We start from the raw sequence: 458,085 nt of genomic DNA, 5'->3' as shown, positions 1-458,085 counted from the left end.
GGGGCCGGGGAAGGGGACGGCTCTCGCCCCGCCGGGAGGAGCCTCACCCGGGAGGTCGGTCCAGATCACCCCGTGGGGCTTCGCCCGGTGGGTCGGTCGCGGTCCCTCGTGGGGCTTGGCCCGGTGGGTCGGTCCTGATCACCCCATGAGGCTTCGCCCGGTGGGTCGGTCCCGGACACGCCACGGGGCTTCACCCGGTCGGTCCGGGTCAGGCGGGGAGCGGCTTCACCCAGCGGGTCCACCGCTCGTCCGGGTCGTACTCCGCCGCCCGCCACGCCGCCTGCCCGAGCTCGTTCCGGTCGAGGACCATCGCGTCCACGCGGCGCCCGCCGAGCCGTACGAACCGCTCCTCGGCCGCGGCGAGGAGCGCGCCGCCGATGCCGCGCCGCCGGTGCTCCGGGTGGACGGCGAGCCGGTACAGGTGACAGCGCCAGCCGTCGAAGCCGGCGATCACCGTCCCGACCAGCTCACCGCCCCGCTCGGCGAGCAACAGCGCCTCCGGGTCCCGCTCCACGAGCCGGGCGACGCCCGCCGGGTCGTCGCTGATGCTGGTGCCCTCGGCCGCGGTCTTCCAGAAGGCGAGCACGGCGTCGATGTCGGCCGCGACCGCGGCCCGTATCCGAAGATCGTCCATGCCCGCATCCCACCACCGGCGGCGCCGGGCGTCGAGCGAGTTCCACCAGTCAGGACGCCGCGTGCCCGGGCCGCTCGCGGCCGCGCAGTTCGGCGATCACCGGACCGAAGGCCTCCAGGGCGTCGTCCAGGACCGTGAAGTAGGAGAAGCCCAGGCGCTCGCGGAGCCCCAGCAGCCGGTCGGCGATCTCCCCTACCGTGCCGATCGCGAGGATCGGCAGGTCGAGCACCTGCTCCTGGGTGAGATACGGGACGAGGGGAAGGAACTCCGCCACCGCCGCGGCCGGGTCGTCGGTCACCAGGACGCGCTGGAGCAGCAGGTTCCGCTCCGCCGGGCGCGCCCGTCCGGCCTCCGCCTCGAAGCCCTGGTACGTCTCCACCCGTCCGGCCAGCTCGTCCGCGGTCAGCACCGTCACCGAGTCGCCCGTGAACCGCCCGCCGCTGAACGCCGTCACGTCGGCGTGCCGGGCCGCGAGCCGCAGCACGCGGTCGCCGTTGCCGCCGACGAGCAGCGGGGTGCGGGAGCCCGTCCCGTCGCCCTTCAGCGCGCCGGCCAGCTCCTCGATCGTCCGGGCCAGATGGCCGACCCGTTCGCGCGGCGGCAGGAACGGGATGCCCGCCTCCTCGTGCTCGGCCCGCACGTAGCCGGTGCCCAGACCGAGTTCCAGGCGGCCTCCGGTCAGCGCGGCCGTCGTGGTCACCTCGCGGGCCAGCAGCGCCGGGTTCCAGAAACCCGTGTTGAGCACGAAGGTTCCCAGGCGCGGCCGGGTGGTCGCCTCCGCCGCCGCGACCAGGGAGGGGAACGGGGCGGGCATCCCGAGGTGGTCGGCGACCAGGATCAGGTCGTAGCCGAGCTCCTCGGCGCGGCGGCAGCGGGTCCGCCACTCCTCGCCCGAGCCGGTCCTGAGCATGTTGACGGCGAAGCGGAACGGTAAGGCCACGGCACTGCCTCCTCATCGACGGGCGTGAAGGACGTCAAGGACGTGACGTGCTTGACGGTCCCTCAGCCTGTCACGAAGCAGAACTCGTTGCCTTCCGGATCACGCATCACCTGGAACGATCCCTGGTCGTCCGTCACGATCCCGCCGGAACGGCTCGCGCCGAGCGGCAGTGCCTCCTCGGCCGCCGCGGCCGGATCACCGACCTCCAGGTCCAGGTGGACGCGGTTCTTCACCGCCTTGCCCTCCGGCACCCGCTGGAAGGCGAGGCGGACGAACTCGGGCGGGTCGACGTACGACCAGTCCGGGCTCCGGTCGACCGGAGTTCCGCCCAGGAGCGCCGCCCAGAACCGCGCGAGGGCGGCCGGGGCGGCGCAGTCGAAGACGATTTCCTGAACACGGGCGCGAGGCATGGCGCTCAGCGTAGGACGTGCGGCGGCGCGGCGTGCGGCCTGGCGGCGTGCTGCGCGGTCCGCACGGGGCTCAGGCGCCCGCCGCCGCGGTGAACTCGGCGGCGTCCCAGGAACCGCCCAGCGCCGGCGCCAGCCAGCCGGGCGCCGCCGCCCGGAACGCCTCGGGCGCCAGCGTGCCCGCACCCGCCGGCACCGCGCCGAGGAGCGGGGCGCCCGCGGCCTTCGGCAGATCCATCAGATTGCAGCGCGCCGCGAGGTCCGGAGCGTCCGGCCAGCTGCCGACCACCACGCCCAGCTGCTCGATGCCGCGCGCCCGCAGCGCTTCCGCCGTGAGGGTGGTGGAGTTGAGCGTGCCGAGGCCGGCGGGGACGACGACGAGGACCGGCGCGCCGAGCAGTCGTGCGGCGTCCGCGAGGGTTCCGCCCTCCTCGTCGAACCGTACGAGGAGCCCGCCGGCGCCCTCCACGAGCACCAGGTCGTGCTCCTCCGCCAGCTTCCGCGCGGCCTCCGCGACCTCCTCGGGCCGCACCGGCGCGAGCCCGGCGCGCCGCGCCGCGGTGTCGGGGGCCAAGGGCTCCGGGTACCGCGCCAGTTCGGCCCCGGTCACCGCCTCGCCCGCCAGCCGCACCACCTCGTCGGCGTCCCCCGTCTCTCCGGGGGCGACGCCGGTCTGCGCGGGCTTGAGCACGGCGACGGACCGCCCGCCGGCGGAGGCGAGGGCGGCGAGGGCGGCGGTGACGACGGTCTTGCCGATTTCGGTGCCGGTGCCGGTGATGACGATGACGTTGCTCAAGGGGATGTCCTTTCGTTCCGAGTAATGCTCACTGACAGAGCGCCGGGTCCGTGACCCGCCCGGTCGCCCGCCCGGTCGCTCTGGGCGTCCGTCCTGCCGCGCGGTGCCCGCCCGCGCCGCCTCCGCCCCGTCGCGGGGCCGTCCGCACCAGGCACCCCCTGGGGCGACGCCCTCGCCCTGGCGCCCCGGGCTGTGAACCTCCGCCCGGCAGGGCGGCGCCCACGCGGGCCGTGCGCGTTGCGAACCTCCGCGCGGCCGGGCGGCGCCCACCTGGGCGGGCCCTTCGCCGCGCCCCGTTGTGGGCAATCGTCCCGCAGGGCGGGACGGGTGGGCACAACGGACGGTGCTCCTTGCCGGGCCTGGGCTCCCGCGCCTGAACGGTCACCCCAAGGCGCGGCGGGCCTCGTGGTGCGGGCAGGTGCAGGGAGCGGAGGCGCCCGCTGAGGGCGCCGTCCCGTGTGCCCACCCGTCCCGCCCCAGCGGGACGAATGCCCACACGGAGGTGGGCGCCGCCCAGCGGGGCGAGAGCCAGGCACCCCTGCGCGGGGCCTCAGCGACGACGGGGCCCACGGGCGGCACCGGCCCAGCGGACGAAGCCCACATGGAGGCGGCGGGGCCCCGCCCGGGCGTGTCGGGTGGCGGGGACGGAGGCCCCGGCCCGAGCGGCGCCCGGCCGGGGCCGGTCCACGCCGCCGACGGGGCCGGTCCCATGCCGCGCCGCGGCCCGCGCCGCGACGTGTCGGCCCGTGCCACGACGGTGCTGCCCCGCGCCGCGCCGCGGCCCGCGCCGCGACGTGCCGGCCCGTGCCACGACGGTGCTGCCCCGCGCCGCGCCGCGCCGCGGCCCGTGCCGCGACGTGCCGGCCCGTGCCACGACGGTGCTGTCCCATGCCGCGCCGCGGCCCGTGCCGCGACGTGCCGGCCCGTGCCACGACGGTGCTGTCCCATGCCGCGCCGCGGCCCGCGCCGCGACGTGTCGGCCCGAGCCACGACATTGCTGCCCCCCGCGACGAGGCCCGCCCCGCCCCGCGCCGCCCCGCGACGGGGCCGGGCCTTACCGCGACGCGTCACACCGCGTCGCGACGGTGTCGGGTCAGCCCGCTGTTGCCGCTGCCCGTACCGCCTCGCAGATGCGCGACACATCCTCCTCGCCCGTCACGAACGGCGGCATCGTGTACACGAGGTCGCGGAAGGGGCGGAGCCAGACGCCCGACCGGACGGACGCGCGGGTGGCGGCGGCCATGTCGACCTCGTGGTCGAGCTGGACCACGCCGATCGCGCCGAGGACGCGGACGTCACGTACACCCGGCAGTCCGGCCACACCGTCGAGCCCCTCGCGGAGCCCCGCCTCGATGCGCTTGACCTCCACCCGCCAGTCCTGCGCGAGCAGCAGGTCGATGGAGGCGAGGGCGACCGCCGAGGCCAGCGGGTTGCCCATGAAGGTCGGGCCGTGGGCGAGGACGGGGACCTCGCCGCGCGAGATGCCCTCCGCGACCCGGCTCGTGCAGAGCGTCGCCGCCATCGAAAGGTAGCCACCGGTCAGCGCCTTGCCGAGGCACATCACGTCCGGGGAGACCCCGGCGTGGTCGGCGGCGAACAGCGCGCCCGTCCGCCCGAACCCCGTCGCGATCTCGTCGAAGATCAGCAGCACGTCGTGCGCGTCGCACGCCTCCCGCAGCACCCGCAGGTACTCCGGGCTGTGGAAGCGCATGCCGCCCGCACCCTGCACCACGGGCTCCACGATCACCGCGGCCAGCTCGTCGGCGTGCCGCCCGATCGTCTCGCGCAGCAGCTCGGCGTACGACTCCTCGTACGCGACGGGCGGGGCCTCCACGAAGACCTGTCGTTGCAGCACACCCGACCAGAGCTCGTGCATGCCGCCCTCGGGGTCGCACACCGACATCGGCTGCCAGGTGTCGCCGTGGTAGCCGCCGCGCCAGGTCAGCAGCCGCCGCTTGCCCGGCCGGCCGATCGAGCGCCAGTACTGCAGGCACATCTTCGCGGCGACCTCGACCGCGACCGAGCCGGAGTCGCTGAGGAACACGTGCTGCAGCGGCTCGGGCGTGATCTCCACGAGCCGCGCGGCGAGCCGCACGGCCGGCTCGTGGGTGAGCCCGCCGAACATGACGTGGCTCATGCGGTCGAGCTGGTCGCGGACGGCCTCGTTGAGCACCGGGTGGTTGTAGCCGTGGACGGCCGCCCACCACGACGACATGCCGTCGACCAACTCGGTCTGCCCCTCGACCGGTTCGGCGAGCCGAAGCCGCACCCCGGACGCGGACGCGACGACCAGCGGGTCCGAACGGCCGGGCATGGGGCCGTACGGGTGCCAGACGTGCGCCCGGTCCAGGGCGACGAGTTCGTCGTTACGCATTCGGGGCGAGGTCCGTACCGGCACCGCGGCGGCGCACCGCGACCAGGTCCGTCCTTGCCTCGGACGCGGCGGGCGCCTCCGAAGCGGCCGGCGCCTCGGCGGCCGCGCCGCCGCACGGGCCGCAGCCGCCACCGGCCTGCGCGTGCGAACCGCAGCCGCCGCCCGCACCGGCCTCCGCGTGGGGGCCGCAGCCGCCGCCCGCAGCGGCCGCCGCGACGTCCGCGCGGTGCGCGGGCAGCGTGGTGGTGCCCGCGCCCTCCACCTCGAAGCCGGCGTCGGCGATCATGTCGAGGTCGGCCTTGCCGGCCTGGCCCTCGCTCGTGAGGTAGTCGCCGAGGAAGATCGAGTTGGCGATGTTCAGCGCCAGCGGCTGCATCGTGCGCAGGTGGACCTCGCGTCCGCCCGCGATCCGCACCTCGACGTCCGGGCAGACGAACCGCACCATCGCGAGGATCCGCAGGCAGCGCTGCGGGGTGAGGTTCCACTCCTTGGCGAGCGGGGTGCCCTCGAACGGGATGAGGAAGTTGACCGGCACCGAGTCCGAGTCGAGCTCGCGCAGCGCGAACACCACGTCGACCAGGTCCTCGTCGGTCTCGCCCATGCCCGCGATCAGGCCGGAGCAGGCGGAGAGGCCGGCGCCGTGCGCCTTCTGCACCGTGTCCACGCGGTCCGCGTAGGTGTGGGTGGTGGTGATCTCCCCGTACGTCCCCTCGGACGTGTTGAGGTTGTGGTTGTACGCGTCGGCGCCGGCTTCCTTCAGCCGCTCCGCCTGGCCGTCGGAGAGCAGACCGAGGCAGGCGCAGACCTCCACGCCCTCGTTCTGCTCCTTGATCGCCTCGATGGTCCTGCCGACCCGCTCGACGTCCCGGTCCGTCGGGCCGCGGCCGCTCGCCACCAGGCAGACCCGCTTCGCGCCGCCCGCGACGCCGGCCGCCGCGGCGGCCGAGGCCTCGTCCGGCTTGAGCCAGGAGTACTTGAGGATTCCGGCCGTGGAGCCGAGTCGCTGCGAACAGTAGGAGCAGTCCTCGGGGCAGAGACCGGACTTCAGATTGACGAGATAGTTGAGCTTCACCCGCCGCCCGAACCAATGACGGCGCACCTTGCCGGCCGCGCTCACCACATCGAGCAGCTCGTCGTCGGAGGTCGCCAGCACGGCGAGCGCTTCTTCACGGGTCGGCGACTCGCGCCGCAGCCCCTTGTCCACCAGCGTGTTCAGCAGGTCCATAAGCGCTGATCCTGGCCTACGGCACGCCCTGCGGCCAAGGAGGATCCGAACAAACGCCGTCGTTTGAGGTGTGTGTATGGCCACACCCTGACCTCGGCCGGATCCGGTTAGGGTCTGTGCGCTGCCTACAAAAGGATCCGTCATGCCGCCGTACGCCGAGGACCCGCAGGACGTGTCGGCCCCCGAGGAGGGCGCGGACCCGGGGGAGGGCGCGGTCCTCGACGCGGACGGGGACCGGAACGGGGACCCGCGGGACGGCACGGACCCGCGCCGGGAAGCCTTCGGCTGGACCGAGGAGGCCGCGCGCCGGCGCGCCGAGGCGGGGCTGGTGCGGACACTGCGCCCGCGCGCCGCCGAGTCCGACCTCCTCGACCTCGCGGGCAACGACTACCTCGGCCTGACCCACCGCGCCGAGATCACCGAGGCCGCGGCCGAGGCGGCCCGCCGCTGGGGCGCGGGTTCCACCGGCTCGCGCCTCGTCACCGGCTCGACCCGGCTGCACGCCCGGCTCGAACGCGAACTCGCCGAGTTCTGCGGCTTCGAGGCCGCGCTCGTCTTCTCCTCCGGTTACACGGCGAACCTCGCCGCGCTGACCGCGCTGTCCGCCCGCGACGGGCTGATCGTGTCCGACGCCGGCAACCACGCCTCGATCGTCGACGGCTGCCGGCTGTCCCGGGCCGAGACGGCGGTCGTCCCGCACGCCGACCCGGCCGCCGTGGCGAAGACGCTGGCCGCGCACCCGGGCCGACGGGCGCTCGTCGTGAGCGACTCCGTCTTCTCGGTCGACGGCGACAGGGCGCCGCTCGCCGGACTCGCGGCGGCCTGCCGGGAACACGGAGCGGGCCTGGTCGTGGACGACGCCCACGGCTTCGGCGTGCTCGGCGACGGCGGGCGCGGCGCCGTCCAGGAGGCGGGCCTCGCGGGCGACCCGGACGTGGTCGCGACGCTCACGCTCTCCAAGTCCCTGGGCAGCCAGGGCGGCGCGGTACTCGGCCCGGCCCGGGTGATCGAGCACCTGGTCAACGCGGCCCGCACCTTCATCTTCGACACCGGGCTCGCGCCCGCCGCGGCGGGCGGCGCGCTCGCGAGCCTCCGTCTGATCGCTGCCGAACCGGCCCTCGCGGCCCGCGCCCGTACCGTGGCGGGCACCCTCCACCGGCTGCTCACGGACGCCGGTCTCACCGCCGTACGCCCGGACGCCGCCGTGGTGTCGGTGCGCGCGCCGGGACCGAACGAGGCGCTGCGGTGGGCGGCGGACTGCCGTGAACTGGGCCTCGGCGTGGGATGTTTCCGGCCTCCGTCGGTGCCGGACGGCGTCTCCCGGCTGCGTCTGACGGCACGCGCGGACCTCACGGACGCCCAGATCGAGCGGGCGGTGGCGACGATCGTCCGGACCGCGCCGGCCGGGGCGGTCTGACGGCCGGTCACGCGTTGTCAGTCCCGCTCGCTAGGTTGTCCGTATGAGTTCTTCCCTGAGCGTGTACCTGATCGACCCCAAGGCGACGCGGGCCCTCGTCGGCTCCGGCGACGAGCAGCTGCTCGAGATCATCCGCGAGCGCTTCGCCGACGACCTGGCGCGCGACGACGACTGGTTCTCGTCCGAGATAAGGGACGGTGCGCCCAGCGCGTACGAGGCGCTGCGCACGGTGGTGCACGGCGGCCCGTTCGAGGCGCAGAAGCACCATGTCTTCCAGTACGGCTACGCCTACAAGCGACTGTGCTCGCTCACCGGCTCCTTCCTCGACAACTCCTCCTTCTCGCCCTTCCGCGGGGACTGGCTGAAGATGGTCGACGAGGGCCTGAAGGCGCTGCGGATCACCGCGGTGTCGGTGGCGGAGTTCGGCTACGACGGCGGGATGCCCGACCCGCTGCCGACGTACGACCTGCCGCTGTGCGGCGAGTGGACGCACGAGCAGTGCCTGGCGGCGCTGGAGCAGTTCGAGCGGACGAAGGCGGACGGTCACGCGCCGCCGCTCGATCCGGAGGTCGTCGACGCGGTGATGGACGTCATCGGCTGGCTCCGGCACGTGGAGTCCCGTCCGGGCTTCGGTGTCATCGGCTTCGTCTCGTAGCGGGCTCCCGGGGACCCACGGGCTCTCCGGGGACCCACGGGCTCTCCGGGGAGCCAACGGGGGGCACGGGGGAGCCGCCGAGAGGCACCGGGGGGCCAACGGGGAGGTGCCGGCCTGTGCAGGGGCGCGTGCGACGGTTTCCGCAACCGTCCGCGCGCCTGTGCTCGTCCTACAGCGCACCATGATCAGCCTCAGCGGACCGTTCACCGAGATCCTGTCCTCGTCCTTCCGGCGGTTGCTCGCCTTCGCCTGGACGCAGACGCGTGCCTGCGCCTTCGCGATCGCGCTGCTGTCCGGCGTGGCGGCGTCCACCCTGCTCACCGGGCTCCCGGTGGCCAGGTACGACCTGCTCGTCGCGTACGGCGTGCTGCTCACCCTGGTCTTCTGGCTGCGCGGCTGGGAGAGCGGGCGGGACATCGCCGTCATCGGCGTCTGCCATGTCATCGGCCTGGCCTTCGAGCTGGTGAAGGTCTCCCTCGGCTCGTGGAGCTATCCGGAGCCGGCCGTGCTGAAGTTCGCCGGGGTGCCGTTGTACGGCGGGTTCCTCTACGCGGCCGTCGGCAGTTACGTCTGCCGGGCCTGGCACCTCTTCGACCTGGAGCTGGTCCGCTACCGGCCCAGGGCGGTCGCCGTGGTGGCCGCGGCGATCTACCTCAACTTCTTCACCCACCACTGGCTGCCCGACGCGCGCTGGCCGCTGGCCGTCCTGCTCCTGGCCGTGACCGCGGGCACCTCCGTGCGCTTCACGGTGCGCGGGGCGCGCCTGCGCATGCCGCTGGCGCTGTCGTTCGTCCTGATCGGCTTCTTCCTGTGGCTGGCGGAGAACCTCGCGACCTACGTGGGCGCCTGGCGCTACCCGTACCAGACGCACGGCTGGCAGCCGGTCGGCGTGGAGAAGTTCGGCGCCTGGTCCCTGCTGATCAGCATCACCTTCGTCCTGGCGGCCACCGCCCGCCGCGCGGGCAGACGCCTGCCGTCCTGACCTCGCCGGCCTCGGCCGCTTCGATATCCGCTCGCCCGTCGCACGGTTCACTGCTTCGGGCGACAGATATCCGTATATCTGGTGGATCGCCGCCCGCCGCGGCGGCATCGGTGGCAGTCTGACGCGAAGCGCAATCCGGGCGGGGCCCGGTGGGAAAGGGACAGCGTCGCCATGGCAGACCACCAGGAAGCAACCGTCACGCTGCCGAGCGATCCCGCTTCGGTCTCCACCGCTCGGAGGTACGTCGCCGAGGTGCTCTCCTCCTGGGGGCTCGACGAGGCGACCGAAACGGCGGACACGGTCCGGCTGATCGTCTCCGAGCTGGCGACCAACGCCGTGCAGCACACGTTCGGCCAGTCGCCGACCTTCACGGTCGACATCCGCCTTGAGCGGGAAGAGCAGCTGCGCATCGGGGTGACCGACAGTCATCCGCGGTGGCCGCAGCGGCTGCCCGCCGCCGTACAGCAGGACAACGGGCGGGGGATGGTCATCATCCGCTACCTGGCCGCCGAGGCAGGGGGCCGCCTCTCGGTGGCGGCCACACCGGAGGGCGGAAAGACGGTCTGGATCAACCTGCCGTGGCCGGTCGCGGTCTCACACTAGGACGGGTCGCTCCCCGCGGCATCCCGCCGGATCCCGCCCGGGCGGGATCCGGTGTGAACGGACCGGGAGGAGGGGACGGGGCGCCTCCGGCGCTCCTCCCGGACGTTCAGCGGGTCTTGCGGGTCTTGCGGCCACGCACGTCCTACGGCCACGCACGTCCGACGGCCACGCACGTCCGACGGTCGCTCACGTCGTGCGGCCACGGACGTCCTACGGGCCGCAGGACGTACCGGTCACGCAGGACGTACGGGTCGCGCAGGGCGTTCACGCAGCTCGGACGGGTCAGCGGACCCGGCCGTAGTAGACCTTCGACGACCAGATCCTGTCGAGCTTCACCCACGAGCCGGTCTTGGGTGAGTGCCAGATCTTGTTGTTACCCGCGTAGATTCCGACGTGGTAGACCCTTCCGCCGGAATGGAAGAAGACCAGGTCCCCCTTCTGCCGGCTGGACGCCGAGACGTGCCGGGTCTTGTTGTACTGCTGCTGCGCCGTGCGCGGCAGGGTCTTGCCCGCCTTCTTGTACGAGTAGAGCGTGAGGCCCGAGCAGTCGAACCTGCTGGGGCCTGCCGAGCCGTACTTGTAAGGCGATCCCTTCTTCGAGGCGGCGACGTCCAGCGCCTTGCCGGCGTAGGAGGTCGCGGCCTGGGCCTCCGGTGCCGCTCCTGGGGCGAGCAGCGTGCCGCCGACGGCGGCGAGGGTGAGAGCCGAGACGGCTCCGGCCCGGGACAGCAGGGACGGGACATGAATCTGCGCAGTCATGCGCAACCCTTCGTCAGCCGCCTGTGAAGGATGACCTGTCGGGTTCGGGCAGGCGAAGATGCCCGGCCGCTGTCGCGGCTTCACCCCGAGGAACGTCCCCACTGCTCGGACGTCCCGTGTTGCTCGGGTCCTCCACTCCTGCCGATCCACTCCTGTCGACCAGACGTCCGGAACGGCGGCAGGACTCGGCGTCCGCCCGGACCGCCCCGCCTCGGGTGGCGGGGGCTTGTCGTCGACAGGGATCTTGACCCACACCCAGGCCGAAATCCGAGCTGAAACGGCGATATGTGAGGCTCCTCACGACTGATCCATACGGGTGGACAGTCAGGTTTCGGGATCTTCGGAGGTTTGGCCGACGAGCCCGCCACCAGCGACGGAACGTTCAATTCCGCCAGATGCGTACACCTGTTGCGCAACTCACCTGAGCTCTATGTCGATTCGTCTACTACGCCGAACGGGGGAGCGATTCTGCGGTCCGCGTGCCCCGAGTGGACCTCGACACGACACGCGGAGGTGTCAACTCGCCTGCTCTTCGCGGACCGTGACCCGGACCGATCGACGCTCCCCGTCCAACACCCTTAGCGCATGGGCCAGTGTGTCCGCGTGGACCTCGCTCTCGCCCCGCATATGCATGAGCGTCAGCGCGTCCCGGAGCGCCGTCGCCCGCCCGACCAGGGCCTGCGCCGCGCGCAGCGCCCCATAGGTATGCGCAGTCCTGGATGGATTGATTCGCCCGAGCAGGTCGACGACTTCGAGGTAGGCGTCCACGAACTCGCCCTCGGCGCGCGTCAGTGCGGGCAGCGGCGGCAGCTCCGGCACCACGGCGGACTCACCGCTCCCCGTGGCCGGCGGACCCGCGGCGGTCGCTCACCACGTGGTCGACCAGGCCGTAGGCGAGCGCGGCCGGGGCGTCGAGCACCGTCGTCCGGTCGATGTCGGCGTCGATCCGGGCGCGCTCCTGGCCGGTGTGCTCGGCGAGCAGCCCGGCGACGAGCTCGCGCTGCCGGAGCAATTCCCGGGCCTGGATGTCGAGATCGCTGGGCTGCCCCTGCAACGGCTCGTCGAGCTCGGGCTGCTGGAGCACGATCCGGGCGCCGGGCAGCGCCATCCGGCGGCCGGGCGAGCCGGCGGCGAGGAGCACCGCGGCCGGGCCGACGGCCTGGCCGAGGCAGGTGGTCTCCACCTCGCACGAGACGGTGCTGATCGTGTCGTAGATCGAGGTCATGGCACTGATCGAGCCGCCGGGCGAGTTGATGTAGAGGCTGATCAGCTGCTCGGGAGACGCGTAGTCGAGGTGCAGGAACTGGGCGATGACGTCGTTGGCCGAGGTCTCGTCGATCGGCGTGCCCAGGAAGACGATCCGTTCCTGAAGCAGCTTCGAGTAGGGGTCGAGGGTGCGGGTGCCGAAGCTCGTGCGCTCGGTGAACTCCGGAAGGACGTACCGCATCGAGCTCCGCGTGCTCTTCTCCATGGCACTCCTCCTTCTGTAAAAAATGTACAGGACGTACAGCCCGTAAGATGAGGAGCATGGCCTACGAGATTCCGGTGACGCAAGCGCGCGCAGAGCTCGCGGATCTGATCAACCGCGTCGTGTACGGCGACGAGCGCGTGGTCGTCACCCGCCACGGCAAGCCGCTCGTCGCCCTGGTCTCCGCCGCTGACCTGGAGAAACTCGAGGCGATGCGGGAAGCGGCCGAGGAACCGGTGATCAGTTCGGTCTCCAGGACCGGCCGGCCGGCGTCCGCTGCGGGTGAACAGCGCAGGTTCGGCATCGCCGCCCACCACCAGGACCCCGGAGCCTCCAGCTCCTGACGCGCGCGAGTGCCCCCGCCGGGAGGGCGGGGGCACTCGCGCGCGTGACCCTGGGTGTTCGGCCTCGGGTCCGGCGGGCCGGCTCAGGCGACCGGCTCGGGCAGCGGTGCCGGGGCGGGAGCCGCGCCGGCCGCCCGCGCCCTCGCGCGCCGCCCGCCGACGAGTACCGCGGTCAGGCCGACTGCCGCCCACGCGACCAGCACCAGGAGCGCGGAGCCCGCGCCCGCGCCGCCGAAGGACGACACCGAGCGCAGCGCCGTGCCCGCCGCGCCCGGCGGAAGCCACTGGCCGAGCACGCCCATCGGGGCGGGCAGCAGCTCCGGCGCGGTGGCGATGCCGGAAGAGGGGCTGCCGAGCAGGACCATCAGGACGGCCCCGACGGCGAGCCCCGCCCTCCCGATGAGCGCGGCGAGCCCGGCCACGGTCGCCCCGACGGCGAGGACGGCGAGCGAGAGCACCCCGGCCTCCGTCCACCAGGCCCCGGTGAGACCGCCGAGCCAGCTGTCCGCGACGGCCGTGCCGACCAGGCCGGAGAGCGCCGCCGCGCCGGTGAGTGCGGCCGCCGCGCGACCGCCGCGCAGGCCGAGCAGTGAGGTGACGGCGCCGGACGCGGCGCCCGCCAGGCCGACCGGCAGCAGGCCTGCCGCGAGGACGGCGCCGCGCGGGTCGGCGGCCGGTGCCGGTACGACATCGGTGACCTGGAGCGCGTTGCCGGCCGGCAGCTGCGCGGCGACGGCCTCGCGCAGCATCCCGGCGACGACGGGGCTCGCCGCGGAGGCGGTCAGGAGCCGGGGGCCCCGGGGCGTGACCACGATGGCGCCGTATACGGTCCGGTCCTCGATCGCGGCGCGGGCGGCAGCCTCGTCCGCGTAACGCCGCACCTCGAACGCGCCCTCGCGGGCCGCGAGGTGCTGTTCCACGGCGGCCGTGGCCGAACCGGCGACACCGACGGGCAGGTCACGCGGGGCGGTACGGGCGGCCGGCCAGGCGAAGGCCCAGAGGGCGAAGGCGACGACGGCGGGGATCAGCAGCATCACCGCGACCGACTTGCGGGTGTCTGTGGCGGACATGGTCCACCTCGATTCAAAGAGAAGGATCGTTCGTTTTACGTGTCGCCCACACTGTCCTTCGAGGGGTCTCGCTTGTCAAGAATGAATATTCGTTTTACGTTTGGGGCCATGGCCCGTGTCTCCCAGGAACACCTCGACGCCCGCCGCCGCCAGATCCTCGACGGCGCGGCCCGCTGCTTCGCCCGCAACGGCTTCCACGCCACGTCCATGCAGGACGTACTGACCGAGGTGGGCCTCTCGGCCGGTGCCGTCTACCGCTACTTCCGCGGCAAGGACGAACTGATCACGGCCATCGCCGACGAGGCCTTCACCGGTGTCCGCAGCGCTTTCCTCGAGGCCTCGAAGACGGTCCCGCCGCCCACGCCCGACGTCCTGCTCGGCGCCGTGCTGCGGCTCTTCCTGGAGGAGCGGATCCCGGGCGCCGACCGGCAGGCCTTCGGCCGGCTGATCCTCCAGGTCTGGAGCGAGACCCTGCGCGACGAGCGGCTGGCCGCCGCCCTCGCGAGCGGCTACGGCGGCATGCGCGAGGCCTGGTCCGAGCTCGTCGCCGCCTACCGCGCCAACGGGCTCATGACCGCCGACGTCTCCGCCGACCACGTGGCCAGGACCCTGATCGCCGTCGCCCAGGGCTTCATCGCCCAGCAGGCGCTCTTCGGTGACGTCAGCGTCGAGATCCTGGAGGACGGGCTGCGTGGACTGATGTCCATGCAGACGCAAAGCGCGAGTTAACGAGCCGGAAAAACTTCCGCCCTAACCTGCAATCTCCGACCCGGCGGCCCCTTCCCGTGGCTCAACGGCATGTTGAAGATCGCTAAGGTCCGCTGCTGTCCGGGTGATGCCCGGTGGACGACAGTGAGGTGGAAGCGTGCAACTGAGCCCCCATGAGCAGGAACGTCTGCTCATTCATGTCGCGGCCGACGTGGCCGAGAAGCGCCGGGCCCGCGGAGTGCGGCTCAACCACCCCGAGGCCGTCGCCCTGATCACCTCCCACGTCCTGGAAGGCGCCCGCGACGGCCGCACCGTCGCCGAGCTGATGGCCTCCGGCCGCAAGGTGCTGACCCGCGACGAGGTCATGGACGGCATCCCCGAGATGATCCACGACGTCCAGGTCGAGGCCACCTTCCCGGACGGGACCAAACTCGTCACCGTCCATGACCCGATCGTGTGAAAGCGGGCCGTCACCGATGATTCCCGGAGAGATCCTTTACGGTGACGGGCCCGTCGCCCTCAACGAGGGCAGCCCCGTCACCCGCCTCACCGTCCTCAACGCCGCCGACCGGCCCGTCCAGGTCGGCTCGCACTACCACTTCGCCGAGGCCAACCCCGGCCTCGACTTCGACCGCGCCGCCGCCCGCGGACTGCGTCTGAACATCGCCGCCGGCACCGCCGTGCGCTTCGAGCCCGGCATCCCCGTCGAGGTCGAGCTGGTGCCGGTCGCCGGCCGCCGGATCGTGCCCGGTCTGCGCGGCGAGACCGCCGGCCCGCTCGACACGGACCAGAACGGAGGCGACCGTGCCTGAGCTGCACCGCGCCGTCTACGCCGACCTGTTCGGCCCCACCACCGGCGACCGCGTCCGGCTCGCCGACACCGATCTGCTCGTCGAGATCGAGGAGGACCGCTCCGGCGGCCCCGGGCGCGCCGGCGAGGAGGCCGTGTTCGGCGGCGGCAAGGTCATCCGGGAGTCGATGGGCCAGGCCCGCACCACCCGCGCCGAGGGCGCCCCCGACACCGTGATCACCGGCGCCGTGGTCATCGACCACTGGGGGATCGTCAAGGCGGACGTCGGCATCCGCGACGGCCGGATCACCGCGCTGGGCAAGGCCGGCAACCCCGACACCATGGACGGGGTCCATCCCGACCTGGTCATCGGCCCCGAGACCGAGGTCATCGTCGGAAACGGCCGGATCCTCACCGCCGGAGCCGTGGACGCCCATGTCCACTTCATCTCGCCGACCGTCGTCGAACAGGCCCTCGCCACCGGTGTGACCACCCTCGTCGGCGGCGGCACCGGACCCGCCGAGGGCACCAAGGCCACCACCATCACGCCCGGCCCCTGGCACATGGCCCGGATGTTCGAGGCCCTGGACACCTTCCCGGTCAACATCGGCCTGCTCGGCAAGGGCAACACCATGTCCCGGGAGGCCATGCACTCCCAGCTGCGCGGCGGGGCCCTCGGCTTCAAGATCCACGAGGACTGGGGGGCCACCCCGGCCGTCATCGACGCCTGTCTGAGCGTCTGCGAGGAGACCGGCGCCCAGCTCGCCATCCACACGGACACCCTCAACGAGGCGGGCTTCGTCGGCGACACCCTCGCCGCCGTCGCCGGCCGCACCATCCACGCGTACCACACCGAGGGAGCGGGCGGCGGGCACGCGCCGGACATCATCAGCGTGGTCTCCGAGCCGCACGTGCTGCCCAGCTCGACCAACCCGACCCGGCCGCACACTGTCAACACCATCGAGGAACACCTCGACATGCTGATGGTCTGCCACCACCTCAACCCGGCCGTCCCCGAGGACCTCGCCTTCGCCGAGTCCCGCATCCGGCCCTCGACCATCGCCGCCGAGGACGTGCTCCACGACCTCGGCGCCATCTCGATCATCTCCTCCGACTCCCAGGCGATGGGACGGATCGGCGAGGTGATCATGCGCACCTGGCAGACCGCCCACGTCATGAAGAAGCGGCGCGGCGCCCTGCCCGGCGACGGGACGGCCGACAACCACCGCGTCCGGCGCTACGTCGCCAAGTACACGATCAACCCGGCAATCGCCCAGGGCATGGGCCACCTCATCGGCTCCGTCGAACCCGGCAAGCTCGCCGACCTGGTGCTGTGGGAGCCCGCCTTCTTCGGCGTCAAGCCGCTCGTCGTCCTCAAGGGCGGCCAGATCGCCTACGCGCAGATGGGCGACGCCAACGCCTCCATCCCCACGCCCCAACCCGTGCTGCCCCGGCCGATGTTCGGCGCGCTCGGGCGGGCCGCCGCGGCCGGCTCCGTCAACTTCGTCGCCGAGGCGGCGATCGAGGACGACCTGCCGCACAGGCTCGGCCTGCACAAGGAGTTCACCGCCATCGGTTCCACCCGGCGGATCACCAAGGCCGACATGCGCGAGAACGACGCCCTGCCGCGGGTCGAGGTCGACGCCGACACCTTCTCGGTGACCATCGACGGCGAACCGGTCGAACCGGCCCCCGCCACCGAACTGCCCATGGCCCAGCGTTACTTCCTCTTCTGATGACGCGCGCTGCCCTTCTGGTGCTCGCCGACGGGCGGTTCCCCGCCGGCGGGCACGCCCACTCCGGCGGCGCCGAGGCCGCCGTCAAGGCCGGCCGCATCAAGGACGCCGCCGGCCTGGAGGCCTTCTGCCGGGGCCGGCTGCACACCACCGGCCTCAGCTCGGCCGCGCTCGCCGCCGGCGCCGCGTACGGACTCGACCCGTACGAGCTCGACGCGGCGGCCGACGCCCGCACCCCCTCGCCGGCCCTGCGCGCCGCCGCCCGCAGACTCGGCCGCCAGCTGATGCGGGCCGCCCGCGCCGCCTGGCCGAGCCCGGAACTCGACGCGCTGGCCGCCGCGTTCCCGCGCGGCGCCCACCAGGCGGTGGTCCTCGGCGCCGCCGCCCGGGCCGCCGGGCTCGGCGCCGAGGACGCCGCGCACTGTGTCGCGTACGAGACGGTCGGCGGCCCGGCGACCGCGGCCGTACGTCTCCTCGGCCTCGACCCCTACCAGGCCACCGCCGTCCTCGCCCGCCTCGCGCCCGAGATGGACCGGGTCGCCGAACGCGCCGCCACGGCCGCCCGGGAGGGCGTCGACGCCCTGCCCGCCGCCTCCGCGCCGATGCTCGACCTCACCGCCGAACAGCACGCGGCCTGGCCCGTCCGCCTCTTCGCTTCCTGAGAACCTGGAGCCCGCCCATGCACCTCGACCACGCCCACACCCACCACGGTGCCGTCTCCGCCGACGCCCACCGGCCCGACGGAAGCCGGCGCGCGCTGCGCATCGGACTCGGCGGCCCGGTCGGCTCCGGCAAGACCGCCACCGTCGCCGCCCTCTGCCGCGCGCTGCGCGACACGTTCTCCCTGGCCGTCGTCACCAACGACATCTACACCCGCGAGGACGCCGAGTTCCTGCTCCGCGAGGCCGTCCTGCCGCCCGAGCGGATCCAGGCCGTCGAGACCGGCGCCTGCCCGCACACGGCGATCCGCGACGACATCTCCGCCAACCTCGAAGCCGTCGAGGAGCTGGAGGACGCGGTCGGTCCGCTCGACCTCGTCCTCGTCGAGTCCGGCGGCGACAACCTCACCGCCACCTTCTCCCGGGGCCTCGTCGACGCCCAGATCTTCGTCATCGACGTCGCCGGCGGCGACGACATCCCGCGCAAGGGCGGCCCCGGCGTCACCACCGCCGACCTGCTCGTCGTCAACAAGACCGACCTCGCCCCGTACGTCGGCTCCGACCTGGAGCGGATGGCGCGCGACGCCAAGGAGCAGCGCGGCGAGCTGCCCGTCGCCTTCACCTCGCTGCGCTCGGAGCAGGGCGTCGGTCCCGTGGCCGACTGGGTCCGCGCCCGGCTCGTCGCATGGGCCGCATGAGCCTCCCGGCCCCGGCCCCGGCGGCGCCGGGCCGCCGCAGCCTCACCGCCACCGCCCGGATCGTCGCGGGCCCCGGCGGTTCGCTCCCGGTCCTGGAGAGCGCCGGGCCGTTCGCCCTGCGCCGCACCCGCGCCACCGGCCCGTACACCCGGGTCACCGTCGTCGGCGCCATGAGCGCCCCGCTCGGCGGTGACCGGCTCGCCCTGGAGGCCGAGGTACGGGACGGGACCAGGCTGCTCGTCGACTCGGCCGCCGCCACCGTCGCCCTGCCCGGCCCCGACGGCGCACCGGCCTCGTACGAGGTCCGTCTCGCCGTCGGCGCGGACGCCGAGCTGCGCTGGCTGCCCGAACAGCTGGTCTGCGCCGCCGGATCCACGCTGCGGACGCGCACCACCGTCGAACTCGCGCCCACCGCACGGCTCGTGCTCCGTGAGGAACAGGTCCTCGGCCGCCACGCCGAGGAGCCCGGAACCCTCACCGGCCGGCTCACCGTGCGCCGTGCCGGTCGCCCGCTGCTGGACCAGGAACTCGGCCACGGCCCCGGCGCCCCCGGAGGCTGGGACGGGCCGGCGGTCCTCGCCGGTCACCGTGCGACCGGGCAACTTTTGGTGGTCGACCCGCACTTCGCGGACAAACCGGTGGAAACCAGGCTGATCGGCGAGCACGCGGTGCTCGTCCCGCTCGCCGGACCCGCCGCCCTCGTGACCGCCGTCGCCCCCGACGCCCTCGCCCTGCGGCGGGCCCTCGACGAGGCGTTCGGCCTGCTCACCGGCGGCCCGTGAGGTTCCGCTCAGCGGCACACCGTTCACCGGTTATCGGTTCGGCAAAGAACACGTGTACGCCCTTTCTCCCCCGGCCCCATTGACGAAAGGATCCCCCGGACACCCACGACCACGGCGCTGCCACGGGGGTGGCGCTTTTCAGGGGGAGGAACCACTTGCGACGTACAGCCGCGTTCGGCTCGGCCGGCACGCTCGTCACGGCCACGCTCATAGCCGGCGCCCTGGCCACACCGACCGCCGCCGCCCATGGCCGCCACGGCGCCGACGACGAGGCGCGCGGCGCCTCCGTCGCCGCCGCCCGCGCCGCGAAGGCCGGCATCGACTGGCAGGACTGCCCCGCCGACTGGGGCCTGGAGAAGCCCATCCAGTGCGGCTGGGTCACCGTCCCGGTCGACTACGCCAAGCCCGACGGCAAGCAGATCAAGATCGCCGTCGACCGCATCGGCGCCACCGGCACCCCGGCCGAGCGCCAGGGCGCGCTGCTCTACAACCCGGGCGGCCCCGGCGGCTCCGGCATGCGCTTCCCGCGCCGGGTCACCACCAAGAACAAGATCTGGGCGAACACCGCCAAGGCCTACGACTTCGTCGGCTTCGACCCGCGCGGCGTCGGCCACTCGGCGCCCATCTCCTGCGTCGACCCGACCGAGTTCGTCAAGGGCCCCAAGCTCGACCCGGTCCCGGACAGCGAGGCGGACAAGCTCGCCCAGCGCAAGCTGGCGGCCGAGTACGCCAAGGGCTGCGCCGAGAAGAGCGGCGACATGCTGCCGTACATGACCACCCGCAACACCGCCCGTGACCTCGACGTCATCCGGGCCGCGCTCGGCGAGAAGAAGCTCAACTTCGTCGGCGTCTCCTACGGCACCTACCTCGGCGCCGTCTACGGCACGCTGTACCCGGACCACGTGCGCCGCATGGTCGTCGACAGCGTGGTCGACCCGTCCCGCAAGGAGATCTGGTACGGGGCCAACCTCAACCAGGACATCGCCTTCGAGGGCCGCCTCAAGGACTGGATGACCTGGGTCGCCCAGCACGACGACGCGTTCCACCTCGGCAAGACCTACGACGAGGTCCGGCAGCAGTGGACGACCCTGCGCGCCGCCGCCAAGAAGGAGCCGCTCGGCGGCAAGGTCGGCCCCGCCGAGCTCATCGCCTTCTTCCAGAACGCCCCGTACTACGACTCCATGTGGGTCCCGGTGGCGGAGGCCTGGAGCGCCTACGCCGCGGGTGACCCGCAGCCGCTGATCGACGCGGCCGCCGCGGACCTCACCGACACGGCCGGCAACATCGCCGCGGAGAACGGCAACGCCGTCTACACCGCCGTCGAGTGCGCCGACGCGCCGTGGCCGACCAGCTGGAAGAAGTGGGACCGGGACAACTCCCGGCTGCACGAGCAGTACCCGTTCATGACCTGGTCCAACGCCTGGATGAACCTGCCGTGCGCCACCTGGTCCGCGCCGCGCCAGCGGCCGACCGAGGTGAAGACCGGCAAGGGCCTGCCGCCCGTGCTCATCGTCCAGGCCGAGCGTGACGCGGCGACGCCGTACTCCGGCGCCGTCGAGCTGCACAAGCGCTTCAAGGGCTCGCGTCTGATCACCGAGAAGAACGCCGGCTCGCACGGCGTCACCGGCCTGGTGAACCCCTGCATCAACCCGAGGGTCGAGACCTACCTGCTCACCGGCGAGGTGGACGCCCAGGACGTGACGTGCGAGCCGCACGCCACGCCCAAGCCGTAACACCCGCACCACGGAGGAGGGGCGGTCGCCGGCCGGCGACCGCCCCTCCGCGCGTCGTCCGTCCCGGTCAGCCGCGCGCGGCCAGCCAGGCGTCCTCGGCCGCGTAGTCGAAGAAGTCCACGCCGTACTTCACCAGACCCGGGAACGCCTCCCGCCAGTCCCGCTCGGCCACCGCCGACGCCAGGAACTCGATCGTGCCGGGCAGCGACTCCGCGTAGCTCACCACGGCCCGGTAGCCCAGCTCCCGCTCCGCCGCCGACATGTCGACCACCATGGGATGCGGCGTCGTCCACGGCGTGTAGCCGACCATGTCCTTCCCGGGCGGCCCGTCGAACAGGATCGTCTCGCTGGTCACGCCCATCGCCGCGTCGATCGCCGCACCGATCTCGGCGACCGTCGGCGCCTCCGGGTCGGCGCCGTTCAGCACGCGACTGCCCGGCTTGGCGGCGGCCAGCCGGATCAGCTCCGCCAGGTTGTCGACGTGCACCGGGTGGAAGACGGACCGGCCGCCCTCCGCCAGGATCCGCACCGGACGCCCGTCCAGCGCCCGCTTCACGAACCACAGTTCGCGCGGACCCGGGCTGTACGGGCCGTGCACGGCCGCCGCCCGCAGCACGGTGGTCGGCAGCTTCTCGCCCGCCTTCAGGAGCTCCAGCTCCAGGGCCACCTTGCGGGTGCCGTACGAGAAGTCGCTCGGCGCGACCGTCCGCCAGGTCTCCGGGATCGGCAGCGGGTACACCGGGAAGCCGTCGGGCTCGTCCTGCGTGTCGAAGTTCCGCCCCTTGTCGTCCTCGTAGACCGCACCGCTGGAGATCACCACCGCCGAACCGATCCGGTCCGCCATTCCCGTCAGCTGGCGCCCGTGCCCGGCGTCGTACGCCACGACGTCCACCAGGACGTCCGTGCCCCCGCCGAGCGCCGCCGACAGCGCCCCTTCCTCGTCTCGGTCCACCGCGACGGACCGGACCTCCGCCGGCCACCGCTCGTCCCGGCCGCCCCTGCGCGAGGCGGCGGTCACCTCCCAGCCGTCCGCGACGAGCGCCTGCACGGCCGCCCGTCCGATCTGTCCCGTCGCTCCCAGCACGAACGCGTTTCCCTTGGTCATGGCCAGGACGCTACGGGCCCGGAGCCGGGCGGCCCAGGAGCTTTCGCCGTGCGCGGATTCGCCGTCAGCGTTCCGCCTCCGGGAACTTCTCCGGCCCTCGCGCGGTCCCAGCCGCCTTCACCTTCGCCGCGTACTCGTCCACGTACTCCTGCCCGGACAGCGACATGATCGCGTACATGATCTCGTCCGTGACCGCGCGGACCGCGGCCTTCTCGCCCGCCATCCCCGCGTACCGGGAGAAATCCAGCGGCTCGCCGAAGCGGATGGTGACCCGCCGGATCCGCGGCAGCACCCGGCCCGGCGGCTGGATCTCGAAGGTGCCGAGCATCGCGCACGGCACCACCTTCACCCCGGCCGTGAGCGCCATCACCGCCACGCCCACCTTGCCCTTGTACAGCCGCCCGTCGTGCGACCGCGTGCCCTCCGGGTAGATGCCCAGCAGCTCGTCCTTGGCGAGCACCCCGAGGCCCTCGCGGATCGCCGCCTGCCCCGCCTCCTTGCCCGAACGGTCCACCGGGATCTGGCCCGCGCTGCGGAAGAACGCCGCCGTCAGCCGGCCCTTCAGACCCGGACCGGTGAAGTACTCCTGCTTCGCCAGGAAGGTGATCCGCCGGCTCAGCACCACCGGCATCAGGAAGTGGTCGGAGAACGACAGGTGGTTGCCGGCGACGATCGCCGCACCCTCCTCCGGGACGTGCTCCAGACCCTCCACCCGCGGCCGGAACAGCAGCTTCAGCAGCGGACCGATCAGCACGTACTTCAGTACGTAGTAGAACACCGGCAACCCCCGTCCATCGCCCGACAAGCCCCGTGCAAGCCCTTTGTAACCAAGGCCGCGCCCGTGGTCCACTGGTGGGGAGGGAGCCGACCGATGACAGGCGCGCGCGGGCACGGGCGTCCCGGCGCAGCCGCCACCGCCGCACTGGTGTGCGCCGTGACGGCCGCCGGTCTGTACGGCTGCTCCGGCTCGGGCCCGTCGGAGCCCACGCAGACGCCGACCAAGCCCCCGCCCGCCACCTCGCCCTCCGGCGGCGTCTCCCCGTTCACCGGCCTGGCCGCACGCCCCGGTCCCGTGCTCGCCGTCAAGATCGACAACGTGCCGCCGGCCCGCCCGCACACCGGGCTCGCCGACGCCGACCTCGTCTACGTCGAGCAGGTCGAGTCCGGCCAGACCCGGCTCATGGCGGTCTACGCCTCGAAGGTCCCCGACCGGGTGGGGCCGGTGCGCAGCGCCCGCGAGTCCGATATCGACCTGCTGCGGCAGTTCGGCAGGCCCGTCCTCGCCTACTCCGGCGCCCAGAGCGCGCTCACCCCGCTGCTCGAGGCCGCCCCGCTGCACCTGGTCACCGAAGGCGGCAACCCCGTCGCCTTCGTACGTGATCCCGGCCGAGCCGCCCCGCACAACCTGTACCTGCGGCCCGGCCGCGCGCTCGCCACCGCGCCGGACGCCACCCACGCCAAGGACATCGGCTTCCGCTTCGGACCGGCCCCCGCCGACGGCACCCCCGTCAACAGCCGCACGGTCCGCTTCCCCGCCACCCGCTACACCTTCACCTGGGCGCCCGCCGAGCACGCCTGGCGGGTCGCCATGGACGGCCGCCCCGACGGGCCGCTGAAGCCGGCCACCGTCGTCGTGCAGCACGTCACCGTGAAGGCCTCGCGCTTCCACGACTTCCTGGGCGCCGTCTCCCCGTACACCGTCACCACCGGCTCGGGCAGCGCGCAGGTGCTGCGGGACGGAAAGGTCCACGAGGCCCGCTGGAACCGGCCCGACGCGAACTCCGGCACCACTTTCACCACCCCTGCGGGAGCGCCGCTGAACTTCGCGCCCGGCCAGGTGTGGGTGCTGCTCACGGGGACGTGAGGGCCCCCAGGGCGGTCCCTTCCGGAGCTTGGCCGGGTCCGCGGTGTGATCCGAAAGGCAAACGGTCTACGGCTGGGGTTTGGGGCGGTTGTGCCGGGGCCGGGGTGGCCGCAGGTGCGGTTCGCCCGCGTCGGCGGCGGCCATCCCGATGGTGGCCACACCGAGCACCACCCAGCCGAACCAGAGCCAGCCGCTGCTGCCGAGCGCCACCGTGTACGTGGTGATCAGCACCAGGGCCGCGAAGGTGATCGCACCCATCGTCTTCGTGGGACCGGACATCATCGCTCCGCCCTCCTCCCCGCCCCATCGTGACCCCGGAGGAGGGGCGCGCGCCAGACCTGCGACGCACCGGTCGTGCGCCGGTACGGAGGGTCAGCGGCTGCGCGACCCCGATCCGCCGGTCGGGCCCTACCGGCCGCGGGCCTGGAGCGAGGCCAGGTACGCGTTGTACGCCTCCAGCTCCTTGTCGCCGTCCCGGTCCGCGGCCCGGTCCTTGCGGACCGCCTGCCGCTGCTCGGAGTGGTACCACTGGTAGACCAGCGCGATCAGCACCAGCACGGACGGGATCTCGCTGAACGCCCAGGCGATGCCGCCCGCCGCGTTCTGGTCCGAGAGCGCGTCGATGCCGAGCGAGGCCGGCGGGTTCGCGTACACCTCCACCAGCGGCTCGGTCGCCATCATCATCGCGATGCCGAAGAAGGCGTGGAACGGCATGCCCGCGAACAGCTCCAGCATCCGCATCACGTAGCCCGGCCGGTGCGGGCCCGGGTCGACGCCCATGATCGGCCAGAAGAAGACCACGCCCACCATGAGGAAGTGCACCATCATCGCGACGTGACCCGTCTTCGACTCCATCAGGAAGTCGAAGAGCGGCGTGAAGTACAGCGCGTAGAGGCTCGCGATGAACATGGAGATCGTGAACGCCGGGTGCGTGACGATCCGCATGTACCGGCTGTGCAGCAGCTTGAGCAACAGCTCGCGCGGGCCGAGCGAACCGCGCCCGGCCACCGGGAGCGCCCGCAGCGCCAGCGTCACCGGCGCGCCGAGCAGCAGCAGGATCGGCGACAACATGGAGATCACCATGTGCTGCACCATGTGCACGCTGAACATGACCATGCCGTAGTCGTTGAGCCCGGTGCACATCACGAGCGCGATGCTCAGCACGCCCACGGTGAAGAACACCGTCCGGCTCACCGGCCAGGCGTCCCCGCGCCTCCGCAGCCGCGCCACGCCCCAGCCGTACAGGCCGAGCGCGGCGAGACAGCCGAAGAGGAAGAACAGGTCGGGGGAGAACTCCAGGGCCCGCCCCAGCGTGAACGGCGGCAGATCCATCGTCATGCCGTGCCCGCTGTGATCCATGCATTACTCCTGGAGCCCGATTCGTGCTTGTTGTCCGCACCAGACTAGAACCGCCCCCGGTCGCGATCGCGACCGGGGGCGGTTCGTGGCGCGGGACCACCGCGCGGGAGGCTGCTCAGAGCACGTTCTCCGCCTCGGCGTAGCGCTCCGCCGGGACCGTCTTCAGGGTCTCCACCGCCTTCGCCAGCGGGACCAGTTCGATGTCCGTGCCGCGCAGCGCCGTCAGCATGCCGAACTCGCCGCGGTGCACCGCCTCCACCGCGTGCCAGCCGAAGCGGGTCGCGAGGACGCGGTCGTACGCGGTCGGGGTGCCGCCGCGCTGGACGTGGCCGAGGATCACCGGGCGGGCCTCCTTGCCGAGGCGCCGCTCCAGTTCGACGGACAGCTGGTTGGCCACGCCGGTGAAGCGCTCGTGGCCGTAGATGTCGGTGCCGGCGGTCTTGAAGTCCATCGAGCCGTCCTCGCGGGGCTTCGCGCCCTCGGCGACCACGACGATCGCGAAGCGCTTGCCGTCCTCGAAGCGGGCGCCGACCCGGGCGGTCAGCTCGTCGATGTCGAAGGGCCGCTCGGGCACCACGATGGCGTGCGCGCCGGCCGCCATGCCGGAGTGCAGCGCGATCCAGCCGGTGTGCCGGCCCATGACCTCGACGATCAGCACGCGCTGGTGCGACTCGGCGGTGGTCTTCAGCCGGTCGAGGGCCTCGGTCGCCACCGTCACGGCCGTGTCGAAGCCGAAGGTGACGTCGGTGGAGGCGATGTCGTTGTCGATGGTCTTCGGGACGCCGACGATCGGCAGCCCGGCCTCGGAGAGCAGGTTCGCCGCCTTCAGCGTGCCCTCGCCGCCGATCGGGATGATCGCGTCGAGGCCGAGTTCGGCGACATGGCCCCTGGCGCGCTCGACACCGTCGACGAGGTGCGCCGGCTGGACCCGGGAGGAGCCGAGGATGGTGCCGCCGCGGGCGAGGATGCCGCCCACCGCGTCGAGGTCCAGCTTCCGGTAGTCCGCCTCCAGGAGGCCCTTCCAGCCGTCGAGGAAGCCGATGACCTCGTCACCGTGGTCGACGACGGCGCGGTGCACGACGGACCGGATGACGGCGTTCAGACCGGGACAGTCTCCGCCGGAGGTGAGCACACCAATGCGCATAGCCCAAAAACCTTTGCAACGTGGGCCGACTCCCGGACCACGTCGTCCGGCTGGATCCCCGCCACCCTATCGGTGCCGAGTGGCGGGGCCGAACCGAATGTCCGCAGATTGGACACCGTATTCACTGACGAATCCCATGTGCGTCGGCACGCTCAGACGTGCAGTCTGCCGGGCCGTCAGGCGGGCTGCGTGGCGGCCGCGATGCGCTCGGCGCGCAGCGCCTCGTACCAGCGGTCGTCCGTCGGCGGCAGCGCGTTGACGTCGAGCGCCAGCTTCAGGAGCAGGTCCGCGATCTGCGGGTTCCGCGCCATCACCGGGCCGTGCATGTACGTGCCGAAGACGGTGTCGTTGTACGCGCCCTCGGTGCCGTCGCCCGTGCCGTTGCCGTTGCCGAACACGGTCCGCGCGAACGCCCGGGCGGTCGGGCCGAGGTGGGTGACGCCCTGGTGGTTCTCGAAGCCCGTCAGCTGGGGGAGGCCCAGCTGCGGGTCGATGTCGGCGAGCACGTCGCCGACGCAGCGGGCGCCCTCGCCGCGGACCGTGGTCACGTCGAGCAGGCCGAGGCCGGGCTGGCGCTCGCCGACGTCGTTGACGAACTCGTGGCCCAGGATCTGGTAGCCGGCGCACACCGAGAAGATGATCGCGCCGTTGGCCGCCGCCCGGCTCAGACCGCCGTCGCGGAGCAGCCGCTCGGCCGCGAGCCGCTGCGGCCGGTCCTCGCCGCCGCCGATCAGGTAGATGTCGCCGGAGGTCGGGACCGGCTGGTCGCTGCGCACGTCGAGGCGCTCGACGCTGAGTCCGCGCTGCTGGGCGCGGCGCTCGACGACGAGGACGTTGCCCTGGTCGCCGTAGGTGCTGAGCAGGTCCGGGTAGACCCAGACCACACGCAGGCTGCTGTCACTCATGCTGCACGTCCTTCTGCGAGTCGTGTCGGGGTCAGTTGCCCACGCGGCGGCGGACGTCCTGGAACGCGGTGTAGTTGGCGATCAGCTCGATCTGCCCCGGCGGGGACACCGTGACGGCCTCGTCCAGCGTCTCGCACACCCGGAAGTCCACGCCCGCGACCTCGAGCCGGACCGCGAGGTCCAGCTTGCGGTCGCCGATCACCATGATCGGGTGGCCGGCGAGCCGGCCGTAGTCCACGTCCCACAGCCACGAGGTGTCGGTGCCGTCGGCGCCGCGCGCGTTGACGGAGAGGATCACCGGCGTCGGCGGCTGGTCGATGAGGGAAAACGTTTCGAGCCAGCCGGCCGGGTTCTTCGCGAGCAGCAGTCGCAGGTCGCGGCCCTGGAAGGAGACCACGTCGTAGCGGCCGGCGACGGCCTGCACCTGGTACATGCGCTCCAGGGCGACCTGCGGCGGCACCCCGAAGACCGCGGCGACCGCGGCGGAGGTGGCGGCGTTCGCCTTGTTGGCGCGGCCGGGCAGCTGCAGGTGGATCGGCCAGGCCGAGCCGTGCGGGTCGAGGACGTGGTCGCCGTTGAGCGCCCAGCTCGGCGCGGGGCGGCGGAAGCCGCACTCGCCGCAGAACCAGTCGTCGCCCGGGCGCTGCAGCACACCGCCGCAGGCGGGGCAGGACCAGGCGTCGTCCTTCCACTCCTGGCCGACGGCGACCCAGACGACGTTGGGGGAGGAGGAGGCGGCCCAGACGATCAGCGGGTCGTCCGCGTTGGCGATGATGACGGCCTTGCTGCCGTTGAGGCCCTCCCGCCACTTCTCGGCCAGCATCCGCGTCTCGGCGGCGCGGTCGAGCTGGTCGCGGGAGAGGTTGAGCAGGGCGATCGCCTTGGGGGTCGTGTCCCGCGCGACGCCGGCCAGGTACTTCTCGTCGACCTCGATCACACCGAACTTCGCGTCCGAGCCGCCGGCGAGGGCGGAGGTGATGCCGGCCGGCATGTTGGCGCCGAGCGCGTTCGACACGACCGGGCCGCTGGCCCGCAGGGCCTCGGCGATCAGCCGGGTCGTGGTGGTCTTGCCGTTGGTCGCCGACACGAGCACGACGTCCAGGTGCTGCGCGAGCGCGCCCAGCAGATCGGGGTCGAGCTTGAGCGCCACCCGGCCGCCGATCACCGATCCGCTGCCGCGCCCTGCCGCCCGCGACACGGCCGCGGCGGCCTTGCCCGCCGTCACGGCCAGCTTGGCGCGCGCGGACAGCGGCTCCGAGTTGCTGCCTGACATCGTCCTTGTTCCTCCTTGCGTCGGTCCGGGCTCAGCCTATCGAGATCCGGCCAGCAGCCCGAACCGCGGCACCGCCACCGGGGCATCCTGACCCCTGAACGTACCCTTGCGACCATGCGAAACCGCCCGATCCCCGGCAGTTCCGGCCACGTCCGAGCGATGACCCTGCTCGGCGACCCCGTGCTGCACACCCCCTGCGAGACCGTCACCGACTTCGGCCCCGGCCTCGCCCGGCTCGTCGAGGACATGTTCGCGACGATGTACGCGGCGAACGGCGTGGGCCTCGCAGCGAACCAGGTGGGCACGGGGCTGCGGGTCTTCGTCTACGACTGCCCGGACGACGAGGACGTCCGGCACCTGGGCCACGTGGTGAACCCGCGCCTGGTCGAGGCCGACGGCGACGTGATCCGCGGCCCGGAGGGCTGTCTGTCCCTTCCGGGCCTGGAAGCGCCGACCCCGCGCTTCGACCGGGCGGTCGTCGAGGGCGTCCGCCTCGACGGGACCCCGGTCCGCGTCGAGGGCACGGGCTTCTTCGCCCGCTGCCTCCAGCACGAGTGCGATCACCTGGAGGGCGGGGTGTACGCGGACCACGTCACGGGCTGGGGTCGGCGACGCCTGCTGCGGGCGATCCGCAAGGAGCCGTGGGGGAGCGGGGTGGGGGCGCTGCGGGGCTGACCGGCGGGCTTCGCCCTCCGGGGTGCCGGCTCCGGGGGGCCGGCTCCTAAGGGTCTGACTCCTGAGGGTCCGGCTCCTGGGGACCCGCTCCTGAGGACGCTGCAGGCCTGATCCGCGGGCTTCGCCCCCGGACCCCGGCTCCGGGGCCCGGATCCTGATGGTCCGGCTCCTGGGGACCCGGCTCGGGGGCCTCCGGCTCCGGGGCCTCCGGCTCCCCGTGGCCCGGCTCCTGAGGGCCCGGTCGAGCCGGAAGTCCGGCCGCGGGGTCCGGTCAGAAGCCCGGGCCGTCCGGGCGGTCCTGCGCCTGTGCCAGGCGGCCCCACAGGACGTCCGCGAGGGCGTGCACCAACTCCTGCCGGGAGCAGGGGCGTTCGCCCAGCCACCAGTCGCCCGCCGCGTGCATCATGCCGACGATGCCGTGGCCCCAGATGCGGGCCTGGGCCTCGCCGCCGGGGCCGAGGTCGATGCGTTCGGCGATGACCTGGCCCAGCTCCTCGCCCATGCGCCGCAGCAGCGGCGCGGAGTGCCGGCCGACGTCGAAGCCCTGCTCGGACTGGTGCGACTCCTCGGCCGGGTGCATGAGGAAGCGGTACACCTGCGGCATGGCCTCGATGGAGGCCAGATACGTGTCGAGGGTCGCCTCGACCCGCCGGCGCCGGTCCGCGGGCGCGTCGAGCGCGGCCCGCAGCGCCGAGAGCAGGGCGTCGGTGTGGCGGGTGGCGAGCGCCCGGTAGAGGCCGCCCTTGTCGCCGAAGTGGCGGTAGAGGATCGGCTTGGTGATCCCGGCCTCGGCGGCGATCGCGTTCATGGAGGCCTTGGGGCCGTCGCGGAGCACCACGCGGTCCGCCGCCTCCAGCAGTTCGCGGCGCCGTTGGTCTGCCGGCTTCTGCTGGTCGGAGGTGGTCCGGTGTGTGGTGTCCATAAGCGTGTCTCCCCGCCCGTACGAAATTCCTGAGGCTGTCGCAACGTAACACCCGGACGGCACCCGGTGCCGTCCGGCCGTCGTCCGGCGGGCTGTGCCAGGAAGCGTTCCGTTGCTGGTTGACAGCCTCTACCCGCCGGTAACAGACTGCTGTTACCGCAAGTAACATACCGCTGGGAGGGACCATGGCCGAGTTCACGCTCGAGCTCAACGACGACCAGAAGCAGGTGCGCGACTGGCTCCACGGCTTCGCCGCCGACGTGATGCGCCCCGCGGCCGCCGAGTGGGACGAGCGTGAGGAGACCCCCTGGCCGATCATCCAGGAAGCCGCCAAGCTCGGAATCTACTCCCTCGACTTCTACGCCCAGCAGTTCTTCGACCCGACCGGCCTCGGCATCCCGATGGCCATGGAGGAGCTCTTCTGGGGCGACGCGGGCATCGCGCTGTCCATCGTCGGCACCGGTCTCGCCGCCGTCGGCGTCCTCGCCAACGGTACCGAGGAACAGATCGGCACCTGGGTCCCGCAGATGTACGGCGACGCCGACGACGTCAAGGTCGCCGCCTTCTGCTCCTCCGAGCCCGACGCCGGCTCCGACGTTGCCTCCATGCGTACCCGCGCCGTCTACGACGAGGCCAAGGACGAGTGGGTGATCAACGGCACCAAGACCTGGGCGACCAACGGCGGCATCGCCAACGTCCACGTCGTCGTCGCCGTCGTCGACCCCGAGCTCGGCTCCAAGGGCCACGCCTCCTTCATCGTGCCGCCGAACACGCCCGGCCTCTCCCAGGGCCAGAAGTTCCAGAAGCACGGCATCCGCGCCTCGCACACCGCCGAGGTCGTCCTGGAGGACGTCCGCGTCCCCGGCCACTGCCTCCTCGGAGGCAAGGAGAAGCTCGACGAGCGCCTCGCCCGCGCCCGGGAGCGCGCCAGGAACGGCGGTGAGCGCGTGAAGAACGCCGCCATGGCCACCTTCGAGGCCTCCCGCCCCGCCGTCGGCGCCATGGCCGTCGGCACCGCCCGCGCCGCGTACGAGGTCGCCCTCGACTACGCGAAGACCCGCGAGCAGTTCGGCCGCCCGATCATCGACAACCAGGGCGTCGCCTTCCAGCTCGCCGACATGCGCACCCAGATCGACGCGGCCCGGCTGCTCGTCTGGCGCGCCTCCTGGATGGCGACCGCCGGCAAGCCCTTCACCTCCGCCGAGGGCTCGATGTCCAAGCTGTACGCGAGCGAGGTCGCCAAGAAGGTCACCGCCCAGGCCATCCAGATCCTCGGCGGCAACGGCTACACCCGGGAGTACCCGGTCGAGCGGATGCACCGCGATGCCGCGATCTACACGATCTTCGAGGGCACCAGCGAGATCCAGCGCCTGGTGATCGCCCGCACCCTCTCCGGCATGCCGATCCGATAGCGGGAAGTACCAGCAGGACGCCCATGGCGGGGAGGCGGCCGCCGTCGTACCGTCCGGCGGCAAGTGGTCCACGGACTAGCTGAGCGAAGCCGAGAACCTGCCTTCCTTGGCTTCGGCGGCCTTCAGGGAGATCTTTCCTCGGTGGGTCACCTCGACCTGGTAGATCGCGCTGCCCGTCGGCACATCGGTGACTGAGACGGGGAACTCGCAAGACCACGTGTAGCCGCTGTCGTCGAAGGTCGGGACGCCCAGGGCGCCGGTGGCCACTGCGGTCCCGGTGGCGTCGTAGACAGTGACGGAGGCGCCCATGCCGATGTCGTCGTAGCCGCCGAGGCCACGGCATGGCGTGCTTCCTGTGTGTCCGATCTCGTCCCTCCCGCCGACCAGGGTCATCGTTCCGGTGAGCTCGAAGGTCTCGACCTCGGGCTCGCCGGATCCGGATAAGACCCAGGCGCCGCCCACACCTCCGGCTCCGATGACGGCACCGACCAGACCGCCGAGCAGCCACGCACGGACCGGTCGGGGCGGCTTGGGGCCGGCTGTGGGGGAGTGCTCGGGGGCCGGCGGAATGATCGCCTCGTCAGAAGACATGCAGCGGATCTTCGCAGAGCCTTCACGGAGGGATCGCCGGAGTAACCGATCCGTGACAGGAAGTGGCCGATGCCCAGACGGGCCGGCCGGGGCGAGGCTCGACCCCTGGCCCCTGCGAAGAAGACCGCTGCGAAGAAGGCTCCGGCGAAGAAGCCGGTCCGGAAGCGGGCGCCCTAAGCCGCCTCGTACTCGTGGGCGTGGCCACCCCTCCACTCGACCCATCGCGGGTCGTCGAGGAGGTGCTCCGCGTCGTCGAGGCCGGCGCGGCGCAGGAATTCCACGACGTCCCTGTCGCTGTGGGCGAGGCCGAGGATCCGGTCGTCGAGAGCTGTGACGCGCCGGCCGCCGGAGGGGCTGGGTCGGTGGACGACTATCGGGGCGGACATGCCTCCAGGGTGCGTCGAAGCCAGCTGTCGAGCACGCCGAGTTCTGAGTTGCGGGCCGGCAGATCCCGCAGGCGCCCAGGCCGTCGCTGGTGACGGTTTGGAGGGGCTTCGTCGCGGTGAGGGTCCGGGTGTGGTGGCCGACCGGGCGGCAGTCGCCGAGGCGGACGCTGTCGGCCGTTGGCTGGCCGCCGGCGCGTAGGCGAACCGTGGCGCCCGTAGCCGCGTAGACGAGCCCCCGCTCAGCCGACGTGCATAAGCGGGGGCTCTGTCGTGTCTACCGTCGGCCGTACCGGATCGGATGCAGCGCCTACTCGCTTCCGTTGGCCGGCTCAGGTGCGGGATGTCGGCCGTGCTTCTCGAGGGGCCGCCTCGACGTCGAACCGGCTCGCGCCGTGCCCCCTCCGGCATGCCGATCCGGCAGCCCCGGCCGCTCCCCGTGCAGCCGTGTCACCTGCGGCTTCCCCCGGTCGTGGCCGCACCTCATGCGCGGCCTGGACCGCACCGCCTGCTGGATCGCGATGCTCCGCCGTCCGGCGGGCACGCCGTGACCGCCGGACGGACGGGCTCACACCACGCAGAACTCGTTGCCCTCCGGGTCCTGGAGCACCACCGCGTAGTAGTCCATCCCGTCGGGCTCGTCCATCGCGTACAGCACGGACGCGCCGAGCGCCGTCAGCCGGGCCACCTCGCCGTCCACCCGCGAGCGGCGCTCGGCGAGCGGCACCGTCCGGCCGCCGCCGACCTTCAGGTCCAGGTGGAGCCGGTTCTTGACCGTCTTCGGCTCCGGCACCTGCTGGAACCAGACCCGGGGCCCGGTGCCCTTCGGGTCCACGATCGACTCGGGGAGCAGGCCGGCGTCGTCGCCCAGCTCCTCCTCGGGCACGCCGATCGACCGCCAGTACGTCTGCCAGTCGGCATGGCCCTCCGGCGGCGGCTCCGGCACGTACCGCAAGGCCTCCGCCCAGAAGACGACGAGGCGCTGCGGCTCTGCGCAGTCGATCGTGAGCTGCAGGATCATCTCGGGCCCCTCCGCACGTCCGTCCATGCGCCACAGCCTCCCAGACACCACTGACAACGGCCCGGCGACGGCGCCCGACAACGGCCCGCGGCCGCCCGACACGCCGCCTACCGGCCGGTCACCGCGTGCGGCAGAATCGACCGCGCCACCGACGCTCACGAGGGGGAACAGCACGATGGCGACCACCACCGCTCCGGCGATACCCGAGCTCACCGGACTCCCGCTGCTCGGCTCGCTGCTCGACCTGAAGAACGACTCGCTCGGCACCTTCCTCAAGGCCCGGCGCGACCACGGGGACGTCGTCCGGATCACCGCCGGACCGCCCGGGTTCCGTGCCACCGTCCACTGCGTGTTCTCCGCCGAGGGGGCCCAGCAGGTGCTCGCCGGAGAGGCCGCCAACTTCCGCAAGGACAACGCCTTCTACCAGGAGATCCGCGAGTCCTTCGGCAACGGCCTGCTGACCAGCCAGGACGGCGACTACCTGCGCCAACGGCGGCTCGTCCAGCCGCTGTTCACCCGACGCAGCGTCGACACCTACGCCTCCGCCGTCGCCGACGAGGTCACCCGGCTCACCGACGGCTGGCGCGCCGCGGGCGGCGGTACCGTCGACGTCGTCCACGAGATGACCGGACTCGCGCTGCGCGCCGTCGCCCGCATCCTCTTCGGCACCGACGTCGACGCCGCCGTCGGCATCGTCGAGCGCTGCTTCCCGGTGCTCGGCGACTACGTCTCCCGGCGCGGCTACTCGCCGCGCAAGCCCCCGCGTTCCTGGCCGCTGCCCGGCAACCGGCGGGCGGCCGTCGCGCACGAGGAGCTGTACGCCGTGTGCGACCGGATCATCGCCGAGCGGCGCGCGGCCGGCGCGGACGCCGACCAGGGGCGGGACCTGCTGACCCTCCTGGTGGCCGCGGGCGACGAGGGCGACGGCTTCGACCCGGCCGAACTGCGCGAGCAGGTCCTGGTGTTCCTGCTCGCGGGCCACGAGACGACCGCCACCTCGCTCGGTTTCGCCCTCCATCTCCTCGCCCGTCACCCCGAGCAGCAGCGGCTGGCCCACGAGGAGCTGGACCGCGTCCTGGCCGGCCGCACGCCCGGCGCCGCCGACCTCGACGAGCTGCCGTACCTCACGCAGGTCCTCAAGGAGGCCATGCGACTGTTCCCGGCGGCACCGGCGATCGGGCGCCGGGCCGTCGACGCCGTCGAGATCGGCGGGCACCTGATCCCGGCCGGCGCGGACGTGATCGTCTCCCCGTGGGTGACCCACCGCCACCCCCGCTACTGGGACGACCCGGAGCGCTTCGACCCGGACCGCTTCCTGCCCGAACGCGAGGCCGAGCGCCCGCGCTACGCCTACTTCCCGTTCGGCGGCGGCCCGCGCGCCTGTATCGGGCAGCACTTCTCCATGCTGGAGTCGGTGATCGCGCTGGCGATGATCCTCCGGGACTACGAGCTGGAGGCGATCGACACCCACGTGCCGCTGGCCTCCGCGATCACCCTGCAGGCCCTCGGCCCGGCCCGCTGCCGGCTGAAGGCGCGCAACGCCTGAGGCCCCTCCCGGCCGGAGCCTCCTCCGCCCGGCGAGGGCTCCGGCTACGGGCGGGTCGCCACCAAAACCGTGGCGTACAGCTCCTCGTCCTCCAGGATCTCGGCCGTCAGGCCGTGCGCGGTGACCGCCGCCACGGCCAGGCCGGCCTGGCGTTCGCTGGTCTCCACCAGGAGGCGGCCCCCGGGGGCCAGCCACCGCGCCGCCTCGGCCGCGACCCGGCGCAGCACGTCGAGGCCGTCCGCGCCGCCGTCCAGGGCCACCAGCGGCTCGTGCTCGCGTGCCTCGGGCGGCAGCAGGGCTACGTCCTCGGTCGGCACGTACGGCACGTTCGCGACCAGCACCTCGATCCGGCCGCGCAGCGTGCCCGGCAGCGGCTCGAACAGGTCGCCCTCGTACACCCGGCCGCCGCGCGGCTCGATGTTGCGGCGGGCGCAGCGCACCGCGGCCGGCTCGATGTCGGAGGCGTGCACCTCGGCGTCCGGGACCGAGGCGAGCAGCACCGCGCCCGCCGCGCCCGAGCCGCAGCACAGGTCGACGCAGACGGCGCCCGGGCGGGCCAGCGCGACCGCCCGGCCGACCAGGAACTCGGTGCGCCGCCGCGGCACGAACACCCCGCCGTCGACCTCGATCCGCAGCCCGGCGAACTCCGCCCAGCCCACGACGTGTTCCAGCGGGAGCCCGGCCGCCCGCCGCCCGATCATCGCGTCGAGCTCGGCCGGACCGGTCGCGGCCGCCCGCAGCAGCTCGGCCTCCTCCTCGGCGAAGACGCAGCCCGCGGCCCGCAGCCGCGCCACCGGGTCCGGCTCCGTCAGCTCAGACAAGCTGTGCCTCGATCGCCGCGACGAGCTCCGGGGCCTGCGGCTCGGTGCGCGGGCGGAACCGGGTGACCGCACCGTCCCGGCCGATCAGGAACTTCTCGAAGTTCCACTGGACGTCGCCGGCCTCGCCCTCGGCGTCCGCCACCTTGGTCAGCTCCGCGTACAGCGGGTGCCGGCCGGCGCCGTTGACGTCGATCTTCTCCAGGAGCGGGAAGGACACGCCGTACGTCGTCGAGCAGAAGGTACGGATCTCCTCCGCGCTGCCCGGCTCCTGGCCCGCGAACTGGTTGCACGGCACGCCGAGCACCGTGAAGCCGCGCTCGCCGTACTCCTTCTGCAGCTGCTCCAGGCCCTCGTACTGCGGGGTGAGACCGCACTTCGAGGCCACGTTCACGACCAGAACGGCCCGGTCACGGAAGTCGTCGAGCGAAAGCGGCTCGCCGGTCAGGGTCGTCAGGGGGATCTCGTAAAGGCTCATGGGACGCTCCTTGCCACGCCTTGTCACACCGATGGGGTTTGATCTCAGCATGGGAGACGAACCACTGGCAATCGACATCGGTCCCGGGGGCGCCGACGAGGGCGGGGGCCCGCGCCGCGTGTGGTGCCGGCTGTGCGGGCGCCCGCTCACCGGCACCGAGTCCCGGCGCACCGGCCTCGGCCCGGCGTGCGACGCCAAGCTCCACCCCCCGGGCCCGGACATCCGCACCCGGCGCCACGAGGTCGACCAGGACCCGCTGCCCGGTACCTAGCGCTCGTCCCCGCGCCGGGCGGCTACAGCTTGCGGAACAGTCCCTCCTGGACCACCGACACGAGCAGCCGGCCCTCGCGGTCGTAGATCCGGCCGCGGGCCAGGCCGCGCCCGCCGGTCGCGATCGGCGACTCCTGGTCGTACAGGAACCACTCGTCCGCCCGGAAGGGCCGGTGGAACCACATCGCGTGGTCCAGGGACGCCATGTCGAAGCCGCGCGGGCCCCACAGCGGCTCGACGGGGATCCGGACGGCGTCGAGCAGCGTCATGTCCGAGGCGTAGGTGAGGGCGCAGGTGTGCACCAGCGGGTCGTCGCCCAGTGGTCCGACCGCCCGCATCCACACCGCGCTGCGCGGGTCGGCGTCCGTGACCTCCTCCTTCGTCCAGCGCAGCCGGTCCACGTAGCGGATGTCGAAGGGCTGGCGGCGGGCCATCCGCTCCAGCGCCTCCGGGAGCGCGCCGAGGTGGTCGCGGATCTCGTCCGCGAGGTTCGGCAGGCTGTCCGGGTCCGTGAGGTGCCGCGGCGGCAGCTGGTGCTCGAAGGCGCCCTCCTCGGGCAGGTGGAAGGAGGCCGTCAGATTGAAGATCGTCCTTCCCTCCTGGACCGCCGTGACCCGCCGGGTGGTGAAGGAACGCCCGTCGCGCACCCGCTCGACCTGGTAGACGATCGGCACGCCCGGGCGGCCCGGCCGCAGGAAGTAGGCGTGCAGCGAGTGGACCGGGCGCTCGTCGTCCACGGTCCGCCCGGCCGCCACCAGGGCCTGGCCCGCGACCTGCCCGCCGAAGACCCGCTGGAGCGACTCCTGCGGGCTGCGGCCGCGGAAGATGTTCACCTCGATCCGTTCCAGATCGAGCAGGTCCACGAGTCTCTCGGCGGGGTTGGTCACGTCCGTTCTCCGTTCGCGAGGTCTGCAGGGATCTGCGGAGGTCTACAGCTGTCCGACCGACGTCACGCGGACGACCGCCCGGCCCTCCTCGTCCGAGGCCGCCAGGTCCACCTCCGCGCTGATGCCCCAGTCATGGTCGCCGTTCGGGTCGGCGAAGGTCTGCCGGACGCGCCAGAGGCCGTGCTCGGGGTCCTCCTCGATGGACAGCAGCTTGGGTCCGCGCGCGTCCGGGCCGGTACCGAGGTCGTCGTACTCGTCCCAGTACGCGTCCATCGCCTCGCCCCACGCGTCCGCGTCCCAGCCGGACTCCGCGTCGAGCTCGCCCAGCTCGTCCACGTTGTCCAGGGCCGCCAGCTCCACCCGGCGGAACATCGCGTTGCGCACCAGGACCCGGAACGCGCGGGCGTTCGCGGTGACCGGCTTGACCTGGTCGGCCTGCTCCTGCGCCTCCTCGGCGGTCTGGATCTCCGGGTTCGCCAGCTGCTCCCACTCGTCGAGCAGCGAGGAGTCGACCTGCCGCACCATCTCGCCCAGCCAGGCGATCAGGTCCTCCAGGTCCTCCGTCTTCAGGTCGTCCGGGATGGTGTGGTCGAGCGCCTTGTACGCGCTCGCGAGGTAGCGCAGCACGATGCCCTCGGTCCGCGCCAGCTCGTAGAAGGAGGTGAACTCCGTGAAGGACAGCGCCCGTTCGTACATGTCACGGATGACCGATTTGGGCGACACCGGGTGGTCGCCGACCCACGGGTGGGACTTCCGGTAGAGGTTGTACGCGTGCCACAGCAGCTCTTCCAGCGGCTTCGGGTACGAGATTTCCTGGAGCCGCTCCATGCGCTCCTCGTACTCGACCCCGTCGGCCTTCATCGCGCCGACCGCCTCGCCGCGCGCCTTGTTCTGCTGGGCGGCCAGGATCTGCCTCGGGTCGTCGAGGGTGGACTCCACGACCGACACCATGTCCAGGGCGTACGACGGCGACTCCGGGTCGAGCAGGTCGAAGGCGGCGAGCGCGAAGGTCGACAGCGGCTGGTTGAGCGCGAAGTCCTGCTGGAGGTCGACGGTCAGCCGGATCGTGCGGCCCTCGGCGTCCGGGGTGTCCAGCTGTTCCACCACGCCGCCGTCGAGCAGCGAGCGGTAGATCGCGATGGCCCGGCGGATGTGGCGCAGCTGGTTCTTGCGCGGCTCGTGGTTGTCCTCCAGGAGCTTGCGCATCGCGTCGAAGGCGTTGCCGGGCCGGGCGATGACCGACAGGAGCATGGTGTGGGTGACCCGGAAGCGCGAGGTGAGCGGCTCCGGCTCGGAGGCGATCAGCTTCTCGAAGCTGTTCTCGGTCCAGCCGACGAAGCCCTCGGGAGCCTTCTTGCGGACCACCTTGCGGCGCTTCTTCGGGTCGTCGCCGGCCTTGGCGAGCGCCTTCTCGTTCTCGATGACGTGCTCGGGCGCCTGCGCCACCACGAAACCGGCGGTGTCGAAGCCGGCCCGGCCGGCCCGGCCCGCGATCTGGTGGAACTCCCGGGCCCGCAGCGTGCGCACCCGGTTGCCGTCGTACTTGGTCAGGGCCGTGAACAGCACCGTACGGATGGGCACGTTGACGCCGACGCCGAGGGTGTCGGTGCCGCAGATGACCTTCAGGAGACCCGCCTGCGCCAGCTTCTCCACCAGGCGCCGGTACTTCGGCAGCATGCCCGCGTGGTGCACGCCGATGCCGTGCCGGACGTAACGCGAGAGGTTCTTGCCGAACTTCGTGGTGAAGCGGAAGTTGCCGATCATCTCGGCGATGGCGTCCTTCTCCTCGCGCGAGCACATGTTGATGCTCATCAGCGACTGCGCCCGCTCCACGGCCTGCGCCTGCGTGAAGTGGACGATGTAGACGGGCGCCTGCTTCGTCTCCAGGAGCTCGGTGAGGGTGTCGGTGATCGGCGTGAGCCGGTACTCGTACGACAGCGGGACGGGGCGGGTCGCCGAGCGGACCACGGCGGTCGGCCGGCCGGTGCGCCGGGTCAGGTCCTGCTCGAACATCGACACGTCGCCGAGGGTCGCCGACATGAGGACGAACTGGGCCTGCGGAAGCTCCAGGATCGGGATCTGCCAGGCCCAGCCGCGGTCCTGCTCCGCGTAGAAGTGGAACTCGTCCATCACGACCTGGCCGATGTCGGCGTCCTTGCCGTCGCGCAGCGCGATCGAGGCCAGCACCTCCGCGGTGCAGCAGATGACCGGCGCGTCCGCGTTCACGGAGGCGTCGCCGGTGAGCATGCCGACGTTCTCGGTACCGAAGATCTTGCACAGGTCGAAGAACTTCTCCGACACCAGCGCCTTGATCGGCGCCGTGTAGAACGTGACCTGGTCATTGGCCAGAGCAGTGAAGTGCGCACCCGCCGCGACCAGCGACTTTCCCGAGCCGGTCGGCGTGGAAAGGATCACGTTGGCCCCGGAGACCACCTCGATCAGCGCCTCCTCCTGGGCCGGGTAGAGCGTGATGCCCCGGTCCTCCGCCCATGAGGAGAAGGCCTCGAAGAGGGCATCGGGGTCGGCGGTCGGCGGCAGCTGATCGATAAGGGTCACGCCCCCATCTTGCCTGGATTCCGTACGGATGAGGGAACCGGCCACCGGATCGAAGATCACGGACGATAGGCTGGCCCGTCGACCGGCCGTGCGGCCGGCGCGCGACCGGGCGTCAACTGGGCGCCGGCGCGCGAGGAATGGGGCGGGGAACGACCATGATGGGACCGGCGCACTCGCTGTCCGGAGCGGCGGCCTGGCTGGGCGTCGGAGCGGCGGCCGCGGCCTTCGACCACCCGATGCCGTGGCCGGTTCTGGTCGTCGGTGCGCTCATCTGCGCCGGTGCGGCCCTGGCGCCGGACCTCGACCACAAGGCGGCGACCATCTCGCGTGCCTTCGGTCCGGTCTCGCGGGGTCTGTGCGAGATCGTCGACAAACTGTCGTACGCCGTCTACAAGGCGACCCGCTCCTCCGCCGACCCGCGCAGGTCCGGCGGCCACCGCACGCTCACCCACACCTGGGTGTGGGCGGTCCTGATCGGCGGCGGCGCCTCGGTCGCCGCGGTGACCGGCGGGCGCTGGGCGGTCCTGGCGATCCTCTTCGTCCACCTGGTCCTCGCGGTCGAGGGCCTGCTGTGGCGGGCCGCGCGGGTGTCCAGCGACGTGCTGGTGTGGCTGCTCGGCGCGACCAGCGCCTGGATCCTCGCCGGGGTACTGGACCAGCCGGGCAACGGCGCGGGCTGGCTCTTCACCGGCCCCGGCCAGGAGTACCTGTGGCTCGGCCTGCCGATCGTGCTCGGCGCCCTGGTCCACGACATCGGCGACGCCCTGACCGTCTCGGGCTGCCCGATCCTCTGGCCCATCCCGGTGGGCCGCAAGCGCTGGTACCCGATCGGGCCGCCGAAGGGCATGCGCTTCCGGGCGGGCAGCTGGGTCGAGCTGAAGGTCCTGATGCCGGCGTTCATGCTGCTCGGCGGGGTGGGCGGCGCGTCGGCGCTGGGCTTCCTGTAGGGGTACGCGCAGGGGAGGGGCCGCGCCGGACGTCCGGCGCGGCCCCTCTTCGTCTGTCTGTGGCCGATCTGCCGGCGGTCGGCCGGTCCGTGGTCCGCTGTTGCTCCGACCGCGGTGGTCTGCCTGTGGCGGTGCATCGCAAGGCGCCGGAGCGTCGCGACAGCGGAGCTGCCGGGGCGCTCCGGCACCGCGCAGAGGTGCCGTGCCAGGCGCCGTGGACCCGCCAGGATCCGGAAGAGACGGCCTAGCCGTGCCAGGACCGCCACAGCGCCGCGTAGGCGCCGTCCGCCGCCACCAGTTCGTCGTGGCTGCCCAGTTCGCTGATCCGGCCGCCCTCCACCACGGCGATCAGGTCCGCGTCGTGCGCCGTGTGGAGGCGGTGCGCGATCGCGACGACCGTGCGGCCCTCCAGGACCCGGGCCAGCGAGCGTTCCAGGTGCCGGGCCGCGCGCGGGTCGAGGAGCGAGGTGGCCTCGTCCAGGACCAGCGTGTGCGGATCGGCGAGCACGAGCCGGGCGAGGGCCACCTGTTGGGCCTGGGCCGGGGTGAGCGCCAGGCCGCCCGAGCCGACCTCGGTGTCCAGGCCCTCCTCGAACGCCCGCGCCCAGCCGTCCGCGTCCACCGCGGCGAGCGCCTCCCACAGCTCGGCGTCCTCGGCGCCGGCCCGGGCGAGCAGCAGGTTGTCGCGGAGCGTGCCCACGAACACGTGGTGCTCCTGGTTGACCAGGGCGACGTGCTCGCGGACCCGCTCGGCCGGCATCCGCGCCAGCTCCGCCGCGCCGAGGGTGACCGTGCCCGAACGCGGGGCGTAGATGCCCGCGAGCAGCCGCCCGAGGGTCGACTTCCCGGCCCCGGACGGCCCGACGAGGGCGAGGCGGGTGCCCGGGGCGACGTCCATCGACACCCGGTGCAGCACGTCGACGCCCTCCCGGTAGCCGAAGCGGACCTCGTCGGCCCGCACCGCGCGGCCCTCGGGCCGCAGCTCGGGGTCACCCGCCCCCGGCTCGATGTCCCGGACCCCGACGAGCCGGGCCAGGGACACCTGGGCGACCTGGAGCTCGTCGTACCAGCGCAGGACGATCCCGATCGGGTCGACCAGCATCTGTGCGAGCAGCGCGCCCGTGGTCAGCTGGCCCACGTCCATCCAGCCCTGGAAGACGAACACACCGCCGACCAGCAGTACCGAGGTGATCACCAGGGTGTGGGTGAGCGTGACGACCGGGAAGAGCACCGACCGCAGGAACAACGTGTAGCGTTCCCAACGGGTCCACTCCCGGACACGCCGGTCCGACAGCTCGATCCGGCGCCGGCCCAGGCGGTGCGCCTCGACCGTGCGGCCCGCGTCCACGGTCTCCGCGAGCGCCGCGGCCACGGCCGCGTAACCGGCGGCCTCCGAGCGGTACGCGGACGGCGCGCGCCGGAAGTACCAGCGCGCCCCGACGATCAGCAGCGGCGCGGCGAAGAGCAGCGCGGCCGCCAGCGGCGGCGAGGTCACCGCGATCCCGCCGACGAGCAGTCCCGCCCACACCACGCCGATGACGAGCTGCGGCACGGCCTCGCGCATGGCCTCGGCCAGCCGGTCGATGTCCGTGGTGATCCGGGACAGCAGGTCGCCCGTCCCGGCCCGCTCCAGGACGCCCGGCGGCAGGGCCACCGAGCGCACCAGGAAGTCCTCGCGCAGATCGGCGAGCATCTCCTCGCCGAGCATCGCGCCGCGCAGCCGGACCAGGCGCGTGAAGACCGTCTGGACCAGCAGCGCGACCGCGAACAGGGCGGCCGTGCGCTCCAGATGGAGCTCCCGGGTGCCCGCCGTGAGGTCGTCGACCACCGAGCCGAGCAGATACGGCCCGGCCATCGACGCGGTCACGGCGATCCCGTTGACCGCGACGAGCGCCGCGAACGCGCCACGGTGACGGCGCAGCAGCCCCCTGACGTACGTCCGCACCGTCGTCGCGGTGCCGACCGGGAGCGTGGTCGCCGACCTCGGTGCCGCCGGGTCGTATTCCGGCGGGGCCACGCCGATCATGCCGATTCTCCTTCGAGTTCCTCGGATGCCTCGAGTTCCCGCAGTTCGTCGTCCAGGGCCGCGCCGGCGAGCTCCTCGTCCGTCTCGCGGGTGACGACGGCCCGGTAGCGGGGCTCGCGGGCCAGCAGCTCGCGATGGGTGCCGGTCGCGACGGCCGTGCCGCCGGCGACCAGGACCACGTGGTCGGCGAGGTCCAGGAGCAGCGGCGAGGAGGCGAGGACGACGGTCGTCCGGCCGGCTCGCAGCCGCTTGATCCCGGCCGCGACCCGGGACTCGGTGTGCGAGTCGACCGCCGAGGTCGGCTCGTCGAGGACGAGCACCTCCGGGTCGGCGACCAGCGAACGGGCCAGGGCGAGCCGCTGCCGCTGGCCGCCTGAGAGCGAGCGTCCGCGCTCCGTGATCCGGGTCCGCATCGGGTCGCCCCCGGTGTCCACGGAGGCCTGCGCCAGGGCGTCGAGCACGTCACCGCACTGGGCCGCGTCCAGCGCCTCGGCCGCCGCCACCTTGCCGGACGACGGCACGTCGAGCAGTTCCCGCAGGCTGCCCGAGAGCAGCACCGGGTCCTTGTCCTGGACGAGGACCGCGGTACGGGCCGTGTCGAGCGCCAGCCCGTCGAGCGGCACGCCGCCGAGCAGCACCGAGGCGTGCTCCTCGCCCGGCTCCGCCGGGTGGCCGCCGAGCCGGTCCGCGAGCCGGCCCGCCGCGTCCGGATCGCCGCAGACCACCGCCGTGAGGGCGCCGGCGGCAGCCCGTACGCCGGTCACCGGGTCGTACAGGTCGCCGCTCGGCACGTCCTCCGCGGCCCCGGCCGCGGTCGCCGGCGTGGTCGTACGGGACAGGGCGAGCACCCGTGCGGCGCGCCGTGCGGACGGCCGCGAGAAGGAGTACGCCATGGCGATCTCCTCGAACGTGCGCAACGGGTGCTGGGTGAGCGCCACCGCGCCGTAGACCGTGACGAGTTCGCCGATGCCGATCCGCCCGTCGAGCGCGAGCCGCGCGCCGTACACGACGACGCCGACGAGCAGCAGGCCGGGCAGCAGCACCTGGATCGCTGCGATCAGCGCCCACATCCGGGCGCTGCGCACGGCGGCCCGGCGCACCTCCTGGGAGGCCGACCGGTAGCGGCGGAGGAAGAGCTCCTCGCCGCCGATGCCGCGCAGCACCCGCAGACCGGCGACGGTGTCGGAGGCCAGCTCGGTGGCCCGGCCCGCCTTCTCGCGCTGCTCGTCGGCCCGGCGGGTGGCGCGGGGGAGCAGCGGCAGCGCGGCGAGCGCGAGCACCGGGACGCCGAGGGCGACGACCAGGCCCAGGTCCGGCTGGTACAGCACCAGGCCGACGCAGACCATCACCAGCGCGATCGCGGAGGACGCGAACCGGGAGGCCGCCTCGACGAACCAGCCGATCTTCTCCACGTCGGACGTCGACACGGCCACGACCTCGCCCGCCGCGACCCGGCGCGTCAGCACGGAGCCGAGCTCGGCGGTCTTGCGCGAGAGGAGCTGCTGGACGCGCGCGGCGGCGGTGATCCAGTTGGTGACGGTCACCCGGTGGACCATCATGTCGCCGGCCGCGATGGCCAGGCCGAAGGCGACGAGCAGCCCGATGCCGAGACCGAGCCGGCCGCCGTCGCGGTCCACGACCGCCTGCACGGCGACGCCGACGCCGAGTGGCAGACCGGCGATGCCGAGCTGCAGGAGCAGGCCCCACAGCAGACACCTCACCTGCCCGCCCAGCTGTTTCCGGCCGAGCCAGAGGAGGAACCGGGAGCCGGAGCGGACGTCCGGCACTCCCGGGTCGGCATACGGTAGGTCGCGAATCTGCATGATGTTCCAAGCGCTCTCGACCGATGCCGAGGACCGGTCACGTGAAGTCCCGAACCGCTCAAGGCTCGCTCCGCCCGGCCGTCGTCGGCAAACGGTTTTCCGGCAACCGGGAACACATCCGGCCAAGCCGGACCCCGGCCCTCTGGACCGCGTCCCGAGGCCCGCGCTTCACTCACGACCCATGAGACAACGGAAGATCATGAGCATGATCAGCGGCCTCACCCTCGCCGCCGGACTGCTGCTCGCCACCCCCGCGGCGCACGCGGACGAGGCCCCGACCCCGCCGGCCGAGTTCACCACCGACTGGCACGACCCGGTCACCGCCGCGCCGCCGGTCGGCACCCCCGGCACCCGCACCTGCCAAGTGACCGTCGCCGCCGCCCAGTTCCGCGACTTCACGCCGTACAAGGGGAGTTACGCACCGCCGAAGGAGTGCGGCACCCGCTGGAACAAGGTGGTCCTGCGCCTGGAAGGCACGGTGAAGGGCCGTCAGTACGACCGCCTCGGCTACCTCACCGTCGGCGGCGTCGAGATCCTCCGCACCTCCACGCCCGAACCCTCGCCCGACGGCATCGCCTGGTCGGTCGAGAAGGACGTCACCCGCTACCGCGACACCCTCAGCCGCCCGCAGCCCGTCGAGATGCTCATCGGCAACGTCGTCAACGAGACCTACACCGGCGTCCTCGACGTCCGCGTCACGCTGACCTTCCACACCGCCCAGGGCAAGGTGCCGCCGGCCGCGGGCACCCCCGACCGCGTCCTGCCGCTCACCGACGCCACCCTCACCACCCCGCGCAACACCGAGCGGATCCTCGCCGAGGTGTACGCCACCGGCTCCGGCGGCGGCTGTGAGGAGTTCTGGTACCTCACCGTCCCCGACGCCGCGCCCTACTCCTGCAAGGCCACCGACGGCCCGTACCGGGAGGTCCGGATCTCCGTCGACGGGAAGCTCGCGGGCATCGCGGCACCCTTCCCGCACGTCTGGACCGGCGGCTGGTCCAACCCGTTCCTCTGGTACGTGACGCCCGCCCCGCGCGCCTTCGACGTCCAGCCGATCGTCTACGACCTCACGCCCTTCGCGGCGCTCCTCAACGACGGCCGGGCCCACCGCGTCGAGGTCGCCGTGGCCGGTGTCCCCGCCGGACAGTCCGGCTGGAGCGTCCCCACCAACGTGCTGCTCTGGCAGGACGAGGGCCGGGCCGTCGTCACCGGCGCCCTCGACCGCCACGAGGTCGGCGCTCCCCGCAACTCGGCGGTGTACACGGCCGGTTCGCCGGACCGCCTGGAGACCACCGGTGGGCACACCCTGACCGTCGCCGGACACCTCGACACCTCGCACGGCCGCGTCGACACCACCGTCACCCGCACCGTCGACCACAGCTCCACCCACCGCTGGGGCGCCGACGAGAACCCGGACGCGCTCACCGCGCGCTGGACCGACGACGAGACGGTGACCGTCGGCCGGACCGCCACCCGCACCCACCGCGCGTACGTGATGGACGGCGAGATCACCGTCGGGGCCGACAACCGGCTCCGTACGGTGCTGACCGTCGGCGACCGTGCCTCCGTGGACGTGGTCCGCGGCGGCAAGCGGCTGTCGTGGTCCCGGCTCGACGACACGTACACCGGGGACGCCGCCTTCACCCTCGGCGTCCCGCGCGAGCAGCGGCACGCGGTCGGCACCAGCGCCGAGCGCTACCGCCGGTACGGCTCCGACGGCTGCTACGACCGCTCCCTGAAGACCGTCCAGGGCACCCTGGTCGAGGACCTGCGGCGCTGCTGAGCCGCGCGAGGAGGTGCCCGGACCCGGCCGTCGGCCACGCCACCGGGCCCGGACGCCTCCTGCGGCCGTCAGGCCGGCCTGACCGAGTCCACGCCGGAGCGTTCCCCGCGCCACTCGCCGCGCGTGAAGTCCGGGATCGGCTGCGGGGCGCCGCCGGCCTTGATCGAGGCGTGGCTCAACGGCACGGGGGACGTCCAGGTCGCCGCGTCGTACACGTCGAAGTCGGGCACGAGGCCGAGCCGCATGCACTGCATGAGGCGGAACACCATGATGTAGTCCATGCCGCCGTGCCCGCCGGGCGGGTCGGCGTGCTCCTTCCACAGCCAGTGGTCGAAGTCGGCGGCGTACGCCCCGAAGTCGCCCCACTGGTGGCCCTTGTGGTCCGGTTCCAGATAGATCCGCGCCGGATAGTCCTCGAACACGCCCCTGGTACCGCCGAGGCTGTTGATCCTGCTGTACGGGTGCGGGGTCGACACGTCGTGCTCCAGCCGGATGACCCGGCCCTTCGCCGTCCGGACCAGACTGATCGTCCGGTCGCTCTCGATGTACGACTCCTTCCAGCTCGGGTCGTTCTTCGGCATGTTCGCGGCCCGGTACTCGGCGAGTCCGAGCGCCGGTGTGCCGACGCTGCTGATGCTGACCACCCGGTCGCCCCGGTTGACGTCCATGTAGTTGGCGACCGGGCCGAAGCCGTGGTTCGGGTAGAGGTCGCCGCGCAGCCGGGTGTGCCAGAGCCGCCGCCAGGGGCCCTCGTAGTAGGTCGGCGAGAACATCAGCTCGCGCAGGTCGTGGTTGTACGCCCCGGCGCCGTGGAGGAGTTCGCCGAACTTCCCGGCGTGGGCCATGCGCAGCACCCGCATCTCGTTGCGCCCGTAGCAGCAGTTCTCCAGCTGCATGCAGTGGCGACGGGTCTGCTCCGAGAGGTCGACCAGCTCCCAGAGGTGGTCGAGGCGCAGCGCGACCGGACACTCGACGCCGACGTGCTTGCCGTGCAGCATGGCCTGCTTCGCCTGCTCGAAGTGCAGGTCCCAGGGAGTTGCCACGTGGACGAAGTCGACGTCCGTGCGCTGGTACAGCTGCAGGTAGTCCTCCTCGCCGTTGGCGTAGACGGCGGGGGCGGGCTGCCCGGCGGCGACCACCTTGGCCGCCGCCCGTTCCGCCTTCGCCCGCACCGGGTCGCACACCGCGACCACCCGGACGTCCGGCAGGGCCAGATAGAGGTCGATCATGCTGCCGCCGCGGTTGCCGAGGCCGACGAGGGCGACCCGGACCGTGGAGCGCGCATCGAAGGGGACACCGGCCATGGTGGCGCCCCGGCGGGGCGGGGTCGCGGGAGCGGTGCCCGTGGCCTCGGGGGTCGCAGTCTCGGGGATCGCGGCCTCGGCGGAGCCCGTACCGAGGGCGCCGAGGCCGAGTCCCGCGCCGGCGGCACCCGTGGTTCTGAGGACGGAGCGGCGGCTGGGGCGCGGGGGAGTGCTGTCGTTCATGGAACCTCCGATTGCCGTGAATGCAGGGTGGGTTCATGAATCCCGAACAGGACCTTGGCCGCTGATGCTCCTGATGTGCAAGGGCGCCGTTTGGACTTGTGCGTCAGGGTGGTTGGACTCTTCTCCTCCGGTTCGGGCTCGTCACGAGCCGCGGTGCTGCGGCGTGACGGGCCGGGGGCTGCCGGCCTTCGGGGTCACGGGCCGCGGGCTGCCGGCCTTCGGGGTCACGGGCTGCGGGCTGCGGCCGTCGCGGTGACGGGCCGCGGGCCAGGTGCCCGGAGCCGCGGGTCACGGACGGGTCGCGTGCTCCAGGGCGATCAGCGCCGAGTAGTACGTACGGCCGGTGGCCCGGTCCATGCCGACCTCGCACATCCGGTTGGCCGAAAGGTGCGCGTCGAAGGGCCGGGCGGTGACCTCCGCCGCCTCGCGCGCCGTGGCGGAGGCGGTCAGCTCGGGATGGAGCATGCCGCGGTCGCCCGCGAAGGCGCAGCAACCCGCGTCGACGGGAACGACGACCTCCTCGGCGCAGGCCCCGGCGAGCGCGGTCAGCCGGTCCTCGTCCCCCAGGTGCCGCATGGAGCAGGTGGGATGGACCACCGCCGAACCGACCCGGTGCCGCACGTCGAGCCGCGGCAGCAGCTCGTCCGCGGCCCACACCAGCGAGTCCACGACCGTGAGTTCCGCGTGCAACTCCCTGTTGTCGTCGGTGAGATACGGCACCACCTCGTGCGCGATGCCGAGCGTGCACGAGGACGCGTCGACCACCAGGGGCAGCCGGCCGCCGGCCGTCCAGCCCCAGGCCGACTCGACGATCCGGTTGGCCATCACCTCGTTGCCGCGCTCGTAGCCCTTGGAGTGCCAGATCGTCGCGCAGCAGGTGCCCGCCACGTCGTCCGGGATCCACACCGGCCGCCCGGCCCGCGCCGACAGCGCCACCACCGCCTCCGGCAGCGACGGGCCCGCGAGGCCGTCCGGATTGCCGAAGATCCGGTTCACGCAGGCCGGGTAGTAGACGGCCGTCGCGGCCGGCCGGTGGGTGCGCGGCAGCCTGCGGGCCGCGGCACCGGGGATCTCGGGCAGCCACTCCGGTACGAGATCGGGCCGCGCGGCCGTGCGCGCCAGACCGGTCGCCGACTCCAGGAACCGGTCGCCGAGCCGGGCGGCGACGGCCACCGCGAGCCGCGCGGAGGCCTCCACGGCGCGGAAGTTCCGCGCGGCGAGCGCGGCGACGCCCTCCTCGCCCGGGGAGTGCCGCTCGTGCCGGAACGCCTTCATCATCGCGCCGGTGTCGATGCCGACCGGGCACGCCAGCGCGCACGTGGAGTCACCGGCGCACGTGTCGACCGCGTCGTAGCCGTACGACTCGAGGAGGCCGGTCTCCACCGGCGAACCGTCGGCCTGGCGCATCATCTCCCGGCGCAGCACGATCCGTTGCCGCGGAGTGGTCGTCAGGTCGTGGCTGGGACAGGTGGGTTCGCAGAAGCCGCACTCGATGCACGGGTCGGCGACCGGCTCCACGGTCGGGATGGTCTTCAGGCCGCGCAGGTGCGCCTGTGGATCCCGGTCGAGCACGATCCGGGGTGCGAGCAGCCCGTCCGGGTCGATGACCTCCTTGGTCCGCCACATCAGTTCGGTCGCCTTGGTTCCCCACTCCAGCTCCAGGAAGGGCGCGATGTTGCGGCCGGTGGCGTGCTCGGCCTTGAGCGAGCCGTCGAAGCGTTCCACGGTCAGCTTGCAGAAGTCGTCCATGAACGCCGCGTAGCGCTCCACGTCGGACGGGTCGCCGGCGTCGAAGGCGAGCAGGAAGTGAAGGTTGCCGTGGGCGGCGTGCCCGGCGACGGCGGCGTCGAATCCGTGCCGGTCCTGAAGGTCGAGCAGCTCGGCGCAGGCCTCGGCGAGCCGGGCCGGCGGCACGGCGAAGTCCTCCGTGATCAGGGTCGTACCGGAGGGCCGGGAGCCGCCGACCGCCGTCACGAAGGCCTTGCGCGCCTTCCAGTACCCGGAGATGGTGCCCGGGTCGCGGGTGAAGGCGTTGTCGACGGAGGCGACCGGGGTGACGGGTTCGAGCTCCGTGAGGATTCGGGCCGCCGCCTCCTCGTACGCCCGCTGCCCGGCCTCGTCGGGCGCCCGGAACTCCACGAGCAGCGCGGCGGTCTCCTTCGGCAGCTCCGCCCAGTCGGCGGGCACGCCGGGCACGCTGACCGAGGCGCGCAGCGTGTTGCCGTCCATCAGCTCCACGGCGAGCGCGCCCGCCTCGGTGAAGCGGGGCACGGCGGCCGCGGCGGCCGGCAGGGAGGGGAAGAACAGCAGCGCGGTGGAGACCCTGCGGTCCAGGGGGAGGGTGTCGAAGACGACCTCGGAGATGAAGCCCAGGGTGCCCTCGGAGCCCACCATCAGCCCGCGCAGGATCTCCACCGGGGTGGCGCCGTCGAGGAAGGCGTCGAGCCGGTAGCCGTTCGTGTTCTTGATCGTGTGCTTGGCGCGGATCCGGGCCGTCAGTTCGGGGTCCGCCTCGATCTCCGCCTTCAGGGCCATGAGCCCGGCGCACAGCCGGGGATCCGCGCGCGCCAGCTCGTCGTCGGCCGTCGGGTCGGCGGTGTCGACGACGGTGCCGCTCGGCAGTACGAAGGTGAGCGAGGTGACCGTGCGGTACGAGTTGCGGGTGGTGCCCGCGGTCATGCCCGAGGCGTTGTTGGCGACGACGCCGCCGATCGTGCAGGCCACGGCGCTGGCCGGATCGGGGCCGAGCACGCGGCCGTACGGCGCGAGCGCCGCGTTCGCCCGGACCACGGTCGTGCCGGGCCGGATCCGGGCCCGCGCGCCCTCGTCGAGGACCTCGACGCCCACCCAGTGGCGGCGCACGTCGACGAGGATGTCCTCGCCCTGCGCCTGCCCGTTGAGGCTGGTCCCGGCGGCCCGGAACACCACCTCGCGGCCCTTGCCGTGGGCGTACGAGAGGACGGCGGACACGTCGTCGACGTCCTCGGCCACCACGACGACCTGCGGTACGAAGCGGTAGGGGCTCGCGTCGGAGGCGTAGCGCACCAGGTCGGAGACTCTGGACAGCACCTTCTCGGGGCCGAGGAGGGCGGCCAGCTCCTCGCGCAGGTGCTTCGGGGTGCCCCGGGCCTGGAGGTCGGGCACCCGGTCGGGCGCCGCCCGTCGTCTCGTACCGGCTCGCAGGGCCTGCGGGTTCGGCTCCCGTACGGGCATGGCCAGGGCTCCCCTCCGGCGCGACCGTGCCCCCGCTCCAGCTGCCCCGGTCTCAGCAGACGGGCTCCGGACCGCGGTCGACCAGAGCGGACAGCAGACCTCCGAGCACCTCGCGCTGATCGACGGTCAGTGGAGCCAGGATGTCCTCTGCGGCCGCCCGGCGCGCGCTGCGCAGCTCCCTCAGTGTGTCGCGGCCGGCGTCGGTCAGCTCGATCCGGACCACCCGGCGGTTGCTCGGGTCCGGCACCCGGCGCACCCGCCCGGCCGCCTCCAGGCCGTCGACGAGACTGGTCACCGCGCGCGGGACGACCTCCAGCCGGGCCGCGAGGTCGGCCATCCGGGGCGGGTCCGGGTAGTGCGCGACCGTCCGCAGCAGCCGGGACTGCGCGGGCGTGATCCCGACCGGCTCCAGGTGCCGCTTCTGGATGCGGTGCAGCCGGCGGGTCAGGCGGAGCAGCTGCTCGGCGAGGAGACCGTCGGGGTCGGGTGCGCCGACGGCGCCGGGGGCGACGGCAGCGGCGGAGGCGCCGGAAGTGGCCGGGGTGCTCATGAGGGAACAATATCAGGACCACGTTCATTGTGAATATAGGTAACAATGAGCTATGCTCCGACCGCACCTCACCGAACCCTCGTAGGAGCCCATGCGCCACCATGACGAGTCCACCTGGACGCCCCCCGCCCGAGACCCCCGAGACCCCCGGGGCCCCAAGGAGCCCGCCCAGCTGCGGCGCATCCTGCGGCTTTTCCGGCCCTACCGCGGCCGTCTCGGCGTGGTCGGTCTGCTCGTGGCCGCCTCGTCGCTGGTCTCGGTCGCCTCGCCCTTCCTCCTCCGGGAGATCCTCGACACCGCGATCCCGCAGGGCCGCACCGGGCTGCTCAGCCTGCTCGCCCTCGGCATGATCGCCACCGCCGTGGTCTCCGGCGTCTTCGGCGTCCTCCAGACGCTCATCTCCACCACCGTCGGTCAGCGCGTCATGCACGACCTGCGCACCGCGGTCTACGCCCAGCTCCAGCGGATGCCGCTGGCCTTCTTCACCCGCACCCGCACCGGCGAGGTCCAGTCCCGGATCGCCAACGACATCGGCGGCATGCAGGCGACGGTCACCTCGACCGCCACCTCCCTCGTCTCCAACCTCACCGCCGTCGTCGCCACGGTCGTCGCCATGCTCGCGCTCGACTGGCGGCTCACCGTCGTCTCCCTGCTCCTGCTCCCGGTCTTCGTCGCGATCAGCCGCCGCGTCGGCCGCGAGCGCAAGCAGATCACCACCCGGCGCCAGAAGCAGATGGCCGCCATGGCGGCCACCGTCACCGAGTCGCTGTCCGTCAGCGGCATCCTGCTCGGCCGCACCATGGGCCGCGCCGACTCCCTGACCAGGTCCTTCGCCGAGGAGTCCGAGCGCCTCGTCGACCTCGAAGTGCGCTCCTCCATGGCCGGACGGTGGCGGATGTCCACCATCGGCATCGTCATGGCCGCCATGCCCGCGCTGCTCTACTGGGCGGCCGGTCTCGCCCTCCAGGCCGGCGGTCCCGCGATATCGCTCGGCACCCTGGTCGCCTTCGTCTCGCTGCAGCAGGGCCTCTTCCGGCCCACGGTGAGCCTGCTGTCGACCGGCGTGCAGATCCAGACCTCGCTCGCCCTCTTCCAGCGGATCTTCGAATACCTCGACCTGCCCGTCGAGATCACCGAGCCCGCCGAGCCCGTCCGCCCGGCCCGGATCGCCGGCGAGGTCTCCTTCGAGAAGGTCACCTTCCGCTACGACCCCGAGGGAGAGGGCCGCCCCACCCTCGACGCGATCGACCTCACCGTGCCGGCCGGCGGCAGCCTCGCCGTCGTCGGACCCACCGGCTCCGGCAAGTCCACCCTCAGCTACCTGGTGCCCCGGCTCTACGACGTCACGGAAGGCCGCGTCACCCTCGACGGCGTCGACGTGCGCGACCTCGGCTTCGACACCCTGGCCCAGGCGGTCGGCGTGGTCTCCCAGGAGACCTACCTCTTCCACGCCTCCGTCGCGGACAACCTGCGCTTCGCCAAGCCCGACGCCACCGACGAGGAGATCGAGGCCGCCGCCCGTGCCGCCCAGATCCACGACCACATCACCTCGCTGCCCGACGGCTACGACACCCTCGTCGGCGAGCGCGGCTACCGCTTCTCGGGCGGCGAGAAGCAGCGCCTCGCGATCGCCCGGACCATCCTGCGCGACCCGCCCGTGCTCATCCTCGACGAGGCGACCAGCGCCCTCGACACCCGTACCGAACACGCCGTGCAGCAGGCCATCGACGCGCTCTCCGCGGGCCGCACCACCATCACCATCGCCCACCGGCTCTCCACCGTGCGCGACGCCGACCAGATCGTCGTCCTGGACGCGGGCCGCATCGCCGAGCGCGGCAGCCACGAGGAGCTGCTCGCCCAGGACGGGCGGTACGCGGCGCTGGTGCGCCGGGACGCCCACGCACCAGAACACACGAACGCGGGAGCGGTTGTTCCCCAGAACGTGTGATCGTCCCGGATTCCGTTGCCCGACTCCCGTACGGCGTCGGATGATTACGGTGCGCAAGCGACGGGCTGCAGACCGCGACTGCGCAGTCCCACAGCAAGCTCTGCACAAGGAGAAAGCAGCACCATGAACGTCATCACCAACCTGCTCGCCGGCGTCCTCCACTTCCTGGGCTGGCTCGTCTGACGCCTTCCCCTCGGCAAGACGCCCTAGGTGAGAGTGCTCAGGCGAGACGCCTTGGGCACCACGCCTTCCACGGGCAAGCAGTGCGCGGCGCCGCCGGTCCCCCGTCCCAGGGGCCGGCGGCGCCGCCGCGTGACGGGACCGTACGGCAGGCCGCCGCCGGGCTCCCCGGAATCGCGGGGGAACCGGGTTAGCGTGCAAACCATGACGTACCGGACCTGGCAGCCCGAGCGCCGTCGCCGCCGCCCCCGGCTCACCCGGCGGGGCAAGTTCGTTCTCCTCGGCGCCCTGCTCGCCGTCGCCGCCGCGATCACCGTGCCGCTGCTGCTGCTCGGCGGGGACCCCGAGCGCCCCGTGCCAGAGAAGCAGCGCACCCTGCTCATCCCGGAGGGCTGGCGCGGCGGCGAGGTGTACGCGGCCGTGGACCGCTCCCTCGGACTGCCCGCGGGAACCACCCGCAAGGCCGCCCAGGCACCGGCGACCGCACTCGCCCTGCCCGCCGCGGCCGGCGGGAACCCTGAGGGTTACCTCTTCCCCGCGACCTATCCCGTCGGCAAGGCCACCACTCCCGAGGGGCTCCTGCGCTACATGGTCGACACGGCCGCGAAGCGCTACGCCGCCCCGGGCATCGCGGAAGGCGCCCGCCGCCACGGCATGAGCGTCCACGAACTGGTCATCGTCGCCAGCATCGTCCAGGCCGAGGCCGACACCCCGGAGGACATGGGCAAGGTGGCGCGGGTCGTCTACAACCGGCTCGCCCAGGGCATGCCGCTCCAGATGGACTCGACCATCAACTACGCCCTCGGCCGCGACACCGTGGACACCACCCACCAGGACACCCGCATCGACAGCCCGTACAACACCTACGAGCGCCGCGGCCTGCCCCCCTCACCCATCGGCAACCCGGGCGACCAGGCCATGGGTGCGGCCGTCGACCCGGCCGACGGCGACTGGCTCTACTTCGTCACCGTCCGGCACGGCGACACCCGCTTCACCGCCAGCTACCCGGAACACCAGGCGAACGTCGCCGACTTCAACGAACAGCGACGGGCTGCGGGGACGTCCTGAAGAGCCGACGGATGTCGGCGACGGCGGCCCGGCCGGCCCGGTTGGCGCCGATGGTCGACGCCGAGGGGCCGTAGCCCACGAGGTGGACGCGAGGGTCCCGTACCGCCCTCGTCCCCTCGACCCGGATGCCGCCGCCGGGCTCGCGCAGCCGCAGCGGGGCGAGGTGGTCGATCGCTGCGCGGAAGCCGGTCGCCCAGAGGATCACGTCCGCGTCCACCGTCCGCCCGTCGTCCCAGGCCACTCCCGTCGGGGTGATCCGGTCGAACATCGGCAGCCGGTCCAGGACGCCGCGCTCACGGGCGCTGCGGACGGCGTCGTTGAGCGGCAGCCCGGTGACCGACACTACGCTCTGCGGCGGCAGTCCCCGCCGCACCCGCTCCTCGACGAGGGCGACGGCGGCCCGGCCCTCCACCTCGCCGAAGGGGCCCTCGCGGTAGACGGGTTCGCGCCGGGTGACCCAGGTCGTCGCGGCGGCGACGTCGGCGATCTCCATCAGGTGCTGGGTGCCGGAGGCGCCGCCGCCGACCACGACCACCCGTTGCCCGGCGAAGGCGTCGGGCCCCGGGTACTGGGCGGTGTGCAGCTGGCGGCCGCGGAAGGTCTCCTGCCCCGGGTAGCGCGGCCAGAAGGGCCGGTCCCAGGTGCCGGTCGCGTTGATCAGGGCGCGGGTGGCGTAGACGCCCTCCGACGTCTCGACGAGCAGCCGCCCCCTCTCACCTTCGTCACCGCCCTCGTCCCTGCCCCGGCTCTCGCTCTCCCGGACCGCCGAGACCTCGACGGGCCGGTGCACCCGCAGCCCGAAGGTCTCCTCGTAGTCGGCGAAGTACCCGCCGATCACCTCGGAGGACGGCCGGGCGGGGTCGGCCCCGGTCAGTTCCATGCCGGGCAGCGCGTGCATCCCGTGCACCTTGCCGTACGTGAGCGAGGGCCAGCGGAACTGCCAGGCGCCGCCCGGCCTGGGAGCATGGTCGAGGACCACGAAGTCCCGCTCGGGCTCGAAACCGGTGCGCCGGAGGTGGTACGCCGCGGACAGCCCGGCCTGACCGGCCCCGATGACGACGACGTCGACCTCGCGCACCGCCCGGCTCGTGGCCTCGCGGTCCGGCACTTCGTGTACCTCGAAATCGTTCACGATTCCACCAACCGTGGACCCTCCCGGGATCTTCCCAGCCACCGGGGCCACGGCCGTCCCGAAGCGGTGGACGAGCGACCCCTCCCCGCGAACGGCAGGATGGGCCCCATGGCCTTCAGCACCACGATCCTCACGCTCACCACCGGCTCCACGGAGACGGTCACCGACCTCACCCGCCACTGCGAGGAGTTCCTGTTCCGCACGGCCGACGGCCGCGACGGCCTCCTCAACCTCTTCGTCCCGCACGCGACCGCCGGCCTGGCGATCCTGGAGACGGGCGCGGGCAGCGACCACGACCTCCTCGCCGCCCTGCACCACCTCCTCCCCGCCGACGACCGCTGGCAGCACCGCCACGGCTCCCCGGGCCACGGCCGCGACCACGTCCTCCCGGCCCTCGTCCCCCCACACGCCACCCTCCCGATCGTGGGCGGCCGCCTGGAACTCGGCACGTGGCAGTCGATCTGCCTGGTGGACACGAACAAGGACAACCCGCAGCGACAGGTGCGGCTGTCGTTCCTCGGCTGATCGCCGACGTACCGGTCCACCACGACGAACTCAGCCGCGCGTTCCCCAACGGCCCTTTCGACCACGAGGTCACCTCCCAGCCGGCTCGGCGTCCACCGCTGCACCCGGCTGCGTACCGCCATGTCAGGGGTGGTCAAGGTCGCGGCTTACTGTCGAGGGCCCGCCGAGCTCGGTGGCCCGGGGGCCGAGATCCGAGGCTCTGGTTCCTCGAGAAAGGGAAATTGGGTTGAGCCCCGGCGGCGGCACCGGGAGGATCGGGCACCGATGAGTTCTTCCCGGCGCCGCGGTCCGTCAGTGCGACCCGCTTCGAGCGGAGGACACCGACATGACGGAAGGCACCATGCTCGCCCCCCAGGCAACGCCCACCATCCCAGCCGCCCGCGTCACCACCGTGCTGCGGATTCTCGTGCTGTCGACCTTCGTCGTCCTCCTCAACGAGACGATCATGGTCAACGCGATCCCGCGGCTCATGCGCCACTTCGAGGTCAGCGCGGCGGCCGCCGGGTGGTTGTCCACGGCCTTCATGCTCACCATGGCCGTCGTCATCCCGGTGACGGGATGGTTCCTGCAGCGCGTGACGACGCGTACCGCATTCGGTCTGGCCATGGCCCTGTTCCTCGCCGGCACGGCGCTGGCCGCGGCCGCGCCCAGCTTCCCCGTGCTGTTGGCCGCCCGTGTCATCCAGGCCGGCGGCACCGCCGTCATGATGCCGCTGCTCATGACGACGCTGATGACCCTCGTGCCCCCGGAGGACCGCGGCCGGGTCATGGGGAACATCACCCTCGTCATCTCCGTCGCACCCGCCCTCGGCCCCGCGGCCTCCGGTGTGCTCCTGCAACTGGGGACGTGGCGCCTGCTGTTCCTCGCCGTGCTGCCCATCGCCGGTGCCATGGCCTTCTTCGGCCGGCGTCACCTGGTCAACATCGGCGAGCCGCAGGCCGGTCCCATCGACTGGCTGTCCGTCCCCCTTGCGGCAGTGGGATTCGGCGCGCTCGTCTACGGCTTGAGCGGGCTCGGCGCCGAGAGCTCGGCACAGGCTCCCCTGCCCCCGGCGGCCACGACCCTGGCGGGCGGCGTGATGGTGGCCCTGTTCGCCTGGCGGCAGCTGGCGCTGCAGCGCTCGTCCACGCCGCTGCTGGACCTGCGTACCCTGACGTACCGGCACTTCTCCGTGGCGCTCGGTCTGATGTGCCTGTCCTTCATGGCGCTCATGGGCGCGTTCATCCTGCTGCCGATCTACCTGCAGGAGGTGGCCGGCCTGAGCTCACTGCAGACCGGGCTGCTCCTCATCCCCGGCGGGCTGACCATGGGCCTGCTCGGACCGCAGGTCGGCAAGCTCTACGACCGGCTCGGCGCGCCGCGCCTCGTCGTGCCCGGGGCCGTGCTCACCGCGGTCTGCCTCGCCCTGTTCGCCCTCACCGACGCCCGGACCTCGCCCTGGCTGGTGCTCGCCTTTCACATGGCCCTGAGTGCCGGTATGGCGTTCGTCTTCACCCCCATTTTCACCTCCGGCCTGGCCGTACTGCCGCCGCACCTCTACCCCCACGGCTCCGCCATCCTGGGCTCGCTCCAGCAGGTCGCGGCCGCCGCCGGTACCGCCCTGGTCATCAGCGTCATGTCGGGCCGGGCAGCCTCGGCCACAGCTGCCGGTGCCGACGCCACCGGCGCCCTGGAGACCGGCATCCGGTGGGGATTCGGCGTCGGTGCCGCGATCGGCGGACTGACCGTGCTGGTCGCGCTGCTGGTCCGTACCCCGCCCGCTCCGCATCAGCCCGCCGAGTCGGAGGTCCGGGACGACGAGGACGGCACCACCGCAGACCAGGTGGCCCAGATGCACGCCTGCTGACGTCTGCTCCGCGGTCCGGCCCTCAAGGGCGGTCCGCGGTGCCCCCGTCGGTCGGGTGAACAGGCAAGGGCCGGCTTCCCTGCCTCATCGTCCTCGGACGACTCGGGCGGCACGTGGAGCGCCTGGCGTGGCCGGCGCAGGCCCGGGGGCCTGCGCCGGTTCCGGGCTGGAGCGGTCTGCGCGGGTGTCAGACGGGCAGCGCCAAGAAGCCGTAATTGGTCTTGGTGGTCTTGTGCGTCCACACCTGTTTGCCGGTGGCGGTGTCGCGCACCGTCAGGTTCTTCTTGAAGTCGGTGTACACGAGGTGGCGGCCCTCGGCGTGGGCGTGGATGCCGTTCTGCTCGGTGCCGAAGTCGCGCTGTTCCTTCCACGCGACTCTTCCCGTGCCGCTGTTCAGCGCGGCGATCACGTTGGTCCTGGACGAGCCGTCGGCCTCCTGGATCTGGCGCCCGGGCGTCCGTCCGGGCCGACTAGACCGTCGCCCGGAGGGCATCTTCCGGGAGGGAGCGCCGTGTGCCCGGCGTACGGGCGTTCGGTTAACCTGGCTGCGCCGGGGGCCCGGCTCGGTGCCGGGCTCGGTCGGGGGCCGTCACCGTGGGAGCGCAGGGGACGGAACGGGCAGGGGTGGATCACAGGTGAGAGACGGAGACCGGGCGAGGCATCGTGGATAAGGTCCTGCTCACCGCCGCCGCCCTGTACGTGATCGTGCTGCTCCGGGCCGGAGGGACGTTCGCCGTCGGGTGGCTCGCCGGAGCCGGTGCCAGGCGCAGCAGGTTCGCCGGGCGGATCTCCTCGGCCAGGTTCCAGCGCGCGGAGCGGGCGATCCAGCGGTGGGGCGCGCCGGTGGTGGCCGTCTCCTTCCTGACCGTGGGCTTCCAGACCGCCGCCAACTTCCTCGCGGGCAGCATGCGCATGCCCCTGACCCGCTACCTCCCCGCGCTGTTCCTGGGCGGAGCGGCCTGGGCGCTGGTCTACGCGACCGCCGGCCTGGGCGCGCTCGAAGTGCTGGGCAGGCTGTTCGCCGAGCGGACGGCACTCGGTGTGGCCGCGGTCGCCGCGGTCCTCCTCGCGGTGTGCGGTGTGGTGGTCCACCGCAGAAGAAGGGCCGCCCGGCCCCCTCGCGACATCGCGGCCGAAGAGTCCTGAGCCCGCCCCGCCCCGGGCGGTGTGGCGCTGCGCCGTCGGGATGCCCCGGCGCCTGAACTATCTTGGGCAGCAGCGAGACGAGAGGGAGGCACTCCGTGTCATCTGGGCAGCAGGCGCGTGCGCAGGCAGCCGCGATCACGCCGGGCAAGCGGTCGGACGAGCCGGAGACGGCCTCTCCCGCTTCTCCCGCCGAGCGGGTGCGTTCGCTCCTCGGCGGGCACCGCCTGTCTCCCGCGCAGCGGCGCATCGCCCAGTTCCTGGTCGACCACCTCACCGAGGCGGCGTTCCTGTCGATCACCGAGCTCGCGGAGCGGGTCGGCGTCAGCCAGCCGTCCGTGACCCGGTTCGCCTCCTCCCTGGGCTTCAGCGGGTATCCCGCGCTCAGGGAGGCCCTGCAGCCCATCGCGCTCAGTGCCGTCGCCGGTGCCTCCGACGACCGGCAGGGACGGCTCCACAACGAGATCCAGGCCGCGGTCGACGCCGAGATCGAGAACCTCATGTCCCTGCGGCGGGTGTTCGCGGACCCCGACCGGATCCTCGACGTCGGCCGCGAACTGGCCCGGTCCGTGCCGCTGACCGTGCTCGGCATGCGGATCTCGGTCTCCCTGGCCGAGTACTTCGCGTACGCCGCGCGGCGCATCCACCCGGACGTCCGGGTGGTGACGCGCGGGGGCAGCGTCGCCTACGACACCCTGCTCCAGGCGCGCGAGGCCGGCGGGACCTGGGTGCTGGCCTTCGCCATGCCGCGGCACGCCAACGAGACCCTCGCCGCCCTGCGCGCCGCCCGCGGCGCGGGCCTGCGCGTCGCACTGATCACCGACCTGGCGCTCGGGCCGCTCGTGGACGAGGCCGACGTGGTGTTCACCGCCGGCACCGGAGCCCGGCTGGTCTTCGACTCGTACGCGGCGCCCGGGGTGCTCTCCTCGGCCATCCTCCAGGCCATGGCGGACGCGGACCCGGAGCGTACGCAGCTACGGCTGGAGAAGTACGAGCAGGCCGCGGAGCAGCACGCCTTCTTCCTGGACGACTGAGCCGGAGGAACGGGCCGGAGCCGGATCCGGGGAGGGACGACCCCGCAGGCCGAGTCCGGAGGCGTGGTCCGGGAAGGCCGAGCCCGAGGGAGCGGTCCGCAGGGGCGCGGCCGCAGAGATCGTTCCGGGGCCGGATCGCACCGGTTCAGGGGGTTTTCATGACCCCGATCTGCATGAAAATTTTCATTCTCTTGCTTTCTCTTCAGTAAGTATATTTACTGAAGGTGCCCCCACGGGCCCGAACAGAACACCGCAGGGCTGCCCCCTCCTCCTCATGACGGCCCTCGTGTTTCAACGGCCGCGGACCGCGCCTCGCGCGGTCGGCACTGTGGCGGCTCCGGTCAACCCCTGGACCGGAGCCGCCACACCTCTTCTCCGTCAGCCGGTCCCGTAGTCCTCGACCAGGTTGGCGATCAGCTCCCGCAGCGCCTCCGCCCGTCGCCGGTCCTCGCGCTGGGCGCGGAGCGCCTCGTCGGTGGCGCGCAGACGGGTCAGGGCGGCCGGTTCGGCGTCCAGGACGCGGTCGAGCAGCGGGTCGGTGATCAGGTCCAGGCACGCGGTGAACAGGAGCCGGGTCGCGGGTGCCGGCGGCTCCTCGTCCGGTGCGGTGAACCACGGCGTCACATGCCGGACGGGGTCCGTCAGGCTCCAGCCGACCACGGCGCCGTGCTGCACCAGGAGCGCCACGTCCGGCGCGATCCCGATCCGTGCGTCGAGCGGCTCGTCGAGGACGTCGAGGTCACGCAGCCCGGTCAGTACCGTGTCGCCAGGCGCCCGGCACAGCACCGAGCACGTCTCCAGGCGGAAGTCCCGGACCTCGTCGGCGACGAGGCCGCCCGGGCGCACCTCAGGCACGTCCGGGACGCGGGCCGCGTCCTCGGCGGAGGCGGACTCCGGCGGAAGCCGGAACTCCACGCCCGCCAGCCTGCGTCCGGTGGGCTCGAAGCGGACCTCGTCGGGCGTGTCCCACAGCCAGGCCCCACTGCCGAACGTCTCCGTGCCGAACCGCTCCCGCTCCGCCTTGCCCACGGCCGGGCCGACCCGGACCGCCCCTCCTTCGAAGCGGGGCGTGAGGGTGAGCGGGGTGTCCGTCACCGTCGCCGTCCAGCCGTCGTCACCCAGCGTCACCCTCATGTCCGTACCCGTCCCGTCCGTCCGCTGCCTCACCTGCACGTGCCGCCTCACCCGCTGCCCCGCTCGCCGCTCACTTGATCTGTACTGCCGGGGGCATGAAGCCGTTCTTGCCCGGGATCCTGCCCTCCACGATGTCCTCGTGGGTGATCGCCCGGCCGGCGTCCGTGGCCTTCGCCCCGTTGCCGACCGCCGTCGCCCCGGATTCGCCCAGGACGCCGGACGGGCCGTACGCGGTGATGGCCTGGCCCGCCTCCGAGCCGACGCCCTTGGTCACGACGACGTCGTCGCCCTGGCGGAAGATGAGGTTCCCCGCGCCGCCCGTCGACCGGTAGACGGCGTCCGGCTGCTTGAGGATCTCCAGGACGCGTTCGTCGGTGAAGCCGTGCATCGTGTCGCCGTGGTAGTCCGGGTGCTTCCGGAAGCGGCCGTCGCCCGCCCGGTCGATGACGTTGTCCGCCGCCTTGATCGCCCGCTGCTTGGCCTTCTCCTCCGGGCACTTGGGCGCGAGGCCCAGCGGATCGCATCCGGTGGTGGGGTTGTCGACGTAGGCGACGGGGTTCGGCGCGGGTGCCAGGCCCAGCGGGTCGGGGGAGGCGTAGCGGCCGGTCTCGGGGTCGTAGTGCCGGAAGTGGTTGTGGTGGAGACCGGTCTCGGGGTCGTAGTACTGGCCGGGGAAGCGCAGCGGGGTGTACGCGCTGCTGTCCCGGGCCCAGGCCGTGGTGCCCCACAGCGTGCTGCGGGTGTGCCAGGCGACCGCGCCCGACTCGTCGATCAGCTCGGTCGGCGTGCCGACGAGGTCGGTGGCGATGGCGAAGAAGCGCCGGTCGACCTCCTCCTGCCGGCTGTCGGCCGTGAGGATCCGCTCGGTCTGGGCCAGCGGCACCACGTCCCGGTGGTCCCAGGTCAGGGCGACCGCGTGCGGGTCCTCGGGACGGTGGCTGGTCTGTTCGCACAGGGTGAGGCCGTCCCAGGTGAACCGGACCTCCTCGACCACGCTCTCGCCGTCCGCCGCCAGGCGCTGCTTCGCGGTGCGGCGGCCCAGCGGGTCGTAGCGGTAGCGCCAGCGGGTGCCGTCGGGCGTGGTGACGGAGGTGAGACGGTTCTCGGTGTCCCACGCGTAGCGCCAGGTGTCGGGCTTGCGGGACAGCCGGGCCTTCTGCCGGAGCACCATCCGGCCGAGCGCGTCGTGCTCGAAGCGGACGCCGCCGGCGCGGGTGATCCGCGTGCCGGAGTAGGCGCGCTCGCCGACGGCCTCACCGCCCGGGTGCCGGTCCGGCCAGGACGCCGAGGTCTGGTTGCCGGCCTCGTCGTACGCGTACCGCTCCGTCCAGCCCTGGGCGTGGACGGCGGTGACCCGCCCCAGCGGGTCGAGGTCGTACGTGCGGGTGCCGGAGAGCCGGTCGGCGACCGAGACCAGCCGGCCGTCGGCGCGATAGCCGTACGTACGGCCGAGGACGGTCCGGGAACCGGCGGTGACGTGCTGGGCGGCGAGCCGGCCGGCCTCGTCCCAGGCCGAGGTCAGCGTGAGCGACTCCCCGAAGACGCGGGCCAGTTCGCGTCCTTCGGCATCGTGGGCGAAGCCGATCTCCCGGCCGCCCGTGGTCAGCCGCAGCGGCCGTCCGTCGCCGGCGTAGGCGTACGAGGTGACGTGGCCGGTCGGCGTGGTGCGGCGGACGCGACGGCCCAGCTCGTCGTAGTGGTAGACCGTCGGCAGGCCGTCCACCGACTCGGTCCTGACCATGCCGCGGCGGTCGTACTGGTAACGCAGCTCGCCGTCCGGGCCGACCGCTTCCAGGAGCCGGCCCGCGCGGTCGTACGCGTACGTCGTCACCCGGCCGTCGACGTCCTTGCGGACGACCTGCCCGAGCACGTCCCGCTCGAACGTGATCGTTCCGCCCAGCGCGTCGACCCGCTCGGCGACCCGGCCCTCGGCGTCCACGCGATAGCTCAGTTCACGCCCGTCGAAGTCGGTCTCGGACACGATGTTGCCGACCGCGTCGTAGGCGTAACTCCAGGTCAGGCCCTGCGGGTTGGTGATTCGGGTCAGCCGCAGGTCCCGGTCGTGCTCGAAGGTGTGACGGCTGCCGTCGGGGCGCGTGGTGGCGACCGGCAGGTCGAAGTGGGTGTACTCGTAGCGGGTGACGCCGCCCGAAGCATCCGTGCGGGTCAGGCAGTTGCCCTCGCCGTCGTACGTCCACGACTCCGTGGACCCGTCGGGACCGGTGCGGCGGGCGAGGTGCCCGTCGGCGCTCCACTCCAGTGCGGTGACCCGGCCCGACGGGTCGGTGACCCGCACCGGACGGCCCAGGGCGTCCCGTTCCGTGCGCGTGGTGGCGCCGGTCGGGTCGGTCACCGCGACGGTCAGTCCCGCCGCGTCGCAGCTCACCCGGGTCGTGTTGCCGAGGGCGTCGGTGACCGAGACGAGCCGGCCGGCGTCGTCGTAGGCGGAAAGCGTCGTGTTCCCGGCCGGGTCCGTGACCGCCGTACGGTTGCCGCGCTCGTCGTACGCGTACGACGTACGGGCACCGTCCGGTCCCACGATCGCGACCGGCAGCCCGAACGGGCCGCGCTCCACCCGGAGTTCGGCGCCGTCGGCGCGGACGGCCGACACCGTCCGGCCCTCCGCGTCGTACCCGAAGCGGGTGGTGGCGCCCAGCGGGCCGGTACGGGAGAGCAGGTTGCCGTCGGTGTCGTGGCGGTACCGCGTGGTGTGGCCGAGGGCGTCCGTCGTGGCCACGATCCGGCAGCCCGGGCCGACCAGATGCCGGGTGGCCCGTCCGTCGGCGGTGGTCAGGACCGTCGTCCGGTGACCGGTCGCGGCATCCGGCTCGCCGTACGCCAGGGTGATCTGGACGTGTCCGGCCTCGCCGCCCTCGGCGACCACCCGGTCCCGGTCGTCGTAGACGTAGTCGTAGCGGCGCCCGTTGGAGTCGGTCCAGGCGACGACCCGGTGCCGCTCGTCGTAGGCGAAGGTGGTGACGGCGCCCGACGGCCGTGTCACCGTGGTCAGTTCGCCGTCCTCGTAGCCGTACGACATCAGCGGAACGCCCGCGGCCTCCGTGCCGTCCCTGCCCGCGCCGGTCAGGGTCAGTCCGGTGACCCGGCCGTCCGCCGTGACCAGCCCCAAGGCGTGGCCGGCCGAGTGCACCAGGGCCAGCGGCAGTCCGTCCTCGGCGCGCTCCACGCTGACCGTGTGCCCGTTGCGTTCGGAGAGGCCGGAAAGCCAGGCCGTGCCGTCGCCGCCGGGCTCCGCACCGCGCGGGGCGGTGAAGTGGCGCACCACGCCCGAGTCGTCATCGGTCAGGGCGTAGTCGCCGTCCGCGTCCCGGGCGAGCAGCGTCCGGCTCCGGCCGGAGCGGGAGCGGGTGGGCGTGCCGGGAACCGGATGCGGATAGGCGATCAGGAGCCCGTCGGCGGTGACGTGGACGACGCCGACGGCGTCGACCTCCAGCCGCTCGTCGACGGTGGACGACCAGGCCCGCCCCAGGAAGCGGCCGACGGGCAGGCCGGACTCGGTGCGCCGGGTGAACAGCAGCGGCAGGATCCCGGGGATCCCGACGTCGGTCTGCGGCAGGTACATCCGGCCCGTGGCCAGGTCCACCGGGTCCGTGCCGGTGCTGGTGCGCTCGTGGTCACCGCGGTCGTGGGTGCCGTCAGGGCTGTCGTCGACCAGCTTGCGCACCCGCGCGGCGTCCGCCGCCTCCTCGGCGATCCGTACGCCCTTCGCCGCGGCTCCGCCGCCACCGGTGGCCACCGTCAGAGCGATGTCCGGGATCAGCCGGCCGAATCCCTCGGCCGGGTCCTTCATGAAGTCCTTGACCATCTGCGTGCCGGTGCCGACCGGGTCGTTGACGGCGACCACCAGACCCGCGGCCAGGCTGTTGAGCGAGGTCGCGTACTCGGCCGGATGCGTCAGGTTGTACGGATCCATCGGGTTGACCGAGCGGACGAAGTTCAGGATGCCCGCGGTGCCCTTGATGATGCCGCCGCCGACATGGTCGCCCATGATCTGCATCTCCTCGTAGCCGTCGCGCAACTGCTCGGCGTACGAGGGCTTCTGCGGCGCCATGTCCCGGGCCGCGCGGACCGCCGAACGCGCGCTCTCGGCGGCGGAGTTCCGCTGCCTGCGCGCCTCGGCGAGGATGTCCTGCGCCTCCTTCATCAGCTTCTTGCCCGGGTCGTCGAAGGTCGCGGCGGGCTTCGGGGGCAGCGAGGAGGGGTCGCGCTTGTCGGCGGGCTGGGCGTTGTAGCGGTCGACCGCGCCGTTGTAGTCGTCGACCTTCCTGCGGTGGGCCTCGGCGGCGCTCTCCGAGGCCTTGACGCCCTCCTTCCACTTGTCGATGGCCGTCTGCGCCTCCCCCTGCGCCCACGTGACGGTGTCGGCGAACCGGTCGAGCGCACCGATCGCCTTCGAGCAGGCGTCGGCGGCGGCCCACCACTTGGGCGGCTGGGTGCTCACGGCGGTCCGCAGCGCCTCGGCGGTCTCGCCCTTGAGCTGCGCGGAGTCGAGGCCCTTGAGGCCGTCGCCGGTGTCGTCGAAGGACAGCTGGAAGGCGCGGAGCCGGTCCGCGGTGGCGTTGATCTTGCCGGGGCTGCCGTAGATCAGCTTGGTCTTGTCCTCGGTCTGCCCGAGGTCCATCTCGTCGACCTCGGCGCCGAGCCGGTTGGCGACCGAGCGGGACTGCTCGCGCACCCAGTCGGCGCCGGACTCCCAGCCGACGTCCTCCAGCCGGTCGGCGGTCCAGTTGCCCGCGTCCTCGACGCGGTTGCCGACCCATTCGACGCCGTCCTCGACCGCGTCCTCGACCACGTCCGGCGTGATGTCACTGATGAAGTCGCCGATGCCCACCGTCATTCACCCCCGGAGCCGGCCTGCCGTTCCTGCTGCTTCGCGCGCTCCTCCGGCGACGGGCCGAAGGTGTCGTCCAGCGCCTGGTTCCACTGGTCGTCGGACACGCCGAGGAGCTCGTTGAGGATCCGCGACTGCCGGCCGCCCTGGCCCTCCGTCATCACCGTGCGTCCGGTGTCCTTCCAGGTCTGGCCCATCTCCTGGCCGGCCTTCTCGAACGACTCGGGACTCCAGTCCGGGTCCAGGTAGTCCGGGGTGAGGATCTCGCCCCAGTCCTGCTTGGCGATCTCCTCCTCGCTCGCGTGCGGATTGCCGCCCATGAGCGAGTTGGCCCCCACCTTGAGCGTCCCCGCCACGTACTGGTCGTGCTCCCACTGGGTGCCCGCCGCCAGACCGAGCCGGCCGGCCAACTGGCTCGCGTCCCGCACGAGGGCGCGCACTCCCCACTCCCAGCGCTCGCAGAAGTCCTCGAAGTCCACCGAAAGGCCGTGGTGCCCGGCCTCCATGCCCGTCAGGGCGAGCTCCGAGAAGCCCTTGCCCATGACCGATCCGGTGGCGCCGCCGAGTTCGCCGAGCTGGTCGATGGTCGCGCCGACGCCCTGGGTGAACTTGGCCACCGACGCCTTGTCGAGCTGGAGGTCCGCGCCGTCACCGCTCATGTCCGGGTCCCTCCGTCGTGGACCTGCCGTCCGCCGGCCGTGCGCCCGCCGTCCGGCCGTCCGCCGGCCGCGCGTCCACGGCGACCGCGTCCGGGACGATGCCGACGACCGGCGGGAAGAACATCGAACCGTCCTCGGTGGCGATGTCGACCGCGAGTCCGGCGGGTTCGCCGAGGGACGGCACGATCTCGTCGACGATGCGTGCCCCGAGGAGCGCCGCGTAGTCCATGGCCCGGTCGCCCGGTCCGTGCCGCAGGGCGAACCGGGCCAGCGCGGTCTCGTCGGTGAACCCGCAGATCCACCGCACGCCGCCGGCCCGCACCGACCAGAGCCCGCCGTCGGCCACCGGCACGAGCAGGACCGAGCGGCGCATCTCGCCGACCAGCGCGCGGGGGTCGTCGCCACCCCTTCTCCGTTCGGCGATGCGCTCCGCGAGCGCCGTCGCCCCTGGCTGATGCACGGCCCCTCCCCGTTACTCGGTGGCTTGAATGCACCGTAGAGCAGGACGTGGGAATCGGGCAGGTGGTTCTCGTGAAGGTTTGCGCGTGTGTCGTTTGCGCGGGAGAGGCTGCTCAGCCGGTCCGGGCCGGGGTGGGCGCGGGCGGCGCCTGGCCGTCCTCCAGGAGGACCTCGGGCGTGCCGGTGCCGTCGGCCGGGACGGTCCAGACGTCGTCGGAGCCGCCGCGCGTGTCGGCGGGCAGGGCGTAGGCGAGGGTGTCGTCGTCGAGCCAGACGGCCTGGTCGTCGACGCTGCGGCGCTCTGCGAGGGGTGTGGACTCCAGGGTGCGCAGGTCGAGGACGTGCTCGCGCCACAGGGCGGCCCGGCCCATCACCCGCTTCTTGTACGCGACGCGGGTGCCGTCGGGAGAGAGGGACGGGCACTCGACGTTACGGGTGAGGGTGGTGACCGTGCGCTTCGCGACGGATCCGCGGACGAGGTACGTCTCGTCGCCGGTGGCCAGGGTCGCGTAGAAGGTGTCGTCGTCGCCGGCGAACGTGACGCCCCAGAAGTTGACGTCCTGGTTGCGGTACGGGCGGCCCTCCAGGGTGATCCCGAACTCCTCGAGGTTCGCGGCGAGTTTCCAGCCGCGGGTGTCGAGGATCGCGGTGCGGGTGGAGAAGAAGGCCGTGCCGTACGACTCGCCCTTCACGAAGACCGTCCAGGCGGCGAGCCTGCCGCTGGGGGAGACCCGGGCCCGGCTCGGGATCCCGGCCAGCGGGTAGGTCCGCACCGTGCGCAGGGCGGGGTCGAGGATCCGGGCGTGGTACGCGGGGCGGCCGAGGACCGTGGTGGACTGGAGGCACACGCCGGTGCCCGCGGCGGAGTGGAAGCGCAGACAGCTGACGTCCGACGCGGTGCGCACGGCGCCGGCGGGACCGCCGTCCCGTCCGTCGGCCGGGACCGAGACGAGCCGGTCGCGGTGCGGCCCGGCCGCCGTGTTCCGGAAGACCAGCCGGCCGGGCTCGTCCAGACCCACCTTCCCGGCCGCGAACGCCGGTCCGCCCGGCCGTGGCTTGTTCTCCTGCTCCGCACGGTCGGCGGCGGACAGCACGGACCAGGCGCCGACACCTCCGAGCAGCAGGACTCCGACGGCGAGGATCAGCAGGCGGCGCAGTGGGCTGAGGGTCATCGCGGAACTCCCGTGGTGGGCGTGGGGCGCAGGGCGACGCCGCAGGCCACCGCGCAGCAGGCGAGGCCGGCGGCCGCCGCGGCGAGGGCGGCGCCGTCGCCCCACGCGGCCCACGCGGCGCCGAAGGCCAGGGAACAGCAGAAGCGGGCCAGCGCCTGGCCGGTGCCGACCAGCGCGATGCCGCTGGCGCGCAGCCGCTCGGGCACCACCGCTGCCACCGCCGCCGGAAGCACCCCGTCGGTCGCGGCGTAGAAGGCGCCGTGCAGCACCAGGACCAGGTACGGCAGGGCGGGCGTCGTGGGCGCCCACAGCAGCAGGCCGTACGCGAGCAGCAGCCCGGCGTGCCCGGCCAGGAACACCGCGCGCCTTCCCGCCCGGTCGGCGAGGCGTCCCATCGGCAGTGCGAGCAGCAGGAACACCGTGGCAGTGCCCAGCGGCAGCAGCGGGAAGAGCTGCTCGTCGACGCCCGTACGGCGCTGCACCAGGAGGTAGAGGAAGGCGTCGCTGACGGTGGTCAGACCGAGCAGCACCGCGCAGCCGAACAGGACCCGCAGCCGGCGGGTCCGCAGCAGCCCGAACGCCGCCCGCAGATCCGTCTTCTCCGGAGCCGCCCGGTCCTTCGTCGCCTCCGACGCAGCCCGGTCCTTCGTCGTCCCCGCCCCAGCCCGGCCCTTCGTCGCCTCCCACGCAGCCCGGTCCTTCGTCGTCCCCGCCCCCGGCCGGTCCGCGCCCGCCGGCCGCGCCGGAAGACCCGGCGCGCCGCCCGCCGGGTCCGGCGCACGCTTCCCGCCCGGTACGAAGAGCACCAGCACGAGCACCCCGAGCGCGGCCACGCACGCGCTGACCGCGAACACCGCGTCGTAACCGCCCGCCGCCACACCGAGGATGAGGAACGCGAGCACCGGGCCGAGCAGTGCCCCCGTGGTGTCCATCGCCCGGTGCACGCCGAAGGCCCTGCCCTGCCGGTCCGGCGGCGCGGAGAGCGAGATCAGGGCGTCGCGCGGCGCGGTGCGCAGACCCTTGCCCGTACGGTCGAGCGCGAGCGCCGCGCCCAGCGCGCCGAGGTGACCGACGAGCAGCAGCGGCTTCACCAGCGCCGACAGGCCGTAACCGATCCCGGCCACCAGCTTGTGGTTGCGCACCCGGTCGGCGAGATGGCCGCCGGTGAGCTGGACCAGGGCGCTCACCCCGTTCTGCACGCCGTCGAGCACGCCGAAGCCCAGCGGGCTGAGACCGAGCCCCATCACCAGGTACAGCGGAAGGACGGCGGTGACCATCTCGCTCGAGACATCGGTGATCAGGCTGACCGTGCCGAGCGCCAGGACGGTCGGGGAGACCGCCCGGACCGTGCCGCGGAGGCGGTCCGGCGCCTCGGTCGTCCCGTGCGGTGCGGAGCGGTCGGCCAGGTACACGGGCGAGACTCCAGCCTTGTCGAGCGGGTGGACGCGCGCCCACTGTAACCGCTGGGGCCCGGCGGAACGGCAGGATCGGTGCGGCTTCGCGACCGCTTGCCACCAATTCCGCGAAAGGCCTCATCGTCACCGTGTTGTGCGCCTATCTTCCCGTTGTACGCTGCGAGTTGAGCACACCGATCGAGCTGTCGACCGCTGTGCCCAGGGGGTGTTCGTGGGGGATTCCACCGACAGGAGGCCGAAGCGCCGTCGCTTCGACGCCGACTGTCTTCATCGGCATGCTCACCATGCCCGGGACCGTCGGTACCGGGTCCGATCGCGCGTCGACGCGCCCGGGGACCGGGAATCCACCGGGCAGTAGCGCCGACGCGCGGGCACGGCAACGCCAAGGGGTTCTGAGGAGTGCCCCTCGGCCTGTCGTGATGTCGTCCCCGCGCCGACCGGCGTCCCGTCGCCGGACACCCGTTTCGCCAGCACGCACCACAACGACCTGCCGACGGCGGGCCGTTCAGCAACCGATCCGGACCAGCCGCTCTGGTCCGGTACCGACCCGAGGGGGGTGGGTGTGTCAGTTCGTCCTGCCAACACACCCGACATTCCACGCAGTTCACGGATGAAGGAGCTCGCCCGAGCGGACCGACCGCTCCACGACCTCGCCACCCGGCTGCTCGCCGTGGCCGAGCGGGGACTGCCGCGCATGCTCACACCGGACGGCACCGGCTTCGTCTTCACGCGCGCGGGGAGCCCCGCGGGCGACGGCTCCTGGGCCCTGGAACAGCGCGGCACCAGCATCCGCTACGCGGCGATCACCGCGCTCGGCGCCCGCTTCCTGCCCGCCGACCGGCAGCGCGCGGTCCTCGGCGGCCGCACCGCCGAGGAGTTCACCGGCCTCCTCGTCGAGCGGCTGCCCGGCGTGCGCAACCTCGGCGACGCCGCGCTCGTCGCCTGGGCCGCCGCCGAGACCGCCCACCCCAAGCTCTCGGACGCCCTGGACCGCGTCGCCGTCCTCGACGTGCCCGGAAAGCCGCAGTACACCGTCGAGGCCGCCTGGGTGCTGTCCGCACTCGCGGCCGCACGCTCCACCCTCGACGTGGAGCAGCGGCTCGCCGTCGCACGCGACCGGCTCCTCCGCGCCCGGATCGGCGGCAGCCCGCTCTTCCCGCACGCGACAGGCCCGGGACTCAACCCCTGGTACCGCGCGCACATCGGCTGCTTCGCCGACCAGACGTACCCGCTGCAGGCCCTCGCCCGCACCCACGCGAGCGGCGACGACCCGCAGGCGCTGGCCGCGGCCGACGCCTGCGCCACCCGCATCTGCGCCCTCCAGGGCGACGGCGGCCAGTGGTGGTGGCACTACGACGCCCGGCGCGGCACCGTCGTCGAGGGATACCCGGTCTACAGCGTGCACCAGCACGCCATGGCCCCCACCGCGCTCTTCGACCTCGCCGAGGCGGGCGGCACCGACTTCGCCGAGCCGGTCCGCCGCGGCCTGCGCTGGATGACCGAGGTGCCCGAGCTCGCCCGTGCGGGCGCGGTCGAGCCGATGATCCTCGACGAGCTCGGCGTGACCTGGCGCAAGGTCCACCGCGGCGACCCGAAGAAGGCGGTCCGCGCCGCCCGCGGACTGAGCACCCGGTTCCTGCCGGGGCTGCGGCTCGGGCCGCTCGACGCGGTGTTCCGCCCCGCGGCGGTGGACCGCGAGTGCCGGCCGTACGAGTTCGGCTGGATGCTCTTCGCCTGGCTCGGCTCGATCGGTGCCACGGGCGACACCCGCGACACCGGTGAGGGCGGTGACCAGAGATGACCACGCGTCAGAACCTCTTCGGCGTCACGCTCGACGCCCTCACCATGGACCAGACCGTGGCTCGCTGCCTGGCCGCCGTACGGGCCGGCGAGCGCCTCGAGATAGGCGTCGTGAACGCCGCCAAGCTGGTCAACATGCGCCGCGACCCCGCCCTCGCCCGCGCGGTCTCCGGCTGCGACCTCGTCCTCGCCGACGGCCAGGCCGTCGTCTGGGCGGGCCGGCTGCTGCGCCGCCCGCTGCCCGAACGCGTCGCCGGCATAGACCTGTTCATGCGGCTCCTCGCCGAGGCCGAACGCGAAGGGCTCTCCGTCTACTTCCTGGGCGCCCGGCAGGACGTCCTGGAGCGGATGCTCCGCCGGGTCGCCGTCCGCTTCCCCGGTCTGCGCGTGGCCGGCAGCCGCAACGGCTACTTCGACGACAGCGAACAGCCCGCCATCGCCGACGCCATCGCCGAGAGCGGCGCCGACATGCTGTTCCTCGGCATGACCTCGCCCAAGAAGGAGATCTTCACGGCCGGTTACGGCGAGCGCAGCAAGGTCGCGCTCGTCCACGGCGTCGGCGGCTCCTTCGACATCCTCGCCGGCATCACCCGCCGCGCCCCCGAACGCTGGCAGCGGCTGGGCCTCGAATGGCTCTACCGCACCCTTCAGGAGCCGCGCCGGCTCGGCCGCCGCTACCTCACCACCAACGTCTCCTTCGCCCTCATGACGGGCCGGGAGCTGCTCCGCCGTACACCTTCCATCAGCACCGCGAGCAGGGAGTCGTGATGCGCGTCGTCGTCGTCGGACAGGGATACGTCGGACTGCCCCTCGCCATCCGGGCCGCCGAGACCGGCCACGAGGTCATCGGGTACGACGTGGACACCGAGCGGGTCAAGAGCCTCGCCGCGGGCGAGTCGTACGTCGAGGACGTCTCCTCGGAGCGCATCCGCGCCGCCACCGAGGCCGGGAGCTACCGCGCGAGCGACTCCGTGCGCGACTGCGGCGGCTTCGACGTCGCCGTCGTCACCGTGCCCACACCGCTGCACGAGGGCACGCCCGACCTGCGGTACATCGAGGAGTCCGCCCGCACCCTGGCCCGCTACCTGCGCCCCGGCGCGACCGTGATCCTGGAGTCGACCACGTACCCGGGCACCACCCAGGAGCTGTTCGGGCCGCTCCTGGAAGAGGGCTCCGGGCTCGTCGCCGGAGCCGACTTCCACCTCGGCTACAGTCCCGAGCGGATCGACCCCGGCAACCCGGTCTGGGGCTTCGAAGAGACCCCGAAGGTCGTGTCCGGCGTGGACGCCGCCTCCCTCAAGGCCGTCCAGGACTTCTACGACGGCCTGGTGGACACCACGGTGCCCGTCGGTTCGCCGAAGGAGGCCGAGCTCGCCAAACTGCTGGAGAACACCTTCCGGCACGTCAACATCGCCCTCGTCAACGAGATAGCGATGTTCGCCCGCCACCTCGACATCGACGTGTGGCAGGCCATCGACGCCGCCTCCAGCAAGCCCTTCGGCTTCATGCGCTTCACCCCGGGGCCCGGCGTCGGCGGACACTGCCTGCCGATCGACCCCTCGTACCTCTCCTGGCGCGTCCAGCGCGAACTCGGCCAGAGCTTCCGCTTCGTCGAGCTCGCCAACGACATCAACAACCACATGCCCGACTACGTCACCCGGCGTCTGGTCAACGCCTTCAACGCCCGCAAGCGCGCCGTCAACGGCTCCCGCATCCTGCTCCTCGGCCTCGCCTACAAGAAGAACACCGGCGACGCCCGCGAGTCACCCGCGCTGCGCATCTCCCAACTCCTCCTCGACATGGGCGCCGAGGTCCGCGCCGCCGACCCGCACGTGGTCGAGGGCCACCGGGTCGACAACCGGCTGGTCCGGGTCGAGCTCACCAAGGAGGAGCTGGCCGCCGCCGACGCGGTGGTGCTCATCACCGACCACGACGCCTTCGACTACGGGCTCGTCGAGGCCCACGCCGACTACGTACTCGACTGCCGGCGCCGGCTGAGCGGTCCCAGGATCGAGGTGCTCTGACCCCCATGCGGATCATCTGCGTCGCGGGCGCGCGACCCAACTACATGAAGATCAAGCCGGTGATGGACGCCCTGGAGGCCCGGGGCGCCGAGACCGTCCTCGTCCACACCGGCCAGCACTACGACCCGGCCATGAACGACGTCTTCTTCCGCGACCTCGGCCTGCGCCCGCCGGACCACTTCCTCGGCGTCGGCTCCGGCAGCCACGCCACCCAGACCGGGCGGGTGATGGCCGCCTTCGAACCGCTCGTCGACGAACTCGCCCCGGACCTCGTGGTGGTGGTCGGCGACGTCAACTCCACCCTCGCCTGCGCCCTCGTCACGGCCAAGGCGGGCCCGCTGCTCGCCCACGTCGAGGCGGGGCTGCGCAGCCGCGACTGGTCCATGCCCGAGGAGGTCAACCGGGTCGCGACCGACCGGATCAGCGACTACCTGCTCGCCCCGTCCGAGGACGCCGCGGAGAACCTGCGCGCCGAGGGCTACCACGACGACCAGGTGCACGTCGTCGGCAACGTCATGATCGACACCCTCTTCGCCAACCTGGAGCGGGCGAAGGAGTCCCGGTCCCTGGCCGAACTCGGCCTGGTACCGGGGGAGTACGGGCTCGTCACCCTGCACCGGCCCGCCAACGTCGACGACCCCGGGATCCTCGCCGGACTCCTCAAGGGGCTCGGCGAGGTCGCTGCGCACTGTCCCCTCGTCCTGCCCGTGCACCCCAGGGCGGCCGAGAAGATCGACGCGATCGGCGTCCCCGGCGGCATCCGGCTCGTCCCACCCGCCGGCTACCTCGACTTCATCGCCCTGCAGGCGGGCGCCCGGATCGTGCTCACGGACTCGGGCGGCGTCCAGGAGGAGACCACGGCCCTCGGCGTGCCGTGCGTGACGCTCCGGGACAACACCGAGCGCCCGATCACCGTCGAGCAGGGCACCAACGTCCTGGCCGGCCGCGACCCGGAGCGGATCGTCGCCACCGCCGTCAAGCTGCTCGCCGCCCCGCCGCCGCCCCGCCGCCCCGAGCTGTGGGACGGGCGGGCGGGCGAACGCATCGCCCGGGTCCTGCTCGAGGGCGGGACCGCGGCCGGCCGCCGCAGGCCCACCGACGACCGCTGAGCCGCAAACGTGGTGATCGCGAAGGGCTCACAACTTGTCGCGATCCCACCTATTCTCATCTGCGGTACGGCAGTTGAGCAGCCGCCGATCGGGGCGCGCAAGGGGGAATGCCATGGACCTCGCAGAGATCTTCCGGGTCATGTGCCGACGGTGGTACGTCCTGGTGCCCGGGCTGCTGCTCACCGCGGGTCTGACGGTGGGGGCCTGGCTGCTCGTTCCCGTCTCGTACGAGTCCCAGAGCACCGTCGCCATGCTCAACTCCCGCAAGGGCACGGAGGCGGACGGCAACCCCTTCCTCAGCATGGAGCCCTCGCTGACGGGCATGGCCGACAGCCTCGCCCGCAACGTGAACTCCGACGCGTCGAAGGCGGAACTGAAATCGCGCGGTCTCGACCTGAAGTACGAGGCCAAGATCGCGGACAACGCGCAGGGACCGCTGCTCTGGCTCACCGTGACCGGTGAGGAGTCCGGCGCGGTCCTGAAGGGGAACAAGACGCTGATGGCGTTCACCGCCGAACGGCTCAAGGAGCTCCAGGCCGACCAGTCGGTGGCCTCGGAGGCCATGATCAGGATGACCACGATCGTCCCGCCGCAGGACCCCCAGGCCAAGGTCAAGTCCAAGGTCCAGTACCTCGTCATGGCCGCGGGCCTGGGCATCGTGCTCAGCCTGGTGGCGACCTTCTTCGCGGAGGCCCGCAGGCGCGGCGCGAAGCAGGCCAGGCACCGCCAGCAGCCGGACGCCGAGCACGCGAGCGCGCAGGGCGGCCGTCCCGAAGCCGTGCCCGCCGAGGCCGTCGCGGAGGCCGCGCAGCCCGCCGCCGCGCAGCCTGGGCCGCCCCGCCAGGCCGCGCGCCTCGACCTGGGCGGCGACCTCCGGGACGGCGTGCTCTCCGGCACCGACGCGCACACCACCGCGCACACCGACCCCGCCGCGCACGCCGAGCCCGACGCGGCCACCGGGCAGTCCGCCGACGACGACCGCCGGCCGCAGCCCGACCAGCCCACCGTCCAGCTCCCCGTCCTGCCCGTCGCCGAGCGCCGCCCCGCCAAGCGGCCGCCGTCCTGGGTGAAGTGACGGGACGTCGGCCGATGGGCAACGACACCGCCGAGGCCGGCCAGGCCGCCCTCGGCACCAAGGTCCGCTCCGCGACCCGCTGGAGCCTCGTCAACACCATGGTGATGCGGCTCGGCAACTTCGCCACCGGCATCGTCCTGGTGCGTTACGTGCTCGACCCGGCGGCCTGGGGCATCTACGGCGTCGCGCAGACGGTCCTCATGGTGCTGCTGTCCGCCAACGAGCTCGGCGTCACCCTCGCCGTCGTGCGCTGGGAAGGCGACGTCCGCCGGTTCGCGCCGACCGTGCTGACCCTCAGTGCCCTGTCCAGCGGCCTGCTCTACCTGTCGCTGTTCGCCGCCGCACCCGCCGTCGCCGCGCTGCTCGGCGCCACCGAGGCGACCGCCGTGCTGCGCGTGATGTGCCTCTGCCTCATCCTGGACGGCCTCTCCCAGGTGCCCGCGGGCGTGCTCACCAGGGAGTTCCGCCAGGGCCGCCGGATGGTCATCGACGCCCTCAACTTCGTCGTCAGCACCTCCGTGACCCTGGCGCTCGCCCTCCAGGGCTGGGGCGCCATGAGCTTCGCCGCCGGCGCCGTCGCCGGAAACGTGGTCGCCCTGGCCGGCTGCGCGCTCGCCGCCCCCGGCATGCTGCGCTTCGGCTGGGACGGTGAACAGGCCAGGGCGCTGCTCCGGTTCGGCCTCCCGCTGGCCGGCGCCAGCATGCTGTCCCTCGCCGTGGTCAACGCCGACGCAATGATCGTCGGCGCGGTCCTCGGCCACGTCGCCCTCGGCTACTACATGCTCGCCTTCAACATGGCCGGCTGGCCCGTCCGGGTCATCTCCGAGACCGCCCGCCGGGTGTCCTTCGCGGGCTTCTCCCGGCTCGCCGACTCGCCGAAGGCCCTGTCCGACGGCTTCGCCCGGGCCCTCGGCGTCGTGATGACCGCGACGGTGCCCGCCTGCGTCCTGCTCGGCGCGCTCGCCGGGCCGCTGATCGAGCTCGTCTACGGCGCGAAGTGGCGGCCCGCCGCCGAGGCGCTGCCCTGGCTGATGGCCCTCGGCCTGGCCAGGATCGCCGCCGAGCTCACGTACGACTGCCTGGTCGCCGTCGGCAGGCGCCGCTCGCTGCTGCTCATCCAGGGACTCTGGCTGGTCGCCCTCGTGCCGGTCCTGGTCATCGCCGCCCGCGCCGGGGACATCGAGACCGTCGCCGCCGGCCATGTGGTCGTCGCGGGCGCCGTCGTCCTGCCCGCCTTCCTGGTGGCCCTGCGGCGCGGCGGCATCGCCACCCGGGCGCTCGCCCGGGTCAGCGTCCGTCCGGTGCTCGGCGGCCTGGTCATGGCCGTCGTGCTGGTGGTCCTGAGGCAGCGCCTCGGCGAGGGGATCCTCGCCCTGTGCGCCACGAGTGTCACCGGGCTCGTGTGTTACGCCGTGTGCGCGCTCCCCGGCCGCACACTGGTGCGCGGCGCACTGGCCCGGAGCCGCCGGGGCCGGGGCGCCGACGCGCCGACGGCACAGGCCGCGCCCTCCGCGGACGAGGCGGGCGCCGTCCCGTCCGTACCGGCACAGCAGCGGCCGGCCGCCCCGGCCCGTGAACGATGAGGTGAGTCCCCTGGCCCGACCCCGCCGCCGCAAGGCCCTCGGCGCGGCGCTGCTCGCCGCCGTCCTGCTGTTCGCCCTGTTCACCTTCACCGGCCTCGGCCAGAAGGCGCTCTGCCTGGGCGGCGCGGCACTGTGCGACTCCCGGGCGATCACCACGCCCGGCGCCGACTCCTCCAGAGCGCCCCGATCCGGCACCGCCGACGGCAAGCCGTCCGCGCCCAAGGGCTGCGCCCGGCCGCGTGACTGCGGCTATCCCGACGAGACCACCACCGGGCCGCGCGTCGCCACCCTGACGCCGCAGAGCACCGGCAACGCCGCCATCCGCACCGACGGCACCGTCATCCGCGGCTGGGACGTCACCGGCTCCCTCGACATCTACGCCAACAACGTCACCGTCATCGACAGCCGGATCACCTCCACCAACTGGTGGGGCATCAACCTGCGTCCCGGCTTCTCCGGTCTGCGCATCCTCCACACCACCATCACCGCCGTCCCCGGGAAGGGCCCGAACAACGGCGGTTCGGACTACGCCGTCTCCAACATGAGCACCAGCTCGATCGAGATCGGCCACTGCGACATCTCCGTCTTCGGCGACGCCCTCTCCATGGGGCAGGGAAACATCCACGACAACTACGTCCACGACATCCAGCCGTTCAAGAACCTGGACGGCGAGTGGCAGCACACCAACGCCGTGATCAGCAACGGCGGGGGCAAGGGCAAGCTGACCATCCGTCACAACACGCTGCTGAACCCGACGCCCGTCGAGAAGGGCGCCTCCGCCGCCGTCGGGCTCTTCGCCGACAGCGCGCCCGTCACCCACACCGTCGTCGACGACAACTGGATGGCCGGCGGCGCGTACACGCTCTACGCGGGCGGCAAGGACTCCGCGGGCATCGAGGTCACCGACAACGTCTTCTCGCCCCAGTACTACCCGGCGGGCGGCAAGTACGGTGCCGTCGCCTACTGGAACCCGGCCGGGAAGGGCAACGTCTGGCGGGGCAACCGGATGGCGGACGGCACCCCGGTCGAGCCGGCCCCCGAGTCCTGAGGGCGCGGGCTCCGCGGCCCCGAAGACGCGAGCCTCGCGACGCTGGGAGCGCGAGGCTCGCGGTCCGGGGTGCGCGAGGCTCGCGGTTCGGAAAGTGCGAGGCCGCGTTCCGGGCATCGGCCTGATAAATCCCCTCATCGCGCACTACGGTTGACCGCGTCCCCACCCCGCCTTTCCGAACCCCAGGTGGTTGATGCGATGTCCGGCATCCGTGCCCTCCGCAACCGTTTCGTCGACGCGCCCGACTCGCTAGGCGAACGATTCCGCGCGGCCCGCTGGGAGCGCTTCCGCTCCTGCTTCCCGGCCATCACGGAGATGCGGGTGGTGGACCTCGGCGGCACGGCGGACAACTGGCTGCGTTCCCCGCTCCGCCCCCGGCACGTGCACCTGGTGAACCTGGAGGCGCACCCCGCCGAGCTGCCGGACTGGATCAGCGCGGAGGTCGCCGACGTCACCGACCCGAACATCCCCGACTCGCTGGGCCAGTTCGACCTCGTGGTGTCCAACTCGACCATCGAGCACGTCGGCGGGCCGAGCCAGCGCCGCCGCTTCGTCACGGCCATCGAGAAGCTGGCCCCGCTGCACTGGGTGCAGACCCCGTACCGCTACTTCCCGGTCGAGCCGCACTTCCTGGCGCCGGGCTTCCAGTTCCTGCCGCTCGCCGCCCAGGCCAAGCTCGTCCGCCACTGGCCGCTCACCCACAGCCGCCCCGGCAACCCGGAGGAGGCCATGGACGCCGTCATCAACATCGAGCTGCTCACCCGCGCCGAGATGCGCTACCTCTTCCCCCGGTCGGTGATCCTCAGCGAGCGGGTGGCCGGACTCACCAAGTCGCTCACCGCCGTCCGCACCCGGGCCTGATGCGCCGGGTCCTCAGAGCCCCCTGGGAGCTCCTGAAGCGGCTCTTCGGCTGGCTCGTCCTCTACGAGCTGCGCAACAAGGTGCTGCTCGCGCCGACCGCCCGCCGGCTGCGGCGCGTCGAGGACGCCGAGACCGCCCGGCTCGCCCGGCGGCTCGGACGGCGGCCCACGGCCCGCGTCGCGACCGTCATCGCCACCCACCGGCGGCCCGAGGCGCTGCTGCGGGCCGTCGGCTCGGCGCTGGGGCAGACCGTGCGCGACCAGGTCGTCATCGTCGTCGACGACGGCGCCGGACTTCCCGAACTGCCCGACGACCCGCGGCTGTTCGCGGTCTCGCTCGCGCGCAACACCGGTGTCGCGGGCGTGGTCCGCAACGTCGGCATCCGGCTCACCGACTCCGCCTACGTCGCCTTCCTCGACGACGACAACCTGTGGGAGCCCGAGCACCTCCAGGAGGCCCTGGCCGCCCTGGAGGCCCCCGGCGGCCCCGACGCCGTCTACACGGCGCTGCGCCGGGTGCGGCCGGACGGCGCCGACATGGACGTCCTGTCGGTGCCCTTCGACCGGCGCAGGGCCGCGCACGAGGCCTTCCTCGACACCAACGCCTTCGTCGCCCGCCGCGTCCCGGGCCTTCGCTTCAGCCGGCTGCGGCGCACCCCCGAGGTGCTGCCCCGCGAGGACTGGGAACTGATCCGCCGCTACGCCCGTGCGCACCGGGTGGTCCACCTGCCCCGGCCCACGGTCCGCTACCTGGTGAACCCCGGCAGCTTCTACACCTCCTGGCGGGACTGAGCGGCGCCCAGGAGGGCCGCGACGGCCGCCCGCGCGGGCGGCCGGCCGAGCGCCGCACGGGACAGCTCCCGCAGCAGCACCGCGCCGCGGAACGCCGTCGCGGCCGTCAGGCCGTGGCGGCGCCGGTAGAGCCGCACCCGGTTGACCACGAGCAGCGACCACAGGCGCGGCGAGACCCGCGACTCACCGCCCAGGTGGGTGGCGCGGGCCGCGGGCTCGAGCCGGGTCCACAGTCCGAGGTCCCGGGCGCGCAGGCAGTACTCGGTCTCCTCGGAGTAGAGGAAGAACGACTCGTCCCACGGCCCGCAGGCCGTCACGCACTCCCGGGACAGCGCCATCAGCGCCCCCGTGGCCCAGTCCGCGCACGTCCGCGCGCCGTAGGCGGCCGGGGCGGTCACCAGCTCGCTCAGGGACGGGAACCGGCCGGCCCTGCGGTTGCCGATCACCGCCTCGCCCAGTGCCCGGGTCAGACTGGGCTCACGGCGCAGCGAGTGGATCAGGACGCCGTCCTCCTCGTACAGCAGCGGCACCGAGATCCCGACCCGCGAGCCGTCCGGCAGCGGTGCGCCCAGGGCGTCGACCAGGGTCGCGGCGCAGCCCTCGGCCATCCGGATGTCCGGGTTGCAGACGAGCACGGCGCCGTGGCCGTCCTGCCAGTCCGCGGCGGCTCGCAGGGCCGCGTTCACGCCGAAGGCGTACCCGCCGTTGCGGCCGGTCTCCACGACGGTGGCCTCGGGTGCCAGCTTGCGCACCAGGGCGACGGTGTCGTCCGAGGAGTCGTTGTCGGCGACGACGAGACGCCAGTCCAGGCCCTTCATCCCGGCCGGGAGGGAGTCGAGGAAGCCGGGCAGCACGGCCGCGCTGTTCCAGGTGACGACGACGACGGCGACGGGGCGACCTGCGCCGGAGTCCGGAAGTCGAAGGTGCATCAGATCTCCACGAGACGAGAGGAGCCGGGCGTACGGGCGGACGGCGGCGCCTGCCCGTCCGACGGGGGCGACTCGGGCGACGGCGACGGTTCGGTGCTCACGGGCGTCCCGTGGGCCCCGCGTCGTACGAAGCCGAGACAGCTCCCGCCCGCCCCCAGGAGCAGGAAGAACACGCCCGCGAACATGGGGAAGCTCAGGGTGTCGAAGGTGGCGCTGATCACCAGGGCGACCATCGCCGATGCGAAGAACGCCTGTCCCAGCTCCCGGTCCGACTCGCTCCGCGCGAGCCGTCGCAGCGAACCGCCGTTGTGCACCCCGGAGAGCCCCAGGAGCAGCAGACAGCCGACGCCCACGGCGCCCAGCTCGGCGAGCGTGAGCAGGTACTGGTTGTCGGTGAAGAAGTAGCGCTCCGGCGTGAACGTGCCGAAGCCCCGCCCGAAGACCGGGTCCTGCACGAAGTACTCGTAGATCTTCGGGTACTTGACGGTCCGGGCCTGCGTACTGCTGTCGGCGTTGTTGAGGCTGCCGGAGAACAGCCCGGTGATGGTCCCGATCAGACCCGGCACCAGGACCTTGAACACCGCCACCGCCGCGAACAGGATGCCGATCGCCGTCCAGCGCCGCTGCGGCTTCCAGCGCGGCACCATCACGAGCACCACGACCGCGATCCCGATGATCGACGTACGGGACACCGTCAGTGGCAGTCCGCCGCCGAGCAGCACCACCGGCGCCCAGCGCCGGAACCTGCTCAGCCGGGCCCGCGCCGGGTCGAAGGCGTACCAGATCGCGAACGGCAGCAGGATCGCCAGCATGCCGCTGAACTCCAGCGGGTGCGCGGTCAGCGAGCGCGGACGGGTGAACGAGCCCCGGTCCAGGACCGCCACGCTCGCGACGCTGGAGTTGAGACCCGGGATGCGCAGCGAGTCGGCGATGTTGGTCCCGGTGAAGAAGTCGTACAGGCCCAGGGCGGCCACCACCGAGCCCATCACCACCAGCCGGCGCAGCAGCACGTCGAGCCGCTTCCGGTCCTGGATCCCGGCCGTGGTCAGCACCACGAGCGACACCCACACCAGGAGCACGATCAGGCCCCGGTCGGCCGCCAGGATCTCCTTCTGCGTGCTGATCCGGTCCTGGTTCGCGATGTACGACAGCAGGACCGTGAGGGAGAGGACCAGCATCACCACGCGCATCGGACGGGTGCCCGGCGCCGGCGCGATCCGGCCCGCGCACCAGGTCGCCAGGTACCAGAAGAGGCCGAGCAGCGCGAACACGTTCGCCGGCGTGCCCGCGCCGCCCAGCGCCGGAAGCGCCAGGTTGGACGGCAGGAACAGGGCCAGCGCCAGATAGCCGGTGAGCACCGCGGTGGCGTCCAGCGGACGGGTCAGCAGGACGCGCAGCCGGCCCGCGCCGGGCCGGGGGACCGGGGGAGTGTCGAGCAGCCCCGGCAGTCCCCGGGCGCGGCGCCGGGCCGACGCCCAGGTCTCCAGGACGAACGAGAGCAGGAAGCCGCCGGTGACGCCGAGGACGACGACCGCGGCGACCTTCTGGTAGCGGGACTTGGGCTGCGAGACCGGCTGCTGCGGCGGCACGATCCGCGCCGACTCCACGTAGTACCCGTCCGGCACCCGGGCCTGCTTCTGCAGCGCCTCCAACTGCTCGGACGCGTAGTCCGTGAGCTTCCTGGTCTCTTCGAGCACCCGCTGCCGGTCGTCGCCCTTGACGGTCAGGGTGAGCAGCGGGCCCTCCGCCTGGGCGGCGAAGTCGACCCCGTACTCGTCGGTGACGCCGTGGCTGCGCAGCACCTCGACCGTCTCCGCGGACTGCAGCGCCCGGATCAGCACGTCGGCCGTGCCGATCAGCGAACCACTCGCGTAGGCAAGCGTGTTGCCGTAGCTCGGGGCGGGCCGGGCCACCCGGCTGGAGTTCAACAGCGCCAGCTGGCTCTGCGACTCGTACGTCACGGGCACGGTCGTGTACAGGTAGCCGCCCGCGAGCACGCTCAGCAGGGCCATCGGCACCATCACGTACCAACGCCTGGCCAGCACGCGGAAGATCTCGGCGATGCTCACGAACCCTCCCCCGGTTCCCCTCGGTGGTGCCAGTATCGGTTCCGATGGAACCGCTGCCCGAAAACACAGCCACGTCGGACCAGGACGCGCTGACGCCCGAGGGGCTCGCCCGCGTGCTGCTGCGCCGCTGGTACGTCCTGCTGCTCACCGCGCTCGTCACCGCCGCCGCCTGCTACCCGGCGCTGCGGCCCGCGCCGCGCTACCAGAGCTCGGCGGTGCTCGTGGTGAAGCCGCCGCGCACCGACAACCAGCCCAACCAGCTGACCAACCTCCAGCCCTCGCTGGCCATGGTCTCCTACGCGGTGGTCCAGCGGCTCCAGTCGCCCGACGGCCGCGCCGAGCTCAAGGCGGCCGGGGTGCACGGCAGTTACCGGCTGACGCCCCGCAACAGCGGCACCAGCGCCACGCCCTACTACTCGATCCCCACGCTGCAGATCGAGGCGGAGCAGTCCGCGCCCGAGGAGGCCGACCGCATGGTGCAGTCGATCATCGACGTCTACGGCCGGCACCTGAAGGCCCTGCAGACCGAGCAGAAGGTGCCGGCCGCGACCCTGCTCACCGTCGACCTGGTCAACCGCCCCGGCACCGTCGCACTGCCGCCCAACCGCACCCGCGCCATGGCCGGGACGGGCGCGCTCGGCACCCTCGCGGGGGTGGTGTGCGCGCTGTGGACCGAGCGGTACGCGGCGGCCCGGCGCCGCCGCCGGGCGGAGGCCCCGTAGGGCACACCGCCGCGGCGCGCGGGGATCAGCGCGGGTCACCGTGCTCCGTGAGCCGGCCGTCCCGCTCCTCGTACAGGGCGCCCGTCTCCGGGCACTCCCACACGCCCGGGCGCCCCGGGTGCGCGGTCAGCCGCACGCCCGCCCTGCCGACCCAGCCCGCCTGCCGGGCCGGGACGCCCATCACCAGGGCGAAGTCCGGCACGTCGGAGGTCACCACCGAACCGGCCGCGACGAGCGCCCAGCGGCCGATGGTGACCGGAGCGACGCACACCGAGCGGGCGCCGACGGCCGCGCCGTCGCCGATCCGCACCGCGACCGGCTCCCAGTCGCCGCCGCGCTTCAGCTTCCCGTCGGGATCGACGGCCCGCGGGTTGTGGTCGTTGGTGAGCACCACGGACGGGCCGACGAACACCCCGTCGCCGAGCACCGCGGGCTCGTACACCAGGGCGTAGTTCTGCAGCTTGCAGTTGTCGCCGATGGTCACGCCGGGACCGACGTACGCCCCCCGGCCCACCACGCAGTTCTCGCCGAGGCGGGCGTCCTCGCGGATCTGGGCGAGCTCCCACACGCTGCTGCCGGCGCCGACGACGGCCTTCTCGTCGACCTGGGCGGTGGGCTGGACCCGGTAGTTCACTGACGTGCCTTTCTTCGGAAGGGTCTTACGGAGACGAGGGCGGCGGTCAGATCCCGCGGCGCTTCCAAGACTGCCACCAGAACCACTCGCGGGCCCGCTCGGCCACCGCCGACAGGATCAGCGGCTGCAGGTACGGCATGGTGCGGGCGCCGATCCGGCGGCGCAGCCGCAGCGCCCGGTACTCCGGCAGCGACTCCGCGTCCGGCCGGCACTCGCGGGCGAAGGCCACCAGCTCGTCCACCGGGACGACGTCCGTCCGGCCCCGGTCGTAGGCCCGGTAGGCCCGCCGCAGCGCCTGGCGGGCGAGCCGGGTGTCGACCAGCCGGGCGAGGTGTCCGGCCTGCGGGAGCCGGTCGGCGCACTTGTCGAGGACCGCGGTGAAGGCCGCCCGGCGCTGCCGGATGTCGTCGAGCTGGCCGCCGAAGTCCGTGGTGGACATGTTGTCGCCGTGCACCCGGTAGAAGGCCTGGTCCGCACCGGCGACGTAGCCGACGTCCGCGTGCGAGGCCAGGCGCATCCACATCTCGATGTCCCCGGCGTGCGGCAGCTCCGGGTCGTAGCCGCCCACCTTCCGCTGGAGGCTGGTGCGCACCACCACCTCGGGCGAGGTGATGCACCCGGTGCCCTCGCGGAAGCGCCGCTCCAGCCACCAGTGGCCGGGATAGACCACGGAGCCGGTGGACCGGGTGCGGGCCGCGGGCAGCGGCCCGCCGTGCCGGAAGCGCAGCGGCCTGCCGTAGCAGAAGCCCGCCTCCGGGTGGGCGTCGAGCAGGGCCACGGCCCGCACGAGCGCCCCGGGGACCAGCCGGTCGTCGGCGGACAGGAGCACGACGTAGTCGCCGTCCGCCCACTCCAGCAGGCCCTCGTTGTACGTGGCGATGTGGCCCTTGTTCCGTTCGTGGACCCGCACCTCGATCCTCGGGTCGGAGGCGGCCAGCTTCCTGGCCACCTCCGCCGAGTCGTCGGGCGACGCGTCGTCGATGATCAGCACCCGCACGTCGAGGCCGGGCTGTTCGTCGAGCACGCTGCGTACGCAGTCGGCCAGGAAGTGGCCGTACTTGTAGCAGGGGATCACGACGCTGACAGAGCTCATGTGGTGCGTTCCCCGATTTCGGTCGGTTGGTCGGTCGGGTCAGCCGGTCGTGACGACCGGCGCGACCCAGTAGTTCGTCGAGTTGTAGGAGCTGTTCGGGAAGAGGGTCGAAGCACCGTACTTGTAGAGGCCGTTGCGACCGTCGGCGGAGTCCGCCGGTGCGGTCAACGGGTAGTTGAGATGAGAGCCGGCGAAGTAGGCCGAGTCGGCAGCGTAGTTGCCGTTCGGCGCGTGGTACGAGACCACGTACGTCGTCCCGGCCGTGATGTCCACCGGGCTCGAGAAGGTCATCTGCTGCCAGCCGGAGGCCGTCTCGTTGGTGAACGTGCCGGTCGCGAGCAGGGTGCCGGTGTCGGTCCACAGGCTTCCGGTGTGGGTGCCGGTGTTGGTGGCGCCCTTGTAGAACGTGACTCCGGTGACCTTGCCGTCGAGCGCGGACCGGAACCGGGTGCCCAGCTCCAGGGAGTTGCCGTCGCCCGTCTCCGCCGCCTTCGTGGGGACGGTCCCCGCGCTCCACAGCGTGCACGGGCAGTTCGCCGGCGGCGGGGTCGAGCCGGTGGTGAAGGTCCAGGTCACCGGTTCGGCCATCGCGTTGCCCCACAGGTCGGCGGCCTGCACGGACACCGTGTACGTGGTACCGAGCGCGAGCTGGCTGCTGAGCGTGAAGGCGGCCGTCTTGCCGTCGCCGTCGAGCACGGCCCGGCCCGGGACGGCGGTGCCGCCGGGGCCCTTCACCGTGAGGGCCAGGGTGCTCGCGTCGATGCTCTGGTTGAAGGTCACCGACACCGGGGCCGTGATGGACACGCCGGTCGCGCCGGGCGCCGGGGTGCGGGCGGTGATCGTCGGCGGGGTGGTGCTGGCCGAGCCGGTCTCCAGGATGGCGTCCACCCAGTAGTTGCTGCCCGAGGAGCCCTGGGACGGGAAGCCGCTCGTCGAGCCGTAGCGGTAGACGCCGTTGCCGCCGTCCGTGCCGGACTGCAGCGCGGTCAGCGGGGCGAGGCCCGCACCCTTGTCGGTGAAGTAGTGCGCGTCGTAGGCGTATCCGCCGTTCGGCGCGAAGTACGAGACGACGTACGTGGTGTTGGCCTTCACCGGCACCGGAGCGGCGAACTTCAGCTCCTGCCAGCCGGACGCGGTCTCGTTGGTGAAGGTGCCGGTGGCCAGCAGCTGGCCGGAGGACGACCACAGGCTGCCCTTGTGGGTGCCGGTGTTCGCGGTCGACTTGTAGAACCGGACGCCGGTGATGGTGCCGGGGACGGAGCTGCGCACCTTCACGCCCAGTTCCACGGAGCTGCCGTCGCCGCCGTTGGGCTTGGCCGGGGCGGCCGAGGCGGGCCACACCGTGCACGGGCACTGCTGGTCGGAGACGGTGAGCGGGACGGTGGTGACGGCGCCGATGTTGACGCTGTCGTCGACGGCGCGGACCTTGAGCTGGACCGGGCCCTGGGCCATCGGAGTCCACTTGTAGCTCCAGGAGCCGGTGCCCTCGGCCGCCTTCCACGTGGTGCCGCCGTCGGTGGAGACCTCGACCCGGGCCACGACGCCGCCGCCCGAGTCGGCCGCGGTGCCGGTGACGGTGATCTGCCGGAGCGCCGGCACGGAGCCGTTCGGGGCGGGGCTGGTGACGGTGACCGCCGGGCCCGCGGTGTCGGTGGAGGCGGTGGCCGGGACCAGGTCGGACTGCAGGGACTTCGGCTGGAGGCCCATGTCGGCCAGGATGTTCACGGTGGCCTGCTGCATCCGCTTGTCCGCGGTCACCACGCCGCCGCCCGGGTCGGCCGTCGGGACGTTGGTGAGGCCCCAGGACCACTGGACGGTGCCGGAGCCGAAGACCAGCGCCTTCGAGGTCGGGTCACGGAAGGCGACGAGGCTGTGGGTCGCGGTGCCGTTGCCGTAGTTGTTGCCCCAGTCGAGCAGGTAGTTGCCGTCGTTGATGTCGAGCGTGGTGGAGGACATCCGGATCTGGCCCGTGGGACGGCTGGCGTTCTCCACGTCGCTGTTCCACTCGTAGCCCAGCGTCCCGGCCGGGAAGGTGGCGACCTGGTTGCCTGTGAGGCCGGCGACCGAGGTGTTGCGCCAGAGCCGCATCTTCGCGAAGGCGGCGGGCACGGTGATGGCGTCGTTGCGCGGGCCGTTCACCTGGAACAGTGAGCCGGTGAGCATGTTCTGCGGCCGGTAGGGCTCGCCCTCCAGGGTGCTGTCCGGGTCCATCCAGGTACCGGTCCACACGTTGCTCGGGTCCGGAACGCCGTTGGGCGTCGGGAACTTGAGCTTGGTCTCCTTGTAGCAGACCAGCGTCCGGTTCGCCGTGCCGCTGCCGTCGATGCTCGGCTCCAGCCGGGTCTTCCAGAAGATCTCGTTGCCGGCGAAGTACGTCTGGTGCTGGCCCGCCTTGCGTGCGTTGAGCACGTTGGTGAACTGCTCCTGCGTCCAGTACTCGTCGTGGCCCTGGGACATGAACATCCTGTGGTTCGCGAGCAGCGAGGCGCCGCGGGTCGCGGTGTCCAGGCCGGAGACGTAGCTCAGGTCGTAGCCGTTGCGCTCCAGCCACGAGATCATCTCGTACTCGGAGCCGTAGATGCCGTTCTCGCCGCCGACGTCCATCGGGCGGTTGTAACTGACCTTGTACGCACGCCCGTCGGGCGCGGGGCCCTGGCCGTCGTACAGATTGGTGCCGCCCCAGTCGTTGTACGCCTGCCAGGTCTGGTCGGAGGTCTGCACCACGATCTCGGAGTGGCTGGAGTCGTTGCGCACCACGAACGGGTAGGGCATGAGGCCGTTGCCGTCGGCCTGGTCGAAGTTGGCGACGTAGAGGCCCGACACGGCGTCGCTCGGCACCGTCCAGCTCGCGGTGGTCGCCCAGTTGCCGCAGTCCATCAGACCGGTCGGCTGGTCCTTGAGACAGCTGGGACGCTGCGAGGCGTACGTGGCGGGGTAGGTCTGCGCGGCCTGGGCCGGCGTGGACACCAGCCGGGCGCCGTCGCCGCCGTACCAGCCGAGCCGGTAGATCTTCACGTGGTACGGCGAGGGGGACTGGACCTTGAACGGCAGGGTCTCACCGGGCTGGAGGCTCATCTTGGCCGGGAACCCCGCGATGTCGCCCCAGGAACTCCCCGCGAACCAGTCGGACATCGGCGTGCCCGGCTTGGAGTTCTCGCAGACGATCGGGTTGCTGCCCGTGCCGCAGGGGTCGGCGACGGCGCTCGCCTGCCCGCTCGCCGGCAGGAATATCGCTGTCAGCGCCGCTGCCAGGGCGAACACGGCGCCCCTGACCCGACGGTAGTGGTTCTGCATGGCTGTACCTTTCACGGGCGGTGCTGGTCCCGGCCTGCGGCCGGGGGGTGGGGGAGCGGTCCCCTCGGGCCGGTCCTCGGGGATCGAACGGCAGACCGGCCCTGCAGTGGCGGACCCTGGTCCGTCCGGCGGACCACGGCCGGGGCAGCGCCGCCCGGCACGGCTCCCCGCCGCGTCGCCGAAGCGCCCCGACAGCTGGGCTGTCGACGCTCCGGCGCCTTGCGAGGCACCGCACCGGACCCGCGGCGCACCCGACCCTGTTCAGCCGGACGGGCCCTCGCCCTGTCAGTCCAGGGCATTCACCAGCGCGTCCACGACCTGCCGCTGCTGGTCGTGGGTGATCTGCGGGAAGAGCGGCAGCGAGAGGATCTCGTCGGCCGCCCGTTCCGCGTGCGGGAAGTCCCCGCGCTCGTAACCGAGATGGCGGTACGCGGGCGTCAGGTGCACCGGCGTCGGGTAGTGCACGCCCGCCCCGATGCCGCTCGCGTTGAGCTTGCCCACCACCGCGTCACGGTCGGCGCCCGGCACCCGCACCACGTACAGGTGCCACACGTGCACGTTGCCGTCCGCCGTCACCGGGAGGACCAGCCGCCCGGCTTCGGCCAGCGGGGCGAGCAACTCGTCGTAGCGGGCGGCGGCCGCCCGCCGGGCCTCGTCGCCGGCGGCGAGCCGGCGCAGCTTGGCCCGCAGCACCACGGCCTGCAGGCCGTCGAGCCGGCTGTTGAAACCGGGCACGTCGTGCCGGTACTTCGCCACACCGCCGTGGTTGGCGATCGCCCGCACCAGGGCCGCCGCCTCCGGGTCGTCGGTGACGACCGCACCCGCGTCGCCGTACGCGCCCAGGTTCTTGCCCGGGTAGAAGCTCGTGGCGGCGATGCCGCCGCTGCCCGGCGTGCGGCCGTCCCGGCTCGCCCCCTGGCTCTGCGCCGCGTCCTCCACGATCCGCACCGTCCCGGGCAGCACCTCGGCGAGCGCGGCGACGTCCGCGCACTGCCCGTACAGGTGCACCGGCACCACGGCACGGGTGGCGCCGCCGACCGCGGCGAGCGCGGCCCGCGGATCGAGCAGCAGGGTGCCGGGGTCGCAGTCGGCGAGCACCGGGCGGGCCCCGGCCCTGGCCACGGCGCCCGCGGTGGCGATGAAGGTGTTCGCGGGCAGCACGACCTCGTCGCCCGCCCCGACACCGCTCGCCCGGAGCGCCAGCTCCAGGGCGTCCGTGCCGTTCGCGACGCCGACACAGTGCGCCACGCCGCCGAACGCGGCGTACTCCCGCTCGAACGCGGCGACCTCCTCGCCGCCGATGAACGCGGTGCCGGCGAGGATCCGGTCGAAGCCGGCCCGTATCTCCTCGTCGACCTCCGCGTGGGCCGCCTTCAGGTCGACCAGGGGAATGTGGTTCATCAGCCCTGCTCTCCCTGCGCCTCGGCCCCCTGAGAAGGCTCCTCGGCTCCCTGAGAAGGGTTGTCGCGCTCCGCCTGGAGCTGCTCCAGCCCCGGCGGGGGCGCCTCGCGCAGCCGCACGGCCGGGTTGCCGACCCACACCTCGCCCGGGGGCACGTTGCCGAGGACCACGGCGCCCATGCCGATCAGCGACCAGTCACCGATCTCCAGGTTCTCGCGGACCAGCGATCCCGCACCGAGGTAGACGCCCCGGCCGATCCGGGCGGCACCGCCGACCCGCACGCCGGAGGCGAGGGTGGCGAAGTCGGCGATCTGGTCGTCGTGGGTCAGGACCGTCTGCGGCATGACCGCGACATGGCGGCCGACCCGCACGGACGCCGTGAGGACGGTGTGGGCGAGCAGCACGGTGCCCGGGCCGATCGTCGAGGTCGGGGACACGACGGCCGTGGGGTGCACCACGGTGGTGTAGCGCTTCTCGGGCAGCCCGAGCTGCTGCACCAGCCGGGCCCGGGCGGCGGGGTCGCGCGGGTTGCCCACGCACACCACGAAGTCGGCGCGGGGCAGCTCCTGCACGAGCTTGGTGCCGCCGAGCACGGGCACGCCGTCGACCTTCTTGCCCCACAGGGCGGGGTCGTCGTCGAGGTGACCGGCCAGGTGCCGGCCGGCGGCGAGGGCGGCCTGCGCGGTCTCCCGCCCGAAGCCGCCGGCGCCGATGATCACGAGTCGATTGGTCATGGACGTGCCGTCGCTTCCCGCAGCACCGCGACCACGCGGTCCTGCTGCTCCTCGGTCATGGTGTGGAAAAGCGGCAGGATCAGCGAGTCGCGGCTGATCCGCTCGGTCACCGGCAGCGGCGCCGCCGGATGCCCCGCGTAGGCGGGTTCGAGGTGGCTCGCCATGATGCCCCGGCGGGCCGACACCCCGGCCTCCGCGAGGAGCGCGAGGAGCGCGTCGCGCCCCACCGGGAAGTCCTCGGCGAGCAGCACCCAGTACGACTGGAAGTTGCCCTGTCCGTGCGCCGGGTCGCGCACCGGCTGCAGGCCGGGCACGTCGGCCAGCAACTCCGTGTAGCGCGCGGCGAGTTCCCGGCGCCGGGCGACCAGCGCGTCCAGCTTCTCCAGCTGGGCGAGGCCGACCGCGGCCTGGATGTCGGTCATCCGGTAGTTGAACCCGGTCTCCAGATAGCTCTCCAGGACGGGCGTGCCGCTCGCGTGCCGCTCGGCCGCCGACACGTTCATCCCGTGCTCGCGCAGTCGCCGCAGCCGCGCCGCCCACTCGGCGTCGTCCGTCGTGACCATGCCGCCCTCGCCGGTGGTGAGCAGCTTGCGCGGATGGAAGGACCAGGCCGCGAGCAGCGCGCCGCGCCCGACGGACCCGCCGTCCGCGGTCGAGCCGATCGCGCAGGCCGCGTCCTCCACCAGCGGCAGCCCCCAGCCCTCGCACGCCGCCCGCAGCGCGGTGACGTCCGCGGGCACTCCGGCCTGGTGGACGACGAGCACCGCCTTGGTGCGCTCGGTGCGGACCGCGTCCACGGTGGCCGCGGTGAGGTTGCCGGTGGCGAGGTCCACGTCGGCGAAGACCGGCTCGGCGCCCACGTACCGTACGGCGTTGGCGGTCGCGATGAAGGACAGCGACGGCACCACGACCTCGTCGCCCCGGCCGAGCCCGAGCGCGACGAGCGCCAGGTGCAGGGCCGTCGTGCAGGAACTGACGGCCACGCCGTGGCGGGCGCCGACCCGCTCCGCGAAGGCCTGCTCGAAGGCGGCGACGCGCGGCCCCTGGGCGACCCAGCCCGAGCGCACGGCGTCGGCGGCGGCCGTCGCCTCCTCCTCGCCCAGCCACGGCACCATCACCGGGATCCTCACGGGCGCCTCGGCGGCCTCCCCGGCGGACCTTCCCGCCGCCTTCTCGGCGTCGGTCGCGGTCGCGCCCTTCTCGGCCCGCCACCAGTCGACCAGGTCCTTCAGACCGGTCCGCAGGTCGATCTCGGCCTTGAAGCCGAGCCGCTCCTCCGCCCGTGTCGTGTCGGCCAGCCGCCGGGTCACGCCGTTGACCGCGCGCGCCGGGCCGTGCACCGGCTCCAGGTCGGAGCCCATCACGTCGAGCAGCGCGTCGGCCAGCTCGCGCAGCGAGGTCTCGGTCGCCGAGGCGATGTTGAACACCTCGTCGGTCAGGTCCGCCCGGGCCGCGAGGATGTTGGCCCTGGCGATGTCGCGGACGTCCACGAAGTCCATCGTCTGCGTGCCGTCGCCGAGGATCAGCGGCGGCTCGCCCGCCGCGATCCGCTCCATCCAGCGGATCAGCACCTCCGTGTACAGGCCGTGGATGTCCATCCGCGGGCCGTACACGTTGAAGTAGCGCAGCGCCACGTAGTCCAGGCCGTACATGGCGTGGAAGCTGCGCAGCATGCCCTCGTTGAAGGCCTTGGCCGCGCCGTAGAACGTGTCGTTGTTGTACGGGTGGTGGCGCTCGTCCGTCGGGAAGGACTCGGCGAGGCCGTACACGGAGGCCGAGGACGAGGCGATCACCTTGCCGACCCCGGCCGCCGCCGCGGCCTCCAGGACGTTGAACGTGCCGTCGACCATGACCTCGTTGGCCAGCCGCGGCTCCTCCGCGCACTGGGTGATCCGGATCGCGGCCAGGTGGTAGACCAGATCGGCGCCCTCGGTCACCCCTCGGACCGTCGCCGCGTCACGGATGTCGCCCTCGACCAGCCGCACCCGCCCGCTCGCCATGGCCCGCGCGAGGTTGGACCGGCGGCCGCGAACGAAGTTGTCGAGCACGACGACCTCGCGCGCACCCCCCTCGACCAGGAGGTCCGTCACATGGGAGCCGATGGTCCCGGCACCGCCGGTGACCAGGATCCGCTTGTCCCGAATGTCGCTCAACGCCGTTCTCCCGCCGCTTCGTTCGCGTTCTTCAGGGACCGGTCGGCACCGGTCCGCAGGCCGACGACCGCACCACGGAACTCCAGGCTCCGCGAGGCCGCCTCCAGAATGTCCAGGACCCGCAGCCCCGCCCGCCCGTCGGTCAGCGGGGCCCGCCCCTCGGTGATCGCCGCCGCGAACTCGTCGACCATGCTGCGCAGTGCCTCCTTCTCGCCGAGCGCGGGCGCGACCATGTCGCCGCTGCGGTACGAGATCAGGGCCTCGCGGCGCTCGTCCGCACCCAGGTCCTGCGGCGTCGCCAGGTCCACCCCGCGGTCGAAGAGCGCGACGCGCTGCGCCGGGTTCAGGTCGTCCCAGATCAGGGTGCGCTTCGCGCCGCCGACCATGGTGGTGCGCACCTTGGTGGGCGAGAGCCAGTTGACGTGGACGTGCGCGATGGCCCCCGTGTTGAGCTGCAGGGTCAGGTACGTGATGCAGTCCCGGCCCGCGCCGATCGGGTCCGCGCCGTGCGCGGCGACCGCCACCGGCTCCACGTGCTCCGGCAGGATGAAGTCCAGGATGGACAGGTCGTGCGGGGCCAGGTCCCACAGCACGTCGATGTCCTTCTGCACCAGACCGAGGTTGATCCGCACCGAGTCCACGTAGTGGATGTCGCCGAGCGCTCCCTCGTGCACCAGCTCGCGGATCTTCGCGACGGCCGGCGTGTAGCAGTAGGTGTGGTCGCACATCAGGGTCAGGCCGCGCTCCTCCGCCTCGGCCACCAGCCGTGCCCCGTCGGCGTAGGTGGTGGCCAGCGGCTTCTCGACCAGGACGTGCTTCCCGGCCCGCAGCGCGGCGAGCGCCACGTCCAGGTGCGTGCCGGCCGGGGTGGCGACCGCGACGGCGGCCACCTCGGGGTCGGCGAGCACCGCCGCGTAGTCGTCGGTGGCCTGCACGGTGGAGTAGCCGCCGAGGACCCGCCGGGCGCGCGCGACGTCGAGGTCGCACAGCCAGCGCAGCCGGAACCGGTCGCTGGCCTGGAAGTTGCGCACCAGGTTGGGCCCCCAGTAGCCGGCGCCTATGACGGCGACTCCCAGGGCCTGCGGCCGCTCGTCGGGTCGGTCGGCGTCGTTCAACGTGTTCCCCTCCATGTGGGCGGGCGGTTCTGCGGGAAGGTGGGCGCGCATCTCAGTAGGCGCCCGTCGCGCGGACGACGGCGGGGCCGGTGCGCAGCAGGATCACGGCGTCGAGGCCGAGCGACCAGTTGTCGACGTAGGCGAGGTCGAGCCGGACGGCCTCCTCCCACGGCAGGTCGGAGCGTCCGCTCACCTGCCACAGGCCGGTGAGACCGGGCTTCACGAGCAGCCGGCGGCGGATCTCGTGGCTGTAGCCCGCGACCTCCTCGGGCAGCGGCGGCCGAGGCCCGACCAGCGCCATCCGTCCGCTCAGGACGTTGATCAGCTGCGGGAGTTCGTCCAGCGAGTAACGGCGCAGCGTGGCGCCGATCCGGGTGACCCGCGGGTCGTCGCGGACCTTGAACAGCAGACCGTCGCTGTTGTGGTTGGCGGACGCCAGCTCCGCCCGGCGGGCCTCCGCGTCGGTCCGCATCGTACGGAACTTCAGCATCGTGAACTGCTTGCCGTGCAGGCCCACCCGGACCTGCCGGAACAGCGCTGGTCCCTTGCTGCCGAGCCGCACGGCGAGCGCCACCGCGAACATCAGCGGCGAGAGCAGCAGGAGCAGCACCGCGGCGATCAGCCGCTCGGCCAGCTCCTTGGGGAGCCGGGCGAGCGGCGAGAGCCGGGGCGCGCGGACGTGGATGAGCGGCACCCCGCCGACCGGCCGCACCTCGAGGCGTGAGGAGGACACGTCACCGAAGGCCGGGGCGATCAGGAAGTCGCCGCCGGCGGCGGCCGTGCTCCACGCGAGACGGCGCAGCAGCGGCGCGTCGATCTCCGGCGACGGCAGCACCACCACGGCGCTGGCGTCCCCGAACGCCCTGATGGCGCCCGGGACTTCGTCGACGCCGCCGAGCACGGGGACCCCGAACCGGTCCACCGCGGACTCGTTGAGCGGATCGGTCAGGCACACCCCGGCGATGTCCATGCCCTGGAGCACCGAGCCCGCGGGGGCACCGGGCCGCCGGTCGCGCAGCAGCGCGGTCAGCAGCTCCGCCACCCCGGCGGAAGGGCCGACGAGCACCGCGGTGGTACGGCGCCGGCCCCGCGCCCAGTGCTCGCGCAGCCGGCGCCGCAGCGCGAACCGGGCGACGAGCGACAGCGCGGCGGCCGTCGGGGCGGCCAGGATCATCTCGTACATCAGGTCCGGGTCGCGGGCCAGCCCCCAGCCCAGCGCGGCGGCCACGGCCGGGAGCACGAGGGCGCCGCGCAGCACCCGCCGGTACACCTCGGAACCGGATCCGAGCTGGCCGCGCGCGTAGCCGCCGTGGACGTGGAGCAGCGCGGTCCAGGCCGGCGGCAGTCCCAGCACCACCGGCCAGTGGCCGCCGGTCCGCAGGACGAACAGCGCGGCCACCGCCGCAGCCGTCGTGTCCGCGGCCAGCAGGGCCAGTTGATGTCTCCTCCGCCACCACGGGCGAGGGATGTCGACATGTGTGGATTCGACACGGTGCCGCTCATGCGTGACCGGCAGGACGGTCATCCATTCCCCCCAAGGGCGCTTCGCGCGCACCCCGTTGAACCCTCGCGGTCCTTCCCCCGGTTCGCCCGCGAGAGCACGACTCGCAGGCAGGGGAAGGGCGGCGACGGTCGACGAGGGTGCGCGGCTCTTCCGCCTGACTGAACGGTGCGGACCGAGTCGCAAGTCTCCCCAGCCACGGCCGGGTCCGCACAGGACGCAGAAACCGCCCGGGACACGAGGTATTCGCGACCGAGCGGGTTCGGCAGCGCTCAATCTAGACCAACTAGGGCAGGCCATCCAGGAGTTGTGTGAAACTCCTACCGATACTTGAAGGAAGTGTAAGAGTCGGGCAATCGGTTCGGGCCTTGCCCGTACCTACGGCGCGCCGGGGAGCCGACCGGTCTGCCGGCGTGCGGCCACGCACGCGGGTCGCGCGGCGGCCTCGCGGCGGAGCCTCGCGTCGGCGGCACGGAAATCGTCCCGGAGCGCCGACGCGACCGGGCGAAGGATCCGTTCCCGATGAGGGATCGGGTACGACGAAGGTGAGGAAACATGGTGAGTGGCGAGCAAGTCCTGCGCGGGGTGGGAGGCCTGTTGCTCGAGGCGCGAGCCCGTGCTCGTGACAAGGTGTACGCGGAGGGCTTCGACGCGGCGGCCAACATCTGCGTGAGCATCCTGTCGGACGCCATCGACGGACTGATGGCCAAGGCGAAGTCCGGAGACCTGTCCAAGCAGGAACAGGTGGTCCTCTCGCGCCTGACCGAGCTGAGGGCCGAAACGGAGGAGGTCCTGCGGGGCTTCTGGGAGCCGGAGCCCACGGAGAGCAGCCTCTCGTGACCTCGTGATCTCGTGACCTCGCGCCGGCAGCCAGGCGGTGGTGCTGACGACGAGGCCCCGGCCCCATGCGGGGCCGGGGCGCCGGTGACGCTGCTGTGAAGCGTGCGCCCGATCGACGTGGAGTTCAGCCGCGCTGGAAGAACTCCACCTCCGCCAGGGCCAGATGCCGCTTCCCGGTCAGTCCGGCGGGCGAGGCGAGCGTCAGCCGGATGGTGGTGGCGTCGCTGATGCCGGTCGGGAAGGTCTGCGGGCCCGCCTTGTCGCTGAGGTTGAGCGTCCTGCGCACCACCGTGCCGTCCTTCGTCGTCACCTCCATCTCGATCCGCAGCGCCCGCCCCTGCGACGCGTACGCCTCCGGTGCCGACGAGGCGCCGTTGGTCACGATCACGTCGACCAGTCGGAACGGCTTGGCGAAGGTGTACGTGACGGAGGCGCCGGAACCCGGCGCGCCCCAGTAGCGGTTGCTGAGCCCGTCCGTACTGGCGGTCGCCGCGTGCCCCGGTACCTCGGCGCTCGCCTTCACCCCGGTCGCGGTCACCGGCTTGGCCTTGCCCAGCTTGTCGCGGGTGTCCTCGATCAGATGCCGCCCGGCCGGCAGCAGCAGGAACCCCGCCGCGCAGAGCGCCAGAACCACGAACAGCACCGTCAGGAAGCGGGCGAGCCGTCCCGAACCGCCCCGCGCGCGGCGCCGGAACGGCCAGACCGTCCGCCACCAGGGCAGCGGCGCCGCGGCCGTCGTCGGCGTGAGCGGCGCCGCACACCGCCGGCAGAAGTTGCGCTCCGGCGCGTTCGGCGTCCCGCACGCCGGGCATGGCGCCCCCGCCATGTCCTCCGCCACCGGCACCTGCCGCACGACCGGTCGGGAGGCGACGGCCTTCGCGGGCTGGACGGGCCCGGGGGAGCCCTCCGGAGCAGGCGACTCCGAGGGCCGCCGCGGCGGCGGCGCGGGGACGGCGGGCGCAGCCGCGGCGGGGCGGACGGGCGCGGGCGCGGGATCGGCAGCGGTGGGTCGCGCGGGACCTGGGGCCGGGGGGATATCCCGCTCCGGCCGGGCCTGTCGCTGCGTGGTGGTGGGAGCCTCGTCGGACCGCTGTGCGGCGCGCGACGGCGCGTCCGCCGGTGATGCCTCCGGCATCGGCGGAACCACCGGTGCGGCCGGGACCGCCGGGGCCGCCGGCAGGTCCGGAACCTCCGGCAGATCCGCGGTGACGCGCCCCATCGCGCGCCGCAACCAGCCGCGGGCCGTGTCGGCCGCCTCGGACACCAGGGGGTCCTCCGACGCCGCCGGGCGCGCGTCGGCGGAGGCCCGACCGGCGCGCGCCTCTTCGTGCGCCGGAGCCGCGCCTGGAGGCGCGGTGGGGACGGCGGCCGGAGCGGCGGCCGCTCGCGCGCCGCCCGGCGGGCGCGGATCCGGCGCGCCGGTCCCGCGCGCGGGCGCGGGCTCGTTCCGCACGGGCTCGGCCGCGCCGGTCGGCGCCGGGGGAACGGCACGCTCCGGCTCCGGCACGGCCGCCGGCTCCGGCTCCTGCGCGCGGGCGTGCCGCGACGGCGCGACCTCCGGTCCAGCGGCGGTCGTTCCTGCGGCTTCCGCTGTGCGGGCGGCTGCCCCGGCGGCCGGTACCTCCGGCGCAGCGTCGGCGCCTGCGCCGGACCGGGACCCCTGGTGTCCCGGCAGGCCGGTGGACGGTTCCGCCGCCACCGGCTCCGAGGTCCCGGCCGGAGCGGGCCGGTCGGCGGTCCGCGCGGCATCGGTCGGCGGCTGGGCCGGCGCCGAGGACCCCACGGGCCCGTGCGGCGCCGCGTCCCGCGCGGTCGGCGCCCCGTCGCCGGCCGGGGCAACAGCCGTCTCGGGCCCGTCAGACGTGGGTGCGCCGTTCGGCCGCCCGGCCGTCCCGGCCTCCGGCGTGCCAGCCGTCTGCCCGGCAGCCCCGGACTCCGCGGGCGAACGCCTGCCGGCCGCCGTCTGCCGTGCTGTCTCGGTGGGCCCGGCGCCCGGCGCCCCAGCCGTCTGCCCGGTAGCCCCGGACTCCACCGCCGAACGCCTGCCGGCCTCCGTCGACGCCGCCTCAGAGGTCCGACCTCCCGAAGTCCCCTGCGCGCCGTCCGTTCCCGCCGCGCCCGCGCCCGCAGCCCGGGGCGCGTCCCGGGGGGCCGGGGGCGTCGGCGTCGCGCGGGTCGGTGCCTCGGGCGCGGCGCCCGGTGGGGCCTCGGGGGCGTCCGCCCGCCCCTCGTCCCCGGCGTCCGCACGGCCGCGCCCGGCTGCGCGGCCCTCGTCCGACCAGGCCAGATACGCGCCGCAGTTGTGGCAGAAGTCGTCCGTGGGGGCGTTCGAGGCCCCGCACGCGGGACATTCACGCACGGCGATCACTCTCTTCGACGTCGGCGGGAGGACCCGGCAGGACCTCCACGCGGCAGACCGTGTGGACCGGGCACAGGGTGCGGACCAGGGCGTGGACGCGGTCGGGGTCGACCTCGGCGGTGCGGCCGGGCCAGACCCGTACGAGCACCGCCTCCGCGGCGGGCGGCGGTGTCGCGCCGCCGGGCGTGGCCGACCAGACCGCGCCGCCGTCGCCGCTGACGTCCGCCGAGACGCCGAGGACCAGGCGCAGCGCCTCGACCAGGCCGCGGCGGGTGCCGCGCAGGCGGTGGAGCTCGACCGCGCGGGCCACCGCCTCGCGGCGGAGCTCCAGCGGCCAGTGGGGGTCGTCGACGCTGCCCACCCAGGCGGCCAGCCACGACAGGAAGTCGGGCGGCGCGAGCCGGGGGTCGAAGTAGCCCGCCAGGTTGTCGAGCGTCGCGAACACCGGTGCCAGGACCGTGTCAAGACCCGCCGTGAACCGCTGGGCGAAGTCGTCCTCGGCGTACAGGGCGGGCAGTTGCTCGCCGATCGGGTACCTGCTGGGCAGCCCGGGAACGGCGGCCCGGCTCATGCGCGCACCTCCGGATCGGTGGCGGTGACGACCACCTGGTGCTGGTACGAGAAGACCAGCGCGCCCGGACCCAGGTCGATCCGGTCGACCGGTGCGCCGCGCCGCCCGGTGATCGGGTCGGCGGCGAACATCCGGATGTCCTCCACCAGCACGTCCCCGACGGCCCGTTGGAGCACGCCGAACAGCTCCCCGTACTGCACCGGACGCCCGAACGGCCACCCCTTGCCCTCCGGTCCGCCGTGCAGCGGGTCGAGGTGGCGGAACAGGGCGGCGAGCGCCGTGTCCCGGATCCGGTCGGCCTCCGCCGCCGGGGCCGACAGCCGGGCCACGACGGTGACGCCCTGGTAGACGGGCGGTTCCACCACCAGCCGGGTGCCGATGAGACGCCGTTCGTCGAGGGCGCGGGTGATCGCGGTGAGCACCTGGTCGGACGGGATCAGCTGCTCGAAGCGGAGCCGGTCGCCCTCGTCGGCGACGGCGTCCGGCACCACCAGGACCCGCACCGCGCCGTCCCCGCCGCCCTCGCCGGCCGACGGCAGACAGCGCACCCGGCGCACCGACGGCGCCGCCTGGCGGGCGATGATCTCGTGGTCCTCGGCGGTCACCGCGCGCTCCTGCATGCGCAGTGCCTCCGGCGCCCGCAGCTTCGCGTTGTCGAGCGTCTCGCCGGCGACACCGCCCCGCGCCGCCTCCCGGTTGTCCACCCGGGCGACGTACGGCACGGAGCTGCGCAGCACGGAGATGGCGCCGCGCGCCACGTTGCCCGCCGGGCCGCCGCCGGTGCGGTAGCGGGCGACCCGGATCCGGGCGCCCTTGGGCGGCACGGCGCCGCGCGAGCCGAGCGTGCCGTCCGGCTCGCGAAGCACCGGCGGGAAGGAGAACTCCCCGGTGGTGGCGTCCACCCGGACGTGCCGGTCCTCGGGGCCGGAGCGCCCGAAGTGCTCCACCACCTCCCAGCGCTGCCACCCGTCCGCCGAGGACACCTCCACGACCGGCGGTTCGCCGTCGAGCAGCACCGGCGGCCGGCCGAGCCGGAAGCGCTGCCCGGCCACGCCCTCGGAGGTGCCGAGCGGCACGTCCGTCACGGTCTCCGCGTGCTCGACGGTCATCGTGCCGCCGATGGTGAAGACCGAGGCCTCGCGCACCGTGGGGGACTCCGAGTAGAAGGGCTGGCCCGGCTCCGCCTCGGTCACCCGGCAGCGCAGCCAGCCCGCCCGGGTCCCGCCGATCAGCGACGCGCGGTGCCCGGACGGCACGTGGACGATCACCTCGCCCGGCCGGTTGAGGCCGCCGGTGGTGTCGTCGCCGGTCTCGCAGCGCTGCCAGCGCCCGCCGTCCCACGCCTCCCACACCAGCGGAGGCTGGCGCGGGTCGACGCCGACGCCCTGCACCTGGCTGTCCAGGCGCACCACGACCACACAGCGCGGCACCGCGGTCGGCAGTCCGAACAGCAGCGCGTCGCCGGGCTCCGGTGTCGCCTGGAAGCACGGGATGTCCCGCCGCTCGGCGAGCTCGGCCGTCCGGTCCGTCTGCTCGCCCGTCCTGGGAGCGGTCAGCAGCCGGGCCAACTCGCTGGGCACGATGTGGAGTTCCTCGGTCGTCGCGAAGACCACGGCCTCCTCGGTGTCACCGGCCGCCGTCGTCACCTCGGTGCCCGCGGGCAGCGCCACCGTGTCGGGCTGCGGCGCCGACAGCCAGAAGTCGACCTCGGCGACCGCCGCCGACGGCGGGAACAGCTGGATGCCCAACAGGTCGAGGAAGGCCAGGTAGTTCTTGTCCGGGACCCGGTTCAGCCGGTACAGCAGCTGGTCCACCAGATACGCGAAGGTCTCGATCAGCGTGACGCCCGGATCGGAGACGTTGTGGTCGGTCCACTCCGGTGCGCGTTGCTGCACATAGCGCTTCGCCTCGTCGACGAGCTGCTGGAACCGTCGGTCGTCCAGGTTGGGGGAGGGCAGGGCCATCAGTCCGCGACCATTTCCTCGGCCCCCTCCTCGGAGGGGATCGTGTAGAAGGGGAAGACCAGGTTGCGCCGGTCGTTGGTGATCCGCACGGTGTAGTGCACGTCGATGTAGAGGGTGCCGGCGTCCACGGAGTCGAAGGCCACGACGACCTCGTCGACCGCGATCCGCGGCTCCCACCGCTCCAGCGCCTCGCGCACCTGCTGCGCGACCCGCCCGGCGGTGTCGCCGTCGCCCGGCGCGAAGACGTACTCGTGGATGCCGCAGCCGAACTCGGGCCGCATCGGGCGCTCTCCGGGCGCGGTGCCGAGGACCAGCCGGATCGCCTCCTCCAGCTCCCGCTCCCGCTCGACCATGGCGATCCCGCCGGTCGGCCCGACGCGCAGCGGGAAGGCCCAGCCGCGGCCGATGAACCGCTCGCTCATCACGCGCCCCCGATCAGGACGTTCATGGCGCCGGTCAGGATCATCGCGCCGCAGGTCGTCCGGTCGCGGGCGCGCGCGGCGGGCAGCCCGCCGATGAGGACCGGCCCGGACACGGCCGCCGCCGGGTTGGGCATGATCACGTTTCCCGGCCCGAGCGCCGCGTGCGGCGGGACGACGCAGACGTGCAGGCTGCCGGTGACGGCGGCGGGCAGCCCGCCGATCAGCACCGTCGCCACGCTCCTGGCGGCGGCCGGCGGCGGGGTCCCGACCCGGCCGCCGTGGTCGGTGGGATCGCCGAGACGGGCTGCGGCTGGCATCACGGACTCCTGGAAGTGGATACGAGGGGGTGCGGAGGGTGCGAGGGGCGGGCGGCGTTCGAGGGGCGGGGGTGCGAGCGGTGAGGATGCGAAAGGCGAGGGCGCGAGGGATTCGCGGAGCTGAACGGGCATGGTCGCGGCCTCAGTTGATCCTGATGAGGCGGGCCTTGAGCACGGCGAGCAGACCGCCGTCGACGGTCACGTCCGCCGTACCGGACACCTTCACCGTCCGGCCGTCCACGTTCACGCCGGCCGTGGCGCCGATGTCCACCTGACGGCCCGTCACCTTCACCGTGCCCCGCCCGGCGTCGAGCGTGATGCCCTGCCGGTCGAGGACGACGGAGCTCAACGGGCGGTTCTTCCCGGCGAACACGGTGACCTCGATCCGGTCGCGCCGGTCGTCCATGCGCACTTCGAGCCGCTCGTCCCCGGTCACGAGCCGCAGCCCCGAAGGGCCCGGCGCGGGCGCGTCGAGCAGCTCCACCCGGTGACCCGAACGCGACACCACCGAACGGCGGTTGACCTTGCCGCTCGTCCTGTCGACCAGCGGCACGTCGTGCGGCGAGGGCTGGTCCACGCCGTTGTAGAGCCCGCCGAGCACGTACGGGCTGTCCAGCAGGCCCTGTTCGAAGCCGACGAGCACCTCGTCGTTCACCTCGGGGCTCACCACCCCGCCGCCGCCCTTGCCGCCCCACTGGACCGTCCGAACCCAGTCGGTGACGTACGTGTCGTCCAGCCACGGGAACTTCAGCCGCACCGCGCCGCGCTGCGAGCCGTTCGGCTCGCGCACGTCCGTCACGATCCCGATCGCCAGTCCGGGCATGCGCGAGCCGCGGCCCGGCGCGTCGGCGCCGGTGACCAGACCGGTCAGGGAGCGGTCGGGACTGGCGCTGACCCACACCGTGGTGCGGTAGCCGCCGTGCGGCTCCAGGACGTGCTGCACGGCCGTCGCCGTGTACCGGCCGGAGAACGCCTGCCCCACGTTGCCGAGCGCCACGGGCTTGCCCGCCCGCAGCATCGGATTGCCCTCGGCCAGCGCCTCCAGCTCACCGAAACCGGCGCTGATCTGCGCGGCGGTCGCGTCGGCCACCGCCGCCGTCTCCGCCTGCGTGCGGTACGGGGTGTCCGCGACGGTCACGACCGGCGCGCCGAACACGGCGGCGGCCTGCGGACGCATCCCCGGCACCACCGTGTCGCTCACCACGGCCGGCTTCTCGGCCAGCAGCGGGCGCTTGGTGGTCGTGTCCCAGCCGCGCACCCGCACCTTCGCCGCACCGTCGGCCGCCGACAGCGCCGCCCGCAGGGCCAGCAGGTTCCGCCCGTACTCCAGGACCATCGGGTCGCGGACGGCCGAGGTCGACGGCGCCGGTGCACCCGAGGCCTTCACCGGCTTCGTGAACTGCAGCACCCCCTTGTCGTCCACCCGCACCTGCGCGCCGCTCTCGCCCGCCAGGTACTGCAGGAACTCCCAGTCGGAGACGTTCGCCTGGGACAGCTGCCGGTACGTGACCGGCGCGGCCTCCACCTTCCCGACCGCGAGTCCGGCACCCGCCGCCACCTTGCGGACGATCGCGGACGCCGTCATGTTCCGGTACGCCACCACCTTCCGGCCGCGCTGCAGCCGGTGCGCCTTGGAGTACGCCCTCACCACCGTGAAGGAACCCGTTCGGTCCCGGTCGATCTCCAGGGCGGTGACCTCGCCGTTGAACAGCCGCTCCCGCGCCTGGCCCTTGACCGTCACCACCGAGACCTTCAGCGGTGTGCCGATGGTGATCCCGGTGGTCTTCAGGAACTCGTGGTCGGGGTCGCGGTAGGTCAGCACCGCCGTGTCCGGCAGCCCCACGTTCTCGTCGACCACACAGCTCACCAGCTGCGCGGCCCACACCGGCGGCAGTTCACCGGGCGCCTCCACGATCGGATCGGCCGCGAACGACCGCCCACCGGATCCGGACCCGCTCATCGCTCCTCCTCGGCATCCGCGTCCCGCAGCCCGGGCACCACGAGTTCGGTGCCCGGGACGAGGGCCATCGGATCGTCGATCCCGTTCGCCTCCGCGATGACCCGCCAGGCCGTCGCGTCCCCGTACTCGCGCCACGCGAGCATCGCCAGACTGTCGCCCGCCACCACCGTGTGCGTGCTGCGCGCGGTGCGCGAGCCCGACGTCGGGTTCTGGCCCGGTGGATCGACGCTCGCCTCCTCGATGGACAGCGAGCACGTCGCCCGCAGCGGCTTCCCGTCCACGTCGAAGAGCGTGTACGACACCGACAGGTTCGACAGCACCCCGTCGAACGACGTCGTCCGCGCGTTGCCCCACTCGAACCGCACCCACGGACTCGCCGGCTTCTTGCGGCCGAGACTCGCCGGGGTCGGGACGCACGCCTTCATCAGCTTCTCGACCGCCTGCTCCACCGAGCTGTCGTGGGTGGCGGTGGCGTCGAGGAAGACCTCCAGGCTGAGCGTCCGCGGCCCGCTGCCCACGAACTCGGGCAGCGCCGACTGCCCGGCCATCCGGGACGGCGACCGCCGCCACTCGGTGGTCTTGCCGAGCTGCAGCGTCGAGGGGTTGAACTGCAGGTCGAGCCGCGCGATCGTCCCGCCGGGCCGGGCCCCGACCGAGGCCGGCGGCTCCTTGAGGGTGAGCTGCGCCCGTGCGCGGCTGGCGCGGGCCGATGTGGCCATGCCGGGACTCCTTTCCGGAGGGACGGGGACGGGTATCGCTGCTGCGACGGATGCTGCGACGGATCAGGACGGGCGGTGTGGTGCGGGGCGGTGCCGTGCCGGGCGGGGCCGGTCAGGACGGGAGCAGGCCCTGGTGCGCGATCTCCAGGGTCTCCACCGCGGCCTCCGAGTTGGCCGGGTCGAACGACGGCCCCTGCCACCGCACCGGGACGATCCCGAACACCTGCCAGCTGATGATCCGGCTGAGGTCCGGCCGCAGCGCGACGATCTCGCCGTCCTTGGGCTCGACCTTCCGCAGGGTCTGGTCGAGCCAGCGCCCGATCTTCGCCGTGTCGGCGGTGACCGGCCGGGTGAGGGTGATGTTCGACCAGGTCACCCGCCCCGGCAGCTGCCAGGTGAAGCCGTTGTTCCCGCCCTCGGCGTAGCTCTCCATCTCGACCTCGGCGCCCATGCCGGAGCAGGTGTTGAAGGCGCCGAGGTCGTTGCCGCCGATCGCCAGCCGGAAGAACACGCTGGTCGCGAAGATGTTGTCGGTCATCGGTCCGTGGTCCGTTTCTCGTGCGTCGTCCGGGCGCTCAGCGGCGTCCGTCGAAGGGCCGGCCGGTGCGCTCCCGCCCGCGCCGCAGCTCGGCGCGCAGCAGCCGGGCGACGGGGTCGATCAGCTTGCGCGCCAGGTCGTCGAGGTCGGTGTCGGCCGCGGCCCGCGGAGCGCCGCCGCTCTGCGGCGCGGGCGCGGCGGACGCCGAAGCGGGCGGCTCGGCGGCCCGCTGGACCCGCGCGCCGGAAGAGGGCGCCTCGGCGGGCCGGGGCTGCGCCACGGGCGCGGCCGACGGGCCGGGTACGGCGGGGACGGCACGTACGGCGGGCACCGTCGGCACCGGCCGCGCCACGCCGGGCAGCGGCGGCACCGCCGGACCCGGCCCGGCCGGGGCCGGCTGGACGACGAACGGCGCGGTCCCCTGCGCAGGCGGCGCGGTCACGGGCAGCGGGCCGGCGGCCCGGCGCGCCTCGGGCGCCGGGCGCGCCGGACGCGCCGGGTCGGGGCCGGGAGCCGCCGGAGCGACCGCCACCCGCTGCACGGCGGGCGAACCGGTCCCGGTCGACGTGGAGGTGGGGGAGCCGGTGGCGGCGTCGGCGGACGCGGAGGCCCAGCGGACCGGAACCACCGGACGGGCGGCGACGGGCCGCGTCGGCCCGGGCGCCGTCGGAAGCCCGGGCGCGTCCGCACCCAGACCCGTCGTCAGCGTCCGGTCCGCGAGCAACCGGAGGCTGCGGGCCGGGGTACGGGACGAGCCCGGCACCTGGTGCCGCGGGGTCCCGTCGGGGCCGGCCACGCGTCGCGCGACGACCAACGGCACGGGCCGCCCCCCGCCGCCGCGGACGTCTGGGACCGGGGCACCCGCGAGCCGCGAGGCGTTGCCGGAGGCCCCGGCGTTCCCGGTCTTCCCGGCGCTCCCGGTGCTCGGCCGGGCCGTGGCCGGCGCCGTCACCCGCTGCACGTCCACGGACGGCGTCTTCGCCGCCGCGCTCGCGGGCAGTGCGGCCAGCGGAGCGCCCAGGCCGGTACGCGGCCGAGCCGGGCCAGGCCCGGGCGCGGCCGGGGTGGGCACGGTCGGGCCGCCTGTGGCCGGGCTGTCGGGGCGCCCGTCCGTACGGCGCTGCAGCGTGGGCATCGGAGGCACGGGCGCAGCGGCCGGGCCGGGCGTGGGAGGCGCCGTCCGTCCGGTGAGCGGGCGGGCGGTGGGCGGCAGTTGGGCCATGGGCGCGCCGAGTCCGACGGGCGGCCCGTCCGCCGTGCGCCGGAGCACGGGCCGGTCGGGCGTGGCCGGGCCGGCGGCCGGGTCCTCGGCCCTGCGCTGAAGAGTGGGCATGGCCGGTGTCGTGGGCGCGGGGGGCTCGGTCAGAGGTGCGGCCGGGGACGTGGCCGGAGTGCCGGCCGGTTCGTCCGCGCTGCGCTGGAGGGTGGGCATGGCCGGGGCCGAGGCGACCGAGGGCGCCGTCAAAGGTGTGGCGGGACCGTGGGTGAGTGCGTCCGTCGTGCGCCGGAGCACGGGCCTCTCGGGCGTGGCCGGGCCGCCGGCGGGCTCGTCGGCCTTGCGCCGGAGCACGGGCTGCGCCGGCGCAAGACCGGGCGTCATGCCGGTCGCGGGCTCGGCCGGGGGAGCGACCGGGCCGTCGACGGGCGCCTCGGCCTTGCGCTGAAGGACCGGCATGGACGGTGCCGTCGACGCCCGGGTCGTACCAGGGGCCGCGGGTTCGGTCGTCGGCCGGACGGCGGACGCCGGTTCGGGGGCCGCGGCCGTGCCCAGCGGCGCCCGGTCCGCGAGGGACCCCGCCCGCTGCACGGGCGGCACAGCCGAGGCGGTGGCCGAGTGAGGGATGACGGTGACACGGCGCCTGGGCACCACGGTGCCGCGGGCGACGGTCAGCGTGCGCCCGATGGTGCGCGGACGGACGGCGGCGCGCGCCTCGGGCGCGGCGGCCGGGCCGGTGGCCCGCTGGACGCGCGGAGCGGGGGCCGAGGCGGCCGGTGCGCCCGCCCGCGCCGGACCGTCGGCCGGTGTCCCGGGCATCCCGGGCACCACCGCGATCCGGCGGACCAGCGGGAAGGCGGGCAGCGCGGGTGCACGCACGGGTACGGGACGAGCCGCGTCCGCCGACGCGGCCGCTCGCCGTACGGCGCCGAGCACCACCGACGCCGGTGGGGACACGAGTCCCCGGGTCGGCTCGCCCGGAGCGGTCGTCCCGGCCGCACGGGCGCGCTGTACGACGGGACCAGAGCCCGGTGAACCGCCTGCCGCGGTGGCCGACCCGGTCGGGTCCTGACCTGCCGACATGGCGGAGGCCGCCGTCGGGCTCGATGCCTCGGAACGCCGGCCGGGGCCCTGGGGTCCGGAGACAAGGCCTTCGCGGTTCACCGGTGCCGATCCGGACGCACGTCCCTCGGTCCCGGAGTCGCCCGCTCCCGCCGTCCGGGCCGGTGGCGCCGAACTCGTCTTCTGCCGAGCCCGGTTCGTGGCCGAGCGCTTCGCCCGAGACCGCTGCACGGCCGCGCCGGCCGAGCCGTCCCGGACGTCGCCCGGGTTCCCGCCCTCCCGCGAGGCCGCGCGCGCCACGACCGGCCCGACCGGGCTCGCTGGAGCGGTGCCACCGCCCGGCCCCGAACGTGCCGCGCCGGGCGTGACCACGGGCGCCCCCGCCGTACCGGAGCCGGAACGCGCACCCGTAACCGCTCCCGCATCCGTACGCGTACTCCTGCCGGAACGCACGCCCGACACCCGCCCCGGCAAAGCCGGTTCGGTCGTCCCGGGCCCGTTCTCGTCCTCGGCCACCCCGTGCGGGCGGATCGCCCGCAGCAGCAGGGGGCCACCGGGGGCGGTGGCGCGGGGGGCGGGGGCCGCCGGGCGGGCCACGCCGCGCAGCAGGCCGGACGGCGCGGAGGGCAGCACCGCGTGGGCGAGGCCGGTGTCGAAGGACGGGTCCTGCCACGCGGCCAGGCCGCCGCGGAAGGCGAGTCCGTCGCTCACGCCCAGCGGGGCGCGCGAGACGGTGAGGGGCGGCGGCGACGTCATGCGCCAGCCGCCGTCCCAGTCTCCGGGCACGCCGGAGCGCGGGGCGGCGTCCGTCGCGGCGCCGGAACCCGCCGCCCGCGGGGCGGGGGCGGTCCCCGGCGCCGCGACGGGCCGCCGACGCAGCCAGTCCCGCCATGCCATGTGCTCAACCGCCTTCGTTCACGCGGGTGTTGATGCGAGCGATCTCGGTGACCCACTCCTGCCGCTCGCGGTGCGGCAGGTCGAGGATCTCGTCCCGCTGCCAGTGGAAGTGGTAGGCGATGTACGCGATCTCCTCCCGCAGCCGGGGGAGGGCGTACGTCACGATTCCCCCAGGCGCCCACCGGAGAGGTCGACCTCGAAGCCGCCCTCGCAGTGCGGACACGTCACCGCGGCGCGGGTGTGGCCCTCGCTGTTGACGCGCCGGTAGAAGTCCTGGAGGAAGGCCACGTCCGTCGCGTACATCCGCTCCACGACCCCGGCGTGCACGTCGGTGATCGTGCCGAGCCGGGTGATCACCTGGCTGAGCAGGACCACGCTCAGGTACGCGGGGTTCTCCTTGACCCGCAGGTCGATCTGCGGGCGCAGCTCGTCCCGGGCGGTGGCCAGCCGCATGGACCCGTGCCGGTGCACGGTGCCCGCCTCGTCCACGTAGCCGCGCGGCAGCTCGAACTCGAACTCGGTGCGCAGCCCGTGGTCCGCCGCGCGCGGTGCGGCCGCCGGAGCCGCCGCCGGGGCCGCGGCGGGCGCCGGCTGTTCGCCGGTCCCGGCCGCGGCCTGGGTGGGTGCGGTGGCCTGGAGGAACTCCTCCAGGTTGCCCGCCGTGACCGTACGGCGCCTCATTCGACGACGATCTCCTCGAACACGATCGTCACGGTCTCGGTGGCCGCGGACGACTCGCCGGCCTTCAGGGACGGGCCCTCCCACTTGGAGGCCCAGCCCTGCATCAGCTGGATGCGGCGGACCGTGTTGCCCTCGGTGTCCTTGATCTCGATCGTGAGGTTCTGCCGAGCGGCGTTCACGGCCCCGTTGTTCAGGGTCTCCTTGATCCACTTGGTGAACTCGCTGCTCTGGTCGAGCCCTCGGGTGATCGTGATCTCGCCCGCCTGCCGGGCACCCGGCTGCTTGCGGATGATCTGCTTGCCCTCGGAGGTCACCTGCTTGACCTCGACGACGTCCTCCTCGACGGTGAACCCGCTGATCTCCTGGATCGACTCGACCAGGTAGCCCCCGAGCTGCACGCCGAAGACGTGGGTGGAAAGAGCATCGCCCGTTGCCATGTGTGTCTGTCAACCTTTCCTTGCGGACCCGCGGGTCACTCGTCGATGAGGCTGGTGCTGTCCGAGAACTGGGCCAGCCGGAACACCACGAACTCGGCGGGCTTCACGGGCGAGACGCCGATCTCGCAGACCACGCGGCCCTGGTCGATCGACTCCTGCGGGTTGTTGTCGCGGTCGCACTTGACGTAGAACGCCTCCGCCGCCGTGCGCCCGAACAGCGCGCCGCGGCGCCACTCCTCGGTGAGGAAGGCGGTGACGTTGCGCCGGATGCTGGACCACAAACGGTCGTCGTTCGGCTCGAAGACCACCCACTGGGTGCCCAGGAGGATGGACTCCTCCAGGTAGTTGAAGAGGCGGCGCACGTTGAGGTAGCGCCAGGCCGGGTCGGAGGAGAGGGTGCGCGCGCCCCAGATCCGGATGCCGCGGCCGGGGAAGGCCCGCACGCAGTTCACGCCGATCGGGTTCAGCAGGTCCTGCTCGCCCTTGCTGAGCCGCAGCTCCAGGTCCACCGCGCCGCGGATCACCTCGTTGGCGGGGGCCTTGTGCACCCCGCGCTCGGCGTCGCTGCGCGCCCAGACGCCGGCGACGTGACCGCTCGGCGGGACCAGCGCGTTGCGCCCCGCGGCCGGGTCGAAGACCCGCACCCACGGGTAGTAGAGGGTGGCGAAGCGGGAGTCGTAGCCCGCCTCGTCCTGCCGCCAGCGGCGCACCGCCTGCGCGTTGAGGCCGGGCGGGGTGTCCAGGACGGCGACCCGGTCGCCCATCTGCTCGCAGTGCGAGATGACCGCGAGCTGGACGGTGCGCACGCCCTCGTCGTCGATCGCGCCGCGCTCGTAGGCGCTCATCAGGTCCGGCACCGCGACCATGGTGATCTCGTCGATCGTCTCCAGACCGGCGAAGCCGGTGCGGGCGCCCGCGTCGCCGACGTACTCCGCCGGGTCGAGGCGGGCCGGGGCCGGTCCGCCGACCGGTGCGGCGGGCGTGGCCGGTGCGGCGGCGTTCGGCAGGGCGACCGTCCCGCTTTCGGGCCGGGTCTGCGTGCCGTCGCGGCGCTCGGCGACCTCGATCAGCTTCGAGCCGCGGGCCTGGGTGACGAAGTAGCCCTTGACGCTCTTGCGGGTGGAGACCTCGTAGGTCTCGGCGACCTGGTCGCCCTGGCGCACCAGGACCTTGAAGCGGTCCTCGGGCGGGTTCTCGCCCTCCACGTCGGCGACCTCCACGGACACGCCGCTGACGCCGGGCCTGGCCGAGACCAGGAAGCCGCCGAGCTCGACCGGCCGGCCGGCCGGGAGCTCCTGGCGGCCGCCCGCCGCGGCCGCCGCACCGGCACCGCCGTCGGAGGCCTCGCCGATGCGCACGATGTACGCGGCGCCGCCGCCGTTGGCGAAGTAGCCGTAGACGGCGTGGGGCAGGTAGGTGCCGTCCGCGAAGCCGCCGAAGGTCTGGGTGTACTGGTCCCAGCTGGTGACCAGGGTCGGCTCGTGGAACGGCCCGCTGCGCGCGAAGCCCACGAACGCGGCGACCGCGGTGCCGACCCCTTCGATCGGACGAGCACCGGACTGCACCTCCTCCACGTACACGCCCGGGGTGAGGTACGTCGGCATGCTCGCTCCTTCGTTCTGTCACTTCTGTCACTTGTGGCGGTCCCAGCCTTTCCGACCCGCCGCCGCGGGGGATAGGTGCGCGCGGACCTGCGCGGGGGCAGCCGGGCTGCCCTCCCGGGACCCGCTCGCGGGACCGGGCGGCCGACCCGACGGCGGACCCGGCGGTGGATCCGGCTGCGGACCCGACGCGGCCTTGCGGCGGACCCGGCGGCGACCCCGCGGCGGAGCCGGCCGCGGACCGACGGCGGCCCGCGGCGGCCCGGCGGGGGATCCGGCGGCGGATCCCGGCTGCGGGACTCAGCGGCGCGTGACCTCGCCCAGGTACGGGCCGAACTCGCCCGCCAGGACCAGCCGGCCGAGCTTGCGGTACTCCTCGGCGATCGCCGTCACCAGCTGGGCCATGGTCAGCGGGCCGCCCGCCGCGGCCGCGGCGTAGGCCGCGGTGACCGCGCAGGCCCGGATGCTGCCGCCGGCCAGCTCGAACCGGTCCGCGCAGAAGTCCAGGTCGAGGTCGGCCGCGCGGGGCAGCCGCTCGCCCAGACAGCGTTCCCACAGGGCAAGCCGCTGGGTGGCGTCGGGCACCGGGAAGTCGGCGATGACGTCCAGCCGGCGGGTGAACGCCTCGTCCAGGTTGGCCCGCAGATTGGTGGTCAGGACGGCGATCCCGTCGAAGGACTCCATCCGCTGCAGCAGATAGGCCGACTCGACGTTGGCGTGCCGGTCGTGGGCGTCCTTCACCTCCGAACGCTTGCCGAAGATCGCGTCCGCCTCGTCGAACAGCAGCACCGCGTTGACGGACGAGGCCTCGGTGAAGATCCGTTCCAGGTTCTTCTCCGTCTCGCCGACGTACTTGTCGACGACCGTGGACAGGTCCACCACGTACAGGTCCATGCCCAGATCGGCCGCGACGACCTCGGCGGACATGGTCTTGCCGGTGCCGGAGGCACCCGCGAACAGGGCGATCACCCCGCGCCCGCGCCCGCCGCCCGGCCGCATCCCCCACTGCCCGAGCACCTGGTCGCGGTGGCGGGCGCGCACGGCCAGCTCCCGCAGCTGCCGGTGGGTGGGCGGCGGCAGCACGAGGTCGTCCCAGCCCACGGCCGGCTCCACGCGCCGGGCCAGACGGGCGAGACCGGCACCGCTCTGGCCGCGGACGGCCGCGCGCAGGTCGTCGGGGGAGACCGGCCGGCCGTCGAGCGCGGCCGCGCGGACGGCCGTCCCGGCCGCGCGCCGCAACTGGCCGGCGTCCAGACGGTGGGCGGCCACGGACAGCGCGAGCGCCTCGACGTCGGGGCTCCGGTCCGGACTCCCGGCCGGGCTCGCGGCAGGCTCTCCGTCCAGGGCAGCAGCCGCACCGACGCCGGGCCGTGCCGGTTCGGCCGAGCAGGCCGGCCCGGTCGGTTCGCTCGGCCCGCTCCGCCCGGTCGGGCCGCTCGGCCCGGTGAGCTCGGTCAGCGCTCGCTCCAGTGCGTGCCGCCAGCGCTCCGCGTGGCGGCCCGGCGCGGGCGTCGCCACGGCGAGGGTGACGGGGGTGTCGGCGGCCCAGGCGGGTTCCCAGCCGCTCGTGCCGTACGTCAGCAGGGGTACGCCCCGCAGGGTCGCGCACACCGTGCGCAGCAGCCGGTCCCGTACGCCCGGCTGGTCGGGCAGCGCCTCCAACGGACCGAGCACCACGCCCCCGCCCGTCAGCCGGGCCTCCCGGGCGACGGCCCGGGCGAGAGCGGGCACGGCCCGCTCGTCGTGACCCAGCGCCGCCGCGTCCAGGCACAGCGCGGGCAGTCCGGCGGCCCGCAGCGCGGCGGAGGCGAGGCCCGCGGCGTCCCCGCCACGGGCCCGCAGGTGCACATGGCCGGTGCCGGTGCGCAGCGCGGCGACCGCGCGGTCCCGCTCGGCCGGGTCGGCGCCCGGGTCCTCGGCGCGCTCGCCGAACAGCCCGGCGAGGCTCGGGTCGGGCGCGTCGTCGCCGAGCAGGTGCGCGGTGACCCGGTCGGGGACGGCGAGCACCCGCGACAGCGGCGGCCGTTCGGGCTCGGTGACCTCGACGAGACCGCCGGAGACCAGCGGTGCGCCCGGGGCCAAGCGGAACCGCGCCGAGGGGATCCCGGCGCGGCCGACGAGTTCCAGCGCGAGCCCGACGGTGGGCCGACGACGCGTCAGGTCGTCGTTGAGGTAGCCGTAGAGGCGCTCGAAGCGGGCGTCCAGGTCCGGCGCCAAGGCGACCAGGAGCAGGTCCAGGTCCAGCGGCGCGAGCCCGAACCGGCCGGCCAGGACCGCGAGCGGCGAGCCGGCCGGCGGGCCGCCCGGAGCGAGGGCGGGCAGCTCGGCGTCGTACGGCGGGTCGAGCACCCGGGCGACCGCCTCGGGCGTCAGGTACTGGCCCCGATAGGGGTCGTACGGGTCGGGGTCGACGGCCTGCCGCGCCGCGACCGCCCGCCGCACCCGCTCCTCGACGAGCTGCAGCCGGCTCCACAGGTAGCGGGCCGGCTCGTCCGCGGCCGGAACATAGGCCGAAGCCGAAGCCGAAGCCGAAGCCGAAGCCGAAGCCGGGGCCGAAGCCGAGACCGTGGCCGGTGGCTCATCGCGCACGGACACGGACAGCAGACCGCCTGCGGATACGGCATCGGCTGCGGATAAGGCATCGGCTGCGGTTACGGGATCGGATGCCGTCACCGGCTCGTATGCCGTCACCGGCTCGGGTGGCCGCGCGGCGGGCGCGGGCTGGGTGCTGCTGGTCACGGCTGTCGTCCTCCTCGGCGGCGGCGGGCCGGTACCGGGCGCCGTTCCCGGGGAGCGCCGAAGCCCTCGCCCGGTGCGGGCTCGGCCAGCTCCGTGTACCGCAGCCGGTGCTGTTCGTCGCTCGGGCCGCTGCCGCCGGTGTCGTCCCTGCCGCCGGTGCCGTCGCCCGCCTCGTCCGTCGGCTCCGGCCGCGCCCCCGGGCCCGGCCGCAGCCCCGGCCCGGAGCGCATGACGAGGCCCTCGGTGACAGGCGCGGCCGTGCTCCGGGCGACTCCGGCCAGCGGGGCGCGGACCCGCAGCCCGATCGAGGGCCGCAGTTCGCCGCCGAGCGCCGACCACACGTCGGAGGCCGCCGGGGCGTCCGCGCCGGTGCCGCCGACCTCGAGCGGGACCAGCAGGCCGAGTTCGGCGAGGGTCCCGCCGAGCAGCCCCGGCGGCACGGCGTCGTGGGCCACGAGGCAGGACAGCACCTCGGAGAGCAGCCGGTGCTCGTCCTGGGGGCGGCCCGCCCAGGCGGTCACCAGATAGGTGAGCTCGAACCAGCGGGGCGGGGTGCGGCGCGCGACGACGAGGCCCTCCGCGTCGTACACCTCGCCGCCCCCGCTGCCGCGCCGCGTGTGGTCCTCGCGGACGTCGTACAGGAACACGCAGACCGTGGGCGCGCTGCGGCGCGCCGCCCAGTCTCGCGTCGGCGCGTCGAAGACGACCTCGATGCCCGACGCCTCCAGACCGGACCCGGCCAGCAGCCGCCGCAGCCCCTCGTCGACCTCGTGGATCATCGGCGCGCCACCGTGTCCGGCGGCTGCACCGTGCCGCTCACCACGAGGAAGTCGGTCGTCACCGGCGAGAAGCCGGGACCGCTCGCGGTGATGGTCCGGGGGCCGGTCTGGTCCTTGGTGAGGATGAGCAGCTGCCCGGCGAAGGTGCCGTCCCGGCGCGGCACGGTCGGCGCCGCCGCGGCCGTGATGCCGGGCTTCCAGGTGAGCCGTACGGGCACGCCGGGCGGGAAGTCCTTGCCGCGCACCGAGGTGACGAAGCCGGGCTTGCCGATCGGCGGCACGGCGACGATCTTCGGCTGGAGGATCCGGACGCGCCGCTGGGCGGTGTTGTCGCTCGGGTCGGCGTCCGTGCCGCTCGTGGTGAGCCGGCCGGTGACGCGTCCGCTGAGCGCGCGGTCGGGCCGCAGGACGACCTGGACGACGGCGCGGGCGCCGGGCGCCAGGTCCGGCAGCGCGCACGACCAGGAGGCGTCGCAGCCGGGCGGCGGCCCGTCGTGCGGGACGCCCGGGGGCAGGCCGACGCCCAGCCGCAGTCCGGTGGCGAGGGCGTCCCGGCCGTTGTGGACGGTGTACGTGACGACGACACGGCCGCCGACGTAACCCGGGGCGGGCTGGGCGTCGACCCGCACACCGGGGCCCGCGAGCGGGGCGGGCGGCGGGGGCGGAGTGGTCGGCGGCGGAGGTGCCGGCGTGGGCGTCGGGGTGGTCGGGGTCGGCGTCGGTTCCGGCGCCTCGCGCACCGGCACCACGGTCCGGCCGGTGTTGTCGCTCGGGTTGGGGTCGAGGACGGTACCGGTGACGGTCCAGTCCACCGGCTGGTCGCCCGGGACGAGTCCGGTGAGGGTGACGGTGACCGGGACCGTGGTGCCCGGCGGCACGATGCCGAGGACACAGGTCAGGGCCGCCGGGTCGCAGGTGGCGCCGGGCGCGGTGAGGGAGGTGACGGTCAGGCCCGTGGGCGGTGCGACGGTCAGCCGGGTGCCCGGCGAGGCCGCCGGGCCGTGGTTGACGACGTTCACCTGCGTCGTCCCGGTCTCGCCGACGGTCACCGGCGGTGCGGTCGGTGGGGCCTCGACCGCGAGGTCGACGGACTGCTGGACGGCGGGTTCCTTCTGGCGGCCCGGCAGGTCGACGGTGAGGTGGACGAGTTCGCCGGTGGCGACGTCCACCTTCTTCAGCTTCTCCGGGCTGTTGGGCGCCCGCTTGGGCCGGACGCTGACGATCAGGCTCTTGGCGTCGGCCGTCCAGGCGGCGTCGCGGGGCTGGAACGGGCCGGGGTTCTCGGGCAGTTCACGCCCGCAGGCGCCGGGCACGTCACGGGCGGGCTTGGGCAGCAGCACCCGGCAGGTGTCGCCGGTGGGGGAGGTGAGGATGATGCCGCTGCGCTCGTCGACGCGGCCGCCGCCGCTCTTCCGGTTGAGGGCGATGGTGGTGCCGTCCGGCGAGAACGCGGGGCTGTCGTCGATGACGTCGCAGTCGCCCGGGCAGATCGCGGCGCTCAGGTCGCGCTGCCGGTCCAGCCGGTCCACGGGCACGGTCCAGACGTGCTTGTTGCCGCCGTTGCCGTTGATCACCAGGTTGCGGGTGAAGGCCAGGGTGGTGCCGTCGGACGACCAGGCGGGCTGGGCGTCACCGCCCCGCGGCTGACCGGCCGGCGGGACGACCTCCCCGCGGATCGCGCCCGTGGCGACGTCCGCGATGAGGATGCGGCTGGGCCCGGCGGCCTCGCCGACCCCGCCGGGCGAGGTGCGGGTGAAGGCCAGGAGCCGCCCGTCCGGCGAGAACGCCGGGTCGGTGTCCCAGTCCCTGGGTCCGCGCCCGGCGAGCGGCAGCGGAGCCTCGTGGGTGCCGTCGGCGTCCACCATCCAGATCCGCTGGACGCGCTGGTCGGTGGTGCCCTCGAACCGGGTCACGACGATCCGGCGTCCGTCGGGCGTGTAGCTCTGCCGCTCGCTCCACGGGTCGAACCCGGCGGCGGGCCGGAACAGCGGGTCCACGGCCGGGTCGGTGTTGGTGTCGGCGGCCGGGTCCTCCTTGAGGATCTCCACGTTGAGGTCCCGCGGATCGGCGCCGTCCGGCCGGGCGTCCTGCAGGGTGACCACGTGCGGTCCGGCCGCCGAGGTGCGCTCGACCACCGCGCTGCCGCCGTTCATCGGCCCCAGCCAGGTGACCTCGCTGACCTCCCGGTCCTCGCTCAGCTCCAGCTTCGGGGTGGCCTCCGAGTGCGCGTCCACCCGGAAGACGTGGTTCCAGTCGCCCTTGCACTCGCAGGTGCGGTCCGGGCTGAGGAACAGCAGGCCGTCCCCGTCGGGCAGCCACGCTGCCCCGTGGGTCCGCCACTTCGCCTGCGCTCCCGAGAGCAGCTGCCCCTTGTCGACGCCGTTGGTCCACTTCAGCCGGGGGCCGTCGGGCCCGGTCGCGGTGTACGCGATGACGTCCCGGTTCTCGGCGTCGTCCACCGGGTTCCAGACCGGCTCGGAGGCGGTGCCGTGGGCCGGGTCGCTGACCAGCCGGGCGGCGCCGCCGTCCAGCGGGCGCACGTACACCTGCCGGCCGAGTACCGGGTCGACGTCGCTCACGTACGCGAGGCGCCCGCCCTCCGGCGAGACCGTGGGGTGCACCTCGTTCGCCGGGGTCTCCGTCAGCCGGGCGAGCCCGGTGCCGTCCGTGCCGACCCGCCAGATGTCGCGCTGCCCGCCGCCGGCCGGGGCCGCGTCGAAGACGACCGCGCGGCCGTCCGGGGTCAGCCGCGGGTTCGCGGCGTCGAGACCGCTGGTCAGCCGGTGCACCGCGCCGTCGGCGGTCCGCAGGTAGATCTGCGGGTCCGGCTCGTCCCGGCGGCTCGCGAACACCAACCGGTCGCCGAGCGCCGCGGGTTGCACGTCCATGTGGACCGGGCCCGGCCCGGACAGGGGCGTGCTGGAGGCGTCCGAGACCACCCGGCCCAGGCTGCGGTGCCGGGTCCCGGCGAACGCGATCCGGCCCTCACCGGCCGCGGCCGCCCGGGGGCCCGCCTGGGCCTCGTCCGGGGCGGAGGCCGCGGTCACCGCGAGGAGAGGGACCAACAGCAGCAGTGGTGCCGCGGCCCTTCCCCAGCGGTACCGCCGGCCACCGGAGCCACCCGTGCTCATCAGGGTCCACCTCACAGTCCGGTGCGTTTCCGTCCACGTACGACGCGGGGTTCGGCGCGGCGTACGACCGACGTGTCGGCCGCACGTACGCCTCCACGCGCGACTCCATGTACAACCAGGCCACCCTGCCGGTCCGCGGGCCCGCCGGGCAGGGCCGGGGGGCCGCTCCCGGGGGAAACGCGCGGTGCGCTTTCGGGCAGTCGTGGCCCCGGCGGCCTGCCGGGGCGTCGCTCAGATCAGCCCGTTGCGCAGGGCGTAGCCGACCGCGTGCGTGCGGTTGCGCAGCTGCAGCCGGGTGATCACCTCGTGCAGCACGTTCTTGACGGTCCGTTCGGAGTACGAGGTCTTCCGCGCGATCTCGGCGGTGTCCAGGCCCTCCGACACCAGCCGCAGCATGTCCGCCTCGCGTGCCGTGAGCGTGGACAACGACGAGGCGTGCGGGTCGAGCGCCGCTCGCTGCATGCTGCCGACATGGTGCAGCAGGCGGGCGAGCAGGTCGCCCGGCAGTACCCCCTCGCCCTTCGCCATCGCGAGCACCAGCCGTAACAGCCGGTCCTGGTCCGCCTCGGAGCGCCGCAACACCGCCGTGACCCCGCACTCGATGGCCCGCTGCAGGGCGTCCCCCGACTCGAAGGTGCCGACGACCAGGCCGGTGGAGGTACGCGGATCCTGCCGCAGCCGCCGCAGCAGCGCCACGGTCTCGTCGTCCACGCTGTCCACGGCCACCAGCGACACCTGCGCACCCTCCGGGCTTCCCTCGTCGACGAGTTCCAGCTCGGGGCGCTGGCGCAGCTGATGGACCACGCCGACGTGCAGCACCGGATCGGCGGCGTACACCGCCACCGAGATCCGCCGCCCCGGACGGGGTGGTGCGGCCGTGCCGGACGGGGATAGGGGGTCGGTCTGAGCCTGAGTCATGTGCGTTCCCTGTTCTGATGAGACATGTGGGGGCTAGGGAGATGCGGAACGGGGCAGGAGAGTTCCGGAGCGCGGAGCCGGCGCGTGCGGCGGCCGGCCCGGCGGGGCACCACCGTTGCCCGGTGCGTTGCCCTCCGGTCCGTGGAGGCGCCCGGGGTGCCGTCGATAGCGTCGGGGGGTGACGTCCCCAGCAGCCTCTTCCAGCCCTGGCACGCCCGCGCTCGACATCCCGCGGGTGTCGGTGACGCCGGGCGGCACCGCGATCACCAGCCTGACCGTGCGCAACGACGGTGACATCGTCGAGGCGTACGACCTGGAGGTGGTCGGCGACTGCGCCGCCTGGACGACGGTGGAACCCGCACGGGTCTCCCTGTATCCGGGCACCTCCGAGACGGTGACGATCCGGCTGGCGCCGCCGCGCTCCTCGCAGGTGCGGGCCGGTGACATGCCCCTCGCCGTACGCGTGCTGCCCACCGAGCACCCCGAGGCGGTGCGGGTCCCCGAGACCGTCGTGCACGTCGAGGAGTTCCGGGAACTGCGCACCGCCGTCGCCCCGCGCCGCCGCCGCGGCTGGCTCCGCGGGCGGTACCGGCTCGCGGTGCGCAACGACGGCAACGCGCCCGTACGGCTGGGCTTCACGGCCGGACAGCCGGGCGAGGAGCTGAAGTTCGACTTCAGGCCCACCGCTCAGGCGCTCGAGCCGGGAGAGTCCGCCGAGGTGGGGCTTCGGGTACGGACGGGCCGGCCCGTGTGGTTCGGAACGCCGGTCACCTGGCCCTTCACCCTGGACGTGACCGAGGAGCGGGACGCCGAGGAGGCGCAGGACCCGTCGGTCGTCAGGCCGCCGCTGGACGCGGAGTTCGTCCAGATCCCGATCTTCCCGAGGTGGCTGCTCGCGGTCCTGGCGGCGCTGCTCGCGCTGCTGATCGCCTGGTTCGCGCTCGTGCGCCCGGCCGTGCGCAGCACCGCCAAGGAGGCCGCCGACGAACTCGTCCAGAAGCGGCCGGCCCCCAGCGCCGAGCCGAGCACGCCGCCTTCCACCGGGACCGGCGACGCCAAGCGGCCCGGCGGCACCGGGAAGGGTGCGGGAGCGAACGGCTCCGGCGACGGCACGGGTTCGGGCGACGGTTCCGGCGGCGGGCAGCAGGGCTCGACCACGATCGACCTGCAGACGTCCGGCGGCCGGACCGAGACCGGCACCTACACCGTGCCGAAGGACAAGGCGTTCGGGATAACGGACATCGTTGTCGCCAACTTCCAGGGCGACGAGGGCGTGATGACCATCGCCTTCGGCGACCGCAAGATCACGACGATCGCGCTGGAGACCTTCCGCAACCAGGACTACCACTGGGTCACCCCCATCAGGATCGTCGAGAACCAGACCGTGACCATCCAGGTGACCTGTGCGAAGCCGGGCACCCCGGCCACCGGTCGGCAGGCGCAGAAGTGCCACGAGGTCCTGAACGTGAGCGGGGTGCTCAGCGACCTCAGGTGAACCGGGCGGCACGGACCATCCTCGGCGAGATCCGTAAACATGCAAACCGCACGCAACCCCGCTGTCCAGAAGGTGACGTCCCGGGGAGGCGAGGAGCTGTCCGCTTTGCGGACATGTGTTCGGACGGAAAAGCCGTTAAAACGGCGGACTTCGGTCCGCCGTTCCCCGTGTGAGGGCCGGCGCAGGAAGACCGAATCGCGTACCTTCGCCGTTCCCGCCCCGACCGTCAGGCTCGTCAGGCTCGTCGGCCTTGTCATGCCTGTCAGGCTTGTCAGGCCTGTCATGCTTGTTCATCCCCGCCAGACACGGGGCCGGGGCGGTCCGGGTTCCTCGGGCAAACGAGCTCGCGGAGCCGTACGCCTTGGTCATACTGGCCGGGTGCCCAGCATCGTGATCCCCGCCCACAACGAGGAACGCACCCTCGGCCGGCTCCTGGACCGCCTCCTGGAAGGCGCCGCCGAGCGGGAGTTCGACATCCTCGTCGTGTGCAACGGCTGTACGGACGACACCGCCGCCGTCGCCGCCGCGCGCGGCCCGCGGGTGCGCGTCGTCGAGACCCCCGTCCCGTCCAAGCACGAGGCGCTGCGCCTCGGCGACCGGCACGCCGAGGGCTTTCCCCGGCTGTACGTGGACGCCGACGTCGAACTCGGCGCCGCCGACGTACGCGCCCTGACCGCGGCGCTCTCCGGCCCCGGCGCCGTGCTCGCCGCCGCACCCGCGCGCGAGCTCCCGATGACGGGCTGCTCCTGGCGCGTGCGCGCGTACTACCGCGTCTGGCAGCGGCTCCCGGCCGTACGCGACGGCCTGTTCGGGCGCGGAGTGATCGCCATGTCGGCCGAGGGCCACGCCCGGCTCGCCGCGCTCCCGCCGCTGATGGCCGACGACCTGGCGGCCTCCCTCGCCTTCACCACGACGGAACGCTCCGTGGTCCCCGCGGCCCGTGTCGTCGTCCGTCCGCCGCGCACCTGGCCGGACCTGATCCGCCGTCGGGTCAGGGCGGCGACGTCGACGGCCCAACTGGAGGCCCACCAGGGCACCTCCGCCGCCGCGGGAACCCCGCAGCCCTCCGCCCGCACCGGGATCTCCGACCTGCGCGCCCTGCTGCGCGCGGACCCGACCCTGCTGCCCGCCATGGTCGTCTTCCTCTCGGCGGCGCTCGCCGCGCGCAGGGGCGCGCGCAAGGCGGTCGCGGCGGGGGACTTCGACACCTGGCTGAGGGACGAGAGCAGTCGGCAGTGACCTGAGGGGCAGTGCCCCGAGAAAGCGGATTCCCGAGAACGCCGTTGCCCGAAACGGCAGTTACCCGAAAAGGCAGTGACCCGGGACGATCCGGCCGTTCCCGCCCCCGCGTGATCAACGCCGCTTAGGCTGCACATGATCACGCCAAGGGAGGGGCCACTCATGACGTACCGGATTCCGGGGCGGCGTGCCGCCAGACTGGCGGCGGTCGCGCTCGCCTTCTGTGCCGCCTGGACGGGGCCGGTCGCGCCGACCGCGCGGGCCGGGGAGCAGGCGGTGGTGACGGCGGGGGAGCAGGCGGCGGTGACGGCGGACGCCGGGCCGCTCACGCCCGCGACCCGTTTCTACGTGGACCCCGACAACGGGGCCGCGCGGCAGGCGGTCCTCGACGCCGCGGCCGGGGACACGGACGACGCCGCGAACATGACGCGGCTCGCCGGACTGCCGCAGGCCGCCTGGTTCACCGGGGGAACTCCCGAGGAGGTCCGCGCGGACGCCGCCGAGCTCGTCGCGCGGGCCGGCGCCGCCGGGCAGGTGCCGGTGCTCGTCGCGTACAACGTGCCCGGCCGCGACTGCGGCCTCTACTCCTCGGGCGGCGCCGCGTCCTCCGCCGCCTACCGGGAGTGGGTCACCGCGCTCGCCGAGGGTGTCGGGGACGCCCCGGCCGTCGTGGTCCTGGAGCCCGACGGCCTCGCGGCCCTGCCCGAGGACTGCGCGGGCCCGGTCGACCCGACCGGCGAGCTGACCACCGCCCGTCTCGCCGACCTCGGCTTCGCCGTGACCACGCTCAAGCAGCGGCCGGGCACCGCCGTCTACCTCGACGCGGGCAACAGCAGATGGCGTGCGGTCGGCGACATGGCCCGGCGGCTGATCGACGCGGGCGTGGCCCGTGCCGACGGCTTCTCGCTCAACGTGTCCAACTTCCAGCCCACCGACCACCAGACCCGCTACGGCACCTGGGTCTCCAAGTGCGTCTGGTTCGCCACCAAGGGTCCCGACTGGGGCCGCGGCCACACCGACTGGTGCGCGAGCCAGTACTACTCGGCCGCCGCCCCGAACGACGGACAGCCGGGCAACGCGGTCTCCGCCGACGACCCGACCACCTGGCACTGGACCGACGCCTGGTACGACCAGTCGGCCGGGCAGCCCGCCACCACCGAACTCGCCCACTTCGTCGTCGACACCAGCCGCAACGGCCGCGGCCCCTGGCAGCCCGCCGCCGGCACCTACGCCGACCCCGAGACCTGGTGCAACCCGCCGGGCCGCGGCATGGGCCCGCGCCCGACCGCCGACACCGGCACGCCCCTGGTGGACGCCTACCTGTACGTGAAGACGATCGGCGAGTCCGACGGCAGCTGCACCCGGGGCACCACCGGGCCCGTCGACCCGGTGTACGGCGTCGTCGACCCGCCCGCCGGCGCCTGGTGGCCGGACCTCGCGCACGCGCTGGCCCGCGACGCCGAACCGGCACTGCTCCCCTGAGACGCCGGGCCGTCCACGGCCCGGGTCCTTCACAGGCCTGCTCCTCCACGGCCCGGACCCTCCACCGGCCCCGGCACTCTGCCTGCCAGGCGCTACAAGGCCTAGGACCTCCACCGGCCCCGGCCCCGGCCCCCGCCCCGGCCCTGCCCGGCGCCCCGCCCCTGTGCCCTGCGTCACCCCGGCCGCCTTCTTCGAACGGGCTCTCGACGCGGGGCCCCGCCCTGCGCGATGATCACGCCCGCACCACACCACCCTCCACCACCTCGCATCCCACACCGGGAGGACGTTGATGGCTCGCCGCACATCCCGCGGCCTGATCGCCGCGGCCACCGCCACCGTGGCGCTGATCGCTCCGGCCGGGTCGGCCTCGGCTTCGGGCACCGCCCCCGCCGCCGTCGGACCCCAGGCCCGGGTCTTCATGGTCAACCCCGTGCAGTCCACGGGCGACCAGTCGCTCGCCGACGCCAAGGACGCCGCCGACGCGGTGCCCGGCTCCGCGTACACCACCGTGGAACTCCGCGGCCTCGACGGCAGCGGCGGGCTCTCCGGCCGCTGGGCGTACGTCCGTTCCGACACGGGCGCCTCGGCGAAGACCGCCGAGGCCGGCACGTACGACCGGAACGACGACCAGTTCGAGCAGGTCATGGCGTACTTCTGGGTCAACGAGGCCCAGGAGTACCTGCAGGGCCTCGGCTTCGGCAGCGAGCTGCCCGGCGCCAACGACCGCGCGCAGCCGGTGCGGATCAACCAGTGGGGCTCGGACAACTCCTTCTTCACCGACAAGAAGGACGAGATCCGCTTCGGCAAGGGCGGCGTCGACGACGCCGAGGACGCCGAGGTGATCGTGCACGAGTACGGGCACGCCGTGCACGAGGCCCAGGTCCCCGGCTTCGGCACCTCGGCCGAGGCCGGTGCGATCGGCGAGGCCTTCGGCGACTACCTGGCCGTCGAGGTCGGCAACGCCGCCGCGGCCCGCCACGGCTGGCCGGTGAAGGCGAACCCCGCCTGCGTGGCCGACTGGGACTCCGTCTCGTACAGCAAGGCCCCGCACTGCCTGCGCCGGATCGACGGCGACAAGGTGTACGCCGACCGGACGGGCGAGGTGCACGCCGACGGCGAGATCTGGTCCCGGGCGCTGTGGGACATCCGCGGCGCGCTCGGCGCCAGGACCGCCGACCGGATCATCGTGAACGCCCAGTTCGGCTTCGCGCCCGGCACCTCCTTCGCGGACGCCGCGGCGAAGACGATCGCCACGGCGCGCGCCATGTACGGGCAGGGCGCGGCGGACGCGGTCCGCGAGGCCTTCCGGGCCCGACAGATCCCGGGGGTCTGAGGACGGCCCCGGGGTCTGTCCCGGCCCTGATCCGACGGACGGGCCCCGGGCCGCCGGGGGCTTCGGCCGGCGGGCACCCCGGGGTCCGCCCCGGCGGGTGACCCGCCGTCCGTCCGGTGGGATCCCTGACGCCGCAGGGGGTATCGAAAACAGACACCCCCCTCGCGACGGAAAGGAGCCCCCTCATGGACACCGGCAGGAGCGTCGGCTTCGTCACGTCCTTCGACCGCGCGGCCGGCTACGGCTTCGTCCTACCTCTCAACTCCGAGGAACCCGTCTTCTTCCGCACCGACGACATCGAGGGCCGCCACGCGCTCTCCGAGGGCCAGCAGGTCTCCTTCGTCCTGGTCCTCGGCGACGGCCGCTTCGAGGCCAAGGAGATCCGTCCCTGAGCCGAGCCGGGCCAGCGGGACGCGGCGGAAGACGATCGACTCGTACGGGCCGCGCACCCCGGTCTCGTACAGCACGCCGACCGCGCCCGCGTCCACCCGCACCAGGTCCGAGTACGCGGCGGGGCGCGGCGAGAGCGTGAGGGCCCGGACGGCGGTGCGGCCGCCGTCGGTGCTGGTCCACAGGGCCGCGGCGGCGCGCCGGTCCGGGACCGAGGGCGCGGAGAAGAGCAGCAGGCCCGGCCGCCCCGGCACGTACAGCAGGCTGCCCTGTACGACCGGCACGTCGGCCAGGCCGGGCGTCGGCGCGTAGGGCCGGTCGAGCGTGGCGCCGCCGTCGGCCGACCGGCTGCCGACGCGGTTGCCGGGGCCGGTGCCGTGCTGGTCGCGGGCGCTGAAGCGGAGGCTGCCGTCGGGGAGTTCGGCGACCGTGGACTCGTTGGTGTTGACGGTGCCCTCGTACGACTCGTCGGCGTAGCCGATGTGCCAGTGGTGGCCGCCGTCGTCGCTGTAGAGGGCGTGGGCACCGTAGTAGCGCGGCTCGCGGCCGGTGTCGGACGAGCCGGGCGGGGGCGCGGCCGAGTGGTTGGCGGGGACGACGAGCCGGCCGGCGTGGCGGCCGTGGGCGAGCGCGATCGCGTGGCCGGGGCCGGTGGCGTACCAGCGCCAGCCGTCCCGCTTGACCGAGGACGTGACGTCCCGGGGCGCGGAGAAGCTGCGCCCGTCGTCCGTGCTGCGCTGCACGTAGACCCGTCGGCCCCGCTCCGGGCCCACCCGGCCCTGGAGCACGGCGCGTTCGGTCACGTCTCCGTCGTTTCCCGAGGAGAGCAGGACCACGTCGCCGCTGCGCGGATCGACCACCGGTGCCGGGTTGCCCCGGGTGTCGCCGTGACCGGGCGCGACGACGGTCGACGGGCCCCAGGTGCAGCCGCCGTCCGTCGAGCGCCGCAGCACGAGGTCCACGGCCCCCGAGTCGCCCGCGCCGTGCACCCTGCCCTCGGCGAAGGCGAGCAGCGTCCCGGCGGGGGTGCGGACGACGGCCGGTATGCGGTAGACCGCGTAGCCGCCGGTGCCGGAGACGTACGGCACGGAGGAGGCACACCCGGACGGGTCCGCCGGTGTGTCCGCCGCCACCGCGCCCAGGACCAGACCGGCCACCACCGGCACGCCACCCCACCGCCACCTTCGCATGCGGCCACCGCACACGGGCGGGACGTCGGGCGCCCCAACGTCCGCCCAAGGAAGGGGAGTCGGCGGGCGAAGGCGGGGTGAACGGGCCGGACCCGCGAAGTCCCGCCGGTCAGCTGTCGAAGCCCAGGCCCGCCCGGTCGAGGGCGCGCAGCCACAGGTTGCGGCGACCCTCCTGCGCGTCCGCGCGGGCCAGCGCCCACTGGGTGATGCCGATGCCGACGGAGCGCACCGGCTCGGGCGGGAACGGCAGCGGCTTGCGGCGCACCATCTCCAGGGAGGTGCGCTCGGTCCGCTCACCGGCGAGCAGGTCGAGCATGACCTCGGCGCCGAAGCGCGTGGCGCCCACGCCGAGGCCGGTGTAGCCGGCCGCGTACGCCACCCGGCCGCGGTGGCTGGTGTCGAAGAAGGCGCAGAAGCGCGTGCTGGCGTCGATCGCGCCGCCCCAGGCGTGGCTGAAGCGCACTCCCGCGAGCTGCGGGAACGCCGCGAAGAAGTGCCGGGCCAGGGTCGCGAAGGTCTCGTGCCGCTGGTCGCGCTCGGCGCGCACGCCGCCGCGGAAGCGGTACACGGCGTCGAAGCCGCCCCACAGGATGCGGTTGTCGGCGGAGAGCCGAACGTAGTGGAAGCGGTTGGCGCAGTCGGCGAAGCCCTGTCTGTTCCGCCAGCCCACGGCGGCGAGCTGATCGACCGTCAGGGGCTCGGTCATCAGCGCGTAGTCGTAGACTGGGACGGTGTACGGGCGGTGGCGGCGCAGCAGTGACGGATAGGCGTTGGTGGCGAGGGCGACCCGCCGGGCGCGCACCCGGCCGTAGGGCGTGGTCACGGCGATCCGGGCGCCGTCCTCCCGCAGGGCGGTGGCCGGGGTGTGCTCGTACACCCGGACGTCGAGCTCCTGGCAGGCGCGCTTGAGGCCCCAGGCGAGCCGGGCCGGATGGACCATGGCGACGCCGTCCTTGTTCCACAGGCCGCCGAGGAAGGCCGGGGAGTCGATCTCGGCGCGGACGGCGGCCTCGTCGAGGAGGGCGACCTCCGTGCCGTACCGCGCGGCGGCCTCGGCCTCCTCCTTCAGGCCCGCCAGCTGGTACGGCTCGGTGGCCACGGTCAGGGAGCCGGTGCGCTCCCAGTCGCAGGCGATGCCGTGCCGGCCGATGGTGTCCTCGATCGCCCGGAGGTTCTCCCGGCCGAGGCGTTCCAGGCGGCCGATCTCTCCCGGCCAGCGGGCAAGCCCGTTGCCGAGGCCGTGGGTCAGGCTGGATTCGCAGAAGCCGCCGTTGCGGCCGGACGCGGCGCCGCCCACCTCGCCCGCCTCGATGAGGACCACGTCGGCGGACGGGTCGCGCTCCTTGGCGATCAGCGCGGTCCACAGCCCGCTGTAGCCGCCGCCGACCACGAGCAGGTCGCAGTCGGTGGGGCCGACGAGGGCGGGGACGGCCGGAGGCTTGCGGGAGTCGTCCAGCCAGAAGGGGGTGGGCGAGGCGTCCCGGAGCGCGTGCACGGGGTCCATGGGCGGGGCTCCTTCGGATCGCGGAGGTACGGGTACGGGCCTCCGAAGTGCCGCCAAGGGAACCGGTCGGCGGGAAGTTGCGTCAATGGTGTTGTCGTAAGAACGCCTGGCGAGGTCCGGCCGCAGCCGCGTGCGGGGCCCGCCGCAGCCGCCTTCCGATGCCTCGCCGCAGCCGTATTCCGGGCCCTTGCCGCAGCCGCCTTCCGATGCCTCGCCGCAGCCGTTTTCCGGGCCCTCGCCATAGCCGCCAGCCGATGCCCCGCCGGGCCGCCCGCCGGCACCGGGTCGGGGCCGCGGCACCGTTGCGCCTGCTCTCCGCGCCGCCCTGCTTCGGGACCCTGCTCCGGGACCCAGCGCGTCGGGTGCCTCAGCCTGCGGTGTGCGCCGCCAGCCGCGCCCCCACCGCGTCGAGCAGCAGCTCGAGCGCGAACGGGTGGCCGCTGTCCCGCATGTCCGCCGCGAGCAGCGGGAACGTCGCCGCGACGTGCGGATGGGTGTCGGCCGAGAGCTTTCCGTACGCCGCGTGCCACACCTGCTCGTCCGCGGCGCGGGCCGGTTCCGGCAGCGCGAGCGCGGCGGCGTCCAGGGCGGCGAAGGCCAGCGCCTGGTCCACGAAAGCGTGGTAGATCCGCACCGCCTCCGCGTCCGGGAATCCCGCCCTGCGCAGCACGCCGAGGATCGACTCGACGGCCCGCGTCTCGTGCTCGCGGCCGGTCGTGCGGTGCGCGGCGAGCGCCGCCACCTGCGGGTTCGCCAGGTACGCGGCATGGATGCGCAGTGCGATCTCCCGCAGGTCCGCCCGCCAGTCGCCGGTGGCCCGCCAGCCCGTCTGCGCCCGCCCCACCATCTCGTCGGCGAGGGCGAGGAGCAGGTCGTCGGTGTTGCGGAAGTACCGGTAGACCGCGCTGGGGTCCGCGCCGAGGGCCGCGCCGAGGCGCCGTACGGACAGCGCGTCCGCCCCGTGCTGGGCGACCAGGCGCAGGGCGGTCTCGACGATCATCCGCTCGGAGAGCACGGTGCCGTTCTTGGTGGGGCGGCGGCGCTGCCGCCGGTGCTCCGGGACCACTCGTTCTGCCATGGCCGGACCCTACCGCCGCGAGCGTTACGACAACACCCTTGACGTTCACGTGACGGCGGCTGTTGCATGGCGCACCTCGTACCGGCCGCTCGCGCCGGGCCCCCTCACCCTCCAGGAGTACGCAGATGAGCACGGCCGACCTGGTCTTCACCGGTGGCCCCGTCTTCACCGGCGACCCGGCCCGCACCCGGGCCGGCTCCCTCGCCGTGACCGGCGAGCGGATCACCGCCGTCGGTCACGACGAGGTGCGCGACCTCATCGGTCCCGGAACCGAAGTCGTGGACCTGAAGGGTAAGTTGCTGATACCAGGCTTCCAGGACTCGCACATCCACGCGGTGTACGGCGGCGTGGAGCTCGCCGAGTGCGACCTCAGCGGCACGACGGGCGTCGACGAATACCGCTCGATCATCGCCGGGTTCGCCGCCGCCCACCCCGACCACGAGTGGATCACCGGCGGCGGCTGGTCCCTGGAGAGCTTCGAAGGCGGCCTGCCCACACGGCAGTTGCTCGACTCGATCGTCTCCGACCGGCCCGTCTGCCTGGTCAACCGCGACCACCACGGCTCCTGGGTCAACTCCCGTGCCCTGGAACTGGCCGGGATCACCGCCGACACCCCCGACCCGGCCGACGGCCGCATCGAGCGCGACGCGGACGGCGTCCCCACCGGCGTCCTCCAGGAGGGCGCCTCGGCCCTGGTCTCCCGGCTGATCCCGCCGAGCACCACGGCCGACCGGGTCGCCGGGCTGCTCCGCGCCCAGGCCCTGCTGCACTCGCTGGGCATCACCGGCTGGCAGGACGCCCTGCTCGGCGAGTTCAGCGGCAAGCCCGACCCGTCCGACGCGTACGTCGCCACCGCCCTGGACGGCACCCTGACCGCCCGCGTCACCGGCGCGCTGTGGTGGGATCGCCTCCGGGGTGCCGAGCAGCTGCCCGAGCTGGTCGCCCAGCGCGAGAAGTTGAGCCACGGCCGGTTCCGCGCCGGCTCGGTGAAGATCATGCAGGACGGCATCGCCGAGAACTTCACCGCCGCCATGACCAGCCCCTACCTCGACGGCTGCGGCTGCGCCACCGCGAACACCGGCATGAGCTTCGTCGACCCCGAGGCGCTGCGCGGCTACGTCACGGAGCTCGACGCCCTCGACTTCCAGGTCCACTTCCACGCACTCGGCGACCGTGCCGTACGGGAGGCCCTGGACGCGATCGAGGCGGCAGTCGCCGCCAACGGCCGCCGGGGCAACCGCCACCACCTGGCCCATCTCCAGGTCGTGCACCCCGACGACATCGCCCGCTTCGCCCGGCTCGGGGCGCTCGCCAACATCCAGCCGCTGTGGGCCGCGCACGAACCGCAGATGGACGAACTGACCATCCCCTTCCTCGGACCCGAACGCGCCGCCTGGCAGTACCCGTTCGGCGACCTGGTGCGGGCCGGGGCGACCCTGGTGGCCGGGAGCGACTGGCCGGTCAGCAGCCCCGACCCGCTCGCCGGTCTCCATGTCGCCGTCAACCGCACCGAGCCCGGGGCCACCGACGGCAGGGTCTTCCTGCCCGAGCAGCGCCTCGATCTCACCACCGCCCTCGCCGCCTACACGGCCGGATCGGCCCATGTGAACGGGCACGACGACGCCGGCAGCCTGCGGGCCGGCAACCTCGCGGACCTCGTCGTGCTCGACCGCGACATCCTCACCGGCCCGCCCGAGGAGATCGCCTCGGCCCGGGTGGAGCAGACGTTCGTCGGCGGCACCCGCGTGTACGGCGGCTGACCGTCCTCAGGCCCGCCGCCGGTGACGGGGCCCGGAACCTCCGTGGCGGTGGGGGTGTCCGGACTGCCACCTCCGCTCCGCTCCGCTCGTGGAGGGGCCGCCACGGCCGGGCATCTCACCGCTGCTCCGACCCCCGGACTCCCTCCCCGCCGTCGTCCGGCGGGCCGATCGACCATGACTCGTGACCTGGAGGTCAGCTCTGATGACCGGACGAGGCCCGTGCCCGGAGCCGGGCGGTGAGCAGCACGCCCGGGGGGGTGCTGCCACCGCCCTCCAGGGCGGAGACCAGCAGGGCCATGCCCTCCTCGGCGACGTCCGCCGGGCGCAGGCTCAGCGTGCTGACCGGCGGGTCGGCGTGGGCGGCCGAGTCGTCCTCGCTGACGCAGACCACCCGTACGTCGCCGGGGACCGCCAGGCCGAGGCGGCGCGCCGCGTCCATGACCAGGGGCGGGCTCGCCTCGGCGACGACGAGGAGGCCGTCCGGCCGCTGATCGGCGCTCAGGGCCTGCTCGACCGCGCGGACCACTGGCCCGTTCCCGGCTGCCGGGACCAGCGTGACCAGCTCCTGCGCGCCGTGCCGTGCGCACCAGGCGCGGTAGGCCGCGAGCATCTCGCGGTGGAAGCGGGTCGTGCTGTCCGGCAGGACGAGCGCGGTCCGCCGGGCCCCGCCCGCCCGCAGGTGGTCCAGTGACTCCCGTACGGCCGCGTCGGCGTCGATGTCGACCCAGTGCGCGCCTTCCCGGCCCGCGACCGACGCGTCGCTGAAGACCGGGATCCGGGCCGCCAGGAAGTCCTCCACCATCGGGTCGTCCTCGACCGGATCGGCGACGATGACGGCCTCCAGGGGCAGGTCCGCCCACTCCTGCTGCAGCGTTCCCGCGGGCAGCAACACCAGGGCGTACCCGTGCCGCAGCGCGGCGGCGGCCGTCGCGCCGGTGAGCTGCGCGAAATAGGGCGAGTCGAAGTACGTCCAGGGCTCGCCGGCGAACTCGCCGACCACGTAGCCGATCAGCCGGGCCCGCCCGGCGCGCAGCTGGCGCGCGGTGGCGTTGGGGCGGTAGCCCATGCGGCGCGCGGTCTCGACCGCCTTCTCGCGCACGGCGGGGGAGAGCCGCCCCGTGCCGTTGAGCGCCGCCGAAACGGTCGTCTTGGAGAGGCCCGCCTCGCGGGCGACGTCGACGAGCCGCACCCGGGGCGCGACCGCCCGGCCGCGGCTGTCCCCGGCATGCCCTTCGGGCCGTTCACGTGTGGTCACGGTCCGATGCTGCCATCTCTCCGACCTCTGCAAAACCGTTCCCGCAAACTCTCCGGAAGTCTTGTGCGGGAACGTTCCCGCATCAATACTCGCTCCAATCCTCCCCCCACCGTCCCAAGCCCCCGTCACTACACCCGCAAAGGGGTGGGTCTCCTTGCGCACGCCCAGACTCCTCGCCGCCGTCGCCTGTACCGCCGCCCTCGCCACCGCCTGCTCCGGCGCCACCCGGCCCACGGGCACCGGAACCGGCGGCTACGCCGTCACCCCGCTGAGCCCGGCGGCCAAGGGCCCGCTGTCCTCTCTCACGTGGTCGCTCTACGCCGAGCCGTACACGCTCGACTACGCCCAGGCCTTCGACTACCCGCCCAACACCGTCCTCGCGAACGTCTGCGAGCAGCTCCTCCGGGTCACCCCCGACCTGAAGATCGAGCCCGGACTCGCCGTGAAGTGGGAGAACCCCCAGCCCGACGTCTGGGTCTACACCCTGCGCTCCGGCGTCACCTTCCACGACGGCACGGTCATGACCGCCGACGACGTCGTCGCCTCCCTCGAGCGCCAGATGGACCCCGCCACCGGCTCGCCCTGGGGCTCCGCCTTCAAGAACGTCGAGGCGATCGAGAAGACCGGCCCCCTGGAGGTCACCCTCCGGCTCACCAAGCCCGACGTCCTCCTCAACGAACTCATGGCCGCCTCGCCCGGCACCATCGAGAGCGCCGCCTTCCTCGCCAAGGCCGGCAAGGAGTACGGCGTCCCCGGCGGCAAGGTCAACTGCACCGGCCCGTACGCCCTGGACAAGTGGCAGCAGGGCGAGTCCATCACCCTCAAGAAGCACCCCGGCTACTGGGACAAGAAGCTCACGCCCAAGACCGACAGCGTCCGCTTCACCTTCGTGGAGGACGCCGCCGCCCGCACCAACACCTTCCTCTCCGGCACCGCCGACGGTGGCTACATGGTCCCCTCGTCCTCCCTCGCCCAACTGCGCGCGAGCAGCAAGGGCAAGGTGTACTTCGGCCCCAACACCGCCGCCGCCAACCTCGCCGTCCTCGACTTCAAGGGCACCCTCGGCGACCTCCGGGTCCGCAAGGCGCTGTCCATGGCGCTGGACCGCGAGAACATCATCAAGGCCGCCGCCGGCGGCATCGGCGTCCCCGCCAAGGCGCCCGCCGCCCGCGGCGCCTGGGCCCTCGTCCCGGAGCGCACCGACGGCTACTTCAAGGAACTGCCCGACCCCGTCCACGACGTCGCCGCCGCCAAGGACCTGATCGACCAGGCCGGCGCCACCGGCAAGAAGGTCACCCTGGTGACCAGCACCCTCGCCCCCGAGATCAGCGTCGTCGCCAACGCCGTCCAGGCGGCCGGCCGGCAGATCGGGCTCGACGTCCGGCTCAAGGCCGTCGCCCCCGAGGCGTACAGCAGCATCTTCGTCGACCCGAACGCCCGCAAGGGACTCGACCTCGTCATCACCAACGGCTACGACAACACGCCCGACCCGCTGGAGTTCTACCAGTACCTGCGCACCGGCGACTTCGGGAACTACGGCAACTGGTCGGACCCCGTCTACGACGCCGCCTTCGACCGGGCCGCCGCCGCGGCCGACCCCGGAGCCCGCAGCGACCTCACCGCCGAACTGCAGAAGATCGCCGTGCGCGAACTGCCGGTCATCCCGGTCTACGAGGCGCCGTACTCCGTCTACCTCGGTGACAGGATCACCGGCGCGCCCACCGGCATCGCCCAGCTCTACTACCCCTGGGCCGCGACGATCGGCGCCGCGCACTGATGAACGGTCTCGCCCGCTACCTGATCGGACGACTCGCCGGCCTCCTCGGCGTCCTGCTCGTCACCTCCTTCGTCGTCTTCGCCACCGTGCACCTCGCCCCGGGCGACCCGGTCTCCTTCCTGCTGCACGGCCGGCCCGCGACACCCGAGACCGTGGCCGCGCTGCGGGCCGAGCACCACCTCGACGACCCGGTGGCCGTGCAGTACGCCACCTGGCTCGGCGACGCCCTGCGCGGCGACTTCGGCCGCTCCGCCCAGTACCACCAGGACGTGGCCACCCTGCTCGGCACCCGGCTCGGCGGCACCTTCCTGCTCGTCGGCTACGCGGCCCTGCTCGTCGCCGTCGGCGGCGTCGGCCTCGGCGTGCTCGCCGCGCTGCGGCCCGGCACCGTCGACCGGCTCGTCCTCATCGGCACCGGCATCGCCACCGCCACGCCCTCGTTCGTCAGCGCCATCGCCCTGGTGTCGCTGTTCTCCGTGAACCTCGGCTGGTTCCCCGGCCCCGGCGGCACCCCCGAGGGCCTCGCCGACCGCCTCCACCACCTGACCCTGCCCGCCTTCGCCCTCGCGACCACCTTCGCCGGACTCCTCGCCCGCGTGACCCGCTCGGCGATGCTCGACGAACTCGGCCGCGAACACGTCGACGTGGCCCGCGCCCGCGGCGTCGCCGGCCGCACCGTCGTCCGCCGGCACGTGCTGCGCAACAGCCTCGGCCCCGTCGTCACCGTCGGCGGCACCATGCTCGCCGGCCTCCTCGTCACCACCTCGATCGTCGAGACCGCCTTCGACGTCCCCGGACTCGGCTCCCTCCTCGTCCAGTCCGTCACCGCCAAGGACTTCGCCGTCGTCCAGGCCGTCACCCTGCTCAGCGTCGCGGCCTTCGTGCTCGTCAACCTCGCCGTCGACCTCCTCGCGCCCCTCATCGACCCCCGGCTCAGCCTGATCACCCACGGGGAAGGCACCTCATGACCCTCACCGCACAACCCGGTGCGGCCGACCCCGCGGCCGCGCTGCGCAGACGCCCCGGCCTGCGCCGGCTGCGGACCCTCGGCGGCCAGGGGCCGCTGTTCACCGCCGCCCTGCTGGTCCTCGCGGCGCTCGTGCTCGTCGCCGCGCTGGCCCCGCTGCTCGCCCCGTACGACCCCGAGGCCCTGGACCTGACGGCCAGCCTCGTCGGCACCGGCGGCGACCACCTCCTCGGCACCGACCAGTCCGGCCGCGACATCCTGTCCCGGCTGCTGTACGGCGCCCGCACCGGTCTCCTCGGCCCCTTGCTCGTCGTCGCCGTCTCCACCGCGCTCGGCACCGCGCTCGGCGTGCTCGCCGGCTGGCGCGGCGGATGGGCCGACGCGGTCCTGTCCCGCTCCATGGACCTCGTCTTCGCCGTCCCCGGACTGCTCCTCGCCATCATGCTGGTGGCGGTCGTCGGCTCCGGCATGACCGCGCCCGTCGTCGCCATGGCCGTCGCCTACACCCCGTACGTCGGACGGCTCGTACGCGGCATCGCCCGCCAGGAGAAGGCGCGCCCGTACATCGAGTCGTACCGCGTCCAGGGCTGGTCCGGCTGGACCATCTGCCTGCGCCACCTCCTGCCCAACATCGCGCCCACGGTGCTCGCGCAGTCGGCGATGAACTTCGGCTACGCGCTGATGGACCTGGCCGCCCTCTCCTTCCTCGGCTTCGGCGTCCAGCCGCCGACCGCCGACTGGGGCGCCATGATCAACGAAGGCCAGTCGGCGATCCAGCAGGGCGCGATGCTGCCCGCGCTCGCGCCGTCCTTCTGCATCGTCCTCGCCGTCGTGGCGTTCGGCATCGTCGGCGAGGGCCTCGCCGACCGGATCGCGAAGCGGGAGCGGTGAGCACACCATGACCGACCACAGCAACACCACCGCGGCCGATGCCACGGACGCCGGCCGCGCCGCCGCCGGCACGCCCGTCCTGGACGTCGACCGGCTCACCCTCCGGCTCCCCGAGGGCCGGGCCGCCCGCCCCCTCCTCGACGGGGTCTCGCTGACCGTCGCGCCCGGCGAGACCGTCGGTCTCGTCGGCGAGTCCGGCTCCGGCAAGTCCGTCGCCTGCCGCAGCGTCCTCGGACTGCTGCCCGCCCGCGCCCGGGCCACGGGCGAGGTACGGGTCGCCGGACGCGACGTGCTCACCATGGACCGCGCCGCCCTCGCCGCCACCCGCGCCCGCGAGGTCGCCATGGTCTTCCAGGACCCGCGCGCCTCCGTCAACCCGCTGCGCCGCGTGGGCGACTTCGTCACCGAGGGCCTGCGGGCCACCGGCGTCCCCGCCGCCAGGGCCACCGCGCGCGCCGCGGAACTCCTCGACGCCGTCGGCATCCGCGACCCGCGCGGCGCGCTCCGCCGCCGCCCGCACGAGTTCTCCGGCGGCATGCTCCAGCGCGTCGTCATCGCCGCCGCGCTCGCGGGCGACCCGGCCCTCGTCGTCGCCGACGAACCCACCACCGCGCTCGACGTCACCACCCAGGCCGAGATCATCGCGATCCTCACCCGCCTCCAGGCCGAACGCGGCACCGGCCTGCTCTTCGTCACCCACGACCTCGAACTCGCGGCCGCCATCTGCGACCGGGTGTACGTCATGTACGCCGGCCGCATCGTCGAGACCGGCGCGACCACCGAACTCTTCGACCGGCCGCGCCACCCCTACACCGCGGGCCTGCTCTCCTGCACCCCGCGCCTCGACGCCGGGTCGGCCGCACCCCGCCCCATCGCGGGACGCCCGGTCTCCGTCGCCGAAGCCCCGCCGGGCTGCGCCTTCGCCGCCCGATGTCCGTACGTCCAGCCGCGCTGCACCCAGGAGGTGCCCGCGCTCACCGCGCACGGCGCCGGGCTCGCCGCCTGCCACCGCGCCGACGAAGGGATCCTGTCGTGACCGAGACCTCCGGCCTGGTGGTGCGCGGCCTGCGCAAGATGTATGGGGCCCACGCCGCCGTCGACGACGTGTCCTTCACCCTGGCCCCCGGCTCGTCGCTCGGCATCGTCGGCGAGTCGGGCAGCGGCAAGACCACCACCGTCCGCATGCTCGTCGGCCTCGAACGCGCCGACGCCGGGACCGTCACCCTCGACGGCCGGGACCGTTCCGCCGGCACCCGCCGCTCGGGCCTCCGCCGCGCCGAACGGCTCGCGCGGGCCAGGGAGATCCAGATGGTCTTCCAGGACCCCTATCTCTCGCTCGACCCGCGGATCACGGTCGGCGGCTGCGTCGACGAGGTGCTGCGCCTGCACTTCCGGCTCGGACCCGCGGCCCGCGAGGCCCGGGTCGCCGAACTCCTCGACCAGGTCGGGCTCGGCCCGCGGGAGGCCGCCGCACTGCCCCGCGCCCTGTCCGGCGGCCAGCGCCAGCGCGTGGCGATCGCCCGGGCCCTGGCCGCCGAACCGCGGGTCCTGGTCCTCGACGAGGCCGTGGCCGCCCTGGACGTCTCCATCCAGGCGCAGATCCTGGAACTCCTGGCCGGGATCCGGCGCGACGCGGGCGTCGGCTACCTCTTCGTGACCCACGACCTGGGCGTCGTCCGGCACATCACCGAGGAGGTCGTGGTGCTCCGCCACGGCCGCATCGTCGAGTCGGGACCCACCGACCGCGTCCTCGACGCGCCCGAACACCCCTACACGCGCCTCCTGCTGGACTCCGTCCCGCGCCGGGGCTGGGACCCGGCACGCATCGCCGAGGCCCGGGCGGCGGTCGGCGGTTGACGCCGAGGGCGGGCGGGAGCCGGGTCAACGGTCGACCAGCCGCGGCCGCGGGGCCTCCTCCGCGGCTCCCGCGTCGGTGTCGTCGGTGCCGACCGGGCCGCGGGGAAGCATCCGGTCCAGCCACTTCGGCAGCCACCAGTTGGTCCGGCCGAGGAGTGTCATGGTCGCCGGTACCAGCACCATGCGGACGACCGTGGCGTCGATGAGGATCGCGGTGGCCAGGCCGAGCCCGAACATCTTGGTGGAGGGGTCGTCGGCGACGGCGAAGGACAGGAAGACCGCCACCATGATGAGGGCGGCCGAGGTGATGATCCGGGCGGTGCCCGAGACGCCCTCGACGATCGCCGTGCCGTTGTCGCCGGTGCGCAGGTACTCCTCGCGTACGCGCGAGAGGAGGAACACCTCGTAGTCCATCGACAGGCCGAACAGGATGGCGAAGAGGAACATCGGGATGAACGACACGATAGGAACCGTCGCTTCCAGCCCGATGAGTGCGCCTCCCCAGCCCCACTGGAAGACCGCGACCATGATGCCGTAGGCCGCGCCGATGCTCAGCAGGTTCAGCAGTACCGCCTTGAGCGGTACGAGTACCGAGCGGAAGACCAGCATCAGCAGCAGGAACGACATCGCCAGCACGGCGGCGACGAACGCCGGCAGGCGCTCGCTGGTGCGCCGGCCCACGTCGGACAGGCTCGCGGCGGCGCCGCCGACGTGGGCCCTGGCCGGGCCGTGCCCGATCGCCGTGGGCAGCACGCCGCTGCGCAGCCGGGCGATGGTGTCGGCCGTGGCCTTGTCCTGAGGGCTGGTGGTCGGGAACACGACGAGGGTCGCGATGCCGGTGGCCCGGTCGACGTGCGTCGGCAGGACGGATGCGATGCCCGGATCCGCCGCGACCGCCGCGACGAGCCGGTCCAGTACTCCCGCGTCACCGGCGGGGTCCGCGGCGATGACGAGGGGACCATTGGTGCCCGGGCCGAACCCCTCGGCCACGAGGTCGTAGGCCCGGCGCTCGGTACGGCTGGGGGGCAGTGAGCCGTCGTCGGGCAGGCCGACGCGCAGGCCGAGCACGGGCAGCGTGGCGGTCAGCAGCAGCCCCGCCGCGCCGACCGCGTACGGCACCGGGTGCCGGCCGACGTGCCCGATCCAGCGCCGCCAACCGGCGGCGGGAGCGGCACTCGCCACCGCGTCCCGCCGCCGGTCGGCCCGGCCCGGCTTCCTGGCCTGCAGCGCCCTGCCGATCCGGCCGGCCCGGGCCAGGCGCGGGCCCGCCGCGCCGAGGAAGGCCGGCAGCAGCGTCACCGAGGCGAGCACCATCGTCAGGACGACGATCGAGACGGCGACTCCGCCCACCGTCATGAACGGCACGTTCGCGACGGCCAGGCCGAGGATCGACACGACGACGGTGCCGCCGGCGAAGACCACCGGCCGCCCGGCCGTCGCCACCGCTCGTCCGGCCGCCGTCTGCGGATCGAGCCCGCGCGCGAGGTACTCCCGGTGCCTGGCGAGCACGAACAGCGCGTAGTCGATGCCGACTCCGAGCCCGACCATGCTGCCCAGGACCGGTGCGAAGGTGGGGACCTCCGTCACTCCCGCCAGGACCGTCATCGTGGCGACGCCGACGGTCAGTCCGAAGACCGCCATGCCGATCGGCAGCGCGGCGGCGACGAGCGAACCGAACGCCAGGAACAGGATCGCGGCCGCCGCGAGGAGGCCGATCAGCTCGCTCACGCCGCCGTCGGGGGCGGAGAAGGCGTAGAAGAGGTTCCCGCCCATCTCGATGCGCAGCGGCAGTTCGGCGCGCAGCCGGTCGCCGAGACCGACGAGGGCGTCGAGGTCATCGGCGGACAGCCGGCTCTGGTCGGGGTACTGCACCCGGACGACCGCGATCCGCCCGTCCGCCGAGACGAGGCCGCCGCGCACGGCGCTGTCCCCGCCCGCGTCGAGCGCCCCCGCCGGGTCGCTCGTGCCGAGCACGTGCGGCAGCCGCTTCACCTCGGTCTGCAGCCCCTTGAGAGCGGTGCGCGCGCCGTCGTCGTCGAAGAACGTCGCACCCTCGTCGAGGGGGGTGACGACCACTTGGGCGGTCATCCCCTCCTGCCCGGTCCCGGCCCGCTCGATCAGTTCCGCGGCCCGTTGCGAGTCCAGTCCCGGAGCGGTCATCGAGTCCGCGGTCCGCCCGCCGAACGCGACGGCGGCCAGGACGACGAGCGTGGCGGCGACCAGCCATGCCGCGATCACCCGCCACGGATGGCGGGCGGCGCCTGCGCCCAGGCGCAACAGGGCTTTCGAGAGCATCGGGTCCTCCAACCACCTCGTCGGCCGTCCTTGTGCGGCCGCCGATGCCGAGGTTCGTCGCCACGGCGCCCCGCGGCATCGGCCCGCGGGCCGCGGTTCCGTCGGCCCCAAGTCGGAGTGGGAGCCCGTCCTTTCGGCCGATGCGCGGCGCGTCGCGGTCCCTAGGCTGAGAACCGTGCTCCGAGACGACCTGCGAACCCTGTGGACCGAACCCCGGCCGCCCGACGCACCCGCCCGGGTGTGGCGGGACTGGGCGCTGCTCGCCGCGGGCCTTGCCGGTGTGGCGCTGGAGGCCACGCTGCGCGAGAACGTCGTGTGGCGGCCGGTGGCGGTGGTGTTCACCGCATGGCTGTGCCTGCTGCCCCTGTGGCGCCGGACCCGCCCGCTGGCGATGGTGACGCTGGCGTTCGGCTCGGTGATCCTGCTCCAGCTGGCCTCGCTCGTCGCCGCACCGCGCGAGCCCGTCGGCATGTACACCGGCGCGGTCGTGCTCGTGCTGGTGTACGCGCTGCCCCGGTGGGGATCGGGACGCGAGACCGTGCTGGGCGGCGCGGTGATCCTCGCGGCCGGCGCGCTGTGTTCCGTCACGGACGAGACCCCGGTCTTCGAGAACGTCGTGGGCCTCGTCTTCCTGATGCTGCCCGGGGTGGTCGGGGCCGCCGTGCGGTTCCGGGTGACCGCCCGCGAGCGGCAGGTGGAGCAGGTGCGCTCCCGCGAGCGTGAGCAGCTCGCCCGGGAACTGCACGACACGGTGGCCCACCACGTGTCGGCCATGGTGATCATCGCCCAGGCGGGCCGGGTGCTCGCGGGCACCGACCCGTCCGCCGCCGTCGAGGCGCTGGAGGGGGTCGAGGAGGAAGGGGCGCGCACGCTGGAGGAAATGCGCGCCATGGTCGCCGCGTTGCGCGACCGCGGGGTCGGCGCCGAGCTGGCGCCCCCTGCCGGAGTCGCGGATCTGGAGCGCCTGGTGCGCACCCCGGGTGGTCGCCTCAGGGTCGACCTGGGGCTCGACGGCGAACTGGACGCGCTGCCCCCGGCCGTGGACGCGGCCGTCTACCGGATCGTGCAGGAGTCGGTGACCAACGCGCTGCGCCATGCGGTCGACGCGACCGAGCTCGTCGTCCGGGTCGCCGCGGAACGGCACGCGGTACGGGTGAGCGTGCGCGACAACGGCCGGCGCACCGGCCGGGGGCGCGACGGATACGGACTTACCGGACTTCGCGAGCGCGCGACACTGCTCGGCGGCACACTACGAGCCGGCCCGGGTACCGACCGGGGCTGGCATGTCGACGCCGAACTGCCGAGAGCGAGGAACGAGAGCGGTGTCCATTCGCGTCCTCGTCGCTGACGACCAGACGATCATCCGCACCGGGTTGCGGATCATGCTGAACGCCCAGCCCGGCATCGAGGTGGTCGGCGAGGCCGCCGACGGGTGGCAAGCGGTGCGTCTGGCCCGCGAACTACGCCCCGACGTCTGCCTGTTCGACATCCGCATGCCCGTACTCGACGGGCTCGAGGCCACCCGGCTGGTCGCCGGCCCGGGCGTCGCCGACCCGCCGGCCGTGGTCGTCATCACCACGTTCGACCTCGACGAGTACGTCTACGGTTCACTGCGTGCCGGCGCCCGCGGATTCCTCCTCAAGGACACGGGACCGGACCTTCTGGCGCAGGCCGTACGGTCGGCGTCCGACGGTGAGGCGCTCATCGCGCCCAGCGTCACCGTCCGTCTGCTCCAGGCGTTCGCGGACCTGCCCGCCGGGCGGCCCGTGGCCCAGCCGGTCTCCCCGGTCACCGCCCGCGAGGAGCAGGTGCTCCTCGCCGTCGCCCGTGGGCTGACCAACACCGAGATCGCCGACGCCCTGCACATCAGCCTCAGCACGGTGAAGACGCATCTGGCCAGCCTGATGGCCAAACTCGGCGCCCGCAACCGGGTCGAGATCGCGATGTGGGCCTACGAAACGCGCCGTATCCTCCCCGGAACCTGAGCCGGGTGCCGGGTGCCGGGTGCCGGGGCCGTGTCCCGTGAAGTCCTCACCAGGACCACCCGATGATCACGACTCGATACGCGCCCCAGGGCGCCCGTCCGGGCCGCCGTCAGGCGGAGGTCGTGTCCGCCACCGGCGTCAGCAGCGGGCGCTTCGCCGTGCGGCCGTCCCCGGACGAGCGGCCGCGGAGTCGCCGGCCGAGCCAGGGGCCGAGGAAGGTCGCCGCCCAGGCCAGCTCCGCGCCGACCGTGCGCAGTCCGCCGGCCGGGCGCGTGCCGGACGGCGGGAGCGGGTGGGCCCAGGAGCCGTCGCTGCCCGGCAGGCCGAGGGTGTCGGCGAAGGCGGCGGCGATGCGGGCGTGGCCCAGCGGGGCGGCGTGGAGGCGGTCGCGGCTCCAGAGGCGCGGGTCGCCCACCACCGGGTGGTGGGCGGTCTCCAGGACGGTGACGCCGTGGCGGCCCGCGGCCTCCCGGATGCGGGCGTTGAGCGCGGTGATCCGGGGCGCGACGGGGCGGGCCGCGGGAATGAGCCGGGTGAGATCGGGGAAGGTCAGGGTCGCGACCCGGGCACCCTGTGCGGCGAGCGCCGCGAACATCGCCTCCAGGTGCCCCGCCACCTCGTCGGCGTCGAAGCGGGGCCGCAGCAGGTCGTTGACGCCGGCGACGACCGTCGCGAGGTCGGGCTCGAGGGCCAGGGCGGGCGCGAGCTGCTCGGCCCGTACCTGGCCGGCGAGCCGGCCCCGTACGGCCAGGTTGGCGTAGCGCAGCTCCGGGTTCGACCGTGCGGCCAGTTCGGCGAGCCGGTCCGCCCAGCCGCGCAGGCCCCGGATGTCGTCGCCGTCGCCGACGCCTTCGGTCTGGCTGTCGCCGAGCGCGACGTACCGCAGATACATGGGCCCCTCCCTCAATAGGTCGCGACGACTATTATTCACTTTGTTGAGTATAAGGCTGACGGTGCAGGCGGCTGAGTCGTTTCAGGGGGGGGCAATTACAGCGTGTGATGATATGCTACGCAACGTGACAAAGGAGCCCGAGGGCATCCCTCGACACCGCACGAACGCGCCCAACCGCGTCTACTACTTCGACATCGGGGCCGGCACCTGGCAGGGAAAGGCCACCTTCCGCGTCACCTCCTGGCGTCGTCTCCTGCGCAGCCGCATCGGGTTGACGAACAAGCTCCTCGTGACCGCCATGCACACAGTCCAGCTGCTCACCGGTGCGCCAAGGCAGCACTCGACGATCGTGGCGAAGCCGCACGAGGGCGAGTTCGGTCGGGCCGACAACGTGCTCAGGATCTCCAAGTTCGGCCTGACCCTGTACCTCCTGGACGAGCAGTACGTCCTGGAGGGCAACGGGACCGGAGTCACCGTGCGCGCGGTCGAGAGGCTCGGTCCTGTGCCGCGCCTGCTCACGCGGAGCTTCACCTACTCCGCGGAGATCCGCGACGAAGGGATGGCCGCGACCTACCGCATGCCGTTGCTCGGAGCCATGTGGACCGCGAACTACCAGGTCGCTGCCGACCGCCAGAGCCTCCTCGCGGAATTGGTGTGCGACTGGGGCACGGCGACCGAGGACACCCGTCGAGTCGGCGCGCCGGTCCAGCGGGCGGCAGGAACGCACTCCCGATGACCACCGACTTCATGCTCCCCGCCGAAAAGGTCACCCTGGTGGCCGGGTTGCTCGCCGACCGGGTCGCGCAGTACGACGCCGCACGCGACCGCCGGGCCGCGTTCGCCTACACGTACTACCGCCTCACGTCGACGCTCGCCGCGGGGCTGGAGGCGGGCACTCCCGTGTTCGGCGACCCGCCCTGGGTCGCCGAACTGTGCGAGACGCTCGCCTCGGCCTACTTCAGCGCGATGGACGAGATCGACGAGTGGCTGGCAGGACGACCGGGCGGCGCCGCGGACGAAGTCCGGCCCGGGGATCTGCCGGACTCCGTCCCCGGACCGTGGCGAGACGTCTTCGCCGCTTCGAGCTTCCGGCACTCCTACGTGCTGGAAGACGTGCTCTTCTCCATGATGGCCCACATCTCGTACGACTTGCCGGAGGCGTTGCGGCGCATGGCGGCGTCCACGGGCGACCGCAGCCACATCGCGGACTTCCACCGCATGAACGAGGTGCTGGCGTCCTGCATCGACGGGGTCCAGGACGACCTCTCGTCCCGGTACATCCGTGGACTCGGCTCCTTGGACAGGCTGTTCACCCGTAGCGACGAACTGTTGACCAACTACGGGATCCGTGTCGCACGGGGCCTGGCCTGGTTCAACTGCGACAGGCTCTTGGACCCGGACGCGACCGAGGAGGCGTCGCGGTCGATCGGCAGGAGCACCGCCGCGCTCATCTCCGAGATCCGCTCGCCCGGCGACCGGAAGCTGCGCGCCGGCCTGTGGATCCTGCGCAGGTTGATTCCCGACCGCCGGCACTGGCCCGCGGCCGGAACGCCCGTCGCGTAGCGGGCCGAGACCTGTGCGACACGGCCCGCTGCCAGGCCGGCCGGCGTCGTCCGCCTCACGGCAGCCCGGATCGCCGGCCTCCGACCGGCGATCCGGTGCTCCGAAAAGGGATCAGCCTTCAGCCGACGTGGACACGGGGGCGGCGGGTGCGGTCGGGCTCCGCCTCGCGCAGGATCTCTCGGGTCACCGGTGCGACCTCGCCCTGGCCGAAGAGGAAGAAGCGGACGAAGTTGGCGAAGGGGTTGCCCTCGGTCCACTCGAAGTAGACGTGCGGGCGGGTGTCGGTGTGGTCGCGGGCGTGCAGCAGGAAGGCTGCGAGGGCGTTGGGCACGGAGGAGCCCTCCACCGTGAGGACGCGGTAACGGTCGTGCAGGACCTCGCCGCGGACCGTCAGACCGGCCTCGAACTCGGACGGGTCGGTGACCGTGACCTCGACGAAGACGAAGTCCTCGGTGGCCGGCAGGTCGTTGTCGGTCCGGATCTGCTCGATCTTGTCGCGGTACTCGGCCTTGTCCCGCCGGTCCGGCTCGTTGGCGATGAAGCGCGGGGTGCGGTGGGAGATGTCGCGGATGAACCGCTCGGCCATGTCGTCGAGCTCGACGTGGGTGACGCGCAGCTCGAAGGCGCGGCCCAGCCGGGAGAGGAGGGAGATGAGGATGATGCCGGCGATGAAGCAGGCACCGATCTTCACGCCGTCCGGGCGCTCGATGATGTTGACGACCGTCGTGTAGAGGAAGACGACGGAGATGACGCCGAAGGCGATCGTCCAGCCGCGTTGACCGGCCTTGCGGGCCGCGATGGTCACGGCGATGGCGGCGGAGCAGATGAGGACCAGGACACCGGTGGCGTACGCGCCGCCCTGGGCGTCGACGTCGGCGTCGAAGATCCAGGTGACCAGGAAGGCGACGAGGGTGAAGACGATGACCATCGGGCGCACGGCACGGGCCCAGTGCGGGGCCATGCCGTACTTCGGCAGGTAGCGGGGCATCAGGTTGAGCAGACCGGCCATGGCCGAGGCGCCCGCGAACCACAGGATGAGGATGGTCGAGACGTCGTAGATCGTGCCGAACGTGTTGCCGAGCTGCTCGTGGGCGAGATAGGCGAGGGCGCGGCCGTTGGCCTCGCCGCCGGACTCGAACTCCTGCTCCGGGATGAGCACGGTGGTGATGAAACTGGTAGTGATCAGGAAGACGCTCATGATCAGCGCGGCGGTGGTGAGCAGCTTCTTGGTGCCGCGGATGCGCCCGGTCGGCGCGGCCTCGGTGTCCGACGCGTCGCCCTTGACGTGCGGCATGACGGCCACACCGGTCTCGAAGCCGGACAGGCCGAGCGCGAGCTTGGGGAAGACGATCAGGGCCACGCCGATCATGACGAAGACGTTGCCGTGCTCCTGGGTCAGGGCGGTGGTCCAGTCGGTGACCACATGGCCCTCGGTGACCACGTGCCACAGGCCGGACACCACGACGACCGCGTTGAGCGCGAGGTAGATGCCGACGAGGGCGACGGCGACGCCGATCGCCTCCAGGAAGCCCTTGAGGAACACCGCGCCGAGCAGCGCGATGAGGATCATGGTGATCAGCACCTGCTTGTCGTGCAGGGCCGATTCCAGGTGGGGGTTCTCCACGAGGTGGGTGGAGGCGTCGGCGGCCGACAGCGTGATGGTGATGAGGAAGTCGGTCGCCGCGAAGCCGAGGAGGGTCAGGACGAAGAGCTTGCCCTTCCAGAAGGACAGCAGCCGCGCCAGCATCGCGATCGAGCCCTCGCCGTGCGGGCTCTCCTCGGCGACCCGCCGGTAGACCGGCAGCGCGCCGGCGAGGGTGACGATGACGAGCACGATCGTCGCCACGGGGGAGAGCAGTCCGGCCGCGAGGGCGGCGATGCCCGGCTGGTAGCCGAGCGTGGAGAAGTAGTCCACACCGGTGAGGCACATCACGCGCCACCAGGGCTGGCCCTTGTGGGCCGCGTCGTGAGCCGTCTCCACGGGCCGCGACGGCTTGCCCTTGCCCATGTCGGACAGGCCTTCCAGCATCCACGCCCGCAGGCGGTCGGAACGGGTCGCGTGGGGCGTGACCATCGGGGGGACTCCTGCTGTCCGGTGCGGGGTGGTGGTCGGATTTCGGCCATCGGGCGGACGGCGGCCGAGTCAGCGTACGCAAAGGACGCGTCACGAGCAGGACGGGGCGCGTATGGAAAGCGTCAAGATCCCTCAGGAGGGCGTTGCCCTCGTCACAGCGGGCGCGGCGCCCCGGCGACCGACCCTACGCCGCCGCCCGGACCGTGACCGTCAGCCGCTCCGGGCCGTGGAACACCCAGTCCGGGGCGTACCGCACCTCCACGGCGGGCCGGGCGCCGGGCCGGAGCGCGGGCAGATGGGTCAGGAGCACCGCGAGACCGGTCTCGGCCTCGGCGCGGGCCAGGGCGGCCCCCGCGCAGTAGTGGATGCCGAGGCCGAAGGCACAGTGCCGGGCCGCGTCCCGGTGGATGTCGAGCCGTTCGGGAGCGGGGAAGCGGGCCGGGTCGCGGTTGGCGGCACCCAGGACGAGGACGAGCCGGTCGCCCCGGCGTATCGCGTGCCCGGCGAGCCCGGTGTCGTGCTGCGCCCAGCGGGTGACCATCTGGACCGGCGGGTCGTGCCGCAGGAACTCGTCCACCGCGCCCGGCAGCAGCGCCGGGTCCGCCCGCAGTTCGGCGCACAGCTCCGGGCGGGCGAGCAGCGCGAGCACCGCCTTGCCGAGGAGACCGGTGGTGGTCTCGTGGCCGGCCGTCAGCAGATGGATGCAGGTGGCCGACTGCTCCTCGGGCGTGAGCGAGGTCCGCTCGTCGGCCGCGCGCGCGAGGGCCGAGAGCAGGTCCCCGCGGTCGCCCCCCGGACCGCGCCGCGCGTCCAGCTCCCTCCGGAAGAAGGCGTCGAGTTCCGCCGCCGCGCGCTCCGCCCCGGCCATACCCGCGTGGCTCCGGTCGGCCCGGGTCCCGCCCGCGCGCTGAAGCGCGAGCGCGCGCTCGCGGAACCAGCCGTGCCGCCGCTCCGGTATGCCCAGCACTCCGGCGATGACGAGCAGCGGAAACGGCGCCGCGAACTCGGCGACGAGGTCGAAGGGCGCGGCGGCCGCCGGGTCGGCGAGCGGGTCGACCAGCCGGCGCGCGATCCGGCGGATCCGCGGACGCAGCGCGTCGACCGGTCCGTTGCCCAGGGCCGGGGCGACGAGGGCCCGCAGGCCCGTGTGACGGGGCGGGTCGAGGAAGACCAGCCAGTTCTCGACGACCCGGCGCAGCACCGCGTAGCCGGGCGGCAGCGGGGCCGCGCTGCCGCTCGCCGGGTCCACCCGTCCGAACTCCCGGCGGGCGAGCACCCGCGCCGCCTCCGCGTACCCGAACACGTACCAGGTCGTCGGACCGCGCTCCGGCGGCCGCACGGCGTGCACCGGTCCGGCCTCCCGGTAGCGCCGGTAGACGGGGTACGGGTCGGCGAGGTCGAGCCGGGCCGGGTCGAAGGCCGGCAGCGGGCGGTACGACGGCTCGACGCTCATCAGCCCGCTCCCCGCACCAGGTCGGCCAGGGCGCCCGGGTCCCGGGGCGGCGCAGTGCCGCGCCAGGCCACGTGGCCGTCGGGGCGGACCAGCACGTACGGCCGCTCGTACCGTTCCGCCGCCACCGGGTCGGCACACCGGACCACCCGCAGCGGCACCCGGCGCTCGGCGAAGGCCCGGACCGTGCCGTCCTGTTCGCCCGCCTCGAAGCACATCAGGACGAACTCCCGCCCGAAGAGGTCGAGCGTGGAGCGTCCCGGGGCCAGCCAGACGTGAGGTGCCCGCACGCCCGGCAGCGTCGAACGGTTCAACGGAGCGGTGCCCGCCTCGTCCGCTCCGGGCTCGGCGGCCAGGACCGGGGAGCCGTAGCGGTACGCGAAGTGCATCTCCGGCCGGTCGAACTCCCGCCGTACGTCGGAGGCCGACAGTTCCCGGGCCAGCACCGCCCGGGCCCGGTCGCCCACCGGGGTGTCGTCCAGGAGCGCGGGCGGGACACGGCGCTCCTGGGTGCGGCGCAGGTTGCGGTTGGCCTCCGCCACCGCGGCCAGGGCCACCGGACGACGCTCCGTCTCGTACGCGTCGAGCAGTCCGGGACCCGCCCAGCCGGCCAGTGCCGCGGCGAGCTTCCAGCCGAGGTCGGCGGCGTCGCAGACGCCCGTGCTCATGCCGAAGCCGCCGGACGGCGACAAGGTGTGCGCGGCGTCCCCGGCCAGGAACACCGGCCCGGCCCGGTAGTGCTCGGCGACCCGGTGCGTCAGGTGCCAGACGGTGTCCGACTCCACCTCCAGCGGGGTGTCCAGCGGGACCGCCCGGCGCACCACGTCCAGCGGCGCCGCCGGGCCGACCGGGGCGGTCAGCCGGTAGAGCCCGCGTCCGTCGACCGAGCGCAGCGGATAGCGGAGGCCGGTCGGTGAGGTGAGGAAGTGGACGAGCGGGGCACGCGGCCCGAGCAGCTTGGGCAGCTCGGGCGCCCGGAAGACGATGTTGCGCAGCACCTTGGTCGGGTGCAGCTCGGGCGTGGCGATCCCGCAGGCCTTCCGTACGGAGGACGCGGCGCCGTCGCAGCCGACCAGGAAACGGGCCCGCACGGTGGCGCGGCGACCGCCGCCGCCGTCGTGGGAGCCGACGGTCGCCGTGACGCCGCCGTCGGGCGCGGCCGTGAAACCGAGCAGCCGGTGGCGCAGCCGCACCGGCCCGCCGGGGTGGCGGCCGAGACGGTCGAGGAGCAGCGGCGCCATCCAGTGCTGCGGGCAGATCGCCTCCGGCTCCGGGGTGTGCTCGGGCCACGGCCGGGTCGCGGCCGTGCCGAACTCCAGCCGGTGGATCTCGTGCCCGCCGACCGCCGTCACCCAGGCGACGTCCAGGGCGTGGTCGTCGGGCCAGCCCGCGCCGCGCAGCGCGTCGGCCACGCCCCAGCGGCGGAACATCTCCATGGCGCGCGGCCCCACGGTGGTGATCCGCGGATCCCCGGTGGCCGTGTCGCCCGCCTCCACCAGGGCGAAGTCGACGCCCCGGAGGGTGAGGTCGAGCGCGAGGGCGAGTCCCACCGGCCCGCCGCCCACGACCAGGACGTCCGTCTCCCACGCGCCGGACGGCGGGGGAGCGTCGTGCGCGCTCGTCCCGTGCGTGTCCGGTCCGGGCGCACTCGTCCCGTCGGATCTCGTCCCGTCGGATCTCGTCTCGTCCGTGTTCGTCCCCTCCGTGTTCGTCCCGTCCCGGTTCGTCCGGTCCCGGTTCGTCTCATGCGTGCTCATCGGCTCAGCGCCCTCCTTCGCCACGGACATCGGCACGCGACAGCGCGGTGTGGGCCCCTTCGCCACCGAACTGTTCGGCGTAGAAGGCCATCAGCTCCGGCACGCGTCCGGGCACGCCCTCGCACTCGCGGGCCATCCGGGCCAGGTGCGCGAAACGCATCGCGAACGCCCGGCGCGCCACGTCGGGCCGCGCGAGGGCCACCGGCGGCTCCTCCAGCTCGAAGGACGGGCCCGCCGTCCGGCCCCGCCACCCCGAGTCGAGCGTCACCAGGAGCTCGGCCAGCGGGCGCATCGTCCCGGTCATCACGTCGATCGCCGCGTTCATCAGCCGGGACCGGCGCAGGCTCGCGTCCGGGCCCTCGGCGAAGTGCTGCACCATCAGCTGGAGCATCAGGAAGTAGCAGCGGTTGAACAGCCGCATCACCGCGCGGGCATGTGGGGCGCGGACCACCGCCCGTCCCGGGTGCGCCGGGTCGAGCGTCGGGTTGCGCAGCGCCGGATAGGCCGGGCTCCAGGGTGCTCCCTGCCCGCCCGGGCCGTCGGCCCGCTCGGTCATGAGGAGTTCGCCGAGCCGGACGAAGGTGTCGTGGTGGGACTCCGGCGGCGGTCCCGGAGCGTCGAGCACCCCACCCTCGCCCTGCTCGGTCACGAAGTCCACGGCGAACAGCGCGCTCGACAGGTCGTCGACCTCCAGCTGGTAGTCGGGATGGCGGGCGTCGACCGCCCGGCCGAGGAAGAGATGGTGCTCGCCGCCCCCGCGGCCCCGCTCCACCAGGAACAGGTCGGGCACCCGGGTCAGGCCGTCACGGATCGCCGCGTACAGCTCGCTCGGCGAGCCGAACGGCGCGGGCCCGCCGGCGTCCTCGCGCCCCCCGGCCGTGTCCCCGACGCCGCTCGCGGCCCCACGATTGCTCCCGCCTCTCCCGCCGCTCCGGTCGCCGGCCAGCCGCTCGGGCCGCTCGATCGCGATGAACCGCTGCACGCTGCCGAGATGGAGCGGTTCGAGCGCGAAGTCCAGCGGCAGCGGAAGCCGCCCTGGTGTCCCGAAGTCGATCGCCGGCACGTGGAACGGTTCGCCCATCGCCATCAGGATGTTGTTGACGACCAGGAAGTGGATCATCTCCTCGCGGGCGACCGCGAACAGCGTGTCCCGGATCCCCCGGCTCAGCGTCTCGCCGCCGTCGCCGCAGGCGAGCCGCAGCTGCCGGGGCGTCCACACCCCGCTGCCGACGTACGCGAAACCGGCGCCGTGGGTGGGCAGCGAATACCCCGCGTACAGATACTGCAGCGAGGTCGCCAGTTCCACCGTGACCGCCTGCCACAGCGCCTCCCGCAGCTGGGCGCGGGTGGTGATCCGGGGCCGCGCGGCGGCGGCGGCCGGCGCGGGCGCGGTCACCGGGAGCACGGCGTCCGCGGCGCCGCGGGCCCGCAGGTAGGTGAGGAGCAGCCGGGCCTTCGGGAGGGTGAGATCGCGGGTCGGCGGCATGTAGTAGGTGCGGTCCTTGTTCGCCGGGTCGCACATCTGCCAGATCAGCTTCGCGTACGTCTCGACCTTGCACCGGTCCGCCAGACTGAACACCTCGTCCCGCATGAACGGGAACAGCTGCTCGTAGAAGGCGAAGACCTCCCGGTGCAGCAGATCGAAACCGACGTCCTCCTTGGGGACCGCGTCCAGGTGCCAGTCGTCGGGCAGGACCCGCACGTGCGCCCCGCCGGCCCCCGCCCACCAGCCGAGCGCGTCCGCGTCGTCGTACGCGGCCGCCGCCGAACCGGCGGAGTCCGCCGGGCAGAGCGGCGGTTCGTCACCGTCGACGGCGAGCAGCAGCCGGGCCGTGCCGGCCCGGGCGCCCCGCACGGTGAACCAGCCGCGCCCGTGGACGTCGGTCACCAGACGGCACGAGTCGCCGAAGTCCGCCGGACCGTCCGCCGCATGCCCCTCCGGCAACCGGCCGTCCACCACATGCTTCTCCGGTACCGCGCCGTCCGCCGCATGCCCCTCCGGCACCGGGCCATCCGCCACGGGCCCGTCAGGCGCCCCGTCCGCCGTCTCCTCCTTGCCGTCGGTGAGCCGGCCGGGCCGCAGCTCGACGACGCGCAGGTCTCCGGTGCGCGCCTCCGGCGCGGCGGCGACGGGGTCGCGGGGCAGGGCCCGCGGGTTGGCGAACTGCCGGACGACGACCGGCTCCAGGGCCGCCGGCCGGCCGCGTACGGCGGCGCGCACCGCGACCTCCACGGCATGGTCCTCGCCCCGCTCCCTGTCCGGGTGCTCCACGAAGAGCGCGGCGTCGTCCGTGACCACCACCGACTCCCGCTCACGCAGCAGCACCGCACCGCGCCGGCCGGTCGCTTCGCAGCCGGCCGGCTCCTGGTCTCCCGGTCGCCCGTCTCCCGGCGGTCCTGCCGCTTCCACCAGGCACAGGCCCTCGTCCGCGGCCCAGGCGGCGCCCGGCGCGGTCACGGGCACCCGCGCCACGAGACCGCCGTCGCCGGGAGAGCCGTCGCTCCCGTGGGGGCCGTCGGCCTCCCGTAACACCGCGACCAGCTCGTCCGAGACGACCGTCCGCAGTTCGAGGTCGCCGGGGCCCGGCCGGCCGAAGGGCAGGTTGAAGACGGCCTCGTCGGAGGTCACCCGCACCGAGCAGACCCGCGCCCGCCGTCCGCCGTGACCGGTGCGGTCGGCGCCGTACGGGACGAGCAGCCGGCCCGCCGGATGCGTACGCGGCTCCTGCGGCCGCCAGGGTGCGATCACACCGTGCAGCCGCCACCGCTGCGGTGTGTCGCCCGGCCCCGCGTACCCGTGGCCCGGGGAGCCGGGCGGGCCGGCCGCCTCCAGGCCGAACTGGACGAGCAGCCCGCCGTGTTCCTCGGCCGCCGCGCGCAGCGCGCCCGCAAGCGGCGAGGGAGTGCCGGGCACGTCCGGCCAGTCGAGGGCGGGACCGGACGGGACCGCGAACTGGTGCAGCACCGAGGGCGCCGGGTCGAAGGACTGCCAGCGCGGCGGCTGGAAGCCGGTCACGTCTCCGAGGCACACGTGCCCGGAGTCGTGCGAGCGGCCTTCCCTGCCGAGGGCGAACCGGCCGATCATCAAGGTCGTCGTCCACGCCGACGCCGGGTCGACGTCGAACACCCGGGCGCGGTTGGCCGTCGTGCCCAGATACGGGTTGTAGTGGCCCCACAGGTCGACGGCCCGGCCGAGCAGCGGGTCGCCGGCGGGTGCCGGGGCGCCGTCAGGGCCGTCGGCGGAGGTGACCCGCGCGTCGACCGAGAAGTGGCCGTTGCCCGACAAGTGGCCGCCGGATGCGCCCCGTTCGCCGAGCATCGCGTGGCAGTCGGCGGCCGGCCGGTCCGTGGGGAACGGCTCGCCGGGCGACGCCTCGCCGCGGAGCGGCTCCGCGGCGGTCCCGCCGCCGAGGACGGTGTTGGTCGCCAGGTCCAGGAGTCCGGCCGCCGCGGCGGCGCGCGGCCCCGTCGGCAGTCCCGTCACGGCCGTGCCCGCGAAGTACACCCGGGGGGTGTCGAAGACGCTCACGCCGCCTCCAGGAGGGCCGGGTCCGGACGGCCGTGACGGGCCCCGGCGAGGCGGTCGATCCCGGCGACCGCGTCCAGCGCCGACTCCACGGCCCCCTCGATCCATGCGGGTTCGGTCGAGCAGTGCTCGCCGGCGAAGAACAGCCGCCCCTGCGGCCTGGCCGCCCTGCGCCGCTCTTCCTCGCAGGCCTCGGCGTCCTTGCCCCAGCGGATGGTGCAGCCGCCCGCCGTCCACGGGTGCCCGCCCCACGCCATACTCGCGACCCCGAGCACCATGCCGCGCCGCAGCAACTGCGGGTGCATCCGGCCCAATTCGCCGATGACGGTGTCATGCCTGAGGCGGACCGGCATCCGCCCGAGGAGGTCGGCGTCCTCGCCGATGGTGTAGCTGGCGAGCAGCGCCGCGCCGCGCCGCCCGTGCTCGCCGCGCCGCCCGTGCTCGCCGCGCCGCCCGTGCTCGCCGCGCCGCCCGTGCTCGCCGTGCCGCCCGTGCGGACCGCCCGGCGCGAGGTCCTCCGCCGGCGCCGGATAGTACGTCTGCCGGATCAGTCCGCCGCTGAAGGAGGCGCCGCCACGGATGCCCTCCCGCTCCCAGAACGGCTCCCGGACGTGCACGGCCACCTTGGTCGCCGGGCAGTAGTCCACCTCGCGTACGACGGCCAGCTTGTCCTCGTCCAGACCGGTCAGGGCCATGCCGCGCAGCACCGAGAACGGCACCGTGCACAGCACCAGGTCCGAGCGGCGCGCGGCGGCGAGCGGGCCGCGTCCGATCCGCAGCCGGACGTGGTCCGCGGCGACGTCGATCCCGGTCACCTCCTGGCCGAGCCAGATCGGGCCCCGGACGCGCGCGGCGAGCCGCTGCACCAGCTGGTCCATGCCGCACGCGAGCCGGACGAGCCGCGGGCTGGTCTCGGTCAGGATGTCGTCGAGGAAGCTGTTGAGGCGCGGACCGCAGCCGGCCCGGATGCCCGGGTGGGCGGCGAAGAGGCCGTGCACGTCGATGCGGTCCTTTCCGTCGCCGAGCAGATGGGGCGTGAGGTCGAGCCGTTCGACGAGGTCGAGGAGGTCGTGGGCGAGGTCGGCGCGTAACCCGGTGCGCAGCGTCGGCGGGGCGACCGCGTCGACGACGGCCGCGAGCCAGGCGCCGAAGACGACGGTCTCGTCGCGGTAGTCGTCGCGGGCGAGGGCGGACCGCACGTCCGCGATCAGCCGGCGGGGTGCGTCGCGCAGCCGGACGTGTCCGGTGCTGGTGGCGAGCAGGGCGTTCTCCTCGGAGAGCAGGGTGGTGAACGGCCTTACCTGGTCGCGGAGTCCGAGGTGATCGATGTAGTGCATGGTGCGGTGGTGCGCGGTGGGCACGCGCATCGCACCGAGTTCCACGAAGGGGGCGCCCTCGTGGGCGCCGAAGCGGTGGGTACGGACGCGGCCGCCGAGCCGTCGGCTGCCTTCCAGGATCTCCACGCGGTGGCCGAGGCGCTCGAGTTCGTAGGCGGCGACCAGGCCGGCCATCCCCGCGCCGATGACGGTGACCGTGCCTCGGGTGCGTGTCCGGTGCTGGGACAAGGGATCTGACTCCCGTCACTGTGCGCTAGCTGAGGAGGAGGGTGAGGGGGAGGCGGAGGAGGGTGCGAGGGCGTCGAGGTACGCGCCGAGCGTGGCGGGCCTGTCGACCGGGGCGACCAGGCCCACGTAGCCGTCGGGCCTGACGAGCCGCAGCTCGCCGGGGCGGCCGAGCAGCCGTGCCTCGGCCGCGTCGGCCGGGGTGACCGGCAGCACCCGGACCGGTACGGGCCCCCGCGCGCAGAGCTCCACGACCGCCTCCCGTACGGCCGCGTCGTCGCCGGGCCCGGCCGCGGGCAGGACCAGGGTCCAGGTGTCGTAGCGGAGCAGCGTGTGCAGCCGCACCGGGCCGGTGCCCGGGTGTCCGGTCGACACCAGCGCGTCCGGCATCCGGTCGCCGGCCCGCGGTGCGCGGCCCCGCCCGGGTCTCGTGGGGGCGCGCTGCCAGGACAGTGCGCTCGCCCGGTGGTTGCGGCCGAGGTCGCTCAGCTGCCGGTCGATCCGCCGCTGGAAGCCGGGCAGGGCGAGCGCGAGCGGCACGGTGGCGGTGAAGGCGTGGTAGCCGGGTGCGGGCAGCGGCAGCTCCATGAAGTTGACCCGCATCTCGCGGATGTACCGCAGGGCGAGGGCGCGTTGCTCGGTGTCGTACGTGTCGAGGAGCCGCTCGTCGGCCTCGCCGCGGTGCACGGCGGCGAGCTTCCAGGCGAGGTTGTGGGCGCCGAGCATGCCCACGTTCATGCCGTGGCCGCCGACCGGTGCCCAGGCGTGGGCGGCGTCGCCCGCGAGCAGTGCGCGTCCCGAGCGCAGCCGGGCCGCGACCCGGTCGCTGAACCGGGCCCGGTTGAGCCACGGCGGGTCCGTGGGAGCGAGCTGCAGCCGGGGGAGGCGGGCGGTGCCGGCGACGAGTCCGCGCAGTTCGTCGAGGGTGGGCGGGGCGGTGAGGCCGGGGTCGGGGTCGTCGCGGAAGCAGAAGAAGCGGAAGCCGCCGCCGGGCAGCGGGAAGACGAGCAGGGAGCGGCGCGGGGCGAGGAAGATGTGCCCGTGGCCCGGGCGGCGGCCGTAGGGCCAGTCGGCGTGGGCGTTGCCCTGGACGACCTGGAGGCCGGTGCGGCGGCGGCCCCGGAACGGGATGCCCAGCCGGTCGCGGACCACGCTGGCGGTGCCCTCGCAGCCCACGATCCAGGAGGCGGTGCCCGACTCGGCGGAGCCGTCGGCGAGGGCGAGGGTGAACTCGGCCCGGTCGTCGTGGACCTTGACGTCCGTGACCTCGCTGTCCCACTCGACCTCGGTGCCGAGCCTGGCCAGCTCCGCGCACAGCAGCCGCTCGATGTCGTGCTGCTCGATGTTGAGCGGGCGGCTGTGGGCCGAGCGGTGCCAGCCGGTGGTGAGCTCGCCGAGGCGGCGGCCGGAGGCGTGGATCGTCACCTCGCCCAGCTCCACCGCGTGGCGCCCCAGCGTGCCGACGACGCCGAGGGCGTCCAGGGCCTCCGCCGCCCGGGGCCACACGACCAGGGCCCGGGCCTCGCGCTTGGCGGCCGGCGCGCGGTCCACCACCCGCACGCCGATACCGAGCCTGCGCAGGGCGATCGCCAGCGTCAGCCCGACCGGCCCCGCACCGACCACGCACACGTCCACATCCGGCATACGGCCCGCTCCCCACCCGTTGACCCGCGTCGTGCCACTCCGCACCATGAGCCGGAACCAGCGACTCCGGCATGTTCTTCAGAGTGCGCGCCGATGATCACGTCTCGCCAGGGCGTGCGACCCGGCGCGAGAAGCATTCGACCTGCCGATATGACTCCCTGTGCATCACATCATCTGTTTGGGTGACGGCGTGTGCGGAAGGTCCGGAAGGGCGGGACGGCCCGTGACGGTCCGGAGGACTCCGCGGTGCGATGCGCCCGGGGGCGGCCGTGCCGGGAGGGTGCGTGTCGCCGCGCGGCGCCCCTCCGGGGCGGGAGGATGTCGCCGCGCGCGGCGAAGCCGAGGAGCGCCCGCCCCTTATGTCTCATATAGGGTGATTCGATAGGAATCGCGGATTGCGCCCCTCGGGGCCCGGCCGATGCGTAGGTCGATGCGTTGGACACTCACCAGTCGCCGAGCAGGGTTCCCCAGCCGCCCAGGGCGGCCGTCGGGTACGCGGGCGTGCTCAACGACCTGCTGCCCATCGCGCTGTGGCGCGAGGACGCGCAGGGCCGGATCGTCGAGTGGTCACTGGCCGCCCAGGACCTGCTCGGATACCGCCCGGAAGAGGCCGTCGGCCTGCTCGCCACCCCGCTCCTGGTGCCCGACGCCAACCACGAGCTCGCCGAGCGGCTGACCCGCAAGGTCCAGGCGGGCGAGACCGTCGTCGGCACGCTTCCCGTGCGCCACCGCGACGGTCACTCGGTCGCCATGGAGATGTGGATCGTCCCCGCCGCGGACCCGACGGGCAGGCCCGGCGCCATGCTCATCGCCTTCGAGACCTCCCAGGTCCTGCGGATGCGCGACAACCTGGCCGCCCTCGAGTCGCTCTTCACCCAGTCGCCCATCGGCCTCGCCACGCTCGGCCCCGACCTGCGCTTCCTGCGCGTCAACAACGCCCTCGCCCGGATGAACGGCGTCCCGCCCGCCGACCACGTCGGCCGCCGGCTCACCGAGGTCGTACCCGGCGTCAACGCCGGCGCCCTCGAGGCCCTGATGCGACAGGTACTCGACACCGGAACCGCCGTCGTGGACGCCCGCCGGGCCGGCCGCACGCCCGCCGACCCCGACCACGACCACATCTGGTCCAACTCCTACGCCCCGCTCCTCGACCACGGCGGCCGCCCCCTCGGCATCATCGCCTCCCTCATCGACATCACCGAGAGCCAGCAGGCCCACATCGAGGTCGAACGCGCCCGCCACCGCTTCGCCCTCCTCGCCGAGGCCGGAGCCCGCATCGGCACCACCCTCGACCTGCGGCAGACCGCGGAGGAGGTGGTCTCCTTCCTCGTCCCCCAGCTGGCCGACTCCGCCGACGTCCAGCTCCTCGAAGCCGTCCTGGAGCCCGACGAGTCCACCGCCGCCACCCGCGGCGTGCTGCGCCGCCTCGCCGCCCGCTTTCCCGACCCGACCGCGCCGACCGCCCTCCTTGCCCCCGGACAGACCTTCCAGATCCCGCTCGACTCCGTCTACGAGGAGGTCATCACCGACGCCCGGGCCATGGACCTGTTCATCGCCGACGTGCCCGCGCTCATCAAGGACCCGCGCCTCGAAGCCCTGCGGCGCTATCTCGCCACCCGCATCGGCTCCGCCCGGCTGATCCCGCTGGTGGCGCGCGGCAAGGTGCTCGGCACCGTCTCGGTCACCCGGCTGCGCAGCCGGGAGCCCTTCGACGAGGAGGACCGGGTCCTCATGGACGAGGTGGTCGCCCGGGCCGCCACCAACATCGACAACGCCCGGCTCTACACCACCCAGCGGCAGGCCGCCCTCACCCTCCAGCGCAGCCTCACCAACAACGCCCTCCCCGACGTCACCGGCCTGGAACTCACCGGCCGCTACCTCCCGGCCAGCGACCACGACGTCGGCGGCGACTGGTTCGACGTGGTCGCCCTGCCCGGCGGCCGCACCGGCCTGGTCATCGGCGACGTCATGGGCCACGGCATCCACGCGGCGGCGGTCATGGGACAGCTGCGCACCGCCGTCCGCACCCTGGCCCGCCACGACATCCAGCCGGCGCGGATGCTGCGCTCCCTGGACGCGGTCGTCGCCGACCTCGGCGAGGACGAGATGGCCACCTGCGTGTACGCGGTGTACGACCCGGCGGGAGCCGGCTGGACCATCGCCCGCGCCGGGCACCCGCCGCCGGCCGTGGTCACCCCCGACGGCGCCGTCACCTTCCTCGACGGACCGCCCGGCACCCCCCTGGGCACCGGCGCGCACGAGTTCGGCACCGAGGAGGTCGCGCTCCCCGCGGGCGGACTCCTCGTGCTGTACACGGACGGCCTCATCGAGGCCCGCGACCAGGACCTCGACCAGGGCATGGCACGGGTCGCCGCGGCACTGCGGGACATGGACCGCCCGCTGGACGAGCTGTGCGACGAACTGCTGGCCGGCCTTCCCGAGGGCCCGGCCCAGGACGACGTGGCGATGCTGCTCGCCCGTACGACGAGGACGTGACCCGGGCCGTGCGACGAGGACGTGTGGACGTGACCTGGGCCGTACGACGAGGACGTGAGCTCGGCTCGTACGGCGTGGGCGTGACCCCGGCTCGTACGGCGCGGAGGTGACCCGGGCTCGTACGGCGCGGAGGTGCCCCGAGCTCGTACGGCGTGGGCGTGACCCCGGCTCGTGCGGCGCGGAGGCGACCCGGCCCGGCCTTGAGGGCGAGGGCGTGACCCCGGTTCCGGCGGTGGATCAGGCCGGGGCGCCGCGTTCCAGGATCTCCTTGAGGTTCTGTTCGTCCTGCGGCATCTCCTTGCGGACGTGCGGCTTGACCACCAGGGGCACGAGTGCCCTGCCGATGCCGTGGCCCTCGAAGTCGAGCGAGAGCGTCACCCGAGAGCGGCTGCCGTCGTCGAGCGGCTCGACGGTGCCTTCGAGGTCGGGACGGACGGGTCCGTCCGTGCCGTGGACCTGCCAGCTGCGCGGCGGGTCCAGGGTGAGCTCCACATTCGTGTCGAAGTCACGGCGCCCCATGTGCCGGGTCACGGTGAACTTCTGGTTCGCGGCGCCGGGGGTGCCGCTGATCCGCTGCACCCTGACCGCGCTCTCCTGCCAGTCGGGCAGATGAGTGGGGTCCGTGATGTAGGCGAAGACCTCTTCGGGCGGGCGGGCGATGTCGACGGAGGCGTTGATCCTGGACATGTCGCCTCCTTGCTTGGGCGAGGTGGATCTCTCCCATCGTCCCACGCGGCGGAGCCACCGCGCAGGCTCAGCGGCCGCCGGCCCGCGCCCGGTACAGGTCCCTGAGCAGGGCGATCTCCGCGCCGTGGTGCAGCAGCTCCTGGTTCATCCACCAGACGACCTCGATGAACGGGTTCTCGGGATCGCTGCCGTGCGGATAGCTGCTGAAGCCCACGGTGTCCAGGTCCTCGTCGGTCAGCGAGAGCAGCATCTCGCGCCAGGCGGCCATGGCCTCGTCGAAGTCCTTGACCGCCGAGGCGGCGTCCCCGCGGCTGTGGAAGTCGTCCCTGGTCAGGGTGCGGGTGCCGGCCGTGTGGTCGGTGCGCAGGAGGAACATCTCGGCGAGGTGGCTGAGCCGCCATGCGAGGGTCGTGAACGGCGCCGGCTCCGGGTGCGGCGGCGGGGTCGTGTCCCGTCCCCACTCGCCGGCTCCGGTCAGGACCGTGGCGCGCGGCCCGGGGCCCGTCCCGCGCTGCCGGACCGACCAGCAGTCCGGCACCGGCTCCCACAGGTACTCCTCGTCCGTGACCGGCCCGACCGCGACGTCCGTCCCGTTGCCGCTGTTCATGACCGGGCCGTTGAGCCGGTCGACCAGCCGCTCCCGCGCGAAGTCGAACTGCTCGAGCAGGGGGACGAGGCGGGGCGGTGTCGCCATGGAACGCTCCAGGGGGATCGGACGGGAAGGGTACGGTGCGCCCGCACCCTGTCACACAACCCGCGCCCCGGCCACGGGATTTCGGCCCGGTCGAGCCCGGTGGGGTGCCGGGTCGAGCCCGGTCGTGCCGAGCCGTCCGCGGGGGATCGTCCGGGAGCCTTTCGGCCGGTCCCGCGCCGTCGGCTAGGAGGGCTGTGGGTCCGTCAGGCGCCGCAGCCACTCCAGTGCCCCCTGGGCGCTGAACTCCGCCTGGCCGCCCCGCAGCAGCAGATCCGCCGTGGCGAAGGCCGGGTCGTCCGCCGTGCCCGGCACGTACGGCAGCGCGAGGCACCGCATCCCCGCCGCGTGCGCGGCCGCCGCGCCCGGCGGCGCGTCCTCCAGGACCACGCACCGCTCCGGCGCGGCGCCCAGTCGGCGGGCCGCCTCCAGGAACACGTCCGGCTCCGGCTTGCCGCGGGCCACCTCCTCGGCCGAGACCGCCGTCGGCAGGAACGGGGCGAGACCGGTCCCGGCGAGCACGGCCTCGATCGCCGCCCGCGAGGAACCCGAGGCCACCACCATCGGCACCCCGTCCGCGTGCAGCAGCTCCACGAACTTCCGCATCTCGGGGAAGACCGGCGTCGAGGCCCGTGCGAGCTCCAGGTAGTGGCGGTTGGTCGCGTCGAGCAGTCCGTCGACCGGTGCGCCGACGCCGTACCGGCCGGCCAGCAGCTCCAGCGACTCGCGCGTGCCGATCCCGATGAAGCGCGTGTGGTGCTCCCAGTCGTAGTCCTGGGGCGTCACTCCGTACGGGCCGAGGGCCCGGAGGGTGGCCTCGTGGTAATTGGGCTCGCTGTCCACCAGCGTGCCGTCGAGATCGAAGACGACCGAGAAGCGCGGAATGTCCATGCGCCCAGCCTCGCAGAGGACGGTCAAGGCTCTAGGGTCCTTCGTCCCGGGTGCGGCCGGGAGCTCCCGCTCCGCCGTTCAGGAACCGCCCCGCCGCCCCACCGCCTCCACCAGCGGGAGCAGTCGGTGCGGTACCCGCTCGCGCAGGGCGATCTCGGTCCGGGTGCGGACCACGCCCGGCAGCTGGATCAGCCGCTGGATCACGTCCTCCAGGTGCCCCGCGTCCCGCGCCACCACCCGGGTCAGCAGGTCCCCGCCGCCGGTGATGGAGAAGGCCTCGACGATCTCCGGGACGGTCGCGAGCGCGTCGCCGACCTCGTCCAGGTGGCCCTGCGTCACCTCGATGTGCACGAACGCGAGCACCGGGTGCCCGAGCGCCGCGGGCGAGAGCACCGGCCCCGTGGCCGTGATCACCCCGTCCCGCTCCAGCCGGTCGATCCGGGCCTGCACGGTGCCCCGCGCCACGCCCAGGATCCGCGCGTACTCGCGCACGCTGGTGCGCGGCTGCTCGATGAGGAGTCGCAGGATGCGGGTGTCGAGCTCGTCCACCGCCATGGTCCGATGGCCTCCTTCTGGTCGAGAGTCCTTCGTCTCGACTGTACCAATGGCCCACCCGGCTGGCTGCCGGTTGAGCCAGTGGGCGGACGGATGCTTTCCTCTTGTGAGAGTTGGAAGACTGATGGCGCCGCGCACGCGCCGGACCGGCGAGGTGGCCGGGCCCCGGACCCGCGGCGCCTTCGTCATGTGTACCTGCGTGTGCGTGAAGAGGGTGTGTGTACGGAAGCGGGGGCGGAACGTCCGTCATGAAGAAGGGTCTGGGTCTCGTCGGCGGGCTGCTGCGGACGATGTGTGTGGCGCCGGACCCCGGCAAGGTCCGGCTGCGGGTCTCGAGCCGCGCCGTGCTCGCCGTCGGCCTCGCCGTCGCCGCCGCCGAACTGGCCGGGCTCTCGCTCACCGCGTCCATCACCGCCGGTCTGGCCGCGCTCCTCGCCCTCTTCACCGTCACCGACCCGACCGTGCGCCGCCAGGCCGTCACGACCGCGCTGCTGCCGCTCGCGGGCTTCCCGGTCCTCGCGCTGGCCACCGTGCTGCACGGCACGCCGCTGCTGCGCGACCTCGCCTGGCTCCTGGTGGTCTTCGCCGGCGTGTACGCGCGCCGCTGGGGCCCGCGCGGGCACGCCCTCGGCATCTTCGCCTTCATGCAGTTCTTCGTGACCCAGTTCCTGCACGCGGTGCCCGCGCAGCTGCCCGAGCTCTTCGGCGCCGTGCTGCTCGCGCTCGGCGTGGTCGGCGCCGTCCGCTTCGTCGCCTGGTGCGTCGAGCGGCGCGTGCCGCCGCCCGCGGCGCCCGCGCCGCTGCCCGGCACCGGTCTCGACCGGCCCACCACCCGGCAGGCCTTCCAGGTCACCGCGGCCTGCGCCGTCGCCCTCGCGGCCGGGCAGATCCTGTCCCAGGAGCGCTGGTACTGGGCCGTCGGCACCGCCTGGTGGATCTTCGTCAACACCGCCTCGCGCGGCGAGACCCTCGTCCGCGGCTTCCGCCGGGTCGTCGGCACCGTCACCGGCATCGCCGCCGGACTGCTCGTCGCCCTGCCGCTCGGCGGCGCCCCGGCGCCCACGGCAGCCCTCGTGGCCGTCTGCGTCTTCGGGATCTTCTACACCGCGCCGCTCTCGTACAGCTGGATGATGTTCTTCGTGACCGTGATGGCGGGCCTGCTGTACGGCCTGCTGGGCGTCCTGCACCCGGGGCTGCTGCTGCTCCGGTTCGAGGAGACGGCCGTCGGCGCGCTCGGCGCGGCCGTCGGCGTCGCCCTCCTGCCCGTCACCACCCACGCGGCCACCAACGCCTGGATCCAGCGGGCCGTGACCTGTGTGCACGCCTGCACCACCGCCGCGGCCCGCCGGCTCGCCGGAGACCCGCACGCCGACCCGGCCGCCCACGCCGCCGAGCTCGACCTGCTGCTGTCCCGGGCCCGGCTCACCCTGGCGCCGCTCGTCCATCCGCTGAGCCCGCTGCGCGCCCGCAAGGCCCGCGCCCGCCACGTCCTCGACCTGCTCGACGACTGTGCCCGGGCGAGCCGGGGCCTCGCCGCCGTCGCGGCCGACCCCGACGCCTCGCACGACGCCCGCCTCGCGGCCGCCGCCTGGCGCGTCGAGGCCGCCGTCCACGCCCTGGTCCCGCCGGTCTCCCCGGTACGCGCCGACGCCGCCGCCGCGGCCGCGCTCCCGGCCCACCACCCCGGCGCGGAGGCCGCCCTCGGCCACCTCCACGCCCTGGAGCACGCCCTCACGGCCCTGGCGACGCCCCTGCGCACGGCCCCGAGCTCCCCGCTCGTCCCGGCGGCCTGACGGGCGGACCGGCGCCACGCCGAGAACGGCCCCGCTTGGTCTAGACCTCCTGCTAACGTCGGCCGGGACGACGGCCGGTCTGCCCTGACCGGCCCCGAGGGCAGGGGAGGCGCCGTGGGTGGCACACGGTCGGGTCAGGCGGGCGCGCAGCGCCGTACGCGAGCGTTCATCGGGTCGTTCACCTCCGCGGGCGGACGCGGCGTGCTCGTGGCCGAGGCGGACCCGGAGCGCGGCACGCTCACCATCACCGGAACGAGCGACGCCGTCGCCGACCCGTCGTTCCTCGCGCTCGACGGGAACCTGCTCTACGCCGTGTCCGAGACCGAGCGGGGCGCCGCCGCGGCCTTCGACGTCAGCGGCCCCGAGCCCCGGCCGCTCGGCGCCCCGGTCCCCGTCGACGCGTCGGGGCCCACCCACCTCGCCGTCACCGCCGGGCACGTGCTCACCGCGAACTACACCTCCGGCAGCGTCACCTCCCTGCCCCGGGCCGCCGACGGCACCCTCGGCCCCGTCGCCGGGCTGCTGCGGCACGAGGGCTCGGGACCCGTCGCCGACCGGCAGGAAGGCCCGCACGCCCACCAGGTGCTCACCGACCCCGGCGGCCGCTGGGTGCTGGCCGTGGACCTCGGCACGGACTCCGTCACGGTGAACGCCCTCGACCCCGCCACGGGCGCGCTGCGCCCGCACGGCACGACCGCGCTGCGGCCCGGCACCGGCCCGCGCCACCTCGTGTTCCACCCGGCCGGCACCCACGCGTACGTCCTGAACGAGCTGGAGCCCACCCTCACCGTCTGCCGCTGGGACGGCGAGGCCGGCGTGCTCACGCCGCTCGGCGAGACCCGTGTGGTCCCCGAGGGCGCCCCCGGGCCGAGCTACCCCTCCGAGGTGGTCGCCGCGCCCGACGGACGCTTCCTGTGGGCCGCCGTGCGCGGCGACGACACCCTCGCCGTCCTCGCGCTCGACGCGGCCGGCGACACCGCCCGGCTCGTCGCCTCGGTGCCCTGCGGCGGCCGCTGGCCCCGCGACCTGACCCTCGCCCCCTCGGGCCGGCACCTGTACGCGGCCAACGAGCGCTCCGGCGACGTCACCTGGTTCACCGTGGACCCGGAGACCGGTCTGCCCGAACGCGCGGGCTCCGTCCCGGCCCCCGCCGCCTCCTGCGTGGTCCTCGGCTGAGCCGGCGGATCCCACGGGAAGGGCCCGCACCGGATTACTCCGGTGCGGGCCCTTCCCGTCACGGTCCTGCGGTCTGGTGCGGCGGTCGCTCCTAGCGGACCGGCGCGCCCGGCTGCGGGGCGATGCCCAGCGCCGACATGTACTGCGAGAGCACCAGCCGGCCGATCGCCGGGTACGCGCCCAGCGGCTCGGCCGCCGAGCAGCCGGCCTCCTTCGCGGCCGCGTCGAGCAGCCCCTCGGCCAGCTCGGGGCCGATCAGGTACGGGGCGAGCGCGAGCTGCTCCGAACCGGCGCCGCGCAGCTGCTCGGCGATCGACGCGATGGAACCCTCCTGGTCGAGCGCGGCGGCCATCACGGGCACCGCGAGACGGGCCGCGAGCAGCATGCCGGTGATGCCGGCGGCCTGCACGGCCTCCTCGCCGCCCACGGTGGCCAGGATGATGCCGTCGGCCGCCGTGGCGACGGTGAACAGCCGGGCGCGGTCGGCGCGGGCCAGACCGGCCTCGGAGAGCCGCACGTGCAGCGCCTCGGCGAGCAGCGGGTGCGGGCCGAGCACGTCGGTCAGCTCGGCGGTGTTGCCCGCGTCCATCACGGCCTGGCGGATCCGCCGGGTCAGCGCGCTGTCGGGGCCCGCGAGCAGCGGCACCACGACCGCGGCGGGGCCCTCCGGGGCGGCGACCTCACGGCCGGCCGCCACGGCGATCTCGTACCGCTCGGTGCGCAGGGCCGCGACCCGCGCCAGCACCGCGGCGAGTCCGGGGTACTCGGTGTCGTCGCCGTCCAGGTAGCCGATCTCGGCCTCGATGCCGGGCAGCTCCGAGCGGGCGATGCTCACGACCTCCTCGGCCAGCGAGCGTATGGCGGCCGACGGCACGCCGGGAACGGCGAGAACCAGCGTGGGAGCGCCCTCGGGCGCCGCCACGGGTTCAGGACGACGGTGCCGCCCGGACTGGCGGGGGCGCGGCATTCGTACAGGCAGGCCGGGAGTGGGCCCAGTGGGGGAGCTCATGGCGCCGCATGCTACTGGTTTCGCACGCCGCGCGGTTCGCTGAGGTGCGACTGAGCGACTTCTGCCCCTCTATGTCCGAACCGGCCGGAAATCGCCGCTTACCTGGTGAGTTGCAGCAGCCGGGGATCCTCCGGCAGCCGCAGCGATCCGTCCGCGAGCGCGGCCGCGATCGTCACCGCGCCGGCCAGCGGGTCGCCCGCCGCGGGCACTTCGCGGACGCCTGGCAGCAGCGCGCCGAACTCCGCGCGCAGCGGCCCGAGCAAGGACTCGCCCATCCTGAACAGGCCGCCCGTCAGGGCCACTTCACTCCGGGAGCCGGAGGGCACGACGGCCGCCGCGGCCTCCGCGATGTGCGCGGCGGCACGTTCCAGGACGCCCGCCGCGACCGCGTCTCCGGCGGCGGCGCAGGCGGCCACCTCGGGGGCGAACGAGGCGAGTACGGCCGGCCGGTCGGTACGCGGATACAGCGCGCCCGGCAGTCCGGCCGCCGGCCCGAACCGCTCCTCGGCGCGGGCGAGCAGCGCGGCCGAGCCGCCCCGCCGCCCGTCGTACGCCCGCATCGCCGCCTCCAGTCCGGCCCGGCCGATCCAGGCCCCGCTGCCGCAGTCGCCCAGGAGGTGGCCCCAGCCGTCCGCCCGGCGCCAGCCGGACAGATCGGTGCCGAGCGCGATCAGGCCGGTGCCGCCGGCGACGACCGCGCCCGGACGCTGACCGAGCGCTCCCGCGTACGCGGTGACGGCGTCCGCCGCGAGGGCGAGCCGCCGCACGCCCCAGGCCCGGTCGAACGCCCCGGGCAGCTCGGCCCGCAGCCGGTCGCCCAGCGTCGCCATCCCGGCCGCCCCGACGGCGACCGCGAGGACCGTCCCGCCGCCCGCCCGCGCCGTCATCGCGTCCACGGCCGGCAGCAGCTGTCCGAGCAGATGGCCGGCATCGATGCCGCCCGCGCCGGTGCGCACCGGCTCACGGGACGACACCGTCTCCACGATCCGGCCCTCCCCGGCCCGACTCTGCCCCGGGCGCGCGAGCGCGACCCGCAGTCCCGAACCGCCGGAGTCGACCCCGACGACGAACGCGCGCTCCGGGGCGGTCGTCACGGCAGCTGCCAGTCCACCGGCTCGGCGCCCTGACGGAGCAGCAGGTCGTTGGTGCGGCTGAAGGGCCGCGAGCCGAAGAAGCCCCGGTCGGCGGACATCGGCGAGGGGTGCGAGGACTCGATGGCCGGCAGGTTGCCGAGCAGCGGGCGCAGGTTGCGGGCGTCCCGGCCCCACAGCACCGAGACGAGCGGCTTGCCGCGCGCCGCGAGGGCCCGGATGGCCTGCTCGGTGACCGCCTCCCAGCCCTTGTCGCGGTGCGCGCCTGGCCGCCTCGGCGCCGTGGTGAGCGCCCTGTTGAGCAGGAGGACGCCCTGCCGGGTCCACGGCGTGAGATCGCCGTTGGCCGGCCGGGGGAGACCCAGGTCGGTGTGCATCTCCCGGAAGATGTTCTCCAGGCTCGGCGGCAGCGGGTGTACGTCCGGCGCCACGGAGAAGCTCAGGCCCACGGCATGGCCGGGAGTCGGATAGGGGTCCTGACCGACGATGAGCACCCGCACCTCGTCGAAGGGCTGCTGGAACGCCCTCAGGACGTTCGCCCCCGACGGCAGGTAGGTCCGCCCCGAGGCGATCTCCTGCCGGAGGAAGTCGCCCATCGCGGCGATGCGTTCGGCCACCGGCGCGAGCGCGTGCGCCCACCCGGCCTCGACGATTTCGTTCAACGGTCGTGCTGCCACGCCGTCACTCTACTGGCGCACACCGACAGGACCCCCGCCGTCCCGGCTCCCACCGGCGACGCGGCGCCGCCCGGTTGACGTGGGCCCCGGTGAGCGGAGACGGTGGCCCGCATGGGGAGAGACCGCCGGCCGCTCGGCCTGCTGTTCTGGCTGGTACTGGGCAGCGCCCTGACCGTCGCGGTGTTCGGCGCGTCGGCCACGGGCATCGGCACGGGGACCGGCACGGACCCGGGCATGTCCTCGCACGGCGCGGGGGGCGGCGGCCCCGAGCCCGACGACTACGTCGACATCCGCAACGTGCCGCCCGCCGCCCCGGCGCCGCGCCCCGGCCCCGACGGGTCCACCGGCACCTACCGGGTCGACTGCGGCCGCAACGAGGGGGACCACTACAACCAGGACAACCTGGTGGTCTCCCCGGGCCTGCCGGGCGGCGCCCACCACACCCACGAGTACGTGGGCAACCGGTCCACCGACGCCCGTTCGACGGACCGCGGCCTCGCCGCCGCCCCCACCACCTGTCGCGGAGGCGACCGCTCCACGTACTACTGGCCGGTGCTGCGCCGCACCGACCGGCCCGCCACCCACGCGTACGAGAAGGCCGCCGGCCACGGCAACGCCGGCCGGATCCTCAGGCCGGCCGAGGTGCGCCTCGAGTTCCACGGCAATCCGGTCGGCAGGGTCGTCGCCATGCCGCGCTTCCTGCGGGCGCTGACCGGCGACGCCGTCGCCCGCACCGCGCGCAGCGAGGCGGACGTACGCGCCCGTTGGGGCTGTTCGAGCCTCCCCGGCCGCTTCACCACCCGCTATCCGCGGTGCCCGGAGGGCGACCGGCTGACCCGTACCCTGATCTTCCCCAGCTGCTGGAACGGCCTGGACACCGTCGACTCCACCCGGACGCACCTGGTGTTCCCCGCCGCCAACGGAGTCTGCCCCCGCGACACCTTCGCCGTTCCGCAGCTGCGGATCACCCTCGGGTACGACGCGCTGCCCGCCGGCACGCCGATCGCGCTCGACTCCTTCCCGGAACAGCGACACAGTCCCAGGACCGACCACGCCATGTTCGTGAACGTGATGACGGACGCCGCGATGGCGGTGGTCGTCGACTGCCTCAACTCCGGCCGCCGCTGCGCGGTGTGACGCGGGTCACGTGAACCGGTGTGCTGTGGGCCGCGTGTGGGGCGCGACGACGCAGCAACTTCCGGACGGAGCTGGTGAGTATGGCCGGACCACTGTGGCCCCGCGGCAGGCGGGGCTCGACCGACGAGGCGTTGATCAGGACCGTGTACGAGGAACACGGCAACGCCCTCCTGTCCTACGCGATCCGCCTGACCGGCGACCGCGCCACGGCCGAGGACGTCGTGCAGGAGACCCTCATCCGGGCCTGGCGCCACTCCGAGGCCCTGGTCAACGGCAGGGGCTCGGTGCGCGGCTGGCTCCTGACCGTCGCCCGTCACATCGTCATCGACCGGCAGCGAGCCAAGGCCGCCCGGCCCGCCGAGGTCGCCGAGTCCCCGGTGACGCCTCCGGTCGAGGACGACCACGCCGACGGCGTCGTCGACACCATGGCCGTGCTCGGCGCTCTCGACCGGCTGTCACAGGAACACCGCGAGGTGCTCACCGAGCTCTACTACCGTCAGCGCAGCGTCGCGGAGGCCGCCGAGACCCTCGGCATCCCTGCCGGCACGGTCAAGTCCCGCTCGCACTACGCCCTGAAGGCATTGCGCGAGAGTTTCACCGAAGACAACCGGCCGAGGGTGCCGCAACGGCCCGCCGGACTCAGGGAGGTGGTCGCATGAACCGGCAGCAGCACGAGGAGGAGGTCCTGCTCGGCCCATACGTGCTCGGTGTCCTGGAGGAGGCCGACGTGCGGCGTGTCGAGGCCCACGTGGACGGGTGCGCGGCGTGCCGTGAGGAGGTGGCCGCCCTGCGCGAGATGGAGGCGGCGCTCGGAGAGGTGCCGCCGGAGGCGTTCCTCGACGGACCGCCCGAGGGCGGCGACCTGATGCTGCAGCGCACCCTGCGGCAGATGCGCGGCGAACGGGACGGCGCCCGGCGGCGCCGCGGTGCCCTGGTGGGGCTGGCCGCCGCGGCCGCCCTCGCCGTCGTGTTCTGGGCCGGCACCGCGACCTCGGGCGACGGGGCGCCCGTCGCCCTGCCCCCACCGCCCACCGCGACGGCCTCCCCGACCCCTGCACCGCCGCCGCCCGGCACCCGCGTCGCCTCGGCGACCGATGCCGCCAGTGGCGCCCGGATGACGGTACGCGTCACGCCGGCGGCCGCCTGGGTGCGGGTCCACGCGGCGGTCACCGGACTGCCGCCGGGCGAGCGCTGCACGCTCGTGGTCGTCGGCCGCGACGGAAGCCGTACCACGGCGGGCAGTTGGGTCGTCGGCGCCGGGCAGCACGCCGGTGAGGGCAAGGGCGCCTCACTCGACGGCTCGGCGGCGGTCGACCCGGAGGACGTGGCGTCGGTGGAGGTCGAGAACGAGGCGGGCAAGCGGTTCGTGACGGTGCCACTGCCCGCGTGACGGCCGCGAGGCGAGGAATCGGTGATGGTGAGAAGAGCGCCGGCGGGGCCGAAGGGCCCGGCCGGCGCTCGTCGTTGAGGCACGGGCGGGGAAGGACGCGGAAGGGCGCGGGAAGGCGCGGGAAGGCGCGGAAGAGAATTCTGGGAATCCCTTGAACCGGCCCCTGATGGGGGACGTGTTTCCGGTGCCGACAGAGCGACGAAGCATCGGAAACCAGGAGTTGTCATGATGAACCAGCGCAAGCTCACCCTCGCCGTCACCGCGACCGCTCTCCTGCTGGGGCTGACGGCCTGTGGCACGCAGCAGGCGGACCAGGGTTCCGCCCCGCAGGAGCGGACAGGCTCGGCCGCCCCCGCCGCGGAGGGGCACGACGCCGCGCCGGCCGACGCCGCTGCCACCGCCCCGGGCCCGCTCACGGTCCGCACGGACGCCAAGCTCGGCCGAGTCGTCACGGACGCCGGCGGCTTCACCCTCTACCGCTTCGACAACGACACCGCGAAGCCCTCCAGCTCCGCCTGCGCCGGCGACTGCGCCAAGGCCTGGCCCCCGGTTCCGGCCGGCAGCACGCAGCCGGGCGGGGTGGACCCCTCGCTGGTCGGCTCGCTCGAGCGCGCCGACGGCGTGAAGCAGCTGACCGTCGCCGGCTGGCCCGTCTACCGCTTCGCCAAGGACACCGCCCCTGGCCAGACCAACGGGCAGGGCGTCGGCGGCACCTGGTTCGCGATCGCCCCGGACGGCAAGAAGGCCGCCCCCGCCGCGGCCCCGGGCACGGACGCGGCACTGCCGCCGCTCTCCCTCGCCGACAACGACAAGCTCGGCAAGATCCTGCGCGACGGCAAGGGCCGGACCCTCTACCGCTTCACCAAGGACACGGCCTGGCCGATGAAGTCCAACTGCCTTGGCCCCTGCCTGGAGAAGTGGCGGCCCGCGAAGCCGGTGGACGTCAACAAGGTCGAGGGCGTCGACCCCAAGAAGCTGAGCGTCTACACCCGCCCCGATGGCACCCAGCAGCTCGCCATCGACTGCTGGCCGCTGTACTGGTTCACCGAGGACAAGACCCCCGGCGACACCAACGGTCAGGGCGTGGGCGGCACTTGGTTCACGGTGTCGGCCGCCGGCAAGCTCGTGAAGTGACGTCCCCACCAGGGACACCCGCTCACGACGTCGACGGCCCTCGCCGGGGGCACCGGCGACCGGCATGTGGCTCAGCCGATCACCGCCGCCCGTACGCACAGCACGTCCGGCAGGTGGTCGGCGAGCAGCTGCCAGCTGTCCCCGTCGTCCGCGCTCGCGTACACCTCACCGTTGCGGTTGCCGAAGTAGACGCCCGCCGGGTCGCCGTCGTCGGTGCACAGGGCGTCGCGCAGCACCGTGCCGTAGTGGTCGCCCTCGGGCAGGCCCTTGGCCAGCGGCTCCCAGGTCGCGCCCGCGTCGCTCGTGCGGTAGACCCGGCAGCGGCGCCCGGCCGGGACGCGGTCGGAGTCGGCGTTGATCGGGAAGACGTAGGCGGTGTCCGGCCGGTGCGGGTGCGCGGCGACGGCGAAGCCGAAGTCGGACGGCAGGCCCTCGCCGATGTCGGTCCAGCGCCCGCCGCCGTCGTCGCTGCGGAACACCCCCCAGTGGTTCTGGAGGTAGAGCCGGTCCAGGTCCCCGGCGTCCTGGGCGATCTTGTGGACGCACTGTCCGAACTCCGGGTTCGGATCGGGCAGGAACACCGCCGACACTCCGTCGTTCGACGGGGCCCAGCTCGCGCCGCCGTCACGGGAACGGAAGACGCCGGCGGTCGACACCGCCACGGTCACGGCGTCCGGGTCGCGCGGGTCGGTGACGACGGTGTGCACCGCCTCGCCGCCTCCGCCCGGCACCCACCGGTCGCGGGTGGGGTGCTCCCACAACGGGCGCACCAGCTCGAAGGACTCGCCGCCGTCGGCGGATCTGAAGAGCGCGGCCGGCTCCGTCCCCGCGTAGACGATGTCGGGGGAGTGGGCGGGCGCGGGGTGGAGCTGCCAGACCCGCTCCAGCGAAGCCCCGGTGTCCTGCGGGAACCGGACCGCGGGCCTGGGCGGCTCCGTCCAGCTCGCGCCCAGGTCGTCGGAGTGGAAGACGGAGGGGCCCCAGTGGGCGCTGTCTCCTCCGACCAGGATTCTGGGCTGCGCGCGGCGGGTGTCGATGCCGATCGAGTAGATCGCCTGCGCGTTGAAGTGAGGGGCGCCGAACTCCCATCGGCCGTCTCGCCCGCGGCCGATGAAGAGCCCCTTGCGGGTGCCCACGGTCAGTAGCACGTCGGTCATGCCGACACCTCCAGGACGCCGTTGTCGCGGATACGGGCCAGTCTGCACCCCACCACTGACAACGGCTCCCGGAGCCCGCTCCGCCCCTGGTCAGGGGCGTGTTGGACGGCTCAGATCGCCCACGCGTAAGGGGCCGGCGCGGAGATCTCCGCACCCAGCTCACGGGCCGCCCGGCGGGGCCAGGAGGCGTCGCGCAGCAGCTCGCGCCCGAGCAGCACGGCGTCGGCCTCCCCGTTGGCGACGATCTTCTCGGCCTGCTCGCTCTCCGTGATCAGTCCCACGGCGGCGACCGGCAGCCCGGTCTCCTCCCTGACCCGCGCGGCGAACGGCACCTGGTAGCCCGGGCCGACCGGGATCCGGGCCGGGCCGCCGTTGCCGCCGCTGGACACGTCGAGCAGGTCGACGCCGTGCTCGCGCAGCAGCGCGGCGAGGCGGACGGTCTCGTCCGGGGTCCAGCCCTGCTCCTCCAGCCAGTCGGTGGCCGAGACGCGGAAGAAGAGCGGCAGCTCCTCGGGCCAGACGGCGCGCACGGCGTCGACCACCTCGACGGCGAGCCGGGTGCGGTTCTCGAAGGAGCCGCCGTAGGCGTCGGTGCGCCGGTTGCTGTGCGGGGAGAGGAACTCGCCGAGCAGGTAGCCGTGGGCGCCGTGCACCTCGAGGACCCGGAACCCGGCGGCGAGCGCCCGCCGCGCCGCGTCGGCGAACCGGGCGGTGATCCCGTGGATCTGCTCGACCGTCAGCTCGGTCGGCACGGGGTGGTCGTCGGCGAACGCGACCGGGCTCGGGCCCACCGGCTGCCAGCCGATGCCGCGGTCGGCGGCGACGGGCCCGCGGCCCTCCCAGGGCTGGCGGGTGGAGGCCTTGCGTCCGGCGTGTCCGATCTGGATGCCCGGGACGGTGCCGTGCGCCGCCAGGAAGCCGGCGATCCGGCGCAGCCCCTCGATCTGCGCGTCGTCCCAGATGCCGAGGTCGAAGGGGCTGATCCGGCCCTCGGGGGCGACGGCGGTCGCCTCGAGGAGGATCAGCCCGGCTCCGCCGGTGGCGCGGGCGGCGTAGTGCGCGAAGTGCCAGTCGCCCGCGACGCCCGCGCCCGGGCCCGTCGGCTCCGCCGAGTACTGGCACATCGGGGCCATCCAGACCCGGTTGGGGACGGTGACGGACCGCAGGGTGAAGGGCTCGAAGAGGGCGGCGCTCATGACGGACTCCGTTTCGGCGTGGCAGGTGCTGCCTCGGCGTGACGTTCGTACGATACGCATCGTAGTACGGCACCTGTCAAACTACGAAGACTCTCGTACAATGGAGCTCCCATTCCCCAGAGCCGTGGAGCCGCAGCCGTGACGACCGCGACCAACCCCCGGGTCCTGGAACACCCCGAGCGAGATCACATCCGCCTCGAGTCCGTGCTGCACGCCCTCTCCGACGCCGTACGGCTCCGGATCGTGCGGGACATGGCGCGCGGCGAGGGCGCCGAGTTCTCCTGCTCGTACTTCGAGCTCCCGGTCACCAAGTCGACGACCACCCACCACTTCCGGGTGCTGCGCGAGAGCGGCGTGATCCGCCAGCTCTACCGGGGCACCACGAAACTCAACACGCTCCGCCGCGACGACCTCGACGCCCTCTTCCCCGGCCTGCTCGACAGCGTCCTCTCGGCGACCGAGGCCCAGACGGAACGCCTGGGCGACTAAGCAGGCCGTCTCTTCCGGATCTTGCCGGTACGCCGGTGTCGGGTACGCGGCCTGATCCGAAAGAGACGCCCTGGTGCCCGGCCCGCCGGCCGGTGTCAGGCCCGGAGCAGTCGCACGAGCTCGGTGCAGCCGCGCCGTTCGGCGTGTTCCAGGGCCGTCACGCCGTCGCGGTCGACCAGCTCGCGGTCGGCGAGGACGCGAGCAGCAGGGCCACCGCCTTCTGGCGCGGGCGCCCGCCGTCGCCGAGGATCACCGGCTCCCGGAGGGCCGTCCGGCCCAGGTCGTTGACGTGGCCGACGTCGACCGCCGTCTCCCGGACCACCCCTCCGCCGGCGCCTTCTCCCGCTCCGGCCCGCGGATGACCGGGTCAGCCGATCGGCCGACCGTCCCCCACGCGCCCTTCCGGCCCGCCGTCACCGGGGCGCTGCGGGGCGTCGAGGACCGGGCCGCCCCGGGCCGCGCCCCGCAGGCCCGCCCAGTCGGGGATCTTCACCGGGCCGCGTCCCAGCGTGCCGCCGAGTGCCGCCTCGGCGCGTTCGATCGCGAGCCAGCCCGTCCAGGGCACCGGCTCGTGGCCGAGGGCGTGCAGGGCGGCGAGCGGGTCCGGCTCCACCTGGCGGCGGGCGAGGGCCGGGGCGTCGGCGAGCAGGGACGCCACGGTCTCCTTGGCACAGGGGCGGTTGGTGCCGATCACTCCCGTGGGACCGCGCTTGATCCAGCCGGCCACGTACTCGCCCGGCGACGCGGTCCCGTCGCGCAGCACCCGGCCCGCCTCGTGCGGCACCGTGCCCTTGTCCGAGTCGAACGGCAGCCCGGGCAGCGGCACCCCCTGGTAGCCGACCGCGCGCAGCACCAGTCCGGCCGGGATCTCCTCGTACCGCCCGGTGCCCCGCACCCGGCCCTGGCCGTCGGGCTCGGTCCGCTCGAAGCGGACCGCCGCGACCCGGCCGGCCTCGCCGAGGATCTCCACCGGCCGCAGGAAGAACCGCAGCCGGACCGAGCGGGCCGGCGGCGGGCCGTCCGCGGCGCGCGCGGCCCAGGCACGGACGACGTCCAGGTTGCGCCGGGTCACGGCGGGCAGCCCGGCCGGGTCGGTGTACCCGGGATCGAGGGCGAGCTCGGCCGGATCGACCAGGACCTCGGTGTCCGGCAGGGTGCCCAGCTCGCGCAGCTCCTTGGTGGTGAACCGGGCCGAGGCGGGCCCGCGCCGGGCGACCATGTGCACCTCGCGGACCGCGCTGTCCGCGAGCGCCGCGAGGGCGCCCTGCGGGATGTCGGTCGGGCGCAGCTCCTCCGGCCTCCGGACGAGCAGCCGCGTCACGTCCACCGCGACGTTGCCCGCGCCGACGACGACGGCGTCCGCCCGGTCGAGACCGAAGTCGTCGTGCACGGCGTCCGGATGGGCGCTGTACCAGGAGACGAACTCGGTCGCCGAGAAGCTGCCCCGCAGCTCCTCGCCCGGAATCCCGAGCCGCCGGTCCCGGGCGGCGCCCACGCAGTACACGACCGCGTGGTACATCTCCAGGAGCCGGGCCGGGGTGAGTCCGCGGGCCCCGACCTCCACGTCGCCGAGGAAGGCGATCCGCTCGTCCTCCAGGACCGTCCGCAGGTTGTTCTGGAGCGACTTGATCTTCTCGTGGTCGGGTGCGACCCCGTAGCGCACGAGGCCGTACGGGCAGGGCAGCCGGTCCAGGACGTCGACCCGGATCCCCGGCACGGCGCTCTGACCGACCAGTGCCTGGGCGGTGTAGACCCCGCTGGGACCTGAGCCGACGACGGCGACACGCAGCACGGACGCACCCCTTCCCGCCGGGAGACCTCCAGCATGGCACCGCCGGGCCCGCCGGGGGAGTGGGCGTACGCCACCCGCGTACGCCACCGGTGCGCTGCGGACGCCGTTCAGCCGAAGCGGCCGACTCCGACCGTCACCGCGCCGGACGGCCTCTCCGGCCGGGACCGCGCCGGACCACCCTTCCGGCCGGGCCGCGCAACTCGGCCGCCCTCTCCGGCCGGGACCGCGCCGGACCACCCTTCCGGCCGGGCCGCGCCACCCGGCCGCCCCCTCCCGCCGCGCCCGCGCCGAAACGGCCGACTCCGCCCTGCCAACGCGCCGGACGGCCTCTCCGGCCGGGACCGCGCCACCCGGTGGTCCCCTCCGGCCGGGACCGCGCCACCCGGCCGCCCCCTCCGGCCGGACCGCGCCCCCGTCGCCCCGCGCCCCCGCTACATCGAGCGCATCCGGTCGATCTCCGCCGACTGCTGGGCGATCACGTCGTTGGCCATCTCCTCCACCAGCACGTTGTTGCCCTGGCTCAGCACGTCCGCCGCCATCGTCACGGCTCCCTCGTGATGGGTGATCATCAGCTTCAGGAACAGGGCGTCGAAGGCGTCGCCCCTGGCCGCCTTAAGCTGCGCGAGCTGGGCCTCCGTCGCCATCCCCGGCATGGTGTGGTGGTCGTGGCCGGACTGCGGGCGGGCACCGCCGGTGTTCTTCAGCCAGCCCTCCATCGCGCCGATCTCCGGTGCCTGCGCCGCCTGGATGCGCTCCGCGACCTTGCGGACCTTGTCGGACCGGGCACGCTGCGGCGCGAGCGCGGTCATCGTGAGGGCCTGACGGTGGTGCACGATCATCATCTGCACGTAGCCGTAGTCGGCGCTGTTGGGGCGTTCGTCCGGCATGAGCCGGGCGGCCTCCTCCGGTGAGACCCGCTTCGCGGGCTCGCCGGGCCGGCCCGGAGCGACGATCCCGGGGCTTGCGCCCGAACCCCCCGCCTTCGGCGCGGACTTGGTCTCCTCCGGCGTGGACTCACAGGCCCCCAGGGCGAGTACGGCGGCGGCGGACAGCAGTACGGCGACGGCACCACGGGTGACACGGCGGTTCGGCAACGCGACCTCCACAGGCACGACGGCAGTCAGTCAAGCAAGGTCAACCACATCGGCGATCACTTCGGCAACATCAAGCACTCTGCCAACGGCGGCAGTTCGCCGATGTTTCATGACTTCTCTGTTGCCATCTGTTGAGATGTGCACGCTAAGGAAGATACTGCCGGGGTCCATCCGTCGTTCGAGTGCGAACGAAATCAGAGAGGACTGAGTGACTTCGTGCGTACCACGAGTACCCCGCGTGCACGGATCAGAGGCCTGGGTGTGGCGACCGCCGCGGCGGGCCTGCTGATCGGTCTGCTCGCCGCAGGACCCGCGGCCGCCACACCCGACCCGGGCGACGAGCCCCTCGGCAACAAGGTTACGGCGGAGCAGGCGGCCGACGCCCGCGCCGCCATCGCGAGCGGTGAGATACCCGGCGTGGACGAGGTCGTCCACAGCGCCAACATCGAACACCTCGTCAACATCCCCAAGGACGCCCTCAAGGGCACCAACTCCGACCTTGCCTTCCAGGGCAAGTACGCCTTCGCCGGCAACTACGACGGCTTCCGGATCTTCGACATCAGCGACCCCGCGCACCCGAAGACCGTCACGCAGGTGCTCTGCCCCGGCTCCCAGAACGACGTCTCCGTCTCGGGCGACCTGCTCTTCCTGTCCACCGACTCCTCCCGCAGCGACAACTCGTGCGCGAGCACGCCGCAGCCCGCCTCGGTGAAGGAATCCTGGGAGGGCATGAAGATCTTCGACATCAGCGACGTCGCCAACCCGAAGTACGTCGCCGCCGTCGAGACCGCCTGCGGCTCCCACACCCACACCCTGGTGCCCAAGCGCAAGGACGTGTACGTCTACGTCTCCTCGTACTCGCCCAACGTCGCCTTCCCGGACTGCCAGCCCCCGCACGACGGCATCTCGGTCATCAAGGTGCCGCGTAAGGCGCCCGAGCAGGCCAGGGTCGTCGGCTTCCCGGTGCTCTTCCCGGGCGACGGCCCGGACGGTGGCGGCAACCCCGGCGGGCCCACCAACCCGGGTGTCTCCAAGACCACCGGCTGCCACGACATCACCGTGCTCCCGGGCAAGGACCTGGCCGCCGGCGCCTGCATGGGCGACGGCATCCTGTTCGACATCGAGAACCCCGAGCAGCCCCGGGTGATCGACCGGGTCCAGGACAACGTCAACTTCGCCTTCTGGCACTCCGCGACCTTCAACCAGAAGGCGGACAAGGTCGTCTTCACCGACGAGCTCGGCGGCGGCGGCGCGGCCACCTGCAACGCGACGGTCGGCCCGAACCGCGGTGCGGACGGCATCTACGACATCACCGGCAAGGGCGACCGGCGCAAGCTGGTCTTCCGCAGCTACTTCAAGATCCCGCGGCACCAGGCCGACACCGAGAACTGTGTCGCCCACAACGGCTCGCTGATCCCGGTCAAGGGCAAGGACATCATGGTCCAGGCCTGGTACCAGGGCGGCGTCTCCGTCTGGGACTTCACCGACTCCCGCCGGCCGAAGGAGATCGCGTACTTCGAGCGCGGCCCGATCTCCAGCACCACGCTCGTGGGCGGCGGCTCCTGGTCCGCCTACTACTACAACGGCTTCATCTACTCGAACGACCTGGCCAAGGGCTTCGACGTGCTGAAGCTCAGCGACAAGCGCACCGACAAGGCGGAGCGGATCCGGATGGACGAGCTCAACGTCCAGACCCAGCCGGACTACTTCGACGACTTCGACGACTGACCGGAGGTCGAGACCGGCGACTGACGCGGCACACGGTCCGGCAGGACCGCACGGCCCCGTAACGTCGCGGGCAGCACCGGCGTGCCGTCGGGCGGACCTCCGCCCGGCGGCACGCCCTGCTCCCAGTCCAGCCCGTACCGCTGGAACAGCTCGGCCCGCAGCCGGGCGCGCGGCATCGCCGCACCCGGCAGCAGCTGCGCGAACACCGCGCCCATGAGCAGCGCCCGCAGCAGCGGATAGTCGGCGTCCACGTCGGTGGAGCCGTAGCGCGCCACCGTGTCGCGCAGCAGCGCCGCGAGCCGCTGCTGCTCCGGGCACTGCACGAAGCCCTCAGCCTGCAGGATGCCCGCCATGTGGGTCCGCATGAGCACCGGCCGCTCCTCGGCGAGCCCGAGGATCGCGTCGATCGCCCGGGCCAGCCTCTCCCGGCCGTCCTCCGTGCGCGGCTCGCGCTCGAGCGCCTCCTCCAGCGTGCGGTGCATCAGCCGGTGCACCGCGGACTGGAGCAGCTGGCGCTTGCCGGGGAAGTAGTACGAGATCAGCCCGCGTGCCGAGCCGGCCCGCTGGGCGATGTCCCCGAGGGTCGTGGCCTCGTACCCGCGCTCGGAGACCAGCTCCACGGTGGCCGCCAGGATCCGCTCGCGGGAGCGCCGTCGAAGCTCTTCATTGACCGATGCGCTACGCGGGGACATCCTGGACTCCTGCGTTGACTGGCTTCCAGCCAATATACTCAGCGCGTCCTGCCGTCGCGCCCTCGTGGCCGGAGGCGGGATCGGCCGTCTGTTCTGGGCGACGCGGGGGATCGTCCAGGACAGGCGGCTTCATGACGTTTCTCCCATTCTGCCTCCGGTGTCCTTTCTGTCGGCCGAGGTCGTACGGGCGCTCAGACGCCGGTACGTGAGGATCGCCACGGCCACGCAGCACCAGCCGAGCAGCCAGCCGCCCAGCACGTCCGACGGCCAGTGGACGCCCAGGTAGACCCGGGTCCAGCCGACACCGACGACCGACACCACGGCCGCCCCGGCGAGCGCGCCCCAGCCCCGCCACCCCTGGCGCCAGTGCAGCGCGAGCACCCAGAGCAGCAGCCCGCACACGACCGCCGCCGTCATGGCGTGGCCGGACGGGAAGGACGCGTAGGGCGCCGAGTCCACCGGGTCGGGCCAGCGGGGCCGCTCGCGGCCCGTCAGGGCCTTGACACCCTGCTGCACGCCCCACGCCGACAGCACGGTGGCGGCCACCCACAGAGCCAGCAGCCGCTCGCGACGCCACCACAGGACCGCGACCGTGACGGTGGCGAGCGCACGCCAGGTGGCCGGGTCCCAGACCCAGTCGCTCAGCACCCGGTTCAGCCGGGTCACGCCGGGCTCGGCGACCGCGCTGCGGTGCAGCGCGTCGGCCACGTCCCGGTCGAACGAGAGCAGTGGTGGCCATCCCGCGGCCACCAGCACGAGCAGCAGCACGGCGAGGACCCCGGACACCACGGCGGAGATGCGCATGGGTCGATCCTGCCCGACCGCCACACGCGGTCGTGCGTCAGGGGCTTGGTGTCTTCCGGGCCTGTCCGGCGGATCCCTAAGGCAGCGCGGTCAGCGCGGGTACGAAGGCCACCAGGACCGGGACCGCGGGAACCAGCGCCGCCGCGGCCGTCAGCCGCATCCGGCGGGCCGCGGTGAGCCGCGGGGTGGCGCTGAGCAGCCGGTTCACCCGCTGCGGAAGGCCGGCGTCCGGAGCCGGCCCCGGGCCGAACACCCCGCGGTCCTCGTTGAGTTCGACCAGGGCGAGCGCCACCGTCAGCCGTCCGAACCGGCGCGAGGCCACGTCGTCCGCCGCCAGCTCCACCAGCCGGTGCATCTCGCCGCGGAAGGCCGCGAAGACCGGCACGCCCGGGAAGCCGTCCGCGAGCGCCGCCGAGCAGTGCAGCAGCCAGTCGTGGCGCGCCCGGGCGTGTCCCTGCTCGTGCGCGAGCACCGCGTCCAGCTGGCGCCCCTTGAGCCGGCGCAGCGCGGCCGTCGTGATGACCAGCCGCGGAGTGCCGCCGGGCAGCCACCACGCGTCCGGGCGCTCGCCCTCCAGGACCACCAGCCGGGAGCCGCCCGAGGGCTCCTCACCGGGCAACAGGGGCGCCCGCACCAGGAGTTCGCAGCGACGCTGCCTGCGGCGGGCCCGAGTGCGGCCGATCTCCCGGCCCAGCATCGCCCCGGTCCACAGCCCGCCGGCCGCGAGCACCACGGCGAGTGCGGCCGACCACGGCCCGTGCGTCCCCAGCTCGTACGCGTCGATCACCGCGCGCGGCGCGGGGGCGAAGACCTGCCCGCGCACCGCCTGCCAGGCCGCCGACGCACTGAACGTCATCGACAGCGCGAAGCTCAGCAGCACCGCGGCCACGACGCACTGCCACACCCACAGCGCCACCACGGGTTCCCGTTCCACCCAGTCGGCCCGCGCCAGAAGTCGCGGGGCGACGACGGCGGTCAGGACGCCGAGCGCGAGCAGCGCGAGGGAGACCAACATGGCGTCAGCCTATGAGCGCGGTACCAGGCCGGGGTATGCCCTCGCGGATCAAGTGACGTACGCCACGGTTTGATCCCGCCCCGCGGGCCCCTCAGAGTGTGAGGAGCATCGCCAGCATCGCGAGCCCCATCGACAGCCTGCACACCACGATCAGTTCGGGGCCGGCCGCCACGGCGGCGGCCCGGGGCGCACCGGTGCCCGCCGGGGCGGCTGCCGGCACCAGCCGGGCACCCGAACGCAGCACGTACGCGCCGTAGTAGGCGAGCAGCACGCCCGTCAGCACGGGTATGCCCCCGCCGGCGGCCACGCCGCCGTGCCCCGCGCCGTGTTCCCCGTGCGCACCGGGCGCGGCGGCCATCGCCACCGCCATGTAGACCATCGCCAGCGAGCCGACCAGATGGTGCAGGTGGTGCCCACCGTGCCGCACCGCGTACCCGAGCGCGTGCAGCGCCGCGATCCCGAACACCCCCGCGTACAGCGTCCAGCTCCACCCCGGCGGGCTGAGTACCGCGGCGGGCAGCGCCATCGCGGCCATCCCGAAGCCCATCACGGACTCGCCGCCGGCCGCCCGGCGCTCCGCACCGGTGCTCCCGCGCATGCGCAGCAGGCAGTACGCCCCGCTCGCCGCGCACAGCACCACCAGCAACCACCCGGACAGAGCCGGCCCGTGCACGCCGCACACCCCCCTCCTCGCGGTCCCGACCCGGAGGGCATGCCCGCCCGCTTGCGCACCCACGCGGACGACAGGACGCGCACGGGTGTACGAGGGGGGAGTGCGGGGAGCGCGTTACGCTCGTGGGCGATCGCGTCCGTCGATCACCAGCCCCGAGGGGAGACCACACGCCATGGACACCGCCGCGCCCCGGACCACCGGCCCGATCACGTACCGGGAAGCCTCCCTGGACGACGTCCCGGTGCTCGTCCCGCTCGTCGAGTCCGCCTACCGGGGCGACTCCAGCAGGGGCGGCTGGACCACCGAGGCGGACCTCCTCGAAGGGCAGCGCACGGACGCCGAGGGCGTCGCGTCGGTCATCACCGCGCCCGGCAGCCGGCTGATGGTGGTGGAGCGGGACGGCGACATCATCGCCTGCTGCCAGCTGGAGCACCGTGGTGACGCGGCCTACTTCGGCATGTTCGCGGTCCGTCCCGAGCTCCAGGGCGCCGGTCTCGGCCGGCAGATCATCGCCGAGGCCGAGCGCCGGGTGCGGGAGCTGTGGGACGCGCGCGAGATGCACATGACGGTGATCTCCGTGCGCGCGGAGCTGATCGCCTGGTACGAGCGCCGGGGCTACCGCCGTACGGGCCGGATGACGCCCTTCCCGTACGGCGACGAGCGCTTCGGCGTGCCGCAGCGCGACGACCTGGAGTTCGAGCTCCTGGTGAAGGAACTCGTCTGACGGAGAACCGTCGGACCCGGGGAACCGTCGGACCGGCGGTCCCGTCTGCTCCGGCCGGTCCCGCCTGCGCCGGGCTGCCCCGGTGGTGCCCGGCCGCTCAGGCCGTGAAGCGGCCCGTGCGGCGGATCTCCGGGCGGTCGGTGGTCGCTCCGTCGAGGCCCAGGGCGCGCGCGAGGCGCAGGTCGTCCTGGGTGTTCACCACCCAGCCGACGACCTTCAGGCCGGCCGCGTGCGCCCGTTCGACGGTGTGCAGCGTGAGGTGCCGTACGTTCAGGACGAGGGCCCCCGCGCCCACCGCGAGCGCCCGCTCCACCACGTCGTCCTGCCGCCTGTCCGCGACCAGCGCGGTGCGCACGCCCGGCACGAGGCCGCGGATCTCCGCGAGGGCCTCGTCGTGGAAGGACAGCACCTCCACGCGCCCGGTCAGGTCGCGGTCGTTCAGCACCGCGGCGAGCGCGCGGGCCGCCGCGACGTCCTTGATCTCGGCCTGGAGCGGGGCCCGTACCGCCGCCAGGACCTCCTCGAAGACGGGCACGCGCTCCCCGTCGCCCGCGTCGAGCTCCCTCAGCTCCGCGAGCGTCTTGCCGGAGATCGGCCCGGTGCCGTCCGTGGTGCGGTCGACGTCGGCGTCGTGCATGACGACGAGCGCGCCGTCCTTGCTGAGGTGGAGGTCGAGCTCGATGGCGTCCATGCCGGACCGCTCGGCGTGGACGAAGGAGCGCAGTGTGTTCTCGGGCGCGACGCCCATGACCCCGCGGTGACCGATGGTGAGGAAACTCAAGATCTTCTCGCTTCCGTCGAAGTCCGGCCCCTGCCGTGCCGGGCGCCGGTCGGCTCCTGGCGCAGCCTAACCGCTGGGGACGAAACGGGAAGCGGACGCGCGGAACCCCGTATTTCTCGGTCCTCCACCGCACCCGACAGGAAAATTCACGGTGACACGGGGGGTCTCACAGGAGATTTTTTCCTTCCCCTCTTGTGGGAGAGATCGGAACGTGGATACCGTGTCCTGACGCAAGGTTCTCCTGTGGAGGAAGAGGAATGACGGAAATTCTTGTGCAGGACGTGACCGGTGGGGGGATAGCCACCGACAGCCCGGTGATCGACCACCCCTCGTGGCCCGAGCTCAAGAATGCCGTGGAGGAGCTCCGCCCCTGGCAGAGCGCGGACGGCTCGATCGACTTCACGGCCGAGGGCGCCCCGGCCCGCGCCCACGCCGAGCAGACCGTCGAGCGCATCGTCGCCGCGGTCGAGCAGCTCTCCCCGCTGCTCCCGCACGATGCCGACTACCACCGCGCGCTCGTCGCCGACCTGCGCAAGTGGGCCGAGGGCGGCTTCGGGGTCCCGGACTTCCTGGACGCGCTGATGGCCTTCCATCCGGCGGCCGACCGCCGTGACGGGCTGCAGCACCTCGTGGTCTTCCCGATGTACACCCAGAACGGCAACCCGGACCGCAACCTCGAAGCGGTCGTGCTGCGCATGGTGTGGCCGGAGTGGCTGTCCGAGCTGGAGGCCACCCGCTACGACAACCCGCTGTTCTGCGGCATCACCTTCGAGGACTTCACGGCCGGCTACGACACCCACTCGGCCGTGCTCTTCCCGGAGACGATCGCCGTCCGCGAGGCCCCCGAGCGCTTCACCTGGGGCGGCATCTTCTGCGACCGCGAGGCCGCGCGCTTCCGCAAGGTCACCGAGGCCTCCGTCGACATCCTGGGCATCGAGCTGCCCGAGGACATCGCCGCCATGGTCGACGACCAGGAGCGCTGCGAGAAGGCCTTCGTCCTGTGGGACATGGTCCACGACCGCACCCACAGCCACGGCGACCTGCCCTTCGACCCCTTCATGATCAAGCAGCGCCAGCCGTTCTGGATGTACGGCCTGGAGGAGCTGCGCTGCGACCTCACCGCCTTCAAGGAGGCCGTGAAGCTCGAGGCCGAGGGCAACGAGCACGGCCGTGACGTGCAGTACGCGGTGCTCTTCGACCGCATGTTCCGCTTCCCGGTCTCCGGCGACCGCAACCGCAACTACGACGGTCTCGGCGGCCAGCTGCTCTTCGCGTACCTCCACAAGCACGACGTGGTGCGCTGGACCGACAACAAGCTGAAGATCGACTGGGACCGGGCCCCCGAGGTCACCAACCAGCTCTGCGGCGAGATCGAGCAGCTGTACCGCGACGGCATCGACCGTCCCAAGCTCGTCCACTGGTTCAAGGCGTACGAGCTGGTCTCCACCTACCTCGCCCCGCACCCGGGCTCCACCTGGGCCAAGGGTCCCGACGCCCTGGACCTCACGCTCCCGCCGCGCAAGCTCGTGGACGACGTGCTTCCGGACGAGTTTCCGCTCAGCATGTTCTATGAGGCCCTTGCCAAGAAGCTCAAGGGCGTGATCGCCTCCGCCAAGGGCATCACCCCCGCGACCGCCGCGCGCGCCGGGCAGGCCGCCGCGTGACCGACACGGCAAAGGCCCCCGGCGACGCCGCGCCGGACGGGGCGGCACAGGCGAGCGAGCAGGAGGCGACGACCATGATCGGTAACGGCGGAACGCTGGACGGAGCCGTCATCGCGGTCGCGGGCGCGGCCGGCCCGGCCGGCCGGGCGACCCTGCTCCGCCTCGCCGAGGCGGGCGCGACCGTCGTCGCCTCCGACGCCGACCCGGCGCGGCTCGTCGAGGCGGTCGACGCCGCCCGCTACGCGCACGGCGGCGCCACGGTCACCGGCGACACCGTCGATCTCCTCGACCTCGCCGCCACGCGCGAGTGGGCCGAGAAGACCGAGAAGGAGTTCGGCCGGATCGACGGCCTGGTCCACCTCGTCGGCGGCTGGCGCGGTGCGCCCTCCTTCACCGAGGCCGACCCCAAGGACTGGGACTTCCTGGAGAAGCTCCTGATCCGCACGGTCCAGCACACGTCCCTCGCGTTCCACGACGGCCTGCTGCGCAGCGGCGGCCGCGGCCGCTACGCGCTGATCAGCCAGGTCGGCGCGCACAAGCCGGTGGCCAACAACGCCGCGTACAACGCGGGCAAGGCCGCCGCCGAGGCCTGGACCCTCGCCATGGCGGACTCGTTCCGCAAGGCGGGGGGCGACGAGGGCCCGCAGGCGGCGGCTGCGATCCTGGTGATCAAGGCACTGGTGCACGACGCGATGCGCGCGGAGCGCCCCAATGCGAAGTTCGCGGGCTTCACCGACGTCAAGGACCTGGCCGACGCCATCGCCGGACTCTGGGACCGGCCCGCACAGGAAGTGAATGGACAGCGCCTGTGGCTGACCCCCAAGCCCTGACCGCGGCCCTGGGCTCCAGGACCGACGCCCGTCGTCACCACGACCCGTCGGTCCGCGGCTTCGCCAGCGACAACTACGCCGGAGCCCACCCGGAGGTCCTCGCGGCCATCGCCCTCGCCAACGGCGGCCACCAGGTCGCCTACGGCGAGGACCAGTACACCGACCACCTGCAGCGCATCATGCACAGCCACTTCGGCCCCACGGCCGAGGCGTTCCCGGTCTTCAACGGGACCGGGGCCAACGTGACCGCGCTCCAGGCCCTCACCGACCGCTGGGGCGCGGTGATCTGCGCCGAGACCGCGCACATCAACGTGGACGAGGGCGGCGCGCCCGAGCGGATGGGCGGCCTCAAGCTGCTCACCGTGCCCACCCCGGACGGCAAGCTCACCCCCGAGCTGATCGACCGGCAGGCCTGGGGCTGGGAGGACGAGCACCGGGCCATGCCCCAGGTCGTCTCGATCACCCAGAACACCGAGCTCGGCACCGTCTACACGGTGGAGGAGATCCGGGCCATCGTGGAGCACGCCCACTCCAAGGGCATGAAGGTGCACCTCGACGGCGCCCGGATAGCCAACGCGGCCGCCTCGCTCGACGTACCGATGCGGGCGTTCACCAACGCGGTGGGCGTGGACGTCATCTCGTACGGCGGGACGAAGAACGGCATGCTCTTCGGCGAGGCCGTGGTCGTGCTCAACCCGGACGCGGTCAGTCACATGAAGCACCTGCGCAAGCTGTCCATGCAGCTGGCGTCGAAGATGCGCTTCGTGTCGGTCCAGCTGGAGGCACTGCTCGCCAGGGACCTGTGGCTGCGCAACGCCCGGCACGCCAACGCGATGGCCCGGCGCCTCGCCGACGGTGTGCGCGGCGTGGACGGGGTGGAGATCCTCTACCCGGTCCAGGCGAACGCGGTCTTCGCGCGGCTCCCGCACGAGGTCAGCAGGCGGCTGCAGGAACGCTTCCGCTTCTACTTCTGGGACGAGGCGGCCGGCGACGTGCGCTGGATGTGCTCCTTCGACACGATGGAGGAAGACGTGGACGCCTTCCTCCAGGCGCTGAAGGAAGAGATGGCGCGCTAGCCCCCCTAATTGCATAGCTATGCGGTCGGACGGAAATGCATTGACTCCCGTCCGGCCGCATTCCTATGCTCGCCGCCCATGGAACTCATCCAGCAGAACCCCGACATCTCCGCGTACCTGGCCGCCGACGAGACGGTCGATCACGGTCATCCCGTGGTACGCGAGATCTCGGACCGGCTCTGGGCAGACCATCTCGACGCATACTCATACGCGAAGGCGGCCTACGAGTTCGTCCGGGACGCCGTTCCGCACTCCGTCGACTCCGGCGACCTGCGGGTCACCTGGCGGGCCTCCGACGTCCTGGCCACGCGCAACGGCATCTGTGTCGCCAAGTCGCACGCCCTCGCCGCGCTCCTGCGCGCCCGGGCCATCCCCACGGCCTTCTGCTACCAGCGGCTCACCGAGGACGGCGCCGATCCGATGGTCCACGGCCTCGTCGCCGTCAGACTGCCCGGACGGCCGGGGTGGGCCCGGCAGGATCCGCGGGGCAACAAGACCGGGGTCGACGCGCAGTTCTCGCTCGACGGCGAGCGGCTGGCCTGGCCGGTCCGGCCGGAGTTCGGCGAGGTGGACTATCCGGTCCTCCACGCCGCGCCGCATCCGGCCGTCCTGGCCGCCCTGCGCGCGGCCACGGACCGGCCCCACCTCTGGCGGACCTACCCCACGGAACTCCGAACGGCGACGCCGGACCCGGGGTCCGTGCGCCGCCGCCCCTTCTCCCGCCCGGTTACTGCTCGGCGTTCCGCTCGGCGGCCTTGAGCTCCTCCGGCGTCGGCGCCGTGCCCCCGAGGTGCGCGGGCACCCACCAGGTGTCGGCCGCGTCCTTCGGGCGCACCGGATAGGCCCGCTGTGCCGCCTCCAGGAGCTCCTGGACCCGCCCCCGGAGCCGCCGGGTGATCGCGCCCGCGAACTGGTCGGCCGGAGCCTCCAGCGGCTCGCCGACCCGGATGGTGACCGGGATGTGGCTGCGCTTGAAGTTGCGCGGCCGGCCCTTGGTCCAGATCCGCTGGGTGCCCCACAGGGCCATCGGGATCAGCGGCACCCCGGCCTCCTGCGCGAGCCGCGCCGCACCCGACTTGAAGCTCTTGAGGGTGAACGACTGCGAGATGGTCGCCTCGGGGAACACGCCGACGATCTCGCCCGAGCGCAGCGCCTTCAGCGCGTGCGCGTAGGCGTGTTCGCCCTGGGCGCGGTCCACCGGGATGTGCTTCATGGCGCGCATCAGCGGCCCGGACACCTTGTGCCGGAACACCGACTCCTTCGCCATGAAGCGCACCAGGCGCTTCTGCGGCAGCGCGGCCAGCCCGGTGAAGATGAAGTCCAGGTAGCTGATGTGGTTGCTGACGATCACCGCCCCGCCCTGCTGCGGGATGTGCTCCGAACCCTGAGTGTCGATCTTCAGGTCCAGTGCCTTGAACATGGTGAGAGCGGCACCGATGACCGGCCGATAGACGAGCTCTGCCATCTGGGAGGAACCCCTTACGTCAGTGCCTGAGGAGGGTTCTCCCGGCGAAGTTACGCGGCCGTAGGTTTTCGGCTTTGGGCAGATCGTGCCCCATGTGGGGGCTCGTGACCAGTCCTGGCGGCTTCGTACAGGGAGATTCTCGTCACTCGCGGTGGTCGTGGCGGGAATCGAACGGTGCCGTGGGACGCTGCACAGGGTGCGGCAGGGTGCGGTACGAGTGGAGGAGACGCGGAGATGACCGAGGTCCTGGGCGCTGCGGAGCTGGGCGCCGAGCTGGGGGAGCGGGCCACCCTGGTCCAGTTCTCCACCGCCTTCTGCCAGCCCTGCCGGGCCACCCGAAGGACCCTCGCCGAGGTCGCGGCCATGGTCGAGGGCGTCGGGCACGTCGAGATCGACGCCGAGGAGCGCCTCGACCTCGTACGGGCGCTGGGCGTCGTCCGCACGCCCACCGTGCTCGTCCTGGACCGGACCGGCCGCGTCGTGCGCAGGGCCGCCGGGCAGCCCCGCAGGGCCGACGTCATCGCCGCGCTCGGACGGGCGGTCTGATCCGGTGCGCGGCACGGTCCCTGACGCGGTGACACATCTCCCACATAGCGGTACGCACTTGACTGCACACGTCAACGATCGCCAGTCTGGCGGAATGGTCCCAGAACTCCTTCTCTACGGCCGGGCCCACGTGGACCTGGCACGCAACGCGAGCGCGCGCTGTCCGGGTGTCTGACGAACCCGCGACCCCTCTCACGCCGCCCTCGCAGAAGGACAACTCCATGACCGTCTCGCCCGAGCTCCGTACGCTCCCGACGATCCCCCCGGCCCCCTCGCACCGTCCGCTCTCCGGCGTTCCCGCCGCCCCGGCCGTCGGCGGGCCCCGCACCGGCTCTCCCGACCTGCTCCGGTCGGTCTTCCGGCAGCACGCCGCCGGCGTCGCGGTCATCACCGCGCACGGCGACCGGCCGGTCGGCTTCACCGCCACGTCCCTCAACTCCGTCGCCGCCGAGCCGCCGCTGATCTCCTTCGGCGTGGGCACGGGCTCCTCCAGCTGGCCGGTGGTCGCCGAGGCCGAGCACATCGGCGTCCACATACTCGGGGAGCACCAGGAGCAGCTGGCCGCCACCTTCGCGCGCAGCGGCGCCGACCGGTTCGCCGCGCCCACCCGCTGGAGCCGCGGACCCGAGGGCGTACCGGTCCTCGACGGCGTGCTCGCCTGGCTGGTGTGCCGGGTGGTGGCGCGCGTCCCGGCCGGCGACCACCGGATCGTCATAGCCGAGGCCGTCGCCGGCGACCCGGACGGCGTGGGCCGTCCGCTCCTGTACCACCAGGGGCGCTTCAACGCGCTGCGCGACTGAGAGTTCCCGTACGAGCCCTCGCCGGCGCGTTGTCAAGGTCACACGGCTGAGCGCTTGCTCAGCGGTAACGAACTCGGTGTACTGACGAGTAATATTCCGGTCGGGGCATGTGGCGCCCCGATCGGAAACCCGCCCTTCAGGCGCCTATGCTGCGAGCAACAAGGCAGCCCAGTTATGACGATGCAGTAGGAGAGCCGGCGTGAGCTTGAGGATCGTTGTCTGTGTGAAGTACGTGCCGGACGCCACGGGCGACCGGAAGTTCGCGGACGACCTGACGGTCGACCGTGACGACGTCGACGGCCTCCTTTCGGAGCTCGACGAGTACGCGGTCGAGCAGGCGCTGCAGATCGCCGAGGAGGCCGACGACGCCGAGGTCACCGTCCTCACGGTCGGCCCCGAGGACGCCAAGGACGCCCTGCGCAAGGCGCTGTCCATGGGTGCCGACAAGGCCGTCCACGTCGAGGACGACGACCTGCACGGCACCGACGTCATGGGCACCTCGCTGGTGCTCGCCAAGGCGATCGAGAAGACCGGCTACGACGTGGTCATCGCCGGTATGGCCTCCACCGACGGCACCATGGGCGTCCTCCCGGCGATCCTGGCCGAGCGCCTGGGCGTCCCGCAGGTCACGCTGCTCTCCGCGGTCGAGATCGAGGACGGCGTCGTCAAGGGTCGCCGCGACGGCGACACCGCCTCGGAGCAGCTGGAGGCGTCCCTCCCGGCCGTCGTCTCCGTGACGGACCAGTCGGGCGAGGCCCGCTACCCGTCCTTCAAGGGCATCATGGCCGCCAAGAAGAAGCCGGTGGAGTCCCTGGACCTGTCGGACCTCGGCATCGAGGCCGAGGAGGTCGGCCTGGAGGGTTCCTGGACCGCGGTCGACTCCGCCGCCGAGCGTCCGGCGCGCACCAAGGGCACGATCGTCACCGACGAGGGCGACGGCGGCAAGCAGCTGGCCGAGTTCCTCGCGAGCCAGAAGTTCATCTAAGGCTCGCGCGAGCCCACCAGACCCGCCCCTCTTCGTTCGCAGGAGATTGAAGTCCCATGGCTGAGATTCTCGTCTACGTCGACCACGTCGACGGAGCCGTCCGCAAGCCCACCCTGGAGCTGCTGACCCTGGCCCGCCGCCTCGGCGAGCCGGTCGCCGTCGCGCTCGGCGCGGGTGCCGCCGACACCGCCGCCGCGCTGGCCGAGCACGGTGCCGTGAAGGTCCTCACCGCCGACGCCGCCGACTTCGCCGACTACCTCGTCGTCCCGAAGGTCGACGCGCTCCAGGCCGCCTACGAGGCCGTCTCCCCGGCCGCCGTGCTGGTCCCGTCCTCCGCCGAGGGCAAGGAGATCGCCGCCCGCCTCGCCGTCCGCATCGGCTCCGGCATCATCACCGACGCCGTCGACCTCGAGGCCGGCGACGAGGGCCCGGTCGCGACGCAGTCCGCGTTCGCCGCCTCGTACACCACCAAGTCCCGTGTCTCCAAGGGCACTCCGGTCATCACGGTCAAGCCGAACTCGGCCCCCGTGGAGCCCGCCCCGGCCGCCGGCGCCGTCGAGGCGCTCGCCGTCTCCTTCTCGGAGAAGGCGCACGGCACCAAGGTCGTCGCCCGCACCCCGCGCGAGTCGACCGGCCGCCCGGAGCTGACCGAGGCCGCGATCGTGGTCTCCGGTGGCCGTGGCGTCAACGGTGCCGAGAACTTCGGCATCATCGAGGCGCTCGCCGACTCGCTCGGTGCCGCCGTCGGCGCCTCCCGCGCCGCCGTCGACGCCGGCTGGTACCCGCACTCCAACCAGGTCGGCCAGACCGGCAAGTCGGTCTCGCCGCAGCTGTACATCGCTTCCGGCATCTCCGGTGCGATCCAGCACCGCGCGGGTATGCAGACCTCGAAGACCATCGTGGCCATCAACAAGGACGCCGAGGCCCCGATCTTCGACCTGGTCGACTACGGCGTCGTGGGCGACCTGTTCGACGTCGTGCCGCAGCTGACCGCCGAGATCACGTCCCGTAAGGGCTGACCTGCGGGTTCTTCATCGGTCCGGGGGCCGCGTGGTGATCTTCACCACGCGGCCCCCGGCCGTTTCGGCCACCCGTGGACACCCATTGACGCAAGTGGAGGCGGACTACTAACTTCGCTATACGGATTGTTGATTCCGTGCAGCGGAAAACAGGAGGATGTGGGATGGGTCAGCAGGAGAAGGTGTCGACGAGCCTCGCCGGCGCGGTCAGCGAAGGCATCAGCGCCTCCCTCGCCGGCGTCGACGCCGAGCTGGACCGGCGGTACCCGGGAGACCCCGGCACCCGCCAGCCCGTCCACACCGTCTACGTACCCGGCAACGTCTTCGACGCCGGCACCATCCGCTCCTGGGGCGACCAGGCCCTCGCCGCCCTCGACGAGCACGCCCCGGACGCGGCCGCCTTCGCCGCCGTCCTCGGCCTGGCGGACGACCTCGCCGAGGACGTCTACGGCCGCGTGCGCGCCAAGCTGGAGCGCGAGCCCATCGAGGACCTCCGCGTCGACTTCGAGGACGGCTACGCGGGGACGGACGAGGACCACGACGCCGCCCGCGCCGCCCGGATCGTCACCGAGGCCTACGCGGACCTCAGCGCCGCCCCGTACATGGGCATCCGGATGAAGTGCATGGAGGCCGCCGTACGCGACCGCGGCATCCGCACCGCCGACGTCTTCCTCACCGGCCTCATGGAGCACGGCGGCCTGCCCGACGGCCTCGTCCTCACCCTCCCCAAGGTCACCTACCCCGAGCAGGTCACCGCCTTCGTCCGCCTCCTGGAGGCCTTCGAGAAGGCCCACGGCCTCGACGAGGGCCGCCTCGGCTTCGAGATCCAGATCGAGACCAGCCAGGCCATCCTCGCCGCCGACGGCACCGCCACCGTCGCCCGCATGATCGACGCCGCCGGGGGCCGCGCCACCGGCCTCCACTACGGCACCTTCGACTACAGCGCCTGCCTCGGCGTCTCCGCCGCCTACCAGGCCAGCGACCACCCCGCCGCCGACCACGCCAAGGCGATCATGCAGGTCGCCGCCGCCGGCACCGGCGTCCGCGTCTCCGACGGCTCCACCAACGTGCTCCCGGTCGGCTCCACCGCCCACGTCCACGAGGCCTGGAAGCTCCACTACGGCCTCACCCGCCGCGCCCTCGCCCGGGCCTACTACCAGGGCTGGGACATGCACCCCGGCCACATCCCCACCCGCTACGCCGCCGTCTTCGCCTTCTACCGCGAGGGCTTCCAGGCCGCCGCCAAGCGCCTGTCCGCCTACGCCAACCACGCGGGCGGCGACGTCATGGACGAGCCCGCCACCGCCAAGGCGCTCAGCTCCTACCTGCTGCGCGGCATCGACTGCGGCGCCCTCGACACCGCAGAGGTCGACGCCCTCACCGGCCTGACCCACGCGGACCTCGACCGCTTCGCCGCCCCGCGCCGCGGCGACCTGACGGCCACCGCCCAGTAACCCGGCCCGCGCGGGGCCGCCGCCCGTGCCCCGTACCCTGTACGCGTCCAACTACGGCCGACAGGGAACGGGGCATCGGTGTCTTCGGGGGAGTACGAGCGGCTGGCCGGCCGCTACCGGGTCGTGAGCCAGCTCGGGCGCGGCGGCATGGGAATCGTCTGGCGCGCGGTCGACGAGGTCCTCGGCCGCGAGGTGGCCGTCAAGGAACTGCGCACCTACAACGACGCGTCGGGACGCGAACTGGACGACCTCCGGCTGCGGATGCAGCGCGAGGCACGGGCCGCGGCCCGGGTCCGCCACCCGGGAGTCGTCGCCGTCCACGACGTGACCGACCACCAGGGCCGGCCCGTCATCGTCATGGAGTTCGTCGACGGGCCCTCGCTCGACGGCGTCCTCGGCGAACGCGGCACCCTGGACCCCCGCGAGGCCGCCGCAATCGGCGCAGCCGTCCTGGACGCCCTGGCCGCCGCGCACGACGCCGGCGTGCTCCACCGCGACGTCAAGCCCGGCAACATCCTGCTCGACCGCGGCGGCCGGGTCGTCCTCACCGACTTCGGCATCGCCGCCATGGAGGACCCCGGCGACGGCTCCGCCACCCATCTGACGCGCAGCGGCGAGATCGTCGGCTCGCTCGACTACCTCGCACCCGAGCGCGCCCAGGGGCAGCAGCCGGGCCCCGCATCGGACGTCTGGGCACTCGGCGCCACCCTGTACGCGGCGGTCGAGGGCGCCTCCCCGTTCCGCCGCACCTCCACCTGGTCCACCCTCAACGCCATCGTCGTGGAACCCCTCCCCGAGTCCCACCGGGCCGGCCCGCTCGCCCCGGCCCTGCGCCTGCTGATGCACAAGGACCCGGCACAGCGCCCGGACGCGCGCACCGCGGCGGGACTGCTGAGGGCGGTAGCGGAGGGCCGCGAAGCCCAGGCCGCGGGCACCGTGGGCGCCCAGACGACGCCGGTTCAGGGCGCCGCACCGGCCGGGTACGGCACGGCGCCGGCCGGCCGGCCCGCGGACGCAACGGACGCCGCGGGGACACCGGCCCACGGGGCCGCGCATCTGTGGGCGCCGACCCAGCCCGACGCCGTACCGCACCGCCCGGAGGGCTTCGGCCCGGCGGTGCCGCCGGCCGCGGGGCCGCACGGTGCCACCGGTCCGGGCTCGTTCGGGCCGGCGCCCGTGCCGTACGGCGTCCAGGACGCGCACGGCACGCCGCCGGCGGGCCCGGGCACGGTGCCGCTGTCCGCTCCGCAGACCGGCCCCGTCGCACAGGGCCCCGGCGGCGCGCGCGGCCGGGGCGGGCGGAACCGGTCGTCGGTCCTCGCCGCCGCTGCGGCGGCCGCCGTCCTGCTCGTCGGCGGCGGCGTGACGTACGCACTCGTCGGGAAGGACGGCGAGGCGGACCGGGGCCAGGTGGCCGGCGGGCAGGCGCCGACGAGCCCGACGGGCGAACCCGGCCGGATCCTCGACCCGGGAGCCCCCGGGGCGAAGCCGAGCGCCGGCGGCAGCGGGTCCGCGTCGGCGACGCCGTCGAAGGAGGGCGCCGGGAAGTCCGCCTCCCCGTCCTCGCCCGCCGCCGGTTCCTCCTCCGTACCGGCGCCGTCGGCCTCGCGGACGACCAGGGCGCCCGCGCCGAGCGCGACCGCAGGCGGCGGCTCCGGCGGCGGTACGTCCCCGAGCCCCGCGTCCGGCGGCTGCACGTCCCGCGGCGGCGGGAAGTACGACTGCCAGGTCTGGCGCACCGAGAAGACCTACCGTCACGATGGCGGCGAGATGGGCGTCCTGAACGCCGGCACGAACTACTTCTACTGCCAGGTGAACCTCGGCCGCCGGGAGACGTACGGCAGCTGGACCAACGTCTGGTGGGCCAGGACCGACGACGACAGCGGCAACACCAACGTCTACTTCAGCGTCGTCTACATCAAGGGCGGCGACAACGACCGCCCGGTGCCCGGCCTCCCGGTCTGCTGACGGCCGGAGCCGGTCCGGCTCCGGCCCGCCGGACGGGCTCGGGGCGCCTCTCGCCTCCGGACCCAGGCCGTGTCTTCCGGATCAGGCCGGGCGTCGGGACGCCGGCAAGATCCGGAAGACACGCCTCAGGCGGCGCCGGACGGCGGCGGGACCTCGCCCGAGCCGCGGGCGATCAGCCGCGTGCCGAGCACGACCGTCGCCGGAGGCTCGTCGATCCCGTCGAGGCGGCGGAACAGCCGTTCCGCCGCCGTGCGTCCGAGCGCCGCCGAGTCCTGCGCGATGACCGTGATGCCGAGCAGGTCGGCGAGCTCGATGTCGTCGAAGCCGACCAGGGCGACCGGCCGTTCGCGCCCCGCGAGCACCCGTACCGCCGTCACCGTGACCCGGTTGTTGCCCGCGAACAGCGCCGTCACCGGCTCGGGGCCGGACAGCATCGCCTCGGCCGCCTCCGTCACGCGCTCCGGGTCGGTCGGGCCGAGCGACACCCACTCCCCGGCCACGTCGAGCCCGGCGTCCTCCATCGCCGTCCGGTAGCCGCGCAGCCGCTCGACGGCGGTGTGGATGCGCGGCCGGTCGCCGATGAAACCGATCCTGCGGTGGCCGTGCGCGATCAGGTGCGCCACGCCCGCCCGCGCGCCGCCGAAGCTGTCGGAGAGCACCGTGTCCGCGTCGATCCGGCCCGCCGGGCGGTCCACGAAGACCGTCGCGACGCCCGCGCGGATCTCCGGCTCCAGATAGCGGTGGTCGCCGCCCGCCGGGATGACGATGAGTCCGTCGACCCGCCGCGCGCACAGCGCGAGGGCCAGCTCCTGCTCGCGGTCCGGGTCCTCGGCGCTGGAACCGTTGATGAGCAGGGCGCCGTGCGCCCGGGCCACCTCCTCGACGGCGCGGCTGAGCGGACCGTAGAACGGGTCCGCCAGATCCTCCAGGACCAGGCCGACCGACGCCGTCCGTCCCTTGCGCAGCACCCGCGCGCTGTCGTTGCGGCGGAAGCCGAGCGAGTCGATGGCCTCCTGGACCCGGCGCTCGGTGTCGGGCGTGACGCCCGGCTCGCCGTTGACGACCCGTGAGACGGTCTTCAGGCCGACTCCCGCCCGGGCGGCGACGTCCTTCATGGTGGGCCGATTGCCGTAGCGGTGCTCGGGGCGGCGGGCGATGTCGGCCACAGTGCGCGGTTCCTCCGTGGTGCGGGTGTCCGGTGTCGGTGCGCCGGCGGTTGCCGGGGGCGTCGTACGAGGGCGAGGGCGAGGGGCGGGCGATTTCGATCTCGATCTCGTTGCTGTCGAGCATAGGGCCTGGACAACGTTGTCAGAGGCGGGAAGACTGTAGGTCACACCGACTGGCCGCCCACGGAGACCCGGAGCCCATGCGCACTGACCTCGTCGTCGCCCTCGACATCGGCGGCACCAAGATCGCCGGAGCGCTGGTCGACGCCGGGGGACACATCCGCGTCAGGGTGCAACGGCCGACGCCCGCGCGCGAGGACGGCGAGACCGTCATGGGCGCGGTGGCGGCCGTGCTCGACGAGCTCGCCCGCTCGCCGCTGTGGGCCTCGGCGAGCGCGGTCGGCATCGGCAGCGCGGGGCCCGTCGACGCCTCGACCGGCACGGTGAGCCCGGTCAACGTGCCCGGCTGGCGCGACTTCCCGCTGGTCGAGCGGGTGCGCCGGGCCACGGGCGGGCTGCCCGTCACGCTCGTCGGCGACGGCGTCGCCATGACCGCCGCCGAGCACTGGCAGGGCGCCGCGCGCGGCCACGACAACGCGCTGTGCCTCGTGGTGTCCACGGGCGTGGGAGGCGGCCTCGTCCTCGACGGACGCGTCCACCCCGGTCCGACCGGCAACGCCGGTCACATCGGTCACATGAGCGTGGACCTGGACGGCGAGAGCTGCGCCTGCGGCGGCCGCGGCTGCGTCGAACGGCTCGCCAGCGGACCGCACATCGCCCGCCGCGCCCTCGAGAACGGCTGGCGGCCCGGACCCGACGGCGACACCTCCGCCGCCGCGGTCGCCGCCGCGGCCCGCGCGGGCGACCCCGTCGCCGTCGCCTCCTTCGAACGCGCCGCCCAGGCCCTCGCGGCCGGGATCGCCGCCACGGCCACCCTGGTCGAGATCGACATCGCCGTGATCGGCGGGGGAGTGGCGGGCGCGGGCGCGGTCCTCTTCGACCCGCTCCGGCGCAGCCTCCGCTCCTACGCCACGCTCTCCTTCGTGCAGGGCATCGAGGTCGTCCCCGCGCTCACCGGCACGGACGCCGGCCTGCTGGGCGCGGCGGCGGCAGCGGTCCCGAAGGGGACGGCGGACCCGGCGCGGAAGTGAGCGCCCGAGGGCCTGAGCGCTTCAGCGCGCCGTGCGCCGGCAGCGGACCAGGAGGCGCACGCCCAGTGCACCCCGGCGCGCGTCCCGCGCACCGGCGCACGGGTGGTGCCATGCCGTGCGTCCGCGCGCCTGAGGCGAGGACGGCCGGACGGGGCTACGGGCAGTGACCCCGGCCCCGTAACGTCTCCGGAGAGCGCTGCTCCACGATCACCAGAAAGGCGTCGGACTCCAGGTCCATCACCACCCGCGCGGGAAGCCCCTCGTCACGCCGCGCGCTCGCGAACTCCTCCGCGGGCCAGCTGCCGCGCGGTCCGCCCGCCGGAAACCGCTCCAGAACCGTACGGTCCATCTCCGCACCCCCTCGTGCTCGCCGTTTCCAACGACGGCCGTTCGCGAAGTGTTACGCGCCGGGCAGGGGTCCCGGTTCCCCGGCGCCCGCTCCGCCGGTGAGCCGACGGCCGGGGGTTTCCGTGGCAGGGTGGTGCGGGCAAGCCACTGGGGGCAACCAGAAGAGGGGGAATCGTGATCGTCTGGATCAACGGTGCGTTCGGCGCGGGGAAGAGCAGCACCGCGCGTGAGCTGGTCGATCTGATCCCCAACAGCACGTTGTACGACCCCGAGGTCACCGGCGGTGCGCTGAGCCTGCTCCTTCCGCAGAAACGTCTCGCCGAGGTGACCGACTTCCAGGACCTGCCGATCTGGCGCCGGCTCGTCGTGGACACCGCCGCCGCCCTGCTCGCCGAGGTCGGCGGAGTGCTCGTGGTGCCGATGACGCTGCTGCGGCAGGAGTACCGCGACGAGATCTTCGGCGGCCTCGCCGCCCGCCGGATCGACGTCCGGCACGTCCTGCTCACCACGGACGAAACGATCCTGCGCAGCCGTATCGACAGCCGCGTCGAGCACCCCGGCGACCCGGACGCCGAAGCCCGCGCACGCCGCTGGTGCCTCGACCACCTCGACCCGTACCGCGCCGCCCGCGACGGCTGGCTCGCCGCCGACGCGTACGCCGTCGACAACTCCGCGCTCACCCCCGCCGAGACCGCCCGGACCGTCGCCGACGCCGTCGCCGCCGGACACGCCGCACCCTGCGGCATCGTCCAGACGCCCGAACCCACCGGCGAGACCCTGGCCGCCGGCGTGCTGCTCTTCGACGAGGACGACCGCTTCCTGCTCGTCGACCCCACCTACAAGGCCGGATGGGAGTTCCCGGGCGGCGTCGTCGAACCCGGCGAGGCGCCGGCCCGGGCCGGCATCCGCGAGGTCGCCGAGGAGATCGGCCTCCGGCTCGACACCGTGCCGCGCCTGCTGCTCGTCGACTGGGAACGGCCCCAGCCGCCCGGCTACGGCGGCCTCCGCCTCCTCTTCGACGGCGGCCGCCTCCGCTCCGCCGACGCCGAGCGCCTCCTCCTGCCCGGCGCCGAACTGCGCGCCTGGCGCTTCGTCACCGAGGAGGAAGCCGCCGACCTGCTCCCGCCGGTCCGCTACCACCGCCTCCGCTGGGCCCTCCGCGCCCGCGAACGCGGCACCGTCCTCAACCTGGAGGCGGGCGTCCCGGTGGGCTGACCGGCGGGCCGGACAGGCCTGGGGCGTTCTTTCGGATCGGGCCGCGCGTCGGGACGCCGGCAAGATCCGCAAGTCACGCCCCGAGGTCGTCCCTTTCGGATCAGGGCCGGACGGGCCGTGCCAGACACCGTGGGCCCGGCCAAGGACCGGAAGCGACGGCCTAGTTGTCGAACCAGACCACCAGGCGGACGTTCTCGTCGCCGTGCACCTCGGCGAGGGCGCCCATCGTCGCCCACACCGGCCGCCACTCGCCGTCGGCCGGAACCGCTTCACGCCGGGTCATCCGCCCCATGCGGAGGAGCACGCCGTCCCGTTCCCACGTCTCGCCCTCCGCCCGGTCCGGACGGTCGGGGAACACCTTGCCGGAGAAGACCCAGTCGCCGTCGGCGCCGCGGCGGTAGAGGTCGGCCCGCTCGTCCGGGCGCTCGGCCGGCTCGGACCAGTCCACCCGGGTCAGCTCCGGCCAGCCGATCCACGAGGCGCCGTGGGCGTCGCGGCCCCAGAGGCCGAATTCGGCGCGGGTCCCTGCCGCGGCGTCGGGGGGCAGGTCGCGGTGCCCGGCCAGGGGACGGAAGCCCGCGTGGTTGCGCACGCCGAAGAGGCAGCCGAACGCCTCGTAGTCACGACCGCCGTAGAGCAGGTCGAGGCTGATGGCGGCGTGCCGGCTCGCGTCGTCGACGTCCAGCGTCCGGTACGTGCTCCGGCACTCGGGGAACCCGCGGATGTCCGTTCCCATGCCGAGGGATTCTCCTGACCCGCCCGACGCCCCGCCACGGGATTTCGCCGCGGTCTCCCGGGGGCGCGGTTTCCCGGGGGCCCGGGCGGTTCCGGGGATTACGGGCGGTCCCGGGTGGTCCCGGATGGTTCCCGGGGCCCCGGGTCGTCTTGTCCTCGGCTGTCTCCGGTGGCTCCGCTCACCTCACCCGGCCTGCTCGGCCGCCTTGGCCAGGCGATCCGCCGTGTCCGTCGTCACCGGCTCGCCGTGGCCGCAGCACAGCACCGACGGGCGCAGCCCGGCCAGCCGGCGCATCGACGCGAGGGCCTGCGCGCGGTCGACGTGGAACACGCCGAACATCACGTCCGGCATCGACGCCACCGTGTCGCCCGTGAACAGGACGCCGTGGCGCGGCAGATGGACCGCGATCGAACCCGGCGTGTGGCCGGGGGCGTGCAGGACGACCGCGCCGTCGCCGAAGCCCAGCTCCTCGCCGTCCACGACCTCCCGGTCCACCCGGGTCGGCGGCGCCTCCGGCACCCGCACGCCGTGCGCGTACAGCGGAAGCTCCCAGTCCAGCAAGTCCGGCTCGGGTACGGGGAGTTCGCCGCGGATCACCGGGGCGTCCAGCGCGTGCGCCAGGATCTCCGCACCGAAGCGGTCCGCGAGCTCCTCGGCCGCGCCCACGTGGTCGCGGTGGCAGTGGGTGAGCACGATCCGGCGCAGCAGCGCCGGGTCGAGGCCCGCCCCGCGCAGCGCCGACTCCACCGCCGGTGCCGAGTCGGCCCACCCGGCGTCGATCAGGGTCAACTCCGCTTCGTCCCGCCACAGATAGGCCTGGCCGATGGAGAACCGGAGCATGTGCAGACGAGGAGTGATCTCCACGAGTTCCACGGGTGTCACGAGGTCCATGACCCGAACCTACGCGCAACCCCTCGACCGCCGAACGGGTCTACGCTCTGGGCGAGTTCCGCCCAGAGCGTGACCACGGCCCCGACTACGCCTTCGAGCGCGCGTAGTTGAGCAGGAAGTGCGCCTCCGCCACGGACAGCCGCTCGAGCTCCTGCGGCGACACCGACTCGTTCACCGCGTGGATCTGCGCGTCCGGCTCGCTCAGGCCGATCAGCAGGATCTCCGACTCCGGGTAGAGCGTGGCCAGCGTGTTGCACAGCGGGATCGAGCCGCCCATGCCGGCCGTCTGCATCTCCTCGCCCGGGTACGCGACCTTCATCGCCTCCGCCATCGAGACGTACGCCGGGCTCGACGTGTCCGCCTGGAAGGCCTGGCCCTGGCCGACCTGCTCCAGGCTCACCCGCGCGTTCCACGGCGTGTGCTTCTCGATGTGCGCGAACAGCAGCTCCGTCGCCTTCGCCGCGTCCTGGCCGGGCGGCACGCGCAGGCTGAGCTGCGCGCGGGCCGTAGCCGGGATCGACGGCGTGGCGCCCGCCACCGGGTGGCAGTCGATGCCGATGACGGTCACGGCCGGCCGCGCCCAGATCCGGTCGGCGACCGTGCCGTTGCCCGGCAGGTCCACGCCCTCCAGCACCTTCGCGTCCTTGCGGAAGTCGGCCTCCGGGTACTGCAGGCCCTCCCACACCGCGTCCGCCGGCAGCCCGTCGATGACCGTCGAACCGTCCTCGGCGCGCAGCGAGTCCAGGACGCGGATCATCGCCGCCAGCGCGTCCGGCGCGGCACCGCCGAACTGGCCCGAGTGCAGGTTTCCCTGCAGCGTGTCGATCGTGACCCGGATCATCGTCATGCCGCGCAGCGTCGCCGTCACGGTCGGCAGGCCGACCCGGAAGTTGCCGGCGTCGCCGATGACGATCGCGTCGGCCACCAGAAGCTCGGGGTGCGCCTCCGCGTAACGCTCCAGTCCGCCGGTGCCCTGCTCCTCCGAGCCCTCCACGATCATCTTGACCGTGACCGGCACGCCGCCGTTCGCCTTGAGGGCGCGCAGCGCGAGCAGGTGCATGATGAAGCCGCCCTTGCAGTCGGCCGCGCCGCGCCCGTACCAGCGGCCGTCCTCACGCTCGGTCAGCTGGAAGGGCGGGGTCACCCACGCCGACTCGACCAGCATCGGCTGCACGTCGTAGTGCGCGTAGAGCAGCACGGTCGGGGCGCCGGCCGGGCCCGGCAGCACGCCGTACACCGACTGCGAACCGTCCGGCGTGTCGAGCAGCGCCACGTCCTCGAAGCCCTCGGTGCGCAGCGCGTCCGCCACCCAGTTCGCGGCGGCCTCGCACTCGCTGCGCGGGGCCACGGCCTCGTCCGCCACCGACTGGAAGGCCACCAGCTCCGTCAGCTCCGCCTTGGCGCGGGGCATCAGGGATGCGACGGTCTCGGCGATCGGATTCGCGGTCATGGGCACGCTCCTGGTGGGTGCGACGTTGTGACGTTGTCGGGTCTCGGCTCGTCGCCGTATGTCGGTGGTACGGCGAACGCATGCCCGATCCTACGGCGCGGGGTGACACGGCCGGGCCCCGCTACCGAGCCGTAGGATGCCCGGAGAGCAGCAACCACCGGTCGGATCAGGAGCAGAAGCACATCGTGAGCAGCGAGAACGCAGACGCCGGAGCGGCAGAGGCTGGAGCGGGTCCGGGGGACCCGGACGGGGGGCAGCAGGTCTGGGACGTGGTCGTCGTGGGTGCCGGTCCCGCCGGGGCCTCGGCGGCCTACGCGGCGGCCGTGGCCGGCCGCAGGGTGCTGCTCCTGGAGAAGGCCGAGCTGCCGCGGTACAAGACCTGCGGCGGCGGCATCATCGGCCCGTCGCGCGACGCGCTGCCGCCCGGTTTCGAACTGCCCCTGCAGGACCGGGTGCACGCCGTGACCTTCTCCATGGGCGGCCGTTTCGCCCGCACCCGCCGTTCCCGCCGCATGCTCTTCGGGCTCATCAACCGGCCCGAGTTCGACGCCCAGCTCGTCGAGCACGCCCAGAAGGCGGGTGCCGAGCTGCGCACCGGAGTCACCGTCAGCCGGGTCGAGCAGCACGGCCCCGCCGTGCCGGACCGCCGGACCGTGGCCGTGGTCCTCGCCGACGGCGAGACCGTCCTCGCCCGCGCCGTCGTCGGTGCCGACGGCAGCGCGAGCCGGATAGGCGCGCACGTCGGCGTCAAGCTCGGCCAGGTCGACCTCGGCCTGGAGGCGGAGATCCCGGTGCCGCCGTCGGTGGCCGAGGACTGGAAGGGCCGGGTCCTCATCGACTGGGGCCCGCTGCCCGGCAGTTACGGCTGGGTGTTCCCCAAGGGCGACACCCTGACCGTCGGCGTGATCTCGGCGCGCGGCGAGGGCGCGGCCACGAAGCGCTATCTGGAGGACTTCGTCGCCCGGCTGGGCCTCGCGGGCTTCGAACCGGCGGTCTCCTCCGGCCATCTGACCCGCTGCCGCACCGACGACTCGCCGCTCTCCCGCGGCCGGGTCCTGGTCTGCGGTGACGCGGCCGGACTCCTGGAGCCGTGGACGCGCGAGGGCATCTCCTTCGCGCTGCGCTCGGGGCGGCTCGCCGGCGAGTGGGCGGTCCGCATCGCGGAGGCGGGCGACGCGGTGGACGCGCGCCGGCAGGCGCTCAACTACGCCTTCGCCATCAAGGCGGGGCTCGGCGTCGAGATGGCCGTCGGGCGCCGGATGCTCGCGGTGTTCGAGCGCCGGCCGGGACTGCTGCACGCGGCGATCACCGGCGTACGGCCGGCCTGGAAGGCCTTCACCGACATCACGCGCGGTGCGACGACGCTGGCCGGCCTGGTCCGGGGCAACGGCGTCGCGCGCCGGGCGCTGGACCTGCTGGACCGCTCGATGGACACGTCGGTCGGCGTGGGCCCGGCGGGCCGGGGCGTCGCGTCCCAGAAGGACGGGGCCGAGGGCGGCGGCGGCAATGGCGGCGTCGGAGGCAGTGGTGGCGTCGGAGGCGATGGCGGCGTCAGCGGCAACGGCGGCAACGGCGGGGCTGGCGGGGACGCCGGAGAGGCACCCGAGACGCGGGCGAGCGAGGCCTCCTGAGCGACGACCCCGGAGGGGCGGCCTCTGTGCGGGATGACCTCGGGGAGACGACTTCGGAGGGCGGCTCCTGAGGGCCGGGTCCTGACGGCTGACCTGAGGGCCGAGGTCCTGAGGTCGAGCCTGAAGGACGCCTCCTGAAGGACGCCTCCTGAAGGACGCCTCCTGAGCGAGGCGTGTCTTCCTGGGATGACCTCTCCAGGGGAGAGGAACGGGCGAAGGCTCGTCGAAGGCGGTGCGGACCATGGCGGTCCGCACCGCCTTCACGCGTGGGTGGTCGTGATACGGAAGACGGGGTGCCGGGGCGCGATGGCGCGCAGTTCCTCGTCCGTGGAGTCCGGACCGACGCCCTGGAAGAAGACGCCCACCTCGGCCTTCCACCGCTTGAGGTAGGCGCGGAGCAGGGCGGGCTTCTCGTCGTCGGCGACCTCGACGGCCGTGAACGGCTCCACGTGCCGGCCGAGGTGCAGCTCGCCACCGCCGGCCGCCCGCATGTTGTACGTCCACTGGACGTGCCCGCGCGGGGCCACCAGGTACTGGGCGCCGTCCATGGTCATCAGGTTGACCGGCGTGCGGCGCCATTCGCCGCTCTTGCGGCCCCGTACGGCGAGGACGCGGGAGCCCCAGACGCTGACGCCGCGGCGGGTCAGCCAGGAGACGAAGCGGTTCATGACGTTGACCGTGAACCAGCCGGGCTTCATGACGTGGGCGGGGGTGGGCGTGGAGTGCTGGGCGGACATCGGGACCTCCGGGCAGGTGTGTGAGCGCTGATCCGATGCGTGATCGCTGCTCTGAATTGTGAGCGGTGCTCTCGCTCTGGCACTAGTGTGCACGGATCGGCGCTCGCAAGCAAGAGCGCCGCTCTCGTTTTAGTGCAGTGATCTGAAGGTGGCGACACTGTCCAAGTGAGAGCGCCGCTCTTGTTTTAGTGCAGTGCTCCGAAACGTGGCACACTACTCTCCATGACCACCGCCCAGGGAGCGCGCGCCCGCGCCCGGATCGAGATCACCGCCGCCATCAAGGACGAGGCCCGCCGTCAGCTCGCCGCCGAAGGCGCCGCCAAGCTCTCGCTGCGCGCCGTCGCCCGCGAACTGGGCATGGTCTCCTCGGCGCTCTACCGCTACTTCCCCAGCCGGGACGACCTGCTGACCGCGCTCATCATCGACGCGTACGACTCCGTGGGCGCCGCCGCCGAACGCGCCCACGCCACGGCCGAGGCCGCCGCCCCCGGCGACCACCTCGCCCACTGGACCGCCGTCTGCCGCGCCGTGCGCGCCTGGGCGGTGGACCACCCCCACGAGTACGCGCTCATCTACGGCTCCCCGGTGCCCGGCTACACCGCGCCGCAGGACACCATCGGCCCCGCCTCCCGGGTCGGCCTGCTCCTCATCTCCGTCGCCCGCGCCGCCTACCGCGGCAAGGGCATCGCCCTGCCGCCCCTGCCGGACGTCCTGCGCGCCGAGGCGGAGCGCCTCACCGCCGACCTCGCACCGGACCTGCCGCCGCCCTTCGTCGCCACTCTCGTGTCCGCCTGGGCCGAGCTGTTCGGGCTGATCTCCTTCGAGGTCTTCGGGCAGTTCAACAACATCGTCGCGGACCGCGACACCTTCTTCGCCGCCGCCGCCGAACGCCTCGGCCGCGAGGCCGGCCTGCTCCCGAGGCCCTGACGGCCGGAGGCTCGCGCCCTGTGAGGCCGGGCCCGTGCAAGCCGAGCGGCTCGGAGCCCGCGCTGCTGGGGCCCGCTGCCCGTGGCCCGGCCGGCCGCCCGAGGCCCTCGGCCCCGGGGGCTCGCCGCCGGAGGGCAGCGCCGCCCGATGACCGCGCCGTTCGAGGCCTTCACGGCGGGGGCCTGCGGCCCCCCCTGATCCCCGGCCCCCTCGAAGCCGCGCTGCCCGAGTTGGCGCTGCCCGAAGCCCGCGCTGCTCGAGGTTCCGACGGCTCGCGGGCTGGCGGTCGCCCGAGAACCGTGCCGAGGGCTCGCGCCGTCCGAGGTCCTGACGGCCGGCGGTCTCGCGCTGTCCGAGGTCCCGACGGCGGGCGGTCTCGCGCTGCCCGAGGTCCTGACGGTCCGAGGGCTCGCGGTCGCCCAAGGCCCGCGCCGCGGGCTCGCACCGTCAGAGGCCCTGACGGCCCGCGGCCTCGCACCGCCCGAGGTCCCGACGGCCCGCGGGGTCGCGGTCGCCCGAGGCCAGCGCCGCGGGCTCACACCGCCCGAGGTCCCGAGGTCCCGACGGCCCGCGCCGTCCGAGGCCCGCCCCGCCCGCACACGCCCCCGTCCCTCCCGTCGCCGCCCGCCCTCCCATCCCCGCCGCGCACCCCGTCCCGCCCCCGCTTTCCGTTCCCCTCCCCCCGGCCCGTACTCCCCGTGGAGTACGAGTGATCGCCCCGCCCGGCTGACGCCCCGCCGCCCCCGCCGCGTCTAGCGTGGCCGCATGGACGAACAGCCGACCAGCACACCGGAACCCGGCGGCGACGGGCCACCGGGCCGCCGAGGCCCGTGGACAGGCGGGTTCCGGCACGGCGGCCCGTGGCGGGGCGGATTCCGGCACGGCGGTCCAGGGAGGGGCGGTCTCCGGCCTGGCGGCCCGTGGCCGGGCGGTCTCCGCCACGGCGGCCCGTGGCGGGGCGGATTCCGGCACGGCGGTCCAGGAGGGGGCGGTCTCCGGCCTCGCGGTCCGTGGCCGGGCGGTCTCCGGCGCGGCGGGCCGTGGCGGGGCGGGCCCTGGTCCGGCGATCCCCGGGACGGCGGTCGGCGAGGGTGGGCGTGGCGCGGGCCCGGCAGCGGGCTGCCCTGGCGGTCCACGCTCCTCGTCACCGTGTTCATCCTCGTGGGCTCCGGCTTCGCCGCCCGCAACCAGCCCGACCGGGTCGCCCTCGACGTCCTCGGCCGGGTCCTGCTCGTACTGGCCGCCGCGCCGCTGCTCCTGCGGCACCGCCACCCGGTCCCGGTCGTCCTCGGCGTGTCCGCGGTGACCCTGGCGTACCTGGCCGCCGGTTACCCGTACGGCCCGGTCTTCGTGCCCGTGGCCGTCGCCTGCTTCGCCGCCGTCGTGCACGGGCACCGTCGGGCCGCCTGGTGGGCCGTCGGACTGCTCTGGGCCGGACACCTGCTGCTCGCCCACTGGCTCTACCGCTATCTGCCGCCGCCGGGCGACGGCGCCGCGTCCTGGGGCCAGGAACTGCCGGTCGCCGCCTTCGCCGTGGCGATCCTCGCCGCCTCCGAACTGGCGCGGGTCCGTCGCGAGCAGTGGGCCAGGGAGCGCACCGAGCGGGCTGCCGCCGAGCGGCGCAGGGCCGACGAGGAGCGGCTGCGGATCGCCCGTGAACTGCACGACGTCCTGGCCCACTCCCTCTCCGTGATCAACGTCCAGGCCGGTGTCGGCCTAGCCTTGCTCGACTCCGACCCGGGGCAGGCGCGCACCGCCCTCACCACCATCAAGGCGGCGAGCAAGGAGGCCCTCGGCGAGGTGCGGCAGGTGCTCGACACGCTCCGCGCGCCCGGCGACGCGCCGCGCGCGCCCGCGCCCGGTCTCGACCGGCTCCCCGAGCTCGTCGAACAGGCCGCCGCGGCCGGTCTCACCGTGCGGACCGAGACCCGCGGACGGGCGAGACGGCTCCCGCCCGGCACCGAGCTCGCCGCGTTCCGGATCGTGCAGGAGGCGCTGACCAACGTCGTGCGCCACTCGGGTTCGCGGACGGCCACGGTCGTCCTCGACCACGGCTCCGACGCCCTCGACCTGCGGATCGACGACGAAGGGCCGGCCACCGGCGGCGACGCCGGGGGCAGCGGCAACGGACTCGCCGGAATGCGGGAGCGGGCCGCCGCGCTCGGTGGCACGATCGAGGCGGGCACCCGGCCGGACGGCGGCTTCCGGGTGCACGCCCGTCTCCCCGTACGCCCCGAGGAGTCATCGTGATCAGTGTCCTGCTCGCCGACGACCAGTCGCTGGTACGGGCCGGCTTCCGCGCGCTCCTGGACGCCCAGCCCGACGTCGAGGTGGCGGGCGAGGCCGCGGACGGGGCCGAGGCGGTGGCGAGGGTCCGCGAACTGCGGCCGGACGTCGTCCTGATGGACATCCGGATGCCGGTGCTCGACGGACTCGCCGCCACCCGCGAGATCACCGGCGACCCGGAACTCGGCGCGGTCAGGGTGGTCATGCTGACCACGTTCGAGCTCGACGAGTACGTCTTCGAGGCCATCCGCTCCGGAGCCTCCGGCTTCCTGGTGAAGGACACCGAGCCCGAGGAACTGCTGCGCGCCGTGCGCGCGGTGACCGAGGGCGACGCGCTGCTCTCGCCCGGGGTGACCCGGCGGCTGATCGAGGAGTTCGCGGCCCGTTCGAAGGCGCCCGCGCGGGCCGCCGGGCTCGGCGAACTCACCGAGCGGGAGCGGGAGGTGATGGCCCTGGTCGGTCTTGGCCTGTCCAACGAGGAGATCGCCCGCCGGCTGGTGGTCAGCCCGCTCACCGCCAAGACCCATGTGAGCCGCACCATGGTGAAGCTCGGCGCCCGCGACCGGGCCCAACTCGTCGTCCTCGCCTACGAGTCGGGGCTGGTCCGGCCGGGCTGGCTGGGCTGACGCGCGAGCGGGCGGACGGCTACGACCAGGTGACGGCCGAGTTCTCCCGCCACAGCAGTGCGAGCGAGGCGTCGCCCGTCACGGTCACGGCCTCCTGCGGCAGCCGGTTCCACAGCGTCAGGTAGAGCCGGTCGGCGGGCCCGCTCAGCTCGCAGTCGGCCGGTCCTTCCGCGTCCCGCGTGGTCCGCGGCGCCTCCGGGGACAGCCGTACGGTCCACACGTCACCGGTGTCCGTGGCGCGGACCCGCAGGGTGCGCGGCCGCTCGGTACGGACCCGGCTGCGGTCACGGCCGTGGAAGGCGCGCAGCAGCTCGTCCACGCCGTCGGCGGCGAGCGCCGGGTCCACCGGGCCGGGGCCGGCGGCGAGCGCGGACTCGGCGTCGGCCCGGTGCACGGTCGTCTCGTGCGCCTGGCGCCGTGCCCAGAAGGCGAGCGGTGACGGCGCGGGCAGGAAGTTCCAGCACTCCAGGTCCGCGGGTGCCTCGCGGAGGGCCCCGACGAGACGGGCGTGGCCCTCGCGGACGTAGGCGAGGAGTTCGTCGCCGTCCAGGTCGGTCTCGTCGCCGCCGGGGTGGTACGAGGTGTGGCCCTCGGCCACGAAGGCGGTGGCCCAGCGGTGGACCATCGTGGTGTGCCGCAGCAGGTCGCGCACTCGCCAGCCCGGGCAGGTCGCGACCTCGGCGTCGGGCCCGGCCGCCGCGGCGGCCTCCAGGAGCGCCTTGCCGGCCGTGTCGAGCGCGTCGATGTGCGTGTCGGTGCTCAGGGTGTCCATGGCGCGGATTATGTCGCCCGGTTGCCGCGGGTCGCGAGCCCCATCGCGGCGGCTCCGGCGGCGAGCACGGCGACGGTGGTGAGGGCGACCGGCAGCGAGTACCAGTCGGCCAGGAAACCGATGGACGGCGGCCCGAGCAGCATGCCGCCGTAGCCGAGCGTGGAGGCGGTGGCGACGCCGCTCGGTCCCGCGACGGCGCCCGCTCGGGCCACGGCGACCGGGAAGATGTTGGCGAGGCCGAGGCCGGTGACCGCGAAACCCAGCAGGGCCGCCCACACGGTGGGGGCGAGCGCCCCGAGGAGCATGCCCGCGGCGGCGGTGAGCCCGCCCGCGACCAGGGTGCGGGTCTGGCCGAGGCGTTCGAGCAGGGCGGTGCCGGAGAGCCGGCCGGCGGTCATGGTGAGGGCGAAGAGCGAGTAGCCGGCGGCGGCCACTCCCGGGTGCGCGTGCAGGTCCTGCGCCAGGTGCAGGGCGCCCCAGTCGGCCAGCGCGCCCTCGCCGTACGCCGTGCACAGCGCGATCACACCGAAGACGAGGACGGTTCCGCGCGCCCCGCCGGACCGCGCCCCGCCGGACCGCGCCCCGCCGGACGACGTGGTCCCCGTGGGCCGCGCGGGAAGCGACTCGGGCGGTGCGGGGGAGGGGTGGCGCAGGAGTACGGGGCCGGCGGCGGCGGTCAGGACGAGGCCGGCGGCTGTCAGGCAGAGCAGGTGCGCGGTGGGGGAGAGGCCGGCGGCGACGAGTCCGCCGAGTCCGGCGCCCAGCATGCCGCCGAGGCTGAAGGCGGCGTGGAAGCTCGGCATCACGGGCCTGCGGAGCGCGGCCACGAGGTCGACGGCCGCGCTGTTCATGGCGACGTTGATCCCGCCGTACGCCGCGCCGAAGACCAGCAGCACCAGGCCGAGCGCGAGCGGGGAGCGGGTGAGCGGCGGCAGGGCGATCGAGAGGGAGAGCAGGACGGCGGTGGCGACGGTGACGGCGTGGCTGCCGTAGCGGCGGCACAGGCGTCCGGTGAGCGTCATGGTGACGACGGCTCCGGCGGACACGCCGAGCAGGGCGAGGCCGAGATCACCGGCGGACGCGCCGGTCTGCTGCTTGATGGCCGGGATGCGGACCACCCAGCCGGCGAAGAGGAAGCCGTCCAGGGCGAAGAAGAGGGTCAGGGCGACGCGGAGGCGGGTCAGGGAGAGGGAGGCGGTGTCTCCGCGGGATCCCCCTGATACGGCCGTCCGTACTTTGTTTAGTAGCGGCACAAACTAAGGATAGGGGCCTCCGCCCGGCGGATTCAACCCGGCGGTCCCGGGTCCGTCGCCACGGCGCGAGGGCGCGCCCACGGGAGCGGAACCGGCCGGAGGCCGGAGGCGGGCGGCCCGGGGCGGGCGATCATGGGAGACTCGGGCCCATGAACGGCAAGGCGACGACGACCCGGACTCGGCTGGACAGGGGGCGCAGCGCGCTCGGACCCGCGCTCGAACTCGTGCACACGGGCCGGGCGCCCACGCGCGCCGTGCTCACCGCGGAGCTCGGCGTCACCCGGGCCACCGCCGGAGCCGTCGCCGCCGAGCTCGAAGCGCTCGGCCTCATCCGCGTCGACTCCAACCCCGGAGCCGCCGCCGGCTCCCAGGGCCGCCCCTCGCACCGCCTCGCGGTCGACGAGAAGGGCCCCGTGGCCCTCGCCGCCCAGGTCCACGCCGACGGCTTCCGTGCCGCCCTGGTCGGGCTCGGCGGCACCATCGAGGCCACCGCACCCGGCTGCGTCACGGTCTCCGAGGACCCGGCCCAGGTGCTCGGCGCGGTCGTCGAGGCCGGCGCCGCGCTGCTCCGCGCCAGCGGGCGCCGCTGCGTCGGCGCCGGGCTCGCCGCGCCCTCCGCCGTCGCCGAGCCCGAGGGCACCGCCCTCAACCCGCTCCACCTCGCCTGGCCGGCCGGTGCGCCGGTCCGCGAGATCTTCGCCGAGCAGGTCCGCGCCGCCGGCATCGAGGGTCCGGCCTTCACCGGCAACGACGTCAACCTGGCGGCCCTCGCCGAGCACCGCCACGGTGCCGGACGCGGCGCCAAGGACCTGCTCTGCGTCGCCACCGGGCACCGAGGAGTCGGCGGCGCGCTCGTCCTCGACGGCCGCCTGCACACCGGGAGTTCGGGACTCGCCCTGGAGGTCGGCCACCTCACCGTCAACCCCGAGGGCCGCCCCTGCCACTGCGGCTCGCGCGGCTGCCTCGACGTCGAGACCGACCCGCTCGCCTTCCTCACCGTCGCCGGCCGCGCGCCGGGACCCGAGGTCTCCCTCCTCCAGCAGGCGCGCGACCTGCTCCGCGACCACCGCGACGACCCCGGAGTCCGCGCCGCCACCGAGGAGTTGATCGACCGGCTCGGCCTGGGCCTCGCCGGACTCGTCAACATCCTCAACCCCGACCGGATCATCCTCGGCGGCCTCCACCGCGAACTCCTCGACGCCGACCCGGTACGGCTCCGCGCCGTCGTCGCCGACCGCAGCCTGTGGGGCCGCAGCGGCGGCGTGCCGATCCTGCCCTGCACCCTCGACCACAACAGTCTGGTCGGCGCCGCCGAACTCGCCTGGCAACCGGTCCTCGACGACCCCCTTAAAGCGCTGGGCGGCACGGCCGGCACCGACTAGGGTCCGGACTCATGACCGAAACCAGCTCCGCAGCGAACCCGCTCACCGCCGCCGACCAGCCGCCGACCCTGGGGGCGGGACTCACCTTCCACGGCCCGCTCTCCGAGGCCCGGGCCGCCCGCCTCATAGGACGGCTCGCCGCCACGGGGCCCGCCACGGTCCTCGACATCGGCTGCGGCTGGGGCGAGTTGCTGCTGCGGGTGCTGGACGCCGCCCCCGGGGCGAAGGGCACCGGCATCGACATCAACGGCGCCGACCTCGAACTCGGCCGCCGGCTCGCCGCGGACCGCGGTCTCGCCGAACGGGTGGAGTACGTCGAGGAGTCCGCGCTCGGCACCACCCGGGGCCCCGCCGACGTCGTGCTGTGCCTCGGCTCCGGCCAGGCACTGTGCGAGTCGGGCCCGGAGTCGCCGTACGACCCGGCCGTCGTCCTGCGCGAACTGCGCCGCCTCGTACGGCCGGGCGGCCGCGTGGTGCTCGGCGAGGGATTCTGGCAGCACCCGCCCACCGACGCCGAACTCTCCAGGATGTGGCCCGGCGCCCACGCGGGCGACCACCTGCTCCTGGACGCGCTCGTCGACCTCGCCGTCGAGGCGGGCTTCCGTCCGGCCTGGATCGAGACGGCGAGCCCGGAGGAGTGGGAGGAGTTCGAGTCCGGCTACCGCCACGCCACAGAAGTCTGGCTCGCCGCCCACCCGGACCACCCGCTCGCCGCGGAGACCCGGGCGCGCGTCGACCGCCAGCGCGCGCAGTGGCTCGGCTACCGCTCCGTCCTCGGCATCGCCTACCTCACGCTGGTGCCGGTCGACTGAAATCCGCTGGGTCCCGCCCGCCGCGCGCCCTAAGGTGACCCGGTGACGACCCAGATGATCATTCTCAACGGCGGTTCGAGCTCCGGTAAGTCCCGGATGGTCCGCTGTCTCCAGGACGTGCTTCCCGGCCACTGGCTCGCCTTCAGCGTGGACGACTTCGTCGACGCGCTGCCGGACAAGCTGCAGGGCGCGGAGGGCGGGATCGAGTTCGCCGAGGACGGCGGTGTGAGCGTCGGGGCGGAGTTCCGGACGCTCGAGAAGGCCTGGACGAAGGGCGTCGTGGAGATGGTCCGGGCGGGCGCCCGGATCGTCGTGGACGACGTCTTCCTCGGCGGCGCCGCCTCCCAGGAGCGCTGGCGCGAGGCCACCGAAGGCCTGGAGGTGCTGTGGGTCGGCGTCCGCTGCGACGCCGAGGTCGCCGCGGCCCGCGAGGTCGCCCGCGGCGACCGCACTCCCGGCATGGCCGCCCAGCAGGCGGACCTGGTCCACCAGGGCGTGACCTACGACCTGGAGGTCGACACCTCGCACGCCGAGTCGCTCGACTGCGCCCGGGTCGTCGCCGCACGCGTCGGCTGACCACTGCCGGCCCGGCTCCGGGGCCGACCGCTCCGGGCGAGCCGGCTCACCACAGCCGGCCGTTCGGCAGGTCCCGCCGTCCCGGCGCCGACAGGTGCAGCACCTGGAAGCGGTCGCCCGGCTCGTCCGGGGCCGCATCGGCCCACAGCGTGAAGCTCAGCAGCTCCCAGTGGCGCGGGTCCACGGCGAGCGCCCGCGCCACCACGCCCTCGGTCGCCGACTCCCGGCCGTGGCGGGCGAGTTCGGCGGTGACCGCCTCGGCGGGCGGGATGCCGTCGGGGAGCGCGCGGCGCTGCCGGGTGGCGCCGCGCGGCGGCGCCGAGGCCGCCGGGCCCTCGTCGTACGCGAGCACCGTCCAGTGCCGGACCACGGGCCGGCCGAAGTCGTTCACGATGCCCTGGAAACCGGGGCCCCACAGGAAGGCGTTCATCCCGGCCGCGGCGGCCCACAGGTAGAACGGCGCGTACTGGTTGACCGGCGAGCCGTCCTCCCGCTCGCGCATCAGGTACGCCTTCAGGCCGAGTCCGGGGAAGTCGTCCAGGAGATGGCCCCGGGTCGCGACCCGCTTGCGGATGATCTCCATGTCGTAGTCCGCGGGCAGCGTGATGTCGTACTGCATGGCGTGCACGGTCCGGCTCCTCGGCTCAGCGTCGTCGGGTACGGGGTGTCAGCAGCGCGAGCAGTCCGCGTACGGCGCCGTCGAAGGCGGCGGCGGAGCCCGAGGCGCGGGCCAGGACGTAGCCGCCCTGGACGGTCGCGACGACCGTCGACGCGATCTCGTCGGCGTTCAGCGGACCGTCGAACTCCCCGTCGTCCAGGCCTTCCCGGACGATCCCGGCGAGCCGGCCGCGCAGCCAGTCCAGCGTCTCGTCGACCGGCGCGCGCAGCTCGTCGCTCGCGATCACGTCGGGGTCCATCGTCAGCCGCCCCAGCGGGCAGCCGCGCAGCACGTCGCGCTCGCGCAGCAGATACGCCTCGATCCGGGCGTATGCCGTCCCCGGCCCGCCGAGCACCCGCTCGGCGCCCGCGCGCATCTCCTCCGCCGTGCGCCGGATCGCGGCGAGGGCCAGGTCGGGCTTGCCGGCGAAGTGGTGGTACATGCTGCCCTGGCCCGCCCCGGCCGCCTGCTGGATGGCCTTGGGACTCGTGCCGACGTAGCCGCGCTCCCACAGCAGCTCGCGGGTGGCTTCGACCAGGCGTTCGGACGTGCTCGTGGCGGTGCTCGTGGCCGTGGCGGCGACCGCGCTCGCGGAGGCGCTCGCGCTCGTACGCGTACTCATGGCGTCACTGTACATACCAGTAGGTACAGAATCCAGGAGCAGTCGCCGGCCCCCGTCCTACTCCCGTCGTCGTACGCGCGAAGCCGCTGGCCGTACGACGACCCGGAGGCCCTGGTGGAGCGAGTCTCGAAGCACCACCCAAGGCACGAACGCACGAGGAGCCGAACGACGATGAACACCCTCGCCCATGCGGGACCAGGCCCCTGGATCCTCTTCTTCCCGCTCGTCTGGGCGGCCGTGATCGTCACGGTCGTCACCGTCCTGCGCCGCTTCGGACGGCGCCGCCACTGCGGCCCCGGCTTCCTCGGCGGCCCCCGCCCGTCCGCCGGCGTCGACGAGCGCTCGCCGATCGCGCTGCTCGGCCACCGCTTCGCGGCCGGCGAGATCGACGAGGACGAGTACTGGCGCCGGCTGACCGTCCTGGAGGAGCAGTTCGGCCGGCTCGGCGGGGACAAGGGGCGGCGGGCATGACCACCACCGCCCTCCGGACCACCCGCCCCGCCGCGGCGCGGGTCGTCGACGCCGTGAAGGTCTACGGGATCGGAGACACCGAGGTCAGAGCCCTGGACGGGGTGAGCGTCGACTTCCCCGCTGGCCGCTTCACCGCGATCATGGGGCCCTCGGGCTCCGGCAAGTCCACCCTCATGCACTGCGCCGCCGGGCTCGACACCCTCACCTCGGGCTCCGCCCTCGTCGGCGACACCGATCTGTCCGCCCTCGACGACCGACGGCTCACGCTGCTGCGGCGCGAGCGCATCGGCTTCGTCTTCCAGGCCTTCAACCTGCTGCCGACGCTCACCGTCGCCGAGAACATCACCCTCCCCCTGGACCTCGCGGGCGTCGCCCCCGACCAGGCCCGGCTCGACGCCCTCGTCGACGCCGTCGGGCTGCGCGACCGGCTCCACCACCGCCCGGGTCAGCTCTCCGGCGGGCAGCAGCAGCGGGTCGCCGTGGCCCGGGCCTTCGCCGGCAGTCCGGACGTCGTCTTCGCCGACGAACCCACCGGCAACCTCGACTCCCGCTCCGGAGAGGAGGTGCTGCGACTGCTCGGCGACACCGTACGGAACACCGGCCGCACGGTCGTCATGGTCACCCACGACCCGGTCGCCGCCGCCCACGCCGACGAGGTCGTGTTCCTCGCGGACGGGCGGCTCGTCGACCGGATGCGGGACCCGACGGCCGAGCGCGTCCTGGACCGGATGAAGTCCCTCGACGGCAGAGGAGCGGTGACGTGACCGTCGTCCGTCTCGGCCTCGCCGCCCTGCGCACCCACCGGCGCCGCTTCCTCGGCACCTTCACCGCCGTACTGCTCGGCGTCGCCTTCCTCGCCGGCACCCTCGTCATGGGCGACACCCTGCGCGCGAACTTCGACACCCTCTTCGGCAACGCCAACAGCGGCACCGACGCCGTCGTCCGCAGCGCGACCGTGGTGACCGCCGCCGGCGAGGCCCAGGGCACCCGCAGCCCCGTCGACGCCGCCCTCGCCGAGCGGATCGCCCGGGTGCCCGGCGTGGCGGCTGCCGTCCCGCGCATCGAAGGAGCCGGCCAGCTCGTCGGAGCCGACGGCGAGCCCGTCGGCGGGCAGGGCCCGCCCACCCTCGCCGGCAACTGGATCCAGGACCCCGCACTCAACCCGTACGCCCTCGCCGAGGGCCGCGCCCCGCGGAAGAGCGGTGAGGTCGTCGTCAACCGCGGCGCCGCCGAGGCCGGCGGTCTCACGCTCGGCGCCGCCACCGTCCTGCGCACGCCCGACCCGGTGCGCGTGACCGTCGTCGGCCTCGCCACCTTCGGAGGCGCGGACGGCATGGGCCAGGTCACCTACACCGGCATGACCCGCGCCGACGCCGAGAGGTACCTGGCACCCAAGCCCGGCCGGGCCACCGACGTCCTCGTCCGGGCCGGCCCCGGCACCTCCCAGGACGCGCTGGTCCAGGCGCTCGCGCCCGTACTCCCCGACGGCGTCGAGGCCGTCAGCGGGCAGCAGGCCACCGAGGAGAGCAACGAGATGATCTCCGGCCGCTTCCTGGACCTGTTCACCACGCTGCTCCTGGTGTTCAGCGGGGTCGCGCTGCTGGTCTCGGTGTTCTCGATCCACAACACCTTCGCCATCGTGGTCGCGCAGCGCACCCGCGAGAACGCGCTGCTGCGCGCCCTCGGCGCCGGGCGCCGCCAGGTCGTCTCGATGACGCTGGCCGAGGCGGTCGTCGTCGCGGTGCTCGCCTCGGCGGCCGGACTCCTCGGCGGCATCGGCATCGCCGCCGGGCTCCAGGCCCTCTTCCCGGCCGTCGGCTTTCCCTTCCCCGAGGGTGACCTGGTGATCGGCACGCCCTCGCTGGTGCTGCCGTTCGCCGTCGGACTCGTCGTCTGCGTCGGCTCGGCCCTGCTGCCGGCGGTACGCGCCGGGCGCACCGCGCCGCTCGCCGCCCTGCGCGAGACCGCCGTCGACGACTCCGCGGCCTCGCGCGGCCGCACCGCGGCCGGCACCGGACTGCTCGCGCTCGCCGTGGGCCTCGTCCTGACCGGCGTCCTGGCCACGCCCTCGCTGTGGCTCGCCGGCAGCGGTGCGGTGCTCGCGCTCGCCGCGTTCGTCGTGCTGGGCCCGGTCGCCTCCTCGTACGCGATCCGGATCCTCGGCGGCCCGCTGCGCGGCACCAACCGTCGTCTCGCGCGCCGCAACGCGCTGCGCAGCCCGCGGCGCACCGCCGCCACCGCCACCGCGCTGATGACCGGTGTCGCCGTCGTCTCGCTCTTCACCGTCTTCGGCGCCTCGCTCAAGGCGACCATGGACGACACGGTCTCCCGGTCCTTCGCGGGCGACGTCGCCGTCGGCACGCCCTCGTTCGGCGCGGGCGGCAGCGGCCTCAGCCCGCGTCTCGCGCCCGCCGTGGCCGGACTCCCCGAGGTCGACACCGCGGTCGGCCTCGGCCGGGGCGTCGCGGAGGTCGACGGCCGGGGCCGCGCCCTGACCGTGACGGACCCGGCCGCGCTCGCCCGCGTCCTCGACCTCGGCACCGTACACGGCTCGCTGGACGGGCTCGGTACGGACGGGCTGGCGGTCGCGGACGACGAGGCGGCACAGCACGGACTCGCACCGGGCCGCACGGCCGAACTCGCCTTCACCGACGGCACCCGGCACACCTTCACCGTCCGCGCCGTCTACGAACGCTCCGAGCTCGCCGGCGACTACCTGCTCACCCGTCAGGCCTGGGCCCCGCACCGCGCCCAGGACGCGGACCGGCTGGTCGCCGTGAGCTTCCGGGACGGCGTGTCCGCCGGGGCGGGCAAGGCCGCGGTGGAGCAGGTCGCGCAGCGGTACGGCGGTCCCGAGGTCCAGACCCGCGACGAGTACGCGGAGTCGTCTGCGGCCGGCATCGACATGATGCTGACGCTCGTCTACGCGCTGCTCGCGCTCGCGGTCCTGATCGCCCTGCTCGGCATCGCCAACACCCTGACCCTCGCGGTCCACGAGCGCACCCGTGAACTCGGCCTGCTGCGGGCCGTCGGCCAGACCAGGTCCCAGCTGGCGGCCATGGTCCGCTGGGAGTCCGTCCTGGTCGCCGCCTTCGGCACAGCCGGCGGACTGCTGCTCGGCGGATTCCTCGGCTGGGTCCTGGTGCGGGCGTCCGACGGCGCGTCGGACGGCGCGTTCACCTTCGCGCTGCCGCCCGCGCGACTCGCGGCGGTCGCCCTCGTCGGCCTCGGCGTGGGCGCCGTCGCCGCCTGGCGCCCGGCCCGCAGGGCGGCTCGCCTGGACGTACTGCGCGCGATCGCGACGGAGTGAGGGGACACCTCGTACGGGCGGCGCCGTGGGTGTCGCCCGTACGAGCGCGCGCGGCGGGAGGTCCGGGCTTCGGGGCGCCGGCGCGTCAGATGCCGGGACGTCGGGACGTCGGCGCCTCAGCGCGCCGGGAGATCAGTGCGCCAGGGCCGGGCGCGCCGCGGCCGGCGTGCGCACGGGCTCGTCGGGCAGACCGAACGGGACCGTGTCCAACCGGAGGTCGGCGAACGGGCCGACGGTCGTGGCGCCGTGGACGACCCGGGCCCGCGGGGCCAGGTGGACCGACGAGACGGGTGCCTGGAGGGTGAACCAGACGACCTTGCCGGAGTCGCCGTGCGGGCGGACGCCCCAGCTCTCGCTCATCGCCTCGATGATGGCGAGGCCGCGTCCCGAGGTGGCGAACTCTTCGGTCGCGTCCTGGGATTCGGCCACCTCCGGTATCCGCGGATCGTTGTCGCGGACGGAGACGGTGAGCCGGTCGAGCAGCAGCTCGACCTCGACGGTGCACGTCTTGTCGGGCTGGGCGTGCCGGTGGACATTGGTCAGGAGCTCGGTGACACCGAGCGTGGCATGGTCGATCAAAGCATCGAGCTGCCAGTGGCGCAGATGCGCCGAAACGATTCTGCGGACCTGACCGATCCGCGACGGCAGGGCTTGGAGCTCCACCGTGCAGTACCTGCTGGGCTCGCTGATCACGGCTGCGACTCCCCGAAGTGAGGTCCGGAAGAAGACGGAGATTCGGATCTGTCATGCGGTGTAGCAGGACGGTGGCTGGTTCGCAGCGTCACCGCCGGTAAACCCTCGGTGAGGTGGTTCCAGGGTGAACCAGTGGTGATACCGCCGCAACTCGCGGCGACCCGCCGCAGGTCAGGGCCGTGTCGTGACCCGGATCGGGACCGGGAGGGGGCCCGATGGGGCCCAAAGCGGCGCCGGGGATCGGCGCCGGAATCAGCGGCGCCGGTCAGGGCCGGGGAGTGGTGCAGGTCGGGGCCGGGCAGTGGTGCAGGACAGTCCCGGGCAGCGGCGCAGGTCAGGTGCTGGCAGGGGGGCCAGGTCAGGGCCGGGCGGCGGCGCAGGTCAAGGCCGTGCAGAAGTCCGGTCCAGGTCCGGTCGCGCCTCGGGTCAGGACTTCGTCGTGGCCCGCTTCAGGGCATCGAGCAGCCGTCCGGACCCCGAGATCCGGTAGCGCGTGCCGTTCACCGTCGCCACCGCCTCGTCGGGCTTGGCGAACCAGGGCCGGCCCGCCCGGACCTTGCCCAGCGGCGCGCTGTCGATCTCGCTGCCGTAACTCGTCAGGAGCGACAGCCGTCCGTCCTCGATGCGGACCTCGCCCGCGCGGGTCAGCGAACGGGGCCAGCGGTCGATGCGTACTCCCGTGGCCGTGAACTCGGGCTCCGACATGGTGCTCCGCCCCCTTCGCGCAGACTGCCTGCCCCCAGTGTGCCGGGCCGCGGCCGCCGGCACCAGAACGCCCTTCGCGGCGGCGTCTGCAAGGCACTCCTATGGACCCTCAAAGAGAACGTTTGCCCAGGTGAGAGCGGTATTGTCGAGTGGTGGGCAACCCCGTGGGCAACCCCCTGGGCAGCACGAGAAGAGGCACGCACGCATGATCAGCACCGCAAGCCCGATGGCCACCGTCGACGTCGACCGCAGCGACGTCGCGTACCGCGCCTGGCTCAAGGAAGCCGTCCGCAAGGTCCACGCCGACGCCAACCGCTCGGCCGACACCCATCTGCTGCGCTTCCCGCTGCCCGAGAGCTGGGGCATCGACCTGTACCTCAAGGACGAGTCGACCCACCCCACCGGCAGCCTCAAGCACCGGCTCGCCCGCTCGCTGTTCCTCTACGGCCTGTGCAACGGCTGGATCCGGCCCGGTGCGCCCGTCATCGAGGCCTCCAGCGGCTCGACCGCCGTGTCCGAGGCGTACTTCGCCAAGCTGATCGGTGTCCCCTTCATCGCCGTCATGCCCCGCACCACCAGCCACGAGAAGTGCCGGCTCATCGAGTTCCACGGCGGGCAGTGCCACTTCGTCGACGACTCGCGGACGATGTACGAGGAGGCCGCCGCCCTCGCCAGGCGCACCGGCGGCCACTACATGGACCAGTTCACCTACGCCGAGCGGGCCACCGACTGGCGCGGCAACAACAACATCGCCGAGTCGATGTACCAGCAGCTGAAGCTGGAGCGCTATCCCGAGCCCGCGTGGATCGTCGCCACCGCCGGCACCGGCGGCACCTCGGCGACGATCGCCCGCTACGTGCACTACATGCAGTACGACACCCGCATCTGCGTCGCCGACCCCGAGAACTCCTGCTTCTTCGACGGCTGGGTGCACGAGGACCCGGACGCCACCGCGGACTGCGGCTCGCGCATCGAGGGCATCGGCCGCCCGCGCATGGAGCCGAGCTTCGTGCCCGGTGCCGTCGACCGCATGATGAAGGTGCCCGACGCGGCGAGCGTGGCCGCCGTGCGGGCCCTGGAGGCCGCGATCGGCCGCAAGGCGGGCGGCTCCACCGGCACCGGCCTGTGGAGCGCGTTGAAGATCGTCGCCGAGATGGTCGCCGAGCGGCGCACCGGCAGCGTCGTCACCCTCATCTGCGACCCGGGCGAGCGGTACCTCGACAAGTACTACTCGGACGAGTGGCTGGCCGGGCAGGGCCTCGACATCGCGCCGTACAGCGCGGCTATCGAGCAGTTCCTGGCGACGGGTGTCTGGCCGGAGTGAGCCGCCGGTCCAGGCTGCGCATCGCGTCCCGGAAGGACCTGCCGACGCCCGGCCGGGCCAGCCGCATGACCGTCCTGCAGGCCCCGTTGCCGTCGACCGCCATGGTCCAGCGGACCCGGGTGCCGTCCGCCGCGGGGGAGAGGGCCCACTCCTCCAGGAGGGCGGTGACGCCCGGCGCGTTGGTCTCGTCGACCCGGTACGCGTAGCGGACGGCCGGGTCATGCGCCAGGATCGTCTCGCGGAACTCGATCCCGCCGCGCAGCCGGACCGTCCGGCCGGCCCCGCCGTCGGTCGGCGTCGCGGACGTGACCGCGGTGAACCACGCGGGAGTGCTGCCCAGTTCCACCGCGAGCGAGCGGAAGACCGCGGCGGGCGGAGCGGTCAAGTCGGCGGTGAACACCAGGCGCAGGGGTGCTGACTCGGTGAAGTCGAGCTCCACCGGCCGGAGTCGGCGTTGCATGACCGTTCCTCCCGTCGGACGGGTCGTGGCCCACCACCGTATCTGACAAGCCGTCAGTCGCGCAGCAGTACGTCGAGCGCACGTCCGAACACAAGCCGTCCCGCCGCCGCGAGCACCGGGTCGAGCGCGGCCGGCACGCCCCACACCCGCAGCTCCTCGGTCCACACCACCCGGCTGCCGCCCGAGGGTGTCCCGGACACCTCGAACGAGGCCCGGCCGCGCACCACCCGTCCCTGCTTGACCAGCCGGCACACACCCGGTCGGCCCGGGCCGGGCGGATCCAGGCGCACGACCTCCATCGGGTCGTCGAAGCCGAACCGGCCGACACCCGTGCGCGCCGTGAAGCGCGTCCCCACCGCGTTCGGGCCCGGCGTCAGGACCGTCGTCCGGGTGAGCGGGACCAGCGCGCCGTGCGCCGGCCAGTCCGTGAGCCGCCGCCACGCCTCGGCGGGCGCCAGCGGCGCGAGCCGTTCGATCCGGAACCGGCTCACGCCGACGGGTCCGCCGCGTCGGGGTCCCCGGAGCCCTCGTCCAGCACGTCGACGGCGTCCGCGTCCTCCTCGCCCGCCACGACCAGACCCGGCAGGTGCTCCGCCATCTCACCGCGCACCCGTTCCGACACGCCCCGGTCCGTCACCAGCGCGTCCACCTCGTCCAGCGTCGCGAAGGAACTCAGGCCCACCGTCCCCCACTTGGTGTGGTCCGCGACCACCACCACCCGGCGCGCCGAGCGGACCAGACGCCGGTTGGTCTCCGCCTCCGCCAGGTTGGGCGTCGACAGGCCTGCCTCCACCGAGATGCCGTGCACCCCGAGGAACAGCGCGTCGAAGTGGAGCGAGCGGATCGCCTGGTCGGCCACCGGACCCACCAGCGCGTCCGACGGCGTCCGCACCCCGCCCGTCAGCACCACCGTCGCCGCCCCGGGCCGCGGCTCCGCGCCGGAACCCGCCTGCTGCGCCTCGTGGAACACGTCCGCGACCCGCACCGAGTTCGTCACCACCGTCAGGTCCGGCACGTCCAGGAGGTGCCGCGCCAGCGCGTACGTCGTCGTACCGCCCGACAGCGCGATGGCCGTCCCGGGGCGCACCATCCGCGCCGCGGCCCGGGCGATCTCCTCCTTGGCGCCCAGCTCGAGCGCCGACTTCGCCTCGAAGCCCGGCTCGTGCGTGCTCGCCTCGACCACCGGCACCGCGCCGCCGTGCACCTTCGCCACCATGCCCTGCCGGGCCAGCGCGTCCAGGTCCCGGCGCACCGTCATGTCGGAGACGTTGAGGCGCCGGGTCAGCTCGTTGACCCGTACACCTCCGCGACGGCGCACCTCGTCGAGAATCAGGGCGCGCCGCTGCTCCGCGAGGAGGTTCTGATTGTCACTCACCGCCGGGGCCGGTCCTTTCCGAGGGGAAGCCAGGAAATCGGGTAAAGGGGCGTCGGATTCGGTGAGAGCGGTCCCGTCGGGCGCCGCCTTCCGCGATCCTGGTGCCTTCCGTCGAATCCTCCCACCTCGATCCTCCCACTCAGGAAGCGAGTCCCCGAAGTGTCCCCTGCCACACCCGACCCGCCCAGCGGGGGTGCGGCGCTCGAACTGCTCGTCCACGGCGTGGGCGGAGCCACCGCGGCCGACATGCTGGACGACCCGCGCACGGTGCGGGTCACCGGTGACCGGACCGCGGCGATGCACCGCCGCAGGGACGACGTCGACGCCGAGGACCACCCCGAGCGGTACGCGGACCGGCCCGTCCCGGAGGCGTACTGCTGGTCCAACCTGACCTCCGGGAACGGCGCCCGCGCCCTGTGGCTGCTGCTCCTGCCGTTCATGGTCGCCAACCTCGCCCACTGGATGCGCCCGCCCACCGAGGCGCGCGCCCGGCTCGTCCGCCTCTACGGCGTCCTGGTCCGGCTCGTCGCGCTCACCCTCACCGTCCTCCTCACCGCCGCGGCCTGCGAGGTCGCCCTCGACCTGACGGCCTGGCAGTGCGCGGGCTCCGGGTCCTGCGCCGGACAGCGTTCCTGGCTCGGCTTCCTCTCAGCCGAGCGCGGCGGCTGGTGGTCCCAGCCCGGCCGCCGCCTCGCGCTCGCCGCGCTCGTCCCCACGGCGCTCGTCGGCCTGCTCTGGTACCTGTCCAACCGGACCTGGAGCGCCTACGAGGCCCAGCGCCCGCCCACGGGATACGACGCCGACCCCGACGCGTCCGCCGAGCCGGCTCCCGGACCGCTGGACCCCGCCGGCTCCGACACCGAGGCCGCCGACGCCGCGAGCCCCACCGCCGCCACTCCCGTCGAACTGCGGCCCGCCCTCGGCCGGCCCGGATTCTGGTACGGCCGCCGGCTCGTCGCCCGGCTGCGCGCCGCCCACACCGCCGCCGGGTTCCTCACCGTCGCCGCCGCCCTCGCCGCGGCCGCGGCGGGCCAGGACCAGCGAGCCGCGGCCGGCGGTACACGGGAACTCCTCGGCTGGCTCCTCCAGGGCGCCCTCGGCATCCTGGCCGCCCTCGTGCTGTGGGTGGTCTGCCGGCGCGGCCGCAGCGAGAACCGGCTCGACCTGAGGGTCGAACGCGCCCTCGTCTCCTGGCTGCCCGCCACCGCCCTGCTGCTCCTCGCGCTCACCGCCACGCACGCCGCCTGGTCCCGCCCCGGCTGGGTCTCCGCCGGCACCCTGCCCGGCAACACCGTCTTCGGCGTCCTCACCCTCGCCCAGGGCGGCCTGGTCGTCGCCCTCGGCGTCGTCGCCCTGCTGCTCCACCGCCCGCGCCGCGACCCGCGCACCGCCCTCCACGGCCTGGGCGGCCCCGCCACCGCCATGCTGGCCTGCGCACTCGGCGGTGTGATGTCCGGCGGAGTCGCCCAGCGGGTCGCCGACTGGCTCGACGGCCCCGGCACACCCGGGACCGGCGACGGCCTCATCACCGGACCACCCGTCCTGCTCAGCTGGCAGGCCTCCGTGATCCCCGTCCTGCTCCTGCTGCTCCTGGTGCCGGCCGCGCTCCTCGCCGCCCGCACCCTGCTCGCCGCACGCCGGCTCCGCACGACCGTCGACACCGACTACGGGGCCGCGGACCCCGACCGGCTGCGCACCGACCAGATCGCCGCGAGCCGGGCACGCGCCGGGCTCACCGACTCCGCGCCCCTCCTCATCGGCGTCGTCTCCGGCGCCACCCTGCTCCTCGGCGCGGCCTCCCTCGCCGGAGCCTGGGCGAGCGGGAACGTGCCCGGCCGGGCCTTCGACGGCGCCCACCCGGCGATCGCCTCGGCCGCCACCGCCGCCCAGGCGCTCGGCTCCTGGATGATCGGCTTCGGCGCCCTCCTCTTCGTCACCTGGGGCCGCCGCGCCTACAAGGACGCCTCCGCCCGCCGCACCATCGGCATCCTGTGGGACGTCGGCACCTTCTGGCCGCGCGCCGCCCACCCCTTCGCCCCGCCCTGCTACGCCGAACGCGCCGTGCCCGACCTCACCTGGCGGATGAGCTCCTGGACCCGGCGGACCGGCGGACGGCTCGTCATCTCCGGCCATTCCCAGGGCAGCGTCCTCGCCGCCGCCGCGGTCTGGCAGCTGCCGCCCGTCACCCGCGGCCGGGTCGCGCTGCTCACCTACGGCTCGCCGCTCGAACGGCTCTACGGACGCTGGTTCCCGGCCTACTTCGGCCCCGAGTCGCTGCGCGGCCTCCACCGCACCGTGCACTGCTGGAGCAACCTGTACCGGGCCACCGACCCGATCGGCGGCCCCGTCCGGGTCCCCGCCCAGGGCGGCCGGCCGGCCGTCGACCGGACCGAACTGCTCGACCCCGTCGCGTACGGCCGCACCCGCGAACACCCGCTGCCCGAACCGATCCTGGGACACTCCGACTACCAGGCCGATCCGGCCTTCGACGAGGCGCGCACCGCGCTGCTCGACCTGCTGCCGCCCGCACTGCCCCGGCAGCGCGAGGACACCGTCCTCCCTCAGGGGAGTTCGGGCAGGTCCTCCGGATAGAGCAGGGTCAGGTCGTCCGTGCTCGGCTCCGCGAGCGCGGCGACCCGGCCCGCGTGCCGCTCCACCATCGCCTCGAACGTCTGGCGCGCCGTACGGCCGTTGCCGAAGGTGGGCCCCTTCGGCAGCTCGGCGAAGTACTTCACCAGCGCCTCGCCGCTGCCCTCCGCCAGCCGGTACTCGTGCTCCTCCGCCTGCTGCTCGACGATCCGCAGCAGCTCCTCCGGCACGTAGTCGGAGAAGGTGATGGTCCGTGAGAAACGGGACGCCACGCCCGGGTTGACGGTCAGGAAGCGCTCCATCTCCGCCGTGTACCCGGCGGCGATCACCACGACCGCGTCCCGGTGGTCCTCCATCAGCTTCACCAGGGTGTCGATCGCCTCGCGGCCGAAGTCCCGGCCCGAGTCCTCGGGAGCCAGCGCGTACGCCTCGTCCACGAACAGCACACCGCCGCGCGCCCGGTCGAAGGCCTCCTGGGTACGGATGGCCGTCGAGCCGATGTGCTCGCCGACCAGGTCCACCCGGGAGACCTCGACCAGATGGCCGCGCTCCAGGACCCCGAGGGCGGCCAGCACCTCGCCGTACAGCCGGGCCACCGTCGTCTTGCCCGTACCCGGGTTTCCGGTGAAGACCAGGTGCCGACGCGCGGACACCGCCTTGAGACCCGCCTCCTGGCGGCGCCGGCCCACCTCGATCATGTTGGTGAGCGTCCGCACCTCGTGCTTGACGCTCTCCAGGCCCACCAGCGCGTCCAGTTCGCCGAGCACCTCCTGCGAGGAGCGCGCGGCGGCCGGCGCCGGAGGCGCGGGATCGGGCGCCACGGTGGGGGAGCGGGGCGCGGGGACCGTGCCGAGCAGCCCGCCCGACCGGGTCGCCGTCAGGACGCCGCCGCTCTCCGGCGCCGGGTGGGTGCGCAGCCGGCTCTCGTCGCTGGTGCAGTCCTCGACGACCGGCCCGTCCTCGGGGAACTCGTAACCGCCGCGCGCGCACCGCTCCGTACGGCACGTGCGCAGCGTGGTCCGGCAGCCGTCCATCACGTGGAAGCCGTAGCCGCCGCTGCCGGTCACCCGGCAGCCGAGGAAGGAGCCGCGGCCCTCCGCCGACACGTAGAAACCGGCCTCGGCGGGCGAGGTGACCGTGCACCGCTCGATCGTCGGGTCCGCGCCCTTGGTGACGATGACCCCCGTCTGCACGGCGTCGATCGTGCAGCCGCCCAGCGTGCCGCCGCTGCCGTGGTCCCGGAACCAGGCGCCCGTGGACGCCTCCCGGATCCGGCAGTCGTCCAGCTGCGCGGTGGCCCCGTCGCTCACCGACACGGCCGTGTTCCGCACCTGCGAGAGGTCGCTGTCGACGACGTCGGCGCGCGAGCCGCGGTCGAGCACGAACAGCGCGTCGGGCACGTCGTGCACCCGGCAGGCGTCCAGGACGGCCGTCGCGCCGTCGCTCACCCAGACCGCCGGGTAGTCGCCCGTGCTGTCGTGGATCTCGCACCGGTTCGCGTCCACCCGCGTGCCCGGGTCCCACACGGACAGGCCGTTGCGCCCGAAGCGCCGCACCGTCGAACGGGTCAGCGTGAGCACCGAGCGGGAGCGCAGGTCCACCGCGTTCTCCGGGACGTCGTGGATGTCGCAGTCGGAGAGGGTGAGCACCGCGTCCGTGTCCAGGGTGATGCCGTCGGCGGAGGTCCGGTGCACCGACGAGTCGCTGAGGTGCGCGGTGGCCCGCGAGGCGATCTGCAGGCCGGCGCCCTTGATCTCGTACACCTCGCAGCCGATGCCCTCCAGCGCGCTGCCCTCGCCGGTGACGGTGATCCCGGCGCCCGAGGCGTGGTGCACCCGGCACCGTTCGAGCCGTGGCTGCGCGCCGCCGCGCACCGAGACGCCGGACTGCCCGGCCGAGACGATCTCGCACTCCTCGAACACCCCGCCCGCGCCGTCGAGCACGGCGATGCCGACGCCCGCCGGGTTGTCGACCGTCACGCGCCGGACCGTGGGCCGGGCCGCGCCGCGCACCTCGATGCCGGCCGCCGAGCGGGTGACGATCCGCAGGTCGAGCAGTTCCGGAGTGCCGTCCTCGACCAGCAGCGCCGGGGCGGCGGCGTCCTGCCCCTCGATGTGCAGGTCCTGCAGGGTGGCCGAGGCGCGCACGGTCAGCGGCACACCGTCGGCGGGCGCGATCCGCACCGAACCGAGGGCGCCGTCACCGCCCCGCAGGGTGACCGCCCGCTGGACCACCAGGTTCTCCCGGTACGTGCCCGGGGCCACGGTGAGGACGTCCCCGTCGCCCGCGGCCTCCAGGGCGGCGGCGAGGGAGGGGTACTCGCCCGTGCGGCGCCGCCACCGCGACGTGCCGGTGTGCGTCACCTGGACCGTGCCCTGTGCCATGGGTGTGCTCTGCCCCCACCTCGTGCGCCGTCGCCGAACCGATGCCCCACCGTAGCGCGCGCGGCGCCGTCGAGTTGACGGGTCGCCCGCCTCCCCGTCCCGGGCTCAGCTGCCCGTGCCCGTACGCCCCCAGTCCGGACCGACCTGGGCCCATGCGCGGTCCAGACGCGCGTACCGCCGTCGCACCAGACGCTGTACGACGAGCCGACGGGCGGTCTCGACCAGGAACCCGGCGAGCAGCGCCACGGTGAGCCCGGCGAGCAGCGCGTGCGCGCGGGCGGTCTCGGGGTGCATCGGCGGGGTCACGGCCCGCCCCGACCGGTCGGTCCAGAGCGGGAAGGCGTCACCGGGGTCCGCGTGCTCCCGAGCGGTGGTCACCGTGCCGGTGCGCGGGGTGCCGTCGGGCGCCGTCCACCTCGCCACGACGGCGGGCCGCAGCCGCTGCTCCTCGCCCAGCTCGGCGTTCCGCTCCGGGTCGCGCTCGGTGGCGGTGCGCACCACCTGGGCGACGGTCGGGACCCGCTCCTCGTGCTGGAGGCGGACCGAGCGCTGCAGCGACGCGTTCGCGGAGACCCCGGCGACCCAGCCGGCCGCCGGCACGGCCAGACACAGCAGCAGGGCGGCCGTCAGGGCCACCCAGGCCTCGACCAGGTCCGTGGTCCGGCGCAGGGGATTGTGCCGCCAGCGCCAGAGACCGGTGGCTGCACGCACGCTCCGCACCCCCTCGTCTCGTCGACGGCCCGGTACGGGCCGGACCGTCGGGCGGTTGCCGCTCTTCCAACGAGTGTGCCCCGGGGCTGGGTTCCGCGCCTGTCGGGAGGGAATTCAGTCGAGGATCTTGACCGGGTCGCCGACCCGGATCACCCCGCGGTGCTCCGGGACCAGGTTCTGCCCGAAGATCAGCCGGCTGCCGTCCTTGCGGTGCCGGGCCAGGGTGCGCAGCGGCTCCTTGCCGCGTTCGCCGGTCCCCTGGTCGGTGGTGGTGACCACGCACCGGCCGCAGGTCCTGGCGACCCGGAAGGCGACGTCGCCGATGGAGAGCCGCCGCCAGCCGTCCTCGGCCCACGGCGCGGTGCCGTCGACGACGACGTTGGGCCGGAAGCGGTTCATGGGCAGCGGGCCCTCGTCGGCGTGATCGCCCTGGGCGATGAGGGAGTTGAGGGCGTCGAGCGAAGACGTGGTGGTGACGAGCAGCGGATAGCCGTCGGCGAAGCTGACGGTCTCGCCGGGCAGCGCGTAGTCGGGGTCGACCGGCCGGCGCCGGGCCGGGTCGTCCATGTGGACGAGCCTCACGTCGCTGTCCAGGTAGGCGCGGAACCACGCGTCCGCGGCCGGATCGGCGGGCACGGCCTCGACCTGGGTGCCGAAGACGTCCACCGTGACCGTCCCGTCCGCCGCGGACGGGCGCGGGACCTCCACCGTCAGCGGCTCGCGGCCGGGCCCGGACAGACGGACGCCGCCGTCCGGGAGCAGCGCGGCCGCGGCCAACGCCAGCCGTGCGTGCTGGCGTTGCGTGACGACCTTGCCCGTGGTGTCCACCACGGTCCAGCGGCGGTCGCCGGCCAGTCCCCATGGCTCGACGTCCGCCTCCGCGGGGGCGAACCCGCGCAGTGCCTTGACCGGGTGGACGTGGACGGAGCGCACAACAGGAATCGGCATGCCCTCATCCTGCCAGTCGCCCCGGCGGTCCGGGAATCAGTATCCGCGGCCCTGGTACGGGCGGTTGTACGGGTCCTCGTACGGCGCGGGCGCGGCGGGACGCGGGGCGGCCGGGCGCATCGCCTCGTAACCGCCGGGCGCCGGCCGCGGCTGCTGCGGTGCCTGCGGGCCCGGGTAGCCGTAACCGCGGGCGGCGGCGGGCTGCTGAGGGATGTACGGGGTGGGCGTGGGCTGCAGTGGCACGGGGGCCATCAGCTGGGTCGCCGGCGCCTGGGCGGCGGGCGCCATCTGCGGCGCGGGCTGCGGATAGCCGTAGCCGCCGTGGCCGCCGTAGGCGGGAGCGGGCTGCGGGGTGGGCGCCGCCGGGAGGGCGGGCAGGGCCGCGGGCAGCGCCGGCAGATAGCTGCTGCTTCCGGAGTAGCCGTTGCCGGTGTCGTACGCGGAGGGCACTCGGATCGGGGCGATCTGAGGCGTGCCCCGTTCTGCGACGAGGGAGTCGTAGATCGGGGTGTCGGGGAACGACGGCGCGGTGTAGTAACCGCCTCCGTAGGTGGAGCGCGGGGAGGTCATGGCCATAAGTTAAGCCCTCGATGTGCTGGTTGGGGAGTCCCCAACTCCGGGTCATCCGATTTACGCTGTTTTTGGCGACCTGACCTGCCAAAACATCGATAAAGCCTGCGTTAACAAAAGGCGCTCGGGGAACTCTTGGCTATCGGTGGATTACCGGTAGTAATGGCCGTGTGCCGGGTAAGTCGGCCGGCCTCGAGACCGACGTGGCGCCCTTCGGTGACAGCGGTTCTTCGCGAAGGCCTCCGACGGGGTGCGCGCGGCGGGCGGCCGACGGGCGGAGGCTTCACGACGGACTGGGCCGTTTCTTCGGATCAGGGCCGGACACGCCGCGGACGCGGCCGGGATCCGGAGGGGACGCCTACGTGACCGGTGCGGTCACCGCGGCGCGCGCCGGCGCCCGAACGGTGCCGAGGTCCGCCGGTACGGACAGCTCCGCACCCGTCGCCGCGCGAACCTCGTCGACCGTGACGCCCGGGGCGAGTTCGGCGAGGGCGAAACCGGCCGGCGTGACGTCCACGACGGCGAGGTCGGTGATGATCCGCTGGACGACGGCGCGGCCGGTGAGGGGCAGGGTGCACTCCGCGACGAGTTTGGGAGTGCCGTCCTTGGCGGTGTGTTCCATGAGGACGATGACCCGGCCGGCGCCGTGGACGAGGTCCATGGCACCGCCCATGCCCTTGACCATCTTGCCGGGGATCATCCAGTTGGCGAGGTCGCCGGAGGAGGACACCTGCATGGCGCCGAGGACGGCGGCGTCGATGTGGCCGCCGCGGATCATGGCGAAGGACAGGGCGGAGTCGAAGAAGGACGCGCCCGGCAGCGTGGTGACGGTCTCCTTGCCGGCGTTGATGAGGTCGGCGTCGAGCTCGTCCTCGGTCGGGTAGGGACCGGTGCCGAGGATGCCGTTCTCGGACTGGAGGACCACCTCGACGCCGGGCGGCAGGTGGTTGGGGATCAGGGTGGGGAGGCCGATGCCGAGGTTGACGTAGCTGCCGTCGGTGAGTTCCCGGGCGGCCCGGGCCGCCATCTGCTCGCGGGTGAGGGCCATGTCAGGCGTCGCCTTCCTGTCGTACGGTCCGGCGCTCGATGCGCCGTTCGGCTGCGGGGTCGCCGGGCGTCACCCGGACCACGCGCCGGACGAAGACGCCCGGCAGGTGGACCTCGTCGGGGTCAAGCTCGCCCGGTTCGACGAGGTGGTCCACCTCGGCGATGGTGATCCGGCCCGCCATGGCGGCCAGCGGGTTGAAGTTGCGGGCGGAGGACCGGAAGACGAGGTTGCCGTGCCGGTCGCCGATGGTCGCGCGGACCAGGGCGAAGTCGGTGGTGATGCCGTGTTCGAGCAGGTACGGGCGTCCGTCGAACTCCCGGGTCTCCTTGGCGGGGGACGCGACGGCGACCGAGCCGTCGGCGGCGTACCGCCAGGGCAGACCGCCCTCGCCGACCTGGGTGCCGGTGCCCGCCGGGGTGTAGAAGGCGGGAATGCCGGCGCCACCGGCCCGCAGCCGTTCGGCGAGGGTGCCCTGGGGCACGAGTTCGACCTCCAGCTCTCCGCTGAGGTACTGGCGGGCGAACTCCTTGTTCTCGCCGACGTACGAGCTCGTCATGCGCGAGATCCGGCCGGCCGCGAGCAGCAGACCGAGGCCCCAGTCGTCCACGCCGCAGTTGTTGGAGACGATCCTGAGACCGGTCACGTCGCGCTGCCAGAGGGCGTCGATCAGCGAACTCGGTATGCCGCACAGCCCGAAGCCGCCCACGGCGAGCGAGGCCCCGTCCGGGACGTCGGCCACCGCCTCCGCCGCGCTCGCGACTGTCTTGTCCAGACCCATACGGTCCCTTTCCCTCGGGCGACCGGGCGCCGACCCCGCTGGTCGGAGCCGGTGCCTGTTCAACCGACGGGCAGCGAGCCTAGGGAGCGGCGAGGGGCCGAGCCATGGGTCCCATCCACACATCAACCCCCTCCGAGGTGGTGGTCGTCGCCCCCTCGCCGCCGGAGGTTCAGGACGAGCAACCGGAGTCGGCGACCACGTAGTAGCCGGCCGACGTCTGCCTGAGGGTGTGCGAGGTGAAGGTGTTCCACAGGCCCATGGCCTGGCCGGATCCCATGGCGTACGTGTATCCGCCGCTCTGGTAGGCACGACCGGCGACGGTGTGGTCGTAGTTGCTCGCCGTGTGGCATGTGGGCGTGTATCCGGTGGTGGTCGCCGTCACCGGGGAGGACGCGGCACCCGTCTTCCCGGCCGCGTCGACGGCCGCCACGGTGTAGCCGTACGTCGTCCCCGTGGCCAGGCCCGTGTCGGTGAACGAGACCGAGGTGGTGGTGCCCACCTTGGTGCCGCCGCGGTGGACGTCGTACGAGGCCGCGCCGGCGACCGCGTTCCAGCGCAGAGCGGCGGTGGTGTCCGTGGTAGCGGTCACCGTCAGGCCCGTGGGTGCGGGCAGGGTGCCCGGGGTCTCTCCGCCGCCCACGCCGTCGAGGCCCCAGAAGCGGGCGGTGTGGAAGCTGGAGCAGATGGTGTCGAGGTAGTAGGTGCCGGCGGTGCCGCACTGCTCGGCGCCGCTGCCCGGGTCGACGGCGAGGCCGTGCTTCATGCCGGAGACGGAGTAGACCTCCACGGCGGGCCTGCCCGCGGCGTCGTCGTAGACGCTCAGGGTGGTGCCGCCGCTCAGGGTCTCGGTGCGGGACGGCGTCTGGCCGAGGCCCCAGACGTTCGTCCACTGGTCGCGCAGCTCGGTGGCGTTGGCGGGCACGACGGTGGTGTCCGACGTGCCCTGCCAGATCGCCACGCGGGGCCACGAACCGGTGCCGGCGGGCGCGGCGGCGCGGACGAGGTCGCCCCACTGGGCGGGCGTCCTGTCCGGCGGGCTGTACATGCACGTGTACGCGGCGGACACGCTGGTCGCACAGGACGCCGGCAGGCCCGAGTCGACGGCGCCGCCGGCGAAGACGTCGGGGTAGGCGGCGAGCATGTTGGCCGTCATGCCGCCGCCCGCGGACAGCCCGGTGACGTAGACGCGCCCGCGGTCGCTGCCGTACTGCGCGACGGCCTTGTCGACCATCTGCCGGATCGACAGTGCCTCGCCCTGACCGCGGGTGCTGTCGCCCGGCTCGAACCAGTTGAAGCAGGAGTTCGCGTTGTTGGCGCTCCCGGTCTGGGGGAAGACCAGGGCGAATCCGTAGCGGTCGGCGAACTTCGGCCAGCCCGAGTTCGCGTAGTAGTCGTTCGCGCTCTGCGTGCAGCCGTGCAGGGCGACCACGAGCGGCGCGCCGGCGGGCAGGCCGTCGGGCACGTACGCGTACATGGAGAGGTTTCCGGGGTTGGAGCCGAAGCCGGTGATCTGGGTCAGACCCGCGGCGGAGGCCTGGGGGCCGGTGGCCACGAGACCGGCGGTGAGGGCCAGCGCGCCCGCGGCGGCGGTGAGCCAACGGCGGACGCCTCCCATGAGGCGGCGGCCCTTCGGGGAAGAACCCGGCGTGGGCCGGAAGGGCTCCGCGGAACGGCAACCCGTGCTGGTACGAGGGCCCTTCGGCGAACGCTGACTCTTCGCGGAACGGAACAGGGAGTGCGGCTCTGTCATGACGACTGACTCCTGATGAGACGGACACGCCCGGGGCCGTGGGGGTGCCGGGTCCGGACGTCGGTGTGGCGTGAATCATCCGGGCGCCCCCGCCGCCGGTGACATGGGCCGGTCAGCCAGGGTTGGCGGAGCCCGTGTGTGACGGCCATCCATGGCTGGGTGCTTGCTCCCGCGTGTATACGACGAGTCGGAGTCGCAAGCCCTGTCCCGGTCATTCCGCCGCGTGGCCGGCGCCACGAGTAGAGCTCCGAAAGCCTGTGGCATGCCGTCCCGTTGACGGCTGCCGGCTCTCGGCATGGTGACCTGCCCCATTAGCGGACCGCGGACCATATGACGCGGAGCCATGTTCCGGACACGACAGGCGCCATAGCCTCCCGCGCATCCCTGCACACGATCTCGGAGGCAACCGATGCGTCTCACCCACGTTTCCGCACCACGCTTCTGGCGACGAGGTGCCCCAGCGGTTCTGGCCCTGGCCGCACTCACCCTCACCACCCCCGCCGCGACGGCCACGCCCGTCGCCCCGGACGGCGGCTGCGCGCACCGGTCCCACCCCCGCGTACCCGGTGCCGCACACCAGCAGTCGGCCTGTCTCGACGAGCTCACCACGGCCGGCACCGTCGCCTCCGGACACACCGACCCGGCCGACTGGGCCGGGCTGACGCCGAAGGACCTGGCCGTCCCCAGCGGAGTGCCGGGCATCCAGATCGACGGCTACTTCCCCGACACCTCCGCCACCAACACCAACCACGGCTGGCAGCACGACGCCCAGTTCGTCATCCGTCTGCCCGACCGGTGGAACGGCGGCCTGGTCGTGGCGGGCACCCCCGGCAACCGCGAACAGTACGCCAACGACCGGGCCATCGCCGACTGGGTGCTGGCCCGCGGCTACGCGTACGCCGCCACCGACAAGGGCAACACCGGCCTCGCCTTCCACCGGGACGGCAAGGCGCCCGGCGACGCCATCGCCGAGTGGAACGACCGCCTCACCGAACTGACCAGAGCGGCCCGCGCCACGGTCGCCCAGCGCTATCACCGGCCGCCGTCGCGCACCCTGGTGACGGGCATGTCCAACGGCGGATACCTGGTGCGCTGGCAGCTGGAGAACCACCCCGAGCTCTACGACGGGGGCGTCGACTGGGAAGGCACGCTGTGGCGCGCCGACGGCCCCACCCTGCTGGACTTCCTGCCGAAGGCCCTGCGCGCCTATCCCGTGTACGCCGCGGGAGGCGACGGTGCGGCGCAGGCGGCGCGGGACCTGCACGCGGCCGGCTTCCCGGCCGGGTCGGAGTTCCTGTGGCCGTACCACCACAAGGTCTACTGGGACCTGACCCAGCGCATCTACCGAGAGGAACTCGACCCCGGCTTCGACGGCGCGGTCGAGGCGGGCACCCCGTTCTGCGCGTCGGGCACGCCGGCGTGCGACACCGACTACGACTACGCGGCACGCCCCGACGAAGTCAGGCGGGCCGTCGGGAAGATCGCCCTCACCGGCCGGATCGGCAAGCCGCTGATCACGGTGCACGGCACGCTGGACGCCCTGCTCCCGATCGGCCAGGACTCCGACGTCTACGCCCGCATGGTCCGCGAGGCCGGCCGGGGTTCGCTGCACCGCTACTACCGGATCGAGGGCGGCACCCACACCGACGCCCTGTTCGACGCCTTCCCCGACAGGCTGAGGCCGCTCGCGCCCTGCCACCGCAGCGCCTTCACCGCGCTGGAGCGCTGGGTCGCACAGGGCAGCCGGCCGCCGGCCTCCCGTACGGTCCCGCTGCCCGCGGGTGCGGACCGCGCGACGCTCCTGACCGACTGCGCCCTCGACGGCCGGGACCGCGTCGACCGGGACCGCGTCGCATAGGACCGCCCTGCGGAGGACGGACCAGGTCACGCAGGACGGCCTTGCGCAGGAATGCCTTGCGCAGGAATGCCTCGCTCACGACGGCCTCGCGCAGGCCCACCTCGCTCAGGAAGGCCTCGCGCAGGATGACCTATGGTGGTCGCCACCATCACCTGGTATCGCATTGTGGTGGCGGCTTACATGGGACGCGTCCCGGGCCGTCCCTACTGTTTCCGGCCATGACGAACACGTTTCCCACTCCGGTTCCCCTGCCGCCTCCCGCCGCCGCGGTCGACCTGACCGGGCGCACCGCGCTGGTGACGGGTGGCGGCGGCGGCATCGGCCGGGCCTGTGTGCTCGCCCTGGCGCAGGCGGGGGCCGCCGTACACGTGGTCGACCGGGACGCCGACGCGGCCAAGGCCGTCGCGGAGATCTCCGGGGGAGTGGCGCACGCGGTGGATCTCGCGGACGCGGGCGCCGTCGACCTCCTGCCCGCGCAGGTCGACGTCCTGGTCAACAACGCGGGCCTCCAACACGTGGCCCCGCTCACGGAGTTCCCGCCGGAGCGCTTCGAGCTGATCCAGAAGGTGATGGTCACCGCCCCGTTCCTGCTGATGCGCCGCGTCCTGCCGCACATGTACGCCGGCGGCTGGGGCAGGATCGTCAACGTCTCCAGCGTCCACGGCCTGCGGGCCAGCGCCTACAAGTCCGCCTACGTCGCCGCCAAGCACGCCCTGGAGGGCCTGAGCAAGGTCGCCGCGATCGAGGGCGCCGCCCACGGGGTGACCAGCAACTGCGTCAATCCCGGCTACGTCCGCACTCCGCTCGTCGAAGGCCAGGTGCGGGACCAGGCCGCGGCCCACGGCATCAGCGAGGGCGACGTGCTCTCCGACGTCATGCTGGCCCGCTCGCCCGTGAAGCGGCTCCTGGAGGCCGAGGAGGTGGCCGCCGCCGTCCTGTGGCTGTGCGGCGCCCACACCGGCTACCTCACCGGGGCCTCGCTGCCGCTCGACGGCGGCTGGACCGCCGGCTGACCCCCGCCGGCGGCTCCCTCCACGCACCACCTCTTCGCGCACCTTCCCTCCGCGCACCACCCCGCCGCGCCAGTTCCCACGCGCCACTTCTCCAGGCGCCACACCTCCACGCACCTCCCCCATCCCGTCCGTTCGTGAAACCGGTGAACCCATGTCTGACACCACCACGCCAAGAGGCGGCATCGGCCGCATCGTCGCCGCGAGCCTGATCGGCACCACCATCGAGTGGTACGACTTCTTCCTCTACGGCTCGGCCGCCGCCCTCGTCTTCAACACGCTGTTCTTCCCCGCGGCCGACCCCCTGGTGGGCACGCTCATCGCCTTCATCACCTACGCCATCGGGTTCGCGGCGCGGCCGCTCGGCGGTGTCGTCTTCGGCCACTTCGGAGACAAGATCGGGCGAAAGAAGCTGCTGGTGGTCAGCCTCCTGATGATGGGCGGCGCCACCTTCGCCATGGGCCTGCTGCCCACCTACGAGACCATCGGTGTCGGAGCGCCGGTCCTGCTGACCGTGCTGCGACTGGTCCAGGGCTTCGCGCTGGGCGGCGAGTGGGGCGGGGCCGTCCTCATCGTCTCCGAGCACGGCGGCGACAAGCACCGCGGCTTCTGGGCCTCCTGGCCCCAGGCCGGCGCCCCCGGCGGCAACCTGCTCGCCACCGGAGTCCTGGCGCTCCTGGCCGCGTTCCAGTCGGAGGCCGCCTTCCAGTCCTGGGGCTGGCGCGTCCCGTTCCTGCTGTCCGGCGTCCTCGTGCTGATCGGTCTGTGGATCCGCGTCTCGGTGTCCGAGTCGCCGGTGTTCCTCGCCGCGCAGGCCAGGGCCGAGGCGGCCGCCGCACAGGGCGTCAAGGAGAAGGCTCCGGTCGTCGAGGTGTTCCGGCGCAGCTGGCGCGAGGTCCTGTCGGCCATCGGCACCCGCTTCGGCGAGAACATCTCGTACTACATCCTGACCTCGTTCCTCCTGGTGTACGTCACCGTGCACCTGGAACTGCCCAAGAGCACCGCGCTGAACGCGGTCCTCATCGGCTCCGCCGTCCACTTCGTCACCATCCCCCTGTGGGGCGCGCTCTCCGACCGCGTCGGGCGCCGGCCGGTCACGCTCATCGGCTCCGTGGGCATGGCGGTCTGGGCGTTCGTCTTCTTCGGCCTCGTCGACTCCGAGTCCTTCCCCGTCATCACCCTGGCCGTCACCGCGGGGCTGCTCCTGCACGGCGCCATGTACGGACCCCAGGCCGCGTTCATCTCCGAGATGTTCGACACCAAGGTGCGCTACTCCGGCGCCTCGATGGGCTCGCAGCTCGCCTCCATCGTGGCCGGAGCCCTCGCCCCGATCATCGCCGTCGAACTCCTGAAGGACTACGGGTCCGCCACCCCGGTCAGCTTCTACCTGTGCGTGGCGGCCGTCGTCACGACCATCACCGTGGCCGTCACCCGGGAGACCCGGGGCCGCGACCTCGCCCGCACCCGGGACGAGCAGCGGAGCGCCGCCGACTCCGCGTCCGCCGCGGACTCCACGGTCGGCGCGGGCGACCGGGCCTGACCGCACCCGCATCGAGACCTGCCCGAGAGGAGGCACCATGGGCACCGCCCGTCGAGCCGACGCCGGGGTTCCGGCGCCCGCCGCGGCGGCGGTGCGCCGCCTGCTCGACCTGCTCGCCGCCGACGCGCCCGCCGAGGAACTGGCGGGCCGGCCGACGCGCACGCGCGCCGACGGGGCCGACGACGCGGAGGTCGCGTGGATCGAGGAGGCCACCGAGGCGGCCCTGTCCGTGCGGCGCGTCCTCGACCAGCACCGCCGCCGCGAGGCGGAACTGGTCGCGCTGTTCGACACGGCGGGCGACCTGGCCGGGCTGCGGGACCTCGACGCGGTGCTCCGCGCCATCGTGCGGCGGGCCAGGACGCTGCTGGGCGCGGACGTCGCGTACCTGACCCTCAACGACCCGCTCGCCCGCGACACCTTCATGCGGGTCACCGACGGTTCGGTCTCGGCGGCCTTCCAGCAGCTCAGGCTCGGCATGGGAGAAGGGCTCGGCGGCCTGGTCGCGCAGACCGCCCGCCCGTACGCCAGCACCGACTACCGCACCGACCGGCGCTTCCACCACACCGGAGCCATCGACGACGGGGTGGCCGAGGAAGGACTGCGAGGCATCCTCGGCGTCCCGCTGCGCGTGGGCGAGGAGATCATCGGCGTGCTGTTCGCGGCGGACCGCACGCCCCGCGAGTTTCCCCCCGAAGCCATCGCCCTCCTCGGCTCGCTCGCCGACCACGCCGCCGTCGCCATCGACAGCGCCCGTCTCCTCGACGAGACCCGCAGCGCCCTCGCCCGTCTCGAAGCGGCCAACGAGACGGCCCGCGCCCACAGCGAAGCCCTGCACCGGGCCTCCGACGCCCACGACCGCCTCACCCGACTCGTGCTGCGGGGCGCCGGCGTCGACGACGTGGCGGCCGAGATCGCCGTGCTGCTCGGAGGCGGCGTGGCCATCCACGACCCCGACGGCAGCGAACTCGCCCGGATTGGCACCGGGCCGGTCACGCCGTCGGCCGCGAGCCTCGCGGCCTCGCACGCCGACGGCCGCGCCGTCCACGCGGACGACGCGTGGACCTGCGCCGTGCTGGCGGGCAACGAACCGCTCGGCAGCATCACGCTGACCGGGCGCGCGGACCTCTCCGAGGCGGAAGGGCGCCTGTTCGAACGAGCGGCCCTCGTCACCGCTCTCCTGCTGCTGCTCCGCCGGTCGGTGGCCGAGGCCGAGGACCGGGTACGCGGCGAACTGCTCGACGACCTCCTCGCGGGCCCCACCGCGGCCGGTCACTGGGACGCCGGCAGCCTGGCCCTGCGGGCCCGCCGCCTGGACGTCGACCTCACCCGCCCGCACGCCGTCGCGGTCCTCGACTGCGAGCCCCCGCAGCGGCCCAGGCTCGCCGCCGAGACCGCCCGCAAGGCGCGCGGGCTCGGCGGCCTCGCCGGGACCCGCCACGGGCTTCCGGTGCTCCTGGCCCCCGGCGACCGGCCCGGCGCCCTCGCCCGCGCCCTCGCCGCCGACCTCACCCGGGCCCTCGGTACTCCCGTGACCGTGGGCGCTGCCGGGCCCGGCCTCGGACCGGACCGGCTTCCCGCGCTGCACGCCGAAGCGGTGCGCTGCCTCCGGGCGCTGTACGCGCTCGACCGCACCGGGGACGGAGCCGGCACCGCCGACCTGGGCTTCGTCGGCGTGCTGCTCGGTGATCGCGCCGACATCGCCTCGTACGTGGAACGCGTACTCGGGCCCGTCCTCGCCTACGACGCCGAGCGCGGTACCGAACTGCTGCGCACCCTCCACGCCTACTACGAGCACGGCGCCAGCCTCTCCCGCGCCAAGGACACCCTCCACGTCCACGTCAACACGGTCGTGCAGCGCCTCGACCGGGTCGCACAGCTCCTCGGACCCGACTGGAACACCCCGGCCAGGGCACTGGAGACCCATCTGGCGCTGCGCCTCCACCCGCTCACCCGCGCTCCCGACGGGGGACCGGCCGGGCCACGGCCGGGACCGAACGGCCCATCCCCGGCGGGGCCCCCGATGGCAGGCTGAAGGGCGAGACCTGGGCGTACCGCCGAGGAGGCACCATGAGCCACGAGAGCCCCGCCGGACCCGAGCGCCACGAGAGCCCTTCCACATCGGCGAGCCCCGCCGGACCGGAGCGCCACGAGAGCCCTCCCGGACCCGAGCGTCCCGCCGGGCCGGAGCTCGGGGACGTCGTCGTGGGCGTCGACGGCTCTCCCTCGGCGCGGACGGCCGCGCTGTGGGCCGCGGCGGAGGCGGAACACCGGGGCGGCGCCCTCCATCTCGTGCACGCCGCCGACATCGACCGGCGCGCCTTCTGGACCGATGCCGAGACCCTCCAGGCCGTACGCGAGGCGGGGCGCGACCTGCTGATCCGGACGGCCGACGCGGTCCACCGACGCTTCCCTGAGCTGACGGTCACCAGGGAACTCAGCCGTCAGGAGCCGGTCGCCGGGCTACGGGCGGCCGCCCGGGACCGGGGGACGATCGTGGTGGGCAGCCGGGGGCTCGGCGGCTTCTCGGCGCTCCTGCTCGGCTCCGTGGGCCTCGACGTGGCGGCCCGCGCCGAGGCGCCTGTGGTAGTCGTCCGCGGGGAGGCCGAGCGGCCCGGGACCGGCTCGGTGACCGCGGCCGTGCGCGACGCCGGCGACCTGGACTGGCTGCTGCTCGCCGCCGCCGAGGCCGAGGCCCGCAAGGCGTCCCTGCGCCTCGTCAGCGTCTGGAACGTCCTCACCCACGTCGGCAGCGTCGCCACGATGCTCGACGACCTCGACGCGAGCGCCCACAGGCGCGTGCGCGAGGCCAAGGACCTCGCCGACCGGGTGCGGGAGCGTCATCCCCGACTGGTCGTCGGACACCGGGTGGAGACGGGCACGAGCACGCCGGGGATCCTCATCGAGGCGAGCCGCGGCACCGACCTGATCGTCATGGGCCGCGGCCGCCGGCCGCTCGGCGTCGGACCGGCCCTGGGCCGCGTCGCCCACGCCCTGATCCACCACGCGCACTGTCCGGTGGAGATCGTCCCGTCCGTCCCCGTGGCGAGGGGCGAGGAACCATGAGCGACGTCCTGGCCGGCATCGACCCCGGCGAGCTGTCCGTCCCCGCCCTGGTCTGGGCCGCCGACGAGGCCGTACGCAGAGGTGTCCGGCTGCGCCTGGTCGTCGCCGTCCCGCCGGTCCACGACCGGCTCCGGTACGACGTGCTCGCCCACCAGAGCTCCCTGCGCGTCCGCGCGGAGTCGGCGCTCGCCAACGCTCAGGACCTCGTACGGGCCCTGCACGAGGGACTGTGGACGGTGACGGAGCTCGTCGACGGAATGCCCGCGACCGTGCTGGGCGAAAGGACGCAGGGCGTCGCACTCGCCGTGCTGGGATCGCGGCACCTGGGCAGGCTCGCCGAGGTCTTCGGCGAGGGTTCGGTGGCCGTTCCGCTGGCCGCGCGCGCCGACTGCCCGGTCGTGGTGATCGGCGAACCGGAGCACGCGGCCGTCCGCCCGCCGCTGATCGTCGTCGGCGTGGACGGCAGCCGGGACTGCCGGGCCGCCGTCGCCTTCGCGGCGGCGGAGGCGAGCCTGCGCGAGGCACGGCTCCTGGCGGTCTGGGTGTGGCCCCGCCCGCTCCTCTCCCGCGAGGACGGGGGCGAGGGTCTCGCCGAACGCCGCAGGCTGCTCGCCGAGTCGGTCGCCGGATGCGCCGAGCGCCACCCCGACGTCGGCATCGAGCAGGAGGTCGTGCGCGGACACCCCGTCGAAGAGCTCACCCGCGCCTCCCGCGAGGCCCTCGCGGTCGTCGTCGGCCGGCGGGGCCGCGGCGGCTACTCCGGCCTGCGGCTCGGTTCCACGGTCCACGGACTGCTGCACCACGCCGACTGCCCCGTGATCACCGTTCCGCTGCCCAGCGGAGAGCACGACGGGCGGCCCTGGGGGGCGTCCCGCCGGTGAAGGCCCCGATCGGGGTGGTGCTCGTCAGGACCGGACGGCGCTTCGGGGCTACGGTGAATGCGGGTGCGCCGGATGCGACGTCCGCGCCCGGAGGGACCGGAGGTTTCGATGGGCCGCGAGGACACCGACTCCGCCGATACGCGGTTGCCACGGCTGAGACTCGACGAACTGCTCGACGAGCTCCAGGCGCGCGTCGACGAGGTCCGCGGCACGAGGGACCGGCTCAACGGGCTGCTCGAAGCCGTCATGTCCGTCGGCCGGGAGCTCGACCTGCCGCAGGTGCTGCACGGGATCGTGGAGGCGGCCGTGACCCTGGTGGACGCCGAGTACGGCGCTCTGGGGGTCATCGGCGAAGGACAGAGGCTGTCCGAGTTCATTCCCGTCGGCATCGACGACGAGCTCCGCGGCCGGATCGGCGACCTGCCGTCCGGACACGGCATCCTGGGCGAGCTGATCCGCAACCCCCGCCCGCTGCGCCTCGCCGAGCTGTCCGAGCACCCCGCCTCGTACGGCTTCCCGGCCCACCACCCGCACATGCACTCGTTCCTCGGCGTCCCCATCCGCGTCCGCGACGAGGTCTTCGGCAACCTCTATCTCACCGAGAAGCGGGGCGGCGTCGACTTCGACGCCGAGGACGAGGCCGTCGTGACGACCCTGGCCGTCGCGGCCGGCGTCGCCATCGAGAACGCCCGCCTCTACGAGGAGGGCCGGCTGCGCCAGCGCTGGCTGGCCGCGAGTTCCGACCTCACCAGCGCCCTCCTGTCCGGCAGGGAGGAGACCGAGGTCCTGGACGGCATGCTGGAGCGGGCCACGGACATCGCCGGCGCCGACGTCGGGGTCTTCTACCTGGTCGGCGCGCAGGGCGAGCTGCGGGGCTCGCTGGCCCGCGGCGAGGGTTCCGACGCGCACCGTGGTGTCGTCCTGCCGAGCAGCGAGGGAACCCTGGCCGCGGCCGCGCTCACCCAGGACGGCCTGGTGACGGTGGCGGACGTGGAGAGCGACGGGCGGATCACGGTCCAGCCCGAGCGGTGGCGGGGCTTCGGCCCGGCGGTGGCCGTCACGATCGGCACCAAGGAACGCCTGAGCGGCGTCCTGATCCTCGCGCGGCGCCGCGGGCGGCCCTCTTTCACGGACGCCGAGATCACCGCCCTCCCCGGCTTCGCCGGCCAGGCGGCCCTCGCCCTCGAACTGGCCGACCGGCGCCGCGACGCCGAGCAGGTGAGTCTCCTCGAGGACCGCGACCGGATCGCCCGCGACCTGCACGACCTGGCGATCCAGCGGCTCTTCGCCACCGGCATGACCCTGCAGAGCGCGCGGCGGTTCGTCGAGCACCCGGAGGCCGTGGACCGGCTGACCCGGGCGATCGACGACCTGGACGCCACCATCAAGATCATCCGCTCGACCATCTTCGGCCTCCGCGAACACGAGATCCCCGGTACGGTTCCGAAGCTCCGGAACCGGGTCGTCAACGCCGTCGACTCGGCCGCCTCGACGCTCGGGTTCGCTCCCGCCCTCCGCATGGAGGGACTGCTGGACACGGACGTGCCGGCCGATGTGGCCGACGAGGTGATCGCGGTGATCGGCGAGGCGCTGACCAACGTCGCCCGCCACGCCGAGGCCCGCCGGGCCGAGGTGTCCGTGGTCGTCGACAGCGGCGTCCTCGCCGTCACGGTGCGCGACGACGGCACCGGCATCCGGCCGGGCGGTGCCCGCAGCGGGCTGCGGAACCTGGCGGAGCGGGCGGAACGCCTGGGCGGCGACCTGTCGGTCACGGCCCGGTCCGGCCGGCCCGGCGGCACACGGCTCGAATGGCGCGTGCCCCTGCCGACCGCCGCCGAGTGAGCGGCGGGCGGCCTGCACCCACGAGCAGGACCGGCACGAAGGTGCGCGACACCAGGCCGGCGGACGGCGTCGAGGGGCACGACGCCGGCTGCCGGACCGAGGGCTCCGGCACCATGGGGCTCAAGTCGAGCGTGGTCAGGAAGGCCTGAACCGACGAGCCGGCGCGGCCCGCACCGCACGTCCTCGCACGCGCACCGCGGAATTCCCCAGTGCGGCAGGTGCCGATGCCCGGAACGGCGTGGGCCGAACGCGTCGCGGGCGGCGGGGACGAGCCGGATGCCCGCGACGATGTCGGGGCGGATGCGCCCGGACCGGCGGGACCGCGTCACCGAGGGGCGGACCACGGGAGGAGCCTGCTGTGACCGTCGTACGTGACGTCCTGGTGCGGCCCGGGTGTGCCGGCCCCGTGCCCGGGGGACGGCCAGGTGACATCGGGGCGGGCACCCCAGGTCGCGAAGACGAGTCGATCACGGGGTACGGGAAGCCCGACAGGGCCCTTCGGCCCCGGAGGACCAGGGCCGGACGGCCCGGAGCCCGGATTGCCATACTGACGCTCGTTCCGCCCCCGTCGCACCCCGCCCCGCGCGGAGACCACCGCCGTCGTGATGCCGTCTCGTTCCTGCCCCGGAGTTCCTGGTGACGCACCGTCCCTTCCGCCCGACCGCCCTCGCGGCCCTCGGCCTCCGTCCGCTCCGTACGGCCGCGAGGCCGGCGTGCTGACCGCCGGACAGCCCACCGCCTCCCGTGACGCGCCCGTGCGGGTCTTCCTGCTCGACGACCACGAGGTCGTCCGGCGGGGCGTGCGCGACCTGCTGGAGACCGAGCCCGACATCGTCGTGGTCGGCGAGGCGGCGAACGCCCGCGAGGCCCTCACCCGGGTGCCGGAGACCCGGCCCGACGTGGCCGTGCTGGACGTACGGCTCGGCGGCGGGACCGGCGGCGACCGCGAGGGCGTCGAGGTGTGCCGCGAACTCCGGGCGGAACTCCCGGACCTCGCCTGCCTGATGCTCACGTCCTTCGACGACGACGAGGCCCTCTTCGACGCCATCATGGCCGGTGCGGCGGGCTATGTGCTCAAGCAGATCGGCGGCTCGGACCTGGTCGCCGCCGTCCGCACGGTCGCGACGGGCGCCTCGCTCCTCGACCCCCGGATGACGAGCCGTGTGATGGCCCGCATCCGCGGTCCCGTGACCGGTCCCGAGCCCGGTGCCCGGACCACCACGCCGGCCGAACTCGACCGGCTCTCGCCCCGCGAGCGGGAGATCCTCGACCTCATCGGGCTCGGCCTGACGAACCGTCAGATCGCGGACCGGCTCTTCCTCGCCGAGAAGACGGTGAAGAACCGGGTCTCCGCCATCCTCGCCAAACTGGGCGTGGGCCGCCGCATCCAGGCGGCGCTGCTGGTCGAGCGGCTGCACGAACAGCAGCGGGCCGATGCGCGGTAGAGACCTGCCTTCGCCACGGTGACGGGGCGCGGCCCGGGAGGGCGGTCCGCCCGGCGGGCCGGCCGCAGCGCGCCGCACACGGCGTCGTCCACCGGCAGCGGGACCGCCACCACCGGGCCGTGCTCCGGCCCGCCGGAGCCTTCGACAACGCCCAGCCGGTGCGCCCGGAGGCCGGCGCGGACGTCCGTAGGTCTCGCAAGGGGCCGGACCGCAGGGGCCGTTCGGCCCTGGCCACCCGCTCCGCACCCGCTCCGCACCCGGCTCAGGCGACCACGCTGCGGTAGTGGCTCGTCAAGCGTCCCGTTCCGTCCAGTACGTGGAAGACGAGCGCCGGAGGCTGGTCGAGGTGGACGTGGTCCGCCGGATGGGCGCGGTGCTCCCAGGGAAGCCGGAGGGTGGAGACGACGCCTGGCGCGACGACCAGCGGCTTCCCGGCGAACGTCGTCACGGCCGGGGTGTGGGCGTGGCCGCAGACCAGGGCGGCGATGTTCGGGTGACGGCCGACCAGCGCGGCGAGCCGCTCGTCGCCGAACTGACGGATGCCGTCGATGAACGGGCTGTGCAGCAGGGCCGGCGGGTGGTGGAAGCCCACGAGCACGGGCATCCCGTCCGGCGTACGGGCGAGCACGTCCTCCAGCCAGAGCAGCGTGTCGTCCTCGATGAAGCCCTCGTCCTTCCCCGGGACCGAGGAGTCGCACAGGGCGACGGTCAGCCGGTCCGTGCGGAGGACCTGGTTGACGGGAGCCGTCGAGCCGGGTTCGCCGAGCAGGAAACGGCGGAAGGCGCCGCGCTCGTCATGGTTCCCCGGGCACGTCAGCACCGGGTGACGGGACGTCAGGAGCCGGCGGGACAGTTCGTACTCGGCCGGCAGCCCGTGATCGGCGATGTCGCCGGTCACCAGGACGGCGTCGAGGTCGTACGGCAGGTCGTCCAGGTAGTCCATGACCGCCTTCGTGCGGTCGGCGCTGCGCTGCTCTCCGTCGATGTGGACGTCGCTGAGGTGGGCGGTCACGATCACGGTGATGACGGTTCCTTCCAGGTGGTCCTCGGGGCTCGGCACGCGATCCCTCCGCGGCCCCGGCGAGCCTATTCGGCGACCGGACCAGGGGTAAGGTCCGCTTTCCCGTCGCGGAATCGGTCCGGTTCGGGTTCGGGCCTCGGTGCGGAGCCGCCGTCCCGGCCGTCGGCGGTGGGGGCCGCGAGAGCCGCGAACAGGGCGTCGAGCGCGGCCGGGTAGGCCCGTTCGGCCGGAGCGGCGAAGCCGACCAACAGTCCCTGCGGCCGGCCGGCGGGGTCGTGGTGGAGCTCGCCGAGACCGCGCAGGGCGATGCCGTCGCGGGCGCACCTGGCCAGGACCTGCTCCTCGGTGGGGCCGTCGGGCGGGAGGGTGACGAGGGTGTGCAGGCCGGCGGGGACCCCGTGGGCGGCGAGGCCGGGCCGGGCGGCCACCCGGTCGAGGAGGAGTTCGCGGCGGCGGCGGTAGCGCAGGCGTGCGGCGCGGACGTGACGGTCGTAGGCGTGCGTCGTGATCAGGTCGGCGAGGACGAGCTGTCCCAGCGTCTCGGTGAACAGGTCGGCCTGCTGCTTGGCCAGCGTCATCGGCCGGACCAGATGGGGCGGCAGGACCATCCACGCCAGGCGGAGGGCGGGTGCGAGGGTCTTGGACGAGGTGCCGCAGTAGACGACGTGATCGGGCGCCACTCCCTGGAGGGCTCCCACCGGCTGGCGGTCGTAGCGGTACTCACCGTCGTAGTCGTCCTCGACGATCAGACCACCGGTGGAGCGCGCCCAAGCGCACAGCGCCTGACGGCGGCTCGGATGCAGCGGAACGCCGGTCGGGTACTGGTGCGCGGGGGTCAGGACGGCCGCTCCGACGCGCCCGGTCAGTTCCTCGACGCGGGCGCCCCGGGCGTCGACGGGCAGGGGAAGGATGTCGATGCCGGCGCGCCGGACGACGCCTCGGTAGAGGTTGTGCCCCGGGTCCTCCATGGCCGCCGTGCCGATGCCGTCCGCGGCCAGCACATCGCTGAGCAGGCCGAGGCTCTGGTAGTGGCCGGAGGTGATCAGCACGCGGTCGGGCGTGGTGATCACCCCACGGGTGCGGCCGAGGTAGTCGGCGAGGGCCGCGCGCAGTTCGGGCCGGCCCTGCGGTTCTCCGAAGCCGAAGGCCTCGGGGCGGGCGCGGTCGAGCACGCGTCGGGTGGAGGCGAGCCAGGCCCGAATGGGGAAGGCACTGGCGTCGGGGAGTCCGGCACGGAGGTTGTGGCGGGGAGCGGCCGAAGCGGGCTCGGCGGCCGCGGGGGCCTGGGTGCTGCGCGGTACCTCGGTCACCCTGGTGCCCGAACCCGGACGCGTGGTCAGGTAGCCCTCCTCGACCAGCTGGTCGTACGCGGCGGTGACGGTGCCGCGCGAGAGCCCGAGCTCCTGGGCCAGTCCGCGGGTGGAGGGCAGGAGCGTTCCGGCGGGCAGGCGTCCCCGGCGGATCGCCCCTCGGAGCGCGGCTTCGAGGGCGGAGCGCCGCCCGCCCGTGGCGTCGAGGTCGAGGTGGAGGTCGATCCGGGCACCGGACCAGGAATGCGGCATGGAACTGGATCTTATTCGTGGGCCGTTGGCGAACTACGGTCGAGGACGAAGGCCCCGCACGCCACGCAGCGGCGACACACCACGGCAGCCCACGACGACGACACGCAAGGACACCACCACCATGGCCGACCGGCAGCGCCTCTCCGTCCCGCACGAGCCCGTCCCGCACGAGCCCGACCGGCACGGGCCCGTCCCGCACGAGCCCGACCACACCGCGGTGCGCGTCGCCCTGTGGCGCGCCCTGCACGTCCGGGCCGACGCCGCGCCGCACGTCCTCGACGACGAGATCGGGCTGGAACTGGCCGACCCGGGGCCGGACTGGCGCGAGCGCGGCGACATGACGATGCCGGGCGTCGCCGGCGTCCGCGCCTCGATGGTGGCCCGGGCCCGCTTCATCGAGGACCTCGTCGCCGAACGCGCCGACGCCGGCGTGACGCAGTACGTCATCCTCGGCGCGGGCCTGGACACCATGGCCCAGCGGCGCCCCGAACTCGCCTCCCGCCTCCGCGTCTTCGAGGTCGACCAGCCCGGCACGCAGGCGTGGAAGCGGCGGCGCCTCGCCGAGCTCGGCTACGACATCCCGTCCTGGCTGACGCTGGTGCCCGTCGACTTCGAGGCCGGCGACTCGTGGTGGGAGCGGCTGACCGCCGCCGGCTTCGACCCGGACGAGCCGACCGTCGTCGCGTCGGCCGGCGTCAGCATGTACCTCACGCACGAGGCCAACACCGCGACGCTGCGCCAGGCCGCCGTGCTCGCACCCGGCTCCGTCCTCGCGACGACCTTCCTGCTCCCGCTCGACCGGCTCGAGCCGGAGCAGCGCCGGGTCCAGGAGTTCTCGATGCGCAACGCCGCCGCGTCGGGCACCCCGTTCGTCAGCCTCTACACGCCCGACGAGATGCGGCAGGCCGCCCTGGAGGCCGGGTTCGCCAGGGCCCAGCACGTGTCTCCCGACGACCTGGCCGCCCGCTACTTCGCCGACCGCACCGACGGACTGCGCCTGCCCCGGTCGGAGCAGTTCCTCGTCGCGGAGGTGTAGGACCTGCCCGGTCCCGGCGTCGGCGGAGCACGGCGGGTCCGTGGCGGCCTGCGCCCGGAGGCCGGTGGCCTGCGCCCGGCGGCGGGCCTCGATGCGGGTCAGCGGTCGGGCATGGTCTCCGGGCGGGCGTACGTCCGCCCCTTCCAGGCCGCGCCCCGGCCCCGGTGGTGCTGCACCGCCGAGTCCACCGTCATCAGCAGGTACAGCAGCGCGGTGAACGGCAACAGCGGGGCGAGCCAGGGCGGCTGACGGTAGTAGCGGAGCATCGGGAGGTACGTGCCCGCCATCACCGCCCACGCGAGTCCGCCCGCCCACGCCGCGGACCCGTCCCCGGCGAGCAGTCCCGCGACCAGCGTCGCGGGCGGCGCCAGATAGACGAGTGCCAGGCCCGCGACCGTGCCGGCCAGCACCAGCGGGCTGTGCCGCAGCTGGGCGTAGGCGCTGCGCGAGACCATCCGCCACAGCTCGGGCAGTCCCGGATACGGCCGGATGCTGTCCACCCGGTCCGCGAGTCCCAGCCAGATCCGGCCGCCGGCCCGCCGCACCGCCCGCGCCAGCGACACGTCGTCGATGACGGCCTGCCGGATCGACTCCGGCACCCGGGCCCGCTCCGCCGTCTCCGCCCGCAGCAGCACACAGCCCCCGGCCGCCGCCGTCGCCAGGGGCCGGCGGCGGTTGATCCAGCGGAAGGGGTAGAGCTGGCAGAAGAAGTACACGAAGGCCGGCACGATCAGCCGTTCCCAGCCGCTCGCCACCCGCAGCCGCGCCATCTGTGAGACCAGGTCGAGCCGGTGTCCCGTCGCCGCCGCGACGAGCAGCCGCAGACTGTCCGGCTCGTGCGCGATGTCCGCGTCCGTGAGGAGCAGGAACTCGGGTCCACGCGCGCGTGCGAGCGCCATGCCGTGCCGCAGTGCCCACAGCTTGCCCGTCCAGCCGGGCCCGGGCTCACCGGGCGAGGTCACCGTCAGCGGCAGCCCGCCGTGGCGCGCGGCCAGCTCGCCGGCGAGCCGCCCCGTGCCGTCCGTGCTCCCGTCGTCCACCAGGACGACCTCCGCCCGCCCGGGATAGTCCTGGGCGAGCAGCGAGGGCAGACTCAGCGGCAGCACCGGGGCCTCGTCCCGTGCGGGGACCACCACGACGACGGCAGGCCAGCGCTCGGGGGCGGCGGCGACCGGCACGGGCAGCCGCTGGTCCGTGCGCCAGAAGAAGCCCTGGCCCAGGAGCAGCCACCCCCAGACGGCAAGAGCGGCGGTCGCGATCCAGGCAAGCGTGCTCATTCGCCGCAGTCTGCCCCAGAACGGAGGGGAAACAAGGGCGGTCGGCTAGGGTGACCGGGTGAAGATCGCCCTCATGGACTCCGGAATCGGCCTGCTACCGGCAGCGGTGGCGGTCCGCCGCATGCGGCCCGACGCGGATCTGGTGCTCTCCTCCGACCCCGACGGCATGCCGTGGGGCCCGCGCACCGTCGAGGACCTCACCCAGCGTGCGCTCGCCGTCGCCCGGGCCGCCGCCGCGCACGGGCCGGACGCCCTGATCGTCGGCTGCAACACCGCGACGGTCCACGCCCTGCCCGCGCTGCGCGCCGAGCTGGAGCCCCGTATCCCGGTGATCGGCACGGTGCCCGCGATCAAGCCCGCCGCGGTCGGCGGCGGCAAGGTCGCCATCTGGGCCACGCCCGCCACCACCGGCAGCCCGTACCAGCGCGGGCTGATCCGCGACTTCGCCGACGGCGCCGAGGTCACCGAGGTGCCGTGCCCCGGTCTCGCCGACGCCGTCGAGCACGACGACGCCGAGGCCGTGCGCCGGGCCGTAGCCGCCGCGGCCGAGCTCACGCCCCCGGACGTACGCGCCGTCGTCCTCGGCTGCACCCACTACGAGCTCGTCGACGACCAGATCCGGGCCGCGCTGCACCGCACCGAGGGCCTGCCGCCCGTCGTTTTGCACGGTTCCGCCGGGGCAGTCGCCGCACAGGCGCTGCGGCGGATCGGCGCCGAGGCGGACCCGGCGGCGCCCCCCACGGGCGGTCTCACCGTGCTCCTCAGCGGCCGGACGGGCGAACTGGGTCCGGCCGCGCTCAGCTACGCCGAAGGCCGCGTCCTCGGGGCGGCGACCGCCGCCCACTGAGGGTGAGCGAACGACTCAGCCGAGGCGCCGCAACAGCGGAACGTGCTTAGGCTGTCACCATGAGGGACCACTCCACGAAGCCGGGTCCCGAGGGACCCGCACCCCCGGTCTGGACCGGCCGCGCGACCAACCGGATGCAATGGCTGCCGGCCGTCGGCGGTTTCGCCTGCATGGCGCTCGGCATCCTGCTGGCCGTCGAGTCGCCATGGACCTCCGGCATCGCACCGCTGCTGATGGCCGTCATCGGCTGTGTCGCCGCCGGCCTCCTCGTGCTCTTCGGCACGCTCGCCTTCGTCCACGTCGCCGTCCGGGTCGACGACCGGGCGTGCGAGGTGCGCTGCGGGCACATCGGGGTGCCGCGCCGCCGCATCCCGCTCTCCCACGTGGTCGGCGCCGACTTCGCGCCGTCCGTCACCCCGCGCCAGTGGGGCGGCTGGGGCTACCGCTGGCGCCCCGAGAAGGGCACCGCGGTGGTCGTCCGCCGGGGCGAGGGCCTGGTGCTGCGGCTCGGCGACGGACGGAGCTTCACCGTCACCGTCGACGACGCCGAATCGGCCGTCCACGCCATCCGCACCCTGCTCCACCGCACCACCCCTCCCTCGTCACCGGCCTCGGCCGGACCCACCGGAGTCTGAGCGGACCGCGGCGGGGACTACGGGCGGGCGCGGACCCCGGAGACGGCCGGCGAGGCGCCTCGCGGCGCGGCTCGCCGCCGGAACCCCTCGCCCACGGGGCGCGCGGCGCGGACCGCACTCCTGCCGGGCGCGCCCCGCGCCGTAGACTCCGGCACGTGAGCACCACCATCGCCCCCGCCGACGCGCCCGAGTCCGATTCCGCCCCCGAGCGGGCCCGTGGCCCTCGGCGGCTGCTGCGCCCCGGTGCGGCCCTGCTGGCCGGACTGATGCTCTTCCTGAGCTTCCCGCCGCGGCCCCTGTGGTGGCTCGCGCTGCCCGCGTTCGCGCTGCTCGGCTGGACCCTGCGCGGCCGGCGGCCGCGGGCCGGCTTCGGCCTCGGCTACCTGGCCGGGCTCGGCTTCCTGATGCCGCTGCTCGTGTGGACCGGCGAAGAGGTCGGGCCGGTGCCGTGGCTGGCACTCGCCGCCGTGTCGGCGCTGTTCGTCGGGGCCGTCGGCCTCGGCATCGCGGTGGTCTCGCGGCTGCCCGCCTGGCCGGTCTTCGCCGCCGCCGTGTGGATCCTCGGCGAGGCGGCACGCGCGCGCGTGCCGTTCGGCGGCTTCCCCTGGGGCAAGATCGCCTTCGGGCAGGCGGACGGGATCTTCCTGCCGCTCGCGGCCGTCGGCGGCACCCCGGTGCTCGGCTTCGGCGTCGCGCTGTGCGGCTTCGGGCTGTACGAGCTGCTGCGCCAGGTCCTCGCCCGGCGCGCCCGTACCGGCACGGGTCCGGAGCCGGCGGATGCGGCCGACGCCACCAGGACGCCCAAGGCCGGAGGGACGTCTGAGTCCTTCGAGGCCGCGGGGGCGCCCGAGGCCGCGGGGACGCGCGAGTCCTCCGAGGCACTCGACTCCTCGCCGGCAACCGCCCCGGCCCCGGCCCGCAATCCGGCGCCCTCGCGCAGGTCACGCGGCCCGCTGGTCGCCGCCGCGCTCGCCGTGCTCGTGCCCGTCACCGGTGCCCTCGCCGCGCTGCCGCTCGTCTCGGACGCGGCCGAGGACGGCACCGCGACCGTCGCCGCGGTTCAGGGCAACGTGCCCCGCCTCGGCCTCGACTTCAACTCCCAGCGGCGTGCCGTGCTCGACAACCACGCCAACCGCACCAAGGAGCTCGCCGCCGAGGTGCGGGCGGGCCGCGTGCCGCAGCCCGACTTCGTGCTGTGGCCGGAGAACTCCTCCGACATCGACCCGTACGCCAACCCGGACGCGTACGAGGTCATCGACGAGGCGGTGCGCGACGTGAACGCGCCCACCGTGATCGGCTCCGTCATCGCGCCCCCGACCGGCAACCTGCGCAACACCCTCATCCAGTGGGCCCCGGGGAAGGGCCCGGTCGCCGAGTACGACAAGCGGCACGTCCAGCCCTTCGGCGAGTACATCCCCATGCGGTCCTTCGTCCGGCTCTTCAGCAGCGACGTCGACCGCGTCCGCCGCGACTTCGGGCCGGGGAACGAGGTCGGCGTCTTCGACCTGGCCGGTACGAAGGTGGGGCTCGCCACCTGCTACGAGGCGGCCTTCGACTGGGCGGTCCGGGACACCGTCACCCACGGCGCCCAGCTGATCACCGTGCCCAGCAACAACGCCACCTTCGGCCGCAGCGAGATGACCTACCAGCAGCTGGCCATGTCGCGCGTGCGCGCCGTGGAGCACAGCCGCAGTGTGGTCGTTCCGGTCACCAGCGGCGTGAGCGCGGTCATCCGGCCCGACGGGACGATCGTCGCGCAGACCGAGCTCTTCACCCCCGACGTGCTGGTCGAGAAGGTGCCGCTGCGCTCCTCGCTGACCCCGGCGACCCGCATGGGCACCCTGCCCGAGGCGCTCCTCGTGGCGGTCGCCGTGGGCGGTCTCGGCTGGTCGGCCGCGCGGTCGGCGCGGGCCCGCAGGTCACGCGTCGCCTGAGCGGGCGCCCCGTGCCTGAGCGGGCGCCCCGTGCCGTGCCGGGCGCCCCGCGCCGTGCCGGGCCGGGCGGCCCGTGCCATGCCGGGTGGCCCGAGCGGCGGCCGGGACGATCGGATGATGATCTAGGGTCGAGACATGGGCACCCCTGACTTCATCCGTGACATCCGGGCCTCCGCCGGCCACCAGCTGCTCTTCCTGCCGGGCGTCTCCGCGGTCGTCTTCGACGACCGGGGACGTGTGCTCCTGGGCCGCCGCGCGGACAACGGCATGTGGGCCATCGTCGGCGGCATCGTCGAGCCCGGCGAGCAGCCGGCCGCCTGCGCCGTCCGCGAGGTGTACGAGGAGACGGGCGTCCGGGCCGAGGTGGAGCGGGTCGTGCTCGTGCAGACCCTCCGCAAGCCCGTCGTCTACCCCAACGGGGACCGCTGCCAGTTCATGGACGTGTCCTTCCGCTGCCGGGCCGTCGGCGGCGAGGCCCGGGTCAACGACGAGGAGTCGACGGAGGTCGGCTGGTTCGCGCTGGACGAGCTGCCCCAGATGAAGCGCTTCTCGCACTTCCGCATCGAGCAGGCCCTCAAGGACGAACCCACATGGTTCGACCCCAGTCCTCTGGGCTGAACTGTGTGTTCGGCACACATCGGTCGGTGCGGGGCCGCTTCATAGGGTGCCGAACATGAGCGCCTCCATCACACCGGGACCCGTCCCGGCCCAGGCCGTCGCGCCCCGCCCCGCCCCCGGGCCCGTCACCCTCGACCTCTCCGGGCGCACCGCGCTCGTCACCGGCGCGGCCGGCGGCATCGGCCGCGCCTGCGCGCTGCGGCTCGCCGCCGCCGGAGCCCGGGTCAGAGCCGTCGACCGGGCCGCGGAAGGGCTCGACGCGCTGACCGAGGCCGCCCGGGGCCTCCCGGGCGCCGTCGAGCCCCGGCTGCTCGACCTCACCGACCTCGACGCCGCCGAGGCCACGGCCGCCGGCGCCGACATCCTCGTGAACAACGCGGGACTCCAGCTCGTCCGGCCCATCCAGGAGTTCCCTCCGGACGTCTTCCACACCGTCCTGACCGTGATGCTGGAGGCGCCCTTCCGGCTGATCAGAGGGGCGCTCCCGGAGATGTACGCGCGGGGCTGGGGCCGGATCGTGAACATCTCCTCCGTGCACGGACTGCGCGCCTCCGCCTTCAAGTCGGCCTACGTGGCCGCCAAGCACGGCCTGGAGGGCCTGTCCAAGACCGCGGCCCTCGAAGGCGCCTCGCACGGCGTCACCTCCAACTGCGTCAGCCCCGGCTACGTGCGCACCCCGCTCGTCGAGCGGCAGATCGCCGACCAGGCGGCAGCCCACGGCATCCCCGCCGAGCGGGTGCTCTCCGACGTCCTGCTGCGGGACTCCGCGCTCAAGCGGCTGATCGAGCCCGAGGAGGTCGCCGAGGCCGTGCTGTACCTGTGCACCCCGCAGGCCTCCTTCGTTACTGGCAGCTCGCTCGCCCTCGACGGAGGCTGGACGGCGCACTGAGTGCCGCGCCCATCGTCCACAGGCGGTTGTCCACAGGGCTGGTGCGACCCCCCGTACGACAGGTATCCCTGTGACCATGACCCACGAACAGGCCGTCTACCTGGAGCTCCTCGCCCGCGGCGCCGCGGCGGAGGCGTACGACCGCCCCGTGCTGCTCGCCCGCGCGAGCGGCGCGGGGCCCGAGCGGCTGGCCGAGCTGGAGCAGGCCAAACAGCTCGCGCTGCGGGTCCGGGCCGAGCTGGAGGGCCGGCGGCGGCGCGAGGCCGAGCTGTCCGCGCTCTTCGAGACCGCCCACGACCTCGCGGGCCTGCGCGACCTCGACGACGTGCTGCGCGCCATCGTCCAGCGCGCCCGCTCCCTGCTCGGCACCGAGGTCGCCTACCTCAGCCTCAACGACCCGGCCAGGGGCGACACCTACATGCGGGTCACCGAGGGCTCCGTCTCGGCCAGGTTCCAGCAGGTCAGACTCGGCATGGGGGAGGGGCTCGGCGGGCTCGTCGCCCAGACCGCCCGGCCGTACGTCACCGACGACTACTTCCAGGACGCGCGCTTCCAGCACACCGAGGCCATCGACAGCGCGGTCGGCGACGAGGGCCTCGTCGCGATCCTCGGCGTGCCGCTCACCCTCGGCAGCCAGGTGATCGGCGTCCTGTTCGCCGCCGACCGCCGTGCCCGTGTCTTCGAACGCGAGCAGGTCGCCCTGCTCGGCTCGTTCGCCGCGCACGCCGCCGTCGCCATCGACACCGCCAACCTGCTCGCCGAGACCCGCTCCGCCCTCGCCGAGCTGGAGCGGGCCAACGACATCATCCGCGAGCACAGCGGCGTCATCGAGCGCGCCTCGGAGGTGCACGACCGGCTCACCGAACTCGTGCTGCGCGGCGGCGGGGTCCACGACGTCGCCGCGGCCGTGTCCGAAGTCCTCGGCGGCACCGTCGACTTCGTCGACGAGCGGCCGGGCCCCGCGACGATCGCCGAGGGCCACGCCACCCGGGACGGCGACGACTGGATCGCCTCGGTCTCCGCGGGCGGCGAGACCTTCGGCGCCCTCGTCCTGCGCGACCGGCCCGGACTCGACCCCGTCGACCTGCGCACCCTGGAGCGGGCCGCCCTCGTGACGTCCCTGCTGCTGCTCGCCCGCCGCTCCGCGGGAGAGGCCGAGCAGCGGGTCCGCGGCGAGCTGCTCGACGACCTCCTCGACGCGCCCGACCGGGACCGGCGGCTGCTGCGCGAGCGCGCCGCACGGCTGCGCACCGACACCGACGCCCCCCATGTGGTCCTCGCCGCCCGCATCGACCGGGCCGGCGCCGACACCGAACCGGACGCCGGCGGACGGGAGGGTGCCGACCGGCAGCGGCTGCGCTCCGCGGCCTCGCACCTCGCCGCGACCCGCCACGGCCTGGCCTCGGCGCGCGACGGCGGCACCGTCCTGCTGCTGCCGCTCGGCCCCGGAGAGACCGCCGCCGAGCTCGCCCGGCAGACCGCGAAGCACCTCGGCGGCGCCCTCCACGAGCCGGTCTCCGTCGGCGCCTCCGCACCCGTCGCCGCCCCGCTCGCCCACCCCGACAAGGTCGCCCCGGCCTACGAGGAGGCCCGCCGCTGTCTGGAGGCGCTGCGGCTGCTGCACCGGCAGGGCGAAGGCGCCGCCGCCGAGGACCTCGGCTTCCTCGGGCTGCTGCTCGCCGACACCCGCGACATCGAGGGCTTCGTGGAGCGCACCATCGGCCAGGTCGTCGACTACGACCGGCGCCGCGGCACGGACCTGGTGCGCACCATGGACGCCTACTTCGCCAGCGGCATGAGCCCCGCCCGCACCAAGGACGACCTGCACGTCCACGTGAACACCGTGGCCCAGCGCGTCGAGCGGATCGGCCGGCTGCTCGGCCCCGACTGGCAGTCACCCGCCCGCGCCCTGGAGATCCAGCTGGCCCTGCGGCTGCACGCCCTCTCGGCGGCCGTCATACGCTGACCGCGCCCGCCCTCATGCCCGTACCGCACGCCCGCACCGCACACCGCGCCGTACCCTCCGGCGCCAGGAGGACACCTCGATGACCGGACGTCCCGCAGACCTGCCGCTTTCCGGCATCACCGTGGTCAGCCTCGAGCAGGCGGTGGCCGCGCCCTTCGCCACCCGTCAGCTGGCCGACCTCGGCGCACGGGTGATCAAGGTCGAGCGGCCCGGGGACGGCGACTTCGCGCGCCGCTACGACACCACCGTGCACGGGGAGTCCAGCTACTTCGTCTGGCTCAACCGCTCCAAGGAGTCGATCACGCTCGACCTGAAGACGGACGCGGGCCGCGAGGTCCTGGAGCGGCTGCTCGCCGGCGCGGACGTGTTCGTGCAGAACCTGGCGCCCGGCGCCGCCGCCCGCCTCGGGCTGGCCCCCGAGGCCCTCGCCGAGCGCTTCCCCCGGCTCATCGCCGCCGGCCTCTCCGGCTACGGCACCAGCGGCCCCTGGGCCGGCCGCAAGGCCTACGACCTGCTCGTCCAGTGCCAGACCGGCCTGGTCTCGCTGACGGGCAACGAGCACGGCACCGCCCGGGCCGGGATATCCGTGGCCGACATCGCCGGCGGCATGTACCTCTACAGCGGCGTCCTCACCGCCCTGTTCACCCGGGCGACCACCGGCACCGCCCGGCCCGTCGAGGTCTCCCTCTTCGAGGCGCTCGCCGAATGGATGCACCAGCCCGCCTACTACACCCGCTTCGGCGGCGTGCAGCCCCCGCGCATCGGCACCCGGCACGCCACGATCGCGCCGTACGGAGCCTTCACGGCCGCCGACGGCAAGGACGTCCTGTTCTCGATCCAGAACGAACGGGAATGGGCGGCCCTGTGCGAGCGGTTCCTGGAGCGGCCGGGACTCGTCACGGACCCGAGGTTCGCGACCGGCTCCGACCGGGTCGCCCACCGCGCGGAGCTGGACGCCCTGGTGGCCGAGCGGTTCACCGAGCTCGACAGCGCGACCGTCGGAAGGATCCTCGACGAGGCGGGCATCGCCAACGCGGGGGTCAACGACATGGCGGAGTTCCTGGAGCACCCGGTGCTCGAGGCCCGCGACCGCTGGCGGGACGTGCGGCTCCCGGGCGGCACCGAGGTCCCGGCCCTGCTGCCGCCGGCCGACCTCGGCGGCACGCAGCCGCGCATGGACGCCGTCCCCGGCGTCGGCGAACACACCGAGGCCATCCTGGCGGAACTGGGCTTCGACTCGGCCGCCGTCGAGGAGATGCGGGCCGCGCACGCGATCTGACGCACAGGCGGCCGGAGCGCGCCTGCCGGACGTCGACCGGCACCCGGGGCGCGCCGGACCCCGACCGGCGCCGGACCCTGACCGGCCCCGGACCTTGACCGGCCCCGGACCTCCACCGGCCCCGGACCTTGACCGGCCCCGGACCAACTCCCGCCCGTCGGTTGCCCGCAGAGCGGCGCGGAGCGTCACGGCGTGCGGTAGAGCGCGGTGAGCAGTTCGATCACCGCCTGGGCGGCGGGATGCGGGTCGTCCCGCCACCAGGCGAGCCGTACGGCCACCGGTTCGGCGTCGCGCACCGGGCGGTAGACGACGCCGGGCCTGCGGTACTGACTGGCCGTGGCCTCCGCGCTCATCCCGATCCGGCGGCCGGTGGAGATCGCCGTGAGCCAGTCGTCCACGTCGTACGTCTCCTCCGTCGCCGGCCGGGAGTCGGGCGGCCACAGCTCCGGCGTGGTGGTGCCGGTGCGCCGGTCGATGAGCAGCGTGTGCCCGCTGAGGTCGGCGAGCCGAACCGAGCGGCGCCGGGCCAGCGGCTCGTCGGCCGCCATGGCGCACAGCCGCCGCTCGAGCCCCACGATCGCCGAGTCGAAGCGCCGGTCCTCCAGAGGCCTGCGCAGCACCGCCAGGTCGCACGAGCCCTCGGCGAGGCCGGCGGTCGGCGAGTTCACCCGGACCATCTGGAGTTCCGTACCGGGGTGCGCGGCGGCCCACTGCCGCTGGAACGCGGGCGTGTGCCGGCCGAGGGCCGACCAGGCGTAGCCGATCCGCAGCGCACCCTCACCCGACGTCGTCACCCGGAGCAGCTCCTCCGCCTCGGCGAGCACCCGGCGGGCCTGCGCCACCACCCGGGCCCCGGTCGCCGTCGGCGTCACCGACCGCGAGGTGCGCCGCAACAGCCGTACGCCCAAGGTCTGTTCGAGAGAGGCGAGGGTGCGGGACACGGCGGCCTGGGAGACGCCCAGCGTGAGCGCGGCATCCGTGAAGCCGCCCTCGTCGACGATCGCGACCAGACAGCGCAGCTGGCGCAGTTCCATGTGCATACGCCTAGCGTATAGATCGGATCCGGCCATGCATTTTGCGCAAGCATGTGCGGCGAGGACGATCGGGCCATGCCCGCAGCCTCGTCCCCTGCCTCCTCGTCCTCGCCGTCCTCCCGGCCGTCCTCGCAGCCGTTCGCGCCCGCGGCCGTGTCCGGGTCCTCGGACCCGGGTCCCGCCTCGTCGACCGCCGCCGGACCCGCGCCCCGTACCTCCGCGGGCGGCGTGGCCGCCATGCTCGGCAGCGGTCTGTCCAACCAGATCGGCGCCGCCACCGGCTCCCTCGCCTTCCCCGTCCTCGGCCCGGTCGGCGTCGTCGCCGTCCGCCAGTACGTCGCCGCGCTCGTCCTGACAGCCGTTGACCGGCCGCGGCTGCGCACGTTCACCCGCCACCAGTGGTGGCCGGTGATCCTGCTCGCGGTCGTCTTCGGCACCATGAACCTGTCCCTCTACACGGCCATCGACCGGGTCGGCCTCGGCCTCGCCGTGACCCTGGAGTTCCTCGGCCCGCTCGCCATCGCGCTCGCCGCCACCCGCCGGCGCGTCGACGCCGCCTGCGCCGTACTCGCCGCGGCGGGCGTGATCACCCTCATGCGACCGCAGCCCTCCACCGACTACGTCGGCATGGGCTTCGGCCTGCTCGGCGCCGCCTGCTGGGCCGCGTACATCCTGCTCAACCGCACCGTCGGCAGCCGGATACCCGGAGCGCAGGGCAGCGCCGCCGCGGCCGGGCTGTCCGCGCTGATGTTCCTGCCCATCGGCGTCCTCGTCGTGCTGCGCCATCCCCCGACGGCCGCGGCGCTCGGCTGCGCGGTGGCCGCCGGTGTGCTGTCCTCGGCCGTCCCGTACCTCGTGGACCTCTTCACCCTGCGCCACGTGCCGCCCGCGGCCTTCGGCCTGTTCATGAGCGTCAATCCCGTGCTCGCGGCCCTGGTCGGCTGGATCGGCCTCGGGCAGCGCCTCGGCTGGGCCGACGCCGCCGCGATCGCCGCCGTCGTCACGGCCAACGCCGTCAGCATCCTCACCTCACGCCGCTAGGGCCTGTTCTCGAACGTCAGGCCGAAGGGCTCAGCGGGCTCCGAACATCAAGGTGAAGGTCGCAGCGGGGTTGCCGAAACGGTCGGTGTAGCGACCGACGCCCGGGCCGGCGTCCTGGAACCGAGGGTCGAGGATGGCTCTGCGGTGCCCGTTGTCGGCGTAGTCGTTCTGGGGGTCGTGGTTCATCCACCAGTAGACGGCGGCCTTGGGGGTGCCCCAGGTCCATCCCGCAGGCACGACCTCGGAGCCGTCACTCCGCCCTCCGCCGTACTGGGTGTTCTCGCTCATCGCGCGGTACGCGCCGTAGTCCGACTTGGCGATGCGGTCCTCCGGCCAGGCGTACCCCGCCCGGGAGTCCCAGTGACCGCACCCGAACCAGTTCGGGTTGGACGGGCAGCCACGATCCGGGGCCGTCGCCCAGTTCTCGGAGTGCGCCCGCGCCGCGGAAGCGAGGCTCCCGTTGAAGCAGAGCGGCGCCAGACCACGCTGCGAGCGCTCCACGTTCACCAGGTACAGCGTCGCGTGCTCGGCGTTGACGACGTCGGCCTCGGTCCGCGGAACCCGGTCGACATAGCCGGCGTAGGCCTCTTCCGCCTTCAGGCAGTCCCCGGGCCCGGACGTGTCGCCGTTGGCCCAGGATGCGGCGATGTCGCTTTTCCCGTCGCCGTTGAAGTCTGCGGCGGTCCACTTGGTGGTGTCCATCCAGCCGCCTGCGTTTGTGGCCCAGTGGGTGCGCTTGAATCCGGTTCCGGTTGAGAGGCTTACGGTGATGGTGTTGGAGCCGCCGTTGTTCCATACGGTGGCGAGGTCGGCTTTTTTGTCGCCGTTGAAGTCTCCGGCGACCCATGGGGTTCCGTCGATCCATCCGCCGTCGCGGTCGCTCCATTGTGTCCAGCCGGGGAATCGGGAGCCGTCGGACAGGTACACCGCCGTGGACAGGTTGGCGTCCGAACTGGCGGCCGGCGTACGGTCTGCGAGGGCCAGGGCTGGGACCACCGTCAACAGCACGAGCAGGACCGTGCCCCGTGTTCGAAGCTGCAGCATAAGCTCACCTACCGCGGTAATACGCGACCTGGGCCATCTGGCGGTCATCAAGAAATGGCCGATGTGCTCGCGGAGCTGACGCATCTGATAGATGAAGCGCTGGAACGGAACACCAGTGGGTTGAGTGGGCGCTCGCCCGGCGCCGGCCACTCACCGTCCGTCTCCAAGTAAAAGGCAGACCGGTCCACCACGCCACAGCAGCGACAAGGGAGCGGCCACCCCAACCGCCTAGGGCTTGTCGGGCGCGTCAGGATCGGACGGGCCCGGACCGCCCTCCCGGCCGTCCGGGCCCTCCTCCGCGAGGGCCCGCTCCGTCTCGCGGGCCGCCCGCAGCGCCGAGTGCACCGACCACACCACCGACACCAGTGGCACCGCCACCACCGCGCCCACGAATCCCGCCGCGATGGAGCCCGCGACGACCGAGATCGCCACCACCAGCGGATGCAGCCGAACGGCCCAGCTCATCACCAGCGGATGCAGCACATGCCCCTCGATCTGGCCGATCACCACGATCAGCGCGATCACGATCGCCGCCACCAGCGGCCCTTCGGCGGCCAGGGCCACCACGGCGGCGACCGCGAGCGCGATCGGCGAGCCGATCAGCGGGATGAACGCCGCGGCGAACTCGAGCAGCGCGAGCGGCACCGCCAGCGGCACCCCGAGCAGCCACAGCGCGAGCCCCACCAGGACCGCGTTGGTCGCCGCCACCAGGACGATCCCGTGGGTGTAGCCGGTGAACGTGCGCCAGGCCGCGCGCCCGCCGACCTCCACCCGGCCCCGTACGGACCTCGGCAACTGGTCCCGGAACCAGGCCCACTGGCGGTCTCCCGAGTGGATGAAGAGGACCGCCGAGAACAACGCGAGCGCCAGCGTCGCCAGCACCGCCACCAGATGGTGCGCACCGCTCACCGCGTCGCTGACCAGCGTCGAACGGTGGCTGGAGAGGAACTGCCCGATCCGCGACTGAAGGTCCGACAGCGCCTCCGGATTCAGCCGGAACGGCGGGCGCTCCAGCCAGTGCTCGATCCGCTCGATGCCGTCCCGGAACTCCCGCACCAGCGTCGTCCGCTCGTTCGCCACCGCCTCGCCGACCAGCGCGAGCACGCCGAGGACCAGCGCGATGCTGCCGAGCACGGTCAGGGCCACCGCCAGGGCGCGCGGCAGCCCGCGGGCGGCGACGTCCGCGACCGGCCGCAGCAGGGCGGTGACGACCAGACCGAGGAAGAGCGCCACGCCGATCTCGTGGAACCGCCCGAGCACCGCGAACAGCGCGTAGACGAGCGTGCCGACGACGAGCAGCCGCCACGCGTAGGCGGCGGCCGTACGGAGGAAAGGGGCGACCGCGGGGGGCGAGCCTGGCTGCATGGCCATCGACGTACCACCCGCGCGCCGAGGCGCAAAGCCCGCGCCCGCACATTCCCCCGACCGGGTAACCGTCGTCCCGCCGACGGGCAGGTCGGAACCCCGGCCGGGGTCAGGTCACACCAGGTCGGTGGGATCGGTGTTGGCGCCGCACAGGACCACGCAGACCTTCTCGCCCGGGCTCGGGCGGTAGCCACCGCCCGTGAGCCCCGCCAGGGCGGTGGCCGCGGCGTGCTCGACCACGAGCCGGTGATCCGCCCACAGCGCCCGGCGCACCCGCACGATCTCCGCGTCCGGGACCAGAAGCGTCCGGACGTCGTCCTGGCGGGCCGCGTGCAGCGCGGCGGCGGAGACGCGCCGGGCGCCGAGCGAGTCGGCCGCCACCGAATCCACCGTCACGTCGGCCGGAGCGCCGGCCGCCAGGGCGGCGTCCAGGGCGCGGCAGTTCTCCGGCTCGACCGCCACCGTACGGACGCCGTGCTCGCGCGCGGCCGTGGCGACACCGGCGAAGAGACCACCGCCGCCGACCGAGACCACCACGGTGTCCAGGCCGGGGATCCGCCGGTGGATCTCCTCCAGGAGCGTGCCGGCGCCCGCGGCGATGAGCGGATGGTCGTACGCGTGCGAGGCGAGCGCCCCGCTCTCCGCCGCGAACGCCTCGCAGGCCGCGAGCGCCTCGGCGTACTCGGAGCCGACGAGCCGCACGTCGGCGCCGTAACCGCGCAGCCGGTCGACCTTCACCTTCGGGGCGGTCTCCGGCAGGAACACGGTGGCCCGCACGCCCTGCTGCCCCGCCGCCCACGCACACGCGAGCCCCGCGTTGCCGCCGGAAGCGATGGTCACTCCGGCCGCGGGCAGCGTGCCGGCCTCCCGGTGTGCCTGGAGGAAGTTCCGGGCCCCGCGCGCCTTGAAGGAACCGGTGTGCTGCAGGAACTCCAGGGCGAAGAACAGCTCGTGGCCGGGGGCCGCGGGCCCGTCGGGGCCTCCGGGAGCCTCCGTGCCTGCGGCGCCCAGGACGCCTCGCGGGTGTACGGGCTCCGCGGGGGCGATCGCGACCGGGCGGACGTGGTCGGCGACGCGCTCCACCGCCGCCTTCACGTCGCCGTACGAGAGGGTCTGCACGGTGCTGCTCCTGGAGGGTGGTTGCGTCCGGGTGCGGTGGTACCGCCGTACCACCGATGATCGCACCCCCCCCCGCGCGCCCGAGACCAGGACCGCCCGCGCGCTTGCCGCTCCCTACCGCCGACCCCGCCCCCGCCCCCGACCCCGATGCCGATGCCGATGCAGATACCGATGCCGACCCCGATGCCGACCCCGACGAGCCCGTCTGCCACCCCGTCCCCGACGCCCTCCACGCGCGGGTGGCGGAGCCCGAACTGGGCCTCATACGAGGGAGTCTGAGCGCGAACGCCCTAGCGGCGGCCGTCCGCCGGCGCGTCGACCGAGCTCAGGGCCTCGCGCAGGGCCGCGAGTTCACCCGCGTCGAGCTCGCGGACGAAGGCGAGGAGAGCGGCCGGCCGGTCCTCGCTGGCGTCGAGACCGTCCGCCATCAGCGCCGCCGCGTAGGCCTCGCGCGTGGCCGCGGCCCGGTAGACCCAGATCCGGCCCTCCCTGGCGCGGGTCAGGTAGCCCTTGTGGAAGAGGATCGTGGTCACGGTCGTCACCGTCGTGTACGCGACCTCCCGCAGGAGGTTGATGTCGTCGACGATCTCGCGCACCGTGGCGGGCCGGCTCCACCTCCAGAAGCGGTCCATGATCTCCGCCTCGAGCTCCCCCAGCCGACGCATGGGCACGTGTCCTCTCCGCTCCGCGCACCTCTCGCCGGTCATAGTAGACGCGCAGACGCCCAGCTCACGGGCCCCGACGGCGGACGGGACCGGCCCGCGCGGATGGCGCGATCGCGCCACCGCGTGTTCACGCAGCCGGCAACCTCTGGTCCGCACCCGGGGCCCGCGCCACGATGGGTCCCGCGACGCGCACCCCCGCGGCACGGGGAGCACCGCGTCGAACGGCACGGACCGGGCGGCGCCCTGGAGGAGTCGCCACGACGGAAAACCTCCCCCGCTTCCGTCGTGGCCGTGGCCCCGCCCGGTCCTGCCGTCCGGCACGGTGGCCGTCGCGCACACCGGGCCGCGCGCAACCGTGCCCCCCGGGGCCCGTGGGCGGTCAGCCTGCGGCGGCGTATCGTTCGAGCACCTGCGGCAGATAGTCGGCGCAGGGGAACGGGGCGGGAGCCGGGCCGCCGGGCGCGGCGAAGCCGATCGCGTCGAGCTCGGGCCCGACGCCACGGGCGGACTCCGCCGCGGCGAGTGCCGCGTGCCGGTGGCGCACGAGGTCGGCCGGGGCGGACGGCGCGAGGAAGTGGAACCCGAGACTGCCGAAGGGCGTGCCCCGGGTCAGCGCCCACAGCCGCAACTCCGCCTCCGGCGACGTGACGCCGACCTCCTCGGCCAGCTCGCGGACGGCGTGCCCGCGGAGTGCGGCCAGGCCCAAGGGGCAGCCGGCCGGTGGCGGTTCCGCCGCGCCGCCCGGCAGGCTCCAGCGCCCGGGGGCGGCGGTGGTGCGGGAGCCGCGTCCGAGCACCAGGCCCTCGTCGGTGGGCAGCAGCACCGTCACGTAGACGGAACCCGGGACGTCCCCGGGCGGGCGGATCTCCCGCAGCGCCCGGTGCCGGTAGGTCGTCCTGGCCCACCGCACCGTCGCCCGGCCGGGCCCGGCCAGGTCGAGGCCCAGGGCGGCGACCAGAGGTCCGTCGAAGGTCGCCGGGTTGCGGCCCCGGGTTTCGGCCCAGCGGCGGTCGACCTCGCGCCGTTCGCCGTCGGAGAGCGGGGGCGGCGGGCACTCGACGAAGTCCAGGGCGAGCCGCTCGGTGTCGACGAACACCACGGGCGGGGCCACCGGGTGCTCTGCCGGACGGCTCACGAACCGGACCTCACGCCTGAAGGGCCGTCGGCGGGGGCCGACGCGGTCCACGCCGTCATCAGGCCTTCCAGCCAGGCGGGCGGGAGTTCGGCGGCGTCCCACTCCTCACGCAGCGCGTCGGGCGTCGTCGTGAGCCGCTCCAGGACGGCGATGCTGGTGGGGGAGTGGAGCAGCGAGTAGCGGCCGTGGATGGCGATGGGACTGCCCGGGCCGTACTCCGCGTACATCCGCTCCACCGACTCGTGCCGGGCGGCGGCGAACCGCGTGAGCCGGTCCGCGTACCCGGCCCGCTGCCGGGCCGTCATCGTCCTGAGCACGGCCGTGAGAACCTGCTCGGAGACCTCGGGGTCGAGGTCGGAGACCGTGGAGAAGGAGAGGTAGAGCGGCAGGACGACCACCTTCGCCCGCTCCAGCTCCATCCGTCCGACCGGCGGCAGCGGCGCCCGCCCGGCCCCGCCCTCGTCCTCGGCGGTGGCGCCGACGGCCTGACGCAGGATCCGCTCGGCGCGGGCCCCGAGCCCGCCCGTGACGGTCCGGACACCCTCCGCCCAGCCCGAGGCGTAGGGCCCGCCCTTCTCGCCGGGCGCGTCACGGGCGAGGACGTCGAGCTCCTCGCGGGCCAGCGCGAGGGCCCCGGCCTCGACGATCCCGATCAGCTCCTCCGCGTCACCGGAGTAGACACCGGCGCGGGCGAGGAGCTGGACCAGCGTCGTCTTCGCGTTCCGGACGTCGGCCTCGGCCGGCCCGAGCCGGCCTTCCTCGGTGGCGTTCATGGGTCCTCCTCGTCGAACTGGCCGCGCCGCCGTGAGCCTACGTGCCCGGGCCACCGCCCCGCTGCCGGCCACACGGAACGAACGCCGCACCACCACTCCTCGGGGCAGGCGGAACGTGTGTGGGGCGGCGGGACGGCGGGAGGAAGCGGACGGGGACGCCGGGGGAGCAGAGGACGCTCACCGGCGGTCCCGGGGTACGGGGCGGACCCGCCGCCGCGATGAGGGTCCCGTCGCAGGAGAGCAGCCGGGTCCGGTGCGGCGCCCAGCGCGGGACCCCACGCTCGGCGGACCGGAGTGGCGGGGTCGTGCCGGGTTGGCCAGACTCGGGAGCACCGCAGCCGCCCGGGGCCCGGTGCTCGGCGCGGTCTACCGCGAGGACGTACGACGAGGGCCGGCGCAGTCCGGACGGAAGGACGGTCCGGGGTGACGCGTACGGGACGGGTGTGGTCGGTCGTCGTGCTGCTGGCGCTGTTCACCGCGGCGCAGCTGGTCTCGCCGGGCGGGCTCGCCGACGGTGACGCCAAGCCGGCCCCGCGGCCCACCGCGAACGGGGTGTACACCGGCTCCCTGGCCGACGGGATCGCCCGCATGGCGGGCTTCGAGAAGTGGTGGGGGCGCGGATCGCTGACCGCGGGCCGCACGTACCTGCCCGGTGACGACTGGGAGAGCATCGAGGGGCCGCCGGAGTTCCTGCGGCCGTGGGGGGCCTGGCGCGGCGCCCGCGCCGGCCGGGTGGTCGTCCTCAACGTGCCCATGCTCGACCGCAGCGAGGCCCACCTGTCCGACGCCGAGGTCGCAGAGCTCCTGGGGTCCGGCGCGAGCGGCGCCTACGACCGCCACTTCCGGGTCCTGGCGCAGCGCCTGGTCGGTCTCGGTCTCGCCGACAGCATCCTCGTCCTCGGCTGGGAGATGAACGGCGTCACCTTCACCCACCGCTGCCACCCGGATCCGGACAGCTGGCGGGCCTACTGGCGCCGCATCGTGAGCACCATGCGGGCGGTCGACGGCCAGCGCTTCCGCTTCGACTTCGCGCCGAACCGCGGCCGGGACGCCGTGCCGTGGACGAGCTGCTACCCGGGTGACGCGTACGTGGACGTGATCGGCATGGACTCCTACGACCAGCCGCACCTCTCGGCCTTCCGGGAGCACGTGGACGAGCCGTACGGGCTGCACGCGCAGGTGAGCTTCGCGAAGCTGCACCGCAAGCCCATCTCCTACCCGGAGTGGGGGCTCTTCCGCAACGGCGACAATCCGGCGTACATGAGCGGCATGCTCGCCTGGTTCCGCGCGCACCCGCCGCTCTACCAGTCGCTGTCGGACTACTGTCCCCACGGGGTGTGGGCGTGCGCGGAGAACGACCGGAGCGCCCGCGTCTACCGGGGACGCTGACCGCGCCGTGGTCCCACCGCCGCCGTCACGGCGCTGACCACCGGAAACGTGGTGAACGGCAGCTCGAACACCTGGTAGATTGATCTCCGTCGCCGCGGCCGGAAAGCACGCGGCCGACGACACCTTGTCCGGGTGGCGGAATGGCAGACGCGCTAGCTTGAGGTGCTAGTGCCCTTTATCGGGCGTGGGGGTTCAAGTCCCCCCTCGGACACCAGTGGGACGTTCCAGCGAGATCGTCCCGATTCGTTCACGAAATACCGGTCGAGTCATATGACTCGCCCGGTATTTCGTCTTTCCCGGCTCTCCGACCGGAGCGTTATGGAGGCCGTGTCACGGGTACGGCCGCCGGGGTCGCCCCGCGCGTCCGCGACAAGCTCATTCCCGGGGACGCACCGCGATTACTTTCGGCCCTCCCGGCTCCGCATTTCGCTTACCCGGGCCGGGCTTCGCCCGTGCCACGCTTGACGCGATTCCGAACCCCGGCCGGAAATGCCCGGTGTTGCGGAAGAAAGCTGCGGTGTTCGAACGGCTGACCGGCGCCGCGTCGGCGGCGCCCGGCATGGGAGGGACAACCCGATGAGCCTGGTGGACGTGTACACGGAGTGGGATCCGCTGGAGGAGATCGTCGTCGGCACCATCGCAGGCGCACGGGTGCCCGTCACCGACCGGAGTCTGCTCGCCGCGGAATACGGCGACATCGACAACCCGGAGGAGATCGTCCCCGGCCCGTATCCCGCGCACGTGGTCGAGCAGACCGAGGCCGAGCTCGAAGAGCTCGTCGACATCCTCACCGGCCTCGGCGTGAAGGTGCGGCGGCCCGGCGGGCGCGACCACAAGGCCGTCGTGTCCACGCCGGACTGGAGCACGGACGGGTTCCACGACTACTGCCCCCGCGACGGCTTCCTCGCGGTCGGCAAGACCCTCATCGAGTCGCCGATGGTGCTGCGGTCCCGGTGGCTCGAAGGCTTCGCCTACAAGGACCTGTTCGTCGAGTACCTGGAGAGCGGCGCGCGGTGGATCTCCGCCCCCAAGCCGCAGCTGACCGACGACATGTACGAGCCGAACGCGGCGCCCGGCGAGCGGCTGAAGAACCTGGAGCCGGTCTTCGACGCGGCCAACGTGCTCAAGTTCGGCACGGACGTGCTCTACCAGGTCTCGGACAGCGGCAACATGCTCGGCGCGCGCTGGCTGCAGGCGGCGCTCGGTGACGAGTACACCGTGCACGCCTGCCCGGGCATCTACACCTCCACGCACATCGACTCCACGATCGCGCCCCTGCGCCCCGGACTCGTGCTGGTCAACCCGTCCCGGGTCAACGACGCCAACATGCCCGAGTTCCTGCGCGGCTGGGACAAGATCGAGTGCCCGGAGCTGGTGGACCAGGGCTTCGTCGGCCCCCACCCGCGCGGGTCGGTGTGGATCGGCATGAACTTCCTGACGATCGGCCCCGGCAAGGTCATCATCGACAAGCGCCAGGTGGACCTGATCCGGGTGCTCGAGAGCCACGGCGTCGAGTGCATCCCGGCCCAGCTCACCCACGCCCGCTCGCTGGGCGGCGGTTTCCACTGCGTGACCCTCGACGTGCGCCGCACGGGCGAACTCGCCACCTACCGGTAGGACGAGCCGACGGCCGGCCCGCCGCCGATGTCCCCCGCATCGGCGGCGGGCCGGCCGTGCCGCCACCGGAACGTCACGTCCCGAGACCCTTCCGACTCACAAGGGAAACAGCTGACGATGGTGACCAGTCCCCCCGCGGGTACCCCGCGCGTGGCGATCGTCGACGGGCGCTCGACAGGGCGCTACCTGCCGGCCGCGTTCCTCCGGCACGGCATCGAGTGCGTGCACATCCACTCGCCCCACCCCGACGTCCACATGGCGTACGACCCCGAAGGCTTCGTCGACCACGTCCGCCACGACGGTGACGTGGCGGCCACGGCGGCCGCCCTGCGCGAGCACGGGGTCATCGCGGTGATACCCGGCACCGAGTCGGGCGTCGAGCTCGCCGACCGGCTCTCCGCCGAACTCGGCACCCCCGGCAACGGGATGAGCCGGCCGACCGCCCGCCGCAACAAGTACGACATGGTCCAGGCCCTGCGCGAGGCCGGACTCGACCACGCGGCCACCGTCGTCTCCTCCGACGCCGACGAGATCGTCACCTGGGCGGAGACGACCGCGGGCTATCCGGTCGTCGTGAAGCCGGTCTCCAGCTCCAGCACGGACAACGTCGTGGCGTGCTCGACCCCGGAGGAGGTGCGCGCCGCCCACGCACGGATCATCGGCGGCACCGACCGGCACGGCATGGTCAACAAGGTGGTGCTCGCGCAGGAGTTCCTGGACGGCGACGAGTACTACGTCAACACCGTCAGCCGTGGCGGCCGGCACCACACCGTGGAGATCTGGCGCTACCACAAGCGCAAGGTCCCCGGCGGCGACTTCATCTACGACTACGACGAGCCGCTGGCTCCGGACGACCCGGTCGCCCGGCGGCTGGAGTCCTACGCGCACCGCGTGCTCGACGCGCTGGAGATCCGCAACGGGGCCGGCCACACCGAGATCATGCTGACCGCCCGGGGACCGGTGCTCGTCGAGTGCGGCGCCCGCACCGGCGGCGGCCAGATCCCGGAGATCATCACGCGCTGCTTCGGCGTGAACCAGGTGGACCTCCTCGCCCTTTCCGTGGCGGATCCCGACGCGTTCGACCGACTGCCCACCACCGCGTACCGGCTGCTGAAGCACCCGCGTTTCGTGGCCCTCATCAACCCGAGGGAGAACGGCGTCGTGCCGTCCCACGCCCAGCTGGCACCCGTCCGTGAACTGCCGTCCTACGCCCACACCGTGATGGCGCATCCGGAGGGCCATGTGCTTCCCCGCACCGTCGACGTCGCGACCTGGCCGGGCTACGTGTACCTCATCGCCGACGATCCCGCGGAGACGCTCGCCGACTACCAGGAGCTGCGCCGGATCGAGCATGACCACCTCTACGACAACAGACCCCTCTAGGAACCCGCCGCCTGCCGAAGGAGCGTCGAAATGACCACGGACGTGCGCACAACCGAGGACTACATAGCGCTCGCCGAGCGCTGGGGCGCCGACGACTACGTTCCGTTGCCCGTCGTGCTCACCCATGGAGAAGGCGCCTGGGTGACCGATCTGGACGGCCGGCGCCATCTCGACTTCCTCGCCGGGTACTCCGCGCTCAACTTCGGTCACCGGCACCCCGACATCATCGCCGCGGCCAAGGCCCAGCTCGACCGTCTGACGCTGACCAGCCGGATGTTCCACCACGACCAGTTCGCGCTGTTCTGCCGCGAACTCGCCGAGCTGACCGGCAACGAGCGGGTCCTGCTCTCCAACTCCGGCGGCGAGGCCGTCGACTCGGCCGTGAAGATCGCCCGGAAGTGGGCCTACCGGGTCAAGGGCGTGCCGGACGGCGCCGCCGAGATCGTCGTCGCCGGCTCGAACTTCCACGGCCGCACCACGACCATCGTCTCCTTCTCCACGGACGCGACCGTCCACGACGGCTTCGGCCCGTACACGCCGGGCTTCAGAGTCGTGCCCTACGGCGACATCGACGCGCTGCGCTCCGCGGTCACCGAGCACACGGCCGCGGTCCTCCTGGAGCCCATCCAGGCCGAGGCCGGCGTCGTCGTCCCGCCGAAGGGCTACTTCACCGAGGTCCGTCAGCTGTGCGACGAGACCCGGACGCTGTTCATCGCCGACGAGGTGCAGTCCGGCCTGGCCCGCACCGGCGCGACCCTGGCCCTCGACCACGAGGGCGTCCGCGCGGACCTGTACACCCTCGGCAAGGCGCTGAGCGGCGGCACGATGCCGGTGTCCGCGGTGGCCGGCCGGGCCGACGTCATCGGCGTGCTCAAGCCCGGCGAGCACGGCTCGACCTTCGGCGGCAACCCGCTGGCCTCCGCCGTCGGCCGCGCGGCGGTGAAGCTGCTCGCGACCGGCGAGTTCCAGGAGCGCTCCCGCGAGCTCGGCACGTACCTGCACGCCCGGCTCGGCGAGCTGGACAGCGTCGCCGAGGTCCGCGGCCGCGGCCTGTGGGCCAACGTCACGATCGCCGAGGGCCACCCGAAGGGGCGTCAGGTCTCCGAGGCACTGCTCGAGCGCGGCCTGCTGTGCAAGGTGGCCGAGGAGAACCTGCGGGTCTCCCCGCCGCTGGTGATCACCCGCGAGGAGCTCGACCGCGGCATCGACGCCATCGCCGAAGTCCTGGGCTGACGAGGAGCCACGTTGTCCGAGAATGTCGGCCCCACCGGCCAGGGTTCCCCGGAGGCCGCCGCCTCCGCACGGCCTCGCGTGCTCGTCGTGGGCGGCAAGGTCAGACAGCTGCGCAAGGCCCGGGAGCTGGGCCTCGACGTGGTGCACGCCCAGTATCCGAACGCGTACGGCAGCGAGCACTGGCCGTACGTCGACCAGGCGCTGCTGCTCGACTACTCCGACGTCGACCGCGTCCTGCCGATGGCCCGGGCGCTGCACGAGGAGTTCCCGTTCCGTACGGCCGTGACGCTGACCGAGTTCGGACTGCTTCCGGCGGCCCGGATCAACGAGGCGCTCGGTCTCGCCGGCGAGTCCGTCGAGACCGTGGAGCTGCTGCTCGACAAGGCCCGGATGCGGCAGCGCCTCGCCGAGAAGGGCATCAGCCCGGTCGCCTCCGCGGTCGGCCGCTCCACTCGGGACGTCCGGGACTTCGTCGCGGCGCACGGGCTGCCGATCATCGTCAAGCCGGTCCGCGAGTCGGGCAGTCTGGCGGTGTTCTGTGTCCGCGAGGAGGCCGAGGTGGACGCCGTCGCCGAGAAGTACCGGTCCCTGAACGACAAGGACTGGGCCCAGGGAGACGTGGCCTTCGCCGACACCTTCCAGGAGTTCCTCATGGAGGAGTACCTGGAGGGCCCGTTGTTCAGCGTGGAGACACTGAGTTTCGACGGCAGGCACGTCGTCGTCGCGACCACCGGCCGTGAGCTCGGCGGCTCCGGCTTCGCGGAGTTCGGCACCACCGGCTTCGCGGAGATCGGCCTTTCGATGCCCGCCCCGCACCCGCCCGAGGCGGTGGCCGAGGCCACCCGGCTGGTGTTCGACTTCCTGGACGCGGTGGGGCTGCGCAACGGCCCCGGCCACACCGAGGTCAAGCTGACCCCGCGCGGCCCGCGGATCCTCGAGTCGCACAACCGCATCGGCGGTTACGCGATCAACGAGATGGCCGAGCACGTCTACGGCGTCGACATGGAGCGTTACGCGCTGGCCGCCGGGTTCGGCCTGCTCGAACCCCTGGAGGGGGCGCCCGAGCCCCGGGGCGCCATGGCCCTCCGGTGCCTTCTCCCGGAGCCCGGACGGGTCGTGGAGGTGAGCGGCATCGAGGCCGTGCGCGCGGACCCGGCGTTCGTGGACCTCCATGTGATGGTGCGGCCGGGCGACGTGGTGAACCCGCTGACCTGGAACGAGGACATCGGCGGTTACGTCGTGGCCCGGGGCGCGGACGCCGAGGAGGCGATCGCCCACAGCAGGCGTCTCGCCGCGGCGGTCCACGTGCGGACCGAGCCGGTGGCCTGAGTACCGGCCAGGGACGATCGCCGTCGGTTCGGGAGTGGCGGCCGGGTACGTTCCGGCCGCCACTTCGCATGTCCGGGTGTCCCCGGGAATAACTGTCAGGAAGCTTTACTAACTCCTCCCGCGACGGCAGCATGTCATGTGCCCATCACATCCACGCAACTCCCCACCGGAGGTGGCGCATGGCACGACGGCGCACGCTCCCGGCCGCCCTCGCGGCGGCCCTGACCGCGCTCGCCCTGACCCTGCTCGGCGCGTTGTCCTCGCCGGCGCCCGCCGAGGCGGCGGCCGGCTGGACCCTGCGATGGGCGCCCGACGCCGCGACCCACGGCCTCGGGGCCTTCGAGACCATCGAGGACGACCGGGCCGACTCCCACCCAGAGGTCCGGCCTCACATCAAGGTCGCCGGGGACGCCTACCGCTTCGACATGCACATGGAGGACCGGGACACCGCGACCGACCGGCAGCGGCAGGAGGTGACGGGCAACCGCACCTCGTCGTCCTCGTACCTGTCCTGGAAGCTCGGCGAGACCTGGCGCGTGACGTACTCCATGTACATCCCGAGCTCGCTGATGGCGACCACGACCTTCACCCACGTCATGCAGACCAAGCAGCCCGGCAGCGGAACCTCCCCGATCACCGTCACCTCGCTGCGCCGCGTGAACGGCACCCAGACCATCGAGCACAAGGTCTTCGACGGCGACGTCCTCGTCGGCCGCACCGACCTCGTGCCGCTGCAGGACAAGTGGATCGACATCGAGTACGAGATCAAGATCGGCGACGGCACGGACGGCGCCGTGCGCTGGGTGGTCAAGAGCGGCGGCACCACCGTCGTCGACGCCACCAAGACGGGCGTCGACACCTTCCTCGCCGACCGGGTGCGCCCCAAGTGGGGCATCTACCGCTCCCTCGGCGACACCTCCGGCTCCCTGCGCGACACCTACCTCCTGCTGCGCGGCCTCCGCGCCTACCAGCTGACCGGATCCGGCCCGGCCCCCGGCCCGGAGACGCTGCTCTCCCAGGGCAGGCCGGCCACCGCCTCCTCCACCGAGGCGACCGGACTCGAGGCCGGCAAGGCCGTCGACGGGCAGACGAACACCCGCTGGGCCTCCGCCGAGGGAGCCGACCCGCAGTGGCTGCGCGTCGACCTCGGCGCGCCCGCCGCCCTCTCGCGCGTCCGCCTCGACTGGGAGGCCGCGTACGCCCGCGCCTACCGCGTGCAGGGCTCGCTCGACGGCACCACCTGGAACGACCTCCACACCACCACGACCGGCGACGGCGGCACCGACGAGACGGCCGTGACCGGCACCGCCCGCTACGTCCGGGTGTACGGCACGCAGCGCGCCACCCCGTACGGCTACTCCCTCTGGGAGTTCAAGGTCTACGGCACACCGGCGGCGGCGACGGCGGCGACGGCGTCCGGGAGCCAGGGGGTGTCTTCCGGATCAGGCCGCGGACCCGGGCAAGATCCGACAGAGACGGCCTAGCGGTCTCCGCGGACGGGACACGGCGGCCGGTGGGCACTGCGACCGGAGTCGTAGGCCACGGCGCGCTCCGGATCGGACGACAGGCTGAGGCGGAGCCCGAACCGGCTGCGTACGGTGGGCACATGCCCATCGATCTCGACGCCTATCTCGCCCGCATCGGCTGGTCCGGCGAGCGCCGGCCCACGCCGGCCGTGCTGAAGTCCGTGCACCGCGCCCACATCACCGGCATCCCGTTCGAGAACCTGGACCCGGTGCTCGGCAGCGCGCCCTCGCTCGCGCTGCCGGGCCTGGAGGCCAAGCTCGTCCACGGGGACCGCGGCGGCTACTGCTACGAGCACAACACCCTGCTCGCCGCGGCGCTCAGGGCGCTCGGCTTCGAGGTCACCCTGCTCACCGCGCGCGTCCTCGTCGGGGCCGGCCCCGACGACGTCCGGCCCCGGACCCACATGCTCATGCTGACCGAGGTGCCCGGCGAGCCCGTGCCGTACGTGACCGACGTCGGCTTCGGCAGCATCGGCGCCCTCCTCGAACCGATCCCGCTCATCGCCGACACGGAGGTCCTCGACACCCCTCGCCGCCACCGGCTGGTCCACGCGCCCCACGACGGGCCGCTGGAGACGTGGACCCTCCAGGCGCACGGCGCGGAGACCGACGGCTGGGACGACCAGTACGCCTTCACCGTCGAGCCCTTCCAGCGGCCCGACTACGAGGTCATCAACTGGTACATCGCGACCAACCCCCGCTCGCCGTTCGCCCGCTCCGTCTACGCCCAGCGCACCACCGACGACACCCATCTGTCCCTCGCGGGGCGGACGTTCACCGAGACCGCGGCCGACGGCACCCGCAAGGAGCGCGAGCTCGCCGACGCGGCCGAGGTGCTGGCCGTCCTGGGCGAGGACTTCGGCATCCGGCTGCCCGAGGACACCCGCCTGCCGGAGTAGCACCCCGCAGCGGCGGCTCCGCGGGCCCGGAACGCCCTGACCGGCGGAAAGTCCCCGCCGCTCTGGTCGAGCCCCGGCCCGCTGCGTACACTCCACCCTCGATGCGGACACGGCGCGGTGATCCGCATCGAGGAGTGGAGGGGCGTGCGTATGGCAGCGGAACCGGTTCCCCGGCGCGAAGTGGTCACGCGCCGCCCCGGGAGCACGCCCGCGCCCACCGCGTACCGGCCCGCGACCGAGCCGCCCCGCGAACTCACACCGGCCGCCCACGCGCACGTACGACGGCTCATCCGGCGCCAGCTCCGGGCCGGCCTCGCCACCGGCGGGGCCCTCGCGCTGCTCGTCGGCACCCTGCCGCTGCTCTTCCGCCACCTGCCCGCGACCGGCCTCGGCCCGGTGCCGGCGACCGTCGTCTGGGTCGTGCTCGGCGTCGCCGTGTACCCGCTGCTCCTGCTCCTCGCCGGCCGGTACGTCCGGCGCGCCGAGCGCAACGAGCGGGACTACACCCGGGCCGTCGAAGGGGCCTGAGCGGTGTCCCGCACGGCGGCGCCCGGGGCCGCCGAGTGAACCAGCCCTACGGCGTGGCGGCCGTGTCCGCCGTCATCGTCGCCACGGTCGCGGTCGGCGCCCTCGGCCTGCGCATCTCCCGCACCACCTCCGACTTCTACGTGGCCTCGCGCAGCGTCCCCGCCCGCCTCAACGCGGCCGCCATCAGCGGCGAGTACCTGTCCGCGGCCTCCTTCCTCGGCATCGCGGGACTCGTGCTCGCCCAGGGCGTCGACATGCTGTGGTTCCCCGTCGGATACACCGCCGGATACCTGGTCCTGCTCGCGTTCGTCGCCGCCCCGCTGCGCCGCTCCGGTGCCTACACGCTGCCCGACTTCGCCGAGGCCCGCCTGGAGTCCCGGGCGGTGCGCCGCGCCGCGGGACTGCTCGTCGTGGTCGTCGGCTGGCTCTACCTGCTGCCGCAGCTCCAGGGCGCCGGTCTCACCCTCGGCACCCTCACCGGACTGCCCGCCTGGTCCGGCGGGATCGTCGTGGCGGTCGTCGTCGCCCTGTCCGTCGCGGCGGGCGGCATGCGCAGCATCACCTTCGTCCAGGCCTTCCAGTACTGGCTGAAACTGACGGCCCTGCTGGTGCCACTGCTGTTCCTGCTGTTCGCCTGGTACGCCGACGGCCGCCCCGCCCCGGCCCTCGACGAACCGCCCGGGTTCCGCCGGCACAGCGCGGTCCGCGTCGACGACGGCGTCACCCTCCGGATCGCCGAGCCGCTGCGGGTCACCGTCACCGGCACCGTCGACGGCCGCCGCCACGACGCCGAACCCGTCGACCTGGCACCCGGCCGCCACCGGGTCGAGGCCGGCACCGTCCTCGGCTTCCCGGCCGGCAGCCCCGTGCCCGAGCGCTCCACCGCCGCGACGGACGGGGGCACGTCCACCGGCTGGGCCGAACCCCGGGGCCGCGCGGGCGAGGAGCATCCGCTCTACGCCACGTACGGACTGATCTTCGCCACCTTCATGGGCGCCATGGGCCTGCCGCACGTCGTGGTCCGCTTCTACACCAACCCCGACGGCCGCGCCGCCCGCCGCACCACCGTCGTCGTCCTCGGTCTGGTCGGCGCCTTCTACCTGCTCGCCCCGCTGTACGGGGCCCTCGGCCGCGTCTACGCGCCGGACCTGCTGCTCACCGGGAACACCGACACGGCCGTGCTGATGCTGCCCGACCGGCTGATCGGCGGCACCTCGGGCGACCTCCTCGGCGCGCTGCTCGCCGCGGGCGCCTGCGCCGCCTTCCTGTCCACCGCCTCCGGCCTCACCATGGCCGTGGCCGGCGTCCTCACCCAGGACTTCCTGCCCACGCCCCGCGGCGTACGGCACTTCCGGCTCGCGGCCGCCCTCGCCGTGGCCGTGCCCGCGGCCGGACACGTCGTGGTCCAGGGCCTGTCCGTCGCCAACGCCGTCGGCCTGGCCTTCGCGGTGGCCGCCTCCTCCTTCTGCCCGCTGCTGCTGCTCGGCATCTGGTGGCGCCGGCTCACCGCCGCGGGCGCCGTCGCCGGCATGGTCACCGGCGGCGGCGCCGCGCTCACCGCCGTCTTCGCCACCGTCCTGGGCGGCCCCGACTCCGGCTGGCCGCGGGCGCTGCTCGCCTGGCCCGCCGTGTGGACCGTACCCCTGGGCTTCCTGACCATGGTCCTGGTCTCGCTGGCCACCCCGAAGGGCGTACCGGCCGGCACCGACGCGATCATGGCGCGCCTGCACCTGCCCGAGGCGCCCGAACCCGTACCGCCCGCCGGATCCTGGAAGTCGCGCCGATGACCCTGCTGTTGCTGCTGCTCTGCTGCGCCGTCGTCGGCGCGGTCTGCTTCGCCGCGGGCGCCGCCTACGTGCGGGGCGCCGGTTACGTCCTCGGCGCCGGGTACGTACGCGGCGCCGGGCGCCGGGGCCGCGCGCGCGGGGCGGCGGGAGGCCCGGACAGCGTGGAACGCGCCACCTTCCAGACGCTGCACACCGCCTCGCTCGCCGCCCCGCCGCTGCGGGCCGGGCTGAGCGCGGACACCGCCCGCAAGGCGGTGCGCAGACTGCGGCCGCTGCTCGGCACCCAGTCCCTGGCGCTCACCGGCCTGGACGGCGTGCTCGCCTGGGAGGGCAGCGGCGAACACCACGGCGAACAGCTCGCCGCGCAGGTCACGAAGGCCGTGCAGGCGGGCCGCACGCGCAGCTTCTCCGTGGACTGCGACCGCGCGGACTGCGCCGTCCGCTTCGGGGTGGTCGCCCCGCTGACCGCGGGCGGTCGCCCCAAGGGCGCCCTCGCGGCCTTCGGCACCCATGACTCGGCCGCCCTCGCCCGGGCCACCGAGGAGGTGGCCCGCTGGGTGTCGGTCCAGCTGGAGCTGGCGGAACTCGACCGGGCGCGCAGCAGCCTCATCGAGGCGGAGATCCGCGCCCTGCGCGCGCAGATCTCCCCGCACTTCATCTACAACTCCCTCGCCGCCATCGCCTCGTTCGTCCGCACCGACCCGGAGCGGGCCCGCGAACTGCTTCTGGAGTTCGCCGACTTCACCCGCTACTCCTTCCGCAGGCACGGCGAGTTCACCACGCTCGCCGAGGAGCTGAACTCGATCGAGCAGTACCTGGAGCTGGTCCGCGCCCGCTTCGGCCGGCGGCTCCAGGTCACCCTCCAGATCGCGCCCGAGGTGCTGCCGGTCGCGCTGCCGTTCCTCTGCCTCCAGCCGCTGGTCGAGAACGCCGTCAAGCACGGCCTCGAGGACTCCGTCGAACGCAGCCTCATCACCATCGTCGCCGTCGACGAGGGCGCGGTGGCGCGGGTCAGCATCGAGGACAACGGCGTCGGCATGGAACCCGAACGGCTGCGCCGCATCCTGCACGGCGAGGGCGGACCCACCACCGGGATCGGCCTGCGCAACGTCGACGAACGGCTGCGCCAGGTCTACGGCGAGAACGAGGGCCTGGTCATCGAGACCGCCGTCGGCGCGGGCATGAAGATCACCCTGCGCATTCCCAAGTACCACGCGGGCGTCCACGCCCACGCCCCGGTCGGACGGGACTAGGCCGTCTCTTCCGGATCAGGGCCGGGTCCGCGGCGTCTGGCACGGCACCTCGCCGCGCTGCCGAAGCGCCCCGACAGCTCCGCTGTCGCGACGCTCCGGCGCCTTGCGATGCACGGCACCAGACGCCGCGGCCTTTCCGGCCCTGATCCGGAAGAAACGGCCCAGGGGCCGTCTCGCCGGCCTGATCGACGAGACGCTCCCAGAGCCGGTCCGGCGGAACAGGGCCCGACGGGTCCGGGCCGGGTCCGGGCCGCGTGCGGCCCGGACCCGACGGGAACACCGCTCACCGCGCCTGGTACTCCTGGCGCAGCGACTCCAGGATGTCGGCCGCCTCCGGCAGGCCGACGGCGCGGCAGCGGGCCGCCGCGGCCGTCAGCCGGGTGACGGCCGCGGCGTGACGCTCCAGGCCGTTGCCCTCGATCAGGGCCGCGATCCGCACCGCCTCGGCCCGCGGCACCTCGCCCTCCTCCCCGCCCCGCTCGTGGGCGGCCACGGCGGCCTCCGCCGCCAGCAGCGCCTCGGGGAAGCGCTGGGCCTCCGCGAGCACACGCGCACGCCGGTAGTGCACCGAGCCCTGCTCATACCAGAGGGGGAAGTCCACGGACTCCCCGTCCACGGCCGCGAGCAGGGCGTCGGCCCGCGCCAGGTGCTCCAGCGCCTCGTCCAGGCCCTCACCCTCGCGGGCGAGCACGGTGAGACGGGCGAACTCGCGCATCATGTGGGCGACCAGCGGTGGGTTCGGGGCCTCGGCGTGCGAGGCGACCGCACGGTCGTAGGCCGTGGCCGCCGCGTCCCAGCGGTCGGCCAGCGCCAGCGTGATTGCCGCCTCCGCCGCCACCAGGGTGTGCACGGCGCGGTCGTCCTTCCACTCCGCGACGAGGTCAGCGAGCTTCAGGAACTCCTCGGCCGCCGGCAGGAACTCCTCCAGGTCCCGCAGGCCTCGGCCCAGCGTCAGCCGGGCCTGGGCGAGCATCCGCTCGTCGAGCGACGCGGCCGCCTCGTCGGACAGCACCGACTCCAGTACGGCGACGGCGTCCGCCTGCTGCCCGCCGCCCGCCAGCACGTCGGCGAGCTGGAGCCGGATGTCCGTGGCCTCCTCCGGCTCCCCGGCCTGGTCGAACCGCGCCGCCGCCTCGGACAGGTGGCGCACGGCGGCCCCGAAGTCGCCCAGGTGCGAGGCGGCGTGCCCGAGCAGCGCGTACGACGGGGCCATCGGGAAGTCGGCGTCGTCGTGCCGCACGGCGTCGCCGATCGCCTCGTGCAGCAGCTCCACCGCCTCCGCCGGCTCCTGCCGGGCGAGCAGGATCTGCGCGAGCAGACACCGCGGCCGGGTGCCCCGCCAGGGCCGCCCGGAGGCGGCCACGTCGGCGAGGGCCGCCCGCAGCTCGGCCTCCGCCACGGCGAAGTCGCCGCGCCGCCCGGCCAGGTCCGCGGCGTACTGCCGCGCGTTGGCCGCCTGATGGAGCACGGAGAGCCGCTCGGCCTCCGACCGCAGCGTCCCGGCGAGCTCCTCGAACCGTGCGACGGCGGCGTCGGAGGGCTCCGGCAGCTGTCGCAGGACCTCGCGATAGCCGCTGTAGGCGGCGGCGTTCAGGACGATCAGGTACTGCAGGACGCGCCCCCTGGCGACGTCGTACCCCTCGTGCACGGACGCGGTCTCACCGGCACCGGGGCGCTCGCCCGTGAGCGGGGCCTCGGCCTCGAGCCGCCGGGCCTCGCGCAGCACCGCGTCGACCCCGGCCCGTACCGCCTCGGGGTCACGCCCGTCCGCGTCCGGACCGGCCTGCGCCTCCCCGCCGGTCTCCTGGTCCTCCTCCTCGTCGGTGTCCCAGGCGAGGGCGCGCGCCCGTGCGGCGAGCGCGTGCCAGGGCATGCCGACGCGGGCGTACAGTCCTGCCGCCCGGTCGAGCTCGGCGGCGAACTCGTCGCGCCGGTCGGCCACACCGGACCGGGACGCGCGATGGTCGGCGAGCTCGGCCTCCAGAAGCTCCGGCGGGCCCAGGCGATGGTCGTGCGGGTCCGGGGCGGTGCCGTCCGCGATCCGCTCCTCCACCCGGTCCCACAGCCGGCGCTCCGAGGGCCGGCCCTCACCGGCCAGCCGGCGCGCCTCCTGCACCAGCTCCACGAAGTGCTCCGGGACCTCGACGACGGCCGCCGACGCGCGGGCGGCGGCCACGGGGGCGCCGCCCGTGGCGCCGTTGCCCGCGGCCGGGCGGGTCACGGAGGTGCGCAGACCGAGCGGCAGCGGCTCGTCGAGGAGCGGAGCGCGGCCGAGCCGCTCCCGGCGCCGGTCGCCGACCGCCGTGGTGCCGTTGCGGGCGTCGAACGCGGCGGCCAGCGGGCCGGCCTCCGAGCGGACGTGGCCGAGCAGCCCGCCCGCCGTCCAGTTGCGGCCGGGCGGGCCCGCGACCGGGGTGTCGCCGAGACCGTCCGCCACGATCCGGGCGAGCAGCACCTCGACGCCGGTGAGGAAGCTCAGCCGGGCCAGCGGCGCGCCGGTCGCCTCGAACAGGCCGCGGTTCTCCGCGAGGATCTCCAGGCCACGCCCCTCGTTCCGGGACAGCGCGCAGAACTCCAGGTGCAGGCCCACCTCCTCCTGCATGCCGGTGTTGCCCCGGACCCGGCGGTAGCCGGTGAGGTGGTGGGAGCGGGCCTCGTCCACCCGGCCGGTGCGCAGCAGCGGCAGCAGGGCGCGCGCCTGGCTCGACTGCGGCTCCTCGGAGCAGCCCTGGGAACCGTCGAGCACGGGACCCCAGAGGTCCAGGGCCCCTGCGTCGTCGCCGGCCGTCAGCCGGTGCCAGGCGATGTTCCGGATCTCGCAGGCCTCGCAGTCGCTGAGGTCCGTGCGCGGCCGGGTCACCCACAGGTCGTACGCGTCGGCGACGCCCACGCCGGTGTGCGCGGCGACGTGATGGCCCATGGCCGCCACCGGCTGCATGCCGTGCCCGGCCGCCTCGTAGCGCTCGCGCATCCGGTCGATCCAGCCCCGGACCGTGGCCAGGGGCACCTCGGGCACCTGCAGCAGTGAGGTCGTCACCCACTTGAAACGCCAGAAGACCTGGTGGGCCTCCCACTCGCTGAACGACTCGGGAGCGGTGTCCCACAGCTTCAGCAGCCGGGCGAACGCGACCGGCGACTTGCGGTGCTCGCCGGTGAACTCGTACGCCGTCATCAGCTCCAGGAGCGCGGTGACGAGCACGTCCGGCTTGTCGAAGACCTCGGCCGCCTCCACCAGCTCCTCGGCGGTGACGGTGCGCTGCAGGCCGTGCGGGCGCTCGTGGTTCTCCCGCAACGCCTCGAACACGGCCTCGGGGGTGTCCAGCATCTACAGTTCCTTCCGGGGCTCGTTGCCGGGGTCGCCGGGCGCGTCCGTGGCGGCCTGGTGCATGGCATGGCTGAGCAGGCCCATGAAGGCCCGGTTGAGCAGGGCGCTCTCGCTCGCCTTGAGCGGGCGGCGGCTCAGCAGCAGCGCCTGGCCGTAGAGCGCCTCGGCCGTGGTGACGGCGAGGCCGCGCTCGGTGATGGTGACGGCCTGCCGGACCAGCGGGTTGAGGTGGTTGAGGACCAGCTGCGCGCGCGGCGTCTCGTTGCGCAGCGAGCCGAGGATGTCCGCCCACAGCCCGTCGCTGTCGGCGGCGAGGCTCGACCGGGTCCGCTCGTGCCGCGCCTCGCGGTTGTCGAGCAGCAGCGCGGGCGCGGTGACGGGCTGGAAGTCGCGCAGCACCACGTCGCAGTCGTGGACGCCGACGGTCTCCCGGGCCACCGCGAGGAAGCCCGCGGCCCGCAGCTCGGCGGTCGGGTCCACGGCGTCGAGGTGCGCGGTCACGGTGGCCGGGTCGAGGTCGGTGACGGCCGTGCCGGGCCGGATCTCCGGCAGCCGGAGCACCAGGCCCCGGTCGTAGGTGTAACCGCCGTTGACGACGCCGAGACCCGCCGCCGCGGCGATCGGCGCGACCTGGCGGAACTCCTCGACGCTGCGGGTGACGAGCAGCGTCGGATGGGTCCGGGCGAACTCCTCCAGGGTGACGTTGCCGTCGGTGGTCTCGAACGGCAGCCACGGCAGCACGATCCGCAGCAGCTCGTCGTCGTAACGGGCCAGCGCCTTGACCGCGAGGTGGTGGGTGTCGATGAAGCGGTGCAGCAGCGCCGGGTCGCTCGCGGCGAGCCCGGTCAGCCAGTCGCGGATCCGCTCGCCGAGCGCGTCCCGCACCGCCGACAGGGTGCCGTCCTCGTACAGCGACTCGCGGGAGGCGGTGGGCCGCAGGCTGGTCGTGTCGACCACGCAGCGCACGAAGAACGCCCAGTCGGGCAGCAGTTCGGGCGCCTGGTCGGTCAGCAGCATGCCCTTGAGGTGCACCCGGTGACCGGCCCGCTGCGCCGGGCTCACCGCGTTCGGCAGCACATAGGCCACACCGCGCAGCCCGGCCGCCGGCAGGTCGAGGTCGATGGTGTCGAGCGGCGTGAAGTCGAAGAGCGTGCGGCAGTACGCGGTGAGCGCCTCCCGTCGCGCCAGCGGGGAGCGGTGCCGCTGCTCCCACGGTGGCGTGTCGTTCACCCGGTGGCTCTCGCCGCGCGGACCGACGACGGTGACCTCGTGCCGCAGCAGCCCGCCGTAGTGCCGGGCCAGTGCGACGACCTGCTCCGGGCTCGTCCACTCCGCGTTGTCGGCGCGCGGCGTGAGGCGCACGGTGGTGCCCGGCTCGGGCACCGCCGACGCCGGCAGCGTACGGATGGTGTAGCGGCCGTCGGAGTGGCCGCGCCACTCGACGGCGGGCGCCGCGGGATCCACCGCCGACCGGCTGAGCACCGTGATCTCGTCGGCCACCACGAAGCAGGCGAGCAGGCCGATGCCGAACTGGCCGATGAACTCCCCGCGCGCCGCGTCCAGTCCGGCGCCGTCGAGGCCGCCGTCGGCGGTCCGCTTGGAGCTGCGCCCGATGGTCGCGAGGAAACGGTGCACGTCGGCCTCGGTCAGACCGATGCCCGTGTCCGTGACGGTGAGGGTGTCACCGGTGCGCACGGTGATGCTGCCCGGTGCGCCGGGCACGGCCGCCTGACGTGCCGTGATCGCGTCGACGGCGTTCTGCAGCAGCTCGCGGAGGTAGACGCGCGGGCTGGAGTAGAGGTGGTGGGAGAGCAGGTCGACCAGGCCGCGCAGATCGACCTGGAAGGTGTGGGCGGTCTCGGTCCGGTTGGGGTGGGACACCTGGTGACGTCTTTCTGACGGGGCGACGGTCGGGACGACGGTACGGAGGGAATGCGGAGGGAGTACGGAAGCTTGGGGCCCGCGGCCCGGGGGAGCGGGGCAGGGGCTCAGCGGCCGGCGGCGGAGCGCTGCTTGCGGTAGGCGGCGGCCGGGTCGTCGTCGAGGTAGTTCCAGGGGAACGCGGTGACCCGCCCTCCGGTCGCCTCGAAGCACTCGCGCGCGGCGGCCCGCTCCCCGGCGAGCGAGAAGGCCATGGCGAAGCTGTTGAAAACCTGGAGCCGGCCGGTGCGCGGGGCGAAGTCCCGGTGCCGGTACGAGTGGTCGGCGGCCTGGTGCAGGGACGCCGCCACGTCGGGGCGGCGCACGTACGCGAGGCCCGGGTCCGGGTCGAGGGCGAGCCAGTGCTCGATGTGCGCGAGGGCGACGAGCTGGCCGAGCGGCGTGCCGGCGGGAGCGCCGAACGCGGACTCCCGCGCGAAGGCGTGCATCTCCTCGTGCGAGCCGCCCCACTTCTCGCAGACCTGCTGCAGACGCTGCTGGTGCGCGCCCAGGTGGTACGGGTCGCGTCGCACGGCGGCCTCGAACCGGCGCCGTGCGACGACCGGACCGGCCTCGAGGCCGCGGCCCGTCATCAGCAGGCCGTACCAGGGCGAGGTCCACGTCGGCTCGCGCTCGGCCACCTCGTACAGCCACGACTCGGCCGTGCGCAGCCGCTCGTGGAACACCTCGAACTGCTCGCGCGAGACGTACTTCGCCTCCAGGCCGGATCGGGCCTCCCAGCCCCGGCGGACCTGTCGCAGCCCCGCGACCAGCCTCGGCAGCGCCGCGTCCGGCTCCGCGTCGAGCACCCCGGTGATCCACCGCTCCACGCCGGCGGTGTCCGCGACGGCCATCAGCAGCTCCGCGCGGTCCGCGCTCTCGGGCCGCGCTTCCAGGACCGACCGCAGGGACTCCCAGTCGCCCGCCTCGGCGGCCTCGCGTGCGCGCGTCACGGCGGGATCGCCGGAGTCCCGCTCCAGCGCCGCCGCAGGCCGGCCGGTCCATTTCCCGAGCGTGAGCCCCCACTCACGGAGCAATGCCATGTCCCCACCCCTTGCCATGTCGAACGGGCAGGTCAGAGATCACCTCCCCTGTGGAGTAGTGACTATCACGCGTGGCCGACATTCGCACGGCGGTATCCACAGGCACGCACGGACGGCCCGGACGGCGGCCCCGGCCGGTCGCGGTCACCTCACGGGCAGGGCCATGAACAGCGCCTTCTCGCCGGCCGACGCCGTGCCGTCGTAGAGGCTCGTGTCGAGACCGCAGAAGGCGAATCCCATCCGGAGATAGGCGCGGACGGCGGGTGCGTTGACGTTGCTCACCTCCAGCCACAGATGGCCCGCCCCGCACTCCCGCGCGAAGTCGAGTGCGTGGCCCATCAGGGCCCGGCCGATGCCCCGGCCGCGCCAGCCGGGGGCGACCTCGATGTCGCGGACCGTGAGACGCGCGTTCCAGGGTTCGAAGGAGGTCGCCACGAAGCCGCACAGCTCGTCGCCCGCGACGGCGACCACGGTCCGGCGCGTCGGGAGGCTGCCGTCCCCGTCCCCGGACCGGCCCTCCTCGTCCCCTTCTTCCTCGCCGTCCTCCCCGTCGTCGGGGAAGACCTTGCGGAACGGCGGATCCACCGGCATCGGCAGGATCGTGAACCCGCCGTCCGTCACCGTCACTTCGTACACCGCGTCCGTGGTGAACGAGCCGTCGAGCGCCTCGATGGCGGCGCCGTCCTCGGGGCGCGCGGGCCGGTAGACGACGGTTCGTGCGGATTCCGTGGAGCTGTCCATGATCCGACCGTACCTCCCGTCCCCGGTGGGAAAGCCGTGCCGTCCGCGCACCGGGAGATGGACACCGGCGGTCCGCACAGGACTGCCGGTGGGCCGGCTCGCGGGCTAGACTCCGCGGCCGGACTCCCGGTGAGGGGCCGTTTTCGGCCTTCCCGAAGTTTCCCCGGCGTTTTTCGTTATCCGGCGGGCCTGTCGCGATCTCCCAGGTGTCGGGCATCGGCAACAGGCAGGACGACCAGGATGAGGCAAGGCATGCAAGCACCGCACGGGACCGAGCTGGTGAGGGCCGCGCAGGGTGGTGATCCCGCGGCGCGGGACCGGCTCGTCGCCGCGTACCTGCCGCTCGTCTACAACATCGTCGGGCGGGCGATGAACGGGCACCACGACGTGGACGACGTCGTGCAGGAGACCATGCTGCGGGCGCTCGACGGGCTCGGCGGCCTGCGGTCCCCGGACGGCTTCCGGTCCTGGCTGGTCGCCATCGCCATGAACACCCTCCGCGCCCACTGGCACCGGCAGCAGGCCCGCCACGCCGCGGGGACCCTCGACGAGGCCCGCGACCTCGCCGGACCCGGCGCCGACTTCGCCGAGCTGGCCGTGGTCCGGCTGCAGCTGTCCGGACAGCGGCGCGAGACCGCGGAGGCCACGCGCTGGATGGAACCCGAGGACAACGACCTGCTGTCCCTGTGGTGGCTGGAATGCGCCGGGGAACTGACCCGCCACGAGATCGCGGACGCCCTGCAACTGCCGGCCGAGCACATCGCGGTCCGGGTCCAGCGCATGAAGGAGCGGCTCGAGACCGCCCGCGTCGTCGTCCGCGCCCTGTCCGCCGCACCGCTCTGCCCGACGCTGCGGGACGGCCTCGGCACCTGGGACGGCCGGCCGTCCGCGCTGTGGCGCAAGCGAATAGCCCGCCACGCCCGCGCCTGCCCGCACTGCGCGGGCCTCTGGCGCGGCCTGGTACCCGCCGAAGGACTGCTCGCCGGGCTGCTGCTCGTCCCGCCGGCCGCCCTGCTGCTCGGCGCGGTCCGCGAAGCCGCCGGTCTGGGCCCGGCCGGCCTCGCCGCGGCCCCGACCACCGTGGCGCCCGCCGTGTCCGTGCCGGGAGGTGCCGGACGGGGCCGCCACGCCGCGCACGCCGCCGCACCCGCCACGCGCGGCGCACGCCGCAAGGAGCGGGAGCGCAAGCGGGGCCGCCGCCGGGCGGCCGCCGCCGCGGGACTCGCCGTCGTCGCGGTCACCGGCGGCACCTTCTACCTGACCACCGGCCCCGAGGGCGGTGACCCGGACGCCGTCGACGTGACCCGGGCCGCGGCCCCGGACACCGGCTCCGGCCTGTCGCCCGCCGGCACGGACCCGGCGACCATCTCCGCGACGCCCAGCGCGAGCCGCTCCACCGCACAGCCCAGCCGTTCGCCCAAGCCCACGCCCACGCCCACCAAGCCGGCGACCACGAAGCCCGCCCCGCCGCGTACCACCGCGCCGCCCCCGCCCAGCCCGCGGCCCACGGCCACCGGCGGCTCCGGGGCCACCTCCTCGTCCGATGCCGCGCAGGTCATCGAGCTCGCCAACGCCGAGCGCGCGAAGGCCGGCTGCGGGCCTCTGACCGAGCACTCCCTGCTCACCCGCGCCGCCCAGGGCCACTCCGACGACATGGCGGCACGGGACTTCTTCGACCACACGAACCCCGACGGAGCCGACCCGGGCGACCGCGTCACCGCCGCCGGATACCGCTGGTCGACGTACGGCGAGAACATCGCCAAGGGCCAGCGCACGCCCGCCGACGTGATGGAGGCCTGGATGAACAGCCCCGGCCACCGCGCCAACATCCTGAACTGCTCCTTCAAGGAGATCGGCATCGGCATCCACACCGCCGGCGGCCCCTACTGGACGCAGGTCTTCGGCGCCCGGTAGCCCCACGCGCCCGGCGGCGGCCCCCGCCGTCCGGGGCGACGGCACGGGCGCGCGGCGTGCTCCGTCGGCACGGGCGGGGTTCGCCGCCTACCGTGATCCGATGCGACGCGTTCCGAACTGGACCCTGTTGCCGTCGAGCACCGCACCCGTCGTGCTGGTCGTCGGCTGGACGGCCGCGGCCGCGCTGGAAGGCCCGTCCTACGACGCCGCACGGCAGACCATCAGCGTCCTCGCGGCCTACGGCGCCGCCGGGTTCTGGGTGATGACCGGCGCGCTGCTCGCCGTGGGCCTGTGCCACCTCGGCACGGCATGGGGGCTGCGCGCCGCGGCCACGCCCGGACGCGTGGCGCTGGCCGCCGGCGGCATGGCCGCGCTGGCCGTGGCGTTCGTCCCGGCGCCCAGCAGCGGAGGCTCCCTGCGGCACGGGTCCGTGGCCGCCACGGGCTTCGCGCTGCTCGCGCTGTGGCCGGTGCTCGCCTCCGTACGCGCCGGGTCGAGGACCCCGTGGGCGCTACGGCCCTGGCCCGCCGCCCTGGCCACGGCGTCGATGGGCGCCGGTGCGCTCTGGTACCTCGTGGAGACCGACCGGGCGGGTGCCGCCGGCGTCGCCGAGCGCCTGGTGACCTGCATGCAGTCCGTGTGGCCGCTGGTGGTGGTCGCCTCCTGCCTGTGGCACCAGCGCCGGACGCGCGCAGTGCCCTGACCGGCCAGGCGCGGGCTGGTCCGGCGGTCAGCCGTTCCGGGGCTCGATGCGGAACCCGAAGCCCAGCGTGCCCGGGTCGAGCGCGGTCGCGCCGCCGTCGACGGTGAGCACCGCGCCGTTGACGAAGGAGGCGGCGGGGGAGAGCAGCCAGGCGATCGCCTCGGCCACCTCCCGCGGCTCACCGGGCCGACCGGCCGGCAGCACCCGGGTGACCTCCTCGTACCCGGCCTCGACCCCGTTCCCGCCGGTCCCGCCCGCCGCGCCGCCGCCCAGGCCCGCCTCCTCCGCGAAGCGGTCCATGCGCCGGTCCGCCATGTCGGTGCGCACCCAGCTCGGGCACACCGTGTTGGCGCGCAGCCCGGCACCGCCGTAGTCGACCGCGAGCGAACGGCACAGCTGGAGCAGGGCCGCCTTGGAGGTGGCGTAGGCGGCGTTGCCGACGCCGTTGCGCAGCGCGGACACCGAGGCGACCGCCACCACCGCCCCGCGGGCTTCGAGCAGATGCGGGAGCGCGGCGCGCAGCAGGTGGAACGGCCCGGTGAGGTTGGTGCGCATGACCGCGTCCCAGTCCTCGAGCGTCACCTCGCCCACGCCGCCGCCACGGCCGATCCCGGCGTTGAGGACGAGGCCGTCGAGCCGCCCGTAGGCGCCGATCGCCGCGTCGACGAGCGGGCCCACCGCGTCCGGGTCCCCGATGTCCGACGGCACGGCCAGGCCGCCGGTCTCCTCCGCGACCAGGTGCAGCGGCTCGGGACGGCGCCCGGAGACCACGACCCGGTGTCCCGCTGCGGCCAACAGCCGTGCGGTCGCGGCGCCGATGCCGGTGCCGCCGCCGGTCACGAGATACACGCGCCGGTCCGTGTCCTCCGCCATGCTCGTCACGCCTCCGTGGTCCGTCGGCCGACTTCGTCCACCCGTGCGGCCGTTGCCGTGATCATAGGCACGGCCGATGTCGGTGGCCCGTCGTAAGGTCGGCCGCATGAGCACTTCCGACGAAGTCCGCGCGCTCGCGCTCGCCCTGCCGGAGACGACGGAGAAGGTGGCGTGGTCCATGCCCACCTTCCGGGTCGCCGGGAAGATGTTCCTGACGCTTCCGGAGGACGAGACGTCGATGGCCGTCCGCTGCCCGAAGCTGGAGCGCGACGAACTGGTCCTCGCGGAGCCGGAGAAGTTCTGGGTCGCGGACCACGAGGCGGCCTTCGCGTGGGTGCGGGTGCGGCTCGCGGCCGTCGACGACCCGGAGGAGCTGCGCGCGATCGTCGTCGACTCCTGGCAGCAGGCGGCCCCGCCCCGGCTGCTCAAGGACCACCCGGAGCTCGCGGCCCCCGCGTAGGTCCGCGGGCTACAGCCAGCCGTTGCGCTTGAAGCCGCGGTGGATGACCACACAGGCGGCCGCCATGACCGCGAGGACGAGGGGGTAGCCGAACCGCCACTTCAGCTCGGGCATGTGCTCGAAGTTCATGCCGTACACACCGCACACCATGGTCGGCACGGCGATGATGGCGGCCCAGGCCGTGATCTTGCGCATGTCCTCGTTCTGGGCGACGGTCACCTGGGCAAGGTGCGCCTGGAGGATCGAGTCGATCAGGCCGTCGAAGCCGTTGATCTGCTCGGTGACGCGGGCGAGGTGGTCGGAGACGTCACGGAAGTACGGCTGTATCGCCGGGTCGACGACGGCGGGCGGCCGGGAGATGAGCGCCTCCAGAGGGCGGGCCAGCGGAACGGTGGCCCGCTTCAGTTCGAGGAGTTCGCGCTTGAGCTGGTAGATGCGCCCGGGGTCCGGCGGCGTCTTCGTCCGGGGCGCGAAGACCTCCGTCTCGACCTGCTCGATGTCGTTCTGGACCGCGTCCACGACCGCGAGGTAGTCGTCGACGACATGGTCGGCGATCGCGTGCAGCACGGCCGACGGCCCCTGCTCCAGCTGCTCGGGGAGCGCCTCCAGGGCCTCGCGCAGCGGGCCGAGGGAGCCGTGCCGGCCGTGCCGGACGGTGACGACGAAGTCGGGGCCGGTGAAGACCATGATCTCGCCCGTGTCGACGACCTCGCTGGTGGCCGTGAGCTGCTCGTGCTCGACGTACGTGACGGTCTTGAACACGGCGAACAGCACGTCCCCGTACTGCTCCAGCTTGGGCCGCTGGTGGGCGTGGACGGCGTCCTCGACGGCGAGCGGGTGCAGGTCGAAGAGCTCGGCCACGCCCTCGAACTCCTCCTCGCTCGGTTCGTGCAGGCCCAGCCACACGAAGCCGCCGCGGCCGCCGTGCTTGCGGAGGTGGCGGACCGTCTCGGCGACCCCGCCCGCGTCCGGAAGGCGCCGGCCGTCGCGGTAGCCGACACAGTTCACCACGGTGCTGCCGAGCGGCGAGCGGGCCGGGTGGCTGAGGTCCACCCGGCGCATGCGCCGGGCGAGCCGGGCCATCTTTCGCAGGCCGCCGACCATGGACATACAGAGGCTCCTTCGCTGAGGTGGCCGCTCAGTCTGCCAGAGCCCCGTGGCGCGGTACGGGGCCGGAGGCGGGCCCGGAGGCCTCGCCGACGGGCTACGGCCGGTCCGCCGGAACCGCCAGGTAGGCCGCGCGGAGTTCCGCGAGGACCGGATCGTCGTCCGGGAAGCGCAGGCCGTCGACGTCGTGCACGGCGCGTACGCCGATCGCCGTGTTCGTGGCGAAGACCGCGCGCATCGCGGCGAGTTCGGCCGTGCGCACGGGACGCACGACGGCGCCGGGGCGCGCCTCCTGGAGCAGCCGCATGGTCACGCCGGGCAGCACCTCGGCCTCCGGCCACACCACCCGGCCGTCGGCGTCCACGAAGCCCACGTTCCAGGTACAGCCCTCGGAGACCAGGTCACCGCCCTGAGTGCCACCGCCTTGAGTGCCGCCGGCCTGGGTGCCACCGGCCTCCGTGAAGAGGACGTCGTCGAAGCCCGCGAGGCGGGCCGCGCGCCGCAGCGCCAGCTGGCCGAAGAGCGCGACGTGCTTCACGCCGGCCGCGTCACGGCGGTACGGGCGTGCGGTCACCCGCAGCGGCGGCGGGAAGAGCGTGCCCGCCGGCCGTGTCGTCACCAGGACGTGCGGGTCGGCGCGCTCGGCCGGGCGCGTGATGTCCAGGTCCGGGTCGAACACGGTGACGCGGACGGTCAGCGGCCCCGGTCGTCCGCCCGCCGCCTCCCGTACGTACGCCAGCACCCGCTCCGGATCCAGTTCCGCGCCGAAGACGGCGGAGCAGTCCCGCACCAGGCGGTCGAGGTGCAGGGACAGGCCGCGTACCGCGCCGTCCTCCACGCGCAGGGTGGTGAAGTGCCCGTAGTTGGTGAGGGCGAGGGCCGTCACCTGGGCGACGGACGCGGGGACTCCGTTGACAGTTGCCATGAACACAGTCTGACGCCCGATGCTCTCGCGTGTTACTTGCTGGTACGGAATGATGGTGTCCGACCACCATCCACACGCATTCCACATGGCCGGGGGCTGAGGCAGCGGTGACGACTTCCCATTCGGATTCCCCTTCCGATTCCCGTTCCGAGGAACGGAGCAGGGTGCACGCCTTCCGGGACGACGCCCTGGGCGAGCACGACACGGTCGGTCTCGCCGCCGCGATCCGGCGGGGCGAGGTCGGGGCCGCCGAGGTCGCGCGGGACGCGGCGGAGCGCGTACGGTCCGTGGAGGGCCGGCTCCACGCGGTCCAGCTCCACACCGACCCGCGGACCGCGGACCGCGCCGACGGCCCGGGCGCGCTCACCGGGGGCGGGGCCTTCGCGGGCGTGCCCAGCTTCGTCAAGGACAACACCGACCGGCGGGGCCTGCCCACCGGCCACGGCAGCGCGGCCTTCACCCCGCGCGCCGCCCGCCGGGACGCGCCCTTCGCCCGGCAGTTCCTCAGCACCGGCGTCACGGTCCTCGGCAAGACCCGGCTGCCCGAGTTCGGGTTCAGCCCGTCGACGGAGTTCGAAGGCGCCGAGCCGGTCCGCAACCCCTGGAACCCCGGCCACTCGGCGGGCGGTTCGTCGGGAGGCAGCGCGGCCCTCGTCGCGGCCGGAGCCGTGCCGATCGCGCACGCCAACGACGGCGGGGGCTCGATCCGCATCCCGTCCGCGTGCTGCGGACTCGTCGGCCTCAAGCCGACCCGCGGCCGGGTCGTGCCCAACGCCCAGAGCCGCCAACTGCCGCTCGACATCGTCTCGGACGGCGTCGTGACCCGCTCGGTACGGGACACCGCCGCGTTCCTCGCCGCCGCCGAACGCTACTGGCGCAACCCCAAGCTTCCGCCCGTGGGCCTGGTCGAAGGCCCCTCGGGCCGCCGGCTGCGCATCGGCCTGCTCCTCGACTCCCCGAACGGCGTCCGCTCCGACGCGGCCACCCGCGAGGCGGTCACCGAGACCGCGGCCACGCTGGAACGGCTGGGACACGCCGTGGAGCCCGTGCGGCCGGCCATCGACCCGCGCTTCACCGACGACTTCCTCACCTACTGGGGACTGTTGTCGTTCCTCATCGGCGCCACCGGCCGGACCCTCGGCGCCGACTTCGACCGCCGCCGCATGGACGGCCTCAGCCGCGGGCTGCGCGAGACCTACCTCGCGAACTGGCGCGGCACCCCCGGCGTCCTGCGCAGGCTGCGCCGCACGAAGGAGGCGTACGCGGCGGCGTTCCGCGGCCACGACCTGCTCCTGTCCCCGGTCCTCGCCCACACCACGCCGCCGATCGGCCACCTCAACCCGGCGGTGCCGTACCCGACGCTGATCGAACGGATCCTCGCCTACGTCGCGTTCACCCCGATCGACAACGTGGTCGGCACGCCGTCGCTGTCCCTCCCCGGGCCGACCACGACCGCCGAAGGCCTCCCCGTCGGCGTCATGTTCTCGGCCCGCCCCGGCGCCGAACGCACCCTGCTGGACGTCGCCTTCACCCTGGAGTCGGAACACCCCTTCCGCCGCATCCAGGACGCGTGAGCCGAACCCGGCGGACCGCCCGGGCGGCCTCACGCCGATCGGCACGCCGACACCCGTGCGCGCCCTGGCCCCACCGGCCGCTGACGGGTCTCCGGTCCGCGGCGCGGCCGACGCGGCCCTGCCGCGGGGACCGACCACCGGTGCCCCGGATCCCCCGTTCGGTCCGGGGCCCCGGTGGTTCGCAGGATGGAGTCTTCCGCCGGGCGGCGGGACTTTCCAGGGGATGATCATGCAGATAATGGAGAGCCCGCCGGCCCGCGTCCGGAGGCAGTCCGGACGAAAGGCGCCGCATGAGACTCTCGGCCAGTGACCGACGCCGCCTGAAGGAGATCCTTCAGCGGCGCAGGGCCGCGCTCGACCCCGTCACCATGGGGTTCCCGAAGCGGCTGCCCGGCCCCGGGCGACGGGCCGCCGGACTGAGCCAGGAGCAGATGGACGCCCTGCTCACGCGGACCGTCGGCACCTACAACCGGTTCGAGAACGGTCAACTCGCCAACCCCGGAACCGACTTCCTCACCGCGGTCGCCCGGACCCTCCGGCTGGACGAACAGGAGTGGGCCTTCCTGTGGCGGCTGATCCGCAAGGAGCAGCCGCCGCACGCGCTGCACAGCAGCTCCGGCATGTCCATAGCCGGGGTGTGGCAGCGGATCATCGACGGGGTCGGCGATTCCGTGGCCTTCATCCACGACGCCGAGTGGAACGTGCTCGCCCACAACGAGGAGTTCCGCCGCCTCTTCCCGCGCGGGCAGGCCCCGGCCAACATGATGCGTTACATGCTGCTCGCCCCCGAGGCCCGCACCGACGTCCTCATCGACTGGGAGACCCAGTGGGTGCCGGCCATGATGCCGCACCTGAAGCACGCCGCCGAGCTGCGGCCCGGCAACGACGGCCTCGCCCGGCTCGAACGCGACGTCCTCGCCGACCCGGTGACCGGCCCGCTCTACCGGGTCTGCGCCTCCGCCCCGATCCCCTTCTACGACGGTTCCGAACTCCCGCTGCGCCACGCAGTCCACGGCCCCGGCCGGCTCACGACCTGCCTGGCGGACCTCACCGCCGCGCCCGGCGCCCGGCTGAACATCAGCCTGTTCACGCCCACCGCCCCGTGATCACGGCCCTCGGCGGCCGACGGTGTGGCGGGGCCTGGTGGCGCGACGGCGGCCACGTGAGAATGCCGCCATGACCGACACCGCCGCGCCGTCGCCCTCGCCGGAGCAGGATCCCGGCCCCCACGCGGAGACCCGTCCTTCCGTACGTGTCGAGCGGGACGGCCCGGTGACGACCGTGGTGCTGTCACGACCCGCCGCCCGCAACGCCGTGGACGGCCCGACCGCCGCCCGCCTCGCCGACGCCTTCCGGGAGTTCGAGGCGGACGACGGGGCCTCCGTCGCCGTGCTGTGGGGCGAGGGCGGGACCTTCTGCGCGGGCGCGGACCTCAAGGCCGTCGGCACCGAGCACGGCAACCGCGTGGCGGAGGACGGCGACGGCCCCATGGGCCCGACCCGGCTGCGCCTGACCAAGCCGGTCATCGCGGCCGTCGCCGGACACGCCGTGGCCGGCGGTCTCGAACTGGCCCTGTGGTGCGACCTGCGGGTGGTCGAGGAGGACGCCGTCCTCGGCGTGTTCTGCCGCCGCTGGGGCGTGCCGCTGATCGACGGCGGCACCGTCCGCCTGCCCCGGCTGATCGGCGAGAGCCGCGCCATGGACCTGATCCTCACCGGACGCCCCGTCCCGGCCGCCGAGGCCCACGCCATCGGCCTGGCCAACCGCCTCGTCCCGCCGGGCCGTTCCCGCGCCGCGGCGGAGGCGCTCGCCCACGAGATCGCCGCCTTCCCGCAGCTGTGCCTGCGCCACGACCGGCTGTCCGTCCGCGAACAGCACGGCCTGCCCGAGCCCGAGGCCCTGGCGGCCGAACTCCGCCACGGCATGGTCCCGCTGTCGGCGGGCGAGACCGCTGCGGGCGCCGCACGCTTCGCGTCGGGCGCGGGGCGGCACGGCTCGTTCGACGGCTGAGCGGTCGGCGGGAGTCGGGGTGAAGGGGAGAAGGGGAGAAGGGGAGAAGGGAACGCGGGCAGGCGGGAAGCGTGACGCGGGAAGGCGGGCAGGCGGGCAGGCGGGGGCAGGGCGAAGTCCAGCGCCCGGCTCCCGGCCGAAATTGCCTGGCGCGCCGCCCGCGAGGGCCGGAGACTCGACCCATGAGTGACATGGAGGCGTTCCGGCAGGCGGTCACCGCGTGGGCGGCCGGCGGCCCCGGCGACCCGGCGCGGGAGCTCGCCGCGCGACTGCCCGTGCGGACCGTGGTCCTGCTCGAGGGACTGAGCGACGTCGCCGCGGTCGACGCGCTGGCCGCGCGCCGCGGCCGGGACCTGGCGGCCGAGGGAGTCTGCGTCCTGTCCATGAACGGCGCGATGAACGTGGCCCGTTTCGCGCGTCTCCTCGGCCCGCCCGGCCTCGGCCTGCGCCTCACGGGCCTCTGCGACGAGCGCGAGCGCGGCTACTACGCGCGCGGCTGGGAGCGGGCGGGCGTGTCGGCCGGGCAGGAGTTCCACGTCTGCGAGGCGGACCTGGAGGACGAACTCATCCGCGCCCTCGGCCACACCCGGGTGCGGGAGGTCGTCGAGGCGCAGGGCGACCTGCGCCCCCTCACGACCTTCCTGCGCCAGCCCGAACAGCGCACCCGCACACCGCAGCAGCAGCTCCGCCGCTTCCTCGGCACGAAGAAGGGCCGCAAGATCCACTACGGCCGGGCCCTGGTCGAGGCCCTTCCGGTGAGCGGCACGCCCACCCCGCTCGACGCGCTGCTGGCCGGCCTCTGACCCCGGCCGCAGCGGCGCGCCGCGCGGGAAGGCGTCAGGCGGTGATCCAGTCGCTGGTGGCGATGACCGGCTGGACGCCGTCGCGGTGGACGGTGCCCTCGATCAGGCCGTACATCCGGTCGGCGGCGTAGTACACCTCGTTGTCGTTCTTCAGGCCGAAGGGCTCGAGGTCGACGAGGAAGTGGTGCTTGTTCGGGAGGTTGAGGCGGACCTCGTTCACGCTTCCGCAGTTGTCCAGGACCCGCTCGGCCATCGCGTGGAGCGTCTGCTGCAGGGAGTAGCTGTACGTCTCGGCGAACGCCTCCAGCATGTGGCGCCTGACCTGCTTGTACGAGCGGTCCCAGTCGAAGTCCGGCTCGCCGGCGGCGATCGCGGAGTGCGCCCAGCGGGCCGTGACCTTGGTGGCCAGGATCCGGTCGTAGGCCTCCTGGAGCGTCGTGTACCGGTCCTTGACGAAGCCGTGGAACTCGGAGTTGGTCGAGTTCATGACGGTCAGTTCCGTCAGGCCGGAGATGACCTGGAGCTGCCCGGAGTGACCGCTGTACGTGACCTGCGCGGTGCGCACTTCCTGGCCCTTGCGGACGAAGGAGTGCTGTTCGGCGCGCGTGGGCACGGAGATCCGGTCCCAGCCGAACTCCTCGACCCGGATCTGCGCCTCGTGGATCATCGGCTGCGAGTGCACGAAGTGCTGGGCGAGCAGGATCGCGAACGCCTCGGGAGAGGCGATGCCGTGCTCCTTGGCGAAGGCGTAGACGGTGTTCTTGGTGGTGTCGGTCGGCAGACAGTTGCCGTTGTCACCCGTCAGATGCACCTCGCGGAACTCGCCTCGCAGCGCGACGGAGACGTTCAGGTCGCGGATCTCGTGCCAGGCGCCCTCGTTGCCCTGACGGGTGATCTTGACGATGCGGTTCTCGGCCTTGCCGTACTGGTTCTGGGCGAGGACGTGCTTGCTCATGGCGTTGCTCCTGCGGGTACGTGGAATCGTGGTCCCCGTACGCCCGGCGTCCAGCGCACGCGCAGCGCGCGACGCTCCCCGCCGTCCGGCCCCGCGCCAGAGGGGCCGCCCCGGGACTGACGAGCATCCCGGTCCGTAGGTGTGTTCGCCACGGATTGCAGCACAGGCGTCCCCCGATCGACAAGAGGCGGGGAACGATCACCCGCCGAAATGCCGGTCGCCGCCGCCGGCCCCGGCGGCCTCGGCGGCGATCCGGTCGAACTGCGCCCCCATCGCCTCGGAGAGCGCCCGGGCGGCGGACAGCGGCCGGACCATCACCGTGAAGTCGTCGATCAGGCCGTCCTCGTCGAGGTGGAGGAAGTCGCAGCCGTCGATCTCCCGGTCGCCGACCTTCGCCTTGAAGACCAGGGCGTGGTCCCGCCCGTCCGCGCCGACGATCTCCCGCACGTAGCGGAAGTCGGTGAAGACGCGCGTGACGCCGCGCAGGATGGCTGCCGTGATCGCCTTGCCCGGGTACGGCTTGAAGGCCACGGGGCTGGTGAAGACGACGTCCTCGGCGAGGAGGGCTTCGATCGCGGCGTGGTCGCCGGCCTCGACCGCCTGACGGAAAGACTTCATCATGACCTCCATGACTAATCAATTAATTGAGTAGGCGGTTGGAGGTTAGAGGCTCCCGTGGTGATCGGTCCAGCCTTGCCGGGGGACTCAGGCCAGCTTCTTCAGGAGCTGGACGGCGAGAGGGGCGGAGGAGGCCGGGTTCTGGCCGGTGACCAGGTTGCGGTCGACGACGACGTTCGGCGCCCACGGTTCGCCGGCCTTCACGTGCAGACCTGCCTCGAGGAGCCGGGTCTCCAGGAGCCACTTCGCGCGCTCACCGAGGCCGGCCTGGATCTCCTCGGCGTTCGTGAAGGCGGCGACCTCGTAACCGGCGAAGGCGTTGGTGCCGTCCGCCTTCTCGGCGGCGAGCAGCGCGGCCGGGCCGTGGCAGACCACGCCGAGGGGCTTGCCCGACTCCAGGGTGTCCATCAGCAGCCGCCCGGAAGCGGCGTCCACCGCGAGGTCCTCCATCGGGCCGTGGCCGCCGGGGTAGAAGACGGCGGCGTAGTCGGCGAGGTCCACGTCCTCCAGCTTCACCGGGGTGTTGATCTCGGCCATGGCGGCCAGGGCCGCGGCGATCCGGTCGGCGCCCTCCGGCCCGCCGTTGACCTCGGGGGCCAGGCTGCCGGCGTCGACCGTCGGCACCACTCCGCCCGGCGTCGCGACGACCACCTCGTGCCCGGCCGCGGTGAAGGCCTCGTACGGCGCGACGGCCTCCTCGGCCCAGAAGCCGGTGGGGTGCTCGGTTCCGTCGGCCAGCGTCCAGTGGTCGACGCCGGTCATCACGAAAAGGATCTTCGACATCAGGGTGCTCCAGGAGTGACGGGCCCCGGCGGGGCCGGTGAAAGGGGTGATGCCGTCGACAGTAGGACGGCCCACCCATAGAGATCCAATGAAGAAGGCAATGCCTGTCATCGGAAATCCAATGGGGTCGCTCGGAAGGTGCTCGACGGACCTCCGCGCCACCGCCGGGGCGGCAGCCGTCCGCCTGACGGGGGCCGTCGGGCCACCAGGGCGGTGCGTAGGGCGTCCGACGGGCGGGCAGAGCGTGATCATGACAGAATCCCCGTCCCCGTCCCCGTCCTCCTCCTCCGCTCCCGCCCCGGGCTTCCCAGCTGCCCCGGCACCGCCCGCCCGGCCGTTACGGCAGCTGCTCGCCGCCTCGGTCGGCAACGCCGTCGAGTGGTACGACTGGTACGCGTACACCTTCCTCGCCGCCTATCTGGCCCGCGAGATCTTCCCGCCCGGCACCGGGAACTCGCTGGTCCCGCTCCTGTCCACCTTCGCCGTCTTCGCCGTCGGCTTCTTCATGCGCCCGGTCGGCGGACTCCTGATGGGCGCCGTCGCCGACCGGCGGGGCCGCCGCGCCGCGCTCACCGTCACCATCCTGCTGATGGGCGGCAGCAGCCTGCTGGTCGGCCTCACGCCCACCTACGCCGCCGCCGGAGTCCTCGCCCCGGTCGTGCTCGTGACGGCCCGGCTGCTCCAAGGCCTCTCGGTCGGCGGGGAGTTCGCCGCCTCGACCACCTTCCTGGTGGAATCGGCGGGCCCCGGCCGTCGCGGCCTGTTCTCCTCCTTCCAGTACGTCTCCACCTCGATCGGCCAGCTCGCCGCCTCCGGCACCGCCGCGCTCCTCGTCGCCGTGCTGCCCGCGGACGCCATGGACGGCTGGGGCTGGCGCGTACCGTTCCTGCTGGGCGCGGTGCTCAGCCTCGCGGGCTTCTGGATCCGGCGCGGCGCCGAGGAGACCCGCGGCGCCCGGCACGCCGAGGACCGCCGGCCCGGGCTCCTCGACGCGCTCCGCCACCACCCGCGGGCCTCGCTGCTGATCGGCGGCATCACCGCGGGCGGCACCCTCGCGTACTACACCTGGACCTCCTACCTGCCGACGTACGCCGAACTCGACACCGGCATCGCCAAGGAGGACGCACTGCTCGCCGGCACCCTGTCCCTCGCCTTCTTCACCGTGCTGCAGCCGCTCGGCGGCCTCCTTTCCGACCGCTTCGGGCGCAAGCCGGCCCTGCTCTTCTTCGGGCTCGGCTTCGCGGTGCTCGTGGTGCCCCTGCTGCGCGCGCTCGACGGCTCCTTCCTCACCCTGCTCCTCGTCCAGTGCGCGGGCATGGTGCTGCTGACCGGCTTCACCTCGGTCTCGGCCGCGGTGAACGCGGAGACCTTCCCCGCGCGCGTACGCGCCGCGGGCATCGGCTTCCCGTACTCGCTGACCGTCGCGCTCTTCGGCGGGACGGCTCCTTACGTCGGCACCCTGCTGAAGGACCTGGGCAGGCCGGGACTCTTCCCCTGGTACGTCGCCGCGCTGTGCCTGGTCTCCTCCGTCGTGTACCTGAGGCTGCCGGAGACCGCCCACAAGCCCCTCGACCGCTGACCTCCGGAGGGGAACACAGTCAGGGACGAGGGCGGGGCTCAGCGCTCGCGCAGGGCGGGCAGCAGCGTGCTCTCGGCCCAGCGCAGGAAGGGGCCCTGGTGCCCGCCGCCGATCTGGACCAGGGCGAGATCGGTGAAGCCGGCCTCCTCGTACTCCCGCGCGGCCTTCACGACCGCGTCGGGATCGTCGCCACAGGGGAAGGCCGCGGCCACGTCCTCCGGGCGGACGTGCGTGCCGGCCTGGGCGAAGCCCGCGGGCAGCGGCAGCTCGGCGTTCATGCGCCAGCCGCCGAGCGCCCAGCGGAACTGTTCGTGCGCGCGGGCCACCGCGGCGTCCCGGTCGGTGTCGTAACAGACCGGAAGCTGGCCGATCCGGGGCTTCCCCGCACCTCCGTGGGCTTCGAAGGCGTCGACGAGGTCCCGTTCCGGCTGGGTGGCGACCAGCAGGTCGCCGTGCCGGCCGGCGAGGGCGCAGGAGCGGGGGCCGGAGACGGCGATCCCGATGGGCGGCGGGGTCTCGGGCAGATCCCACAGCCGGGCGTCGTCGACCTGGAAGTACCGTCCGTGCCGGGTCACGTACTCTCCCGTGAACAGCGCCCGGATGATCCCGACGGCCTCCTCGAGCCGGTCGAGCCGGACCCGGGCGGCCGGCCAGCCCGCGCCGACGACGTGCTCGTTGAGGTTCTCGCCGGAGCCGAGGCCGAGCCGGAACCGCCCCTCGGACAGCAACTGCACGGTCGCCGCCTTCTGCGCGACCACCGCCGGGTGGTAGCGGAAGGTCGGGCAGGTCACGAAGGTCATCAGCGGGATCCTGGAGGTGGCCTGCGCGGCCGCTCCCAGCACGCTCCACGCGTACGGCGAGTGCCCCTGGGCCTCCAGCCACGGGAACGCGTGGTCCGAGACCACGGAGAAGTCGAAGCCCACGGCCTCCGCCTCGACCACGTCACGGACCAGCTCACGCGGGCCGGCCTGCTCGGTCATCATCGTGTAGCCGATGTGCATCATGTGCGGCGCGGTGCCCCGTGGGCCCGCCCGTAAACGGCCACGGTCCTTCTCCCGCCCGTCGAACTCGGCCCGGCCCGCGACGGCCTGGGCGGCGAGGACGGCGAAGGAGGCGGCTCACCCGTTCGGCCGACCCCTGGGGGCGGGAGCTCCGGATCCCGGGTGTGCTGGAGGCATGGGCCGACCAGAGTTCATCCCGCTGGCCGTAGGGCTGTTCCTCCTCGTGCTCGCCCTTCCGTGGATCAACGGGTTCTGGGAGGACCTCAGCACCCCGCTGGGTCCCATGACCGGCCTCTTCAGCGTCACCTCGCGGGTGCACGGATGACCCCGCCGCCCTCCGGTCCTGCGGACGGCGGCGGCCGGTACGGCGAGGCCGTCTTCCGGCCGGAACAGGCGGGCGAGGGCGAGCGCATCGACTTCGGCGCCCTCGCCTACGACGACGTCACCATGGCGCGACTGCGGGCGCTGGGAGCCGGCCCGGGATGGCGCTGCCTCGACGTGGGCGCCGGCACGGGAACGGTGTCGCGCCGTCTGCTCGACGAGGCCGGCGTGGACGGCGTGCTGGCCGTGGACCGTGACGTACGCTTCCTCGCCGAGCGGCCCGTAGCCGGGCTCGACGTGGTCGAGGCCGACATCACCGCGCCGGACTTCGCCCCCGGCCGGTTCCGGCTCGTCCACGCCCGTTTCGTGCTCATGCACCTGCCCGAGCGCGAGCACCTGATCACCACCCTGGCCGGACTCGTCGAGCCGGGCGGTGTGCTGGTGCTCAGCGACGCGGTGGACCTGGCCGGCCACGTCGACCTGGGCGACCACCTCGACCGGGACGGGGGACGAGACCGGGACGGAGGCCGAGACCAGGCCTGGGGCCGAGACCGGGACGGAGGCCGAGACCAGGGCGGGGACCCCGGCCGAGGCCGGACGCCCGGCACGCCGTACTCGCTCGCCATGCGGGCGATGTGGCAGGGACTGCGGGCCACCATCGGCACCGACGTCTCCTGGGTGCCCTCGTACCCGTACCTGCTGCGCCGAGCCGGCCTCGCGGGCGTCGCCGCCGAGATCCACGTCCCGCCGTTGCTGCCCGGCAGTCCCATCAGCCGCTTCTGGGCGGACACGTGGCGGCGGAGCCGGGCCGCCATGACGGCCACCGGGCTGCTCGACGACGCGGGTCTCGACGCGGCGATCCGCTACCTGGACTCCGACGAGTGCGCGGCGCTGTCGGCGGGCATGCTCACCGCCTGGGGACGGAAGGCGGCCCCGGGCCCGTCCTAGGCCCTGTCGTCACCCTCCGGCCTGCCCCGCGATGCCGTGCCCGCGCTCTCGCCGTACCGGGTACAAGCCCGAGTGCGTCCCGTACGAGGTCTTGCGCCCGGCACGCCGGGAGCACGCACCTGTCGCCGCAGGGCCGCCCTCCGGGCGACGACGGGAGTCTGACGACAGGAGCCAGTGGCCCGCCGCCCCGGTCAGCGGACTCGACGGGGTCTGGTGAGCAGCAGGCCCAGGAGGAGCATCGCCAGACCCAGGCCGAAGTGGAGCCAGTTGTCGGGCTCGTTGACGGGGATGACGTTGGCGTCGTCGGTGCGGTCGATCAGCAGGCCGTACACCCACAGGGCCAGATAGACGAGGCCACCGCCGACCAGGAAGGAACGGGCGGCGGGCGCGGTCCGGGACATGGCGATGCCCGCGATGCCGAAGAGCAGGTGCACGATGTTGTGCAGTGCGGAGACCTGGAAGACGCCGAACAGTTCGGCGCCCGAGTCGTGCCCGGCGAAGGTCATCGAGTCGTAGCCGGTGGTCACGGCCGGAATGAAGCCGAGCACCCCGGCCGCCAGGAACACGATGCCGATCAGCAGCGCGGCCGTCCGCACGGGCGCCGTTCCCGCCGTCGGGCGCCCCGGGGTCGTCATGCCGAGCCCTCGCTCGCGTCGTCCGCGCCGTGGCTGAGCAGCCGCCTGAAGAAGGAGCGGTACTGGCGCAGGGCCGTGCGGAGGTCCTCGGTGTCGACGCCCTCGCCCTGCTTCCACTGGCCTTCGAGCGTTCGCCGGTGGTCGGCGAAGGTGGCGGCGAGCTTCTGCATCACGTCGGCGACGAGGGTGTCCGCCGCGTGCACGGCCTCGCGCGGATCGTCCACGAACATGCTCTGGATGTCGTGCCAGCGGGTCCGGAAGCCCTCCTCGTCCGTGGGCTCCATCAGCCGCGGCGACTCGTCCGCGGGGCGGTCCGCCCTCACGCCGCCCGTGTCGCCGCCGGTCTCGGCACGGGTCTCCGCGCCGGTGTCGGCACGGGTCTCCGCGCCGGTCTCGGCGCCGGCCACGGTGGCGGTGTCCGCGCGGTCGTCACCCTCCCTGTCCCGACGGGTGCCGGTCGCGGTCCCCGCGCCGGTGCCGGCGTCCTCACCGCTCGTGGGCACGCTCTCGCCGGGGTACGTGGGAGGCGCGCCGGAGCCGGTGTCACCCTCCCCGCCGGCCTCACGTCCCGTCCCGGACTCGGGCCCGGTCACGGGCTCGCTCCCGCGCGCACGCTCGCTCGCGCCCGGGCCCCGGGCGATGTCCTCGGTCGACAGGCCGCTGCCGGCCCGTCCGGAAGTGTCGTTGTCGCGCATGCCGAAGTCCCGCCTCTCAGGTCCGGCCGGAGCCGGGCTGGTTTCCGTCGGCGAGCAGTTCGTCGAAGAGGACCCGGTAGTGGATCATCGCCCCGCGCAGCTGCTCGGTGGTGGCCTGGTGTCGTGAGCTGAGGTGTTCGACGTCGTGTGCCGCGCGGTAGTGCTCCAGCGTGCGGCCGTGCTCGACGGACAGGTCACGGACCTGTTGCTCGAAGTCCTCGGTGGGATAGCCGCGCTCGCGCATGACCGCCGTCACCAGCCGGTCCGCGTCGTGGACCGCCGTCTCGGGGTGGTCGACGAACTGCTCCTGTACGCCCTGCCACTCACGCAGGTAGCGCTTCCTCAGGTCCTCGTCGATCGGGCGGATGTCGAGCGAGTCGTGCCGCTCCTCGCGTGCGCCGAGGTCGTACTCGGCGGCGCGTCGGCCGCCCGCCTCGTCGACCGTGCGGTCGTACTCGGAGCCGTAACGCTCCCGCAGCCGGTTCCGTCTGCGTCGGTCGAGCACGAAGGCCAGGACGACCAGGACGATCACGACCGCGATCGGAATGACGATGGCCAGAACGGTGCCTGTGGACATGAGCCGGCCCCCTTGGCTGTGACGGGCTCCTTCGTCCCGCGACTGCCCGGCTGCCGACGGCCGAAACCGCCGGTCGTGGGGGCAACCGGCCACGTCCCGTCAGTGAGCGGCGGCGCCGAACTCGGCGTGCTGCGAGCGCAGCGCGAAGTCGGTCTCGTCAGCGGGCGGGCGTCCGACCGAGCAGCGCCGTGCCGCTGCTCGGGCCTCCCGCATCAGCATGACGAACTCCTCGTCCGTCAGCCTGCGTCGACAGCGGGTACCGCCGTCGTTCGCCCGGGTCTCGGCCTGCCTGCCCATGATCCTCTCCGCCTCTCCGCTTCCGCGCTTCTCGCACGGCGACTACCCGACGGGCGCCGGAACAGACATCGCCCCGCGACCGGACGGGCGACGAGAACCGCCGGAACGCTCAAATCCCCCCATAACGCCCTAGGGTGGCGATCTGACATCGTTCGTCATCCTGAAGGGAGCATCCCTTGGCATCTCGACTCAACCCGTACATCAGCTTCTCCGGCGACGCGCGGCAGGCCATGGAGTTCTACAAGGGCGTCCTGGGCGGCACGCTCAGCCTGAGCGGCTACGGCGAGTTCGGCTCGCAGACGCCGCCCGGCTACGAGGACAAGATCATGCACGGCATGCTCGAGACCGACCGCGGCTTCACGCTGATGGGCGCCGACCAGCCGCCCGGCATGGAGCACAGGCCCGGGAACAACTACGCGGTCAGCCTGAGCGGCGACGACGCCGACGAGCTGCGCGGCTACTGGGAGAAGCTGTCCGCCGACGGCGACGTCTCCGTCCCCCTGGAGAAGCAGATGTGGGGCGACGTGTTCGGCATGTGCACGGACAGGTTCGGCATCACCTGGATGGTCAACATCACCGACCAGGGCTGAGGACGGAGCGGCGTACGGGGAGGGACCCGGGGGGAGGGGCCGGACCGGGCCCGCCCGTACGCCGCCGCCTGGGCGGGCCCCCTTACGCCGCCGTCTCCGCGGGCACCCTCACTCCGCCGCCTCCGGGACTGCCCGTACGCGGCTTCCGCGGGTGCCCGTACGCGGCCTCCCCAGCTCTGCGGGACCCTGCGGGCAGGGTGCCGCCGCCTGCGCCGGGTGCGTCGGCTCCGCGAACCTCAGCGGGTGGCCAGGACGATTCCGTACACCGCGAAGAAGAGGGCGACGAAGAGGACGACGACGAACAGGATGACGAGCGGGCCGGCGGCCCATCCGCGCGTCGGGCGGCGGTGGGGGCCGACGCCGGTGCTCGTCCCCGACTCCGCCGGAGGGGTCTCTCCCGGAGGCACGCTGCCCCCGGCTTCCAGACCCGTCGTGGAGCGGGGGTCGGGATCGGGATTGCTCGGGACGGTCATGGCCGTCACCTCCTGCTAGCGGGCTCCGGCACGCCGGCACGGCCGTGCGGTCCGACGACTGCCCCGTCGGGCCGGTTTCATTCGTCCCGACCGGGTACTCGCGGTGCGAGGTACGCCCATACCCGATCAGCAGCGTGCGCACGAGGAGGACAGCCATGACGACGCCTCAGCGCGGCAGCAGCAAGTCAGCCCCCCGCCTGGACGACGAACGCAAGAAGGAGGTCGAGGGCCAGGTCCGTTCCGGCCACCCGACGCGTGCCCAGGAATGGCGCGACCCCGAACCTCTGATGGACCCGCCCGACGAGCAGGAGGAAGGGGAAGAGACGTGACGTCGCCGAAGGATCCTGACGCGGGCGTGGACGCGCGCGGCGACGACGTGTACCAGCCGGTCGGCTCGGACGCCCCCAACCGGCCCAGCGGCCCGCTCGACCCGGAGAACATGCTCGATGCCGAGCCGGCCGAGGGCCCCGAGGAACCGGGATTCTCGCCGCCCGACAGGCCGAGCGTGGTCACCCGCCGTGGCACGACGACCGAGGAGCAGCGCGAAGGCAGGCCCCTCGACGACCGCCTCGCGGAGGAGCAACCCGACGTGACGCCGAGGGAGGGCGACGACGTCGGAGATCTTCCCGGCGGCGAGGGCGAGCCGCTCGACGAGGAGTCCGGCGCCACGCCGGCCGGCCGCCTCGCCGTACCCGACCCGCTGGTCCCCGGCGGCGTCACCGCGCGTGACACGGGGCCCGACGACGAGCCGGCCGCCGAGGAGGCGGCGGTGCACCGGGACACCGCGATCGACGGCGGTGGCGGTGGCGGTGGCGGTGGCGGTGGTGAGACCTCACCGTCCGCGGACTGAGGGCGAGGGGCCCGGCCGACGCGGCCCGTCAGCGGCGGGCCGCTGACCGGTGAACCCGGAACCCGTACGAGATGAGGAGTCGGCCATGAACGAACCACGGAGCCGTACGGAGCCAGGCGGAGGCAGGCGCGCGGCCACCCCACGTGACCTCGCCGAGCTCAAGGAACGGCAGGCCCACCGTGAGGAGCGCGAGGAGGCGGCGCAGCAGCGGATGGGGCGGCACGCGGCTCCCCGGGACCGCGGCGGGCAGCGGTCGGCGGAGAAGGGCGTCGCCCCTGACGGCGGAATTCCCGGCGGCCGCCCGCCCGACGCACCCTGAACCCTCGCGCGGCAACCCCCACCCGGCGGGCTCCCTGATGGGAGCCCGCCGGCACCTTTGGCACCCCTGGCACCCCGCCCCTGGCACTCCGCCCCTGGCACCCCGCCCCTGCCACCCCTGGCACCCCGCCCCTGGCGGCCCACGCCTGGCACCACCCTGGCACCCCACCCCTGGCACCCCTGCGCCGCTTCCCGCGCCCTGCCACCGCGAGGCCGCCCTGGAGACCCCGCCGTCCCGCCCTCCCGCGGCCCCGGGCGCGCCGGAGGTTGCGCCGGGCGGGCGAACAACCGGCCCGGTACCCGATGGGTTCAGTCGTTTCCGGTCAATTTCTCTGTCAGGTCTCCGACGTCGACTGGCGAATTCGCGTGATCCGTCATCCTCCGGGAATTCCCTCACCGGAGGAGAAGTCCCTGCGCAGCGGTCCTCCGGCGGCTGCACGGGGGTGTGGTTCCGGCCGCTGTGGCGAAACGTGAGGGTCCTCACCGTGGACCCTCGGGTTCACGGTGGTTCTAATTGGCGGGCCCATTCGTACGGGCTGTCCGAAAGGGCGTCACGGGGGCTTGCGAGGAGGTCGGCTATCGGAAGGCTGCGCCGCCCAGGGCGGCGCCTTCGGCATGCCCCGGCGGGTCTGCGCCGGGTGGGCGGGTCTTCGCCGGAGCCGGTTCTTTACTCCTTCAACTCTCGCGTCTTCAACAAATGGTAGCGGGCCGCACGACTTCCGCCGTGACCCGGTGGAAGCCGAAACAGACGAAGAGGGAAAACGATGACGGACAACAGTCGTACGAACCGGACACCCCGGAGCGACGACAGGTTCGAGAAGTTTCCGCTGACCGAGATCCAGTACGCCTACTGGGTCGGTCGAGGCTCCAATTTCGTGCTCGGCAACGTGGCGCCGCACGCGTACTTCGAACTCGAAGGACGACGCCTCGACCCCGACGTGCTCTCCCGCGGCTGGCGGACCCTGATCGAACGGCACGACATGCTGCGCGCGGTCGTGGACGAGGACGGACAGCAGCACGTCCTCGCCTCCGTACCGAAGTTCGAGGTCCGATGTACCGACCTCCGGTCGGCACCGCCGGACGAGGCGGAGCGCGTGCTGACCGGGATACGCGACGAGATGTCCCACCACGTCTACACCGCCGCCGACTGGCCCCTGTTCGACATCCGGCTGTCCCGGCTGCCCGACCACGACCGGCTGCACGTCAGCCTCGACCTCCTCATGGTCGACCTGGCCAGCCTCACGCTGCTGTTCAGCGAGTGGAGCGCGCTCTGCCAGGACGCCGAGCTCGAACTGCCGCCGGTCGACGTGACCTTCCGCGACTACGCGCTCGCCCTGGAGCAGGGCTCCCAGGCCCCCCGGCACCAGAAGGCCCTCGACTACTGGACCTCGCGCGCCACCACTCTCGCCCCGCCGCCCGACCTGCCGCTCGCCAAGTCGCCCGTGTCCGTCCACAAGCCCCGCTTCACCCACCGCGAGTACCACCTGCCCGAGCCGGACTGGAAGCGGCTGCAGGAGCGCTGCGAGGCCCGCGGCCTGACGCCGACCGCCGTCCTCGCCGCCGTCTTCTCCGAGGTGCTCGCCGTCTGGAGCGGCACCCGGCGCTTCACCCTCAACCTCACCCTGTTCAACCGGCTGCCGCTGCTCCTGGACCGCAACGAGGCCGGCAAGCGCGTCGTCCACCCCCACCTGCGGCGCATGGTCGGCGACTTCACCTCCATCTGCCTCCTCGAAGTGGACGCCTCGACCGGCCGCTCACTGAGCGAACGCGCCGGGGCCACCCAGACCCAGCTCCAGAAGGACCTGCGCCACCGCCAGGTCAGCGCCCTGCAGACGCTGCGCGAACGCCGCAGGCTCGGACTGCAGAGCGGCTTCGAGACGATGCCCGTCGTCTTCACCAGCGGTCTCGGCACCGCCGCCGACGTCAGCGACGCCATGGGCTACTTCGGCGACATCTCCTACCGCGTCAGCCAGACCCCCCAGGTCTGGCTCGACCACCAGGTCGTCGACTTCACCGGCTCCCTGGACCTGACCTGGGACTGCGTGGAGGAGCTCTTCCCCGAAGGCCTCCTCGACGACATGTTCGCCGCCTACTGCGCGACCGTCGCCCGCCTCGCCCACGAGGACGAGCCGTGGGACGAGGAACTGACCGTCGACCTGCCCGGCCACCAGCTGACCGGCCGCGCGGCCGCCAACGCGACCGAGGGCCCGCGCCCCGAAGGCCTGCTCCACGAGCCCTTCCTCGACCGGGCCGCCGCCCATCCGGACCGGCCCGCCGTGCTGACCGCCGGCCGCGAGGTCACCTACGGCGAACTCGCCGCGCGCGCCGAGGCCGTCAGGCACCAGGTGACAGCCGCGGTGGACGGCGAGCTGCGCGACCGGCTCGTCGGCATCACCCTCGACAAGGGCCCCGAGCAGGTGGCCGCCGCGTACGGCGTGATGATGGCCGGCGCCGCGTACCTGCCGGTCGGCGCCGCCCTCCCCGCTCAGCGCCGCTCCCGGATCCTCGCCGACGGCCGGGCCCCCGCGGTCGTCACCGACCGTGCCCTCGACGCCGCCCTGGAGTGGCCCGGAGGAACGCCGCGTCTCCTCGTCGACGGCCCCGCCCCGGCCGCGCCCGCCGGCCGGCTGCCGGCCGGTCCCGCCCGCCCCGGCGACCTGGCGTACGTCCTCTACACCTCCGGCTCCACCGGCACCCCCAAGGGCGTCATGATCGAGCACGGCGCCGTGCTCAACACCGTCGCCGACATCAACGAGCGCTTCCATGTCGGCCCCGAGGACCGTGTCTTCGGCCTCGCCGACCTCGGCTTCGACCTGTCCGTGTACGACCTCTTCGGCACCCTCGCCGTGGGCGCCGGGCTCGTCCTGCCGGACCCCGACATGCGCTCGGAACCGGCCCACTGGGCCAAGCTCATGGCCCAGCACGGCGTCACCGTGTGGAACTCGGTACCGGCCCAGATGCAGATGCTCGTCGAGCACCTCGAAGCGGGCGGAGAGGTCCCCGAGCGGCTGCGCCTCGTCCTGCTCAGCGGCGACTGGATCCCCGTCGACCTGCCCCGCCGCATCCACGACCTGTGGCCGGACGCCGAGATCATCAGCCTCGGCGGCGCGACCGAGGCCTCCATCTGGTCCATCCACCACCCCGTCGACGAGGTCCCGCAGGGCGCGAAGAGCGTGCCGTACGGCGTGCCGCTGCGCAACCAGACCTTCCACGTGCTCGACGAGCGCATGGAGCCCTGCCCGGTGTGGACCGCCGGGCAGCTGTACATCGGCGGCACCGGCCTCGCCCGCGGCTACTGGGCCGACGAGGAGCGCACCGCGGCCGCGTTCGTCACCCACCCGCGCACCGGCGAACGCCTCTACCGCACCGGCGACTTCGGCCGCTACCGCACCGACGGCACCATCGAGTTCCTCGGCCGCCGGGACGGCCAGGTCAAGATCAACGGCCACCGGGTCGAGCTCGGCGAGATCGAGGCCACCCTCTCCCAGCACCCGGGCGTGGACGCCTCGGTCGTCGTGAAGTCCGCCGACGGCGCCGGCGCCGCCCGCCTCCACGGCTACGTCGTGCCCTCGACCCGCGACGGCGACGACACGCTGTTCGTGACCGAGCACGCCGAACCCGGGACCAGCGCGGAGCTCTGGCAGGCCCTCTGCTCGACGGCCGGCCGCCCCGGCACCGGCCCCGCCCCCGAGCGGCTGCGCGCCGCCTGGGACGTGCTCGACGAGGTGTACACGCTCGCCACCGCCGCCGCCTTCCGCTCCTTCGGCCTCCCGCACGAACCGGGTGCCGTCTTCGACCCGGCGGCGCTGCGCGGCGCGGGCGTCGCACCCCGCTACGAGCGGTGGCTCGCCCGAGCCGTCGCCCGCCTGGAGACGACCGGACACCTGACCGCGGGGCCGGACGGGACGACCGTCGCCCGCCCGCTGCCCGAGGCCCTGCCGGCCGAGCTGAAGGGCCGCGCACGCGAGGTCCTCAAGGACGTCCTCGGCATCGACGAGGACGTCACCGACTGGATGCTCACCCTCGCCGACGGCCTCGCCGACGTGCTCACCCAGAGCGTCCACTCGGCCGAGCTGTACGCCTCGGACCGCACCCCCGGCGTCTACGACCGGCTCTTCGGGCCCACGTACGAAGCCGCCGCCGACGCCGTGCGCGAGCTCGTCGCCCGCCGGCCCGTCGACCGCACCCTCAAGGCCATGGAGGTGGGCTCCGGCTACGGCTCGCTCACCCGGCACCTGCTGCCCCTGCTGCCCGAGGACCGCACCGAGTACCTCTTCACCGACATCTCGCGCTACTTCACCGACCGGGCGAGGACCGTGTTCGCGGACCACCCGGCGCTCCGCTTCGACCTGTTCGACCTCGACCTGCCGCCCGCCGTCCAGGGCTTCGGCGACCAGTCCGCGGACCTCGTCGTCGCGGCCAGTGTGCTGCACGACATGCGGCGGATCGCACCGACCCTGCGCAACCTGCGCTCCATGACCGCACCCGGCGGCATCCTGCTCATGGTCGAACAGACCACCTTCCACCCGTGGTTCGACCTCGTCATGGGCCTCCAGCAGGGCTTCGACAACTTCGAGGACACCGAACTGCGCACCCGCCACTGCCTGCTGGGCCGCGAGCAGTGGACCGCCGAGCTCGCCGCCGCCGGCTTCGCGCGCAGTCAGGTCCTCACCGTCACCGGCGGCCCCGCCTCCGTCGGCTTCGACGTGATCGTGGCCCAGGCGCCCGACACCCGCCGCCGCTTCGCGCCCGACGCCCTGCGGGAGTTCGCGGCGGCACGCCTCCCCAAGCACATGGTGCCCGCGCAGATCCTCGCCCTCGAGGAACTGCCCCTGAACGCCACCGGCAAGGTGGACCGCGCGGCGCTCGCCAAGGCGGGGGCGCGCGGAGCGAGCCGCGGCAGGCCCGCGAAGCCGCCGCGCACCGACCGGCAGCGCAAGCTCGTCGAGATCTGGCGCGAGGTCCTGGGCCTCAGCCGGGTCGACCTGGACGACGACTTCCTGGACGCGGGCGGCGACTCGCTGCTCGCCGCGCGGCTCGTCGCCCACCTGCAGACCGCGTTCGACGTCGCCGTGCCGGTCGGCACGGTCCTCCAGTACACGACGGTGGAGGCGCTCGACGGCTACCTCGAGCAGCTCCTTGGACCGTCCGAGCTCATGCCCGGGGAGAAGTGATGAACGAGACCCAGCAGACCCAGCGGACCGGCGGCGGCGCCACGGCGCCGGGCGCCGCAGAGCGGCCCTCCGCCGACGAGATCGTCGCGTGGGTCCTCGGCTTCCTCGCCGAGATCCTCGACGTACCGCCGCAGGACATCGACCCCGCCACGCCGCTCGACGAGCTCGGCGTCGACTCCGCCACGACGCTCGTCCTGTGCGCGGGACTCGGCGAGGAGTTCGCCCTGCGCGTACGGCCCAGGGACGTGTTCGACCACTTCACGGCGGACGCCCTCGCCCGGCACCTGACGGCACCGCTGCCCGCGGGAGTGTGAGCGACCCGTGAGCACCTCCACGCCGCCCCGCTGGATCATCGGCGGGGCGCCGCGGCCGGCCGCCCCCAAGCTCTACTGCTTCGCCCACGGGGGCGGCTCCGCCGCCGAGTACCTGCGCTGGGCCCGCGACCTCAGGGCGGGCGAGCCGCACGCCGTACAACTGCCCGGACGCGGCTCGCGGACCGGCGAACCCGTGATCACGTCGATGGACGCGCTGGTCGCCGCGCTCCTCGACGGCGTACGGCCGGCCGCGGAACCCTTCGTGTTCTTCGGGCACAGCTTCGGCTCGCTCGTCGCGTTCGAGTTCACCCGCGCGCTGCGGGCGGCCGGCCGGCCGCAGCCCGCGCACCTCGTCGTCTCCGGCTACCCCGCCCCGCACCTGCCGCGCGCCGCCTCCCGGTTGCACCTGCTCGGCGACCGCGAGCTCCTCGAAGCCGTCTCCGAGCTGCACGGCGGGATCCCGCCCGAGGTCCTGGCCGACGACGACCTGGCGACCCTCGCGGCGCGGGCCCTGCGCGCTGATTACCAGGTCCTGGAGACCTACGCGCACCGGACCGAGGCACCCCTGTCCGTCCCCCTCACCGTGCTGGGCGGCACCGGGGACCGGGTCACCGCCGAGCAGCTGGAGGCCTGGCGGGAGCTGACGGACGCCGAGGTGACGGTACGCCGCTTCCCGGGCGGCCACTTCTACCTCCGGGACCGGCCGGCGCCCGTCCTGCGGGCGCTCTCGGGCGCGCTGACCTCGGCGGCCGCGGCGGGCCCGGCGCCGGACCGGGACTCGGCGGCCGCGGAGGAGAGGAGCGCGCCGTGCTGACCTTCGCCGCCGCGTCCCTGGTCCTCATCATGATCCCCGGCCCCGACCAGGCGCTGATCACCCGCAGCGCCCTGGCCGGCGGCCGAGGGGCCGGCCTGCTCACCATGGTGGGCGGCGTCCTCGGCCTGGTCGTGCACGTCGGGGCTGCCGTCCTGGGCATCTCCGCGGTGCTGCTCGCCTCCGCGACCGCGTTCACCGTCCTCAAGGTCGTGGGCGCGGTGTACCTGGTGTGGATGGGCATCGCGACCCTGCGCGGCGCCCGTCGCACGCTGCGGGAGCAGGCCGGGAAGACGGACGGCGGCGAAGAGGAGGAGGCGGACGGGGCCGGCGGCAGGTACGTGCGCTACGGCTTCCTCTCCAACGCGCTCAACCCGAAGGTCGCGCTGTTCTTCGTGACCTTCCTGCCCCAGTTCCTGCCGCCCGAGGGCCAGGTCTTCCCCAGGGCGATGGCCCTGTCGCTGGTGTTCGCCGTGCTGTACCTGCTGTGGTTCAGCCTGTACGTGATCACCGTCGACCGCCTCGGCAGGATCCTCCGCCGCCCGCGCGTCCGCGCCCGGATCGAGCAGGTCACCGGACTCCTGCTGATCGGCTTCGCCGTCCGGCTGGCACTCCAGTCGCCCTGACCCGGTGGCCGTTGCCCTGACCCGGTGGCCGCCGCCCTGACCCGGTCGCCGCCGTGCGTGCGCGCCGCGCGTACACGGCGGCGACCCGGGAAGGCGCCGAACCTGCTCGCATGAGCGCCCGGCGTCTTCTTCCGCGCCCTGAACCGTCTCCTGTGCGCCGGGCGCGGGGCCGAGGGGGAGAAGAGCGCCGCGCGCTCGCCGGTTCAAGTGAATGGGGCCGGGTGCGCGTTGGTCGGTTTGTGGCACCGGGCACGTTCCTCCCGGCGGTTCTCACCGTTGAGAGGGGCACCCATGACGAGCCACGCCACCGAGGCCGGGCTTGAAGACCTGCTGCACCGGGCACTGCACGCGACCGGCACGGGCGCGCGCTGGACGGCCGACACGGACGAGATGTGGTGCCGTGTCGCGCCCCGGTCCGGCACCCGGCGCGAGCAGGGCTGGAAGCTGCACCTCTCGGCGACGGCCGCCTCCGCGCCGGCGGTCCTCGCGAAGGCCCTCGACGTACTGCTGCCGGAGGACTCGGCCTTCAAGTTCGCCCGCTCGCTCGACCAGGTGAGCGCGCTCAACTCCCGTGCCACGCCGCGCGGAAGCTCGGGCAAGTTCATCACCGTCTACCCGCGCTCCGACACCGCCGCGACCCGGCTCGCCCAGGACCTGCACCAGGCCACGGCCGGCCTGGCCGGCCCCAGGATCCTGTCCGACCAGCCCTACGCCGCGAACAGCCTCGTGCACTACCGCTACGGCGCCTTCGTCGGCCGGCGACGCCTCTCGGACGACGGCCTGCTGGTCTGGTACATCGTGGACCCCGACGGCAACCCCGTGGAGGACCGGCGCACCGGCCGGTACTCCCCGCCCTCCTGGGCGGTCTGCCCGTTCCCCGCCACAGTGCCCGCCCCGCCCCGTACGGCGGACGCGGCCGGCGGACCGGTGGTGCTCGGCGGTCGCTTCGCGGTGCGGGAGGCGATCCGGCACACGAACAAGGGCGGCGTGTACCGCGGCACCGACGTCCGCACCGGCGCGCCCGTGGTGATCAAGGAGACGCGGCCGCACGTGGAGGCCGACGCCTCCGGCAGCGACGTACGCGACTGGCTGCGGGCGGAGGCCCGGACCCTGGAACGGCTCAAGGGCACGGGGCTCGCTCCGGAACCGCTCGCGACGTTCGAGCACGGCGGGCACCTGTTCCTGGCCCAGGAGGAGGTGCCGGGCGTCACCCTGCGCACGTGGGTCGCCGAGCACTTCCGGGACGTGGGCGGCGAGCGCTACCGCGCCGACGCGCGGGACCAGGTCGCCCGCCTGGTGGAGCTGGTCGCGGCGGCGCACGCCCACGGCTGCGTCCTGCGGGACTTCACCCCCGCCAACGTCATGGTCCGCCCGGACGGCGAACTGCGCCTCATCGACCTGGAACTCGCCGCCTGGCAGGACGAGCGCCCTCTGCCCACCCGCGTGGGAACCCCCGGCTTCAGTGCTCCCGAACGCCTCGCCGACGCACCGGTCCACCCGACGGCCGACTACTACAGCCTGGGTGCCACCATCTGCTTCGTCCTGGCAGGGAAGGTACCGAACCTGCTGCCCGAGGAGCCCGCCACCCGGGCCCCGCAGGAGCGGCTCGCCTCCTGGCTGGCCGCCTGCACCGGACCGCTGGACCTGCCGGCCGCCCTCGTGGAGACGGTCCTCGGGCTGATGAAGGACGAGCCGGCCGAGCGCTGGGACCCGTCGAAGGCCCGTGCGGCCCTGCACGGCGAGGCCCTGACCGCCCGTGAGGACCCCGCCCGTGAATCCGTCCGGACGGCGGATCCGGCGCCGCCGGACCATGGCAGCGCCACCCTCACCGCTCCCGCGACCACCCTCACCGCCCCCGCCCCCGCCACGGCCGCCCGCCCGGCACGACACGACCGCCGTCATGACGACGACCCGGTCGCCGCGATCGTCGACCACCTCCTCGACTCGATGACCCCGGCCGACGACCGCCGGCTCTGGCCCGTCTCCACCACGGCCGGTGAAGCCGATCCCTGCACCGTGCAGCAGGGCGCGGCCGGCGTCCTCGCCGTACTGACGCGGTACCACGAACTCACCGGTGACCCGCGCCTGCCCGGACCGATCTCCACGGCGGGCCACTGGATCGCGGACCGCACCGACACCCGCTCCACCCGCCCGGGCCTGCACTTCGGCGGGCGCGGAACCGCCTGGGCACTGTACGAGGCCGGGCGCGCCGTCGACGACCGCCGGCTCACCGACCACGCTCTGAACCTGGCGCTGGCACCGCAGCAGTCCACGCCCGGCCACGACATCACCCACGGCACCGCGGGCAGCGGACTCGCCGCCGCCCACCTGTGGCACCGCACCGGCGACCCGCGCTTCGCCGAGCTGGTCGTCGACGCCGCCGACCGGCTGGCCGCCGCAGCCCGGCACGAGCCGTCCGGAGCGGGCTGGGAGGTTCCCGCGGAGGCCGGTTCGGGAGAGGCCGGAAAGCGCTACCTGGGCTTCGCCCACGGAACCGCCGGCATCGGCTGCTTCCTGCTCGCCGCCTCGGCCGTCTCGCACCGCCAGGAGCACCTGGACCTGGCCGTCGCCGCCGGTGAGCTCCTGGTGGCCAACGCCGTGCGGACGGGCGCCGCGGCCCAGTGGCCCGCCAAGGCCACGGACGTGCCCACGGCCGCGTACTGGTGCCACGGCGCGGCGGGCATCGGCACCTTCCTCGTCCGGCTGTGGCAGGCCACCGGCGACGACCGGTTCGGTGACCTCGCCCGCCGCGGCACGCACGCCGTCGCCGAACGCGCCTCCCGCGCGCCGCTCACCCAGTGCCACGGGCTCGCGGGCAACGGCGACTTCCTCCTCGACATGGCCGAGGCCACGGGTGATCCCGCGTACCACGCGATGGCCGAGGAGCTGGCCCGCCTCCTCCTCGCCGAAGGGGCCGCCCGCGACGGCCACATGGTCTTCCCCAACGAGTACGGCGACGTCTCGACCAGCTGGAGCGACGGTTCCGCCGGAATCCTCGCCTTCCTCCTGCGCGTCCGCCACGCCGACCCCCGGCACTGGATGGTCCAGCCGCCGGTCTGAGCGGCAGGAAGTACTGCCGCCATCCATCCCGCAGAAAAGGGACACAGAAAAGGGAGTAACCCATGGAAAACCAGGACCTCGAACTGCTGGCGCGGCTCCACGCCCTTCCGGAGACCGATCCCGTCGGCGCCGACGGGGCGCCGTTCGCCGCGACGTGTGAGTGCGTCGGCCTGCTGACCCTCCTCAACACCGTCTGTATCGGCATCAGCTGCGCCTAGGCCGACGGTCGTCCGGCCGGCAGCTGCCCGGGACAGCCGCCGGCCGGAGTGACCCACGGAGCCAGACAGGAACGGACCACATGCAGCCAACCGCCGGCGACGGCGAACTCGCCCGAGAAGCCGTCATGACAGCCGTGCCCGCCGGGCAGCCCGCCCCGCACCACCGGTCCGGCCCTCCTTCCGCCATCAGCACGCGCGGCCTGGTCAAGAGCTACCCGGGCCCGCAGGGCACCGTCATCCACGCCGTGCGCGGACTCGACCTGGACGTCCCCCAGGGTGAGACCTTCGCCTTCCTCGGCCCCAACGGCGCCGGGAAGTCCACCACCATCGCCCTGCTGTGCGCCCTCGCCCGCCCCACGTCCGGTCACGCCACGGTGGCCGGGGCCGACGTGCTCACCCAGCCCCATCACGTACGGCGACAGGTCGGCATCCTCTTCCAGCACAGCGCCACGGACGCGGACCTGACGGTCGAACAGAACCTTCACGTCCACGCGCGCCTCTACGGGATGCGCCGCCGCGACGCCCGCGGCCGCGCCGCCGAGGTGCTGGAGACGGCCCGGCTGACGGACCGGCGGCGCGCGCCCGTACGCACCCTGTCCGGCGGCATGCGGCGCCGGCTGGAGATCGCCCGCCAACTGCTGCACGCCCCTCGCGTGCTGTTCCTGGACGAGCCGACCACCGGACTCGACCCCCATGCCCGCGCGCAGGTCTGGGACCACCTGCGCGCGCTGCGCGACCGCCACGGCACCACCCTCTTCGTCACCACCCACTATCTGGAGGAGGCGGAGAACTGCGACCGCATCGCCATCATCGACCGCGGCCGGCTCGCGGCCCTGGGCACACCCCTCGCGCTGAAGGACGCGATCGGCGACGACCGGGTCGCGCTGCGCACGGGTGACGACGCGCGAGCGCGGGAGATCGTGCGCGGGATCGCGCCCGACCGCGCCGTCACCGTCGACGCGGGCGGCGTGTGGCTGCGGCTGCCCGGCGGAAGCGCCTGGATCCCCCGCCTGTGCGCGGCACTGGAAGGCCACGGCATCGCGGTGCACGCAGCCTCCGCTACCCCGCCCACGCTCGACGACGTCTTCTTCCACCACACCGGTCGCAGCCTCGACGCCCGCTCCACCGCGTCCCCGGCCCCTGCGGACGCCGGAGGCGGCCGATGACCACGCTCACGCCGGAGGCCTCGGGCGGCACCGGCAGCTCTCCCACCGCCGACGCCTCCGACGACTCCCGCACTTCGGGAGGAGTCCGCGACGACGGACGGACCGGCCGTCTGCGGCGGGAACTCCGGGCGGTCCACGCCCTGGTCCACCGCGACCTGCTGCGTCTGGCCGGACAACGCACCCACACCGCCCTGATGCTGCTCCAGCCCGTGCTCTACCTGCTCGTCCTCGGCGGCGGCCTGGCCGCGCTCATCCCCAGCTCCCGACTGGGCGTCGGCTACCAGGGCTACCTCTTCCCCGGCATGCTGATGATGACCGTGCAGACCCCGGCCATCATGGTGGGCGTCCGCCTGATCACCGACCGGCAGAGCGGCTACCTGCGAGAACTCCTCATGGCCCCGGTCCACCGCGCCACGCTGCTCCTCGGCAGCTGCGCCGGCGGGACGGTGGTCGCCACCGCCCAGGGCGCCGTCCTCCTCGCCCTGGCCGGCTACGTCGGCCTGCCCTACGACCCGCTCCTCCTGGTCCTGCTCCTCGCCGGCATGGTCCTGGCCTCCTTCACCATCACCGCGCTGGCCGTCGCCCTGGCCGTCGGCCTCCGCCGGGCCGAGACCTTCCACATGCTGCTCGGTCTGGTGATGATGCCGCTGCTGTTCCTGTCCGGCGGCTTCTTCCCGCTGACGGCCATGCCCGGCTGGGTCCGCGCCGTCGCCGACGCCAACCCCCTCGCGTACGCGGTCGACCTGCTGCGCCGCTGCATCGCCCTGCGCGTACCGGAGCACGCCGCCACCGGTGGCATCGAGTGGGCCGGCCGGCAACCTCCGCTGCTCCTCGAAGCCGCCCTCCTGGCGGCCGTCGGCGCGGTCGCCCTCCTGTGGGCCGCCCGCCGCTTCAACCGTCCGGAGTGACACAGCAGTTGTTGCGGAGGCGGACTCTCGCCGACCCGTGCCGGTGGGGTTCCGTCGTGGCGCTCCTGGCGGGATTCTGGCTTCATGAAGACAACGGCGCGGGTCATCGGAAGGCTGGTGTGCGCGGCCGGCGGGGTGTGGGTGGCCTCCGAGGTCGTGGGCCGGTTACGGGTCGGTGGCACCGCGGGCGAGCGCCTGGGCTCCGTGGTCCTCCTCGCCGCGGTGTTCATCGCCGTCGTCATGCTCCTCCCGATGCCGCTGACGCGGCTGCTCGGGCGGGCCGTGACGAGGAATCAGCGGCGCATCGCGGAGGAGCCCGACTGGGACGCCTCCGACTGGGAGTTCTTCGCGCCGCTGCGCAGGCATTTCGTCTTCGTCGGCCTCGGCATGGTGCTGGCGGCCGTCGTCCTGGTCGTGGTGGGGCCGGCGGGGTTGTGGGCCGGGACGGAGCTGGCCGCCGCGCTGGGCATGGACGTTCGGCTCGACGGCGGGCTCAAGGCGCTCGTCACCGCCGGACTCGTCGTCACCGCCGTGGAGACGGCGCTCCAGCTCGTGCTCGCCCTGCCGGTGAAGCGCCGCCGCTCCGGGGCGCTGCGCTCCCTGAGCGGCCTCCTCCTGTCCGGGGCGGGGCTGGTACTCGCGGAAGTGTGGCTGGACGGCGTGCAGGCGGCGGACCCGCGATGGCTGACGCTCGCCGTCGTCGCCGCCCTCTTCCACCTCCGCTTCCGGTTCACCCTGACGCTGCCCGTGCCCGGGGTGGCGTCCCTGGTCCTCGTGTCGCTGAACGTGCTGGCGCTCTGGCTCGTCGTGTGGCTCACCGGAATGCTCCACGTCGACGGCTTCTGGCCCCTGGCCGGGACGGTCGCCCTGATGTGGGCGGCGGAATGGCCGAGCCGCCTGGCGAGCGCCGCGGCGGAGGCCCGCGCCAACCCGCCCCAGCCCCCGCACGACCCCTTCTGGCCGGAACACCACATGCCCCAGTCACCGCTGTACTGACCCCACCGCGCCTTCTGACGACCGGTGCGGTGGGGGCCGCCGCGGCTCGGGCTCAGCCCAGTGACACCGTCGCCCTGTGCACGGCACCCAGCGTGCCCGGAGTGACGCGCAGCCTCAGGGTGGTGCCCGTCGAGAGGACCTCGACGGAGGGGTCCTTGGCGGTCACCGAGGTGACGGGACGGTTCCAGGTGACGTCGATGGCGTCGCCCGTGCGCAGGGGGCCGGAGACGCAGACGGTGGCGGTGGCGCCGGTCTCGCGGATCAGCACGCTCGCGGGCTGGGACGCGGTCAGCGGGCCCACGGTGGCGGCGAGCCAGAAGTTGACCGCGGTGACGCCGAGCGAGGGGACCCGGACGCCCTGCTGTTCGTTGGTGTTGGCCAGGACGCCGAGCCAGGAGGTGTCCGCCGCGCGAGCCGCGGTCTGCTGGGCCGTGGCGCCGGGCATGAGGACGTAGGCGTACGCCGCCCAGGTCGGGTCCGTACCGTGGTCGAACCACAGGGTCAGGTAGCGGCGGGTGACCGGGTCGGTGACGGCCGAGCGGTTGATGTCGGACCAGGCGCCGGTACGGGCCTCGCGCAGGGCCTTGACGGTGGCGCCGCCGGGGAAGACGTATCCGGCGTGGCCGGCCAGATGTGCCCAGCGCGCCCCGGTCAGCGTGGCGCTCCACCCGAGGGCCGTGGACTGGGCGGCGCCGTCGACGGTGAAGGCGTGCGTGCCGGACGCGCCCAGGTTGCGGTTCTCGACGACCGACTCGACGCCCGTGCCGTCCCGGCCGTGGATGCCGGCACCCAGACAGACCACCGCGTCGTCGAGGAAGAACCAGGACTTCTTCGCGAGCAGGGTCGACGAAAGCCCCTTGAGGTACTGGCCGACGGCCGCGTAGGTGCCGTCCGTCGCGCCGCCTACCCAGCGCACGTCCGGGCGTGCCGCGCCCCAGGTGCCGCCCTCGCCGTCCGCGAGGGGCTTGCGGGACGCGGTGGTCCCGGGCAGGCGGTAGGGGTCGACGGTGGGCCAGAAGTCGTCGGTGTACTGCCCGTTGGCGAAGGTGCCGCCCCACCAGTAGAGCATTCCGGAGCTGCTGTGCCAGGCCCGGAGGTTCTCGCCGTTGCCGTTCTCGTAGTAGGTGATCCGGTGGGAGGCCATGGACACGGCGGCCGCCCAGCCGGGCCGCCGGTGCACCGCCCGGTCCATCGAGGGGAAGAGGCGGTGCCCCGTCGGCTCGGCGGAGCCGGTCGGGACGGTGTCGTCGACGGCCTTGAGCCGGGCCAGCTGGGCGACGCCGAGGGCGGGCCCGGCAAGCACCGGGCGGTAGTAGTCCCGGGTGATCCAGCCCTTGATCATCTGGTCCCAGCGGCTCTTCTCGGCCGGGGACGCGCTCACGCCGAGGAGCGCGATGCAGGCGATGATCCCGTGTCCGCGCAGATGGTCGTCCTGGCGGAGGCCGGCCGGGTCGCCCTTCTGCACGCCGCGGCTGATCGCGCGCCCCGACACCGGGTCCATGGCGAGGCCGTTGAAGAGGAACGGCGCGTACGCCTTCTCGACGGAGTCGAGCACGACCTGGCGGCCGGGGTCGGTGACCTCCCAGGACGTGCCCTTCAGCAGGGCGAACAGCAGCGAGAGGCCGCCGAGCATGACGGAGCCGTACGAGCCCGCGTAGGGGACGTAGAGGTGCTGGACGAAGCTGCCGTCCTGGTACAGCCCGTCGCCCGTCGTGACGTAGGGGAAGACGGGGGAGAGGGCGTCACGGGCGAGGGCGAGCTTCGGGGCGGCCCCGCCCACCGCACCGCGCAGTGCGAGGACGCGGCACAGGTCGACACGGTTGGCGCCGGTGGAGGTACCGCTGTAGGCGGCGACGGCGCTGTCGGGCACGAAGTGGTCGACAGCGGCGCAGTGGTCGGCGACGCGGGCGGCCCCGAGGTGCTCGTACAGCATGACGTCGATGTCGAGAAGCGCCTGCGGAGCGCCTATCTGCCAGCTGTACCAGTTGCCGTACCGGGTCTGGCCGGCGTTGTACGCCTGGTCGTGCAGGTGGTCGAGGCCGGCGAGGATCTCGTCGCGCAGCGCGGCGTTCCCGGTCAGTCCGGTGCCGGGCTGGCTGTACGCCTCGGTCATGGTGCGCAGTCGGTTGAAACTGCTGTTGAGGTTGCCGGAGTACGTGTACGACTCGGCGTCCGTGTCGGGTTCCGGGTCGGCGTAGGGAAGGTCGGGCCAGAGGGAGCCGGCCGCCCGGGACATGGTCGAGCGCAGGTTCGCAGCGGTGGTGCCCAGGGTGGCGAGCTTGCTCGCGAACGGTTCGGCGGTCGGGGAGAAGCCGGTTCCGAGGATCAGATCCCGCCACGCCAGACGCAGGGCGCCGTACGCGTCGGCGGCCTCCGCGGTGCCCGCCGTGGCGAAGGGGACGGGTGCGAGCGCCGCGGCGGCGACGGCGGCTCGCAGCAGCCCGCGGCGGGACAGGCGGGCAGGATCGGCGGAGAAGGGCACCGGATGCATGTGACTGCCTCTCGGGGGCGAGGGAGATGACGCACGGGCGGTGACGGTCCGTCACGTGGAGGACGTGACAGCCGTATGGCAAGCGCTTTCTCCCATGGCTGGAAACCTTCCGTCAAGAGGTGTGCGCGCGGCGGCCTCCGTCCCCTCCGCCCTGGCTGCTCCCTGTCGAGCGGACGGCCGTGAACACGTGCCACGGGCGCCCCTAGCCTCATGTGCCGTTGCGGGCAAGGGGGTTGCTCGTGCGTGAAGGGGCGCACGGAGGTGCGGGAGATCTCGACATGGTCACAAGCGGCACCGGAGGATGCCTGACACCTAAGGCGTGCCTTACCTAAGTTGTATGGTGGCGCGGTCGGTTCGACGGCGGGAGGGAAGTGGTGTCCATGGGTGACGTCCGCCTCATGGCGAACGATCTGGACGTCGGCCATGGCGGCCGGACGGTGTTGAAGCAGGTGGACCTGTCCTTACGGGTCGGCGGGATCACCGTCCTCGTCGGTCCCAACGGCTGCGGCAAGTCGACCCTGTTGCGCACCGTGGCCGGACTGCTCCCGCCGCTCGGCGGCGAGATCCGCATCGACGGCGAGCCGCTCCGCTCGCTCGGCCGCCGCGCGCTCTCCCAGCGCCTGGCCTTCCTCCCCCAGACCTCGCAGGCACCCGCCGGGGTCACGGTCCGTGAACTCGTACGCCACGGCCGCTACGCCCACCGCGGCGCCCTCGCCCGGCACACCGCCGAGGACACCGAGGCGATCGACTGGGCCCTCGACGTCACCGACGCACGGCCCCTGGTCGACCGCCGGCTCGACGAACTGTCCGGCGGCGAACGCCAACGCGCCTGGCTCGCCATGGTGCTGGCCCAACGGGCCGGCGTCCTCCTCCTGGACGAGCCCACCACCTACCTCGACATGCGCCACCAGTTCGACGTCCTCGACGTCGTCCGCCGGCTGGCCCGCGAGCACGACATCGCCTGTGGCGTGGTGCTGCACGACCTGATGCAGGCCGCCGCCTACGCGGACGAGGTCGTGGTGGTCGCCGACGGCGGCGTCGCCGCCTCCGGCACCCCGGACGAGGTGCTCAACCCCGACGTCATCCAGCGCGCCTTCGGACTGCGCGTCAACGTCGTGCGCGACCCCGCGACAGGATACCTCGCGTGCTTCCCCCAGCGGTCCGAGGCCTCCACCGCGTCCTGAGGCGCGTCCCGAACGTCCCGCACCCGACGACGTACCTCCCGGCGCCCCGCCGACAGCGGGGTCCGCTCTGTCCGCACCGTCTGTACAGCCTGTACACAAGGAGAGATTCACCATGCAGAAAATGCTGCGCGCCCTCGCCACGGGCGGTGCCACCGCGGCCCTCGTGCTGACCGCCGCCGGCTGCGGGGGCGGCACCGTGGGCGAGACGAACGACGGGAAGAAGACGGGGGACACGACCACCGGCGCCACGATCACCGTCGACACCGCGCAGGGCAAGGTCTCGCTGGACAAGCCCGCCGTGAAGGTCGTCACCCTGGAGTGGACGTACGCCGAGGAACTCGTCGCCGTCGGCGTCACCCCCGTCGGCAACGCCGACAACAAGGGCTACGGCACCTGGATCACCGCCAAGGGCGCGGCCCTGCCGGACCGGGTCACCGACGTCGGCAGCCGCAACGAGCCCAGCCTGGAGAAGATCAAGGCGCTCCGCCCCGACCTCATCGTCATCGACAACGACCGTTCCAAGGCCAACCTGAAGCAGCTCCAGGCCATCGCCCCGGTGCTGTCCTTCACGTACACCACCAAGCCCCAGCTCGCCACGATGAAGAAGAACTTCACCGAGCTGGCGAAGGCGGTCGGCAAGGAGGACAAGGCCGCCGAGGTGAACGCGCAGATCGACGCCAAGGCCGCCGACCTCAAGGGCCGGCTCGACAAGGCGGGCAAGGGCGGCCTGAAGTACGCCCTGGCGCAGGGCTTCACCGCCAACGGCGCCGCATCGATCCGGATGCTCACCGACGACGCCATCGCCCCGCAGGTGCTCAACCTCGCCGGGCTGAAGAACGGCTGGAAGGGCCAGTCCGACGCGTGGGGGATGACCACCGTCGGCGTCGAGGGGCTGACGCAGGTGGAGAAGGACGCCACCTTCCTGTACGTCGCCGCCGACAACGACAACCCGTTCACCGGCGACCTCGCCGGCAACGCGGTGTGGAAGGGCCTGCCCTTCGTCAAGGACGACAAGGCGCTGCCGCTCGACCCGGGCACCTGGCTCTTCGGCGGGCCGCTGTCCGCGCAGCACATCCTGGACGAGACCGGCAAGGCCCTGAAGGTCTGATGGCCTCGGAAGGACTGACGGCCGCCGCCCCGGCCGGAATCCCCGGCCGCCGCCCACGGGCCCTGCTCGTGGGCGGCGCCCTGTCCCTGGTCCTCGCCGCGGTCGTGGTGGTCCACCTCGGCCTCGGCGTCTCCGGCGTCGGCATCGGCGACATCCTGGACCTGCTGCTCGGCCACGGCGACGCCCGCACCGAGGACGTGCTCGTCGGCAGCCGCCTGCCGCGCACCCTGACCGGTCTCGTCGTCGGCGTCGCGCTCGGCGTCTCCGGCGTCCTCGTCCAGGGCGCGACCCGCAACCCGCTGGCGGCGCCCGACACGCTCGGCGTGAACGCCGGAGCGTACTTCGCCGTGGTCCTCGTGGCCTTCACCGGCGTGAGCCTCGGCCCGGTGCCCGCCGGCGGCGCCGCCTTCCTCGGCGGACTGCTCGCGGTCGGTCTGGTCTACCTGCTCACCAGCGGGGGAGTGCTGACGCCCGGCCGGGTGCTGCTCGCCGGGGCGACCGTCGCCCTGGCCGCCACCTCGGCCGCCGAGTTCCTGCAGATGCTCGACGTGCAGGCCACCCGGGGGCTGTTCTTCTGGGGCAACGGAACCCTGCTCCAGTCCGGCCTGGAACGGCCGCTCACCCTCGGCGCCGTCGTCCTCGTCGGCGCGCTGGCCGCCCCGTTCCTGGCCCGCCCGCTGGACCTGCTCGCGCTCGGCGACGAGACCGCGCAGGCGATGGGCGTACGGGTCGAGCGGATCCGCCCCGCCGCCTTCCTGCTCGCCGTCCTGCTGTCCGCGTCGGCCGTCTCGCTCGCCGGCCCGATCGGCTTCGTCGGTCTCATCGGCCCCGTCATCGTGCGGCAGTTGGGCATGCGGCGGCACGCCCTGCTGGTCCCGATGGCGGCCCTGCTCGCCTCCGCACTCGTCCTCGGCGCCGACGCCGCCGCCCAGCTGATCGTGACGCCGTCCGCGACCCAGCCCGCCGAGATCCCGGTCGGCGTGGTCACGGCGCTCATCGGCGGGCCGGTCTTCATGGCCCTGGCCCGGCGGGTGAGCACCGGCGACGCCGACACCGGCGCCGCCGTGGTGGTCTCCGACCGGCGCCGCGCCCCCGGATACGCCGTCGCGCTCGGCGGTGGCCTCGTCGCCCTGGCCGTCGCGATGGCCGTGTCGCTGCGCCTCGGCGACGTGCCCGTCAGCTGGAGCCAGCTCGGGGCCGCGCTGACCGGCTCCGCCGAGCAGATCACCGAGGCCGTGGTGTCCTTCCGGCTGCCGCGCATCCTGGTCGCCGCCCTCGCCGGTGCGTGCCTGGCCGTCGCCGGTGCCGCCGTGCAGGCGGTCGTACGCAATCCGCTGGCCGAACCGGGCCTGGTCGGCGTGACCGGCGGGGCGTCCCTCGGCGCCGTCACGGTCATCCTGCTCGTCCCGTCGGCGCCGCTCGTCGCCCTGCCCGCCGCGGCCGGGACCGGCGGCGTGCTCATGCTGCTCCTGGTGCTCCTCGTGGCCAGGGGCACCCGTGGCGGCGGCCGGTCCGGGATCGACCCGACCCGGGTGGTGCTCGTCGGCATCGGCGCGGCCGCCACCTCGATGGCGCTGGTCAACATCATGGTGGTGGGCGCGCAGATGAACATCTCGGCCGCCCTCGGCTGGCTCGCGGGCAGCACGTACGGCCGGGACTTCTCGGCCCTGGGCTGGCTCGCCCTGCCCGCCCTCGTCGCCGTGCTGCTGGTGGTCGCGGCCCGTCCGGTGAACCTCCTCTCCCTCGGCGAGGAGCTGCCGCGTGCCCTCGGACTCGACCTCGGGCGGGCGCGGCTGCTCGTCCTCGGCGCGGGCGCCGTCCTCGCCGCGGGAACGGCGGCGGCCGTCGGCGCCGTCGGCTTCGTCGGCCTCGTCGCGCCCCACCTGGCCCGGCGCGTCGTCGGTAACAGCACCGCCCGCATGGTGCCGATGGCCGCCGTCCTCGGAGCCGTCCTCGTCGTCTCCTCGGACGCCCTGGGCCGCTGGCTGCTCGCCCCGACGGAGATCCCGGTGGGCATCGTCACGGCCCTGGTCGGCACCCCGTACCTCGTCTGGCTCCTGCGCAGGAGCCGCGACGTCTGATCCGCGGGAAGCCCGCCCGGCGGCCGTGCGCCGGGAGGGCCCGTACGTCAGGAGGGCTGGGGCGCCCGGGTCCGCGGGCGTTCCGCGAGGGCGCCCGCGGAGGCCGGCACGGGCCTGAGCGTGCGGGCGGCGACCACGCCCAGGAGGCAGACGAGGGCGGCGGCCAGGCACACGGCCGTGAAGGCGCCGGAGAAGGCGGAGCGGGCCAGGGGGCGCAGGGCAGGGGCGAGGAGGTCGAACCGTCCGGTCTCCACGGCCTCCCGCAGCGGCCCGGCGCCCGCGGGGCCCCCGCCGATCCCGCTGTCCAGGCGGGCGGAGAACACGGCGCCGAAGACGGCCACTCCGGTCGCGGTGCCGAGCGGGTAGCAGGCGTTCGTGAGACCGGACGCCATCCCGGCCCGCTCGGTGGGCACGGTGCCCACCGCGACGCCCATCAGCGGCGGGAAGATGACGGCTCCTCCGATGCCGAGCAGCACCAGACCGGTGACCATGACCGCATGGCCCGCGCCCGCCCCGGCCGCGGCGAGGCAGAGGAGTCCGAGACCCTGCGCGGCGAAGCCCCGGGCCACCAGGACGTCGGGCGCGTACGCCTTCTGCAGCCTGTTCACGAACATGCCCGCGACGAGCAGACTGCCCGTCAGGGGCAGCAGGAGCAGACCCGCCTGGAGCGGCGAGTAGGCGCGGGTGCTCTGCAGCCACAGGGTGAGGAAGGCGAGCATGCCCAGGCTGGACAGCCGGGCGAGGAAGCCGAGCAGCGCGGCGCCCGAGAGGGCCCGGATCCGCAGCAGCGTGACGTCGATCAGTCCGCCCCCGCGGCGCTGGCCGGCGACCAGGGCCGCGGCGAGCAGCACGCAGGCGGCCGCGGAGGCCAGCACCTCCGGTGCCGTCCAGCCGGCCTCGGGGCCGGTGACCAGCGGATAGTGCAGCGCCAGGAGGAAGCCGACCGCGAGCACCGCGCCCAGCACGTCGACCCGCCGCCCGGTGTCCCCGGGAGCGGCGGATCCGGGAGCGGCGGATCCGGGCATGCGGGCCAGCGCACCGGCCACGACCAGGACGCCGATGGGGACGTTGACCAGGAAGATCCAGCGCCAGCCCAGTGCCTCGACGAACACGCCGCCGACGATGGGCCCGAGCGCGCCGGCGGCCGAGGCGACGAGCGCGTACGAGGCGATCGCCGCCTGGCGTCGGGCACCCTCGTACGCGGCGGCGACCAGCGCGAGGGTCGGGGCGAACACCATGGACCCCCCGAGCCCCTGGGCGGCCCGGGCGGCGATGAGGGTGCCGGCGTCAGGGGCCAGACCGCACGCGGCGGACGCGAGGGTGAACAGGCCCATTCCGGCCACGAAGACGGCTCGTCGGCCGATGCGGTCGGAGAGCGCGCCCGCGGTGAGCAGCAGCGCCCCGAAGGCCAGCGAGTACGCCGACACCGTCCACTGCACCCGGCCGAGGCCGGATTCCAGATCGCGGGCGATGTCCGGGAGCGCGACGTTCACCACGGTCACGTCCAGGGTCATCATGACGCCGCCGGCGCTCACGAGCGCGAACGTCCATCGCGGGCTGTGCCGTCGGGAGGGCACGTCCGAACACCTCCGTATGCGGTTCGAGAGCGGGCCGTCCGCGCACCGGTCAGGTTACGGCGGTCGGCAACTGGCCTTCTGTGTCTGAAAGTTGACCTTGCTCATTAGGTAAGCCTAACCTAATGTAACGCCCGCTTGGGCGTCCAGGCGTCCGAGCGAACCGAATCCAGACAGAATCCGGAGCCGCCTGATGACCCCGACCGACCATCCCGTGCCCGTCCTGCCCGACGTGGATCCCGCGGCCTGGCGGGAGGCCAACCGTCGCCTGCTCGCCAAAGCCCTGGGCGAGTGGTGCTTCGAAGACATGCTCAAGGCGACCGGCACCGAGGACGGCGGCTACCGGATCGACCTGGACAGCGGCACCACCTACGCCTTCCGCGCCGAGCCCGGCGCCTTCGGCTGGCTGCGCGTCGACCCCGACTCGGTCACCCGCACCGCCACCAGCATGCTCGGCAACTCGATCGCCCAACCCGCCTGGGACGCCCTGCAGTTCCTGATGGAGGCGGCCTCCACGATCGACAGCGACCCCTCCACGATCGCCACCTACTTCACCGAGCTCTCGGCCACCCTCGCCGTCGACGCCGCCCGCCTCACGCACGGCGGCGAGTCGGTCGCCGAGCTGCGCGCACTGGGCCACTCGGAGCTGGAGTGCCGCATGACCGGGCACAACCTCCTCGTCGCCAACAAGGGCCGGATCGGCTTCTCCGCCACCGACGTACGGCAGTACGCCCCCGAGTCGGCCCAGTCGCTGAAGCTCCTGTGGGTCGCCGTCCACCGTGGCCTCGCCGAATTCCGCGGCACCTCCGAACTGTCCGAAACCGGCATCCTGTCAGCGGAGCTGGACGACGGGACCCGCAGCCGCTTCACCGCGGTCCTGGAACGGGCCGGCGTCGACCCCCAGGCCTACGTGTGGATGCCCGTGCACCCCTGGCAGTGGGACCACGCCGTCCAGACCCTGCACGCCGCCGACGTCGCGCAGCGCCGCATCATCCCGCTCGGCGACAGCCCCGACGACTACCTGCCCGGCCAGTCCATCCGCACCATGGCCAACGTCACCGCGCCCTCCCGCCACGACGTCAAACTCCCGCTGAAGATCCTCAACACCCTCGTCTGGCGCGGCATCCCGCCGCACTGCACCATGGGCGCCCCGGTCGTCACCCAGTGGCTGCGCGGCCTCGTGGAGCGCGACGCCTTCCTCTCCGAGGAACGCCGCACCGTGTTCCTCGGCGAGGTCGCCTCCGTGACCGTGCGCCACCCCTACCTCTCCACCCTCGACCAGGCGCCCTACCAGCACCTGGAGGCCCTCGGCTGCATCTGGCGCGAATCGGTCTCCGCGCGCAAGGACCCCGACGAGCACGTCCGCACCTTCGCCTCGCTCCTGCACGTCGACAGCGCGGGCAACGCCTTCGTCGCCGAACTCGTCCGCGCCTCCGGCCTCGACCCGCAGGACTGGCTGCGCCGCCTCTTCGACACGCTCCTCGTGCCGGTCATGCACGTGCTCTACCGCTACGGCGTCACCTTCAACCCGCACGGCCAGAACACCCTCATCGGCTACGACGCCCACGACGTACCGGTCCGCCTCTTCCTCAAGGACTTCGTCGACGACGTGTGCGTCTCCTTCACCGACGTACCCGAACGCGGCCCCGAGCCGGACGGACACGACCACGTCCTGCCCCGCAAGCACCCGTCGATCATCAAGCAGCACGTCGTCGACCAGGTCTTCGTCGGCCACTTCCGCTACCTCGCGCCGCTCTGCGCCGAGCAGCTCGGCGTACCGGAGCGGACCTTCTGGCGGCTCGTGCGGCAGACGGTCCTCGACTTCCAGCAGCAGTTCCGGAAGCGCTTCCCCGAACTCGCCGGGCGATTCGCCGAGTACGACCTGCTGACCCCCGAGATCCCCCGGTACGGCCTGAACCGCGACCGCATCGTCGTCACCCGCTACGGCGACCGCGCCCTGCGCCACGCGCTGTTCCCGAACGGCACGCACCCCAACCCGCTCGCCGAAGGCTGAGGAGTACCTGCCGTGACGCCCCTGACCCGCACGCGACCCGCACGGTCCGGCCGCACCCCGTCCCCGCTCGCCGGCTCCCGCACCGGACTCGCCGACGTCCTCACCGCGCTGACCGGCGCCGTCGACGCCGCGGCGAACGCCCGACGCCCCGACGGCCCCCTCCCGGCCGGCACCCCCGCCGAGGTCCTCGCCGCCGCCTCGCGCGCACTCGGCCCGGCCGAGCTGCCCGCCGAGGGCCTCGGCGCCGAGGCCGCCCTCGGCCTCCTGGCCACCGTGCTCGTCGAGCACGGCATCGACCTGTCCCACCCCCGTTCCGCCGCCCACCTCCAGCCCCCCGCGCTGACGGTCGCCGTCGCCGCCGACGTCCTCGCGAACGCCGGCAACGCCTCGCTCGACACGTACGACTCCGGCCCCTCGGCCATCGCCGTCGAACGCTGGCTCATCGGCGTCCTCACCCGACTCGCCGGCCTCGGCGAGCGCGCCGACGGCGTCCTCACCCCCGGCGGCTCCCTGTCCAACCTCATGGGCCTGCTGCTCGCCCGTGACGCCGCTGCCCACCGGCGCGGCATCGACGCCCGCGAACAGGGCGTGGCGGCACTGCCCGGACCGGTCGTGTTCTGCTCCGAACTCGCCCACTTCTCCACCCACCGGGCCTGCGCCGCCCTCGGCCTGGGAGAAGCCGCCGTGCAGCCCCTGCCGGTCGACGACCGGCGCCGCATGCGGCCCGACGCGCTGCGCGCCGCCCTCGACGCGCTCGGCCCCGACCGGACGGCCGTCGCCGTCGTCGCCACCGCGGGCACCACGGACTTCGGTTCCGTCGACCCGCTCCCGCAGATCGCCGAGATCGCCGCCGGACACGGCATGTGGATGCACGTCGACGCCGCCTACGGCTTCGGCGCGCTCTTCTCCGAGCGCCTCGCCGGCCGCCTCGCGGGCCTGGAACTGGCCGACTCGATCACGCTCGACCTGCACAAGACCGGCTGGCAGCCCGCCGCCGCCAGCGTGCTCCTCGTCTCCGACACCACCGCGTTCACCGCGCTCGACCGCGAGGTGGCCTACCTCAACCCCACCGACGACTCCGAGGCCGGCTACGACGGACTGCTCGGCCGCAGTCTCCAGACCACCCGCCGCCCGGACGCCGTGAAGGCCGCCGCCACCCTCCTCACGTACGGCCGCACCGGCATGGGCCACCTGATCGACACCTGCCACGACCTCGCCCGGCACGCCGAGCGCCGCATCCTCGCCGAACCCGCACTCGAACTGGTCTCGCCGGCCGAACTCACCACCGTCGTCTTCCGCTACCGCTGCGCCGACCCGACCGCCTCCGACGACGTCAACGGCGCACTGCGCCGACGCCTCCTGGAAACCGGCACCGCCCTCATCGGACGTACCGAGGTCACCGCCGCCGGACCCGGCGCACCGCGCCAGGTGTGCCTGAAGTTCACCCTGCTCAACCCCACCGCCACCACCGACGACATCGACGGCCTCGTGGACGCCGTCCTCGACGCCGGCCGCACCTGCGAACGACTCATCAAGGAGAACGCCGCATGAGCACCACCACCACGGCGGCAACCACCAAGGCCGACCCCCTGCACGAACGGGACGCCCGCGGCGCCTCCGAACACGCCCACATCGAAGCGCTGCTCCGCTGCTGGCTGCGCGAGACCGGCACGCCCGTCACCCCCGGCCCGCTCCGGGTCGACCTGCCCACCACCGGACTGACCCTCGTCACCGAGGTCACCCACCGCTCGCCCACCGGCTGGCACCGCTTCGGCCCCACCCGCCTGGAGGGCCCCGGCGGCCCGCTCGGCGAGACCGCCGACCCGGTCACCGCCGTCGCCCTGCTCTCCGCCGAGGCCGCGGCACGCGGCGGCAGCCGCCCCGGCGGAGTCCCCGCGGGCGAGGCCGCCGACCTGGTGGAGCGCACTGCCGAATCCGTACGCCGCGTCGCCACGTTCATCGCCGACCGCCGCACCCGCCCCGAACCGCCGCCCGGCGTGGACGGCTTCCTCGACGCCGAACAGGCCCTGCTGCTCGGCCACCTGAACCACCCCGCACCCAAGAGCCGCGACGGCATCTCCGACCACGAGGCCGCCGCCTACTCGCCCGAACTCCGCGGCTCCTTCCGGCTGCACTGGTTCGCCGCCGACCCCGCGGTCGTCTCCCACGACGCCGTCGAGGGCGCGCCCTCCCTGGCCGGCCGCGACACCGTCGCACTCCTCGCCGACCTCGCCGGACAGCGACGCGACGACGGCCGGATACTCGTCCCCGCCCACCCCTGGCAGGCCAGGGACCTGCTGCACCGCCCCCGCATCAAGGCCCTCGTCGCCTCCGGCGCCCTCACCCCGCTCGGCGAACTAGGCCCCGCCTGGTGGCCGACGTCCAGCGTCCGCACGGTCTACCGGCCCGACGCCGACGTGATGCTCAAGCTCTCCCTCGGACTGCGGCTCACCAACTCCCGCCGCGAGTCCACCCGTACCGAACTGCGCCGCGGCCTGGAGATCAACCGTCTCCTCGACGCCGGATACGCGGCCGACACCTTCGCCGCCCACCCCGGCTTCGCCATCACCCGCGACCCCGCCTGGATCGCCGTCGACGAACCGGACCGCGCCGAAGGCCCGGACGTCACCGGCCTCGACGTCGCCGTACGCGAGGTGCCCCGGGACATCGACTCCCTGCGCTGCCTGGTGGGCCTCGTCGCCCCGCGCCCCGGCCTCGGCCGCAGCGCACTCGGCGACCTCGTCGCCGGCCTCGGCCCCGACGCGGCCGAACAGTGGACGGCCGACTACACCGACCACGTCCTCGTCCCCATGCTGCACCTGTACGCCGCCACCGGCATCGGCCTGGAGGCCCACCAGCAGAACACCCTCGTCCGCCTCGACGAGCGGGGCCGGGTCACCGGCAGCACCTTCCGCGACAACCAGGGCTACTACCTGGCCAGCTCCCACCTCCCCGGCCTGCTCAAGCGGCTCGGCGCCGACTCCTCCACCCTCGCCGTCGTCGACGACGCCCTGGTCGACGACCGGCTCTCGTACTACCTGCTGCGCAACCAGGCCCTCTCCGTCGTCGGCTGCCTCGCCGTCGACGGCCTGGCCGACGAGCGCGATCTGCTCGCCGTCCTCGCCGCCCGGCTGCGGGCCGCGCTGCCCGCCCTGGCCGTGGCCGGCCCCGACGGCGACCGGCTCGCCCGCCGCTGGCTCACCGCCGACACCCTGCCCTGCAAGGGGAACCTGTTCACCCGGCTGCACGGCATCGACGAGGTCCTCGCCCCGCTCGACGCCCAGTCCGTCTACCTCGACGCCCCCAACCCCCTGCAGGAGGCAGCCTCATGACCACGGTGGACCCCACGGCGGAGCGGACACCCGACGACGTCACGATTCCCGGACCGCCGCTCCCGCTCCTCCACGGCCGCTGGTCCGCACGCGTCGCCCGGGCCGAAGGCGCCGACCTGGACCTCGTGCACGGCTGGATGCAGTCCCCGCACATCGACGCGTTCTGGCACCAGGCGTGGCCGCGCGAACGCTGGTACGAGGAGATCGCCGGCCACCTCGCCGGCGACGCGGTCCTGCCCGTGCTCGTCGACCTCGACGGCCGGCCGCTGGCCTACATCGAGGTCTACCGGGTCTTACGCGACCGGCTCGCCGGACACTACCCACGGTTGCCGCACGACCTCGGCGTCCACATCGCCATCGGCGAGCAGGCACGGACCGGGAAGGGCCTCGGCCGGACCCTGCTGCGCGCCCTCGCCGAAGGACTGCTCGCCGCAGACCCGGCCTGCGTCCGTGTGGTCGCCGAGCCGGACGTGGACAACGCGCCCTCGCTGCGGGCCTTCGAAGCCGCCGGCTTCCGACCCGCCGGCAAGGTCGGCTTCCCCGACAAGACCGCCGCCCTCATGATCCACCCGCGCACGGAAGGGGACCTGCCCCGATGAGCGACAGCCCCACCGGACACGACGTGGTCGCCATCGGCTGCGGACCCTTCAACCTGGGACTCGCCGCCCTCGCCTCCACCGTGGACGACCTGGACCTGGTCGTTCTCGACGAGCGCCCCGAGTTCACCTGGCACCGCGGCATGATGTTCGGCGACGCGTCGATGCAGGTGAACTTCCTCGCCGACCTCGTCACCCTGGTCGCCCCCTGGCACCCCCTGTCGTTCCTGGCGTACCTGCACGACAGGGACCGGCTGTACACCTTCACCGTGCGGGAGAACTTCTTCCCCTCACGCCGTGAGTACGAGGACTACCTGCGCTGGGCCGCAGGGAAGCTGCCGTCCGTGCGCTTCTCCCACCGGGTCGAGGAGGTCGACTGGAACGGCGACGAGGAACGGTTCACCGTGCGCGTGGTCCGCGGTGACGGCACCGCCGTACGCATGCACGCCCGCCATCTCGTCATCGGCATCGGCACCGCGCCGCACCTCCCCGACGCGCTCGCCGGGCTGCCCGGCGACCGGGTCCTGCACACCGCCGACTACCTCTACCGCTCCGGCGACGTGAAGCGGGCGCAACGGGTCACCGTGGTCGGATCCGGCCAGTCGGGCGCCGAGGTCGCCGTCGACCTGCTGACCCGCAACCTCGACGGCGGTCCCGCGGTCAGCTGGCTCACCCGCACCGGCTCCTGGGCGCCGCTGGACTACACCAAGATGAACCTGGAGCTGACGACCCCCGCGTACATGCGGTACTTCCACTCGCTCCCCGAGGACGTACGCGACCGGCTGGTCGGCGAACAGTGGCAGTTCTACAAGGGCATCTCCACGGACACCCTGGAGGAGATCCACGAACTGCTCTACCGCCGCCAGCTGGAATCCGGCCTCCGCGACGTCGAGCTCCGCTTCGGCACCGCCGTCGAGACCGCCGCCGTCGACCCCGCCGGCCGCACCGTGCTCGGCTGCCGTCACCTCGACACGGGCGAGGCCTTCGACCACGTCACCGACCTCGTGGTCGCGGCGACCGGCTACCGTTCGCGTCCGCCGGCCTTCCTCGGCCCGGTCGAGAAGCTGATCCGGCGCGACGCCAAGGGAAGGCCCGTGGTCCGCGCCGACCACTCCGTCGAGCTCGCCGACGGCGTGACCGGCCGGATCTTCGTGGCCAACGCCGAGCTGCACGCCTACGGCGTCTCGACCCCGAACCTCGACATCGGCGCCGTACGCAACGCCACCATCCTGAACGCCGTCACCGGGAGGGAGACCTACCGCCTGCCGAAGAGAAGCGCCTTCACCAGCTTCGAAGCGCCCGGGCAGACGTCGTCGCACGGCCGATGACCGCGCTCCCGCCGCGGGTGCGCGACGGGGTCGTCGAATGCCTGCGGGCGGGACACGACCCCGGGGAGGCGGCCGCCCGGTACGGACTCGCCCCTCAGGCCCTGGAGGCAGCGGCCGCCACGGACAGCGCCCTGGCGGTCGCCCTCACCGGGCGCGACCCCTACACCCGGGAGGCGGAGGCGGTCCGGCAGCGGGCCGAGGTCCTGCGGTGCGTCGCCCTCGGCATGACGCTCGCCGCGTCGGCCCGGGCGGTCGACGTCCCCGAGAGCTCCCTCAGCCTCTGGCGGAGCGAGGACGCCGTGTTCCGCGCCGCGCTCGACGCCGTCCGCGCCCTGTCCGACGCCTCAGCCGGGGTGCCGCGCTCACGGATGACGCCGGCCCGGACCCGACTGTTCCTGCAGTCCCTGAGCGAGGGCGACACCGTGACGGGGGCCTCGGCCAGGGTGGGGATCGCCACCGCCACGGTGTACGCGCGCCGCAGACGCGACCCGGCCTTCGCGGACTGGATGGACGCGGCGCGCAAGGAGGGAAACCGGGCCCGGCTGCGCAAGAGGACCGCACGGCGCCGGCGGGCGCAGCGGTGGGAGGGGCGCTACCGGCTGATCCGGCTGGAACCCCCGGCGGAGGCCGACGGGGATCCGGCTCGGTAGCGGGAAGCGGTCGGCAGGCAGCGGTCGGCAGGCAGCCGTCGGCAGACAGCGGGCATCGGAGTTGTCCACAGGTTCGGGCCGGTGGGCGAAGGGTGTCGGCGGGGGCGGATAGGCTTTTCGAATGGCCCTCACCGACGCTTCCCCGGATACCTCAGACGCCTTGCAGGTGCTGCACCGCGTCTTCGGTTACGGCTCCTTCCGCGGCGAGCAGAAGGAGATCATCGAGCAGGTCGTCGCAGGCGGCGACGCTCTCGTGCTCATGCCGACCGGCGGCGGCAAGTCGCTGTGCTACCAGATCCCGGCGCTGGTCAGAGAAGGCACCGGCGTCGTGATCTCGCCGCTCATCGCGCTCATGCAGGACCAGGTGGACGCGCTCACGGCCCTCGGCGTGCGGGCCGGCTTCCTCAACTCGACCCAGGACCCGTACGAGCGGCAGGCGGTCGAGCAGGCCTTCCTCGCCGACGAGCTGGACCTCCTCTACCTGGCGCCCGAGCGGCTGCGCACAGAGGGCACCCAGCGGCTGCTCGACCGGGGCAAGGTGTCGCTCTTCGCGATCGACGAGGCGCACTGCGTCGCCCAGTGGGGCCACGACTTCCGGCCCGACTACCTGGCGCTGTCGATGCTGCACGAGCGCTGGCCCAAGGTGCCCCGGATCGCGCTGACCGCCACGGCCACCGAGGCCACCCACGCCGAGATCGCGGGGCGTCTCGGCCTGACGGACGCCCGGCACTTCGTCGCCAGCTTCGACCGCCCGAACATCCAGTACCGCATCGTCCCGAAGAACAACCCGCTCAAGCAGCTCCTCGAACTGATCCGCACCGAGCACGAAGGGGACGCCGGAGTCGTCTACTGCCTGTCCCGGTCCTCGGTGGAGAAGACCGCGGCCTTCCTGGTGGAGCAGGGCATCGACGCCGTGCCCTACCACGCAGGCATGGACGCCGCGGCCCGTGCGGCCAACCAGGCGCGCTTCCTGCGGGAGGACGGGGTCGTGGTGGTCGCCACGATCGCCTTCGGCATGGGCATCGACAAGCCGGACGTGCGCTTCGTGGCCCACCTGGACCTGCCGAAGTCCGTCGAGGGCTACTACCAGGAGACCGGCCGCGCCGGGCGCGACGGCGAGCCGGCGACGGCCTGGCTCGCGTACGGACTGCAGGACGTGGTCCAGCAGCGCAAGCTCATCGAAGGCTCCGAGGGCGACGAGACGCACCGCCGCTCGCTGGCCGCACACCTGGACGCGATGCTCGCCCTGTGCGAGACGGTCGACTGCCGGCGCGTCCGGCTCCTCGCCTACTTCGGGCAGTCCGCCGAGCCGTGCGGCAACTGCGACACGTGCCTGACCCCCGCCGAGTCCTGGGACGGCACGGTCGCGGCGCAGAAACTGCTGTCCACCGTGTGGCGGCTCGCCAGGGAACGGCGCCAGAAGTTCGGCGCCGGACAGATCATCGACATCCTGCAGGGCAAGAAGACGGCGAAGGTCATCCAGTTCGACCACGACCAGCTGTCGGTGTTCGGGATCGGGGCCGACCTGTCCACGGCGGAGTGGCGGGGCGTGGTGCGCCGGCTGCTCGCGCTGGGGCTGCTCGCCGTGGAGGGCGACTACGGGACGCTCGTCCTGACGGACGGCAGCGGCGAGGTCCTCGGCGGCCGCCGCCAGGTCCCGATGCGCAAGGAGACGGCACCGGCCCGCGCCTCCCGCAAGGAGTCCGGGTCCGCCGCGCGCTCCGGGAAGGGCGCCCGGGTCCCGGTCGACCTGCCGGCCGCCGCGGTGCCGGTGTTCGAGGCCCTGCGCGCCTGGCGGGCCGCGACCGCCCGCGAGCAGGGCGTCCCGGCGTACGTCGTGTTCCACGACGCCACGCTGCGGGAGATCGCGACCCGGCTCCCCACCACGGTCGAGGAGCTGGGCACGGTCGGCGGTGTCGGTGAGGCCAAGCTGGCCAAGTACGGCGAGGGCGTCCTGGACGCCCTGGCGGAGTACGCGGGCGGCGACACCGGCACCTCGTCCGACTCCGACTCCGGGTCGGCCTCCGACTCCGGCTCGCCATCCGTGCCCGTGCCGTCGGCCCGGGCTGCGGCCCCGGCGCCGTCGGCTGCGGCGGCCCGTCCGCCGCAGCACGACGAGGAGCCGCCGTTCGACTTCGACGAGACCGAGCCGCCCTGGGACGACTGGGAGTAGCCGGGCGGCTCGGGACCCGGTGCGGGTCAGGCGCAGGAGTAACGGAAGCTGCCCTCGGCCTCGACGGGGGAGCCCGCCGGGCGCAGGACCTGGAGGCGGGCGGTGCCACGGAAGAGGCCGGGTCCGCGGACCGTCCACTGCAGGTGCACGGTCACCTCGTGCTCCCCGCGGCGGGCCGTGCGCGTCAGCTCCTCGGACTGCCGGCCGTCGCTGCGCAGCCAGCGGTAGGTGATGGGCCCGCCGCGGCCGTCGGTGTGCACGACACCGGTCACCTCGGCGGTCTGGCCACAGCTCAACTCCTGTGTCGGCGCAGTGACTTCGGCCGCCGTGACCGTAGGGCCGGCCGTCGGCCGCAGCAGCAGCCACAGGGCCACGGCGACCGCCGCGAGCACCGCCACGGTCCCGAGCAGCCCGGCGCGCCGACGCCGCTTCCGCACCGGGCCGGCCTTCGGGGCGGCCCAGAGGGCACGCAGGGCGTCCTCCTCGGTGAGCGGGACCCCGGGACCGAAACGCAGCAGGATCTCGCCGTCCTCACTCTCACCGCCGTGACCGCCGTCAGCGACTTCGACGGGTGCGGCGGTCGGGCTCTGGTTCCGCTTGCTGAGCACGGTGGCCTGGTCACCCGGGACGGCGGCGGGCCCCCGGACCTGACCGCGCCGCCCGAGAACCGTCTCCTCGGTGTCGGCCGCCGGGCCCTCCGGCGTCGCCCCCTCCGGTGCCGCCCCGTCCGGCGCCTCGTCGTCGCCCGCGCCCTCCTGCGCCGGCGCGTCGGCCGCCTGCCCGCCGCGGGTCAGCTCTGCCAGTGCGGCGGCGGCCGCCGTACGCAGGGCGGTTCGGCGGAGGAAGTCCTGGGGGAGGGCCGCGCGGCCGGTGGTGAGGGTGGTGCGCGCCGTGGTGAGGTCGCCGGAGTCGGCCGCGTCCGCGCAGCGGGCGAACAGTTCCGCCGCGGGTGTGCCGGGCGTCGCCCAGGCGGTGGCGAGGGTACGGGCGAGTGCGGCCCACGCGGTGACGTCGTCCTGTCGGGCGGTGGCCGCCGGGACGTCGGCGGCCAGTGCCGTGGCGAGGGCGGCCTCCGCGAGCAGGGCCGTGCCGTCCGGGGCGAGGACGACCCGGTCGGGCGCGAGCGCACCGTGGGCCAGTCCGGCCGCGTGCAGGGCGAGCAGGGTCTGGGCGGTCTCGTTGAGCACGCTCGCCGCGCTGCCCTCGTCCAGCCCCGGCGCCCCCTCGGCCAGCAGGTCGGCGACCGTGCGCACCGGGGGCCGGGTGACGAGCAGCCACACGTCCCCGGCCTCCGCCACGAGGTCGACCGTGGCCGGCACGCCCGGGAGCCGCAGTTTCGCCACCGCGCGGACCGCGGCCGCGAGCCGCTGCCGCGCGCCCTGCGGAGCGAGCAGCGCCCGGTCGATCCGCAGCGCACCGTGCGGCGGCTCGCCGTCGCCGTTCGGCACCAGGGCGTGCCAGGTGCCGAACCGCCCGTCACGCGACCAGTCCGACAGGGCGCGCCCGGCGACCGTGGCGGGTGTCGGGGGTGTCGTCATCGTGTTCTGTTCTCCTCGGTGTTCACTCAGGTCCCTCAGATCACTCGGGTCCCTCACGTCTCTCAGCACGGGGGCGCGTCCGCGGAGGCCGTCTGCGCTCCGTTCGCGGACTGCGGGCTGCTCCGCACGGCGACGTACCAGGTGCCCCGGCACGGGTTGCTGGAGAAGTCGCCCTCGAAGGTCACCGAGTACTGGGTGCTGCCCGACAGCCGACGGGACTGTGAACCGTAGGAGTTGGCGGGCGTGTTGCGGTAGAAGTCCGCGGTCACCGTGAGCGGCCCGGTGCCGGTGGTCGTGATGGTCACGTCGGCGACCAGCCGGTATCCCGCCGCACGGCGCACGGAGCCGATCGAGACCGTGACCGTGCCGGCCGACGGCGGAGCCGGGGTCGTGGCCGTCGGGGCAGGACGCGTCGTCGAGGGCGCGGGTCCGGGTCCACCGCCCGGAGGCGTGGTGGCCGCGGTCGGCGTGCCGCCGGTGGCCGGGGCCGGTGTGGTGCCGCTCGGCGACGGGTCGGCCGAGGCGCTGCCGGACGGCGAACCGCTCGGCGTCGGAGAGGCCGTGCTCGCCGACGGCGACGCCGAGGGCGAGGCGGACGACGACGATGCCGAAGGGAAGCCGGACGCCACGGGCCTGCCCGACGGTACGGACGTGGCCACCGTGGTCGTCGTGTCGTCCGGACGCGCCGTCGCCACCGTGATCCCGCCCGCTGCCACGGCCAGCACGGCCACGCCCACGGCCGCCTGCCACAGGGGGCGCTTCAGACGGCCGAGGACGGTCAGCGCCGGCGTCGCCTCGTGGACCGCGCCCGTCACCGCGAACGGGAACGACAAAGCCAGCAGGGCGGCGAGTCCGGCGAGCCTGCGGCGCCCGCGTTCCTCCCAACCCGCGCCGTACCCCTCGACGGCCGCACGTTCGAGCCCGGCGAGGAAGGCCTCGATGCCGGGCCGGTCCGCCGCCTCCTTCGCCATGCCCTTGCGCAGGAGCTCCCGCAACGGCTCGGGTACGTCCTCCACCGCGACGGGTGCCCGCAGATGCTGGAGCCGCAGCGCGATCAGGTCGTCGGCTTGGAAGGGGCGCCGGCCGGTCAGGCACTCGTAGAACACGGCCGCCGCCGCGTACACGTCGCTCGCCGGACCTGCCGGCTCGCCCTCCCACTGCTCCGGCGCCATGTACGCAGGCGTGCCCGCCGCCTCCGCCTCCCGGCCGGCGCGCACGGCGATGCCGAAGTCGGCTAGCGCGCTCGAACCGTCCGCGCGCACCAGCACGTTCTCCGGTTTGTAGTCGCGGTGGACCACCCCCGCCGCATGGGCGGCGCCGAGGCCGAGCAGGGAGCCCTTGAGCAGTACCAGGGCCGCCTCCGGGCCCGTCGCCCCGTGCGCGCGCAGCATCTCGCGGAGGGTGACCCCGTCCACCGCCTCCATGACGATCGCCGCGCCCGACCGGGCCTCCACGTACTCGTACAGCCGCACCACGCACGGGTGCCGCAGGTCGCCGAGCAGCCGTGCCTCGGCGCGGAAGCGGGCCAGGAACCCCCGGTCCCCGTGGAGCCGTTCGCTCAGGTACTTGATGGCCACGGGCACGCCCGTCGCCTCGTGCCGCGCGAGGACGACCCGGCCTCCGGCGCCTCGGCCGAGCGCCCGCACGGCCGCGTATCCGGGCACGGACCAGCCGCCGTCCCCGCCTGTCACATCCTGCATCCCGTTCATGCCGCCCCCTCCACGGCCACGCCGTCCGCCGGGCGCACCGGGCTCGTGCCCGCCGCCGCGCGACGCCGCTTCACCACTCGAACCAGCCACCGCACCGGCGCCGCCCACACCGGGAACGCCACCAGCGCGACGACCACCGCCACGATCACCGTGTCCCACGGCGGGTCGACCCGCCCCTTCAGCCACTCCCCGAGCCGCGAGTGCCAGGCCAGCAGGGCCAGGACCAGGAAGCCGTACGTCCCGACGACCACCGCGAGGCCGTACGCGGCCATCCCGGCCTGCCGCGCCCCCGGCCGGCGGCCCGCCCGCAGGTCACGCCACAGCCCCTTGCGGAAGTACGCGCTCGCCTCCTCGCGCAGCCGGGGCACGCGCAGCGCGTCGGTGAGCGCCTGGTAACCGTCCAGCGGCATCAGCGGATTGAAGTTGTACAAGGTGTTCAGATAGAGGCCGAAGGCCAGGTGGAACAGCACGGCCGAGACGGGCCCGACGGGCAGGTACGCCGCGCCGGCCGCGCACCAGCCCGCCAGCGCGGCGGTCGAGACCGGCCCCGACAGCGCCACCACGACCCGCGACCAGCGGGTGCCGAACCACATGTCGCTCGTGTCCACGAACGCGAACGGCATCCCCATCATGATCATGAAGCCGCCGCGCCGGACCTTCCGCCCGTACGACTTCACCGCCAGCGCGTGCGCCAGCTCGTGCACCACCAGGGCCGATATGTACCCGGCGGCCAGCGCCACCGGGCCCCAGACCCCGGCCCCGCCGAAGTCCAGCAGATGCTGCCGGCCCTGCGCGACGCCGAAGAACGCCACCAGACCGCCCACCACCGACAGCCACACCAGCGCCACCCCGGTACGGGTGAAGAACCGCCAGCCGAAGCCGCCGTAGAGGCGGCTCACCGCGCCGTCGAGGCCCGGAACGGACACCTCCATCTTGAGCAGGGCCCGGTACACCGCCCGCCGGAACCGGCGCCAGCGCGTGCCGTCCCGCTCGTCCTCATGGCCCGGCAGGCCGCGCAGCAGTTCCGCGCGGGCGAACGTCGCGAGCGCGGCCTCGATCCGCGGCAGCGCCAGCTCGCCGAAGCGGTCGGCGTACGCGAACAGCAGGTCCCGCACCGTGTTCTCGCCGTCGACGGCGTTCCACAGGAACACCTCGCGCTCGTCGAGCCGGAGGTACACGCCGGTACGGGTGTTGTTCAGCACCCAGTGCGGTTCCCGCTGCCCGTCCGCCGGCACCTGCTTCAGCGCCCACCCGCTGCGGCGGCGGGGCCGCGCGGTGAGCGGACCGGCGGCCTCCGGCACCTCCTGCCCGGGCACGGCCGCCGGCAGCTCCGTGAGCTGGGTGCCGACCACCATGGTCCGGGAGCCGATCCGCGGGTCCCTCGGCTGCTCGAACACCATGCGGACGTCGCCGACGGACAGTTCGGCGCCGTCGTCGAGCCGCGCCGACCCGCCGTGGAGGTTCACTCCGGCGACGGAGGTGCCGTTGAACGAGTCGAGGTCCTCGATCCTGAAGCCCGAACCGTCACGGACGACACGGGCATGGCGACGCGACACACTGCCGTCCGAGAGGACGACGTCGCTGCCGGCGTCGCGGCCCAGCGTCGTGACCTGCCGGGTGAGCGGCACGAGCAGTCCGGCGTCGTCGAGGCCGCGCAGCTGGGGTGCGGCGAACGACGTCGGGGCCGCGCCGCGGCGGAGCGTGCCGCAGCGCAGGCAGTACGGGAAGTCGCGCCGCACATGGACGCGGCAGGCGTGGCACAGCATGCGGCTCAGACCGCTCCGGGCCCGCGGAACGCGCCGCCGTCGAGGCCGCCGGGCGTGCGGTGGCCGGTGTCCAGGTGGGTGCCGAGACGGTCGAGCCCGCCGGGGCCGCCGGGGCGGAGCACGCCGCTGCCCGTGCCGCCGGAGTCGGGCGCGGGCGTGTCGGCACGGCCGCCACCGCGGCCACCGCCGTTCTCTCCGTCGCCGCCTCCGGAGTCTCCGCCGCCTTCCCCGCCGCCGGAGGTGCCGGGGCGGCCACGGCCGTTGTCCTCGCTGTTGTTGCCGGGGCTGCCGCCGCTCTCGCCGGGCTCGCCGCCGCCTTCGCCGCCGCTGGGGGTGCCGGGGCGGCCGCGGCCGTTGTCCTCGCTGTTGTTGCCGGGGGTGCCGCCGCTGCCGTCACCACCACCGCTGCCGCCGTCACCGCCGTTGCCCCCTCCGCCGCCGGTGTCGCCACCACCCTGGCCACCACCGGTGCCGCCGCTGCCGCCGGTGTCGCCACCGCCGCCGCCCTGGCCGCCACCGCCGGAGTTGCCGCCGCCCTGGCCACCGCTGTCGCCGCCCTGGCCGCTTCCGCCGCTGCCGCCGTGGCCGGGCCGCCGCTCGTTCTCCTGGCTGCCGCCGCTGTTGCCGCCACCGGAGTCGCCACCGCCGCTGTTCCCTCCGCCGGAGTCGCCTCCGCCGGAGTTGCCGCCGCCCTGTCCGCCACCGGAGTCGCCGCCTTCGCCGCGCTCGTAGACGCCGCCGTGCCCGAAGCCACCGGCACCGCCGTCAGCACCGCCGAAACCGTCGCCGGGGCCGCCGTCGAAACCACCGCCGTGGCCGCCGAACCCGCCTTCGCCCGCGCCACCGAACCCGCCGCCGATACCGCCGAAGCCGTCGGAGCCGTCACCGCCGTGGCCACCGAATCCGCCGGGGCCGTCACCGCCGAAGCCACCCGGTCCGTCACCGAACCCGCCACCGCCGTGGCCGTCGCCGGGTCCTTCGCCGAATCCGCCGGGGCCATGACCGTCCCCGCCGAAGCCGCCGGGCCCGTCGCCGCCACGGCCACCAGGCCCGTCACCGAACCCGCCACCGCCGGGCCCGTCGCCGAATCCGCCGCCGAAGCCGTCGCCCCGCCCGTCGCCGAAGCCGTCGCCCCCGCCGAATCCGCCGCCGAAGCCGTCACCCGGTCCCTCGCCGAAACCGCCGGGGCCATGACCCTCGCCACCGAGCCCACCGGGCCCGTCGACCCCCAGCCCACCCGGGCCGTGGTCGCCGAAGGAGCTGAAGTCGCCGAACTCCCCGAAGTCGCCGGCGCCCCCGAAGCCGTCGATGCCGCCGAAGTCGCTCGCGCCCCCAAAGCCGTCGGCGCCGCCGAGGTCGTCCAGGAGGGAGCCCCCGTCGCCCAGGCCCTGCTCGGCGAGCGCGTCGCCGAGCAGGCTGCCGACGTCCGCCGCCGCCGCGTCGAGCGTGGCGGCCGGCTCGCGCGGGTCGCCCGGCTCTGCGGCGTCCACGTGCGGCGTCACCGTGGCGTCCGCGGCAGCGGCGTCCGGCGCGACGTGGCCGAGGTTCACGTCGACGTCCGCGAGGGCGTGTGCCGCGTTGCCGAAGAAGAGCGACGACTTGGACAGACGCGCGTCGAGGGTGGCGGGACCGTCGGCCGTGCCGGACTCCACGCGCAGTCTGCGCAGTTCGCCGACCTGCTCGGAGGTCAGGCCGAGTCTTCGCGCCACCTCGTCCGTGTCGCCGTCGAGTTGGGCCGCGAATGCCGGGTCGACCGCGAGTCGGGTCATGGCATCGCGATAGGCGTCGTTCTCGGGCATGGCTTGCCTCACGTTCTCCGTCGGTCCGCGTTCACACGTAGCTGATCCCGGCGGGAAGTGGAGGGTCCCCCTGGTCGGCGGCGTGGGTGCCATTCCGGCCATCCCAACCGATGCCTGCAGGATCCTTATAGGGGCTGATGCCCGACTCACGCAAGCCCCGAGGGGCACCGAGGGAACAGGGAGATGGCCGGAAACGCTCGCCTGCCGGGAAACCGTCCCCCTCCGGCGGGACGCCGGGCGAGACCCGCGGCGGTAGGGTGCGGACGTGAGTCGGGGACAGGGCTTACAGGCCCCTCGCGCAAGGGTCGCACCGGAACGGCGCACGGGGCCTCGTGCTCTCGGACGGCGGGTTCAGGGGGCGTACCAGACGGGCTGTGCGCCCGACCCCGACCCCTGCCCCCGGCCGGCCCGGCGACTGGCCGACTCGCTCCGCACCGTCGGCGCGGAGGCGACGACCCTCGCGGCGTTGCGGGTGGAGGGACACCGGATGAGGTCAGGCCTCGGGACCGTACGGATGACCACCGAGGAACCGGACGCCGGGCTCCGCCTGAAGGTCCCGCGCGTCCCGCACATCCACCACATCAGGCTGTGCGAGAAGCGCGTCGGACTCACGACGGTCCGGTCCGCCCGACGTCGCGCCCAGGCGACGCAGGAGCACGGGTACGAGGTGGGCCGCGCCTTCTTCCCGGCGCGCCGCGCCGCGATGCCGGCAGATGGTGCCTGACAGCGGCTGACAGGGCTGACAGCGGCAGACGAAGGGGGAGAGCATGGGGAAGTACTTCCTGGACGAGGGCCGTTGGGCGCTGTGGATCGTCTGCGCCTGCTATCTGATCGTGGTGTACATCACCTGCCGGGGACTGATCGCCGCCCCTCGCTACCGGCTGCTCCAGGCCCGGATCGGCGACTGCCGGGCCCGCGTGGCGGTGCTCACCGCGGCCCTGGCGGCCGAGGGGTCCGACCCGTCCTCGCAGTCCTCACCGCAGCCGCCGCCCGCCTCGACCTCGGCCCTCGCGGCGGTCACCGGACGACTGGACGAGCTCGACCGGAACGGGCAGGTCGTGTGGCGACTGCTGCGACGGCACTGGGTCCTGGCCATCCCGCTCTCCAAACTCGCCTCCGCCTGGCGGACCCTGCACGAGGCCGAGACCCGGCTCCTGCGCCTGGAAGGGCCGGAGGAGGTCGCCCTGCGCGCCCGTGGTCTCCGGCTCCGTCTCGCCGCCGACCCCGGCCCCGTCAACGACCGGATCGCCGGGGAACTCGCCGAGCACGCGGGCGACGCCGCGGCGGAGCGGGCGATCCTCGTCGCCGCCACCGAGCGGATCCACGACACGGAGGACGGCGACTTCGAGCGCGAGTACGAGCTCCAGCGGACCGCGCTCTGGCTGGCGCTGACCGGCCTCGGAGCGGTCCTGCTGACCGGACTGGTCTTCGACCACCGGCTGTCCATGCTCGCCGGCGGTCTCGGCGGCTTCCTGTCACCGCTGGTCGGCGTGATGCGCGCCCAGCGGCCGTCCTCCTGGGGCGTGCTCGTCCTGGCACCGGTGGGCGGAGCGCTCGCGGCGCCGGGCGGACTGCTGCTCGTCCGCATGCTCGCCGACCCGGAACTCAACCTCCTCGGCCAGGTCTTCCTGGAGAACTCCTGGGGTGCTCCCACGCGACCGATCTCGCTCGCGATCGCCCTGCTCTTCGGCTTCTCCGGCACCCTCTTCTCCCGCCTGGCCCTCGCCGCCACCGGCCAGCTCGCACCCGCCCCGGCCCGGACGCCCCAGACGTCCGGAGTCCGCGTCCTTTAGGGGCCCTTAGCAGAACCGCGCTGTGCCCGTCGGCACAACCGGTGAGACGGTGCCGCCGCGTGCGGCGCGGTGGCACGATGAGCCCGTCACCAGCCACGAGGAGGGGCCATGGGCACGGACATCCGCGAGCGGCTCGCCGGGCTCGGGCTGCGGCTGCCGGAGGTGAGCGCCCCCAAGGGCGCCTACGTGCCCGCCGTCCGCAGTGGCAGCCATGTCTTCATCGCCGGTCAGATCCCGCTCACCGGAGGGGAGTTGACCGCGACGGGCCGAGTGGGCGCGGAGGTGTCGCCCGAGCGGGCGAAGGAGCTGAGCCGGCAGTGCGCGCTGGCCGCGCTCGCCGCCGCCGACTCGGTGGCTCCGCTGGAGTCGGTCGTCGGGGTGGTCAAGGTCGTCGGGTACGTGTCCTCGGCACCCGGGTTCGTGAGGCAGGCCGCGGTCGTCGACGGGGCGAGCGAGCTGCTCCTCGACGTGTTCGGCGAGGCCGGCCGACACGCGCGCAGCGTGGTCGGCATGGACATCCTGCCGCTGGACGCGCCCGTGGAGATCGAGATCGTGCTGCAGATCGCCGGGGACGACAGGCCCTGACCGCGGACGCCCGCTCAGCCGATGCGCACCGCCGTGCCCGTCACCTCGATGCCGCTCGACGGCTCAGCCGGGACACGGACGGTCAGCAGGCTCGGCCGGCCCATGTCCACGCCCTGATGGATCGTCAGCACGGCGGGAGGCGCGACCAGTTCGAGCGCGCGCAGATAGCCGCCGAGGGCCGCGGCCGCCGCGCCGGTGGCCGGGTCCTCCACGACGCCGCCGGGCGGGAAGGGGTTGCGGGCGTGGAAGACGGTGTCCGACTCGCGGTGGACCAGGGCGACGGTGGCCCAGTCCCGGCGCGCCATCAGGGCACCCAGCGCGGCCATGTCGTAGTCGAGGTCCGCGAGGCGGGTGCGGGCGGCGGCCGCGATCACGGGGTGCCAGGCACCGGCGTAGGCCGCCCGGGGCGGCAGCGCGGGGTCGAGGTCGTCGGCGGACCAGCGCAGCGCGGCGAGCAGCTCGGTCAGATCGGCGTCGGTGATCTCCTCGGTGCGCGGCGCGACGCTCACCAGGGTGGCGACGACGGTGCCGTCCGGCCGGGTGGACGTGGTCACCGGGACCGGACCCGCCTGGGTGTGCAGCAGGAGCCTCCCGACGCCGTGCCGCTGCGCGTGGGCCACGGCGGTGGCGATGGTGGCGTGGCCGCAGAAGGGCACCTCGGTCCGCGGGCTGAAGTAGCGGATGGCGAGCGTCCCGTCGGAACGGGGGACGACGAACGCCGTCTCCGAGTAGCCGACTTCCGCCGCGGTGGCGGCCATCGTCGACTCGTCGACGCCCGTGGCGTTCAGCACCACTCCCGCCGGGTTCCCGCCGAGCGGGTCGGTACTGAAGGCCACATAGCGCAGGATGTCCATCGGCCGAACGTATCCGCTCCGTCACGCCGTCGTCAAAGCTCGTGTACCACAAGGGAGTTGATGGCAGGAGGCTGGAAAGCGGCAGGTCGGAGGGAGTGGTCAGGCCCAGGTGAGCAGCTGTCCGGACGCCGTGAGGCCCACCGCGAATCCCAGTGCGATTCTGCGTGCTCCACGACTGGGCCGTACCGCGTGGAAGTAGCGGGGATCGATGAGCAGCGCCTCGCCGACCCGCGGGGCGATCTCCAGGGACTCGGCGCCCCGCACCACCGCCTCGTCGTAGCCGTACGAGGCGGGCAGCCGGTACGCCTCGTCCTCGGGCTGCCAGCGGTGCCGCCACAGCACCGTCTCGCCGCCCGAAGGAGGCACGCTGACGTACAGGTTGAAGGCGAACTGGCCGATCAGCGGCGCGTCGAGGAGATCCTCCTCGTACTCGCGCAGCGAGTCGTCGAAATGCACCCGGAAGCCGTCGTTGGGCTCCCGGGCCACCCCGGCGCCGAGCTCCCGTCCGCCCCGGCTGCCGACCGCGACCCCACCCGGCCAGTGCGCGCCGAGCCCCTCCCGGCAGGCGAGGAAGGGATCGAAGGAGAGCCCGAGACCTCGCCAGGCCTCGTGATGGCCCTCCAGCGCCTTCCAGTAGCTTTCCGCGACCCCGCCGGCCGCCATGTGGTCGCTGATCCCCACACCGAACCGCATCACCCGGGGCTGGACGCGGGCCTTCCCGTACGAGTCGAACTCCCGCCCCTCCAAGGCCGCGAGGACCTCCGCACACCGTTCCCCGGACAGGAAACCGGGCACCCGGACCGCCGCGTACTTCCCGGCGGCGAGGCCGGTGAGCAGCTCACGGGTGAAGGCGGGCGCGCTGGCCGCGCGGAAGAACGGATCGTGCAAGGCGGTCGGCGGCAGATCCTGCGTGAAGTTCCCTGACGTCATTCGTCGGCCCCCCGACATTCAGAAAGACAGCGGAAAACAACGGCGCCTATCCGGGATGCGCTCCGCTCGTGGTGCGGAACGCGGTCTTCGCGTCGAGTTCGAGTGCCTGGCGTCCGGCTTCCAGGGCTTCCATCGCGACCTGCCGGCCGAACTCGGCCTGCATCTCCTCCAGCTCGCTCCCCGGTGCCCCCCACGTCAGGGACTCGTCGTCGTAGGGGTCGGTGGGGCGAGAAGTCATCGGCGGACCTCCGAACGTTTCGGGAAGGGACGCGTCACACAGGGTGAGGCACCGTCAGGCTACGCGCAAGCCCGCCGTGCCCGGTGAAGTTTCCCGACGGCCGTCCGCCGGAGGAGGTTTCAGGTCGGCATCTCCCGTACACGCTCGAGCGTCCCTCTGGCCTGCAGCGACAACGGGTGCTCGGAGGTCACCACCCGGTCGAGGTCGTGCACCAGTGCGCGCAGCGCTTTCACCGCTTCGGGCGTACGCCCGCGGATCCCCAGCAGGACGAGGACGTGGGTGTAGCGCAGCCGCATCACCAGGTTGGAGTCCTGGGGCTGGGAGGCGTCGCCCAGCGCCCCGCCGATGACCGCCTCGGCCTCCTGGGCGCGGTCCTGGGCGAGCAGCGCGTGCGTCAGCGTCTCCCGCACCCGCAGGGTCTCGGGCGTGGCGGGCGGCCAGTGGTTGCGGCGGCTGATGGCGAGGATCTGCCGGGCCTCCGCCTCGGCCTCGTCGTGCATGCCGAGGGCCAGCATGGTCCGGGCCAGGGTGTGCCGTACCACGAGCGTGTCGTAGTGTTCCGGCCCGCGGACCTGGTTCTCCGCCTCCACGATCGAGCGCAGCAGCACCTCGGCCTCGCCCTCCCGCCCGGCCTGCTCGTTGATCGCGCGGGCCAGCTTGTGCCGGCTGGCGAGGGTGTCGGCGTCGTTCTCGCCCAGGATCGCGGTCCTGGCCGCCACGACCCGGCTGAGCACCTCCTCGGCCAGGCCCAGCTGCTCCCGGTCGAGATGGATGCGGCCCTGCTCGTGCCGCAGGCCGAGGATCTCCCGGTCGTCGGGGTCGAAGCCGTACGAGGCGCAGCGCTCGACCAGCGGGAAGACCAGGGCGTACGCGGGGCCGAGCAGTCCGGTCGCGATGAGGTAGCGGGCGGTGAGCCGGGCCAGCTCCAGGGCTTCGGTGCGCACCGTGCGGTCGTCCGGTCTGAGGTCGCCCAGCAGGCAGGTCCGGGAGACCTCCAGCGCGTGCGGCGAGAGCGCCGCCCACAACGGCCAGTTGGCGGGGTGGTCGGGATTGCGCAGACGGGTGGCGGAGAGCAGCAGGCGCAGGGCGAGGCCGTAGTGCTCGGCGGGCCGCTGCCGGACCTCCTCGTCCTCGCGCAGCACGCCGTGGACGACGGGATGAAGGGTGAGCACGCCGGACAGGTCGCGGTCGGTGACGTCCTCGCGCTCGTACGCGTCCACGAGGCCGAGCTCCTCCAGACCCTTCAGCGCCTTCCTGAGGGACCCGGGGGCGCCGGGGAAGAGCGGTGATTCGGCCAGGGCAGGGCCGGAGAGCAGGCAGCGGTACGGGATCGGGGCGATGCTCAGGCAGGCGAACACCTTCAACAGGGCGGGAGCGTGGGGGAGTTCGTGCTGTCTCAGCAGGTCCATGCCGATACCGCAGACCTTCTCCACGATCTCCCGGCCCAGCAGTTCGCTGAGCGGCGGCCCGTCCTGCGCCGCGGCGGTGTCGCCGCGGGGCTCCAGCACGCGGTCGACCGCACGGCGGAAGGTCTCGAAGTCCCTGATGTCGCTGTCCAGCCGGATCCGGCTCTCGTGGACGGCCTTGATCACGTCCGCGGCCTGGCGCAGGGCCAACGGCAGCCCGCCCAGCTGGCGCGACAGACGGCGCGCGTCCTCGTTGGTCCCGCCGAGGCCCCCGGTCCGCTCCAGCAGCATCGAGGCGCCGTCGTTCTCGTCCAGCGGCAGGACCTGGTGGACGCGGCTCGCGTCACCCCAGGCGTTCCGGCTGCGCACCCGGCTGGTGACGAGGACCGTGCCCTTGGCGTTCTTCGGCGTGCGCAGCCAGCCGGTGCCCAGGGAGACGGGGCCGTCGGGCGGCCCGAGCCGCTCCGGGTCGTCGGCGTTGTCGAGGACCAGCAGCCACGGGTCGGGGCAGTCGTCGAGCAGCGTCCACACCAGGTCCATGGCCCTGCCGACGAGCCAGGCGCGTTCCACCGTGATCGAGGGGGCGCCCAGGTCGCGGGCGATCATCCGCATGCGGAGGCTGAGTTCGGCCGTCGACACCCACCAGACCCGGTGGCCGGCGCGCCGGGCGCGGTCGGCGACCTCCAGGGCGACCCGGCTCTTGCCCGAGCCGCCGAGACCGGCGACCACGTGCACCTGCTGGCGGGCCTCGTCGGACGACAGGTGGGCGACGAGGCTCTTGCGGTCCTTGCCCTTCAACTGGCCGTCCGACAACTGCCCGTAGGGCGGCGGCGGAAAGGGGCCGAGATCGGGATCGGGCAGCGGCGTCGGAGGGACGGCGAGGCCGGCGGCGGGCCCGGCCCCGCCCTGGGCTCCGGCCCCCTCCTTGCCGACGGGGCCGACGTCGCCGGCAGGACGGCCGTCCGAGCCCGCGCCCCCTCGCGCCTCAGGCGTCCCTCCCTCCACCTGCGTCCGCTGTTCCCCCTGCTCCTGCCGGGCCTCCTGGGCCACCCTGAGGAGGGCGCGCTGAACGGCCTGGTACGAGGAGGCGGTGCGGTCCGCGGGCTGGACGATGCTGTAGTGGTCGGCGGTGACCACCCCGCCCTTCGGGAAGAGGCCGCGCGCCACGACCGGCGGCACGATCTCGTCGGCGGCACCTCCGTACGCGAGGACCGGTATGGGGCACTCCTTGTCGCTGTACTCGCGCGCGTGCACCACCGAGCTGAGGACGGTCCGCTGAGCCTCCGTCACCGCCCGGTCGAAAGGCCGCAGTTGCTGCTCCTGCGGGTGTCGCCACAGCCTGAGCGCCTTGCGCACGGTGAGGAAGAAGCCGGACCCGGTATTGGGGCAGGCGAACATGGTGAAGTGCCGGATCCGCGCCAGCTCGCGGCCCTCGCCGTTCCACAGCTTCCGCGCCAGAAACCGCTGCACGACGAGCCCGCCCTGGCTGTGGGTGACGAGCACGATGCGCTCGGCGTCGGCGAGCTCGGTCTCCAGGAAGGTTCCCAGCTGGTCGGCCACGTCGTCGGTCTCGGCGACCCTGCGGTCGGGCCGCAGCCGGACGAAGGGGGAGTCGTACTGGAAGGGATGGACGCTGACCCATCCGGCCAGCTCGGGGTCGTCCGCGATGAGCGCCTCGAAAGCCTTCCAGACCTTGGCGGAGGAGAACAGCCCGTGCACCAGCACGAGGTGGACGCGCGTCGACGTCATCGCGAACCTCCGCAATCACAAAGGGTGCTGAAGGAGAGTCATTTCGATCGCAGATGAAGCAGTTGTCTCATCAATGATGCATGAGGGACGACCGGAGGAGCCAGAACGAGACAGGTGGCGATCGGGAAGGGCGGTGTCACGGGGACCCGGCCGGCGACCCCGCCGGAGGACGCCGGCGGGGTCGCAGGACGAGGAAGGCGCGGGAGCCGCCGCCGCGTGCGCGTCGTCACCCGCCCGGCACCCTCGTCCGCCCAGGTCCGCATCGTACGTGGCGGGCCGGGAACCCAGGCGTCGTCACTGCAGGACCTCCCCTTCCACCGAGCCGGGCTGGCGCGGAACCTGGGCGTGCCGGAACTGCCGGGCCTGGAGTTCGTACGCCGATCTGAACGCCCCCGTGCCCGTGGCCGGGTCCATGAGTTCGTCGAAGGTGCCGCGCTCGATGATCCGGCCCTCGTCGAGGACGTAGATCAGGTCTGCGTGGCGGACGCTGTGGAGGCGGTGGGTGATCAGGATCGTGGTCTGTCCGCTGCCGGCCAGCTCGTGGATCTGGTCGAACACGCGCTGTTCCGCGGCCGGGTCGAGCGCGCTGGTGGGCTCGTCCACGATGAGGACGGCGCCGTCGCGGTACCGGGCGCGGGCCAGGCCGATCTTCTGCCACTGGCCGCCGGAGATCTCCTGCCCGCCCTTGTAGCCGCGGAAGAGCAGCGTGTCCAGGCCGCGCGGGAGGTCCCCGACGACCTCGTCGGCGCCGGCGTACGTGGCGGCGGCGCCGATCCGGGCCTCGTCCAGGGGAGCGGCGCTGCGGCCGATGCCGATGTTGACGCGGGCGGTGAACGGCCAGTGGTAGAAGTCCTGGGCCACCATGGCGACGCGGTCGAAGACCTGCGCCCGGTCGGCCTCGGCCGTGTCCACGTCGCCCCACAGGACCCGGCCGGAGTCGGGGAGCCAGCCTCCGCAGAGCAGCCGGACCAGGGTCGACTTGCCCGAACCGTTCCTTCCGACGAGGGCGACGGTCCTGCCCGTGGGGATGACGAGGTCGACGTCCTGGAGCGACGGCTCGTCCGCGCCGGGGTAGGTGAAGGTGACCTTCTCGAAGCGGACCTCGGCCACGTCCTCGGGGAGGTCGCGTCCGCCGGTGGGAATGGCGCGCCGTACGGCCTCGTCGCACAGCGTCTCCAGGTCGGCGACGAACATGGCCTCCTCCTGGACGTCGGTCACGCGCAGGACGAGGTCGGTGATGCTCGCCGATCCCGAACGGATCGCGAGCACGGCCGTGCCCGCCACCGCGAGTGCCGTCTGCCCGTTCCACAGCAGCAGCCCCAGCACCCCGTAGGTGACGACGGTGGCGATGCCGCGCGCCGAGTCCGCGTACAGGCCCGTGCGGGCACCGGTCCAGGAGAGCCGGGTCTGCTCGCCCTCGCTGGTCTCCGCCATCTTCCGGAAGTGCGCGAGGAGGAACGGCGCCACGTCGTGGACGCGGACCTCGGCCGCGGCCCGCTGGTCGATGAGGAGCTGGCCGATGAGCTTGGCGGCGCGCACGTGCTGCACGAACCGGTGCCAGCTGACGTACCGGTGCCGGGCCATCGTCAGCGAACCCCAGGCGCTCGGCAGCGCCATGCAGATCAGCAGCGGAAGGAGCACGGGGTGCAGCACCGTCAGCACCCCTGCCGCCGCGACCAGCGAGATCCCGGACGTGACGACGGCGGTGCAGTAGCCGACCATCCGTCGGGCCGAGTCCGCGCCCCACTGGGCGGAGTCCATCAGCCGGTGGAAGGCGTCGTCCTCGATCGCCTCCAGCTCCACCCGTGCGACGAGGCCGAGGTAGCGCTCGGTGGCGACCCGCTGGACCTTCGGCTCCAGGATGCCGGTCGCGGCGGCCGAAGCCGACTTGCAGACGGAGCCGACGACCCCGAGGACGGCGACCAGCGCGAGCGCCGGCAGGGCGGCGCGCAGCCGGGCGGTGATGTCGCCGGAGGCGAGCAGCTCGACGAGCAGGGCGTTCACCGCGACGAGCGAGACCGCCTGGGCGATTCCACGGGCGGTCTCGGTGAGCGCGACGGTGAGGAGGGCCCGTCGGTCGGCCTCGCGGGCGAGGCGGACGGCGAGCGATACGTGCCGGGGGAGCGCCACGGCCATGGCGCGCAGGCTCAGCTTCAGCCAGGCACCGTCGTGCGCACCCCAGCCGTAGTCGTAGGTGAGCTCGCCGCCGAAGAGCAACCGCTCCGATTCCGAGGGAGGGCTCGCGGCGGCTGCCAGTGGGTCGCTGTCGGCGTTGTTCATTCGGCCTCCGAACAGAGCGGGCTGGGATGTCGCACGGTGTAACGACGCCGCGGCCGGGCTCGAACACACGTGTTTCAGACGTGGCCTCCGGCCCGTGGTTGAGCGAAAAGGTGTTCGTGCCGGATGCACCGACCCGCGTGGGCAGGGCGTCGAGGCCGTCCGGTGCGGTGACCGAAACGCCGACGGTCTCGTCTCCCCACGGTCCGCCCACGGGTCGCCGTCCCGTCCGGACCTCCGGACGGGACGGCGCGACGGGGAGTCACACGATCCTCAGGCCGGCGGCGGCACTCGGGCCGTCACCGCGACTGCGGTGCCGGGGACGTCCCCGGGGAGGCGGCCGTCGCCTCCGCCAGGGCATGGGTGTACTCGAGATCCCAGACCAGGCTGAAGGCCGCCAGCGACGGGCGGTCGGCGTGCAGGGCGTGGAGCAGGCACCCTGCTCCGATCGCGCCGGTGACGGCGCACCGGCGGGCCGCCGGCGGACGGCAGACCCGACGGGCGAGGCGCAGCAGCCAGTGCCGTCGCAGCAGGTCCTCGCGCACCGACGGCAGCCGCTGCGAGTCCGGCACGAGCCGGTCGATGAGGACGTCGAAGTGTGCGCTGCGGGCGGGGATGCGGGTCCAGGTCCTGAGGGTGCGGTCGCTGTCGTGCCAGACGACGGCGACCGGGTCGAACGCGAAGCGGCAGCCCAGGCGGGAGAGCCGGAAGCCGAGTTCGACGTCCTCCTGCCGGGCCAGCCGCTCGTCGAACCCGCCGACGGCCCGGAAGTCCGCGCGGCGGACGGCGAGGTTGCCGGTGTAGCAGTGGGTCCATGCCGGCGTGCTCTCGCCGCGGCCCAGCCGGGCGTACTCGCGGCCCAGACGGTCGGCGTCCCAGTGCGTCCAGGGCGGCATGCGCCGCCCGGGCGGGGCCAGGATCGGGCCGAGGGACACCGCGGGCCCGGCGGCACGGTCCAGCGCGGCGTGGTGCCGGGCGACCAGTTCGGGATGGGAGATGCAGTCGTCGTCGATGAACAGGACGTACGGTGCCTCCGAGAGGGCCACGCCCCGGTTGCGGCTCGCGCCGGGACCGATCGACTCCTCGTTGCGGACGACCCGGACGGAGAGGTCGGGCAGGTCGGGGAGACCGGGGAAGCCGGCGTGGCCGGGGTGGTCGGGGCGTTCCGAGCGGGAGGACGCGAGGCGACGCGCCAGCGGGACCCGGCTGCCGTCGTCGACCAGGATCACGCCGAAGTGCCGGAAGGTCTGGTGCCGGAGCGCGTCGAGACAGGCCGCCAGCTTGTGGGGCGGGCGGTCGCGGGTCGCGATGACGACGTCCAGCTCGACGGCCGGCTCGGTGCCCCGTCGGGCCTGCCACGTCTCCTGCGTCTCCTGCGTGCCTTGCGTCTCCTCCGTGCCCTGTGTTCCCTGCGTTCCGTGTGTTCCCTGCATGTCCGCCATCACGTCCGCCTTCCCGGTGGGGCCGCGCAGCGGGAGAACCGGTCCGCGCGGTGCACGTCTCCGACGGCGAGCAGGTCCGTCGTCTCGCCCGGGGCGCCGGTCACGTCCACCATCGGCGCACCACCTCCTCGGCGGCCTTGCCCCGCGGCGTGTAGTCGAGCTCGTCGTCCGGGCTGCCGTGGGGCGTGACGTCCCAGACCCACCAGAAGACACCGGCCCACCAGGGCTCGTCCCGGAAGCTCGAGAGCAGCGCCTCGTAGCCGGCCGCCTGCTCCGCCTGGTCCGGCGTCGTGCTGATGGTCCAGGAGTACGGAGCGGTGGTGGACCCGCGCTGGCTGACGTAGCCGGCTTCGGTGAACAGGATCCGGCGACCGCGTTCGGCCGCGAACGCCGCCAGCTCCTCCCGGATGGGCCGCCACGCCCGTTCCAGCGCGCCCACGTCGCGGGTGGGCCGCGAGCTCACGGGCCAGTAGGCGTCGACGCCGATCAGGTCGAGGGCGTCCCAGAAGGCCACCCGGGGGTACTCGTCGTAGTTGGCCGCGTAGAGCAGGGGTCCCGGGTAGTGGGCCCGTACGGCCCGGATGACGTCCAGCCACTCGTCCCTGTCCCCTGACACCCCCTCCAGCTCGGTCCCCACGGCGAACTGCTCCGCGCCGCTGCCGGCGGCCAGACGCGCGTAGTGGGTGATGAAGTCGGTGTAGGAGGCGAACCACGCCGCGTGGTCGCGTGGCCGGATGCTGCTCCGGCTCTCGGCGTCCGGCAGGTCGACATGCGGCTTCAGCAGGACCTTCAGGCCGTGCGCGTGGGCCAGGGCGATCACGTTCCGCACACCGGCGTCGTCCGGCGTCTGCCACACCGCGCCGGCGGGCGCCCGGGTGACCTCGTGGGCGTCGGCGCTGCTCTGGAACCAGGTCGGCGTGATCTGGACCCATCCCGCGCCGACGTCGGCGAGGTGCCGCAGGCGGTCGTCGAGTACCCGCGCGTCGTCGTAGCCGTCCGCGGAGTACGTGGGCAGGGCGAAGCCGTGCTGCCGCTCCTGCACCGGGCCGGGTACGGCGTCGGTGGAGGAACCGGACGGCACCGCGGCGAGGAGCAGGACGCCCAGCACGGCGCCGGCCAGGCACCGTGCGCGGCGCGTCAGGGCGCCGGGCGGACGGAAGCGAGGGGAACGGCCGGTGACCGGCACGGGCGCATCGCCTCCTCACCCGGGTCCCGCCCGCGGGCGGGCCTGTTCCGGCACACCGCTGCGGGGCGCCTGCGGCGGTCCCGCCGCGGCGTCGTCGCGACCGCAGAAGCAGACGGCGACCAGCAGTCCCGTCACGGCGGTGACGCCGAGGGTGTTGAAGGCCGGGAAGGTCACGGTGGTGAGGAGCAGCGAGAGCAGGGCCGCCCGGCTGCCGATCCGGAGGATGCGGAGCCGCGGGTCCTCACCCGGCGGGCCCCGCCGCAGGACCGCCGCCACGATCACGGACACCAGGAAGGCCGCCGCGGGCACCCCGATCTTCCACGCGAGCCAGAGGTACCCATTGTGGATGAACGGCGTCGTCAGGGGAGCGAACGTGTCCTCCTTGCCCCAGGTGATCGTGGCGCCGAAGCCCGATCCGGTCAGGGGCCGGCCCTGGATCTCGCCCAGGACGACCTGCGACTCGATCACCCGGTACGAGTAGGACTCGTCGATCTCGAGCCGGTTGACCGAGACCACGCGTTCCAGGGCCGTACGGATCTCGCCGGGTGCGATGACGGCGAGGAACACGAGCAGCGACAGGGCACCGACCGGCACCCACTTCGCCGCGTTCCGCCGTGCCCGGGCACCCGACATCACCACCACGGCGGTGCAGGCCACCGCCGTGGCCACCCAGAAGGTCCGCTCGTACGTCAGCCAGAGACAGACCGCGTTCAGGCACACGACCGCCGCCAGCAGCCACCGGAGCGGGACCGACCGCACGCGCCCGGACACCAGCGCGGCCCAGGCCAGCGTCACGGCGACCGGGTACGCGTACAGCCCGCCCTGCAGCGAGCCGCGGCCCGCCGAGGTGAGGTCCACTCCGCGGCGTATGCCGACGTCGGCGGCGCTCGTGTAGTCGATGGAGAAGCCCCACTGGACCAGCCCCCAGACCCCCAGGACCAGGCCGAGGCCGATCAGTGCCCCTTCGAGACGCCGACGGGCCGCCTTGTCACGGACCACCGGCCACGCCAGGACGAACGCACCCACGCCGAGCATCACCCGGCGGGTCTCGTGGCCCGCCTCGCTCACGTCGGCTCCCTGGGCGATGCCCCAGCCCAGGGCCGCGGTGAGCACCAGTGCGACGGCGGCGGCGACGAGGAGCGGCGTGTCGAGCCCGAGCCTGCGCGACAGGACGAGCCATCCGACCCGGCACAGACCGAGGAGCATGAGCACGTCGACGAGCAGCAGCCCGGGCCGGCCGGACCCGCCGACGAGGGAGAACCGGTCCTGCGCCTCGAAGGGCACCAGCACCGTGACGGCGATCAGCACGGACAGGGCGGCCACCGGAGCCCCGAACGCCAGCGGGATCACCACGAGCGCGCCGACGGCCGTGAGCGGGTCACCCGGCAGGAGGGCCCCGAACGCGACCGCCGCCAGTACGGCGACACACGCCGTGCGCACGACGCGACGGTCCGGTCGCGACGCGAGCGGCGCGGGCACGTACGGCCGGAGCCGTCCGGCCACGGGCCGGGTCACGGCGACCTCCTCCTGCCGAGGCGCCGGAACAGCAGGAACCCCGACACCGCCAGTCCGGCGACGCCCGCGGCGCAGACGGCGACGCCGTAGGAGATCCCCGCGGCCCGCAGGGAGAAGAGCAGGGCGGCGGTCACCACCAGCTGCCACACCACCGCGGCCACGACCGGGCGCAGCGCGCGCCAGAGCTCGCGGCCGGAGGTTCCGGCGAGCCGCGCCCCGACGGTGGCGTACACCGCCGCGTACGGCACGAAGACCGCGAGGTGCGCCAGCGCGGCCCCGCGGATCCCGTCGACCGACACGAGGACCCACAGGGCGGTCGCGGTGGCGACGCACCGGGCGGCCATGACCTTCGCGCGGAAGGCGATCTGTCCCGTACCGGACAGCGCCTCGCCGATGCAGTTGTCGATGGCGTAGCCGATGCCGGCCACCCAGAGCACCTGGAAGGCGGCCACCATGCCCGTCCACTCGGGCCCCAGCACCGCCGGAAGAAGCACCGGCGCGAGCAGGATGCCGACCGGCAGCAGCGGCAACAGCAGCGCGGACATCAGCCGGACCGACTGCACCGTCCGCTGTCCGCTGGTCTCGGGGCTGGACGCGGCGGCGGCGAAGAGCACCTTGCCGACCTGTTCGGAGAACTGCGTCGAGGGCGCCATGGCGATCGTGAAGGCCAGCGCGTAGAGGCCGACCAGACTCGCGTCGCTGGACAGGCCGACGACCAGGTAGTCGATGTTCGCGGCCAGCATCAGGGTGACGCCGAACAGGAAGAACCAGCGGTCGCCGGTGCGCTCGCGCGCCTGGGCGGCGGAGGCGGGCGGGAACGCCGGCCGGCGGCGGAGACCGGGCAGGCACAGCGCCGTGGTGAGCACGGCCAGCATGCCGAACAGCACCACCTGGCGCGCCACCAGCGACCAGATGCCCGCGCCGGCCAGGACGGCGACCACGGCCACCACCGCGGACACGACGTTGGCGGTCGCCGTCGCACCCGCGAGCCGCCGGAACTGCATCGACTTGTGCAGCAGGGCCGTGGGGATCAGGGAGATCGCGTGCAGGGGCAGGCAGACCGCGAGCAGCGCGACGGCGGGCGCGTCCCCGCCGTTCGCGAAGGTGCTCACCAGGGGGCCCGCGGCCGCCGCCATCACCGCGGCGAGTGCCGCGCCGACGAGGAAGCAGCGCCAGAAGGCGCGGACGAGGTAGGTCCGGGTGAGGTGCGGGTGCACCATGATGGCGCCGTACGTGCCGTGGTCCACGAGCAGCGTCGCGATGTAGACGACGGCCGTGCCGACCGCGACGGTGCCGAAGCCGGAGGGCGGCAGCTGTCGTGCGAGGAAGATCAGCGATCCGTAGGCGAAGGCCTGGGCGAGCAGATGGCTTCCGGTCATCCACGAGGCCGAGGCGATCAGACTGCGCCCGGTCGGCTCGCGGGACACCTCGCGGGACACGGAGGCCGCCTCGGTGCCGACGTTCATGGCAGTGCCGGGCTGCCGGCCGAGGCCGTCGGCGACGCGTCGCGCCGCCACCGCAGCCGAAGGGCGGCGACGGCCAGCCGAGCGGTGGTGGGAACCCCGTCGACGAGGTAGCGGCGCCACAGCCAGGGCTGCCTCGTCAGCCGCCACGCCCACTCGAGGCAGAGCCTCCGCACGAGCTCCGGGGGACGCGAGCGGTCGCCGTTCACGAAGTCGAAGCTCGAGCCCACACCGACGAACCAGGTGCCCGGCAGCGCGGCGCGCATCCCGGCCATGACCGAGATCTGACTCGCGAAGGGCAGGCCGATGAAGACGATGTCCGGGGAGGCGGCGACCAGCGTGCGCGAGAGGGCCGCCAGTTCCGCGGCCATGGTGTCGGGCCGGACGTAGCAGGGGTAGGTCTCGGCGCGCAGCCCCGGACTCGTCCGCCGGAGACGGTCCGCGGCCCGCTCCGCCTCACCGGGGCGACCTCCCGCCAGCAGGATGGAGCGGCCCCGCGCTCCCGCTTCCGCGGCCAGCCCGCGGAGCATGTCCGTGCCCGTGACCTGGCCGGGCACGGGAGTCCGCTGGATCCGCAGGGCGACCACCAGCGGCATGCCGTCGGTGACGACGAGCTCGCTGTGCTCGAACATCCGCCGCAGCTCCGGCGAGCGCCGGTACTGCCGCAGGATGTCGACGTTCGGCGTCAGCACCGTCCCGCCCCGGCCGTCCGCCAGGGCGTCGAAGACCCGGTCGACGGCCTGGTCCAGCGTCACCGCATGGATCGGCATGCCCATGAGACGCGCGGTCGGCAGGGTGCGGGGCGATCCGGGAGCAGGGAGCGGCATCGGACTCAGCTCCTCAGGGCTTGCGGCTCAGGGTTTCCGAGGAGTGCGGCGGGAGCTCGCGCGCGGGCGCCGCGACGTCCTCGCTCCGCGGGCGGCGGCGGTGCCGCTCGATCCCGTACGCCGCGAGCACGCCGAGGAACATCCCGCCGGCTCCGGCCATGACCATGACCACGGCCGCGGGCACCTCGCCGACGCGCACCGCCGGGCCGGTCGAGTCGATGCTCAGCGTCGGGTCCACGCCGGTCTCACGGACGTAGGTGAGGAGCTGCAGCCTCCGGGACTCCTCCCCGGCGTTCGGGTCGGCGTCGGTGTTCTTCTGCGCGAAGGCGATCCGGCGGTCCAGCTCGGCGGAGACCGTCTGCCACCGGTCCTTCAGAGCGGTCTGCGCGAACGTCTCCGCCACGCGGACGGCCTGGCCCGGCTCGTCCGCCTTGGCGGTGACCTCGATCATGTTCGTCTCGTCGACCGGCTTGACGTCGACCGCGGCGCGCACGGACGCGGCAGTCCACGGGTCTCCGAGGGACCGGGCCGTCGCGGCCGCCACGCGGTGTGAGTCCAGCAGGCGCGCCACCGTCGAGGAGGTGCGGTCGGCGTCGCCGGCATCGCGCACGAGGCTGGTGCCGATGAACGTCTCGTCCGACTGCGCGAGCGGCGTGACGGGCATCCTCGTCGTCGCGCTGTAGGAAGGACCGCGCGGCCCCCAGGCCACCACCGCACTCGCCAGGAGGGCGGCGAGCGTGGTGATCACCACCAGGGGCCACCAGCGCAGGAGGTCGTGGAGGGGGACACCGCCCACGGCGGAAACACCGGCGGGCGGCGCCGGGGGCGGTGTGCCGTCCACGGTCGTGGAGGTCCGGAGGTCGCGTCGGGACGGATTCGTCGTCATGCCGGCTGCCTGTACGCGAGAAGGTGCACTGCGACCGCCCGGTTCTCGTCGAAGGCCGGGTCGGGTGACTCGCCGTCGGCCAGCTGCGTGTCGATGGCACGGTTGAGATCGTGCGGATCACCCGGCTCGAACGTCTGTGAGGCGAGTTCCCGCAGGCCACCCACGTTCGCTGCGGCGGTCGGGGTGCCCAGCTGACGGGCCACCGCGAGCACCCCGCTCTGGCTGGCCTTGTCATAGGGCAGGACGACGAGGTCCGCCGCCGAGATCGCCGCCGCGAACTCCTCGAGCTCGAGGAACTCCACCCGTGCGGCGACGTCGACGCCGTACTCCTTCGCCAGTTCCGCGCAGTGGGCCCACCCACCGCGGTCTTCGCCCACGACGGCCAGGCGCCGGTCCGCGGGCCAGTGGCGAGCGCTCTCGATGAGCACGTCGAGCCGCTTCTCCGGCCGGATGCATCCGGCGAAGAGGACGACGGACGTGTCCGAACCGGCCCGCCACGCGCTGCGCCACTCGCGCCGCTCCTCCTCCGAGGTGTCGGGCACGAGCTGGACGAGCGGAGAACAGTGCGCCTCGAGTCCGCGACGGCGCAGCACCTCGACGTCCGCCTGCGAGTACACGATGACCGTGTGCGGGACCCGGAGGGCGAGCCGCAGCAACGCGCCGTCCACACGGCCTCGCCGCGAGAACGTGTCGTGCGGCGAGTAGACCACCAGGCGGTCCCTGAGCCGTCCGACGCCCAGCGCGAGCAGGGTGAGTGCCCCGGCCGCGGCGATTCCCTCCACATGGAGGACCGCGCCGCGCGGCACCGCGGAGTGCAGGTGCGGCAGCGTGCGGCTGACGAAGCGGCGCGCGATGGCGACGGAGCGCCGGGCGCCGGCCGGACGGTCACGCGGCCACCAGGAGCACGGGCACAGGTCGACGCCCTTGACGTGCACCTCTTCGTGCTCGTGTCCGGTGTGGAGCACGACGTGCCGGCCGGAGCGGGCGAGGAGCTCGCCGAGGCGGCACGCGTGCTGGAAGACCCCCGCGTACCCCGAGGGTTCGAACAGATGGATCTCGGGGCCGACGGACGTGATCCGGTCGGGTTCCGGGCGCATGCAAGTAGTCTCCGGCGGCGCCGGACCGGCCACATCGGCAAACCGGCCCACTTTTGCGCGGTGGGGTACCCAGATACGACGAGCGACGGGAGCGTCACCCGGAGGCGCGGCGCCACGGGTGCCACGGCGCCGTCGCCGGCTGCCACCGGGCCGTCACGCGAGGACGGCGGTGCCGTCCCCCGGATGCGACCGGGCGTAGGGGGCCGTGGCGGGCCTACGGGGTGGTCCGGGCGTACAGGGCGGGCCCGCCCGAAGATCCTTAGACTGAAGGTGTACGGAAACACGACGCATCCACGCTGGGGACAGCCGTGACCGATCTTCTCGAACGCGGCGCCGTACTGCAGGATCTCGCGGACTGTCTGGAACAGGCCGGGCAGGGCCACGGGCAGCTGGTGCTGCTGCGCGGTGAGGCGGGCATCGGCAAGACCGCGGTCGTACGACGCTTCGCGGAGGAGCAGGACGGCACGGAGCGCGCCCGGGTGCTCCTCGGCGCCTGCGACCCGCTCTCCGCCCCGCGCCCCCTGGCCCCTCTGACGGACATCGCCCCGCTGCTCGGCCCGCCCGTGACCCAGGCCCTGGAAGCGGGCCTCCGTCGGCACAGCGACCCCGGCGGCATCTTCGGCGGAGTGCTCGCCGCGCTGGGGGGCCAGGCGGGCGAACGGCCCACGCTGCTGGTGATCGAGGACCTGAACTGGGCCGATCAGGCCACCCTCGACCTGGTGTGCTTCCTGGCCCGGCGGATCGACCGGATGCCCCTCATGCTCCTGGCCACCTACCGCGACGACGAGATCGGCCCCACCCACCCCCTCGCGGTGGTCCTGGGCGACCTGGCCTCCTCCCGTGCCGTGCACCGCTGCACCCTGGGGCCGCTCAGCCGCCGTGCCGTCGCCGACCTCACGGCCGCGGCCGGTCATCCGGTGGACGCCCACGAGCTGTTCGGCAAGACGCGCGGCAACCCGTTCTACGTCACGGAGGTCCTGGCGGCCCGCGGCCGCGGCGTCCCGACCACGGTGCGCGAAGCGGTGATGGGCCGCATAGCCCGGCTCCCCGAACCGGCCCGGGAGACCGCGGAGACGGTGGCCGTCATCGGGCCCCGCGCCACCGAACCGCTGATCGCCGCCGTGTCGGCGGACGCCGCGGCGGGCCTGGCGGACTGCCTCGCCTCGGGAGTGCTGTGCACGGACGGCCCGGTGCTGTGCTTCCGCAACGAGCTGGCGCGCCTGGCCGTGTGGGAGTCGCTCCCGGTCTACCGGCGCGCCAGGCTGCACGCCCGCGTCCTGTCGGCGATGCGCTCGGGTCCGGTCGACCCGGGCGATCTGGCACGGCTCGCCTTCCACGCGGAGCAGGCCGGCGACGAAGCGGCCCTGGCCGAGTACGCTCCGCGGGCGGCCTCCTACGCCGCGGCGCTCGGCTCGCACCGGGAGGCCGCCGCGCTGTACGGGAGCGCCGTGCGCCACCCGGCCGCCGCGCCGCCCGCACGGCGCGTCCAACTGCTCGAAGCCCAGTCCCACGAGAGCTACGTGACCGGGAACCTTCCGGAGGCGATCGCGGCCGGCGACGAGGCGGTCCGGCTGCGCCACGAGCAGGGCGACCGGCGCGGCGAGGCGGAGGGCCTGCGCCGGCTCTCCCACATGCACTGGCTCGCGGTCCGCACGACGGAGGCCTGGCGGACGGGCCTGGACGCGGTGCACGCGCTGGATGACGGGGGCTCGACCCGGGAACTCGCCTGGGCCTACGCCAACCTCGCCCAGCTGGCCTGCCTCGGCTACGACCCCGCGACGACGGCCGAGTACGCCCGCAAGGCCGCCGACCTGGGAGCAGGCCTGGGCGAACCCGCCCTGAAGACCCATGCGCGCGTGCACGAGGCCCTGGTGGAGGTCACCTGCCACGGGCAGGACTGGCCGGGCTTCGAGGACGCCTGGCACGCGGCCATGGCCGAGGAGGACCTGGCGGACGACGCCGGCATGCTCGGGGCGGTCGCCTGCTGCACGGCGGCGTTCCACCACGATCTGCCGCGCCTCGACCGGCTGACCGTCCGCACCTGCGTCTACTGCCGCGAACACGAACTCCCGATGTTCCTCGTGCTGGCCCTCGGAGCGGCCGGCCTCGGCATGCTGCACCGGGGCCAGTGGGGCCGGGCCGCCGAGCAGGCGGGCGAGGTGCTCGACCGCAACCCCCAACCGCTGCACCGGCTGCTGCCCTTGGTGACGGCGGCCCTGGTCAGGGCGCGCCGAGGCGAACCGGGGGTGTGGCCGCTGCTGGACGAGGCGCTCTCGTACGGCGAGGAGGAGGGTCTCTTCCTGGCCGGCCCGGTGTGGGCCGCCCGCGCCGAGGCGGCCTGGCTGGAGGGGAACGACAGCCTCGCCGTGGCGGAGGCCGAGCACGGCCTCAAGGCGGTCACGATGGACAGCGACCCCTGGCTCGTCGGAGGGATGCTGCGCTGGTCCCGGCTGGCCGGCGGCATGCCCTCGCAGACCCGGGCCGCTGCGCCGTACGCCCTCGAACTGGCCGGGCGGTGGCCCGAGGCGGTGCGCGTGTGGGAGGAGCTCGGCTGTCCGTACGACGCGGCGCTGACCGGTCTCGGCGGCGACGTGCCCGCGATGCGGCGGGCCCTGGAGACCTTCCGCTCCCTGGGGGCGCGGCCCGCCGCGGACCGGACCTGGGAACGCCTGCGGGCGGCCGGGGTGCGACGCACCCCGCACGGCAGGCGCGCCTCGACGTGGGCCAACCCGTACGGCCTGACCAAACGTGAGCGGGAGGTCCAGCGCCTGCTGTGCGAGGGGCTCACCAACAGGGAGATCGCCACCCGGCTCTACATCACCCCCAAGACCGCCGCCCATCACGTGGCCGCCGTGCTCGCGAAGCTCGGCGTCCACACCCGCCAGGAGGCCGCCGTCCCCCTGGACGACGAACCCTCATGGCAGGTCGGCACGTGAGGTGCCGTCTCGGCCACCCGCGGTATCTGGGCACCACGCAGCGCAAAATCGGGTCCGGCTACCGATGAACCTCCCCCGGCGCCACAGCAGACTGGCTGCATTCCCGGCGCCGGACGGAGGAGGTGCCCCATGGCCCCACGCATTCGCGTGGCCGCGTTCCTCGGCACACGGCCCGAGGTCATCAAGATGTACTCGCCCATCAGGGCGCTGCGCGACCTGGATTCGACCTTCGAGACGATCGTGTGCTCCAGCGGCCAGCACGCAGAGCTGCTGTCCGACGCGCTCACGACCTTCGGGATGGGCGTCGACTACGAGCTGGACGTGATGCGCAGGAACCAGCGACCCGCCGAGGTGGCCTGGAAGGTGGCCCGGTGGGCCGGCGACATCTGTGCCGAGCGACGCCCCGACGTCGTCCTGGTCCAGGGCGACACCACGACCACGATGGCCGCCGGCGTGGCGGCCTTCCACTCCTCCACGCGCGTAGCCCACGTCGAGGCCGGACTGCGGACCTACGACAACAGCGCCCCCTGGCCCGAGGAAGGGCACCGGAGGATCCTCGGCGCGATCGCGGACCTGCACTTCGCCCCCAGCGAGATGGCCGGTGCCAACCTCGTACGCGAAGGGGTGGCGCCGGACCGGGTGTTCCTCACCGGGAACACCGGTATCGACGCGCTCTACTGGGCCCTCTCGCGTCCGCGTCGCACGCCCGCGCCTCCTGACGGGCAACGTCGCGTGGTGGTCACCACGCACCGGCGCGAGAGCATCCCCGACGGGATCAGCGCCATCTTCGGTGCCGTACGGGAGCTCGCGGGTCTCTACCCCGACGTCCGGTTCCAGCTGGTGCGTCACCCGTCCCCGCCGGTCCTCCGGATGCTGCAGCAGACCCTGGACGGGGTCCGCCCGCCGAACATCGAGGTGCTGGCGCCGTGCAGCTACGTCCCGTTCATGCACATGCTCGCCGACTCGTACCTCATCGTGACGGACTCGGGCGGCATCCAGGAGGAAGCACCCGTCCTGGGCAAACCGCTTCTCGTGGTCAACCGCCGCACGGCCCGCGAGGAGCCCCTCATGGCCGGCACGTCCGACCTCGTGGGAACCGACCAGCACAGCATCGTCGCGGCGGTGGCCGGCCTGCTCGACGACCCGGCCCGCCATGCGCGCATGGCCACGCGCCACGAGCCGTACGGGGACGGCCTCGCCGGCGAGCGCATCGTGAAGATCCTCGGCGAGGAGATCCAACCGGGGACGGCGACGGAGTCACGGCGATGAGGGCGGCGTCGACGAGGGCGGCGTCCCCGGCCCCGCGCACCGGGACCACCGGCGCCGGGGTCGTCGGCGCCGGCGGCACCGGCACGGGGACCACCGGTACGAGGACCACCGGCGCCGGGACCAGCCGCACAGGGACCACCCGCGCCGCCCCGTCCGCCGAGACGGCGGACGCCGCCCGGCGCATCGAGCGCTGGCTGCTGTCCGGCGGGGCCCGGATCGAGGAGGGCGCGCAGCGCGGAGGGGTCGCCGGCCGGCTGGACAGGGACGGGCGACCCGAGTTCGTCTACCTCGAGATCACCGGCTACTACCTGACCGCCATGGCCTGGCTGGCCTCGGGCGCGGCGAGTTCCCTGGACCGTGCGGCGGAGGCACGCGCCCACGGCGGGCAGGCGTTGGACTGGATGACCCGCACGTTGTCGGAACGGGGAGTCCCGCCGACCCGGCTGTACGTGTCGGCCGTTCCCTCCGACTGGCGGAACGCCGGCGTGTTCACGTTCGACCTGGCGATGGCGGCGCGGGGAGCCGCGACCTTCGGCCAGGTCACCGGGGACGACGCCTGGAAGGAGCCCGCCGCCGGACTCTGCGCCTCCATCGACGGCATGACGTCGGGATCCGCCGTCCTGCGGTCCCATGACGCGGTCGCCCGCGCGCCCCTTCCCGACCGCTGGTCGACCCGGCCGGGCCCGCACCACCTGAAGGCGGCCGCGGCCCTGCTCGGGATTCCCGACGGCGTGCTCGGGACACCTCTCGCAGGGGTCTGCCGCCGGACCTGCGCGCACTGGGAGGCGGTGCTGCGCGAATCCTGGCCGTGCCGCGAACTGCACCCGCTGCTCTACGGGATCGAAGGCCTGCTCCTCGGCGCGTCCCCCGCGGACGACGAGGCGCTGGAGGTCGTCGAGGCGCTCTACACCCGCCTCATGGCGCTGCAGGCCGCCGACGGCACCCTCACGGAGACGACCGGCGGCGGCATCGTGCGTTCCGACGTGCTCGCCCAGGCCCTGCGCATCGGCCGCGTCCTGCGCGGCCGTGGACACCTGCCGGGGGACCACTGGGCCGGACGTCTGGAGGGGCTGGCGCGAGCGCTGCTCGGCTTCGTCCGAGCGGACGGAGGGGTCCGCTTCTCCCACGACCAGGAGAGCGTCAACACCTGGTGCGCGATGTTCGCCCATCAGGCGCTCACCGCCGATCAGGAAGGCCTGAGCGGAGTCGCATCGGAACTGTTGGTGTGAGTGGTGTGAGCCTCGAGCGGCGGCCTCGAGCGGCGACACGCGGTGTGAGCCTCATCCCCGTGTAAGGACGGCTTGGCCGGTTGTGAAGGGGGTCGGGCCGGCTCTGTCCGCGAGAAGGGGGGGCAGCGGATGTACACCGGTTTGGGCGGCAGCCGCCGCCCGAGAGGGATTCGACATGGGCACGGGTTTCGACAGCAGCACGGGCACGGAGAGGTTGCTGCTGGGTGCGATGGCCGGCACGGTACCGCGGACTGACCGCCCATCCGGCGTGTTCGGCTTCACCGCGGAGGTACGCGGCCCCCGACCGGCCGGATAAACGGATGGCCGGGGGCGAGCGTGACGCGGCAGGATGCTCCCCATGACCTTGCCCACCCCCGAGCTGCACACCGCCCGCCTGCGTCTGCGGCCGTTCACCGAAGCCGACGCGGCGTCGCTGTACGCGCTGCACAGCAGCGCCGACGTGCTGCGGTACTGGGACTCCCCGCCGTGGACCGAACCGGCCCGCGCCCAGCGCTTCATCGCGACCTGTCGGACGATCGAGGAGGAAGGCACGGGAGCGCGGGTGGCCGTCGACCGCGTCTCCGACGGCGCGTTCATCGGCTGGTGCGGCCTGACCAGCTGGAACCCGGACTTCCGCAGCGCGTCCCTGGGCTACGTCTTCGACGCCGCCGCGTGGGGCCACGGCTACGCCACGGAGACCGTGCACGCCGTCCTGCGGTGGGCGTTCGACACCCTGGGCCTGAACCGCGTCCAGGCCGAGACCGACACACGCAACGTGGCGTCCGCCCGGGTCTTGGAGAAACTCGGTTTCGTCCGCGAAGGCACCCTCCGCGAGGACTGCGTCGTCAACGGCGACGTCTCCGACTCCTGGGTCTTCGGCCTCCTCCGCCGCGAGTGGCACCCGACGGCCACGCCGACGGCCGGCCGCTAGGACACACTGCCCGGCTTTCGGTCCGGAGCGGCCCACCGAGGTCACCGTGGGCTGCTCCGGCGAGGTCGAGCCCACCGCATGGTGGCCTCTTGGGAAGCCCGAGCCGTCCGAGCTCCCGCGTCAGACCGAGGCCCGTGGGGTGAGCTGGTGCCACGAACAGCTACTGAGGTGGCGGACCGGCCCTCGCGCCGAGTCCCGGGATCAGACACCTCACTGCGTGAGGCTCGGCAGGCACCGCTCAGCGGACCTCGGCCTCAGTCGGCCTCGGTGGGCAGTGGGCACCTCAGGACTCGATACAGGCGCCTCGGCGTCTCGGGGCTCAGTAGGCACCTCGGCGCCCGAGCACGGCCGGCACCGTCCTGAGGAGGATCCTGATGTCCGACCTGAGGTCCCAGCCGGCGATGTACTCCAGATCCATCCGCACCTGCTCGGCGAAGGGGACGTCCGAGCGGCCGCTGACCTGCCAGATGCAGGTGATGCCGGGCTTCACGAGCAGGCGCTGCCGCTCCAGCGGACCGTAGTGCTCGCACTCCTCCGGAAGCGGGGGACGCGGGCCCACGAGACTCATCTCGCCGTGGATGACGTTCAGCAGCTGCGGCAGCTCGTCGATGCTCCAACTGCGCAGGATCCGTCCCACCGGAGTGACCCTCGGATCGCGACGGATCTTGAAGAGGGGACCGGTGGACTCGTTCAGGTGCAGGTACGCCGACCGCTCACTCTCCGCGTCCAGGCGCATCGAACGCAGCTTGAACATCCGGAAGGGCTTCCCGTGGCGCCCGATCCGCTCCTGCGGGTAGAAGACCGGTCCCGCGGAGGTCAGTTTGATCGCGCACGCCGCCGCCAGCAGGACCGGTGACAGCAGGACCAGCGCCGGCAGGGCGAGCGAGACGTCCAGAACCCGCTTCGCGAGCAGTTGGCGCCCGCTCGCCGCAAGAAGGCCACCGTCGATCCGCGGCGGGACGTCGACGTCCGGAGTGGCGATTCGGGCTCGCACCGTTCGGGGGCGCATGCCAGCAGTCTGCGGTGACGCCGGGACGGGTTCATCGGCAACCGGACCCCACTTTTCCCGGTGGCATGCCCACATACGCCGAGCGACGGCGCCCCGACGGGGAGCACCGGCCGGCAGCGCCGTCTCGGGGCCCTGGGGCATCGGCGAAGATGGGGGTGCCACCTGGAGCGAGCACAGCCCGAGTACACGAGGAGCGACGACAGATGCCCCCTTCCGGGCCCGGTTCGAGACCGCCCACGATCGCCGACGTCGCGCGTGCCGCCGGCGTGTCGCGTACGACGGTCTCGCACGCCCTCAACGGGATCGGCAAGGTCGACCCCCGGACCCGGGAGCGCGTCAGGCAGGTCGCCGCCGACCTGGGCTACCGGCCCAACCTGCGGGCGCAGCGGCTGCGGCGCGGCGAGGCCAGGGCCATCGCGCTGGCCTCCTCGATGCCGTTCGCGGTGGCCGGAGGGCCGTCCCGGCTCGGGTTCTACATGGAGGTCGCCGCCGCTGCCGCCGAGAGCGCCCTCCTGCACGAGTACGCGCTCGTGCTCGTGCCGCCCGTGCAGTCGACGGGCGCGCTGTACTCCGTCGACGTCGACGGGGCGATCGTCGTCGAGCCCGACGTGGACGACGCGGCGGTGGCGCAGTTGAAGGAGCGGGGACTGCCGTACGTGGCGCTCGGCCGACCCGTGTCGCCGGACGAGGACGTGCCGTACGTCGACCTCCGCGGCGGCCTCGTCGTCGAGGTGCTGCTGACCCACCTGCGCGAGCAGGGCGCGCGGCGGCCGGCCCTGATCGTCGGTTCCGGGGCGCGGCACTCGTCGGTCGACGCCCGTGCGGCCTTCGAGCGGCTCGCGAAGGAACACGGCTGGGAGCCGGTCGTGGCGACCGCCCCCGAGTCGGGCGGCGAGCAGGCGGGTTACGAGTGCTGCGCCGCCCTGCTAGCCGAGCACCCCGACGTCGACGCGGTGTGCGCCCTCGTGGACGCGTTCGCGGTCGGCGCGGTGCGGGCGGTACGGGACAGCGGGCGGACCGTCCCGGACGACGTCATGGTCGTCACCCGCTACGACGGCCTGCGTGCCCGGACCTGCGACCCGCCGCTGACCGCCGTCGACCTCCACCTGGTCGGTGCGGCGGCCGCGGCGGTTGACCTGCTGCTCGGCCGGCTGCGCGGCGAGACCGGCGACCCGGTGGCCACGGTGCCCGCGCCGACGGTGATCGCCCGGGCGTCGTCGCTGCGCCGCCGGACGACCGGCACCTGACCCTCCCCTCGCCCCGGATCGCGGGGCGAGGGGAGGCGAGGGACGCGGGGCGGGGCGTAGGCACTTCGTACGGTCAGATCCCGAGCATCAGGACCACGCCGGACACCAGGGCGAAGAAGAGCACGAACAGACGCATCCGCCGTGCGTCGACCCGGTGGTGCACCAATCGGCTCAGCCACGCGCCCGCGGCGATCGCGGGTGTCAGCGCGAGAGCCCATCCGAGGTCCGCCGGGTGGCCCTCCCCGGTCCCGAACAGCAGGAGCAGCGAGGCGACCTCGCCCACGAGGAAGCACAGGGCAACGGTGGAACGCAGCTCGCCCGGCGGCCGGTGCTGGTAGACGAGAGCCAGCGGCGGGCCGCCGACCCCCGTCGCCGTCTCCGTGAGTCCGGTCACCACGCCCGCGCCCACGTAGGCGGCCCTGCCGGGTGTGAAGACGGGGGCCGCCAGGCTCACCACGGCCGCGAGGATCGTCGCGAGGCCGACGAACAGGCCGAGACCGTGGTCCGGGATCAGCCACAGCAGCGCCAGACCACCGGGCGTGGCGGCCAGCCGCGCGCCGGCGATCCATCCCGCGCCGCGCAGGTCGAGCGCGGCCCGCTCGCGCCAGGCGACGTACAGGTTGAGGGGGACCATCGACGCCAGGACGAACACCGGGAGCAGTCCGGGATCGAGGATCCCGGCCACCGGGGCGACGATCAGGGCGAAGCCGAGACCGCTGCTGCCCTGGACGAAGGCGGCGGCGGTCACCGTGACGGCGAGCACCGCCAGCGTCTCGCCAGTCACCGCGCCGTGTCCCGTTCCCGCGCCGTGTCCCGTTCCCGCGCCGTGTCCCGTTCCCGCGCCGTGTCCCGTTCCCGCGCCGTGTCCCGTTCCCGCGCCGTCGTGGAGGTGGGGTGCACCCGTGTGATGGCGGCCCGGCCGACGGCCTCGTGGGCCAGCTCGGCCGCACGCCGCACGAGGGCGTGGCCGTCCCAGCCCACCGGCCGGCCGCGCCAGAGGCGCAGGCGTCCTTCGACGAACACGGCGGTGATCTGGTCGCGGTTGCCTCGCCGTACGAGTTCCCACGGCAGGTCCCAGGAGAGCGCGAGCTCCGGGGTGGTGACGTCGACGAGGAGGAAGTCGGCGGCCAGGCCCGGCGCGATCGTTCCGGTGCGCGCGCCGAGGCCGAGGGCGTCCGCGCCGCCGCGGGTGGCGTGCTCCAGCCACGTCCAGCCGGCGCCGCACGACGAGTCGCCGGTGGCGAGGCCGTACGCGAGCCGCTGGGCGAACTCGGCCGCGTCGGTGAGCCGGAAGCCGTCCCCGCGGGTCCCGTCGGTGCCGAGCCCGAACCGGATGCCGCGCTCGGCCATGGCGGTGGCGGGCGCGACGGCGTTGCCCTTCCAGGCGCTGGCGACCGGGTTGTAGCTCACCGCGGTCCCGGTGCCGGCGAGCAGGGTGAGTTCGCGCGGGGTGAGCAACGTGGCGTGCGCGGCCAGCAGTTGGGGGCCGAGCGCGCCGATCGCGTGCAGGTGTTCCAGGGGGCGCAGACCGTGGCGCACGAGCGAGCGTTCGACGGCGGTCAGGTGCTCGTTGACGTGGATCTGGACGACGGCTCCGGCCTCGGCGGCGAGCCGGGCGGTACGCCGCAGGGTCTCCTCGGTGGCGGCCTCCGGGATGGAGACGGCGAGGGAGGCGTGGACGAGGGGGTCGCCCTCGTGACGGGCGAGGTGCTTCTCGGCGCGGTCGAGGAGGGCGCGGCCGCCGACGCCGGGCCCGGGGGAGTCAGGGGCCGAGCCGGTGTGGTCGAGGCCTGCCCGGGCCGGGAAGGCCTGTGCCCGGTCCGGGCGCGACGGATCCCCGCCGTCGGAGTCGTTGCACACCAGGCCCAGGACGCAGCGGATGCCGGCGTCGCGAGTGGCGGAGGCGACGACATCGACGTCCACGGCCGCGCGGGTCCCGGCGTCGGCGACGGTGGTGAAGCCGCCGCGCAGGGCCTCCAGGGCGGCCAACTTGGCTGCCACGTAAGCCGATTCCTCGTCCAGTGAGCCCTCCAGCGGTACCCACACCCTGCGGAAGATCTCCGAGGGTTCACCGAAGGCGAGCGCCGAGCCGAAGCTCTGGGTGAGGTGGTGGTGGGCGTCCACGAAGCCGGGCATCAGGAGCTGTCCGGGCAGGCGTACGGGGTCGAGCCGCGGGTGGCGGCGGAGCAGCTCGTCGGCCGGTCCCACCGCCGTGAAGGATCCGTCGGCGACGACGACCGCCCGGCCGTCGGCAGGGCCTTCGGGCAACAGGACGGCGTCCGGGACCAGAAGGTGCGGGCCGGGGCGTTCGAGGAGCTCCTGGGTGTGCTGGTTCATCGGTGGCTTTCCGCGCGGAAGGTGGACAGGCGGGCCGCGATGCCCGGCCTGACGTGGTGAAAGAGGATGTTGAGCACGGCGGCGACGAACGCGCCGACGGCGACGCCGCTTTCGAGGAGGATGCGTGCGTTCGGCGGGAATCCGCCGTACACCCCGGGGACGAGGATCGGCAGCAGCCCGAGGGCGAGGGCGACGGCCACCACGAACGTGCTGGTGTGCCGGTCGAGATCGGAGCGGCCGAGCATCTGGACGCCGAGCACGGTGATCACCGCGAACACCACCATGGCGGTGCCGCCGACGACGGCGGAGGGGATGACGCTGATCGCCCGGGTCACCGGGGCGAGGAATCCGATGCCGATGAGGACGACACCGGCCGTGGCGGTGACGAAGCGGCTGCGCACGCCGGTGACCCGGACGATCCCGATGTTCTCGCCGCTGGTGACCATGAGGGGCAGACCGAAGAACCCGCCGAAGAGCGAGGTGCGGGCGTCCCCGCGGACGGTCTTGGGCACGTCGGTGCGCCGGTCGATCTCCTTGCCGACGGCTTCGGCGTTGATGACGGTCTGGCCGGTGGCCTCCGCCATGGAGGCGAGGCTGTAGAGCATCAGGGGCAGCGCGGCGAGCAGGTCGAACTGCGGGGAGCCGAACGGCATCGGGTGCGGCAGGCCGACCAGTCCGCCCTCGGCGGCGTGGCCGAGGTCGACGTGGCCGAGGGCGGCCGCGAGCGCGGTGCCGGCGAGCAGCCCCAGCATGACCGCGAGTTGGCGGACGACGCCGCTGGACAGCAGGTAGAAGACGACCGTGAACGCGATCGTCGCGATGCCGAGCGCGAGGTTCGTCGGCTCGGCGAAGCCCGGCTGACCGGGGCGGCCGGTGACCAGCACGGCGCCGACCTTCACGAGGTTGACGCCGACGATGACGATCATCGTGCCGATCACGAGGGCGGGGAAGAAGCGGAGGAGCCGTGAGAACACCGGCAGCACGACGAAGGTGAAGAGCGCGGTCAGGATGACCGCACCGCACGCCGTGCGCAGGCCGTGCTGCCCGGCGATCGCGAGGAAGAGCACGAGCGGGGCGCCGCCCGGCAGCATCATGAACGGCAGCCGGGGCCCGAACTTCCACGGACCGAGCGACTGGATCAGGGAGCCGACGCCGGAGAGCACGAAGGCGGCGGAGAGCAGGTCGACGGTCAGGTCCGCGTCGAGCCGCAGGGTGGCGCTCATCAGGAAGATCGCCGAGATCGGCGTGGCGGCCATGACGAGGACGTGCTGGATCCCGAAGAGGAGGATCCGGCCCAAGGGGCGTGACGCGTCGACCGGATGGACGTCCGTGGGGCGGGAGTCCTGGTGCAGGGGCGGTCGGTCCGTGCTGGGCGGGGACTGGTGGGGACGGGACACGTTCGAGCTCCGATCGTTCGACACGTCGGGGGTTCAGCCGCGATCCGGCCCTGGACGGGGAGCCAAGACGAGGTGGCCAAATCGATTTGGCCGTCAGTATGGGAGGGGTGCGTCGGAGGCGTCAAGGGTCGCGGGCCGACAGGAATCGGTGGGGCACGGCAACGAATTCCGTAGCCCTGGCGCCAGTTGGCCATCGATTCGTAAGTTACCGAGCGGTGTTCCCTCGAAAACATGAGCACATGCCTTGCGCCCGAGGCCGCCCATCCGCCAGGATCTGTGTCCGGCCCGGGCCCTCCGCCCGGCCCCTGCCTCCCTGTCCGGACACCTGGTCGCGCACCGGAAACCCCGTGCCGCCAGCCGGTGAACCGCCCGATCCGCGCGGTCGCCCGGATGCCCTTCGAGGCTCTCCTCGCGGCCCGGCCCTCTCTTCGCGGCCTGGCGTCGCCCCCCTCTCATTCACCTACCCCCAGGCAAGGCAGAGATGGCACCACTGGCCTCAGGCCGACGATCCCGCACCACCACGCATCCGGTGGACGAGGTCCTCCCGCTCCCGGCCCTTTCGCTCTACGGAATCCAGCACGTCCTGGCGTTCTACGCCGGCGCGGTGCTCGTTCCGGTCATCCTGGGGAGCAGCCTCGGGCTCTCGCGGCAGGAGCTCGTCTACCTGATCAACGCCGACCTGGTCACGGCCGGGATCGCCACCGTCATCCAGGCGTGGGGCTTCTGGCGCATCGGTGCCAGGCTGCCGCTCGTCCAGGGCGCGACGTTCACGGCCGTACCGCCCATGATCGCCATCGGCCAGGGTGCGGGCGGCGGCACCGCCGGGCTGCTCGTGGTGTACGGCGCCGTGATCGCCGGCGGCGTCGCGGCCTTCCTCTTCGCCCCGTTCGCCGGAAGGCTGACCGGGTACTTCCCCCCGATCGTCACCGGCACCCTCCTCACGGTCATCGGCATCGTCCTCATACCGGTGGCGCTGCAGGACGTCGGAGGCGGCTCGGCGCTCCTCGGCGGCCCGCACTACGGGGACCCCGCCCACCTCGCGTACGCGGGAGGAACCCTCCTGTTCATCCTGTTGGTGGTGCGCTTCGGCGGTCCGTTCCTGCGCAGCGTCGCGGTCCTGCTCGGCCTGGTGGCCGGCACCGCCGTCGCCTGGCTGCTGGGCGACGCCGACCTCGGTGCGGTCGACCAGGCCGACTGGCTCGGCGTCAGCACCCCCTTCCACTACGGGCTGCCGCACTTCTCGGTGTTCCCGGTCCTGGCGATGGTCGTCGTCATGCTCATCACCATGGTGGAGACCACCGGAGACGTGTACGCGATGGGCGAGATCACCGGCCGCGAGGTCGACGGCGAGACGGTCAGCCGCGCGCTGCGGGCCGACGGCCTCGCCACCGTGCTCGGCGGGGTCTTCAACTCCTTCCCCTACGTGGCCTTCGCCGAGAACATCGGCCTGGTCCGGATGACCCGCGTGACCAGCCGGTTCGTCGTCGTGGCGGCCGGAGTCCTGATGATCCTCCTCGGACTGGTGCCGAAGGCCGGCGCCGTGGTGGCCTCCGTGCCTCACCCGGTGCTCGGCGGCGCGGCCGTCGTCATGTTCGGCATGGTCGCGACCGTCGGCATCCAGATCCTCGCCAAGGTCGACCTGAAGGAGGAACGCAACGCACTCATCCTGGCCGTCAGCCTCGGCGCCGCGATGCTCCCGACCGCCGTCGCGCCCTTCTTCGAGCGCATGCCCACCGAGGTACGGGCCGTCCTGGGCAGCGGCATCACCCTCGGCACGCTGTCGGCGGTCCTGCTGAACCTCTTCTTCCACCTGTTCGAGAGCCGTCGCAAGCGGCGCGACATCGACTGGGAGGCGCTGACCTCGTACGACGACGGGACGGGACCGCAGCCCGCAGGGACCCGCTGACCCGCCCCCGTGCCGCGCGGCCCCGCCGCGCGGCGCCGTCCACCGAGGTGATCCTCCGTGCCCCACCCTCCCTTCTCTCCCGCGCATGCCCGCGCCGCCCGTCTGCGCATCGGCCTGACCCCCGAGCAGGTCGCCGCCGCCATGTCCCAGTTGGGCCTGCACCGCACAGCGACCGCCGTCCTGTCGTGGGAGCAGGGCACCCTGGCCCCGTCGGAGCCCGAACTCTTCGCCCTGTCCGGCGCGCTGTGGTGCCCCGTACCGGAACTCATGGCCCTGCGGCCCAGATCCCTGCGCGAGCACCGTCTGGCCCGGCAGTTCACCGCCGACCGCCTGGCCGAGCGCATCGGCATGGACGCACCCGCCTACGCCCGCGCCGAGCAGGACCACCACTGGACCGGAACCAGCCGGCAGACCCTCCTCCTCGCGGAAGCGCTGGGCCTGGAACCCGACCGCCTCCTGCGCGTCATCCGCCGGGCGGGCGACCTCGACGCCCTCCTCCGCCAGGCCGTCGAAGGCCGCTGGAAACAGCACGCCGCCCCACTCGCCCGACTCGTCGACGCCCCCGAACGCACGGTGGCCCGGGCCTTGCGCACCCTCCACCAGGAGCACGGCCGCTTCAACGAGGCCTACATGGGTCACGTCGTCGCCCGCAGCGACGAGGCACGCCTGCGCGAGATAGCCACGGAACGCGCCGCGTGGCTGTACGACCTGACCCGCCGTTTCCTCGCCCTCGTGGGCCACGGCGACGGTCCCGTGCCCTGAGCGCCTGCCGATGCGGTCGGCCGGGCCTTCCCGACGGCGGGAGGGTCCGGCCTCCGGCCGGGCGGGACGCGCCGGCGCGACACCACCCCACTAGCTCCTGGGTGTCGTCGCCCGTCCGGTGCCCGCTCCCGGAGAGTATGGGGTCATGGGCGTCGTCCTGCCGGTTCTCTTCGCGCTGTGTGCCGCGTTCAGCAACGCGCTGGCCACCGTGCTCCAGCGGCGTGCCGCACTGACCGTCCCCCGGTCGGACTCCTTCCGCCTTGGGCTGATCCTGGACCTGGTACGGCGTCCCCTCTGGCTCGCCGGCATCCTCGCCGTGATCGTCGCGGGGGTGGGGCAGGCAGCGGCCCTGGCGACGGGCGCGCTGTCCCTCGTGCAGCCCTTGTTCGTGCTCGAACTGCCGCTCGCCCTGCTGATCGCCTCCGTGATGGCCCGCGAACGGTTGCCCGGCCGGCTGTGGGCGGCCGTCGCCGCCGTGGTGTGCGGGCTCGGAGCGGCCCTGCTGGCAGCCGAACCCACCGGAAACCGCACCCGTGTCGAGCTGGACCGCTGGGTGCCGGCGCTCGTCGCCTGCGCCGTCGCCGTGGTGGTGCTAGCGGCGGCAGGACTGCGTCGGCCGCCGGGCCGGGCACGCGCGGGCTGTCTCGGCGCGGCGACGGCCATCTGCTACGCGCTGACCGCCGCCCTGATGAAGACCTCCATGCACATCCTCGGAGACGAGGGGCTCGTCGCCTTCCTGACGTCCTGGCAGACCTACGCGTTCTGCGTCGCCGGGATCGCGGCCGTGCTCCTGCTCGAACACGCCATGCAGGGCGGCCCGCTCGTCGCGTCGCAGCCCGCCCTCACCCTCGGAGACGCCACGGTGAGCCTGACCCTCGGCGTACTGCTCTACGGGGAGTACGTCCGGACCGGCTGGTGGCTGGCGCCCCAGCTGGCCGGCGTCGCGCTGATCGTCGTCGGGGTGTTCGCCCTCGCCCGCAGCGGCGTCCGCTCGGCCTGAGCCGTCCTTCGGCCGCTTCCCCGGGCCCGTCCCCGGGGCCGCCGGTCAGGCGCGCAGTCCGGCCAGCCGGCGCCGGTCGAGCGGCGACGCCCGGCGGTCGAGGCGCTGCTCCAGGAGGTGGCGGGCGCTGTCGCTGTGGCCTGCCTCCACCAGCGCGTACAGCAGGGTCTCCTCGACGACCTCGCGCTGCGCCGCGCTGCCTCCCACCCTGCGCAAGGAGGGCAGCAGTCCCCGCAGCTCCGTCACCGCCGTGGCCCACTCCTCTTCCAGCACGGCCTCCAGGGCGCTGCACAGGGGGACGACGACCTCGCGCTGCACCGCGTCCGCGCCGGCCGCGTGCGTGCGCAGGCGGCGGAGCGCCGGGAGGTCGCCGGCGGCGGTGAGGGCGAAGGCGCTGTGCAGGGCGGTGAACGCGGTCGAGGGGTGTTCGACCAGGTCCCGGGCGACCGCGTCGAGGACGCCGTCGGCCGGGACGCGGCCGGTCCAGTTGTGGCACATGCGGGCCCGCCACAGCAGCGAGCCGGAGTCGACGAGCGCCCGAACGCCCGTCACCTGACCCGGCGCGAGCTGGGCGAACCACCGGCGGCGCACCGCCGCGGAGTCGTCGAGCGCGAGCTCGTGCAGGGCCACGTGCCAGGAGAAGTGCGCCCGGTGCACCGCGCCCCGCCCCCGGCCGGCGATCCAGCCGTCGAGCCAGTCCCGGCCCACGCGGTGCGCACCGGACTCGTAATGGACGTGGGCGAGGGCGTGCACGGCGTGGCCGGAGGCGGGCTGTGCGGCGAGCGCCGTCCGGGCGAGCTCCCCCGCCTCCTCGATCCGTCCCTGCTCCTGGCGGACGAAGGAGAGGAGCGAGGTGTGGAACCAGTGGCCGTCGTAGGCGGGTGCGGTGCGCTCCACCAGGCGCAGGGCGAGGGTGCCGTCGAGGTCTCCGACCCCCGAGAAGGCGATGGTGGGAACCGCGATGGCGAGCGCGAACGCGTCGCCGGGGAAGCGCGCCAGGTGGTCGACGAGCGCCGTGTCCCCGTCCGCCGCCCCGTGTGCCGAGTGGTCCCGGATCCGGCGCGTGACCACGTCGACGAACGAACGTTCCCGTTCGTCCGCCCGCTCCCGCACGCTGCGCCGGGCGTCCGCCAGCGCGCGGGCGACGTCGACGTCCGCGCCGCCCTCGTGGCCGAGCAGGGCGAGCGCGGCGTGGCCGAGTGCGAACCCGGGGTCGAGCTCGACGGCACGCGTGAACGCTTCGGCCGCCTTGGCCCGTACGGTGATCACCCGTCCGAGTCCGCTCCGGAAGGCCTCGGCGGCCGCGGCGTGCGTGGACAGCGGCAGCCCGAACTGGTCGGTGGGGCGGCGGCGCGCGACCCGTGGAGCGTGGGGGAGCGCGGCGAGGACGGCCTCGGCCACGTCCTTCGCCTGGGCACGGATCTCGGGGATGGCGGTCGTCTCCCACAGCTCGCCGCGGCGGGGCGCGCCCAGGGTGAACAGCGGCCGCTCGGCGCGTCCCCGGACGTCCCGCAACCGGCCTTCCGCGGTGGAGACGCCGATGCCCAGCGGCCCGGGCACCGCGAGACCGTCGGCGAGGAGACCGCCCCACAGGGGGTCACCACCGTCGGCCCGCAGCCCCGGCCCCGTGCAGTCGACCACCCATGCCACCGACAGCTCACGGCCGTCGGCGAGGGACACGGTGAGGCCGCCGTCCTCTCGCGGCGCGGCGGAGGCCACCCGGCCGGCGTGGATCCGCAGCCGGCGCGCGGCGCGCGCCCGGGTGACGGCCTCGGCGGTGGACGGGGCCATGCGGTGCCGGTGCACGTTCCAGAGCGTGGCGTCGCGGCCCAGGAACTCCGCCCGCTCGTCGTCGGTGAGGCCCTTCCAGAGCTGGGCGATCCAGGGGCGCAGCCCGTCGAACGCGGGCCGCCAGTCGCCGTGGGTGCGGCGCGTTTCGGCGACGTATCGCATCAGCTCCCTGCGCAGGCCGGGGAACCGGAGCACGGCGAGGTCCGGGGGCGGCAGCACGGCCGGCAGCGGGGCGACCGCGTGCGGCTGGGGCAGCAGCCCGGTCCGGGACACCGCGTGCACGGTGCGGCCGGCCCGGTCGAGGACGAGCGCGAGGTCGACGGCGGTGAGACCGGTGCCGACGAGCAGGACGTCGTCCGCATCCCCCACGCCGTCGAGGGCGCCGGGCGCCCAGGGGCGGGCGACGAACCGGTCGGAGCCGACGAGTTCGGCCGGGGCCCACTCGGACCGGCCCGGTGCGGGCCCGGTGGCGAGCACCACGCTGTCCGCCGTCACCGTTCCGCCGTCGGCGAGCCGGAGTTCGAGCCGGCCGCCGGCCGCGTCGGCGCAGCCCGTCGCCCGCGTGCGGAGCCGCCGTACGGCGACCCTGCCGTGCGCCGCGATGATGGCGCGGCCGAGGGTGTCGGCCAGGTAGGAGCCGTAGCGGTACCGGGACGCGAAGTCCGCCGCGGTGACGGAGGGTTCGCCGTGGCACGAGAGCCAGCGCTGGAAGTGGCCCGGGTCGTCGGGGTAACAACTCATGCCGCCCACCGGCACGTTGAGCCGGTGCTCGGGGGCGTCGGTGGCGTACGCGATGCCCCGGCCGGCCTCCGGCGCCGGGTCGACGAGGACCAGATCGAGCGGCGTGCGCCGCCGGGCCGCCGCCTCGCACAGCTGGACGGCGACGAGCGCACCGGCCGCGCCCGCGCCGACGACCGCCACGGTCGGCCGGGCAGGACCGGAGGCGGGGGACGTTGCGGAATCGGCGGATGTGGCCGACAGCGGGGATGCGGCGGACGCCACGAGCACCTCCGGGAGAGAGCGGGCACGGCACGATCGGCGGGCAATGTTCACTATGTCGATGAACAAAGTGGACTGGCAATGTGGGTTCCGGCCAACAGGACGCTGCGCGGGCGCGGTACGCCGGTTCGGGACCGGGTGGTGCCCGGCTTCGTGTCACTCGTTCGCAGCATCGTCGTGAGACATTGGAGCCGTGAGGATCACTGCACGAACGGACTACGCCATCCGGGCCATGGCGGAGCTGGCCGGTGCCCCGGACCGGCCGCTCAAGGCCGAGGACATCGCCGGACGCCAGGACATCCCGGTCCGCTTCCTCTTCGTCGTGCTCGGTGACCTGCGGCAGGCCCGTCTCGTGGCGAGCGTGCGCGGCCCCGAGGGCGGCTACACCCTGGCCCGCCCGCCCGCGCAGATCACGCTCGCCGACGTCATCCGCGCGATGGACGGGCCGCTCGTCAGCGTGCGCGACCTGAAGTTGACGGGGCTCGAGTACCAGGGAGCGGCGGCGCCGCTGCCGGATGTGTGGCGTGCCGTGCGGACGAGTCTCCGTCAGGTCCTGGAGGGCACGACCCTCGAGGACCTGGCGGCGGGGACGCTGCCGGAGCTGGTCCAGGAGCGGGCCTCCGCGTACACGGACGACATACGGACGTATCCCTAAGGAGAGCCGGAGCAGCGGGAGAGCCGGGGAGAGCCCGGCCAGTCGGGAGAGCAGGGAGAGCCGCGCGAGCCGGGGGAGCCGGGCAAGTCGGAGGAGCCGGGAGAGCCGAGGAGCCGGGAGCGCCAGGGGAGCCGGGGGAGCAAGGCGGGGGAATGCCCCGCCCGATCGGGCATGGTGGCCGAGCGGATGCTCGCGCCCTCAACTGTGGTGTCCCACCATATACGCGCCTGACCTGCGCGTTCCTACGGTGTGGCGACACGCAATCCTCCCCGTCACCCGCTCGGAAGTGGTGCACATGGCCGCCGCAACTCACGCTCCCACGCCTTCCGGCTCCCTCAAGCGCATCGTCGCCGCGAGCCTGATCGGCACCACCATCGAGTGGTACGACTTCTTCCTCTACGGGTCGGCCGCCGCGCTGGTGTTCAACAAGCTGTTCTTCCCCGAGTCCGATCCGCTCGTCGGCACGCTGCTCTCCTTCCTGACGTACGCCGTGGGCTTCGCCGCGCGGCCGCTCGGGGCGCTGGTGTTCGGGCACTACGGGGACCGGCTCGGGCGGAAGAAACTGCTCGTGCTCAGTCTGCTGCTGATGGGCGGGGCGACCTTCGCCATCGGCCTGCTGCCGACGCACGCCGCCGTGGGCTCCGCGGCGCCCGTGCTGCTGACCGCGCTGCGGCTGGTGCAGGGATTCGCGCTCGGCGGGGAGTGGGGCGGGGCCGTACTGCTCGTGTCCGAGCACGGGGACGCCGGGCGGCGCGGCTTCTGGGCCTCGTGGCCGCAGACCGGGGCGCCGGCCGGGCAGTTGCTCGCGACCGGTGTGCTGTCCGCGCTGACGGCGCTGCTCTCCGACGCCGCGTTCACCTCGTGGGGCTGGCGCGTGCCGTTCCTGCTCTCCGGTGTGCTGGTCATCGTCGGACTGTGGATCCGCCTCTCCGTGGACGAGTCGCCCGTCTTCAAGGCCGCGCTCGCCGCCGCCGAGAAGCGCGAGGCCGCCGCCGCGCAGGCCGAGAAGATGCCGCTCGTCGCCGTCCTCCGGCACCACTGGCGTGACGTGCTGATCGCCATGGGCGCCCGGATGGCCGAGAACATCTCGTACTACGTCATCACCGCCTTCATCCTCGTCTACGCCACCACGCAGGTCGGCCTCTCCAAGCAGACCGCCCTCAACGCCGTCCTCATCGGCTCCGCCGTCCACTTCGCCGTCATCCCGCTGTGGGGCGCGCTCTCCGACCGGCTCGGGCGCCGGCCGGTGTACTTCGTCGGCGCGGTCGGCGTCGGGCTGTGGATGTTCCCCTTCTTCGCACTCGTCGACCGGGGCTCCTTCGGCAGCCTGCTGCTCGCGGTCACCGTCGGACTGGTGCTCCACGGGGCCATGTACGCGCCCCAGGCCGCCTTCTTCTCCGAGATGTTCGCGACCCGGATGCGCTACTCCGGCGCCTCCATCGGCGCACAGTTCTCCTCCGTGGCCGCCGGCGCGCCCGCCCCGCTGATCGCCGTGGCGCTGCTCGACGAGCACGGCAGCTCCACCCCGATCGCCCTGTACGTGATCGCCGCCGCACTGCTCACGATCGTCGCCGTGGCCTGTGCCCGCGAGACCCGCGACCGCGACCTCGCCGCGATCGCCGAGGACGCTCCCGGCGCCGACCGCGACCGCATGCGCGCCGAGGCCTGACCGCCGGGCGCGGACGAAGGGCGTACGCGAAAGGCCCCTCTCGCAGGAGAGGGGCCCTTCATGCGTGAGCAGTTGCGCGTCGGCAGGTGAGTGCGAGCGTTCGTGCGCCACGGTCGCATGCCAGCGGTCGCGTGTCAGCGGTCGCAGGGTCAGCGTTCGTGCGTCAGCGTTCCTGCGTCAGCGGTTCTGCGTCTCGGGTGCGTCCTTCTCGCAGGTCACCTTGTCCCGCGGCGTGTAGTGCGTGGAGAAGGTCTCGCGCTTGACCTCCGCGCCGCCGTTCTTGAAGACCCGGTCGACCTTGATGTCGAAGCCCTCCAGCGGCTCCTGCACCTCGCACTTCTCGCTGGGGTCCTTGCGCTCCTTCGGCTGCGTGACGTTCGTGCGCGGGCCCTCGACGGCCTCGACCGACTCGTACTTCTTCGTGCCGAGGAAGCTCACCGTCACCGACGAGTCCGTCGAACTCGCCTTGATGTAGATCGGCTTGCCCGAGTCGTTGCGGAACTTCAGGTCCAGCGTGCCCCAGGCCACGGTCGCCTCGCGGCCGGCCGGGTAGCGCTCGATGTAGAAGGAGTGCGCGCCGTACTCGATCGGCTTGACGCCCGCGAAGAACAGGGCGTTGAAGACCGTGGTCGCGACCGCCGAGACACCGCCGCCGGGCGCCTTCTGGTACTGCCCGTCCATGATCATCGTGCCGTCGACGAAGCCGTTGGCCTCGGTGCGCTCGCCGACCGTGCGGTTGAAGCTCCACACCTCGCCGGGCTGCACCACCGAGCCGTTGATCAGCTCGACCGCCCGGCCGATGTTGGTCGTGCGGTACGGCGCGGTCGGGAAGTTCACCGTGAACGTCGACATCTGCTCGGTGATGCCGAGCGAGGCGAGGCTGTCCGCCGTCAGCTTCGGCCGGGTCACCGTCGTGGCGACGGGGGCGGTACGGGCCGCCGCGCCCTCCTTGGTCAGCAGCGGCTCCACGGCGCGGCCGAGGGCGGTGGCGGAGACCGATCGGCCGGCGCGGCCGTCCTGCTCCACGACGACCTTGCCGTCCCGCACGCCGAGCCGGGCCTCGACCGGGCCGCCGGTGAACGTGTGCAGCGGGCGGGCCACGTCCGGGTCCCGCATCAGGGCCTTGGCGTCGAGGGCCGGGGTGAGCCGGCCGCCCTCCGCCCTGACGTCCAGGTGGTCGCCGAGTGTCGCGGCGGGTATGGAGAGCCGCTTGTCGTCCGCGGTGAGGGTGACCGGGCCCGACATGGCGGGGCCGGCGAAGTCCTTCACGAAGCGCGAGACCTCGGCAGACGTCACCTTCGGCTGCGTGAGGGAGACCGGCAGGACCACGGGCGCGGCGCCGCTGCCGCCGGCCCCCGGGTAGGCCGTGCGCAGCGCCTCGGCGGCCTTGTCGGTGTCCACCTTCAGCCCCACGCGGGCCTCGGTGACGACCGGCTTGCCGCCCTTGAAGGCGACGGAGCCCTCGCGGACCGGGCGGTCGTGCTGCTTCGCCGTCGCGGCGACCGCCGCCCGGGCCTTCGTGGCGTCGTAGGAGACGACCGGCTCGACGTCGCGGCTGCCCGACGAGAACAGCCGGCCGATGACGGTGAAGGGGTCACGGGAGGGATCCGCCGCCCGCTCCGCGGTGGCGGCCACGTCGACCGTGAGCCCGGCGTCGGCCGGGTCGACGGTGGCCGTGGCGTCACCGACGACGACCGGCACCGGGTCCTTCCAGGCGGCGGGGGCCGCGGAGGTGAGCCGGGCGGCGGCCTCGGCACGGCTCAGCCCGCCGATGTCGATGCCGTTCACGCGGGTGCCCTCGGAGATGTCGTCCCCGGTGGCGACGAGCCCCGCCACGTACAGTCCGCCGGCGACGGCCGCGACCGCACCGGTCGCGAGCGCCGCCTTGCGTATGTGACCGCGGCGCCCTTTCGGGTCCGCGGCGGCGTGGTCGGTCGTGGAGCGGCGCACACACCCTCCCGGGGCGGTGAGGAGTCAGGGGTATCCCTCGACGGTACGCGGAACCGGGGCAAAAGATCCATATGTTCCTTTTCATTCCGGCGGTGACACTCCTCTCATCCCCGAAGACCTAAGGTGGACCGGTGTCCACGTCTCCGACCGGTCCGCAGTCCGTCGACCGCGCGCTCGCCATCCTCGACGCCGTCGCGGACGCCGACCGGCCCGTCGGGGCGAAGGCCCTGGCCAGGACGCTGGGCTGCGCCCTGTCGACCGTCTACCACCTCACCGGGCCACTGATCGCCCGCGGTCACCTCGTACGGACACCGGAGGGGTACGTCCCCGGGCCCCGCGTCCCTGCCCTGCACCGCGCGTACCAGCGGCACCACGGGCTCGGCGGCCCGGTCGCCGAGCTCCTCGGGCAGCTGCGCCGCACCGCCGGTGCCGAGGCCTACTTCACCGCCTACCGCGACGGCCGCATCACCGTCGTCGACACCACCGCGCCCGTCACCGACACCGCCCACCCCTTCGCCCCCGGCCCCGAGCCCCGCGCCCACGCCACCGCCCACGGCAAGGCGCTGCTCGCCGAGCTGCCCCGGGCGGCGCGCCGGCGCTATCTGGACGACCACGGCATGGCCCGCTTCACCGACCGGACGATCACCAGTCCCGAGCGGTTCGAGGCCGAGCTGGCCCGGGTCCGCGACCGGGGCTTCGCCGTCTCGGTGGGCGAGGCGGATCCGGCGTACACCTGCCTGGCGACCGCGCTCCCGGCCCTCACCGGCGGCGAGCAGCCGTCCGGCCCCTCCACCGTGCACGCGCTCTCCGTCTCGCTGCCCACGGCCGACTTCCGGCGTCGGCACGGCGAGCTGCGGGCCGCCCTCGCGCGCGCCGTACCGCTGTTCACCGCCGCCCTGCCGTACCCGCCCGCCTCCCCGTGACGCACCGCCGGAAGGACGGGCGCCGCCCCGCCCCTCCGGCGCTTTCCGACCCTGCCGGAATCCCGCCCCGCCCCGGTGGCCCCGCCACCGGCCGCGCCGCACGATGAGGGCATGATCTTCATCGCCGTACGTTTCACCGTCCGCCCCGAGCACGCCGACGGCTGGCTCGACCGCGTCGCCGACTTCACCCGCGCCACCCGCGAGGAGCCCGGCAACCTCTTCTTCGACTGGTCGCGCAGCGTCGACGACCCGAACCTGTTCGTCCTCGTGGAGGGCTTCGCCGACGCCGAGGCGGGCGCCGCGCACGTGGCCTCCGACCACTTCAAGGCCGGTCTCGCGACCATGGGCGAGGCCATCGCCGCCACTCCCGAGATCATCAACGTCGAGGTGCCGCAGCAGGGCTGGGGCCTCATGGCCGAGCTCGCCCGCTGAGCCCGGGCCCTCCCGGGCCCCCGGGTCGCCCGCGGCCCGTCACGGCCCCGGCCCACGGCCGGGGCCGTCCGGTCCTACGGGTGCGGTGCCCCGCCGTAGCCGCAAGACTGGACTGATAGCCGCGTACGTCGGAGGGGGCGTCCACGATGCCGCTGCGACAGCTGTCCGGGCCACTGCGCCGGTGGACCGTCCTCTACGTGCTGTTCGTGGCCGCCGTGACCGTCGCCTACCTCCAGGTCCCCTCCCGGCACACCGCCCTCTGGGCGCTCATCGGACTCAGCGGCGTCGCCGCCATCCTCACCGGCGTCCGCCTGCACCGCCCCGCCCGCCGCTGGCCCTGGTTCGTGCTCGCCGCCGCCAACCTCACCTTCGTCGCCGGCGACACCGCGTACAACGTCCTGGAGAACTTCTTCCACCAGGACCGCCCGTTCCCGTCCGTCGCGGACGCCCTCTACCTCGCCACCTATCCGCTCTTCGCCCTCGGCCTGTACGGATTCATCCGCCGCCGGGCGGCCGGCCGCGACCTCGGCGTGGCTCTCGACGCCCTCATCCTCACCTCCGGCCTGGCCCTGCTCTCCTGGGTCTACCTGATCACGCCGCTCGCCAACTCCCCCGACATGACCTGGACGGAGCGGGTGATCTCCATCGCCTATCCGCTGGGCGACGTCCTGATGCTGGCCATGCTGGCCCGCCTGCTCGTCCCCGGCGGCCTGCGCTCCCGCGCCGTCCAGCTCCTCACCCTCGGCACCTGCGGCATCCTCTTCTCCGACGTCGCGTACGTCGTCATGCAGCTGGACGGCACCTGGCGGGTGGGCACCGCGTGGGACCTCGGCTGGGTCGTCTTCTTCACCGCCTGGGGCCTGGCCGCCCTCCACCCCTCGATGACCGGCCTCACCGAACTCGCACCCGAACCGGCGCCCAGGATCGCCGAACGCCGCCTGCTGCTGCTCGCCGCGGCCTCCCTCATCGCACCCGCCCTGCTGCTCCTGCAGTCGCTGCGCGGGGAGCCCGACCGCGACACCGGAGTCATCGCGATCTTCTCGGCGCTCATGTTCCTGCTGGTCCTGCTGCGCCTGTGGCGCATCATGGCCGACCACCGCAAGGCGGAGGCCCGGGAACGCAGCCTCCGGGTCGCCGCCGCCTCCCTCGTCGCCGCGCTGAGCCCTCGCGAGGTCGCCGCCGCCGTCGAGGCCGCCGCCGCCACCCTCTTCCGCTCCGGAACCGAGCACCACACGATGCTGCTCACCCGCGACCGTCGTGGCCGGCTGGCCGCCGTGCCCACCGGACGGCAGCCCTGGAGCATCCAGGGCACCGAAGTCACCGGCGGCCCCCACGGCACGCCCTGGCCGGAGCTCCTCGAGGGCGGCGGCCGGCTCCTGCCGGCCGGCAGTCTGGATCCCGCGCTCGCCTCCGCCGTCCCCCCCGCGACCCACGCCCTGCTCTGCCCGCTGGCCCTGCGGGCGCCCGCCGCCGGAGAGCCGCTGCTCGGAGCGCTGCTGCTGGCCGGGACCGAGAAGAAGCTCGCCGAGATCGCCGGACCCGCCCAGTCCCTCGCCTCCCAGGCCGCGCTCGCCCTGGAGCGCTTCGGACTGAGCGAGGAGGTGAGCCGCCGCACCAGCGAGGCCTACTTCCGCACCCTGGTCCACAACACCTCGGACGTCATCCTCATCGTCGACGACGACGACACCGTCCGCTACGCCAGCCCTTCGGCGGAGACCATGTTCGGCCACAGCCTGCTGCCCGGCACCCCGCTCGTCGAGCTCCTCGCGCCCGGCGACGCCGCGAGCGCCCTGCGGATCCTCGCCGACGTGCGCTCCCGCGGCAACGTCGACGCCCGCGACGACTGGAAGCTGCTGCACGGCGGCGCCGCCGACACGGAGGTCGAGGTCCGGTGCAGCAACCTGCGCGCCGAACAGACCGTCCACGGCCTGGTCCTGACTCTCAGGGACGTCACCGAACAGCGCAAACTGGAGCGGGAGCTCACCCACCGCGCCTTCCACGACTCGCTCACCGGACTGCCCAACCGGGTGCTGCTGCTCGAACGGATCGAGCGGGCCCTGCTGCGCGGCCGCCGCGAGTCCACCCTCACCTGCATGCTCTTCGTCGACCTCGACGACTTCAAGGTCGTGAACGACACCATGGGCCACTCCGTCGGCGACGAACTCCTGGTCGCCGTCGCCCGCCGGCTGAGCTCCGTGCTCCGGCTCACCGACACCGCCGCCCGGCTCGGCGGCGACGAGTTCGCCGTGCTCATCGAGGGCGCCCGGGAGCCCGGCGACGCCGAGGCCCTCGCCGCCGAGATCGTGCACACCCTCAGCCAGCCGTTCCACCTCACCGACGGCGCCGTCTCCGTGTCGACCAGCGTCGGCGTCGCCACCGTCCTGGACAGCGCCCACGCCGAGGAGCTCCTCGGCCACGCCGACCTCGCGCTGTACGCGGCGAAGGCCGCCGGCAAGAAGCGGTGGAGACGCTTCCGGCCCGAGCTGCACTCGCGGCTCGTCGCCCGCCACGAACTCCAGGCCGGTATGGACACCGCCATCGCCGACCAGGCCTTCGCCCTGCGCTACCAGCCCATCGTCCAGGTCGACGACACCAGCCTGAGCGGGTTCGAGGCGCTGATCCGCTGGCCCCACGCCCGCCGCGGCATGGTCCCGCCCGACCAGTTCATCTCCCTCGCCGAGGAGAGCGGCCACATCATGCCGCTCGGCGCCTGGGTGCTCGACCGCGCGGCCCGCGACATCGCCCGCTGGCAGCGCGCCCATCCCCGTTCGCCGTCGCTGTACGCCAGCGTCAACGTCTCCGCCCGCCAGTTCCGCGACCCCGGTCTCCTCGACGTCGTCCGGCGCACCCTGCGCTCCTCCGGGCTCGCGCCCGGGTCCCTGGTCCTGGAACTGACCGAGTCCGTGCTCATGCGCGGCGACGAGCAGATCGGCTCCACGATGCGGTCGCTGAAGGAACTCGGGGTGTCCATCGCCATCGACGACTTCGGCACCGGGTTCTCCTCGCTGAGCTATCTGCGCGAGTTTCCCATCGACATCGTCAAGGTCGACAAGTCGTTCATCGACGACATCACCACCGACCGCCAGCAGGTGGCCCTCGTGGAGGGCATCGTCCGCATCGCCGAGGTCCTCGGCCTCCAGGTCGTCGCCGAGGGGATCGAGAACGAGGACCAGCGCGCCCTCCTCGCCGACATGGGCTGCCGCTACGGGCAGGGCTACCTCTTCGCCCGGCCGATGACCGCGCACCAGGCCGAGACCTTCCTGCACCGCGCCCCCGCCCGGCCCGACCGCGCCGCGCGCACGGTCAGGACCGCGCGCACCGCCCGCGGCAGCGGCACCGCCGCGCCCGCCCCGGCCGCCGGCGCCGCGTCACGCGCCCTGTCGTCCTGGAGCGCCCGGCACGACGTGCGCTGGCGCGACCTGGAACGGCTCAAGCGCGCCAGCCCCATGTGCGACGCCGTCATCGACCAGATCGACGGCCGCAGGCTGCGCGTCGGCGACCACTGGCTGGTCGACTTCGCCTCCTGCAACTACCTGGGCTTCGACCTCGACCCGGAGATCATGGCCGCGATCGAGCCCGAGGTCCGCACCTGGGGCACCCACCCCAGCTGGTCCCGGCTCATCGGCAGCCCCCGGCTCTACCCGCACATCGAGGAACGCCTCACCGAACTCCTCGGCGCCCCCGACACCCTCCTGCTGCCGACCATCACCCTCATCCACCAGTCGGTCATCCCGCTGCTCGCCGCCGCCGGCCACGTCTTCGTCGAGGCCCAGGCCCACCGCACCGTCTACGACGGCTGTGTCGTCGCCCGCGGCCAGGGCGCCCAGCTGCGCCGCTTCCGCGCCGAGCGGCCCTGGGAGCTCGACACGATGCTGCGCGAGGCGCCGGTGGGCGCCGCCCGGCTCGTCTGCATGGACGGCGTCAACAGCATGACCGGCAACTATCCCGACCTGCGGGCCATCGCCCGGATCTGCCGCCGCAACGGAGCCCTGCTGTACGTCGACGACGCGCACGGCTTCGGCGTCATCGGCGAACGCGGCCCGACGGAGAGCAGCCCGTACGGCTCGCGCGGCAACAGCCTCGTCCGGCACCTCGGCGAGACCTACGACGGAATCGTCCTGGTCGGCGGCTTCTCCAAGGCCTACTCCTCGCTCCTCGCCTTCCTCGCCGTGCCGCGCCGGCTCAAGGAGCACCTCAAGGTGGCCGCCGCGCCCTACCTGTACTCCGGCCCCTCGCCGACCGCCTCGCTCGCCACCGCCCTCGCCGGGCTCGAGGTCAACGAGCGGCGCGGCGACGCCGTCCGCGCCGCCCTGCACGCCAAGACCGCCCGCGTCCTCGACCACGTCCGCGCACTGGGCATCGCGACGCCCAACACCGACGGCCTGCCCATCGTCGAGGTCCCGCTCGGCGACGCCGCCGACCTGGAAGCGGTCGCCGCGTACCTGTGGGACCGGGGCGTCTACGTGACCCTCGCCGGCTACCCGCTCGTCCCGCGCAACCGGGTCGGCTTCCGCATCCAGATCACCGCCGCCAACACCGACGAGGAGATCGAGCAGCTCAACGACACGCTCACCGGCCTGTCCCGGCGCTTCGCGCTCCAGCGGCGTCCCGCCGACCGGTCCGGTGCCGTCGCGGCCGGCCCGCCCGCGGAGTCCCGGTGACCACCGCGGGCCGGGCGGCGGTGCGCCGGAACCGCGACGCGGACTGGAACGCCTGGCCCGTGGCCGAGTACCTGGCCGAGAACTACCGGCGGATGCACCCCTGCGACCGCGGCGTCATCCACCACCACTCCGCCTTCTACCGGCAGTTCCCGCCCGGAGGCCTGTCCCGCACCCTCGAACTCGGCGCGGGACCCAACCTCTACCCGCTGATGCTCGCCGCCGGTGCCAGCCGGCACGTCGACGCCCTCGAACCCGGCGCCGCCAACCTCGCCTATCTGCGACGGCAGCTGACCCACGGCCCCGAGGAGAGCTGGGAGCCCTTCTACACCCTGTGCAAGGCCCTCGACCCCGCTCTTCCCGCCACCCTCGGCGAGGCCCTGACCCGGGTGCACGTGCTCCCGGGCGACGCCTCCGGCCTGCCCGACGGACGTTACGACGCGGCCTCGATGAACTTCGTCGCCGAGAGCGTCACCGAGGACTACGGCGAGTTCACCGCGCTGTGCGCGGCCTTCGTCCGGGCCGTACGGCCCGGCGGCCGGCTCGTCGCCGCGTTCATGGAGCGCATGCCCAGCTACCGCATCGGCGGGGGGCCGGTCTGGCCGGCCTGCCCGGTCGACGAGTCCGCGCTCCACACGGTCTTCGCCCCCCTCACCGTGGCCCTCACCGTCTCCCGCCTCGCCAAGGACCGCACCCTGCCCGAGTACGGCGACACCGGCGTCCTCCTGCTGACCGCCGAACGCCCCGCGCCGTGAGACGCACGTGACGTCATGACACCAGTGACGTCACGACGGCTGTGGGGTCACGGAACCTGCGCGGTCATGGCACCCGGGACGCCATGCCCCGTGACGTCACGACAGCAGCTCCCGGTACAGCGTCGCGTAGCGCGCGGCGAAGCGCTCGGGACCGAAGTGCTCCTCCACCGCCGTCCGGCCCCGCTCGGCGAGCACGTCCCAGGACCGCGGCTGGTCGAGCAGCCACAGCAACTGCTGCCCGGTACGCCGGGCGTCGCCCGCGGGCGCCCGCAGCACCGCGTTGCCGAAGTCGGCGAACTGCGGCAGGTCGCTGAGGATCACCGGCCGTCCGGTGGCCAGCGCCTGGAGCACCGTCAGCGGGATGTCCGACCCGCCGCCGATCGCGGTCGGCGGGAACAGCAGCACGTGTGCCGAGGCGATCAGCTCCGGCATGTCCGCCACGTAGCCGCGCACCTCGACGTCGCGCAGCCCGGCCGCACCGGCCCGCTCGCGCAGCCCCTCCTCCAGGGAGTGCAGGTCCTGGCCCGGCCGGCCGCGCACCGCGAGGACGAGCCTGAACTCGGCGCCGGCCCGCACGGCCTCCGCCGCCGCTTCGATCGCCGTCTCCGCGCCGCCCGTCGGGCCGTGGCGCCCCGCGTACAGCACCAGGGGCAGGCCTCCCGGCCGGGGCCGGGACGGCCAGTGTTCCAGCGGGATCATCGGCGGGATCACCCGCACGTCGCCGAAGTCCGCCGCCCGCAGCCGCCGGGCCATCGACTCGGAAAGGGCGACGGTGGTGCCCAGGGGCCGGGTCCGCGGCAGCAGCCCCGGGTCCGTCACCCCGGGCACCGTGTGCACGACCGGGCGGGCTCCGAGCAGCAGCGGACGCAGCCACGAGAACACCGGGAAGGCCCGGCCGATCGTCAGGAACGCGTGCACCAGGTCGCAGCGGCGCGCGCACACCGCACCGGCCAGCGCCGACTGCGCGCGCTCGGGTACGCCCGGCACGCCGTCCCGGGACAGCATCCGCACCGTGTGCCCGCCGCCGTACGTGCGCGGCGGCGGCCGGCCGCGCCGGCGCGGCCACTGTGTGAACCAGCTGAACTCCACGTCGGGCAGCGCACCGAGCACGTCCGACGCGAGCCGCACGCCGGCCCCGTCCGCCGCGTCCAGCGGGCTGCTGGTCAGGAGCAGGACACGCGGTCGGCGCGGGAGGGTGCTCATCACGGTCCGTCCGGGCTCGGCGGCGGCCCGGGCGCCGGTGCGGCCGGGGGCGCGGACGGGGCGGTGGAGACGGTCATGGCGGCCCTCCGGCCGGCCGGGCCCTCGCGTCGCGGACGCCGGCCGGCAGCAGGTAGACCTCGGGGACGCGGGGGATCACCCCGTCCGGGAACAGCGTGTCGACCTGCGTCCGGTAGCCGCGGATCAGCTCGGCCTTCTCGTCGAGCCCGCTGTCGAGGGACGCCTCGGTCGCGGCGAGCGGGCCGGTGAACGCCGGGTCGGGCGCCGCATCCAGGTTGTACGGGAAGTCGCTGTAGTACACGGCCGGCAGGCCGCTCAGCACGGCGGCCGTGCGCACCAGGACGTGGTCGGCGTGCCCGCCGACCCCGAGCGGCGCGAGCAGCACGCCCTGGCCCTGCGGCAGCAGGTCGCGCACGGTGTCGGTGACCCGGCGCACCGTCTCGGAGTCCCGCGCCGAGACCCGGCCGCGCGACAGGTGCAACCGGTTGGTCGGGTACACATGGGCGAGTTCGGGCACCAGTCCGGCCGCCCGGCGGCGCCAGCGACCCCGGGTCGGATCGAGGCGGAACAGTCCGTCCACGAACCCGGCGTGGCGGCGCCCGACACCCAGCCTGGCGAGCACGGCGCTGTCCTCGGTGCGCCGCTCCGCGTACAGCTCCTCGGCGTCCACCGCCCCCGTCTGCCGCAGGAACCGGCGCGCCGACAGCGTGTACGGCGGCGGAGCGCCCTCCGTGAACACGGTCATCACCGTCACCGTGCCGCGCTCGGACAGCCGCCCAGGCAGCTGCCCCAGCAGCGCGCCGCAGGACAGCACGGCGTCGTCGGGATGCGGCGAGAGCACGAGCATCTCGCCGGATCCGGTCAGCGCGGACATCGTGGTCAGCGGATCGTCTGCCATCGTGCTCTCCGGTCCTTCCTGGGCCGCCGCGCCCCCCGGGGGCCCTCCACGAGCCGGCGGGTCAGCGCCAGATAGCGGTCCGTCATCTCGTCCCACGTGTAGTGCTGGGCGGCGAGACCGGCCTGCCGCCCGAGCCGCCCGCGCAGTGCCGGGTCCGTCGCGAGGGCCCGCATCCGCTCCCCGAACGCCGTCGTGTCGAACGGCGGTACGGTCACGTCGCCGCCGCCGCGCATCCAGCGCAGCGCCGGCAGGTCGAAGTGCAGCACGGGCTTGCCGTACGACATGGCCTCCAGCGCGACCAGGCCGAAGGTCTCGTGCCGCGAGGGCAGCACCAGGAACGCGCTGTCGCGCAGCAGCCGCCGCTTGAGGTCCTCGTCCGCGTAGCCCAGCACGCGCACCGTCAGGTCGCGCCCCGCCAGGAGGTGTCCCAGCCTGCGCTCCTCGGCCGGGGTGCCGGCGCCCGCGAGCACCAGCTCCATCGGCGGCCGCGCGGTCTCGTAGGCGTCGAGCAGCAGGTCGAGGCCCGTGCTCCAGGTGTCTATCGGACCGAGGAACAGGATGAAGTCGCCGCTGCCGAGCCGGGCGTCGTCGAGCTGTCGCGGCTCCACCCCGCTGGCGATCACCTGCACGTCGGCGTGCGGACTGAGCCGCCGCACCGCCGAGCCGTCCGCCTCGTTCATCACCACGATGTGCCGGTAACAGCGCAGCCCGATCCGCTCCACCAGGAAGAACGGCACGTGGTAGCGGCGCCACAGCGCCTCGGCGCCGCAGTCCTGGTCGATGCCGACCACGGGCGCGCGGGACACCAGGGGCAGGAAGCTCGTCGAGAACGGCGGCGTGAAGCTCTCCAGCCACACGTCGTGCGGGACCCGGCGCGCCACGAGGGGCAGCAGCACCTGGAACAGCAGCCGCCCCGCGCGCGGCCCCGCCCGGCCCACGGGGAGGCGGACGTAACGGACGCCGTGGCGGAGCACGCTGCCGCCGCTGCGCCCGGCCGTCACCACGGTGACCTCGTAGTGCTCTGCGAGCCTGCGGGCCATCCTGTCGACCACGAGCGCGCCGCCGCCGCGGTGGTCGGAGTTCTCCGCGTCCTCGTAGATGGACACCGCGACGCGCTTGCGCGTGCCCGGATCCGCGGGCTCGGGCGGCACGCGGCGGAGGACCTGTTCCAGGGCCGCTTCCGCGACGGCCGTGGGCGCGTCCGCCCCGTCGAGCCGGACGGTCCGGGGCAGCCGGGCGGCCCAGCCGCGGTGCCGGGCCCACCAGGCGGGGGGCGGGCCGGCGGACCCCTTCCCGTCGAGCCCCGGCAGGGTCTCCGGGAGCAGCGTGAGGTCGTAGCGCCCGGCGGTCGCCGCGAAACGGCGGGCGGCGCCGCGGCCGGGCGGGAGGCCGAACCTCACCAGCCCGTCCAGCGGGCCCTGGTCGGTCAGCACGACCGCCGTGCGGCCTCCGGCGACGGCCCGCACGAAGAGCCGGGCGGCGAGGATCCGCACGTTCAGGTCGCCGACGTCCACGTACGCGTGGGCTCGGCGGGACCATGATCCCCGGCGCTCGGGATGTCGGTCCCGCCGGCCCGGCCCGCCCGGTTCCCCCTCGTCCCTCACCCGTGGGGGAACCGGGAACCTCCGGCAGATCGCACAGCCGTGGCCACGGACGGTCGCCACGGCGAAGCCCCGCTGCCGCAGCAGCACGGCGAGGGCGCGCACGAGCCAGGACGTCCCGGTGCGGTCCGGCCCGGAGACGGCGACGAGCAGCGGAGCGCCCGGCCCGCCGCCCGGCGCACCGGCCGTGCCGCCGGCCGCAGCCCCGTCCGGTGGCACGGCGGGGGGCGGGTCCGGAGGCAGGCCGGAAACGAACCTGGTCATGGCTCCCGCCTCCTCACGCGCTTGGTCGCCACGAGCGGCACCCGCGGCGGTACGGGCCTCCCGCGGCCGGGCCGCGCCGTCGCGGGGAGCGTGGTGACGAGCGCCCGCTCCCCGCCGACGGCCCGGCCCCCACGGGCGGTCTCCGTGACGACGCCGGGGCCTGGACGGAGACTGACGTTCCGGAAGTGGCCGCGGTCCGGCCGGATCGGCGGCCCGTGGCCGGTTCCGCCAGGAGGGGCTCGCGCGAACAGGCGGACGGCCGGCACCACCGTGACCCGACGCACGACACGGCTGTGGGCGGACTCCCACGGCGTGGACCGGCGGCGGGGGCCGGCGGGGCGAGGGCCGGCGCGGTCACGGTCACCACCCGGCCGGCGCGACGCGCAGGAGACCGGCCATGGAACGCGGTCCGTCACGGCGCGCCGCGGGCGTCGGGCCCTCCGGGCCCGTCCACCCGGCCGGCACCGCCACGACGTCGTGCCCGGCCTTCACGACGTGGGCGAGGAGTCCGACGTCGGAGGCGGAGCCGTCGATGCGGCAGTCGCGCACGATCTCCCGGACGAGGGGCCCGGGGAAGCACGTGAACCCGCACTGGGTGACCGCGATCTCCGGCAGCGTCAGGGGGGCGGGCCCGCGGAACGTGGTGCCGCCGCCCCGGCGCGACGCGCCCCGCTCCACGGCCGGACGGGCGCCGGGCACGTGCCGGGAGGCGATCACCGCGCCGTGGCCGGCGCGCAGCAGTTCCATCACCGGGTCGAGGATCTCGACGGGCGTGGTGTTGCCGGCGCCGCCGAAGCCGACGAAGCGGGCGGACGAGGTCTCGATGCCCCACCGCACGGCGGCCGCCTTGCCGCGGTCGCCGCAGCCGAGCACGTGCAGGCCCACGGCGCGGCCCAGGGCGGAGGCGGCGAACCGGTCCAGGCAGTCCGGGGCGGCGTCCACGCCGTCGTCGACGACGACCACGGCGGAGGACCAGGGACGGCGGGCCAGGAAGCGCAGTGTGGCGGCGACGGTCGCCGGCAGCCCTTCGCGCTCGTCGAAGGCCGGGACGATCAGCTCGAACTCGACCTCGGGACGGGTGAGCGAGCGGGGCGGCCGGGCGTGCGCGGGGACGGCGGTCATCGCGCCTCGCCTCCTCCGGGCAAGGCGCGGCGCGCGGGTCGCGCGGGGTGACGGGGGGCCGGGGCCGGGGCGCGGACGAGCGCCGGGGCGGTGACGCGCGTGCCCTCGGGCACACGGGTGCTCACAGGCGCACGGGTGCGCCGGGGCGGGGTGCTGTGATGCTCATCGGTACGGGCCCCGGGCCGTGCCGGGGGCCGGTGCGCGCCCTCGTGTCCTCCGGCCTCTGGTGGGCCGGCCGGGCTCGCCGAGCGGCGGCGGGCGCCCGCGGTGCGGTTGCGGGCGGCGCGGGAGCGTCGACGGCGGGGGGCCGAGCGGGGCCGTTGGGTCTCGGTGCGGCGGCAGAGCCGGGCCGCGTCGCGCACACGGTCGGAGGCACGCCGGGCGGGGTGGGCCGGCTGCCCGGACCGCACGGCGGCCGCGGCCGGGCCGTGGCGGGAAGTGCGTTCGCACGGCGAGCGGCGGCGGGCCTCGGCGCACGGCCAGTCGGTCACCCGGCGCAAGGGATGCGGAGCGGGTGCCACCGGCGCTCGGCTGAAGGTGTGGGAGGTCATGACGTACCTCTTCCGACAACCGACCCTGCCGAGGGTCTGCCGTGCGTTGCCGCGTGCAATGCACTGTCTTCCACGCTTAGCACCCGGTATGTCTCCCGTCAACCGCTGGCGTCTCCCGCCGGCGGTCGACCCCGGGTCGTCCTCGGCGTCCCGGTCGGGTTCAACCCGCCCTGATGCGCAGGGCGGGCCGGATCCGCAGCAGGGCGTGGTGCGGGCGTTCGCGGAGCAGGGTGGCGAGGATGCGGGAACCGTCACGGGCGGTGCGCGGGTGCGCCGGGCCGTGGTGGCGGGGGAGTTCGAGGCTCGGCACCTCGGCGACGCGCAGCCCGTAGTGCAGGGCGTGGGTGACGAGTTCCGCGCCGAGTTCCACACCGTCCGGCCGCAGGTCGAGCAGGCCGAGGAATTCCCGGCGGAAGGCGCAGAACCCGTACCAGAGATCGGTCAGGTGCTGGCCGTACAACTGCCGGGCGACCCGCAGCAGAGTGCCGTGGCCGATCCGCCGGAGCAGCGGGTACTCGGAGAAGTCGCCGCCCGCGATGAACCGCGATCCCTTGACGAAGCCGAAGCCGTTTTCCAGGTAGTGCAGGTAGTGCGGGATCTCGCGCGGCGACATGCTGCCGTCGGCGCCCATGAGGACCAGCTGGTCGCCGGTGGCGGCGAGGAGACCGGCGTGCGGGACGTCCCCGGCCGCGCAGTCCCACGGGCCGAGCCGGCGCACCGTGACGCCGTCCGGGGCCGGTCCCGTGGCCTTCGCGTCGCCGCCGACCAGCACGACTTCCCGGACGGCGGGCGGCAGCTGGGCGAGGATCCAGTCCGGGGCGCGGTCACCGGGCCGGAGCGCGACCACCAGGCTCACGGTGCGCGTGCCCGGGGGAGGAAGCCCGTCCGTGGCGCGGCGCATGGGGTGCGGTTCCCTGTTCGTGGCACACATCGGTCGCCCTCCGGAATTCCGTGGACGCTTCTCAGGATCCGGCGGCCGCGGCGCCCGGTCAAGGAACCGCCGACGGCCCGGAAGGCGGTACCGGCGGCCAGGGCCCGCGCGTGGTGCGGCGCGGGGGAAGGATATGCGGAGGGCGGTGAATGCATTTCCTCCGCGAGGAGAGCCGCGCCGCCGCTCGTCCGGCGGGCGGGGAATCCGGGGATTAGAATCCCGACATGGCAGGGCGAATCGAGGACTACGCCCTCATCGGCGACCTGGAGACCGCCGCTCTCGTCGGGCGGGACGGTTCGGTCGACTGGTGGTGCGCCCCACGGTTCGACTCGCCCGCCTGCTTCGCCGCCCTCCTCGGCGACGGCGGCCACGGCCACTGGAGCCTCGCCCCTGCGGGCAACCGGACGTGCAGCCGCCGGAGTTACCGCGGCGACACCCTCGTCCTCGACACCGTGTGGGAGTCCGTCGACGGCGCCGTACGCGTCACCGACTTCATGCCGCCCCGTCAACGGGGTCCGAGGATCGTGCGGGTGGTCGAGGGGATCGCCGGACGCGTCGACATGCGGGGCGAGTTGCGCGTCCGCTTCGACCACGGCAGCGTCGTGCCCTGGTCGTACGCCCTGGACCGGCGCACCGTCGCCTCCGTCGCCGGGCCCGACGCGACCCGGCTGCACTGCGGACCGGGCGCGGGGGAGCCCGTGGTCACCCGCGACGGCACCCGCTTCGCCTTCCCGGTCACCGCGGGCCAGCGGGTCACCTTCGTCCTCGGCTGGCACCCCTCGCACGCGCCCGCGCCGCCCGCCCCCGACGTCCCGGCCGCCCTCGACCGCACACTCGCGTTCTGGAACGACTGGGCTTCCACGCTCCGTTACGAGGGCCCCGCACGTGACGCCGTGCTCCGCTCCCTCATCACCCTCAAGGCCCTCACCTACGAGCCCACCGGCGGTGTCATCGCCGCCGCCACCGCCTCGCTGCCCGAGTGCATCGGCGGCCGGCGCAACTGGGACTACCGCTTCTGCTGGTTGCGCGACTCCACCTTCACGCTCTCCTGCCTGCTGCGCAGCGGCTACCGCAGGGAGGCCCTGGCCTGGACGGACTGGCTGGTGCGTGCGGCCGCCGGCGCGCCGGCCGACCTCCAGCCGCTGTACGGCATCGCCGGCCAGCGCAGGCTGCCCGAGACCGACGCCGACTGGCTCCCCGGATACGAGAACTCACGCCCCGTCAGAATCGGGAACGCGGCCGTCGACCAGTTCCAGCTAGACATCTACGGCGAGGTACTCAGCACCATCTACTCGGCGGTCCGGGCCGGTGTCGCGCTCGACGAGCACGTCTGGAACCTGATGGCCGGCCTCCTCGAATACGTCGGCAGGTGCTGGCGCGAACCCGACGAGGGCATCTGGGAAGTCCGGGGCCCACGACGCCAGTTCGTCCACTCCAAGGTGATGGCCTGGGTCGCCGCCGACCGTGCGCTCCGGCTCGCCCGGGTCGCGGGCCAGCGCGGCTCCGTCCGCCGCTGGCAGGCACTGCGCGCCGAACTGCGCGCCGAGGTCTGCCGGTTCGGCTGGAGCGAGGAGCGCCGGTCCTTCACCCAGTTCTACGGAAGCCGCCGGGTCGACGCGACCTCCCTGCTCATCCCGCGCCTCGGCTTCCTGCCCGCCGACGACCCCCGGGTCCTCGGCACCGTCCACGCCATGGCGAGCCTGACCGACCGGGGCTTCCTGCGCCGCTACGACGAGGTGTCCGACGGCGAGGTGCACGAGGTCGACGGCCTGGACGGCGCGGAAGGAGCCTTCGTCGCCTGCACGTTCTGGTACGCCGACGCCCTCGCCCTCACGGGCCGCCCGGCCGAGGCCCGCACCGTCTTCGAGCGCGTCCTCGACGTCCGCAACGACGTCGGACTGCTCGCGGAGGAATGGGACCCGGCGACCGGCCGCCAGCTCGGCAACATGCCGCAGGCCCTGAGCCACGTCGCACTCGTCAACACCGCCTTCACCCTCCACGGAACCCGCCGCCGCGAACGCGCTCCGGCGCGCCGCCCCGCCATGGCGTGACACGCCGAGCGCCGGGTGTCAGGGCCGGCGCCCGCCCGCTCGTCCCCGAGCCCATCGCTGACCTGCGTCGTTCGGGTGCCTCCAGCGGGCGACGACGGCCCGGCCGGGGTCGAATCGAGGCATGGCACCCTTCGACAGGCCCCGTGCCGGCGGCTCCCCGCGGAGCATCGCCGCCGGTGACACCTGGTGGTACGCCGCCGTCGCCGGTGAGGCCGCCGGATCGTTCAGCGCCCGGATCCGCATACGCATGCGGCGCGCCTGCCTCGCCGCGATCCTCCTGCTCACCCTCGCCTACGCCGGACTCGTGCTCACCGCGACCGGCCGGCGCTGGGGAAACGCCGCCGTCGCCGGACGGCTCACCGATCCGGCCGTCGCCCGCTTCCTGAGCGAGCACCCCTCGCTCCAGGGCTCCGGCACCGTCTCGCTCGCCCTCGCCGTCCTGCTGCTCGTCGCCGTCGGCGTGCTGCGCAAGCGGTACCGGCATCTGGCCCTCGCCCTCGGCACCACTGCCGCCGCCCTGGCCGCCGCCGAGCTCCTCCAGCGCTACGCCCCGGGACCCCGCTTCGTCGCCGCCGACGGCGTCGCCGTCGAGAGCGGCTTCCCCAGCAGCCCCGCCGTCCTCTCCCTCGGCACCGCCCTCGGCCTCCTGCTGGTCGTGCCGCACCGGCTGCGCGCCCTGGTCGTGGGCCTCGGCGCCCTGTGGGCGGTCGCTCTCGGTGCGTACTCCGTCGCCACCGGTCACCACCGGCCCGGCGACGTCATCGCCGCCGACCTGCTGGTCCTCGCCGTCTTCGCCGCTGCGGTCTCCCTCCTCGCCCGCAAGGGCAAGGTCCGCCCCGCGCCGCGTCGCGGGCTCTCGCTCCAGCGGCTCCTCGGCACCGTCCCGCTGGCCCTCCTGGCGATCGGCGGGCTCGCCGCAGGCGGTCTCCTCCTCGGCGACTGCCTGCCCGGCACCGGGCCGCTCCCCGCCGAGCTGCCCCGGATCGCCCACCGCTGCGGCCAGGCCCTCGCCGCGGGTACCGGCGCCGCCGTCGCGCTCGCCCTGCTCGGCCTGCTCCGCCGCGTCGACCTCGACCCGGGCTCCGCCCCGTACCGGATCAGCCATCCCGTTCCCGAGGACCCCTTTCCCGAGGAGCCCGATCACGAGATATCTTGATGTCGAGCAATCTTGCAGACGCAGACGCAGACGTGGAGCGGAGCACACCCGGTGACTGACTCGACCATCATCTACACGCACACTGACGAGGCGCCCGCCCTGGCGACCTACTCGTTCCTGCCCGTGATCCAGGCCTACGCCTCGACCGCCGGCGTCAACGTCGAGACGCGTGACATCTCCCTGGCCGGGCGCATCATCGCCTCCTTCCCCGAGCGTCTCGAGGAGGGCCAGCGCATCGCCGACGCCCTCGCCGAGCTCGGCGAGCTGGCCAAGACGCCCGAGGCCAACATCATCAAGCTGCCGAACATCTCGGCATCGATCCCGCAGCTGAAGGCCGCGATCGCCGAGCTCCAGGCCCAGGGCTACGCGCTCCCGGACTACCCGGACGACCCGAAGACCGACGAGGACAAGGACGTCCGCGCCCGCTACGACAAGGTCAAGGGCTCGGCCGTCAACCCGGTCCTGCGCGAGGGCAACTCCGACCGCCGCGCCCCGGGCGCCGTGAAGAACTACGCCAAGACCCACCCCCACCGCATGGGCGCCTGGACCCCGGAGTCCAAGACCAACGTCGCCACCATGGGTGAGGACGACTTCGCGTCCACCGAGAAGTCGACCGTCATCGCCGAGGACACCACCCTCCGCTTCGAGCACGTCGCCGCCGACGGCACCGTCACCGAGCTGCGTTCGCCGCTCAAGGTCATCGCCGGCGAGGTCCTCGACGCCTCCGTCATGCGCGCCGCCGCCCTCAACACCTTCCTGGCCGAGCAGGTCGCCCGCGCCAAGGCCGAGGGCGTCCTGTTCTCCGTGCACCTCAAGGCCACGATGATGAAGGTCTCCGACCCGATCATCTTCGGCCACGTCGTGCGCGCCTTCTTCCCGCAGACCTTCGCCAAGTACGGCGAGGTCCTCGCCGGCGCGGGTCTGTCCCCGAACGACGGCCTCGGCACCATCCTCAAGGGCCTGGACACCATCCCGAACGGTCTCGGCGACGAGATCAAGGCCTCCTTCGACGCCGAGCTCGCCGAGGGCCCGGCCCTCGCCATGGTCGACTCCGACAAGGGCATCACCAACCTGCACGTGCCGTCCGACGTCATCGTCGACGCCTCCATGCCGGCCATGATCCGCACCTCCGGCCACATGTGGGGCCCGGACGGCCAGGAGGCCGACACCCTCGCCGTCCTCCCGGACCACTCCTACTCCGGCGTCTACCAGGCCGTCATCGAGGACTGCCGTGCCCACGGCGCCTTCGACCCGGCCACCATGGGCTCCGTCCCGAACGTCGGCCTCATGGCGCAGAAGGCCGAGGAGTACGGCTCCCACGACAAGACCTTCGAGATCGCCGCGGCCGGCACCGTCCGCCTCGTCGACCCCGCCGGCAACGTGGTCCTGGAGCAGGAGGTCGCCGAGGGCGACATCTTCCGCTCCTGCCAGACCAAGGACCTCCCGATCCAGGACTGGGTCAAGCTCGCCGTCACCCGCGCCCGCGCCACCGGCGCCCCGGCCGTCTTCTGGCTGGACGAGAACCGCGCCCACGACGCCCAGCTGATCGCCAAGGTCAACGAGTACCTGCCGCAGCACGACACCGAGGGTCTGGAGATCAAGATCCTGTCCCCGGTCGAGGCGACCAAGTTCTCCCTGGAGCGCATCCGCCGCGGCGAGGACACCATCTCGGTCACCGGTAACGTCCTGCGCGACTACCTGACCGACCTCTTCCCGATCCTGGAGCTGGGCACCAGCGCCAAGATGCTCTCCGTCGTCCCGCTGATGGCGGGTGGCGGCCTCTTCGAGACCGGCGCCGGCGGCTCCGCCCCGAAGCACGTCCAGCAGCTGGTCAAGGAGAACTACCTGCGCTGGGACTCGCTCGGCGAGTTCTTCGCGCTGGCCGCCTCCTTCGAGCACCTGGCCACCACCACGGGCAACGCCCGCGCCCAGGTCCTGGCCGACACCCTCGACCGCGCCACCGGCACCTTCCTCAACGAGGACAAGTCGCCGACCCGTCGCGTCGGCGGCATCGACAACCGCGGCAGCCACTTCTACCTGGCCCTCTACTGGGCCCAGGAGCTGGCCGCGCAGACCGACGACGCGGACCTGGCCAAGGCCTTCGCCCCGCTCGCCGAGACGCTCGCCGCCAACGAGCAGAAGATCGTCGACGAGCTGGTCGCCGTCCAGGGCTCCCCGGCCGAGATCGGCGGCTACTACCAGCCCGACCCGGCCAAGGCCGCGGCCGTGATGCGCCCGTCCGCCACCTTCAACGCGGCCGTCGCCTCGCTCGCCTGATCCCGGGCGGACCAGCGGCGACAGCCGGCACCGCCCCGGCCGGACACCCGTCCGGCCGGGGCGGTCCCGTCGGTGGCGCATCCGCCGATCGGGTGTGAGTCTGGATGGATGAGCTGGGCATCATGGACGACCGCCGGTGTCTACACCGGGCGTGGCGGGGTGCTCACCGTCGAGGCCGGTGCCCTCACGGGCGACCTGACCGTGCACACCACCTACATCGACGGCGAGGCACGAGTGGCCGTGCAGTACAGCGGCGCATCCGACTGGTTCACCATGTCGGGCAGTCCGGTCCCCTGCGGATCGGAGGAGGAGAGCCGCGATCTGCACGACGCCGTCGTCGCGGCCGTACGGGGAGGGGGCGGGGCCACCGTACCGACCCTGCCGCACCTCTCCGGCTAGCGGAAAGGCGGGAAGCGGACGGTCCGCCGAGGACCACCGCGAGAAAAGTGTTGTCCCGGCCGCTCCCGCGGGTCTCCTCCACGAAGCAGGGACGGACCCGAGGAGAGCAGGGGACATGCACGAAGACGAGCACCGCACCGCCGACCTCGTCGAAGCGGCGCGGGCGGGTGACGTACGCGCCGAGGACGCACTCGTACGGGCCTACATGCCCCTCGTCTACAACGTCGTCGGCCGCGCCCTGGACGGCCACGCCGACGTCGACGACCTCGTCCAGGACACGATGGTCCGGGCCCTCGACGGCCTGCCCGCCCTGCGTGACCCGTCACGCTTCCGTTCCTGGCTCGTCGCCATCGCCATGAACCGCATACGGCACCGCTGGCGGGAGAGCCGGCAGGCTCCGCTGCCCGGCCTCGACCGGGCCGAGGCCCTCGCCGACCCCGCCGGCGACTTCACCGAGCTCGCCATCCTGCGGCTCGGCCTCACCGGGCAGCGCCGCGAGGTCGCCGAGGCCACCCGCTGGCTCGACGAGGACGACCGCGAGGTGCTCTCCCTGTGGTGGCTGGAGGCCGCGGGCGAACTGAGCCGCGCCGAACTGGCCGCCGCCCTCGACGTCCCGCCCCGGCACGCCGCCGTCCGCGTCCAGCGGATGAAGGAGCGCCTGGAGACGGGCCGCGCCATCGTGCGCGCGCTCGCCGCCGTACCGCGCTGCCCCGGCCTCGCCGGCACCACCGCCGCCTGGGACGGCGGGCCCTCCCCGCTCTGGCGCAAGCGACTGGCCCGCCACCTCGACGCCTGTCCGCACTGCGCACCCACCCGCGCCGGCCTCGCGCCGGCCGAGGGCCTGCTCGTGGGCCTCGCCCTGGTGCCGCCGCTGATCGCCTGGGCGGGCCAGGGGAGCGGGACACCCGGCCTGGAGACCGTCGCGGCGACCGTGCCGGGGGACGGGGCGGGGACACCGCCGGACGGGAGCGGGGCGCTGTCGCCGGAGGGTGCCACGGTCGCGGGTCCCGCCGGCTCCGGCCCCCTGCCGGCCGGCTCCGGCCTTGCCGCCCGCCCCGGGCTGTTCGTCGGCGGCGGCGTGGTCGTCGCCCTGGGCGCGGCGCTGGTGCTGCTGATGCCGAACGGTCCTGCCGACCGCACGCTGGCGCACCCGCCGGTCACCGGCACGCCCGGCACGCCCGCCGCCACCCGCACCGTCGCACCGCCGCCCCCGACCTCGCCGACGCCCTCGCCCACCCCGAGCCGCACGAGCGCGCCCCGGCCGAGCCCGGAGGAACAGGTCACCCGGATCGTCAACCGGCACCGGGCGGAGGCCGGCTGCGGACCGCTCCGGGCGGAACCGCGGCTCTCCGCCGTGGCCCGGGCGTTCGGACGGGACATGGCCGAGCGCCGCTACCTCGCCCACACCGACCCGGAGGGCACCGACTCGGGCACCCGTCTGACGGCCGAGGGCTACTCCTGGAGCGCCTGGGCGGAGAACCTGGCCCGGGGACAGCGGGCCCCCGCGTCCGTCGTGGCCGACTGGATGGCCGACCCGCCGCACCGCGCCAACCTGCTGGACTGCCGCTACCGGCACACCGGCGTCGCCGCGGTGCCCGGCCCCGACGGCACGATCTGGGTCCAGGAACTCGCCACCCCGATGCGTTCCTGAGCACCCGGCCGCGTCAGCGGCGCGTGGCGAAGTCCTGGACCCACCAGGGCCCGTTCGCCGTGAGGTTCACGCCCACGCCGAGGTCCTCGAACGAGCAGTTGAGGATGTTCCTGCGGTGTCCCTCGCTGTTCATCCACTCGTCCACGGCCTGCGCGGGCGAGTGCGGACCGCGGTGGATGTTCTCGCCCCAGGACGCCCAGCTGTAGCCGGCCGCCGTGATCCGGTCGCCCGCGTTGCGCCCGTCCTGGCCGGCGTGGGCGTAGTAGTCGTGGGAGGCCATGTCGTCGGCGTGGCGCTGCGCCGCGGCCTTCAGCCGGGAGTCGGACCGCAACGGACCGCAACCCGCCTTCTTCCGCTCGGCGTTGACGAGCGTGAGCACCTGGGTGACGTACTGCGCGGCGGAGCCCGCGGCCCGCGGCACGGCCTCGACCGCCGCCGCGGGTGCCACGGGCAGCACGGCCGGGTCCCGGCCCGCCACCGCCCGGGAGCCCGCGCCCGCCGCACCGGCCTGCGACATCACGTACAGGCCGGTCGCCATCGTCAGCGCGGCGGCCAGCGTGCCCGCGAGGGTCACCGTCGTACGGAAGGAGGGCCCGCTCCGGCTCGCCGCGGCGTCGGTCCGGCGGCGGAACGGCCGGCGGAAGGGCAGGTGGAGCGGGCCGCCCGCCCGGTGCCGTCCGCCCCGGCTCCGCCCGCGGTCGTCCTCCCCGGGAAGGGCTGCGTCGTACGCGTCGTGCTGCATGGAGCTCCGCTCTCTCGTCCGCTGGTCCGTCGAGGCCGCCGGTGTCCGGTGCCGAATGGGCCACCGGGGCGACGGCGGTCATACTGTCCGGCTGCGGAGAGCGCGACACTCCTCGTCAATCCTGCGCGTCAACCTCCTGCGGCACCACCGCGACGGGGCACGGGGCAAGGTGCAGCGCCGCGTGCGCCACCGAGCCGATCCGCGAGCCGAGCGCCCCGCGCCGCGCCCGCCGCCCGACCACGAGCAGCTGCGCCGCGCCCGACCCCGACAGCAGCACCTGCCCGGCGCTGCCCAGCTCCACGTGCTCGGTCACCGGCACGTCGGGGTGGCGCTCCTGCCACGGTGCCAGGGCCTCGCGCAGCGCCTTCTCCTCGTACGGCACGAGCCCGCCGGCCTCGTCGGCGAGCATCAGCGAGGACGGGCTGTACGCGAACAGCGGCGGCAGGCTCCAGGCCCGCACCGCACGGACCGCCGCCCCGCGAGCCGCCGCCGTCTCGAAGGCGAAGCGCAGCACGGCCGCGCTGTCCTCCGGGCTGCCGTGCTGGCCCACCAGGATCTCCCCGGCGGGCGGTTCGGCGGGCGCGCCGTCACGGGAGCGGACCGAGACGACCGGCACCGTGGCGGCCGCGATGACCTGCTGTCCGTACGAGCCGAGCAGGAAGCCCGTCACGGCGCCGTGGCCGCGCGAGCCGAGGGCGAGCAGCTCGGCCCGCCCGCTCGTGCCGAGCAGCGCGGCGACCGGGGTGTCGCCGATCAGTTCGCTGCTCAGGGAGAGCTCGGGGTACCGCTCCGCGAGCGTCGCCTCGGCCGCGCCCAGCACTTCGCGGGCGGCCCGCTGCTGCGTCGTCGGGTCCTGGGCCAGGGGCAGGTCGAGGGGCTCCCAGCGCCAGGCGTGCACGAGCCGCAGCGGGAGGTCCCGGTGCAGTGCCTCGCGCGCGGCCCAGTCCGCCGCGGCCAGGCTCTCCGGGGAACCGTCCACTCCCGCGACGATCTCACGACTCATCAGGATGCCTCCGTACGTTCGGTACGCCGGCCGGCCGGTCGGCGCGGCCGCCGTCTCCAGCTTGGGCCCAAGGGCCGCCCCGGGACAGGGCCGTTCGTCCCGACCTGCGGGGCCGCGGGCCGGGGACCGCCCGGCGGATCACGGCCGGACCGGTCCTCCTCCTGCCCGCCGCGGCGGGCAGGCGGTTACGCCAGGAGGGTGAGCCGGGCGTGGGTGCCGTTCAGATAGTGGTCGCCGATGTCGCGGAGGCGGTGGTCCGGCGGGACGGCGGCGGTGAGTGCGCGGACGTTGCGCCAGAAGCGGTCGAAGCCGGGGCCGGGACCGGTGCCGTACGGGTCGGCGGCGGTCGCCGGGTCCACGAGCTGGAGGACGCGGGTCGTGATGTCCAGGGCGACCCGGTTGGCGACCGTCTCCGCCGCGGCGACCAGGACGGCGATGTCGGAGCGCTCCTCGACGTCCAGGAAGGGTCCGGCGAGCAGCCCGCGGGCCAGGGCGTCGGTCGCCCGCTCGACGACCGCGGCAGCGGTGTGCGCGGCGGTCGCCAGCTCCCCGTAGGAGCGGAGGAGATAGGGGTCGTCGCCGGCGGGCGCCGACGACGGGCCTGACGGTCCCAGGGCCAGGTCGGCCGGCAGGTGGGGCGAAGTGGCCTGGCTCGCGCGGCTCACGTCCCTGGCCTCGGCCAGTGCCCCCTCGGCGATGCCGAGGCCGACGTGCACCAGGAGCAGCCGCAGCGCGAGCGGCGCGAGCGTCGGGTACGGGGCGACGGCGTGCTCGTCCCGGGGGAGCGCGCCGAGCACCTGGTCGGGCGCGACCGGCGCCCTGTCGAAGGTGACGGTGCCCGCGCCCGCGAGGCGCTGGCCGACGCGCTCCGGGTACGGATCGGTGAACACGGCCGGGTGCGCCGGGTCCACGAGGACGAGCAGCAGGTCGCCCGTCTCCGTACAGCGGGCGCCGACGACGAGCCGGTCGGCGACCGTGACGCCGGACGCGAAGGCCCGCCGCCCGTCGAGGACGTAGGCGCCGCCGCCCGCCGGGGTGAGCGCGAGCCCCGCACGATCCGGCTCCGGACCCCCGGGTTCGACCGCGCCGGCGAGCAGCCAGCGCTCCTCGGCGGTGCGGGCCTCCAGGTCGAGCGGCCCCGCCGCCGGGCCGAGGAAGCGGGTGGTCCAGGACAGCACGGAGTGGTGGGCGAGGAGTTCGCCCACGGAGCCGTCGGCGGCCGAGATCTCCCGGATCACCCCGCAGGCCGAGCGCCAGTCGGCGCCGCGCCCGTGCGGGCCGGGCGCGGTGAGGAGGGCCGGCAGACCGGCCTCCTGGAGCCGGGCGACCTCGTCGAACGGTGCCTTGCCCGCCCGGTCCCGGGCTATCGCGTCGGCGGCCAGGTCGTCGGCGAGCTCGCGGGTGACGCGCAGCCAGATCTCGTCGTCGGCGGGGCGGTCGGCCGGGTGGGCGTCGGGCCCGCCGGCCGGGTGGCGGCCGGGCCGGCCGGCCGGCACGAAGGGGGGACGCGTGGACTTCCTCGGCGTACTCACGGCACCTCACATGATCCCTAGTATCCCCACTGGAATAGTAGGGATATTGCCAGAGAGGTCACCCGCATCCCAACAGTCGTCCGCATCGCGGACTATGAAGTCTCGTCAGGCGGACCTGAGACCCTTCTCAGGGATTGGTCCAGGCCTCCGGGTCCTCCGTGAGGGCCATCACCTCGGACGGCAGCTCCGCCGCCGCGATCTGGGCCAGCGACACCCCGTCGAGCACCTGGCGCACGTTCGCCCGCAGCGCGACCCACAGCGTCAGCAGCGACTCGGCGGGGCCGGTGTACGAAAGCTCCGGCGGGCGCACGCCGCGGACCGACACCATCGGCCCCTCGACGCAGCGGATCACGTCCGCCACGGAGATCTCCGTGGCCGGCTTGGCCAGCCAGTAACCGCCGTTGCCGCCGCGCTGGCTCTGCACCAGGCCGCCCTTGCGCATGTCGCCCAGGATGCCCTCGAGGAACTTGTGCGAGATTCCCTGGCACTCGGCGATCGCCTCGGCCTTCAACGGCCCGGAGTCCCGGGCCGCGGCGAGCTGGAGGGCGGCCCGCACCGCGTAATCGGCCCTGGCTGAAATGCGCATACGCGCATTATGCCCAGGTGCTGGGCGAGCTCTTGACGGGCGGGTGCCACCGCTCCCACACTCATGGACGGGAAACCCGAGCGAACAGGTAGGGAACCATGGGAGCCGCCGCCGCACCGGACCGGGCACGGACCGTCCGACTGCCCCGGCCGCTGGTCCTCACCTCCCGGCGCCACATCGACCTGCTGCGCGTCTGCAGCGCGGCCTAGGCCTTGTCGTCACACTCCCGCCTGCCCCGCGACGACGGGAGTTCGACGACAGGAAGACCCAGGGCCCGCGGAGTCCGGGACCCCGGGGCTCCGGGACCCGACCGGCCCGCCGGGTGACCGGCCGCCCGTCCGCGCTCTCTCTCCCTTCGCACCGCTCGGCTCCTCCCGTACGGCTCAGCTCCTCCTTCCCGTATCTCTGCTGCCTCCGGCGCGTCCCGACACCGTCGTGCGCCCCGCGACCCGGCACCGAGCACCCAGGAGAACCATGTCCGTCGTTCCCTCGTCCGCCGCGCCGTCCTCCGTCGTCCCGGCCACCGACGACCGGGTCTTCCGCGGCCGGATCGGCCGCGACGTGCGCAGCGGGCACTACCCCGTACCGCACCGCTACCGGCTCCACCTGGCACCCGCCGACCCCGACTGTCTCGGCGTCGCCGTGACCCACAGCCTCCTCGGTCTCGACGACACCCTGCCGCTGCGGCTCCTGCCCGCCCTGCCCGACACCGCCGACGGCGGATACGACGTCCTCGGCCCGCTCTACGAGGCCAGCGCCCACCTCTACCGGGGACCGGCCGCCGCTCCCGTGCTCAGCGACGGCTGGACCGGCCGCATCGTCTCCACCCACGTGCCCGACATCCTGCGCGACCTCGCGCTGCGCTTCCGCGGCGACGGGCCCGAACTGCTCCCCGAGGACCGGCAGGACGGGATCCGCGCCGTCGCCGACCTGTGCGCCCGCAGCGTCAACGCCGCCGCCCAGCGCGCGGGCGAGCTGGGTCTCGACGACACCGCGGCCCACCACGACCCGCTCACCGTGCTCTTCGCCGCGCTCGGCTCCCTCGAACGGCGCCTCGCCCACCGGCCGTACGTCCTCGGCGACACGCTCACCGCCGCCGACGTGACCGTCTGGGTGACCCTCGTCCAGCTCGACACCGTCCACCGCTGGCACCTCGACGCCGCCGCCATGGAGCGGGTCGCGGGCCACCCCGCGCTCTGGGCGTACGCCGCGCGGCTCGCGGAAAGTCCCGCGTTCGCCCGCCACCTCGACATCGACGCGCTCCTCGCCCGCCACCGCGCCCACTGCCGGGGCCGCGAGGCCGCCGGGGCCGCCATGCGGATCGTGGACTGGCCCTCCGCGCGCGGCTGAGCCTGACCCGTGGAGAGGTCCGGGCGAAGGACCCGGCGAGTCCCGGCGTCGTAGCCGGCCCGCCGGCCCACAGCCCCGCCCCGCCTCGGCCGCGGCGCTCGGAAGCGCTCTGCCGCGGTGCTCAGCAGCCGTGTTCTGCCGCGGTGCTCAGCAGCCGTGCTCAGCCGTGGTGTTCGCAGCCGTGCTCAGCGGCGGTGCTCAGCCGAAGCGGCGGCCGGCCAGCGGCTCCGTGGCGTCGCCGCCACCCGCCCGGACCCCCCGCAGGAACGCCTCCAGGGCCTCCACGGAGGTCCTGGCCGGCGTCCACTCCAGTTCGCGCCGGGCCCGGTCGGTGGCCATCAGCGGCAGCCGCAGCACCGCGTCGAACAGATCCGGCGAGGCCGGTGCCATCCGCATCCGCCAGGCCGTCGCCAGCGCACCGCGGACCGCGGAGCTCGGCACCTTCACCGGGCGCGCGGCGAACATCCGGCCGAGCACCCCGGCGTCGACCGCCGGCTCCGCCGCCAGGTTGAACGCGCCCCGGACGTCCCTGAGCAGGGCCCGCCGGTAGGCGTCCGCGGCGTCGTCGCTGTGCAGCACCTGGAAGCGCAGCCCGTCAAGATCCGGCACGAGCGGCAGCAGTTCGGGCCGGAACAGCTGGCCCGGGAGCCAGCGGCCCGCGAAGATCCGCCGCTGCTCGCTCGCCGACTCCTCCTTGAACAGGAAGCCCGGCCGCATCCGCACCACCCGGGTCTGCGGATGGTCGCGCTCGAAGGTGTCCAGGACCCGCTCCACGTACGCCTTCTCCCGGGTGTAGGCGGCTCCCGGCCAGCCGTGCGTCGGCCAGGACTCCGACACGGGCGCGCCGTTTCGGGGCCCGGGGGAGTAGGCACCGACCGACGAGGCGCACACGAGGACCGGGACGCGGGCCGCGGCGACCGCGTCGAAGACCCGTACCGAGCCCAGGACGTTGGTCTGCCAGGTGGTCGCCGGATCGTGCGTGGGCTGGAACCGCCAGGCCAGATGGACCACCGCGTCGGCGTCCGCCACGTACTGGGCGAGCCTCGGCTCGTCGCCCTCCAGCGACAGGTCCACCTCCGCCCACTCGGTCCGCGCCAGGCTCAGCCGGGGCCGGCGACGGGACAGGCCGAGCACCGACGCCACGCCGGGCTCGCGTTCCAGGGCGCGCACCAGACTCGTGCCCACGTTGCCCGTCGCACCGGTGACGACCACACGCAGCCGCTCGCTCGGGTTCATGTCTCGACCTTCCGTCATCCGGGCCGCCCGCGCACGCGGAGGAGCACGTGGCCGGGGAAGGGCACGCGGACGAGGAAGGAACCCCGTCGTCACCGATGGTGACGGCATGGCTCGCGCTTGTGAGCACGTGCACCCACGATGGAGGGATCGTACGAGGGGGGCCAGGCCCGTACAGGAGGACCGGATGCTGCTCCCCGACCGCAACACGATCGACCGTCTGCTGCGGAGCTACCGCGCGCAGGAACGGCTGGTCCTGGCACGGCCGTACGACGTGCCGGCCCGCAGGCGGTTCGAGGACACCGCTTACACGCTGTGCGTCCTCATGGGGGAGCGCACCGCACGTGAGGCCGTCCGCGCCGCCGAGCGCTACACCGCGGAGCGGCCACCCGCCGCCGCGCCGCGCTGAGGCCGGTTCGACGGGCCCGGGCGGGGTAGCCGCGGGACGTCCGGGCGGACGGCCGCCCGGGGCGTACGGGCGGGAGGTGCCGGTGATGGGCGAGGCGCGGCTCTCGCCGCGCGAGCGGCGGATCCTCGCGGAGATCGAGGAGGACCTCGGCGCGGACACCGGATTCGCCCGGGCCCTCGGTTCCGGCCGGGCCCGGCGGCGGTCCCGGTTCGGGTCCGGCCGCCTCGCCGGACCCGGCGCGGCCCTGCTCGGGCCGCCGGCGCTCGTGCTCTTCGTGGCGGCCGTCATCACCGAGGCCCCGGCCCTCATCTGGAGCTTCGCCGCCGTCTGGGTGCTGACCCTGCTCTGCTTCCTGCGCCTGCTGCTCCGCTGGTCGCACCGCCACCTGACCGGCGACGAACGGCCCCGCCCGGACGAGGACGACCGGGGCCCGTCCGTCTCCTAGCGGCCGGGCCTCCGACGTCAGTTGCCGCGTGCTCCGAAGCGCCGCCACAGCCACAGCGAGAGCGCAGCTCCGAGGGCCGAGCCCACGAGCGCCAGCGGCAGGCCGGCCGCCGTGCCGGAGGGCGCCGCCTTCTCGGGTGCGGTCCGTCCGTCGGCCGTCTTCCCGGCCGTCTTCGCGTCCGCCCTCGTGCCGCCGGTCGAGGCCATGAGCCGCAACGCGTCGCCCGCCTCCGGACCGGCCTGCGCGCGCACCTCCGACCGTTCCCGTTCCCGCGCCCTCTCACCCGCCTGCTCCCGGGTGCGTACCCGCTCCGTGTCCCGCGCCCCGCGCCGCTCCTTCCCCGGTGTGAGCGAGCCGACCGGCTGGACCCGTCCCGCGGCGGCGAAGCCCCAGTCGAGCAGCGACCTGGTCTCCTCGTACACCGCCAGTCCGCCGCCCCCCTGCGGGTTCATCACCGACACCACCAGGGTCCGGCCGCCGCGCCTGGCCGCCGAGATCAGCGTGTTGCCCGCGTTGCTGGTGTAGCCGTTCTTCACGCCGATGAGTCCCGGGTAGCGGGCCACGCCGTCCGCGCCGGTGAGGAGCCGGTTGGTGTTGGCGATGCCGTACGACCACGAGCCCGCGGGGAAGTCGGCGTACGGCGTCGAGCAGTAACGGGTGAACTGCGGGTCCTGCAGCCCCGCCCGGCCGAACACCGCCAGGTCGTACGCGGAGGAGACCTGGCCCGGCGCGTCGTAGCCGTCCGGGGACACCACCCGCGTGTCGCGGGCCCCGAGGGAGCGGGCCTTCTCCTGCATCTGCCGGGCCGTCGACTTCCAGCCGCCGTTCATCGCGGCGAGCACGTGCACGGCGTCGTTCCCGGAACTGAGGAAGACCCCGTTCCACAGATCGGACACCTTGTACGTGTAGCCCTCCTTCACGCCCACCAGGCTGCTGCCCTCGCCGATGCCGGTCAGCTCGGAGTCGGCGACCGTATGACGCTCGTCAGGGTCGTGGTGCGGCATCGCCGTGAGTGCGAACAGCGCCTTCAGGGTGCTGGCGGGCGGCAGCGGCTTGTGGGCGTTGCGCGCCGCGAGGACCTCGCCCGTCGACGCGTCGGCCACCACCCAGGCGAGGGCGGAGACCGAGGGCAGCGCCGGCGCGCCGCGCAGCGGCTGCACCTGGGTGCCGGGACGGTCGAGCCGCGCCGGGTCCACGAAACGGCGCGCGGGCGGGGTGGGCTCCGCGGCCGCCGCGGCATGAGAGGTGGGCGAGGCGGGAGGAACAGCCGAGGCGGAGGAGACTGCCGGGGCGAACGGGACCGGCAGGGCGAGCAGCAGCGCCGCGGCACCGGCGGCGGTATGACGGACAGCTGGCGTGACGATCATTCAGCCACCGTAGGAACGCGGCCCCCGCGCCGCAGATCCAAGTGCGCCGACCGGCGTAGCGGGCGTGGCGAACGGCGGCGCGTCGCGTGGTCCCCGACCCGTCGGCCCGTGCCCCGGTGAGGGGGCCGGCCGGGCTGTCGGTGCGACAGGGCATCCTGGTGACGTGTCCTCACTCCCGTATCAGAGCAGGCCCGTTGCCTCCGCCGACGTCGCACCCGCGTCGTCCGAACACATGATCGTCTGCGGTGACGACGTCCTCGCCCACCGTCTCGCGGCCGAACTCCACGAGATGTACGGCGAGCGCGTCACCCTGCTCGTCCCGGCGCCCGGCGACGCGCCGGACCGGCCCGTGGCCCGGAGGGGACGCGCCATGGCGTTCTTCGGGCGGGTCACCGCGGCGGTGACGCGGACGGCGGCGGGCGCGGGCGGAACCGGGGCCCCGGGCTCGTCCGCCGGTCCGGGCACGTCCGGCGCGGGCCAGGGCCGGTCGATCCGGGTCGTGGAGACGACCGAGGCCGACGACGACGTGCTGCTCGACGCCGGCATCGGACGGGCCGCCGCGCTCGCCCTCGTCTTCGAGGACGACGAGCGCAACATCCGCGCCGCGCTCACCGCGCGCCGGCTCAACCCGCGCGTGCGGCTGGTCATCCGGCTCTACAACCGCAAGCTCGGCCAGCACCTGGCCACCCTGCTCGACCAGGCCGCGGCCGTCACCGAACCGGGACTCGACCCGGAGAAGCCCGACGCGACCACGACCGTGCTGTCCGACGCGGACACCGCCGCACCCGCGCTCGCCGCGACCGCCGTCGCCGGCAGCAAGAAGGTGATCCAGGCCGGCGGACTGCTGCTGCACGCCGTCGACCGCACCCCGCCCGCCCGCGGCGAGGTCGCCGACCCGGGCCTGTGCACCCTCGCGCTGCTCTCGTCGACCACCAGCGACCCGGCCGGCTGCGAGGGCTCCGAACGCAGCGGCGAGCTCGGTCCGCGCCTGCTGCCCGGGGACGCCGAGGTCGCCGCGGCCACCGGGCGCGGCATCGTCGCGCTCGAGACCGTGCGTTACGAAGGGCCCGCTCAGGCCTCCGGCTGGCTCGGCGCCTCCGGACTTCCGGTCGGCTCGCTGTTCTCGCGGCGGCTGCGCTGGTCGCTCGCCGGAGTCCTCGCCGCGGTCGTCGGCCTCTCCCTGGCCTCCACCCTCACCACCGGCGACCACCCCCTGCACGCGGCCTATCTGATCCTGCTCGACGTCTTCGCCATCGGCGATCCCGCCGTCGGCGAGCCGACCAGCCGCCAACTGCTCCAGATCCTCGCCGGGTTCGTCGGACTGCTCCTGCTGCCGCTGGTGATCGCCGCGCTCCTGGAGGCCTTCGGCACCTTCCGCAGCGCGACCACGCTGCGCCGACCGCCCCGCGGCCTGTCCGGCCACGTCGTGCTGCTCGGCCTCGGCAAGGTCGGCACCCGGGTGCTCGCCCGGCTGCGGAGGATGAACATCCCCGTGGTGTGCGTGGAGGCCGACCCGGAGGCGCGCGGGCTCGCCCTGGCCCGCCGGCTGCGGGTGCCCACGGTCATCGGAGACGTCACGGAGGAAGGCGTCCTGGAGGCGGCCCGGATCCACCGCGCCCGCGCCCTGCTCGCCCTCACCAGCGTCGACATCACCAATTTGGAGGCCGCGCTGCACGCGCGCTCCATCAGCCCGGAGCTCCGGGTCGCGCTGCGGCTGTACGACGACGACTTCGCCACCGCCGTCTACCGCACCCTGCGCACCGTCCACCCGGGTGCCCTCACCCGCAGCCGCAGCGTCTCGCACCTGGCGGCGCCCTCGTTCGCCGGGGCGATGATGGGCCGCCAGGTCCTGGGCGCCATCCCGGTCGAGCGGCGGGTGCTGCTCTTCGCGGCGCTCGACGTCGCGGACCATCCGCTCCTGGACGGACGGACGGCGGCCGAGGCGTTCGAGCCGGGTGCCTGGCGGGTGATCGCCCGTGGTGATGCCGGGGTGCCGCTCAGCCGCTCCGGCTACGGCCCGGTGACGGAGCTTCCGGCCGGGCGCGTCCTCGGGCCGGGCGACCGGGTCGTGGTGGCCGCCACCCGGCGCGGTCTCGCGGAGCTCCACGGCCGTCGCCCCCGGCAGGGCGCCGACGCGACGGGCACGGCAACTCCTCCCGCCACCGCCCTGGTTGACCCTAGGATCTGACCGTTCGTGCCCGCTCGGTGACGGTCCCGGGCCGATACGGCGCCGGTCCGCAACCGGTAAGGACGCCGTCGTCGACGCCGGTCCCCTCCGATTCCGTCGGCCTGCTTCCCGCAGTCAGGAGTGCCTTCCGTGAACACCCCGCACACCGCCCCCGGGGGCGGAGCACCGCACCGTCTCGACCCGGCCGGCGGCTGCCCGCACGCGGACAACGCCAGGCTGCTCGCCCGGGGAGCCGTCGCCCCGGTGCTGCTGCCAGGCGACATCGAGGGCATGGCGGTGCTCGGTCACGACGCCCTGCGCGACTTCCTCTCCCACCCCGAAGTCGCCAAAGGGGCGCGGCACTTCACCGCCCTCGCGGAGGGCCGGATACCCGAGGGCTGGCCGCTGCGCACCTTCGCCACCGTCCAGGGCATGACCACCGCGGACGACGCCGACCACCGGCGACTGCGTTCCCTCGTGAGCAGGGCCTTCACCCCGCGCCGCATCGAGGAACTGCGCCCCCGCGTCGAGGCCGTCACCGCGAGCCTGCTGGACTCCCTCGCCGAGGCGGCCCGCGCCGGCGACGGAGTCGCCGACCTGCGCCGCCACTACGCCCTGCCGCTGCCGCTCGGCGTCATCTGTGAACTCCTGGGCGTGGCCGAGGAGCACCAGGACCGGCTGCACCACCTCTCCAGTCAGGTCGTCGCCACCGACACCGGCCCGGAGCAGGCCGTCGCCGCCAACCGCGAGCTCGTCGAACTGCTCGCCGCCATCGCCGCCGACAAGGCCCGGGAGCCGGGCGACGACCTCATCACCGCCCTCATCGCCGCCCGCGACGAGGGCGGTGACCGGCTCGGCCAGCCCGAGCTGATCGGCACCATGGTGCTGCTGATCATCGCGGGCCACGAGACCACCCTGAACCTCGTCACCAACGCCGTGCGCGCGCTGTGCACCCACCGCGACCAGCTCGCCCACGTCAGGGAGGGCCGGGCCGGCTGGGCGGACGTGGTGGAGGAGACACTGCGCTGGGACAGCCCGGTGAGCTACTTCCCGTTCCGCTACCCCGTCCGCGACCTCACCGTCGACGGCACCCTGATCCCCAAGGGCACACCGGTGCTCGCCGGCTACTCGGCGGCGGGCCGCGACCCCAAGGCGTACGGCCCGGACGCCGACCGCTTCGACGTCACCCGTGGCCCGGCCGTCAAGCACCTCTCGCTCGGCCACGGACCCCACTACTGCCTGGGCGCACCCCTCGCCCGCATGGAGGCCACCCTCGCCCTCGAGGCGCTCTTCACCCGTTTCCCGGACCTCGACCTCGCGGTCCCCGAGGCCGCACTGGCCCGGCACGCCGGCTTCGTCGGCAACAGCGTGCGCGCCCTCCCGGTCCGCCTCGGCTGACCGGAGCGGTCCGCCGCTTCACAGGGCCCTTCCCCGCTCGGCGGCGGGGGAGGCCCTCAGCGCCGCGACCAGGCGCAACAGATGTGCCTCGTTGCCCGCGAGCCCCGCCGCCCGCAGGGCGGCGTCCGCCTCCGCCATCGGATGCGTCAGCATCGCCGCCGCGTACGGCTCGAGCCGCGGGTCGGAGAGCACGGCCTGGGTGGATTCGAGCAGCCGGAGATAGGCCTGGGCGGCGGCGCGCTCGCGTCCGGTGACGGTCGTCATGTCGGGCTCCCTCTCGACGGTCTGAGGCTGTCTCACCCCACCCTCTCGCACGGGTCTGACAACGGGCCCGAACCCGGCCCCGGCGAGGCCCGCCGGGCGTGCCCGCGCACCGCCCGACCGGCGCTCCGGGCGCCTCCGGTCGTCCCCGCCGCCGCTCCCGGCGCCTACCCCGCGCCGTCCAGGTGCGCGCCGAGCCGTTCCAGGAACACCCGTTGGCCCGCGACCAGGAGCGGTTCGGCCTGTGCCAGGCCGAACCAGCCGACGCGGTCGATCTCCGGGAACTCCCGCAGCACGCCCGAACCCCTCGGCCATTCCATGGTGAAGGTCCCCGGCACCACCCCGTCCGGGTCGAGATCGCCTTCCAGCGCCCACACGGTGACGAGCTTTCCGTTGCTCTGCCGGGACTCGCCGAGCGCGACCCACTCGCCGTGCGGGGCCGGCAGCCCCAGTTCCTCCTCGAACTCCCGGCGGGCCGCGGCCCGCGGCTCCTCGTCGGGCTCGTACTCGCCTTTGGGGATCGACCAAGCGGCCGCGTCGCGTGCGGCCCAGAAGGGGCCGCCCATGTGTCCGATGAGCACCTGTGGGGTGCCGTCCGGCGACCGACGGAAGAGAAGGAGACCTGCACTGCGCTTCCCGGGCATACGGCCCAGTGTGGCGGACCCGGCGGCCGTCCACACCCCCGCGTGGCACCCGTACACCCGTGCGGACCGGTGCGTCGGGAAACGCGACGCGTCGGAGAGGTCCGACGGATGAGCGCGAGAACGGCACCGGCGGCACCATCGAGTGCGCCGGGCAGGCTACGCGCCGGCTCCACCGGAGAGCCGCACGGTCACCACACCACCCGCCGGGTCCGCGTCCGCCGCCCAGTACGCGGGGTGCCGCAGCGAGCGGTGCGGTTCGAGCAGGGCCGGGATCCGCCGCTCGTACAGCAGCCGGTCGCCCTGGCGGACGGTCAGGACCGGGGCCGGGAGCCGCTCCACGGGACGGAGCAGCAGGGTGGGCACGGCCCCGGCGGACGGACCGGCGGGGAGCCGGCCGGGGCACAGCCGGCACAGCGCGCCCTCGGCGCGCAGCGGGAGCCCGGGCCCGGGCCAGGGCGCGCCCGCCAGGTGGTCCAGGACGGCGTCCGCCACCACGCGGCCCTCGGCCGCCGCGACCACCGCGGGTTCGACGCCCCGCAGCAGATTGCCCGCCGCGAACACGCCGGGCACCGACGTGCGCAGCCCCGGGTCGACCGACGGGCCGCGGGTGCCCGGGTCCAGCGGCACGCCGCCGGAGCGCGCCAGTTCGTGGTCCGGCAGCCAGTCGCCGGTGAACACCACCGTGTCGCAGCGCAGCAGACCCGTACGGCCGTCCGCACCGCGCACCACGACACCCGAGAGCCGCCCCCGGCCCACGAGTTCGACCACCGTCGCCCCGCGCAGCACCGGTCCGCCGCCCAGCCGCGGCCCCTGCGGCCGGTCGGCGACGGTCGCCACCACCGTGACCCCGGCCCCCCGCAGCGTACGCGCCGCGTGCCGGGCGACCGGGTCGGAGCCGACGACGACCGCGCGCCGGCCGATCCGCTCGCCGCGGAGCCCGAACAGCTCGACGGACTGCTGGAGTTCACCGGTGCTCAGCACCCCGGCCGGCCGCGCTCCGGGCACCAGGCGGGCGCTGCGCGGCCGCTCGCGCGCACCGGTCGCCAGCACCACGGCACGGGCGGTGATCCGCTCGGGTCCGGTCGGCGCCGTCACCTCCAGGGTGAGCGGCCCCGCCCAGCCGGTCGCGCCGGCCCCGGTGCGCAGCGCCGCCCCGGCCCGGACCGCCGCGCGCACCGCGCGACAGGCGAAGACCGGCCCCGTGGACCCGCCGAAGCCGCCGCGGGCGCAGTGCCTCGGCACCCCGCCCGCCGCCCGCTCCCGTTCGAGCACTTCGACCCGGCCCGCGCCGGCCGCCGCGAGCCGTGCGGCGGCGGCGAGCCCGGCCGGACCGCCGCCCACCACCAGGACGTCGACCGTCCGCTCCCCGGAACCGCCGGGTCCGTCGGGCAGCACGGGACCGGTGCTCACCGCACGCCCTCCTCGAACAGCGAACGGACGGCCGCCCCGCAGGAGAAGCCCTGGCAGCGCCCGGCCCTGGCCCGGGTCCTGCGGCGCAGCCCGTCCAGGGAAGCGGGCGGCACGGTGGAGGCGAGCGCGTCGCGGATCTCGCCCAGGGTGACCCGCTCGCAGTGGCAGACGACCGTGCCGTACGCCGGGTCGCGGGCGATGAGACCGGCGTCGCGGTACGGACGGGGAAAGGCCTCGCCCAGGTTCGGCATCCGCACGCGCGCGAGCGGCCGTTCGGCGCCCGGTTCGAGGCCGGCCTCGGCGAGCAGCTCCACCGTGTGCCGGCCCAGGGCCAGGGAGGCGGTGAGGCCGGTGGAGCGGATGCCGCCGACCGTGACGTACCGCAGCTCGGGGTGGGCGGTGACGCGGTAGTCCTCGGACCCGGTGGCGGCCCGCAGCCCCGCGTAGACGGCGGTGACCTCCTCGTCGAGGAGTTCCGGCAGGATCCGGCGGCCCTGCTCCCGCAGGGCGGCGAGCCCTTCGGCGGTCGAGCCGGTCGCGGTCTTGTCGGTCAGGTCCTCGGCGGTCGGCCCGAGCATCACGTTGCCGTAGACGGTCGGCGCGATGAGGACGCCCTTGCCGAGGGCGCCGGGCACCGGCAGCAGGATGTGCCGGACGAGCTCGCGGGCGAACTTGTCGAAGACGACGAGCTGGCCGCGCCGCGGGGTGACCGTGAAGTCCTTCCGCCCGAGCAGTGCGTCGAAGGCGTCCGCGTACAGCCCGCAGGCGTTGACCAGGAAGCGGGTGCGCAGCACTCCGCGCCGGGTGACGAGCAGGTGCGGCTCGCCGGGGCCGCCGGGCCGCACCTTCTCCACCGGGCAGTCCAGGTGGAGGTCGACGCCGGAGCGCACGGCCTGGGTGACGTAGGCGAGCGGTGTGGTCCACGGGCAGACGACCGACTCGCCGGGCACCTCCAGGGCGCCGAGCGCCCCGGCGCCGAGATGCGGCTCGCGGGCGTACAGCTCGGCGGCGGAGACCGGCCGGGTGCCGTGGTGCCCGTTGCGCCCGGCCTTGTCGGCGAGCCGGGGCAGGGTCGCGAGCTGCTCCTCGTCCCAGGCGACGAGCAGGGCGCCGACGGGCTCGACGGGGATGCCGGTCTCCTCGGCGTACGCGGCGAGCAGCCGCCCGCCCTCGCGGACCATCCGGGCTTCGAGGGAGCCGGGGACGGCGTCGAAACCGGTGTGCAGGATCGCGGTGTTGGCCTTGGAACTGCCCTCGCCGATGTCGCCGGAGGCCTCGACGAGCGCGACCCGCAGCGGGTAGCGGGCCAGTTCCCGGGCGATCGCGCAGCCCACCACGCCGGCGCCGACCACGGTGACGTCGTACGCGCCGCCGGGCCCGGACGTGTCCGGCAGGATCCCGCGGCGGGTGACGCTCACGCGGTGCCGCTCCCGTCCGCGAGGAGGGCCGCCACGGCCGTACGGAACCGGCCGAGCCGCTCCGCCGCCTCGTCGGCGCTGATGCGCGGCTCGTACACGGCCGACGGCTTCCACTCCGGTACGGCCTCGTGGACGGCCAGGCCCGGCGCGTGCCCGAGCCGGGCGACGGCCGCGACGCCGAGGGCGGTGGCGTCGGGCAGCGCGGAGACCTCGACCGGGCGCTGGAGGAGGTCGGCCTGGGTCTGCATGAGCAGCGTCGAACGGGTCAGTCCGCCGTCGACCCGCAGGGTGGTCAGCGGTGTGCCCAGGTCGGCCGCGGCGGCGCCGGCGAGCTCGGCCACCTGGGCGGCGATGCCCTCGCACAGGGCACGGACCAGCTGGCCGGGTCCGGTGTCGAGGCCGAGTCCGGTGACCGCGCCGCGCACGTCGCCGCGCCACCAGGGTGCCGCGAGCCCGGCGAGGGCCGGTACGAAGGTGACGCCGCCGGTGTCCGGGACGGCGCCGCCGATCGCGTCGAGCTCCTCGGGGCCGGCGATCACGCCGAGGTCGGTGAGCCAGCGTACGGCGGACGCGGCCGTGTACACCTGTCCGTCGAGGCAGTAGCTGGTGCGCCCGGCGAGGCGCCACGCGACGCAGGCGACGAGCCCGGAGTCGCCCCGGCGCGGAGCGGGCCCGGTCTGGGCGAGCAGGAAGGCCCCGGTGCCGTAGGTGCACTTGGCTGCGCCGGGCTCGGTGACGTCCTGGGCGAGCAGCGCGGCCTGTTGGTCGACGAGGAGCCCGGTGAGCGGCAGCGGCGGGCCGAAGGCGGTGGTGGTGCCGACCGGCGTGTCGCAGTCCACCACCCGGGGCAGCGGCTCGCCGCCGAGACCGTAGACGTCGAGCGCGGTGCCGGACCAGGCGACGGTGTCCAGGTCGAGCAGCCCGGTGCGGCCCGCGGTGGCCACGTCGGTGACGAAGGCGCCCGTGAGCCGGTGCGCGAGCCAGGAGTCACTGGTGGTGACCACGCCCGCGCCGGTGAGGTGGCGGCGGATCCAAGCCATCTTCGGGGCGGCGAAGTAGGGATCGAGCGGCAGGCCGGTGATCCGTGTCAACTCGTCGGCGTGGGAGGCGAGTTCGGAGCAGACCGAGGCGGCTCTGCGGTCCTGCCAGACGAGGGCGTCGGTGAGCGGCTCGCCGGTCTCGGCATCCCAGGCGAGCACGGTCTCGCCCTGGTTGGCCAGGCCGACGGCGACGGCCGGCTCCCCGGCCTCGGCGAGTGCGGCGCGGCCGGCCGTGACGACGGAGTCGTACAGCTCACGGGGGTCGACCTCGACCAGGCCGCCGGGCAGGGCGCTCGGGCGGACCGGGGCGAAGCCGGTGCCGAGCACCCCGCGTTCGGGGCAGACGACGAGGGCCTTGGTGCCCGACGTGCCCTGGTCGACGGCGAGTACCGGGCCCGTCATGTGTGCGACTCCCTGCCGTTCATGGGTTCCTGGTCGTCCTTGATCGTGTTCCTGGCGTGGAACGGGTCAGCCTGATGCAGCCGGGTCGCCGCGTCAAGGCTCCGGAGGGGAAGCCGTCAGGTCCGGACCTGACAGTGACGTGATGTCAAATTCAGTCGCTGGCTTGATAGTTACGGTCACGCAGAAAAGTGGATCGATCACATCCGGCAACCTCTATAGTGATCGCCGATCAACGGCCGGGACAGCCGGGACAACCCGGGGGACTGACCACCCCCTCCGCCCACCGCACCGAGGAATCATGTCGCCCACCTCCCGCCCCGCCACCTGATGGCCGGGCACGGCTTCCGGCCCGTCTACCATCCGGCCGGCCACGACCACGCCCTGCGCGGCGCCGTCCAGGAGCTCCGCACCGGCCGCTGGGTGGCGATGGCCCGATTACTCGACGAGACGGCCGGCTGGTCGGGCTGGACCCGCCGCACCCAGGTCCTCGCCGCCGTCGCCGCCGGCACCGACGTCGTCGAGACCTGGCGCGCCGAGGAGCCCGACTCCGTCGCGGCGGTCGTCATGCACGCGCGCGTGGCCGTCGAGCGGGCCGTACGGGCCCACCGCACCGCCCACGCCCGCACCCGTGAGCTCTGGCAGGAGGCCTGGACCGCCTGCCTCGAAGCCGCCGACCGTGCCCCGGCCGACCCCGTCCCCTGGGTGTGCCGGCTCGCCCTCTCGGTGCTCGACGCCCAGCAGCGGATGGAGGAACACCGGCTCGCGCCGCCCGCGCCCATGCTGCCGCCCGGCCCCTGGGGGTTCCTCGCCGAGGCCGACAAGCGCGACCCGTACAACCGCGAGGCGCACCACCGGATGCTCCAGTTCGTGTACGCCCGCCGGCCGGGGCCGCTCTCCGAGGCCGTCAACTACGCCCAGTGGGCCGCCTCCTCGGCTCCCGTCGGCTCCGCCCTGCACGCCCTGCCGCTGTACGTACGGGTCGAGCGCTACCGGCGCGAGCGCGGTCACGAGCGCGCCCTCGACCTGCACTGGGTCGCCGAGGACGCGGTGCGCGACGCGGACCGGGCCATGGACGCCTGGTTCCTGTTCTGCGCCACGGAGGAGGCCAGCCTGCTCGACCTCAACCACCTGGCGCACGCCCTCTACGGGGCCCTCAGATTCCCCGACGCGGCCCGGGTGTTCGAGGCCCTGGGGCCGTACTGGACCCCGCAGCCCTGGTCGTACCGCACCGACCGCCCCGACGAGCGCGATCCCGCGGAGGAGGTCTTCCAGCGGGCGCGGGCCCGCTGCCTCGGCGGCCCCGCGACCCGCGGCGGCCCCTGACGCCCCGCGGCCCCTGCCCGCGCGGCTCTCCCCGTCTCGCGCGGCGAACCGTGCCGCGGCCCGCACCCCCGCTGTCCGCCGTAACCCCCGTACGGCGCCGTCCGTCCCCTTCCCCCGGAGGAACGCATGTCCCGCACCGCTCCCACCGACGCGATACGCAAGCCGCCACCGGCCGCGAGGGACGAGGAGGCCAGGCTCAGGGAGCTCGGCTACCAGCCCGTCCTCGCCCGCCGGATGGGCGGCTTCGGCAACTTCGCCATCAGCTTCTCGGTCATCTCCATCCTGTCCGGCTGCATGACCCTGTACGGCTTCGGACTCGGCACCGGCGGCCCCGCCGTCATGCTCTGGGGCTGGGCGGGCGTCGGCCTGTTCGTGCTGTGCGTCGGCCTCGCGCTCGCGGAGGTCACGAGCGCCTACCCGACCTCCGGGGCGCTGTACTACATGGCCGACCGGCTCGGCGGCCGCCGCTGGGGCTGGTACACCGGCTGGCTCAACCTCCTCGGCCTGCTGGGCGCCATCGCCGGAATCGACTACGGCGCCGCCCTGTTCACCGGCGCCTTCCTCAACCTCCAGTGGGGCTTCACGCCCACCCCGGAGTCGACCTTCCTGATCTTCCTGGCGATCCTGCTCGTGCACGCCGTGCTCAACCTCAACGGCGTCCGCCTGGTCAGCCTGCTCAACTCGGTCAGCGTCTGGTGGCACCTGGGCGGCGTCGCGCTCATCGTCGGCGCGCTCGCGATCGTCCCCGACCACCACCAGTCCGCGACCTTCGTCTTCACCGAGTTCGTCAACGACACCGGCTGGGCCAACCCGCTCTACGTGGCCGCCATCGGCCTGCTGCTCGCGCAGTACACCTTCTCCGGGTACGACGCCTCCGCCCACCTCTCGGAGGAGACCGCCAACGCCTCCGTGGCCGCCGCCAAGGGCATCGTCCGCTCCATCTGGGCCTCCTGGATCGCCGGCTTCGCGCTGCTCGCCGGACTCACCTTCGCCATCCAGGACTACGCGGGCACCCAGAACACCGCCACCGGCGTGCCGCCCGCCCAGATCCTCCTGGACGCGCTCGGCGAGGGCGGTGCCAAGGCCCTGCTGCTCGTCGTGATCGTGGCCCAGCTGTTCTGCGGCAACGCCGAGGTCGCCGCCGCCAGCCGGATGGTCTTCGCGTTCAGCCGCGACAACGCCCTGCCGGGCTCCTCGCTCTGGCGCCGGGTCAGCAGCCGCACCCACACCCCGGTGCCCGCCGTGTGGCTCTCGGTCGTGGTCGCCGCGCTGCTCGCGGTGCCGTCGCTGTACTCGGCCACCGCCTACGGCGCCGTCACCGCGATCAACGTCATCGGGATCACGCCGGCCTATGCCATTCCGATCCTGCTGCGGCTGCGCGCGGGCCGGAACTTCGTGCCCGGGCCGTGGAACCTGGGCCGCTGGAGCAGGCCGATCGGATGGATCGCGGTCGTCTGGGTCGCGCTCGTCACGGTGCTGTTCTGCCTGCCCCAGCGTTCCCCGGTCACGGTCGACACCATGAACTACGCGGTGATCGCCCTGGCCGTCGTGCTCGTGCTCGCCAGCGTCTGGTGGTACGTCGCCCGCCGCTCGTACGGCACGCCGCAGACGTACGGCAGCGCCCGCGAGGAGGCGGAGATCGCCGAGGGCATCGTCTGACCCGCGGACGGCGGGAGTGAGCGGCCGGAGCGGTCGGCCGGAGCGAGGGGTCGGAGCGGTCGGCCGGAGCTGTCGGCCGGTGTGAGCGGTCGGCGGGGGCCCTGGCGGAGGCCCGCGCCGGCCGGTGCCGGAGCGCGGCTCAGCCGCCGAACTCGTAGGTCCAGGCCCCCGTGCGGGCCGCGAAGTCGATGTCCGTGACTTCCAGGGCGTGCCCGTGCTGGTCGCTCACCACCCGGTGGACGTACAGCCGGGCGGCGTCGGCCGCGCCCGGTCCGCCCGCCGCCGGCGTCAGGCCCGTGTCCGGCGTCCCGTCCGCCGCGCCGCCGGTCCGCGGCGGGCCGGGCGGGACGCCGATCGACTCCCGGTGGGTGGTGCGCAGCCCCGCCTGGTGCATCCAGTGGTAGAGCAGCCGCAGGTCCGGCTGCCCGCACCGCTCGGCCCGCCGCCGGTAGCGGCCGAGCTGCGGGATCTCCGCCAGCGCGGCCCGGGAGAACCAGGTGACCGAGCGCTGCAGGGACTCGCCCGCCGGGGTCAGCACCACATGGCGGTGCACCAGCGTCGGTTCGCCGGGAGCGAGGGACAGCCGGCCGGCCAGGGCCACGGGCGGCGCCTCCCAGGAGAGCGCGGCGCGGACCAGCGCGTCCGCGGCCCTGGGTCCGCCCGGGAAGGTGGGCCGGCACGGGGAGGGGGCCGCGGACCGCTGGTCGTGGGCGCCGTCGGCGGCGAAGGTGCCGCGCCGGTCCGTCACCACGAGCCGTTCCTCGCGCAGCAGTTGGAGCGCGCTGCGGACGGTCTGCCGGTTGACGTGGTAGCGGTGGGCGAGCAGGCGTTCGGAAGGAAGCCGGCTGCCGGGGGAGATGCGGCGCTGGACGAGGTCGTCCCGCAGTGCGCGGGCCACCCGGAGATAGAGCGGAAGCGCCGTCGTCGACCCGTGTTCGGGAACGGGTTCGGCCATGTCTCGGACCCTCTCTGTCATGCGTGGATCCATGCGTCTCGTGCATGGTTCAACCATTGCTCGGTGTGACCACCCGAGTCGTGTGGGTGATCAATTCCTATCATTGGTCTAAACCATTCTGGAAGTCCCGCCGGCGAGAGTGGCCGAAACGAGCGCGGCGCCGTGTAATGGATCGCACCGGAGCAGTGCCGACGTCCGCCGGCAGCGGCGTTGGGAGAGGCTGGTGAGGCCGAATGGCGACACCGTCCGAACGGGCGGAGCAAGGCAAGGCCGCCCGCAAGCGCGTCCCCCGCTCCTCCCACGGCCGCTGGATACCCTCCTCCCAGCGCCCCGACCCGGTCACCCTCCTGGAGCGGGAGTCCGTCGACCGGCTGCCCGAGCTCGTCCCCATCCGCTACGGCCGGATGGCGGTCTCGCCCTTCGCCTTCCTGCGCGGCGCCGCCGCCGTCATGGCCGCGGACCTCGCCGCCCAGCGCCACACCGGACTCACCGTCCAGCTCTGCGGCGACGCCCACCTCCTCAACTTCGGCGTCTACGCCTCACCCGAACGGACGCTTCTCTTCGACGTCAACGACTTCGACGAGACCCTCCCCGGCCCCTTCGAGTGGGACGTGAAACGGCTGGCGGCCTCCGTCGCCGTGGCCGCGCTGCAGAACGGCACCACCAAGGCCAAGGCCCACCGCGCCGCCCAGGTCGCCGTCGAGTCGTACCGGCTGGCCATGCGCCGGCTGGCCGGCCTCGGCGAACTCGACGTCTGGTACGAGCGGATCGCCGCCGACGACCTCACCGCGCTGGTCCGCGGCGCGGCGAACCGGAGCCGACTGCAGGCCCGGCTCGCCCGGGCCCGTCGCCGCACCAGCCTCCAGGTCCTCGACAAGCTCACCGAGAAGGACGGGTCGGGCCGCCACATCGTCGACGACCCACCGCTCCTCGAACGCGTCACGGACATCGACCGGGTCACGATAGGCAAGATCTTCAGCGACTACCGCAGCTCGCTCGCCGAGGAACGCCGGCTGCTGCTCGACCGCTTCCGCTTCGTCGACGCCGCCCGCAAGGTCGTCGGCGTGGGCAGCGTCGGCAGCCGCTGCTTCATCCTGCTGCTGGAGGGCCGCGACGACGGCGACCCGCTCTTCCTCCAGATCAAGGAGGCGGGCGAGTCGGTCCTGGAGCAGTACCTGACACCCAGCCCCTACACCCACCACGGCCACCGGGTCGTCAGCGGGCAGCGGCTCACCCAGGCCGCCAGCGACATCTTCCTCGGCTGGATGACCGGCCCCGAGCAACGGCACTTCTACTGGCGCCAGCTGCGCGACATGAAGGGCTCCGCCGAGGTCGAGACCATGTCCCCCTCCGTGCTCCGCGACTACGCGCGGCTGTGCGGCCGGGCCCTCGCCAGGGCCCACGCCCGCTCCGGCGACCGGATCGCGATCTCCGCCTACCTCGGCACCTCCGACGTCTTCGACCGCGCGACGGCCGACTTCGCGCTCCGCTACGCGAGTCAGAACGCCGACGACTACGCGGCGCTCAGTGCCGCGATAGCGGCGGGAGTCGTGACGGCGGCCCCGGGCGTCTGACCGCCCGGGGCCACCGGAGCCCGTCGAGGCCGCACGGGAGCCCGCCCGGCAGACCGCGCCCCGACCGGGGCGCGGGCCCGCGCCCCGTACGTACGCCGGTCAGGCGTCCTGGCGCCACATCGGCGGCTCGGCCGGCGTCTCCGGCACCGGGTCGAACAGCGCGGCACGGACCACCGCCGGGGCGAACACCGCCGTCAGCGGGGCGGTCAGGTGCAGTGCCGAACGGAAGGCCGGGCCGACCACCGGGTGCGCCGCGGCCCGCGCCGCCACCCGGGCGAGGTACCAGCCGGTCACCTTGTCGAGGGTCCCCGTGCGGGCCGCGTCACCGGTCGCGCCCGGCATCTTCTTGTCGGCGCCCGCCGAGATGTCCCAGGCCTGCCTCGACGCGTCGAGCAGCGCCTTCTGCACCCGCCGGGTGGTCGGGGTGCGCCGGGTGTCCGCGAGCGCCGTGCGCAGCGCGAGCGCGGTCATCGCGGCGATGGCCATGCCCTGCCCGTAGATCGGGTTGAACGCGCACAGCGCGTCACCCGTCGCGAGGAATCCGGCCGGGCGGCGGCCCGGACGGTCGTAGCGGCGACGGATGTTGGCGGTCTTGCGGAAGCCGAACACCGGGGTCAGCGGCTCGGCCTTCGCGATCCAGTCGGCGACGACCGGGTGCGGCAGCCGGCGCGCGAACTCCTCGAACAGCTTCTCGTCCGTGGGCGGTTCGTCGCCGCGCAGCCCGGCGAGCGTGACCACGTGACGGCCGTCCCCGAGCGGCAGGATCACGCCGCTGTACACCTGGGCGGGGTTGGGCACGATGTAGTAGCCGACGGCGTCGGTGGACGGGTCGGCGGCGGGGGAGCGGAAGATCCGCGTGCTGTACGCGAGACCGGTGTCGATGGTCTCCTCGTGCGGCGCCTCGGCTCCGATCCCGGCCAGCCAGTCCGCCGCGCGGGTCGAGCGGCCCGAGGCGTCCACGACCAGGTCGGCCTCCAGCGGGTACGGCTCCTTCGACGCGCCCGCCCCGCGCTCGCGCAGCAGCACGCCCCGCACCCGGGCGGAGTCGCCGAGCAGCCCGACCGCCTCGGTGCCCTCGATCCGTTCGATCCGCGGATCGGCGAACACCCGCTTGCGCACGAGCCAGTCGAGCTGGTCGCGGGGGCCGGCGTAGAAGTGCACCGTGGGCTCGGTGCGGGGGTACCACCGCCCGTCCTGCCACTGCACCATGTCCTCGGGCACGCCCAGTTTCGGCGCGCCGAGCCCGTGCAGTTCGGCCACGAAACCGGGCAGCAGCTCGTCGAACGCCCGCTGTCCGCCCTCGATCAGCACGTGGAGGTGCCGGCTCTGCGGCACGCCGGGGCGGCCCTCCGGCTCCTGTGGATAGCGGTCACGCTCGACGACGGTGACCCGCTCGGCGTGCTCGCTCAGCACCCGTGCGGCCAGCAGACCCGCGAGACTCCCCCCGACGACCACCGCGTGACGCGTCCTGCGGGATCCCAACTCGTCGGCCATCCTCGCCCTTTCCCGTAGGGGTTGTGGAACTGCCGTGGACCGTACGGGCCCACGTGGTCCAGGACTGACCAGTATCCACGGTGGCGCGGGGCGCGTCGCGGGCCACGAGGGCTCCACCGTCCTGGTGGGTCTCGACGGCCCGCGGCTGCTGCGGGACGCGGCGTGGCGGCGGGCGGCGTCGTCGTGACGCGACGCCGGGCCGGTGTCACTCCCCGGCGGGCCCGGCGAGTTCGTCCAGGGCCTGGGTCAGCCACTGCACCCAGAACCGCTCCAGGTCGATGCCGCCGCGCAGCACCAGGTGCCGCAGCCGGTCCGGTTCCGCGGACCGGCGCTCCGGCGGGAAGTCCCGGGTCTCGATCTCCAGGTACTCGTCCAACTGTCTCCGGTGCAACCCGAGATGGCGCTCCAGCTCCTCCCGCAGGCCCCGGCCGCCGACCACCGCCGCCGCACGCATCCGCAGCAGCAGCGCCGAGCGCATCGGCTTGGGGTCCTCGGGGGTGTCCACCCAGGCGGCGAGCTCGGCGCGGCCGGCGGGCAGCACCTCGTACTCCTTCTTCTGTCCGCGCGCGGGAGCGGCGGAGGGCAGGGCACAGATGTGCCCCGCCTGCTCCAGTTTCCCGAGCTCCCGGTAGATCTGCTGGTGCGTGGACGACCAGAAGTAGCCGATCGACCGGTCGAATCGGCGGGTCAGTTCGAGACCCGAGGACGGCTTCTCGAGCAGTGCCGTGAGGATCGCGTGCGGGAGGGACATGGACGCATCCTAGGTTCGACGGGTCCGACCGCCCGCGCGGTCACCGGTCCGCGGGCTCACAGTGCGGCGGCCAGCCGCGTGCCCTGGTCGATCGCGCGCTTGGCGTCCAGCTCGGCGGCGACGTCGGCCCCGCCGATCAGGTGCGCGGCCCGGCCCGCGGCGACCAGCTCCTCGTACAGCCCGCGGCGCGGCTCCTGGCCGGTGCACAGGACCACGGTGTCGACCGGGACGACCTGCGGCTCGCCGTCGACGGTGATGTGCAGGCCCTCGTCGTCGATCCGCTCGTACGACGCGCCGGCGACCATGGTGACGCCCCGGTGCTTCAGCTCGGTGCGGTGGATCCAGCCGGTGGTCTTGCCCAGGCCCGCGCCGACCTTGGTGGTCTTGCGCTGGAGCAGGTGCACCTGGCGCGGCGGCCGGGGCCGCTCCGGAGTGCGCAGGCCGCCCCGCGCCTCGTACGAGGTGTCGACGCCCCACTGCCGGAAGTACGTCTCCGGGTCCTGGCTCGCGCCCTCGCCGCCGTCCGTGAGGAACTCCGCGACGTCGAAGCCGATGCCGCCGGCGCCGAGGATCGCGACCCGCTCGCCGACGGGCACGCGGTCGCGCAGCACGTCCAGGTAGCCGACCACGCTCGGGTGGTCGACGCCCTCGATCTCGGGGGTGCGGGGGGTCACGCCGGTGGCGACGACGACCTCGTCGTAGCCGTCGAGGTCGGCCGGGGTGACGAGCGTGTCCAGGCGGACCTCGACACCGCGCTCGGCGAGCTGGACGCGGAAGTAGCGGAGGGTCTCCTCGAACTCCTCCTTGCCCGGCACCTGCTTGGCGATGTTCAGCTGGCCACCGATCTCGGCGCCGGCGTCGAACAGAGTGACCGTGTGGCCGCGTTCGGCCGCCGAGACCGCGCAGGCGAGGCCGGCCGGGCCCGCGCCGACGACGGCGATGCGCTTGGCGAGACGGGTGGGCGAGAGGACGAGCTCGGTCTCGTGGCAGGCCCGCGGGTTCACCAGGCAGGAGGTGATCTTCAGGCTGAAGGTGTGGTCCAGGCACGCCTGGTTGCACCCGATGCAGGTGTTGATGGTCTCGGCGCGGTCGGCGGCGGCCTTGGCGACGAAGTCCGGGTCGGCGAGGAAGGGGCGGGCCATGGACACCATGTCGGCGCGGCCCTCGGCGAGGATCTGCTCCGCGACCTCGGGCGTGTTGATCCGGTTGGAGGTCACCAGCGGGACGGACACCGCGCCCATCAGCCGCTTGGTCACCCAGGTGTAGGCGCCGCGCGGCACGGAGGTCGCGATGGTGGGGATCCGGGCCTCGTGCCAGCCGATGCCGGTGTTGATGATGGTGGCGCCGGCCGCCTCGATCTCCTTGGCGAGGGAGACCACCTCGTCGAGGGTGGAGCCGCCCGGGACCAGGTCGAGCATGGAGAGCCGGTAGACGACGATGAAGTCCTCGCCGACGCGCTCGCGGATCCGGCGCACGATCTCCAGCGGGAAGCGGACCCGGTTCTCGTACGGGCCGCCCCAGCGGTCGGTGCGCTGGTTGGTCGCGGAGGCGATGAACTCGTTGATGAGGTAACCCTCGGAGCCCATCACCTCGACGCCGTCGTAGCCGGCCTCCTTGGCGAGCTCGGCGCAGCGGGCGTAGTCCTCGACGGTCTGCTCGACCTCGGCGTCGGAGAGCTCGTTCGGTACGAAGGGGCTGATCGGCGCCTTGATCGCGCTGGGCGCGACCAGGGCGGGGTGGTAGGCGTACCGGCCGAAGTGGAGGATCTGCATCGCGATCCGGCCGCCCTCGGCGTGCACGGCGTCGGTGATCACACGGTGCTCGGCGACCTCATCGGCGGTGGTCAGCTTGGCACCGCCGTCCCACGGCCGGCCCGCCTCGTTGGGCGAGATGCCACCGGTGACGATGAGGCCGACGCCGCCGCGGGCGCGCTCGGCGTAGAAGGCGGCCATCCGCTCGAAGCCGTGCTCCGCCTCCTCGAGCCCGACGTGCATGGATCCCATGAGCACCCGGTTGGGCAGGGTCGTGAACCCGAGGTCCAGCGGGCTCAGCAGGTGCGGGTACGGGGTGTTCGGGGCCATGGGGGCGCCTCCTCGCGCGGGGTCGTCACAGCTGTTGTAGACGACGCGCGGAGGCTTGTGCAACAAGTTGCATAAGGGGCGGGGTCAGATGTGCCGGACACCACAGGGGAGGGACGGAACCGGAGAGCGGGCCCCGGACACCGAAAAGAGGGATCTGCCCGCCGCGGGAGGCAGAGGCAGGGGGCAGTGCCAGGGCCGGAGGCCGCAGACGAGGGCCCGCGCCGCGGGAGCGGCGCGGGCCCTCGCGGGTCTGCCCTCACTCCTTGCGGTACGCGTACGCCTCCGCGGCAGCCGCCGCCACCGCGGCGAGGTCACCGCCGGCCGTCGCCGTCACCAGGGCCGCCACCGTGCCCTCCACGAACGGGGCGTCCACCAGGCGGGCGCCCTCCGGTAGCTCGTCGCCCTCCGCGAGCAGGGCCTTCACCGTCAGTACCGCGCTGCCCAGGTCGACCAGGAGGGCCACGCCGGCGCCGCTGTCCGCGGCCTTCGCCGCCTCGGTGATCAGCTCGGCGCTGGTGCCGAGACCACCGTCCGGCGTGCCGCCCGCGGGCAGGACGGCCGCCGTGTCGCCGCCGCCCGCCAGGCCCCGGGCCAGCTCGGCGACCGAGGCGGCCACGGCCGCGCTGTGCGAGACCAGGACGATGCCGACCCGGCCCGCCGTCGCCCCGCTCATCCCGTCGCCTCCGCCGCGCCGGCCGCGGCCGCCACGTCCGCGAGCGCCGCGAACAGCAGCGCCGACGACGTCGCCCCCGGGTCCTGGTGGCCGACGGACCGCTCGCCGAGATAGCTCGCCCGGCCCTTGCGGGCGAGCATCGGTACGGTCGCCAGCGCGCCCGCCTCCGCCGCCTCGCGGGCCGCCGCGAACGAGCCGCCGAGCGCCTCCGCGGCCGGTCCCAGCGCGTCCAGCATCGTCTTGTCGCCCGGCTGCGCCCCGCCCAGCTGGGCCACGGCGGCGATCCCGGCTGCCAGCGCCTCGGCGAGCTCGGGCCGGGAGACCCGCTCCGCGTCGCCCAGCGCCTTCCCCGTACGCCGCAGCAGCGTCCCGTACAGCGGTCCGGACGCCCCGCCCACCGTGGAGATCAGCTGCCGCCCGGCGCCCGTGAGCACCGCGCCCGGGGTGGCCGGCGGCTCCTTCTCCAGGGTCGCCGTCACCGCGGCGAACCCGCGCTTCAGATTGGCCCCGTGATCGGCGTCGCCGATCGCCGAGTCCAGCTCGGTCAGCCGGTCGGCCTCCCGGTCCACCGCGGCGGCGGCCGCCGCCATCCACTCCCGGAAGAAGCCGGCGTCGAACGTCGTCTCCGCGCTCACCCTCGCCTCACCGCCCCCAGCGCAGCGCGGGCGTGCTCACCGGCGCGTCCCACAGCCGCAGCAGTTCCTCGTCGGCCTCGCACAGGGTCACCGAGCAGCCCGCCATGTCGAGCGAGGTCACGTAGTTGCCGACCAGCGTCCGCGCGACCGGCACCCCGCGCTCGCCGAGCACCCGCTGCACCTCCGCGTTGAACCCGTACAGTTCGAGCAGCGGCGTCGCTCCCATCCCGTTCACCAGGACGAGCACCGGCCCTCTGGGCCGCAGATCCTCCAGGACGGCGTCCACCGCGAAGTCCGCGATCTCTCCCGAGGTCATCATCGGGCGCCGCTCCCGGCCCGGCTCCCCGTGGATGCCGATGCCCAACTCCAGCTCGCCCGCCGGCAGGTCGAAGGTCGGCGAGCCCTTCGCCGGCGTCGTGCAGGCGCTCAGCGCCACGCCGAAGCTGCGGGACCGGGCGTTCACCTGACGGGCGATCGACTCGACCCGCTCCAGCGGCGCACCCGCCTCGGCGGCCGCGCCCGCGATCTTCTCGACGAACAGCGTGCCCCCGGTCCCGCGCCGCCCCGCCGTGTACAGGCTGTCGGTGACGGCCACGTCGTCGTCGACGAGGACCTTGGCGACCTGGATGCCCTCGTCCTCGGCGAGCTCGGCGGCCATCTCGAAGTTGAGGACGTCGCCGGTGTAGTTCTTCACCACGAACAGGACCCCGGCGCCGCTGTCCACGGCCGCGGCCGCCCGCACCATCTGGTCGGGAACGGGGCTCGTGAAGATCTCGCCCGGGCACGCGGCCGAGAGCATTCCCGGCCCCACGAACCCGGCGTGCAGCGGCTCGTGCCCCGATCCGCCGCCGGATACCAGGGCCACCTGCCCGCCCACCGGCGCGTCACGCCGGAGCACGACCCGGTTCTCCACGTCCACGTTCAGTTCGGGATGCGCGGCTGCGAGCCCGCGCAGAGCGTCGGTGACCACCGTCTCCGGAACATTGATCAACATTTTCATGGATACCTCCTGATGAGGTTAGAGCCAAGCTGCTGAACAGGGTCTTTGCAGGTCAGAGCAGGTGCGACAAGGTGCGGATGCTGGGCGGTTGCCGGCCTGGAGGGACGCTACCGCGCGGTACTGATGCTGGGTCCGTGCCGACTTTCCTGACGATAGATCAGTCCGGCGCCGCGCAGACGGGCTTTGCAGGCGTACAGGATGGGGGAATCGCCGACCGTGGCCATGTCCGGGGTGTCGATGCGCAGTTCCCGCGCGGGGTGGCAGGGGGCGCCGGGGAGGTGTCGTGGATGCCGTGCTCGGGAAGCGTGGTCTGCGGTGGCACGGCCGCTTCCGCCCGGCCCGAGAGCAGGCCGCCGGGCAGGGCGGCGGCTCCTGAGGTCAGTGCGGCGCCGCGGTGAGGAACCGTCTGCGGTCGATGGGGCCGGCCGTCACGGGGATTCCTCTGTCCGATCAGCGGTGCGCGGTGCTGGGGGGGGGCCTGCGGTCGGCCCTCGCCTCCCGGTACGGCAGGGCGGGCTCAGGCGGCCTCGAGGGAGTCGATCCAGGCGATCAAGCGGGCGCCCTCACGGTCCATGACCCCCGGGTCCCGTAGTGCGTTGGCCAGCAAGGACATGCCCTGGTAGGCGCCCACCAAGGTAAGGGCCAGGCCCTCGGGGTCCGGCTGGCCGAGCTCGCGGAACTGGTCCTCCACCCAGGTCAGCAGGAGCCGGACCACCCTGCCCGCTTCGACGTCCAGGCCACCCTGCTCACGTTTTCCCAGCTCCGCGGCGAGGGTGCCGGTCGGGCAGCCGTAGCGGGCGGCGAGGTCACGCTGACTCACCCAGCCTTCGACCAGGCCTTTGAGGCGCTCGCGAGGATCGGGGAGCCGGCTCAGGTGACCGACGAGCAGGTTCAGGTGGCGCTCGTGCTCGGACAGTGCGGCGGCGACGAGCTCGTCCTTGGTCTTGAAGTAGTAGTACACGTTGCCCACGGGGACCTCGGCCGCGCGCGCTATGTCGGCGATGGTCGTGCGCTCGACGCCTTGCCGGTGGACGACGTCGGCCGCGGCCTCCATGAGTCGCTGCCGCTTCGCGCCGGCGACGCGCACACGGGCGGGCTCCTTTGAGTGAGTCACCCGACTGACTATACGGCGTGGACTCGTGCTAACCTCACCGCCAACAGAGTAAGTCAGTCAACTAACTAACACGTCTGACTCGAGGAGCCCTTCATGATCGTTGTCACGGGTGCCACCGGAAATGTCGGCCGCACGCTGGTCCGCCTGCTGGCCGAGCAGGGACATGAGGTGACCGCGGTTTCGCGCCGCGTCACCCGGGCCGATGTCCCGCCCGGCGTGCGTGCCATCAGCGCCGACCTCGCCCAGCGGGTCGCCGACCTGCCCGCGACGGCGGATGCGGTCTTCCTGCTCGTCGGGGGCGACCTCATGATGACCGGCGACCCCGGCGCCGTCGTCGCTCCGTTCGCGAACTACGGCAGAATCGTCCTGCTGTCCTCCCAGGGGGTGACCACCCGCCCGGACTCCCTGTCCCACGGCCGGGCCTTCGCCGCCTACGAGCAGGCCGTCATGGACTCCGGCACCGACTGGACCATCCTGCGCCCGGGCGGTTTCGCCTCCAACGCCTACGCCTGGGCGCCTTCGGTCAAGGCGAGCCGGACCGTCGCCGCGCCCTTCGGTGACGTCGGCCTCCCGGCCATCGACCCCGACGACATCGCCGCCGTGGCCGCCGCCGTCCTGACGCAGCCCGGTCACGACAAGGCCAGTTACGAACTCACCGGCCCCGCCTCGACCACTCCGCTCCAGCGTGCCGCCGCCATCGCCGACGCCATCGGCGAACAGGTCGCCTTCATCGACCAGACGAGGGAGGAGGCCCGCGCGCAGATGCTCGCCTTCATGCCCGCCCCGGTGGCCGACACCACCCTCGACATCATCGGCAACCCCACCCCACGCGAGCAGACCGTCAGCCCCGACGTCGAGAAGATCCTCGGTCGCCCCGCCACCACCTTCGCCGACTGGGCCAAGCGCAACGCCGCCGCCTTCGCGTGACCTTGCCGGCGGGCGCCTGCCTGCCTCCGGGCCGCACGGCAGGTGATCGGTGCCTGTTTCCGGGGTCCGTGCCGTCCGGGCGGACCCCGGTGCGTGGCGTCCGGGACGGCTTCCGCTCCACAGCGGTCACGCCGTGAAGGTGGCCGCCGTCCGTCGTCCCTGAGGTGCTGTCCATCGGGGAGCGCCGGACGGCGACCACCGGTCGGCGGGCCGCCTTCAGGCGTGCGGTGCTCGCGCCGGTCAGACCTTCTTGACGACGCTCGACTTGAGCTGCATGTTGCCGAACCCCTCGATGCGACAGTCGATGTCGTGGCCGTCGACGCCGTCGACCAGTTTGATGTTGCGCACCTTCGTGCCGGCCTTGATGCCCGACGGGCTGCCCTTGACCTTGAGGCTCTTGACCACCGTGACGGTGTCGCCGTCGGCGAGGACATTGCCGACGGAGTCCTTGACGACCTTGTCTCCCGTGTCGTCCGCCGCCGCGTCCCCGGCGGTCTGCGCCCATTCATGGCCGCACTCGGGGCAGACCAGGAGGGCGCCCATCTCGTACGTGTAGGCACCGGCGCACTCGGGGCAGGGCGGCAGCTGGTTCTCGGCGTTGTCGGCCACGGGGAAGATCCGTTCCACTTCGTCGTTCTGGGAAGTCCATAATTGCATAATTCTGCAGTTCGTTAGATGCTTGAGTGGCCGCGCCCGCAGGTAGCCGCGGGCGCGGCACCCAGCCCGAGACGTCTGTGACGGGCTCGACGAACGAGGAGGGTCGAGGACGTGCCGGTTCCGCTGTACCAGGCGAAGGCCGAGTTCTTCCGGATGCTGGGGCATCCGGTTCGCATCCGGGTCCTGGAGCTGCTCCAGGACGGGCCGATGCCGGTGCGCGACCTCCTGGCGGAGATAGACGTCGAGGCGCCGGCCCTGTCGCAGCAGCTCGCGGTGCTGCGCCGGTCCGGAATCGTGAGTGCCAGCCGCGAGGGGTCGACGGTCGTCTACACCCTGGCCGGCGGTGACGTACGTGACCTGATGCAGGCCGCGCGCCGGATCCTCACCGAAATGCTGGCAGGGCAGAACGAACTCCTCGCCGAGCTGCGGGAAACCGAGGTGGCGGAGCGGTGAGCACGCTGGGGAAGCGGGTGCGCGCCCTGCTGCCCACCAGCGCCGACACCGCCGCGATGGCCCGCAACCCGCGGCGCGACCTGCTCGCCGGTCTGACGGTCGCCATCGTCGCCCTGCCCCTGGCCCTCGGATTCGGCGAGACGTCAGGGCTGGGCGCCGCGGCCGGTCTCGCGACCGCGGTCGTCGCGGGCGCGGTCGCCGCCGTGTTCGGCGGTTCGAACCTCCAGGTCTCCGGCCCGACCGGGGCGATGACCGTCGTCCTCGTCCCCATCGTCGCCCAGCACGGACCTGGCGGCGTGCTGACCGTGGGCCTGCTCGCGGGCCTCATCTGCGTCGGCCTGGCCCTGCTCCGGGCCGGCCGCTACATGGCCTACATCCCCGCCTCCGTGGTCGAAGGCTTCACCCTGGGCATCGCGCTCGTCATCGGCCTCCAGCAGGTCCCCAACGCCCTCGGCGTTCCCAAGCCCGAAGGCGACCGGGTCCTGGAGGTGACGTGGCGCGCCGTCGAGGGGTTCGTCCAGGCTCCGAACTGGACGGCCCTCGGGCTCGCCCTGGGCGTCGCCGCCCTCATGCTCGGCGGCGCCAGGTGGCGGCCGGCGATCCCCTTCTCGATCCTCGCGGTGATCGCCGCCACCGTCGTGGCGCAGGTCTTCCATCTGGACCGGGCCAAGCCGATCGGCGAGCTGCCCGCCGGCCTTCCCGCCCCGTCCCTCGGCTTCCTGGACCTCTCCGCGCTGGGCTCCTTGATCGCTCCGGCCGTCGCGGTGGCGGCGCTCGCGGCACTGGAGTCGCTGCTGTCGGCCCAGGTCGCCGACGGCATGACCGTCGGGCAGAAGCACGATCCGGACCGCGAGCTGTTCGGGCAGGGCCTGGCGAACATCGCCGCCCCGCTGTTCGGCGGTGTCCCCGCGACCGGCGCCATCGCCCGTACCGCCGTCAACGTCCGTACGGGAGCCGCGTCCCGGCTCGCCGCGCTCACCCATGCGGCGGTCCTCGCCGTCATCGTCTTCGCCGCCGCCCCGCTCGTGTCGAAGATCCCGCTCGCCGCCCTGGCCGGCGTCCTGCTCGCGACCGCGGTCCGGATGATCGAGGTCGGCTCACTGCGCGCCATGGCACGGGCCACGCGCTCCGACGCCGTCGTCCTCGTCCTCACCGCCGTGGCCACCCTCGCCCTCGACCTCGTGTACGCCGTGATCATCGGCCTCGCCGTCGCGGGCGCACTGGCCCTGCGGGAGGTGGCGAAGCAGGCGCGCATCGACCAGGTGGACTTCCGCCCCGACCTGCCCGGCGAACACTCCGACGAGGAACACGCACTCCTCGCCCAGCACATCGTCGCCTACCGGATCGACGGACCCCTCTTCTTCGCCGCCGCCCACCGATTCCTCCTCGAACTGTCCGAAGTCGCCGACGTCCGGGTCGTCATCCTGCGCATGTCACGGGTGACGACCATGGACGCGACCGGCGCGCTCGTCCTCAAGGACGCGGTGGAGAAACTGAACCGGCGCGGCATCGCCGTGCTGGCCTCCGGCATACGGCCGGGGCAGCGCCGGGTCCTCGACTCCGTCGGCGCGCTCGACCTGCTGCGGTACGAGGGCCGGGAGTACGCGACGACCCCCGAGGCCATCGCGGACGCGCGGACCCACCTTCAGGCGGCGGGCCTGCTCGCCGCCGTTCCCGCGCAACAAGCCGGAGCCCGGCCGAGCCCTCGCGCGGGGGCCCGATGAGCGCCGGGCCGGAGCCGCTGCCGCTCCGCCACGCCCTCACCGCGCCGACGAGCCCCGCCTCGGTGCGCCTGGCACGCGAGACCGCCGAGACGACGTTCGCCCAGTGGGGCATCGACACGACCCATCCCACGATGGGACCGGCCCTGCTGATCCTCAGCGAACTGGTCACCAACAGCGTCCGGCACGCGGCGGTCGCCTCCCCGAGCCTGACTGTCACCCTCGCGGCCGGCGAGTACACCCTCGCGTTCGCCGTCCATGACCGTCATCCGTACCACCCTGGGGTCGTCCCCGCCGGCACGGGCGGACTGGCCACCGTCGCCGAGGTGCTGGCGGAGCACGGCGGCACGTGCGCGCTGCGGCGGGACGCCGACGGCGGCGGGAAGAGCGTGTGGATCACCCTCCCCCTGTGACATCCCGGAACCCCTGTGAGAGCGAAGGCGAGACGATGACCATCGAGTGGCGATACACGGTCAAGAAGGACCTGGGCGTTCTGTCCCTGGCCGGATTCCTCGGAGCCGAGGCCGTGGACCGGTTCGCCGGGGCGATCGGGTGGGCCCTGGCCCGCGGCACCGGTCCGGTCATCCTGGACCTGACCAGCTTGCGCGGCTGGTCGGTCGGTGGCCAGCTCGCCGTCGCCGACGCGGCCCGGCGACTGGCCGACGAGGACCGCCCCCTCGAACTCGCCGCGATCCCCGCGGACGGCTCCCTAGTCCCCGACGGCAGCCGGCCGCCCCTCGTCGTCCACTGCGACCTGCCCACCGCCCTCGCCGCCCACGATGCCGGTGTCGGCCCCCAGCGCGAGTGGTGCAGCGACGAATGGCCCCGCGCACGCGGACCGGTCGATCGACTGGTGCCTTGACGCCTTCCGGGAACAGGACTCCTGAATCGGGCCGCCTGCGAAGGGGCCTCGCAGGGCCCCGCGACGCCCGTGCCGCCGGTTGTGACCGACGTGGGTGACCGCTCCATCGGATGCGGGGAGGTCGCACCCTGGGGCAGTGCCGAACGGCCCCCTTCCGGGGCTGTTCGCCCCTATGACGGCCGCCGGCCAGGACGCACGGTGGATATACGAGAGCACCGGTCCCGGGAGGGCCGGGGCCGGGCGCGCGGGGCCGGAGGCGAGAACGATGACTGCGACCGGAACACGGCAGGGCCAGAGGCCACGCGCCGGGCTGTGGGCCCATGTCGGCGACCGGCTGATCGTGGGTGGTTCCACGGTCGGGGACGAGGGGCGCGACGGTGAGATCGTCGGGCTCCACCACGCCGACGGAACTCCCCCCTTCGACGTCCGGTGGTCGGACACGGGCCGGGTCACTCTGGTGTTCCCGGGCCCGGACGCGCGGGTCCATCACTATCCGACGCACGACGCGAAGGCCCCTACGCCGTCGTGAACTCCGCGACCGCGTCCACCACGCCGGGCACCGTCCGGGCGAGCGCTGCGGGCCGGGGCCGGGCGGCGATCACCCCGCTTGTACGTGGCGTCTGACGCCCAGTGAGCGGGAGGGGCGTTCGCCGTTCACGGCGCCGGACGTCAGTGGTGACCGCCGTTCCGGGCGGCGCCGTCCTCGGTGCGGTCGCCGTCGTGACGCCGACCGGAGCGCACTTCGGGGCCACGCCGGACGATCACGTCGAGGTTCCGGAGGCCGCCCGGCTCGGCACCGAGCTGCTCGCGGCCTGACCGGTCCGGGCGAGGTGGCCGTCCAGTACGGCGGTCCTTCGGGACCGAAGGGCGGGAGGGGCCGCTGCCGGGGCGTACCGTGGAGGAACCAGGGGGCGGCGAGAGGTCGTGAGTCCGACATGGCGGTCTTCGAGTTGCTGGACGTAACCCTTGTCTCGGACGAGTTCGACCGGCTTGCGCTGCCGCTCGACCCGGATCCGGACCGGGAACCGGTCGACCTGCCGGAAGGCGCGGTGGTCAGCGTCTCCCTCTCCTTCCGCGTGGGCGAGGAGCTCCGCGGGCTGACCTTCGAGGAAGAGCGGGGGCGGTACGGCGTCGTCGTCGCGGCCACCCGGCACGTGCTCGGCGGATTCCGCGCGGGCGGACCGTACGAGCTCCAGCTCCCGGCCGTGCGGATGCCCGTGGGGCGCGCGAACTGCGGGGCTTACGTGGCGACCGGACGGTTCACGGACGCCGAGGGGCGGGAGCTCGCCCGGGAGAGCCACACCTTCCGGATCGTCCACCGGCCGCCCGGTGAGACGCCCGCGCCGCACCATCGCCACCGCCGGTCGGTGACGGCGGCCAGCCACGCCTGAGGCCGACGGGCGGCGGGCCACGCCGAGGCGCGCGCGGGTCAGCCGCGCGGGGCGTGGGAAGGCCGGCCGCGCCGAAGTGTGCGGAGGTCGGCTGCTCCGCCGGGAAGGCCGGCCGCGCAGAAGTGTGCGGAGGCCGGCTGTTCCGCCGGGAAGGCCGGCCGCGCAGAAGTGTGCGGAGGCCGGCTGCTCCGCCGGGAAGCCCGGGCACGCCGAAGCGTGCGGAGGTCGGTCGCGTCCAGGTGTGCGGGGATGCCTGTCGCGGGCGGCCCTCAGTCGCCCACCAGCCGGGCGACCAGCCGCTGCATCGCCGGTCGCGGGTCGGGACTGCCCGGCCAGGCGGTCATCAGCAGGTGGTGGGCGGTTCCGACGACGGCGAGGGCGACGGTGTCCGGATCGACGTCGTGCGCCACCCGGCCGAGGTCGCGTTCGGCCTTCAGGTAGTCGGCGACGGCCTCCTGGATCGCGGCGAAGCCGGCCGCGCCGGCCTCCATGGCCTCGCGTACCCGCAGCGCCGCGGCGGGGCGGGCCAGGGCGAGCCCCGACAGGGCCGGGCCGCCACGGTCGAAGAGCGCGAGGACGACGACGTCGAGGTTCCCGGCCACCGTGCCCTGCCCGGCCAGCCCGGCCAGTGCCCGCGCCTTCGCGGCGGTCACCGCGAAGCGGTCGACGCAGAGTTCGGCGACGAACTCGTCGAGCCCCGAGAAGTGGGCGTGCAGCAGCCCCTTGGCGCAGCCCGCCTCCGCAGTGATCGACCGGCTCGTGAGCGCGCCCGGTCCGTCCCTCTCCACGATCCGTTCGGCTGCGGCGAACAGCCGCTCGCGCACGTCCGGAGTCGCCACTCCACGGGGTGACATCGGCCCTTCTTCCTCCCGGCATCGGGCGCCGTCGACGGCGCGGTCCCTCGGATCGTAAGGGCATTGCCAGTTTGGGCGTACGCCCATACAGTTTGGGCGCACGCCCATTCTCAGGGTCACGTCGTCAGGAGACATCCGTGCCGGACATCATCAACACCGAGCAGGCGCACGCGTGGAACGGCCGTGAAGGCACCCACTGGGCCCGCACCCAGGACCGGTGGAACGCCGTGAACGAGGGCTTCAACGAGCCGCTGCTCGACGCCGCAGGCGTCACCGACGGCCACCGGACGCTCGACGTCGGCTGCGGCGCCGGCCAGACCACGCGCCTCGCCGCTCGCCGGGCACCGCGAGGCAGCGCCCTGGGCCTCGACCTGTCCGGACCGATGCTGGCCGAGGCCAGGGACCGGGCGGTGGCGGAGGGCGTCGACAACGTCACGTTCACGCAGGGCGACGCGCAGGCGTACCCCTTCCGGGCAGCCGGGTTCGACGCGGCGATCAGCCGCTACGGGGTGATGTTCTTCTCCGACCCCGAAGCGGCCTTCGGCAACATCGGCCGGGCGCTGCGATCCGGCGGACGGCTGGCGTTCGTCTGCCCGGCGGAGCCCTCGCTCAACGGCTGGGTGACCGCCATGACGGCACTCCGCGGCATCCTGCCGGTCGGCGACTTCGGAACGCCCGGGCTGCCCGGCATGTTCTCCCTGTCGTCCCCGGACCGGATCCGTGCCGTCCTCGCCTCCGCCGGGTTCGCCGCCCCGGCCGTCGACCCCGTCGACGTGTACGGGGCCTGGGGCGACGGAGCCGCTGACGCGGCCGAGTTCCTGCTGGGCACGGGACCCGGCCGTCACGCGATGGACCAGGTCGGCACGGCCGCGCAGGAGCGCGCCCGCCGCGCGCTCACGGACCACCTGCGCGACCACGAGGCGGTGGACGGCACGGTCCTGCTGCGCAGCGCGTCCTGGCTGGTCACGGCCGAGCGCCCGTAGAGCGCTCCGCCACGCCGGCACGCCGCCGGCCGTCAGCGAGGCGCTCCCCGGCCGGTTCGGAGAGACGATGGTGGAGACGGGGGCGGGAGAAGGCCCGAGCCTGCGATCGGCCGGCGAGGGGCTGCTCCCGAACCGGTGGGTGGAAGGGGTGCCCGGGTGAGTACGTCCGATGCGTTCCGGGACGAGGTCGGCGGGACGGGTGCCGCCCCGGCGGCCCCTGGCGGGCTGCTGGACGTGCTGAGCCTGGCCGCGGTGGTGCTTGACGACAGCGGACGGATCGCGCTGTGGAGCGCGCAGGCGGAGGAGCTGTTCGGCTACACCGCGGACGAGGCGCTGGGGCAGTTCGCGGGCCGTCTGCTGGTCGACGAGGAGAACCTCGATCTCGTCATCGAGCTGTTCGCCCACGTGATGGAGAGCGGGCGGCGCTGGGCCGGCGGCTTTCCCGTCAGGCACAAGGACGGCACGACGCGGATGGTCGAGTTCCGCAACATGCGGCTGGACGACGACAAGGGCGGCCGCTACGCGCTGGGGATCGCCACCGACCAGGTCACGCTGCGGCGCGTGGAGCGCGACCTGGCGCTGTCCTTGCGGCTGATCTCCCAGTCGCCGATCGGCCTGGGCGTCATGGACACCGCACTGCGGTTCGTGCTGATCAATCCGGCGCTGGAGCGCATGAACCGCCGCCCCCGCCAGGACCCCGCCGGGACGGCGGAGGGGGAGACACCACTGTTTCTGGGCGGCCAGGCCGTCACGTCGGTGATGCGCGAGGTCCTGGCCACGGGAGTCCCGGCCCTCGACCGGTTCGTGGTCGGGGAAACCCCCGTCGATCCCGGCCAGGAGCACGCCTGGTCCGCTTCCTTCTACCGCCTGGAGGACCCTTCCGGACGGGTGCTGGGGCTGGCCACGTCGGTCGTGGACGTCACCGGACAGCACCGCGCGGCCGCCGACGCCGCCCGGTCACGGCGCCGGCTGGCACTGGTCGCCGACGCGTCCGTACGGATCGGCACCACCCTCGACCTGAAGCAGACGGCGCGGGAACTGGCCGACGTGTGCGTCCCCGAGACGGCCGACCTGGTCACGGTGGACGTCCTCGACAGCGTCCTGCAGGGCCTGCGCACCTCCGCGGGCCCGGCCGGCCCGGCGCGCTTCCGGGCGCTGGCGGTGGTCTCGGCGTATCCCAGCGCGGCCGTGGAGGCCCCCGACCGCGTCGGTGACCTCGCCGAGTACGCCGCGGACCGGCTGGTCACGCGCTGCGTGAACACCGGCCGCCCCGTCGTGCAGGCGACGGTCACCGACGAGGACCTGCGCCGCATCGCCCGGGACGAGGAATCGGCCGCCGTGCTCGCCGCCGCCGGCATCCACTCGTACCTCGCGCTGCCGCTGATCGCCCGCGGCGAGGTGATCGGCGCCCTCGGACTGATGCGGGCCCGGAACCCGTCGCCGTTCGACGAGGACGACGTCACCCTGGCCGGGGAGCTCGCCGCCCGCGCGGCCGTGTGCATCGACAACGCCCGCTGGTACCAGAGCCAGCGCCATGCCGCCCTCACCCTCCAGCGCAACCTGCTGCCGAACCGGCCCTCCCGGCGGCCTGGGCTCGGCATCGCCCACCGCTACGAGCCGGCGGGCGCCACCAGCGAGATCGGCGGCGACTGGTTCGACGTCATCGCCCTGCCGGCGGACAAGACCGCCCTGATCATCGGTGACGTGATGGGCAGCGGCATCGACGCGGCCGCGACCATGGGGCAGCTCCGTACCGCCACCCGCACCCTGGCCCAACTGGACCTGGATCCCTCCCAGGTCCTGCACCACCTCGACCAGGCGACCGCCGGCATGGACCACACCTTCACCACCTGCGTCTACGCGGTCTACGACCCCCACGACCGGCAGTGCCGCATCTCGGTGGCGGGGCACCTGCCACCGGTCCTCATGCGACCCGGCCGCGCACCGGAACTCCTCGACCTGCCGACCGGCGCCCCCCTCGGGGTCGGCGGAGTCCCCTTCCACACCACCCGGCTCGGCCTGAGCGCCGGGGACCAGCTGGTCCTCTACACCGACGGCCTGGTGGAGACCCGCGACCAGCCCCTCGACGAGCGCTTCGGCCTGCTCCTGTCCCTGCTCGCCGGCCCCCACCGCGACCTGGAGGACACCTGCGACCTCCTGCTGAGCGAGCTCCGGCAGCCGGGTGACCGCGACGACGTGGCCCTGCTCATCGCCCGCATGCAGGACGAGCAGCCGGACTGATCCGCGGGCCGGGGGCGCGGTTCGCGCGCCCCCGGCCCTGGTGCGTGGGGATCAGGAGGCGGTCAGCCGGGCGCGGACGATCCGGGCGGCGGCGACCAGGTTCTCCAGGGAGGCACGGGTCTCCGGCCAGCCGCGGGTCTTCAGGCCGCAGTCGGGGTTGACCCAGAGCCGTTCCGCCGGGATGGCGTCCAGGCCCTCGCGCAGCAGGTCCGCGGCCTCCTCGGCCGAAGGGACGCGCGGGGAGTGGATGTCCCAGACGCCGGGGCCGGCCTCGCGCGGGTAGCCGTGGGCGGCGAGTTCGCGGGCGACCTGCATGCGGGAGCGCGCGGCCTCCAGGCTGATGACGTCGGCGTCGAGGTCGTCGATGGCCTGGACGACGTCGCCGAACTCGGCGTAGCACATGTGGGTGTGGATCTGGGTGTCCGGCCGCACGCCGCTGGTCGTGAGGCGGAAGGCCTCGGTCGCCCAGGCCAGGTACGCGGCGTGGTCGGCGGTGCGCAGCGGCAGGGTCTCGCGCAGCGCGGGTTCGTCGACCTGGATGACCGAGGTGCCCGCCGCCTCCAGGTCGTCCACCTCGTCGCGCAGGGCCAGCGCGACCTGGCGGGCGGTGTCGGCGAGGGGCTGGTCGTCGCGGACGAAGGACCAGGCGAGCATGGTGACGGGGCCGGTGAGCATGCCCTTGACCGGCTTGCCGGTGAGGGACTGGGCGTACGACGTCCAGCGCACGGTCATCGGCTCCGGCCGGGAGACGTCGCCGGCCAGGATCGGCGGGCGGACGTAGCGGGTGCCGTACGACTGGACCCAGCCGTGCTGCGTGGCGAGGTAGCCGTGGAGCCGCTCGGCGAAGTACTGGACCATGTCGTTGCGTTCGGGTTCGCCGTGCACGAGGACGTCGAGGCCGGTCTTCTCCTGGTACGCGACGACCTCCCGGATCTCCGCCCTGATGCGCTCCTCGTAACCGTCGAGGTCGATCCGGCCGGCCCGCAGGTCGGCGCGGGCGGTGCGCAGTTCGGCGGTCTGCGGGAAGGAGCCGATGGTGGTCGTCGGCAGCGGCGGCAGGCCCAGGTGGGTGCGCTGGGCGGCGGCCCGCCGGGCGTACGGCTGGGAGCGGTGCGTGTCGGAGGCGGTGACGGCGGCGGCACGGGCGCGTACCGCCGGGTCGTGGGTGACGGGGGAGCTCGTACGGGAGGAGAGGGCGGCGCGGTTCGCCGACAGCTCGCCGGCGATGGCGCCGGTGCCGTACGCCAGGCCCCTGGCCAGGGTGACGAGTTCGGTGGCCTTCTGCCGGGCGAAGGACAGCCAGCGCGCGATCCCCGGGTCGACGTCGCGTTCGGCGGCGGCGTCGAGCGGCACGTGGAGGAGGGAGCAGGAGGCCGAGACGTCCACCCGGTCGGCGAGGCCGAGGAGCGTGCCGAGGGTCGACAGGGACTTCTCCAGGTCGTTGACCCAGATGTTGCGGCCGTCGACGACGCCGGCGACGAGCCGCTTGCCGGGCAGGCCGCCGACGGCGGCCAGGGCGTCGAGGTTCGCGGCCGCGGGTCCGGTGAAGTCGAGCGCCAGCCCGTCGACCGGCGCCTTGGCGAGGACAGGCAGGGCGTCGCCGAGGCGGTCGAAGTAGGACGCGACGAGCAGCTTCGGCCGGTCGGTGAGCGCCCCGAGGTCCCGGTACGCGCGTGCGGCGGCGTTCAGTTCGGCCGGCGTGCGGTCCTGGACGAGCGCGGGCTCGTCGAGCTGCACCCAGTCCGCGCCCGCCGCCCGCAGGTCGGCGAGCACGTCCGCGTACACCGGGAGCAGCCGGTCGAGCAGGGTGAGGGGTTCGAAGTCCCCGGGGACGCCCGGCGCGGGCTTGGCGAGCAGCAGGTACGTGACGGGGCCGACGAGGACGGGCCGCGCGCCGAGACCGGCGGCGAGGGCCTCGCGCAGCTCGGCGACCTGCTTCGAGGAGTCGGCCGAGAACGCCGTGCCGGGGCCCAGCTCGGGGACCAGGTAGTGGTAGTTGGTGTCGAACCACTTGGTCATCTCCAGCGGCGCCGCGTCCTGCGTGCCGCGCGCCATGGCGAAGTAGCCGTCGAGCGGGTCGGCGGCGAGTGCCTCCCGGTGGCGGGCCGGGACCGCGCCGACCATGACCGTGGTGTCGAGGACGTGGTCGTACAGCGAGAAGTCGCCGGTCGGCACCTCGTGGAGGCCGGCGTCGGCGAGCTGCCGCCGGCGCTCGGCGCGGACCCCGGCGGCGGTGGCGCGGAGGGCTTCGGCGGTGACCCGGCCCTTCCAGTAGCCCTCGATCGCCTTCTTCAGTTCCCGGCCCTGTCCCTGACGGGGGTAGCCGTACACGGTGGCCCGTGCTGCCGCGGCTGCGGACTTCGTGGTCACGGAGATCTCCTTCGCGAGATGGATCCCTGAGGTCCCGGCGACGGGACGAGGGCGCGAAGGGTGACGGAAGCGGACGCGAACGGCCGCGCGTCGCGTCACCACGCCGTCGTCCGTCCCGCTCCGGTCGCCGACCCGCCCTCGAGGTCACCGGGATGTCCGCGCGCGGAACGGTCCGCGTGCGGGCAACGGGCAGGTCTTCGGACTCGCGGGCGCGTCCGCCGGGTTCACCGGCGGACCCCTACTGGCCGTCGCTTCCCAGGTCCCGTGCATCGGACCCAGTGCTTCTGACGGCGGTCGTTCCCGCTCACCGCTGCGGGGCAGTCCCGGATTCCCACCGGGTTCCCTCTTACGACGCATCCCGCCTGGCTGACGGGGCGAACCAGCTGCCCCGCCAGCCTACGGTGCCGGCCGGCACGACGGGCCATATCCCGCCAGGCGCAGGCCGGTCAGCCCACGAGGTGGTCCTGCCGCACCGCGTGCCCCTGGGACGCGCTCTCCGGTCGCGTGAGCTTCTCGCCCTCGACGCCGACGTCCGGCAGGAGCCGGTCGAGCCACTTCGGCAGCCACCAGGCGGACTTGCCGAGGAGGGCGAAGAGGGCGGGGACGATGGCCATGCGGACGACGAAGGCGTCGAAGAGGACCGCGGTGGCGAGGCCGAAACCGATCATCTTCACGAAGTCGTCGGACTCCATGATGAAGCCGCCGAAGACACTGGTCATGATGATCGCCGCGGCGGTGACGACCCGCCCGCCGTACCGGAAGCCGGTGACGACCGCCTCGGCGGGCCGCGCCCCGTGGACGTACGCCTCGCGCATGCGGGAGACCAGGAAGACCTCGTAGTCCATCGCCAGGCCGAAGACCACGCCGATCATGAAGATCGGCATCGTGCTCATCACCGGGCCGGGCTGCTCGATCCCGAGCACGTCGGCCAGCCAGCCCCACTGGAAGACGGCGACGACGGCGCCCAGGGCGGCGGTCACCGACAGCAGGAAGCCGAGGGCCGCCTTCAGCGGGACGAGCAGGGACCGGAATACCACCATCAGCAGCAGGAACGCGAGGCCGACCACCAGCGCCAGGTAGGGCACGAGGGCGTCGTCGAGGGTCTGCGAGAAGTCGATGAACATCGCGGTCTGGCCGGCGACCAGGATCTCCGTCGCACCCGTCCCGGACTCGAGCCGGGGCGCGAGGGCGCGCAGCGAGCGGACGAGTTCCTCGGTCCGCTCGTCGGTCGGCCCGGTCTCGGGTATCACGTTGACGATCGCGGTGTCGCCCGCCTTGTTCGGGGTCGCGGGGGAGACGCCGGCGACGCCGGGACGCGTGGCGAGCTCCTTGCCGACCGCGGTGGCCGCGGCCTGCGCGTCCGCGGCCTGGACGGTGATCGTCAGGGGCCCGTTGAAGCCGGGGCCGAAGGAGTCCGCCAGCAGGTCGTACGCCTTGCGCTGGGTGGTGTGCACGGCCATGGAGCCCTCGCCGGGCAGGCCCAGTTCGAGGCTCGCGGCGGGCACGGCGACCGCCCCCAGGCCCACGACGCCGAGCAGCAGGACGGCGACGGGGTGGCGCAGGACGAGTGCGGCCCAGCGGGCGCCGAGGTTGGGCCTGCGGCGGGCGGCGCGCTTGTCGGCCCTGCGCTGCTGACGCTTCGACAGCGGCTTGCCGAGGTACTGCCTGCGGTCGCGGCGGGCGAGGACCCTGACGGGTGCGAAGCCGAGGAGCGCCGGCACGAACGTGACGGCCACGAGGACGGCGACGGCGACCGTGCCGGCGGCCGTGAGGCCCATCTTGGTGAGCATCGGAACGTTCACCACGGCGAGCCCGGCCAGGGCGATGATCACGGTCAGTCCGGCGAAGACGACGGCCGAACCCGCCGTGCCCACGGCACGGGCGGCGGCCTCCGCGCGCTCACGGCCGTCGGCGATCTCGGAGCGGTAGCGGGACACGATGAACAGGGCGTAGTCGATGCCGACGGCGAGGCCGATCATCATCGCGAGCGTCGTCGTGGTGGACGACAGGCCGAGCGTGCTGCCGAGCGCTGTGATGCCGCTGATGCCGATCCCGACGCCGATGAGGGCCGTCAGCAACGGCATTCCGGCCGCCACCAGGGAACCGAAGGTCAGCACGAGGACCACGGCGGAGACGAGGATGCCGAGCTTCTCGCCCGTACCGCTCATCGTCGTCTCGATCCTGACGGCGTCTCCGCCGGCCTCGACGACGAGCCCCGCCTTCCGGGCCTGCTCCATCGCGTCGGAGAGACCGTCGTGCGCGGCGTCGGTCAGTGCGGTGGCCTTGGCCTCGTACGTGACGTAGGCGTACGCCGTCGTACGGTCGCCGCTCACGGCGTTCGCCTTGAACGGGTCGGCCACGGACGCGACCTGGGGCGCCCCGGCCAGGTCGGCGACGAGCCGCTCGACCTGCGCCCTGCGGGCGGCGGAGGTGACCTTCTCGGCGCCGGGCGCGCGGATGACGACACGGGCGGCGGCGCCGTCCGCGCGGGCGTCGGGGAACTTCTGCTGGAGGAGGTCGAACGCCCTCTGCGACTCCGTGCCGGGCATCGAGAAGGTGTCGGCGGGCGGGGCGGCGGCCGTGGAGGCCGCGAAGCCCGCGCCGACGAGCGCCAGGAGCCAGAGGAGGACGACGAGGCCACGCCGCCGGAAGGCGAAGCGGCCGATTCTGGAGAGGAGGGTAGCCACGGTGGTGGAGTCCTGTCGGGTGTGGGTGTCGTGGTGGTGGCGGGCTGTCGGCGGAGGCTCAGGCCTGGTCCCAGGTGACCGGCAGGCGGTGGACGCCGTAGATGTTCATGTCCGTCCGCAGCGGCACCTCCTCGGCCGGCACGGCGAGGCGCAGGGTGGGGAACCGGCCGAGCAACGCGGGGAGGGCGACGGTCAGTTCGACACGGGCCAGTTGCTGGCCGAGGCACTGGTGGATGCCGTGGCCGAAACCGAGGTGCCCGGTGGCCTTGCGGTGCAGGTCGAGGACGTCGGGGTCGGGGAAGCGCTCCGGGTCGCGGTTGGCGGCTTCGAGCGACAGGGTGACGGTCTCGCCCGCCCGGATCGTCCGCCCGTCCCTTTCGACGTCCTCCAGCGCGGTCTTCACGGTGGTGTGGGCCACCGTCAGATAGCGCATCAGCTCCTCGACGGCCTGCGGGGCGAGCTGCGGGTCCGAGCGCAGGGCCTCGAACTGCTCGGGGTTGCGGAGCAGGGCGAAGGTGCCGTGGGCGATCATGTTGGCGGTGGTGTCGAGCCCGGCGGCGAGCAGGAAGCCCCCGACGCCGACCAGCTCCTCCTCGGTGAGGCCGGAGTCCCGGGCGAGGTCGCCGAGCAGGTCGTCGGAGGGTGCGGCGCGCTTGGCGGCCACCAGTCCGGCCATGTACTCCTGGAGCCCGGCCATCGCGGCGTACTGCTCCTCGGGCGTCACGTCCTGGGACATCACGGTGTCGGCGTGGCTCTGGAAACGGTCGCGGTCGGCGTAGGGCACGCCGAGGAGCTCGCAGATCATCAACGCGGGGATGGGCCGGGCGAACGCCTCGACCAGGTCGGTCCCCGGCCCGCGCCGCTCCAGCTCGTCCAGCTGCTCGGCGGTGATCTCCCTCACCCGCTCGGTGAGTTCGCGCATGCGGCGTACGGTGAACTTCCCCGTGAGGAGCCGTCGGAAGCGGGTGTGCTCGGGTGCGTCCATCCCGGTCATGTCGCCGACCGGTGCGGGCGGCAGCGGGCCCTCGGGGCCGCCGGGGAAGGGGTAGTGCATCAGCTCGTACCGGGAGCTGAAGCGGGGGTCGCCCATGATGGCGCGGACGGTGGAGTGGCCGGTGGCGAGCCAGCCGACGTGCCCGTCGGGGTACGTCATCCGGGCCAGCGGGCGGGCGTCGCGCAGCTCCGCCAGGCCGGCGGGCGGGTCGAACGGGCAGCCGGCGGCGCGCTGCGTCGGGAGCGTGACGGGCTCGGTCGTGTCGGGTCGTGTCGTCGGTTCGTGCTGCATGGTGTCCTCCGATGGAGAGCGATGTACGGGGAAGTCGTGAGGGGGTGCCGGACGGAGCGCCGGGTGAGGTGGCCGGAGGCGGACGGGCCTCGGTCCGGGCCTCCGTGGTGCGTGCGGTTCCGCGCGAAGACGACCAGGCGCAGCACCGCGAAGCGCGCGACCCCGGCGAGCGCGGAGGCGGACAGGTAGACCACCTGCTGGAGCACCGCGTCGGGCGCCGCCACCAGGTGCCGCAGGGCGAGCATCGCCGCGCTGGTCACCGCGTACGCGGCTGCGGCGGAGCCGGCCGACTGCACGTGCTGGCGCCAGGTGGCCCGCGCGCCGGCGCCGAAGGTGAAGCGGGCGTGCAGCTCCGTCGCGAGGAGCGTGGAGACCACGGTGACCAGGGCGTTGGCGAGGATCCAGGGGATCCAGGAGCCGAGCGCTGCCACGGCGAAGCTGGACCCGATCCCGACCCCGCCGCCGCAGAGCGTGAAGCGGGCGAAGGCGGTGAAGGCGCCGGGTGTGACCCGCTGCCCGCGTCGTGCCGTCTCCATGGTCCGACCCCCTTGATGGCCACCTCGGCGCAGCGCGCACCGCACGACTCGGGGAACCGAGGCGGTGCGCCGTTCGTGACGCCATCATGGCACACATGTGGCGCCATGTGTGCGTCAATCGGCGCCAGAAGGTGCCGAGAGTGGCGTTGTCGTGGCTCACCAGGAGCCAGATCGGCGCTGTGGGGCGCCACCTGGGCCCGTCCACCTCGCGCGGGGCGCGCGGGGCGCGGCGCCTGCGGTGCCACGGTGACCCACCCCTTTTAGCTGCTCATTCCTTCATGTCGAAGCGATGTGCTGGGAGCTGCGCCATTCGGGGTGCCATGAGGACTTGCAAGTGGCACCATGATGGTGCCACACTAGCGTCATGGACCTCACGCCGTATGTCGACACCCTTCGCCGTGAACTCGCGGTGGCCGCCGAAGCCGGCGGGGAAGATGCCCGCGAGCTGGCCGAGCGGCTCACCGCTCCGCTGGAGTCGGCGACCCGGCTGACCATGCTCAACGTGCTCTCGGCCGCGATGGACGAGATCACCCGGGAAATCGCCCCCGGCTCCGTCGACCTGCGGCTGCGCGGGCTCGACCCCGACTTCGTGGTGACGCTGCCGCCCGTCGACCGCGGCGCCCCCGTCGAGCAGGCCGCGCCCGTCGAGCCGTTCAGGGCCCCGGCACCGGTCGAGGGTGACGAGGGCGGCACCGCCCGCGTCAACCTGCGGCTCCCGGCCCACCTGAAGGCCCGCGCCGAAGAGGCCGCCGCGGCAGAAGGGCTGTCGGTCAACGCGTGGCTCGTGCGGGCCGTGTCGGCCGCGGTCCAGGGCGGCGCGCGGCCGCGGCCCACCGAGACGACCCAGACCATCGGACAGAGCATCACGGGCTGGGTGCGCTAGCCGCGCCCCCGCCCGCCCCACTTCACCTTCACCCACACCACGTCCCACCAGCGGGGACGCCCTGAAGACCCAAGAGGACGGGACAGCCATGCCTTCTTTCGACACTCCCGCACCGATCTCGGTCACCGCCCACGTCGAGGCCGGTTCCATCCGGTTCACCGCGGGCGACCGCGCCGACACCGTCGTCGAGGTCCGCCCCCGCGACCCGAAGAAGGACCGGGACGTGCGGACCGTCGAGCAGACGGAGGTCCAGTACGCGAACGGCGCACTGACCGTCAGGACGCCCAAGATGCGCAACTCGCTCCGCCGTCCCGGCTCCGTCGACGTGACGGTCGAACTGCCCGCCGGCTCGGACGTCGACGTCACCGGCGCCTGGGCCCAGGTGCTCGGTGAGGGCCGGCTCGGCGAGGTGCGCGTGAAGACCTCGGCCGGTGACGCCCGCCTCGACACGACCGGCCCGCTGCACCTGACGGCCTCGCACGGCTCGATCACCGTCGACCGGGTCGAGGGCGCGGCCGAGATCACGACCAGCTCGGGCAGCGTGCGCGTCGGCCTCGTCGACGGCCCCGCCGTCCTCAAGAACTCGCACGGCAGCACGACGGTCGGCGCCGCGACCGGCGAGCTGCGGGTGAGCGGCGCCAACGGCGACATCGACATCCGGCGCGCGGAGGCCTCCGTCACCGCCACCACCGCCCACGGCACCCTGCGCGTGGCCGAGGTGGCCCGCGGCACCGTCCAGCTGGAGACCTCCTACGGCGCCATCGAGGTCGGCGTCCGTGAGGGCACCGCCGCCTGGCTCGACGTCAGCTCGGGCGCGGGCCAGGTGCGCAACACCCTGACCTCTTCCGGAGCCCCGGAAGAGGCCGAGGACACCGTCAAGATCCGTGCCCGCACCAAGTTCGGCAACATCGACGTCCTCCGCGCCAGGGTCTGACCCTGGCAGGGCTCTGCCGAGCCCGGAAGAGTTCGGCGGGGCCCGGCCGATCCTGGCCAAGCTCTGCCGAGCCCGGTGGAGCTCGGCGGAGCCGGCGCAGTGCGGCGCAGTCCGGCCGAGCCCGGCCGAGCCTGGCGGGGCCGGGTGGAGCCCGGCCGCCGAGCCCGGTGGAGCCCGGCAGAGCCGGCGCCGCCCCGCCCACTTCACTCGTACCTTCACTTCACCCGTACCTTCAGCCACTTCAGCCCCCGAACGGGAGGGCCCATGCCTACGTCTGTCATGCCCACGTCCATGCGGGGGCGCGGTTCGCAGTCGCCCGTCGCGATCTCCACCGTCGGTCTGCGCAAGTCCTACGGCGACAAGCTCGTCCTCGACGGCATCGACCTGGCCGTCCCGGAAGGCACGATCTTCTCCCTGCTCGGCCCGAACGGCGCCGGCAAGACCACCGCCGTGAAGATCCTCTC

Annotated in this window: 382 protein-coding genes, 1 tRNA gene, 6 pseudogenes and 2 riboswitches; of the genes and pseudogenes, 191 read left to right on the top strand and 198 right to left on the bottom strand. The window is 73.8% G+C overall.

Features of this window, described 5'->3' with window-relative positions; all coding sequences use genetic code 11:
• Window positions 1-208: 208 nt before the first annotated feature.
• The 6 genes and pseudogenes from ACFY8W_RS27840 to bioB all read right to left on the bottom strand — a co-directional run.
• Window positions 209-649 (bottom strand): annotated as a pseudogene (locus tag ACFY8W_RS27840) (GNAT family N-acetyltransferase); the annotation flags it as partial.
• 34 nt (window positions 650-683) lie between these two features.
• Window positions 684-1,574, bottom strand: a complete 891-nt coding sequence (locus ACFY8W_RS27835) for a TIGR03621 family F420-dependent LLM class oxidoreductase (RefSeq protein WP_391110688.1) — start codon at window positions 1,572-1,574, stop codon at window positions 684-686.
• 62 nt (window positions 1,575-1,636) lie between these two features.
• Complete coding sequence (locus ACFY8W_RS27830; protein WP_391110686.1) at window positions 1,637-1,984, bottom strand: VOC family protein; 348 nt, start codon at window positions 1,982-1,984, stop codon at window positions 1,637-1,639.
• A gap of 70 nt (window positions 1,985-2,054) precedes the next feature.
• Complete coding sequence (bioD, locus tag ACFY8W_RS27825; RefSeq protein WP_391110682.1) at window positions 2,055-2,777, bottom strand: dethiobiotin synthase; 723 nt, start codon at window positions 2,775-2,777, stop codon at window positions 2,055-2,057.
• 1,093 nt (window positions 2,778-3,870) lie between these two features.
• Entirely contained in the window at window positions 3,871-5,151 is a 1,281-nt protein-coding gene (locus tag ACFY8W_RS27820) for an adenosylmethionine--8-amino-7-oxononanoate transaminase (RefSeq protein ID WP_391110679.1), read from the bottom strand.
• A complete protein-coding gene (bioB, locus tag ACFY8W_RS27815) occupies window positions 5,144-6,376 on the bottom strand; it encodes a biotin synthase BioB (RefSeq protein WP_391110676.1) in 1,233 nt (410 codons plus the stop codon). Before bioB ends, ACFY8W_RS27820 begins: the two co-directional genes overlap by 8 nt.
• 142 nt (window positions 6,377-6,518) lie before the next feature.
• Between bioB and ACFY8W_RS27810 the strand changes: the two genes are divergently transcribed.
• The 4 genes from ACFY8W_RS27810 to ACFY8W_RS27795 all read left to right on the top strand — a co-directional run bounded on the left by ACFY8W_RS27810 (window position 6,519) and on the right by ACFY8W_RS27795 (window position 10,033).
• Entirely contained in the window at window positions 6,519-7,793 is a 1,275-nt protein-coding gene (locus ACFY8W_RS27810; RefSeq protein WP_391110673.1) for an aminotransferase class I/II-fold pyridoxal phosphate-dependent enzyme, read from the top strand.
• Between the two features lie 43 nt (window positions 7,794-7,836).
• Window positions 7,837-8,448, top strand: a complete 612-nt coding sequence (locus ACFY8W_RS27805) for a hypothetical protein (protein ID WP_391110670.1) — start codon at window positions 7,837-7,839, stop codon at window positions 8,446-8,448.
• A gap of 181 nt (window positions 8,449-8,629) precedes the next feature.
• The gene (locus ACFY8W_RS27800) at window positions 8,630-9,430 is read left to right on the top strand and encodes a DUF817 family protein (RefSeq protein ID WP_391110667.1); all 801 of its coding nucleotides are present in this window, start codon (window positions 8,630-8,632) and stop codon (window positions 9,428-9,430) included.
• Window positions 9,431-9,601: 171 nt separating this feature from the next.
• Window positions 9,602-10,033, top strand: a complete 432-nt coding sequence (locus tag ACFY8W_RS27795; protein WP_391110665.1) for an ATP-binding protein — start codon at window positions 9,602-9,604, stop codon at window positions 10,031-10,033.
• A 282-nt stretch (window positions 10,034-10,315) separates the two neighbouring features.
• On the opposite strand, the gene ACFY8W_RS27790 is transcribed toward ACFY8W_RS27795, so the two are convergent.
• The 3 genes from ACFY8W_RS27790 to ACFY8W_RS27780 form a co-directional block, all read right to left on the bottom strand.
• Window positions 10,316-10,792 carry an NlpC/P60 family protein gene (locus tag ACFY8W_RS27790; protein WP_391110662.1) on the bottom strand — a complete coding sequence of 159 codons (477 nt, stop codon included), beginning with the start codon at window positions 10,790-10,792 and terminating at the stop codon, window positions 10,316-10,318.
• 3 nt (window positions 10,793-10,795) lie between these two features.
• Window positions 10,796-10,993: riboswitch (cyclic di-AMP (ydaO/yuaA leader) on the bottom strand.
• A gap of 315 nt (window positions 10,994-11,308) precedes the next feature.
• Window positions 11,309-11,614, bottom strand: a complete 306-nt coding sequence (locus ACFY8W_RS27785) for a hypothetical protein (protein ID WP_391110660.1) — start codon at window positions 11,612-11,614, stop codon at window positions 11,309-11,311.
• 7 nt (window positions 11,615-11,621) lie between these two features.
• Window positions 11,622-12,263, bottom strand: a complete 642-nt coding sequence (locus ACFY8W_RS27780; RefSeq protein ID WP_391110658.1) for an ATP-dependent Clp protease proteolytic subunit — start codon at window positions 12,261-12,263, stop codon at window positions 11,622-11,624.
• Window positions 12,264-12,319: 56 nt separating this feature from the next.
• Between ACFY8W_RS27780 and ACFY8W_RS27775 the strand changes: the two genes are divergently transcribed.
• On the top strand, window positions 12,320-12,604 hold the full coding sequence (locus tag ACFY8W_RS27775; protein WP_391110656.1) for a type II toxin-antitoxin system prevent-host-death family antitoxin: 285 nt from the start codon (window positions 12,320-12,322) through the stop codon (window positions 12,602-12,604).
• Window positions 12,605-12,687: 83 nt separating this feature from the next.
• Here ACFY8W_RS27775 and ACFY8W_RS27770 read toward each other — a convergent pair whose 3' ends face one another.
• A complete protein-coding gene (locus ACFY8W_RS27770) occupies window positions 12,688-13,674 on the bottom strand; it encodes an ABC transporter permease (protein WP_391110653.1) in 987 nt (328 codons plus the stop codon).
• A 108-nt stretch (window positions 13,675-13,782) separates the two neighbouring features.
• Between ACFY8W_RS27770 and ACFY8W_RS27765 the strand changes: the two genes are divergently transcribed.
• The 8 genes from ACFY8W_RS27765 (at window position 13,783) to ACFY8W_RS27730 (ending at window position 20,780) form a co-directional block, all read left to right on the top strand.
• Window positions 13,783-14,403: a TetR family transcriptional regulator gene (locus ACFY8W_RS27765; RefSeq protein ID WP_391110650.1), complete on the top strand. Its 621-nt coding sequence runs from the start codon at window positions 13,783-13,785 to the stop codon at window positions 14,401-14,403.
• A gap of 136 nt (window positions 14,404-14,539) precedes the next feature.
• The gene (locus ACFY8W_RS27760; RefSeq protein ID WP_309549753.1) at window positions 14,540-14,842 is read left to right on the top strand and encodes an urease subunit gamma; all 303 of its coding nucleotides are present in this window, start codon (window positions 14,540-14,542) and stop codon (window positions 14,840-14,842) included.
• A 16-nt stretch (window positions 14,843-14,858) separates the two neighbouring features.
• On the top strand, window positions 14,859-15,194 hold the full coding sequence (locus tag ACFY8W_RS27755; RefSeq protein ID WP_391110645.1) for an urease subunit beta: 336 nt from the start codon (window positions 14,859-14,861) through the stop codon (window positions 15,192-15,194).
• Window positions 15,187-16,908: an urease subunit alpha gene (locus ACFY8W_RS27750; protein ID WP_391110642.1), complete on the top strand. Its 1,722-nt coding sequence runs from the start codon at window positions 15,187-15,189 to the stop codon at window positions 16,906-16,908. Before ACFY8W_RS27755 ends, ACFY8W_RS27750 begins: the two co-directional genes overlap by 8 nt.
• A complete protein-coding gene (locus ACFY8W_RS27745) occupies window positions 16,908-17,570 on the top strand; it encodes an urease accessory UreF family protein (RefSeq protein WP_391110639.1) in 663 nt (220 codons plus the stop codon). The genes ACFY8W_RS27750 and ACFY8W_RS27745 overlap by 1 nt, the downstream gene beginning before the upstream one ends.
• A 17-nt stretch (window positions 17,571-17,587) precedes the next feature.
• Window positions 17,588-18,265, top strand: coding sequence for an urease accessory protein UreG (gene ureG / locus ACFY8W_RS27740; RefSeq protein WP_391110636.1), 678 nt, complete (start codon window positions 17,588-17,590; stop codon window positions 18,263-18,265).
• On the top strand, window positions 18,262-19,047 hold the full coding sequence (locus tag ACFY8W_RS27735; RefSeq protein WP_391110633.1) for an urease accessory protein UreD: 786 nt from the start codon (window positions 18,262-18,264) through the stop codon (window positions 19,045-19,047). Before ureG ends, ACFY8W_RS27735 begins: the two co-directional genes overlap by 4 nt.
• 155 nt (window positions 19,048-19,202) lie before the next feature.
• Window positions 19,203-20,780 carry an alpha/beta fold hydrolase gene (locus ACFY8W_RS27730; RefSeq protein ID WP_391110630.1) on the top strand — a complete coding sequence of 526 codons (1,578 nt, stop codon included), beginning with the start codon at window positions 19,203-19,205 and terminating at the stop codon, window positions 20,778-20,780.
• A gap of 67 nt (window positions 20,781-20,847) precedes the next feature.
• On the opposite strand, the gene ACFY8W_RS27725 is transcribed toward ACFY8W_RS27730, so the two are convergent.
• Window positions 20,848-21,885, bottom strand: coding sequence for an NAD-dependent epimerase/dehydratase family protein (locus ACFY8W_RS27725; RefSeq protein ID WP_391110627.1), 1,038 nt, complete (start codon window positions 21,883-21,885; stop codon window positions 20,848-20,850).
• Window positions 21,886-21,949: 64 nt separating this feature from the next.
• Window positions 21,950-22,663, bottom strand: a complete 714-nt coding sequence (locus ACFY8W_RS27720) for a 1-acyl-sn-glycerol-3-phosphate acyltransferase (RefSeq protein ID WP_391110624.1) — start codon at window positions 22,661-22,663, stop codon at window positions 21,950-21,952.
• Window positions 22,664-22,756: 93 nt separating this feature from the next.
• Here ACFY8W_RS27720 and ACFY8W_RS27715 point away from each other — a divergent pair, with 93 nt between their 5' ends.
• Window positions 22,757-23,749: a DUF3048 domain-containing protein gene (locus ACFY8W_RS27715; RefSeq protein WP_391110622.1), complete on the top strand. Its 993-nt coding sequence runs from the start codon at window positions 22,757-22,759 to the stop codon at window positions 23,747-23,749.
• A gap of 66 nt (window positions 23,750-23,815) precedes the next feature.
• Here ACFY8W_RS27715 and ACFY8W_RS27710 read toward each other — a convergent pair whose 3' ends face one another.
• The 5 genes from ACFY8W_RS27710 to ACFY8W_RS27690 all read right to left on the bottom strand — a co-directional run bounded on the left by ACFY8W_RS27710 (window position 23,816) and on the right by ACFY8W_RS27690 (window position 28,430).
• Entirely contained in the window at window positions 23,816-24,031 is a 216-nt protein-coding gene (locus ACFY8W_RS27710) for a hypothetical protein (protein ID WP_391111095.1), read from the bottom strand.
• 126 nt (window positions 24,032-24,157) lie between these two features.
• The gene (locus ACFY8W_RS27705) at window positions 24,158-25,108 is read right to left on the bottom strand and encodes a cytochrome c oxidase assembly protein (RefSeq protein WP_391110620.1); all 951 of its coding nucleotides are present in this window, start codon (window positions 25,106-25,108) and stop codon (window positions 24,158-24,160) included.
• A gap of 115 nt (window positions 25,109-25,223) precedes the next feature.
• Window positions 25,224-26,252, bottom strand: a complete 1,029-nt coding sequence (locus tag ACFY8W_RS27700; RefSeq protein WP_391110617.1) for an ATP-dependent 6-phosphofructokinase — start codon at window positions 26,250-26,252, stop codon at window positions 25,224-25,226.
• Window positions 26,253-26,428: 176 nt separating this feature from the next.
• Window positions 26,429-27,157 (bottom strand): type 1 glutamine amidotransferase, encoded by a 729-nt coding sequence (locus ACFY8W_RS27695; RefSeq protein WP_391110614.1) that lies wholly within the window; start codon window positions 27,155-27,157, stop codon window positions 26,429-26,431.
• Window positions 27,158-27,188: 31 nt separating this feature from the next.
• On the bottom strand, window positions 27,189-28,430 hold the full coding sequence (locus tag ACFY8W_RS27690) for a MurT ligase domain-containing protein (RefSeq protein ID WP_391110612.1): 1,242 nt from the start codon (window positions 28,428-28,430) through the stop codon (window positions 27,189-27,191).
• Window positions 28,431-28,544: 114 nt separating this feature from the next.
• On the opposite strand from ACFY8W_RS27690, the gene def reads away from it, so the two are divergent.
• Window positions 28,545-29,105, top strand: coding sequence for a peptide deformylase (gene def / locus ACFY8W_RS27685; protein WP_391110609.1), 561 nt, complete (start codon window positions 28,545-28,547; stop codon window positions 29,103-29,105).
• A gap of 271 nt (window positions 29,106-29,376) precedes the next feature.
• Here the strand turns inward: def and ACFY8W_RS27680 are convergent, their stop codons facing one another.
• Window positions 29,377-30,027, bottom strand: a complete 651-nt coding sequence (locus ACFY8W_RS27680) for a TetR family transcriptional regulator (protein WP_391110606.1) — start codon at window positions 30,025-30,027, stop codon at window positions 29,377-29,379.
• A gap of 185 nt (window positions 30,028-30,212) precedes the next feature.
• On the opposite strand from ACFY8W_RS27680, the gene ACFY8W_RS27675 reads away from it, so the two are divergent.
• Window positions 30,213-31,439 carry an acyl-CoA dehydrogenase family protein gene (locus tag ACFY8W_RS27675; RefSeq protein ID WP_391110603.1) on the top strand — a complete coding sequence of 409 codons (1,227 nt, stop codon included), beginning with the start codon at window positions 30,213-30,215 and terminating at the stop codon, window positions 31,437-31,439.
• A 75-nt stretch (window positions 31,440-31,514) separates the two neighbouring features.
• Here the strand turns inward: ACFY8W_RS27675 and ACFY8W_RS27670 are convergent, their stop codons facing one another.
• The 4 genes and pseudogenes from ACFY8W_RS27670 to ACFY8W_RS27655 all read right to left on the bottom strand — a co-directional run bounded on the left by ACFY8W_RS27670 (window position 31,515) and on the right by ACFY8W_RS27655 (window position 33,461).
• Window positions 31,515-32,030, bottom strand: coding sequence for a hypothetical protein (locus tag ACFY8W_RS27670; RefSeq protein WP_391110600.1), 516 nt, complete (start codon window positions 32,028-32,030; stop codon window positions 31,515-31,517).
• Between the two features lie 173 nt (window positions 32,031-32,203).
• The gene (locus ACFY8W_RS27665; RefSeq protein WP_391110597.1) at window positions 32,204-32,416 is read right to left on the bottom strand and encodes a hypothetical protein; all 213 of its coding nucleotides are present in this window, start codon (window positions 32,414-32,416) and stop codon (window positions 32,204-32,206) included.
• 58 nt (window positions 32,417-32,474) lie between these two features.
• Window positions 32,475-32,603 (bottom strand): annotated as a pseudogene (locus ACFY8W_RS27660) (hypothetical protein); the annotation flags it as partial.
• A gap of 378 nt (window positions 32,604-32,981) precedes the next feature.
• Window positions 32,982-33,461, bottom strand: coding sequence for a VOC family protein (locus ACFY8W_RS27655; RefSeq protein ID WP_391110594.1), 480 nt, complete (start codon window positions 33,459-33,461; stop codon window positions 32,982-32,984).
• 148 nt (window positions 33,462-33,609) lie between these two features.
• On the opposite strand from ACFY8W_RS27655, the gene ACFY8W_RS27650 reads away from it, so the two are divergent.
• Window positions 33,610-34,980, top strand: coding sequence for a cytochrome P450 (locus tag ACFY8W_RS27650; RefSeq protein WP_391110591.1), 1,371 nt, complete (start codon window positions 33,610-33,612; stop codon window positions 34,978-34,980).
• A gap of 44 nt (window positions 34,981-35,024) precedes the next feature.
• Here the strand turns inward: ACFY8W_RS27650 and ACFY8W_RS27645 are convergent, their stop codons facing one another.
• Window positions 35,025-35,801 (bottom strand): putative protein N(5)-glutamine methyltransferase, encoded by a 777-nt coding sequence (locus tag ACFY8W_RS27645; protein WP_391110589.1) that lies wholly within the window; start codon window positions 35,799-35,801, stop codon window positions 35,025-35,027.
• Window positions 35,794-36,276, bottom strand: coding sequence for a glutathione peroxidase (locus ACFY8W_RS27640; protein ID WP_391110586.1), 483 nt, complete (start codon window positions 36,274-36,276; stop codon window positions 35,794-35,796). Before ACFY8W_RS27640 ends, ACFY8W_RS27645 begins: the two co-directional genes overlap by 8 nt.
• A 49-nt stretch (window positions 36,277-36,325) precedes the next feature.
• Here ACFY8W_RS27640 and ACFY8W_RS27635 point away from each other — a divergent pair, with 49 nt between their 5' ends.
• Entirely contained in the window at window positions 36,326-36,547 is a 222-nt protein-coding gene (locus ACFY8W_RS27635; protein WP_391110583.1) for a DUF6011 domain-containing protein, read from the top strand.
• Between the two features lie 22 nt (window positions 36,548-36,569).
• Here ACFY8W_RS27635 and ACFY8W_RS27630 read toward each other — a convergent pair whose 3' ends face one another.
• Entirely contained in the window at window positions 36,570-37,433 is an 864-nt protein-coding gene (locus tag ACFY8W_RS27630) for an acyl-CoA thioesterase (protein WP_384419150.1), read from the bottom strand.
• Between the two features lie 42 nt (window positions 37,434-37,475).
• Window positions 37,476-39,989 carry a DUF3516 domain-containing protein gene (locus ACFY8W_RS27625; protein ID WP_391110580.1) on the bottom strand — a complete coding sequence of 838 codons (2,514 nt, stop codon included), beginning with the start codon at window positions 39,987-39,989 and terminating at the stop codon, window positions 37,476-37,478.
• A gap of 155 nt (window positions 39,990-40,144) precedes the next feature.
• On the opposite strand from ACFY8W_RS27625, the gene ACFY8W_RS27620 reads away from it, so the two are divergent.
• Window positions 40,145-40,936, top strand: coding sequence for a metal-dependent hydrolase (locus tag ACFY8W_RS27620; RefSeq protein WP_391110577.1), 792 nt, complete (start codon window positions 40,145-40,147; stop codon window positions 40,934-40,936).
• 244 nt (window positions 40,937-41,180) lie between these two features.
• On the opposite strand, the gene ACFY8W_RS27615 is transcribed toward ACFY8W_RS27620, so the two are convergent.
• Window positions 41,181-42,962: an ABC transporter transmembrane domain-containing protein gene (locus ACFY8W_RS27615; protein WP_391110575.1), complete on the bottom strand. Its 1,782-nt coding sequence runs from the start codon at window positions 42,960-42,962 to the stop codon at window positions 41,181-41,183.
• Entirely contained in the window at window positions 42,959-44,785 is a 1,827-nt protein-coding gene (locus tag ACFY8W_RS27610) for an ABC transporter transmembrane domain-containing protein (RefSeq protein WP_391110572.1), read from the bottom strand. The genes ACFY8W_RS27615 and ACFY8W_RS27610 overlap by 4 nt, the downstream gene beginning before the upstream one ends.
• 181 nt (window positions 44,786-44,966) lie before the next feature.
• Here ACFY8W_RS27610 and ACFY8W_RS27605 point away from each other — a divergent pair, with 181 nt between their 5' ends.
• Complete coding sequence (locus ACFY8W_RS27605; protein WP_391110569.1) at window positions 44,967-46,568, top strand: peptide-N4-asparagine amidase; 1,602 nt, start codon at window positions 44,967-44,969, stop codon at window positions 46,566-46,568.
• Between the two features lie 68 nt (window positions 46,569-46,636).
• Here the strand turns inward: ACFY8W_RS27605 and ACFY8W_RS27600 are convergent, their stop codons facing one another.
• From ACFY8W_RS27600 to ACFY8W_RS27590, 3 genes are all read right to left on the bottom strand, one after another.
• Complete coding sequence (locus tag ACFY8W_RS27600; RefSeq protein ID WP_391110566.1) at window positions 46,637-48,055, bottom strand: Gfo/Idh/MocA family oxidoreductase; 1,419 nt, start codon at window positions 48,053-48,055, stop codon at window positions 46,637-46,639.
• 288 nt (window positions 48,056-48,343) lie between these two features.
• Window positions 48,344-51,268: an FAD-linked oxidase C-terminal domain-containing protein gene (locus ACFY8W_RS27595; RefSeq protein WP_391110563.1), complete on the bottom strand. Its 2,925-nt coding sequence runs from the start codon at window positions 51,266-51,268 to the stop codon at window positions 48,344-48,346.
• A 52-nt stretch (window positions 51,269-51,320) separates the two neighbouring features.
• On the bottom strand, window positions 51,321-51,818 hold the full coding sequence (locus ACFY8W_RS27590; RefSeq protein WP_391110560.1) for a MarR family transcriptional regulator: 498 nt from the start codon (window positions 51,816-51,818) through the stop codon (window positions 51,321-51,323).
• A gap of 91 nt (window positions 51,819-51,909) precedes the next feature.
• On the opposite strand from ACFY8W_RS27590, the gene ACFY8W_RS27585 reads away from it, so the two are divergent.
• Together ACFY8W_RS27585 and mltG are read left to right on the top strand one after the other, a co-directional pair.
• Entirely contained in the window at window positions 51,910-53,766 is a 1,857-nt protein-coding gene (locus ACFY8W_RS27585; RefSeq protein WP_391110557.1) for an ABC transporter transmembrane domain-containing protein, read from the top strand.
• Between the two features lie 384 nt (window positions 53,767-54,150).
• Complete coding sequence (mltG, locus tag ACFY8W_RS27580; RefSeq protein WP_391110554.1) at window positions 54,151-55,014, top strand: endolytic transglycosylase MltG; 864 nt, start codon at window positions 54,151-54,153, stop codon at window positions 55,012-55,014.
• Here mltG and ACFY8W_RS27575 read toward each other — a convergent pair.
• On the bottom strand, window positions 54,980-56,092 hold the full coding sequence (locus ACFY8W_RS27575; RefSeq protein ID WP_391111066.1) for an NAD(P)-binding domain-containing protein: 1,113 nt from the start codon (window positions 56,090-56,092) through the stop codon (window positions 54,980-54,982). The genes mltG and ACFY8W_RS27575 overlap by 35 nt on opposite strands.
• 153 nt (window positions 56,093-56,245) lie before the next feature.
• On the opposite strand from ACFY8W_RS27575, the gene ACFY8W_RS27570 reads away from it, so the two are divergent.
• Together ACFY8W_RS27570 and ACFY8W_RS27565 are read left to right on the top strand one after the other, a co-directional pair.
• Window positions 56,246-56,671 (top strand): secondary thiamine-phosphate synthase enzyme YjbQ, encoded by a 426-nt coding sequence (locus ACFY8W_RS27570; RefSeq protein ID WP_391111063.1) that lies wholly within the window; start codon window positions 56,246-56,248, stop codon window positions 56,669-56,671.
• Window positions 56,672-56,996: 325 nt separating this feature from the next.
• The gene (locus tag ACFY8W_RS27565) at window positions 56,997-58,517 is read left to right on the top strand and encodes a DHA2 family efflux MFS transporter permease subunit (protein WP_391110551.1); all 1,521 of its coding nucleotides are present in this window, start codon (window positions 56,997-56,999) and stop codon (window positions 58,515-58,517) included.
• A 208-nt stretch (window positions 58,518-58,725) separates the two neighbouring features.
• Here the strand turns inward: ACFY8W_RS27565 and ACFY8W_RS27560 are convergent.
• Window positions 58,726-58,959, bottom strand: a pseudogene (locus tag ACFY8W_RS27560) (PQQ-binding-like beta-propeller repeat protein); the annotation flags it as partial.
• Between the two features lie 221 nt (window positions 58,960-59,180).
• Between ACFY8W_RS27560 and ACFY8W_RS27555 the strand changes: the two are divergent.
• Entirely contained in the window at window positions 59,181-59,663 is a 483-nt protein-coding gene (locus tag ACFY8W_RS27555; RefSeq protein ID WP_391110548.1) for a DedA family protein, read from the top strand.
• A 95-nt stretch (window positions 59,664-59,758) separates the two neighbouring features.
• Complete coding sequence (locus ACFY8W_RS27550) at window positions 59,759-60,694, top strand: SIS domain-containing protein (RefSeq protein ID WP_391110545.1); 936 nt, start codon at window positions 59,759-59,761, stop codon at window positions 60,692-60,694.
• A 378-nt stretch (window positions 60,695-61,072) separates the two neighbouring features.
• Here the strand turns inward: ACFY8W_RS27550 and ACFY8W_RS27545 are convergent, their stop codons facing one another.
• The 6 genes from ACFY8W_RS27545 to ACFY8W_RS27520 all read right to left on the bottom strand — a co-directional run bounded on the left by ACFY8W_RS27545 (window position 61,073) and on the right by ACFY8W_RS27520 (window position 70,379).
• A complete protein-coding gene (locus ACFY8W_RS27545) occupies window positions 61,073-61,828 on the bottom strand; it encodes a hypothetical protein (RefSeq protein WP_391110543.1) in 756 nt (251 codons plus the stop codon).
• Between the two features lie 70 nt (window positions 61,829-61,898).
• Entirely contained in the window at window positions 61,899-66,677 is a 4,779-nt protein-coding gene (locus ACFY8W_RS27540) for a putative T7SS-secreted protein (RefSeq protein WP_391111060.1), read from the bottom strand.
• A gap of 2 nt (window positions 66,678-66,679) precedes the next feature.
• Window positions 66,680-67,336: a hypothetical protein gene (locus ACFY8W_RS27535; RefSeq protein WP_391110540.1), complete on the bottom strand. Its 657-nt coding sequence runs from the start codon at window positions 67,334-67,336 to the stop codon at window positions 66,680-66,682.
• Window positions 67,326-67,796, bottom strand: coding sequence for a hypothetical protein (locus tag ACFY8W_RS27530; RefSeq protein ID WP_391110537.1), 471 nt, complete (start codon window positions 67,794-67,796; stop codon window positions 67,326-67,328). The genes ACFY8W_RS27535 and ACFY8W_RS27530 overlap by 11 nt, the downstream gene beginning before the upstream one ends.
• Window positions 67,797-67,908: 112 nt before the next feature.
• A complete protein-coding gene (locus ACFY8W_RS27525) occupies window positions 67,909-68,967 on the bottom strand; it encodes a TolB family protein (protein WP_391110535.1) in 1,059 nt (352 codons plus the stop codon).
• Complete coding sequence (locus tag ACFY8W_RS27520; protein ID WP_391110532.1) at window positions 68,964-70,379, bottom strand: MFS transporter; 1,416 nt, start codon at window positions 70,377-70,379, stop codon at window positions 68,964-68,966. The genes ACFY8W_RS27525 and ACFY8W_RS27520 overlap by 4 nt, the downstream gene beginning before the upstream one ends.
• 613 nt (window positions 70,380-70,992) lie before the next feature.
• Here ACFY8W_RS27520 and ACFY8W_RS27515 point away from each other — a divergent pair.
• The 9 genes from ACFY8W_RS27515 to ACFY8W_RS27475 all read left to right on the top strand — a co-directional run bounded on the left by ACFY8W_RS27515 (window position 70,993) and on the right by ACFY8W_RS27475 (window position 80,673).
• Window positions 70,993-72,183, top strand: coding sequence for a hypothetical protein (locus tag ACFY8W_RS27515; RefSeq protein ID WP_391110529.1), 1,191 nt, complete (start codon window positions 70,993-70,995; stop codon window positions 72,181-72,183).
• Window positions 72,180-72,950 (top strand): WecB/TagA/CpsF family glycosyltransferase, encoded by a 771-nt coding sequence (locus ACFY8W_RS27510; RefSeq protein WP_391110526.1) that lies wholly within the window; start codon window positions 72,180-72,182, stop codon window positions 72,948-72,950. The genes ACFY8W_RS27515 and ACFY8W_RS27510 overlap by 4 nt, the downstream gene beginning before the upstream one ends.
• Entirely contained in the window at window positions 72,950-74,206 is a 1,257-nt protein-coding gene (locus tag ACFY8W_RS27505) for a nucleotide sugar dehydrogenase (RefSeq protein ID WP_391110523.1), read from the top strand. The genes ACFY8W_RS27510 and ACFY8W_RS27505 overlap by 1 nt, the downstream gene beginning before the upstream one ends.
• Window positions 74,207-74,211: 5 nt before the next feature.
• Window positions 74,212-75,315 (top strand): non-hydrolyzing UDP-N-acetylglucosamine 2-epimerase, encoded by a 1,104-nt coding sequence (gene wecB, locus ACFY8W_RS27500; protein WP_391110520.1) that lies wholly within the window; start codon window positions 74,212-74,214, stop codon window positions 75,313-75,315.
• A gap of 112 nt (window positions 75,316-75,427) precedes the next feature.
• Entirely contained in the window at window positions 75,428-76,390 is a 963-nt protein-coding gene (locus tag ACFY8W_RS27495; protein WP_391110517.1) for a chain length determinant protein, read from the top strand.
• Window positions 76,391-76,404: 14 nt separating this feature from the next.
• A complete protein-coding gene (locus ACFY8W_RS27490) occupies window positions 76,405-77,973 on the top strand; it encodes an oligosaccharide flippase family protein (RefSeq protein WP_391110514.1) in 1,569 nt (522 codons plus the stop codon).
• Window position 77,974: 1 nt separating this feature from the next.
• Complete coding sequence (locus ACFY8W_RS27485) at window positions 77,975-79,021, top strand: hypothetical protein (protein WP_391110511.1); 1,047 nt, start codon at window positions 77,975-77,977, stop codon at window positions 79,019-79,021.
• Window positions 79,022-79,219: 198 nt separating this feature from the next.
• Window positions 79,220-79,882 (top strand): class I SAM-dependent methyltransferase, encoded by a 663-nt coding sequence (locus ACFY8W_RS27480; RefSeq protein WP_391110508.1) that lies wholly within the window; start codon window positions 79,220-79,222, stop codon window positions 79,880-79,882.
• Entirely contained in the window at window positions 79,882-80,673 is a 792-nt protein-coding gene (locus tag ACFY8W_RS27475; protein ID WP_391110505.1) for a glycosyltransferase, read from the top strand. The genes ACFY8W_RS27480 and ACFY8W_RS27475 overlap by 1 nt, the downstream gene beginning before the upstream one ends.
• Here the strand turns inward: ACFY8W_RS27475 and ACFY8W_RS27470 are convergent.
• Both ACFY8W_RS27470 and ACFY8W_RS27465 read right to left on the bottom strand, forming a co-directional pair.
• On the bottom strand, window positions 80,652-81,602 hold the full coding sequence (locus ACFY8W_RS27470; protein ID WP_391110502.1) for a glycosyltransferase: 951 nt from the start codon (window positions 81,600-81,602) through the stop codon (window positions 80,652-80,654). The two genes, ACFY8W_RS27475 and ACFY8W_RS27470, sit on opposite strands and share 22 nt — an antisense overlap.
• A complete protein-coding gene (locus tag ACFY8W_RS27465; RefSeq protein ID WP_391110499.1) occupies window positions 81,602-83,671 on the bottom strand; it encodes an O-antigen ligase family protein in 2,070 nt (689 codons plus the stop codon). The genes ACFY8W_RS27470 and ACFY8W_RS27465 overlap by 1 nt, the downstream gene beginning before the upstream one ends.
• Window positions 83,672-83,715: 44 nt before the next feature.
• Between ACFY8W_RS27465 and ACFY8W_RS27460 the strand changes: the two genes are divergently transcribed.
• Window positions 83,716-84,393, top strand: coding sequence for a Wzz/FepE/Etk N-terminal domain-containing protein (locus ACFY8W_RS27460; protein WP_391110496.1), 678 nt, complete (start codon window positions 83,716-83,718; stop codon window positions 84,391-84,393).
• A 25-nt stretch (window positions 84,394-84,418) separates the two neighbouring features.
• Here ACFY8W_RS27460 and ACFY8W_RS27455 read toward each other — a convergent pair whose 3' ends face one another.
• From ACFY8W_RS27455 to ACFY8W_RS27420, 8 genes are all read right to left on the bottom strand, one after another.
• Complete coding sequence (locus tag ACFY8W_RS27455; RefSeq protein WP_391110494.1) at window positions 84,419-85,027, bottom strand: DapH/DapD/GlmU-related protein; 609 nt, start codon at window positions 85,025-85,027, stop codon at window positions 84,419-84,421.
• 46 nt (window positions 85,028-85,073) lie between these two features.
• Window positions 85,074-86,120: a glycosyltransferase gene (locus tag ACFY8W_RS27450; RefSeq protein WP_391110492.1), complete on the bottom strand. Its 1,047-nt coding sequence runs from the start codon at window positions 86,118-86,120 to the stop codon at window positions 85,074-85,076.
• Between the two features lie 39 nt (window positions 86,121-86,159).
• Entirely contained in the window at window positions 86,160-89,414 is a 3,255-nt protein-coding gene (locus tag ACFY8W_RS27445; RefSeq protein ID WP_391110490.1) for a DUF4082 domain-containing protein, read from the bottom strand.
• A 285-nt stretch (window positions 89,415-89,699) separates the two neighbouring features.
• Window positions 89,700-90,815, bottom strand: coding sequence for a DegT/DnrJ/EryC1/StrS family aminotransferase (locus tag ACFY8W_RS27440; RefSeq protein ID WP_391110487.1), 1,116 nt, complete (start codon window positions 90,813-90,815; stop codon window positions 89,700-89,702).
• Window positions 90,815-91,549 carry a NeuD/PglB/VioB family sugar acetyltransferase gene (locus tag ACFY8W_RS27435; protein ID WP_391110485.1) on the bottom strand — a complete coding sequence of 245 codons (735 nt, stop codon included), beginning with the start codon at window positions 91,547-91,549 and terminating at the stop codon, window positions 90,815-90,817. Before ACFY8W_RS27435 ends, ACFY8W_RS27440 begins: the two co-directional genes overlap by 1 nt.
• Window positions 91,546-93,702 carry an aminotransferase class I/II-fold pyridoxal phosphate-dependent enzyme gene (locus tag ACFY8W_RS27430; RefSeq protein ID WP_391110481.1) on the bottom strand — a complete coding sequence of 719 codons (2,157 nt, stop codon included), beginning with the start codon at window positions 93,700-93,702 and terminating at the stop codon, window positions 91,546-91,548. Before ACFY8W_RS27430 ends, ACFY8W_RS27435 begins: the two co-directional genes overlap by 4 nt.
• Window positions 93,699-94,817, bottom strand: coding sequence for a Gfo/Idh/MocA family oxidoreductase (locus ACFY8W_RS27425; RefSeq protein ID WP_391110478.1), 1,119 nt, complete (start codon window positions 94,815-94,817; stop codon window positions 93,699-93,701). The genes ACFY8W_RS27430 and ACFY8W_RS27425 overlap by 4 nt, the downstream gene beginning before the upstream one ends.
• A 52-nt stretch (window positions 94,818-94,869) precedes the next feature.
• Complete coding sequence (locus ACFY8W_RS27420) at window positions 94,870-96,216, bottom strand: exopolysaccharide biosynthesis polyprenyl glycosylphosphotransferase (RefSeq protein WP_391110476.1); 1,347 nt, start codon at window positions 96,214-96,216, stop codon at window positions 94,870-94,872.
• Between the two features lie 657 nt (window positions 96,217-96,873).
• Between ACFY8W_RS27420 and ACFY8W_RS27415 the strand changes: the two genes are divergently transcribed.
• Window positions 96,874-97,158, top strand: a complete 285-nt coding sequence (locus tag ACFY8W_RS27415; protein WP_391110473.1) for a hypothetical protein — start codon at window positions 96,874-96,876, stop codon at window positions 97,156-97,158.
• Window positions 97,159-97,282: 124 nt separating this feature from the next.
• Here ACFY8W_RS27415 and ACFY8W_RS27410 read toward each other — a convergent pair whose 3' ends face one another.
• The 17 genes from ACFY8W_RS27410 to ACFY8W_RS27330 form a co-directional block, all read right to left on the bottom strand.
• The gene (locus tag ACFY8W_RS27410) at window positions 97,283-98,422 is read right to left on the bottom strand and encodes an NADase-type glycan-binding domain-containing protein (RefSeq protein WP_391110470.1); all 1,140 of its coding nucleotides are present in this window, start codon (window positions 98,420-98,422) and stop codon (window positions 97,283-97,285) included.
• Window positions 98,423-99,509: 1,087 nt separating this feature from the next.
• Window positions 99,510-100,088, bottom strand: coding sequence for a phage tail protein (locus ACFY8W_RS27405; RefSeq protein WP_391110467.1), 579 nt, complete (start codon window positions 100,086-100,088; stop codon window positions 99,510-99,512).
• Complete coding sequence (locus ACFY8W_RS27400; RefSeq protein WP_391110464.1) at window positions 100,085-102,052, bottom strand: putative baseplate assembly protein; 1,968 nt, start codon at window positions 102,050-102,052, stop codon at window positions 100,085-100,087. The genes ACFY8W_RS27405 and ACFY8W_RS27400 overlap by 4 nt, the downstream gene beginning before the upstream one ends.
• Complete coding sequence (locus tag ACFY8W_RS27395) at window positions 102,052-102,474, bottom strand: GPW/gp25 family protein (RefSeq protein ID WP_391110461.1); 423 nt, start codon at window positions 102,472-102,474, stop codon at window positions 102,052-102,054. The genes ACFY8W_RS27400 and ACFY8W_RS27395 overlap by 1 nt, the downstream gene beginning before the upstream one ends.
• Window positions 102,474-102,791 carry a PAAR domain-containing protein gene (locus ACFY8W_RS27390; RefSeq protein WP_391110458.1) on the bottom strand — a complete coding sequence of 106 codons (318 nt, stop codon included), beginning with the start codon at window positions 102,789-102,791 and terminating at the stop codon, window positions 102,474-102,476. The genes ACFY8W_RS27395 and ACFY8W_RS27390 overlap by 1 nt, the downstream gene beginning before the upstream one ends.
• A gap of 142 nt (window positions 102,792-102,933) precedes the next feature.
• Window positions 102,934-104,751, bottom strand: a complete 1,818-nt coding sequence (locus tag ACFY8W_RS27385; protein WP_391110455.1) for a VgrG-related protein — start codon at window positions 104,749-104,751, stop codon at window positions 102,934-102,936.
• Window positions 104,748-105,470, bottom strand: coding sequence for a LysM peptidoglycan-binding domain-containing protein (locus tag ACFY8W_RS27380; RefSeq protein WP_391110452.1), 723 nt, complete (start codon window positions 105,468-105,470; stop codon window positions 104,748-104,750). Before ACFY8W_RS27380 ends, ACFY8W_RS27385 begins: the two co-directional genes overlap by 4 nt.
• Window positions 105,471-105,582: 112 nt before the next feature.
• Window positions 105,583-106,008 (bottom strand): phage tail protein, encoded by a 426-nt coding sequence (locus ACFY8W_RS27375; protein WP_391110449.1) that lies wholly within the window; start codon window positions 106,006-106,008, stop codon window positions 105,583-105,585.
• A gap of 37 nt (window positions 106,009-106,045) precedes the next feature.
• Window positions 106,046-109,183 carry a hypothetical protein gene (locus ACFY8W_RS27370; RefSeq protein WP_391110446.1) on the bottom strand — a complete coding sequence of 1,046 codons (3,138 nt, stop codon included), beginning with the start codon at window positions 109,181-109,183 and terminating at the stop codon, window positions 106,046-106,048.
• A 4-nt stretch (window positions 109,184-109,187) separates the two neighbouring features.
• Window positions 109,188-109,346 (bottom strand): DUF6760 family protein, encoded by a 159-nt coding sequence (locus ACFY8W_RS27365; protein ID WP_351181238.1) that lies wholly within the window; start codon window positions 109,344-109,346, stop codon window positions 109,188-109,190.
• Window positions 109,343-109,864: a hypothetical protein gene (locus tag ACFY8W_RS27360; RefSeq protein WP_351181241.1), complete on the bottom strand. Its 522-nt coding sequence runs from the start codon at window positions 109,862-109,864 to the stop codon at window positions 109,343-109,345. The genes ACFY8W_RS27365 and ACFY8W_RS27360 overlap by 4 nt, the downstream gene beginning before the upstream one ends.
• Window positions 109,861-110,301: a phage tail protein gene (locus ACFY8W_RS27355; RefSeq protein ID WP_351181244.1), complete on the bottom strand. Its 441-nt coding sequence runs from the start codon at window positions 110,299-110,301 to the stop codon at window positions 109,861-109,863. Before ACFY8W_RS27355 ends, ACFY8W_RS27360 begins: the two co-directional genes overlap by 4 nt.
• 35 nt (window positions 110,302-110,336) lie before the next feature.
• Complete coding sequence (locus ACFY8W_RS27350; RefSeq protein ID WP_391110441.1) at window positions 110,337-111,905, bottom strand: phage tail sheath subtilisin-like domain-containing protein; 1,569 nt, start codon at window positions 111,903-111,905, stop codon at window positions 110,337-110,339.
• A gap of 297 nt (window positions 111,906-112,202) precedes the next feature.
• Entirely contained in the window at window positions 112,203-114,377 is a 2,175-nt protein-coding gene (locus ACFY8W_RS27345) for an AAA family ATPase (protein WP_391111057.1), read from the bottom strand.
• A gap of 260 nt (window positions 114,378-114,637) precedes the next feature.
• Entirely contained in the window at window positions 114,638-115,420 is a 783-nt protein-coding gene (locus ACFY8W_RS27340) for a Pvc16 family protein (protein ID WP_391110440.1), read from the bottom strand.
• Window positions 115,417-118,551 (bottom strand): hypothetical protein, encoded by a 3,135-nt coding sequence (locus ACFY8W_RS27335; RefSeq protein ID WP_391110437.1) that lies wholly within the window; start codon window positions 118,549-118,551, stop codon window positions 115,417-115,419. The genes ACFY8W_RS27340 and ACFY8W_RS27335 overlap by 4 nt, the downstream gene beginning before the upstream one ends.
• 231 nt (window positions 118,552-118,782) lie before the next feature.
• A complete protein-coding gene (locus ACFY8W_RS27330) occupies window positions 118,783-119,469 on the bottom strand; it encodes a LuxR C-terminal-related transcriptional regulator (protein ID WP_391110434.1) in 687 nt (228 codons plus the stop codon).
• Window positions 119,470-119,647: 178 nt separating this feature from the next.
• Between ACFY8W_RS27330 and ACFY8W_RS27325 the strand changes: the two genes are divergently transcribed.
• The 5 genes from ACFY8W_RS27325 to ACFY8W_RS27305 all read left to right on the top strand — a co-directional run bounded on the left by ACFY8W_RS27325 (window position 119,648) and on the right by ACFY8W_RS27305 (window position 125,410).
• The gene (locus ACFY8W_RS27325) at window positions 119,648-120,964 is read left to right on the top strand and encodes a hydrolytic protein (RefSeq protein WP_391110431.1); all 1,317 of its coding nucleotides are present in this window, start codon (window positions 119,648-119,650) and stop codon (window positions 120,962-120,964) included.
• A gap of 378 nt (window positions 120,965-121,342) precedes the next feature.
• On the top strand, window positions 121,343-122,203 hold the full coding sequence (locus ACFY8W_RS27320) for a glycosyltransferase (RefSeq protein ID WP_391110428.1): 861 nt from the start codon (window positions 121,343-121,345) through the stop codon (window positions 122,201-122,203).
• 162 nt (window positions 122,204-122,365) lie between these two features.
• On the top strand, window positions 122,366-123,685 hold the full coding sequence (locus ACFY8W_RS27315; RefSeq protein WP_391110426.1) for a glycoside hydrolase family 6 protein: 1,320 nt from the start codon (window positions 122,366-122,368) through the stop codon (window positions 123,683-123,685).
• Window positions 123,686-123,974: 289 nt separating this feature from the next.
• A complete protein-coding gene (locus ACFY8W_RS27310; protein WP_391110423.1) occupies window positions 123,975-125,018 on the top strand; it encodes a M4 family metallopeptidase in 1,044 nt (347 codons plus the stop codon).
• 185 nt (window positions 125,019-125,203) lie between these two features.
• Window positions 125,204-125,410: a cold shock domain-containing protein gene (locus ACFY8W_RS27305; protein ID WP_391110420.1), complete on the top strand. Its 207-nt coding sequence runs from the start codon at window positions 125,204-125,206 to the stop codon at window positions 125,408-125,410.
• Here ACFY8W_RS27305 and ACFY8W_RS27300 read toward each other — a convergent pair.
• From ACFY8W_RS27300 to ACFY8W_RS27290, 3 genes and pseudogenes are all read right to left on the bottom strand, one after another.
• Window positions 125,411-126,598 (bottom strand): annotated as a pseudogene (locus tag ACFY8W_RS27300) (exo-alpha-sialidase); the annotation flags it as partial.
• 109 nt (window positions 126,599-126,707) lie between these two features.
• A complete protein-coding gene (locus ACFY8W_RS27295) occupies window positions 126,708-128,102 on the bottom strand; it encodes an FAD-dependent oxidoreductase (protein ID WP_391110418.1) in 1,395 nt (464 codons plus the stop codon).
• Window positions 128,103-128,469: 367 nt separating this feature from the next.
• Complete coding sequence (locus ACFY8W_RS27290) at window positions 128,470-129,180, bottom strand: TetR family transcriptional regulator (protein WP_391110415.1); 711 nt, start codon at window positions 129,178-129,180, stop codon at window positions 128,470-128,472.
• A 125-nt stretch (window positions 129,181-129,305) separates the two neighbouring features.
• Here ACFY8W_RS27290 and ACFY8W_RS27285 point away from each other — a divergent pair, with 125 nt between their 5' ends.
• Window positions 129,306-130,940 (top strand): amidohydrolase family protein, encoded by a 1,635-nt coding sequence (locus ACFY8W_RS27285; RefSeq protein WP_391110412.1) that lies wholly within the window; start codon window positions 129,306-129,308, stop codon window positions 130,938-130,940.
• Window positions 130,941-131,133: 193 nt separating this feature from the next.
• Here the strand turns inward: ACFY8W_RS27285 and ACFY8W_RS27280 are convergent, their stop codons facing one another.
• On the bottom strand, window positions 131,134-132,195 hold the full coding sequence (locus ACFY8W_RS27280) for a substrate-binding domain-containing protein (protein ID WP_391110409.1): 1,062 nt from the start codon (window positions 132,193-132,195) through the stop codon (window positions 131,134-131,136).
• 154 nt (window positions 132,196-132,349) lie between these two features.
• Here ACFY8W_RS27280 and ACFY8W_RS27275 point away from each other — a divergent pair, with 154 nt between their 5' ends.
• The 5 genes from ACFY8W_RS27275 to ACFY8W_RS27255 are packed head-to-tail and all read left to right on the top strand — an operon-like array spanning window position 132,350 to window position 137,687.
• Complete coding sequence (locus tag ACFY8W_RS27275; RefSeq protein WP_391110406.1) at window positions 132,350-133,972, top strand: ABC transporter substrate-binding protein; 1,623 nt, start codon at window positions 132,350-132,352, stop codon at window positions 133,970-133,972.
• The gene (locus ACFY8W_RS27270; RefSeq protein ID WP_391110404.1) at window positions 133,972-134,940 is read left to right on the top strand and encodes an ABC transporter permease subunit; all 969 of its coding nucleotides are present in this window, start codon (window positions 133,972-133,974) and stop codon (window positions 134,938-134,940) included. The genes ACFY8W_RS27275 and ACFY8W_RS27270 overlap by 1 nt, the downstream gene beginning before the upstream one ends.
• Complete coding sequence (locus tag ACFY8W_RS27265; protein ID WP_391110401.1) at window positions 134,937-135,830, top strand: ABC transporter permease subunit; 894 nt, start codon at window positions 134,937-134,939, stop codon at window positions 135,828-135,830. The genes ACFY8W_RS27270 and ACFY8W_RS27265 overlap by 4 nt, the downstream gene beginning before the upstream one ends.
• 7 nt (window positions 135,831-135,837) lie before the next feature.
• Window positions 135,838-136,866 (top strand): oligopeptide/dipeptide ABC transporter ATP-binding protein, encoded by a 1,029-nt coding sequence (locus ACFY8W_RS27260; RefSeq protein WP_391110399.1) that lies wholly within the window; start codon window positions 135,838-135,840, stop codon window positions 136,864-136,866.
• Between the two features lie 38 nt (window positions 136,867-136,904).
• Window positions 136,905-137,687, top strand: coding sequence for an ATP-binding cassette domain-containing protein (locus tag ACFY8W_RS27255; protein WP_391111055.1), 783 nt, complete (start codon window positions 136,905-136,907; stop codon window positions 137,685-137,687).
• A 24-nt stretch (window positions 137,688-137,711) separates the two neighbouring features.
• On the opposite strand, the gene ACFY8W_RS27250 is transcribed toward ACFY8W_RS27255, so the two are convergent.
• Window positions 137,712-139,982 carry an MMPL family transporter gene (locus ACFY8W_RS27250; RefSeq protein ID WP_391110396.1) on the bottom strand — a complete coding sequence of 757 codons (2,271 nt, stop codon included), beginning with the start codon at window positions 139,980-139,982 and terminating at the stop codon, window positions 137,712-137,714.
• A 175-nt stretch (window positions 139,983-140,157) separates the two neighbouring features.
• Between ACFY8W_RS27250 and ACFY8W_RS27245 the strand changes: the two genes are divergently transcribed.
• Together ACFY8W_RS27245 and ACFY8W_RS27240 are read left to right on the top strand one after the other, a co-directional pair.
• On the top strand, window positions 140,158-141,330 hold the full coding sequence (locus ACFY8W_RS27245) for a histidine kinase (protein WP_391110393.1): 1,173 nt from the start codon (window positions 140,158-140,160) through the stop codon (window positions 141,328-141,330).
• Window positions 141,305-141,967, top strand: coding sequence for a response regulator (locus tag ACFY8W_RS27240; RefSeq protein ID WP_391110390.1), 663 nt, complete (start codon window positions 141,305-141,307; stop codon window positions 141,965-141,967). The genes ACFY8W_RS27245 and ACFY8W_RS27240 overlap by 26 nt, the downstream gene beginning before the upstream one ends.
• A 109-nt stretch (window positions 141,968-142,076) precedes the next feature.
• On the opposite strand, the gene ACFY8W_RS27235 is transcribed toward ACFY8W_RS27240, so the two are convergent.
• Window positions 142,077-142,859, bottom strand: a complete 783-nt coding sequence (locus ACFY8W_RS27235; protein ID WP_391110387.1) for a GDSL-type esterase/lipase family protein — start codon at window positions 142,857-142,859, stop codon at window positions 142,077-142,079.
• A gap of 124 nt (window positions 142,860-142,983) precedes the next feature.
• Between ACFY8W_RS27235 and ACFY8W_RS27230 the strand changes: the two genes are divergently transcribed.
• Both ACFY8W_RS27230 and ACFY8W_RS27225 read left to right on the top strand, forming a co-directional pair.
• Entirely contained in the window at window positions 142,984-143,595 is a 612-nt protein-coding gene (locus tag ACFY8W_RS27230; protein WP_391110384.1) for a hypothetical protein, read from the top strand.
• Window positions 143,592-144,422 carry a DUF5995 family protein gene (locus ACFY8W_RS27225; RefSeq protein ID WP_391110381.1) on the top strand — a complete coding sequence of 277 codons (831 nt, stop codon included), beginning with the start codon at window positions 143,592-143,594 and terminating at the stop codon, window positions 144,420-144,422. Before ACFY8W_RS27230 ends, ACFY8W_RS27225 begins: the two co-directional genes overlap by 4 nt.
• A 118-nt stretch (window positions 144,423-144,540) precedes the next feature.
• Here the strand turns inward: ACFY8W_RS27225 and ACFY8W_RS27220 are convergent, their stop codons facing one another.
• From ACFY8W_RS27220 to ACFY8W_RS27195, 6 genes are all read right to left on the bottom strand, one after another.
• Window positions 144,541-146,496, bottom strand: a complete 1,956-nt coding sequence (locus tag ACFY8W_RS27220) for an amino acid transporter (RefSeq protein WP_391110378.1) — start codon at window positions 146,494-146,496, stop codon at window positions 144,541-144,543.
• Window positions 146,497-146,680: 184 nt separating this feature from the next.
• Window positions 146,681-147,949, bottom strand: a complete 1,269-nt coding sequence (locus tag ACFY8W_RS27215) for a cytochrome P450 (protein ID WP_391110375.1) — start codon at window positions 147,947-147,949, stop codon at window positions 146,681-146,683.
• Complete coding sequence (locus ACFY8W_RS27210; protein ID WP_391110372.1) at window positions 147,949-149,703, bottom strand: FAD-dependent monooxygenase; 1,755 nt, start codon at window positions 149,701-149,703, stop codon at window positions 147,949-147,951. The genes ACFY8W_RS27215 and ACFY8W_RS27210 overlap by 1 nt, the downstream gene beginning before the upstream one ends.
• Window positions 149,704-149,707: 4 nt before the next feature.
• A complete protein-coding gene (locus ACFY8W_RS27205) occupies window positions 149,708-153,232 on the bottom strand; it encodes a ferritin-like domain-containing protein (RefSeq protein WP_391110369.1) in 3,525 nt (1,174 codons plus the stop codon).
• Window positions 153,229-154,794 carry an FAD-dependent oxidoreductase gene (locus ACFY8W_RS27200; protein ID WP_391110366.1) on the bottom strand — a complete coding sequence of 522 codons (1,566 nt, stop codon included), beginning with the start codon at window positions 154,792-154,794 and terminating at the stop codon, window positions 153,229-153,231. The genes ACFY8W_RS27205 and ACFY8W_RS27200 overlap by 4 nt, the downstream gene beginning before the upstream one ends.
• 15 nt (window positions 154,795-154,809) lie before the next feature.
• Window positions 154,810-156,435 carry an FAD-dependent monooxygenase gene (locus ACFY8W_RS27195; protein WP_391110363.1) on the bottom strand — a complete coding sequence of 542 codons (1,626 nt, stop codon included), beginning with the start codon at window positions 156,433-156,435 and terminating at the stop codon, window positions 154,810-154,812.
• Window positions 156,436-156,870: 435 nt separating this feature from the next.
• Here ACFY8W_RS27195 and ACFY8W_RS27190 point away from each other — a divergent pair, with 435 nt between their 5' ends.
• A complete protein-coding gene (locus tag ACFY8W_RS27190; RefSeq protein WP_391110360.1) occupies window positions 156,871-158,931 on the top strand; it encodes a SpoIIE family protein phosphatase in 2,061 nt (686 codons plus the stop codon).
• A gap of 237 nt (window positions 158,932-159,168) precedes the next feature.
• On the opposite strand, the gene ACFY8W_RS27185 is transcribed toward ACFY8W_RS27190, so the two are convergent.
• The 4 genes from ACFY8W_RS27185 to ACFY8W_RS27170 all read right to left on the bottom strand — a co-directional run bounded on the left by ACFY8W_RS27185 (window position 159,169) and on the right by ACFY8W_RS27170 (window position 161,755).
• Window positions 159,169-159,618 (bottom strand): SRPBCC family protein, encoded by a 450-nt coding sequence (locus ACFY8W_RS27185; RefSeq protein WP_391110357.1) that lies wholly within the window; start codon window positions 159,616-159,618, stop codon window positions 159,169-159,171.
• A 67-nt stretch (window positions 159,619-159,685) separates the two neighbouring features.
• On the bottom strand, window positions 159,686-160,312 hold the full coding sequence (locus tag ACFY8W_RS27180) for a DinB family protein (RefSeq protein WP_391110354.1): 627 nt from the start codon (window positions 160,310-160,312) through the stop codon (window positions 159,686-159,688).
• A gap of 183 nt (window positions 160,313-160,495) precedes the next feature.
• Window positions 160,496-161,200, bottom strand: coding sequence for an HAD-IA family hydrolase (locus ACFY8W_RS27175; RefSeq protein ID WP_391110351.1), 705 nt, complete (start codon window positions 161,198-161,200; stop codon window positions 160,496-160,498).
• Window positions 161,201-161,278: 78 nt separating this feature from the next.
• Window positions 161,279-161,755, bottom strand: coding sequence for an Lrp/AsnC family transcriptional regulator (locus ACFY8W_RS27170; RefSeq protein WP_386865574.1), 477 nt, complete (start codon window positions 161,753-161,755; stop codon window positions 161,279-161,281).
• 248 nt (window positions 161,756-162,003) lie between these two features.
• Here ACFY8W_RS27170 and ACFY8W_RS27165 point away from each other — a divergent pair, with 248 nt between their 5' ends.
• Both ACFY8W_RS27165 and ACFY8W_RS27160 read left to right on the top strand, forming a co-directional pair.
• Window positions 162,004-163,548: an FUSC family protein gene (locus tag ACFY8W_RS27165; protein WP_391110349.1), complete on the top strand. Its 1,545-nt coding sequence runs from the start codon at window positions 162,004-162,006 to the stop codon at window positions 163,546-163,548.
• Window positions 163,549-163,662: 114 nt separating this feature from the next.
• Complete coding sequence (locus tag ACFY8W_RS27160; RefSeq protein WP_391110346.1) at window positions 163,663-164,724, top strand: beta-propeller fold lactonase family protein; 1,062 nt, start codon at window positions 163,663-163,665, stop codon at window positions 164,722-164,724.
• A 91-nt stretch (window positions 164,725-164,815) separates the two neighbouring features.
• Here the strand turns inward: ACFY8W_RS27160 and ACFY8W_RS27155 are convergent, their stop codons facing one another.
• The 3 genes from ACFY8W_RS27155 to ACFY8W_RS27145 form a co-directional block, all read right to left on the bottom strand.
• Window positions 164,816-165,733, bottom strand: coding sequence for a sirohydrochlorin chelatase (locus ACFY8W_RS27155; protein ID WP_391110344.1), 918 nt, complete (start codon window positions 165,731-165,733; stop codon window positions 164,816-164,818).
• 98 nt (window positions 165,734-165,831) lie between these two features.
• Window positions 165,832-166,827, bottom strand: coding sequence for a BadF/BadG/BcrA/BcrD ATPase family protein (locus tag ACFY8W_RS27150; protein WP_391110341.1), 996 nt, complete (start codon window positions 166,825-166,827; stop codon window positions 165,832-165,834).
• On the bottom strand, window positions 166,824-167,501 hold the full coding sequence (locus ACFY8W_RS27145) for a uracil-DNA glycosylase (RefSeq protein WP_391110338.1): 678 nt from the start codon (window positions 167,499-167,501) through the stop codon (window positions 166,824-166,826). The genes ACFY8W_RS27150 and ACFY8W_RS27145 overlap by 4 nt, the downstream gene beginning before the upstream one ends.
• A gap of 111 nt (window positions 167,502-167,612) precedes the next feature.
• Here ACFY8W_RS27145 and ACFY8W_RS27140 point away from each other — a divergent pair, with 111 nt between their 5' ends.
• From ACFY8W_RS27140 to ACFY8W_RS27125, 4 genes are all read left to right on the top strand, one after another.
• Window positions 167,613-168,638 (top strand): DUF1996 domain-containing protein, encoded by a 1,026-nt coding sequence (locus tag ACFY8W_RS27140; RefSeq protein WP_391110335.1) that lies wholly within the window; start codon window positions 167,613-167,615, stop codon window positions 168,636-168,638.
• Window positions 168,639-168,718: 80 nt separating this feature from the next.
• Window positions 168,719-169,297, top strand: coding sequence for a sigma-70 family RNA polymerase sigma factor (locus tag ACFY8W_RS27135; protein ID WP_391110333.1), 579 nt, complete (start codon window positions 168,719-168,721; stop codon window positions 169,295-169,297).
• Window positions 169,294-170,028, top strand: coding sequence for a zf-HC2 domain-containing protein (locus ACFY8W_RS27130; RefSeq protein ID WP_391110330.1), 735 nt, complete (start codon window positions 169,294-169,296; stop codon window positions 170,026-170,028). Before ACFY8W_RS27135 ends, ACFY8W_RS27130 begins: the two co-directional genes overlap by 4 nt.
• Before the next feature lie 225 nt (window positions 170,029-170,253).
• Window positions 170,254-171,162: an SCO0930 family lipoprotein gene (locus tag ACFY8W_RS27125; protein ID WP_391110327.1), complete on the top strand. Its 909-nt coding sequence runs from the start codon at window positions 170,254-170,256 to the stop codon at window positions 171,160-171,162.
• A 71-nt stretch (window positions 171,163-171,233) separates the two neighbouring features.
• On the opposite strand, the gene ACFY8W_RS27120 is transcribed toward ACFY8W_RS27125, so the two are convergent.
• Both ACFY8W_RS27120 and ACFY8W_RS27115 read right to left on the bottom strand, forming a co-directional pair.
• Entirely contained in the window at window positions 171,234-172,319 is a 1,086-nt protein-coding gene (locus ACFY8W_RS27120) for a WD40/YVTN/BNR-like repeat-containing protein (protein ID WP_391110324.1), read from the bottom strand.
• A 110-nt stretch (window positions 172,320-172,429) separates the two neighbouring features.
• On the bottom strand, window positions 172,430-173,515 hold the full coding sequence (locus tag ACFY8W_RS27115; protein WP_391110321.1) for an NADH:flavin oxidoreductase/NADH oxidase: 1,086 nt from the start codon (window positions 173,513-173,515) through the stop codon (window positions 172,430-172,432).
• Window positions 173,516-173,653: 138 nt separating this feature from the next.
• On the opposite strand from ACFY8W_RS27115, the gene ACFY8W_RS27110 reads away from it, so the two are divergent.
• Window positions 173,654-174,004 carry an ArsR/SmtB family transcription factor gene (locus tag ACFY8W_RS27110; protein WP_391110319.1) on the top strand — a complete coding sequence of 117 codons (351 nt, stop codon included), beginning with the start codon at window positions 173,654-173,656 and terminating at the stop codon, window positions 174,002-174,004.
• A 157-nt stretch (window positions 174,005-174,161) separates the two neighbouring features.
• Here the strand turns inward: ACFY8W_RS27110 and ACFY8W_RS27105 are convergent, their stop codons facing one another.
• The 3 genes from ACFY8W_RS27105 to ACFY8W_RS27095 all read right to left on the bottom strand — a co-directional run bounded on the left by ACFY8W_RS27105 (window position 174,162) and on the right by ACFY8W_RS27095 (window position 176,890).
• On the bottom strand, window positions 174,162-174,326 hold the full coding sequence (locus ACFY8W_RS27105) for a hypothetical protein (protein ID WP_391110316.1): 165 nt from the start codon (window positions 174,324-174,326) through the stop codon (window positions 174,162-174,164).
• A 45-nt stretch (window positions 174,327-174,371) separates the two neighbouring features.
• The gene (locus ACFY8W_RS27100; protein WP_391110313.1) at window positions 174,372-175,796 is read right to left on the bottom strand and encodes an FAD-dependent oxidoreductase; all 1,425 of its coding nucleotides are present in this window, start codon (window positions 175,794-175,796) and stop codon (window positions 174,372-174,374) included.
• A gap of 431 nt (window positions 175,797-176,227) precedes the next feature.
• Window positions 176,228-176,890 carry a DUF305 domain-containing protein gene (locus ACFY8W_RS27095; protein WP_391110312.1) on the bottom strand — a complete coding sequence of 221 codons (663 nt, stop codon included), beginning with the start codon at window positions 176,888-176,890 and terminating at the stop codon, window positions 176,228-176,230.
• A 216-nt stretch (window positions 176,891-177,106) separates the two neighbouring features.
• On the opposite strand from ACFY8W_RS27095, the gene ACFY8W_RS27090 reads away from it, so the two are divergent.
• Window positions 177,107-178,618: an LVIVD repeat-containing protein gene (locus ACFY8W_RS27090; RefSeq protein WP_391110309.1), complete on the top strand. Its 1,512-nt coding sequence runs from the start codon at window positions 177,107-177,109 to the stop codon at window positions 178,616-178,618.
• Here ACFY8W_RS27090 and ACFY8W_RS27085 read toward each other — a convergent pair.
• From ACFY8W_RS27085 to ACFY8W_RS27070, 4 genes are all read right to left on the bottom strand, one after another.
• Window positions 178,594-179,310, bottom strand: coding sequence for a TetR family transcriptional regulator (locus ACFY8W_RS27085; RefSeq protein WP_391110306.1), 717 nt, complete (start codon window positions 179,308-179,310; stop codon window positions 178,594-178,596). The genes ACFY8W_RS27090 and ACFY8W_RS27085 overlap by 25 nt on opposite strands.
• A 129-nt stretch (window positions 179,311-179,439) precedes the next feature.
• Window positions 179,440-180,114, bottom strand: a complete 675-nt coding sequence (locus ACFY8W_RS27080) for a phosphatase PAP2 family protein (protein ID WP_391110303.1) — start codon at window positions 180,112-180,114, stop codon at window positions 179,440-179,442.
• Between the two features lie 76 nt (window positions 180,115-180,190).
• On the bottom strand, window positions 180,191-181,129 hold the full coding sequence (locus ACFY8W_RS27075) for a M48 family metalloprotease (RefSeq protein ID WP_391110301.1): 939 nt from the start codon (window positions 181,127-181,129) through the stop codon (window positions 180,191-180,193).
• 91 nt (window positions 181,130-181,220) lie between these two features.
• Window positions 181,221-181,802, bottom strand: coding sequence for a DUF5134 domain-containing protein (locus ACFY8W_RS27070; protein WP_391110298.1), 582 nt, complete (start codon window positions 181,800-181,802; stop codon window positions 181,221-181,223).
• Window positions 181,803-181,974: 172 nt separating this feature from the next.
• On the opposite strand from ACFY8W_RS27070, the gene ACFY8W_RS27065 reads away from it, so the two are divergent.
• Window positions 181,975-182,526: a GNAT family N-acetyltransferase gene (locus ACFY8W_RS27065; RefSeq protein ID WP_391110295.1), complete on the top strand. Its 552-nt coding sequence runs from the start codon at window positions 181,975-181,977 to the stop codon at window positions 182,524-182,526.
• Between the two features lie 97 nt (window positions 182,527-182,623).
• Here the strand turns inward: ACFY8W_RS27065 and ACFY8W_RS27060 are convergent, their stop codons facing one another.
• Window positions 182,624-183,307: a glycerophosphodiester phosphodiesterase family protein gene (locus ACFY8W_RS27060; protein WP_391110292.1), complete on the bottom strand. Its 684-nt coding sequence runs from the start codon at window positions 183,305-183,307 to the stop codon at window positions 182,624-182,626.
• 257 nt (window positions 183,308-183,564) lie between these two features.
• Between ACFY8W_RS27060 and ACFY8W_RS27055 the strand changes: the two genes are divergently transcribed.
• The 4 genes from ACFY8W_RS27055 to ACFY8W_RS27040 all read left to right on the top strand — a co-directional run bounded on the left by ACFY8W_RS27055 (window position 183,565) and on the right by ACFY8W_RS27040 (window position 187,636).
• Window positions 183,565-184,971, top strand: coding sequence for a DUF6421 family protein (locus tag ACFY8W_RS27055; protein ID WP_391110289.1), 1,407 nt, complete (start codon window positions 183,565-183,567; stop codon window positions 184,969-184,971).
• Between the two features lie 74 nt (window positions 184,972-185,045).
• Window positions 185,046-185,801, top strand: a complete 756-nt coding sequence (locus ACFY8W_RS27050) for an SDR family NAD(P)-dependent oxidoreductase (RefSeq protein ID WP_391111052.1) — start codon at window positions 185,046-185,048, stop codon at window positions 185,799-185,801.
• Window positions 185,798-186,877, top strand: a complete 1,080-nt coding sequence (locus tag ACFY8W_RS27045) for a beta-eliminating lyase-related protein (protein ID WP_391111048.1) — start codon at window positions 185,798-185,800, stop codon at window positions 186,875-186,877. The genes ACFY8W_RS27050 and ACFY8W_RS27045 overlap by 4 nt, the downstream gene beginning before the upstream one ends.
• Before the next feature lie 78 nt (window positions 186,878-186,955).
• Entirely contained in the window at window positions 186,956-187,636 is a 681-nt protein-coding gene (locus tag ACFY8W_RS27040) for a transglutaminase domain-containing protein (RefSeq protein ID WP_391110286.1), read from the top strand.
• Here ACFY8W_RS27040 and ACFY8W_RS27035 read toward each other — a convergent pair.
• Window positions 187,605-188,342 carry a 1-acyl-sn-glycerol-3-phosphate acyltransferase gene (locus ACFY8W_RS27035; protein WP_391110283.1) on the bottom strand — a complete coding sequence of 246 codons (738 nt, stop codon included), beginning with the start codon at window positions 188,340-188,342 and terminating at the stop codon, window positions 187,605-187,607. The two genes, ACFY8W_RS27040 and ACFY8W_RS27035, sit on opposite strands and share 32 nt — an antisense overlap.
• Before the next feature lie 234 nt (window positions 188,343-188,576).
• On the opposite strand from ACFY8W_RS27035, the gene ACFY8W_RS27030 reads away from it, so the two are divergent.
• The 6 genes from ACFY8W_RS27030 to ACFY8W_RS27005 all read left to right on the top strand — a co-directional run bounded on the left by ACFY8W_RS27030 (window position 188,577) and on the right by ACFY8W_RS27005 (window position 195,114).
• On the top strand, window positions 188,577-188,888 hold the full coding sequence (locus ACFY8W_RS27030; RefSeq protein ID WP_391110280.1) for a thioredoxin domain-containing protein: 312 nt from the start codon (window positions 188,577-188,579) through the stop codon (window positions 188,886-188,888).
• Window positions 188,889-189,109: 221 nt separating this feature from the next.
• Entirely contained in the window at window positions 189,110-189,688 is a 579-nt protein-coding gene (locus ACFY8W_RS27025; RefSeq protein WP_391110277.1) for a flavin reductase, read from the top strand.
• 199 nt (window positions 189,689-189,887) lie between these two features.
• Window positions 189,888-190,673 (top strand): electron transfer flavoprotein subunit beta/FixA family protein, encoded by a 786-nt coding sequence (locus ACFY8W_RS27020; protein ID WP_391110274.1) that lies wholly within the window; start codon window positions 189,888-189,890, stop codon window positions 190,671-190,673.
• 56 nt (window positions 190,674-190,729) lie between these two features.
• Window positions 190,730-191,692, top strand: a complete 963-nt coding sequence (locus tag ACFY8W_RS27015; protein WP_391110271.1) for an FAD-binding protein — start codon at window positions 190,730-190,732, stop codon at window positions 191,690-191,692.
• A 164-nt stretch (window positions 191,693-191,856) separates the two neighbouring features.
• Complete coding sequence (locus ACFY8W_RS27010; RefSeq protein ID WP_391110268.1) at window positions 191,857-193,146, top strand: DUF6986 family protein; 1,290 nt, start codon at window positions 191,857-191,859, stop codon at window positions 193,144-193,146.
• A gap of 78 nt (window positions 193,147-193,224) precedes the next feature.
• Window positions 193,225-195,114, top strand: a complete 1,890-nt coding sequence (locus ACFY8W_RS27005) for a protein kinase (protein ID WP_391110265.1) — start codon at window positions 193,225-193,227, stop codon at window positions 195,112-195,114.
• A 125-nt stretch (window positions 195,115-195,239) separates the two neighbouring features.
• On the opposite strand, the gene ACFY8W_RS27000 is transcribed toward ACFY8W_RS27005, so the two are convergent.
• On the bottom strand, window positions 195,240-196,280 hold the full coding sequence (locus tag ACFY8W_RS27000) for a substrate-binding domain-containing protein (protein WP_391110262.1): 1,041 nt from the start codon (window positions 196,278-196,280) through the stop codon (window positions 195,240-195,242).
• Between the two features lie 200 nt (window positions 196,281-196,480).
• Between ACFY8W_RS27000 and ACFY8W_RS26995 the strand changes: the two genes are divergently transcribed.
• A complete protein-coding gene (locus ACFY8W_RS26995) occupies window positions 196,481-197,431 on the top strand; it encodes an ROK family protein (RefSeq protein ID WP_391110259.1) in 951 nt (316 codons plus the stop codon).
• Between the two features lie 154 nt (window positions 197,432-197,585).
• On the opposite strand, the gene ACFY8W_RS26990 is transcribed toward ACFY8W_RS26995, so the two are convergent.
• Window positions 197,586-197,780, bottom strand: coding sequence for a hypothetical protein (locus ACFY8W_RS26990; RefSeq protein WP_391110257.1), 195 nt, complete (start codon window positions 197,778-197,780; stop codon window positions 197,586-197,588).
• Between the two features lie 173 nt (window positions 197,781-197,953).
• On the opposite strand from ACFY8W_RS26990, the gene ACFY8W_RS26985 reads away from it, so the two are divergent.
• On the top strand, window positions 197,954-198,994 hold the full coding sequence (locus tag ACFY8W_RS26985) for an NUDIX domain-containing protein (protein ID WP_391110254.1): 1,041 nt from the start codon (window positions 197,954-197,956) through the stop codon (window positions 198,992-198,994).
• Between the two features lie 160 nt (window positions 198,995-199,154).
• Here ACFY8W_RS26985 and ACFY8W_RS26980 read toward each other — a convergent pair whose 3' ends face one another.
• The 3 genes from ACFY8W_RS26980 to ACFY8W_RS26970 all read right to left on the bottom strand — a co-directional run bounded on the left by ACFY8W_RS26980 (window position 199,155) and on the right by ACFY8W_RS26970 (window position 202,071).
• On the bottom strand, window positions 199,155-199,730 hold the full coding sequence (locus ACFY8W_RS26980) for a hypothetical protein (RefSeq protein WP_391110251.1): 576 nt from the start codon (window positions 199,728-199,730) through the stop codon (window positions 199,155-199,157).
• Window positions 199,731-199,913: 183 nt separating this feature from the next.
• Window positions 199,914-200,621 carry an MBL fold metallo-hydrolase gene (locus ACFY8W_RS26975; RefSeq protein ID WP_391110248.1) on the bottom strand — a complete coding sequence of 236 codons (708 nt, stop codon included), beginning with the start codon at window positions 200,619-200,621 and terminating at the stop codon, window positions 199,914-199,916.
• A gap of 85 nt (window positions 200,622-200,706) precedes the next feature.
• Complete coding sequence (locus tag ACFY8W_RS26970; RefSeq protein ID WP_391110245.1) at window positions 200,707-202,071, bottom strand: M20/M25/M40 family metallo-hydrolase; 1,365 nt, start codon at window positions 202,069-202,071, stop codon at window positions 200,707-200,709.
• 185 nt (window positions 202,072-202,256) lie between these two features.
• On the opposite strand from ACFY8W_RS26970, the gene ACFY8W_RS26965 reads away from it, so the two are divergent.
• A complete protein-coding gene (locus tag ACFY8W_RS26965) occupies window positions 202,257-203,702 on the top strand; it encodes a geranylgeranyl reductase family protein (RefSeq protein WP_391110242.1) in 1,446 nt (481 codons plus the stop codon).
• Between the two features lie 260 nt (window positions 203,703-203,962).
• Here ACFY8W_RS26965 and ACFY8W_RS26960 read toward each other — a convergent pair whose 3' ends face one another.
• Entirely contained in the window at window positions 203,963-204,439 is a 477-nt protein-coding gene (locus ACFY8W_RS26960; protein ID WP_391110239.1) for a nitroreductase family deazaflavin-dependent oxidoreductase, read from the bottom strand.
• A 222-nt stretch (window positions 204,440-204,661) separates the two neighbouring features.
• On the opposite strand from ACFY8W_RS26960, the gene ACFY8W_RS26955 reads away from it, so the two are divergent.
• The 3 genes from ACFY8W_RS26955 to ACFY8W_RS26945 all read left to right on the top strand — a co-directional run bounded on the left by ACFY8W_RS26955 (window position 204,662) and on the right by ACFY8W_RS26945 (window position 208,278).
• Window positions 204,662-205,366, top strand: coding sequence for a WHG domain-containing protein (locus tag ACFY8W_RS26955; protein WP_391110236.1), 705 nt, complete (start codon window positions 204,662-204,664; stop codon window positions 205,364-205,366).
• Between the two features lie 1,119 nt (window positions 205,367-206,485).
• Window positions 206,486-207,616, top strand: coding sequence for a histidine kinase (locus ACFY8W_RS26950; RefSeq protein ID WP_391111046.1), 1,131 nt, complete (start codon window positions 206,486-206,488; stop codon window positions 207,614-207,616).
• Entirely contained in the window at window positions 207,613-208,278 is a 666-nt protein-coding gene (locus ACFY8W_RS26945) for a response regulator (protein WP_391110234.1), read from the top strand. Before ACFY8W_RS26950 ends, ACFY8W_RS26945 begins: the two co-directional genes overlap by 4 nt.
• A gap of 19 nt (window positions 208,279-208,297) precedes the next feature.
• Here the strand turns inward: ACFY8W_RS26945 and ACFY8W_RS26940 are convergent, their stop codons facing one another.
• Complete coding sequence (locus ACFY8W_RS26940; protein WP_391110232.1) at window positions 208,298-209,050, bottom strand: maleylpyruvate isomerase family mycothiol-dependent enzyme; 753 nt, start codon at window positions 209,048-209,050, stop codon at window positions 208,298-208,300.
• 8 nt (window positions 209,051-209,058) lie between these two features.
• Entirely contained in the window at window positions 209,059-210,303 is a 1,245-nt protein-coding gene (locus tag ACFY8W_RS26935; protein WP_391110229.1) for an MFS transporter, read from the bottom strand.
• Window positions 210,304-210,452: 149 nt separating this feature from the next.
• Here ACFY8W_RS26935 and ACFY8W_RS26930 point away from each other — a divergent pair, with 149 nt between their 5' ends.
• From ACFY8W_RS26930 to cpt, 3 genes are read left to right on the top strand one after another with little or no spacing between them, the layout of a single operon-like run.
• Entirely contained in the window at window positions 210,453-211,685 is a 1,233-nt protein-coding gene (locus ACFY8W_RS26930) for an ROK family protein (RefSeq protein ID WP_391110225.1), read from the top strand.
• Between the two features lie 11 nt (window positions 211,686-211,696).
• Window positions 211,697-212,497 (top strand): methyltransferase, encoded by an 801-nt coding sequence (locus ACFY8W_RS26925; RefSeq protein ID WP_391110222.1) that lies wholly within the window; start codon window positions 211,697-211,699, stop codon window positions 212,495-212,497.
• A gap of 54 nt (window positions 212,498-212,551) precedes the next feature.
• Window positions 212,552-213,073, top strand: coding sequence for a chloramphenicol phosphotransferase CPT (cpt, locus tag ACFY8W_RS26920; protein ID WP_391111044.1), 522 nt, complete (start codon window positions 212,552-212,554; stop codon window positions 213,071-213,073).
• Window positions 213,074-213,119: 46 nt separating this feature from the next.
• Here cpt and ACFY8W_RS26915 read toward each other — a convergent pair whose 3' ends face one another.
• Both ACFY8W_RS26915 and ACFY8W_RS26910 read right to left on the bottom strand, forming a co-directional pair.
• A complete protein-coding gene (locus tag ACFY8W_RS26915) occupies window positions 213,120-213,701 on the bottom strand; it encodes a DUF4865 family protein (RefSeq protein ID WP_391110219.1) in 582 nt (193 codons plus the stop codon).
• 16 nt (window positions 213,702-213,717) lie between these two features.
• Window positions 213,718-214,353 (bottom strand): TetR family transcriptional regulator C-terminal domain-containing protein, encoded by a 636-nt coding sequence (locus tag ACFY8W_RS26910; protein ID WP_391110216.1) that lies wholly within the window; start codon window positions 214,351-214,353, stop codon window positions 213,718-213,720.
• A gap of 171 nt (window positions 214,354-214,524) precedes the next feature.
• Here ACFY8W_RS26910 and ACFY8W_RS26905 point away from each other — a divergent pair, with 171 nt between their 5' ends.
• The 3 genes from ACFY8W_RS26905 to ACFY8W_RS26895 are packed head-to-tail and all read left to right on the top strand — an operon-like array spanning window position 214,525 to window position 218,134.
• Entirely contained in the window at window positions 214,525-214,824 is a 300-nt protein-coding gene (locus ACFY8W_RS26905; protein ID WP_391110213.1) for an SHOCT domain-containing protein, read from the top strand.
• Window positions 214,821-215,588: an ATP-binding cassette domain-containing protein gene (locus tag ACFY8W_RS26900; protein ID WP_391110210.1), complete on the top strand. Its 768-nt coding sequence runs from the start codon at window positions 214,821-214,823 to the stop codon at window positions 215,586-215,588. Before ACFY8W_RS26905 ends, ACFY8W_RS26900 begins: the two co-directional genes overlap by 4 nt.
• Window positions 215,585-218,134, top strand: a complete 2,550-nt coding sequence (locus ACFY8W_RS26895; RefSeq protein WP_391110208.1) for an FtsX-like permease family protein — start codon at window positions 215,585-215,587, stop codon at window positions 218,132-218,134. The genes ACFY8W_RS26900 and ACFY8W_RS26895 overlap by 4 nt, the downstream gene beginning before the upstream one ends.
• A gap of 132 nt (window positions 218,135-218,266) precedes the next feature.
• Here the strand turns inward: ACFY8W_RS26895 and ACFY8W_RS26890 are convergent, their stop codons facing one another.
• Together ACFY8W_RS26890 and ACFY8W_RS26885 are read right to left on the bottom strand one after the other, a co-directional pair.
• On the bottom strand, window positions 218,267-218,827 hold the full coding sequence (locus tag ACFY8W_RS26890; RefSeq protein WP_391110205.1) for an ATP-binding protein: 561 nt from the start codon (window positions 218,825-218,827) through the stop codon (window positions 218,267-218,269).
• A 426-nt stretch (window positions 218,828-219,253) separates the two neighbouring features.
• Window positions 219,254-219,532: a hypothetical protein gene (locus tag ACFY8W_RS26885; protein WP_391110202.1), complete on the bottom strand. Its 279-nt coding sequence runs from the start codon at window positions 219,530-219,532 to the stop codon at window positions 219,254-219,256.
• A 205-nt stretch (window positions 219,533-219,737) separates the two neighbouring features.
• On the opposite strand from ACFY8W_RS26885, the gene ACFY8W_RS26880 reads away from it, so the two are divergent.
• A complete protein-coding gene (locus ACFY8W_RS26880) occupies window positions 219,738-220,856 on the top strand; it encodes a pyridoxal-phosphate dependent enzyme (protein ID WP_391110199.1) in 1,119 nt (372 codons plus the stop codon).
• Here the strand turns inward: ACFY8W_RS26880 and ACFY8W_RS26875 are convergent.
• From ACFY8W_RS26875 to ACFY8W_RS26865, 3 genes are read right to left on the bottom strand one after another with little or no spacing between them, the layout of a single operon-like run.
• Window positions 220,816-221,316, bottom strand: coding sequence for an SRPBCC family protein (locus tag ACFY8W_RS26875; RefSeq protein ID WP_391110197.1), 501 nt, complete (start codon window positions 221,314-221,316; stop codon window positions 220,816-220,818). The two genes, ACFY8W_RS26880 and ACFY8W_RS26875, sit on opposite strands and share 41 nt — an antisense overlap.
• Window positions 221,317-221,369: 53 nt before the next feature.
• Window positions 221,370-221,807: an SRPBCC family protein gene (locus tag ACFY8W_RS26870; protein ID WP_391110194.1), complete on the bottom strand. Its 438-nt coding sequence runs from the start codon at window positions 221,805-221,807 to the stop codon at window positions 221,370-221,372.
• Window positions 221,804-222,691, bottom strand: a complete 888-nt coding sequence (locus tag ACFY8W_RS26865) for a DeoR family transcriptional regulator (RefSeq protein ID WP_391110188.1) — start codon at window positions 222,689-222,691, stop codon at window positions 221,804-221,806. The genes ACFY8W_RS26870 and ACFY8W_RS26865 overlap by 4 nt, the downstream gene beginning before the upstream one ends.
• Before the next feature lie 159 nt (window positions 222,692-222,850).
• Here ACFY8W_RS26865 and ACFY8W_RS26860 point away from each other — a divergent pair, with 159 nt between their 5' ends.
• The gene (locus tag ACFY8W_RS26860) at window positions 222,851-225,283 is read left to right on the top strand and encodes a hypothetical protein (protein WP_391110185.1); all 2,433 of its coding nucleotides are present in this window, start codon (window positions 222,851-222,853) and stop codon (window positions 225,281-225,283) included.
• Here ACFY8W_RS26860 and ACFY8W_RS26855 read toward each other — a convergent pair.
• From ACFY8W_RS26855 to ACFY8W_RS26825, 7 genes are all read right to left on the bottom strand, one after another.
• Window positions 225,253-227,664: a right-handed parallel beta-helix repeat-containing protein gene (locus tag ACFY8W_RS26855; RefSeq protein ID WP_391110182.1), complete on the bottom strand. Its 2,412-nt coding sequence runs from the start codon at window positions 227,662-227,664 to the stop codon at window positions 225,253-225,255. The two genes, ACFY8W_RS26860 and ACFY8W_RS26855, sit on opposite strands and share 31 nt — an antisense overlap.
• A 105-nt stretch (window positions 227,665-227,769) precedes the next feature.
• Entirely contained in the window at window positions 227,770-228,375 is a 606-nt protein-coding gene (locus ACFY8W_RS26850; RefSeq protein ID WP_391110179.1) for a hypothetical protein, read from the bottom strand.
• A gap of 114 nt (window positions 228,376-228,489) precedes the next feature.
• Window positions 228,490-229,323, bottom strand: a complete 834-nt coding sequence (locus tag ACFY8W_RS26845) for an MOSC N-terminal beta barrel domain-containing protein (RefSeq protein ID WP_391110176.1) — start codon at window positions 229,321-229,323, stop codon at window positions 228,490-228,492.
• A 36-nt stretch (window positions 229,324-229,359) separates the two neighbouring features.
• Window positions 229,360-229,893: a DUF6643 family protein gene (locus ACFY8W_RS26840; protein WP_391110174.1), complete on the bottom strand. Its 534-nt coding sequence runs from the start codon at window positions 229,891-229,893 to the stop codon at window positions 229,360-229,362.
• Window positions 229,894-230,251: 358 nt separating this feature from the next.
• The gene (locus ACFY8W_RS26835; protein WP_391110172.1) at window positions 230,252-230,941 is read right to left on the bottom strand and encodes a 3-oxoacid CoA-transferase subunit B; all 690 of its coding nucleotides are present in this window, start codon (window positions 230,939-230,941) and stop codon (window positions 230,252-230,254) included.
• Window position 230,942: 1 nt separating this feature from the next.
• Window positions 230,943-231,719 carry a 3-oxoacid CoA-transferase subunit A gene (locus tag ACFY8W_RS26830; protein ID WP_391110170.1) on the bottom strand — a complete coding sequence of 259 codons (777 nt, stop codon included), beginning with the start codon at window positions 231,717-231,719 and terminating at the stop codon, window positions 230,943-230,945.
• Between the two features lie 169 nt (window positions 231,720-231,888).
• Window positions 231,889-233,334, bottom strand: a complete 1,446-nt coding sequence (locus ACFY8W_RS26825; protein WP_391110168.1) for a PHB depolymerase family esterase — start codon at window positions 233,332-233,334, stop codon at window positions 231,889-231,891.
• A 544-nt stretch (window positions 233,335-233,878) separates the two neighbouring features.
• On the opposite strand from ACFY8W_RS26825, the gene ACFY8W_RS26820 reads away from it, so the two are divergent.
• From ACFY8W_RS26820 to ACFY8W_RS26785, 8 genes are all read left to right on the top strand, one after another.
• Window positions 233,879-235,327, top strand: coding sequence for a tannase/feruloyl esterase family alpha/beta hydrolase (locus ACFY8W_RS26820; RefSeq protein WP_391110165.1), 1,449 nt, complete (start codon window positions 233,879-233,881; stop codon window positions 235,325-235,327).
• Window positions 235,328-235,545: 218 nt separating this feature from the next.
• Window positions 235,546-236,340 (top strand): 3-hydroxybutyrate dehydrogenase, encoded by a 795-nt coding sequence (locus tag ACFY8W_RS26815; protein ID WP_391110162.1) that lies wholly within the window; start codon window positions 235,546-235,548, stop codon window positions 236,338-236,340.
• A gap of 151 nt (window positions 236,341-236,491) precedes the next feature.
• Window positions 236,492-237,877, top strand: coding sequence for an MFS transporter (locus ACFY8W_RS26810; RefSeq protein WP_391110159.1), 1,386 nt, complete (start codon window positions 236,492-236,494; stop codon window positions 237,875-237,877).
• Between the two features lie 37 nt (window positions 237,878-237,914).
• Window positions 237,915-239,909, top strand: a complete 1,995-nt coding sequence (locus ACFY8W_RS26805; RefSeq protein WP_391110156.1) for a GAF domain-containing protein — start codon at window positions 237,915-237,917, stop codon at window positions 239,907-239,909.
• A gap of 35 nt (window positions 239,910-239,944) precedes the next feature.
• Window positions 239,945-240,940 carry a universal stress protein gene (locus tag ACFY8W_RS26800; protein ID WP_391110153.1) on the top strand — a complete coding sequence of 332 codons (996 nt, stop codon included), beginning with the start codon at window positions 239,945-239,947 and terminating at the stop codon, window positions 240,938-240,940.
• Complete coding sequence (locus tag ACFY8W_RS26795; RefSeq protein ID WP_391110151.1) at window positions 240,937-241,821, top strand: universal stress protein; 885 nt, start codon at window positions 240,937-240,939, stop codon at window positions 241,819-241,821. The genes ACFY8W_RS26800 and ACFY8W_RS26795 overlap by 4 nt, the downstream gene beginning before the upstream one ends.
• Before the next feature lie 108 nt (window positions 241,822-241,929).
• Window positions 241,930-243,663 carry a GAF domain-containing protein gene (locus ACFY8W_RS26790; RefSeq protein WP_391110148.1) on the top strand — a complete coding sequence of 578 codons (1,734 nt, stop codon included), beginning with the start codon at window positions 241,930-241,932 and terminating at the stop codon, window positions 243,661-243,663.
• 713 nt (window positions 243,664-244,376) lie between these two features.
• Entirely contained in the window at window positions 244,377-245,108 is a 732-nt protein-coding gene (locus ACFY8W_RS26785) for a response regulator (RefSeq protein WP_391110145.1), read from the top strand.
• Between the two features lie 262 nt (window positions 245,109-245,370).
• On the opposite strand, the gene ACFY8W_RS26780 is transcribed toward ACFY8W_RS26785, so the two are convergent.
• Together ACFY8W_RS26780 and ACFY8W_RS26775 are read right to left on the bottom strand one after the other, a co-directional pair.
• Window positions 245,371-246,126 carry a metallophosphoesterase gene (locus ACFY8W_RS26780; RefSeq protein ID WP_391111042.1) on the bottom strand — a complete coding sequence of 252 codons (756 nt, stop codon included), beginning with the start codon at window positions 246,124-246,126 and terminating at the stop codon, window positions 245,371-245,373.
• Between the two features lie 68 nt (window positions 246,127-246,194).
• Window positions 246,195-247,691 (bottom strand): aminotransferase class I/II-fold pyridoxal phosphate-dependent enzyme, encoded by a 1,497-nt coding sequence (locus ACFY8W_RS26775; protein ID WP_391110143.1) that lies wholly within the window; start codon window positions 247,689-247,691, stop codon window positions 246,195-246,197.
• A 121-nt stretch (window positions 247,692-247,812) separates the two neighbouring features.
• On the opposite strand from ACFY8W_RS26775, the gene ACFY8W_RS26770 reads away from it, so the two are divergent.
• On the top strand, window positions 247,813-248,727 hold the full coding sequence (locus ACFY8W_RS26770) for an SAM-dependent methyltransferase (RefSeq protein ID WP_391110141.1): 915 nt from the start codon (window positions 247,813-247,815) through the stop codon (window positions 248,725-248,727).
• A 98-nt stretch (window positions 248,728-248,825) separates the two neighbouring features.
• Here the strand turns inward: ACFY8W_RS26770 and ACFY8W_RS26765 are convergent, their stop codons facing one another.
• Window positions 248,826-250,004, bottom strand: a complete 1,179-nt coding sequence (locus ACFY8W_RS26765) for a glycosyltransferase (protein WP_391110138.1) — start codon at window positions 250,002-250,004, stop codon at window positions 248,826-248,828.
• A 58-nt stretch (window positions 250,005-250,062) separates the two neighbouring features.
• Here ACFY8W_RS26765 and ACFY8W_RS26760 point away from each other — a divergent pair, with 58 nt between their 5' ends.
• The 7 genes from ACFY8W_RS26760 (at window position 250,063) to ACFY8W_RS26730 (ending at window position 258,172) form a co-directional block, all read left to right on the top strand.
• Window positions 250,063-250,851 carry an aspartate/glutamate racemase family protein gene (locus ACFY8W_RS26760; protein ID WP_391110135.1) on the top strand — a complete coding sequence of 263 codons (789 nt, stop codon included), beginning with the start codon at window positions 250,063-250,065 and terminating at the stop codon, window positions 250,849-250,851.
• A 59-nt stretch (window positions 250,852-250,910) separates the two neighbouring features.
• Entirely contained in the window at window positions 250,911-251,486 is a 576-nt protein-coding gene (locus ACFY8W_RS26755) for a hypothetical protein (protein WP_391110132.1), read from the top strand.
• 155 nt (window positions 251,487-251,641) lie between these two features.
• Entirely contained in the window at window positions 251,642-253,420 is a 1,779-nt protein-coding gene (gene lnt / locus ACFY8W_RS26750; protein WP_391110129.1) for an apolipoprotein N-acyltransferase, read from the top strand.
• A 135-nt stretch (window positions 253,421-253,555) separates the two neighbouring features.
• Window positions 253,556-254,038 (top strand): NUDIX domain-containing protein, encoded by a 483-nt coding sequence (locus ACFY8W_RS26745; protein WP_391110126.1) that lies wholly within the window; start codon window positions 253,556-253,558, stop codon window positions 254,036-254,038.
• A gap of 55 nt (window positions 254,039-254,093) precedes the next feature.
• Window positions 254,094-254,927 carry a 3-hydroxybutyrate dehydrogenase gene (locus ACFY8W_RS26740; RefSeq protein WP_391110123.1) on the top strand — a complete coding sequence of 278 codons (834 nt, stop codon included), beginning with the start codon at window positions 254,094-254,096 and terminating at the stop codon, window positions 254,925-254,927.
• Between the two features lie 76 nt (window positions 254,928-255,003).
• Window positions 255,004-256,893 carry a GAF domain-containing protein gene (locus ACFY8W_RS26735; protein ID WP_391110121.1) on the top strand — a complete coding sequence of 630 codons (1,890 nt, stop codon included), beginning with the start codon at window positions 255,004-255,006 and terminating at the stop codon, window positions 256,891-256,893.
• A 79-nt stretch (window positions 256,894-256,972) separates the two neighbouring features.
• Complete coding sequence (locus tag ACFY8W_RS26730) at window positions 256,973-258,172, top strand: CoA transferase (RefSeq protein WP_391110119.1); 1,200 nt, start codon at window positions 256,973-256,975, stop codon at window positions 258,170-258,172.
• A 185-nt stretch (window positions 258,173-258,357) separates the two neighbouring features.
• Here the strand turns inward: ACFY8W_RS26730 and ACFY8W_RS26725 are convergent, their stop codons facing one another.
• The gene (locus tag ACFY8W_RS26725; protein ID WP_391110116.1) at window positions 258,358-259,212 is read right to left on the bottom strand and encodes a LysR substrate-binding domain-containing protein; all 855 of its coding nucleotides are present in this window, start codon (window positions 259,210-259,212) and stop codon (window positions 258,358-258,360) included.
• A gap of 231 nt (window positions 259,213-259,443) precedes the next feature.
• Between ACFY8W_RS26725 and ACFY8W_RS26720 the strand changes: the two genes are divergently transcribed.
• Window positions 259,444-260,247, top strand: coding sequence for an EamA family transporter (locus ACFY8W_RS26720; protein WP_391111039.1), 804 nt, complete (start codon window positions 259,444-259,446; stop codon window positions 260,245-260,247).
• 30 nt (window positions 260,248-260,277) lie between these two features.
• Here the strand turns inward: ACFY8W_RS26720 and ACFY8W_RS26715 are convergent, their stop codons facing one another.
• The 6 genes from ACFY8W_RS26715 to ACFY8W_RS26690 form a co-directional block, all read right to left on the bottom strand.
• Window positions 260,278-261,291 (bottom strand): CAP domain-containing protein, encoded by a 1,014-nt coding sequence (locus ACFY8W_RS26715; protein ID WP_391110113.1) that lies wholly within the window; start codon window positions 261,289-261,291, stop codon window positions 260,278-260,280.
• A gap of 228 nt (window positions 261,292-261,519) precedes the next feature.
• Entirely contained in the window at window positions 261,520-262,656 is a 1,137-nt protein-coding gene (locus tag ACFY8W_RS26710) for an AI-2E family transporter (RefSeq protein WP_391111036.1), read from the bottom strand.
• 114 nt (window positions 262,657-262,770) lie between these two features.
• Window positions 262,771-263,775, bottom strand: coding sequence for a serine/threonine dehydratase (locus ACFY8W_RS26705; protein WP_391110110.1), 1,005 nt, complete (start codon window positions 263,773-263,775; stop codon window positions 262,771-262,773).
• Window positions 263,776-264,065: 290 nt separating this feature from the next.
• Window positions 264,066-264,440, bottom strand: coding sequence for a BlaI/MecI/CopY family transcriptional regulator (locus ACFY8W_RS26700; protein ID WP_391110107.1), 375 nt, complete (start codon window positions 264,438-264,440; stop codon window positions 264,066-264,068).
• A gap of 379 nt (window positions 264,441-264,819) precedes the next feature.
• On the bottom strand, window positions 264,820-265,575 hold the full coding sequence (locus ACFY8W_RS26695; protein ID WP_391110105.1) for an NUDIX domain-containing protein: 756 nt from the start codon (window positions 265,573-265,575) through the stop codon (window positions 264,820-264,822).
• Window positions 265,572-266,348, bottom strand: a complete 777-nt coding sequence (locus tag ACFY8W_RS26690; RefSeq protein ID WP_391110102.1) for a hypothetical protein — start codon at window positions 266,346-266,348, stop codon at window positions 265,572-265,574. Before ACFY8W_RS26690 ends, ACFY8W_RS26695 begins: the two co-directional genes overlap by 4 nt.
• Before the next feature lie 423 nt (window positions 266,349-266,771).
• On the opposite strand from ACFY8W_RS26690, the gene ACFY8W_RS26685 reads away from it, so the two are divergent.
• From ACFY8W_RS26685 to ACFY8W_RS26630, 12 genes and pseudogenes are all read left to right on the top strand, one after another.
• Window positions 266,772-267,737, top strand: coding sequence for a glycosyl hydrolase (locus ACFY8W_RS26685; protein ID WP_391110100.1), 966 nt, complete (start codon window positions 266,772-266,774; stop codon window positions 267,735-267,737).
• 126 nt (window positions 267,738-267,863) lie between these two features.
• Window positions 267,864-267,951 (top strand) — tRNA-Leu (locus tag ACFY8W_RS26680).
• Between the two features lie 362 nt (window positions 267,952-268,313).
• Window positions 268,314-269,354 (top strand): inosamine-phosphate amidinotransferase 1, encoded by a 1,041-nt coding sequence (locus ACFY8W_RS26675; RefSeq protein WP_391110097.1) that lies wholly within the window; start codon window positions 268,314-268,316, stop codon window positions 269,352-269,354.
• 117 nt (window positions 269,355-269,471) lie between these two features.
• Window positions 269,472-270,737, top strand: a complete 1,266-nt coding sequence (locus ACFY8W_RS26670) for an ATP-grasp domain-containing protein (RefSeq protein ID WP_391110094.1) — start codon at window positions 269,472-269,474, stop codon at window positions 270,735-270,737.
• 30 nt (window positions 270,738-270,767) lie between these two features.
• Complete coding sequence (gene rocD, locus ACFY8W_RS26665) at window positions 270,768-271,970, top strand: ornithine--oxo-acid transaminase (protein WP_391110091.1); 1,203 nt, start codon at window positions 270,768-270,770, stop codon at window positions 271,968-271,970.
• A gap of 12 nt (window positions 271,971-271,982) precedes the next feature.
• Complete coding sequence (locus ACFY8W_RS26660) at window positions 271,983-273,299, top strand: ATP-grasp domain-containing protein (protein ID WP_391110088.1); 1,317 nt, start codon at window positions 271,983-271,985, stop codon at window positions 273,297-273,299.
• Window positions 273,300-273,478: 179 nt separating this feature from the next.
• Window positions 273,479-274,273 (top strand): annotated as a pseudogene (locus tag ACFY8W_RS26655) (Tat pathway signal sequence domain protein); the annotation flags it as partial.
• On the top strand, window positions 274,247-274,783 hold the full coding sequence (locus ACFY8W_RS26650) for a discoidin domain-containing protein (RefSeq protein WP_391111033.1): 537 nt from the start codon (window positions 274,247-274,249) through the stop codon (window positions 274,781-274,783). The pseudogene ACFY8W_RS26655 and the gene ACFY8W_RS26650, both read left to right, overlap by 27 nt.
• A gap of 122 nt (window positions 274,784-274,905) precedes the next feature.
• A complete protein-coding gene (locus ACFY8W_RS26645) occupies window positions 274,906-275,724 on the top strand; it encodes an arylamine N-acetyltransferase (RefSeq protein WP_391110085.1) in 819 nt (272 codons plus the stop codon).
• Window positions 275,725-275,874: 150 nt separating this feature from the next.
• Window positions 275,875-276,252, top strand: coding sequence for a hypothetical protein (locus ACFY8W_RS26640; RefSeq protein ID WP_391110082.1), 378 nt, complete (start codon window positions 275,875-275,877; stop codon window positions 276,250-276,252).
• A gap of 35 nt (window positions 276,253-276,287) precedes the next feature.
• Window positions 276,288-278,039 carry a cation acetate symporter gene (locus tag ACFY8W_RS26635; protein WP_391110079.1) on the top strand — a complete coding sequence of 584 codons (1,752 nt, stop codon included), beginning with the start codon at window positions 276,288-276,290 and terminating at the stop codon, window positions 278,037-278,039.
• A complete protein-coding gene (locus tag ACFY8W_RS26630; RefSeq protein ID WP_391110076.1) occupies window positions 278,036-279,292 on the top strand; it encodes a histidine kinase in 1,257 nt (418 codons plus the stop codon). The genes ACFY8W_RS26635 and ACFY8W_RS26630 overlap by 4 nt, the downstream gene beginning before the upstream one ends.
• Window positions 279,293-279,575: 283 nt before the next feature.
• Here ACFY8W_RS26630 and ACFY8W_RS26625 read toward each other — a convergent pair whose 3' ends face one another.
• From ACFY8W_RS26625 to ACFY8W_RS26610, 4 genes are all read right to left on the bottom strand, one after another.
• Complete coding sequence (locus ACFY8W_RS26625) at window positions 279,576-282,617, bottom strand: hypothetical protein (RefSeq protein ID WP_391110073.1); 3,042 nt, start codon at window positions 282,615-282,617, stop codon at window positions 279,576-279,578.
• Window positions 282,618-284,498, bottom strand: a complete 1,881-nt coding sequence (locus tag ACFY8W_RS26620) for an HSP90 family protein (RefSeq protein WP_391110071.1) — start codon at window positions 284,496-284,498, stop codon at window positions 282,618-282,620. It lies immediately after the preceding gene.
• 107 nt (window positions 284,499-284,605) lie between these two features.
• The gene (locus ACFY8W_RS26615; RefSeq protein ID WP_391110068.1) at window positions 284,606-285,580 is read right to left on the bottom strand and encodes a hypothetical protein; all 975 of its coding nucleotides are present in this window, start codon (window positions 285,578-285,580) and stop codon (window positions 284,606-284,608) included.
• 144 nt (window positions 285,581-285,724) lie between these two features.
• On the bottom strand, window positions 285,725-286,321 hold the full coding sequence (locus tag ACFY8W_RS26610; RefSeq protein ID WP_391110065.1) for a GNAT family N-acetyltransferase: 597 nt from the start codon (window positions 286,319-286,321) through the stop codon (window positions 285,725-285,727).
• 252 nt (window positions 286,322-286,573) lie between these two features.
• Between ACFY8W_RS26610 and ACFY8W_RS26605 the strand changes: the two genes are divergently transcribed.
• Complete coding sequence (locus tag ACFY8W_RS26605; RefSeq protein WP_391110064.1) at window positions 286,574-288,235, top strand: sigma-70 family RNA polymerase sigma factor; 1,662 nt, start codon at window positions 286,574-286,576, stop codon at window positions 288,233-288,235.
• Between the two features lie 100 nt (window positions 288,236-288,335).
• A complete protein-coding gene (locus tag ACFY8W_RS26600; protein WP_391110062.1) occupies window positions 288,336-288,938 on the top strand; it encodes a DUF998 domain-containing protein in 603 nt (200 codons plus the stop codon).
• Between the two features lie 27 nt (window positions 288,939-288,965).
• On the opposite strand, the gene ACFY8W_RS26595 is transcribed toward ACFY8W_RS26600, so the two are convergent.
• The gene (locus ACFY8W_RS26595) at window positions 288,966-289,811 is read right to left on the bottom strand and encodes an SDR family oxidoreductase (protein WP_391110060.1); all 846 of its coding nucleotides are present in this window, start codon (window positions 289,809-289,811) and stop codon (window positions 288,966-288,968) included.
• 106 nt (window positions 289,812-289,917) lie between these two features.
• Between ACFY8W_RS26595 and ACFY8W_RS26590 the strand changes: the two genes are divergently transcribed.
• Window positions 289,918-290,271 (top strand): MmcQ/YjbR family DNA-binding protein, encoded by a 354-nt coding sequence (locus tag ACFY8W_RS26590; protein WP_391110056.1) that lies wholly within the window; start codon window positions 289,918-289,920, stop codon window positions 290,269-290,271.
• A gap of 9 nt (window positions 290,272-290,280) precedes the next feature.
• On the opposite strand, the gene ACFY8W_RS26585 is transcribed toward ACFY8W_RS26590, so the two are convergent.
• On the bottom strand, window positions 290,281-291,381 hold the full coding sequence (locus ACFY8W_RS26585) for a CorA family divalent cation transporter (protein WP_391110053.1): 1,101 nt from the start codon (window positions 291,379-291,381) through the stop codon (window positions 290,281-290,283).
• Window positions 291,382-291,475: 94 nt separating this feature from the next.
• Window positions 291,476-292,303 (bottom strand): aminotransferase class IV, encoded by an 828-nt coding sequence (locus ACFY8W_RS26580; protein WP_391110050.1) that lies wholly within the window; start codon window positions 292,301-292,303, stop codon window positions 291,476-291,478.
• A gap of 164 nt (window positions 292,304-292,467) precedes the next feature.
• Between ACFY8W_RS26580 and ACFY8W_RS26575 the strand changes: the two genes are divergently transcribed.
• The 4 genes from ACFY8W_RS26575 (at window position 292,468) to ACFY8W_RS26560 (ending at window position 296,690) form a co-directional block, all read left to right on the top strand.
• The gene (locus tag ACFY8W_RS26575; RefSeq protein ID WP_391110048.1) at window positions 292,468-293,877 is read left to right on the top strand and encodes an amidase; all 1,410 of its coding nucleotides are present in this window, start codon (window positions 292,468-292,470) and stop codon (window positions 293,875-293,877) included.
• A 290-nt stretch (window positions 293,878-294,167) separates the two neighbouring features.
• Entirely contained in the window at window positions 294,168-294,983 is an 816-nt protein-coding gene (locus tag ACFY8W_RS26570) for a helix-turn-helix domain-containing protein (RefSeq protein WP_391110046.1), read from the top strand.
• A 70-nt stretch (window positions 294,984-295,053) separates the two neighbouring features.
• Entirely contained in the window at window positions 295,054-295,887 is an 834-nt protein-coding gene (locus ACFY8W_RS26565; protein ID WP_391110043.1) for a crotonase/enoyl-CoA hydratase family protein, read from the top strand.
• Between the two features lie 182 nt (window positions 295,888-296,069).
• A complete protein-coding gene (locus tag ACFY8W_RS26560; RefSeq protein ID WP_391110041.1) occupies window positions 296,070-296,690 on the top strand; it encodes a TOPRIM nucleotidyl transferase/hydrolase domain-containing protein in 621 nt (206 codons plus the stop codon).
• Window positions 296,691-296,724: 34 nt separating this feature from the next.
• On the opposite strand, the gene pucL is transcribed toward ACFY8W_RS26560, so the two are convergent.
• The 3 genes from pucL to ACFY8W_RS26545 form a co-directional block, all read right to left on the bottom strand.
• Entirely contained in the window at window positions 296,725-297,645 is a 921-nt protein-coding gene (gene pucL / locus ACFY8W_RS26555; RefSeq protein WP_391110038.1) for a factor-independent urate hydroxylase, read from the bottom strand.
• Between the two features lie 198 nt (window positions 297,646-297,843).
• Complete coding sequence (locus tag ACFY8W_RS26550) at window positions 297,844-298,263, bottom strand: nuclear transport factor 2 family protein (RefSeq protein ID WP_391110035.1); 420 nt, start codon at window positions 298,261-298,263, stop codon at window positions 297,844-297,846.
• Window positions 298,264-298,350: 87 nt separating this feature from the next.
• Window positions 298,351-299,046 (bottom strand): DJ-1/PfpI family protein, encoded by a 696-nt coding sequence (locus ACFY8W_RS26545; protein WP_391110033.1) that lies wholly within the window; start codon window positions 299,044-299,046, stop codon window positions 298,351-298,353.
• A 250-nt stretch (window positions 299,047-299,296) separates the two neighbouring features.
• On the opposite strand from ACFY8W_RS26545, the gene ACFY8W_RS26540 reads away from it, so the two are divergent.
• Complete coding sequence (locus tag ACFY8W_RS26540; protein ID WP_391110031.1) at window positions 299,297-300,625, top strand: MFS transporter; 1,329 nt, start codon at window positions 299,297-299,299, stop codon at window positions 300,623-300,625.
• 38 nt (window positions 300,626-300,663) lie between these two features.
• Here ACFY8W_RS26540 and ACFY8W_RS26535 read toward each other — a convergent pair whose 3' ends face one another.
• Complete coding sequence (locus ACFY8W_RS26535; RefSeq protein ID WP_391110029.1) at window positions 300,664-301,629, bottom strand: TIGR03557 family F420-dependent LLM class oxidoreductase; 966 nt, start codon at window positions 301,627-301,629, stop codon at window positions 300,664-300,666.
• 172 nt (window positions 301,630-301,801) lie between these two features.
• On the opposite strand from ACFY8W_RS26535, the gene ACFY8W_RS26530 reads away from it, so the two are divergent.
• The gene (locus tag ACFY8W_RS26530; RefSeq protein WP_391110026.1) at window positions 301,802-301,951 is read left to right on the top strand and encodes a hypothetical protein; all 150 of its coding nucleotides are present in this window, start codon (window positions 301,802-301,804) and stop codon (window positions 301,949-301,951) included.
• A complete protein-coding gene (locus ACFY8W_RS26525; RefSeq protein ID WP_391110024.1) occupies window positions 301,948-302,895 on the top strand; it encodes a methyltransferase domain-containing protein in 948 nt (315 codons plus the stop codon). Before ACFY8W_RS26530 ends, ACFY8W_RS26525 begins: the two co-directional genes overlap by 4 nt.
• A 191-nt stretch (window positions 302,896-303,086) precedes the next feature.
• On the opposite strand, the gene ACFY8W_RS26520 is transcribed toward ACFY8W_RS26525, so the two are convergent.
• The 4 genes from ACFY8W_RS26520 to ACFY8W_RS26505 form a co-directional block, all read right to left on the bottom strand.
• Window positions 303,087-303,530: a DUF4383 domain-containing protein gene (locus ACFY8W_RS26520; protein WP_391110022.1), complete on the bottom strand. Its 444-nt coding sequence runs from the start codon at window positions 303,528-303,530 to the stop codon at window positions 303,087-303,089.
• Window positions 303,527-304,225 carry a hypothetical protein gene (locus tag ACFY8W_RS26515; protein ID WP_391110020.1) on the bottom strand — a complete coding sequence of 233 codons (699 nt, stop codon included), beginning with the start codon at window positions 304,223-304,225 and terminating at the stop codon, window positions 303,527-303,529. Before ACFY8W_RS26515 ends, ACFY8W_RS26520 begins: the two co-directional genes overlap by 4 nt.
• A 16-nt stretch (window positions 304,226-304,241) precedes the next feature.
• The gene (locus ACFY8W_RS26510) at window positions 304,242-304,802 is read right to left on the bottom strand and encodes a hypothetical protein (RefSeq protein ID WP_391110018.1); all 561 of its coding nucleotides are present in this window, start codon (window positions 304,800-304,802) and stop codon (window positions 304,242-304,244) included.
• Between the two features lie 99 nt (window positions 304,803-304,901).
• Complete coding sequence (locus tag ACFY8W_RS26505) at window positions 304,902-305,099, bottom strand: hypothetical protein (RefSeq protein ID WP_391110015.1); 198 nt, start codon at window positions 305,097-305,099, stop codon at window positions 304,902-304,904.
• Window positions 305,100-305,275: 176 nt separating this feature from the next.
• Between ACFY8W_RS26505 and ACFY8W_RS26500 the strand changes: the two genes are divergently transcribed.
• Window positions 305,276-305,689, top strand: coding sequence for a VOC family protein (locus ACFY8W_RS26500; protein WP_391110012.1), 414 nt, complete (start codon window positions 305,276-305,278; stop codon window positions 305,687-305,689).
• A 236-nt stretch (window positions 305,690-305,925) separates the two neighbouring features.
• On the opposite strand, the gene ACFY8W_RS26495 is transcribed toward ACFY8W_RS26500, so the two are convergent.
• Entirely contained in the window at window positions 305,926-306,162 is a 237-nt protein-coding gene (locus tag ACFY8W_RS26495; protein ID WP_391110010.1) for a DUF6480 family protein, read from the bottom strand.
• Window positions 306,163-306,317: 155 nt separating this feature from the next.
• On the opposite strand from ACFY8W_RS26495, the gene ACFY8W_RS26490 reads away from it, so the two are divergent.
• From ACFY8W_RS26490 to ACFY8W_RS26435, 12 genes are all read left to right on the top strand, one after another.
• Window positions 306,318-306,491 carry a hypothetical protein gene (locus ACFY8W_RS26490; RefSeq protein ID WP_391110007.1) on the top strand — a complete coding sequence of 58 codons (174 nt, stop codon included), beginning with the start codon at window positions 306,318-306,320 and terminating at the stop codon, window positions 306,489-306,491.
• Entirely contained in the window at window positions 306,488-307,012 is a 525-nt protein-coding gene (locus ACFY8W_RS26485) for a hypothetical protein (protein ID WP_391110004.1), read from the top strand. Before ACFY8W_RS26490 ends, ACFY8W_RS26485 begins: the two co-directional genes overlap by 4 nt.
• An 85-nt stretch (window positions 307,013-307,097) precedes the next feature.
• Window positions 307,098-307,331: a hypothetical protein gene (locus ACFY8W_RS26480; RefSeq protein WP_391110002.1), complete on the top strand. Its 234-nt coding sequence runs from the start codon at window positions 307,098-307,100 to the stop codon at window positions 307,329-307,331.
• Between the two features lie 763 nt (window positions 307,332-308,094).
• Entirely contained in the window at window positions 308,095-312,504 is a 4,410-nt protein-coding gene (locus tag ACFY8W_RS26475) for an amino acid adenylation domain-containing protein (protein WP_391109999.1), read from the top strand.
• Complete coding sequence (locus ACFY8W_RS26470) at window positions 312,504-312,818, top strand: phosphopantetheine-binding protein (protein ID WP_391109997.1); 315 nt, start codon at window positions 312,504-312,506, stop codon at window positions 312,816-312,818. Before ACFY8W_RS26475 ends, ACFY8W_RS26470 begins: the two co-directional genes overlap by 1 nt.
• Window positions 312,819-312,825: 7 nt before the next feature.
• Window positions 312,826-313,632 (top strand): alpha/beta fold hydrolase, encoded by an 807-nt coding sequence (locus ACFY8W_RS26465; RefSeq protein ID WP_391109994.1) that lies wholly within the window; start codon window positions 312,826-312,828, stop codon window positions 313,630-313,632.
• Entirely contained in the window at window positions 313,626-314,255 is a 630-nt protein-coding gene (locus tag ACFY8W_RS26460) for a LysE family transporter (protein ID WP_391109991.1), read from the top strand. The genes ACFY8W_RS26465 and ACFY8W_RS26460 overlap by 7 nt, the downstream gene beginning before the upstream one ends.
• Before the next feature lie 291 nt (window positions 314,256-314,546).
• Complete coding sequence (gene lanL / locus ACFY8W_RS26455; protein WP_391109988.1) at window positions 314,547-317,315, top strand: class IV lanthionine synthetase LanL; 2,769 nt, start codon at window positions 314,547-314,549, stop codon at window positions 317,313-317,315.
• A gap of 62 nt (window positions 317,316-317,377) precedes the next feature.
• Window positions 317,378-317,533, top strand: coding sequence for a VenA family class IV lanthipeptide (locus ACFY8W_RS26450; RefSeq protein WP_388857907.1), 156 nt, complete (start codon window positions 317,378-317,380; stop codon window positions 317,531-317,533).
• Window positions 317,534-317,613: 80 nt separating this feature from the next.
• On the top strand, window positions 317,614-318,699 hold the full coding sequence (locus tag ACFY8W_RS26445) for an ATP-binding cassette domain-containing protein (RefSeq protein WP_391109985.1): 1,086 nt from the start codon (window positions 317,614-317,616) through the stop codon (window positions 318,697-318,699).
• A complete protein-coding gene (locus tag ACFY8W_RS26440; protein WP_391109982.1) occupies window positions 318,696-319,607 on the top strand; it encodes an ABC transporter permease in 912 nt (303 codons plus the stop codon). The genes ACFY8W_RS26445 and ACFY8W_RS26440 overlap by 4 nt, the downstream gene beginning before the upstream one ends.
• A gap of 84 nt (window positions 319,608-319,691) precedes the next feature.
• Window positions 319,692-320,603, top strand: coding sequence for a hypothetical protein (locus ACFY8W_RS26435; RefSeq protein WP_391109980.1), 912 nt, complete (start codon window positions 319,692-319,694; stop codon window positions 320,601-320,603).
• A gap of 52 nt (window positions 320,604-320,655) precedes the next feature.
• Here ACFY8W_RS26435 and ACFY8W_RS26430 read toward each other — a convergent pair whose 3' ends face one another.
• Entirely contained in the window at window positions 320,656-323,094 is a 2,439-nt protein-coding gene (locus ACFY8W_RS26430; protein WP_391109977.1) for a polysaccharide lyase family 8 super-sandwich domain-containing protein, read from the bottom strand.
• Window positions 323,095-323,474: 380 nt separating this feature from the next.
• On the opposite strand from ACFY8W_RS26430, the gene ACFY8W_RS26425 reads away from it, so the two are divergent.
• The 3 genes from ACFY8W_RS26425 (at window position 323,475) to ACFY8W_RS26415 (ending at window position 327,467) form a co-directional block, all read left to right on the top strand.
• Entirely contained in the window at window positions 323,475-324,278 is an 804-nt protein-coding gene (locus ACFY8W_RS26425; protein ID WP_391109975.1) for an ATP-binding cassette domain-containing protein, read from the top strand.
• 112 nt (window positions 324,279-324,390) lie between these two features.
• Window positions 324,391-325,386: an ABC transporter substrate-binding protein gene (locus ACFY8W_RS26420; RefSeq protein WP_391109972.1), complete on the top strand. Its 996-nt coding sequence runs from the start codon at window positions 324,391-324,393 to the stop codon at window positions 325,384-325,386.
• Window positions 325,386-327,467 (top strand): iron chelate uptake ABC transporter family permease subunit, encoded by a 2,082-nt coding sequence (locus ACFY8W_RS26415; protein WP_391109969.1) that lies wholly within the window; start codon window positions 325,386-325,388, stop codon window positions 327,465-327,467. The genes ACFY8W_RS26420 and ACFY8W_RS26415 overlap by 1 nt, the downstream gene beginning before the upstream one ends.
• 47 nt (window positions 327,468-327,514) lie before the next feature.
• On the opposite strand, the gene ACFY8W_RS26410 is transcribed toward ACFY8W_RS26415, so the two are convergent.
• Window positions 327,515-329,044, bottom strand: coding sequence for an MFS transporter (locus tag ACFY8W_RS26410; RefSeq protein WP_391109966.1), 1,530 nt, complete (start codon window positions 329,042-329,044; stop codon window positions 327,515-327,517).
• A 190-nt stretch (window positions 329,045-329,234) separates the two neighbouring features.
• On the opposite strand from ACFY8W_RS26410, the gene ACFY8W_RS26405 reads away from it, so the two are divergent.
• The 7 genes from ACFY8W_RS26405 (at window position 329,235) to recQ (ending at window position 339,134) form a co-directional block, all read left to right on the top strand.
• On the top strand, window positions 329,235-331,055 hold the full coding sequence (locus tag ACFY8W_RS26405; RefSeq protein WP_391109963.1) for an IucA/IucC family protein: 1,821 nt from the start codon (window positions 329,235-329,237) through the stop codon (window positions 331,053-331,055).
• A 12-nt stretch (window positions 331,056-331,067) separates the two neighbouring features.
• Window positions 331,068-332,606 (top strand): aminotransferase class V-fold PLP-dependent enzyme, encoded by a 1,539-nt coding sequence (locus ACFY8W_RS26400; RefSeq protein WP_391109960.1) that lies wholly within the window; start codon window positions 331,068-331,070, stop codon window positions 332,604-332,606.
• Entirely contained in the window at window positions 332,603-334,387 is a 1,785-nt protein-coding gene (locus ACFY8W_RS26395) for an IucA/IucC family protein (protein WP_391109957.1), read from the top strand. Before ACFY8W_RS26400 ends, ACFY8W_RS26395 begins: the two co-directional genes overlap by 4 nt.
• Window positions 334,384-334,986, top strand: a complete 603-nt coding sequence (locus ACFY8W_RS26390; protein ID WP_391109954.1) for a GNAT family N-acetyltransferase — start codon at window positions 334,384-334,386, stop codon at window positions 334,984-334,986. Before ACFY8W_RS26395 ends, ACFY8W_RS26390 begins: the two co-directional genes overlap by 4 nt.
• A complete protein-coding gene (locus ACFY8W_RS26385; RefSeq protein ID WP_391109951.1) occupies window positions 334,983-336,311 on the top strand; it encodes a SidA/IucD/PvdA family monooxygenase in 1,329 nt (442 codons plus the stop codon). The genes ACFY8W_RS26390 and ACFY8W_RS26385 overlap by 4 nt, the downstream gene beginning before the upstream one ends.
• The gene (locus tag ACFY8W_RS26380) at window positions 336,308-336,961 is read left to right on the top strand and encodes a hypothetical protein (protein ID WP_391109949.1); all 654 of its coding nucleotides are present in this window, start codon (window positions 336,308-336,310) and stop codon (window positions 336,959-336,961) included. The genes ACFY8W_RS26385 and ACFY8W_RS26380 overlap by 4 nt, the downstream gene beginning before the upstream one ends.
• 121 nt (window positions 336,962-337,082) lie before the next feature.
• Window positions 337,083-339,134 carry a DNA helicase RecQ gene (recQ, locus tag ACFY8W_RS26375; RefSeq protein ID WP_391109946.1) on the top strand — a complete coding sequence of 684 codons (2,052 nt, stop codon included), beginning with the start codon at window positions 337,083-337,085 and terminating at the stop codon, window positions 339,132-339,134.
• 26 nt (window positions 339,135-339,160) lie between these two features.
• Here recQ and ACFY8W_RS26370 read toward each other — a convergent pair whose 3' ends face one another.
• The 4 genes from ACFY8W_RS26370 to ACFY8W_RS26355 all read right to left on the bottom strand — a co-directional run bounded on the left by ACFY8W_RS26370 (window position 339,161) and on the right by ACFY8W_RS26355 (window position 345,916).
• Window positions 339,161-340,672 (bottom strand): hypothetical protein, encoded by a 1,512-nt coding sequence (locus tag ACFY8W_RS26370; protein ID WP_391109943.1) that lies wholly within the window; start codon window positions 340,670-340,672, stop codon window positions 339,161-339,163.
• A 62-nt stretch (window positions 340,673-340,734) separates the two neighbouring features.
• On the bottom strand, window positions 340,735-342,381 hold the full coding sequence (locus ACFY8W_RS26365; RefSeq protein ID WP_391109941.1) for a protein kinase: 1,647 nt from the start codon (window positions 342,379-342,381) through the stop codon (window positions 340,735-340,737).
• A complete protein-coding gene (locus tag ACFY8W_RS26360) occupies window positions 342,378-344,147 on the bottom strand; it encodes an FHA domain-containing protein (RefSeq protein ID WP_391109938.1) in 1,770 nt (589 codons plus the stop codon). Before ACFY8W_RS26360 ends, ACFY8W_RS26365 begins: the two co-directional genes overlap by 4 nt.
• Window positions 344,148-344,152: 5 nt before the next feature.
• The gene (locus ACFY8W_RS26355; protein ID WP_391109935.1) at window positions 344,153-345,916 is read right to left on the bottom strand and encodes a hypothetical protein; all 1,764 of its coding nucleotides are present in this window, start codon (window positions 345,914-345,916) and stop codon (window positions 344,153-344,155) included.
• Between the two features lie 544 nt (window positions 345,917-346,460).
• Here ACFY8W_RS26355 and ACFY8W_RS26350 point away from each other — a divergent pair.
• The 3 genes from ACFY8W_RS26350 (at window position 346,461) to ACFY8W_RS26340 (ending at window position 348,324) form a co-directional block, all read left to right on the top strand.
• Window positions 346,461-346,670: a hypothetical protein gene (locus ACFY8W_RS26350; RefSeq protein ID WP_391109932.1), complete on the top strand. Its 210-nt coding sequence runs from the start codon at window positions 346,461-346,463 to the stop codon at window positions 346,668-346,670.
• A gap of 43 nt (window positions 346,671-346,713) precedes the next feature.
• A complete protein-coding gene (locus tag ACFY8W_RS26345; protein WP_391109929.1) occupies window positions 346,714-347,739 on the top strand; it encodes a hypothetical protein in 1,026 nt (341 codons plus the stop codon).
• Window positions 347,740-347,847: 108 nt separating this feature from the next.
• The gene (locus ACFY8W_RS26340) at window positions 347,848-348,324 is read left to right on the top strand and encodes an Atu1372/SO_1960 family protein (RefSeq protein WP_391109926.1); all 477 of its coding nucleotides are present in this window, start codon (window positions 347,848-347,850) and stop codon (window positions 348,322-348,324) included.
• A 14-nt stretch (window positions 348,325-348,338) separates the two neighbouring features.
• Here the strand turns inward: ACFY8W_RS26340 and ACFY8W_RS26335 are convergent, their stop codons facing one another.
• The 12 genes from ACFY8W_RS26335 to ACFY8W_RS26280 all read right to left on the bottom strand — a co-directional run bounded on the left by ACFY8W_RS26335 (window position 348,339) and on the right by ACFY8W_RS26280 (window position 364,194).
• Entirely contained in the window at window positions 348,339-349,178 is an 840-nt protein-coding gene (locus tag ACFY8W_RS26335) for a PhzF family phenazine biosynthesis isomerase (protein WP_391109924.1), read from the bottom strand.
• A gap of 99 nt (window positions 349,179-349,277) precedes the next feature.
• A complete protein-coding gene (locus tag ACFY8W_RS26330; RefSeq protein ID WP_391109921.1) occupies window positions 349,278-350,108 on the bottom strand; it encodes a proline hydroxylase in 831 nt (276 codons plus the stop codon).
• Window positions 350,109-350,154: 46 nt separating this feature from the next.
• Entirely contained in the window at window positions 350,155-350,346 is a 192-nt protein-coding gene (locus tag ACFY8W_RS26325; protein WP_391109919.1) for a hypothetical protein, read from the bottom strand.
• Window positions 350,347-350,465: 119 nt separating this feature from the next.
• Complete coding sequence (locus tag ACFY8W_RS26320; protein WP_391109916.1) at window positions 350,466-353,501, bottom strand: alpha/beta fold hydrolase; 3,036 nt, start codon at window positions 353,499-353,501, stop codon at window positions 350,466-350,468.
• A 294-nt stretch (window positions 353,502-353,795) separates the two neighbouring features.
• The gene (locus ACFY8W_RS26315) at window positions 353,796-355,781 is read right to left on the bottom strand and encodes an ATP-binding cassette domain-containing protein (RefSeq protein ID WP_391109913.1); all 1,986 of its coding nucleotides are present in this window, start codon (window positions 355,779-355,781) and stop codon (window positions 353,796-353,798) included.
• A 296-nt stretch (window positions 355,782-356,077) separates the two neighbouring features.
• The gene (locus ACFY8W_RS26310) at window positions 356,078-357,211 is read right to left on the bottom strand and encodes a glycosyltransferase (protein ID WP_391109911.1); all 1,134 of its coding nucleotides are present in this window, start codon (window positions 357,209-357,211) and stop codon (window positions 356,078-356,080) included.
• 109 nt (window positions 357,212-357,320) lie between these two features.
• On the bottom strand, window positions 357,321-358,406 hold the full coding sequence (locus tag ACFY8W_RS26305; protein WP_391109909.1) for a glycoside hydrolase family 113: 1,086 nt from the start codon (window positions 358,404-358,406) through the stop codon (window positions 357,321-357,323).
• Between the two features lie 15 nt (window positions 358,407-358,421).
• Complete coding sequence (locus ACFY8W_RS26300) at window positions 358,422-359,921, bottom strand: O-antigen ligase family protein (RefSeq protein ID WP_391109906.1); 1,500 nt, start codon at window positions 359,919-359,921, stop codon at window positions 358,422-358,424.
• Complete coding sequence (locus ACFY8W_RS26295; protein WP_391109903.1) at window positions 359,918-361,387, bottom strand: oligosaccharide flippase family protein; 1,470 nt, start codon at window positions 361,385-361,387, stop codon at window positions 359,918-359,920. Before ACFY8W_RS26295 ends, ACFY8W_RS26300 begins: the two co-directional genes overlap by 4 nt.
• The gene (locus tag ACFY8W_RS26290) at window positions 361,384-362,211 is read right to left on the bottom strand and encodes a WecB/TagA/CpsF family glycosyltransferase (RefSeq protein WP_391109901.1); all 828 of its coding nucleotides are present in this window, start codon (window positions 362,209-362,211) and stop codon (window positions 361,384-361,386) included. The genes ACFY8W_RS26295 and ACFY8W_RS26290 overlap by 4 nt, the downstream gene beginning before the upstream one ends.
• A gap of 13 nt (window positions 362,212-362,224) precedes the next feature.
• Complete coding sequence (locus tag ACFY8W_RS26285) at window positions 362,225-363,097, bottom strand: hypothetical protein (protein WP_391109898.1); 873 nt, start codon at window positions 363,095-363,097, stop codon at window positions 362,225-362,227.
• Window positions 363,094-364,194, bottom strand: a complete 1,101-nt coding sequence (locus tag ACFY8W_RS26280) for a glycosyltransferase (protein ID WP_391109897.1) — start codon at window positions 364,192-364,194, stop codon at window positions 363,094-363,096. The genes ACFY8W_RS26285 and ACFY8W_RS26280 overlap by 4 nt, the downstream gene beginning before the upstream one ends.
• A 308-nt stretch (window positions 364,195-364,502) precedes the next feature.
• Here ACFY8W_RS26280 and ACFY8W_RS26275 point away from each other — a divergent pair, with 308 nt between their 5' ends.
• From ACFY8W_RS26275 to ACFY8W_RS26260, 4 genes are all read left to right on the top strand, one after another.
• On the top strand, window positions 364,503-367,130 hold the full coding sequence (locus ACFY8W_RS26275) for an AAA family ATPase (RefSeq protein ID WP_391109894.1): 2,628 nt from the start codon (window positions 364,503-364,505) through the stop codon (window positions 367,128-367,130).
• A gap of 129 nt (window positions 367,131-367,259) precedes the next feature.
• Entirely contained in the window at window positions 367,260-368,399 is a 1,140-nt protein-coding gene (gene wecB / locus ACFY8W_RS26270; RefSeq protein ID WP_391109892.1) for a non-hydrolyzing UDP-N-acetylglucosamine 2-epimerase, read from the top strand.
• Entirely contained in the window at window positions 368,396-369,628 is a 1,233-nt protein-coding gene (locus tag ACFY8W_RS26265; RefSeq protein ID WP_391109889.1) for a hypothetical protein, read from the top strand. The genes wecB (ACFY8W_RS26270) and ACFY8W_RS26265 overlap by 4 nt, the downstream gene beginning before the upstream one ends.
• Window positions 369,629-369,986: 358 nt before the next feature.
• Window positions 369,987-370,559 (top strand): GNAT family N-acetyltransferase, encoded by a 573-nt coding sequence (locus tag ACFY8W_RS26260; protein WP_391109887.1) that lies wholly within the window; start codon window positions 369,987-369,989, stop codon window positions 370,557-370,559.
• 319 nt (window positions 370,560-370,878) lie between these two features.
• Here ACFY8W_RS26260 and ACFY8W_RS26255 read toward each other — a convergent pair whose 3' ends face one another.
• Entirely contained in the window at window positions 370,879-371,568 is a 690-nt protein-coding gene (locus tag ACFY8W_RS26255; RefSeq protein WP_391109885.1) for a sugar transferase, read from the bottom strand.
• Window positions 371,569-371,771: 203 nt separating this feature from the next.
• Here ACFY8W_RS26255 and ACFY8W_RS26250 point away from each other — a divergent pair, with 203 nt between their 5' ends.
• Window positions 371,772-372,815, top strand: a complete 1,044-nt coding sequence (locus ACFY8W_RS26250) for a substrate-binding domain-containing protein (protein ID WP_391109882.1) — start codon at window positions 371,772-371,774, stop codon at window positions 372,813-372,815.
• Between the two features lie 73 nt (window positions 372,816-372,888).
• Here ACFY8W_RS26250 and ACFY8W_RS26245 read toward each other — a convergent pair whose 3' ends face one another.
• Genes ACFY8W_RS26245 through ACFY8W_RS26235 form a run of 3 tightly spaced genes read right to left on the bottom strand, consistent with a single transcriptional unit; the run spans window position 372,889 to window position 376,549 of the window.
• On the bottom strand, window positions 372,889-373,599 hold the full coding sequence (locus tag ACFY8W_RS26245; RefSeq protein ID WP_391109879.1) for a TSUP family transporter: 711 nt from the start codon (window positions 373,597-373,599) through the stop codon (window positions 372,889-372,891).
• Window positions 373,596-375,152, bottom strand: a complete 1,557-nt coding sequence (locus ACFY8W_RS26240; protein ID WP_391109876.1) for an amidohydrolase family protein — start codon at window positions 375,150-375,152, stop codon at window positions 373,596-373,598. Before ACFY8W_RS26240 ends, ACFY8W_RS26245 begins: the two co-directional genes overlap by 4 nt.
• The gene (locus ACFY8W_RS26235) at window positions 375,149-376,549 is read right to left on the bottom strand and encodes a solute carrier family 23 protein (protein ID WP_391109873.1); all 1,401 of its coding nucleotides are present in this window, start codon (window positions 376,547-376,549) and stop codon (window positions 375,149-375,151) included. Before ACFY8W_RS26235 ends, ACFY8W_RS26240 begins: the two co-directional genes overlap by 4 nt.
• A 529-nt stretch (window positions 376,550-377,078) precedes the next feature.
• Between ACFY8W_RS26235 and ACFY8W_RS26230 the strand changes: the two genes are divergently transcribed.
• The 3 genes from ACFY8W_RS26230 to ACFY8W_RS26220 all read left to right on the top strand — a co-directional run bounded on the left by ACFY8W_RS26230 (window position 377,079) and on the right by ACFY8W_RS26220 (window position 380,217).
• Window positions 377,079-378,455, top strand: coding sequence for a solute carrier family 23 protein (locus ACFY8W_RS26230; protein ID WP_391109870.1), 1,377 nt, complete (start codon window positions 377,079-377,081; stop codon window positions 378,453-378,455).
• A gap of 57 nt (window positions 378,456-378,512) precedes the next feature.
• Window positions 378,513-379,217, top strand: a complete 705-nt coding sequence (locus ACFY8W_RS26225) for a helix-turn-helix domain-containing protein (RefSeq protein WP_391109867.1) — start codon at window positions 378,513-378,515, stop codon at window positions 379,215-379,217.
• 145 nt (window positions 379,218-379,362) lie between these two features.
• Window positions 379,363-380,217, top strand: a complete 855-nt coding sequence (locus tag ACFY8W_RS26220; protein WP_391109864.1) for a DMT family transporter — start codon at window positions 379,363-379,365, stop codon at window positions 380,215-380,217.
• Between the two features lie 45 nt (window positions 380,218-380,262).
• On the opposite strand, the gene ACFY8W_RS26215 is transcribed toward ACFY8W_RS26220, so the two are convergent.
• A complete protein-coding gene (locus tag ACFY8W_RS26215) occupies window positions 380,263-382,929 on the bottom strand; it encodes an FAD/NAD(P)-binding protein (protein ID WP_391109861.1) in 2,667 nt (888 codons plus the stop codon).
• Window positions 382,930-383,200: 271 nt separating this feature from the next.
• On the opposite strand from ACFY8W_RS26215, the gene ACFY8W_RS26210 reads away from it, so the two are divergent.
• Together ACFY8W_RS26210 and ACFY8W_RS26205 are read left to right on the top strand one after the other, a co-directional pair.
• Window positions 383,201-383,662, top strand: coding sequence for an Rrf2 family transcriptional regulator (locus ACFY8W_RS26210; RefSeq protein ID WP_391109858.1), 462 nt, complete (start codon window positions 383,201-383,203; stop codon window positions 383,660-383,662).
• A 295-nt stretch (window positions 383,663-383,957) separates the two neighbouring features.
• Entirely contained in the window at window positions 383,958-385,331 is a 1,374-nt protein-coding gene (locus ACFY8W_RS26205; RefSeq protein WP_391109856.1) for an MFS transporter, read from the top strand.
• A 177-nt stretch (window positions 385,332-385,508) separates the two neighbouring features.
• Here ACFY8W_RS26205 and ACFY8W_RS26200 read toward each other — a convergent pair whose 3' ends face one another.
• On the bottom strand, window positions 385,509-387,281 hold the full coding sequence (locus ACFY8W_RS26200; protein ID WP_391109853.1) for a VanW family protein: 1,773 nt from the start codon (window positions 387,279-387,281) through the stop codon (window positions 385,509-385,511).
• 131 nt (window positions 387,282-387,412) lie between these two features.
• On the opposite strand from ACFY8W_RS26200, the gene ACFY8W_RS26195 reads away from it, so the two are divergent.
• The 4 genes from ACFY8W_RS26195 (at window position 387,413) to ACFY8W_RS26180 (ending at window position 394,049) form a co-directional block, all read left to right on the top strand.
• Entirely contained in the window at window positions 387,413-388,204 is a 792-nt protein-coding gene (locus tag ACFY8W_RS26195; protein WP_391109850.1) for an IclR family transcriptional regulator C-terminal domain-containing protein, read from the top strand.
• A 111-nt stretch (window positions 388,205-388,315) separates the two neighbouring features.
• Entirely contained in the window at window positions 388,316-388,636 is a 321-nt protein-coding gene (locus ACFY8W_RS26190) for an antibiotic biosynthesis monooxygenase (protein WP_391109847.1), read from the top strand.
• A 146-nt stretch (window positions 388,637-388,782) separates the two neighbouring features.
• The gene (locus tag ACFY8W_RS26185; protein WP_391109844.1) at window positions 388,783-393,297 is read left to right on the top strand and encodes an aminotransferase class I/II-fold pyridoxal phosphate-dependent enzyme; all 4,515 of its coding nucleotides are present in this window, start codon (window positions 388,783-388,785) and stop codon (window positions 393,295-393,297) included.
• Window positions 393,294-394,049 (top strand): class I SAM-dependent methyltransferase, encoded by a 756-nt coding sequence (locus ACFY8W_RS26180; RefSeq protein WP_391109841.1) that lies wholly within the window; start codon window positions 393,294-393,296, stop codon window positions 394,047-394,049. The genes ACFY8W_RS26185 and ACFY8W_RS26180 overlap by 4 nt, the downstream gene beginning before the upstream one ends.
• A gap of 96 nt (window positions 394,050-394,145) precedes the next feature.
• On the opposite strand, the gene ACFY8W_RS26175 is transcribed toward ACFY8W_RS26180, so the two are convergent.
• From ACFY8W_RS26175 to ACFY8W_RS26155, 5 genes are all read right to left on the bottom strand, one after another.
• Complete coding sequence (locus tag ACFY8W_RS26175; protein WP_391109838.1) at window positions 394,146-395,252, bottom strand: glycosyltransferase; 1,107 nt, start codon at window positions 395,250-395,252, stop codon at window positions 394,146-394,148.
• A 73-nt stretch (window positions 395,253-395,325) separates the two neighbouring features.
• Window positions 395,326-396,168, bottom strand: a complete 843-nt coding sequence (locus ACFY8W_RS26170) for a PIG-L family deacetylase (protein ID WP_391109836.1) — start codon at window positions 396,166-396,168, stop codon at window positions 395,326-395,328.
• Window positions 396,150-398,033 carry a glycosyltransferase gene (locus ACFY8W_RS26165; protein ID WP_391109833.1) on the bottom strand — a complete coding sequence of 628 codons (1,884 nt, stop codon included), beginning with the start codon at window positions 398,031-398,033 and terminating at the stop codon, window positions 396,150-396,152. Before ACFY8W_RS26165 ends, ACFY8W_RS26170 begins: the two co-directional genes overlap by 19 nt.
• A gap of 360 nt (window positions 398,034-398,393) precedes the next feature.
• Entirely contained in the window at window positions 398,394-399,155 is a 762-nt protein-coding gene (locus ACFY8W_RS26160) for a glycosyltransferase (RefSeq protein WP_391109831.1), read from the bottom strand.
• A 711-nt stretch (window positions 399,156-399,866) separates the two neighbouring features.
• Window positions 399,867-400,607 carry a glycosyltransferase gene (locus ACFY8W_RS26155; RefSeq protein WP_391109829.1) on the bottom strand — a complete coding sequence of 247 codons (741 nt, stop codon included), beginning with the start codon at window positions 400,605-400,607 and terminating at the stop codon, window positions 399,867-399,869.
• A gap of 254 nt (window positions 400,608-400,861) precedes the next feature.
• Between ACFY8W_RS26155 and ACFY8W_RS26150 the strand changes: the two genes are divergently transcribed.
• The 5 genes from ACFY8W_RS26150 to ACFY8W_RS26130 all read left to right on the top strand — a co-directional run bounded on the left by ACFY8W_RS26150 (window position 400,862) and on the right by ACFY8W_RS26130 (window position 408,171).
• Window positions 400,862-402,688, top strand: a complete 1,827-nt coding sequence (locus ACFY8W_RS26150) for a glycoside hydrolase family 15 protein (protein ID WP_391109826.1) — start codon at window positions 400,862-400,864, stop codon at window positions 402,686-402,688.
• Between the two features lie 121 nt (window positions 402,689-402,809).
• Window positions 402,810-403,844: a phosphatase PAP2 family protein gene (locus tag ACFY8W_RS26145; RefSeq protein WP_391109823.1), complete on the top strand. Its 1,035-nt coding sequence runs from the start codon at window positions 402,810-402,812 to the stop codon at window positions 403,842-403,844.
• Between the two features lie 51 nt (window positions 403,845-403,895).
• Window positions 403,896-406,121 (top strand): NADP-dependent isocitrate dehydrogenase, encoded by a 2,226-nt coding sequence (locus ACFY8W_RS26140; protein ID WP_391109821.1) that lies wholly within the window; start codon window positions 403,896-403,898, stop codon window positions 406,119-406,121.
• Between the two features lie 108 nt (window positions 406,122-406,229).
• A complete protein-coding gene (locus ACFY8W_RS26135) occupies window positions 406,230-406,520 on the top strand; it encodes a hypothetical protein (RefSeq protein WP_391109818.1) in 291 nt (96 codons plus the stop codon).
• 115 nt (window positions 406,521-406,635) lie between these two features.
• Complete coding sequence (locus ACFY8W_RS26130) at window positions 406,636-408,171, top strand: sigma-70 family RNA polymerase sigma factor (protein WP_391109815.1); 1,536 nt, start codon at window positions 406,636-406,638, stop codon at window positions 408,169-408,171.
• A 13-nt stretch (window positions 408,172-408,184) separates the two neighbouring features.
• Here ACFY8W_RS26130 and ACFY8W_RS26125 read toward each other — a convergent pair whose 3' ends face one another.
• The 4 genes from ACFY8W_RS26125 to ACFY8W_RS26110 form a co-directional block, all read right to left on the bottom strand.
• Window positions 408,185-408,913 (bottom strand): CAP domain-containing protein, encoded by a 729-nt coding sequence (locus tag ACFY8W_RS26125; protein ID WP_391109813.1) that lies wholly within the window; start codon window positions 408,911-408,913, stop codon window positions 408,185-408,187.
• Window positions 408,914-409,028: 115 nt separating this feature from the next.
• Complete coding sequence (locus ACFY8W_RS26120; protein WP_391109811.1) at window positions 409,029-409,916, bottom strand: universal stress protein; 888 nt, start codon at window positions 409,914-409,916, stop codon at window positions 409,029-409,031.
• Between the two features lie 185 nt (window positions 409,917-410,101).
• Window positions 410,102-411,448 carry an acyl-CoA dehydrogenase family protein gene (locus ACFY8W_RS26115; RefSeq protein ID WP_391109808.1) on the bottom strand — a complete coding sequence of 449 codons (1,347 nt, stop codon included), beginning with the start codon at window positions 411,446-411,448 and terminating at the stop codon, window positions 410,102-410,104.
• A 127-nt stretch (window positions 411,449-411,575) separates the two neighbouring features.
• Entirely contained in the window at window positions 411,576-412,034 is a 459-nt protein-coding gene (locus ACFY8W_RS26110; protein WP_391109806.1) for an Rrf2 family transcriptional regulator, read from the bottom strand.
• Window positions 412,035-412,508: 474 nt separating this feature from the next.
• On the opposite strand from ACFY8W_RS26110, the gene ACFY8W_RS26105 reads away from it, so the two are divergent.
• Window positions 412,509-413,384 carry a glutathione S-transferase C-terminal domain-containing protein gene (locus ACFY8W_RS26105; RefSeq protein ID WP_391109804.1) on the top strand — a complete coding sequence of 292 codons (876 nt, stop codon included), beginning with the start codon at window positions 412,509-412,511 and terminating at the stop codon, window positions 413,382-413,384.
• 198 nt (window positions 413,385-413,582) lie between these two features.
• Here ACFY8W_RS26105 and ACFY8W_RS26100 read toward each other — a convergent pair whose 3' ends face one another.
• Entirely contained in the window at window positions 413,583-414,620 is a 1,038-nt protein-coding gene (locus tag ACFY8W_RS26100) for an NAD-dependent epimerase/dehydratase family protein (RefSeq protein ID WP_391109802.1), read from the bottom strand.
• Between the two features lie 184 nt (window positions 414,621-414,804).
• Here ACFY8W_RS26100 and ACFY8W_RS26095 point away from each other — a divergent pair, with 184 nt between their 5' ends.
• Both ACFY8W_RS26095 and ACFY8W_RS26090 read left to right on the top strand, forming a co-directional pair.
• Window positions 414,805-415,026 (top strand): DUF5133 domain-containing protein, encoded by a 222-nt coding sequence (locus tag ACFY8W_RS26095; RefSeq protein WP_391109799.1) that lies wholly within the window; start codon window positions 414,805-414,807, stop codon window positions 415,024-415,026.
• An 85-nt stretch (window positions 415,027-415,111) separates the two neighbouring features.
• A complete protein-coding gene (locus ACFY8W_RS26090) occupies window positions 415,112-415,471 on the top strand; it encodes a DUF3040 domain-containing protein (RefSeq protein WP_391109796.1) in 360 nt (119 codons plus the stop codon).
• Window positions 415,472-415,488: 17 nt separating this feature from the next.
• Here the strand turns inward: ACFY8W_RS26090 and ACFY8W_RS26085 are convergent, their stop codons facing one another.
• Window positions 415,489-416,838, bottom strand: coding sequence for a serine hydrolase (locus tag ACFY8W_RS26085; protein ID WP_391109793.1), 1,350 nt, complete (start codon window positions 416,836-416,838; stop codon window positions 415,489-415,491).
• Window positions 416,839-417,070: 232 nt separating this feature from the next.
• On the opposite strand from ACFY8W_RS26085, the gene ACFY8W_RS26080 reads away from it, so the two are divergent.
• Complete coding sequence (locus tag ACFY8W_RS26080; protein WP_391111030.1) at window positions 417,071-419,026, top strand: NAD-binding protein; 1,956 nt, start codon at window positions 417,071-417,073, stop codon at window positions 419,024-419,026.
• Between the two features lie 129 nt (window positions 419,027-419,155).
• Window positions 419,156-420,403, top strand: a complete 1,248-nt coding sequence (locus ACFY8W_RS26075; protein WP_391109792.1) for a cytochrome P450 — start codon at window positions 419,156-419,158, stop codon at window positions 420,401-420,403.
• Window positions 420,404-420,421: 18 nt separating this feature from the next.
• Here ACFY8W_RS26075 and ACFY8W_RS26070 read toward each other — a convergent pair whose 3' ends face one another.
• From ACFY8W_RS26070 to ACFY8W_RS26050, 5 genes are all read right to left on the bottom strand, one after another.
• Complete coding sequence (locus ACFY8W_RS26070) at window positions 420,422-420,667, bottom strand: hypothetical protein (RefSeq protein WP_391109789.1); 246 nt, start codon at window positions 420,665-420,667, stop codon at window positions 420,422-420,424.
• 164 nt (window positions 420,668-420,831) lie between these two features.
• Window positions 420,832-421,308, bottom strand: a complete 477-nt coding sequence (locus ACFY8W_RS26065; RefSeq protein ID WP_391109786.1) for an NUDIX domain-containing protein — start codon at window positions 421,306-421,308, stop codon at window positions 420,832-420,834.
• Window positions 421,309-421,464: 156 nt separating this feature from the next.
• Window positions 421,465-422,718 carry an FAD-dependent oxidoreductase gene (locus tag ACFY8W_RS26060; RefSeq protein WP_391109785.1) on the bottom strand — a complete coding sequence of 418 codons (1,254 nt, stop codon included), beginning with the start codon at window positions 422,716-422,718 and terminating at the stop codon, window positions 421,465-421,467.
• Entirely contained in the window at window positions 422,715-424,136 is a 1,422-nt protein-coding gene (locus ACFY8W_RS26055) for an FAD-dependent oxidoreductase (protein ID WP_391109782.1), read from the bottom strand. Before ACFY8W_RS26055 ends, ACFY8W_RS26060 begins: the two co-directional genes overlap by 4 nt.
• Window positions 424,133-425,578 (bottom strand): FGGY family carbohydrate kinase, encoded by a 1,446-nt coding sequence (locus ACFY8W_RS26050; RefSeq protein ID WP_391109780.1) that lies wholly within the window; start codon window positions 425,576-425,578, stop codon window positions 424,133-424,135. The genes ACFY8W_RS26055 and ACFY8W_RS26050 overlap by 4 nt, the downstream gene beginning before the upstream one ends.
• Window positions 425,579-425,905: 327 nt before the next feature.
• Here ACFY8W_RS26050 and ACFY8W_RS26045 point away from each other — a divergent pair, with 327 nt between their 5' ends.
• Both ACFY8W_RS26045 and ACFY8W_RS26040 read left to right on the top strand, forming a co-directional pair.
• Window positions 425,906-426,901 carry a hypothetical protein gene (locus tag ACFY8W_RS26045; protein ID WP_391109778.1) on the top strand — a complete coding sequence of 332 codons (996 nt, stop codon included), beginning with the start codon at window positions 425,906-425,908 and terminating at the stop codon, window positions 426,899-426,901.
• A 126-nt stretch (window positions 426,902-427,027) separates the two neighbouring features.
• Window positions 427,028-428,560: an amino acid permease gene (locus ACFY8W_RS26040; RefSeq protein ID WP_391109775.1), complete on the top strand. Its 1,533-nt coding sequence runs from the start codon at window positions 427,028-427,030 to the stop codon at window positions 428,558-428,560.
• Window positions 428,561-428,699: 139 nt separating this feature from the next.
• Here ACFY8W_RS26040 and ACFY8W_RS26035 read toward each other — a convergent pair whose 3' ends face one another.
• Window positions 428,700-429,536: a GntR family transcriptional regulator gene (locus ACFY8W_RS26035; RefSeq protein WP_391109772.1), complete on the bottom strand. Its 837-nt coding sequence runs from the start codon at window positions 429,534-429,536 to the stop codon at window positions 428,700-428,702.
• Window positions 429,537-429,748: 212 nt separating this feature from the next.
• Here ACFY8W_RS26035 and ACFY8W_RS26030 point away from each other — a divergent pair, with 212 nt between their 5' ends.
• Window positions 429,749-431,089 (top strand): DUF2252 family protein, encoded by a 1,341-nt coding sequence (locus tag ACFY8W_RS26030; protein ID WP_391109769.1) that lies wholly within the window; start codon window positions 429,749-429,751, stop codon window positions 431,087-431,089.
• A gap of 99 nt (window positions 431,090-431,188) precedes the next feature.
• Here ACFY8W_RS26030 and ACFY8W_RS26025 read toward each other — a convergent pair whose 3' ends face one another.
• The 7 genes from ACFY8W_RS26025 to ACFY8W_RS25995 form a co-directional block, all read right to left on the bottom strand.
• On the bottom strand, window positions 431,189-432,583 hold the full coding sequence (locus ACFY8W_RS26025; protein ID WP_391109767.1) for an FAD-dependent monooxygenase: 1,395 nt from the start codon (window positions 432,581-432,583) through the stop codon (window positions 431,189-431,191).
• A gap of 205 nt (window positions 432,584-432,788) precedes the next feature.
• A complete protein-coding gene (locus ACFY8W_RS26020) occupies window positions 432,789-433,334 on the bottom strand; it encodes a helix-turn-helix transcriptional regulator (protein WP_391109764.1) in 546 nt (181 codons plus the stop codon).
• 56 nt (window positions 433,335-433,390) lie between these two features.
• Complete coding sequence (locus ACFY8W_RS26015) at window positions 433,391-435,415, bottom strand: FAD-dependent oxidoreductase (protein ID WP_391109761.1); 2,025 nt, start codon at window positions 435,413-435,415, stop codon at window positions 433,391-433,393.
• 256 nt (window positions 435,416-435,671) lie between these two features.
• Window positions 435,672-436,088 carry a PTS-dependent dihydroxyacetone kinase phosphotransferase subunit DhaM gene (locus ACFY8W_RS26010; RefSeq protein ID WP_391109759.1) on the bottom strand — a complete coding sequence of 139 codons (417 nt, stop codon included), beginning with the start codon at window positions 436,086-436,088 and terminating at the stop codon, window positions 435,672-435,674.
• Entirely contained in the window at window positions 436,085-436,678 is a 594-nt protein-coding gene (dhaL, locus tag ACFY8W_RS26005; protein WP_391111027.1) for a dihydroxyacetone kinase subunit DhaL, read from the bottom strand. The genes ACFY8W_RS26010 and dhaL overlap by 4 nt, the downstream gene beginning before the upstream one ends.
• 52 nt (window positions 436,679-436,730) lie before the next feature.
• Complete coding sequence (dhaK, locus tag ACFY8W_RS26000; protein WP_391109756.1) at window positions 436,731-437,723, bottom strand: dihydroxyacetone kinase subunit DhaK; 993 nt, start codon at window positions 437,721-437,723, stop codon at window positions 436,731-436,733.
• Window positions 437,724-438,240: 517 nt separating this feature from the next.
• A complete protein-coding gene (locus ACFY8W_RS25995; protein ID WP_391111024.1) occupies window positions 438,241-438,777 on the bottom strand; it encodes a TetR family transcriptional regulator in 537 nt (178 codons plus the stop codon).
• Between the two features lie 153 nt (window positions 438,778-438,930).
• Between ACFY8W_RS25995 and ACFY8W_RS25990 the strand changes: the two genes are divergently transcribed.
• Window positions 438,931-439,764 carry an NAD(P)H-binding protein gene (locus ACFY8W_RS25990; RefSeq protein ID WP_391109753.1) on the top strand — a complete coding sequence of 278 codons (834 nt, stop codon included), beginning with the start codon at window positions 438,931-438,933 and terminating at the stop codon, window positions 439,762-439,764.
• 240 nt (window positions 439,765-440,004) lie between these two features.
• Here ACFY8W_RS25990 and ACFY8W_RS25985 read toward each other — a convergent pair whose 3' ends face one another.
• Window positions 440,005-440,373 carry a zinc ribbon domain-containing protein YjdM gene (locus tag ACFY8W_RS25985; RefSeq protein WP_391109750.1) on the bottom strand — a complete coding sequence of 123 codons (369 nt, stop codon included), beginning with the start codon at window positions 440,371-440,373 and terminating at the stop codon, window positions 440,005-440,007.
• 159 nt (window positions 440,374-440,532) lie between these two features.
• Here ACFY8W_RS25985 and ACFY8W_RS25980 point away from each other — a divergent pair, with 159 nt between their 5' ends.
• The 7 genes and pseudogenes from ACFY8W_RS25980 (at window position 440,533) to ACFY8W_RS25950 (ending at window position 444,848) form a co-directional block, all read left to right on the top strand.
• A complete protein-coding gene (locus tag ACFY8W_RS25980) occupies window positions 440,533-440,874 on the top strand; it encodes a metalloregulator ArsR/SmtB family transcription factor (RefSeq protein WP_391109747.1) in 342 nt (113 codons plus the stop codon).
• A gap of 56 nt (window positions 440,875-440,930) precedes the next feature.
• Window positions 440,931-442,598: a SulP family inorganic anion transporter gene (locus ACFY8W_RS25975; protein WP_391111022.1), complete on the top strand. Its 1,668-nt coding sequence runs from the start codon at window positions 440,931-440,933 to the stop codon at window positions 442,596-442,598.
• Window positions 442,595-443,008, top strand: coding sequence for an ATP-binding protein (locus ACFY8W_RS25970; protein ID WP_391109744.1), 414 nt, complete (start codon window positions 442,595-442,597; stop codon window positions 443,006-443,008). The genes ACFY8W_RS25975 and ACFY8W_RS25970 overlap by 4 nt, the downstream gene beginning before the upstream one ends.
• Window positions 443,009-443,043: 35 nt before the next feature.
• On the top strand, window positions 443,044-443,457 hold the full coding sequence (locus ACFY8W_RS25965; protein WP_391109741.1) for an anti-sigma factor antagonist: 414 nt from the start codon (window positions 443,044-443,046) through the stop codon (window positions 443,455-443,457).
• A gap of 310 nt (window positions 443,458-443,767) precedes the next feature.
• Window positions 443,768-443,956, top strand: a pseudogene (locus ACFY8W_RS25960) (DUF1918 domain-containing protein); the annotation flags it as partial.
• A 176-nt stretch (window positions 443,957-444,132) separates the two neighbouring features.
• Window positions 444,133-444,273: a hypothetical protein gene (locus tag ACFY8W_RS25955; RefSeq protein ID WP_391109740.1), complete on the top strand. Its 141-nt coding sequence runs from the start codon at window positions 444,133-444,135 to the stop codon at window positions 444,271-444,273.
• A 119-nt stretch (window positions 444,274-444,392) separates the two neighbouring features.
• Entirely contained in the window at window positions 444,393-444,848 is a 456-nt protein-coding gene (locus tag ACFY8W_RS25950) for a hypothetical protein (protein ID WP_391109737.1), read from the top strand.
• Window positions 444,849-445,117: 269 nt separating this feature from the next.
• On the opposite strand, the gene ACFY8W_RS25945 is transcribed toward ACFY8W_RS25950, so the two are convergent.
• Complete coding sequence (locus ACFY8W_RS25945) at window positions 445,118-445,702, bottom strand: TetR family transcriptional regulator (protein ID WP_391109734.1); 585 nt, start codon at window positions 445,700-445,702, stop codon at window positions 445,118-445,120.
• 137 nt (window positions 445,703-445,839) lie between these two features.
• On the opposite strand from ACFY8W_RS25945, the gene ACFY8W_RS25940 reads away from it, so the two are divergent.
• Together ACFY8W_RS25940 and ACFY8W_RS25935 are read left to right on the top strand one after the other, a co-directional pair.
• A complete protein-coding gene (locus ACFY8W_RS25940) occupies window positions 445,840-446,685 on the top strand; it encodes a methyltransferase domain-containing protein (RefSeq protein ID WP_391109731.1) in 846 nt (281 codons plus the stop codon).
• A gap of 156 nt (window positions 446,686-446,841) precedes the next feature.
• On the top strand, window positions 446,842-448,926 hold the full coding sequence (locus ACFY8W_RS25935) for a SpoIIE family protein phosphatase (protein WP_391109728.1): 2,085 nt from the start codon (window positions 446,842-446,844) through the stop codon (window positions 448,924-448,926).
• Window positions 448,927-448,977: 51 nt separating this feature from the next.
• Here the strand turns inward: ACFY8W_RS25935 and metE are convergent, their stop codons facing one another.
• From metE to ACFY8W_RS25915, 4 genes are all read right to left on the bottom strand, one after another.
• Window positions 448,978-451,296 (bottom strand): 5-methyltetrahydropteroyltriglutamate--homocysteine S-methyltransferase, encoded by a 2,319-nt coding sequence (gene metE / locus ACFY8W_RS25930; RefSeq protein WP_391109725.1) that lies wholly within the window; start codon window positions 451,294-451,296, stop codon window positions 448,978-448,980.
• 184 nt (window positions 451,297-451,480) lie between these two features.
• A riboswitch (cobalamin riboswitch) is annotated at window positions 451,481-451,680 on the bottom strand.
• Window positions 451,681-451,742: 62 nt separating this feature from the next.
• A complete protein-coding gene (locus ACFY8W_RS25925; RefSeq protein ID WP_391109723.1) occupies window positions 451,743-453,983 on the bottom strand; it encodes an MMPL family transporter in 2,241 nt (746 codons plus the stop codon).
• A 58-nt stretch (window positions 453,984-454,041) separates the two neighbouring features.
• Window positions 454,042-455,163 (bottom strand): cytochrome P450, encoded by a 1,122-nt coding sequence (locus ACFY8W_RS25920; protein ID WP_391111019.1) that lies wholly within the window; start codon window positions 455,161-455,163, stop codon window positions 454,042-454,044.
• Complete coding sequence (locus ACFY8W_RS25915) at window positions 455,133-455,804, bottom strand: hypothetical protein (RefSeq protein WP_391109721.1); 672 nt, start codon at window positions 455,802-455,804, stop codon at window positions 455,133-455,135. The genes ACFY8W_RS25920 and ACFY8W_RS25915 overlap by 31 nt, the downstream gene beginning before the upstream one ends.
• A gap of 364 nt (window positions 455,805-456,168) precedes the next feature.
• Here ACFY8W_RS25915 and ACFY8W_RS25910 point away from each other — a divergent pair, with 364 nt between their 5' ends.
• The 3 genes from ACFY8W_RS25910 to ACFY8W_RS25900 all read left to right on the top strand — a co-directional run.
• The gene (locus tag ACFY8W_RS25910) at window positions 456,169-456,687 is read left to right on the top strand and encodes a toxin-antitoxin system HicB family antitoxin (RefSeq protein WP_391109719.1); all 519 of its coding nucleotides are present in this window, start codon (window positions 456,169-456,171) and stop codon (window positions 456,685-456,687) included.
• 88 nt (window positions 456,688-456,775) lie between these two features.
• Window positions 456,776-457,621, top strand: coding sequence for a DUF4097 family beta strand repeat-containing protein (locus ACFY8W_RS25905; protein ID WP_391109716.1), 846 nt, complete (start codon window positions 456,776-456,778; stop codon window positions 457,619-457,621).
• 264 nt (window positions 457,622-457,885) lie between these two features.
• A partial coding sequence (locus ACFY8W_RS25900; protein WP_391109713.1) for an ATP-binding cassette domain-containing protein occupies window positions 457,886-458,085 on the top strand: 200 nt, incomplete at its 3' end.

The sequence above is a fragment of the Streptomyces sp. NPDC012637 genome, assembly GCF_042954805.1.
In the GTDB taxonomy this organism is placed as follows: Bacteria; Actinomycetota; Actinomycetes; order Streptomycetales; family Streptomycetaceae; genus Streptomyces.
The sequence above is the reverse complement of the archived record's forward strand: the minus strand, read 5'-3'. Positions and strand labels throughout refer to the sequence as shown.

Bases quoted from the DNA above. Each gene is read 5' to 3' on its own strand.
- ACFY8W_RS26790 (WP_391110148.1), top strand. From the start codon at position 241,930: ATGGGCCGCGAGGACACCGACTCCGCCGATACGCGGTTGCCACGGCTG.
- dhaK (WP_391109756.1), bottom strand. From the start codon at position 437,723: ATGAAAATGTTGATCAATGTTCCGGAGACGGTGGTCACCGACGCTCTG.
- ACFY8W_RS26185 (WP_391109844.1), top strand. From the start codon at position 388,783: ATGCCGCTGCGACAGCTGTCCGGGCCACTGCGCCGGTGGACCGTCCTC.
- ACFY8W_RS26930 (WP_391110225.1), top strand. From the start codon at position 210,453: ATGAACGGCAAGGCGACGACGACCCGGACTCGGCTGGACAGGGGGCGC.
- ACFY8W_RS26040 (WP_391109775.1), top strand. From the start codon at position 427,028: ATGTCCCGCACCGCTCCCACCGACGCGATACGCAAGCCGCCACCGGCC.
- ACFY8W_RS27220 (WP_391110378.1), bottom strand. From the start codon at position 146,496: ATGGTCACGCCCCACGCGACCCGTTCCGACCGCCTGCGGGCGTGGATG.
- ACFY8W_RS27370 (WP_391110446.1), bottom strand. From the start codon at position 109,183: ATGGCATGGCGGGACTGGCTGCGTCGGCGGCCCGTCGCGGCGCCGGGG.
- ACFY8W_RS27475 (WP_391110505.1), top strand. From the start codon at position 79,882: ATGCGCCGGGTCCTCAGAGCCCCCTGGGAGCTCCTGAAGCGGCTCTTC.
- ACFY8W_RS27285 (WP_391110412.1), top strand. From the start codon at position 129,306: ATGAGCACGGCCGACCTGGTCTTCACCGGTGGCCCCGTCTTCACCGGC.
- ACFY8W_RS26105 (WP_391109804.1), top strand. From the start codon at position 412,509: ATGTCCGTCGTTCCCTCGTCCGCCGCGCCGTCCTCCGTCGTCCCGGCC.
- ACFY8W_RS26630 (WP_391110076.1), top strand. From the start codon at position 278,036: ATGACCCTGCTGTTGCTGCTGCTCTGCTGCGCCGTCGTCGGCGCGGTC.
- ACFY8W_RS26535 (WP_391110029.1), bottom strand. From the start codon at position 301,629: ATGATGCACATCGGCTACACGATGATGACCGAGCAGGCCGGCCCGCGT.
- ACFY8W_RS27265 (WP_391110401.1), top strand. From the start codon at position 134,937: ATGACCCTCACCGCACAACCCGGTGCGGCCGACCCCGCGGCCGCGCTG.
- ACFY8W_RS26380 (WP_391109949.1), top strand. From the start codon at position 336,308: ATGACCGCGCTCCCGCCGCGGGTGCGCGACGGGGTCGTCGAATGCCTG.
- ACFY8W_RS27435 (WP_391110485.1), bottom strand. From the start codon at position 91,549: ATGACCAATCGACTCGTGATCATCGGCGCCGGCGGCTTCGGGCGGGAG.
- ACFY8W_RS26280 (WP_391109897.1), bottom strand. From the start codon at position 364,194: ATGCGCCCGGAACCCGACCGGATCACGTCCGTCGGCCCCGAGATCCAT.
- ACFY8W_RS27360 (WP_351181241.1), bottom strand. From the start codon at position 109,864: ATGAGGCGCCGTACGGTCACGGCGGGCAACCTGGAGGAGTTCCTCCAG.
- ACFY8W_RS26405 (WP_391109963.1), top strand. From the start codon at position 329,235: ATGACCCCGACCGACCATCCCGTGCCCGTCCTGCCCGACGTGGATCCC.
- ACFY8W_RS25970 (WP_391109744.1), top strand. From the start codon at position 442,595: ATGAGCGCCGGGCCGGAGCCGCTGCCGCTCCGCCACGCCCTCACCGCG.
- ACFY8W_RS27040 (WP_391110286.1), top strand. From the start codon at position 186,956: ATGGAACTCATCCAGCAGAACCCCGACATCTCCGCGTACCTGGCCGCC.
- ACFY8W_RS26815 (WP_391110162.1), top strand. From the start codon at position 235,546: ATGACGAACACGTTTCCCACTCCGGTTCCCCTGCCGCCTCCCGCCGCC.
- ACFY8W_RS27775 (WP_391110656.1), top strand. From the start codon at position 12,320: ATGGCCTACGAGATTCCGGTGACGCAAGCGCGCGCAGAGCTCGCGGAT.
- ACFY8W_RS27030 (WP_391110280.1), top strand. From the start codon at position 188,577: ATGACCGAGGTCCTGGGCGCTGCGGAGCTGGGCGCCGAGCTGGGGGAG.
- ACFY8W_RS27290 (WP_391110415.1), bottom strand. From the start codon at position 129,180: ATGGCAGAACGAGTGGTCCCGGAGCACCGGCGGCAGCGCCGCCGCCCC.
- pucL (WP_391110038.1), bottom strand. From the start codon at position 297,645: ATGAGCAAGCACGTCCTCGCCCAGAACCAGTACGGCAAGGCCGAGAAC.
- ACFY8W_RS27375 (WP_391110449.1), bottom strand. From the start codon at position 106,008: ATGACCGACAACATCTTCGCGACCAGCGTGTTCTTCCGGCTGGCGATC.
- ACFY8W_RS26565 (WP_391110043.1), top strand. From the start codon at position 295,054: ATGACCGACACCGCCGCGCCGTCGCCCTCGCCGGAGCAGGATCCCGGC.
- ACFY8W_RS27715 (WP_391110622.1), top strand. From the start codon at position 22,757: ATGACAGGCGCGCGCGGGCACGGGCGTCCCGGCGCAGCCGCCACCGCC.
- ACFY8W_RS25915 (WP_391109721.1), bottom strand. From the start codon at position 455,804: ATGGAGACGGCACGACGCGGGCAGCGGGTCACACCCGGCGCCTTCACC.
- ACFY8W_RS26590 (WP_391110056.1), top strand. From the start codon at position 289,918: ATGAGCACTTCCGACGAAGTCCGCGCGCTCGCGCTCGCCCTGCCGGAG.
- ACFY8W_RS26840 (WP_391110174.1), bottom strand. From the start codon at position 229,893: ATGACCTCCCCGCGCTCCACCTACGGAGGCGGTTACTACACCGCGCCG.
- ACFY8W_RS27820 (WP_391110679.1), bottom strand. From the start codon at position 5,151: ATGCGTAACGACGAACTCGTCGCCCTGGACCGGGCGCACGTCTGGCAC.
- ACFY8W_RS26700 (WP_391110107.1), bottom strand. From the start codon at position 264,440: ATGCGTCGGCTGGGGGAGCTCGAGGCGGAGATCATGGACCGCTTCTGG.
- ACFY8W_RS27515 (WP_391110529.1), top strand. From the start codon at position 70,993: ATGAAGGAGCTCGCCCGAGCGGACCGACCGCTCCACGACCTCGCCACC.
- ACFY8W_RS26825 (WP_391110168.1), bottom strand. From the start codon at position 233,334: ATGGGAGGCGTCCGCCGTTGGCTCACCGCCGCCGCGGGCGCGCTGGCC.
- ACFY8W_RS27830 (WP_391110686.1), bottom strand. From the start codon at position 1,984: ATGCCTCGCGCCCGTGTTCAGGAAATCGTCTTCGACTGCGCCGCCCCG.
- ACFY8W_RS26910 (WP_391110216.1), bottom strand. From the start codon at position 214,353: ATGAGTACGCGTACGAGCGCGAGCGCCTCCGCGAGCGCGGTCGCCGCC.
- ACFY8W_RS26980 (WP_391110251.1), bottom strand. From the start codon at position 199,730: ATGGGAACGGACATCCGCGGGTTCCCCGAGTGCCGGAGCACGTACCGG.
- ACFY8W_RS27545 (WP_391110543.1), bottom strand. From the start codon at position 61,828: ATGAGGGTGACGCTGGGTGACGACGGCTGGACGGCGACGGTGACGGAC.
- ACFY8W_RS26110 (WP_391109806.1), bottom strand. From the start codon at position 412,034: ATGCGCATTTCAGCCAGGGCCGATTACGCGGTGCGGGCCGCCCTCCAG.
- ACFY8W_RS26800 (WP_391110153.1), top strand. From the start codon at position 239,945: ATGAGCCACGAGAGCCCCGCCGGACCCGAGCGCCACGAGAGCCCTTCC.
- ACFY8W_RS26880 (WP_391110199.1), top strand. From the start codon at position 219,738: ATGATCAGCACCGCAAGCCCGATGGCCACCGTCGACGTCGACCGCAGC.
- ACFY8W_RS27140 (WP_391110335.1), top strand. From the start codon at position 167,613: ATGGGGAGAGACCGCCGGCCGCTCGGCCTGCTGTTCTGGCTGGTACTG.
- ACFY8W_RS27085 (WP_391110306.1), bottom strand. From the start codon at position 179,310: ATGTCCCCGCGTAGCGCATCGGTCAATGAAGAGCTTCGACGGCGCTCC.
- ACFY8W_RS27340 (WP_391110440.1), bottom strand. From the start codon at position 115,420: ATGATCCACGAGGTCGACGAGGGGCTGCGGCGGCTGCTGGCCGGGTCC.
- ACFY8W_RS26690 (WP_391110102.1), bottom strand. From the start codon at position 266,348: ATGAACGCCACCGAGGAAGGCCGGCTCGGGCCGGCCGAGGCCGACGTC.
- ACFY8W_RS27590 (WP_391110560.1), bottom strand. From the start codon at position 51,818: ATGAGCACCCCGGCCACTTCCGGCGCCTCCGCCGCTGCCGTCGCCCCC.
- ACFY8W_RS26550 (WP_391110035.1), bottom strand. From the start codon at position 298,263: ATGAAGTCTTTCCGTCAGGCGGTCGAGGCCGGCGACCACGCCGCGATC.
- def (WP_391110609.1), top strand. From the start codon at position 28,545: ATGCGAAACCGCCCGATCCCCGGCAGTTCCGGCCACGTCCGAGCGATG.
- ACFY8W_RS26900 (WP_391110210.1), top strand. From the start codon at position 214,821: ATGACCACCACCGCCCTCCGGACCACCCGCCCCGCCGCGGCGCGGGTC.
- ACFY8W_RS26350 (WP_391109932.1), top strand. From the start codon at position 346,461: ATGACCACCGAGGAACCGGACGCCGGGCTCCGCCTGAAGGTCCCGCGC.
- ACFY8W_RS27705 (WP_391110620.1), bottom strand. From the start codon at position 25,108: ATGGATCACAGCGGGCACGGCATGACGATGGATCTGCCGCCGTTCACG.
- ACFY8W_RS27755 (WP_391110645.1), top strand. From the start codon at position 14,859: ATGATTCCCGGAGAGATCCTTTACGGTGACGGGCCCGTCGCCCTCAAC.
- ACFY8W_RS26905 (WP_391110213.1), top strand. From the start codon at position 214,525: ATGAACACCCTCGCCCATGCGGGACCAGGCCCCTGGATCCTCTTCTTC.
- ACFY8W_RS27225 (WP_391110381.1), top strand. From the start codon at position 143,592: ATGACCACCGACTTCATGCTCCCCGCCGAAAAGGTCACCCTGGTGGCC.
- ACFY8W_RS26755 (WP_391110132.1), top strand. From the start codon at position 250,911: ATGAGGGACCACTCCACGAAGCCGGGTCCCGAGGGACCCGCACCCCCG.
- ACFY8W_RS27210 (WP_391110372.1), bottom strand. From the start codon at position 149,703: ATGAGCACGCATGAGACGAACCGGGACCGGACGAACCGGGACGGGACG.
- ACFY8W_RS27130 (WP_391110330.1), top strand. From the start codon at position 169,294: ATGAACCGGCAGCAGCACGAGGAGGAGGTCCTGCTCGGCCCATACGTG.
- ACFY8W_RS26730 (WP_391110119.1), top strand. From the start codon at position 256,973: ATGACCGGACGTCCCGCAGACCTGCCGCTTTCCGGCATCACCGTGGTC.
- ACFY8W_RS27155 (WP_391110344.1), bottom strand. From the start codon at position 165,733: ATGAGCTCCCCCACTGGGCCCACTCCCGGCCTGCCTGTACGAATGCCG.
- ACFY8W_RS27790 (WP_391110662.1), bottom strand. From the start codon at position 10,792: ATGACTGCGCAGATTCATGTCCCGTCCCTGCTGTCCCGGGCCGGAGCC.
- ACFY8W_RS27700 (WP_391110617.1), bottom strand. From the start codon at position 26,252: ATGCGCATTGGTGTGCTCACCTCCGGCGGAGACTGTCCCGGTCTGAAC.
- ACFY8W_RS27805 (WP_391110670.1), top strand. From the start codon at position 7,837: ATGAGTTCTTCCCTGAGCGTGTACCTGATCGACCCCAAGGCGACGCGG.
- ACFY8W_RS26395 (WP_391109957.1), top strand. From the start codon at position 332,603: ATGAGCACCACCACCACGGCGGCAACCACCAAGGCCGACCCCCTGCAC.
- ACFY8W_RS27035 (WP_391110283.1), bottom strand. From the start codon at position 188,342: ATGGCAGAGCTCGTCTATCGGCCGGTCATCGGTGCCGCTCTCACCATG.
- ACFY8W_RS26645 (WP_391110085.1), top strand. From the start codon at position 274,906: ATGCCCATCGATCTCGACGCCTATCTCGCCCGCATCGGCTGGTCCGGC.
- ACFY8W_RS26190 (WP_391109847.1), top strand. From the start codon at position 388,316: ATGATCTTCATCGCCGTACGTTTCACCGTCCGCCCCGAGCACGCCGAC.
- ACFY8W_RS26080 (WP_391111030.1), top strand. From the start codon at position 417,071: ATGATCGTCTGCGGTGACGACGTCCTCGCCCACCGTCTCGCGGCCGAA.
- ACFY8W_RS26345 (WP_391109929.1), top strand. From the start codon at position 346,714: ATGGGGAAGTACTTCCTGGACGAGGGCCGTTGGGCGCTGTGGATCGTC.
- ACFY8W_RS27510 (WP_391110526.1), top strand. From the start codon at position 72,180: ATGACCACGCGTCAGAACCTCTTCGGCGTCACGCTCGACGCCCTCACC.
- ACFY8W_RS26845 (WP_391110176.1), bottom strand. From the start codon at position 229,323: ATGCCGATTCCTGTTGTGCGCTCCGTCCACGTCCACCCGGTCAAGGCA.
- ACFY8W_RS26050 (WP_391109780.1), bottom strand. From the start codon at position 425,578: ATGACGGGCCCGGTACTCGCCGTCGACCAGGGCACGTCGGGCACCAAG.
- ACFY8W_RS26260 (WP_391109887.1), top strand. From the start codon at position 369,987: ATGACCTTGCCCACCCCCGAGCTGCACACCGCCCGCCTGCGTCTGCGG.
- ACFY8W_RS26425 (WP_391109975.1), top strand. From the start codon at position 323,475: ATGGGTGACGTCCGCCTCATGGCGAACGATCTGGACGTCGGCCATGGC.
- ACFY8W_RS26530 (WP_391110026.1), top strand. From the start codon at position 301,802: ATGGGCCGACCAGAGTTCATCCCGCTGGCCGTAGGGCTGTTCCTCCTC.
- ACFY8W_RS26295 (WP_391109903.1), bottom strand. From the start codon at position 361,387: ATGAACGTCGGCACCGAGGCGGCCTCCGTGTCCCGCGAGGTGTCCCGC.
- ACFY8W_RS27080 (WP_391110303.1), bottom strand. From the start codon at position 180,114: ATGCGCATCTCCGCCGTGGTGTCCGGGGTCCTCGCCGTGCTGCTGCTC.
- ACFY8W_RS26135 (WP_391109818.1), top strand. From the start codon at position 406,230: ATGAGCTGGGCATCATGGACGACCGCCGGTGTCTACACCGGGCGTGGC.
- ACFY8W_RS25910 (WP_391109719.1), top strand. From the start codon at position 456,169: ATGGACCTCACGCCGTATGTCGACACCCTTCGCCGTGAACTCGCGGTG.
- ACFY8W_RS25990 (WP_391109753.1), top strand. From the start codon at position 438,931: ATGATCGTTGTCACGGGTGCCACCGGAAATGTCGGCCGCACGCTGGTC.
- ACFY8W_RS27165 (WP_391110349.1), top strand. From the start codon at position 162,004: ATGAAGAAGGGTCTGGGTCTCGTCGGCGGGCTGCTGCGGACGATGTGT.
- ACFY8W_RS27450 (WP_391110492.1), bottom strand. From the start codon at position 86,120: ATGAGCTCTGTCAGCGTCGTGATCCCCTGCTACAAGTACGGCCACTTC.
- ACFY8W_RS27175 (WP_391110351.1), bottom strand. From the start codon at position 161,200: ATGGACATTCCGCGCTTCTCGGTCGTCTTCGATCTCGACGGCACGCTG.
- ACFY8W_RS26435 (WP_391109980.1), top strand. From the start codon at position 319,692: ATGAAGACAACGGCGCGGGTCATCGGAAGGCTGGTGTGCGCGGCCGGC.
- ACFY8W_RS26710 (WP_391111036.1), bottom strand. From the start codon at position 262,656: ATGCAGCCAGGCTCGCCCCCCGCGGTCGCCCCTTTCCTCCGTACGGCC.
- ACFY8W_RS26940 (WP_391110232.1), bottom strand. From the start codon at position 209,050: ATGGACACCCTGAGCACCGACACGCACATCGACGCGCTCGACACGGCC.
- ACFY8W_RS25965 (WP_391109741.1), top strand. From the start codon at position 443,044: ATGACCATCGAGTGGCGATACACGGTCAAGAAGGACCTGGGCGTTCTG.
- ACFY8W_RS25905 (WP_391109716.1), top strand. From the start codon at position 456,776: ATGCCTTCTTTCGACACTCCCGCACCGATCTCGGTCACCGCCCACGTC.
- ACFY8W_RS27050 (WP_391111052.1), top strand. From the start codon at position 185,046: ATGATCGGTAACGGCGGAACGCTGGACGGAGCCGTCATCGCGGTCGCG.
- ACFY8W_RS27305 (WP_391110420.1), top strand. From the start codon at position 125,204: ATGGACACCGGCAGGAGCGTCGGCTTCGTCACGTCCTTCGACCGCGCG.
- ACFY8W_RS26150 (WP_391109826.1), top strand. From the start codon at position 400,862: ATGGCAGGGCGAATCGAGGACTACGCCCTCATCGGCGACCTGGAGACC.
- ACFY8W_RS26855 (WP_391110182.1), bottom strand. From the start codon at position 227,664: ATGGCACAGGGCACGGTCCAGGTGACGCACACCGGCACGTCGCGGTGG.
- ACFY8W_RS27600 (WP_391110566.1), bottom strand. From the start codon at position 48,055: ATGAACGACAGCACTCCCCCGCGCCCCAGCCGCCGCTCCGTCCTCAGA.
- ACFY8W_RS26675 (WP_391110097.1), top strand. From the start codon at position 268,314: ATGAGCCTGGTGGACGTGTACACGGAGTGGGATCCGCTGGAGGAGATC.
- ACFY8W_RS27675 (WP_391110603.1), top strand. From the start codon at position 30,213: ATGGCCGAGTTCACGCTCGAGCTCAACGACGACCAGAAGCAGGTGCGC.
- ACFY8W_RS26100 (WP_391109802.1), bottom strand. From the start codon at position 414,620: ATGAACCCGAGCGAGCGGCTGCGTGTGGTCGTCACCGGTGCGACGGGC.
- ACFY8W_RS27135 (WP_391110333.1), top strand. From the start codon at position 168,719: ATGGCCGGACCACTGTGGCCCCGCGGCAGGCGGGGCTCGACCGACGAG.
- ACFY8W_RS27635 (WP_391110583.1), top strand. From the start codon at position 36,326: ATGGGAGACGAACCACTGGCAATCGACATCGGTCCCGGGGGCGCCGAC.
- ACFY8W_RS27800 (WP_391110667.1), top strand. From the start codon at position 8,630: ATGATCAGCCTCAGCGGACCGTTCACCGAGATCCTGTCCTCGTCCTTC.
- ACFY8W_RS27380 (WP_391110452.1), bottom strand. From the start codon at position 105,470: ATGGCCACATCGGCCCGCGCCAGCCGCGCACGGGCGCAGCTCACCCTC.
- wecB (WP_391110520.1), top strand. From the start codon at position 74,212: ATGCGGATCATCTGCGTCGCGGGCGCGCGACCCAACTACATGAAGATC.
- ACFY8W_RS27170 (WP_386865574.1), bottom strand. From the start codon at position 161,755: ATGGCGGTGGACGAGCTCGACACCCGCATCCTGCGACTCCTCATCGAG.
- ACFY8W_RS27505 (WP_391110523.1), top strand. From the start codon at position 72,950: ATGCGCGTCGTCGTCGTCGGACAGGGATACGTCGGACTGCCCCTCGCC.
- ACFY8W_RS26540 (WP_391110031.1), top strand. From the start codon at position 299,297: ATGACAGAATCCCCGTCCCCGTCCCCGTCCTCCTCCTCCGCTCCCGCC.
- ACFY8W_RS26595 (WP_391110060.1), bottom strand. From the start codon at position 289,811: ATGGCGGAGGACACGGACCGGCGCGTGTATCTCGTGACCGGCGGCGGC.
- ACFY8W_RS26610 (WP_391110065.1), bottom strand. From the start codon at position 286,321: ATGGACAGCTCCACGGAATCCGCACGAACCGTCGTCTACCGGCCCGCG.
- ACFY8W_RS27480 (WP_391110508.1), top strand. From the start codon at position 79,220: ATGTCCGGCATCCGTGCCCTCCGCAACCGTTTCGTCGACGCGCCCGAC.
- ACFY8W_RS26415 (WP_391109969.1), top strand. From the start codon at position 325,386: ATGGCCTCGGAAGGACTGACGGCCGCCGCCCCGGCCGGAATCCCCGGC.
- ACFY8W_RS26265 (WP_391109889.1), top strand. From the start codon at position 368,396: ATGAGGGCGGCGTCGACGAGGGCGGCGTCCCCGGCCCCGCGCACCGGG.
- ACFY8W_RS27470 (WP_391110502.1), bottom strand. From the start codon at position 81,602: ATGCACCTTCGACTTCCGGACTCCGGCGCAGGTCGCCCCGTCGCCGTC.
- ACFY8W_RS26810 (WP_391110159.1), top strand. From the start codon at position 236,492: ATGTCTGACACCACCACGCCAAGAGGCGGCATCGGCCGCATCGTCGCC.
- ACFY8W_RS27400 (WP_391110464.1), bottom strand. From the start codon at position 102,052: ATGGCCCTGCCCTCCCCCAACCTGGACGACCGACGGTTCCAGCAGCTC.
- ACFY8W_RS27065 (WP_391110295.1), top strand. From the start codon at position 181,975: ATGGACACCGCCGCGCCCCGGACCACCGGCCCGATCACGTACCGGGAA.
- ACFY8W_RS26025 (WP_391109767.1), bottom strand. From the start codon at position 432,583: ATGGCCGACGAGTTGGGATCCCGCAGGACGCGTCACGCGGTGGTCGTC.
- ACFY8W_RS26925 (WP_391110222.1), top strand. From the start codon at position 211,697: ATGACCGAAACCAGCTCCGCAGCGAACCCGCTCACCGCCGCCGACCAG.
- ACFY8W_RS26030 (WP_391109769.1), top strand. From the start codon at position 429,749: ATGGCGACACCGTCCGAACGGGCGGAGCAAGGCAAGGCCGCCCGCAAG.
- ACFY8W_RS26975 (WP_391110248.1), bottom strand. From the start codon at position 200,621: ATGGACCTCGTGACACCCGTGGAACTCGTGGAGATCACTCCTCGTCTG.
- ACFY8W_RS26015 (WP_391109761.1), bottom strand. From the start codon at position 435,415: ATGGCCCCGAACACCCCGTACCCGCACCTGCTGAGCCCGCTGGACCTC.
- ACFY8W_RS26145 (WP_391109823.1), top strand. From the start codon at position 402,810: ATGGCACCCTTCGACAGGCCCCGTGCCGGCGGCTCCCCGCGGAGCATC.
- ACFY8W_RS26625 (WP_391110073.1), bottom strand. From the start codon at position 282,617: ATGCTGGACACCCCCGAGGCCGTGTTCGAGGCGTTGCGGGAGAACCAC.
- ACFY8W_RS26315 (WP_391109913.1), bottom strand. From the start codon at position 355,781: ATGAACAACGCCGACAGCGACCCACTGGCAGCCGCCGCGAGCCCTCCC.
- ACFY8W_RS27780 (WP_391110658.1), bottom strand. From the start codon at position 12,263: ATGGAGAAGAGCACGCGGAGCTCGATGCGGTACGTCCTTCCGGAGTTC.
- ACFY8W_RS26830 (WP_391110170.1), bottom strand. From the start codon at position 231,719: ATGGGTCTGGACAAGACAGTCGCGAGCGCGGCGGAGGCGGTGGCCGAC.
- ACFY8W_RS26615 (WP_391110068.1), bottom strand. From the start codon at position 285,580: ATGGCATTGCTCCGTGAGTGGGGGCTCACGCTCGGGAAATGGACCGGC.
- ACFY8W_RS26155 (WP_391109829.1), bottom strand. From the start codon at position 400,607: ATGCGCCGCGCCACGGACGGGCTTCCTCCCCCGGGCACGCGCACCGTG.
- ACFY8W_RS26065 (WP_391109786.1), bottom strand. From the start codon at position 421,308: ATGCCCGGGAAGCGCAGTGCAGGTCTCCTTCTCTTCCGTCGGTCGCCG.
- ACFY8W_RS26450 (WP_388857907.1), top strand. From the start codon at position 317,378: ATGGAAAACCAGGACCTCGAACTGCTGGCGCGGCTCCACGCCCTTCCG.
- ACFY8W_RS26045 (WP_391109778.1), top strand. From the start codon at position 425,906: ATGGCCGGGCACGGCTTCCGGCCCGTCTACCATCCGGCCGGCCACGAC.
- ACFY8W_RS26160 (WP_391109831.1), bottom strand. From the start codon at position 399,155: ATGACCGCCGTCCCCGCGCACGCCCGGCCGCCCCGCTCGCTCACCCGT.
- ACFY8W_RS26585 (WP_391110053.1), bottom strand. From the start codon at position 291,381: ATGTCCATGGTCGGCGGCCTGCGAAAGATGGCCCGGCTCGCCCGGCGC.
- ACFY8W_RS26355 (WP_391109935.1), bottom strand. From the start codon at position 345,916: ATGACCCGACTCGCGGTCGACCCGGCATTCGCGGCCCAACTCGACGGC.
- ACFY8W_RS27195 (WP_391110363.1), bottom strand. From the start codon at position 156,435: ATGCCGGATGTGGACGTGTGCGTGGTCGGTGCGGGGCCGGTCGGGCTG.
- ACFY8W_RS26390 (WP_391109954.1), top strand. From the start codon at position 334,384: ATGACCACGGTGGACCCCACGGCGGAGCGGACACCCGACGACGTCACG.
- ACFY8W_RS26600 (WP_391110062.1), top strand. From the start codon at position 288,336: ATGCGACGCGTTCCGAACTGGACCCTGTTGCCGTCGAGCACCGCACCC.
- ACFY8W_RS27610 (WP_391110572.1), bottom strand. From the start codon at position 44,785: ATGCAGATTCGCGACCTACCGTATGCCGACCCGGGAGTGCCGGACGTC.
- ACFY8W_RS26820 (WP_391110165.1), top strand. From the start codon at position 233,879: ATGCGTCTCACCCACGTTTCCGCACCACGCTTCTGGCGACGAGGTGCC.
- ACFY8W_RS26475 (WP_391109999.1), top strand. From the start codon at position 308,095: ATGACGGACAACAGTCGTACGAACCGGACACCCCGGAGCGACGACAGG.
- ACFY8W_RS27255 (WP_391111055.1), top strand. From the start codon at position 136,905: ATGTATGGGGCCCACGCCGCCGTCGACGACGTGTCCTTCACCCTGGCC.
- ACFY8W_RS26495 (WP_391110010.1), bottom strand. From the start codon at position 306,162: ATGACCGTCCCGAGCAATCCCGATCCCGACCCCCGCTCCACGACGGGT.
- ACFY8W_RS27670 (WP_391110600.1), bottom strand. From the start codon at position 32,030: ATGTCTTCTGACGAGGCGATCATTCCGCCGGCCCCCGAGCACTCCCCC.
- ACFY8W_RS27725 (WP_391110627.1), bottom strand. From the start codon at position 21,885: ATGACCAAGGGAAACGCGTTCGTGCTGGGAGCGACGGGACAGATCGGA.
- ACFY8W_RS27395 (WP_391110461.1), bottom strand. From the start codon at position 102,474: ATGAGCGAGCGGTTCATCGGCCGCGGCTGGGCCTTCCCGCTGCGCGTC.
- ACFY8W_RS26445 (WP_391109985.1), top strand. From the start codon at position 317,614: ATGCAGCCAACCGCCGGCGACGGCGAACTCGCCCGAGAAGCCGTCATG.
- ACFY8W_RS27535 (WP_391110540.1), bottom strand. From the start codon at position 67,336: ATGAGCGGTGACGGCGCGGACCTCCAGCTCGACAAGGCGTCGGTGGCC.
- ACFY8W_RS27390 (WP_391110458.1), bottom strand. From the start codon at position 102,791: ATGCCAGCCGCAGCCCGTCTCGGCGATCCCACCGACCACGGCGGCCGG.
- ACFY8W_RS27315 (WP_391110426.1), top strand. From the start codon at position 122,366: ATGACGTACCGGATTCCGGGGCGGCGTGCCGCCAGACTGGCGGCGGTC.
- ACFY8W_RS27735 (WP_391110633.1), top strand. From the start codon at position 18,262: ATGAGCCTCCCGGCCCCGGCCCCGGCGGCGCCGGGCCGCCGCAGCCTC.
- ACFY8W_RS27495 (WP_391110517.1), top strand. From the start codon at position 75,428: ATGGACCTCGCAGAGATCTTCCGGGTCATGTGCCGACGGTGGTACGTC.
- ACFY8W_RS26290 (WP_391109901.1), bottom strand. From the start codon at position 362,211: ATGCCGCTCCCTGCTCCCGGATCGCCCCGCACCCTGCCGACCGCGCGT.
- ACFY8W_RS26715 (WP_391110113.1), bottom strand. From the start codon at position 261,291: ATGCTGCAGCTTCGAACACGGGGCACGGTCCTGCTCGTGCTGTTGACG.
- ACFY8W_RS27595 (WP_391110563.1), bottom strand. From the start codon at position 51,268: ATGCCCGTACGGGAGCCGAACCCGCAGGCCCTGCGAGCCGGTACGAGA.
- ACFY8W_RS26725 (WP_391110116.1), bottom strand. From the start codon at position 259,212: ATGCACATGGAACTGCGCCAGCTGCGCTGTCTGGTCGCGATCGTCGAC.
- ACFY8W_RS26765 (WP_391110138.1), bottom strand. From the start codon at position 250,004: ATGAGCACGCTTGCCTGGATCGCGACCGCCGCTCTTGCCGTCTGGGGG.
- ACFY8W_RS27025 (WP_391110277.1), top strand. From the start codon at position 189,110: ATGACCGTCTCGCCCGAGCTCCGTACGCTCCCGACGATCCCCCCGGCC.
- ACFY8W_RS26885 (WP_391110202.1), bottom strand. From the start codon at position 219,532: ATGTCGGAGCCCGAGTTCACGGCCACGGGAGTACGCATCGACCGCTGG.
- ACFY8W_RS26125 (WP_391109813.1), bottom strand. From the start codon at position 408,913: ATGCAGCACGACGCGTACGACGCAGCCCTTCCCGGGGAGGACGACCGC.
- ureG (WP_391110636.1), top strand. From the start codon at position 17,588: ATGCACCTCGACCACGCCCACACCCACCACGGTGCCGTCTCCGCCGAC.
- ACFY8W_RS27215 (WP_391110375.1), bottom strand. From the start codon at position 147,949: ATGAGCGTCGAGCCGTCGTACCGCCCGCTGCCGGCCTTCGACCCGGCC.
- ACFY8W_RS26805 (WP_391110156.1), top strand. From the start codon at position 237,915: ATGGGCACCGCCCGTCGAGCCGACGCCGGGGTTCCGGCGCCCGCCGCG.
- ACFY8W_RS26430 (WP_391109977.1), bottom strand. From the start codon at position 323,094: ATGCATCCGGTGCCCTTCTCCGCCGATCCTGCCCGCCTGTCCCGCCGC.
- ACFY8W_RS27695 (WP_391110614.1), bottom strand. From the start codon at position 27,157: ATGAGTGACAGCAGCCTGCGTGTGGTCTGGGTCTACCCGGACCTGCTC.
- ACFY8W_RS26095 (WP_391109799.1), top strand. From the start codon at position 414,805: ATGCTGCTCCCCGACCGCAACACGATCGACCGTCTGCTGCGGAGCTAC.
- ACFY8W_RS27570 (WP_391111063.1), top strand. From the start codon at position 56,246: ATGGGCCCCATGGCCTTCAGCACCACGATCCTCACGCTCACCACCGGC.
- ACFY8W_RS27295 (WP_391110418.1), bottom strand. From the start codon at position 128,102: ATGGACCCCGTGCACGCGCTCCGGGACGCCTCGCCCACCCCCTTCTGG.
- ACFY8W_RS27490 (WP_391110514.1), top strand. From the start codon at position 76,405: ATGGGCAACGACACCGCCGAGGCCGGCCAGGCCGCCCTCGGCACCAAG.
- ACFY8W_RS26520 (WP_391110022.1), bottom strand. From the start codon at position 303,530: ATGACGACCCCGGGGCGCCCGACGGCGGGAACGGCGCCCGTGCGGACG.
- ACFY8W_RS25950 (WP_391109737.1), top strand. From the start codon at position 444,393: ATGGCGGTCTTCGAGTTGCTGGACGTAACCCTTGTCTCGGACGAGTTC.
- cpt (WP_391111044.1), top strand. From the start codon at position 212,552: ATGATCATTCTCAACGGCGGTTCGAGCTCCGGTAAGTCCCGGATGGTC.
- ACFY8W_RS27460 (WP_391110496.1), top strand. From the start codon at position 83,716: ATGGAACCGCTGCCCGAAAACACAGCCACGTCGGACCAGGACGCGCTG.
- ACFY8W_RS25975 (WP_391111022.1), top strand. From the start codon at position 440,931: ATGGCCCGCAACCCGCGGCGCGACCTGCTCGCCGGTCTGACGGTCGCC.
- ACFY8W_RS27605 (WP_391110569.1), top strand. From the start codon at position 44,967: ATGAGACAACGGAAGATCATGAGCATGATCAGCGGCCTCACCCTCGCC.
- ACFY8W_RS26570 (WP_391110046.1), top strand. From the start codon at position 294,168: ATGAGACTCTCGGCCAGTGACCGACGCCGCCTGAAGGAGATCCTTCAG.
- ACFY8W_RS26255 (WP_391109885.1), bottom strand. From the start codon at position 371,568: ATGCGCCCCCGAACGGTGCGAGCCCGAATCGCCACTCCGGACGTCGAC.
- ACFY8W_RS27405 (WP_391110467.1), bottom strand. From the start codon at position 100,088: ATGAGCCGGGCCGCCGTTCCCGGGCTGCCCAGCAGGTACCCGATCGGC.
- ACFY8W_RS26510 (WP_391110018.1), bottom strand. From the start codon at position 304,802: ATGTCCACAGGCACCGTTCTGGCCATCGTCATTCCGATCGCGGTCGTG.
- ACFY8W_RS26795 (WP_391110151.1), top strand. From the start codon at position 240,937: ATGAGCGACGTCCTGGCCGGCATCGACCCCGGCGAGCTGTCCGTCCCC.
- ACFY8W_RS27330 (WP_391110434.1), bottom strand. From the start codon at position 119,469: ATGACTCAGGCTCAGACCGACCCCCTATCCCCGTCCGGCACGGCCGCA.
- rocD (WP_391110091.1), top strand. From the start codon at position 270,768: ATGACCACGGACGTGCGCACAACCGAGGACTACATAGCGCTCGCCGAG.
- ACFY8W_RS26490 (WP_391110007.1), top strand. From the start codon at position 306,318: ATGACGACGCCTCAGCGCGGCAGCAGCAAGTCAGCCCCCCGCCTGGAC.
- ACFY8W_RS27185 (WP_391110357.1), bottom strand. From the start codon at position 159,618: ATGTCCAGGATCAACGCCTCCGTCGACATCGCCCGCCCGCCCGAAGAG.
- ACFY8W_RS26035 (WP_391109772.1), bottom strand. From the start codon at position 429,536: ATGACAGAGAGGGTCCGAGACATGGCCGAACCCGTTCCCGAACACGGG.
- ACFY8W_RS26170 (WP_391109836.1), bottom strand. From the start codon at position 396,168: ATGGCAGACGATCCGCTGACCACGATGTCCGCGCTGACCGGATCCGGC.
- ACFY8W_RS26515 (WP_391110020.1), bottom strand. From the start codon at position 304,225: ATGCGCGACAACGACACTTCCGGACGGGCCGGCAGCGGCCTGTCGACC.
- ACFY8W_RS26385 (WP_391109951.1), top strand. From the start codon at position 334,983: ATGAGCGACAGCCCCACCGGACACGACGTGGTCGCCATCGGCTGCGGA.
- ACFY8W_RS26770 (WP_391110141.1), top strand. From the start codon at position 247,813: ATGGCCGACCGGCAGCGCCTCTCCGTCCCGCACGAGCCCGTCCCGCAC.
- ACFY8W_RS26340 (WP_391109926.1), top strand. From the start codon at position 347,848: ATGGGCACGGACATCCGCGAGCGGCTCGCCGGGCTCGGGCTGCGGCTG.
- ACFY8W_RS27350 (WP_391110441.1), bottom strand. From the start codon at position 111,905: ATGCCGACGTACCTCACCCCGGGCGTGTACGTGGAGGAGGTGCAGTCC.
- ACFY8W_RS26020 (WP_391109764.1), bottom strand. From the start codon at position 433,334: ATGTCCCTCCCGCACGCGATCCTCACGGCACTGCTCGAGAAGCCGTCC.
- ACFY8W_RS27770 (WP_391110653.1), bottom strand. From the start codon at position 13,674: ATGTCCGCCACAGACACCCGCAAGTCGGTCGCGGTGATGCTGCTGATC.
- ACFY8W_RS27270 (WP_391110404.1), top strand. From the start codon at position 133,972: ATGAACGGTCTCGCCCGCTACCTGATCGGACGACTCGCCGGCCTCCTC.
- ACFY8W_RS27440 (WP_391110487.1), bottom strand. From the start codon at position 90,815: ATGAACCACATTCCCCTGGTCGACCTGAAGGCGGCCCACGCGGAGGTC.
- ACFY8W_RS27525 (WP_391110535.1), bottom strand. From the start codon at position 68,967: ATGACCCTCAGCCCACTGCGCCGCCTGCTGATCCTCGCCGTCGGAGTC.
- ACFY8W_RS26640 (WP_391110082.1), top strand. From the start codon at position 275,875: ATGGCAGCGGAACCGGTTCCCCGGCGCGAAGTGGTCACGCGCCGCCCC.
- ACFY8W_RS26205 (WP_391109856.1), top strand. From the start codon at position 383,958: ATGGCCGCCGCAACTCACGCTCCCACGCCTTCCGGCTCCCTCAAGCGC.
- ACFY8W_RS27655 (WP_391110594.1), bottom strand. From the start codon at position 33,461: ATGGACGGACGTGCGGAGGGGCCCGAGATGATCCTGCAGCTCACGATC.
- ACFY8W_RS26545 (WP_391110033.1), bottom strand. From the start codon at position 299,046: ATGTCGAAGATCCTTTTCGTGATGACCGGCGTCGACCACTGGACGCTG.
- ACFY8W_RS27415 (WP_391110473.1), top strand. From the start codon at position 96,874: ATGGTGAGTGGCGAGCAAGTCCTGCGCGGGGTGGGAGGCCTGTTGCTC.
- ACFY8W_RS26775 (WP_391110143.1), bottom strand. From the start codon at position 247,691: ATGCCGCATTCCTGGTCCGGTGCCCGGATCGACCTCCACCTCGACCTC.
- ACFY8W_RS27180 (WP_391110354.1), bottom strand. From the start codon at position 160,312: ATGGCGACACCGCCCCGCCTCGTCCCCCTGCTCGAGCAGTTCGACTTC.
- ACFY8W_RS27235 (WP_391110387.1), bottom strand. From the start codon at position 142,859: ATGTATCTGCGGTACGTCGCGCTCGGCGACAGCCAGACCGAAGGCGTC.
- ACFY8W_RS26995 (WP_391110259.1), top strand. From the start codon at position 196,481: ATGCGCACTGACCTCGTCGTCGCCCTCGACATCGGCGGCACCAAGATC.
- ACFY8W_RS27015 (WP_391110271.1), top strand. From the start codon at position 190,730: ATGGCTGAGATTCTCGTCTACGTCGACCACGTCGACGGAGCCGTCCGC.
- ACFY8W_RS26250 (WP_391109882.1), top strand. From the start codon at position 371,772: ATGCCCCCTTCCGGGCCCGGTTCGAGACCGCCCACGATCGCCGACGTC.
- ACFY8W_RS26365 (WP_391109941.1), bottom strand. From the start codon at position 342,381: ATGAACGGGATGCAGGATGTGACAGGCGGGGACGGCGGCTGGTCCGTG.
- ACFY8W_RS25995 (WP_391111024.1), bottom strand. From the start codon at position 438,777: ATGGAGGCCGCGGCCGACGTCGTCCACCGGCAAGGCGTCGAGCGCACG.
- ACFY8W_RS26330 (WP_391109921.1), bottom strand. From the start codon at position 350,108: ATGACGTCAGGGAACTTCACGCAGGATCTGCCGCCGACCGCCTTGCAC.
- ACFY8W_RS26310 (WP_391109911.1), bottom strand. From the start codon at position 357,211: ATGCAGGGAACACACGGAACGCAGGGAACACAGGGCACGGAGGAGACG.
- ACFY8W_RS26580 (WP_391110050.1), bottom strand. From the start codon at position 292,303: ATGGCAACTGTCAACGGAGTCCCCGCGTCCGTCGCCCAGGTGACGGCC.
- ACFY8W_RS27745 (WP_391110639.1), top strand. From the start codon at position 16,908: ATGACGCGCGCTGCCCTTCTGGTGCTCGCCGACGGGCGGTTCCCCGCC.
- ACFY8W_RS27565 (WP_391110551.1), top strand. From the start codon at position 56,997: ATGACGGAAGGCACCATGCTCGCCCCCCAGGCAACGCCCACCATCCCA.
- ACFY8W_RS27615 (WP_391110575.1), bottom strand. From the start codon at position 42,962: ATGATCGGCGTGGCCCCGCCGGAATACGACCCGGCGGCACCGAGGTCG.
- ACFY8W_RS27075 (WP_391110301.1), bottom strand. From the start codon at position 181,129: ATGTTGGTCTCCCTCGCGCTGCTCGCGCTCGGCGTCCTGACCGCCGTC.
- ACFY8W_RS26740 (WP_391110123.1), top strand. From the start codon at position 254,094: ATGAGCGCCTCCATCACACCGGGACCCGTCCCGGCCCAGGCCGTCGCG.
- ACFY8W_RS26370 (WP_391109943.1), bottom strand. From the start codon at position 340,672: ATGACGACACCCCCGACACCCGCCACGGTCGCCGGGCGCGCCCTGTCG.
- ACFY8W_RS27310 (WP_391110423.1), top strand. From the start codon at position 123,975: ATGGCTCGCCGCACATCCCGCGGCCTGATCGCCGCGGCCACCGCCACC.
- ACFY8W_RS27710 (WP_391111095.1), bottom strand. From the start codon at position 24,031: ATGATGTCCGGTCCCACGAAGACGATGGGTGCGATCACCTTCGCGGCC.
- ACFY8W_RS26285 (WP_391109898.1), bottom strand. From the start codon at position 363,097: ATGACGACGAATCCGTCCCGACGCGACCTCCGGACCTCCACGACCGTG.
- ACFY8W_RS26505 (WP_391110015.1), bottom strand. From the start codon at position 305,099: ATGGGCAGGCAGGCCGAGACCCGGGCGAACGACGGCGGTACCCGCTGT.
- ACFY8W_RS26130 (WP_391109815.1), top strand. From the start codon at position 406,636: ATGCACGAAGACGAGCACCGCACCGCCGACCTCGTCGAAGCGGCGCGG.
- lanL (WP_391109988.1), top strand. From the start codon at position 314,547: ATGACGAGCCACGCCACCGAGGCCGGGCTTGAAGACCTGCTGCACCGG.
- ACFY8W_RS26745 (WP_391110126.1), top strand. From the start codon at position 253,556: ATGGGCACCCCTGACTTCATCCGTGACATCCGGGCCTCCGCCGGCCAC.
- bioB (WP_391110676.1), bottom strand. From the start codon at position 6,376: ATGGACCTGCTGAACACGCTGGTGGACAAGGGGCTGCGGCGCGAGTCG.
- ACFY8W_RS27125 (WP_391110327.1), top strand. From the start codon at position 170,254: ATGATGAACCAGCGCAAGCTCACCCTCGCCGTCACCGCGACCGCTCTC.
- ACFY8W_RS26480 (WP_391110002.1), top strand. From the start codon at position 307,098: ATGAACGAACCACGGAGCCGTACGGAGCCAGGCGGAGGCAGGCGCGCG.
- ACFY8W_RS26440 (WP_391109982.1), top strand. From the start codon at position 318,696: ATGACCACGCTCACGCCGGAGGCCTCGGGCGGCACCGGCAGCTCTCCC.
- ACFY8W_RS26560 (WP_391110041.1), top strand. From the start codon at position 296,070: ATGAGTGACATGGAGGCGTTCCGGCAGGCGGTCACCGCGTGGGCGGCC.
- recQ (WP_391109946.1), top strand. From the start codon at position 337,083: ATGGCCCTCACCGACGCTTCCCCGGATACCTCAGACGCCTTGCAGGTG.
- ACFY8W_RS26240 (WP_391109876.1), bottom strand. From the start codon at position 375,152: ATGAACCAGCACACCCAGGAGCTCCTCGAACGCCCCGGCCCGCACCTT.
- ACFY8W_RS27650 (WP_391110591.1), top strand. From the start codon at position 33,610: ATGGCGACCACCACCGCTCCGGCGATACCCGAGCTCACCGGACTCCCG.
- ACFY8W_RS26720 (WP_391111039.1), top strand. From the start codon at position 259,444: ATGCTCGGCAGCGGTCTGTCCAACCAGATCGGCGCCGCCACCGGCTCC.
- ACFY8W_RS27680 (WP_391110606.1), bottom strand. From the start codon at position 30,027: ATGGACACCACACACCGGACCACCTCCGACCAGCAGAAGCCGGCAGAC.
- ACFY8W_RS27765 (WP_391110650.1), top strand. From the start codon at position 13,783: ATGGCCCGTGTCTCCCAGGAACACCTCGACGCCCGCCGCCGCCAGATC.
- ACFY8W_RS26990 (WP_391110257.1), bottom strand. From the start codon at position 197,780: ATGGACCGTACGGTTCTGGAGCGGTTTCCGGCGGGCGGACCGCGCGGC.
- ACFY8W_RS27120 (WP_391110324.1), bottom strand. From the start codon at position 172,319: ATGACCGACGTGCTACTGACCGTGGGCACCCGCAAGGGGCTCTTCATC.
- ACFY8W_RS27585 (WP_391110557.1), top strand. From the start codon at position 51,910: ATGCGCCACCATGACGAGTCCACCTGGACGCCCCCCGCCCGAGACCCC.
- ACFY8W_RS27640 (WP_391110586.1), bottom strand. From the start codon at position 36,276: ATGAGCCTTTACGAGATCCCCCTGACGACCCTGACCGGCGAGCCGCTT.
- ACFY8W_RS26220 (WP_391109864.1), top strand. From the start codon at position 379,363: ATGGGCGTCGTCCTGCCGGTTCTCTTCGCGCTGTGTGCCGCGTTCAGC.
- ACFY8W_RS26960 (WP_391110239.1), bottom strand. From the start codon at position 204,439: ATGTCCGCCCAGCACTCCACGCCCACCCCCGCCCACGTCATGAAGCCC.
- ACFY8W_RS26175 (WP_391109838.1), bottom strand. From the start codon at position 395,252: ATGAGCACCCTCCCGCGCCGACCGCGTGTCCTGCTCCTGACCAGCAGC.
- ACFY8W_RS27355 (WP_351181244.1), bottom strand. From the start codon at position 110,301: ATGGCAACGGGCGATGCTCTTTCCACCCACGTCTTCGGCGTGCAGCTC.
- ACFY8W_RS26010 (WP_391109759.1), bottom strand. From the start codon at position 436,088: ATGAGCGGGGCGACGGCGGGCCGGGTCGGCATCGTCCTGGTCTCGCAC.
- ACFY8W_RS27010 (WP_391110268.1), top strand. From the start codon at position 191,857: ATGGGTCAGCAGGAGAAGGTGTCGACGAGCCTCGCCGGCGCGGTCAGC.
- mltG (WP_391110554.1), top strand. From the start codon at position 54,151: ATGACGTACCGGACCTGGCAGCCCGAGCGCCGTCGCCGCCGCCCCCGG.
- ACFY8W_RS26120 (WP_391109811.1), bottom strand. From the start codon at position 409,916: ATGAGTCGTGAGATCGTCGCGGGAGTGGACGGTTCCCCGGAGAGCCTG.
- ACFY8W_RS26735 (WP_391110121.1), top strand. From the start codon at position 255,004: ATGACCCACGAACAGGCCGTCTACCTGGAGCTCCTCGCCCGCGGCGCC.
- ACFY8W_RS27335 (WP_391110437.1), bottom strand. From the start codon at position 118,551: ATGAGCACGGGTGGCTCCGGTGGCCGGCGGTACCGCTGGGGAAGGGCC.
- ACFY8W_RS26325 (WP_391109919.1), bottom strand. From the start codon at position 350,346: ATGACTTCTCGCCCCACCGACCCCTACGACGACGAGTCCCTGACGTGG.
- ACFY8W_RS27665 (WP_391110597.1), bottom strand. From the start codon at position 32,416: ATGTCCGCCCCGATAGTCGTCCACCGACCCAGCCCCTCCGGCGGCCGG.
- ACFY8W_RS26335 (WP_391109924.1), bottom strand. From the start codon at position 349,178: ATGGACATCCTGCGCTATGTGGCCTTCAGTACCGACCCGCTCGGCGGG.
- ACFY8W_RS27385 (WP_391110455.1), bottom strand. From the start codon at position 104,751: ATGAGCGGGTCCGGATCCGGTGGGCGGTCGTTCGCGGCCGATCCGATC.
- ACFY8W_RS26165 (WP_391109833.1), bottom strand. From the start codon at position 398,033: ATGACCAGGTTCGTTTCCGGCCTGCCTCCGGACCCGCCCCCCGCCGTG.
- ACFY8W_RS26955 (WP_391110236.1), top strand. From the start codon at position 204,662: ATGACCACCGCCCAGGGAGCGCGCGCCCGCGCCCGGATCGAGATCACC.
- ACFY8W_RS26970 (WP_391110245.1), bottom strand. From the start codon at position 202,071: ATGACCGCGAATCCGATCGCCGAGACCGTCGCATCCCTGATGCCCCGC.
- wecB (WP_391109892.1), top strand. From the start codon at position 367,260: ATGGCCCCACGCATTCGCGTGGCCGCGTTCCTCGGCACACGGCCCGAG.
- ACFY8W_RS26525 (WP_391110024.1), top strand. From the start codon at position 301,948: ATGACCCCGCCGCCCTCCGGTCCTGCGGACGGCGGCGGCCGGTACGGC.
- ACFY8W_RS26875 (WP_391110197.1), bottom strand. From the start codon at position 221,316: ATGCAACGCCGACTCCGGCCGGTGGAGCTCGACTTCACCGAGTCAGCA.
- ACFY8W_RS26320 (WP_391109916.1), bottom strand. From the start codon at position 353,501: ATGACGTCGACGCGCGTCCACCTCGTGCTGGTGCACGGGCTGTTCTCC.
- ACFY8W_RS26085 (WP_391109793.1), bottom strand. From the start codon at position 416,838: ATGATCGTCACGCCAGCTGTCCGTCATACCGCCGCCGGTGCCGCGGCG.
- ACFY8W_RS27620 (WP_391110577.1), top strand. From the start codon at position 40,145: ATGATGGGACCGGCGCACTCGCTGTCCGGAGCGGCGGCCTGGCTGGGC.
- ACFY8W_RS26090 (WP_391109796.1), top strand. From the start codon at position 415,112: ATGGGCGAGGCGCGGCTCTCGCCGCGCGAGCGGCGGATCCTCGCGGAG.
- ACFY8W_RS26360 (WP_391109938.1), bottom strand. From the start codon at position 344,147: ATGCTGTGCCACGCCTGCCGCGTCCATGTGCGGCGCGACTTCCCGTAC.
- ACFY8W_RS27115 (WP_391110321.1), bottom strand. From the start codon at position 173,515: ATGAGCGCCGCCCTCTTCGAGCCCTTCACCCTGCGGTCCGTCACCGTC.
- dhaL (WP_391111027.1), bottom strand. From the start codon at position 436,678: ATGGCGGCGGCCGCCGCCGCGGTGGACCGGGAGGCCGACCGGCTGACC.
- ACFY8W_RS27250 (WP_391110396.1), bottom strand. From the start codon at position 139,982: ATGCTCTCGAAAGCCCTGTTGCGCCTGGGCGCAGGCGCCGCCCGCCAT.
- ACFY8W_RS27810 (WP_391110673.1), top strand. From the start codon at position 6,519: ATGCCGCCGTACGCCGAGGACCCGCAGGACGTGTCGGCCCCCGAGGAG.
- ACFY8W_RS27055 (WP_391110289.1), top strand. From the start codon at position 183,565: ATGACGGAAATTCTTGTGCAGGACGTGACCGGTGGGGGGATAGCCACC.
- ACFY8W_RS27690 (WP_391110612.1), bottom strand. From the start codon at position 28,430: ATGTCAGGCAGCAACTCGGAGCCGCTGTCCGCGCGCGCCAAGCTGGCC.
- ACFY8W_RS27445 (WP_391110490.1), bottom strand. From the start codon at position 89,414: ATGCAGAACCACTACCGTCGGGTCAGGGGCGCCGTGTTCGCCCTGGCA.
- ACFY8W_RS26470 (WP_391109997.1), top strand. From the start codon at position 312,504: ATGAACGAGACCCAGCAGACCCAGCGGACCGGCGGCGGCGCCACGGCG.
- ACFY8W_RS26670 (WP_391110094.1), top strand. From the start codon at position 269,472: ATGGTGACCAGTCCCCCCGCGGGTACCCCGCGCGTGGCGATCGTCGAC.
- ACFY8W_RS27260 (WP_391110399.1), top strand. From the start codon at position 135,838: ATGACCGACCACAGCAACACCACCGCGGCCGATGCCACGGACGCCGGC.
- ACFY8W_RS26605 (WP_391110064.1), top strand. From the start codon at position 286,574: ATGCAAGCACCGCACGGGACCGAGCTGGTGAGGGCCGCGCAGGGTGGT.
- ACFY8W_RS26835 (WP_391110172.1), bottom strand. From the start codon at position 230,941: ATGGCCCTCACCCGCGAGCAGATGGCGGCCCGGGCCGCCCGGGAACTC.
- ACFY8W_RS26420 (WP_391109972.1), top strand. From the start codon at position 324,391: ATGCAGAAAATGCTGCGCGCCCTCGCCACGGGCGGTGCCACCGCGGCC.
- ACFY8W_RS26070 (WP_391109789.1), bottom strand. From the start codon at position 420,667: ATGACGACCGTCACCGGACGCGAGCGCGCCGCCGCCCAGGCCTATCTC.
- ACFY8W_RS27795 (WP_391110665.1), top strand. From the start codon at position 9,602: ATGGCAGACCACCAGGAAGCAACCGTCACGCTGCCGAGCGATCCCGCT.
- ACFY8W_RS25945 (WP_391109734.1), bottom strand. From the start codon at position 445,702: ATGTCACCCCGTGGAGTGGCGACTCCGGACGTGCGCGAGCGGCTGTTC.